We start from the raw sequence: 461,373 nt of genomic DNA on the forward strand, positions 1-461,373 counted from the left end.
TGTTTGGGGATTGCCGCCAGGAAGGGGGAAATAGCTTCCAGTTCCGCGTGTACGGAGGTGAGGGAGCTGGTTTCTTCTTCCGTTTGGATCCGTTGCAGGATGGCCTGTGGTAATCCTTCGAAATAGCCGGCAGGAACAGTTTGCGGCTGATTTGGAACAGCGGTTGTCCCGGAACGCAGATCTTCCAGCTGAATTTGCAGCAGGATAGCGGCGGGCAGGTGTTCAAAATAGCCTGCCGGTACCGTAAATGGTACTTCTGCGGGCCAGTTGGTGCCTGGAGCTATTTGCATTAATTCATTTGTTATGTAAGTCTGCCTGTTCATATTTGCTGTTTTTTAGACAGTAAATGGTACTAATAGTTTAATGTGATTTTAATCTTTTGGTAAAATTCTTTAAAAATTACTTAAAATAAATATTTGTAAAATTTATACTCAGCCATTGCGGATGAACTCCTCGATTTTCTTAACAGCATGATGATAAGAGGCTTTCAGGGCGCCTTCCGAGGTATCCAGCACTTTGCTCATTTCCTCGTAGGGCATTTCATCGTAGTAGCGCAGGTTAAATACAATCCTTTGTTTATCGGGTAAACTGAGGATGGCGCGCTGCAGTTTCCATTCCAGTTTATTGGGATCGAACTGCGGATCTGCCCTGAGTTTGTTGCTTAGGCCGGTTTCTATATCCGACAGCGAAACGGACGTTTTACGTTTTTGCTGCTCCAGGAAAGTCAGGCTTTCGTTGGTGGCTATTTTATAGAGCCAGGTATATAGCTGTGCATCTTCCCGGAAATTTTCCAGGTTTTTCCACACTTTAATGAAAACATTTTGCAACACATCGTTGGCATCGTCGTGATCCATTACCATCCTGCGGATATGCCAGTAAAGCCTTTCCTGGTACTTTTGGATAATAAGGGTAAACCCTTTTTCCTTAGTATCAGGTATACGGTATAATGCCAAGAGTGATTTATCGTCCTGTGAAACGGCCATAGGTTAAATGGTTCTTAACAGGTTTTAGTTCATTGAATATAAATAAAAACCTGTTCATAAGACGTGGAGATTGTGGCAAAGTTTAATGAGGGTGGAGAGATCGCCTTCGGCGATTATGTTTTGATGTAAAAAAGATTTGGGAGATGAAAGCAGGTATATCTGCTTTCATCTCCCAAAATATTATCATCAGACTGATGTCTGATTCTGTAAAAGACAATCACCGAAGGCGATCTGCTTTGCTTATGCTTTTTTCTTACGCTGTATTGCTTTTTCTGCTGCGGCAACGATGTGATCTGCATCGAGGCCATATTTTTTCAGCAGGTCCAGCGGTTTACCGCTTTCGCCGAAGGTATCGTTGGTGCCCACATATTCAATGGGAACGGGCGTATGACGGGCAGCTACCTGTGCGATGCTGTCGCCCAGACCACCGAGTACGTTGTGTTCTTCTGCAGTAACTGCGCAACCGGTTTTCTTCAGGGAAGCAATAACTGCTGCTTCGTCCAGCGGTTTAATAGTGTGGATATTGATGATTTCCACGCTGTAGCCTTTTTCTTCCAGTACTTTACCGGCTTCGATGGCAATCCAAACCAGGTGACCGCAGGCGAATAAGGTGATGTCTGTTCCTTCGTGGAGGATCTGTGCTTTACCTACTTCAAATTTCTGGTCTTCAGCGGTAAAGTTGGGCCATTTCGGACGGCCGAAACGGAGATATACCGGTCCTTCGTAATCAGCGATAGCGATGGTAGCTGCTTTGGTTTGGTTGAAATCGCAGGGTACGATTACAGTCATTCCGGGCAGCATTTTCATCATGCCGATATCTTCCAGGATCTGGTGGGTAGCACCATCTTCACCCAGGGTAAGTCCTGCGTGGGAAGCGCATATTTTTACGTTCTTGTTGGAATAGGCAACAGACTGACGGATCTGGTCGTATACCCTTCCGGTAGAAAAGTTAGCGAAAGTAGTGGTGTAGGGGATTTTACCGCCGATGGTTAAGCCGGCAGCGATGCCGATCATGTTGGCTTCTGCGATACCTACCTGCACAAAGCGATCAGGAAATTCTTTAATAAAAGCGTTCAGTTTCATAGAACCGAGCAAATCTGCTGTCAGCGCAACTACATTGGGGTTTTTACGACCTACTTCGAGTATGCCCTCACCAAACCCACCGCGGGTTTCTTTTTCATTTAGTGGTTGAATATCTTTTACCATTGTGGTCTTTTTAAAATTGAAGCGTAAATGTAATCATTAAAAAAAGAGGATCCTAGTTACTCAGCACTTTATTGCGCAGGCTCACTTCCCATTGCCATGCAGTGCGCATACTGTCTTCAATACCAATTTTTGGTTCCCAGTTCAGCTTTTCTTTCGCCTTACTGTTATTGGCGTAAATAGAGATCACATCTCCTTCCCTGCGTGGGCCGGTGGTGTAGTTTAATTTGATGCCGGAAATTTTTTCGAATGCCTTGATGGCTTCCAGAACGGTTACTCCGTTGCCGGTGCCGAGGTTAAACACTTCGCAGTTGCTGGTATTCCGGTGTTCTATGAGGTATTGGAGTGCTTTAGTGTGAGCGGCGGCGATATCCATTACGTGGATATAGTCACGAACGCAGGAGCCATCGCGGGTATCGTAATCGGTTCCGAATACGGTCATTTTAGGAATTTTACCAATAGCCGTTTGGGTGATTACGGGAACCAGGTTGTCTGGTTTTCCCAGTGGCAGTTCGCCAATAAGTGCGGATGGGTGTGCGCCTACCGGGTTAAAATAACGAAGCAGGATAGAGTTGGTTTCATTTACCCGGCTATAGTCTTCGATGATCTGTTCCCCCATTTGCTTGGTACGTGCGTATGGCGATTGTGCTTCGCCGAGCGGAGTTTCTTCCACTACCGGCAGGGCTTTGGTATTGCCATAAACGGAGCAGGAAGAGGAGAATACGAGGTTGGGAACATTGTATTCTTTTACGCATTTCAGCACGTTGATGAGCGAGGTGAGGTTATTCTGAAAGTACATCAGGGGCTCGTTTACAGATTCTCCCACTGCTTTCAGGGCTGCAAAATGGATGACGCCAACGATATCCCGGTTTTCATGAAATACCGCATTGGTGTCTTCCAGGTTACAAAGATCTACTTTGTAATTGCGTACCTTTTTTCCGGTAATTTTCTCTATACCATCTAATAATTGGGTGCTGCTCCTGATATTACTGTCTACAGATACTACATCAAATCCATTATTGATCAGATCTACAATAGTATGCGCGCCTATATAGCCACAACCACCCGTAACAAGAACCTTCATGATATTTCAGATTTACGTTTATTTGATATTTCAGAAAACTTTTTGATTGAGCACCGTTTCGAGGTAAGCTCCGTAGCCGCTTTTCAGCAAAGGTTTGGCCAGTTCTTTAAGTTGGCTGGCGTCAATAAATCCTTTGCGGTAGGCGATTTCTTCGATACAGGCCACTTTGATTCCTTGTCTTTGTTCTATTACCTGTACAAATTGGGATGCCTGCATCAGTGAGTCGAATGTACCGGTATCCAGCCATGCCGTTCCGCGTGGTAAGATAGAAACTTTTAATTTTCCACGCTGTAAATATTCTTTATTTACATCTGTAATTTCATATTCGCCGCGTGGGCTGGGCTGCAGGTTTTTAGCGATTTCCACTACTTCGTTATCGTAGAAATAAAGTCCCGGTACGGCGAAGTTGGATTTGGGTTGGGTGGGTTTTTCCTCGATGGACAGTACTTTCATGTCTGCACCGAATTCCACTACTCCATATCTTTCGGGGTCGGATACCTGGTAGGCATATACGATTCCACCGTCGGGGTTGGTGTTATGTGCCAGTTGCGTACCGAGTCCGGCGCCGTAAAAGATGTTATCACCCAGTACCAGGGCTACCGTGTCCTTACCGATAAATTCCTCACCGATCACAAAAGCCTGAGCCAAACCATTTGGATTGGGTTGTTCTGCGTAGGTTAAATTCAGTCCAAGTTGTTGTCCGTTGCCGAAAAGCCGTTGAAAAGCCGGCAGGTCGTGCGGGGTGGAAATGATCAGAATATCCTTGATGCCCGCCAGCATCAGGGTAGACAGCGGGTAATAGATCATTGGTTTATCATACACCGGCATTATCTGTTTGCTGATAGCATACGTAATGGGGTGTAGGCGGGTGCCGGAGCCGCCGGCCAGGATAATTCCTTTCATTTGCAAGATCAATTTTTGATGGTCACTAACTTAACTTTCCGATTAGGAAAACCGCACAAAAATAGCGGCTCTCTTTCAATTGGCATCTTTTTTTTATAAAAAAAGCTCTCCGGAGGTTGCGGAGAGCTTTTCAAAGTATGTGCCGGTTCACTTTTTTAAATGAACAGATTTACGATGAAATAGGTGAATGCAGCCAGTAATCCACTGATGGGGATGGTTAAAACCCAGGCCCACAGCAGGGATACGGTAACGCCCCAACGAACGGCGGATAACCTTTTGGTAGCACCTACCCCCATAATAGCACCCGTAATAACGTGGGTGGTACTGGCGGGAATACCCAGATGTTCCGTGAGGAAGAGGGTAATGGCGCCGGAGGTTTCAGCAGCCACACCTTCCAGTGGGGTTACTTTGGTGATACGCGTTCCCATTGTTTTTACGATTTTCCAGCCACCGCTCATGGTTCCGAGTGCAATACAGGTAAAGCAGGCAAGCGGTACCCAATCCGGCATTTCCTTGAGACTGCCGATATAACCGGCAGACACCATCGCGGCGGAGATGATACCCATTACCTTTTGGGCATCGTTACTACCGTGACCGAGGCTCAATGCCGCGGAAGAGGCCAGCTGCAGGCGTTTGAACCAGCTTTCTGCCCGGTATGGATTTGCCTTACGGCAGACATTTACAATGATGAGTGTTATAATAAAGGCCACCACCATACCTATGAGGGGCGCCAGTACAATAAAATACACGGTGGGTAATACTTTGTGGAAATTGATTACATCAATATTGCCACCGGAGGCCGTTACAGCCGCACCAATGAAACCGCCTATCAGGGTATGCGAGGAGCTGGAAGGAATCCCCAGCCACCACGTGAAGAGGTTCCAGGTAATAGCTGCCACCAGGCCGCAAAGGATTACTTTCAGCGTGATAAACTGTTCAAATACCGAGTTGGCAACGGAATTCGCTACTTTAAATTCACCGATGTAATATTTGGCAACAAAAAAGGCCACAAAGTTGAATACTGCGGCCCAGAGTACTGCCTGGAAAGGGGTAAGTACCTTGGTCGACACAATAGTGGCGATAGAGTTGGCGGCATCATGGAAACCATTGATATAGTCGAAAATGAATGCCAGTATGATAATAATTACTAGTAAAGTCATGACATCAGGAGAATTATGCGTTCAGAACTGTATTCCCCTTTATCAGGAGTACTTGATAATAATGGTTTCTATTACGTTGGCGCAGTCCTCGCATTTATCGGTAGCGATTTCCAGGGCCTGGTAGATTTCACGCATTTTAATCAGTTCTGCCGCGTTCTGCTCTGTATCAAACAGGTCGGCGATAGCCATGTCGTAGATGTCGTCAGCATGGTTTTCCAGGCTGTTGATCTTTACGCAGGCATCCGTAATGATGCGCATATTCTGCATATTACGCAGTTCGGGGATTGCTTTGGCAAGTTCCAGTACACCCAGGTGGATCAGTTCCGCCAGTTTACGGATGCTATCGTTGATGTAGTGTACTTTATAGAGATCCATTCTTTTGGCAGAACCGTGGATGTAATCTGCCACATCGTCCAGTGTTGCCGCCAGGTAGTGAATGTCTTCACGGTCAAACGGGGTGATAAAGTTCTGTCCGAGCTCTACAAATATGCGGTGTGTGTAATCGTCGTTTTTGTGTTCCAGGCGTTCTATCAGGTGTACCTTATCCTTTCTCACGGCCAGATCTGTGGTGGCTACCAGCTCGTTGAGCACAGTCGCCATTTCTACCAGATTGGAAGCTACATCTTCAAACAAAGAATAAAATACCCGGTCTTTCGGCATGAATAGTTTAACAAAAGAATTGAAGCCTCCCATACGTTTGAGTTTATAAAATTTGCCGCAAAAATAGCTTTCAGAATCTATCCCAGCCAGTAAAAAACGTGAATTAATAATTCCTTAACACTGGATTAATATAAAAGTAATATAGCGATTTTTCCTTTGCATAGAAAATTATACTCATAAACAGGCTGCCTACAACCTGTACATACAAACCTATAATGTCGGATAAACGCCCATTAGATATAGCTGTAATTTCAGATGTTCATCTAGGAATTTACGGTTGTCACGCCAAAGAGCTGATTCAGTACCTGGATAGTATCGACCCGCGGATATTGGTGCTGAATGGGGATATTATCGATATCTGGCAATTCAGCAAACGCTATTTCCCAAAGGCCCATACCAAAGTGATCCGGAAAATCCTGAAGATGATCGGCAAAGGCACCGAGGTGTATTATCTGACAGGTAATCACGACGAGGCCCTTCGTAAATACGCAGGGTTTGAACTGGGCAACTTTACGATTGATAATAAGCTGGTGCTGGAGGTAGATGGCAAAAGGCACTGGTTCTTTCATGGCGACGTGTACGATGTGACCATGAAAAACTCCAAGTGGCTGGCCAAACTCGGTGGCAAGGGATACGATCTGCTGATTATCCTCAACCGGCTGGTAAATCATGTACTGGAAAGTATGGGGAGGGAAAAGATGTCTTTCTCCAAAAAAGTAAAACAAGGGGTAAAGTCGGCCGTGAAGTTTATTTCCGATTTTGAACAAACCGTTGCGGAAATAGCGGCAGACAAGGAGTTTGATGTAGTGTGCTGCGGTCATATCCACCAGCCCCTGATCAAAGAAATGAAAGTAGGCGATAAAACGATCACTTACCTGAATTCCGGCGATTGGGTAGAAAGTCTCACCTCTCTTGAATATATTAACCAGCAATGGGCCCTTTACCAACACCCCGTTACCCGTAAAGGCGCTGTATTGGCAGAAGATGACGATGATGGGCTCACCGATTGGGACGCTACGCGTATTATTACCTTCCCCGGTTCCTGATTTTTTCTTTCTGTTTATTACATTTAAATATTTTAAATATATTTATATTTAAATGTTATTTTCACAAAATCATAACAAGCGCTTAATATTAAATTAAAAGTAGACTACTAAGTTTGCCAGAGAAATAATTAAGTGTGACGATATTGGCACATTTAAATAAGCCAGAAAAACAGCTAGATGAAAGTATTGAAGTTACATCCTTTAATGACTATCTCCCTATTGCAAATGCAGATCCAGCGTTTGCTCTTTTGTAATGTGGCCGTGTATGTGCGTAACTCACTTGCCAATACATTTGATACATTAAAGGACGCGGGTTTTGAAGAAGATGTTTTGATTGAATTTCCTATCGACGAAACATTGAGTTTGCGGGAGTTTGAGGAAGAAGTGGAAGAACGGTTTAATTTTTCCCTGGAGTTGTGCAATAAGGACAACAAACCCTTCATGAATAAAAGCCAGCACTTATTCCAGATTGCCTGCCCCGTAGCCGATAGAAAAACCGACCGTAACTACCAGCTGGATATTTCCCTTGATATGTTGACGAATAATAACCGCCAGTCGCCACAGCAAAATATGTGGTAACCGATAATATTCCCCTGATCTGTATTCTCTTAGCTGACCCGGCTACCTGCTGTTTATATTACATCAACGCTCTTCCTGAAAAGCCTTTTATCAATTAACATTCTGGTAATGCCCCGTTAACACTTCGATAATGTAGTGCCAATACTTTTGCCATCAAATATTAAAACGGGCTTAAAACCGTATTAAAATCTGATTAAAAAAATATTGTGAAACGAATCTCTTCTGTACTTATCTGGGCACTGTTAGTGTGCTGTTCCTTTGCCAATGCCTCCTTCGCAGTTGATCCTGCCAAAATCACCGGTAAGGTGACAGACAAGAAAACAGGTGAAGCCATCATCGGGTTAACCGTAGTGGTAGCCGGTACAGGCAAAGGTGCGGTAACGGATGTTGAAGGTAGATACCAGATTTCAGTAGCACCCGGCACTTATACCCTGGAGTTTAAATTCATGGGATATCAGACCAAATCAGTTTCAGAAGTAGTGGTGAATGCAGGTAAACCTACTTACCTGGATATTGTAATGGAAGAAAGAAGTTCCAAAAGCCTGAAAGAAGTAGTGATCACCGGAACCGCTAAACAGGAAACCATTAACTCCCTGCTTACCCTGCAAAAGAATACCAACACCGTAGCACAGGTAGTATCTGCAGAAGCGATCCGTAAATCACCGGACAGAAATACCGGAGAAGTACTGAAAAGAGTATCCGGCGCTTCTTTGCAGGAAGGGAAATACCTCATCGTACGCGGACTTGCCGACCGTTACAACCAGGCCACCGTTAACGGCGCCCTGTTGTCCAGCACAGAACCAGACCGTAAAACATTTTCCTTTGACCTGTTCCCCTCCAATATTGTTGAAAACATTGTGATCAATAAAGCCGCTGTACCTGAATTGCCCGCAGAATTTGCCGGTGGTCTTGTACAGGTGAACACAAAAGATATTCCTTCCGAAAACTTCCTGACCGTATTGGCAGGTACAGGTTTCAATACCATGTCTGCCGGAAAGGATTTCTACACTTATAAAGGTGGAAACCAGGACTGGATTGGTATTGACGACGGAACCAGAAAGCTCCCATCCGCTTTTCCATCTTCCAAAGCCGGTTATGATCAGCTGTCAACTGCAGATAAAATTGCTGTATCCAAATCATTCCCGGACATATGGGGAGTAAATACCAAAACCACACCGCTTAACTCCAATTTCCAGATTGCAGGCGGTATCAATAAAGGAAAAGAAGGCAATCGTTTCGGCGCCGTATTATCATTGAGTTACAACCGAAACAACCGTAATTTCGATACTTACCGTACCGACTTTGATAATGACGGATCCCGGATCTATAATTATTACGATAAGAAATCCACGCAGAATGTATTGTGGGGCGGCCTTGCTAACTTATCCTACCAGTTTGGCAAGAATAAAATCAGTTTCAAAAATCTCTACAGTATCAATTCTACAGTAGCCACTACCGTGAGAAATGGTAACGACATTCCTTCTGAAACAGATGTACGCGCCTATGAACTGGGTTTCAACAGCAACCGCATTTACACTTCCCAATTATCCGGTGAGCATTTCTGGGAGAAAGCGAAAGTGAAGATCAGGTGGAATGGCAGCTACACCAATATGAAGCAGGATGTACCGGATCTTCGCCGGTTGGGCTATAACAGCATTGCCGGTAAGAATGATTATTACGCCAATATATCTTCCGGCGGTTCCGCTACCCTCACCGGTTCCGGCCGTTTCTATTCCAAACTGAATGACAATATTTACGGTGGCATCCTGGACCTGAGCCGGTTTGTGAAAATCGGTGGTAAGCAACAACAAATTAAGATGGGTTACCTGATCCAGAGTAAGGAACGTGGTTTTACCCCGCGGGCACTGGGTTACACGCTTTTTGACGCCGGCGATCCTTATGCGCATGACCTGGTACGTTTATCTCCTGATAAATTATTTGCACCGGAAAACTTTACCGACCGGTTATTGCGGATGGATGAAATCACCAACACACCGGATGCTTACGGCGCCAATGCTTTACTCAATGCAGGCTACCTGCAGTTTGATAATAATATCTATGAGAAATGGCGCCTGGTATGGGGTGTGAGAGTGGAGAACTTTGACCAGTCGATTAAATACAATCAGAACGGACCACAGAATAATAAAACTACGGTAACGGATATATTACCTTCCCTGAACCTGACTTACCTGTTGAATGCAAAAACAAATATCCGCTTTAGCGCCTCTCAAACCGTTATCCGGCCGGAGTTTCGTGAACAGGCACCGTTTGCCTTCTACAACTTTGACCTGATGGCTACCGAATCAGGTAACTCTAACCTGAAGAGAAGTAAAGTGACCAATGTGGATCTGCGCTATGAGTTGTATCCCCGTTCGGGAGAAGTATTAACCATTGCCGGTTTCTACAAACACTTTGAATCTCCTATAGAAAGATTTTATAACAGCGGTGCGGGTTCTGTAGGTTTAACCTACCTGAATGCTCCTAAAGCCAATAGTGCAGGCGCCGAAGTGGAGTTTAGAAAGAACCTCGATTTTCTGAATCCTGATAATGCAGGATTCTGGCATTCATTCACCGTATTTTCCAATGTTGCCTACATCTATAATAAAGTTTCTTTTGAGAAAGATAAAGTGCTGAAAGCACGGCCTATGCAGGGACAGTCCCCGTATGTGATCAACGTAGGGCTACAGTTTGAAAAGGAATCGACCGGTACTGTTGCCAATGTATTGTTTAACCGCATCGGCAGAAGGATTTTCATTGTAGGAAATGACACCGAACCGGATGTATACGAAGCGCCAAGATCCTTACTGGACTTCATGGTATCACAGAAGGTTTTCCGTAAGGGAGAAATCAAGCTGACGGTAAGTGATATCCTGAATCAGTCTGCCAATTTTTACCAGGATAATGATGACAACGGCAGGTATGATAAAACATCAGACTTTCTCAGAATAAGTACCAAAGGCGGTACCAATGTAAATCTTTCTTTCTCTTATAAATTCTGATAAAGAGAGGAGTAATAATAGGAATAGTAGATTTTAAAAAATTGCATTTAATTTCAATCCATCTGACATGAAAAAAATTCTGTTTCCTGTAATGTTTTTGGCTGTGATTATATCATCCTGCGGCAAAGACGACGATCCTACAACTCCGCCACCGGCCCAGCCAGTAGACATGACTAAGGCCACTATTGAAAGAACCAGCGATAACAGTGAATTTAAGGAGTCTCCTGAAACACTGCCAAAGCAGATTACTTCCAATACTGTTTTGAAAACAGGTAAAACTTACCTGCTGACTGATTTCACTTTTGTATTGAACGGTGCAACTATCAAAATAGAACCAGGTGTTACCATTAAAGGATCTAAATCTCCGAATAAAGGTGCGCTGATCATTACCAGGAATGGTAAAATTGATGCACAGGGTACTGCTGCTGCTCCGATTGTATTTACATCCAGCCAGGCTACTCCTAACAGTGGCGACTGGGGTGGTATTATCCTGCTGGGTAATGCGCCAAACAATGGTGCAAAAGACGGTATTGCCGGCTTACAGGCCATTGAAGGTGGTGTAAATGAAACTGCTACCGGTTACGGTTTACATGGTGGTACCAAAGCCGATGACAACTCCGGTATTCTGAAATATGTAAGAGTAGAATATCCGGGTATTGCTTTCGCAGTAAATGATGAAATCAACGGTGTTACTTTTGGTAGCGTTGGTTCCGGAACTACTGTTGATTATGTTCAGGTAAGTCACTCCGGTGATGATTCCTTTGAGTGGTTTGGTGGTACTGTAAATTGTAAACACCTGATCGCTTATCGCGGTACTGATGATGATTTTGATACTGATAACGGTTTCTCCGGAAAGATCCAGTTTGGCCTGGTACTGCGTGATGCAGCCGTTGCTGATTTCGGTCCGAGTGGCGCTTCCAATGGTTTTGAATCTGACAACGATGCAGATGGTACTACCAAAACGCCGCAGACTTCTGCTACTTTCAGCAATATAACAGTTGTTGGACCTTACGCTAACGCTGCTCCGGCTGCTACTGCAGCTCCTTACAAAAGAGGTGCGCATATCAGAAGGAACAGTAAAATTTCTATCTTCAACTCTGTATTTGTAGGCTGGCCTGTTGGTTTGTTCCTGGATGGCGCGCTGACAGAAGCAAGTGCTACTTCCAATGCACTGGAGTATAAGAATAACACCATTGCGGGTAGCCCACTGGTGGTAGCTCCTGGTACTGCAACATTTAATTCCCTGAACTGGTTCAGCACTGCAGCATTTGCCAATAAAACACTGGCTGCCGTTGCTGATGTGAAACTGACCAACACAGGTTATACCACTTTTGATCCAACCCCTGCAGCTGGTTCTCCACTGCTGGCTGGTGCGGATTTCACCAGCGCAAAATTAGGTGGTGGTGCATTTACTACCACTACCTATGTAGGTGCAGCAGCAGCAGGTGATACCTGGTTCAAAGGCTGGACTAAATTTGCAGATAAATAGTATTTATTTAAATTTCATAAACTGTAATCTTAGGCCGCCCGGGTTTTTACCCAGGCGGCTATTTTTTATATACTATTTGCCGAGTTTGGCCATATATTTTTCCGGCGCTTTTTCAAATACGCCTTTGCAGGTAGTTGAGCAGAAATGCAGGGTATCTGTTTTATATACAGCCCATTCTTTATAACTGGTATCATAGGGCATTTCGCAAACAGGGTCCGGAAGCTTATTGCCGGCAGCCACCACCGGCGTTTCAGCAGCGGGAGGTGCAGGAGTACCGGCATTTTCAGCGGGGGCCTGCTTTTGTGCGCAGGCAAACAGGAATAAGGCGCTACAGGTAATGAATATGTATTTCATACGTATTTTTTTAACGAAGGTATTGATAAAAAAGAATTACGGATTTGCGGGGAGATGGTGAGCTTGTCACGCTTCTTCCAACAAATCCGTAATGCTATATAATAGTTGCCGGGTAATTATTACCAGATCACTACACGTTCTGCTTCCGGTAATACCATTTTACTTCCGGGAGTGCAGCCCCATGCAGCCTGGAATTCAGCCAGGTGAGGCAGCGGTCCGTTGATACGGAATTTTGCCGGTGAGTGAGGATCTGTCTGGATCTGGTTGCGCAGGGCGGCATCTGTGATGTTGCCATGCCATACCTGTGCCCAGCCCAGGAAGAAACGCTGCTGCCAGGTAAATCCATCGATAGGTTTGGGTTCACCTTTACCTTCAAACGATTTTACCAGTGCGTGATAGGCCAGTGTTAAACCACCCAGGTCGGCTACGTTTTCACCGATGGTTAAGGCGCCGTTGATTTTGAAACCAGGCAGTGCTTCGAGGCCGCTGAAGTAGTCGATATAACGTTTGGTCAGTTTATCGAAGTTCTTACGGTCGGCTTCTGTCCACCAGTTTTTAAGGTTACCGTCTGCATCGAACTGTGAACCCTGGTCGTCGAAGCCGTGGGTAAATTCGTGACCGATAACGGCAATGATACCACCGTAGTTGATGGCGTCGTCTGCATTAGGGTTGTAGAAAGGCGGCTGGAGGATACCTGCAGGGAATACTACTTCGTTGTTTAACGGGTTGTAATATGCGTTTACCGTTTGAGGTGTCATACCCCATTCACTTTTATCTACCGGTTTACCTATTTTATCAACACTCTCTTTGTGTACGTATAAGCTTGCTGCTATTACGTTTTCCACCAGTTTTCCTTTTTCTATGTTGATGGAAGAATAGTCTTTCCATTTGTCGGGGTAACCGATTTTATAGGTAAAGGAAGCGAGTTTTTTGTGTGCCATTTGTTTGGTAGAATCGCCCATCCAGGTGAGTTTATCGATTCTTTCGCCATATACTTTACGCACATTTTCGATCATCTCGGATACTTTCTGTTTGCTGCTTTCCGGGAAATATTTTTTGGCAAACAGTTTACCCAGCGGCATGCCCATTTTTCCGTCGGTAGAACGGATAGCGCGTTCTGCGCGGGTTTTCTGCGATTTTTTACCTGTCATTACCGTACCGTAGAAATGGAAGTTTTCATTATCGAAGGTAGATGGTAAATAACCGGCGAACTGGCCGAGCAGCTGCCATTTGGAATATGTTTTCAGTGTTTCCAGCGGAGTAGCTTTCAGAAGCGCGTTGGCCTTGGTGAGATAGGCTTTGTTCTGGAGTACGAGGGTATCGGTTTTGATATCCTGTTTAGCGGCAAAGTTTTCCCAATCGAAATCAGGCGCCAGTGTTTTCAGTTCTGAGAATGCTGCCCTGTTATAGGTTTTAACGGGATCACGCAGTTCTACATTGCTCAGCTGAATAGCGGCGAGTTTGGTTTCAAAGTCGAGGATTGTTTTTCCCGCGTTGGCTTCAGGGAAACCTGCCAGTTTAAACATTTTATCAACGTGACTAACAAATTCGCTGCGTACATTTTTGGTAGCGGAATCCTGTCTTTCGTAGTAGCTTTTTTCACCGAGGCTCAGGCCATCCTGTCCCTGGTATAGGATATTCATTTTACTGTTTTTGGCATCTGCTTCTGCGCCAAAACCGGTAAAGGTAGATACCCCGATTTTCTGGAGTTCACCGGTTACGCTGGCCCAGTCGGCGAGTGTTTTAACGCCGGCAATCTTATCCAGATAAGGTTGCAGCGGGGTGATGCCGCGTTGTTCGATGGTAGCGGTATCCAGGAACGAAGAGTAGTAGTCGGCGATCTGTTGTTCTTCTGTACCTTTTTTCAGGTCTGTTTTGCTGGTGATTTCAGCAATGATCCCTTTAAGGCGAACTTCCTTATTTTCTTTATCGAGCACGTTAAACGCTCCCCAGCGGCTTTCTGTAGAAGGGATGGGGTTGTTTTTTTTCCAGTTACCATTCACATAATTGTCAAAATCATCACAGGCTTTGTAGGAAGAATCGATATCAGCCAGGTTAAAAGCGGGCACCTTTGTGGTGTCGGCCGTTTCCGCCTGCTGCGAGGAACTGTTTGAATTGCAGGCTGCGAGTGTAACGATGGCAGCCAGCAACGGTAGTTTTACCGCATTGGTTTTGTTCATATTTAAAACAGGTTTAGTATTCTAAGTTATGGAAAACGGGTCAGGTTGCATGAAGGGTTTTTTATGAACGGCAATCCCCGCTGTGATGGCTGTTGTTGATCAAATCCCGGAATCTCTGAATAATTAGGTAGGTTTGTGTTACGTAAATTAACATATAAATGGATTTCAGGTTTAAATTGTACAGGGTTACCACGGCTATAGTATTGATGATATCCGGCATTTTCACGTTCATGCTCTTGTCCAGCGTACTTTTTCTGGGTACGAACTTTGGATCAATTGTATCCCTGCTTTCGATGGGCGCCTGTTTTATCCATAGCGTTTTATCATTATATCTTCAGCGGAGCCTGCTATTGCCGGAAATTCCCCTGAAGGAGAGCACACCGGGAGGCATGAGGTTTATGGGTACGGTAGGACTGATATTTTCTATCCTGCTCATTTTGTCGGGGTTAACCATTTTGCTGGTTACGCCGGAGCAGATGAAAGCGGAGATTGATAATTTACCGGCAGATCAACAGGCAGCGGTTAAGCAAACGCTGGTAGCGCCAATAGGTGTGTTCCTGCTGGTGATGGGCAGTTTGTTTACGTTGAATATTGTACTGTCGTTCCGTTACCTACGCCAGTGGCTGCAGTTGCAGAGCGGCAGGAACGAAGAAAAGGAAGAATAAAAAACGGAGTTATGGAAAAGCGGGAGATAGCCAACAGAAATGATATCATATTACTGGTAGACAGTTTTTATGATAAAGTAAAGACAGATGATCTGATCGGCTTTATTTTTAATGATGTGGCGAAGGTCGACTGGCCACATCACCTGCCCATCATGTATAATTTTTGGGAAGGATTGTTGCTGGACGGTGGCAATTATAAAGGGAATGTGATGGATCCTCATTTTAAGCTGAACAAGCTGATTCCATTGGAGCCTGCCTATTTTGACCGCTGGCTGCAACTGTTTGAGGCCACTGTAGCCGAAAATTTTACGGGAGAGAAAGCCACACTGGCGGTTACCCGCGCCCGGTCCGTAAAGGGGATCATGTCGTTTAAAATGAACCAGGTCAACCGTCCCGATTCAGACAAACAAATTCCGCTCGTTAACCCGGGCAATAAACAATAAACCAATAAGTGTAGTATGCAACCATTAGCGGAGCGGCTAAGACCGGTAACGTTGGATGAACTGGTGGGGCAGGAACATCTTACCGGCAAGGACAGTATTTTAAGAAAAGCGATAGAGCAGGGAATGATCCCTTCCATGATTTTATGGGGTCCTCCCGGTGTTGGAAAAACAACTATTGCCAACATTATTGCACATACATTACAGGTTCCTTTTTACACACTCAGTGCTATATCGGCCGGAGTAAAGGAAGTGAGGGAAGTGATAGAGATGGCAAGGCGGCAGCAACACGCGGTGTTATTCATTGATGAGATCCACCGGTTTAATAAATCACAGCAGGATGCCCTGCTGGGTGCTGTGGAAAAAGGGATCATCACCCTTATCGGCGCCACTACCGAGAATCCATCTTTTGAAGTGAATGCGGCGGTGTTATCCCGCAGCCAGGTGTATGTGCTGAAACCTCTCGGCAACGATCAGCTGATGCAGCTATTGCAACAGGCAATGGAACGGGATGAGTGGCTGCGCAGCAAACATATTGAAATCAAAGAAACCAGTGCGCTGTTTAACATCTCCGGCGGAGATGCCCGTAAATTGCTTAATCTTTTTGAGCTGGTAGTAACCACTTTACGGGAAGATCCGATTGTGATTACAGATAAAAAAGTAATGGACATCGCCCAGCAACGGGTAGCCATATACGATAAAAAAGGAGAGCAGCACTACGACATTATTTCCGCGTTTATTAAGTCCATCCGGGGAAGTGACCCCAATGCGGCATTGTACTATCTCGCCAGGATGATCGACGGTGGAGAAGATGTGAAATTTATTGCCCGCAGATTGGTGATCCTGGCGTCGGAAGACATCGGCAACGCCAATCCCAATGCGCAATTGCTGGCCACCAGCTGTTTCCAGGCCGTAAATCTGATAGGCTTTCCTGAATCGAGGATTATCCTGTCGCAGTGCGTTACCTACCTGGCTGCTTCAGCCAAAAGCAATGCAGCCGTTGCCGCTATCAGCGCAGCGCAGTCGGTGGTAGCTAAAACCGGTGATCTGCCGGTACCTTTGCATATCAGGAACGCCCCTACGAAATTGATGAAGGAAATGGACTATGGCAAAGGATATGCGTATGCACATAGTTATGAAAATAATTTTGTGATACAGGAGTTTCTACCGGACGCTATTAAAGGAACGAAGTTTTATGATCCGGGAAATAACCCGCGTGAAAATGAGCTGAGGAATTACCTGAAGAGTTTGTGGAAGGAGAAATATAATTATTAAGAATAAAAACGGCCGGTTCAACAATTTTGAACCGGCCGTTTAACTATTTATTTGAAATGCAAAACTCTTCTTTGAAATAATAACTACTGCTGGCGGGGATAAGCTGCATTTATCCTTTATTCTCTCTCTTTATCTAAAATTTCAAATGATTGTTCTATCCTCTCGCCGTTTTCATCAACCAGTGTAATAATATGTTTACCGGCTGCCGGGTGTAGTGCCATTTGATGAAACTCAGTGGTAGCGCCTATAAAGTTGTTATCCAGGTGCCAGAATATTTTAGTGGCATTGTTGCGGTGAGTGGCGGTAAAGATCGTTTGCCCGGGCTTTCCGTCGATTTCAACGGGAACGAATATATGTGCGCCTGGTCTTGGATAAATCAGTTCCATAGGTGCTTTATCCTGCCCCAGTGATGCCAGGCAATCCGGCTTGTAGGGTGGCAGCTGCTGATAGTAGTTTTTGCTGCGGTAGTAGTACTCCTGTGAAGGCGGCAATACAAACCACGATTTATGTTGCATGAGCGAGGGGGATTCGCAGGCTTCCGTTACGCGCCACTGGCCGGTTCTGTCGAGGTGTACCAACTGATGGTACGGGCACACACCCGCCCTGATGCCGGCTGCCGGTACATAAATAGAATCCTTTTCATCACATAGTTCGCCGGCGCGGTATCCGCTTTTGCGGCATACTTCAATTTTTTTCAGTTGTTGATAGGGTGTGTTAAACCAGCCGCTGGTATGCAGTAACCGGAATACATCAAACAGGATGGGGGCTGCAGTGGATACGCCTATCAGGCCGGGGCGGCCTTCTCCGTCCGCGTTTCCTACCCATACGCCTACTACATATTGTGGTGTTACGCCAATGGCCCATCCATCGCGGAAGCCGAAGCTGGTGCCTGTTTTCCAGGCGATGCGCTGTGAAGAAGAGAATTGCTGCCACAGCAATTCCTCGCCGGGCCGCATTACTTCAGTCATCGCCTGAAAGGCATACCAGATGGAGCCTGCATCCAGCAGTCCATCTTTACTCAATCCATATTTCGACGGGTGTTGGATATTGAGCCGGTAATTGGGAGGATGAATGTCATCCATATCGTATTTGCCTTTGTACTGATCCATGTGTATCAGTGTGCGGGCCATGCTGGCGTACATGCCGCACATTTCCCAGAGAGTGGTTTCGCCTCCGCCAAGGATTAGTGATAAACCATAATGATCGGCCGGTTTGTTCAGCGTGGTGATTCCCATTTTCTGCAGCAGGGAATGAAACCGTTCGTAGCGGTATTGCTGCAGCATGCGCACAGCCGGGATATTGAGAGATCTGGCCAGCGCACGGGAGGCCGGTACTGCGCCATCGTAACCCAGGTCAAAATTTTGTGGCGAATAGCCGGCTATCTGTGTGGGAATATCAGGAATCAGCGTATTGGGCAATATCAGGCCGTCATTGAGCATGGCAGCATAGAGTATGGGCTTCAATGTACTACCGGGACTTCTTCTCGCCTGTACAATATCTACGTGACTTTCCAGCTCCGGGTCTGAAGGGTGATAAATGTTTCCTACGTAGGCAAGTGTATTACCGGTTTCTACGTCCAGTACCAACACTGCAGCGTTGTTGATGCCGTTGGCCTTATAAGCATTGTGATAACGTTCGGCGATGGCAGTGGCATTATGTTGCAGATCTGCCTGCAGGGTTGTTTTGATGCGGGTAGGTTCGTCTGTTTTTTGTTGCTGATAGTCGCGGCGGAACAAATCCAGGAGGTGTGGCGCTTCCTGCGGCAATGGCAACGGTTGATCCGGCAGGGGTTCCATTTTTGCCAGTTGGCAGGTAATGCTATCGATCGTATGCTGACGGTACAATTTATTCAGCAGCTGATTTCGTTTATTCAGTAACGTTACCCTGTTACGGCCGGGATGTACCAGCGCCGGGCTATTAGGTAATACGGCCAGTGCAGCCATTTCGCCCCACGACAACAAATCTGCTTTGCGGCCATAGTACCGCCAGGCGGCAGCTTCCAGTCCTACTACGTTGCCTCCGAAAGGAGCATTGGCAGCATATAAAGCGATAATCTTCTTTTTAGAGGCTGCAAATTCCAGCCTGGTAGCCAACACCGCCTCCATCATTTTCTGCCAGATATTACGGGGCTGATTGCGCGACAGGCGTATCACCTGCATGGTGAGGGTGCTGCCACCGCTTACTACTTTTCTACCGCGGGCGTTTTGGTTAATGGCCCGGCCTATAGCGATAGGATCTATGCCCCAGTGATAATAAAAACGTTTGTCTTCATAGGCAACGATACACTTTTCAAATTTATCCGGTACATGCGCATTGTACGGAAACCGCCATTGTCCATCCGGTGCGATGCTGGCATTCAGCAGATCACCGTTGCTGTCCTCCAGCACATAGGAAGTGGGGCTGGTAAAGAGTTGTTTGGGTAAACAAAAATAATAGGCAATGAGCACAACAGCTGTGGCAGCGAGCCACCACTTTTTTTTGATGCACCATTGTTTAAGGGTATCGAACTTCATTACTTTTTTTATGCGCGTTCAAAGATAGGTTTAACTTATTGTTTTGAGCTGTTCATACACATATTAATCATGTTGCGATCAATGAATAAAATGAATAAGGATTGTGTATGGTTTGTTTGTTCCTTTGCGTACGTGGATTTTGTTTGCCCTTGTTGTTTTGTTGATTTCCGAGAGATGTTATTCTTCACTTTTCTACCCCCTGGATGAATTTTGTTTTCGTGTGTTCGTTGATTATTGGATGATCAAAGTGATCGATGGTAGTTCTTTGATTTATTGGAGGTTTATTTTTTAAATTATTGATTTTCAGTTAGATGTAATTGTGCCACCACTGATAGCACAATTAGAAAACCAATTGGCAAGAACTTTTCTATAGAAATAATCATAAGTCATTTATTATCAGTGAAATATAATTTCGCCATCACTGATGGCGAAATTATAAAATTAATGTAATGTATCAGCTTGAGTTGTACATATTTATTTGATTATGAATGAGATATAATTTCGCCAACACTGTTGGCGAAATTTAAAGAAATATATAATATGTATTGGCTGATGTAGTTGCTTTTCATTATTTACAAAATGAGAAACTAATTTTTATTTTTTCACAAAACATAACCAAAATTAAATTCTATGACACATCAATTTGCAGAAATTGTAACGCTTATTCAGCGATCCAGAACTAATGCCCAGCGAATGGTGAATGTTGAACTAATCAATCTTTACTGGAATGTTGGAGAGTATATTCATCGCAAAATTCAGAGCAATATTTGGGGAAAAGGAACGATTAAAGAATTGTCTGATTTTATAATCAGACATCATCCCGAATTAAAAGGTTTCAGTGATCGGGGACTCTATAGAATGAAACTGTTTTATGAAACATACATCGCCGATATAGAAGCGTTTTCAGATGACAGAAATTCTGAAGTCATTGGTAGTCAGTTAGATATAATTTCGCCGACAGCGCCGGCGAAATTTAAGAGTATTCGTAATACGTTGTTGGTTAAGATATCTTGGTCGCACCATCTTGTATTATTGGAAAAAGTCAGGAAAAGCGAAGAGAGAGCATTTTATATTCGTCTTTGCATTAACGAGAGTTACTCATTGAAAGAATTAGAGCGACAAGTAAAGAGTAGCCTGTATGAAAGAATACTGTTAGGTAATTATCCCTCTCAGGAAAGGATAACAAATAAGCCACAAAAAACTTCTGTTGGCTTCAAAGACAGCTACGTTTTCGAATTCCTCAACCTCCCCGAACCCCACAATGAAAGCGATTTACAAAAAGCGCTTATCCATAAAATTAAAACCTTTGTCCTCGAACTGGGAAAGGACTTCGTTTTCATGGACCAGGAATTTAAGATCATGGTAGGCGGCGTTAACTTCTACATCGACCTGTTGTTTTATCACCGGGAGTTGCATTGCCTGGTGGCTTTTGAGCTGAAAGCCACGGAGTTTATGCCGGAGTATATTGGCAAACTGAATTTCTATCTCGAAGCGCTGGACCGGAATGTCAGGAAGTCGCACGAGAATCCGAGCGTGGGCATTTTGCTTTGCAAAGAAAAAAATAATGAGATAGTAGAGTTCGCCCTCAGCAGAAACCTTTCTCCTGCTGTTATTGCTGAGTATCAGACGATCCTGCCCGATAAAAAACTGCTGCAGCAGAAACTCCACGAGTTGTTTGAGAATGAGTTAGCCTGATCAATTTAAAGTATGTCCGATCTCATCATCTTCCTGTATATCTTCCCCTCAACATTTTTTTAAAATATATTTTGTACCAATTGGTAAAATATATACCTTTATACCAGCAAATAACTTCTATATGACATATTTCACGTAATAACCGCAAGCAACCACCCACTAAAAGCGATATTTTTTTATCTAATAATGTACTGAATGGTACAAAAATATATTCATATGCAAACACTCACTACCGCCCCCGTTCTTCACAAAACAATTACTGTAAACAACCTCGATATCTTTTACCGCGAAGCCGGCCCGGCAGATGCACCGGTAATATTGCTGCTCCACGGCTTCCCATCTACCTCACACATGTACCGCGATCTGATCCGTGACCTGGCAGACAGGTATCATGTGATTGCCCCGGATTACCCTGGATTCGGTCAAAGCAGCATCCCTTCGCTAACTGCATTCGACTATACATTTGATAACCTGGCGCTGGTAATAGAACAGTTTATCGACAAGCTGGGATTAACAAAATTCAGCTGGTATTTGCAGGACTACGGCGGCCCCGTTGCATTCCGGATCATCAGTAAAAGACCCGAACTGGTAGAAGCGCTGATCATACAAAATGCCAATGTATATAATGAAGGCTTAGGACCCGATGTACAGGAAGTTGGCGCATTACAAAAAGCCGGGGATGAGAAAGCATTACTGGCAGCTATTGTACATAAGCTTAGCCTTGAAAAAATTAAAGAAGAACATCTGCTGGGAGCAGCCAACCCGGAAAGTGTGAGCCCCGACAGTTACGAACTGGCGCATGCCTATATGTCGAGGCCCGGTGTAGAAGCTATACAGGTGGCCCTGTTCCGGAATTATGGTACCAACTTTCCAAAGTACCCGGAATGGCAGCAATACCTGCGTACACACCAACCGCGGCTCCTCGTAGTATGGGGAAAACATGACCGCATCTTTACCTGGCCGGGCGCAGAAGCCTATAAAAGGGATGTACCAAATGCAGAAGTACACCTGTTGGAAGGCAGCCACTTCGCGCTGGAAGAATACCATGAGGAAATAGCTGCCCTGATACACGATTTCTTAAAAAGATAATTACTAAAAAATATTGTTTATGTCGCACACAAAAATCGCCATCAACGGATTTGGAAGAATTGGAAGATTGTTTTTTCGTGAGATGTACCATCAGCCCGGTATTGAAATTGTGGCTATCAATGATTTAACCAGTCCGGCTGTATTAGCGCACCTGTTGAAGTATGATACGGCACAGGGCCGGTTTGATGCAAATGTAACAGCCACCGAAAATGCCATCTCTGTAAATGGAAAAGAAATTAAGGTATACGCCAAAAGAAATCCTGCTGAAATTCCCTGGGCACAACATGCAGTAGATGTAGTACTGGAAAGCACTGGCTTTTTTACAGACAGGAACACCGCAGCTGCCCACCTGGAAGCAGGTGCAGCGAAAGTGGTGATCTCGGCCCCTGCTACAGGTGATCTGAAAACCATCGTGTATAATGTTAATCACAACATCTTAGATGGAACAGAAAGCATTATCAGTTGTGCCTCCTGTACCACCAACTGCCTGGCCCCTATGGCGCAGGTGCTGGAAGATACTTTCGGTATTGTAAATGGCCTCATGACTACCATTCACGCCTATACGAATGATCAGAATATCCAGGATGCGCCCCATGCCAAAGGAGATTTGCGGAGAGCAAGAGCCGCGGCTCAGAGTATTATCCCCACCAGTACAGGAGCTGCAAAGGCAATAGGACTGGTACTTCCCACTTTAAAAGGAAAACTGGATGGTACATCGCAGCGGGTACCTGTAATAGCCGGATCATTAACTGAACTTACGGTGACCCTGCAAAAGAAAGTAACTGCAGATGAAGTGAACGCTGCCATGAAAGCCGCTGCCAACGAAAGTTTCGGATATAATACCGATGAAATAGTGAGCAGCGATATTATAGGCAGCCACTACGGCTCTCTCTTTGATGCGACACAAACAAAAGTATTATCAGCAGGAGATCAGCAGATCGTAAGAGTGGTAAGCTGGTACGATAATGAAATGAGTTATGTATCACAACTGGTACGTACCGTAACATATTTCGCCCGGTTAAAGCAGTAGTTATCTGCTCATAAAAAAAGGCGCTCCGGAATTTCCGGAACGCCTTTTTTTATGTATTATTTTTTTACTTCACTACCTCTACCCACTTGCCTGGTGTGAAAGCGTGTATGGTGTTGTCATACATCGCTTCGCAGGAAGTTGCCGGCAGATAATATCTACCCAGATAGGCGGCGTTCAGCAATACATTATACGTACGTTTTTTACTCTCTTCTATATTGAAATAAGTATATACCCGGTCATCACGTATATCCATATACGTAGATGGGGAAGAATGGAACGCGCTGTCGTTTTCCATCAAGCGGGTATTTATTATTTCCCAGCCTGAAGGGAAAACCTGCGACAAAGCCATTTGTTCATAATAGCCTCTCTTACCCGGATTGGTGACGGTAACAGTGGCCATAAAGTCGCTTCCCTGCCGCAATGTAGCCGGATCCAGGGGTTTACCATCGCGCGTACTGAAGCTTACCTGCATGCCCAATATATCCGGGTTATTGGTGGCTACCGGTTCCTGACCGGCATCCGGTTGTCCCTGGAGAATAAGCCGTACATACAACACGTTTTGCCCGTTATTCTGTATGCTGATATTGCCCGCGCTGCTGTTGAACGTAACAGGTATCTGTGTAACAAAAGATTGCCCGTTTACATTGCCCTTGACGCTGTTGATGGTGTAGGCAAAATTCATCTTACTGCCACCTTTGTTGTTGCCGCAATACTTTGCAACGGCAATCAGCGAGTAAGCGGTTGTTTGTGTGCTATACCACTGGTCATTTTGTGACAGTTGTGCGGCAATCTGTTTCACCAGTTCGTTGGCGCGGTTACGTTGTCCCATGATGGTGAGGGTTTCCAGGATCATGGCCCTGTCGCGCAAATCAGAACCAAAAGTACCACCCAGTTGCGTATACGCTTTAACTTCAGTGGCAAGTCCCTGTACAAGGGAGTTGGCTACCTCCGGCTGACCGGAAAGTTTATAAGCCGCAGCGAGCCTCCATTTAGCAGGAACAGACAGGTACTTGAATTCCTTTAACCGATTCATCGCACCCAGCTCCGGCGATTTGGCCAGTGCCAGCAGGTACAGGCGGTACGACTGTGTAAGATCGCCGCCATAAAAATTAAGGGTACTGGGCGCCCAGGTACCGGCTTTATTGCGCTGGTATTTCTTCCATTGATCCAGTAACCCGGCTGGCAAGGTATAACCCTGCGCCTGCGCCTCTATGAGGAAATGGCCACCATAATTGGTACCCCACTCATCGGAGTTGCCTTCACCCGGCCAGTAGCTGAAACCACCGTCGGAAGTCTGGAAGCTTTTCAGCCTGTTGATACCCGCTTTTACATTGCGGTCTACTTCTGCCCGCTGACTTTCTTTCAGATCCATCAACTGGTTCAGCACCAGCTGCGGGAACACGCCCGAAGTAGTTTGCTCAATACAGCCATGCGGATATTCTATCAGGAACCGCAGGCGTTTGCCCAGGTTGAGAGATGGAATGGTAGACACTTCCAGCACGCCGGAATTGGTGCCTGTCATGCCCACGGGGCTGAAAGCAGATTGCCAGCTCTTATTTCCTTCCAGTGTATTTTCAATAATATTGGTGATCACCGGGTTAGGATTACGAACATTCAGTTCAATGTTTTCTTCTGCTTTTTCTGCACCACTGCTGGCTGTTACTTTTATTTTAGCCACGCCTGTTTGGGGACGTACTTTTACATCAAAATAAACAATTTGTTCTCCGGGTTGTGAGAAGGTCACTGTTTTGGTTTGTTCGCCTACAATTTCCAGCAATGAACTGGCGCTTAAACTAACATTCACATTGCGGATATTGGGTTCCAGGCCAAATACGGTTACCGGCACCTGGATGGTTTCTGACGGACCAAGCACGCGCGGCGCTGTGGTGAGCAACATCAACGGTTTCTTTACTGCTACTGCTTTTTCAGCGAAGCCATAAGCGCCGTCCTGACCGGCTACTACCATCGCTTTCACAGATCCTATGTATGGTGGCAGCTTAAATTTATGTGTTTGTTTTTGCCCTGTTTTCAGGTAGAAGGGACCCATATATTTTACCACGGGCTTAAAGCGATTGGCTTTGGCGCCACCGGCATTTTTATCCAGTCCTTCGTCACCACCTATACTCAGGATGCGATCCATGTCCGCTCCCCAGGCGCCTATCACGTAGTCGAACAAATCCCAGGTTTTTACGCCGAGTGCTTCTCTTGCATAGAATGCATTATGAGGGTCCGGTGTTTTGAAACGGGTAAGATCGAGCAGACCTTCATCTACAATGGCGATGGTGTAAGTCATCGGTTTGCCATTGCCTTCACTCACGGTGATGCTGGCTTCTGTTTCAGGTTTCAGCTTGTCTGCCATCGTGATCACCGGTTTGAGGATGGTGCCGGGGTCTTCAATGGAAATCGGAATGGTACCATACATACGGATCGGCAGATCGTTGAGGGTTTGCGCATGTGGTTGCAGCAAACTAACGTTCACGTATATATTAGGCGTCATATTTTTCTCCGCCTTGAACTTAAAGGTGGTTTGTCCCTGTTTGGTAGTGATCCAGTATGTTTTCAGCACTTTGCTGCCGGATTCAATACTTACCAGCCCGCGACCGCCTTCGCTGCTGGGGATGGTGAGGTTAATGTCATCACCGGTTTTATAGGTTTGTTTATCGGAGGTAAACACCAGCATAGATGCTTCCGCAGGATTATCCTTCTGCATCCTTTCTGCCCATCCGGGCCAGTCGATATACACGGCTTTACCTGCGGTATGGCCGCTTTGCAGGTCTTTCACCCTGATCAGATACCTGCCCCAATCCGGTGAATTTACGCGCAGGTCCCATTTGCCTTTACCATTCTGCAGGGTAACGGTTTCTTTGCTCAACAGCTGGTTATAGCTGTCCTGTGTGAAGTTGGAGTAGTCGTCCTGCTCACCTTCATCCCACCACCATCTCCATTTAATTTTATATAATTCTACCTGTACTTCGCGGCTGCCGGTAGTGAGATTGCCATTGCCATCTACATCCACCAGGTCGATAGAATGCGGCCGGTCTGTGAGCAGCATACCGGTGGTGCGATCGCCTGTGGGGATGCGCAAGCCTGCGTAAGAGGTGAATGGGTTATAAGGCATGGAGAAGTGATCGATACTGAAATCGCCTCCGGGTTCAAATACTTTTACTTCAAAGTTTGCCTTCAGCTGGCCTGGCGCTACCTTGCCCAATTGTATGTCTGCATTCACAGGGGCGCTGCCGCTTTCACTCAGCGGGCCTTCAAAGATGGTTTTATTTTCTGCCTCGAAATGAGTTACCGGATCATCGAAAGAGTAGTCCCCGAATTTGGGGAAGCTGGTGCTTTGCTGTACCAGCGATACATCTACCTTCGCTTTCAGATGCTGTGCGGTGGCGCCAAACAGCCACATGGCCGATAAGTTACCGGTAGCGCTGCCTTTCGACAAGGAAGTGGTACTGCCGAAGTCCATTTTTATTTTGAGGCGGTTAGGCTTCACGGTTTCAATGCGTACATTCTTCTGGAAGGTGGCGCCGCCTACTTTTACTTTTGCCACCCAGTTACCGGTTGGATCATCCGGTGCAGTAGCAGTAGCGAAGCTGTAGAAACCATTTAGTCCTTCGTGCTGATTGATCCGTTTGTATAGTTGTCCTTTTGGATTGTATAGTTCCAGCGAAACAGGGTGATCTGCCGGTAATTTCTCCCCTTTATCTTCCAGAATAAAAGTAAGATAAACGGAATCACCGGGACGCCATACGCCACGCTCGCCATAGAGGAAGCCTTTGATACCGTTTTGTACTTCCTCTCCTTTTACATCAAACCGGCTTAATGGAAGGGAGCTGCCGTCATCGAGTTTAAGATAACCCCGTTCATTTTCTTTTTTGGCGATAAGCAGGTAGGGCTTGCGTTTCAGATCGAACGAAGCGAGTCCTTCCCCGTCACTTTTAGTTTTAAAGATGACCTGGTTTTGATAGTCGAGTAATTCCAGTTCCACTCCTATGAGGGGTTTGGTATCACGTATATCCGTTACCGCTACCAGCATGCTGTTATCGTTTCCTCTTTTGGCGATGAGGCCAATGTTGGAAGAAATGACATTGCGGGATGCCCATTTATCTTTGCTGTAATAGGAATTGGAGCAGGCATCATTCCGGCGGTCCCAGTTATAGCCATATGGATAGTAGCTATCGTACCGTTGCCAGAAGGAATCATCATCATCAATTTTTTCTCCGCCTCCGTAATATTCTTCCTCTCCTTCCTCATCGGAGGAAGCGTTGTCGCCGTCTTTGGTGGTATCTGCGGAGCAGGCGGTCATAGCGTATGATTTCCGGAAACCGATAGTGATGCGGTAAATGGCGCCGGGTTCGGTGCGCAGCATTTTATCGAGGTCCAGGAAGAAGCGGTTTTTCTTATGCAGGTTTACCGATTTATCTCCATCGAGGCGGATGGTTTTCTCTACTACGGGCTTGCCTACACGCCGTAGCTCCTGGCTGCCATCGAGGTCGTTCCGCTGAAGATATTGCGGTACATTATTTTCGTAGATTTTTATAATGGAAACGTCTACGGCGTTGAGGTTCACTGCCTCAAACGGCATCACCAGCTTATTGCTTTCCGGCAGGATCACGCCTTTGCCGGGAATGCTCACGCTGGGTAAAGTATTTTCAAAGTTAACGTTGGCACTGAAAGTTTTGCCTAAGCGTTTATCCGTGATGTTTATAACACCTTCATTTACTATTACGTTGTAGTTTCCTTCCAGTCGCACGGGTGCATATACGCTAACTTCGCTGCCATCAATGGTATAACGCAGGTCGCTTTGACCGCTGATGCCGATAAGCCCTTCCAGTGTCTGGGCCATGCTTACAGGATCAGAAAATTGTACCAGGAGGTGTTGTTCCGGATCAGCGAGGGCTTTTACATTCAGCACTTTAAAGTCGCCGATAGCAGGAACTTCGATGGTGTTTTTTCCGTTGTTGTCCACTTTCAGGGGCGCCCCGTTCCAGCTCAGTTCCATGTTACGGGCAATGTTAGCCCGTGCGATGTTGGCAATCGTAAAGCGGGAGGTACGTTCTGCGGCGTTGTGCTGCCAGGTAATGGGTAAGCCTTTACCGGCATATTGTGCGGTGAGTATTTTTTCAATCGCCTGCGGATCTTCCACATCCGCCGTATAAATGGCGCCTGTGCAGGTCATTCGGTCCAGGGTATTATTGGTACTGGATTTCAGCCCGAAATTTTCTATCGAGAAAGAGGGCTTGATGATCTTGAATTCAAAGTCAAATGATTTGAGTTCCTTGGGCACTTCCAGTATTTTACCAAGTTTAAAGTTGGCTTCATACGTTTTGCCGGGTTGCAGATTTTCATCTGGTCTGAATTCGATGGTGGTGGCATCAATCCAGTAGGACTTTCCTTTGATGGAAGGAGAAAATTCGAATACTTCCTTTTCCAGTGGCTCGTTCTGGGTATGGGTTACATTCGTTTGTGCGGTGAGGTGAACACGGATGGCGCTTTGTTTGGAAATGATACCCGCGGTGTATGCCTCAATGTACCGGGCAAATTCGGGGTTCATTTCTTTTTTCGCCGTGCGGCAACCACTGATAACAAACAGGGCGGCCAGGAATGAAAATAATGCTGCTACAGCGGTAAGCCTTTTTGTTGGGTGCATCAGGAAAGCAGATTAGGTGATTAACTATTAGGTGCGAATGTCGGGAATTTTATTCAAACGGGAAGGGGGAAGACTTAAAGCCTTCCCCCTTTCGTTTGAATGTGATCACATATAATTTGCTATACCATTTCGCCTTTATTGAGCCGGATAAACTTATCTACACAGGAAGGTAGTTCATCTTCATAGTGGGTAACAAAGATGAGTGTTACCGGCATGTGTTCACACAGCTGTTCTATCACCTTTTTGAAATGTAGTTTTTGCTGGGTGTCCAGTCCCTGGCAGGGCTCATCAAAGATCAGCAGGGGCGGATTTTTAACAAGGGCGCGGGCCAGCAGGGTTAGGCGCTGCGCGCTTTCAGGCACCTGTTTGAACGGCGCCTTTTCGTGTTCGGCTATATTCAGAATGTTCATCCAGTCGCGGGCCACCTCTTGTTGTCCGGGAGTAGCCGGCCTGGTGCTGCCAATTACATCCGAGAAACCGGAGCATACCACCTGGAGGCAGTTGTCGCGGGAGGTAAAATACTGGTGCAGTTCCGGCGATACGAAGCCGATTTTTTTCTTGATATCCCAGATACTTTCCCCGCTGCCCCGTTTCCGGTCGAACAGCCAGAGCTTATTGGCATACGCCTGTGGATTATCGCCGTTTACAAGACTCAGCAGGGTAGATTTACCTGCGCCATTGGGTCCCAGTAAAGCCCATTTTTCGTTTGGCTTAACTGTCCAGTTGATGTTATTTAGGATGGTATTTTCGCCGTATTTAATATGGATGTCCTCCATCCGCACAATCGTATCAAATTGTTGTTGCTGGCTGTTTTGCACCAGTGCTGTTATTTTATCAGCCTCCATTTCGGGCAGCGTTGTTGCTGTTGCCGCGGGTAATGGCAGCTGTGTAAATTCGCTGCGTGTATACTTGCCAGTTATACTCCCATTTTCCAGGGTAAGCACATGCGTAATATGTTCGGGAATTTCATGAGAGGTGGTAGCCAGCAATACGGTGGCGCCACCGGCAATGATTTCATTGATCATATTGCTGAAATCCTTCCTGGCCTGTACATCCAGCCCGATGTAAGGATTATCCAGCATGAGCAGTTGCGGCTGTTGGATGAGGGCGCGTGCAATCATTACCCGGCGGGTTTCGCCATTGGATAATTTGATGAGGCGTTTTTCCATCAGCGGGGCAATACGTAGTGGCTGGAGTAATGGCGGTACTTCGGTGAGTTCCAGGTATTCCATTACGGTGGGGGAATTATCAGCATCCATGCTGTTGAAGCGTTGCTGATAATAAAAGTCCGTGGTGGTATTGGAGAGGTTGCGGAAGGTATGGTGATGTCCTACCAGTGCTACCAGGTTGCGGTAATTAAACCATGGATCTGTGATGGTATGTTGCCGGCACCACTCTTCGTAAAAGTGGTAATGGATACTACCATTGATGATATTAAATTTACCAAGAATGGTATTCAGCAGGGCAGTTTTACCGGAACCGCTGGGCCCTGTGATGGCCCATTGTTCTCCTTTGTTGATCTGCCAGGTGAGGGTATTGAATAATGTTTTATCGAGATACCTCACCGTAATATGTTCCAGTGAGAGGAATGGCGTTTGCTGTGCTGTCATAGTTTGAACGATTGGACTCAGTATTCTTCTGTCGGATATAAAATTAACCCGATTATTGAAAGCTTCCAGTAAATTTATGGCAAAGTTTGAGGGTATGATCTGGAATATAAAATCATTTGAAGAATTAACCACTGCAGAACTCTATGCTATCCTGCATTTGCGCAGTGAAGTATTTGTGGTGGAGCAAAATTGCGCTTACCAGGATCTGGACTATTCCGACCAGAAGGGGCTGCATTTAATGGGAACAGATGAAGAAGGCCGGTTGTTGGCGTATACCCGTATTTTCCCGCCGGGAATCAAGTTTAAAGAGGCTTCTATCGGCAGGGTGATTACTTCTCCGCTGGCCCGTGGCAAAGGTGCGGGAAGGGAACTGATGGAGCGTTCTATTGCAGCGCTGCAGGAGCATTATGGTGTGATTCCTATCAGGATCGGGGCCCAGCAATATTTACAGCGGTTTTATACTTCACTTGGGTTTGAGCAAACCAGTGATACTTATATGGAAGATGGAATTCCTCATATTGAGATGCTGAGGCGGAGCGGAGAGATCGCCTTCGGCGATTAAATTGTCTTGGAGCAGGATTACGCTGATTAACCGTGATTCAAATGATTTTTCCACCTTTTGTTTAAAATATTGAGGGGAGATAAAAGCGAATATCCGCTTCTATCTCCCCTTATTCTTTTTATAATCTAAAATCCGCTAAAATAAAATCATAATACTCACGGTTAATCAGCGTAATCCTGCTCCAAGACAATTTAATCGCCGAAGGCGATCCTTCCGCTCTACCGCTTTGGTATTTTTTTCTTTTTCTCTTCTTTATTGGGCGCGTGCTCTTTCACCCGGTAGAAAGGGATAACATATGAAATGGTGTATTGCACGTCGAAAGCAGATCTCTTGGAACCACTGCCAAAACCGGGAATGACCAGCGGCGTCATGTTATCGGTTTTTACGCTGTTAACCAGGATGCGTTCCCGGATGTTCCAGCCCATAAAAAGATTCTTCAGTACTTCTACCTTTAATCCTACCAGCAGCTCTACCCAATGGGCATTTACCGCGGTTTTGGGCACGCTGCCACTGAGGTTATCACCCCAATAGGTGTTTTTGATGGAATAAGTGGGAACGGAATAATTAAAATGAGAGAATCCGTAACGGAAGCCCGCATAGAACATATTCTTTTCGGAAACATATTGTCTTTTCAGAAAATTATAATCAACACCCAGGGTTACAAACATACCGTTCCCTTTGTAGGTGTAATTGGTATCGCTGTAGGGGGTATTGGCATAGCCGCCTTCAAAAGCAACGTAAAGATTACTGTTGATACGGGCATCGGCGACTACTGTTACTTCTTTTCTATAAGGATAATAGATAGCAGAAACGATACGGCTGAGATCCACTCCTATCCGCACTCCGCCCGGAATAAACCAGGAGCTGTCTTTATGCGCCAACACCGCCGCTTTTGCCGTATCGGCAAGTGCTTTATGGGTAGTATCTGCTTTAACAGTTTTGGGCAGCGTATCCGTTTTAACGGCGGCCGGCTTGTTTTGTGCCGTGGCAGCAACGCTGAGCAGGATACTAGTCAAAAAAGAAATACAAAGTAAGATGCGTGTCATTACTGCTAGTTACGGACTTATTATTAATTACAACAGAATCGATGGTATGCATGGTGGTGATGACGGTATCTATGTTAAAATAGGTACCAAAACCACATCCGGGGGAAATAAAATGCTGTTGCCGTGTATACCTGATCTTTAAGGTATCAGGTACAAAGCTGGAATCCACCTTCAGGTAAAAGAGGCTGCTGTCTGCTATCGGCGATAGCTGGAAGAACAGGTCGCCCAGTGCCTGGCTTCTGTAAATGCTATCTCTGCCAAATGCATATGCGGTTACTTTGGGCATCACAGTATCTGATAATCTGTCATTGAGTTTGCGCATAAGATGCGTATGGTAATCATTCCGCAAAGTCTGATCGCATACTTTCGTTTCATTTTCACAGGCGACGATGCCCGCGAAAATGAAACAGGTGAGTAATATCTGGTAGATGCTTTTCATTACTTGTTTACAGTTGGCAAGATATTAAATTCCCAGCTCCTTTTTGAGGAATCTGGCGGTATGACTTTCTTTGCAGGTACTTACCTGTTCGGGAGTGCCAGTACATAAAATGGTACCGCCGCCGCCGCCGCCTTCCGGCCCCAGGTCTACAATGTAGTCAGCCATTTTAATAACGTCCAGGTTATGTTCAATGACCAGTACGGTGTTGCCTCTGTCTACCAGTTTGTACAGCACTTTTAGCAGCAGCTGTATATCCTGGAAATGCAGCCCCGTTGTTGGTTCATCGAGGATATAGATGGTTTTGCCGGTATCTTTCTTGGAAAGTTCGGTGGCCAGTTTTACCCGCTGGGCCTCGCCTCCGGAGAGGGTTACGGCAGATTGTCCGAGGGTAATATATCCCAGTCCAACGTCCTGCAGTGTTTTTATTTTGCGGTAGATCCACGGTACCGGCTGGAAAAATTCCACGGCTTCATCTACCGTCATGTCCAGCACATCGGAAATGGACTTGCCTTTGTAGCGTATTTCCAGCGTTTCGCGGTTATACCGGCGACCGTTACATTTTTCGCAATGCACGTATACATCCGGCAGGAAGTTCATTTCGATCACGCGCATGCCGCCGCCTTCACAAACGTCGCAGCGACCGGTTTTTACATTAAATGAAAAACGGCCGGCATTATATCCCCTGATCTTGGCCTCCGGTACGGAAGCAAAGAGGGTTCTGATGTCGGTGAAAAATCCGCAGTACGTAGCGGGATTGCTGCGTGGGGTGCGGCCTATGGGCGATTGATCAATTTCAATCACTTTATCAATAAACTCCAGTCCCTTGATACTTTTGTAAGGCATGGGAACCATCTTGGAGTCGTACGCATGTTTGGAAAGAATGGGATACAGGGTTTCATTGATCAGGGTAGATTTACCGCTGCCGGAAACGCCGGTAACACAAATGAAAGTGCCGAGGGGCAGTTTCAGGTTTACATTCTTCAGGTTGTTGCCGGAAGCGCCTTTCAGTTCCAGGAAATTACCGTTGCCTTTGCGGCGTTGTTCGGGTATTTCCGGGGAGGTATTGCCATTCAGGTATCCGGCGGTGGGGGTATTGAGTTTAAGGATTTGTTTGGGTGTGCCTTGTGCAATGATCTGGCCGCCATGCACACCTGCGCCGGGGCCGATGTCTACCAGGTGATCGGCGTGGAGCATGATGTCTTTGTCGTGTTCCACTACAATGACGGTATTGCCCATGTCTTTCAGGTTGCGGAGGGCATCTATCAACTGCATGTTATCGCGCTGATGTAAACCAATACTGGGTTCATCCAGGATATAGGTGATGCCCATGAGCTGGGATCCTATCTGCGTGGCGAGGCGGATACGCTGTGATTCGCCACCACTGAGGCTCCGGGTGGGACGGTTCAGGGTGAGGTAGTTTAATCCTACGTTCAGCAGGAACCCAAGTCTTTCGCGGATTTCTTTCAGGATATCCTTGGCGATGGCATTTTGTTTTTTCTCGAGACGGTTTTCAATATTTCCAAACCAGGCCAGGAGCTTATCCAGGTCCATGTTACCGAGTTCGGAGATGTTTTTTTCATCGATCTTGAAAAACAGGCTTTCCTTTTTGAGGCGGGCGCCGTTACACTCAGGGCAGGTGCTCAGTTTCATGAAGCCTTCTGCCCAGCTGCGTACGTGATCGGAGGAGGTGTCGTTGAAATAACGGCGAACCATATTTACTACGCCTTCGTATTCAGTGGCGTATTCGGTGCTGCCGTTGCTTTCTCCAAATTCCAGGTCTACTTCCAGTTTGCCGTTTTCATCACCAAACAACAATACGTTGAGGGCTTTTTGCGGAATGCTGGAAATAGGGGCTGTTAAGGAAAATTTATACTTTTTGGCGAGTTGTTGTACCTGTTTAAAGGTAAAGGTATCACGTGCTTCGCCCAATGGTTTTAATCCGCCGTCGGTGATGGAGATGTTGTAATCAGGGATTACTTCGTCCATATCTATCTGGTAGATGGTGCCAAGACCTTTACAGCGCGGGCAGGCGCCGTAGGGGGAGTTAAAGGAGAAGGTGTTGGGACTGGGCTCTTCGTAGGAAAGGCCGGTTTCCTCGCACATCAGTTGCTTACTGTACTGGCTCACTTTATTGGTGTCGTGGTCCATGATAAACAGCAGTCCTTTTCCCATCGTGAGCGCTTTTTGTACGCTCTGGCTGATCCGGGTGCGGGCATCTTCCTGCACCTGGATACGGTCTATCACAAGTTCGATGTCGTGGATCTTGTAGCGGTCCACCTGCATTCTTTCTTTCAGGTCTTCTATTTCCCCGTCGATCCGCACTTTGAGGTAGCCTTGTTTGCGTACCTGTTCAAACAGTTCCCGGTAGTGGCCTTTTCGTCCGCGTACAAGCGGGGCGAGGATAGCCAGCTTTTTGTTCTTATAATGTTTGAAAAGATGCGCCAGTATTTCCTCTTCTGAGAAGCGGGTCATGGGTTTGTTGGTATTGTAGGAGTAGGCGGTTCCGGCGCGTGCGTAGAGCAGGCGGAGGAAATCGTAGATCTCCGTGATGGTACCAACAGTAGACCGTGGATTTTTATTGGTCGTTTTCTGTTCTATAGAAATAACGGGAGAAAGTCCGGTGATTTTATCCACATCGGGCCTTTCCATATCGCCGATAAACTGGCGGGCATAAGCGGAAAAGCTTTCCATGTAACGGCGTTGTCCTTCTGCATAGATGGTATCAAATGCCAGTGATGATTTACCACTGCCGCTGATGCCGGTGATCACTACCAGTTTATTTTTGGGCAACTGCAGATCCAGGTTTTTCAGGTTATGCTCCCGGGCGCCAAAAATGGCTATTTGTTCATCTGCCGGGGCTTGCGCCACGGAAGTATCGGGTACATTCTCTTTTTTCTTTGCCATAATATTAAACTACTAAGCTACGGCATAATTGCGAATTTTCGGTTTTGTATTGCTAAGAATTTTAGCGAAGTGAGGGAGGATGCGCCTTCGGCGCTGGTAAATTGTCCTGGAGCAGGATTAGACTGATTATTGTGATTGCACTGATTTTATCATAGGGATTGTTAACAGATTCGGGGAGATAGAAGCGAATTTATCCGCTTTTATCTCCCCGAAATATTTATAACAAATAGTGGGAAAATCAGTGCAATCACGATTAATCCCAAAATCCTGCTCCAGGACAATTTACCAGCGCCGAAGGCGCTGCCTGCCTAAGCTTTATATTTCTTGAATATTACAATCGCATTGTGACCACCAAAACCGAAGGTATTGCTCATGGCTACATTTACGGTACGCTGCTGTGCCTTACCGAGAGTGAGGTTCAGGTTGGTAGGGATTCCTTCACCCAATACGGAAGTATTGATGGTGGGAGGAACGATATCTTCCTGTGTAGCTTTGATACAAGCGATGGCTTCAATAGCGCCGGCAGCTCCGAGCAGGTGACCTGTCATGGATTTGGTAGCGCTGATATTGAGTTTTTGCACATGGTCACCAAACGCGGCAACAATGGCTTTTAATTCGCTGAGATCTCCTACTGGAGTGGAAGTGGTGTGTGAGTTGATATAGTCCACATCGGTAGTGGCAATCTCGGCATCTTCCAGGGCCTGTTCCATACCTAAGCGTGCGCCCATACCTTCAGGGTGGGTAGCCGTGAGGTGGTAGGCATCGCAGGTCATGGCGCCGCCAATCATTTCTCCGTAGATGGTTGCACCTCTGGCGATAGCGTGTTCATATTCTTCCAGGATGATAGCGCCTGCGCCTTCACCCATTACAAACCCATCGCGTTCTATATCGAACGGGCGGGAAGCATGTGCTGCATCTTCGTTGCGGGTAGATAATGCTTTGAGGGCATTGAATCCTGCAATACCGGCGCGGGTTACAGGAGCTTCAGAACCACCTGCCACAATTGCGTTGGCTTTACCGAGACGGATGTAGTTGAAAGCATCTACCAGGGCGCTGGTAGAGGAAGCGCATGCAGAAACTGTACAGAAGTTGATACCCATGAAACCATATTTCATGGCTATCTGGCCTGCTGCAATATCACATATCAATTTAGGAATAAAGAAAGGGTTGAATTTAGGGACAAAGTTGGCCTGTGTAAATTCAACGATCTGTTCTTCGAACGTAAGCATCCCGCCGTTGCCGGATGCCCAGATCACACCAATTTTAGTTTTGTCGATGTTGGCACTATCGAGACCGGCATCCTGTACTGCTTCCTGTGCAGCCGCCATAGCGTACTGGGTGAAGCAATCCATTTTACGGGCTTCCTTCTTTTCCATATATTTTTCCACATCAAAACCTTTGACTTCACAGGCGAATTTTGTTTTAAACTCTGTGGTGTCAAATTTAGTGATGGGGCCGGCGCCACTAACGCCTGCCTTCATATTGTTCCAAAAAGTATTTACATCATTCCCGATAGGTGTTAATGCTCCCAAGCCGGTAACCACAACCCTTTTCAGTGTAACAGTACGCATATTTTTTACTTTAATAAAAAAAGTTAGAGCGCAAATTTAGTTACTTATTGTTATGATTAAGCATATTCATTAAGATAATATAATATAACTTTTTGGAATTTACGATGAAAGCCTGTGTGGATGCGGTTTTATACGTATGAGCGTGCAGGATCTGACAGTCTCCTTACTTTTTTCCGGACATTTTTATTTTAAAAATGTGCGAATGCAAGGAAATTGTAACCTCATAAAAGGAAACTCTCCGCAAATAAACGGTAATATATTATCAGGCAGCAGCTACTACTGCCGGTACTGGCAGGGTGGTAATTTTCCGGGTACGCTGTTTCAGGAAGCAGATGACTTCAGCATCTGTCTGGAAGCGGTCGCCGATATTTACAAAGTGTTTGGCCAGCAGGTCGTAACGTTTGCCCATCAGGAAGGCCCATACGTGCAGGAAGTGGATGCCATCAAATACAATGGCGTCATTGCTGATATATTCGCCCAGTGTTTTGGTGAAGTATACGGGATGCTCTGTCCAATGCATGCTGGGTTTTACGTGGTGACTGATATGATAGCCGTCGTTCCAGCACTTGTGATTATATTTTGTATTGATGCAGGTGATGCTGTTTTTGTAAGAATTTTCCGGCTCTTCCGGGTCAATAAATGCATGCTGGGCCCAGTTGCCTACCATCATAATTACGCGGGAAATGAGGAAGGGCAATATAAATACCACGAAGGTGGCAGGGAAGTTAATAAAGGATAATCCTACGCAGGCAGCAATGAAAAGTACTTCACCTCTTACGAGTTTTACCATTAACTTATTTCTTTTTTTACGGAGATGATAGCGGGCGGTGTCATATACTCCCAGCGTAACAAAGTTTCCGAGGTATGCGAGGAATCCGCGGAAGGAATCGCGCTGGTATATCATTGTGCAGCTGTCGTCGTCCGGCATATTGTTTTCCGGATGATGCATACCGATATGATGGGAATAGTATGATTCCGGTGTTTGTCCGAATAAGGGACCGATCGCCCAGGGCAGGTAATTATTCCAGAACTGGTACTTCTTTTCAAAAAATACACGGTGACTGGTGCAGTGGAGCATCAGACCAAAAGGCCCTTTGAAGGTAACGTTATTCAGGAACTGGTAAGCAATAGCAGCGCCCCACCAAACCCAGTTGTTTAATCCGGGAATATACATGAGGATAGCCAGCGGCCAGAGAGTGAAAGTAATTTTCAGTGTCAGGTACACAAAGGGAAGGTCACGCTCATCCCTGATCCAGCTTTTAAAAAGACGGTCAAGTGCGGTTTCATGTGTTGGCTTTACGTAAACTGGGTCAGTAAGTTGAGAAAGTTGCTTCATACGCTCAGTGTATTTTACTACAGTTGTAATAATGTTGGCCTGGAGCCGGTGAATTATTATAACGCTCCCCCGGAAGATATATTATGCCGTATAGGGTAACTGAAGATAACCATTTTTTTCTTCTCTGGTAGTAATTACAGGTATTTTTGTAATTTCCGTTTCGATGTGTATCTGTCAGAGGGGGACATACCCTGTAATATGTAGTAAAAATATGTGGATGTGTGGAAATGTTCAGGTAATTCCATTTTCATATATGCCAAAACCAATCACTATACATGAAGCGATTAACCCTTAAGGATGTTGCAAAAATGGCCGGAGTAGCGCCTTCCACGGTCTCTTTCGTTTTAAACGGAAAGGGAAAGCAAATGCGTATCCGCGACGAAGTGGCCACCAGGATTATGCAGGTGGCGGAAAAATCGGGATACGAGCCTCACCGTATGGCGGTGAACCTCCGTACCGGGCAATCCAAAACCCTGGGCCTGATTGTGGAAAGTATTTCCGGAAGTTTTTTTGCCAGTCTTGCCAAAACAATTGAAACGGAAGCAGAGCGCAAAGGATATAATGTAGTGTATTGCAGCACTGAAAACAATGCCCAGAAAGGCGGGGAGTTAATACGTATGCTTGGCCGGCAAATGGTAGATGGCTACCTGATTACACCGGCACCGGGTATGGAGAAGGAAATCCAGCAACTGGTGCAGCAGCATAAGCCGGTAGTGCTGATGGACAGCTATTTCCCGTCTATCAAAACGCCCTATGTACTGATCAATAACTTTGACGGTGTGCAGCAGGGAATGAAACACCTGATCAGCAAGGGCTTCACTAAAATAGGTTTTGTGATGGTAGATGTGAAGCTGATACAGATAGAAGAACGCCTGCGGGGCTATACCACCGCACTGAAGGAACATAAGATCCCCGTAAAGAAAAAATACATCCTGCAGCTGCAGTACCACCGGCAGCGGGAAGACTCCCTGAATGAGCTGCAGGCATTCATAGAAGCCAATCCTGAACTGGATGCCATCTTTTTCTCTACCAACTACCTGGGCATCCTGGGACTGGAAGTGATTGCCAGGATGGGATTGAAGATGCCCGACGATATCGCCGTACTGTGTTTCGATGATCACGACATCTTCCGTTTGTATCCTCCTGGTATATCTGTGATAGAGCAACCAATAGAAGGTATCGCCAAAACGGCCATAGACCTGCTTATGCATCAGCTGGACAAAAACAGCGGGCCCATGAAAAAAACGGCAGTGGAATTACCCGGAAAGTTTATCCTGAGGGGATCGGCTTAAACACCGCTACCACTTGTAAAAAAAGCGCTAAATACTTGCAAATGCTGGAAAAATATTTATACTTTTAGAATTGGCTATTGTAGTTTAAGAGGAAAGGATTCGCTGAATCTTTTTTTTCTATACCTGTGCTAAATCGATTTTGTAAAAATTTCACGGTATCTTCACACCCCGGAGTGTGACATTGACCAAAAGGATCATTTTTGTTGTATATAATATCTAATTCATGAAAAAAGTTGGACTGTTAGCAGCCGCTTTATTATGCCTGCATGGTGCACACAGCCAAACGGTAAATAAAGTTGCTGAGCCGGCGGAATGGGTAAATACCCTGATGGGCACTGATTCCAAAGTGAGCTTATCAAACGGGAATACCTATCCTGCCATTGCCCTGCCCTGGGGTATGAACTTCTGGATGCCACAAACCAATACGATGGGGAATGGCTGGGCGTATCAATACACCGCTGATAAAATCAGGGGATTCAAGCAAACGCACCAACCTTCACCGTGGATCAACGACTATGGCCAGTTTGCCATTATGCCCGTTACCGGTACCGTGAAGTTTGACCAGAACAAACGCGCCAGCTGGTTTTCTCATAAATCAGAAGTAGCCAAACCATATTATTACAGCGTATACCTCGCCGATCCGGACGTTACCACAGAAATTACGCCCACGGAAAGAGCCGCCCAGCTGCGGTTTACCTACCCGGCCACCGACAGCGCTTTTATAGTGGTAGACGCATTCGATAAAGGTTCCTATATTAAAATATTACCGGACGAAAAGAAGATTATCGGGTATACCACCAAAAACAGCGGCGGCGTACCTTCCAACTTCAAAAACTACTTTGTTATCAAATTTGATAAACCATTTACCGTAGCCGATATCTGGCACGACTCCGTACTGGTGAAAGGTCAGCTGGAACTGCAGGCAGATCATACCGGCGCCGTGGTTGGTTTTAAAACAAAGAAAGGCGAAAAGGTGGGCATTAAAACCGCCTCCTCTTTTATCAGCTTTGAACAGGCAGAATTAAACCTGCAACGCGAAATTGGCCAGGACAACTTTGACGCTACGTGTAAGAAAGCAAAGGACAGCTGGAATAAAGAACTCGGCAGACTGGCCATAGAAGGCGGTACCAGCGACCAGGTAAGTACCTTCTACTCTTCCCTGTACCGCACCATGCTCTTCCCGCGCAAGTTCTATGAAATCAATGCAAAGAACGAAATAGTACACTACAGCCCGTTCAATGGCCAGGTATTACCAGGCTACATGTTCACCGATAACGGGTTCTGGGATACCTTCCGCGCAGTACATCCTTTCTTCACCCTGATGTATCCTACACTCAGCTCGCATATCATGGAAGGATTATCCAACGCTTACAATGAAAGCGGCTGGTTACCTGAGTGGGCAAGCCCCGGTCACCGCGACTGTATGGTAGGTTCCAACTCCGCATCACTGATCGCCGACGCCTATTTAAAAGGTATCCGCGGATATGATATCAATAACCTCTACAAAGCTATTCTGAAGAATACGGAAAACGAAGGTCCGCTCAGCTCTGTAGGCCGCCTGGGTGTTAAGTATTACAACACCCTCGGCTATGTGCCTTACGATGTGGAAGTAAACGAAAACGCCGCGCGTACCCTGGAATACGCATACGACGACTTCACCATTTACCAGCTGGCAAAAGCACTGAACCGTCCGAAAAGCGAAATCGATCTTTTTGAAAAACGCTCCCAGAACTACCGCAATCTCTTTGATCCGGAAACAAAACTGATGCGTGGAAAAAACAAGGATGGTAAATTCCAGACACCGTTCAATCCATTCAAATGGGGCGACGCCTTTACAGAAGGTAACAGCTGGCACTATACCTGGTCTGTATTCCATGATGTACAAGGGTTAGCCAAACTGATGGGTGGCCGCGACATGTTTGCCAAGATGCTGGATTCTGTTTTCAACATGCCACCGGTATTTGATGAAAGCTATTACGGCACCGTTATCCACGAAATACGCGAAATGCAGATCATGAACATGGGACAGTATGCTCACGGCAACCAGCCCATTCAGCACATGATCTATCTGTATAACTATGCAGGCCAGCCATGGAAAACACAATACTGGATCCGCCAGGTAATGAGCCGTTTGTACAAAGCCACACCAGATGGATATTGTGGCGATGAAGACAACGGTCAAACCAGCGCCTGGTACGTGTTCTCTGCAATGGGCTTCTATCCTGTTTGTCCGGGTACCCAACAATATGTACTGGGTACTCCACTCTTCTCCAAACTCACCATGACTTTTGAAGATGGTAAGAAAATGGTGATCAACGCGCCTGGCAACAGCGACACGAACCTGTATGTGCAAAAGGCATCCTTAAACGGACAGTCTTATACCAAGAACTGGATCAGCCACCAGGACCTGCAGAAAGGCGGTACCCTGGAATTCAAAATGGGCGCTACTCCTGAGAAATCAAGAGGAACCGAGCCTGCGGCTTATCCATATTCCTTTTCAGCAACAGCGAATAAATAACACATACTACCTGTAAACGATTTTCATTGTTCACTGAAATATTTCATCCCGACTCTTCGGGATGTATCAAATTTCTTACGCGGAGGTTGTCTTACTCAGGATTAAACTGATATTTTTCTTTTGATTTTAAAAGATTTTTAAAAATTCTATAGAAAGATTTAAAAGATATCAACGAAATCAGTTTAATCAGTTTAATCCTGAGTAAGACAACATCCGATAAAATCAGCCGCCATGAGAAAACTACTTTTACCTTTACTCTTCTTTCCGTCCCTGTGCGCAATGGCACAGGAAAACGTAATACAATATGTGAAGCCGATTACCGGCACACAACGGATGGGACACACCTATCCCGGCGCTACGGTGCCTTTTGGTATGGTGCAGCTTAGTCCTGAAACTGATACCATTCCTTATGAAATGAACGGGAAGTATAACCCCGATGTATATAAGTATTGCGCGGGTTACCAGTATGAAGATAAAACGATCGTTGGCTTCAGCCATACCCACTTCAGCGGTACCGGCCACTCCGATCTGGGCGATTTTTTAATCATGCCTACCGTAGGCGCCCTGCAATTAAATCCCGGTACGGCAGATCATCCTGAAAGTGGCTACAGATCCACATTTTCCCATAGCACTGAAGTAGCGGAACCCGCTTATTATAAAGTGAAACTGGAAGATGATAACATCCTCGCAGAACTCACCGCCAGCAACCGCGTGGGATTTCACCAGTATACTTTTCCCGGTACAGACCAGGCGCACATCATTCTTGATATGATGTCCGGCATTTACAACTACGACAATAAAAACGTGTGGACCTTCATCCGGGTAGAAAATGATACCCTGATCACCGGGTTTCGCCAAACTAACGGTTGGGCACGTACGAGAATAGAATACTTTGCAATGACCTTCTCCAAACCATTTGTACAATACGGGCATCAGAACTATGCGAAAGACGTGTACAAAGGCTTCTGGAGAAAGTTTGACCAGTCGAAGAACTTCCCCGAAATGGCAGGCAAACAGATCCGCGCTTATTTCGATTTTAAAACAGCACCCGGCGAAAAGATCAAAATTAAATTTGCCTTATCGCCGGTGAGCACGGAAGGCGCCCTGAAAAACCTGCGCGCAGAAATTCCGGGTTGGGACTTCGACCAGGTAAAACGCGACGGACAGGCACTGTGGACTAAAGAGCTGAACAAAATTCATATTGAATCAAAAAGCCGCGAAGAAAAGGAAAACTTCTACACCGCCATGTACCACGCCTTCATCAATCCAACTACCTACATGGATGTGGATGGCGCCTACCGCGGACTGGATATGAACATTCATACCGCCAACGGATATACGAATTATACTACTTTCTCCCTCTGGGACACTTACCGCGCATTGCACCCGCTGTTTAATGTGATCCAGCCGAAACGCAACGCTGATATGATCCAGTCGATGCTGAACCACTACGAACAAAGCGCGCAACATATGCTGCCGATCTGGTCGCACTATGCCAATGAAAACTGGTGCATGATCGGATATCACAGCGTATCCGTTATTGCCGATGCCATCATGAAAGGCAATGCGCCGTTTGATGTAAACAAAGCACTGGATGCATGTGTAACCACTGCACGGCACCGTACCTACGATGGGCTGGAATACTACATCGACAGGGGGTATATACCGGAAGATAAAAATGGTTCCTCTGTTTCGAAAACACTTGAATATGCATATGACGACTGGTGCATTGCACAGGTGGCAAAGAAGTTGGGAAGAACAGATCTCTATGAGGAGTTTATTAAACGTTCGCTGAACTATAAGAATGTATACGATTCCAATACAGGTTTCATGCGTCCCAAACTGAACGACGGTACTTTCAAAGCTAACTTTGATGCGCTGCAAACACACGACCAGGGCTTTATTGAAGGGAATGCCTGGAACTATAGTTTATACGTGCCTCATTATCCCGATGAAATGATTGCCATGATGGGCGGTAAGAAACAATTTACCACTCACCTCGATTCACTGTTTACTATGGAATTGCCCGATAAATTTTTTGCTGAAACAGAAGATATCACCCGCGATGGTATTATCGGTAACTACGTACATGGTAACGAGCCTTCGCATCATGTGGCCTACCTGTATAACTGGACCGGCTATCCGTGGAAAACGCAGGAACGTGTACGCATGATCCTGAAAAAGATGTACCACCCAGGTCCTGATGGTCTTGGTGGTAACGACGACTGCGGACAAATGAGTGCCTGGTACATTTTCACCACGCTGGGCTTTTACCCGGTTTGTCCTGGTTCCGACCAGTATTCGCTGGGCAGTCCGGCTATTGATAAGGCAACGCTGCAGCTGGAAAACGGTAAAACCTTTGTGGTAGATGTGAAAAATCAAAGCGATAAAAATGTGTATGTGCAAAAGGTACTGCTCAATGGTGCGCCATTGAACCGGTTGTATATCACACATGCAGATATTATGAATGGCGGCACCATCACTTTTTATATGAGCGCCAAACCAAAGAAATAACAAGAATGCCCAATCAGACAACTGGCTGTTTCCGATTACGGAAGCAGCCTTTTTTTATGCCGGCATATTCCTATCTTGGTTGTAATAAATAACAAAATGGATCCTATTGTTAAAGCAAATATCAACAACCTGGTTGATGTGTGGCGTACAGCCAGTAGGCCTTTCAACGCCTGTGTAGAAGGGCCTGCTTTCAGCTGGTGCAGTGTGCCCGGTTTGGAATGGCCCAATAAATTATGGTTTAACGGAGATATTACGGAAGAAGTAATGCGAACTGCATTGGATAGTATTCCTTCCGGCAAAATGGTAATTCCTTATTGGAATACTACCGGGGAAGAAATTATTATCGCGCATGGAGGGGTAAAAGGTTCTGAACAGGCAGGAATGTCGTTAAAACTGGAACGGCCGTTCCACACTGAGAACAGGCTGTTGTTCCGCGCGGTGAATACCCCTGCTGATGCCGCGTTATGGGCGGGAATTTATCCACAGGCATTTGGATACAGTATTGATCAGAAAATCCTGGAGGCTACGTATAGCTGTCTCCGTTATTACCTTGCTTTGCTGGACGGGCAGCCGGTCGGTACTGCTATCCTGCATCTTCAGGATGGTATTGCCGGTATACACGGAGTAGGCGTGATTCCGGCGGCGAGAAGAAAAGGATTTGCCAATGAAATTATGGCATTTGTATTAAATGAATCCATAGCCTTGAATGCGGGCTATGCCACATTACAGGCGTCGCAAATGGGAAAAGGTATTTACCTGGACATGGGGTTTGAAGAGCAGTTTTCCATCAGGAATTATGCTGTGCATAAGTGAATTTATTTTATAAAAAGAAAGGGGAACTCTTTTTACAGAGCTCCCCTTTTCTTTTTTATAAAGAATTAATTATTATGGATGCAGGGTAAATGACACGATACCCAACTGTACTTTTTGTGCCGCATCAATTGCTTTGTAGCGGAAATACAGGTTGTGTTTCTTGCCGTCTGCTACCGGGGTAAAGTTGAAGTTTACCTTGTTCGGAGCTTTTGGCTGTGCACCCGGACCAATGGTTACTTCACCCAGGCGGGTACCGTTGGCATCATCCAGGAATGCTTCCACTATATAGCCGGATTGTGGTGTTTCCTGTACCATATAAGCGAGTTCTATGCCGCTTACGCCGGTCAGGTCCAGGTTGTTATAAGTGGCCCATCCTGCTGTGTTGGAAGGGATGAGGAACTTTGTACCATTTACAGCGAATACTGCCATGCCATCAGCTTTGCTGAAATCTGCTGCTGCCAGTTTAGGGCTGAGCAGTTCTGCAGCCGCAGTTCCGGTGATAGGTTTAATACCAGGACCACCTTTATCAGTATAGCTGGCCAGAAGGTACAACACGCCGTTGTCCTTTGCTTCACCACCCAGTGTTGGGTTGATGCTGCCGTTTACAGGCAGTGAAGGCACTTTAGGTGCATTGCCACCGATAGAATAAATATATTCCACCAGCTGTTTGGCTTCACCCTGAGAGATGCCCGGATGCGCCGACATAGCGGTTTCACCCCATACGCCGCCACCGCCGTTGATGATCTTTCTAGCGAGCATTTCAGGAGCAGCAGGATCGTCTTTGTACTTTTCTGTTATTTGTTTGAAGGAAGGCCCGATAGATTTTTCATCCGGCTTGTGGCAGGTTTTACAATCAGATACTTCCATGATATTTTTACCTGCAATAGCGCCGGTAATAATCTGGTGGCCCTGTGGTTGCGCTGCTTTATCACGTCCTTCCACATAATCTGCTTTTACAAAAATGTTATTGGCATCCAGTTTACCATCTGCAGAGTTACCATCTTCCTTATCGGAGATATTAACTGTATACTGCACGGGTTTGCCCGGGAAGTAGAACATCTGGTTACCGGTGATATTGATCTTTACATCAGGCGTTTCATTACCGGCGTACAGATCAATGGATTTACTCTTTGTTTTGGCGCCCTTATCATCTGCCACTTCCACAAATACCGGGTATTCGCCGGCCGCGCTGTAGGTATATTCTACTGTAGGTTCAGTGGTTTCTTTCTTTGTGCCATTGCCAAAATTCCAGAGGTAAGTGAGTTTATCGCCGTCAGGATCTTTAGATCCTTCTGCGGTTAATTTCACTTTAAATGGTAAGCCGCCGGTAGTGCGCGTAGCGTGGATATTGGCTACAGGCGCGCGGTTGCCGCCATTGAAGTCAATGCGGGAAAGACCTGCATCTGCGTTTTTGCTAAACCAACCGTTACCATATTCGAGGATATACAAACGGCCGTCAGGACCCATTTCCATATCGATGGGAGCATTCAGTTTGGTGTTGGGTATAAACTTTTCCATTTTGGAGAAGTTACCGTTTTTGTCCATTGTTACGGCCATTACCCATCCACGGATCCAGTCGTAGATAAACAGTTTATCGTTATAGTAATCCGGGAAACGGGTTTCTTTCGGATAAAATTCGCTGTGGTAAATCGGGCCCGCTTCTGCGTTACGGCCACCGCTGCCTACAATCGGGAACTCGTCTGATTTCGCATACGGATACCAGATGAAGGCGGGAGTAGCCGGTGGCAACTCTTTCAAACCGGTGTTGTTGCGGGAATCATTGATTGGTTTCAGCGGATCGAAATAAGGACCGCTTTCACCTGTTTCGTAATTGTATTGACGGTATGGTTTATTATTGGCAATGAACATCGGGTAACCGAAGAACCCGGGCTTCTTCGCCTGGTTTATTTCATCGTATCCTCTCGGCCCTCGCAGGGAGTCGTCGTTGTTGGCATCCGGCCCTACTTCTCCCCAATATACATATCCTGTTTTCTGGTCTACCGACATCCGGTAAGGATTACGTGTACCCATTGCATAAATTTCAGGACGGGTGCCTTTGGTGCCTTTAGGGAACAGGTTGCCATCCGGAATGGTGTAGGAGCCATCAGCTTCAACCTTGATGCGGATGATCTTTCCGCGCAGGTCGTTGGTGTTGGCTGATCCGCGGCGGTCATCATACTGCAGGTGACCGGGACGGTCATCAGTAGGACCATAACCTTTGCTCACATATTTTTGTCCCGGTTCATCAAACGGAGTAGTGTTGTCGCCGGTGGATAAGTACAGCAATCCGCCTGGTCCGAAAGCAATGGAACCGCCGGTATGGCAGCAGATATCGCGTTGGGAGTAGAATTGCAGGATTACTTTTTCGGAAGACATATCCAGTTTGTTGTTTTCAAATTTGAAACGTGACAAACGGTTTACGGAAGTATCTACCGGTGAATACATCGCGTAGATGTAGTGATTGTTTTTAAAGTCGGGATCTGCGGCAAGGCCGAGGAAACCTTCTTCTGCATTTACCTTTGGTACATCGGTATGATGATATACTTTGAGGAAACCTACCTGTGAGAGTTTCTTTTCTGCTGCGTTGTAAAGCATCAGCTCTCCGCGGCGTTGCGCCACCAGGATATCCAGGTTAGGGAGTATAGCCATTTCCGTTGGTTCAAAGAACTCACCGGATACGAGCACATTTTTAGTGAAGCGGTCTTCTTCCGGTACACGCAGGGTTTTAGCTACGCTGTAGTCGAGCACCTGGTTTTTACCGATAGCATATTTGATACCGCCGGCGAGGTGTTTCAGGAAAAGACTGTCGGTATAAGATTCTTCTGTATGACCAAGACCGGTATAGAAAGCGCGGCCGCCATCGTAATCATGATACCAGCTGATGGGATGATTACCTTTCATAGTACCGCCCTGGTATGATTTCTCGTCCAGTTTCAGCAGTACGGTAGTGGTGGTATCCACATCTTTATAATTATACCACTCATCAGTATGTTCCCATTTTTCGGGAAGACCTTCTGTAGCGGGAAAAGATTTTTCTATTACATCAATTATAGCTTTGTGAACGCCCGGAGGATGGCTCTGGAACCATGCACCGGCGAGGTGGTTATACCAGCCCCATTCGTATTCGGTGTCGGCAGCGGCGTGTACACCCACATAACCGCCACCTGCCTGGATATATCTTTCGAAATCGGCTTCCTGGTAGTTATCGAGTACATCACCGGTAGTGTTCAGGAAGATAACAGCGGCATATTGCGCCAGGGTATCTTCATTAAATTTAGCGGCATTTTCTGTAGTGTCTACATCAAATCCGTTTTCCAGTCCAAGTTTCTGAATGGCTTTAATACCAACAGGGATGGAGCTGTGGCGGAACCCGCCGGTTTTGGTAAATACCAGCACTCTGGGTTTACCGGGGCGCGATTTTTTACAGGCTGCGAGGCCAACAACAACAAGTGCCAGCAGCAGAAAAATTCTGAGAGTACGTTTCATTATAGCGGATTATTTTTTGGGTTTCCAGTTACCGATGGCGTATTCAATGCCACCCAGTAAATGTTTCAGATATACAGGATCCTGGTAAGCTTCTTTCACATGTCCCATTTCGGTATAAAAGGCGCGGCCTCCTTCAAAGTCGTGATACCAGCACATAGGATGGTTATCGCCGTTTTTGCCGCCGGTATAGCTGGATTCATCAATTTTGATGAGTACATGTACATCGGGATTGAGGTCTTTGAAATTGTACCATTCGTCTTTGCGGATCCATTCGTCCGGTAAATCTTTTGTAGCCGGATGATTATGGTCCACTACTTTGAGGGTAGCTGTTTGCTGGCTCGGATGACTCAGGAACCAGGCGCCGGCCAGTTTGTTATACCACGGCCAGTCGTACTCCGTATCTGTAGCTGCGTGGATACCCATCCATGCACCGCCTTTGTGGATATAGTTCTGAAAAGCCACTTGTTGGGCGCTGTCGAGTACATCGCCGGTGGTGCAGCTGAAAATTACGGCTGCATATTTTTTCAGGTTGTCAGCAGTAAAGGCACTGGCATCTTCCGTAGTATCTACTTCAAAGCCATTTTCCTTTCCGAGTTGCATGATCGCTATTTTGGCAGCGGGAATGCAATCGTGGCGGAAGCCTTTTGTTTTTGAGAACACGAGTACCCTTTTGGCCTTGTGTTTATGCTTTGCCTGCACTGAAATAGTGCCGGCGAGGAGCAAGAGTGTAATAAACGCGGTTAGTGCTTTCATCTTATTTTACGTGGGAATGGAAATTAAAAATTCGGAAAAGTAAAAAGCAAAAAGCTACTGAAGTATGGAGATAAGCGAGCGCCCATCTCCGCTTCAGTAGCTTTTTGCTTAATGCTTTTACGCTATCCGGAAATTAAAGAACTCTTATTTTGATATTGCGGTACCATACATCATCGCCGTGATCCTGCAGGGCGATATGACCTTTCGCATACTTGCCGAACTCTTTCCAGTCGTGGAATTTGCTTTTTGCTACCAGGGCATCCCATTCAGGCGTGCCCATTGTAGTTTCTGCAGTTTTCACGCCGTTGAGCCAGAGGGTCAGGTGACCATCTTTCTTCGTTAATTTGGCGGAATTCCACTCACCAACAGGTTTGGCTGGTCTGGTAGAAGCTTTGATGAGATCGTACAATTCACCCGCATTGTGTTTTGGGTTTTTACCATCGGGATGGCCCGCATCATCAATCACCTGCATTTCAGGACCGGAGAGGTAAGTTTGGCTTAAAGACGGATCTTCATGAACGCTGAAAATAAGACCGCTGTTGCCGCCCGGAGAAATTTTCCATTCGTAACTCAGCTCATAGTTTTCGTATTCCGCATCGGTAACGAGATCTCCGCCGGGTGCGCCATTCTTTTTAGCTTCCTGGTTCAGACCGATCGCACCATCTGTTACGCCCCATGCAGGACTGGCGGTGGATTTCAGGTAAGTATGCCAGCCTTTGGTAGAAGTACCATCGAACAGGAGTACCCATCCTTGCTTCTTTTCCTTCGCTGACAGGGTATTTAATTTCTGGGCTTTTACTGCGGTGGTACCGAGAACGGCAGCTACCATCAGTGCACCCATGATTAATTTTTTCATTCCGGATGATTGAGTTTATGATAAATCAATTATTTGCCAATAGATAAGATATAGCTTACCATTTCTTTGGCATCTTCTTTTGAAATCTGTGGATGTGGTAACATAGCTACTTCGCCCCAGTTACCGGAACCGCCTTTGATGACTTTTTCAGCCAGTTTTTCCACATTCTCCGGAGTGTTAGGATATTTGCCTGCAATGTCTTTCAGGGCAGGTCCTACCACTTTCATTTCTTCTTTATGACATGTTTTACAATCGCTTTCAGCCATCAGTGTTTCGCCTTTGCTTGCTGGTTTGTTAGCGCTTGGCGAAACCATTGAATTATCTGCTGCTGGGCTTTCATGAGTGCTAACGCTGTCAGCGTTTTCTGCTTTTTTCTCACCACCTCCGCAAGCTGCAAAGAATAATACACTTAATACGAGCGGCGCCAGATATCTCTTTCTCATTTGTTGATTTTTTTTATTTGGTTATTGTTTACTAACGATCGGTGGATTGGTTGGCTATTATATTACAAGCCTAATATTCTTTTATTGAAAGCATCATCGGTACCGCCTCCTGCAAAGTCATCAAATGCCTTTTCAGTAACACGGATAATATGATCCTTGATGAAGGGGGCGCCTTCTTTAGCGCCATCTTCCGGATGTTTAATACAACATTCCCATTCCATAACGGCCCAGCCGGCAAAATCGTATTGCGCCATTTTACTGAAGATGGATTTAAAGTCGACCTGGCCATCGCCCAGAGAGCGGAAACGGCCCGGGCGGTCGATCCATGCCTGGTATCCGCCGTAAACGCCGGAGCGGCCGGTGGCATTGAATTCGGCATCCTTTACGTGAAAGGCTTTGATCCTTTCGTGGTAAATGTCGATATATTCAAGATAATCGAGGCATTGCAGCAACAGGTGGCTGGGATCGTACAGGAGGTTAGCGCGGGTATGGTTACCGGTGGCTTCCAGGAAGCGTTCAAAGGTGATACCATCGTGCAGGTCTTCTCCCGGATGAATTTCATAGCAAACGTCTACGCCGTTGGCATCAAATTCATTGAGGATCGGGAGCCAGCGTTTTGCCAGTTCGGCAAAACCTGTTTCCACCAGTCCGGCCGGACGCTGTGGCCACGGATACATAGCCGGGGCCCATAACAGGGCGCCGCTGAATGTAGCGTGGGCAGTGAGGCCCAGGTTACGGCTGGCTTTCGCAGCATATTTCAGCTGGTTTACCGCCCATTCTGTGCGCGCCTGGATATTATTGTGATATTGTGCAGGTGCGAAGCCGTCGAACATCTCCGTAAAAGCCGGATTAACTGCTACCAACTGTCCCTGCAGGTGTGTGCTGAGTTCAGTGATTTCCAGTCCGGCTGCATTTACGATACCTTTGATTTCATCTGCATAGGTTTTGCTTTCGGCAGCCTTTTGCAGATCTATCAGGCGTGTTTCCCAGGTGGGGATCTGTACTCCTTTGAAACCAATGGAGGCCGCCCATTCGCAGATGGATTTCAGATTATTGAAAGGCGCTTCATCTCCCATGAACTGCGCCAGAAAAATACCAGGTCCTTTTATCGTTTTCATATGCTCAATCTGGTGATGAATACTATATCTCGAAGTTAGTCCATTTAGCATCGCTTTGTGAAGAGCGAACTACGTTATCGATGAACGCCATACCACGTACGCCTTCTTCTGTACCCGGGAAATCCAGTGATTCCGGGGATGGCTGAACACCATCGATTTTAGCAGATAAAGTTTGTGCGAAGTTGCGGTACAGGTTACCGAATGCTTCCAGGTATCCTTCCGGATGGCCGCCTGGAGTGCGGGTATTGTGGGTCATGTAGGACGACTGGAAGTTGTATCCACCACCTGCGCGGTAAATTTCGGTGGGTTTATCCAGCCATTTTACGAGGAGGGTATTGGGTTCATGCTGTGCCCATTCGAGGCCGCCTTTTTCGCCGTATACACGGATCTTCAGGGCGTTTTCCTCGCCGGCTGCTACCTGCGATGCCATTAATACGCCGGCAGCGCCATTGTCGAAGCGGAGCAGTACAGCGCCGTCGTCATCCAGTGCGCGGCCTGGCACCATGATGTTAAGATCAGCGCATAATTTTTCAATTTTGGCGCCGCTGATATATTCTGCCAGGTTAGCTGCGTGGGTACCGATGTCGCCCATACAGCCGCTTTTGCCTGATTTTTTAGGATCTGTTCTCCAGGCTGCCTGTGCGTTGCCTTCTCTTTCACTCAGTTTGCTGAGCCATCCCTGTGGGTATTCCACCCATACTTTACGGATTTTGCCCAGTGCGCCGTCTTTCACCATCTGCCTGGCTTGTTTCACCATGGGGTAGCCGGTGTAGGTATGTGTGAGTAAAAGTGTTAAACCGGTGGCTTCTACTTTTGCTTTTAATTGTTTGGCTTCGTCGAGGGAAAACGTGATCGGTTTTTCGATAACTACGTTGAAACCCAGGTCCAGCGCCATCATGGCAGGTTCAAAATGGGCGAAGTTTGGCGTAACGATGGTTACGAAGTCCAGCCGTTTATCTGCCGGCATTTTTGCTTCATTTTCCAGCATGGTTTTAAAATCGAGGTAGGTACGTTCCGGGTCGAGGAACAACATTTTACCTGATTCTACCGCGACGTCATTATTAATGCTGAGGGCGCCCGCAGTCAGCTCAATCAGTCCGTCCATATTAGCTGCAATACGGTGAATTGCACCAATGAAGGCATCCTTACCGCCTCCTATCATTCCCATTCTAAGTTTCCGTGTCATATTTACAATTATCGTTTTATAATTTATACTATTTGAACGTGTGCTTTTTCTACTTTTTTGCGGCTGCGCATGTAAAAGAAAAGTCCTGTGAAAGCCACAATCAGGATAACGGGTATTACCAGGGTAGCGTTAATAATTTCCGGACCGGCTACTGCGGTGGCCTGGCTGAAAGCGGTAGCTTCAGCAGAGCCGGGTGCAGCGGAGCGGTACGCATCCAGGGATGCTCCGGCAGGCAGTTGTTTTACGATGATGCTATCGTAGAAACCACCCATAAAATACATGTATACAGATACGGCGAACATACCGGCGCCGCCCATCAGGTTCATACCCAGCGCACCTGATTCGGGGATGTTTTCTGATACAAAACCCAGCATGGTTGGCCAGAAATAAGTAACGCCCATACCAAAGATAAAGGCCGCCACAAATACCATATTGCCTGATACATGGGAAAGTAAATATAAGCCCAAAGCGGATAAAATCGCAGAAATAAGTAAAACACCGGTAGGAGAAATTTTATGTACCACCGGGCCGGCAATACCTCTTCCCAGTACCTGTACACCAGCTGTTAACGCCAGTATAAGAATGGAGTTTTCGGTTACATTTTTCAGCAATACTTCAATCCACTGTCCGGTGAAAAGCTCTGTGATGGCGGTGCCAAACATCAGGATAAACATCACGATGAACAGGGGACTTAATACAGATTTGTACATTTGTGCAGAAGAAACGCCGGCTGCCACCCTTTCCGTAACGGGGAAGTCGAGCTTCATAAAAAGATAACCATAGATCAGGGTCGGGATCACCATAGTGGCTACCTGCAGCTGCCAGATGAGACCAATTTTGGTAAGTAAAAACACCAGCAGGGTACCTACTACGATACCGCCGGGGAACCACAGGTGAAAGTGATTCAGCTTGGTAGTTTTGTTGGCCGGGAAAATAGTGGCCACCAGTGGATTACACGCCGCTTCCACGGTACCGTTGGCCATACCGATAAACAGGGTGGAAATGAACAGCGACCAGAAACCGTTCGCAAATACCGTCAGCACAATACCCAGCAGGTGCAGGATAAAAGCTGCTAACAGCAACCGTTTCATGCCTATGGCATCTACAATGAATCCTCCTATAATCACTGCCAGCGGGAATCCCCAGAAAGCAGTTCCCGCAATGATGCTCAGTTGTTTGGTATCCAGATGGAACTCAACGCCTAAGCGGCTTAATATTCCGGCACGGATGCCAAAAGATAATGATGTTACCAGTAGCGCCATACAGCTTGCTACGAACAATTTTTGCGGCTGAATTGCATTTGCCATAAACGTGGATGTTTGTGTAAATAAGTTAAAACGGCTATTAAACCTTTAAATTTATAAAAAGTATTTTCATATTTCCATCTTTTTATATGGACGACGGGCATTTTTTTTGAAAATTTTCTTTTCAAGCACCGGTGAGCAATCCCGGCGGGAAGCCGGGCTTACATCTGGTCGTATTTTATGATAAGCGGTTTGCCGGGGAAGAAGTGCCGGAATGCTTCCGGGGTGGAGGTTACAGGCGGTTAATGTGTTACTTATAAAAGTAAGGGCTTCCCTTACGGGGAGCCCTTACTTTAGAAGACCATTCTTTTTATTGTCAATAACACATATAAATGGTGCTGTTTGCCATGTCTTTAGTGCTAAATACGAGGTTTAACATACTGTAGCTGGTGGCTGCGCGGATTTGCGCTTCTGTATTATCATACATTTCAGCGGCTATACCGGCATCTCCGCCGGTATTTCTTGCGGAAATGGTAATCACATGAGTACCGGCGGTAATAGTGACCGGTAGTATAAACCAGAATTCAAAAGCACCCTGGTCGGTAGTAGAGTACCTTGCTATTTCAACACCATCAATGCTCACCTTAAAATGGTTGTCTGCTGCCACGCCAATATAATAAGTGCCGCTTCTTGTCAGCGTTTTCTTTACAGACACGGTAACCCAGTTGGTTGACGAAACATTTGCCCATACGCCTGCCCTGTTCATAGGCCCTCCGTAAGTTTCCTCCAAAGCTGCGGCTACCTGCATCGTTTTCACACCTACCGTAGTGTCAACAGCACTCGCCATTTTTGACAAGGCCATTGTTGCTTCTGGTATACAGCTGAATCCACATAATGACTGTTCGGAGGGATTTACGTCCCAGAAGGGATTACCGGTGATCCTGGACCGGTTACAGAAATGTTCTATATCTACCGGGTAACCAGTGCCTAAAATATAGGAACCACAGGCACCATACACATTTTGCGTTACCATTGGAATAAGGGTAGCCGTTGCAACACAGGGAACCAGTTCTGAAAACCAGGGTAACCGTTCATCAGTAGGCAAATAAGCCGGGTCGATATTCAGGTAGCTAAGGGCTTCCTGTTTGGTGATACATTTATTATCACTTGGCCATACAACCGATGGTTTTGTTGTAAAGTATCCTTCTGTTACTTTCTGCGCGATATAGCTATGCGTGGGCATAAAACTTTGTGCCAGGGAAAGATAGCTGCAGCATATGCATCCAAACAGGATCAGTATATTTTTCATTCTGATGTCGGCGATTGAGATAAGAATTATTTGGACGGCTGTTTTTCTAATTTTTCCATTCTTTCCACGAGTGATTGCAGCTGCTTCTTCAGGTTGTCATTCTCTGTTTGCAGCTGCTCACTGGTTTGCTGTATTTTTTCATTCTGCCGGCTTAGTTCCTGGATACTTTTCAGTAACAGGCCCATTGTATTCATCATATCGAAGCGGTCGTGGTTGGCCCCGGAAATGATGGCTGGTTCATCATCTGCAATAATACCAATCACCTTTTTCCCCGGATCTTTTTTATACTCAAACTCTCTTACTTTTATTTGATTGATGATGCTGGTGGCATCGCCCGTATAATCTTTTATATTTTGTTTTAATGCTCTTAATGAAGATTGATAGAACCCGGTGGAAGTAATAGTATTGCTGGAAGTAATAGCCACGCTTGTTGTAGCTCCGGCGGTGGTAACACTTTGCAAAGTAGGTACTGCTGCTGACACAGTTTGCCAGGTGCCGTCGCCTCTTAAAAATGTGGTGTTGCTGGCAGTGCCGGTACCTAATCTTGCCGGTGCTATTGTTCCTGTGGTTATTTTGGCTGCATCAAAATTGGATAAGGTAGTGGCAATGCTTCCTGTTACTGTGCCGGAACCCGTTACAGCGCCTGTTAAGGTGAGGGTGTGGGTATGGGCGGCAGTGGCGAATGAAGCTGCTTTGTCTACCAGATATCCATTGGCATCAGTACCCAGAACTCCCATGTTGCCCATATCTATTTTATAACCAGTATTATCAATCAGGAGTGTTTTAAAAGCAGGGGACGCAGTGCCAGACCCGCCTATGACACGTGTAGGCATGTATAAGTTTCCGTTTTTGTCTACAGACTGCACTACACCGGTGCTGCTCACATATCCTAATTCAATAGCTGCACCAGTACCGTCGGATGTTGGGGACGGGGCTCCGCGGAATCTTCCTGCGCCCAGCCATTCCTGATTACCTGTTGCGCCTAGTTTTGATATTTGTGTTGTGCCGCCATACCATTTGAAACCGGAAGTAGCGATCGATGTTGGAACACTGTTCCAAATGTGCCCGGTTTCTATACCAACACCATAATCGACCTGTGAAGCCGTGACCGCGGGCCACAACGTAATCCTTGTACCAACACTCCGTGTGGTGAAAGCTGGTCCCTGTACCGCCAGCGCCGGGAACAAAATATTGTTGGCTATTCCGTTATTCAACGTTATCAGGCCAGTGTTTATTGACACATTGGAACCGGATAATTGAAATTGACTGGTGGCTGCCGAACCCACCCTGAGTTGAATCGATTTATTGCTTGAATCGTTAGTCAGGTATAGGTCATTATTAATGGCACCAACGTAACCTAATCGTGTTGCGTTGTCACTCAGGTTAAATTCCAATGCCGATGTGGCGGTGGCTGCCAACGCTGTAGAACCGGTTATCCCGGATAGATTGGCGGCATTAAAACCATTAGGAATAGTTACAACGCCACTACTTCTGTTTATTGAAAATGGCGTTCCCAGTAATGCTCCGGCATCTGAGTATCTTCCTATGTTGAAATCATTTCCTGTGTTCCCACTACCTGTTTCAGACCCGCTTTTATAAAAAGACCATCTTACGTTTGCAGTAGCTGTTCCTCCACTATTAAATATTATAAAGTCACCGCTCCCGGTAGCGGCTGTTGTCCTGAAACTATTGGCAAGCCCATTTCCGCTTGTCCAAAAACCAACACCAGATTGTGCTGACGACATTTGATTTTGAATATAACTGCCAGAACCTGTTGCCGGTGCTGCGCTAATATCAGCAGCCGTTAATGACCGCAGCGATACTGAAGTGAGGTGGCCTGCTATGTTTGTTACTATATTTGAATATACAGTAGCCCCTGTAAGACCGGTTCCCTGGCTATTAGAAGCACCCGCCGGGTGATTATTACTATGCCATATGCTGTAATTATTTGTGCCGTTATCGGGTGAATATAAAACCGTAGTGCCTCCATGTGGTATGGACAAAATTTTATCTGATGCAATAGTGCCGTTACTAACGCGCAGATCCAGTCCTATATTTGCCAGGCCCAGTCCCATGCTGGATGTATAGTTAACGGCACTCATATTTCTTATGAGATTGTAGCCATAAGAAGTTGAATTACCGTTTGCCCCTAAAACAATACTATTTGTTGCAGTGTTGCCGTTTGTCAAAACGGTATTTAAAGGCATGGCAGACGAAGCACCACCTATGTCAGATAATACTTGTGCGCCAGAACGATAGCGTATAGCGCCATTGTTACTAACCAGGAATTTATCTACATCTGTAGCTTCGTTATTGATAGTACCTAATATTATTTCACCGGTAGCGCGGGTTATAGTGAAAGGGCTACCGATTGATGCGCCTGCGTCAGTATTATTTTTTATTACGAAGTCTGATCCAATATTGCTGCCGGTTTCATTTCCATTTTTCGCAATAGCCCAACGCACATCTGTGTTAGCAAGTGCGGTGCTGCCTCCCTTATAAAGTACCCAATCACCGGCAGCAGTTGCTGCGTTAGTTTTTACTACAGATGAACTTGCCGAACCAGTTATAAAAGAACTTGCGTTTTGTGCTGAACCGGTCTGGTTTTGCACATAATAGGCAGAACCTGTTGCCGGGGCAGCCGCCAGGTCGCCAGCCGTTAAAGTTCTGGAAGTGATATTCGTGATATGTCCTGAGGCATTACTTGTAATCACGGAAGGTACCAATGCACCCGTAAAGTTCAGGGAGAAAGGAGTACCTGCCGCATGGGTGGTATTGGTCCACAGTTGCTGTAATGTAGTACCGCCATCAGGGGAATATTCCGGGAATACCTGCGATGCCCTGGCTACCAGCAACCTGGTATTGGCGCCGTCTGAGATCTGTAATATCGCGCCACCATTGGTAGTGATGCCAAAAGTACCTGTATGGTCTGTTGCACCTACCAGTCGTTTGGCTACATATGAATTGAAAGCGGTTTGACCGGTATTGCCTAATATAATGCTATTATTTGCCTGGTTACCATTTGTTAATACTGCCGACAGCGGAATATTTGAAGCTGCAAAAGAAGCAGCCTTATCTACCAGGTATCCACTGGCATCGGTGCCAAGCAATCCTGCGTTGGGAAACATACTGAATTTATAACCCGTGCCATCCACCATGAAAATTCGACCTGTAGTAGTGCTACCACCTTGTAGTATAACAGGTGTATACACCCCATTAGTGCGATCAAAGCCAGTAAGATAGGCAGATCCTGCGCCAAAATATATTTCCGCTCCTGGTCCTGTACCACCTGGAATGTAACCTTTAAACCGTCCCAGGTTATTCCATTCCTGACTGCCGGTGCCATCCAGCCTTGACACCTGGGTAGTACCTGCATACCATTTAAATCCATTCGCTGCAAGAGCCTGTGGTACTGATAACCACATATGACTTGTGTCCATTCCCAGTGCATAATCTGTAGTAGTACCCGTTAAATAAGCATGCAGTGTTATTTTAGTGCCGGGGCTTCTTGTTGTCATAGTTGGAGCGCCTAATCCAACACCGCCAAAGTTCAACAGGTTACTGGTGGTGTTTGCCATAGTAACAATTCCGTTTGCAGGAAGTAAAGCCACTCCCGAAAGGTTCCCGGTGAGATAAATATCGGTATTGGAAGTACCGGCTTTACCAACATATCCTACACGCGTAGTATTATTATTTTCGTAAAACGATAATACGGAGGTATTGCCGGTTCCTGTCCCGGTTCCCGTAATGCCCGATTCATTGGCGGCTCTGAATCCACCGTTCATATAGGTAATGCCGGTTCCCCTGCTGATCTGGAAAGGGGTACTCATGAAGCCGCCGTTATTATCGGCATATCTCTGAATGGAGAAATCACCACCGGTGTTACTGCCGCCTTCCGTGTTGGAAAGAAGGAACACCCATCTAAGGTTGGTATTTACGGGAGTGGTACCAGTATACAGGTTCCATTGGCCTTCGCTGAGAGGCGCACTGGTTTTAAGCCGGCGCATGGCGCCTTCATTACTGATCCAGAAATTACCATTTGCCTGTGAAACAGTGGCCTGGTTCTGAATATAACTGGCAGCATTACCGGCCGGAACAGGAATGCTGTATGATTGACCATATTTACTGTATATGATGTTGTCACCGGATCTATAAATAGTATCCACGCCAGCAAGTCCGGGCAGGGTACTTAAATCGAGCGTATCCTGTCCGGTGATGGCAATCTGGCTATTGCCGATTTTCTCCAATCTCACTTTCCTGAATTCTGTACGTCCGCGTCCTTTGTTAAATAGAAAACCGGAAACGCCCTGTGTTCTGTTTTCAAGAATTAATTCCGCGGTATCACATACGTTATAAATGCGGACACTGTCTGCACGGATCTGGTAAATCTGTTGTCCAAAACTTATCATGCTGAGCATCAGCCAGGCGCAGGTTAAAACAAAATATTTCATAGCAATCTTCAGTGATTAAGGGCAATAGGTATTGGTATAGTTAAAAGTTGATATTATTGAAGGGTAACTGTTTTACTTCATTTACAGGTAAAGACTTTCAAATATAATAATAATGTATTATTATTTAAGAGATGTTGAAAATAAATGCAGTGATGCTGAAAGCTTTAACTTAATTTTTTACAGCAGTAACTACGTACAGGCGTTGCCGAAAGACAAGCGCCTCCCGCCACTTTTTTATGCCGGATCTTCCCCCGCACCATGACTGGTACTGGTATTTTGGCAGATGGAAACCGGAACCCTTGCAGCAGCGGTACTGCCAATTTGGACAATGCCTCCTAAACAAATAACCATGCGGGTGGCGGGATGCCTGCTTTCAGGCGGCAGTGTTTTGCCGAGTGGCGTCACCTTCCGGGTTGTCATTATCCACTGACGTTTGCTGTATAATTTCCGGGAATTAGCTCAGTATGGTATTTACAACTATCTGAAAAAGACCGGGGCGGGTCAGTAAAAAAGGATCCCGGGTTTTCTGGCCGGAGTGGCTACACCAGTAACTTTCACCGCAAATATCAAGGATATGTTAATTGATTGCGGCAAAATGGAAAATCCCTTCAAAATCCCCCTTGAATCACCGAATTTATTCCTACTTTTACAGGCCTTGCCGGGGCGGGCTGTAAAACTGACACCTTGACAGTTTGTCTTTAACAAGCACAATATTTGAGTAATCTGGATGCCGTCTATCCAACTGACGAAGCCCGCAGCCTTTGTGCCACAGGCTGGTGAAGCAGGAATCTATCAACTGATACACGCTGCCTGGATGGGATCAGGTTACAATAAATAGAAATCGTAATTCGTAATTAAACATTTAACATGTTAGGTTTTTTATCAAAGCTATTTGGAGGGAATAAATCAGAAAGGGATATTAAATCCATCTCTCCGGTGGTGCAGCAGATTAATGAGGAGTACGAAAAACTGCAATCCCTGCCTATCGATGAGCTGCGCCACAAAACGCAGGAATTCCGCGCACGTATCGCTGAGCATCTCGCCACTATTGATAAAGAAATAGCGGAAAAACAGGCCGGCGCAGATGAAGAGGAAGATGTAACCGCAAAAGACACGATATACCAGGAAATAGATATTCTTAAAAAAGACCGCGACAAGCAACTGGAAGTAGTGCTGAAAGAATTGCTGCCAGCCGCTTTTGCCGTAGTAAAAGAAACAGCCCGCCGTTTTACCAATAATACCACACTGACTGCAACTGCTACCAACCTCGATCGCCAGCTCGCTGTGAGAAAGGATTACGTGACCATTGATGGTGATAAGGCCATCTGGAAAAACAGCTGGAGCGCAGCCGGCAGCATGGTTACCTGGAACATGGTACACTATGATGTTCAGCTGATCGGTGGTACCGTACTGCATCAGGGTAAAATTGCCGAAATGGCTACGGGTGAAGGTAAAACCCTGGTATCTACCCTTCCCGCTTATCTCAATGCACTGGCAGGACAAGGGGTACACATCGTAACGGTGAATGATTACCTGGCTCGTCGTGACTCTGAGTGGAACGGACCTCTTTTCGAATTCCTCGATATTACAGTAGACTGTATCGATAAACATCAACCCAATACACCAGACCGCCGTAACGCTTACCTGGCGGACATTACCTACGGGACCAACAATGAATTCGGTTTTGACTACCTCCGTGATAACATGGTACACAACCCGGATGAAATGGTACAACGTAAACACCATTACGCAATGGTGGATGAGGTGGATAGCGTACTGGTGGATGATGCCCGTACCCCGTTGATCATTTCCGGCCCTATCCCCCGCGGTGAAGAGCAGGAATTCCACGCATTAAAACCACGTATCGAATACCTGGTGGAAATGCAGAAGAAAGCAACCAACCAGTACCTGCAGGAAGCAAAGAAACTGATTGCAGAAGGTAAAGATGATCCAAAAACCGGTGGATTGGCCCTGATGCGCGCCTGGAGAGGCTTGCCAAAGAGCAGTGCACTGATCAAATATCTCAGCGAACCCGGTAACAGGGTATTATTGCAGAAAGCGGAAAACTACTACCTGGCAGATCAGCAACGTGAAATGCCAAAAGTAGATGAAGGGCTGTTCTTCGCTATTGAAGAAAAACAAAACAGTGTAGATCTCACCGATAAAGGTATTCACCTGATTACCCAGGGCGGAGAAGATGCAAACTTCTTTATCCTCCCGGATGTAGGAACTGAACTGGCCGAAATTGAAAAGCTGTCGCTGACGCCCGAAGAAAAACTGCAGCGTAAAGATGTATTGCTGCAGGACTTTGCCGCTAAGTCAGACCGTATCCACTCCGTACAGCAGTTGCTGAAAGCGTACACTTTATTTGATAAAGATGTAGAGTACGTGGTAATGGATGGTAAAGTGAAGATCGTGGATGAGCAAACCGGTCGTATCCTTGATGGCCGCCGTTACTCAGATGGATTGCACCAGGCTATTGAAGCAAAGGAAAATGTAAAAGTGGAAGCTGCCACCCAAACATTTGCCACTATCACCCTGCAGAACTTCTTCCGTATGTATCATAAGCTGGCCGGTATGACCGGTACAGCCTCTACAGAAGCCGGTGAGCTCTGGGAAATCTACAAACTGGATGTGGTAACTATCCCTACCAACGTTCCTATTTCCCGTGTAGATGCGGAAGATCTTGTATACAAAACAAAGAGAGACAAATACAAAGCAGTTATCGAAGAAATCAAGCAGTTGCAGGCAAAAGGACGCCCCGTACTGGTAGGTACTACCTCCGTGGAAGTGTCTGAGTTGCTGAGCAAAATGCTCACCTTCGAAAAAGTGCCGCATAATGTACTGAATGCGAAACAGCACGCCCGTGAAGCACAGATCGTTGCGGAAGCAGGTTTGCCGGGAGCTGTGACCATCGCTACCAACATGGCGGGTCGTGGTACGGATATCAAACTCGGACCCGGCGTGAAAGAAGCCGGCGGGTTGGCGATCATTGGTACAGAAAGACATGAAAGCCGTCGTGTTGACCGCCAGCTGCGTGGTCGTGCCGGTCGTCAGGGTGATCCGGGAACTTCACAGTTCTTCGTTTCCCTGGAAGATGACCTGATGCGTATGTTCGGTTCAGAACGTATTGCCGGCCTTATGGACCGTATGGGTTATAAGGAAGGAGAAGTGATCCAGCACAGCATGATTACCCGTTCCATTGAAAGAGCGCAGAAGAAAGTGGAAGAGAATAACTTCGGTATCCGTAAGCGTTTGCTGGAGTATGATGATGTGATGAATAAACAGCGTACCGTGATCTACGCAAAACGTAATCACGCCCTGTTTGGCGAACGCCTGGCAATAGACATCGACAACGCCTTCTATGATGTAGCGGAAAATATGGTGTCTACCCATAAAGCCAGCGGCGATTATGAAGCTTTCAAGATGGATGCTATCATGAACTTCTCCATCGATACAAAAATTACCAGTGAAGAACTGGCCAAGACAGATATTCCTAACCTGGCCAACAAGCTGTATTTCGAAGGAAAAGATAACTATACACGTAAGGTAAATGATCTGATCAGCAACACCTTACCGGTAATAGAACGTATTTACCAGGAACAGGGCCACCAGATCGAAAATATCTCTATACCATTTACCGATGGTAAAAAAGGTATCAACGTACTGGCTAACCTGCAGAAGGTAGTGGAAACAAAGGGTCATGAAACCATGAATGCCCTGGAACGCAGCATCACCCTGGCTTTGATCGATGAGTCGTGGAAAGAGCACCTGCGTGCAATGGATGATCTGAAACAGTCTGTACAGAGTGCGGTATACGAACAGAAAGATCCGTTGCTGATCTACAAATTTGAGGCATTCAACCTGTTCAAGGCAATGGACGGTGAAACCAGCCGCGATATCGTTTCTTTCCTGACCAAATGCGGTATCCCCGTAAGCAACCAGGAACAGGAAGCTGCTCCGGAAATCCGTGAAGGCCGTGAAGAAAAAACCGATATGAGCCGCATGCGTGCTTCTCATGAGGAACTGGCGGAAAACGGCAGTCACCAGAGCGCCGGCCCGGAAATACAAATGGCTGAAGAAGTAAAAGCAGAGCCAATCCGTCACCAGGGACCGCAAATAGGTCGTAATGATCTTTGCCCCTGTGGTAGCGGTAAAAAATACAAACAATGCCACGGTAAGAACGCTTAAGCGAACCAACCTGGAAATGATATCAGAACGGATTACGGCAACGTAATCCGTTTTGCATTAATTTCGCCCTGTAATCAAGTAAATGAATGATGGAGATTAACCGCTATATAGACCATACCGTATTGAAGCCCACCACCACGCTGGAAGATGTTAAACAGTTGTGCATGCAGTGCGTGGAATACGATTTTGCAGCGGCCTGTGTGCCCCCGTTATATGTGAAGCTGGCCAAACAATTCCTGGGCGCCACCAATACCAAAATTGCCACCGTTATCGGCTTTCCTTTCGGCTATTCCGCTATTGAAGCCAAAGTAGCGGAAACGGTACTGGCTATTGTTGACGGTGCCGATGAACTGGACGTGGTGATCAATATCTCCGCTATTAAAAACAAAGACTGGGAATATCTCGAAAAAGAGATCGCCAATATCATGTACCTGGTGCGGGAGAAGAAGAAGGTGATTAAGATTATCATTGAAAGTGGCATATTATTGGAAGAAGAAATTGTGCAGTGTTGCCAGCTGTATGCGAAGTATGGCGTGGATTTCATGAAAACATCCACGGGATATGCAGAAAGAGGCGCTACCGTGGAAGCCGTAAAGCTGATGCGTGCTAATTTGCCGGCCAACATACAAATAAAAGCTTCCGGAGGTATTCGTACCTTTGCTTTTGCGAAAGAGCTGATAGATGCCGGCGCTACCCGGATCGGGGCCAGTGCCAGCGTGAACATTGTAAAGGAAAGCAAGGAAGCTCAGTAACGATTATTCATAGTTAATTATACCGTATTCATGCAAAAGTTATTCATCCTGGTATGCTGTCTGTTGGGGAGTGGTGTGGCCATGGCGCAGGACAATGCAATCGCCGGCAACGGAAATGTGAGAGTGGTGAAAGATAGTCGTTTGGACGTGCTGATAAAAAAACAGATCTACATTAATACCCTGGCCATCCGCAACCAGTCCGGTTTCCGGGTACAGGTAATTTCTACTAACAAACGCGGTGATGCCAATGAAGCCAAAGCAAAAGTGATGCAGCTTTTTGGCGACTACCGCACTTATCTCGATTACCAGGCCCCCTATTTTAAAGTGCGCGTAGGCGATTTTAAAACCCGTGAGGAAGCAGCTGAATTACGGGACAAATTATCCGACCTGTTTGCAGGTGGTGTATTTGTAGTACCTGCCATTATTAACGTGTCACTGGATAAAGAACTATCGAATGAAGAACCGTATTAAAGAGCTGGCAAAGGCATATGCTCCTGAATTTACTGCCATCAGGAGACATCTCCATTCCCACCCGGAACTATCCTTCCAGGAATTTGAAACCACTGCTTATATCCAACAGCAGTTAACCGCCTTCGGCGTTCCTTTCAAAGCAGGTATTGCCGGCACCGGCATCATTGCGCTGATAGAAGGAAAGAACCCTGCCTCCAAAACCATCGCACTGCGTGCAGATATGGACGCACTGCCGATCACTGAAGCTAACGATGTGCCCTATAAATCTACGAACGTAGGCGTAATGCATGCCTGCGGACATGATGTACATACTTCCGTGGTACTGGGCGCTACCAAAATATTAAATGAATTAAAAGATCAGTTTGAAGGCACCATCAAAGTGCTGTTCCAGCCAGGTGAAGAAAAACATCCAGGCGGCGCCAGCATCATGATTGAAGAAGGCGCCCTTGAAAATCCCCGCCCGGACGCTATCCTGGGGTTGCATGTGCATCCCTCTATGGAAGCCGGCAAGCTGGGATTTCATGCCGGTAAGTACATGGCCAGTGCAGATGAAATTTATATTACCATCAAAGGAAAAGGCGGCCATGCCGCGCAGCCACATCTTACAGTAGATACTATCCTGGTAGCATCTCAACTGGTGGTAAGCTTACAGCAGATCATCTCCCGTAACAACAATCCTTTTTCTCCTTCTGTATTATCTATCTGTGCTTTCAATGGCGGATTCACTACCAACGTGATCCCCAGCGAAGTGAAGCTGATGGGTACTTTCAGGGCAATGGATGAAACCTGGCGGTTTAAAGCGCATGAGCTGATCCGTAAACAGGCAATAGGTATTGCCGAAGCAATGGGCGCCGGCATTGATATTGAAATATTAGTAGGTTATCCTACTCTATATAATAATGAAGAAGTGACCACCAAAGCCCGCGGCTTTGCTACCGATTACCTGGGCGCGGAAGCAGTGGGCGATACAGAAATCAGGATGGGCGCAGAAGATTTTGCTTTTTATTCACAGGTAGTACCTGCCTGTTTCTTCCGGTTGGGTACCGGTAATGTGGCCCGTGGAATTACTTCCGGTGTGCATACTCCTACTTTTGATGTAGATGAACATGCGATAGAGATAGGCATTGGAACGATGGCCTACCTGGCTACGCAGTTTTAAAAAAATATAACAGCAACGTCCCGATGAAAATCGGGACGTTCATTTTTAACACAAAAACTTGTTATGTAATTTAAAACCGGTTAGAAAACAGGTTTATGCATTGATAGAATTTATTGCTAATCATTAGTTAATCCGTTTTAAACTTTGTAACGACTTGCCGGTTATATTCAGGTTGTCTAAACTATCTACCCTGAATTCCCCTGACTGATACGGCGCATAAAAGTAGAGTGAACCACGTTTATCCATCGTTACCTTCACAGAGTCCAGTATATTATCTTCATTTACTTCAAGCGTATTGTTTTTCCCACCCGTATAGGCAAAAGAATTAATTTTTGTACTGATCATAAAGGTCCGTACATCGTTGCCTGTGTTGATTTCCAGGCTGGGCGATTTAATATCCGAGAGGCTGATGCCGTAATCACTTCTGTTGTCGATATAGCTGACAGCCGGAGCGTATAACGTGATGTCACGCGACTTGCTGATCTCCACTATAAGGGTGTCGCCCGACATATTGTAAGTAGCATTTTTATAGAATTCGAGGTTGTATTCCGGCGATTCACGGACATAGATAGTAGCCTCGTGCTTTTCATTAATTGCAGCAGTGTTTTTCAGCACCAGCGCTTTGAAGGCAGGCAGGGTAACTTTTGCATAGTCCGGATCCTTCTGTGGCTGGTGCTGCTCCGTATTGGTGATGCCTTTATTGTAATTGGCTTTTAGTATAATGGCAGAAAACAGCATGAGTAACACCAGTACGCCTGAAAAACCTAGTAGTAATTTATTGCTGGTTGTCATGTTAATTGAAGTTTGATTTTTTGAATTTCTCAAAATGAGGTTTCAGTTCATCGAGGTCAAGATCCAGCAGGTACATGCTGCGGAAGAAACTTGGTAATTCATTGCGGATAAAAGTATCTTTTTTGAATTGCTTTATTTTCTTCACGGCGTCTCCGCTGATAAAGTAGCCGATCCCTCTTTTATTCTGAATAATTTCCTGTTGCTGCAGGAGCTCGCAGGTGCGCATTACTGTGTTGGGATTTACTTCCAGCGAAACCGCCAGTTCCCTTACAGAAGGAATACGTTCTTCCGGCTGCCATTTGGTAAGCAATATCTGTTCGCAGATATAGTCCGCGATCTGTATATATATTGCCTGTGTATCTTTGAATTCCATTTCGCTAAGTTTTTAAATTTCTTGATCCTTCAACCGGAAATAGGCAATGATCCAGAGTACAGGTGCTATCACAAATTTTATCGTAAAGAGGTAAGTGTTTTGCAGCCATTCCGGGATCAGGTATACCGTGCTATGCCAGGAAGAGGGTCCGACTTCCTGTTTGGCGACCAGCAGGAACGGCACCGATCTTTTCCAGAACTCTTGTCCGAACCCGAAGATCAGGGTAACAATAATGCAGTTAATAAGCCATAATGCAAAACCAAATATGAAAACGGATAACACTGTTTTGATAAAACTGTACTTATGGAAATAGGTGGCGCCAAGTAAAAATGCTGCCTGCAGGATGACGTAGCCGTAATAGACGTATACCTTTTCTTTCGGGTTGTCCAGGAAATCGTAGTTTCTTTCGATTTTTTGATTGAGGGCTGTTAATTGTGCGCCTTCAATAATTTTAAAGCTGAGATAGCTGCTAATGTGGTAAAATAACAGATAGCCTATACTGCTGATGAGGAACAGGGTGATGAATTTCTCAAACTGGGAGGCTGGCAACATCAGGAAATCTACTCCTTTTTCTTTACTACCCAGTTCATTGAAAGCCCTGCTGGTGAAGAGCAAACCACCCAGGAACAACCCGATATAATAGAAAGGAACCAGCTCACTCATGCGGCGGAAGGGTTCGCGGGCTACCAGTATCATTAAAACCGCGATACCGGTCATCAGCCCGAATATGACCAGCATGCCCATTCCGTAGAAGCGGTAATGATCGGTAAAGTGTTTTTGCAGGTATAACTGCATACGGCGAACATTGAATACATTATTTGGTTGCATGTGTTAATCAGTTGAATATTTCCTGGATGGGTTTATGATTGGTGAGGATCGCATTAAACAGCAGCTCCATATCTATTTTGCTTTGTTCCTGGCCTGCGTTGCGGGTAATGACGGTGTGCCCGCGCAGGTTGCTGTCGGCGAAGAGAACACCGGTAGTTTCCTCGATCCTGCTCACGGTTTTGAAACTCAGTTTATCCGTCACCGTTTGTACATCTTCCCGGAAAATAATTTTGTGGTCATCAATGATCACGATACTGTCGATGAGGTTATCCAGGTCACGTACCTGGTGTGTGGAAATCACAATACATTTATCGTCACTCGCCGCGGCTGCAATCACTTTACGGAACTGGCTTTTGGAGGGGATGTCCAGGCCGTTGGTAGGTTCGTCCATGATCAGCGCTTTGGTGTTGGCGGCCAGGGCAAAACTGATCAGTACTTTCTTCTTTTGTCCGTACGACATTTCCGTTAACTGCTGATCCTTTGGAATTTCAAATTCTTTGAGATAGTTGTAAAACGCAGCTTCATCGAAGTTGGGATAAAAAGGGGCGTAGGTGTTTACATATCTTTTCACACTTACTTTCGGGAGATAGAATTCTTCCGGTACAAGGAATATCTCCCGGAGGAAGGCGGGTTGCCTTTTGGCAGACGGGTAGCCCAGTACTTCACAGGTGCCGCTGTCGGGGAATAGTAAGCCGGCCATTTGTTTCAGGAGCGTGGATTTGCCCGCACCGTTTTTTCCAAGCAAACCATAAATATGTCCTGCTTCCAGCCGTAGCTGTAAGTTTTCAAACAGGGGCTTGTTTTTCCGGTAGCTGAATGTCAGGGATTGGATGTTAATCATATCTTGTGGTTTAGTGTACTACTTAACTAGTACACTATAAAGATAAGGGTATATTTTGATTTACAAAATAAAAGGCAAAAAAAAGAGAGAAAGCCCTGTTCAGGCTTTCTCTCTTATATATTAAGATGTATGTTTTAATTACAGCTCAGGATACAACGGGAACTGCTGCATAAAGGTATTTACTTCACCTCTTACTTTGAGGATCAGTCCTTCGTTATCAGCATCCAGCAGCAAAGCATCGATCCAGTCAACGATCTGGCCCATGTGGCCTTCGTTCATACCACGGGTAGTGATAGCAGGAACGCCCACGCGGATACCGGAAGTAACAAAGGCGGATTTATCGTCGAAAGGCACCATGTTTTTATTTACGGTGATATCGGCTTTTACCAGTGTTTGTTCGGCTTTTTTACCGGAGATATTTTTATTGCGGAGGTCAATCAGCATCAGGTGATTGTCCGTACCACCGGAAATGATTTCATATCCTTTGCCTACAAAGCTTTTAGCCATAGACTGCGCATTTTTCAGGATCTGGTTGGCGTATACGGTGTAGTCGTCAGACAGGATCTCGAAGAAGGAAACGGCTTTAGCGGCAATAACGTGTTCCAGCGGACCGCCCTGGATACCAGGGAATACAGCAGTGTCAATGAGAGAGCTCATCAGGCGGGTTTCGCCTTTTGGTGTTTTCAGACCGAATGGATTTTCGAAATCTGCGCCCATCATGATCATACCGCCGCGTGGACCACGGAGGGTTTTATGAGTGGTAGTGGTTACAAAATGGCAATGGGCAAACGGAGAGTTCAGTAAGCCTTTGGCAATCAAACCTGCCGGGTGTGCAATATCAGCCAGTACAAAAGCGCCTACCTGGTCAGCTATTTCGCGGATACGTTTGTAATCCCAGTCGCGGCTGTAAGCAGAAGCACCGCAAACAATCAGTTTTGGTTTTTCGCGGTTGGCAATTTCTTCCATTTTATCATATTCTACCAGTCCTGTTTCTTTGTTAACACCGTAGAAATGAGGTTGGTAGAGCTTTCCGGAGTAGTTTACGGAAGAACCGTGGGTAAGATGGCCTCCCATGCTCAGGTCCAGTCCGAGGATTTTATCGCCCGGTTGCAGAATCGCCAGCATAACAGCAGCATTGGCCTGCGCACCGGAGTGAGGTTGTACGTTCACATAAGCGGCGCCAAATATTTGTTTTGCCCTGTCGATAGCCAGTTGTTCGCTTTGGTCCACTATTTCACAGCCTGCATAATATCTTCTGCCAGGATAGCCTTCGGCATATTTATTCGTCATCACATGTCCCATTGCCTGCATTACCTGTAAGCTGGTAAAGTTTTCAGATGCGATCAACTCAATGCCGTGGCGCTGACGCTCCAACTCCTGGCCGATTAAATCAAATATTTGCTGGTCTCTTTGCATGTTGCCTTAAATTTGGTGCAAAAATAAATTAAAGCCGGATCAATTGCAAGCGTAAAGGCTTCTGCTTTATGCTTTCCGCTTTTTATGTTAATTTCGCCGCATTCGAGCAGCAATAGCTAATCCTAACTACAACACTAAATGAAGGCAATAATACCAGTGGCAGGGGCAGGCACCAAGCTTCGTCCACATACATATACACAGCCTAAAGCATTAATACCTTTAGCCGGCAGAACCATTCTCAGTATCATTATTGATCAGTTAGTGGATGCGGGTATCACAGAATTTGTTTTTGTGGTAGGTTATCTTGGTGAAAAGATCCAGCATTACGTAGAAAAGAAGTATCCGCAGCTTACCTGCCACTTTGTGCAGCAAAACAGCCGCGAAGGTACCGGTCATGCTTTATCCCTTACCCGCGATGTGGTAGGTAATGATGAAATACTGATTGTACTGGGCGATACCATCTGCGAGTGTGATTTCAAAGAAGTGATCGCCTCTCCCTATTCTATGCTGGGCCTGAAGAAAGTAGACGACCCGCGTAACTTCGGCGTAGCCGAACTGGATGAACAGGGCAAAATTACCCGCGTAGTGGAGAAACCACAGATCCCTAAGTCGAACCTCGCACTGGTAGGACTTTACAAGATCAAGGAAACGCAGCAGCTGTACGACTGCCTCCAGAGCAATATCGACAACAGGATAAAATCGCATGATGAGTTCCAGCTCACGGATGCATTGGAATGTATGATTGAGCACGGCGTGCAGTTTAACGGCTACAAAGTATCCAACTGGTTCGATTGTGGCCGGAAAGACACGTTGCTGGAAACAAACGCTATCCTCCTGAAGAAGTATAAACTGGCCAGTAATCCCGTATTACCATATGAAAATACGATCATCATCCCACCGGTAAGCATAGGGGAAGGCTGTAATATTAAAAACGCTATTATCGGCCCTAATGTGGCCATTGGTGATAATACGGTGATCAACTACTCTATTGTAAAGGATTCTATCATTGGTTCTTTCAGCAACCTGTATGAAGTAGTATTGAAATCTTCCCTGATAGGCAGCGACGCCAATATCCGCGGATTGAGCCAGAGCCTGAACATAGGCGACAATACAGAAATAGACCTGGGATAATACCGGCAGCATCAAGCTATAGTATATTCGCTTATGAACAACCGTATCACTTCCTTATTCAATATTCAATATCCTGTTATCCAGGCTGGTATGATCTGGGCGAGCGGATGGCGTTTAGCCAGTGCAGTTAGTAATGCCGGTGGCCTGGGCCTCATTGGCGCAGGCAGCATGTATCCTGCGGTATTGCGGGAACATATTCAGAAGTGCAAACAGGCTACTGATAAGCCTTTTGGTGTGAACATACCGTTGTTATACCCGGATATTGACCAGCTGATAAATATTATCCTGGAAGAAGGGGTACAAATTGTATTCACTTCTGCCGGGAATCCTAAAACATGGACACCGGTACTGAAAGCGGCAGGCATTAAAGTAGTGCATGTAGTATCCAGTGCAGCCTTTGCATTAAAAAGCGAGGCCGCCGGCGTGGATGCAGTGGTAGCAGAAGGATTTGAAGCAGGCGGGCATAACGGCCGCGAAGAAACCACCACAATGGTGCTGATCCCGGCGGTATGCGAACAGGTGAAAATACCGGTTATTGCAGCCGGAGGCATAGGCTCCGGGAAAGCAATGGCAGCAGCTTTTGCTTTAGGAGCATCCGGCGTACAGGTAGGCAGCCGTTTTGTAGCCACGCCCGAAGCATCTTCCCATATAAATTTTAAACAGGCAGTTGTAAATGCCAGAGAAGGCGATACCATGTTAAGTTTAAAGAAGCTGACGCCGGTACGCCTCATCAAAAATAATTTTTACCAGGCGGTACAGCAGGCAGAAGATAGCGGTGCAGATGTGAATGCGCTGAAAACCTTGCTGGGACGCGCCCGCGCCAAATCAGGCATGTTTGAAGGGAACCTCGAAGAAGGAGAACTGGAAATAGGCCAGGTAAGTGCGCTGATACACGATATAAAGCCCGCAGCAACTGTATTAGCAGAAATATGGACGGAGTTCAGGGAAACCATCCGTCATTTAAATAGCTTCGATATATGATTGGTTACCGGAACAACCGCCCCGGTAACCATCTCACAAAATTTTTATGGTTTTCTTACTACCCACTTCATCGCTTCTTTCAGCGTAATTTTCTTTCCATACATCAGGATGCCTGTGCGGTATATTCTGCCGGCTAACCAGGTAGTGCCTAAAAAGCCACCAATCAAACAAGCAAATGACAATCCCAGTTGCCAGTAAGGCACGGTGCCGGGAACACCATAGGGTAGCCGGGCCATCATCACCATTGGCGATGTGAACGGGATAATACTGCCCCATACAGCAAGCGGACTACCAGGGTCCTGTACCGCTTTCATCATGATCATGATACCAATGATGATGGGCACCGTTACAGGAATGGTGAGCTGTTGTACGTCGGAAGCATCTTCATTCACCAAACTGCCAATAGCAGCATACAAGGCGGAGTAGAAGAGATAGCCTCCCAGGAAGTATAATACAAAGCACGGCACCAGTAAACCCCAGTTGATGCTGCCAATCACTTCTCTCATCCGGTGAACCATTTCGGCTGTTTGGGCCGGGTTGCCCTGTGCAGCAGCTGCCTGCATGCTTTCGGGAGAAAAGAACAGCGGTATCAGGGAATAAATGGCTGTAATGAATATACCCCATATAAAAAACTGCAGAAGGCCCACTGCGGCTATACCTACAATTTTTCCCATCATGAGCTGGAAAGGTTTCACGCTGGAGATCATCACTTCTGCAATGCGGCTCACTTTTTCTTCCATCACGCCTCTCATCACAGAGGTACCAAACAGTAACAGCACAAAGTAGATAATGAATCCACTGGCATAACCTACACCATACGACACCCAGGAGCTGCCTTTCTTTTCATCCTTCCCGTTTTTAAAGGTTACCTCCACATCAGACCTGATTTCATCCATTTTGGAAGGTTCAATGCCCTGCAGCTCCATGCGTTTCTTTTCGATGATGCTGTTGATATCCTTGTTGATACTGTTTTCTATGGTGATGCTTGCCTGGCCGCTGCTATAAAATTCAAAGCCGGAAGGTCTGTTGATGTCGAAATCGGGGATATACAGGACTCCTTCATATCCGAGTTCACTGTAATGCAGCTTGAGACTGTCGACAGGCTGGTTTTGCACGTATTTGAAATATACGCCTTTGGAATCGGGGAACTTATTTTCAAACAACCCGCTTTTATCTACTACTGCAATCAGTTTATGTTCGCTGGAAGAAGTAGATAAGAGGATAGGCACAATGATCATGGCGGCAAAGGCCAGTGGCACCAGTAGTGTGGTGATGAGGAATGATTTTTTGCGTACGCGGGTAAAGAATTCCCTTTTTATAATGAGCCAGATTTTCTCCATAAATAGCAGGTTAATCAGGCCAGCGGTAAAGCAGCTACGGGGGCGTTGCTGTTTTCGGTTTGCTGTACCTGGGTGATAAATACCTCGTTGATAGAAGGAAGGATTTCTTCAAAATATGTAACAGGAATGTCCTGGCGGATGAAATGCAGCAGAATATCGTTGGTGCTGCTGTCTTCATTCATTTTTACGGTAAACGCCTTATCATGTGTTTGCACAATGTTAAAGTGATAAGTAGCCATTTGTGCAGGATTGGGCATTATGCCCAGGCCCACTTTAAAGAGACCCTGTTTAAAGTCCTGCTGGATCTGTTTTACGCTGCCATCCAGTATTTTATGTCCTTTGTTGATCAGCATGATATGATCGCATATTTCTTCTACCTGTTCCATGCGGTGGGTAGAAAAGATGATGGTGGTACCTTGCTGACTGAGGTTGAATATTTCCTGTTTGATGAGGTTGGAGTTGATAGGGTCCAGGCCGGAGAAGGGTTCATCGAGGATCAGCAGCCGGGGCTGATGCAGCACGGTGGAGATGAACTGCACTTTCTGCTGCATGCCTTTACTGAGTTCATCAACGCGTTTGTTATACCACGAGTTGATGTCGAATTTATCGAACCAGTATTTGATCTTCTGTACGGCATCTTTCCGGGAGAGACCTTTGAGCTGGGCAAGATAAAGGGTTTGTTCACCTACCTTCATTTTTTTATAGAGACCTCTTTCTTCCGGCATATAGCCGATGTACTGTACATCGTTTTCGGGGTCAAATTTTTGTCCGTTGAAAAAGATCTGGCCTTCATCCGGGTAGAAGATGCCGGTAATCATACGGAGCAGGGTTGTTTTACCGGCGCCGTTTGGACCCAGTAAGCCGAAGATGCTGCCCTGCTGTATATCAAAGCTAACATCATCTACCGCCTTGTGGGTATCATAATGCTTTTTCAGGTGTTTAACTTCGAGTAGGTTCATGGTGAAAAATTAGTGATTAATCCCCAATAAATAATCATAATATCTCTATGATAACTTTGCGGCGATGATGGCGGCCACGCGCTCCCCGTCCATTGCAGCAGATACGATCCCTCCGGCATATCCCGCGCCTTCAGCGCAGGGATAAAGACCAGCTACCTGCGGATGTTCCAGTGTATCATTGTTGCGTGGAATGCGTACCGGTGAAGAGGTGCGTGACTCTGTGGCAACCAGCACTGCGTTTTCAGTGTAATATCCTTTCATTTTGCGGCCAAAGGCTTTAAAGGCGCCGGCGAGGCGCTGGTGTACTACTTTGGGTAATACGCTGCGCAGATCGGTGCTGTTGAGGCCCGGCACATAGGAGCATTCAGGCAGGGAGGCAGAAACTTTTTTATTGACAAAGTCGGTCATGCGTTGTGCGGGCGCCACGAAGTTGCCGCCACCGGCGTGATACGCCTGTTTTTCAACAGCCTGTTGAAAGTACATGGCTGCGAGCGGGCCGTGATGGGCAAATGGTGCGAAGTCGGATTCATCTACCGTTACCACCATGCCTGAATTAGCGAAGGGGTTGTTGCGTTTGGAAGGCGACCAGCCATTCACCACCAGTTCGCCGGGATCAGTAGCAGCGGGGGCGATAATGCCACCGGGGCACATACAGAAGGAGAATACGCCGCGGCCTTCTACCTGTTCTACAAGGCTGTAGCTGGCCGGTGGGAGATATTCGCCGCGTACCTGGCAATGGTACTGCGCATTGTCGATCAGTTCCTGTGGGTGTTCCACGCGTACACCGAGGGCAAACGGTTTGGCTTCCAGCAAAATGTTTTGCTGGTGGAGCATGATAAATATATCGCGGGCGGAGTGGCCTGTAGCGAGAATGAGTTGTTTGCCTTCAAAGAGCTGGCCGGTGGCGGTTTGTACGCCGGTAACCGCGCCGTTGCTGATTTGTATGGCGGTTACTTTTTGTTCGAAGTGTACTTCTCCGCCGCTGTTGATAATTTGTTCACGCATAGCGGTAATGATATGCGGGAGTTTGTTGGTACCGATGTGCGGGTGCGCATCGATCATAATTTTATCTTCTGCGCCGAAGTGAACGAATATGTTGAGGATGCGGTTAATATCGCCGCGTTTATTGGAGCGGGTGTATAGTTTGCCATCGGAGTAGGTACCGGCGCCGCCTTCGCCGAAGCAGTAGTTGGAGTCGGGGTTTACGATACCTGTTTTATTGAGGGCGGCGAGGTCGCGTCGTCGTGCGCGTACATCTTTACCGCGTTCCAGTATAACTGGTTTTACGCCTGCTTCTATGAGTCGCAATGCGGCGAAGAGGCCGGCGGGTCCTGCGCCTGCAATGAGCACGCGTGGTGCATTGGCTGGCAGGGAAGGATATACCGGATGGGTGTGTTGTTTTTCTTCGAAGGGTTCATTGATGAACACCTGTATGGTAAGAACAAAGAACACCTGTTTGGAACGTGCGTCTATAGAACGTTTGAGCAGATTGAACCCGGTAATATCGGCAGGCTTTACACTTAGTGAGGCAGCGGCGTGCTGTATGATATGTGTATGAGAGGCGGCATCGGCCGGCAGTAATTTGAGAGATATTTGTTGTATCATATTAGCGGTTAGGTGTTTATCCTAAAACTGCTGCAAAGATAGTGAATACGGGGTAATGTATAAAACGAGTAAAGCGAAGATACAAGGGGATATTATCCGCTTCTATCTTCGCTTCAATAGCTTTTGTTTTATACTTTCAGCTTAGAAAGGCAGGTCGTCGCCGCCATCTCCGCCGCCTGCAGGCATCTGAGGAGTATTGTAGTTCGGCTGTGGATCTGTGCCCGGAGCAGGTGCTGCCATAACAGATTCCATACGCCATGCATCCAGGTTGGTGATGTAATTTACTTTACCATCTTTTTCCCATCTGGTGCCTTTGATATTGAAATAAACTTTAACGTTTTCACCTTCATTGAACCGGTCAACAATACCAGTGCGGTCTTGCACCGACTGAAACTTTATATAGTTGTTGATAACACGGCCATTGATGTCGTCGGACTTCTCAATAACGAACTCTCTTGTCTTAAAAGTTTCGCTACGTTGTACCGTGTTGTACTTCACAATCAGCTTTCCGGTAATTTCAAAACTCATAGAAAAATTATTTTAAATTCAGAAGGGTCAAAGATAAGGTATTCGGCTTAGTGCGGACAAATATTTTTTATTAATCCGGTGCGCGCGGATATAAATAAATACTTTCATAATTACTATCCCCTAATACATTTTTTTAAATGGAGATACTAACATAGTTTTGCACCCTCTCCCGAAAAAGTGTGAATATCTCATGACTTATCAGTGAACGTTTTTTTTTGAGAGAAAGGATACAATATTATTTTATCAATTATATATCCATATTTATGATAAAAAGGAGAATGAAGAAGATAAAGGTGCTGTTAATCAATGGGGTTTATAGTAGTGAAAACCTTGTCACGTCTGGGCTGTAAAGCCACAGCAGTAGTGGAAAAAGGAGTTTTGGTACTCTGTAATCAGGAGAATATAAACAAGGGTAGATAAATTTTTTTTTTCAACATTTTCTACAGATATTCGTCGTCCTGTCTGAAAATTTTTCAACTTCCTGCGTTGGGGAATTTCGAATTCGAGAACTAAGCATCCTTAATTAAGAAACAACTAATTTTTTTTATCTCAATGAATAAAACTTGCGAACAAGTTTGGGAAAAGTGTCTTAATATAATTAGGGATATAGTAGAATGGCAGCCGTTTAAGACATGGTTTGAACCTATTAAACCCATTAAACTTGAAAACAATGTTTTAACCATCCAGGTCCCCAGCCAATTCTTTTATGAATACCTTGAGGAGCACTATGTGGGATTGTTAGGAAAAACCATCAAGAGAGAATTAGGTAAAGAAGCCCGGTTGGAGTATCGCATTGTAGTAGAGAACGGTACGCCACATCAGCATCCCAGAACAGTAAACATGCCCACGCAGTTTACCAAACCTCAGAAAGACAATGAAGTAGATTTTCCTTTAACGATTCACAACCCGGTTAAGAATCCCTTTGTTATTCCGGGTATAAAAAGGGTACAGATTGACTCGCAGCTAAATCCAAATTATACGTTTGATGCGTATGTAGAAGGAGACAGTAACCGTGTAGCAAGACGTGCAGGTAAAACAGTGGCTGAAAAGCCCGGTGGCACCTCTTTTAACCCGCTGGTAATATATGGTGGGGTAGGTTTGGGAAAAACGCATCTTGCGCAGGCAGTAGGCAATGATGTAAAACGTATACATCCTAACAAAGCGGTGTTATATGTAAGTGCAGAGAAATTCATTAACCAGTTTATAGATCATTCCAAAAACAATATCATCAACGACTTTATCCACTTCTACCAGTTGATAGATGTGTTGATTGTAGATGATATCCAGTTCTTTGCCCGCGCAGAGAAAACACAGGACGCCTTCTTCGCTATCTTTAACCACCTGCATCAATCCGGCAAGCAGCTGATCTTAACGTCTGATAAGGCGCCTAAAGATCTGGATGGAGTACAGGAAAGATTACTGAGCCGCTTCCGCTGGGGACTGAGCGCTGATATCCAGATTCCCGATTTTGAAACCCGGATGGAAATCCTGGAGATGAAGATGCGGAACGATGGATTGGAAATGCCGAAAGAAGTAGTGAAGTATGTAGCCTATAATATCCAGACAAACGTACGTGAACTGGAAGGTGCATTAATTTCCCTGCTGGCACAATCGTCGCTGAACCGTAAGGAAATAGACCTGGAACTGGCGAAGCGCGTATTGAAGTCTTTCGTAAAAACATCTTCCAAAGAAATTACGATCGAGAGTATCCAGAAAATGGTTTGCGAATATTTTGATGTGCCTTATGATAAGCTGTTGCAAAAAACACGTAAGCGTGAAATTGTACAGGCCCGGCAAATCACCATGTATCTTGCAAAATCATTTACTAAAAACTCCCTGAAAACAATCGGTGAACATTTTGGTGGACGGGATCATACCACCGTTATCCACAGCTGTCAGACAGTAAAAGACCTGATGGATACTGATAACAACTTCCGTGACAGTGTAATTGAATTACAACAGAAAGTACAACTGGCGGCCATGTAAGCCCGCCTTAGCCCTGATAACCTATTTTAAAAAGCCGTGCAGCAACTGCACGGCTTTTTTATGTACAGCCTTACGGGTATTGGGTTTCGGGCGATTTTTTGGAGTAAGAGGCAAGTTTTTTTGTAAAAAAGTGAATTTGCTTTTGGAGAATATAAAACTTTTCCTATTTTTGCAACCCCTTCAGGGAAATAATGGAGAGATGCCTGAGTGGCCGAAAGGAACGGTTTGCTAAACCGTCATACGGGTTAAACTGTATCGAGGGTTCGAATCCCTCTCTCTCCGCAAACTAAAAAGCCTTCAAGTCATTGGACTTGAAGGCTTTTTAGTTGCCCAAAGATCTTTAACAGGCCAGCTACCAAAGGTGCTCCCGCTGTAGCGGCTGCCGTACTTTTCCGTCCGAAGTCATTCCTCCAAAATTTGCGGGAATGTTTGTTAGAAGTGCAATAATCATCGTATCTGTTAACTGAAGTAAGAACCCGGAACAGGGCTCTCAATCATAAAATTGTAACGCTTATCGCCCGATGAATTTCCAATACCTTTCAAATATTCTTTGTGTTCCAAATAAAACTCTAAATGTTCATTAATGTCGTCTGGCTCTTGCCTGATGTTAAAAATGGCCATTGCTATTTCCTCTGTTGAACGGTCGTCTGGTGCAATTTTTTCAATTTTTCCACTTTCTACATCCGTTATTCTCATTCCACCACCACTCCAGGGAAAACTATAAGTTTGTGTCATAAAGCCTATGATGTCAGGGTTAACCATAGTGTTGTCAAGCCAACTGTGATTAGCTGAAAAAACAACTTGATTGTTGTTAATTTTGTTTAGTTGCCCGTAATCTTGAAAATATGAACTGTCAGCCGAAACAATTAAGCAATCCTGATTTAGCTTTGTTGGATCATACAGCCCAAAACCAATTCCGAGCTCTTTTGCTAAAACCCGTCCGACAATGTCAGAATCTCTATCAGGAAGTGAAACAACAGATAGAAATGAAATTGAAAGTTTGCTGGCAAATTGTTTTACTTTATTAGCCAGTTTTTTAATAGACTCATAAGAGCCCCAACTTGCAACATATCGCCCACCTGCTACATAATCTTCATTGTCATCAAAGTAGTCAAGCACAACACCACCGTATTGAATGAACTGCCAATCACGGATATGAGTTTGGATGTCTTTAACTGAATTGAAGCGCTGTAAAGTTTCTTGAAGCTCCGCAACTTTCATTCTGGGAATTATAACATCTTCTTGATTTGGTTGTTGGTCAAGAAAAACCTGAAGATTATTTACAGACTGTTGAACACCGTCTATTTTCTTGTCAAGTATTTTGCACTTGTTTAAGAAGTACAAATTCCAAAAGTCGTTTGCATTAAAGTTAACTAAAACGTCTATGGCTTTGTTTATCTGAAATCGTCTTGCATAACAAATTGCAAGGTCGTGATGCGCTTCTGAATTATGAGGATTAAGTTGGATTGTTTTTTCATAAAACACTTGAGCTAAATCATAATGTCCAACACTGAAATAAAAATTACCTAAGCTATTGTAAGCACTTGAGTCATTTTGATTTTTACAAACTGCTGCAAAAAGTTTTTGTTCATCACTTGCGTTGAGTTTACCTAAGCTGTCAGAGGCAAGCTGGTAAAGTAGTTTGTAGTTTACATCTTTTCTAAAGCCCCAGGTTAAAGTCCGCAGACATTCTTGAAACTCACCGTTGTCAAAATGTTTCTTAGCCTTTTGCAAATCCTCCTTTGCTGGAGAGTTGTCGTCCTGTTTTTTAAAAAGGTCAAATAGTCCCATACTTATTTTTTTGTCGGCTGATCTTAGTACAGACTTGCGTAACACGCAAGTCTGTACTGTTGCCGAATAAAGATATGAAGATTAAAATATATTCGTTAAGCTGCCTGAATTTAAGTGCTAAAAAGCGTGTCTTTTCCAAAATTCTACAACTACACGTGAACCCGCTATCCACGAAACGCATCGGAGGCAAACTCGCAACACGGCCTCTATTTGTTGCTTCCTGCTTATGGAACGCTATCTCCTTTTCATGGAAACGTAACCAAACATTAATACCCGGATTTCCAATTAATTTCACTAATAAATGTCTGAATTTCAGATAAATCATCTGCAAACGGGTTCGAACCTTGTCTCTTATAGCCCGCAAGCTGAAAGCCTTTAGATCATAGATCTAAAGGCTTTCAGCTTGCGATTGAATTTGCAGTCATGTCTTAAATATCGACAACCAAATCAGGATATAACCACTTGCCGATATCAGATTTTAAACGATTTTTATTCCTTAGCTTTGCTGATAAACGATTACTTCTTTACAACGTAGACCACCCTACGCTACCAACATGAAAAAATTTAATTCACTACCATCTCCTGCTCCGTTGAAGAAACTATTATTTATAGTGTTTCTTATGTTTATTGCATCCCATATTTGGGGGCAATCGCAGCCAATAACAACTATCCCCTTTACGTTGGAAAAGAACTGTATCTACATTTATTGCAAGGTAAATGAGAAGGATAGTATCCGGTTTTTGTTTGATACCGGTGCAAATGGGTCGGTAATCAATGGTCGATCCCTTAAAAAGGCAGGGCTTAAAATAAGCGGGCAATCGCAGAACAAAGGCTCAAACGGTACCAACACGGTGGATCAGAGCAATAACAATACCGTGTCATTTGGATCATTGACGAGGAAGGCAATTGTTTTGACTGTTATTCCTTATGACACCGATATTTTTGACGGGGTATTTGGAACAGATCTGATGAAGGGCAATATCATTGAAATTGACTACAACAAGAATGAGATCCGGTTTTATCAGGAAAACGATCAACACCTGGATTTTTCCTCGTATGAAAAAATGAAACTGAAGCTGGTGGATAACTACCCGGCGGTAAAATGTAGTTTTATCGCAAATGGAGTGAAATACACCGGTCTGTTTGGTCTGGATAGCGGAGCCGATGATGTATTGACCATTGCTTCTCCCTATGCCAGAACCAATCAATTGGCAGCGAAAATGAAGAAGATAGGCGGTGCATCCTTCCAGGGATCAGATGGTTCAACATATGAAATGCCCATTGTCCTCTGTCCGGCTATTGAATTTTCCGGTAAGTTTCTATATAACATTCCAATCTCGCTCTCCGGCTCAACGGAGGGGATTGATGCTACACAAAAAATGGCTGGCTTCTTTGGGAACAATTTCTTAAAGCGGTTCAACACTATCATAGACCTGAAAAACGAATTGATCTATTTCAAGTTGAATAGTCATCTCTACACCACATTTCATTAGATTATACAGCTAAGGAGTGACTAACCCCACTAAGAGAATTTAAGCGACAGTAGGGAAATTTCTAAGCCTTCAGATAGAATCCGGAGGCTTTTTTGTTTTGGGGAAGCTTGATTGTCTTGATTAATTTAAGGGAGAGGAGAAACGGTTTTTTATTTGTCTGCTCCAAGTTGCTTTCTCATGTCAAGGTTAAAATCATATTGTTCTTCAACCGAAATAGCTTTCCGGGAGTTTTTATTAATGTCTTTTCCTTCCTTCGTCCAAAGAAAAGGATAAAAGTTGAAAACTTTATCACCGTCTAACTTTGAAACTTCGTTTCGCCAATTCGTCCACCTGCTGCCTTCATAAAATTTATCTAAATCGTTGTTGAAGCAGAAATCTAAGAATTGGGTATAGCTAAGGTTAAGTGGTTCATACTCTAAATTGTCTGGCGAAAAATAATAGACCTTTCCTAAATCCTCGCCAAGCCCACCACCATTTAGAAGATAGAAACCTCCAATAGCATCATCCGCAATTAACAGAAATGATGGACTTTCGCCGAATTCGTTAAAGGATTTTCCCTTATTCCAATCAGGAAGTGTCCGATTAATTTTTGCACTGCCTGAACCAAGAATTCTAATCCAACCATCATCTATCAACAGTCCACCTGTCATGTAAATAATTGCCCCCATTGGGGAACGCGTTGTCACTTGTGTTTTATACAATGCGTCTTTTGCTTTTGACGTGTCAACCGGCAAAATCTCAACTTTGTTTTTAGCAGATTTAATCCACTCATCTACCAGTATCCACCCTGGGTCTGTTTTGTTGATTAGTTCTTCAACCTGTCTCATTTTATTTTGTGCTGTTGTTGATAACGTGTACAAGGTCAACAAAACTATTATTAGATGTCGTATCATAATCTTTGTCTGGAAAAATAGCGGCTATTACTTCTCTGATACTTCTCCGATACTTCTTGGATACTTAGGACTCGTCTATGTGTCGTATTCCCTATATAGTCCCCATACAGTCCCTATACAGTCCCTATACTGTTCCCATACACTCACCATACACTCATGATACACTTCCCATACACTCCCTATACACTATGCCCCCTGAAAAAGCGCTCCGAAGTTATCAAGTCGCAGGTAATTACTCCTTCGCAGATTTGGTAAAGTAATCGGGCGGATACATCTTTTGTCCATACTTTTCAGCAAGATCCTGCATTTTTTTCTTCATAGCATCGTCTATTACCGGTGGTGGCAAAAACTCGCCTTCGGCAACGGGTACTCCAAGTTCCAGGAACATTTCTTCAAGGCCGGAAGGGACTACTACGCACAGCAACTTCGCCATGTTGCCGGACTTGTTCTTGAAACCATGCACAATACCACCCCTGGGGATTACAATATATGCGCCTTGCCCCGCGGTATAGATACCGTCTTCCGACTGCACTTCCACCTCACCTTCCACTACATAAAAAGATTCCTGGAAACCGGCATGGGCATGAGGACCAGGGCCACCGCCCGGTGGCACCAGCATTTCGATGGTGGCGAACTCACCATCCGTTTCTTTCCCGGATATAAGTATGCGGTAGTTGCCGCCAGCCACAGAAAGGCTTTGTCCCTGGTGGGCGCCTGAGGTAATCACGGGTTTCTTTGCTGTTTCCATTTTTGCAGTTTGAAGATGACTACCTGAATTTACAAAATAAAGCATGGTATACTAACTTCAAATATTTATAATTTATACCCTTTAGGGTATAAAAATCACTTCATTCCCCAAATTATACCCTAAAGGGTATAACAAATAATGAAGTAATCCGTACAACACGCTTAACCCGATCAGGTATAAGATATTCATCCTGAACTTCAACATCAGCACAAGCGAAACGGATATCCATACCGGCGCCAGGATATCCGGATGGCTGAATAAAATGCCACCCGGGAAAGTCACATCTTTCCCGAGATATAAAGTAAGGTTGAGTATCACTCCCACTACTGCGGCGGTAATTAACCCAGGAATGCCTTCGATGATTTCAATGCCGTGCGTTTTCTCAATCAGCGGGGCGCCGGCGAAAATCATCAGGAAACAGGGCAAAAAGGTAAAATAAGTGGTAGCGAGTAGCCCGGCTGCACCCATCCATAAAGAGCCGCCAAAATGGTTATAACCGGCCATAAAACCCACAAATGATAATACGATGATGAGCGGGCCGGGTGTTGTTTCCGCCAGTGCAAATCCATCGATCATCTGCAATTTACTGAGCCAGTGCAGTTTGGTAACGCTGTAGTGCGCTACATAAGGCAGCACGGTATAGGAGCCGCCTACCGTTACAAATGCGGTTTGTGTAAAGAATAACCCCATGTTTTTCCAGAAAGTAAAATCGCTGCGGCGAAATCTATCTCCATTAACCTGCTGAATATAGTCTTTTAGGAATCGCAATAGGCGTAGTGTAATGTAGTGTGGCGGGGCGTTTTGAGAGATTTTCATCTTTTTGCTAAAAAAAATTTGTTTTTATGTTAAACATTTTCCTACATTTGCACTCCGCAATTGAAGCAAAGGTATGGCCACAAGGGCAGCCGTTGATGCTGAAGAAGCGGACTAAGAAGGGATTTCGGGGCGTAGCGTAGCCCGGTATCGCGCCTGCTTTGGGAGCAGGAGGTCGCAGGTTCGAATCCTGCCGCCCCGACTTAGAAAACTAAAAGCCTCACAGTATACTGTGGGGCTTTTTAATTGTTTGTATATGCCCCACTATTTTTGCATACTTCAAAGCGAAACAACAAAGCAATATTATGTAGGAGAATCGGTGGACGTTGCAGCACGGCTCCTTAAACATAATGCAAAATCCACCACAAGTACAAAGACACGGGGGTTCCTCTTCTTTATACCTGGCAATGAAAATTTTGCCACAATATACAGGGTTACGGATAGCAAAATTTTTTAGCATCAAAGAATAATTCGTATTTTATCTTATCAATACAATTGAAGACTTAGAACCTAAAGAACAGTTTTACTACCAAAACTACTCCCCTTTCTATAAACAACGTATGGAAACAATAATCATTGCAGAACGCAAGGGAAAATATGTAGCAGATTTGATCATTTTTGCCATATTATTGACAGGAGCGTTGGTTTCTCTAATTTCAGATTCACCACCACTACTACCCATGCTTTTTCTAGTCTCATTAATCATTCCTTTAATTGGAATAGTGAAATATTTATGGGATGTGCCATCAAAAATGGAACTATCAAAAGATGAGCTGGTCATATACTATGGCAGAAGCATTTTAGAAGATGTAGCTTCTGGAGGCAGCTTTACTTTTCCAACAATTGTAAAACTTAAATGGGAAAACATCTCCAACTTCGATATAGAATCCTTTACGTACCACATTCGAGATAATGGCGGTGACAGGGGAGCCATCACAACGAACTATAAGTATCTTATCATAACCGGTAATAATATAGACAACCTGAATCCAATTACCAACCAGAGATATACAGTCGTGTTAAATCACTTTGAAAAGACACCTGAAGAAATTCTGGCTATTTGTAAACAATTTCAAAAGGAATGTTCTTGTTACAATAACTAATACGATTATGAGCCTCCATTTTGTGCAGGAACAGGTTAAGGACTTCTTTTATTTAAAGGAAGAAATTGAGCATGAAATTGCTGGCGAAAAAAAAAGAAGATACTGATTAGCTGATGGGATAGGGGCCATCCGTAAAGCTCTCTGCATGGTATCCTTTTGAGCCGGTTAATTGGGCAAGCGGGCTGCGTAAACTTCCTCCTGTGTTTATACGTGCTACTACGTAAGCGAAATCATATGCAGGTTCCCAACCCAGGTCTTTCCTCGCTTTCTCATTTACATATACCCGGTCTATGCTTTGGTGCATCTTCCATCCGCGATGGCTATACGCTGTTGCATAAGCTGGTACGGTGCGCAGTACTACCCCGGGTGCATTGCGGCGCAGGTCATGCAGATCTGTCGGGCGGAACGGTGTAGTAGCGCTGATGATATAAACGCCCCATCCGATGGAGGAAGCCTTTTCTGCCGCCAGCAAATGTGCGTTTACCGCGTCTTCCAGCTCTACCCTGCGAAACAGGAACTCGTTGGCCTTCAGGTTCTCGTCCTGAAAGGTTTCCCGCATATGTTTGTCGTCGTCTTTTTCAGGAAAGAAACGGGAAGTGCGAAGTACTATGCAGGGCAGGCCGAAATTTCTGTAGAAGAGCTGGCAAAGGTCTTCCGCTGCTTTTTTGGTGACCCCGTAAATATTCTTGGGCTGTGGCTGCACTTCCTCCGTAATCCAGGCTGCAGGCGCTCCGGGAGGCGGCACTAATGCATCCCCAAAAACACTGGTCGTGCTGGTGAAAACAAAACGCTGCACGCCAGCAGCCACTGCTTCCTGCAGGAGGTTAAGTGTGCCGGTAATATTGGTATCTATGAATTGCTGCATAGTATGCGTGGCCACATGGGGCTTATGCAGCGTGGCTGCATGTAAAACTGTGGTTACCCCTTTCATACAATCTCTGACGAAGGAGCGGTCCGTAATGGAGCCTACATTAGTAGTAAATGCAGACGGCTGGATATCCAACCCGATTACTTCAGTAGAATGTTGTCTTAATGTGCGTACCAGCGCCTCTCCAAGATGCCCGGCGCTGCCAGTTACCAAAACTTTCATGTTCTCTATTTTTATAGGAATGCTACAAAATCGGAAAAAAATCCCGCTCCGGGCAGGACAATTGTCCCGCCAGTATTCCCTGAAAATACAAGAACTGCATCCCTTCCCGGGCTCCCGCATAACATGTATGCTCCGTGCGCTGTTATCACCGATGCAGGGCTTTTTTATTTGCAATTCCCGGTTAACGGAAACTCTTAAACAGTGAAGTATTCAATTGTTTGTAAGATGGATCACTTTGTTAAATAAGATCAGTTTTGGGCGGGAAGATGCTTTTTAAGTGTTAATCTCAAGCTTATACCCTTTGCCGCGTATAACAACAATTTTGGTATTCGGATCGAATTCCAGTTTTTTTCTAAGTTTTGATATGAACATATCCAGGCTGCGCCCCACAATAACACCTTCATCTTCCCATATCTCTTTTTGCAGCCGGCTTCTTTCTATAGTCTCGTTAGGAGACATTGCGAAAATGAGCAGTACACGGGTTTCTGTTCCGGTTAGCTCTATTGTCTTTTCATTTATTGTCAGCTGCTGCTTCTCTGCATCGAACAACACCGAGCCCAAAGTAAATATCCTGGCATCCTGACTCTTAGGTAAGGCTCTCCGTGGCTTAGGCTTAACAGATCTCAAAAAAACAAAACCAGCAAATGCTAAAAATGGCAGGCTGCCCAGAAGATATACATTCTTCGCAGTATTTATACCTGTAGGTTTGAATTTAACATTGATCATGTAACATGCTTTGGGTTGATCTCTGCCCCTGCATGCTATAATGTCATCTTTTGTATTTTTGGATATAGCGTAGCCATAGGCAACGCTGGAGTTACTACAATTCAGAACGTTAACAACATAGTCACGTGCGAGCGGGTCTTTGGCCAACAAGCGGCGGGTAGTATTCACCAGGGAGTCTGGTCGAAAGGTGAAATTCTTCTCAAACCTGATCTGGTATTCATTTTCAGCGACCTTTTTTACCGGGAGCACTCTTGATGTACTGTCGCCCGACTGTAAGAGCACTTCATGTCCGATCCTGCGAAGCAAAACTTCCCTCCTGGCGATATCAAAGTCGTCACCGCCGCTCATACTGAAAGCCACGAAAATTACCGTGATAAGCGAGAGTAATATAAATCCGAACAGGTATCTGCGTTTTCCGGACAGGAGGTTTCGGACGTCAGGCATAAGATTGAAATTTATTTACAAAGGTTACATTTCTTCTATTTACAATCCTGATTACTAAGGCTGAAAGATATCAAAGTAATTTCACTGTATCAACTTTGATATGATATGAAAAACAAAAAAAACGTTCTATACAGCCTGATTATCCAGCCGGCGGAACGCCCCGACTTAGACAAGAGCCTTACAGTTTACTGTAAGGCTCTTGTCTGTACCTATCATAAATCAGCTACTCTACTTTAATAATAGTTGCCTGTCGCGCTACCATCTGCCAGCCATCTTTCCCTGTCATCCAGATATTCGTGTAGCGTCTTGTAACAGTTTTACCTGCATGATCGCTTGCTCCCTGGGGTTTAATAACTTCATAGCCCATTACAATGGCGATGTTTTCAGTAAAGGTTATTTTTTCAATAACTCTTTCAAAGGACGCATAATTGAGTTTGCCGGCTCTTAAACTGGCCTTTGCAGTCTCAACAGTTCCTACCCTGTTTGCCGGTGTATTTATCACTATGTTGGGCGACCAGAACTTGTTGAACAACGCAGTGGTATCGCCTTTTAATACAGCTTCCCGCTCAAGGTTATCCAGGTTCTTTATGACCGCTTCATCGGTTTGCCGGGCTAGGGCAATATTGAATGTCAACGCAGAAAGAAGTATTACTACGAGTACGTGGTATGCTATCTGTTTCATATTTGGGGATTTAAAAGTGAAAGAGACAGTCTGATGTAGCTATTGGGGAAATCTATCTAACCTAAAATTAAATAAAATTATTCACATAGCTCATCACGTACGCTGAAACGCTATTACCTTGCCCGGCCACCGTATTTACAGCATTATTTCAAACAGGCTGGAGGTGCCTTCTTTGTAATGCGCAGGTAATTCGTTACTTGCCATCGGCGCTACGATGCCCAGATAATTAAAGCCACAGCTTACATAATAGTTATTCAGCTTATCATTACCGCTGCCGGTATCCATCCTGATATAGTTTTTCCCGGTACTTACTGCATATTCCCTGGCCCATTGTACAATATGCTTTACATAGCCGTTGCCTCTGAAATCCGGGTGGGTGGCGATACGGTGAATATAAATGGCCGGGTCTTTATCCTTTTCTTTCCAGATAAACGGATCCTGGAACGTAATAGAAAAGATGCAGGCAATCCGGTCATCTTCCAGTATTTTCCACAATCTTTTTTCGCGGATGTCTGTTTCAATCAATGCCCGGTCAAACCCCTGCCAGTGTTTCTGTGCTATTTTCTTCTGAAGTTGTGTGCCGGCTTCGTAAAGACTAAAAATAACATCGATATCTTCCGGCGTGCTGTTAATTATCTGCATCATAGAACAAATATTGAGACCGTAAAATTCAGCTATAAAATGTAAATAAAACAGATTCAGTTTTGTTTATTTTAACCATATCAGATTTGTTGTTGTGCTTAGCAGTGGAGAGTCTGTGAAATATATTTATCTTTATAGAATAACTAAGAACCGCTGATGAAGCTAACGATATCAGGCTACTCTACTGCCTTGTTTTCCACCTGGTACTTCCTCGAAGAACTGGGTATTTTAATGGATGCAGGAGATGGATTAACGGCAGCGCTTTTGCAAAAAAGCAGGAAGATTAATTATGTATTCATTTCTCATGCAGACAGGGATCATTTAACCGGCCTGTTGCAACTGAACCAGCTGAATGCGCGCGCAGGATTGCCGGTGATCTGTTATCCCAGGGACAGCAGTTCTTTTCCGGCGATGGAAGAATTTTCAAAAAGATTTGATCCTCATATTGCAGGTACCCAATGGCGGGCAGTGGCGCCGGGTGATGAAATATGGGTGAAAGACGATATAGTGGTTATTCCTGTGCGTAATGAACATGTAACTACCGGTGAGCATATCATCCGGAGCCTGAGTTATAAGGTAATGCAGGTGAAACAGAAAGTGAAGCCTGAACTCGCCGCGCTACCACCAGAAACGATCCGGCAAATCATCATGGATCAGGGAAAAGAAAGTACCACCATGGAGGTAAGAACCAACCTGGTGGGTTATTCCGGCGATACGCCTGTGCAGGACCTGGAACGCTGGGACGGATCTGATATCCTGATCCATGAAGCCACTTTTTTAGCCAGCGAGGGAGATATGAAGATAGTAGCCCACAAAAATAAGCACAGCAAGCTGGAAGAGGTAATGGATATGGTAAGCCGTATCCGCGTAAAACAGCTGATCCTGGGGCATTTCTCCTCAAGGTACAGTGCAGAACTCATTGACCGGAGCATTAAACAACTGTGCGATAAATACGGCATCAGTATCCCCGTTTTCCGTTTGTTACCCGGACTAACGGTAAGGGATATACTTTCCGGCACACCGGTCAATAAATAAAGATTCCTGTTGTTTTTTTTCAGAAGGATTTGTTTTTGTGGATATTTATTTCCTACATTTGCATCCCGCTACACAGCATCGGAGACGGGGCGTAGCGTAGCCCGGTATCGCGCCTGCTTTGGGAGCAGGAGGTCGCAGGTTCGAATCCTGCCGCCCCGACTGATTATAAAACCCGCTTTAATAGCGGGTTTTATCTTTTTAGATAACTCCCGCGCTCTCTGCGAATAGTAAATCTTCCCATACAGACAAACAGCCACGGACCGCATTGCCACCGGTCAGGGATAGTTAAACTTCGATACCTGAAATCTCCTGATTACCACAATTACTCCCCATACCCCTGCTAAGAATGCAGCAATGGAAATGAATAATACCGATTGTTCCGGCGAAGGGTTCAGATAATAAAGAAACGCGAGATTGAAGGATAGGAGTATACCCAAAATGAATTGCCCTATCCATTCCCCTGCTTTAAAAGCTGCTGCTTCTTTTTCCTTTTGTTGCAGAACAATGGCCTGTATCAAGCGATTGGAGAAGAATTCCGTTGGCTTTTCTATCCCATCTTCTTTCAGGATAGCCCTGAGCTGATCTTCTGTCACGTTGTTATTTCTCATAGTAAATTTCTTGTTTCATGGTTTAACAATAGCCCTAATTCCATTTCCAGTTGTTTGCGTCCTCTTAATAGGCGCATTTTTATGGCAGACTTCCCGGCACCCAGGATCTCGCAAATTTCAGCAATATTCTTTTCCTCGATATAATGGAGGATAAGCACCAGCCGGTCTTCCTTCGATAGCTTGTTAAGCGCTAACGTGACATATTTTTTTCTTTCCGCATCTTTCACCAGATCCCATCCGTGATTTTCTGTTGTCCCATCCTGTTCGTTTTCCGGCTGTTGATCTATGCTGATAGCAGGTGATTTCCTCCTTTTAAGTTTTGTTAGTGCCGTATTATAAACGATACGGTATAACCAGGTAGAGAATTTTGATGCCTGTTTAAATTTGCCCAGCGATGCAAATGCCTTCATAAAAGAATCCTGTACCACTTCCTCTGCGTCCTCGTTATTGGCAACGACCGACATGGCAATAGTAAACGAAAAGTCCTTATAGATGTTTACCAATTGGGCAATACTATTTATATCGCCACTTATGGCTTTATTCCATATTTCATTTTCCTGTTTATTTTCTCTGTGGGTTGCCATCTCATGATTTAGACTACTTGCAGGGCAAAGTGGTCACATATGTGACCACATGGGCGTTTTGGGAGTCTTATTAATAAGTAACTCAAAAATATCTAAAAATATAGTCATGCTAATAACGTCCGCATCATTATTCATTTCACTAGCCCTTGTTGTTTTCGGGATAAGTTATTACTATTTCACAACAAGGCATAAAGAACGAATGACCATTATTGAAAAAGGACTCCCTCCTGACTATTTTAAAGGAGGCACCAACTACCTGTTATTTATATTGCTTCTTGGAATTGTGAGTATTGGAATATCCCTGGGAATTGTAACGGGAACATTTTTGAGATCATTGGACATAGACGGAATAAAAGATTTTATACTGCCATCTACCATATTCCTTTTTTTGGGAAGCAGTTTAATCGTCTCCTATTTCGTGCTAAAAGGCATGGATAAAAAAAAGTAACACACCCTGTTTTGTTTATTGCAACCGGCATTGGTGGGGAAACCCGCTATGGGAAATCTTTGCGTACATGCAAAGAATCAAATATGAAATACCATGAAGAAACTATTTATCATAACGCTGTTTTCTATTCTGACACAAATTTGTTTGGGCCAAAGCCAGGAACGGGAACTGGACGCCATGTTAACCCACGCATTTCCGGCCACCGGCCCCGGAGCGGCCGTGCTGGTGGCAAAAGCAGATAAGATAGTTTACAGAAAGGCATTTGGTAAGGCTGACCTGGAACTGAATGTACCATTGAAACGGGAGCATATATTCCGGATCGGCTCCATTACCAAACAATTTACCGCCTGCGCAATTTTAAAGCTGGCGGAGGAAGGGGAATTATCGTTGCAGGACAGGATAACCAAATTTGTCAGCGATTATCCTATAACGGATATTACTATCGAACATCTGCTTACGCACACCTCGGGAATAAGCACCAGTGGAGGCGCATGGACGCCTGAAACAAGAAAGCTTGATTTTACCCCGCAGGCGCTGATCGATTCCTTTAAGCACCAGCCATCAGACTTTTTGCCCGGCGCCGGTTTTCGCTATAATAACAACGGCTATGTGCTCTTGGGTTACATCATTGAACGGGTTTCCGGAATGTCTTATGAAAGATATATCAGTGAGAATTTCTTTAAACCCCTGGGAATGAAAAACTCCGGCTATGACAACAGCTCTTCCATAATTCCCGGGCGCATCAGTGGTTATGAGAAAGACAATGAAACCTACAGGAATGCCGTTTTTTTAAGCATGACCCAACCTTATTCCGCCGGTTCCATTCTTTCTACCGTTGAGGATCTATACACCTGGAATAAGGCCTTAACGGACGGAAAGGTTATCAGTAAAGAAAGCCTGAAGAAAGCGCATACTTCCTATCTGCTGAATAATGGGAAGCCTACCGGTTATGGATACGGCTGGTGGCTGGGAAGTATCCAGGGAAGTCCGGATATTAAGCACGATGGCCTGATCAACGGGTTTTCAACATTCGCTGTTTATCTTCCGCAGGAAAAAGTATTTGTGGCTGTTTTTACAAACTGCGAAAACAATAACCCGGAAGTCATCGCTTCAAAAATTGCCGCGATCACCATCGGCAAACCCTATCATACAAACGAAACCGGGCTGCCAATAGAACAGCTTAAATCATATGCAGCCATCTATGAATCAACAACAGAAGGGCAAAGAACCGTATCTTATGAAGATGGCCGGCTACTGTATTTTGTAAAAGGCGGAGCCAAAGAACAGCTGATCCCGTTTGGAGCTGACAAATTTTACTTTGAGAACAGCCTGACTATCATAGAATTTCTGAAGAAGAAAGACGGCGGCATTAGTGCGCTCGTTTCAGAAACGGACGGGAAAACGGTCACATTCATCCGGACGGGTATTAAATCTACTAACCTGTATGCGATACATATTTCCCCGGAAGTACTGGAAAGATATGTGGGGAAATACCAGTTTCCGAATAATTTTATACTTGCCATTACCAAAGATGGTAACCGGTTGTATGGCAAAGGACCCGGTCCCCGGCAAATCAGGCAGGAAATAGTTCCTTACGATACCTGCAGTTTTTTTGCGAGGAATTTAGATGCGCAGTTGCTATTTAATCTGGACAAGAACGGAATTGTTACAGGACTAACAAAAATTCAGAATGGGGTAGCCATTGCAAAAAAAGTTGAATGAGCTACATGCCTCAATACAATTGATTGCGCAATATTCTTTTGATCATTTGTATCGTTGAACGGCTGATCTGACCTTTGTATTTCTGGAGAATGGTACTTTCACTGACGCCATCACTCAGCTCGTTTACTACCCGCAGCCATTTGCCGAGGAATTCCGAATTGGGAGTACGGTATCTCATTAACCGCCTCACAGTTTCAATAATGGATTTATTCACCGTGCCCTCGTGAAGCTCGAATACCTCGTCGTTATTAAGTCCCAGCTTGATGTCGTCGGCAATCCGGGAATAATCCTGCAGGTATTTTTCGTTGGCTTCCATTACCTGTAACAGGGGATTGTCGCTGAAAGCGATATCAGTATATTTCCGGTGCTGTTTCTGTAATGCCTGCAGGGCGTAGTTCCGGGCAATATTATCGCAGATGATGAGGTCATCTTTAGTGAGTTCAAACCATTCGCCCTTCACGCGCTTATGCTGAAAAACAATATGCAGGCTCTCTTCCAGGTCCGTCATATTCAACGCTGCATACTGCCTGATAACACGGAACATCACGGGCAGGTGCGTATGATAAGCCGCCAGACGCTTATGCAGGTCCTGCGTTTTACCGATCTTATACAGGTTTTTACCTGTGTTCAGAATGTACACACACTTACCAATTTGTACTTGCTCCATGAGGTGATTTCGCGCTTGCTGGTGATAATTATGTTATCAATTTACGACTATGATTCTTATATACAAAATGGAATAATCATCTTAATTTATAATATGAGACGCGTGCGGCGCATGAGGGAACAGCACACGCGCCGGGTGTGGCTATTAAACAGGGGTTTGAGCCGTAAAGATGGGCAGTTCGGTTTTGAGTCTACTTCTCTGAAAGCATAAGCGCTACTTTATGCTGGGCCGCTATTTCTTTCAATGCAGCTTTATTTTCTTCGGTGAGCGCACTGCACCACCTGAGATCCAGTGTTTTCAATCCATTTTCCATAAGATCTTTTAGCGCACTCATAACTCCACCAGCCAGCACGGTCACTTTTCTAAGTTCGCGTTGTCCGTCTGAAGCGGTGGTGGTAGTGGCTTCGCCAGGTGATTTCTCGCTGGTAATAGTTCTGGCCAGGCTCAAATACTGCAGGCTCCTCATTTTTCCGATCGTCTGGTAACAGGCTTCATCCATAAATTCAGCTCTTATCAACTCCAGGTGTTTTATTGGCAATTTCGACAGCGCAGAAAACTTATCTTTTGGTGGAGGCGTACTGGAGCTTGGGTTGTTAATGATAAGGGTATTAAGACTTCCAAACCTTAGCAGCAAATCTGATGACCAGTCATTTGGCAAAATAGGTTTAATTAAATTCAGGGTCGTTGTATTTTTATCTGCAGAAGAAATTTCATCGACAAACCCTCCCGCTGTTTTTCCACGACCCGCAACATCTGTTTTAATTTCCGGTTTTGCCTGCATCAGTTTTTGGTAAAGCGCTACCGCGGTTAAACCCAGTCCTGCCGAAAGCAGCCCCCAGGTGATGCCGTATGACAGACCAATAGCCGACGCAATAGCCCCCACAATAACAACGGTTGTGGGGCTCTCGGAAATTTTTAAACCGAGTAATTTGGCAACCTCCATCAGGGTATCTATAGAAACCCGTTGTACCACCGGGTTGGCGACTGCTTTTTGCTGGGCAACCGGCGAATTTGGTAAGCTGTGATGAAAATCCTGTGCCTTGTTTCCCATCACATCAGCCTCGTGTTCCAATCCTTTGTCGTTGTTCACGGCTACGTTCTGCCTCAATTGGAGGGGCGGCGCGGGTAAACTTATTCCACCGCTGCTATGCATATCATTAGCCATCGCGCGGGATGGACTTTCAGCCTTGTTTTTTTCATTAACAGGAGAGAACATTTGAGGGATGTTTGAGGTGGAGGGAAAATGTGATATAGCTTCATCTGCCGGTCTTATACTAATATACAGATAATTTCTTATTGACAAACTATCGCGCTATTCTTCCCAGTTGCTCAGGTATCTCGCGGTAAAATTTAGCCCGTTGGTGTACATGAACTTCCCGATCACTTCGTCGAGGTAATTCATATCGAGAGATCCGTCTGTTGTATTGTAGCGAAGTGAGCGTGTATCGTTACCATCTCCCGTATTCAGATATTTATCGGCAACAGGCAAATATTTTTTCAGACCGGCTGCCAGGTCAGATAACTTCAGCACATTATCTATCCGGTTGATAGGATTAATCAGTCCATCGAAATCAGAACCAATACAGATATGATCCCACGGTGAAGTGCCCGGTTCCCATCCTATGCCGGCATTCCCGATCCTCACGGCGTAAATAATGTGAAGACACAACAGCATCAGGTGCCGCTCCGCCCTCGATGGGATGCTCAGGAAATCAAATAGTTTCTCTGCACCAGGAAGCTGCCCGTCTCTGAAAAGTTTTTCCCATTCTTCCCTGGCAATGTATTCGGGATCAAAATATTCCGGCCGGTTGCTGTCCACCATTTTTTCGGCACCCAGGATGCGCTGGTCAAGACTAATACCGATCATTCCCCGTGATCCCATGATCTCTATAATTTCTTCATCAAATAAATTGATGGTCCAGGGATTACCATAAAGACCGCTATTGATGCTGTCGTTTGTTTTTCCGATTTTCCGGTTTTCGGATTCCACGATACTTACAAATACGCCATCCTGCTGACCAGTAGTGGATCTGAATTGTTTTTTAGCGAGATAATTATTGAGTGAAGTAAATGTAAAACCTGTATGAGAGGTGATGATCGGCAGCCTGTTTACTACCGGGGCTTCGTTGATCAGCGATTCACGGTAACGGTAATAGTGAAACCGCGTATACACACTCATGTGTTTCAGATCGATTAACACCGGCCGCTTTTCATGCAGGAGGGCCTGGCGTATCACTTTTTTACCCAGTTGTGTAAGCCCAAGACCAGCTTTGGGCATAAAGTCCTCGCTGCTGAATGCTATCTGCGCCTGCTTGTTAAGTCCCTGTGCAAACCCGCCCAGTGGCTGTTCCGGGATATAGCTAAGATGACAGAGATTAATACTGATAAAATCCAGCTCACTGTTATCCTGGATATCTTTCAGGTTCAGTTCCGGCGTTCTGGATAGCGCGGTGCCACGGATAGGTACATCGGATAAATTATGACCGCCTTCTATAGAAAAGATGAGGTATCGTTGCGTATTATCATTTTTCAGCGCCTCTGTTATTTGTTGTACGGATTTGCCTTCCCAATCTTTTCTCCCGGTATATTTTATGTGATAAGGAGCTTGTTCAAGTGTAGCTTTACTATCCAGGTACATTTTTACCTGTTGCTGAAACTCAGCGTAGTAGCTTGTTTTGCCGTCCCTGGTTTTATTTACGATCTCTTTATTTAAGGGTAGGATATGGGAGAAGTCGATGCCGAGAATATGCAGAATTCTACGGGCAAAAGCGTGTTCCAGGCTGATAATAGAAGCCACTCCCAGATAGAGCTGGCTGTCTTTCACCTGGTCGGGCGACGACTGGCTGTTGAACGGTCCGCCGAAAAGATCGTTCAGCAAACTGGCCACGCCGGTGGTTTTCACCTGTTCATTTATAGGGGTGCCATTGCTGAGATAATGTTTGAACAGCAGGTGGAAATGGAAGTCGAATATTTTGTTTGTCATGGGGGCACTTATTTAGCGGCATTTTCAATAATAGACTGGACCGTATTAAACCGTTGAAGTAAATCCGGATAGGTGGCGGTGGTGGTGCTTTCATAGGCGCCCCTGCTTTTTCCGAAGGTGGCGCTTTCCAGCGCCCGCGCGCTGTCGGACATGGGGGCGGAAATAGCAGTGAGTGATTCCTGGTTACCTCTTCTCGTACCAAAGATGGCATTATGGAGTTTGTTCCAGTATGTTTTTACTATTTCGCCATAGCCCTGCAGTGAGTTCAGGAAAGCACTTTCGTTCCAGCCGTTGTATTGATTGTTTAATTTGTTGGCAGGTTTCGGTGGGGTGTTTAAAAGTTTTTCTGCGTTAAGAATACCGCTGCCAAAACCTTTCGTAGGCAGTTGATCGCTTTTGCGTGCAGAATCCTTCAGCGCTTGCCGGAAGGCTTCTACCCGTTTCCATCCTGCATATTCCGGAGCGCGGAGCTGATCCTGGTATTTTGCCAGCCAGTAGGCTGCCGCAGCAGCCACATGTGGTGTGGCATAGCTGGTGCCATCGCCATAGGCAAAACCTTCCTGGTGGTCGCCTGCAGCCTGCCAGATGGGTACCAGCACATCTTCTCCCGGCGCGGTAATATCTACGGTATCTCCTCTCGATGAACCGGTCCATTCCCTGTCCAGCGGGTTAGACGCTGCTACCGCAATGGTGCCGGGAAATACGGCGGGCGCTACTACCGCCTGTACGCTGTTGCCTGCTGCGCAGCACCAGATCACGCCGCTTTCGTACGCTTTTTTTGCCAGGCGCGCAGTGGTGAGCGTAGGAGGAATACCCATGCTCATGGTAATGATATCAAAACCCTGTGCAATGGCGGCGTCCAATGCAGCAGCCAGTTGTTGCTGCCTGTTGATGATAACAACTGTTTCGGCTATACGAAATGGAACGAGTTTGTAATTATCGGGCGCCAGTAATCCGCAGTTGCCATTGCCTGCTGCCGGTGAATAGTCGTGGCCTATTAACAGGCTGCCGGTGCGGGTTCCGTGGCCGGGTTGCTTTCCCAGCGATATGGTACGTAAATCCAGCGCATCATTGGTATTGTCGAGGAAGTTATAATCGTTGTCGGTATCAAAGGCGCCGGCTACTTTTGAATGGTCGGTATAACCGGTATCAAACTGTACTACCCGGATGCCTTTTTCATGGGGGGATGCGGGTGTTTGCTGTGTCAGTAATATTTTATCAAACCCCGTGGCATACCAGTTCCAGCGCCGGTATTCTTCTGCTTTCCGGCCGGCAACAAATTTGCTGACAGCTGTTACGGTATAATTTTTCAGGAAGGTATCTTCGTTGGGCGTACCATAACCATCGTCAAACAAAAAGCCGGATTCGGCAGGGCCACCGCCTTTCCTGATGATGTTAACGGTATCGGCATTGAGGTATAAAGGCAGGTCTGCTTCTGCATAAAATATCCCAGGTATCTGTGCCAGTTTCCCTGCTTCTTCATGCGCGTTGCCGCTGAAGTTGGTAGTAAATGTAAACAGCTCTTCTTTGCCAACAACGGCGGTAGCGGGCGTGAGTAACGACAGCTTCACTCCCGGTGGATATTTTACAGATAATACTGCTTCTATCTGCGATACTGTTTCCGGCTTATTCAGCGCAGATATGATAAATGCGGTGGGAGTACTGATATTGGAAGATGATGGAACATCCATAGTATTTTCTTTGGGAGATGAAGTAATATCGGGAACATTGGAAGAAACGCTGTTATTGCTCATCGCTGCAGCTGTTACTACATTGGCTACACCGTTCCGGACGCTGGCCTGGTCGGGTAAAGCCTGCTTTAATTGCGGCGCTATATTGTCGGTATCTTTCAGTAAGGCGCGGCGGCCCTTTTCCATATCCGGACTCAAAGTGGCTTCCCGCACGGCACTTACAATTACGCTCACTTTAATACCCTCGTTGCCGATCCAGTCAATCTCATCATCGGGTGTTTCAGGGGTGGCCAGCTGCCCGCTCCGGGTAAGTACCCGGTTCTGATCATCTGTGCGGGAAAGTCCGCTGTGATGCAGGGCAATGATTTCGCAGGTACCCATGCCAAATACCGGGGAGCCGCTGCTGCCGGGCAGTGTATCCGATTCATATACAAGCCGGGTGCCTGTTTCAGAGAAGAAGCGGATATCTTTCAGCACCACCTTTTTGGGCAATCCATTGGGATGCTGCACAATTACACAGGATTCTCCCTTGATGATTTTGCCGAGGTTACCATCAAGACGGATGGGTGGAAACTGTGACAGCAATTCGCCGAAAGTGCCGGTGAGGCTCACGCCTATCAGGGTGAAGTCGAGGCCGCTGTTCAGCGTAACTTTACTTACTTCCAGGCTGGAGGTCATAAAAAACTTGCGGGCATCCAGTTTAAAGGAGGCGCTTCGTTTCAGCGCTTTGGTAGTGGCGTCTACTTCATAGTTAAACTCTGCAATCATGTCTTCAGCATCATCGGCAGATTCAATCACATGGTGGTTAGTCAGCAGGATATCTTCTGTTACAAGGAAGCCGGTGCCTATGGGAGAACCGCCTTTTAGGATACGGCACACTGCCTTTGACATTTCAGATAACCTGTCCAGCACATATTTGTCCTGGAAGTCTGCCGTGCCTGTAATCCGCTCCAGCGCTGTTGCTACCAGGGGCGTGTTTTCGCGTGCCACACGATATTGCACCCGTGTAGGGTTATCTTCCAGTTGTACTAAAGGCTGGTTGGCTTCCCGCAAGGCGCAGAGCTTTCTTTCGGCGGCTTCAAACTGTGGCTGACGGTCACCAAAACGATTGGCTACTTCCTGGATTACTTTCCAATGAGGTATCATTTATTGAGGGTGTTTATTTGGGGTAGTACGCTTCGGTTTTCTCTCATGAATTTAATCAAAAAAGAAAGAATAAAAGATTATCTGAAGTATCTTTTTTGTTATGAAATGATATTCCCGGGCAGCACAGGCTGGCTGCCCGGAAATATGAAAATATTATCCATAAATAATGAACCCTTTTTCGATAGAATTTATCTTCCTGAATGTTATACGGAACACACCAATCCCGTTGCTGCTGCCATTGGGATTGCTGTTGCCTTCAATGGTTTCAATAAAGCCGCCGTTTACAGCCGTTACGATACCCGTATGACCGAAGCCGCCGCCATGACTTTTAATAAAGATGCTGCCGGGAACCACGAGAGAGGGATTGTTGATAGCCCTTGCAGTTGTGATTTTCTGCGCCTGGGTTCTGTTCCAGTGATCCAGGCAGCCGGCCGTTTTAACAACGGGGTTGGGAATGCCCAGGTCTGCAGCAGCTTTTTTGAAACACCAGAATACAAAGGCTGCGCACCAGTAGTTGCCGGGAGGCGTATTGGTACTGGCAAGATAGGCTTCTACCTGTGGCCCGCGGTTGCTGCCGGGAGGTACTTCCATCACGCCAATCTGGCTTTCAGCTACTTCAATCGCTTTTGCGAGTAAAGTATTAGGCGCTTCATGGTCTTCCGGTACGCCGTTGTCAAATAACACTTCCCAGGTAATGGCGCCCACTTCACCGTCCACAATAAGCGGATTGCCAAACCGGTCGCGGTGCATTGCCTGGAATTGTTTTACGGCAGACACAGTTTTAGGCCCAAAGGTGCCAGTGCCCTGTAAGGTACCGATGCCGAGTTCAATCAGTCTTTGTTGAATAGCTTTTACAATCTGGCTGTTTTTTTCGCCAGCCTTAATTACTTTGTTGGGGTAGTTCATAACAATTGATTTTAAAATATTGGGGTAAGAATATTATTTCACAATGGTTTTTAAACTGTTAATGGATAGCTGTCTGATGAGTCTTTTTTGGAGTTATCTAAAGATAACAACTTCCCGGCATTTTAAAAAAGGCCGCCTCATCCCCGATGAAGCGGCCTTTCCATTTATTTCTTTAGAAATTGGTATTAATAATCAGCGTGTTCCTGTCGGAAGTGGCAAAGTCCATCGGGATAATGCCATATCTGCCATGTGTGTTGTTGGTAAAATAAGTATTGATTTGTGGATTAATGGCATTGGAAACAGTGGTGATGCTGGGAATACCAAAGATCAGCGATTTATATCCGCTGGTGAAATTGATGTACAGCACCGACTGGCTGCCATTTTTTGCTTCCGTAAACAGGTTAGTAATGCCTGTCCATTTTGCGTTATTATCAGGCACTACGTACTGGTCCTGCACGCGCAGGGAGGAGTTGGCGTTATTGATGGAAAAGGTGGTATTATCGGCCCAGTTGGTAGCTTCAATACCCTTTGGGGTATTAGAGGCGCCAAATCGTCTCAGCAGCACAATTTTGCCCCTTACCTGGCCGAGGTTAGGCACTACATCGCTTAAGTACCATTTGGAGGGTTGCAGCTGTGTATAGCTGTCGAAAGTTTGCTCAAAGGAGCGCGTGTTGTTGGTAGGATCATACTCTTCTTTTACGCACATCACAATTGTTTCTGAGGGATTGGCCGCCAGGAAATCATAACAGGCGTTGAGTACATCTGTGAAGTTCAGGTTCTGGTAAATAGAACCGTGGTGAATGGCAAAGGCATCGCCGATGTGCCTGCAACGGATATCAAGGAAACGGGTACCGGCATCCAGCTGTTCACGGATGCTGAGGTTCTGGCATTTGGCGGTGCCGCCAACGGGTTCCACGCGGGCGCCACTGTCGTGTGTGCCGGGAATAGACAGGCTGGTGAGACTGGTATTGTCTGCAATAGCGCTCATCCATCCGGGAAGGGTTACGTTTAAGGTGCTGGTAACAGTGGCGTTTTTCAGTGTTTCACTGCCGGCTGCAGCATTTGGGTTTACGAGGTCTTTTTTACAGCCAAAAAGAGACAGGATGGCCAAAGCCATGAAAAGGGTTTTTAGGTTCATAGTGGAAGTATTTCTATTAAAAATACAGGAGAATCCTGTTTGGTTCATTGCAGTGGAAATTAATTGTTGGTTAACAATCACTGATGAGGAATTAACATTTCCGGCAGTGGCCGAAAGGTGTGATTTTTTATCAGGATAGGAATGCATATCTTTATGCTATATCAACCAGATTAGCTTCGGGGGAAGCACTTAAATTTATTTTGAATACCGTGCAAATAAATAGTGAACCAGATTTACTATTCAGGGTGTCGCAGGGCGATGAGGCTGCCTTTGCACACTTATTCCATACCTACCAAAACAGGCTGGGAGCATTTGTTATGCAGCTTACGGGATCAAAACCGATGGCGGAAGAGATTGTACAGGAAATATTTATCCGGATCTGGGAAAAGCGGGATAAGTTAAGCCAGGTAGAACATTTTCATCCGTACCTCTATGCAGTAGCCAGGAACTATAGTTTATCTTTTCTCAAGAAGCTGGGCCGGGAGCTGGCCCGGAAGCAGGCGTGGGAAATCAGTGTGGCGGCTACCCATGACCAGGAAGATGATACTGTTATTAAGGACTACCGTCGCATTATAGACCAGGCTATCTCAGAGCTGCCGGCCCAGCGTCAGAAAGTATATCTTTTAAGCAGGGATGAGGGCCTCCGCCAGGCCGAAATTGCGGAGCGTATGGCCATCTCCCTGGAAACAGTTAAAAAACATATGGTGCTGGCCCTCCGGTCTATCCGGAGCTATGCGATGGCGCACCCTGAAATCAATTTGCTGATGCTTATTCTGACCACCCCTTTCAGGATTTAAATTTTTTTTTACCCCGTTACCTCTTTTTTATACATGTTGCTGTCTTATAGTGTAGAATCAATCTATGCTAATGGATAATACCAGGTTGCGCTACCTGCTTAGCCGATATGCGGGTAAAACAATCACCCAGGCGGAACAGTCCGAGTTAAGTGATTTCTTAAATGCGGCAGATAATCAAACGCAGCTGGAATTGCTGATCGAAGAAGCCTGGGTACAGTCCGGTGAGGAAGAAGAGTTATTTTTTCCCTCGCCCCAACTAATCCGGGAACCGGCGCCGCAGCCGCTTAAACGGGTTTACTGGAAGCGTTGGGTCGCCGCTGCATTATTATTGATCATTGCTGGCAGCGCCTGGCTGCTGGCCACCAGAACACGGAAAGCAAACAAGTTACCGGCCGCGGTAACAGAAAATATAAAGAAAGATGTGAGCCCCGGCGGCACAAAAGCCATGCTCACACTGGCGAACGGGAATGTGATAGCGCTGGATAGCTCTCTGAAGGGTACACTGGCCAAACAGGGAGATGTGAATTTACATGTGAGCCCGGGAATGCTGAAATACGACCAAAACAGGCAGACGTCTGCCAATAGTATAGCCTATAATATATTAAAAACCCCCAAAGGGGGACAGTACCAGCTGGAACTGCCGGATGGCTCAAAGGTATGGCTGAATGCCGCTTCGTCCCTGAAATTCCCTACTGCCTTCGTTGGAAAGGAACGTCGCGTGGAACTAAGTGGGGAAGCCTACTTTGAAGTAGCCCGGAATGCCAGCCAGCCATTTTTTGTATCGGTAAATAACGCCAGTATCGCGGTATTGGGCACCAGCTTCAATGTAATGGCTTACGCCGATGAAGCAGCCATGAAAACTACCCTGCTGGAAGGCGCCGTAAAAGTGAGCCAGGCAAATACCTCCAACTTGTTAAAACCGGGAGAACAATCATTGCTGGAACCAAACGGCAAAATGAAAGTAATAGAAAAAGCCGACGTAAGCCTGGCGGTAGCATGGAAAAACGGACTTACTTCTTTTAAAAGTGCAGACATCAAAACAATCATGCGGCAGGTGGAAAGATGGTACGATGTGGAAGTGGTATACAGCGGCCCTATACCGGCGCGCAGCTTCACAGGAGATATTCCGAGAGACGCTAACCTGTCTGAATTACTACGATTACTGGAAATCAGCAGAATCCATTTCAAAATGGAACAACGTAAGCTGATCGTTATGCCGTAAGTATCTTATTCATTATATCAACCAAATGCTATTACCATGAACAAAGGTCCCTGAATGACGTGTGGTAGGAACCGGCATAAAAAACCAGGAGCGATCTCACCCGCCCCTGGAAAAAAGCCTGGGTCTGGTACCTGACATCAATACTTATCAGAAATCAAGAATTATCTAAACCCAAACACCACAAATGTATGCAATCTAATTGTCATGCAAAGCCCGTCTTTGTACCCGGGCTATTATCAACCATCAAAGATCGCGTCCTGACATTCCGAAAATCAGGTGCCCATCTGAGGATAAAAAAACAACTGATTAAGCAAATGAAAATTACGGCTATCCTCTTAACGGTAGTTTGTTTGCAGATCAGCGCCAAATCTCTGTCGCAACAGATAACCTTGTCGCAAAAGAACGCACCGATCCAGAAGGTATTTGAAGAAATAAAGAAACAATCCGGTTATAAGTTCTGGTATGAAGATGCTATGCTTACGAAAAGTAAACCGGTAGATATCTCCATCCGTAATGGTTCGCTGGAAGAAGTACTGGCACTGCTCTTCAGAAATCAGCCCTTCAGTTATGAAGTGATCGGCAAAATCATCGCTGTAAAAGAGAAAGATATCAGGCTGGAAAATACCACTCCCTTCATCGCAATACCGGAAGTAGTACTCCGTAAAATAAGCGGTTTGGTAAAAGACAGTACCGGCATGCCCATACCCGGTGTTACCATTCTCGTTAAAGGCACCAAAACCGGCGCCACTACAGATGTACAGGGCCGGTTCAGTCTTGATGTACCGGAAGGCAATGTAGTACTGGTGTTCACCTCCGTAGGATACGAGCCCAAATCCATTACCCTCGGTACTTCCACGTTCCTGAACGTAACGCTTTCCATCGCTTCCAGCGGGTTAAACGAAATGGTGGTAACCGCCCTCGGTATCAAACGCCCGAAAGGAACGCTTGGATATGCGATCAGTACCATCAAAGGTGATGAACTTACCAAGGCCGGTTCAACCATGAACCCATTCCTCGCCCTGTACGGTAAAGCAGCCGGTGTAGGCGTAAACGTGGGCGCATCCGGTCCGCAGGGTGGTGTAAGGATCAATATCCGCGGCGCAGCCAGTATGAACCCCGATCAGAATGTAAGACCCCTGTTTGTGGTAGACGGCGTTATCCTGAGCGACCGTAAAACACAGATCGGTGGTGACGTAGGACAGGGATTCGACTATGGCGCCGGTATCAACGATATTAACCCGGACGACATCGAATCAATCGACATCCTGAAAGGCGCCAAAGCCACTGTATTGTATGGTAGCGATGCCGCCAACGGCGTAATGATCATTACTACCAAAAACGGCCGCAATGTGAAAGGATTTGGTATGACCGGTAACATACAACAAACCATAGAGCAACCGGTATCTTACCTGAAACTGCAAACCAAATATGGTTTGGGCGACAACCTCTATGATACCACCTATGAAACTATCAATGGCGTTAGAACCCGCATGCTGCCCAATAAACGTTTCAGCTTCGGTCCTGCTTTCGATGGTGCTGATGTGATGTTCTACGATAGTTCTATGGTGAAGAATTCGCCACACAGGAATAACTTCATGTCACTCTTCCAGAACGGTCACTCCACTTCTGCCAACGTAGCCATTGCCGGCAGCAACGAAAAAGGTAGTATCAGGGCTTCTTATACCAACTATAATTACCAGGATATTTCCGGTGATAATTCCTGGCAGAAAAGAAACTCTTTCAGCTTCAACGGTAATATCAAAGCATCCGAACTGGCTTCCTTTGAAGTGATCTCCAACATTTACAGCATCTCTACCCAAAACCGCCGTTCCCAGAACGATGGACCGGTAGCATGGGGATACCCGGTTGATTATGATTATAACCTGATATATCCTTACTATACAGATGCCACCGGTTATAAAAGGGATCTTTCCAATGCCCGTGTTTCCGATGCGTTTACCAGACTGGGTAGCTATCTGTGGAACACCAAAATGAACCGCTACAAGGATGAAAATATCCACATGATTACTTCTGCCAAAGTAACCCTGAACTTCACGAAGAATATTTTCCTCGTAGGGCAGGCAGGTTTGGATTATGATAACACCAACTACAATACAGAAGTAAGCGTAACCAGGGTGCTCCCTACGGTAGCCGGAGGAAGCTTTGGCGTGGCAAAGGAAAATTCTACCACCCAAACTTACCAGGCATTACTGAATTATAATAAATCATTCCTGAACAACGATCTCCGTTTGTTTGCATTTGGAGGTGGTGTATACCGGTTGCGTAACGTAGACTACCTGGGTACCAACACCGTTGGCGGTCTTACCTTCCCGGATTGGTATTCTTTCGCTAATCAGCTGGGTACACCAAACGCGGACAATGCTTACCTCCTCAGAAATTACACCAGAGGATCTGATGTATTATACAGCTTGCTGGCATCAGCAGCGTTGTCCTGGAAGAATGAATTTACATTGGAATTGCAGGGTCGCCAGGATTGGAACTCTACCCTTCCTCCGGAAAACAACAAGTACTTTTATCCGGGCGCGGCACTTACCTGGAATTATACTGAACGTTTTCAGCTTGCCGGTGTAAACAGCGGACAGCTGAGATTATCATGGGCCGACGTAGGTAACGGTACCACCCGTTATTTCGCCAATAACCTGTATGGATACAATCGTCTCCCCAGCACAGGCGCCAACTCCGTTTCACCTCCCGACAAATTGTTACCGGGCGCTCTGAAACCAGAACGTAAAAGAGAATTTGAAATTGGTATCAACAATACCTTCCTGCCACAGGACAGGGTGATCCTCGATTTCTCCTTCTACACCAATCACCGCTACAACCAGATCATCAGTCTGCCTATTTCTTCGGCCTCCAGTTCTACCGGTATGATTGTGAATGCGGGTGATGTAAAAGCCTGGGGTTTTGAACTGGCGTTAACAGGCGTGCCGCTGGTAGGTAAAAACTACCGCTGGAGCCTGACACTGAACGCCGCCAGCCAGGGATCAAAAGTAATAGACCTGTACCAGGGCGTTACCAATTATCCTTTCAGTAACCTGATCAACGGTGCCGCCGCATCTATTCATGCAGATGAAGGCCGTCCGTATGGCGAAATTGTAATGCTCGATTATAAACGTGATGAAGCCGGCAATAAAGTAGTCAACAACCAGGGTATCTATATCCTCGATGATCAGAAAACAACCGTAGCGGGTAATATAATGCCAAAAGTATATGGTGGGTTTATCTCCGATTTCCAATATAAGAACTTCAACTTCCGTATTGGTCTGGATTATAAATACGGCGGTACTATTTTCAGCTATACCAACAACCGCTTAACAGGTGTGGGTCAGCTGGAAAATACCATGCAATACCGCGATGAGGAAAACGGTGGGTTGGCTTACTACATCAATTCCAACGACCAGAAAGTTCCGTGGCAGCACTCACAGGCAGCCCCGTCGCAGTCTAAAGATGGCAAAGTGTATCACGATGGTTTGATCCTGCCGGGTATGAAAGTAGATGATAACGGTAAATATACTACCAACGATATCATCACCAGCGCGTCTTCCTATTATGGAAGCTATGCGAACGACCTGGCCACCTCTTTCCCACCGGATCGCCTGTTTAAAAACAATTACATCAAAGTGAGGGAAGTAGCGCTTTCCTATACATTACCCGCGGAAATTTCAAAAAGGATAAGAATGCAAAGGCTTACTGTTACAGCAGCTGCCCGTAACCTGTTCTATCTCTACAAATCTATTCCCAATATCGATCCGGAAGGAGCATTGGGCGCAGATGTTTTCGTGGAAAATACCATCTACCCTTCCCAAAGGACTTACTCCCTGGGGTTAAATGTTGCTTTCTAATGTATAAACTGAAAAAAATGAAAAAAGCTTACTTATATATTTTCCTGCTCTCTGCCTCCTTCCTGGGAGCTTGTAAAAAGGATCTGGAAGACCGGTTCTACGACAAGGACAAGCTCTCCACCGGCAGTGATATAGATGTGGTGCCCGGCTTATTCACCGGCGTGCTTACAAACAATAAAATATTTGCACAGGACTACGGCGAGTGGTATTACCTGCTCAACGGCGGTACCAGTATCACCGGTTATGAGCAGGTGGCGCAACGGTTTGTATCTTACCGCTACGACTGGTTCTCCACATACAATGACCTGACCACCGGTAACGGCTTTGATGATTCTCCTATCAACGGGCAATCTTTCTTTCAGCATAGTTATACCCGGTTGAAGAATTACGAAGTGATCAGGGATTCTGTGAATGCACGTACCGGGCAATTAAAACAGGATGGAGATGTATACCTGAAGCTGGTTAGCTTTATCAAATGTTATCAAAGCGCCAAGCTGGTAGATTTCTTTAATTCGGTTCCTTATTCAGATGCTTTCCAGGGTTCTAAAAAAGAGCCGAAATATCTTTTCCCTAAGTATGATGATCCGAAAGAGATCTACCAATCTATCATACAGGAACTGGGAACTATTGTAGATGAGCTTCCCGGAGCTTATTCGCAGATGTCGGCGGATGCCAAAACTGTTCTCACGGAGCAGGATATCGCCTTCCACGGTGATATCAATAAGTGGGTGTCCTTCATCAATTTTACCCGTTTGAAATTACTGGTAAGAATTGCCGGTGTGGAAGAAGCATATGCCAAACCATTGATCCAGGCGGCGCTGGCAAAGCCTTTGCCGCAAACAGACCTTTACTGGTTCTATTGGTATGATATCGTTCCTACCGGTGGTGGAACATGGATTCGTGGTGTTTATGAAAATTCCTTCGCTTCCTTTATACCGAACATCATCATGAAAAGGTTGAACTATGGTACGCCTGCTTACCAGGAAGGAATTGACGATCCACGCCTGCCGGTGCTGGCTATGCCAACCAAATACCTGGATTATCGCGGAGTATCTGCCAATATCGAAGAACAAACAGCATTGTATAGCAGTGGAGAAAGGTATTATCCATATGCAGATAATATCGCTTCTACTTTTTCTACCAATGCAAAATCTATGTATAACCATGCTACCTTCCACCAAAATGCGAAGATGCCGGTGTATATGGCTTCTGTAGGAGAACTGGACCTGCTGCTGGCGGAAATTGCGCTGAAAGGATTAGCGAATACTGGTAAAACAGCTGAAGAGCATATCAAAGATGAGGTAACACACTCTGTCGATTTCTGGTATACCATTAATCAACTGAGCAGCTATGCCAAAACCCAGATGACACCTGCGCAAACAGCCATGGTATATCCTGCCAAACCATCTGCCGCGGTAGTAAGTGCATGGGGCGATATTGTAAAAGGCAAATTTACATTGGCTGCTACCTTGGACGACAAAATGGAAATCCTCATGCAGCAGAAGTATATTCACCTGAACCTTTATCAGCCTTACGAACTGTGGGCAGAGCTGAGAAGGACCCGTCACCCGAAACTGGAACCATTCACCTGGCATACTTCCGTATGGAAACCAATGCCGGAAAGAGTGCGTTATCCAACTATTGAGCTGACTAATAACCCGGATAACTTCAAGAAAGTAGCAGGAGAAAATAATTTAACCAGCCCGATTTTCTGGGTACCTGCCGCTGCAAGAGCAAAAAATCCTTATTGGGATAACTATAATTATCAATAGCAGAGAGCAATGCAAGTCGAGAGGGAGCTAACCATATTGGTTGGCTCCCTTTTTTAATGCCATATCGCAATGCACGCTGCTGCCATTGTTAGCGCCAGTAACGCATAATAGGCTGCCTTCGTAAACGTTTTGTTAGTAAAACGTATATTGATTAACGTTACCACTGCGAATATGCCGGTTTTAGGTATTACTTTATAATAATTAACGTGTGGATATTTCAGCGCCACCAGTATGATACCGGTCACCAGCAGGGCTATACCCAGGATCAATCCTTTGTGGTCGCGCACTTTTGTGTGGTAGTCGGACCATTGTGTCGCCAACACAGCGAGGTATCCTGCAAAACATCCAAAGTGTAAAAGCAGCACAATACTAAAGAGCATGGGATGTTTTTTTAGCGGTGGAAGAAAGATAGTAACCGCCCAGTGCCAGTAGCATTATAATCGCCACCAGGTGCTGAATCAGTTTGCCGGCTTCATAGGCCGGGTTGTGAAGTACCAGGCAGAAATCCATTACCGGCACAATAGTCCCTGCCAGCAACAGCACGCCCAATGCGCGGCGTTCACCGGTCCATAGCAGCCCCAGTATTGTAATACCGGAGAACAGGTCGCGGATGCCTTTGATATAATGAAAAGAGAAGTTCCCGTTTACAGGTACGCTGATGCCAAAACCGGCTTCGGCCGCCAGGGGATTCAGGAGAAAAAAGAGTCCGATAAATACCAGCAATATCCCAATAGATAAAGTGCTGTAGAAAGTGATTTTTTCAGAGGTGTTTTTCATTTGTTACATTTTTTTATGATGATGCAACAAAAGTAAAACCCGCGCTCCGCCGGTTCGTTCACCCAGGTTAATAAATTTACATCGACAGCCTTTTCCTGATCCGGCTTAAAGACGGAGGCTTTACCCCTACAAAGGAAGAGATATAATACTGCGGGATGCGTTGCTGCAGGTCGGGGTAGCTGTTGATGAAGTGAAGATAACGCTGCTCCGGCTGGTCGCCATAAAAAGAGCTGACCTTTTTGATGGCTTGTAAATACAGGTACTCGCAAATCAACCGGCCAAACTTTTCGCCTTCTTTTACCTGGCTGTAAATCAGCTGAAGATTTTCATAGGAGATAGCCAATATTTCGGTGGGCTCAATGCACTGGATGCTGCGCTGCGATGGAGAGTGGTCGAGAAAGCTTTCGTAGTTACAGGTAAATTCATTTTCCTTTCCAAAATCAAGCGTCACGTCTTCCCCGGAATCTTTGATACTGTGATACCGGATCAATCCTTTCTCAATAAATCCCGCTTCCCGGCAAACCTGTCCTTCCCGCAGGAAATAATCATTCTTCTGGTATTCCCGGCTGACAAACAAAGAGGAAACGAATGATTGCTCGGCTTCATCCATGCGGATGAAATGCCCGATAGCGTTGATCAGGTTAGTGTGTATGCTCATCAGTAAGACGGTTTATTTGTGCCTGTATGCCTTGTTTTTCGGTGTCGGTTTTGGCTAACTGCCAGGCTCTCTGAAAACTGGCTTTTGCTTTTTCGTTATCGATATTCCTGTACAGCTCACCGAGCAGCACATAATAGAAGTGGTTATTTTCCAGCTTTAGTTTTTCTGCTTCGGCAAGCGCTTCCTGCTGCCCGTTTGCTTTATAGAGGGCAAACGTGCGGTTCAGGGCTACGCTGGGAGAGTAATTGATCATCAGCAGTGCATTGTATAACTGCAGGATCTCTTCCCATTTCTCCGGCGTATCCTCTTTCACACAGTGCCAGTAAGCGATCCTGGCTTCGAGGTGATAGGAACTTATTTCATTGCCTTCGGCAGAAAGCTGCAGGAAATAGATACCCTGGTTAATCAGTGCCTGGTCCCACAGCGCTTCGTTCTGTGCTTCATACAATACCACTTCGCCTTCACCGGCCTGCCTGGCATTGAAACGGGAAGCGTGAAAACACATGAGGGCAATGAGCGCATTTGTTTTAGGCAGATTGGTTTTGTCGTAGGCAGTAAGCATCAATCCCAGCCGCAGTGCTTCGAGGCAAAGATCCTGTTGCAGGATCTGGTTCTGTGTCTGCGAGTAATATCCTTCGCTGAAAAGAAGATAAATGATGTGCAGCACATTATCCAGTCGCTGCGGGATTTCACTTTCCGGCGGCAGCTCCATTTTAATCTTCTCTTCGCGCAGTTTTTCTTTCGCCCTGAATAATCTTTTATTAATAGTTTCCTTGTTGGACAAAAAGGCTTCTGCAATTTCATCTATCCCAAAACCGCAAAGAATGCGCAGTGCCAGTCCTATCTGCGCTTCGCTGGCAATAGACGGGTTGCAGATGGCAAAAAGCATTTGCAGCTGGCTGTCTTTGATATTCTCCTGCGAGAAATTTATCGCTTCGGCATCATCGACCAGTTCCTGCCGCGCTATTATTTCTGGCAATACCTTTTTATCGAATATTTTATTTCTTCTGAAATGATGCAATGTTTTTTGTTTGGCTATGGTATAAAGCCAGGCAGTTGGATTGGGAGGGAGTCCTTTAACGCCCCATGTTTCCGACGCGAGTAAAAATGTTTCACTCACAATATCTTCTGCTATCTCAATATGCTGCAACCCGAAAAGTTTGCTGATCACAGCCACCATTTTCGAGAATTCCTGCTTAAATAAATACTTCAGTGATTCGAGTTCCTTTTCCATACTAAAACAGTAAAAACCACTCTAACGAAAGAGTGGTTTTCTTTATTTCTCCTGATACTGGTTACGAAACTATTTCCCTGACTTCCACACAACCTTTGGCGTCCAATACCGGGCAGCCATGAGCCAATGTGGTAGCTTCTTCCAGCGTATCGGCCTGCACTACCAGGAAGCCACCCAGGCGTTCCCTGATTTCTACAAACGGCCCATCGGTAATAACGCCACCTGGCTTTAATACTTTTCCTTCCGTAGAAAGGCGACGGCCGTTACTCACCAGTTTGCCCTGTGCGGCAATACCACCTGCCCAGTCCTGCCACTTCTTCAACAGCGCCTGGAAGTCTTCCGCAGATAATTCGCGGTAGGCATATTCAGACTGGCGAAATAATAATAAGAATTCTTTCATCTTTTTATAATTTAAATCGTGGGTGGAATATATGAATTAATTTGCTTTGGCGGCAAACATCCCTGGCTTGTAGCTTCCTGCTGAGGTGCGGAAGGCAACGTTAAGACGGTTATAACTGTTAATGGTAGTAACTGCTATTGTCAGGTCTACAATTTCTTCCTCTGAAAACTGCTGACGTACCTGTTCGTATACTTCATCCGGTACGTCGCCGTTGGTGAGCCTGGTTACTGCTTCTGCCCAGGCAAAGGCTGCCCGCTCACGATCGGTATAAACGGTAGCTTCTCTCCAGCCTGCCAGCATATAAATGCGTTGCTCTGTTTCTCCTTCCGCGCGTGCATCTTTAGAGTGCATATCCAGGCAAAATGCACAGCCATTCATCTGTGATACCCGGAAGTAAATTAAATGCTGCAGGGATTTTTCAATGGATGATCCTGCAAGATACGCACCTACGCCATATAATGCTTTTACTGCGTTAGCTCCTTTTGTCAGAAGATTGATTCTCTGTTTCATGGTTTATAAGTTTTATTGGTGATGAATTTGTTCGTTTATACACCAATAAGGATCGGGAAAAAGGAAATTGGACATCTTCCCCGGAATTTTTTTAAAATATTTTTCAGGTAGATGGGTAGCGGGTTTTAAATGATGTGTCCGGTATAAGGATGCTGCCGTTGACCATCTTTTTGATGCCTGTATGCCGGGACGGTACCTGCCGGCGGCAGCGGAAGGGGAAATATTTTAGTGAATCAATTGTTAATCACGTCCGCTTTCACAATTGCAAAACACTCCAGCGGACCGGAATTTTTTCTTTTGACGGATGATTCTACACCATTATCCACGCATCGGAAAAATGCTGGCGCTTTTTATTTTTGTGCTGCCATTTACCGCTATATCCGTCAAAGCCCAGGAAATAAGACCCCTGTACAAGGACTCTATTCCCAACAGTATCGGGAAAACTGCACCGGCAGATGCCCCCACCATCACCATCTATAAGCCGGAAAAGCCCAACGGGGCGGCGGTGATCATCTTCCCCGGCGGCGCATACGCCTTCCTGGCCTTTGCTGAAGAAGGCACCAAAATAGCAGAAGCCTTCATTACAAAAGGTGTTACCGCCTTCGTGGTAAAATACCGGCTCCCTTCAGATGCCACCATGCGGGATAAAAGCATGGGCCCTCTCCAGGATGCGCAGCAAGCCATTAAACTGGTGCGGATGAATGCCGCGGAATGGGGACTGGATCCGCATAAAATAGGGATCGCGGGCTACTCTGCCGGCGGACACGTGGCCTCCACGCTGGGTACACACAGCGGACGAAGCTATGTACCCAATAAGGAAAACACTGATCTGCGCCCGGATTTCATGATCCTGGTATACCCCGTGATTAGCATGAATAAAGACCTGGCACATCAGGGATCAAGCATCAACCTGATAGGAAATGAGCCCTCCAAAGAAAAAATTGCCTTCTTTTCCAATGAAGAGTGGGTGAACAATAATACACCGCCGGCCTATATCACGCATACCAGCGATGATGCAGTGGTGAATGTAAATAACAGTATCGCCTTTTACCAGGCCATGCTGAGAGGAGGCATTCCCGCTGAACTGCATCTCTATCCCACCGGCAACCACGGCTTCACCCAACGCTTACCCGTAAACGAATGGCTGGATCCTATGGTGTGGTGGATGAAAAGAGGGGGCTGGATCCCCAACACCCCCTGATCTGATATTAAATCATGGCATAGCCGTGTGAACAGGTCGCGCAGCGGGCCGCGAATGCAGCAGCTTTATCAGCGGCCGCTCTACTTTGTAGTAGAAGAAAATGCCTACCGCTACCGCCAGTACCATATGCACGATCACAGAAAGATCGGCATTCATGAAGTAACCGGTGGCGGCATATATCTGCGCGATAAAATAATAAAAAGTATAGTGGGTCAGGTAAATGGAATAAGAAGCATCGCCTATCAGTAACCCCCATTTGTTATTCCAGAGCCTTGCCCAAACACCCCGCTGCTCCAGGAAAATACAACCGGCCAGGATACACGCACTGGGCAGGCCCCATAACAACACCCTTTTCAAACTGCCGGTGCCGTTGGTCACGCTGCTCAGTTCAGAAATATTTCCAAAGCCATACACAATGTTATAAACGTATCCGCCGATGCCCAGCAATAGCAACAGCCCGGCCACGCCAGTAGCCACTTTTACGTGGCGGTACAGCCAGAAAATGATCACCCCGAAAAGGAACTCCAGCATGATAGGATTGGTATAAAAAATAAGCCTGAAATCTGTTGGCTTCAGTAGCTGTCCCACCGCCACAAGCGCGGGAATAACAAGTAACAGCAATAAGGTTTTATATTTTGTACGGAACAGGATCAGGAAGAAGAAAAGGAAATAAAACCACCACTCAAAACTCAGCGACCAGCCCACCACCAGGATAGGCGCCAGCCACTTCTGCGAGTTCAATACCGGCAACATGAAAATGGTATCTCTCCATCCATAAAGAATAGCCGTGATAGGGTACATCCGGTCAAAAAAACAAAAGAATACCATATAGCACACACTGGCCACATAATAAATAGGGTTGATCCTGAGGAAACGTTTCTTCAGAAAATCCACTCCATCACGCGCACCAAAATAGTTGCTGGCTACATAACTGATTATAAACCCCGATATCCCAAAAAAGAGGTCCACGCCAATAGCGCCAAAGTTCTCCAGGAAATAAAATTTTTGCTGATGGGAAACGGTGAATGCTTCCTGTAAGTCGATGGCATGTACATGTACCACGAGGATAACTGCTACTGCCCTTAATAACTGTATGCTGTTAATCTTCATAAAAGGGATACTGATTGAGGGTAAAGGATGGCAACACCGGTCACTTTTGTGTAAAGCAAGTTAAACCGGGCGGCTGTAATTACACTTCAGTCAGTATCGGCTGGTTACTTACGTGCCCTGTTCCATGCTTCCCGGCTGATTGTAAACCAGTTAAGCATCGTTTGGTCCTCGTAAAAAGTGCCATCCAGGCTAAAGCCGGCCTTCTCTAAAACGCGCTTCGACGCATCATTTTTTACATCGGCCATGGCATAAATATTTTCCAGCCGGAGCCGGTTGAAGCCGTAGTCCAGGCAGGCATGTGCGCATTCAGTAGCGTATCCCTTTCCCCAGTATTTCTTTATAAAACGGTAGCCGAGGTCGTAGTAGTTAACGTGGCCATTGGTAGGTTCTTTTACCAGTTTTAATCCCGCCCATCCCACAAAGCGGTTGGTATCTTTTTCTATTACAGCCCATCTGCCAATGCCGTTCTCCCGGTATTGCTGCCGGATAAACTGAATAACTTCCCGCGATTCTTCTATCGTGCGCACCGGCTTGTTGCCCAGGTATAAATGCACCGCTTCGTCTGAATCCAGTTCAAACATGCCGGCGGCATCAGCAGGTATCAGTTCCCTTAAAATCAACCGGGGAGTAGATGCGAAAATCTCCATACACGTGTCATTTGGCGCCGAATTTAACGGAACTATTGAAAAGAACAAAAACGGGAATGTTTATTTGGTCATCAACAGGAAGTTACTTCCTGCGTCTGCTTCGTTGGATTTTTTCTGATACTGGTAAGGAGAGAAGCCAGCAAATTCTTTGAAGGCCCTGATGTAGTGGGACTGATCGGCATAATCATGCTCAAAGGCAATATCAGACAACTTACTGTAGTTGTTACTTTTTAATTGCTTTAAGGAATTCTGAAAACGGCATATCCGGGAAAATAATTTGGGGGAGATGCCAACGCCCTGTTTAAACCGGCGCTCAAAACTTCTTTCCGTTAACTGCAGCTGCTGCTGTAAGTCCTTTAACGCAATACTGCCGCCGGAGGCGATGATCTGTGATAACGCAAAGTGTGTAACCTCATCTGAAGACGTGCTGTTTTCATTGATCTGCTTAAATAGAAAAGCGGAAATGATGGCGATCTTCTCCGTTAAGGAAGGGGTGTTGCCTAATCTTTCTGCCAGGTAAAAATCTTTTGTAGCTGCCAGTATATCCAGGTCTAAACAGGAATTGGTTAACTCATCGGCATTCAAACCAAAAACAGATTTCAACGCATGCGGATAACAACACACCCCGATTGAACAGATGGTACCCGTTACATGCAGCTCAGTATACTTCGTGGTTTGACCATATAACAGCAAATCGGGTAACTCTTTGTTTTCCTGGTAGAAGGTACCGTTATCCGACTGCTGGATAATTAAACCCGGACAACCATCTGCCATTGGCCCCAGAATTTTAGGCACGTGGGCAACATCATCACTCTCCAGCGTCCAGAAATAACGGACGTGGTTTTTCAGATATGATGGCGGTGGTAGTTCCTGGTACTTCATTTTAGGACAGATGAATTATATTCAAGTTAAGAATTTTTAATGATTTCAGGATAAGCCACTAAATTTGAAGACTAATTAGTTCCCCCATGAGCATTACATTACACCGTTTTATCAGCAGCCTGGCATTGCTATTAACTACCAGTATCGGATTTGCACAAAATAAAATAGTGGTTTTTCAATCGGATTTTGGTTTGAAAGACGGCGCAGTATCCGCCATGAAAGGCGTGGCCTCCGGCGTATCGTTCGATCTGAAACTATATGACCTCACCCACGAAATTCCTGCGTATAATATCTGGGAAGCCGCTTACCGGCTGGAACAAACGGTTCCCTACTGGCCCACAGGCACCGTGTTTGTATCGGTAGTGGACCCCGGCGTAGGCACCAGCCGTAAATCGGTAGTACTCAAAACAAACAGTGGCCACTTTATCGTAACACCGGATAATGGTACACTCACCCTCATCGCTGCTTCAGAAGGCATCGCGGAGATACGTGAAATCAATGAAGCCGTGAACCGCCGCAAGGATTCGCAGCAATCTTATACTTTCCACGGCAGGGATGTATACGCCTATACCGGCGCGCGACTGGCAGCAGGCGCCATCACCTTTGAAGAAGTAGGACCGGTATTAGCCAAAGAGGTTGTAAAAATACCATACCAGGCCGCGGTACTGGAAAACGGAAAACTGAAAGGGAACATCTCTATCCTGGATGTACAATACGGTAACGTATGGACCAACATCAGCGCTGATCTGCTCAACCAGTTGCATCCTCAATACGGTGATATACTGCAGGTAACGTTTTTCCACAACGGGAAAAAAGTACATCAAACAGCGGCGCCGTATAGTCAAACTTTTGGCGCAGTGCCGGAAGGAAAACCATTGAGCTACCTGAACAGTTTACTGCAACTGTCTTTTGCGCTGAACCAGGGCGATTTTGCAGCCACCTATCATATCGGAAGCGGTAGTGAGTGGAGTGTGGAAGTAACGTTATCTCCCAAAAAATAAATCATTCAGATCAATCGTCGGGATTAGCACGCCAGTTTAATCTGGGAAGTAGATAAAGTAAACTGATGCCATAAATATCAGGCTGCCGCTTTGTTAAGCTCTTCATGTAAGAGCCCTTGACTTCAATGGCGCCATTCTTTTTTTTGCCAAGCCCGATCCGCATGCCCAGGTTGCCTATCGGCCCTACTGCGTGCTGGGTAGTAGAATCCGTAAAGCTGTCGCCGTTACGGTCTTTGTACCTTATATTTACTGGTCCGTAATGGTAGGCCAGGCCGCCTCCCACAAAGAAACCCACCGCACTCTTATTATTCAGGGAGGAAAATCCGGCGAAATTCAGGTTAATGATAAGCGGGATATCAACCATACTCCTGGGCTTTGTTTTAGGACCATCGTCTTCTTCGCCGGTATAGTAATATACAATATTGCCGTCCGCATCATAATACCAATCCGTGTTGTCGTTGGCATCTCCGGAACCGCCAAATGAAAAGGGAATACCTACCGAAACAGTCATCTTATCTGTTTCCATCACATTGTAACGGATGGCATACGAGATGCTGAAGCTGGTAATGCTGCCGTTCCTGGAAGTGTGATCAATAAATGTGGAAAATCCTAAGCCGTGTACAAAACGCTGGGAGAAAACCGGTAAGCCGGCGATACAGGCAATTGCTAACAGTACAATTTTTTTCATACGGCGGCCGTGGGATTAGAGGATACCATATAAAGGTAAAGTAAAAAGCTATTGAAACGGAAGTCCGCCCCAATAGCTTTTTACAAACTTTTCTTGTGTTATTGTAATACGTCCAGTATCGGATGATCAATGCCCTGCAGCGTATTTGCAGCGGGCTTAATCAGTTCCAGTACAGTGATTTTATTGTTGCCTTTTTTCAGCCATTCAGCCGGTACATACAAGGTTTGTTGCGGACCTACCTGCCAGTATCTGCCCAGGTGATGACCGTTGATCCAAACGGCTCCTTTGCCCCACTGCGTCATATCCAGGTAGGTGTCGCCGGTGGTGGATAATGTAAAACTGCCTTCTTTCAGTACCGGTGCATCGGTACCGGTAGCAGCAGGTTTTACTGCCGGCTGCACATCAAAGGGAAGCTTAAACTGCTGCCATTGATGAATGGCCTGACCGTTAAATAATACCTGGCCGGCAATACCTTTTTTATTTTTAAGAAGATAGGGGCCAAAATTGATACGTCCCAGATTTTCTACCAGGATGTCCAGGGTAACGGTGCCGGATGGAAGAGTTATTTCTACGCTGTCCTGTGCCAAACGGCGGTCCAGGAGGGCTACTCTTTTGCCATTCACAAACACGAGGCCGTAGTCGCGGAGATCTTTTATTTTCAGCAGGCCACTGTGGCCACCGGAAATAGTGGTGCGGTATAACACAAAACCATAAGCCTGGTTGAGATCTTCAAACGTTAACGGATCTACGCTTTTAATGGCTGCCGGCAATTTATTGAATACCGCAGTACTGCGTTCAAAAGTGATCAGCGGCGTGGTGATCACCGGTTTTTTTGCAGGTACTTCCGGTAAAGTTACGCCAGCCGGGAGATGCCGGGCAATCACTTCGCGGAACTTCATGAATTTTGGCGTAGCGTTTCCAGCTTCATCCAGTGGTGCATCATAGTCGTAGCTGCTGATCTGCGGCTCATAAGGACTCTTGTCATTATAGTTGGCGCCATTCATATAGCCGCGGGTAGTGCCGCCGTGAAACATATACATGTTAATGGAAATGCCTGCTGCGAGTACACGATCCAACCTGTCGAGGAAGTTTTCATAGGGAATGGTATGGTGTTTTTGCCCCCAGGAATCAAACCATGCCGGGTACCATTCTGCAATATAAAAAGGCCCTTTGCCATTATGGTTTTCTCTCACCAGCTGTTTTACTTTTTGCGGATCATCTATCCCATTTACTGCGGGCAGCAAACCGGGCAAATGACCTTTGGCTACATCGGCAGCCGGATCGCAGGTATAGAGTAATCCGTCAAAACCCGCGTCAATAAACATCTTCCGGTTAATGTCCAGGTAACTTTTATCATTGGAATAAGAACCATACTCATTTTCAATCTGCACCATCAGGATGTTACCGCCATGATTTACCTGTAAGCCCGACAATTGTTTTCCAACTTCCCTGATATAATTATTATAGGCTGCGAGGTATTGCGGTTCTTTACTGCGTACTTCGAGGCCCTTTATATTCTGCAACCAGTAAGGGTATCCGCCAAATTCCCATTCTGCGCAGGCGTACGGACTGGGGCGCAATACTACCCACAACCCTTCTTCGTGCGCTATTTTTACAAAGGCGGCTACGTCGTTGTTGCCGGAAAAATCGTAGTGTCCTTTTTCAGGTTCGTGCATGTTCCAGAACACATAGGTACCTATGGTGTTCAGTCCCATTGCCTTCGCCATTTTCAGGCGGTCGCGCCAGCTTTCCCGCGGTACGCGCAGGTAATGGATCTCTCCTGAAATCATCTGGAAAGGCTTGCCGTCCAGCAGGAAGGTGGAATCTCCTAACTGGAAAGTGTGTTGTGCAAACAACTGTATGCTGCACAATATCATTAAAATTACAACGCTTAGTTTTTTCATGGTCTACTGTTTATTGCTTAGGTTACCTGTCAATGTAACTACTGACCGTGGCGGAATGTGAACAATGTTTCCGGAAATATAGCCTGGCTGCAGGTTTTCGGCTGCGCTGGTGGTATAGCTGCGCATACTGCCTGCTCTCAATCCTTTGCAGTGGATGCTGGCATTGGCGGCAGTGCGGCCGTTATTAATCACTACTATCCGGAGGGTATTATCTTTGTTTTTATAAGCAGACAGATAGAGGTCTTTCAACGCTGCACTGTCGCTTACCTCTGCTTGTACCCTTGTAGCGCCGGGTCTTATAAACCGGCTATAGTTACCTAACACCCACATCATTTTGGTATCGCGCAGCTGCCCGTCTGTTTTATCTTTATCTATATAAATCAATCCATCTTTATAATTATAAGGAGAAATGGCGAGCCACCATTGCCAGGCGGCAGCATTGGCGACGGTAAGGTCGGAGTGGATTACGCGCGCCATGTAAAGCGCCGCATCCATGCCGAGGTCCACGCCGGAGCCGTTTATTTCCCCGGCATTATCTCCCAGGATACAATATTCCGATTGCCAGAATTCCAGTCCGTTCAATGCGGCGTGCAGCCGTTTTCGTATAGCCGTGGCGGTATCTTCGGGGGAAGTGGTAAAGTAACTATGTGCAGCAATTCCTTTGTATACATTGGGAAGATTACCTACATAAGTACTGCTGCGTGGATTAAAGAATGCACTTATCTGTGAACCTTTGTCCGGCTTGTCTTCCGGGGCATACAGATAATTTATTTTTCCGGCTTCTGTAATCAGTATTTTAACCGGCAGCTTTGCTTCGCTGAAAGTTTTGCTGATGGCTTTTGTGAAGCCGGCAATCTGTTCGTTGTTATAGGGGCAGCCTTCCTGTCCGCCATCGCTCCAGTCCCACTGTGGTTCATTCACCGGGCTGATATAATTGAGGCTAACGCCAGTGGCTATACGTATTCCCTGCACTACTTCTTTCAAAAAAACAGCAGCAGCGGAATAGTTCTCCGGTGGAAGATTGCTTTGTCCTTTGTCTGCAAAGGCTTTGCCGTTGCGCGTAAACGCCACCGGCGGACTGTTCAGGAAGCCCAGGAAATCTGTAACGCCGCGTTGCTTCGCAGCCTGTAAAAACCACAGCTGGCCGGATTGTTTTTTCCAGTTGTATGTATGATCCGGCTGCAGGAATGATTCCGCGCGGCGCCATTCATCTTTAATGCCACTGTTATCGGCCTGCTCTGCACTGCCGGCGCCAATATTAAAACGCCACATCGATAAGCCAATGCCTTTGGGCTGGCCGCTGGCAGTAGTATCGGAACTAAACAGCCAGTCGGCTATCTGGTTACGTTTGTTATCCGGCCAGTTGCCGGTAAACTGGCCCGCCCACGCATCTGAAGCCGCGAAGTTGCGGATCGTTTGCGCGGTTTTATGTAGGTCGATGTTTACCTGGATAACGTTGCTGTTGCTTTGTTGAGATGATGCGGTATGCAGCACAAAGCACAGCGGCAGTGAGCAAATGATTTTTTTCATGTTCTTAAACGCTTTGCTTCACACAAAGCCGCCGGAAAATAGTAAAATGCCCGTTAAATATTTTTCAATTATGACAACCGGCAAGCTACGCAGCAGCTTTGTGTGAAACGGATTGAGTGTTTAATAGCCCTTGTTCTGCTCCAGCTGCCCGTTGGAAGACAGTATTTCTGTTCTCGGAATCGGCAGCCAGTAATTTTTTTCAGCGAACAACCGGCCGGAAAGCGCTACTTTTCTTGTATACGTGTATACGCCGCTGTTATTAACGGCAACGTCTACACCGTATGCAGGCACATTGTCTGTTACAATAGCCGTTTTCCAGCGCCGCACATCATAGAAACGATGTTCTTCAAACGCCAGTTCTATTTGTCTTTCACGATGAATGGCGTCCCGCATCTGGTCTTTACTCAGGCCGGGTGCCAGTGCCGGTTGCTGTACGCTGGCGCGCTGCCGGATCTGGTTAACCGCGGCGTATACGCTGGCATCGGGTCCTGCCGCTTCATTTTGTGCTTCTGCGTAGTTCAGCAATATTTCCGCATAACGTAAATAGATCCAGGGCTGTAATCCGGCTACGTCCCAGGGATTATCGATCGGGTTATTGTCGTCCATAAATTTGCGGAGATAGTAACCTGTTTTGGTAGAGTTCCAGTTGGAAGGACCATCCTTTCCATCTTTTCCACCGGGAGAAAATGTTTGTATGGTAGATCCCCTGTATGGTGCGCCGTTATAAAGAATAGTGGCGTAGAAGCGGGCATCCCTGTTCACATAAGGATTTTGCGGATTATAACCGGAAGTTGGATCTGTAATCAGTTTACCATTCTTCATTTCATAGGCGTCTACCATGTTCTGCAGCGGCGTATTGCCTGCCCATCCGCCGTAGCCATTGGCGCCATTGGATATTTCCAGGCATACGTGGCGCGCGCCTATGGCATATTGCCGCGCGAAAATGATTTCATTGTTATCCGCTTTCAGGAATAACTGGCTGTAGTTTGCTGCCAGTGTATATCTCGAGAGGTCCATCACCGCTTTGGCTGCAGTAGCGGCTGCCTGCCAGGTGCCAACGTTATACAGCGGACTTGCGGCATATAATAACAGGCGTGCTTTCAGCGCCAGTGCAGCGCCTTGTGTGGCCCTGCCGGATTGCCAGCTGGCATCGTTGATAGCCGGCAGGTCTGCCGCTGCGGCGGTGAGTTCATTCACTGCATAATTCATAGATTCCTGCAGCGTGGCTCTTTTAAATAAAGCCGGGTCGGTGAGATTGTCGGTGAGCTGGTACTCTTTATCGCCCATCAGCACCACACCGCCATAGTTACGGATCAGGTCATGATACCGGAACGCGCGGATAAAACGTAATTCGGCAGTCAGCTTTTTACGCAGCGCGACGCTCATTTCCACACTGTCGATGTTATTCAGTGCGTAATTACATTCCCGGATACTGCGATAGCTTCTTCCCCAGATAGTACCCGCAATACCGGTATTTTCCGGTGCAATCTGTCCTTGTTGAATGATCCAGGTATTATCGTCGTTGTTGTAAATGGATTCGTCGGTGATGGAGCTCCACAAACCGTATTCAAAGCCCCTTCCAAAACCGGGGTTAGTGCCTTCTCCTTCTTTATCCTGTAATTTAATGCTCAGGTACCGGTTAATCACATAGTTCTGAAACAGGGAAGAGTCACCCAGTACGGCGTCGCCCAGGATACGGTCTGTTGGCGTAATATTCAGATAGTCCTGCTTGCAGGAGGAAAATAATCCCGCAGCAGCTAAAGTTAAAGTGTATATAAAGTGAGTTGTTTTCATGACTGTTTTTTTTCTGGTTTAGAATCTAACATTTGCACCAACATTGATGATCCGTTGTTGTGGATAAAACTGTCCGCTTTCGCTGCTACCTTCCGGATCATAGTCTTTTACTTTGGTAATGGTGAAAAGGTTAAATGCGTTGGCATATATTCTCAAACTGCCGATGTTTATGCGGGACAAAAGATCCGATTTGAAGGTGTAACCGAACGATACATTTTTTAACCGCAGGAAGGAGGCGTTGTTGAGCCAGAAATTATTTTGGTAACGGCCGCCATTCACAGAAGCGGAAGCGCGTTCGTCTACTCTCGGATAAGAACCGCCGGTATTGGTCGGGCTCCAGCGATTATCGGCCCAGCTGCTGTAATAGTTACCGATGGTGCCGGATTCCGGTAACACGTATTGGCTTACGTGCGATTGGCCGGTTAATAACAGGGATAAATCAAACCCTTTATAGTCGCCACCAAGTGTAATACCATAAGTGATTTCAGGAATGTTGCCATACTTTGTTCTCACCTGGTCGTCCGCATTAATTTGTCCGTCACCGTTAACATCCCGGTAGATCAGGTCTCCCAGTTGCGCACCAGACAGGTGGGTGAATTTATTCAGGTCATCTGCTGTCCGGTAAATACCAATCACATCATACAACAGGTAATTATTCATCGGGCCGCCGGTTTTGCGTTGATAAGACAAGGTGCCGGGGGCTTCATCTATAAATACAATCTCGTTTTTGGCGTAGGTGATGTTACCGGAAATATTGTAGTGAAAGCCACCGGCGGTAGTATTATCATAACCCAGCGTAGCCTCTATACCATTACTGTTTACCTTACCGATATTTTCGGCTGGTACCAGCGGCGTAGCAGGATCGTATGGATTTACAATACCGGAAGATTGTGGCAGTGAAGCATTCCGCTGGGTAAGGATCTTGGAACGTTTCTGCTGGAAATAAATAAATTCCAGGTTAAAGTGTTGCAGGAAGGCCATATTGAAACCCAGGTCCATTTTCCGGGCAATCTCCCAGGTAATATAAGGGTTGCCCAGTTTGGTAAGATCAATACCGGGGATGATCTGACCGCCGATCACGTATTGGTTTACGAAAGAATAGTTATCGAAATACTGGAATAAACCTACGTTGTCATTACCCAGTGTACCATAGGAACCGCGCAGTTTCAGATCATTGATAAAGCTCACGTTCTTAAACCACTCTTCTTTTGAAACGCGCCACCCGGCAGATACGGAAGGGAAGAAGCCATACTGCTCACCTTTCGGGAAAATAGAGGAACCATCATAACGGGCCTGTACTTCCAGCAGGTATTTTTCCATATAGTCATAGGCAATTCTGCCGAAATAACTTTTCCTGGTGAAGCTGTAACTGGTGCCGGAATTATTTTTGTCGGTGGCGGCAGATCCTCCCTGCGACATCTCCGGCGTTTGCGGTGTCGGGAAGTTTAAGCGCGACGCACCCAGTGTATCCCGGCTGGTTTTGCTTTGCTCATAACCAACAAGGGCCGTTACATTATGCTGGCCAAAACGACGGGCAAAGTTCAGCTTAATATTGGAAGTGATCAGCGTCATGTTCCGTTGCTGCTGTGTAAGCGAAGCCAGTCCATTGGAACCACCTACCACTGTTTTGTCGTACGATTGGGTGGCCTGGTTATAGGTATATACTTTATAAGGAGTGCTGAAGCTTTTATTGGAGCTCCAGGATTTATCAGCCGATAAATATCCGTCCAGCGATAATCCTTCCACGCCTGGTATCGCATAAGATCCTTTCAGGATACCATTAAACACCTGTGTAGGATTGCGGGCAGTACCGCCGGCATCCGTTACCTGCATCACCGGGTTATTGTTTTCAATACCGGTGGTAGGCAATCCATTCGGATACCTGTCCAGTACCGTTGGGTAAGCGCGGTAAATACCCCTGAAGATGTTGTCTGCAGTGGTGGTAGGATAAACGCGGTCTTCCTCCCTGCCGGATAAATACAGGCTTACCTTTAATCTCTTGGTAACATCCGCATCAATATTTGACCGGAAATTATACTGGTTGTATTTGGTCACCCCATTTTTATACAATCCATTCTGACCAATCATGCCGAGTGAAACATAGTACCGCACATTTTCACCACCACCGTTTACAGAAAGACTATGCTGATTCTGGGTAGCCACTTTCTTCAGGGTAGCTTTCTGCCAGTCGGTGTTAGGGTAATTCACGGGGTCGGAGCCATCGCGGAATTTCTGGAGCTGTTCGTCGGTATAAAACTGGTTCATACCGCCGGCAGGGTTATTATAATACTGGATTTCATTCCTGATCTGTGCATAGGTGGCAGCATCGGCCATTTTAGGCAACCGGCTGGGAGACGAAAATCCCTGGTTAAAGCTGTAATTGATCACCGGTTTGCCGGTTTTACCCCGTTTGGTGGTGATCAGCATTACGCCGTTGGCGGCCCTGCTACCATAAACCGCTGCAGATGCGTCTTTCAATATCGATATGCTTTCAATATCGTTGGGATCCAGTCGTTCCAAACCGCCTATTTGTCCGGGCACGCCGTCTATTACCATCAACACATCGTTATTGCCGGTGGTGGCCAGTCCGCGGATGGTGATGCGGGAGCCATCGTATCCCGGCTCGCCGGAACGGTTGTTGGCAATAATCCCGGAGAAGCGGCCGGTGAGGGCATTGGACACGTTTGGCTGTGGGCTCTGCACAATATCAGCCCCTTTTACCACGGAGATGGAACCGGTCAGCGTAGCTTTCTTTTGAGTGCCATATCCCACTACCACCACTTCATTTACACTTTTGCTCAGTGAGGTGAGTGCTATTTTTAAGGGAGACAGGTTCCTTACAGGCACCGTCATCGCTTCATAGGCGATGTGGTTGAATATCAGGGTATCGCCCGGCGCGGCGCTGAGCGAAAATTTACCCTCTGCATCTGTCAGGGTACCGGTAGCTTTATTTTTTACACGTACCGTAACACCAGGAACAGGTTCACTGGCATCGGTTACTTTTCCCGTAATGGGAGTTTGTTGTGCCTGCACGCTCATTCCCATCAGTAATAAGGTAAATACCAGCATGATTTGAAGGAAAGGTTGGCACCGTAATAGGACAAACTGACGGTCCGTTCCGGATTGAAGTTGTTTCATAACGCAATAATTTAATGAATTGGAAGAGTGGAATACTCATTTTGGTTGCACGGAAGATGCACGCATCTTTTCATGATACCCGCAATGTACTATGCCGGGCAGACATCATAGAGGGGGTAAATCATTTAAAAAAGGGGGTAAAATCGTAAAATATCACAGGGGTATTTCTACCGGGGCGCTTGCCTCGGATATCCTTAAAGTGCCAGCCACGGCTAAATACAGGAATTTACCCCTTAGTTTTCAGTCACATTGAAGTCCCGGTTAAAGGAATGGCGGTATTTCTTTACATAATCGGAAGGGTTCATTCCAAACAGCTTTACAAACTGTTCGCGGAAGTATTTCACATCGCCAATGCCCACCTGCATGGCTGCCTGTGTAATGGTGTAGTTTTCCTTGAGCAGCAAAACGGCGGCCTTCCGGAGACGGATGGACCGGATGAAGGAATTAATGGTTTGACCGGAAATGGATTTTACCTTTTTATACAAACTGGAATGACTCATCCCGATTTCGAGGGTGAACTTTTTAATGGAGAATTCCTCGTTTTCCAGGTTGTCTTCAATAATTTCTATACACCGCTTCAGGAAGTCCTGGTATTCCGCGGGTACTTTAATGTTACTGTTTTTGAGGGTGATACGGTCAAAGAAATACTGCTGCAGCAGGTTACGGTTCTTAATGATGTTATTCACTTTGGCCATCAGCAGGTCTTTGTCAAATGGCTTGGTAATATAGTCGTCTGCCCCTCCTTCAAGACCGCGGAGCCGCGTATCCGCCGCGGAAGACCCGGTAAGCAGGATCACCGGGATATGGCTCACGGTGTCTGTTTGTTTGATTTTGCTGCATAGCTCCACCCCGTCCATACCCTGCATCTGGATATCGCTGATCACCAGGTCGGGCATAAATTTCTGTACTGCAGCAAACCCGCTGGTGCCATTATCAGCCTCATATACAATGAACCTGTCTTTGAACAGCTGCCGGAGATATTGCCTTATTTCATCATGATCATCGATCAGCAGGATCGATTTTTTTTCAGTAATAGTGGTGGTAGTGCCTTCGGCTTCACGGATTTCCGGTTGGGGCAAGGTGGCAACGGTGGTCAGTTCTTCCAGGAAAGCAGATTTCTGTGGGGCATCTTCCCTTAACAGCACCCCGGCAAAATGCCGGCTTCCTTTTTTCAGGGTAATGTGAAAAGCGGTGCCTTTATTTACCTCGCTCTGGTAGGTGATACTGCCATGATGACTGTCGATGAAGTGCTTTACCAGGTAAAGGCCAATACCAAAGCCTGTTTGCAGCGACTCTTTCTGGTCCTGCGCCCGCTGGAATTTTTCGAAGATCCGGTTGCCGGCGCTGCCTTCAATGCCGCAGCCGCTGTCTTTTATAATAATAGTAACATCTGCGTCGTCGCTGGTTACTTCAAAAATGATACTGCCGTTTTCCGGGGTGAATTTAAACGCATTGGAAAGAAGATTAAATACAGCGATTTCCAGCTTCTCACTATCGCCATATATCTCCAGTTGTGTATCCCGGCACTCAAAGCGGTAGTCGATCTGTTTCATCCGGGCCTGTTGGGAAAAACATTGGTATACTTCCTTACACAGGTGCACAATGTCGAGCCTGGACAGGTTCAGCTGATCGCCCTCCCGGTCGGCTTTACGGAACAGCAGGAGTTGATCCACCAGGCTAAGCAGGCGCCGGGCATTGCGGTATACTACACTCAGATCAGGGTATTCCTGATTTTGCAGCAGCTCCTTCAGCGGGGTAATAATCAGTGTAAGCGGTGTCCGGAATTCATGGGAAATATTGGTGAAGAAGGATAATTTCTTCTCATTTAACTCTTTCTCTTTTTCATTTTCAAGGTGCGCCAGCTTAATCTCATATTTCAACCGTTCTTCCCGCGCCTTATACCGGGTGTACGCATAAACAGCGGCCATAATACTGCTGATGTACAGGAGATAAGCCCACCAGGTCCGGTACCACGGGGGTAATACCACCACTGATATAGTGTGTATGGCATTGCTCCATACACCGTCGGCGTTGCTGGCTTTGATTTCAAAAATATAGCTGCCTTCCTGCAGGTGGGTATAGTTGGCCGTTCTGGTTTGCCCTACATAGTTCCAGTTATTATCCCATCCCTTTAAACGGTAGGCATAACTGATTTTATCCGGCAAGGTATATTCCAGTGCTACAAAGTCAAATGCAATGGTGGCCTTGTCGTAAGGCACAGTGATTTCCCGGATCTCTTCCTGGCTCCGTTTGGATACATATTGATCCAGTTCGGTCACAGAGGTATTATTAATTTTAACGGCGGTTAATAAAACCGGGGGGATGGTGGTTTGAGAATAGATGCTGTCCGGGTAAAAAATATTGAATCCTTTGATTCCGCCAAACAGCAATTCGCCGGACTGTAGCTTCAGGGCGGCGTTGAAACTGAACTGGTTACTCTGAAGTCCATCGGAGGCAGAAAAGTTACGGAAGCTCTTTTTCTTTGGGTCAAACCTCGATAACCCATTAAAAGTACTGAGCCACAGGTTACCGGTTTTGTCTTCCAGCATCCGCAGTATGGAGTTGCTGGGAAGCCCTTCTGAGGTGGTAAATCGTGTGTAATTTCCGTTTTTACGGTCAAAATTCAATAATCCGCCGCCGTCGGTGCCTACCCAAAACGTCCCGTTCTGATCCTGGTGAATGGAGCGCACGGTATAACCGATGTTAAAACGCCGGTGCTGTTTCCGGTCACGGTCTATCCGGATAAGGGTGGAATAGTTCCCTCCCCACAGCTGACCGTCCTGGTCTTCGGCCAGGCATTGCAGGTTTACAAGGCTGCTGTCGAAAAGTTCGAAACGGTTTTCCTGGCGGTTAAACCGGTACAGGGTACCGTTATTCGTTGTGCTGGCCCAAAGTTGTTGCTGCCGGTCCTCATACACGGTCCACACATTATTTTCGGCGGTGCGGGTGTAGGGGTTAAAGCATACAAAATGTTCAAAGACGCCGGTGGCGGCGTTATACCTGTTTATGCCGCCAAACCAGGTGGAAATCCACAGGTTCTGTTGGACATCCTGGATAATGGAGGTAATAAAATTGCTGCTGATACCTGTTTTGCTGTTGCCGGTATGTTTATAGGTAGTCCAGGTATTGCTTTCCCTGTTCCAGTATTTGAGGCCACCGCCATCGGTGCCTATCCAGATATTTTTGTGGTTGTCTTCACAAAAAGAAAAGATGAAATTGTCCACAACGCGGGCCACCGGGTCCCTGTTGGGCATATTTAATTCAAACGGGTTGCGTTTGGGTTCTACGATGTTGATGCCGCCGCGCAGGGTGCCGATCCATTTGCGGCCTTGCCGGTCTTCATAAATGGAGTACACGGCATTGCTGCTCAGTTGTTGCTCATCGGCGGTGGTAAAGGGTTTGGCGGTACTGTTGGAAGTATTTACCAGGTAAATGCCGTTACCATCGGAGGCGCTCCACATGATCCCGTCTTTATCGATGTACAGATTCACCACCTTGCTGTTTACCGGCAGCACATTTTCCGAATACCTGCCGGTGGAAGGAACGTAGCGGAATACCCCTGCATCGGTGCCCAGCCAGATGTTGCCTGCCTGATCTACAGTCAGCGTGTTGCCCCGGGTGATATCCCTGCTGATCATAGTTAACTGTTGCCTGGCAATATCATATTTGCATAAACCTACATGTTGCACAAATACCCAGGCGGAGGTACCACTGAATTCAATGGCGGTTACTTCGTAATCGGTAATATCGCCGCGATCTATTGCCAAAGGGATCTGTTTACCAGCAGACTCCCGGCTGTTAAACAATAACAGCCCGCTTTTTTCGGTGCCGATTAAAATATTGCCGGCTTCGTCTGATCTGATGGTATGGGTATTTTCGCTGATGATCCGGGAAGTGCTGCTGCGAAAGGGGAGGTAGCGGGGCAATGTGAATTTTTCACTCACCGGGTTGAATACACATACGCCTCTGCGCCCGCCTACCCACAGCTGGTGATGGATATCATCTGCCAGCGTGTATACGCCATTATCTACGAGGGAACTGCTGTCATTAATTTTATTCCGGTAAATCCTGAATTTATAACCGTCAAACCTGTTCAGTCCATCGTAAGTACCAAACCACATAAAACCTTTGTGGTCCTGGTATACGCTGGTAACGGCGTTGTTGGAAAGACCGTCCTCTATACCCAGGTATCTGATGGGATAGCTAATAGCGAAGCTATCTCCCGTTATTATTCCTAACAATAATAAAATAAAACAAATTTTCCTCACACGGTGCATAGGCTCATTTTACAGCCATAAAGCTATTATTTCTGCCAGAGATTACCACCATCAAATCTTCTTACTGGTTTAACTCTTCCAGTGTTTGCCTTACCCGGTAAATTCTTCCTGCCCATATTTTCCACTGGAAATACGCCTGTACAACCATAATGATAACGAGGGGAATCAATATCAGGTACTTTTGTTGGGTCCAGCGAATGGTAACCAGAAAGAACGCAAAGATACCTGCAAAGGCAAGGATTTTTGTGAAGATGGAAATCACTGCATACTTTCTGATGTTGTGCAGTTTTTTCCGCATGCTCTCCAGGAGGTTATATTTCACAGCCGGTTGACGGGCCAATACATAACCAGTAACGCTTTGGGCCAGCATACATAATACTGAAATCACCAGCAGCAGGTTCAGGTAAAAAGGTTTTTTATCGCCGTCAAAAAAATCGTAGTATACCACCAGGAAAATAGTGTACCCGATGGCTTCCATTATCACCTGTTTCCTGATATCTCTTAATACGGGAGAAGTATGTTTGCCGATAATGGCGGAAATATTCCGGCTGGGGGTGGGGGCATTGTCCCATGCTGATTTTAAAGGATCCATGTGTTTATAATTTTAAAATATTTTTGATCTTACTTTTAATCCTGTTAAGTTTTACGCCCACATAATTTTCATCAATCCCGATGATGTCGGCAATTTCCTGGTAGCTCATATCGCCCAGGTATAATACGATGATGGCTTTTTCTGCATCGCTCAGTTGTTTGAGCGCGGCAAAAAGCTGTTCCTGTTGCACGGACGCCGCATCATTGGCGCTGTCGGGCTGTTCCGGTAAGCTATCTGTATAGGTGATATCGGGTTTCTTCCGGCGGAAATCGGCCAGGGCGGTATTAAGCGCCACCCGGTAAATCCAGGTGCTGATGCGGGCGTTGCCCTCAAAAGAAGGAAAGGATTTCCAAAGCTGATAGATCATCTCCTGGAACAGGTCTTCCCTGTCTTCCCGGCTGTCGCGGTACAGGCGGCACAACTTATGCAGGATGCCCTGGTGCTGCTGTATTGTATCGAGAAATACGGGTTTGTCCATGCAGTTTATTTATCAGGGTTAGTTGCAGTATGTAGGAAAAACTTACACTTTCACCTGGAAAAATGTGGATCCGGCTACCAGATCACCTTATTCACCGTAGCCCAGTTGCGGGTGGTGCATGGCAGTCCGAGCTTTTTTTCCAGCCGGGATATTACATCGAGGGGTTTTGCTTCCAGGTTTTTATGGATCAGCGTATACACTTCCCGGCCTTTCATATGCAGGGTTTCTGCGGCTGATTGCAGCGAGGCGATTACGGATGCGGCATGTGCGCCGGCATCGCCAGACAGGAAGGTGATGTACACCTGCGTGGTTTTATCCGGGACCACGCCGGGGAACGGGGTGTGTTTTACTACATTTTCCAGTTCGGATACCGACCGGATAATGGTGGGCACTTCAAAGCCATAAGTAGCCAGCAACAGCTTTTCTATTTTTGCAGACAGCGCCGCGGCATTATTGCTGCCGGATTCAAACATCACATTGCCACTCTGGATATAGGTGGTTACATTTTTAAAGCCTGCCGTATCCAGCTGCCGGCGCAGGTCTTCCATTTTAACGGTTCGTTTTCCAACATTCACCGCTCTTAAAAATGCAACGTATCTGGTCATGTGGTTTTCAACTTTACTTTGTATGTTTGTTTTATCATGCACTATCTACAAATCATCCACAAATTATACAACTTACCGGAAGATGCCAATCACGGTTACACAGCTGCAGAAATAACCGCACTGGAAGCCCGCTTACAGCTTCAGTTGCCGGCAGCCCTGCGCCAATACTATCTTGCTATAGGTAAAAACAAAATGGTGAACGATAGTTTTAACCGTTTAACTTCCCTGGGAGAAATTGGTTTTTCGGAAGATGATCACCTGATTTTTTATGAAGAGAACCAGGCCGTGGTACTGTGGGGCATTGCCAAAGCAGATCTCACATTACCGGACCCGCCGGTATATGGCACATACGACAGCGCACGGGTGGAGTGGTTTACAGACGCCGATACAACCGAGCACTTTTTACTGTCGATGGCCTGGTGGAACGGCGCGCTGGGCGGACTCCCATACACAGCCTTCACTGATCTGGAGGAAGACCTTACGCCGGAACGTATCGCCGCTGTTACTACGCACTGGCAGGAACAAACCGGTATTTCCAACCAGTTGCTGCGTTTCTTTACCAACGATTATGAAGATATCCTTGTGCTGACCACTGAGCAAAATGGCCAGGTGAATGGTATTTATATTGGTACCAGCCGGGAAGAGAAATATAAGGCCATCATGGATACGCTCCGCATGGAATGGAGTTACCGCATAGACCGTGATGAATAAGTAACCCACCAATACCATCCCACGGTAAATAAAAGTCCGTAGAAAACGCCGCCCAGCGCGGTGGCCAGGTAATCCATGCCCTTACAGTTGATATGGTGAAAGTATTCATTTACCAGTAACACTAACCCGCTGATTACGGCAACCGTAATCCAGAAGCGCGCTTTCAGCTGCAGGGATACTTTCGGAAGATTGTTTACCCGCGGCAGTTTCAGAAAGAAATATAACATCACCAGTAATCCCGCTACAGAACTGAGGTATTGCATCAGGTACCACATTTTCATAGGATGCCGCCATATGGTAACATCCTTTTGTAAAAAGTGTATACGTGACACAAATCCGCCTGCTTCATGCGTAAACGCATCGAGGAAGAAATGTGTGAGTACTCCCAGTATGATAGAATAGATCACCACGCTGTAATATTCGCGGAAATAAGTATCCCAGTTAAACGGCCTGAACAGATGGAGGCGGTCGCTGGCCCATGCCGGCAGGTATGGCAGCACTACCGGTTTTACAATGAGGTGATAAACATATGCGAGCAGCAGGGCTAACGGTATATCATATACGAAAATTCCCCACCACTGATGTCCGCCACTGAAGTATGGATTCAGTAAAATGAAATAAAGGAAGTCGGGTACCATACTGCCGATGATTAAACCGGTTGCTGACAGGTATTTGCGGGAGGTATTTATGAAGGGAACAACTATCGCTGCATGTGATATCGTAAATGGCATCTTCGGGAAAATTGTCTAATAAATTTAATTGAATTTTAATAAATCTGGTAAGGAAATGTTAATGTTATAATCGTCCATCATTTCCGGTGAAATGTCCAACCTCATTGCTGTGATTTACACTTATTTTTATTAAGTCTTTGAAAACATAAAAAACAATGTGCTATGACAAACTGGAAAATTGATGAATCACACAGCGAAATAGGATTCAAAGTTAAGCATCTCATGATTACGAATGTGAGTGGATATTTTACACGGTTTACCGGGAAAATTCAAACAGAAAGCGACGATTTTCATGATGCCACTATCTCTTTTGAGGCAGCAGCAGATAGTATTGACACACAAAACCATCAACGGGATGAACACCTGCGCAATGGCGAATTTTTTGACGCATCCAATCACCCCAAGATCAGCTTCGTTTCTAAAAAAGTGAAGAAAATTGACGACGAGAAATACAAATTGCTCGGCGACCTGACCATTAAAGGCGAAACACATCCTATTGAACTGGATGTAGTGCATGCGGGCGTAACCGTAGATCCGTATGGTCAGACAAAAGCCGGTTTTGCGCTCAAAGGCCGCCTGCACAGGGCCGACTACGGCCTACGCTGGAATGCCACCACCGAAGCCGGAGGAATTGTGCTCAGCGACGAAGTAAAACTCAACATGGAAATACAACTGGTGAAAGAATAGCTTTCCCCGTAAAGTATAATGCCGTGGAGAAGAAGGGATTTCCTTTCTTCTCCACGGCATTTTGTTAAAAAAGGAAAGCTAGCAGCTATTGGCTATCTTTGTGCTTTCCAATGATGTCACATGAAATTTGAACAATATAATATCTCCTCAGAAATAAAGGAAAGTTTAGAAGAAATGGGCTTTAAAAAGCCTACAGATATACAGTTTAAGGCCATTCCCTCCATCCTCAACGGGGACGATGTAATGGCGATTGCACAAACCGGTACCGGTAAAACAGCGGCTTTTGCCATTCCTATCCTGCACCGCCTGCAACAGCAGGACCGCCGTTACCGGAAAAATAAATACGAAGTGAAATGCCTGGTAATGGTGCCCACCCGGGAACTCGCCATCCAGATAGCAGAAGTTTTTCAATCTATCGCTCAATATACAGAACTCAGTATCCTGGCCCTCGTAGGCGGAGTAGAACAGGCCCCCCAGATCAAAGTACTGGAAAAAGGCGTGGATGTACTCATTGCCACCCCAGGCCGGATGTTCGACCAGATTAACCAGGGACATATTGACCTGAGCCAGGTGCAAACCCTGGTACTCGATGAGGCCGATCATATGCTGGACCTGGGCTTTATACGCGATATCCGCGACGTGATCAAACACATTCCCCGCGAACACCAGACCCTGTTTTTCTCAGCTACGCTGAATAAAGACATCAAGGACCTGGCATATTCCGTTGTAAATAACCCTATCCGCATACAAATATCTCCCAAAGATCCTGTTGCTAAAAATGTAAGCCACGCAGTAGCCTTTGTGGAAATGGATGATAAACGTTTCTTTCTGGAAAGACTGATCAAGGAATTTCCGGAAAGCAAGATCCTCGTATTTGTACGTACCAAAGTACGTGCAGAACGCGTAATGGCCGCTATGGCCCGTATCGGGATCAAATCCCTCACCATGCACGGTGGCAAAGAGCAGGGCGACCGGCTTGATGTAATGGCAGAGTTCAAAAAAGGCGACATCAAAGTACTCGTTTCCACAGACGTAAACGCACGTGGTATCGACATCCCCAACGTTGACTACGTGGTAAACTACGACTTACCCGATGTTCCCGAAAACTACGTACACCGTGTAGGGCGTACCGGTCGTGGTGTGCAGAAAGGACAGGCCGTTTCCTTCTGCAGCACGGAAGAAAAACCGATCCTCGAAGAAATCCAGCAATTCCTCGGTAAGGAAATCACTGAAATGAAGATCAATAAAGATGATTACCGAGAAACCATCAGCTTCTCTGAAGATATTCCCAACGACAACTGGCAACTCCTGCTGGATGAACATAACAGGGAAATGGAAGAAGTACAGAAGAAAGTGAAGAAGAGAGCGGCGGCGAATGTGAAGAAAAAAGCGAAGAAGAAATAAGACGATCATAAAAGAAAAAGCTATTCCTCCAGGAATAGCTTTTTTTTAGTACATAAAGTTGGCATATTTTGCCAACTTTTTTGTAATTTCAAGGATGAAGATCATAGAAAAATCATCCGGGATATCTATAGATGTTTTGATTCAATTAATTGAAAAAGAAGATTTTAAAACGGTATCGGGTGAATGGTTTTCATTTGATTGGAAGAAACTGGTTAAAAGCAGTGAAGTTTATAAATTGGTTTTGCCACCAGAACATAACATTCTGGGATTAGTATGTTTGATATATTATCCGGAAGAAGAACGGGTAGAAATAAAACTATTGGAAGTTTCCAGGCAATATGTAGGGCGAAATGGCCCGTATGAAGGAATTGCGGGTTGTATGATAGCCTTTGCCGGTCGGACAGCACTCGCCAGGTATGGACCTTATGCTTGTGTTTCGCTGGTTCCAAAAACTGCATTGAAAAAACATTATATGAAAAAATATGGCATGCTGGATGCAGGCTGGCAGCTTTACCTTGATCTGGATGCATTAAATAACATTGTCGCAAAATATACTTTATGAGCCAAAAGAAATCAAGAAACGAGAAATCCCCGGGTGAACTGGCATCCTCTTTTGTTTTCCCGGTTAAGCTCTCTGAAAAGCAAAAAAAAGAAGCCGCAGTGCAGTTGGCACAGGCCAGAAAGGAACGGCGATTGGCTGCAACAGATAAGGATAAACTGGTCAGTGGCTTATTGAGCCTACGGTTTCAGCTCGAAGATTATATAACTGGCAATACTTTTAATCCTGATTTGTCATTCGGATATTTTCTGGGCGAATATGTTGGACTGTTGGAGAAGAAGCGGAAGGTATTTGCGGAGGAAATCAGTATTGATGAAACGCTGTTAAGCCAGTTAATCAATTTGAAACGTGATCCGCCTGATTATGTAACAGTAAGATTGGAATTGCACTCCAACCGGGCCATTCCTGCCGATTACTGGTACCGGTTAGTTGAAAAAAAGAAAGAACACTTTATTAAAACCGATAAATCTATCCGGAAAAAAGAGAAACAGTTTGTACAAAACAAGCTGGATGTTCATATTTGATTATTCCTGCCGATAATAAAAAACGTTCCCGGCTTACACCGGGAACGCTACTCAAAAACACTATCTAAATCTGTAACTATTGCTTTACTGCTTCTACGTTTACAGTGATATCAACAGTAGGTGCTACTGCCCATACACCGGAAGGTAATTTGTCTGCATACTTTACACCATAATCAAGACGATTGATGGTAGTTTTAGCAGTGAACCCTGCTCTTCTCAAACCCCACGGATCTTTAATTACACCATTGTAAGTAACGTCGAAGGTTACACGTTTTGTAGTATTGCGGATAGTAAGATCTGCCAGCAATACATATTTATCACCTGCAACTTTCTTTAAAGAAACGCTTTTCAGGGTAATGGAAGGATATTCTGCTACGTTAAAAAAGTCATCTGTTTTCAGGTGGCCATCACGCTGATCTACACCAGTGGAAATGCTGGTTGCATCTACGGTGAAATCTACTTTCGCGTTCTGGAAATTGGTGCTGTCGGCCGTTTCAATGGTGCCATTGAATTTGGTAAAATGACCTTGTACATAGCTCAATCCTAAGTGCTTTACGCCAAAGATGATGCTGGTATGTGCAGGATCTGCATTCCATTTTACCTGCGCAAAAGTGGCGATGCTGGCTAATACCAGGAGGGTGGTGAAAAAGAAACTTTTCTTCATGGTTGTTTTTTTATTGAATGTGATTAATTATTATTTAGAAAGCTGACGGTCAACGGACCAGCGTCCGGCGCCTTTGATGATCAGTGCAATGTTGATACCAATTACCAGTAAATGATACTCAAAGCCTTCACCTGCCTGGGTACCGCCCCAGTTCATGAAAAATCCGTTAGGGGAGTGAATATTCGCAGCTACCAGCATGATGATGGTCAGCATGGCCGCCCATATCCTGGTGGTAAATCCAAAAAGAATCAGCAATGAACCGATACTTTCGGTGAATATTACCAGGAAAGCGAGGATAGAAGGTGTGCCCTGGGAGGTAAAGTAACCCATTGTGGCTTTGAATCCGTAACCACCAAACATGCCGAGTAATTTCTGCGCGCCATGTGGTAACATCACTAATGCTACGGTAATACGGATGATAAAGGAGGTAAGGTTGTCGTCTGTGTGAAGCAATCGTTTAAACATAAAGGTATAATTATTATTAGCGTTTGTACTTTTATTGTATATACAAGTGTTAGGGCAAAAAAAATCAACTACGGAGTTTATCCAGCAATTCGTTGATGGTATTCACTTCCTCTTTGGTCAGTTTCTTTGTTACTTCCCGGTGATTCTTTTCCATCACAGGATCCAACTCTTTTAATAAAGCCAGTCCTTTATCAGTGATCTCAATTTCCACTTTCCGGCGGTTGCTGTCGCACTGCTGACGGGTTAGTAATCCCTTCTGGCGCAACTTCTCTACCAGCCTCGTGGCATTACTCATCTTATCCATCATCCGCTCCTGGATATCCAGCAGGTTCAACGGGTTGGGCCTGCTTCCGCGAAGTATCCGTAATACATTGAATTGCTGGCTGGACAAATCATATTCCTTCAGCATATGAGAAGCCCCTACCTCCAGCCAGTTACCGGTAAATATGATATTCAGCATGGCTTTTTGGTATTCGTCCTTAAATCGTGTCTGCTTCAGTTCCTCTTCCAGTTTCATAATTACATTTACAACTGTTGTTTATACAACAAAGGTAAATGTATTTTTCATTCTACCAAATTTTCAGGCAAAAAACCGTTTACTCCGCTTTCAGCAATTTCCAGGTGATCACTACCAACGGGATAACTAAAACAATCTGGAACAATGCCTGCCAGACACTGGTGGCCAGCAGGGCGGTTAGCAAGCCTCCTAATATCAGCAGGATGAGAATGAATGGCGCGGCCCCGGCCTTTTTAAAAGTGGGCTTTTTAGTCATAGATCCTGTTCATATCGGGTCAGTTAATTGAACAGCAAGGTTGATATTAATTAACGTACCATGTGATCAAATCAGGAATTTCCTTTACGCAAAACGATATTTGTAATGAAAAGGGAGAAGGGAAGACTTAAAAAGTCTTCCCTTCTCCCTTTATACTATTATAATAAGATAAATTAACTATTCAACCCGCCATCAATTGTCAACGCGGAACCATTGATATACCCGCTTTCCGGACCTGCCAGGAAGCTTACCAGGTCAGCTACATCAGTGGCTGTGCCATAGTGCCCGAGCGCAATATGCTGACGTTGATAATCCGCATGAGGGCCATCAGCCGGATTCATATCAGTATCTACCGGTCCCGGCTGTACTAGATTGGTGGTAATACCCCTGGAACCCAGATCGCGCGCCAGCCCTTTATTAAACGCTGTAAGGGCAGATTTACTCATACTGTACAGGGTGCCCTGAGGACCAACCACACGGTCGGCCATGCAACTGCCAATGGTAATGATCCTGCCGCCGCTGCCCATATGCCGCGTGGCTGCCTGCGTGGCTACAAACACTGCACGGGTATTTACGGCCATTGTATGCTCATAGTCTTCCAGCGTATATTCGGAAAATTCTTTCATCACGGCTGTGCCGGCGTTATTAACCAGTATGTCTATACGACCATGACTGTTTACCGTATGATCCACAGCGGCCAGTACTGCATTCACATCAGCGCTGTCTGCTGCTACAGCAGTAGCTTTCTGCCCTTTTGCGGTTAATTCTTCTACCAGCGCCGCTGCCGGTGCCGCGCCCTTTACATAGGTGAATACCACTGTGGCGCCTTCTCCGGCTAAACGCTTTACAATGGCGGCGCCCATACCGCGACTACCTCCTGTTACCAGGGCTATCTTATTTTCCAGACGTTTCATAAATAATGATTTTATGCTGGCAAAGCTAGTCCGGCTAACCCGTGTAAAGAAGAGGAGTACTAATTGTTAACTACTAACCTTCATGTTAGAATTGGGCTGGAGGTACTTCTCACGGAGTATGTTCAGATGGTGCGCCTGGTGACCGGCAATGGCAAAGCCCAGCGCAAGTACCGACATCTCCGTTTTCCAGCACATACCTGTTCTTAACAGCGCTGCGTCGGATAAATTATTGAACTGCATAATGCTGGCTGCACGTACTGCTTTCAGTTCTGCCAGTATTTCAGATACGCTCCGGTCGTCTATTTCTGCATTTGCCGCATAGTCATCCTGTTCCATCGTTGGCGGTACCTGAACATCTTTCCGGGCAAATAACAGGGCGCGGAAGGAGAACACCCGCTCAGTATCCGTAATATGCTGCAATACATTCTTTAAGGTCCATTTACCGGGGCTATAGGCATAGTTGCCCAGTGGTTCCAGTTCAGCGGCGTCAAATTCGTCCAGTGTCTGCAACGACTGTTCCAGCGCGGTTTTAATGTCTACATCCGGCACAAGGTTGATATAGGTGGAATAATATCCGGGGTCCGGATGGATGGCATTTTTTTTCATCTGGTGAGTTTTTTAAGGAAGATGAATATACGAACATTTTCTCCCGGCAACAGGCCGTTCCCCGTACTTATATCATCTTAATAATATATTTAATATATTTGTAAGTAATATATCCTGACTACCTACAATCTCTTTCTATGAAATATCTGTTACAATGCCTGCTGCTGCCGGCATTCATCGGATTTGCCACCACCCTGTCCGCGCAGGAGAAAAGCAGTAATATCCCCTCCCAATGGGACGCCCGGTGGATTTCCGGCAATGATGCCGCCCCTGCCGCCTACGGGGTATATCTTTTCAGGAAACAGTTCCAGCTGCTCAATTATTCCGGTCCTTTTATCATCCACCTTTCTGCGGATAACCGTTACCGTTTGTATGTAAACGGCCGCTTCGCCGGCATGGGGCCCGCACGCTCAGACCTCGCCAACTGGTATTACGAAACAATTGATATCAGCCCTTACCTGAAATATGGTGTCAACGTAATTGCCGCGGAAGTGGTCAACTTCGGACCTTATAAGCCGCGTGGCCAGTTCACTAATGGTACCGGCCTGCTTATCCAGGGACATACATCCCGCGAAGCGGCTATTATCAACACCGGGTCTGCTTCCTGGAAGGTAATGGAAGATGAGTCGATACATCCGGCTCCCGTGAAAACTACGGAATACATTTTCTATGGCGCCTTTCCCGGCGACAGCATTACTGCGCAATACCATCCCTGGGGCTGGGAACAGCCTGCATATAACGATAGCGCCTGGGAACCCGCAGCACCAGGTGCACGTGTGGCGCTGCAAGGCCACAGTGCGGGTAACTGGCCGTTGCTTACACCATCGCCCATTGGCCGTTTACACCAGGAACGGCAATCGTTCACCGGTATTGTTTCACAACAGGGCATTACGGCGGAGGCAACCCTGCTGAAGGGAACGGCGCCACTAACTATTCCGGCTAAACGAAAAGTTAAACTGCTGCTGGACGCCGGGCAACAAACCACCGGTTTTCCTGAAATGCTGATCAGCGGCGGACTGGATGCCGGTATAAAAATTACCTATCAGCCTGCATATTCCAACAGCACAGTGATACAGGATGTTGTTCATCCGGATGGCGGCACCCGCCGTAAGTTCATGTCTTCGGGTTATCGCAGCTTCCGGTATGTGCAATTGGATATTGAAACAGGGAAGGCGCCGCTCACGTTGCACGACTACTACAACGTATATACGCAGTATTTGCTGAATGATAAATCGGCCTTTACTGCCGGCGCAGCGGCAGATTCCCTTTGGGCCACCGGCAAAAGGGCGGCGCTCACAGGTGCGCAGGATAACCTGTATAATGATCTGTTTAACGCGCAGTTACAATATATACAGGACGCCCGTATACAGGGGCTTGCCATCAGTTTTTTTTCGGGAGATGATCAACTGCTCAGAAATGCGCTGGTACAAACAGATCAGTCGCGTATCCCGGAGGGGCTTGTCCGTTCCCGCTACCCGTCAGACGACCGGCTGGTATCGGTAACGGATGCATTGGTATGGATCGGCGCACTCCACGATTATTTGCTCTATAAAGCAGATAAAGAGCTGGCGAAGCAATGCTTCCCCGGCATACGCAGTATCCTCGATTGGATGGACCGCTACCAGGACCCCGCCACGGGCCTGCCCGGCAATATGCCTTATAATGATAGCGTGGCGCTGTCGCCCATCACAGGCCAGTATCTGTATGCCCTGCGGCAGGCGGCTGTTATTGCAGGCTATTGCGATAAGCCTGCCGACTCCCTTGCTTATACCCGCACCGCAGATAAAGCGAGGGAAGTATGGTATCAGCAATGTTATGATGCCGGAAAAGGACTGTATGCGGAAACAGCGGCAAAGAAAACGTTCTCGCGCTACACCAATGCCCTGGCAGTGCTGGCGCAGGCGGTGCCACCACGGCAGGTAAAGAGTGTAATGCAGCGTTTACTGGCTGAAAAACAGTTGCCGGAAGAATCGCTGCGTGAAAAGTATTATATCTTCAAAGCGATGCAGGAAACCGGTATCACAGAAACGTTCCCGGCAGAATTACAGTCGCTCGCAACGCAGCTGGAACCAAACAATGCAGCAGCTTACCAGGCAACCGCCTCGGTGGCCAATCTCTTCCTGCTGGGCATTACAGCCGGCATCCAATCTGCCTCCTATGGCTTCCGAACAGTATTGATCGCACCAGATCCCGGCGCCTCGCCGCAGGTAAAGGCGACTATGGTGCATCCGGATGGTTTAATAGAAGTGGACCTGGCGTTTAAAAATAATCGTGTAACCGGCACCGTTAGGGTTCCGTTCGGTATCACCGGGAAATTCCGCTGGCGCGGAAAAGAGATCACCCTGCATGGGGGCCCGCAGGAGATTTCGCTGTAATGAGGGTATTGTCCTGGAGCAGGATTAAACTGATTTAAGGGATTTTACTTTTTTGATTTTATAAGATTTTAAAGGATTTTGGGAGATATAAGCGGATATCCGCTTATATCTCCCAAAATCCTTTAAAATCAAAAGTGATCAAATCAACAAAATCAGTTTAATCAGTTTAATCCTGCTCCAGGACAAAATCCGCGGCGATCCTACGCCGCGCGTTTTCTTTTCGAGTAAAAATAATTTATGCCCAGTGCCCCGATACAAATGAACAATCCAAAGAATTCACGTGTTTCTTCAATCCAGGGCTTGGTTGCTTTCATAGTTTCGGCGAGGTTCTCCGCATTATGTTTCGTGAACCAGTCTTCCACCCCGTTCTGGTCAAAAAATTTATAAATGGCATAAGCCAGGTATACCAGTATACCGGCAATATACCATTTCGGGTAAAAGCGGTTACGGGCAGCAAACCAGCAAAGCAAGGCAGAATAAAGATAGATGGGCATCCATATATAGGGATCAGGATCATTATACTGTAAGCCTGCAAATAAAACGAACATCAGGCAAAACACAATATTCAATACTTTCATGACACAAAAATTAGGGCTTAAACATACACAAAGAATTTCAAAAGTATTCCTTGTATTATTTTATCCCGGCAGTGTGGAATAGTGGAATAACGATCTGCAATTTTGTCACTTTTAAAGAAAATGTTAAAAGACTACTTGTTTGAGCTAAAATAATGTTATATATTCGAAATCATTACACAATTCCACGTGAGAACCAAAATCTGAGGGTAGAAATGTTTGTTACTAGAGCAAAAGATTCTCACAGTTATTATTAGTTATCGTATTGAATTCACTATCAATAAACAATTAAACAAAAGTCAAATGACCTGAATCAGCTTGACCATCAGTGTTTGTTTTATAGTATAATTCATCATTCAACATCAGTAGTTATCGTTTAACTGTTGAACAGACACTCATTCCTTTTTTAACACCGTGTAGCGCATCATGCACGTGTGAAGAAAAACTAATGCTTTGTATTTATTGAAAATTGACCTGCCGCAAAACAATCAATGCAGCGGGTAGGAGATTTGTATGCAAAGTTGTGACTGTTCAATAAGGTGACATATAGATAGGAATCCTTATTTACTAACAATTTTTCTTAAACGTTTCCCTTAAATCACGTTATGAAAAAGCAATTTTACCAGGCACTCGCCGTACTATGCGGCCTCTTGTTGCTATTGGCCGGCAACAACGTATCAGCACAAACAAAAATTACGGGTAAAGTAACGGACAAAGCTTCAGGCAATGCGCTGCCAGGCGTTACTGTGTTTGTGAAAGGCACCAACAGGGGTACTGCCACAGACCCCTCCGGTACTTTTTCCCTTATGGCCAAATCAGGCGAAACACTTGTATTCTCCTTTGTAGGATATGATCCGCAGGAAGCAGTAGTAGGAGCCGGACCAGTAAACGTTTCTCTCACCGAGAAAGTAGGATCACTGGAAGAAGTAGTAGTAACCGGTTATGCCAGCCAGAAAAAGAAAGACCTTACCGGTGCTGTATCTATTGTGAAAGTAGAAAATCTTACCAAACAGCCTACCTCCCAGATAGCCAATCAGCTGCAGGGACAGGTTTCCGGTGTTACCATCCTCGGCTCCGGTCAGCCAGGCCAGGAACCACAGGTGAAGATCCGCGGCGTAAATACCTTCGGAAATAATACACCACTGTATGTAGTGGATGGAGTACCCATCTCTAACATCACAGACATAAACCCCAACGATGTACAAACCATGCAGGTACTGAAAGATGCAGGCGCTGCCTCTATCTACGGTGCCCGTGCGGCCAACGGCGTTATCATCATCACCACCAAAAGAGGAACCGGTAAAGTAAAGGTTTCTTATGATGGCTACTATGGTACACAACGGCCCAAAGGCGGAAATGTATGGAATATCCTCAGTCCGCAGGAACAGGCCAACCTGAAATGGATGGCCATTGCCAATACTACCGCTAACCCTGTATATAACGATGAACAATATGGTTCCGGCGCCACACCACGCCTGCCGGATTATATTGCTCCACAGGGCGCAATGGAAGGAGATCCCGGTACCGATCCATCTACCTATTTCGTAAATCCGAACTATAAGGTAGCCAGCGATGTGGATGCTTTTCACCGAATCGTAAAAGCCAACAAATCGGGCACCGACTGGTTCCATGAAATATTTAACCCGGCGCCTATCACCAGCCACAACATTTCAGTAGCAGGTGGCGGCGATATCGGAAGCTACTTCTTCTCTTTCTATTACTTTAATCAGCAGGGTACTTTAACCAACACCTATAACAAACGTTATGCAGTTCGTGCCAACAGCACCTATAACGTTACGGATCATATCCGTGTAGGTGAAAACATGGAATACTCCCTCATCAATAACCCGCAGATCGGTGCGCTTACCGAAGGTAGCGGTATTGGTATGGCCTTCCGTGAAATGCCTATCATCCCGGTACATGATATCATGGGCAACTATGCAGGTAGCTTCGGTAAAGGTTTGGGTAACGCCCGTAACCCGGTAGCTATCCAGGATCGTTTTGGTACCACTAAAACACTGGCTAACCGCCTGTTGGGTAACGTGTTTGCAGAAGCAGACATCCTGAAACATTTCACCCTCCGTACCAGCTTTGGCGGTGAAATTTATTCTTTCAATAATCACAGCTTTACACTGCCTGAATACGAAAACGCGGAAAACAATAAAGTGAATTCGTATACAGAAAACGCGGGAAGTGGTTACGACTGGACCTGGACGAACACACTCAGCTATCATCAGAACTTTAACCAGGTACACGACCTGAAAGTACTGTTGGGTACAGAAGCATTTGATAACCAGGGACGCACCGTTGGTGGAAGCAACCTCGATTATTTCACTTTTGATCCGGACTTCACCAACCTTAGCACAGGTAGTGGTACGCCAACCAACTACAGCGGCCGTTTCTCCGATGGATTGTTCTCCTTGTTTGCCAGGGTAGACTATTCCTATAAAGATCGCTACCTCCTGGGCGCACTGATTCGCCGTGACGGATCTTCCCGGTTCGGTTCATCCAACAGGTATGGTAACTTCCCCGCAGTAAGCGCCGCCTGGCGTATGTCGCAGGAAGGATTCATGAAAGGTGTCAGCTGGATCTCCGATCTGAAAATCCGCGGAGGTTATGGTATCATGGGTAACCAGATCAACGTAGACCCACAGAACTCCTTCACCGCTTATGGGTTTGAAAAAGGAAACTCTTTCTATGATCTGAAAGGTACCGGCAACTCCATCCTGCAGGGCTTCTACCGCACACGTATCGGTAACCCCAATGCTAAATGGGAAAGTAACGTAAACGCCAATATAGGTATCGATGCAACCTTGTTCAAAGGCGCCCTCGAAATTACCGCAGACTACTATCGTAAAGATGTAAAGGATCTGCTGTATAACCCCGAATTACCAGGTGTTTACGGAATAGCCAACGCTCCTTATGTGAACGTGGCACAAATGAAAAATAAAGGATTCGATTTCTCTGCTACCACCAACCTGAATCTTACCAAAGACCTTAAGCTGGAACTAAACGGTAACTTCACTACGTATAATAATGAGATCGTTAAAATATCAGATGCTGCTCCTTACTTCGATCAGGAACAACGCCGCTTTAACGGTACATTTATTATCCGTAATGCTGTTGGTCAATCTATCAGCGAATTTTTTGGTTATAAGGTAGATGGATTCTGGAATAGCCAGGCAGAAATAGATGCAGCAAACGAAGCTACCAGGAAACAGTATAATGATAATTCATTGACGTACCAGACCGATACAAAACCAGGCCGCTTCAAATATGCAGATGTGAATGGCGACGGAAGGATTACAGAAGCCGACCGTACTTATCTCGGTAATCCCAATCCAAAGTTCAGCTATGGCCTCAATATCAACCTCACTTATAAAGCCTGGGATTTCAGCATGTTTGTGTATGGCGTACAAGGTAACAAGATCTGGAACCAGGTGAAATGGTGGACCGATTTCTATCCTTCCTTCGAAGGTGCGAAGAGCAAAACAGCCCTGTATGATTCCTGGCTGCCAACCCGCCAGAACGCTACAGCGCCCATCCAGGAAACATCTCCGTCTTTCAGTACCTCCAACGTACCCAACTCTTATTTTGTTGAAAATGGTTCTTACCTGCGTGCAAAAAATATCATGCTGGGATACACCATACCAAGTAACGTACTCCAGAGAATTGGTATCACAAAGTTCAGGGTATATGGTCAGGCAGCAAACCTGTTTACCATCACCAAATACTCAGGTATAGATCCTGAAATTACCGGTGGCACCAGCAACTTCGGTGTGGATGAAGGAGCTTATCCTAATCAGCGTCAGTACCTGCTCGGTGTGAATGTAACATTCTGATAATTTTTTCCTGAAAAGTAAAATTGAGAAAAATGAAAACATTACGATATTTAAGTGTAATTCTTGCGTTGGCAGCAGTAGGAATCAGTGCTTGTAAAAAGAGCTTCCTTGAACGGGGACCGCTCGGCTCCCTCAGTGATGAAATTGTGGCGAATAAAGCCGGTATTGGTTATTTACTGGTAGGCGCATACGCCTCGCTCGACGGGCAACAAACCGCCCAGGCAGCACTCGGTGGTGGCGGACCCTGGGAAGCGTCTCCTACCAACTGGATCTATGGCAGCGTGGCCGGTGGCGATTCGCACAAAGGTAGCTTCAGTGGCGACCAACCCGGTATCGATCCTATCGCTAAATTCACAGTCGATCCAAGCAACGGTTTTTTCAATACCAAGTGGAGAGCTGTTTACGAAGGAGTGATCCGTTGTAATGCAGTACTGGTAGCACTGCCAAAGGCAACAGACATGAGTGCCGCTGAAAAAACTCAGGTGGAAGCAGAAGCCCGTTTCCTCCGCGGACACTACTATTTTGAACTGAAAAAACTGTTCAATAAAGTGCCTTATATCACAGACACCACGATAGAAGTCCGTGTTAAAAATGATAAAGACATCTGGCCTTTTATTGAAGCCGATTTTAAATTTGCTGCAGATAACCTGCCTCCTACACAAAGCGATGTAGCAAGAGCAAATAAATGGGCTGCACAGATCTACCTGGCTAAAACATACCTGTACCAGAAAAAGTACCCGGAAGCAATGCCGCTGTTTGATCAGGCCATTGCCTCAGGCGTTACTTCCAACGGTCTTAAATACGCGCTCACAAACGCATTTGAAGACAATTTCGATGCCGCCAAAAAGAATAATTCAGAGTCCGTATTTGCCATCCAGATGACTGCAAATGATGGTACCAATACCATCGCCAATGCGAACCAGGGCGAAATGCTGAACTTCCCGTACAACAGTCCATTCGGCTGCTGCGGATTTTATCAGCCTACCCAGGACCTCGTAAACTCCTATCGCACAGATCCCGCTACCGGTTTGCCTAACCTCGATACCTGGAACGCAAACCCCGTGAAAAACGATCAGGGCATCGTGTCTACCACACCGTTCACACCGGAAACAGGTACACTGGATCCACGTCTCGACTGGACCGTTGGCCGCCGTGGGATACCTTATCACGACTGGGGCAATCACCCTGGTGCTAACTGGATCAGGGACCAGAAATATGCCGGCCCTTATGCGCCAAAGAAAATGGTATACTGGCAGTTTAACCAGGACAAATACAAAGATGCACACTCCTGGGCGCCGGGATCTGCTATCAACGTACTGTTGATCCGCTTTGCCGACGTAATCCTCATGGCCGCTGAATGCCATGCCCAAACCGGCGACCTCCCCGGAGCTACCGCTTTGGTAAACCAGATCCGCGACAGGATGATCAATCACCCTGAAAACTGGCTGCATAAATACAAAGACGATACGAAACCCATGTTAGGCTTCGATCCTACCCAAATGGCAGCCAATTACAAAATAGGCAGGTACACCGCTACTTTTTCAAGTAAGGACCAGGCATTAAAAGCCATCTATTTTGAACGCAAACTGGAACTGGCTACAGAAGGCCACCGCTTCTTCGATCTCGTACGCTGGGGCATTGCCGATGTGGCGCTGAATGCCTTTATTCAATACGAATCAGCTATCACCGACGACCTGAAAGGCGGACACTTTACAAAAGGGAAAAATGAATACTTCCCCATCCCGCAACGTCAGATCGATCTGACAATGGTAGGCGGAACAAGAGTACTCGATCAGAACCCGAACTACTAATAACAGCTATATCTGTCGCTTTTTTAAACACAACGAATGCAGCGGATCTTTTTCGCTGCATTCGTTTTTATATAACATTTTAGTACTTTACAATACCCGTTAAAATATTCACTGATGACCAATCAACCCACGAGGAACCGGTATTGTCTCGCCGCTTTATTTTTAATCACCACCAGCTTTGTCATCACCATCAGTTGCCACACACCTACCCCGGAAGAAAAAGGAAAAGTCCTGGCCGGTAAATATTGCTCCGGCTGCCATTTGCCGGTGTCTCCCGCCCTCCTGGATAAGGAAACCTGGCTAAAGCACGTATTGCCCGCTATGGCGCCCAAACTGGGCATTAAAGTATGGGGGGAGCATTCCTATTACCCGCCGATGCCCGGCGAAAAACCAGGGCTTATTTCTATCCAGGATTGGGAATTACTGGTGGCATACTATGAACATACCGCCCCGGATAAACTGCCGGCTGAAAAAGTGCCGCAGCCGTTGCAACGCGACTGGTCCTTTTTCACGCTGAAACACCCGGTGCTGAAAGATACCGTCCCGGTAGCTACCACAATGGTGGCCTTTAACCCGGACAATGGCCACCTCATGACCAGCGATGGACTCACCAATACACTCACACAATGGGACGAAAATTTACAAGTCGTTAACATACGGAGTTTACCATCTCCCGCCGTCGATATACTTTTTGTAAAAGACACTGCGGCGCAACAACAGGCCATACTCACAGAAATAGGCAATATGCGGGCATTGGACGCGCCTGCCGGTATTATTACCAGCATCAGCCCCAATGACGCCCAAAGCAGGCAGCACGACCTCATGGCGTTCCTGAAACGGCCGGTGCAAACCCTGCAGGCAGATTTCGATAAAGATGGCCTGCCCGATCTGCTGGTATGCGCATTCGGACATAACCAGGGCGGCCTGTACTGGCTGAAACAGTTACCGGACCACAGCTACAAACAGTTCCCCATATGGGAAGTGCCCGGCGCTGTTCATGCAGAAACCGGCGATTTTAACCACGACGGCTATACGGACTTTATGGTGCTGTTTGCCGCCGGTGATGAAGGCATCTGGTTGTTTGAAAACGACAGGAAAGGTGGCTTTGTATCTACCAGCCTGCTGAGATTCCCTCCCATCAATGGTTCTACCAGTTTTCAACTCGCGGATTTTAATGGCGACGGAAAACAGGACATACTATATACCTGCGGTGATAATGCAGATTTTTCTATGGTGCTTAAACCTTACCACGGAATATTCGTCTACCTGAATGACGGAAATAATAAATACACCGAGGCATGGCATTACCCCGTGAATGGTTGTACAAAGGCCGTGGTAGCTGATTTTAATGGCGATGGCAAATTAGATATTGCCTCCATCGCCTTTTTCGCGGACTTTAAACACCGGCCGGAAGAGAAATTTATTTTCTTTGAAGGTGGAAATAAACCACTTACGTTCATCCCTCATTCTCCGCCGCTGGAGAAGGAAGGAAGATGGATCTGCATGGATGTGAAAGATTATGATCACGATGGCGACCAGGATATAGTACTTGGAAACTACGCACAGGGTTTTATCATACTTGATGATTATAAGCCTGACTGGAAAGAGTATCAGCCGTTTATAGTATTACAGAACAATACTGCTCATTAAATGCAACGTAAAAATCACTTGTTTATTTGGAATGAAAGGAGAAATATGTATCTTACGGCCGTATTTATTGCTACGTGCATTTTTGCTTTATTTCGGATCTAAGTTTATAGAGAGAGCACTCATATATTACAGATCTTTAAAGTACCATCGTTCTTGATCGGCGTTTTCCCAACATATACCTGATTGCGTTATGCCTGTCGTCAGAGGCTTCGCAGTTTAAAGATATCCTGATGTATAATCAGGTTTTAGAATGGCGGAAGGAGAGGCAGTAATGCCTCTCTTTTATTTTGGACACATCCCATCGTTCAACCATTGATGTGAACGGTTTAATCTTCTTTTTTTGCCATCTATCATAAAAAAGTGGCCGGATTCTTAAAATCCCATTATTACTGGTTAATTTTATTGGGAAATCAGCATTATTATTTTAAACAGGATATGTCAGTGGCTGAATATGTATACGATCAGGATAAAGTGAGCACGCTGCTTAGTACGATCATCAGGAACAACGGAAACGAAAAAGCAAATGCCTGGCTGCAACAGCGTTTGCAGCTACATCAGCAAACCGGTGCCATCCCGCAGTTTAATCAAACTTTCACAGCTATCCCGCGTTTCACAGGTAAAGAAAGGATCCGTATTTCCACAACGGAAGATGAACAGCTGCAGGCGCTGCTGCCTTCATTTTTCGTACATGGATGGACGTTAGACCGCCTCGCGCGGGTGTGGTGGTTGCTGCAATTACCGGTAGCCAACAAATCTGCCTACCTGGAAGTGCTGGAAAACCTGTTCAACGGCGCAGAAATGAATGAGCTGGCCGCCTTGTACAGCGCACTTCCGCTGCTGCCCTGGCCGGAAGAATGGATCGCCCGTACTTCGGAAGGCATCCGGTCCAATATTGGTATTGTACAGGAAGCCATTATGTTGCACAATCCTTACCCGGCTAAGTATCTCCCGGAACCCGCGTGGAATCAGCTGGTAATGAAAGCTATCTTTACCGATAAACCATTACACGGGATCACGGGGCTGGATGAAAGGGCTAATGCTGCACTGGCAGGCATCCTGGTAGATTTTGCCCATGAAAGATGGGCCGCCGGCAGAACGCTCGATCCCATGCAGTGGCGGATCCTGGTGAATTTTGTAGGAGAAGGCAATTTTGCAGATATCACCCGTATCTGGCATTCCCTGAACAGCACAGAGAAAGAAGCCGCAGCACTGGTTTGTGCACAATGCCAATATGAACCCGCTAAAGCGTTGCTGGCCACAGACCCGGCATTGCAGGCGGAAATACAGGCTGGTAGTATCTCCTGGGATACCCTGGCGCAAAAAATAACTAAATAAATCAACATTAAAACCGATCAGATATGTGCGGAATCCACGATTTAACAGAGAAAGATCTCCAACCACTCACCTATAGCCCCGCTTATCTTAATAAAATAAAAGGCATGCGCTTCTTTGATCCGCATGTGCATATGACCGCCCGTACTACGGACGACTATCAGGCAATGGCCGATGCCGGCGTAGTGGCCATCATTGAACCGGCCTTCTGGCTGGGACAACCACGCACCGGCGTGGATACCTTCCGCGATTATTTCAGCAGCCTCCTGGGATGGGAGCGTTTCCGCGCTTCCCAGTTCGGCATCAAACACTATTGCACCATTGGCCTCAACTCAAAAGAAGCCAATAACGAAAAGCTCGCGGAAGCTGTAATGGAAATATTACCACAGTTTATTTATAAAGAAGGCGTGGTGGGCGTGGGCGAAATCGGTTTCGATGACCAGACCCCCCTCGAAGAAAAATATTACCGCGCCCAACTGGAACTGGCTAAAGAAGCCGGCCTACCCGTACAGATACATACCCCTCACCGCGATAAGAAAAAAGGAACCCAGCGCAGTATGGATATTGCCCTGGAACATGGTTTGGAGCCTCACATGATCATTGTAGACCATAATAACGAAGAAACAGTCAAAGAAGTGCTCGATCGTGGCTTCTGGGCTGCGTTTACCATCTATCCCTTCACTAAAATGGGGAATGAACGCATGGTAGCTGTAGTTAAGCAGTATGGAAGTGAACGTATTATGGTGAATTCCGCTGCCGACTGGGGTATCAGCGATCCCCTGGCCGTTCCGAAAACCGCCGCTTTAATGCACGAAAGTGGTATTGACTTGAATGATATTCATTTGGTAACTTACACCAATGCTGTAAAAGCCTTTGCGCAGAGCGGCCAGATTAATGAAGCAGATTTTGATGTAGCAGCAAATATTGATCAAAGTGAGAAATTTAACGGAAGCTCTATACTACGTGGAGGACAGCAGCCTCGAATTGATAAAAACACAACCATCATCCGGTAACGGCCTGACAGCTTCGTTTCTGCTGGCAATGAACCATGAAAACCTAATTACACGGTGAGTTATATTGTTAGCAAATTGATTGGATATCTACGCCTGATGCGGCCAGCCAATATCGTAACTGCAATAGCAGATATATTGGCTGGAGTTGCTATTTCGGCCTATTTTATAAATGTTACGTTCAGCACCCTTACACTGGATTTTACCCTTCCGGTAGTATGCCTTTGCCTCGCTACCATTGGCTTATATGGTGGTGGTGTGGTATTCAACGACGTATTTGATGCAGAACTGGATAGCACAGAACGCCCGGAAAGGCCGATCCCAAGCGGTACTATCTCAAAAACACAGGCCATCATCCTCGGTAGTTACCTGCTCCTGGTGGGTATCCTGGCTGCCTTTTCAGTAGGCCGGCTTACCGGTTATGCCGGCTGGCTCGCCATTGGCGTAGCCACCAGCGCACTTGTTTATAATAAGTGGGGAAAACATCATTCCTTCCTCGGCCCGCTCAACATGGGACTTTGCCGCGGGCTTAACCTCCTGTTAGGCATCAGTATCGTACCGGAAATGCTGGAAACATACTGGTGGATGGGATTCATCCCCATTATCTATATTGCTGCCGTTACCAACATCAGCAGGGGAGAAGTGCACGGCGGCAGCGTGAAAAGCCTGCGCCTTACCGCAGCATGTTATGCATTGGTATATATTACAATGGGGATACTTGCTTACCTGCATCATCACTTCTGGCTGGCGTTGCCTTTTATCGGGTTGTTTATTTTCATGATCAATGTGCCGCTTTTCAAAGCCATGAAAAACCCTTCAGGACCCAATATCGGAAAGGCGGTAAAAGGAGGAATCATCGCACTGATTGCCATGAATGCAGCCTGGGTAGCCGCTTTTGCTACCATCCCTTTCGCTATCGCAGTAATATTATTGTTACCGATATCACTGGTGCTGGGTAAAATATTTGCCGTTACCTGATCACTTTCACAGGTATCCGGCCACCGCGCCGGATACCTGCAGCTATTCCACTATTCCCCGCTTCATCGCTTCTTTCACCAGCCCGGCAGTATTTTTCACTGCAAGCTTCTGCGTAAGGTTTAACCGGTGCGTTTCCACGGTACGCAAACTGATAAACAACAGGTCCGCAATTTCCTGGTTGGAATACTCATCTGCAATCAGTTTCAGGATCTCCTTTTCCCTGCGTGTAAGCGGAATCTCGTAGCTGCTGCGCTTTTGGCCGGTAATCACTTCATTCACCAACTGGCGCCTGATAAGTTCGTCGAGGAACTGTTCGCCGGCATGCACCTGCTCTATCGCATGGATAAGCGTTTCGGGGTCGGTACCTTTCAACAGGTACCCGGCGGCGCCGTTACGCAGCATCTGCCTGATATAATGCGTTTCCATAAAACTGCTGATCGCAATTACTTTTACAGACGGATGCTTTTTCTTCACCTGCCTGCAAAGCTCAATGCCATCAATTTCAGGCATCTGGATGTCCAGCAGCAATACATCCGGTTGTATGGCAGGCAAAGCCGCCATGAGCGCACCCGCCCGGTTGCTTTCATAAACAACGGAAATATGCGGATAAGGCGCCAGCATCGCTTTGATGCCGCTGATCACCAGCAGGTGATCGTCTGTTATAGCCAGTTTGATACTCATGTGCTGTTAAAATTAAAACGATGGCTGTACTTCCATCAGCTGCATAATGGCAATATTAAATTCAATATATGCCGTAGTGCCGCAACCCGGTATAGCCGTGAGCGTTAGATGTCCGTTTAATGATTTGATCCGCGTATGAAGATTCTTTAACCCCATACCGGTAGTGCTTTTCGTTATATTTTCAAAGCCAACGCCATTATCCTCTACGGTAATGGTAAGCAGTTGATCGTGTTGTGTAAGCTGTACCAGCGCTTCGGTGGCATGTGCATGTTTGATGATGTTATTGATCAGCTCCTGCACAATCCGGTACACCGATAATTCAAAATTGCTTTTGAACCGCTGCATATCGCCGGAGGTATAAAAGGTAATCTGTAACTCACGGGAGTGACTCACGTTATTGCAGAATAATTCCAGCGCGCCCGCAAGCCCCATCCTGGAAAGGATTTCAGGCATCAGGTTATGCGCTGTTTTACGTACTTCCCCGATGGCGTCGTCCAGCATACTGAGTGCATGGTTAAATCCTTTGTCCTGCTGCAGGAAAGTACGCTCATATTTGAGCGCCCAGAAATGCATCTTCACCGCAGACAACAGCCCGCCAACACCGTCGTGCAGGTCTTTCGACAACCGCGTGCGCTCTTTCTCCTCGCCCTGCATCATGGCTTCCAGCACCTGTACGGTTTTTTCTACTTCCAGGGTTTGGAGTTGCTGCTTTTGTAAACGGTGCCGGTGCAGTAATTTCTGCCATACCAGGAAAGACACTACCAGGATCAGCACCACGCCGGTGAAGATGAACCCAATCCACCTGTTCTTCCGCTGCAGCAGCAGGTCTTTCTGTATCAGCTGTAATTTTTTCTCCGCCAGATCCCTGTCTTTTTTCTCAGACTGGTACTGCATTTCCAGCTGCTGCACATTTAGCCGGGTGGCGTTTCCTACCAGCGAATCATTCAGTTGCTCATAGGCTTTACGCAGCTGAAAAGCCCGCTGGTAATGATTTTGTGCAGCCTCATTGTCGGATGCGGCGAGGTAGGCCCGCCTTAGTTCATCGCCTGCATAATATTGCCTGGCCAGGGTAATTGTTTTACGGAGATAGATATCGGCAGCGAGGTGTTTCCCGCTCCGGTAAAGGGCATTGGCATACCCCATGTATAGTTGCATCCGGTTTTCAAGTCCCGGGTCATCGGTGGAAATAAGCAGGGCTTTTTCGTAGGTCCGTAAGGATTGTTCATGTTGCGAAAGATCGGTGTACACCCGGCCTGTGGCGGTAAGTGCGTTCAGCACCAGTAACTGGTCGCCCGCTTTTTTACCAAGCTCCAGCGCCCGGCTGAAATACCCGCTGGCAGCGGTGTAGTTGCCCTCCCTGCTTTTACTTTCTCCCATATTGAGCAGGGCCGATGCCATGCGTGAGTTACTCCCCAGTTTGCGCCCATGATCATAAGCCTGGGCCGCATAGTTAAATCCCTTCTTAAAATCTCCCAGGGAAATAAAAACATCCGATAAATAATTATTGATCATGCCTGTGCTGGCGCTGTCTTTCGCGGCATCGGCCAGTTTCAGCGCTTCCAGGTAGGCGGCTGCGGCAGCAGGGAAGTTCGCCATCTGCTGGTATTCCATCCCGCAATAGCTGATGGCCCTCACCTGGTTAAGGGTATCTTTCAGCGACGCATAAATGATCACCGCCTGCTTCAGCATGAACAGCGACTGCAAATACTGCCCCCGCATATCCTGGATGTACATATAGTAACAGGCAAAGTCGGCCACCCCTTTGTGATAACCCAGTTGCCTGCTGATCCGTAAGGCACGCATGAAAACGGCAGCCGACTTATCAAGCTGGTAAGGAAAAAGCCGGCAGCCATATTCAATGAGCGCCTGTACCTGCTGTGTATCCTCAGGTTGCCGGTTAATTGCTTGCAAAACACTATCAGCCGCAGAAGCCGGTGCTGCCAGTGAAATCCCATTGCTGCCTATCGAAATACAACAAACTAAAAGTAATATTCTCAGCATCTTTGATACACTTTTAAAAACCGGAAACGCCATCGCCCGCCATCGCAGCGCGTTGACAAATGCTCAGTATGCAACAAAAGATGTGAAATACAACCGATGTTACAGGGTTAACAACATGGGCGTCCCATGTTTCTTTTTTGGTCAAACAATTTAATTCTCAGACTGTGAAACCGTCGTTCATTTCTACAGCGGCATAAAGTTCTGTATTTCTGTTTTAATACGCAACAGCGTATGGGATGAACGGAAGCAGGAGCGGATCAGGATAAGGAGGAAAGTACGCAGAGTGCCTGCTGGTAAGGGATTTGCAGATGGTTTGAACACATCAGTAGAACTACGCAATTTATAAAATAATGGTTTATACCGTAGCTTAAACCCTTTAAAACAGATTTCTTTGCATACCGATAAATTGATTCTACAGACTAACCCCAAAAAAACAGGCTCCGTTCCCGGGGCCTTTTTCTTTGTAAAAAATCACGTTTTTCTATGTACTTTTAAAGGCTATAGTTTTTTTTAGTCAGATGATGCGGATTTAGCCATGGAATATATTCAACAAAACTTCGATGTCAACTTCTCTTACGGTGTTTTCTTTAGCAGTCATTTATTCGATCCTGCCAACACCTGTTTAGCTACCTTCCTGGAATCAAAAGCAGAGAGTGCATACGTTAAGAAATTACTCGTGATCCTGGATGGGGGCGTAGCAACGCACCACCCGGAACTAACCCAACAGATCAATCGCTATTTTCAGCAGGTACGCGGCTTTCAGCTGGCGCCTGAAATTATCACCATCGCCGGGGGCGAAGCGGTAAAAAATGATCTGCCCCTGCTTTTCAGCCTGGTGGATGCCATTGATAAGTATGGCATCGACCGCCATTCCTATGTGATAGGCATTGGCGGAGGCTCCCTGCTCGATCTGGTAGGATTTGCTGCCGCTATCTCACACCGCGGCGTGAAACATATCAGGATCCCTACTACCGTGCTGTCGCAAAACGATTCCGGCGTAGGCGTGAAAAACGGCGTAAACTATAAGGGGAAGAAAAATTTCCTCGGTTCCTTTGCGCCACCTGCGGCTGTTTTCAACGACCCGGTATTTTTAACCACCCTCGACCCGCGCGACTGGCGCTCCGGTATGGTGGAAGCCGTGAAAGTAGCCCTTATTAAAGACGCCGCTTTCTTTAACCGCATTGAACAGGACGCCGTGGCATTAACCGCCGGCGACATGGCCGCTATGCACTACCTGATTTACCGCTGCGCAGAACTGCATGTCCGGCATATCGGCGGCGCCGGTGATCCGTTTGAAAGCGGCTCCTCCCGTCCGCTTGACTTTGGCCACTGGAGCGCGCATAAACTGGAGCAACTCACCAACTTTGAATTACGTCACGGAGAAGCCGTGTCTATCGGTATTGCGGTAGATAGCGTATATTCGTTCCTGTTAGGATGGCTTCCGGAAACAGATATGCACCGCATTCTTACCGTATTAAAAAATATGAAACTGCCGGTGTGGCATCCTTTGCTGGAAATGCAGGATGGTAAGCCTTCCCCGGTGGTAGTGGGACTGGAAGAATTCCGTGAACATCTTGGCGGCCGCTTAACAATTTCCCTGCTGCGCGCAGTAGGAAAAGGAGAAGAAGTGCATGAAATGGACCTTAACTTATTATATAAAGCAGTAGATATCTGCAAAAATAATCAGTAATGAAAACAGCTGCAGGACATCTTACCTACTGCACAAATATTCATCCCGGCGAAAACTGGGATGATCACTTTGCGCAACTTAAAAAGTTTATACCTGCCATTAAACAACAGGTATCGCCGGATAAACCTTTTGGAATAGGACTACGGCTGGCCAACACCGCCAGCCTGGAACTGAGCAAGGAAGCGCCTTTGAAGGCGTTTCAGCAGTGGCTCAAAGAAGAGGATTGCTACGTGTTTACGATGAATGGTTTTCCTTACGGCGGCTTTCATAACGTAGTGGTAAAAGACCAGGTACATGCACCCGACTGGACCAGCGCCGACCGGGTGGCTTATACCATCCGCCTGTTCAGGATCCTGGCGGCCTTGCTGCCGGAAGGTATGGAAGGAGGTATTTCCACCAATCCGCTCGGATATAAGCACTGGTGCAACCGTTGCGAAGAAGACAAAAATTCTTACACAGAAAGCGCCACGCTGAATATGCTGCTGGTGCTGGAACAACTGGTGCGCACACACCGCAGCGGCGGTCCTTTGATGCACCTCGATATTGAGCCGGAACCCGATGGCATGATGGAAAATACCAGCGAATATATCAACTGGTATTTCGAAAATTTACTGCCTGCCGGTATCCCGTTTATCAAAGAGAAATTTAATATTGAAGATGACCAGGCAGCAGCCGACATCATCAAAACACATATTCAGCTGTGTTACGACGTTTGCCATTTTGCACTGGTATACGAAGCGCCACATCGTGTGATAGAACGTATGCAGCATCATGGATTGAAGATCGGTAAATTGCAGATCAGCGCCGCGCTGAAAGCAGACATGCCGGCGGATACCAGCGCACGCAAGGAAGTAACGGACGCCTTCCGTAAATTCAATGAGCCGGTATACCTGCACCAGGTGATCGCCAAACGAATGGACGGCGCCTTTATTCACTATCCCGACCTGCCCGAAGCGCTGGCAGATGAAAACAATCCGGCCGTTACAGAGTGGCGCTCACATTTTCATGTACCCGTGTTCCTGGATAAATTCGGTGTACTGCAATCCACACAGGAAGACATAAAACAAGTACTGGCCATACAACGTGAGCACCCTTTTACACAGCACATGGAGGCGGAAACATACACCTGGGACGTATTACCACCCGCCCTGAAACAGGAGATGTCTTTATCCGTTTCCCGTGAACTGAACTGGATCAGGGAGCAGCTATAAGTTATCTTTGCTGCATGCCGCTCCCGGTTATCCGGGTAAACGCCGGTAAGGCGCCCAATCTTGGAATTGTGCGCCCGGTATTATAGCTTTATGCCGGAATTGTAACGGCGATTGAATATATGAGAAAGACAGTAGTAATCGATGTAGTAGGGCTCTCCTCTTCTTTGCTGGAGTACCTGCCTTTTTTAAAGGCTTATACACAACAGCGGCACCTGGCCACCGTAATGCCTATGTTACCTGCGGTGACTACGGCTGTACAGAGCACGTACCTTACCGGCGAATGGCCCAGTGAGCATGGAATAGTAGGCAATGGCTGGTACGACAGAACCGATGCGGAAGTTAAATTCTGGAAACAATCCAATAAACTGGTGGATGCCCCAAAAATATGGGACCGCGCCAGGAAACTGGATCCGTCCTTTACCTGCTCGCAGATGTGCTGGTGGTACAACATGTACGCTAATGTGGATTACTCGCTTACTCCCCGTCCCAACTATCTTTCCGATGGCCGTAAAGTGCCTGATTGCTACACTTCTCCATCTACACTCCGGGATTATCTCACCGAACAACTTGGCAGGTTTCCCCTGTTTAATTACTGGGGCCCAACGGCCAGCATAAAGTCGAGCCAATGGATCGCCGACGCGTCTATCCTCACCGATAAACTATACGATCCTACCCTTACGTTTATTTACCTTCCTCACCTCGATTACTGCCTGCAGAAATTTGGACAGGACCCGGTAAAAAATGCAAAGGAACTGGCCGAAATAGATGCAGTATGCAAACAGCTGATCACTTACTATCAACAAAAGAACTGCGATCCCATTGTATTATCGGAATATGGTATCACCAATGTGAATAACCCCGTGCATCTCAACAGGATCCTGCGGGCAGAAGGGCTGCTGGCCCTGCGTGTGGAAAATGGACTGGAACTGCTGGATGCAGGCGCCTCCAAAGCTTTCGCCGTAGCAGATCACCAGATCGCGCATATCTATATCAACGATCCCTCCTGTTATAAAAAAGTACGCTCCATCCTGGAAAAGGTGCCTGGTGTACAACTGGTGCTGGACAGGGAAGGCAAACGTGAACATCATCTTCATCACAGCCGCAGCGGTGATCTCATTGCTGTAGCCGACGCCAACAGCTGGTTCACCTACTACTACTGGATGGATGATAACAAAGCCCCTGATTTCGCCAGAATCGTAGATATCTTCCGCAAACCGGGTTATGATCCCGTGGAGATGTTCATGAACCCCGCTGATCCGCTTATTAAGCTGAAAGCGGCAGGAAAATTGCTCAAAAAGAAACTGGGTTTCCGCTACCTGATGAACGTCATCCCCCTCGATGCCACCCTCATCAAAGGTTCTCACGGCAGGATTGAAGAAAACCCCGCCTATCACCCGGTGGTGATCAGTTCTCAGCCCGCTCCGCAGCCGCAATTACAGGCAACGGACGTATACGGGGTCATCTGGAACCAGCTGACAGGGGAGTAATCCTTTCATAGGGATAACTTCCTGGCAAGCATCCGGCATCTTCTGAAGCGGGATAACGGGTAAATCTCAAACATTCCGGGACATCCGGAACCAGTTGACAGGTGAATATTCCCTCCGTTGGAATAACTTCTTCACAGTCACTGAGTTACGACTACCGGAGTAGTATAAGTAGCCCGGAAAAAGTGCCTGTAACCCCATGATCAACAATCAGTTACCGATCAAGTCCACGTCCCCTCCACGTCAACTCCACCTTTAGTCCATGTCAAAGGCAAGTGTACTGTATGTGCTAAGTAACCGCTAAGCATGTGCTAAGTATGCCCGCAGCGATGCTAATTCATCTCCATTTTATAATCCACAATATGATTGTCCGCCCCTCCCCACCTCCAATCCTAACCGCACCGCCTCCTCTCATCAAAAAAACTACCTATCACTGATTTATTTTTCTACATTCATGCAACCGATTGAAACGAATAAATAATATCACCGTTATGGAAAGAAGAGATTTTCTCAAAACCGGTAGCATGGCCGGATTGGGAGCCGGATTAACGATCCTGAATTTCCCCGTATTCGGGAAAAATGCCCCCAGCAACAAATTGGTACTGGGAGTAATGGGCGTTAACTCCAGGGGCAACTGGCTGGCACAGTGTGCAGCAAAGCTACCCGGAGCTGAAATAGGCTACGTTTGCGATGTGGAAGACGGCGCCATCGCCAAAGGGCTTAAAGCCATTGCCGGAGCGCAAAACCGCAAACCGGAAGTAATTAAAGACATCCGGAAGTTACTGGAACGGAAAGATTTTGATGCGCTCATCGTAGCAACCCCGGACCATTGGCACGCTCCTGCGGCCATTATGGCCACAGCTGCGGGTAAGCACGTGTATGTGGAAAAACCCTGCGCCCACAATCCGGGTGAAGGCGAAATCCTGCTGGCAGCGGCAAAAAAACACAACCGCCTGGTGCAAATGGGAAACCAGCGCCGTTCCTGGCCTAACCTCCAGCAGGCAGTGAAAGAAGTAAAAGAACAAAACGTATTGGGTAAAGTGTATTATGGCCGCGGATGGTACGTGAACAACCGCGAACCAATCGGTATAGGGAAAAAGATCCCGGTGCCGGCTACGCTCGACTGGGACCTGTGGCAGGGCCCTGCTCCCCGCCGCGACTACCTCGATAACATTGTTCACTACAACTGGCACTGGCGCTGGAACTGGGGTACTTCCGAAACCTGCAACAATGCTACCCATGAACTGGATTGTCTCCGCTGGTTTATGGATGTGGAATTCCCTACCAAAGTAACTTCTGCCGGTGGGCGCTATGCCTATCCTAAAGACGATTGGGAAACACCAGACACACAAACCCTGAACTTCGAGTTTGAAGGCAACAAGGCCATTGCCTGGGAAGGCCGCAGCTGCAGCCCCTTCAACCTGGAAGGCAGTGGCCGCGGATTTACCCTGTTCGGCGAAAACGGAAGCCTGTACAACTCCGGCGGCGACAGCTACAAACTGATCGATACAAAAGGTAAAGTGATCAAGGAAGTAAAACAGGCCGCTAATCCTAATCAGAGTGTAACCAACACCGTTAGTCCTGCCGGTGAGTTTTATGATGCCGTGCATATCAACAACTTCCTGGAAAGTATCCGCGGCAACGCCAAACTCAACTCCGAAATCAATACCGGCTACCGCAGCACACTGCTTTGCCTGTTGGGCAACATCGCGCAACGTACCGGCCGTATCCTTCATACCGATCCTTCCAATGGTCATATCCTCAACGATAAGGAAGCCATGAAAATGTGGGAAAGGGAATATGAAAAAGGCTGGACACCGAAAGCATAAATAAGTAAAACGGATTCTGAGTAATAGCTCTCAAAAAAGCATAATTTCTTAAGAAAATTATGTTGACTATTACTCAGAATTCCTATCTTTACAAAGTTATAAACCCTTTCTCCTATTGGGTTTATAGGCTAACAATAAATATAATATCTTGTTATCCCCCATAACTTTTAGTTATCGTAGTAATTAATGACGATCCCCTACTTTTGAGCTACCTGTAATTTTTATAACCAACCACACCAACCACGAAGTTGCGCGTTCCCGGAGGAATGATTTGAATGGAATTTTTACAACAATCTCAATACCTGTCAGTATTGCTGATAGGACTCGTAGTAGGCTATTTGTCCGGTTTATTAGGAAAAGGGGGCAGTGCCATCAGCACACCGGCCCTGCAGATCTTTGCCGGCGTAAATCCTTTTTTCGCACTGGCGTCGCCGTTACCGGCATCAATCACCAGCACATTATCTGCCACGGCAGTGTATAGCAAAGAGAAGCTGTTTAACAAACGGGTAATCCTGCTGGGAGCTGCTTTTGGCGTTCCGGCCACCGTTATTGGTTCGTGGCTCAGCAGCTACTTACCAGGCAAAACGCTGATGATCATGACTGCCCTCTTTATCATGGCCACGGGCATGTCGCTCATGTATTCCTTTATGCGCAGGAAATCGACCAGTGAATCAACAGTAATAAGTGAAGATGTTCCGGCAGGTAAGTTAGTGGTAGCCGCTTTATTTATTGGGTTCTTATCCGGATTATTGGCAAATGCGGGTGGTATCCTGTTTAGTTCCTTCTTTATAAAAAAATTAAAAATGCCCATAAAACAGGCGCTTGCCTGTGCAGTAGTGTTATCGGCTATTTTATCCATACCCGGCGCTTTAACGCACTGGTGGCTGGGTCACATAGATTGGAATATCGCGCTGCTGCTGTCGCTCACCGCATTCCCTGCTTCCTGGCTGGGAGCTAAAACAGCGGTGAAAATGAAAACTCCTGCCCTCGAAAAATTATTTGCACTTACCCTTATCGTATTTGGGGTATACGATATCTTCTTTACTATCTGGAAATAATCAGGCATGCGCCTTCATCTTATGGATGGCTTCCTGCTCAAATGGCGGCAGGGAGCTTACTATAATTTCATAGGCATTCTGCAGGAATGTTTCCAGTTCGGTCGTCGGCAGCATATCCTCCTGTTTCAGCTGTACCCAGTGATACCGCGCCAGGTGAGGAGCCGGTACAATACCAGGTCTTGAAATCAGTTGGTGAAACTGCGATTGACTGCACTTAAAGGATACCCGGTGAGGCGGATCCAGGGATATCATGCAGAATAGCTTTTCGCCTACATAAAAGCGCAACTCATTGTCCCACTTTTGTTCAGTGATGACAGCCGGAAGTGACCGGCACAGATCAAGGGTATGATCAAACATAGCAGCAGGTTTTAAAAGAATATTATTTAGGGCCGTTTTTTTAGGACGACTTGTGTCAATAGTTTACATGCACAGACTAACATATTAAAATATGAAGTATGTGTGGTTAACGTAAATCTAAGCTGTAAATAGTGAATGAAACTGCCCTATAAAAATAGGAAATAAAACCCAATCATGAATGTTAAAATGAATTTTCCTTCCGGTGGGAAAATTTTTCATCCCGGACCAGGGCGTATTTCAGGGAAATGTAGCTTTTTTTATTAATCGAAATTTAATCCCTGGCGCCCCAAAAAAGTTTCGGCTTGTATTACCACCCGGAAGGGGTAATACAAGCCGAAAGTCAAACGGGACAAGGCATTGCTAGGGTTGAGCTGCTGCCCAGCGCGACATTTTTTGCTCCAGTACCGACAACGGCACACAGCCGTCTTTCAGCAACTCATCATGAAAAGATGATAAGCTGAACCGGCTGCCGAGCGACTTGGTATACTGGTTCCGCAATCCGCGGATCTTCAGTTCCCCGATCTTATAGGAAAGCGCCTGGCCGGGAATGGCCATGTAGCGCTCAATTTCAGCGGTGGCTTCCTGCGTGGATACCGGCTCGTTGTCCATCATGTATTTGATGGCCTGCTCACGGGTCCAGCCTTTGGTGTGCATACCAACATCCACGACTAAACGAATAGCGCGGTGTATTTCATCCGTTAAGCGTCCAAAGTACATGTAAGGATCGGTGTATAATCCCAGCTCTTTTCCTAAACTTTCGCAATATAGGGCGTAGCCTTCGCCATAGGCGCCAATCCACGAGAAGCGGCGGAACTTAGGCAGGGAGTCGTTTTCCTGTTGCAGGGAAATCTGGAAGTGGTGACCGGGAATAGCCTCGTGTAAAAACAGGCATTCCATACCGGTATACGAAAAGCTGGTGGCATCAAGGATAGGCACGTAAAATACGCCCGGCCGGGTACCGTCTGCGCTGCCCTGCATATATTCTGCAGATGCGGAAGCTGCCCGGTATGCTTCGGTTTGGCGGATTTCAAATTTTGTTTTGGGAAGATGACCGTACATCTTTTTTACTCCCGGCATGATCTTGTCCTCGATGGCTTTGAAAGAATCCAGGATAGCGGCAGGCGTTTTAAAGATGCGTAGTTTCTTATCCGTACGTACCGACGCAAAGAAGGCCGGAAGATCGCCTTTGAAACCGGTGCTGTTCTTCACATCTTCCATTTCACCGCGGATCCGGGCCACTTCTTTTTCTCCCAAAGCAAAAATTTCTTCAGGAGTAAGATCGGTGGTGGTCCAGCTTTTTATCAGGAAAGCATAAAACGCCTTACCATCCGGAATAGCGCCAATACCGCTGCTGGTGCGGGCTTTAGGCAGGTATTCCTTTTGCATGAAGTCGCGCAGCTTTGCAAATGAAGGCAGGATATAGGTTTCAATAGCCGCCGTATAATCTTTTACCAGGCCCGCTTTGGTAGCGGCATCCAGCGAATCGGGGATCGTTTTCAGCGGCGCATAGAATACGTTGTTGGCAGTATCTTTTTTGGCCAGGTCTGTTACCTGCGGAATCACTTTCACTACCAGGCTTTGCGGCAATACGTAGCCGGTAGCCATGCCCCTGCGCATATTGGCAATGGCCGTGTCGGTCCAGATGGCAAAGCGCTCCATACGATGCATGAAGTTCTGATAGTCCTTTACCGTTTTAAATGGCTGGGCAGAAGAACCGGAACCCAGTTGCGCCAGTGTGAGCGGCAGGCAGGTGAACTGCTGCACAGGCATCAGGTTATCGTGAAAGGTGAGTCCTTCCCGGTTGATGCTGAATTCCCGTTGCAACATGTCGTAGGTAATACGGTCGTTGCCGGAAAGTGCCGCCGTATCAATACCCTTAATGGCCTGCTGGTAGCTGGCATAGAAAGAATCGGCCTTTGCGCGGTAGCTGTCACTGATGTCTATCGGCAACTGGTCGTTATATTGGTTCTCCCCGTTCTGGGTGGCCTGTAGCGGGTTCAGGGCCATGCTTTCGTTGTAGTACCGGGTGGCCAGGTTACGCAGGGAATCCTGCGTGGCCTGCGGGTTACTATGACTGCCAGGTTGCTGACAAGCCCCCGCCAGTAAAGCGCCCGACAGGAGGAGGTAGCCTTTTCGTTGTAACATTTTCATATAAATGGGTTGTGAACAGGTAGTAATTTACCGTTTTATCCAAGAAAAAAAGCATTCCGAAGAATCGGAATGCTTATTTAGAACAGTGAACAATGAAAAAAAAGATAAAAAATATTATTTAAGAATTTTTATTCGAATGCTTTTGAAAGAAACCTCATTACCATGATCCTGTAAAAGGATGTGCCCTTCGGGCCACAGACCAAAATTCTTCCAGTTTTTATACTTGCTGATGGCTACCAGATCCTTGAAAGCCTGGGAGCCACGCTCATATTCCAACACTTTAAATCCATTTAACCAGTGTTCTACGTGATTATTTGGATACACAATAATACGACCTTTGTTCCATTCTCCAATAGGGTTGATGGCACGTTTTTCCTGTTTTCTTGTCATGAGGTCGTAAAGACTTGCTAAAGTGCGGTTTCCATCGCGTCCTAACTTGGCATCCGGGTGCTTTTCGTCGTCGAGTACCTGGTATTCCAGCCCGATAGCCGACTTGCCACCTGTTTCATAGGATTCGCTCACGAAGTATTTTACCCCGCTATTGGCTCCTGGCGTTAGTTTGAAGCTAAATTCCAGCTCAAAAGCGCCGTATTGTTTTTCTGTAACAATGTCGCCGCCGCTGCCTTCTTCATCTCCGTTGGAATGACCAATCATAAGCACTCCATTCTGCATGGTCCAGCCGGCGGTAGGGAAGTTCTTCTTATACACGCCCCTCCAGCCTTTGCTGGTTTTTCCGTCCCATAACAGCGTGTAGCCGTTTTTCTTTTCCTGGCCGGAAATAGTGTTATCCACATTATTAACAACGTAGATGTTGTCGTAAGGGGAGTACTGGGAGGCAGCCGGGTTTTCTATCAGCCGGACATTTTTCCAGTAGATATTTTTGTTGTCGTCTGCTGCATTTTTGCCGATGCTATGCACCTGTAAAGCGATAAAACCCTTTGGCAGCGCGGTATCTATCAGGTGGGCAGTAGGTACGCCATTTACCCAGGTACGCATTTCGTTGCCCCGGCACTCAATACGGTATTTGTTCCAGCCGTCTTTTTTGAAGGCATTCTGACCGGCAGGGTTCAGTTCCATAGGGTACTGCCAGCCTCTGCGGCCTTCTTCATAAATACCACCGCTCCATTTACGGTCAGACGGGTCAATTTCCATCTGGTAGCCAAATACACGGCCATTCTGGTAGTCGGCGCGGCTTTGGCTGCGGAACTGGATGCCGGAATTGAATTCCTTGCCCAGCTTGAATTCCAGCTCCAGAATAAAGTCGCCGTACTCTTTTTCAGTAGCGAGGAAAGAGTTTGGCGTATTCATCACCGTGGTACCCACAATTTCGCCGTTCTGCACATTATATTTTGCTTCACCCCCGAGTTGCTTCCAGCCTTTCAGATCTTTACCGTTGAAAAGTTGCTGCCATTGGGCTTTCTGGGCGAAAAGGCTACCGTACATACACAGCAGGGAGCCAAATAAAAGGATCGTCTTTTTCATAACTTAAACGGAATAAGGTGACCAAAATAAACAATGAAAATGATTTTTACAACCGATTGCAAAAGATTAATCTTATTTTTTATTTTTTAATCACATGATAATCTGACCAATATGGGGTTTGGCAGAATTAGAAATAAAAATATTCATGCAAACGATTGCAGCAATGTAAAAATATCTTATTTTGTTTCCAGAAAGTATCCACGTAGCAACAGCCAAAATCAAAAAGCAATACTCTTTATCTACAATCATTATTAAACTACGTTATGAAAAAAGTTTTTTCACGTCTTATCTGTATGATAGCATGTTTGCTATTTTACCAACTCACCCAGGCACAAGGCAACCCAATTACCGTAGAAGGTAATATCCTCGATGCTCAGAAGCAACCACTGGTAGGCGTAACAGTTTCTATCAAAGGGAAAAATGCAGGCACCCAGTCGGATGCCAAGGGACATTTCCGGCTCAAAGTTACAGACGCCGCCAACGCTGTACTCGTATTTACCTACATCGGATTTAACACTTATGAAGAAGCCGTAAAGGGTCGTGCAATCGTTTCCGTAGTTTTAACGGAAGACCGCAAAAAACTGGAAGAAATTGTGGTGGTAGGATACGGTCAACAGAAGAAAAAAGATGTAACCGGCTCCATTTCCTCCGTAGGCACCAAAGCCATCCAGGACGTGCCGGTTACCAACCCGCAACAGGCCCTGCAGGGCCGCGCTCCCGGCGTGGAAGTACTCAATAACAGTAGTAAACCCGGAGATGAACCCACCGTACGTATCCGCGGTAGCCGCTCCCTCAGGGCCGGTAACGACCCCCTCTATGTAGTAGACGGGATCCCTTACGCCGGTACCCTCAGCGATATCGGTACGGGAGTAATACAATCGATGGATATTTTGAAGGATGCTTCTGCAACAGCCATCTATGGCTCCAGGGGCGCCAATGGCGTAGTACTCATCACTACCCAGAAAGGCAAGGAAGGAAAACCCGTGGTTTCCTACAGCGGTTCCTATGGCTATGTACAACAACTCGGCGAATCCGACATGATGGATGCTAACCGCTTCATTGAAATGCGCCGGGAAGCTAACCGCACCATCGGCAAATACGATGATGCCAACCCCGACGCCTCCGACAAGAAAATATTTAACACCGTTGAATACGCCAATATCAAGAAAGGTACAAACGTTGACTGGCAGGATCTGATGATTTCCCCGGGATACCAAACCAATCATGGTCTCAGCGTAGCCGGCGGTACGGAAAGAACAAAATACACCGTAGGACTGGGCTACTTTAAAGACCAGGGCGTGCTGAAACTGCAAAGCTATGAACGCTACAATTTCAATGTGGGCATCGACCAGATGATCGGCGACCGCGTTCGCGTAGGAGCCACCCTGTTAGGCGCCTACAGTGAACGTAACGGCGAAACCTACAACGGGATAGACAATGCCCTGAAAATGCTGCCCATCGCCGCTCCCTACGACGACAACGGAAAGCTGATCACCTATCCCACCGGCGATAGCCAGCAACCAAATCCGTTACTGGATTATGTGCCCGGCAACCGTGTGGAATTGATGAAACGCTTCCGCATCTTCACCAGCCTGTTTGCAGAAGTGGAAATCATAGATGGTCTGAAATACCGCCTCAACGTGGGCCCGGATGTTCAGAATTACAACTATGGCCTTTTCCAGGGTAAAAACAATACCAACCTGCTGATTGGCGGTGGTGATGCTACGGCTTCCAAAGGAAATGCCGCTACCATGGCGTATACCATTGAAAACATAGTGACCTACAACAAAGAGATCAAAAAACATAATATCGGCTTTACCGGCTTATACAGCGTTCAACGTCAGAACGTGGATATTTCCACTACCAACGTAAGAGGTATCCCGGTAGAAACACAGCAATATTATAACCTGGGCCAGTCGCTCAATGTAACCGGCGTAACCAGCAGTCTGAGTTCCTGGACCATCCTTTCCTATATGGGCCGTTTGAATTATGGATACGACGACCGCTATCTCCTGACTCTTACCCTCCGCGCTGATGGATCTTCCCGTTTCGCACCCGGTAAAAAATGGGGTTATTTCCCTTCCATTGCAGGTGCGTGGAACATAGTAAACGAAAAATGGCTGAAAGGACAACAAGTGCTGGATAACCTGAAACTGCGCGCCAGCTTTGGCCGCATCGGTAACACCGGTATTAATCCATATGCTACGCAGGGTAACCTGAGCAGGATTCCTTATTCCTTCGGTAATAAAGGCGTACTGGGCTTTGTACCGCTCGATCTGCGTAATCCCAACCTCACCTGGGAATCTACCACATCCACTGATATCGGTCTTGATTTCGGATTCCTGAATGGCCGTATCACCGGTGTGGTGGAATGGTACAACCAACGTACTACCGACCTGCTCATGCCGCAAACGCTCCCGTTCAGCAATGGCTTTAATGAAGTGTTGATGAACCTCGGTACTTCCCAGAACCGCGGCTTTGAATTTGGAATTGGCGCCACTATCATCGATAACCCTAATGGGTTTAGCTGGAAAATGGATGCCAACATGTTCCTCAACCGGTCCAAAATTCTCTCTCTCGGCGATGGCAGAACTGCCGATGTTGGAAATGCCTGGTTTGTAGGTCAGCCTACCTATGTATACTATGATTTTAAGAAGATCGGTGTATGGCAGGAAAAGGATGCCCAGCTGGCAAAACTTTACAATCTGAAGCCAGGAGAAATCAGGCTGGAAGATGTAAATAACGATACCCTTATCGATGCTAAAAACGACCGTCAGATCCTGGGTTCCCCACAGCCTAAATGGTCCGCAGGTACTACCCAGCGCTTCTCCTATAAAGGGTTTGAATTATCTATCGTAGCCTTTGCACGTATGGGAAGCATGATTAAAAGTGATTTCTACCAGAACTATAACACGCTGTTTGGCCGTTATAATAACCTGAATATAGACTACAACACGCCGGCCAATCCTACCAACGATTTCCCGCGGCCCAATGCCAACCAGGAACGCCCCAGCAACTACCAGTCGCTTAGCTACTTTGATGGCTCGTTCTTTAAGATCAGGAACGTAACGCTCAGCTACGCCTTCTCGGATGCACTGGTAAAACGTATGCACATGCAGGACCTCCGGGTAAACGTAGGCGTGAAAAATCCAATGATCCTGGCGCCTTACCGCCAAACCTGGAAGGGAGTTGATCCTGAAGACGTAAATGTGATAGGCATTGATGCACCAGCCACCTGGATGCTGCAGTTCGGAGTGAATGCCAAATTTTAAATCAACGGGTCCTGATTAAACATCTTTAAAAGAAAACGTTATGAAATATATAGTTCCTCTCATCATGCTGCTGGCCGTTGGTTCCACCTCCTGCAATAAAATGCTGGATGAAGAGATTGTCACCAACGTAACAGACGACTTTTACAATACCAAATCCGGTTTTCAAACAGCCGTTAACGGCTCTTACGTGTCTATGCGTAACTTCTACAGTACAGAACGCGGTATGACGCTCACTGAAACCGGTACCGATATTATCACCAACGGTTCCGACGGTAACTTCAAATTCACAAGTCAGTATACTTCACAGCTGGATTCCCGCTACGATCATGTAAGGGAAGTGTGGAACAGTTTCTATCAAACCATCAACACCTGTAACGTGGCGATAGACCGGGCCGACAAGATCCCCGACCTCGACGAAGCCGTAAAGAAAAAAGGGGTGGCCGAAGCAAAGTTTTGCCGGGCGCATTATCATTTTGTACTCATGCAGATGTTTGGCGCCGTACCCTTACGCCTGCACGAAAATGCTGAAATTGTAAGAGAAGCGCACCGCGACGCAGTATCCGCTATCTATGATGCGGTGATCAACGACCTGCTCGCAGCAGAAGCAGAACTACCCGCTACACAGGCAGAATGGGGCCGCGCTACCAAACCGGCCGCAGAACACCTGCTCGCAAGGGTGTACCTGACCCGCGCCTCCTCTCCGCAGGCAAAGGCCGGCGACTATGCCAATGCCGCCAAATATGCCGACATGGTGATTAAAAACTACGGGTTCAAATTACTCGCTGATGTAGGACAGGTATGGGCACAGGGAAAAGAAAATAATGATGAAACCATCTGGGCAGCGCAGTATACTACTGATCCGCTTTATGGCTACCCTGATAACAACGCCTGCCGCTTTTTCCTGATGCAGTATGATGTGCTGAAAGGTATGAAGCGCGATCTGCCCAACGGTACGCCCTGGAAGCGTTTCAGACCTACAAAGTTCCTGATCGATACGCTGTATAAAGACAGGGTACACGACGTGCGTTACGAGAAATTCTACACTACCCTGTGGAAAACCAATGCGCCGGTGGACAACCTGAAAATGGGCGATACCGCGGTATTCCTGCCTGGCTATGATGTATCCGACGCCGTGATTGCCAGCAAACCTTACATGCTGGTACCACCAAGATTGTACACAGAAAAACTGTATCCTTCCCTGAATAAATTTGCCGATGCCCTTCGTCCGGATAACCAGGCTTCCGGCGTAAGACCCTTTATAGCCATGCGTCTTGCAGAAGCTTACCTGATAGAAGCAGAAGCCCTGATGATGGATGGCAAAAAACAGGAAGCCGCCGACCTCGTAAATGTGATCCGCTGGAGATCTGCCCGCATTGGCGCTAGCCCTGCTGAAACACAGGCTAACCGCGATGCAATGACCGTAACCGCTGCCGACATGACCATCGATTTTATCCTGGATGAAAGAGGCCGTGAACTGGTGGGCGAACAATTGCGCTGGTTTGATCTTACCCGCACGCATAAACTGGTAGAAAGGGTGAAGCTGCATAACGATGAGGCCCGTAACAATATAAAACCCACACATGTGCTGCGGCCTATTCCGCAGGATCAGATCGACAGAACGGTTAATGAGTTCCCGCAGAATCCGGGCTACTAGTTCATCTTTCTTTCTCAAAAAAAAATATCAAAAGGGGCTGACCAATGTAAAAATTGGTCAGTCCCTTTTGACTTTTTTGCTACTTTTAGCGGGAAATCAACCAATTACTTCGGAGGTAGCATTTTTTCAGCATGTCCTACAATTCAGATAACGAGCGGGAACTGCTCCGGCAAGTAGCTGCCGGGGACGAATATGCGTACCGGGTATTATTTGACCGGTATTCGGACCGGATGTACATGAATGCGCTGCATTTTACCAAATCAGCAGAACTGGCGCAGGACCTCACGCAGGAGATCTTTATCCGGATATGGATGAACCGGCAAAAGCTGGCGGAGGTAGACCGTTTTGATGCCTGGTTGTTTACCGTAGCCAGGAACGTAATCCGCAATGAGCTAAAGAAAAAGATACTGCCGGTAGAAAACAGCGAGTTTCTGAACGCTTATTTCAGGGATAATAATTTAACGCCGCAGGAACGGGTAGAATATAAGGAGCTGGAAACGGCTGTTCATCAGGCCATCGAAAATTTACCGCCACAAATGCAAACCGTATTCCTGCTAAGCCGGCAGGAAGGACTAACGCATGAAGAAATTGCCCGTCGCATGAATATTTCCGTTGTTTCTTCCAAAACTTACATGGTTCGCTGTCTGCTGGCTATTCGCAAACATCTCGGCAAAAATGCCGGTAAACTGGGAATCGTGATCTTTTTCCTCTACAAATAAAAAATATTTTCTTCCGGACGTCTTACCCCTGCTTATTTGATTGTCTTTACCTGGAATCACCTTCGGGCTGCAGGTACTATTACATTTTAACAACGCATAACTATGTTGCCATCCGAATTTCAACACCTTGTACAAAAATTCCTGGACGATAGCATTACCGGAGAGGAATTGCAGCGCTTCCGGCAGTGGGTGCTGGAAGAAAGAGCCGTGGATGTGCAGGAAGCCGCAATAGAAGCGGTGCTGCAAAAAAGCAACTACCCCGGCGAAATGCCGGCAGATAAACAGGCGGTTTTTACTTATATATTGGAAGAAGCGAACCGCCGGACAGCCACACCTTCCCGTGTGAAAATGGTGCGCATGCGGCGCTGGTGGGCTGCCGCGGCTGTTTTATTATTGCTGGGCACGGGGCTTTATTTCCTGACCCGTCAGAAAGCGCCGGTGAAAATAGCAGCACGCCCCGGCAACATCATCCGGCCAGGCAGGGAAGGCGCCATACTTACCCTCGCAGATGGTTCGCAGGTGGTGTTGGACAGCCTGAAAAACGGGGTGATCACCCAACAGGGAAACACGGATGTAAAGCTCCGGAACGGACAGCTGTTGTACAACAGTCGTGATGGTGCCGCATCGCCGTCGCTTGCCTACAATACAGTGGCTACGCCGCGGGGCCGGCAGTTCCAGGTGATACTGCCCGATGGTACCACCGTTTGGCTCAATGCCGCATCCTCTATCCGCTACCCGGTTACTTTTCCGGAAGGGGAAAGGAATGTGGTGATTACGGGAGAAGCCTACTTTGAAGTAGCCGCCGATGCCCGCAAACCGTTTACCGTGAAAACAGACAAGGGTACTGCCATCGAAGTATTAGGTACCAGCTTTAACGTAAACGCCTATACGGATGAATCGGCATTACGGGCTACCCTGTTGCAGGGAAAAATCCTGGTAAAAGCCGCTACCGGTAACAAGGTATTGTTGCCAGGCCAACAGGCGGTGGTAGCCCAATCCATTACAGTAGATGCACATGCGAATACCAGTCAGGCCATCGCCTGGAAAAACGGCATCTTCAATTTCCAGCAAGCCCCGCTGGAAGTGGTGATGCGGCAAATTGCCCGTTGGTACGATGTGGAAGTAGTGTATGAAAAAAATATCCCGGCCATTACTTTCGGCGGGGAAATGGGAAGGGATCTTGAATTGAAGGACGTACTGGAATTCCTGCAGGAATCAGGCGTGCATTTTAAATTATCAGGAAGAAAGCTGACAGTGATGCCATAATTTTTTATCAACCAGGTCATATGCCACAAAAAAACCGGAAGCGGTTCGAAGCACTTCCGGTGAAAGATTGGCTTAACTGAGAAAACAAGTCCCGCAAGACTGCTTATTCATCAACTAAACCATTGCAAAGCTATGCAATTAAATGCTCTTTGTAACCGGTCCGGGAAAGGTATGCAATGCCCGCATGCCCCCGGAACCCCAGCTATGTACAGCTGCCGGTTGTCAACTAAAATCGAAGGATCACGACACCGAACGATGATCCCAATACTGAAAGTCATGAAATTAACCATGCTTCTTCTCATCGCTGCGTTTCTGCATGTAACTGCGGGCAGCTTTGCGCAACAGATCACCTTTTCCGGAAAAAATGTACCGCTTGAAAAAGCGTTTTCCGTGATCAGGGAGCAAACCGGGTACCTGGTGGTGTATAATGCCGACCTGTTGAAAAATGCCAGGAAGGTTACAGTAGATGCGCGCAACATGCAGCTGGAAGCATTCCTGGAGCTTGCGTTCCGGGAACAGCCGCTGAAATATGTGATCCGGAACAATACGATCCTTGTAACAGGAAAACCCCGGCCGCAGCAGTCGCCGAATCCCGGCCAGGCCGGTTTCGCGGCTGCCCAGCTGGCCCTTTTAAAAGGAACCGTGGTCAATGAAAAGGGAGAGCCCTTACCTGGTGTGACCATCCTGCTGAAAGGCAGCACCCGCGGCACTGTTACCGATGATGGAGGTGCTTTCCTCCTCAGCGGTGAGGTAGAAGACGGGGCAACACTGATTGTAAAAATGATAGGTTATATCCAGCAGGAAATTGCGGTGAATGGCCGCAGCGATATCCGTATTGCCCTTCAGGCAGATGTACGGAACCTGGAAAATGTAACCATTTCCACGGGGTACAAAAAGATCCCCAAATATCAGCTGACCGGCGCCGCTTCTGTAGTAACACAAAAGGAATACGATCAGCGTGTAGCCGTTACCGGTAATTTCCTGGAAAGCCTGGAGGGAAAGGTACCTGGTTTGGTGTATAACAGTCAGTCCGGGGAATTATCTATCCGTGGTGTTTCCACCTTTGACGCCGTAAAAAAGCCGTTGATAGTGGTGGATGGTTTTCCTACAGAAATTGATCTTAACACCATCAACCCCATCGATATCGTTTCTATTTCCGTATTGCGGGATGCCGCTGCTGCGGCCATTTACGGCGTGCGTGCCTCCAATGGGGTGATTGTGGTAGAAACCAGGCGTGGAAAATCCGGTAAGGCAAAATTCAGTTTGCGTGCCACTACTGCGTTGCAGCAGTCGCCCGACTTTGGCTACCTGAAGTTTGCCGGTGCAAAGGAATTTGTATCGTTACAGGAAGCACAGTTCAGACGTGCCAATCCCAATGAAATTAGCTATACCGCTTATGACCGGCCTATGCCTCCTGCCTATGCCATTCTCTTCGATGAGCAGCAAAAACGCATTACCGCGGAGGTAGCACGGCAAAGACTGGATTCGCTGGGTAGCTACGATAATACGCAGGAATACGAAAACCTCTATTTCCGTACACGCCAGGCTACCAACCTTAACCTGGATGTAAGCGGAGGAAACGAAAAAAGCACTTACCTGCTGGGCGTGAATTACATTGCGGAGCAACCGGTGAATGTGGGATCGAAGAACAACCAGCTGATCCTGAATTTTGCCAATACCTACCAGTTTTCCAACCGCCTGAAAATGGACTTCCGCGGTGTGTATTCACATGCTGAATCTGAAAAAGGTACCACTGCTCCCATAAATGATTTTTATCCCTATGAAAAACTGGCGGATGCCAACGGTAATCCGCTGGCGGTAGCCCAGGGAGTTAACAGGGACTACCTGAACTATGGGGTTAACCGTCAACGGAACGACCGGCTCATTGCACTAGGGTTGTACGACCAGCTTTATTATCCGTACCGTGAACTCACTGCCAATACGACTAAGATCAACACCAATGCGTTTCGCGTGCAGGCCCGCCTGGAAGGAAAAATCACCGACTGGATGTCGGCCGAAGTAGGTGGCAATTATGAACGGCAGCAAGGAATCCAGGACAACTTCCTGGATGAACAATCCTATACAGTGCGCAGGCTGCTGAACCTTAAAGCCTCCAAAGATCCCAATGGAAGACCTTTGTTTGTTGACATTCCGCAGGGCAACATTCTCCGGAGAACGGATCAGAAAGCGGTAAACTACACCCTGCGTGCGCAACTGAATTTTGATAAACGTTCCGCGAACAGCAGGCATGAAATGTCGGGTATCCTGGGTGCTGAACAGCGAAAAACCACTAACGACAGCTATCTTAACAGTTACTTCGGGTATGATGGGCAATCGCTGATCAGCAGGCCCGTTAACCTGCAACGTGCGAGCCTTTATACCAACCCTGCGTTTCCGGATGTATCCCAGTTCGGCAGCGGCCTTTCTATAAGGGATTATGTTAATGAAACCAGTGCCGACCGGCGTTTTCTTTCCTATTATGCACAGGGCACCTATATCTACAACAGTAAATATATTGTTACCGGCAGTTACCGTATCGACCAGTCCAACCTGTTTGGTGTGGATCCCAAATATAAGTACCGTCCGTTATGGTCGGCTGGTGCCGCCTGGCGGTTGCATATGGAAGATTTCCTGAAAGACAACACCTGGATCAGTGAGCTGAAACTGAATGCTACTACTGGTTTTAATGGAAATGTGCCGGTGAGTAACAACGGTCCTTTCCTGATCCTGGCATCGCAGCTGAACAATGTATTTGAGATATCCCAGCCATCTTTTTATGTGATGACACCGGAAAACCAATCGTTGCGCTGGGAAACAACACGCACTTACAACCTGCGCCTGGACTATGGATTCTTTAACAACCGCCTGTTTGGTTCCGTGGATTATTACTATAAAAGAACAGGAGATGTGTTCGGACAATATGATGCTGATCCAACCAGCGGTTTTAACCAGTACAATGCGAATACGGCTACTATCCGCAATAGCGGTATAGACCTGCTGATTTCCACCGTGAATGTACAAAACCGCCGGTTCGAGTGGCGTACCAGTCTTACCGCATCGTTGAACAATAACAAAGTACTGGCCGTAAAAGCCACTGAATACGATAACTCAGAGTATATCACCAGCAGCCGCATTAACCGGCAGGGGTATCCAATGGATGCGTTATTCAGCTATAATTATGGGGGACTAACGGATATGGGTAAACCTTTTGTGTATGACAGGAAGGGGGGCCGGCATATCCTGGACTTTTACGGCAATGCAGTGGAGGATGTAGCATTTGAAGACCTGGTCTACAACGGCACCACTACGCCCAAATATGTACTGGGCCTTAATAACCAGTTCTCCGTAGGCGCCTTTGACCTGTCGTTTCTCTTCATGTATTACGGTGGTCATGTGATGCGGGTGGAACAACCCAATCCGGTGAACATCACTACTTACAGTACATCCCTGTTGGAAGGCTCCTCCAATTACTGGAAAAAAGCCGGTGATGAGCTTTATACCAATATCCCCGGGCTAACACCCGGCAGGGCACAGGATCCGTTCTATTTCCCTTCGTATGCCCGTTACGGTTACCAGTATGCATCACAGTTTGTGCGCCGGGCGGATTATATCCGCCTGCGCGACCTGATCATTACCTATAACCCGAAGTTTGATTTTCTAAAACGGATGGGACTTAGCCAAACACAGATCCGGTTACAGGGACAGAACCTGTTCTATTATACTTTCAGCGGAAATGATATTGATCCGGAAGCGATAGACCGGACCAGTGGCGTACGTCAATTGCCGCAACGGCCACTTTACAGCATTTCCCTTTTTACTAACTTCTAATCATTCATCTATGAGATCAATCAATATTGTCTTTGTCCTTTTGCTTGCCACAGCTGGTTTCTCCGGCTGTGACAAGTTCCTGGAAGTAAAGCCAAAGGGGATCGTGATTCCGGAGAAACTGAGCGATTACCAGCTGATGCTGAATTCCAGGCCAATGACCCTTACTTTCCCGGCTGCATTGTTGTATTGTACCGACGATTATTATGAGGAATTTGATGACCTGAGCACTGTACCTGCAGCCAATGCTTATTACTGGCGTCCTGGTATTGACCAGAATGAAAAAGAAAGTCCGGCTGCGTGGGGCGATTTGTATAACACGATTTACAATACCAATGTGATCATCAATAATGTGATGGCTACCACAGATGGCACACCAGCCGCCCGTGCTTCCACACTGGCTGAAGCGCTGGTGATCCGCGCCGATTGTTACTTCATGTTGCTAACGCTGTTTGCAAAAGCCTATAATCCGGCAACGGCTGCCAACGACCCGGGTTTACCGCTGGTAAGAAGCACGAATGTAACTGATAAAACACCGCCACGGTCTTCCGTACAAACAACATTGGACACTATCATCACCAATGTTACGGATGCCATAGCATCGCTGCCGCTCACAAATCTCAACAAGTACCGGCCTACCAAATATGCTGCGTATAGTTTGCTAGCAAGGATCTACCTCTACATGCAGGATTATGACAACACAAAGAAGTATACCGACCTGGCATTAACCGCGCCGCATAGCATGATCAATTATAATGATTACGAAGACCCTTACTCATTTCCGCCTACGGACCTGAGCCCGGAAGTACTCTGGCAACGTGGCTCTCCGGATTATACCATCCCTTCTATGATGGGTATGCAGCATGCACTGAGTAATTTATACGAAGCCGGTGATCTCCGTAAATTGTTGCTCACCTATGCGCTTGACGACTTTCCGGATGACTATTACTTTTCCGGTTCAAACGGCTATGCCAATTTCGGTACTACGTTCCAGGAAATGTACCTGACAAAAGCGGAAGTACTGGCACGTGCCAATCAAACCGAAGCCGCTATGAACGTGATAAATGAGTTGCGGAAATACCGGTTCAAGCCAGATGCCTATACACCCATAACTGCCACCGGCAAAGAAGATGCGTTGAAGAAAGTGCTGGAGGAACGCAGAAGGGAACTGGCCTTCCGCGGGCAACGCTGGATGGACATGAAACGCCTCGACCGCGAAGGACGCATGCCATTGGTAGAGCGCAGGGTGAACAGCACCGGCGCCTTAAAAGGTACGCTGGAACCAGGCAGCAAAAAGTATGTTTTCCAGATCCCTGCCCGCGTACAGCAATTTAATCCAGACATGCAATTAAATGACCGTTAAACATCTTATATGAAAAATATTATTCTTGCACTGATACCCTGCACACTGCTGTTTACAACCGCTGCTGCGCAGAAACAGACTACTACTCTTTCCGGGAAATTGAGTGGCAGCGACATCACTACGCCGCTGCACCTGAAAAACATGACCGGCGCCGATCTGCTGATCCCCATAAATGGAGACGGCACCTTTGATACCAAAGTAACCTTACCTGCAAAGGGATTTTATTCCCTGACCGGCGTTGGGCAGGTGTACCTGGAGCCGGGCTACCAGCTTCAGATTGCGCTGGGGCCGGATAGTACTTACCGCTTCAGCGGCAAGGGGAGCTTTGAAAACAATGCCACTGCAGACGCACATAAAGCATTGTCCCAATATGTAGCCACTGATCCGGAGCAGATGCTTGGACAGGAAGCATTATATACCCCTGTTCCGGTATTTATCGGTAAGATGGATGCTTTTGTAAAAGATGGACAGCACTTGTTTGACCAATCGCCCAGCGCATTTTTCCGGGAGATGGCCGGCAAGGACCTGGCGTACTACAGCAAATATGTGCTGGCCCACTACAGCTTGTATTACGGAACAGACCTGGAGAAACAGGCGGCTTTTTATAAACTGATGGAAACCGGCGACAGGAAAGATACCGCCTTCCAGCGGCGCATGCAGGAAGCCGGCCGTGCTATGCGGGTGAAAAGGCTTGACAGCACAGAACGTGCGCAGCTGGATAAACTAACGGTGAGCGACTGGGATAAGAATGACGCTGCATTGTTTCAACAATCCGCCTGGTACAGGCAGGTGCTGGATCAGTACCTGTCTACCATCCAGTACTCAAAGTACAGGCATTTGTTTGAAGCATCGATAGAAGATAATAATATACGGACCATGATGGGACTGTATATTTCAAAAGGGGAAATCAAAGACTCTTTTATGCTGCAATACTACACGTATACCGGTACCCGGAATGCCCTGAAAATGCTGAAGGATAAACCGGTGCGCGATAGTTTGTATAAAAGTTATATCGCAGGCACAAAGCATCCCGCTTACCTGAAAGAAATCCGGGAAATATACAGTAACGCCAATACTTACAGCGATAACACCCCTGCGCCCGATTTTTCTTATGAAGATGTGAGCGGCAAAAAAGTTTCCCTGAAAGATTTACGCGGGAAATATGTTTATATAGATGTGTGGGCTACCTGGTGCGGTCCCTGCAAAATGGAGATCCCGCATCTGTCGAAGATAGAAGCGCTGTATGAACACAAAAAGATCCGGTTTGTGAGCCTGTCGGTAGACAAAACCGCAGACAAACAGAAGTGGAAGGATTTTGTGCAGAAAGGAAACCTGAAAGGCATACAGTTATTGGCAGATAAAGATTTTCAATCCGATTTCGTTCAGAAATTCAATATCAATGCTATTCCGCGGTTTATACTGATTGGGCCCGATGGTAAAATTGTGAGTGCAGATGCGTTGCGGCCTTCTAATCCTGAGCTGAAAGCGCTGTTGGATAAATTACTGACCGAAGGGTAAAAACAGGCCAGGCAAAAAATGCAGCAGGAGATCATACACATGATCTCCTGCTGCATTTTTGCTAAAAGCTAAATGCGTATCTTCATTAGCCTTTTTTAACGCAATAAAACTTTCATTCTATGGCACAGAAAAAGATATTATTACTGACAGGAGATTACGCAGAGGATTATGAAACAATGGTTCCGTTCCAGATGCTGCAGATGATTGGTCATGATGTACATGCGGTTTGTCCGGATAAAGCGGCGGGCGATAAAATCAAAACGGCCATCCATGATTTTGAAGGTGACCAGACTTACAGTGAAAAACCGGGTCATGGGTTTGTGTTGAATGCCACTTTTAACGATGTAGCCGGTGCTGATTATGATGCGCTGGTAATAGCCGGCGGCCGTGCCCCGGAATACCTGCGGCTGAACAAAAATGTACTGGAGCTGGTGAGGCACTTTTTCCTGGAAGATAAACCGGTAGCAGCTGTTTGTCATGGTATCCAGATCCTGACGGCTGCCGATGTGGTACGGGGAAAGAAACTGACGGCTTACCCGGCAGTAGCGCCCGAAGTAACTGCTTCCGGCGGCACTTATGTATCTGTAAATGTTTATGAAGCCGTGGTAGATGGCAAGCTGGTAACTGCACCCGCATGGCCGGCTCATCCGCAATGGATCGCAGCGTTTCTGCAGGTACTGGGAACCAGTATCACCCTGTAATTCACAGGCATGTATAAATAGTTGATTACCAGTGAGAGAAAGAAAGTTTAAATAATCTTTCCACGGATTTTCAAATTAAACGGCCATTGCTTACCTTTGCAGCCAAATTCAGGAGGCTATCCCTGCATTGGTCATTGATAATTCGTAATTCGTAATTGATTTTTATATATGTCCGGACAGCTTAAAGAAGTTCGTAACCGAATCAAATCTATTCAATCTGGTCAGCAGATCACCAAAGCCATGAAAATGGTAAGTGCTGCTAAATTAAGACGTGCACAGGATGCCATCATGCTGATGCGTCCGTATGCCGTAAAGCTCCAGGAAATGTTGCAGAATATTGTTTCCAACAGCGAAGGCAATATCGACACACCACTGGCAGCACAGCGTCAGGTTGAAAAAGTACTGATTGTGGTCATTACTTCCGACAGGGGTTTGTGCGGCGCTTTCAACTCCAACCTGATCAAAACAGCTAAACGCGTGATCCGCGAGAAGTATGCTGAACAGTTTGAACAAGGCCAGGTAGAAATCTTGCCTATTGGTAAAAAAGGATATGATCACTTTGTACAGAACGGTTACAAAGTAAATGATAAGTTCTGGCAACTTTTTGGCAGTCTTACCTTTGATCATGTGAAAGAAGCGGCTGCAGTAGCCCTGCAGGGTTTTACCGATGGTACTTACGATGCCGTTGAAATCGTTTACAGCGAATTCAAAAATGCTGCTACACAGATCTTTGTAGCAGAGCAGTTCCTGCCAATCGCAAAAGTAGAAAATAAGGAAAAGAGCGGTCTGAAAGCAGACTTCATCTTTGAACCTGAAAAAGATACCCTGATTGCTGAACTGATGCCTAAGATCCTGAACACCCAGTTCTTCAAAGCCATCCTGGATTCCCACGCTTCTGAGCATGGCGCCCGTATGACGGCAATGGATAAGGCTACAGAAAACGCCAGCGAATTGCTCCGTTCCCTGAAGATCTCTTACAACCGTGCCCGTCAGGCTGCTATTACCACTGAGCTGACAGAAATCGTGAGCGGTGCGGCTGCATTGGCGAACTAAGGGTTTATTAACACTAAGTCAACAACTGAATTAATATTTTCAGATTAGGGTCAAAGACTGTATTTTCGGTCTTTGACCTTTTTTGTAAATCCACATCTCCTGTTAACGTATGGAAATATCACAGATCATCCCGCACGTGGAAGCATTAATTTTCGCCGCCGACCGGCCGTTACCTTTGCTGGAAATAGTGGATCTGCTTAATAATGCACTGGCTTTTCTGGAAGACCGTACCAACCTGGATCAGGTGGAAGCCGCTATGGAAGCCATCCGGGAGAAGTACAGCTCTGAATTTTATGCTTTTGAAGTACGTAGCAGCGGGGGAGGCTACCAGTTCCTCACCAAAAAAGAATATTACCAGACAGTGGCCCAGCTCAACGGGGATAAATTCCTGAAGCGCCTGTCCACCGCCGCCCTGGAAACCCTGGCCATCATCGCCTACCGGCAGCCGATTTCCAAAGGCGAAATTGAATATATCCGCGGCGTGAGCACCGATTATTCTATCCAGAAACTCCTGGAAAAAGAACTGATCGTGATTACCGGCCGTAGTGAGGACCAGCCCGGCAAACCACTGCTGTACGCTGTTTCCCGTTCCTTTATGGATTATTTCGGCATCAGCTCCGTAGCCGATCTGCCAAAGCTCAAAGAATTATTTGATGAGGAAATGGTGCAACCCACCCTCATCACCGACGATACAGCCACCCTCGGCCGGGGGGAACATAACACCCATACCGCCGAAGCTGAAACCGCTCATTCCCTGATGGTGTCAGAAGATGGCGAACTGCTGGACCCCGACCATCAGCTGGATCACCTGGCTGCAACCACCCCGGACGCTGAAGAAGAACCACCTGCCTCTGAAGATGAAGAAGTAGAACCCGATGATGAAATTGTTCGCTTTGATGATATTATTGAAGAAGTGAACGAAGAACTCGGCGGCGGAGAAGAAAGTGAAAGCGACACCAGCACCGCAGAAGAGGATGAAGAGGAAGAGGACGAAGATCCTTACGCAGTAAAAGATACCGCTTCCCGTATCCCTGACGAAGAAAACGAAGATCCCGATGGTATCGTGGAAGATGTCATCTCCGGAGAAGAAGAAAAAGAAGAAGATACGGAAGACGTGAAGGAGGAAGAAGATACAGAAGAAGATGAGGACGATGGTGATAAAGACCCGGATGATATGATGGAAGATGCCATTTTAGGAGAAAAGTTGCTGGTAGTTAGCGGGCCTGGTGTGGAAGATGAGGATGAGGAAGAAGAGGACGATGAAGAAGATGATGACGACGATGATTATGACGACGATGAAGAAGAAGAAGATGATGATGATGATGAAAATGACGACAATTCCGGAAAAAAATAAAGAAACAGCGGCTCATCGAAGCCGCTGTTTTATTTAAAGAAACTCAAAGTAATCAGCATAACCAGGTTAATCCCGGGTAAAACAACCTCCGCTACAATCCGGCAATCACCTGTGCAAAGAGCCCGCTCAGCAATTTATCCGCCTTACCGGCTACCGCAATAATTTCTTCAATAGAAACCGCGTGCAGGTTATCAGGATCGCATTCATCCGTTACTACGGATACGGCTGCGCAAGGCAGTTGCAGCTGATTGGCCACAATTACTTCCGGCACGGTACTCATGCCAACCAGGTCGGCGCCTATCATGCGGAGGAAGCGGTATTCCGCCCTTGTTTCCAGGTTGGGGCCCATAACGGATACGTATACACCTTTTTTTAATGAAGTACCCAGTGAAGCGGCAGCCATCTCTAATTTAGCGCCCAGCTCCGGGTTATACGGGCAGCTCATATCCGGGAAGCGTGGGCCGTATGCCGGCGAGTTGAGGCCGCGCAGCGGGTTTTCCGGCTGCATATTAATATGATCATCCAGTAAAATCAGGTCGCCTTTCTTAAAACCAGGATTCATGCCACCGGCGGCATTGCTAAGCAGCAGCTGCTGAATGCCCAGCGCTTTCATTACCCTTACCGGGAAAGTGATTTGCTGCATCGTGTAGCCTTCATAGTAATGAAAGCGGCCCTGCATGGCTATCACCGGCGTATTGCCGATATGCCCGAGGATCAGGTGGCCTTTATGTGATTCTACAGTAGATTCCGGGAAATGAGGAATTTGCTGGTAGGGAATGGAATGGGCTATTTTAATATGATTTACCAGTTCCCCGAGACCCGTGCCCAATACTACGCCCACACGCGGCTGTTCGAAGGAAAAGGATTGCAGATAGGTAGTAGCCGCAGCTATTTGTTGCAGTAACAGGTCCATACGTTTGTTGAATTTGCTGCAAATTAATTCCCTTTGCGCGCAATCACATAAAACAGGGGCGGAAAATATCTTTTAATCCATAGCAGGATCTTTTCTTCCCGTGCGATCAGCACTATTTTTTTTCGTTTATGCATGGCCTTTAGGATCTGCCGCGCGCAGCGGTCAACGGGTATGCCGTTTGCCTGTCCGGGGTCCATTTTTCCGTAAGGCTCGCCGTTGCCGGTGATGGCAGAATAGGTAATAGGCGTGTGTATGCGGCCCGGGCAAACAATGGTGGTATATAACCGGGGAATGGGTTGTTCGGTTTGCAGGGTTTCAAAATACCCTTGCAGCGCGTGTTTGGCGGCGTTATACCCGGAGCGCCAGGGATAGCCCATGAGGCCGGCCATGCTGCTGATCACAATGACCTGGCCGCTGCCCTGTTCTTTAAAATGAGGTAGCAGGGCTTTGGTAAGCATTACCGCGCCAAAGAAATTCACTTCCATCAGCTGGCGGATGGCTGCCACGGAAGTATCTATCAGTTTGGACCGTTGGGTAACGCCGGCATTATTCACCAGCACATCTATCTTTCCAAAAAACTCAAGCGCGCGCTGGGCGCCTTCATTTACCTGGGTTTCATTGGTTACGTCCATCAGCAATATTTCGCAATGGGGCGTATGCAGCAGGCATTGGTTGCGTACTGCTTCCAGGGCGGGCTGGTTCCGTGCTGCGAGGATCAGCCGGGCTTTTTCTTTTGCCAGCAAAAGCGCCAGCTCCTGGCCTATCCCTGAGCTGGCGCCTGTAATTAATATTACTTTATCCGTAAAGTGCATTCAACGGGTGTATTTACTACTTTAAAGGTACCACTTTGATGTTTTTCCATCTTACCTTGATGCCGCCACCGGAGTGGATCTGGAGGGCTATCTGACCATTGGCCGCGCCAATCTTATCATCTTTCAGGGTAATCATTTCATGACCATTGAGCCAGGTGGTTACATTGTCGCCCTGCACCTTTACTTTCATGGTATTCCATTCGCCCATTTTCAGGAACTTTTCTTTCTCTTTGTCGGGCTGAATGAGCCATCCACGTCCGTACGATTCGTAGATACCGCCGGTATGCATATCAGGCGGCGCTACTTCTGCCTGCCAGCCGGTGATTTTAGTGCCTTCCAGTGAGGAGTGGAAAAATACGCCGCTGTTGCCATTGGCTTCCTGTTTGAATTGTACGGTCAGCTCAAAATCCTTGTATTGGCCGTCGGTAGCCAGGTAGCCATATTCTTTATCCGGACCGCTTTCGCAGATCAGCTCCCCGTTTTCCACGTACCATTTCTCTGTACCATGTATTTTCCAGCCATCGAGATTTTTGCCGTTGAACAGAGATTGTGCCTTCTGCGCGTATGCGCCGGAACCCAATAACAGGGCGGTTCCCAGTAAACAATTGAAAAAGGTTTTTTTCATAACACTGCTAAGATTTAGTGATTTTCAGGTGAATGAAGATCAGTCATTGATCTATAAAAAAAAAGTCCCCCGGTAAAACCGGAGGACTCCAATATAAGGTCAAATTCCTGAATTATTAAATCAGAAAACTATCTTGCTATATTCACTGCTCTTTTCTCACGAATTACAGTTACTTTAATCTGGCCGGGATACTGCATTTCTGTTTGTATCTTATTGGCGATTTCGAAAGATAAGCGGTCTGCATCTCCATCGGAAACTTTATCACTTTCTACGATGATACGCAATTCCCTACCTGCCTGGATAGCATAGGCTTTTTCCACACCATCGTGGGCGAGCGCCAGGTTTTCCAGGTCCTTGATACGTTGCAGGTAGCTCTGCATGATTTCGCGGCGTGCGCCTGGGCGGGCGCCACTGATCGCATCACATGCCTGAACGATGGGGGAAATTACATATTGCATTTCCATTTCATCGTGGTGGGCGCCGATGGCGTTTACCACTGCGGCGTGTTCGCCATATTTTTCAGCGAGCTTGGCGCCGAGAAGGGCGTGGCTCAGTTCAGTTTCTTCATCAGGTACTTTACCGATATCGTGCAGTAAGCCGGCACGTTTGGCCAGTTTAGGGTTCAGGCCCAGTTCAGCTGCCATTACCGCGCAAAGGTTAGCGGTTTCTTTGGAGTGCATGAGCAGGTTCTGACCGTAGGAAGAGCGGAAACGCATCTTACCTACCAGGCGCACCAGTTCTTTATGCAGGCCGTGGATACCCAGTTCTATTACGGTTCTTTCACCGATATCCATTACCTGTTCTTCCAGTTGTTTCTTGGTTTTTTCCACCACTTCCTCGATACGTGCAGGGTGGATACGTCCGTCCTGAACAAGGCGTTGCAGGGATAAACGGGCAATTTCACGACGTAACGGGTCGAAGGAAGATAATACGATGGCTTCAGGGGTATCGTCTACAATCAGGTCCACACCGGTAGCCGCTTCAATAGCGCGGATGTTACGACCTTCACGGCCAATGATCTGGCCTTTGATTTCATCGCTTTCCAGGGTAAATACGGTGATGGTATTTTCAATGGTTTGCTCTGCAGCAGTACGTTGAATGGACTGGATAATGATTTTCTTTGCTTCCTTGTTCGCTTTTAATTTAGCGTCTTCAATAATTTCCTGGATATGAGAGAGGGCCTGTGAGCGGGCTTCTTCTTTTAAACTCTCTACCAGCTGGTGTTTCGCTTCATCTGCTGTTAAGCCGGCCACTTTTTCGAGGCGGCGGATATGCTCTTCCTGGTGTTTTTCCAGTTCGGTACGTTTGATGGTTACCAGTTCCATCTGACGGTTCAGGGTTTCCTTGATCGCGTCATTTTCATTTAACTGCTTCTGGATTTGCTCGTTTTTCTGGTTTAATGCCTGTTCCTTCTGTTTGATGCGGTTTTCCGATTCTCCCAGTTTCTGGTTGCGCTGCAATACGTCTTTTTCGTATTCGCTTTTTAGTTGCAGGTATTTTTCTTTGGCTTCCAGCAGTCTGTCTTTCTTGAGATTTTCCGCACTGATCTGTGCATCTGCAATGATTTTTTTAGCCTGTAGTTCAGCTTCGTCTATCTTATGCTGCGTATTTTTGGCAAAAATCACCTTACCTAGCACAATCCCAATGATCAATGCCACTACTGCAGCTATTGTCGTGATAAGTGTAACATCCATATGAATTATTTATACTTGATTTATGTAGTATCCTCATACCCATATCGCTGCTAAAACACGACAGGGGCGAGAACTGACCCGCGAAAATACAAAAAAATAGCAGTTAAAGCGTCTTTGATACGTGATAATTAGCCAATTAGCTAATTCATTGTTAAGCAATGGGTAACGTGATCAACCCAATGCCTGGTTGATAATTTCTTCCAGCTTTTCCAGCTTCTCCTGCAAAAAAGGCGCAGTGCTAGCCTGGGCTTTACCGCCGCTGGTAACAGGATGTGTGGCGTACATGATAAGGGCCATAGCAATATAGTCCTGCAGGTCTTTTCCTGCATAGGAAGTTTTAAAATCGACGATCTTCTCATTCACTTCTTTCATAATACGACGTACTTCCGCTTCTTCTTCCGGTTTGATCTTGATCCGGTAAGAGCGGTCGGCTACGATAATATTAACAGGAATGAGTTGCTCCATGATGTATGATTTTAGTTCAGCTGTTCAGCAAAGCAATACAACGGTCAATTTCTTTAATGTAATCATTGATCTTGCCGCGGATCTCTTTTTTAAACGCTTCGTCTTCTGCTGCTATGGTGGTGCCGCCCTGGGCGGTGGATGCAATTTTCATCAGTTGCAGTCTTTCCTCCAGTCCCTGTACCGCCTGTTGCTGCTGTTGCAGCTCCCGTTGCTGTATGCTCACTTCTTCTTTCAGCAATGCATTCTCAGCCTGCACCTGCTGGAGCTTTTTTACCAGCAGGTGCAATTTCTCTTCTACACGTTGAATGTATTGCTCCAGAACCATTTCAATTACTTATTTTCTTATCTCCGCCTGTAACTGCGTTTCAAACGTTTTGATAAGTTTGTCCATTACACTGTCAATTTCTTTATCTGTCAATGTTTTCTGAGCGTCCAGGAAGGTAAAGCTCACGGCGTAAGACTTCTTATTAGCGCCCAGTTTTTCACTCTCAAATACATCGAACAGATTTACCTGTTGTAACAGGCCGGATTTCACGCTGCGTGCTGCTGTTTCCACGGCGGCAAACTTAACCTGTTTGTCCAGCACCAGTGCCAGATCCCTTCTAACTGCCTGGAATTTCGGTATTTCCTTGTAAAAGTTATCACTTTTTTGCAAGAGTCCCAGTATTTTATCCCAGTTGAAGCTGGCAAACCATACGGCCTGGCGGATATCAAACTGCTTCAGTTTAGCTGTGGGTACGCCTCCCAGTGTGGCCACCACCTGGTTTTTCACCTTGATATCCCAGGATGGCTGGAGGCCAGGTTCGGTGCTTTCCGCCCAGGTGAACTGCTTGTAACCCAGTTGCTGCAGGATATTGATCACAAAACCCTTCAGGAAGTAAAAGTCAACCGGACTGGATTTGTGCATCCAGGTTTCCGGCGTTTTTTTACCGGTAAGATATAATACCAGGTGATTGTTTTCGCCATAGCCCTTTTCCAGTACCTGGTAGGTTTTACCAAATTCGAAGAACAGGAGGTCTTCGTTTTTGCGGTTCAGGTTATGGGCAATGCTTTCCAGGCCGGTTTCCAGCATGGATGGGCGCATGATGTCCAGTTCCACGGTAAGACTGTTCATCATTTTCACCGCATGTTCCAGCACTTCGGGCGTATAGTATTTACTGTTAGTGATAGAATTGGTGAATATTTCGTTGAACCCGTTGCCGGCGAGATAATCCGCAATTTTCTCTTTCACCCTTTCCCCGTCCGGTTGGGAGGAGAGAGCGGGTGAGATCGCTATTTTGGAAGGTATTTCTATGTTATCGAGGCCGTCTATGCGCATTACTTCCTCCACCAGGTCGGCCGGCAGGCTGATATCCGGTTTGCTGAAGGGCACGGCTACATGCAGTCCCTCGGCGGTTTCGGACAGGATGTCGAAGCCCAGGCTGCGCAGGATGTTTTTGATCTTATCGTCGGGGTAGTTGCCGCCGCTGAGTTTACGGATATAGCTATACGTAGTTTCCACCTGTGTTTTTACTTTTACAGATGGGTATACGTCGATGATCTCAGATGCTGCTTTCCCGCCGCTGAGTGTACAGATGAGGTCTGCCGCCCGTTGCAGGGCGAATACCACGTTGGAGATATCCACACCTTTTTCAAAACGGGTGGCCGCATCGGTACGTAAACCATGACGGAAGGAGGTGGTACGGATGCCACCGGCGCTGAAAAAGGCGCTTTCGAGGAAAATGTTGTGGGTGGTATCGGTAACGCCGGAGTGCAATCCGCCGAAAACGCCCGCTATGCACATGCCTTCGCCGGCGCCGTTGCAGATCATCAGGTCGGTCGCATCCAGTTTTCTTTCTTTCTCATCCAAAGTAACAAAAGGAGTGCCCTGCGGGAGGTTTTTCACCACGATGGCATTGCCTTTTACCGCTGCAGCATCAAAAGCGTGCAGGGGTTGACCGGTTTCATGCAGGATGAAATTGGTGATATCCACAATGTTATTAATGGGACGAACGCCAATGGCGGTGAGCCTGGCTTTCAGCCATTCGGGGGATGGCGCCACCTGTACGCCGGTAATGGAAATACCGCTGTACCGGGGGCACGCATCTGTATTTTCGATGGTAACGCTGATGGCTAAAGGAGTATCTGCTTTGGGCAGGGCCTTTATTTCAGGCAGCTGTACCTGGTATTTATGCGTATGTTCAAGGTTATTGAGGAAAGCGCAAACATCTTTAGCCACGCCGATATGGCTCATGGCGTCCATGCGGTTGGGCGTAAGGCCAATTTCAAAGATGAAGTCCTGAGCGGGTTTAAATACTTCGCTGGCGGGAGTGCCCGGCTGCAGGGAGGCGTCCAGTACGAGGATGCCGTTGTGACTGCTGCCCAGCCCGATCTCATCTTCTGCACAAATCATTCCCTGGCTTTCTTCTCCGCGGATCTTTGCTTTTTTCATGGTCAGCGGTTCGCCACCCAGCGGGTAAATGGTGGTACCAACAGGGGCCACTACTACTTTTTGTCCTGCTGCCACGTTGGGAGCGCCGCAAACGATGTGCAGGGGCTCGCCGTTGCCGGTGTTAACGGTGGTGAGTGTCAGCTTGTCTGCATTGGGGTGTTTTTCTGCCGTCAGTACTTCTCCGATCACTAATCCAGCCAGACTTCCCTTTACTGCTTCAAATTTCTCCAGGCTTTCTACCTCCAGGCCTATTCTGGTTAAAATGGTAGATAGTTCCTCCGGTGTAGGCTTCACCGGTAAATAATCACATAGCCAGTTGTATGAAATCGTCATTTATCTGCTCGGTTTATATAAGTGGCGTAAAGTTAACAACTAGAATTGATTTTCGGGCTTTGCGGCTTATCCACTTTGATTCTTTGAAATTAAAAAAGCCTCAAAACCGCCACAGTGCTGTATTTTTGCAGGATGTGGAAAATCTTTTTACACAATGTGTGTGAATAATCGGACCTTTGCATGGGAATTTCCTGCGTTTTAGTGGATAACCATAGTTGTGTCAGTGGATAACTGACATTTTGCTTGTGGATAACCTGTGTATGAGGCTTAATAAATTTAATAACTAAGGAGGGGGTATTAATCGGAAAAATGCCTTTACCTTAGTTTGTACGGCTTGAAAAAGTTTACAATTTCTTAACGTAGCTATGACCCCTATAGAATGCGGGAAAATGCAGATATCGATTGTAAAAACAACAGGAAAGGCCCATTGACAGTAACCTTTTTTTAACTTTTTTTAATACACTAACCATAAATGGATCTCAATCTTAAGAAGGACCGCAATGTGCGCAGAAAACCGTCCATTGATGTGTCATCCTTGGTGTATGGCAAGATACCACCACAGGCTAAAGAATTGGAAGAAGCTGTTTTGGGAGCCGTAATGCTGGAAAAAGGTGCATTTGACACCGTTATCGAGATATTGAAAGGGGAGTGTTTTTATGTAGAAGCTCACCAGATTATTTTTAGTGCGATGACCCGCCTGGCGGGTAAGTCGATGCCGGTGGATATCCTCACCGTAACAGAAGAGCTGAAATCAATGGGCTCACTGGAACAGATCGGCGGACCATTCACCGTTATGAAGCTCACCAACATGGTGGTGTCTTCCGCGAATATCGAAGCACATGCCCGTATCATCCTCCAGAAATTTATCCAACGGGAACTGATCCGCATCTCAGGGGAAATCCTTACAGAGTCGTATGAAGACACTGCGGATGTGTTTGACCTGCTGGACAGCGCCGAATCAAAGTTATTTGAAGTAACCAATAACCACCTCCGTAAAAACTACGATTCCATCGACCGTGTACTGGTAAACACCATGAAACGTATCGAGGACCTGCGGAATAAAGGAGATGATATTACCGGGGTACCTTCCGGGTTCCCTTCACTGGACAAAGTAACCTATGGCTGGCAATCCACGGATCTGATCATCATAGCTGCCCGTCCTTCTGTGGGTAAAACCGCCTTTGCGCTGAACCTCGCGCGAAATGCGGCCCTTCACCCCCGCTTCCCGAAAGGCGCAGCGGTATTCTCTTTGGAAATGTCGTCCGGCCAGATTGTACAACGTATCCTCTCGGCCGAGTCAGAAATAAAGCTGGAAAAGATTTCCCGCGGTAAGCTGGAAGAATATGAAATGAAGAAGCTGATGACCCACGGTATTGAACGCCTGGCAAAAGCACCCATCTTCATTGATGATACCCCGGCCCTCAACATCTTTGAACTGCGCGCCAAATGCCGCAGGCTGGTACACAACCACGGCGTAGGCGTTATCATCATCGACTACCTCCAGCTCATGAGCGGCAGCAGTGATGGTAAAGGCTCCAACCGTGAACAGGAAATCAGTAAAATTTCCCGCGATCTGAAAGGACTGGCAAAAGAACTACAGGTACCGGTGATCGCCCTCTCGCAGTTGAGCCGTGATGTGGAAAAACGTAAAGACGGTAACAAAATGCCGCAGTTGAGTGATCTCCGTGAATCAGGAGCCATTGAGCAGGATGCGGACATGGTAATGTTCCTGTACCGTCCTGAATATTATGAAATCAACACCAATGAAATGGGCGAATCCAATAAAGGTGAAACCCACGTTCGTATAGCCAAGCACCGTAATGGTCAGCTGGATACCATCAAACTGAGAGCCGTACTGGAATATCAGCGTTTTGAAGATGATGGCAGCCTGGAAAACCCCGGTGGCGGCGGCAATCCCTACGCAGGCATGAACCGTAACCAACAAGGTGGCGGTGGCAACGATGAAGCGAAACTGTACATACAGAAGGGATCCAAGATGAACGACATGAACTTCGATGAAGGATTTGAAGATGCACCATTTTAGCGCATAAAAAGATATTGCTAAAAGCCGGCATCGAAATGATCGCCGGCTTTTTTTATGGGTTTTGTAAGACAAACCCGTGGAACACCAATAACAGAACAATCGATGAAACAGCTGTATTTAAAGTACAAAGGGCATTACAAAGATAATTTCAGTTTAGCCTACCCCGTAGTTATTTCCCAACTGGGACACACGTTAGTAGCATTATCAGATAGTATTATCATTGGTCATACCGGGAAAGTGCCGCTGGCGGCAGTATCCCTGGGAAATGGCTTGTTTTCCGTATTTATGGTAGCCGGTATCGGTATGTCGTACGGACTAACCCCGTTGATTGCACAGGAAAATGGCCGTGGCAACAAAGGCGCTATCGGGCATTTGCTGAGCCATAGCCTGATCATTAATATGGTGGTGGGCGTGTTGCTGTCGGCTGTTATCTATTTCGGCAGCGGCTATTTATCATTCCTGCACCAGGAAGGCGATGTAGCAGACCAGGCCCGCCCCTTCCTGCGTTTCCTGGGCTTCTCCTTTATTCCGCTGATGCTGTTCCTTTCCTTCAAACAGTTTGCGGAAGGGCTGGGGTTCACCCGTCAGGCTATGAACATCAGTATCATCGGGAACGTGCTGAATATCCTGATCGGGATTACATTGGTGTACGGCCTGTTCGGGTTGCCCCGGATGGGTGTGATTGGCGTGGGGATAGCCACTTTTACCGACCGTCTTATCATGGGGATTACGATGGCATTTTATGTGCTACGCGCGCCCCGTTTTAAACCATACCTGCAATCATTTGGGTTTAAAAACCTGAAGGCCGCGGCCATTAAAAAGATCCTGGGCATCGGTACGCCGGTGGCCCTGCAATACCTGTTTGAAGTAAGCGCTTTCAGCGGCGCCGCTATAATGGTGGGCTGGATGGGCGCTGCAGAACTGGCGGCTCACCAGATAGCGCTGAGTCTTGCTGCCATGACCTACATGATGGCCAGCGGTATTTCCGCGGCAGCAGGTATTAAAAGCGGTAATAATTTCGGGAAGAAAGACTTTGGCGCATTGCGCTTATCCGCTATCGCCAGCTATCATATGGTATTGCTGCTGATGGGCGCCGCCGCGCTGTTGTTCACACTGGGCAATCACCTGTTGCCGTCATTTTATATCCAGGACCCGCAGGTGATCCAGATCGCTTCGCGCCTGCTGATCATTGCGGCCTTCTTCCAGTTGTTCGACGGCATGCAAGTGGTGGGACTTGGTATTCTGCGTGGCCTCGGCGATGTGCGTATTCCTACCGTGATTACATTGCTGGCTTATTGGGTGCTGGGCATTCCTTTGGGCTACCTGTTGGGGATCAAATTGGATTACGGTGTGGAAGGCGTATGGTGGGCGCTGTTGCTGGGCTTACTGGTGGCTTCTGTGCTGCTGTTTGTGCGGTTCCAGATAAAAACAAAAAAACTACGGATATCATCTGCCGGATAAAATCCGTAAACTATCTTCGCACATCAGGATAATTAAAAAAGATATGTCAGTTTTTTACGCGCCGGAAATACAGCAGGATGCCACCATGTATACGATGAATGAGGATACTTCCAAATATTGTATCCAGGTGCTTCGTTATGAAAAGGGCGATGAGGTATTGCTGGCAGATGGCCGCGGGCATAAAATCACCGCAGTGATTACCGACGATAACCGCAAGAAATGTGTAGTAAAGATCCTTTCGTCTGAAACGATGCCGGGTCCGGCGCGGGCATTGCGGATAGCCATCTCTTTTACAAAAAATGCCTCGCGTATAGAATGGTTCCTGGAAAAGGCCACGGAGATTGGTATTCAAACCATTATTCCGCTGGTAAGCCAGCGTACCGAGAAGGAAAAATTTAAGCCGGAAAGGTTGCAGAATATCCTGGTATCGGCGATGCTGCAATCGCAGCAGTTTTATTTACCGGAATTGCAGGAGCCACAGGCATTTGATAAGCTGGTGAAGAATAATAAAGATCCGCAGCGGCTGATCGCGCATTGTTTGCCGGAGCAGAAAACCCCGTTGCAGCAGGTGATGCAGCCCGCAAAGGATACCCTTATACTGATTGGCCCGGAAGGCGATTTTACACCGGAAGAAATAAAGCTGGCGCTGGATGAAGGTTATGTACCGGTATCATTGGGAGATACGCGCCTGCGTACAGAAACGGCGGGCATGGTAGCGGTAACGCTCATGAATGCATGCTGATAAGTGTTTATAAAAAGAAAGGGGGAAGATGTTATTCATCTTCCCCCTTTCTTTTTATAATTTACTGTGGGCGTAAGCCAGCACAGATCTTTTTCGCAATCTTCGGCCCCTCATAAATGAACCCGGTATACACCTGTACCAGCGACGCGCCTGCATCCAGTTTTTCCTGTGCATCTTCTGCGGTGAAAATGCCGCCTACAGCGATAATGGGAATACTGCCCTGGCTGTGGGTGTGGATATAACGGATCACTTCTGTTGCTTTCTTTTTTACAGGCAAACCGCTGAGTCCACCGGCGCCGATATCATTTACTTCCGCGGCAGGCGTTTTTAATCCAGCCCGGCTGATAGTGGTATTGGTGGCTACGATGCCGGCCAGTTTTGTTTCCTTTACTATTTCAATGATATCATCCAGTTGCTCGGTAGTGAGGTCCGGCGCTATTTTAAGTAAGATGGGCTTAGGTTTCACTTTCTGCGCATTCAGCACCTGGAGGTGATGCAGCAGTTGTTTCAGCGGCTCTTTCTCCTGTAAGGCCCGGAGGTTGGGCGTGTTGGGGGAGCTTACATTTACCACGAAATAATCTACTACATCATACAGCGCATGAAAACACTTTTCGTAGTCGCTCACCGCTTCCTCATTCGGGGTCAGTTTATTTTTCCCGATGTTCCCGCCTACTATAATATTGGATTTTTTGCGTTGCAGTCTTTTTGCCGCGGCAACGGCGCCTTCGTTGTTAAAGCCCATACGGTTGATGAGGGCTTTATCTTCCGGCAGGCGGAATAACCGTGGTTGCTCATTACCCGGCTGGGGCAGTGGCGTTACAGTACCTATCTCCACAAAACCAAAACCGAGGCAGGCCAGTTCATCAATGTACTTTGCGTCTTTATCGAAACCAGCTGCGAGCCCTACAGGATTGGAAAAGGTAAGTCCGAATATTTCACGTTCCAGGCCCGGGGTTTTTACCCCACAGAAGGCATTCATGATATTCTTGCCAAGTGGCAGCGAGTAAATTGTTTTCATACCACGCATTACGCTGTGGTGAATACTTTCCGGCGGATAGCGGAAAAGGAAGTTTTTGATCAGGTTGTACATTGCGGGAACAAAGATAAGCATTACCCGATTGGGAGCAAGAAGGGGGGCGAATTTTGTATGGTTTGGGGTAAGACAAAATTCGCGTAAGTGAAAATCCTTCCTATATTTGCCCTTCATCATGCTGGAGCTCCAAACATTTGAAGCATTATTTAAGGAAAACCATGCTCATTGCCTGGCCTTTGCCACTCACTACACCGGGGATGCCCATGTAGCGGAGGAAATAGTACAACAGGTATTCCTGCGGTTGTGGGAAAAAAGGGATACGATCACTATTACAGGCCCGGTGAAAGCATATTTGTTTTCCGCTATCCGTAATACCGCCATCAGCCAGTGGCGTAAGGATATTGTGCGCTCGGAAAAGGAGAACGGTTATGGGAAGGTAACAGAAACAACAGTGGGTGCGGGGGAAGAAGTGAAGGAGCTGGAGCGGTTGTACCGGCAGGCACTGGAAAGGTTGCCGGAGCGCTGCCGCGAGGTATTTATCCTCAGCCGCCAGCAGCATATGAAATATGCAGAAATAGCGGAAGCAATGAATATTTCCGTAAAAACGGTGGAAAACCAGATGGGCAAGGCCCTGAAGATCCTCCACCAGGAGTTGAAGGAATACCTGCCATTGCTGACAGGATTCCTGTTCTAAAAATATTTCCGGTCGCATAGGGGCATCTGTATTTCCCGTGCGTCTTATTAATATAATACCGCCCGCAAGGCGGCGACTGTAAAAACTTACAACAACTAATGACACCATCTTTTCCTAACGAGGCACTGCCCGATGAGGCGCTGTATACCTTGCTCTGCAAGTATCTGCTCAATGAAGCGGATGAGGAAGAGCGTGCGTGGGTGGAAGCATGGAAGGAAACAGATCCCGGTAATATGGCCCTGCTGGTGTCGCTGGGAAAAGTATTGGATACCGCTGCGGCCAATGAAAAAACAGTAGCGGCAGATACCGGTTCCGCCTGGGCGCAGCTCCAGGAAAAAATGGAAGACAAGACGGCGCTGATTGCCGTCAGGTCCAAACCCCGCTTCACCTGGCTGAAAATTGCCGCTGTACTGGTGGTAGCATTGGGCGCAGGACTGTGGTTCCTCACCCGCAATCATCCGGACCAGGTATATGCCGGCCCGGTAAGTGCGGAACTGAGCGATGGAAGCAAAATACAGTTGTCGGCCGGCGCAAGGATGGAAGTAGCCAGGGGCTTTAATGACCGCAACCGGAAAGTAACACTCACCGGTATGGCCAGTTTTGATGTAAACGGCAGCGCGGAAAACCCGTTTGTGATTATACTCGGCCGCAACGAAGTAAAGGTGCTGGGTACCCGGTTTATGATCAACTATGAGCCCGGCGCCGCCACGCTGAAAGTACACGTCAGCAGCGGCAAGGTAATGGTGATCAATCATGATAAAAAAGACAGCGTGATCCTCACCGATGGCATGTTGTTACAGCATGATAACGACAGGCCCGCTTTCCGTATCGCTTCTCACGTAACAGATATGGGTAAAAGGTCGTTGTCGTTCCAGGATACGCCACTTGAAGAAGTATTGCATACGATCACAGAAGTATATGATATCAAAATAGAAGTGATGGATACCGACCTGCTGAAACTGCCGGTACGGGCCAGCTTCACAGATGAGTCAACAGAAGAAGTGATGAAATCACTGGCACTTATGCTGAACGCATCATATGAAAAAGTAAACGACCGTCAATACAAATTAAAATAAGTTTTAGCCGTCAACTAAAGCTGTAGTCACACTTTCAATTTAGCTATACTATGTCGTTAGCCTTAAAACTGCTGACGGGAATATTAATATTTAGTTTCCCCTTCCAGGTTTTTGGGTGGGACTGGCAAACAAGAGTAACGGTAGTAGTAAAGGATCAGCCCCTGGAGGCGGTATGTGGATTACTGGAAAAAGAATATGGTATTCATTTTTCATATAGCAGGGAACTTGTCAACTTGTCCCGGAAGGTTACGTTAACCGCCCACCAACAACGTCTTAAAAAATTACTGGACGAATTGTTTTCTCCCGATGATATCCGGTTCACCCGTGTGGGGGACCAGATCATATTATCGCCCGCGCAACGCAGCAGCCGTACTATCAGTGGTTATATTAAAGATGCCGTTAGTGGTGAAAGCCTGATTGGCGCCACGGTTTATTCTCCTGCGCTCAAACAGGGCACTACTGCCAATCAATATGGTTTTTATAGTTTAACCACGGTGAAAGATACCAACAGCCTGTTGATTTCCTATATAGGCTACAAGCCTTATCTGCAGAAGGTAACGGCTAAGGGCAACCATATGATTAACGTTCACCTGCAGCCGCTTGGCAGTTTAAAAGAAGTAGTGATCAGCGCGAAGGAAGGGAGCAAGCTGCAGGAGCAAACGCAGATGAGCAGGGTAAACCTGAGCACCTCCGATTTGCAGGCGATGCCACGACTGCTCGGCGAAGTGGATGTAATGCGCGCTTTGCAGTCGCTCCCGGGTGTAAGCGGCGGCCCGGACGGCGCCGGTGGTTTGTATGTAAGAGGTGGCGGTCCTGATCAGAACCTCGTGCTGATAGACGGTACCCCTGTATTTAATTTCTCTCACTTCTTCGGTGTATACTCTATGCTGAATGCCAATGTGGTAAAAACAACGGACCTGTATAAAGGCGCTTTCCCGGCGCGTTTTGGCGGCAGGATATCTTCCGTGGTAGATATTGCAATGAAAGAAGGAGATATGAAAGCCTTTCACGGAGATGCCTCCCTCGGCTTCATTGCGGCTAAGTTTAATATCGAAGGACCGATTGTAAAAGACAAAACATCCTTTATGTTTTCTGCCCGCCGGTCTTATCCGGATCTGCTGATCAATGCAGCATTACAGGCAGAGAAGACATTGGGTGATGATGGCGATTTCAAGGCATTCTTTTTTGATGTCAATGCAAAAGTGAATCATATATTTTCTCCCAAAGACCGGCTCTTTTTAAGTTTTTATAAGGGAGAAGATAACCTGTTGCTGAAACAGACAACAGACGATACTTCCCGCATCATCAATTCGTCGAAATATATCGGTGAAAGCCTCCGTTTCCGGCTGGGATGGGGCAATACAATCGGGGCTATACGATGGAACCACATCTACAGCCCCAAACTGTTTTCCAATGTAACCCTGAACTATTCTCAATACGAATTTTTCACAGAGATCGAACATAAATATAAGCTGGCGGCTTCCGGTGAAAAGTCGGATGTATACGGACGATACAACTCCGTAATGGAGAATAATGGCGGCAGGATAGATTTTGACTATCGCCCGGATCCCCGCCACTCCGTTCGCTTTGGGGCCATCACTACCGTGCATAAGTTCAAGCCCGGCTACTCCACTTTCGAAGACAGGGACAGCCATGTAATACCGCTGGATACGATTGATGCATCGATGAAGGTAACCGGTTATGAATTGTCATTGTATGCGGAGGATGACTGGCAGATCCGGCCTGATTTTTTTGCCAATATAGGCATGCACGCGTCTGCATTTTTGGTGGAAGGCCGCTTTTATTATTCCCTGCAACCCCGGCTGGGACTGCGTTACCTATTGCCCCGCAACTGGGCTGTGAAGGCGGCTTTCACACATATGACGCAGTATATTCACCTCTTGTCCGGCGATGGCGCCACGTTGCCTACAGATATATGGGTGCCTTCCACACAACATGTGGCGCCTATGTTTTCACGGCAGTTAGCGGCCGGCATAGCTAAAACTACCGCCAACCTGAAGTATGAATTTTCACTGGAGGGATATTTCAAATCCATGCACAACGTGATTGAAACCAGGGAAACCAATGGTATTATTACCCCCGCCACCACGCGGTGGGATGAAAACGTAACGGTGGGTAAAGGCTGGAGCTATGGTGCGGAATTAATGATGCAGAAGAAAAAAGGCAGCACCACGGGATGGGTGGGTTATACCCTGGCCTGGTCTACCCGCCGCTTCCCCGATGTGAATAACGGAGAGATTTATCCTTATAAATTTGATCACCGGCATGATATTGAACTGGTGCTGGTACAGCAACTGGGGAAACAATGGGAACTTTCTGCCTCCTGGCATTTTAACAGTGGTACGCCGTTTACTTTGCCGGTATCCACTTATGCAGCAACAGAGGGCGCTTCACCCTGGGAGCCGGGTACCGGGAATACCAGTATCGATCGTTTCGACAACCGGAATAATTACCGGGGCTCCGCTGTTCACCGGCTGGATGTAGGGGTTACCTGGAGTAAGCAGAAAAAGCACTGGACACGGAGCTGGAACCTGAGTGTGTTTAATGCCTACAACCGGAAGAATCCTTATTTCTATTTTATCAGTGGAGATGCTGCCGGACAGAAACGGTACCTGTCGAAAGTAAGCATTCTGCCTATATTGCCCAGTATTACTTATTCAGTTAAGTTTTAAAGAGATGTGTATGAAATATTTTTTCGTAGGTGCGATCGGGTTATCCATGCTATTGAGTGCATGTGAAAAAAGGGAAGAGATCAAGTTGCCTTATGAAGGCGATAAAATAGTAGTGAACACACTGATACAACCGGATAGCGTTATCTATATACGGGTAACGCGCAGCGTGCCTTCCAATGTATACAACGATGCCGGGTATAACGACATCCCCGGCGCCACCGTAACGCTTACCGCAAACGAGGCATCGGTATTGCCATTGCAGGTACAAACAATTAAAGGACTCTCCTATTATGTTTCCAGCCAGAAAGCCATACTCGGCCAGCAATACAAAGTGGCCGTGTCTGCGGCGGGATTGCAGGCAGTAACGGGTACGGATACACTGCCGCCAGCGCCGTTGGTATCTAAGCCAGGTGCGCAGCGCGGCAGCAGCCGGGTACAGTTTACACTACAGGACTTGCCCGCCTCCGCCGATTATTACCGGATCCGTATTTATATGACAGATGCCGCCACCGGGCTGGGCGCCTTCCTGCTTTTCAGGCTGGATCCCGCCTTTAATAATAACATGGTTGAATACTTTTCCAAGGGCAATTACAACAGCCTGATCATGAACGATGAACGCTTTAACGGTAAACCGGTAAACTTCGTTTTACAAACAGCGGATCCCATCATGAACGCCGGTGAAATAACGGTAGAAGTAAGCGCACTGACCAACAACACCTACCGGTACTTTAGTACCCTGGCGGCACAAAGAGACGCCGGAACGACCCTGGGTTCCCATGTAAGGGTGTTTACCAATGTTACAAATGGCTACGGCATTGTCGGCGGTATAAATACCAGGAAGATGATAGTTAAGATACCGTAATTTTCTTTTGCCGGCTTACCGGCTGACGCGATATAACATAGATAAATAAGATAATATCACAGTTAAAACGTCGCGGCTTAAAGAAACGGCCATGCTTTAAGCCGTTTTACCTCCCTATATTAATACTTCGCTATATTTTTGTTACCCCGTTTTTTATCTTAAAAACCTGCTCTATTTTTAGGATATATATTTTTATATGCCTGAACAATTCCCCGTTGATCTTATTCATCGGCTACGTACTGGTGACTTTAAGCTATTTGAGCTGATTTTCAATACTTACTGGGAAGAACTGTATGCCTACGCAGCAAAGGTTACGGGTAGTGAAGAGGATGCACGGGATATCATACAGGACTTGTTCGCCAGTATCTGGGAGCGCCGGCAGCAGCTGGAGCTGCATACCCATATCCGTTACTACCTGTTTAGTGCGGTAAGGAAACAAATCCTGCGTAAGTTCCGCGACGACGGATTAAAAGAAAAACATCTCGAAAAATTTATCACCCATAGTGAGCTACGCTCGGAGCTTACCCTTAATTCCCTGATCCATAAAGATATTCTGAACCAGCTGCAGCACGACCTGCAGCACCTGCCGGAAAAAGAAAGACAGGTATTTGAATGGTACCACTTTGATGAACTGAGCATCCGCGAAATAGCCATGATGCATGGTACTGCCGAGCAAACCGTACGTAACCAGCTTGGAAACGCCTACAAGAAAGCCCGCCCGCTGCTGAACCGCCTGTTAATGTTCCTCTGATTTTCCCCTCCCGTGTTACCTTAATGTTAAGCCCGGATTCCCGATAGTTAAAAAGGATGGTTTATGCAACTTAGTCATAAACATCACACCTTGATCCGATCAAAAATAAATGCACTCATCGGTAAATACCTGGATGGCAAAGCTACCCCGGAAGAGGAGCAATTGCTTACCCACTGGCTGGATGCACTGGCGGAAGATGCCCCTCCGGCAACGGGGCAGGATCCCCGCAGCCGGGAACAGCTGCGCCGCAGCATTTTAAAGGTCATAAAGCAACGTACAGGCCGTCCGGCTACCATGTATCCTATATGGAAGAAGATGGCCGCTGCAGCAGCTGTATTGCTGCTGGTGGGAATAGGCAGCTGGTGGATGATGAACCACCGGCCCTCCCAAAAGATCGCCTGGCTGGAACTGCGTACGGCCATCGGGGAAAAGAAAATGCTGTTGTTGCCAGACAGCAGCCGGATCTGGCTGGGGGCTAATGCTGTACTGAAATACCCGGACCATTTTACGGATACCAGGCAGGTGCAGCTGGTATCGGGAGAAGCTTTTTTTGATATAGCGCCGGCGCCCGGCCAACCTTTCAGCGTTACCACCGATAGCCTGCAGGTGCAGGTATTGGGCACCTCGTTTCACATCAGGGCTTATCCCCGGCAGTTGCTGGAAATAGGGGTGAGTACCGGGAAAGTGAGCGTTAACAAAGACGGCCAGGTAATGGGCATCTTAACAGCTAATCAATTACTGCAGGTTAACAGAAATAATTATACTTTCTCTCAGCTGTCTGTATCCTCACCGGATATCAATGGCTGGAAGCAGGATAAAATAGTGTTCGATAATATGCCCGTTATGGATGCACTGCTATTACTGGAGAATTATTATCCGGTGAAATTCCACGTTAAAAGGGCAATTGACAGGCAAATTAGCGGATCGCTCAATATGCACTTAACGATTGCGCAGATCATAAATGTACTGGAAGATCTTACGGATCATCAGCTGAAAATAACACCTGCCGGCGCAGGAAATTATACTATAGATCAATAAATATTTATTCCCTGAACTGAAATTAAAACACCGGTTATGAATGTACGTAGTACTCACTTGCGTACAAGGATTTCTGTGAAACAGATATTTCTTGTAGCGCTTATGCTGTCGCTATGCGGCAGCGTCATGTCCCAGCAAAAAACAGCCATCGTGCAGGAACTGCATATTACGGCAGGCCCGCTTGCGGATGCGTTGAAAATGCTGCAAAAACAAAGCGGCGCCGACATTGTATACGATGCCGCTTTATTAAAGAACCTGACGGTAAAAACACAGGACTTCCGTTCACAGCCTATAGAAGAAGTGCTGCGCACTTTGCTGAAAGGAAGCGGGTTCCAGTTCTCTGCCACGGAAGGCGTGTACATCATTAAAAAAGAAAAGAACAAAACAACCGTAACCGGAAAAGTTACCGATGAAGAAACCGGTGTAGGTTTACCCGGTGTAAGCGTACTGGTAAAAGGAAATACACAAGGCAGCATCACCGATCCAAACGGCGCTTTCTCTTTACAGGCAGACCACACCAGCGACACCCTGTTATTTACTTCCCTCGGATATAAATCTACCCGTTTGGTATTAAACGGGCAGCAACGGGTAGCTATAAAACTGAAATCCGATGCCAGCCTGTTAAGCAGCGTGGTAGTGGTAGGTTATGGTTCCACCACCAAAGGCGATCTTACCGGGGCCGTTTCCCATGTAGGCGCCGAAAACTTTAACAGCGGTGTATTCAGTTCCCCCGAACAGCTGTTACAGGGAAAGGTACCTGGTCTGAACATTACCCGCAGCGGCGATCCAAATGCTACACCGGCAGTGATCCTGCGCGGTCCGTCTACTTTCCGCGACGGGGAAGCACAGCAACCTTTCTATGTAATTGATGGAGTACCGGGCGCCAATATCCAGCTCGTATCTCCTTCAGATATCGTATCAATGGACGTGTTGAAAGATGCGGCATCTACTGCTATTTATGGCGCACGCGCTGCCAACGGCGTAATTATGATCACTACCCGCCGCGCGAAACCCGGTCAAAGCTGGATCAGCTACAACGCCTATGTGGCCAATGAGCGCATCTCCAATTCCATCGACATGATGTCCAGCGAAGAGCTTACGAAATACCTGCAGGACAATGGCAAAAGCATCACACCGGCTTATGATGATAAGGCCAACAACGACTGGCAGAAACTCGTTACCCGCAATGGTTTGTCGCACAGCCATAACATTTCGTTTGGCGGCGGCAATGAGAAAACAGTATTCGACGGAAGTGTGAACTACCTGCAGAATAATGGTATCATGCAATCGTCATCACTGGAACGGCTAAACGTAAGAGCTAACCTGGAACAACGTGCGTTCAACGACCTGTTGAAGCTGAACCTCTCTATCAGCAATAGCTTAAGCACACAAAACCAGATCCCGGAAGCGGTGTTTATGAACATGCTGAACTATATGCCTACCGTGAATATTTTTAACCCGGATGGTACTTATAAAGAAGATTTCTCGCGTACGCGCAACTACCTGAACCCGGTATCACTCATCAAAAACAACAGCGACCGCACCAAAGACAAGATCATGCTGGGCAATGCCCGTGCTGAGCTAAACCTGTTGCCAGGCTTGCGTTACACACTGAACCTGTCTATGCAGGACGAGCAGATCAACCGGGATATTTATAATAACCGCGCATCCGGTCTTGCACAAGGTGTTAACGGAAGAGCTACCCGCAGCGCCTATACGAATACACGTAAAGTGCTGGAAACCTATTTCAACTACGACGTGCTTTTTGGTAAACACGACCTGCGTTTACTGGCCGGTTACTCCTGGCAGGAAGATCGCCGCGGCGATGGATTCCAGACCTCTAACCAGGGCTTTGTATCTGATGCCACACAAGGCGATAACCTGGGCCTCGGAAGCCCCGATGGCGCCTTCCAGCCTAACTTTGGCGCCACCCGCATTCAAACCCTGCGCTTCATCTCCTTTTATGCAAGAGCCAATTACCAGTTCAACGAAAAATACCTGTTGATGGCTTCCGTAAGAAGAGATGGTTCTTCTGCCTTTGGCGCAAATAACCGCTGGGGATATTTCCCTGCTGTATCCGCCGCCTGGAAAATGAATAAAGAAAGCTTCCTCTCCGGCGTATCCTGGATAGAAGATCTTAAACTGCGTGCAGGCTATGGCGTTACCGGTAACTCACTGGGCTTCGATCCGTTGATAGCCACGCTCCGGTATGATATCACCGGTAAATTCTACAACAACGGTAAACTGATCAATGCCATCGGACCGGTACAAAACGATAACCCCAACCTGAAATGGGAACGCACCGGGATGGCTAATATAGGAATGGATTTCACCACATTGAGAGGACGCCTGGGCTTTGCTGTGGATTACTACGACAAACGTACCACCGACCTGATCTACTCTTACAATGTACCCGCTACCCAGTATTTTGTTGGTAACATGCTGGCAAACGTAGGCTCTATGAGCAATAAGGGTATTGAGTTCCAGGTGAACGCAGTACCGGTGAAAACGGCCAGTTTCAACTGGACCACTTCCGCCAATATTGCGCATAATAAAAACCGGGTGCTCTCCCTCTCCAACGATATTTTTTCCGTGAAATATATTGAAACCGCAGAACTGGGCGGAAGAGGACAATCAGGCAATAAATCACAGCGTGTGGAAGGCGGATATGCACTGGGTTCTTTCTACCTCTGGCAATACGTGGATAAAAACGCTGCGGGTCTTTCACAATTCCGTGATGCCAAAGGCAACCTCGTTACCGGCCCTACTTCCACCGACCGCGTATACACCGGGGATGCACAGCCAGCGTTTACCTACGGCTGGAGCAACAGCTTTACCTGGCGTAATTTTGATGCCAACATCTTTTTACGTGGCGTATCAGGAAACAAGATACTCAACGCTACGCTGGCTAACCTGAACGCGCCTTATGAAGCCGGTATTATCAATATCCCGCAGTACTCCAAACAGGAGTCGCCAGGTGATGTGAATGCTCCTTACATTTCTTCCCGCTACCTGGAAAATGGTTCTTATCTCCGGCTCGATAATGCTACTATTGGCTATACGGTTCCCATGCATAATAAGTATCTCAGGAAACTACGTTTATACGTTTCCGGTAATAACCTGTTCGTCATTACCGATTATTCCGGTATTGATCCGGAAATCAATATGGGCGGACTTACGCCGGGAATTGACAACAGCAATTTTTATCCCAAGACACGTTCTTTCCTCTTTGGTTTAAACGCAACATTCTAAAAACTGACGGTTAAAAATAGCGACATGAAAAATATTTTTATCACAGGAATAGCACTCAGTTTTACATTACTTTCCGCCTGTACAAAGTTGGATGTAAATGTGGAATCTGAATATGTAAAGGAAAATTTCCCCACCACACCCGATGGCTTTATCGCCGCATCCGGACCTATTTATACACAGCTGAGCGGGGGCTACGCCGTAGACTACTGGCGCATGCAGGAACTCTCTACCGATGAGGCCATTATCCCCGCACGTGGTGGTAACTACGTGGATGGAGGAGTGTATGCGCAGCTGCATAGGCACTCGTGGACAAAAGACCATACCACGGTAAAAAATGTATGGAGCTGGGCTTTCGGTGGTGTGAATACCTGTAACCGTATTCTTGCGCTTTTTGAAAAGGCGCCCGACAGTGATTCCAAACCGCTGGCAATGGCCGAGGCCAGAGCAATGCGTGCGCTGTATTACTTTTACCTGATGGACCTTTATGGTAAAGTGCCCATCATCACTACTTTTGGTAATCCAACACCGCCTGAACAATCTACCCGTGAAGAGGTATTTAATTTTATAGAGAAGGAATTGAAAGATGTATTGCCACTGCTGAGAAGGGAAAGAGGACAAGTTACCTATTCCAAACCTACAGCATGGTTTGCTTTTACGCTGCTGGAAAAAATGTACCTCAATTCAATGGTATATACAGGCAAACCGCGGTATAATGAGGTGGTGGCAATGGCAGATAGTATCCTGACCGGCAGTAAGTATGTGCTGGATGATAACTACACCAGCATTTTTATGCCTGATAACGGACCCGCTATCATGGAAACCATTTTTGCTATTCCTTATGATGGATATGTGATCAAAGGCAACCAGTTTTCCCGTTTCGGATTACATCCAAACCTGGTCGTAAAATACTCATTGCCTTTCCGTCCAAGTATTGCGATGAGTACCATCGGTTCCTTCTATGATAAATTCAATTTAACAGGGGATGTCCGTAACAATACCTGGCTGGAAGGCCCGCAGTTCAACCCGGACGGTGCGCCCATCATGATCACCACTACCAATAAAGGGCTAAACGATAAGTATACCGGCTCCGAACCTACGAAGGAAATCAAATGGCAGCTCACCTTCTCTAAAACCATGACCTTACGTGTAGATACTACCATGGATATTGGTAATGACGAACTGGCAAAAGCCTCCGGTGTGCGTTCCATCAAGTACTATCCTGATAAAAACACAGAACCTTCTGAACGGAACTCCAATAATGATGTGCCCGTTTTCAGGCTGGCAGATGTGATGCTCATGAAAGCAGAAGCCATTCTGAGGGGAGCTGCTCCCACAGCGGTAAAAGGAGAATTGCAGGATGCCGATGTATTGGTGAATAAGATCCGCACCCGGGCACATGCGCCGCTGGTAAGCGGCATCAACCTCAGCGGTCTGCTGGAAGAACGCGCCCGGGAATTCGCCTGGGAAGCGTGGCGCAGGAATGATATGATCCGTTTTGGTGTATTTGAAAGCGCCTGGGGTTTTAAATCAGATGCTAATATCTTACACCGTATTTACCCTATACCTGTAGATGAAATCACGCTGAATCCAAAGCTGGTACAGAATCCAGGCTACTAATAACTACAACTGATAGAAGCTGTTTAAAGCGGTATTTTCCTGCCTCCGGGCAAGGAAATACCGCTTTTTCCCTTTTGCGTAAGTCGTTTTCCTGATCCGAGCATTCACCCCCAATTTCCTGCTGTACTTTTGTGAGATGTAAATAATACCCCGGAGTTATTAGCCATACATAGTCAATACATCCGTTGTTTGCCACCACCATTTTCTAAGGTAAAGAGTGATGAATTAAGTCCTGACAGCGGCCCTGACCGGCCGCTGGAGGCACAAACCCATAGGCCCATGTGTAATTACCAGACATTATACCACGGCGCTGCAGGATATGTGATCCGCTGCCCGCACTGCAAAGGCATTCAGTTAGCTTTTGGTACAACGGTTGTTAACCTTGATATCACCGAATTTGAATGCTTCAAAAAAATGGTCAACCGGCTATCGGATGACCATTACCATACCTCAGAAAATGAGAAGATGATTTGTTTACCCCTGCCGGCCGATCATGTAATGATGTTGGTAACCCCCGCTGAAATAACTGCGCTGGCAAATATAACAGCGGAAGTACAGGCATTGATCGATGCATACGACATCCTGGAAACGTCCTCCGGGTGCGAGTCTGCCGGCTAGTGATGAAAGCCTCCGCCTTCTTTTTGTGAAAGGGGTGTTCTTACCGGGTTTTCTTCAAAATATTTTACAGCGCGCGTATAATCCTGGATCAGCATATCAGCCATATCCCGGCTGAAGCCGTGACGTATCAGCACGCGTTGTACTACAATGTCGTTAGCGCTTCCGGTAAGCGGATAAGATGCGATCTGCCAGCCGCGGGAACGGATTTTATCAGAGATGTCGTACAATGTAAAGCCATGATCACCCGGCTTCAATGTCCAGCAGGCGCCAGGAAGACCGCCTTTACCATTGTAAAGGATCTCAAAGTGTCCCAGTTTTTCGATGGCCGCTGAAATATATTGCGCGTGATCCAGGCATGCCTGTTGCAACTTCGCATATCCTTCCCTGCCATGCCGCAGCAGGTTATAATACTGTGCTACAATTTGTCCGCCGGGCCTGGAAAAATTTAATGCAAAGGTGGGCATATCTCCTCCCAGGTAATCTACCCGGAAAATCAGTTCTTCCGGCAGGTCTTCTTTCTCACGCCATACTACCCACCCCACACCTAATGGACTCAACCCGTATTTATGGCCGGAGGCATTAATGGATTTCACCCGTGGAATACGGAAGTCCCACACCAGTTCCGGTGAAACAAAGGGGGCAATAAACGCACCGCTGGCGGCATCCACATGAATAGGAATATCCCAGCCTTTTTCTTTTTGTAGTTTATCCAGTGCCTTTGCTATTTCCGCAACCGGTTCATACATCAGTGTGAAGGTAACGCCAAAGGTAGGTACCACGCCGATAGTGTTTTCATCTGCCAGCTCCAGTACTTTCTCCGGCGTTAAATTATATCTGCCGTGTTCCATACCTACTTCACGCAACTCCACATCAAAGTACCTGGCAAATTTATGCCAGCACACCTGTACCGCGCCGCATATTAAATTGGGTTTATCGGTGGATTTACCTGCCTGCTGTCTTTTTTTACGCCATTGCCATTTCAGCGCCAAACCGCCCAGCATAGCCGCTTCGCTGGAGCCCGTAGTGCTGCAGCCCATTGTACTGGCGCTTCCCGGTGAATTAAACAGATCAGCCAGGATATGCACACACCTGTTTTCAATTTCAGCCGTCTGCGGATATTCATCTTTGTCGATCATATTTTTATCCAGGCATTCATCCATTAGCTTATGCACATATTCATCCAGCCATGTTTGACAGAATGTGGCAAGGTTCATCCTCGAATTGCCATCCAGCATTAATTCATCATGCACCAGGTGATATACGGTGCGCATGTCCTGAGCCTCTTCAGGCATCTTATATTTAGGAATACTTTCTTTACTGTCTGCAGATGCGTATAAACCTAAACGGGAATTTTCATTCTCTTTCTTCTTAATAAATAATGGCATAACAATGTGGGCTTAATTGTTAGAAAATTCGTTTTGAAGTTTAACAACAGGAGCAGCAACTTGTTCAGCTATTATCAAAAAATTGATTTTATCTGAACAAATGGGGAATGACTTGTGTTACCTATTACAATTGAAATTATGACCATATTCTTCTTCTTATAATCCACATATAAATGAGTTGGTTACAGCATACATTCCAGGAATATCCTGAACTGGCCGTTTTTCTTACATTGTCGGCGGGATTCTTTATAGGTAGCATACGGGTCGGAAAATTTTCGTTAGGATCCGTAACCGGTGTTTTGTTGATGGGAGTAATTGTTGGGCAGATGGATATACAGGTATCTGCCAATGTGAAGTCGGTCTTTTTCCTTATGTTTCTTTTTGCAGTAGGCTACAGCGTGGGACCGCAGTTTTTTCGTGGGTTGAAAAAAGATGGATTACCACAAGTACTGTTTGCTGTGCTCATGTGCGTGGTTTGCCTGGTGGCGCCCTGGTTGCTGGCGCTGGCCTGCGGCTATAACGTAGGACAGGCCGCTGGTTTGATCTCCGGCTCGCAAACTATTTCTGCTACCATGGGAGTGGCTTCAGATACTATCAACCAGTTAAATGTATCTGCAGAACAGAAAGCCGCCTGGATCAATTCCATGCCGGTATGTTATGCAGTAACCTATATTTTCGGAACAGCAGGTTCCGCGTGGTTATTATCCAGCATTGCGCCTATGATGCTGGGAGGAATCGAAAAAGTAAGGGCTGCCTGCAAAGAGCTGGAGAAAACAATGGGCGCCGGTGATCCCACGCAGGACCCCGGTATGCGCTCCGCCTTTATCCCCGTTACATTCCGCGCTTATACGATAGATGCGCAATCAACTGCCGCAGGAAAATCTGTAAAACAACTGGAGGCTGAATTGCTGCAACGCAATCACCGCCTGTTTGTGGAACGTATCCGCCAGAAAGATAAGAAGCTGGTGGAAGCCACGCCGGATTATGTAATTAATCCCGGTGATGAAATTGTACTCAGCGGCCGCCGGGAGTTTATTCTCGGAGAAGAACATGGTATCGGTACAGAAGTCGTAGACGTGGAGTTGTTGAACTTCCCCGTGGAAAATGTACAGGTATTTGTGATGAATAAGAACGTAGTTGGAAAAACAGTGAAAGAACTACGCGGCATGGATTACATGCACGGTATCCCGGTGCAGAGTATCAGGCGCGCAGGAATAGCTATGCCGGTGTACCCGGAGGCAGTATTGGAAAGAGGGGATCATGTGGAACTGGTAGGATATAAAAAAAATATGGATAAGGCTGCCAAAGAAATTGGCTACGCGGATATTCCTACCGATAAAACAGATATGATCTTTGTAGGGCTTGGTATTGTGTTGGGTGGCCTCGTAGGCGCTATGAGCATTCATGTGGGCGGGGTGCCGCTCAGTTTGAGTACCAGTGGCGGCGCGCTTATAGCAGGACTGGTATTTGGCTGGTTACGTTCACAGCATCCTGCCTTTGGCAGAATTCCGGAGCCTGCATTGTGGGTAATGAACAATGTGGGATTGAATACTTTCATCGCGGTAGTGGGGATCACCGCAGGGCCCAGCTTTGTAGCGGGTTTCAAGGAAGTGGGATGGGGACTCTTTTTAGTAGGTATTGCCGCTACCGCTATCCCGTTGTTATCGGGCGTGCTGATGGCCAGGTATATTTTCAAATTCCATCCGGCGCTGATACTTGGTTGCACTGCCGGGGCCAGAACCACTACCGCCGCGCTTTCTGCTATACAGGAGGAAGTACAGAGCAACCTGCCCGCATTGGGCTATACGATTACATATGCGGTGGGCAATACCCTGCTCATTATCTGGGGCGTGGTGATTGTGCTGCTGATGACCTGACGTTGTGAATAACTGTTCATTATAAATGAAATATCCTGTGACAGATACATTTACCCGTTGCTTCCCTTTGTGTTTGCGTTTACCCGTTTGCGTTATAGCTGTATTCACCTGGTCGTTGCAGGTGCATGCACAAACAGATACGGCTGAAAACGGTAAGGGGCTGACCCGTAACATGATTGAAGGCGGCAAAACGCAGGGGTTTCTTTTTACAGACGTAAAGGGTATCCGGCTACAGTTCAGCGGATATGTACAGGCAGATTTTATCCACGACTTCAGTGAAGTAGGTAACATACACGCCATGCAGCCATCTACGATAACCGTTCCCACGGTGAGTGATGGTAACACGGCCTTTACAATCAGGCAGTCCCGTTTTGCTTTTACCGCCTTTGGCGCCCCGGACGCTAAAGGACGCGCCCTCAAAGCCGTGCTGGAATTTGATCTGTGGGGTAATTTGTCCGGCGCTCCAAGATTACGCCATGCTTATATCCAACATGGTAAATGGACTTTCGGCCAGTATTGGAGCAACTTTATGGATGGCGACAACTGGCCGAATATCATGGACTACTGGGGGCCCAACTCCTACATATGGACACGCCAGGTACAGCTGCGCTTTACACAGGCATTGTCTGAGTCGATGACTTTCTCCGTTTCTGCCGAACAACCCGGTGGCGATATTTCCATTCCCTCCACCTGGAGCAGTAAAACCATTTATCCCGATGTAACAGCCGCCTTTCAGAAAACCTTTGGTGTAAAGAACGCCAGCCATGTACGGTTGTCCGGCCTGCTGCATCCAATCGATTATAAAAACGGTGACGCAGATACGAAAACAAGCATGGGCGGCGCCTTTAATATCTCCGGAAATATTAACCTCTCTAAAAACGATGATGTGAAATTCCAGTTTGCCTACGGCAGCGGCTATGCGAAATACAGCGAAGACATCAGCGGGCAGGGATACGACGGATACGCCGCCGCCAATGATAAAAGCATCAGCAATATCAGTATGCTGGCTACCTGGCTGTACTTCGACCACTTCTGGACAAAGAGCCTGGGATCTACTATCGGGTATGGTTACCTGCAACTGAATACTCCGGATCTCAATATGCCCGTGGGCACACTGAAAGCAACGCACTACGGTTCTTTTAACACTACTTATTATTTCACTTCTTTCTTTAAGATAGCTGGTGAAGTGTTGTATGGGAAACGGGTAAATACGGATGATGCATCCGGTGATGATGTCCGCGCCCAGTTCAGTGCATTCTTCAAATTCTGATCATCTGCATAAAAATAAATAATCATGAAAGTTATCGTTGCGCTTCTCCTGCTGGTCGCCCTGAATGTTACCAGCGCTTATTCCCAGAAGCATGCAAAGCCGGTTGATTATAACGCGGTTATTAATGAAGCCTACAACTTATTCAAAAATGAGCAATCGGGTAAGAATGCAGACTATATCCCTTTTCTCGACAGGGCAAATGCAGCGATGTATGGTATTGTGATTGTTACCAAAGAAGGACAGGTATACCAGGTGGGAGAAACTAAATTTGAGTTTGGAATTGAATCAGTAGAAAAGGTATTCACCCTGTGTATGGCGATGGAGATTTTTGGCGACAGCGTGATCCTGGAGAAAGTAGGCGCCAGTCAAACCGGGCTGCCTTTTAATTCTGTACCGGCTATTGAGCTGGATGACAAAAAACCATCCAACCCCCTCGTAAATGCCGGCGCAATGGCCACCACCAGCCTGCTTACCAGCCATTTTGGCCACAGCGGTGCCTGGGAAAAAGTGGATGCATACTTCGCAAAATTTGCAGGACGCCAGCTTTCTATCCTCGATGAACTGTATAAATCGGAGGCGGCTAACAACCAGCACAACCAGGCTATTGCTATGTTGCTGAAGTCATACGGCTATATGTATGATGATCCATTATATGCCTGCGATTTTTATACAAAGCAATGTTCTTATGGCGTAACTACCCGCGATCTGGGCATTATGGCAGGCACACTGGCAAATGGCGGCGTAAACCCTATTACCAAAGAAAGATTGATAAAAGAGGAATATGTACCTAAAGTGCTGGCTATTATGGGTACCACCGGGTTATATGAAACCACAGGCGAATGGATGTTTAAAGTAGGGCTGCCCAGCAAAAGCGGCGTGGGCGGCGGTATTATATCCGTGGTACCCGGCAGGTGTGCCATCGCTGTTTTTTCACCGCCGCTGGATAAAGCAGGCAACAGCGTACGTGCGCAGAAAGCCATCCAGTATATTTCCGGTAAGCTGAATGCCAACATCTACTCCGGTAAATAATCAGCAGCGCCTGAAACGTAATGGTGAACGGTAACGGCTATGCCGTAGCTGTTCACCAATTATTTTTTCCGGGTTAATTCGTAAATTCATAAAACAAGTTATCATATTAACATGTTTTAGAGCTATGGATGTAAAGGATTATTATAAGATTCTGGGAGTAGAGAAAACGGCAACAGCTGAACAGATTAAAAAAGCCTACCGTAAACTGGCGGTAAAATATCATCCCGATAAAAATCCCGGTGATAAAGCCGCTGAAGATAAATTTAAAGAGATCAATGAAGCCTATGAAGTGCTGAGTGATGCCGGCAAGCGCAAGAAATATGACCAGTTTGGCGAAAACTACAAACATTATGAACAGCACGGAGGCCGGCCGGAAGACTACGACTGGTCGCAGTTTGGTGGTGGGGGCGGACAGCGCCGCACCTACTCTTATGGCAGCGGCGATATGGGTGATATGTTCGGCGGCGGCGAAGGCAACTTCTCCGATTTCTTCGAACAGCTTTTTGGCAGCCGGTTTTCAGGCGCAGGCGGCGGCCGCCGCCAACAACAGACCCCCGGCAGGGGCCGCGATGTACAGGCAACAATGGATGTATCCCTGGAAGATGCTTATACCGGCGCCACCCGGCAGGTGGAAGTAGGTGGCAGCAGGCTCAATATCAAGCTGAAGCCGGGATTGTATGAGGGCCAGGTGATCCGCCTGAAAGGAAAAGGAAATCCCGGCCGCAAAGGAGGCGAAAACGGCGACCTCCTCATTACCGTGCACCTGGCGCCACATCCGCAATACGAACTGAAAGGGAAAGATATTTATACCGATCTGGCAGTGCCGCTGTATACCGCCGTACTGGGAGGCAAACTAACCGTAAACACACCGGGCGCTTCCCTGAATATGAATATTCCGGCAGGAACAGACAGCGGCAAGGTTTTTCGTTTGAAAGGCAAAGGAATGCCCGCATACGACAACAGCGGAACAGCCGGGGATCTATACATCAAAGCAATTGTACATATACCGGCAAAGCTTTCCGACAAGGAAAAAGAATTGTTTCAGCAACTCTCACAATTAAATGAGGATGGCCATGCTTAAACCTTTGAAAGACCAGGTATGAGAGATATCAACCGGACGGGCATCCTCATAGTGGTAATTATGGGCACCACTATGGCCGGGATAGACTCCAGCATCGTTAATATATCCCTTCCCGTTATGAGCAAGCAGTTTAACTGTACGCTCGACGAAATTGAATGGGTAATTACGGTATACATGCTCAGTTTTTCCGTATTGATGCCACTTACCAACTGGCTGAAAAACAGGATTGGCTTTTTCAATCTTTATGTTGGCGCCATCTCCCTTTTTACGTTAGGGTCTTTAATGTGCGCTTTGTCTACCAGCCTGGATAGCCTGCTTATCGCAAGGGTGGTCCAGGCACTGGGAGGCGGGGCTATGGCGCCTACCTCTATGGCCATTATCTCCTACGTGTTCCCGGCCAGGGTACGTGGTACCGTGCTGGGATGGTGGGGCCTCGGCAACCTGGTGGGCCCTGCTATGGGACCCACACTGGGAGGAATCCTTACTGAAAAATTTGGCTGGCCTTCTATCTTCTATATCAACATTCCTATCGGCATCATTACAGTAATCCTCGCTTTCCGCTACCTGGATATACTGCGTAAGCAGCCCAAGCTGAAACTGCCTTTTGATCTTACCGGTTTTGTGGCGCTTACCATATTCCTGGTTTGCCTGCAATACGGGGTGGCACGGGCAGAAGTAGTAGGGATCACTTCTCCCGAAATACTGGCTACACTGGCTGTGGCGCTGATCGCATTTGCTGTTTTTATCTGGATAGACAAGCATAAAAAAGAGCCTATCATTAACCTGGACCTGTTTGCCAATTATTCTTTTGTGAGTTGTATCCTCGTTACTATTTCGAGGTCGGCGGCGCTGTTTGGCGGACTATTCCTCATGCCGTTCCTGTTGCAGGAGCAGATGGGCTTTTCAGAAGGAATGTCGGGGTTGCTGATCCTTCCCAATTCCGTGTTCATGGCGGCAATGATGCCTTTTGCAGGGCGCTGGTCGGATAAACACGGCTCCAGGGAAATATCCATGCTGGGCATTGCGTTGCTGGCAGTATCCATGTACCTGTTTGCCCTGCTGGATAAAAGCAGTAGTCTTTCCAGTGTGATCATAACCATGACGGTGAGAGGGCTGGGCATGGGTCTTTTACTGGCACCGCTGAACGCCGCCACACTGAGCGCAGTACGCCCCAGTGAGGTAACAATGGCGTCTTCCATCAGTACCCTGATGCAACAGGTGGGCGGGGCTATTGGTATTGCGGTGCTGGCCATTGTTACGCAGGCTGCGTATAATAAATATGTGCTGGCAGGACATGAAGGCCATTATGCACACCACCTGGCCCTGAAGCAGGGTTTTCATATTTCCCTGTTTATCCTGCTCATCACCCTGATCCCCGCCTGGTTTCTTCCCCGGCGGAATGTGGCTTTGAAGGATACAGATGCCCACATTGATACCTGACTTTTTTAGTGCATGATTATTGGTGGAGATAGGTTAACTTTTGTGGCACTTATGACAACAAATGGTAAGAAGCATATATTGATGATCGACGACGACGAAGATGACTTTTTCCTTGTAAACTCTTTATTACAGGACATTTCGCCCGATCAATACGTTTTACAGTGGGTTTCTTCCTACAAAGAAGGGTTGTTGGCCATTGAAGCCCGCGCGCACGATCTTTACCTGGTAGATTATCGTCTTGGCGCTTATACAGGTATTGATGTGTTGCATCATTTCCGCAACCTGGGATATAAAGCCCCCGTTATTTTATTTACCGGGAAGGGCGACTACCACATAGATAAGGAAGCGATGCTGGCCGGTGCGTCCGATTATCTTGTGAAAAGCGAGATCAATGCCGCCTTGCTGGAGAGGGCCATCCGTTATACCCTCGATAAATTCAGTCACCTCCTGGCCGTTGAAAAAAGCGAGAAACGCTATTTCAGCATCTTCGAAAAATCCAATGATCTGATCCTCCTGGCAGATTGTGAACACAGGATTGTGGCGGCTAACCCGGCAGCACTCAATGTATTGAAATATGAGGAAACGGAACTGTACAGCAGCCATTTACAGCGCCTGTTTGCAGAAGACGCAGTGATCAGTTCTTTCCTCGAACAGCTTTGCAGCGAGGAAGGGGTAGTGCAGAAAGAGTATGTATTCCGCAGCAAATCGGGGCAGCAGCTCGATGTAATGATCAATGCCTCGCTGCTCGATGAAAAAAAGCAGCTATACCTGTGTATCATCCAGGATATTACGGCACGCAAACGGAAGGAAAGGGAAAAGCAGCAACAGGAAAAATTTGCCATCACCGGGCGCATTGCCCGCCTGATAGCGCATGAGGTCCGTAATCCGCTGACAAATATCCTGCTGGCGGTGTCCCAGCTTAAAACGGAGCCCGTGGCCGAAACAGAAGATGCCACCCTGTACCTGGATATCATGGAGCGCAACTGTCATCGTATCAATCAGCTGGTAACGGAACTGCTCCAGTCCACCCGGATGTCTGAGCTGAATATGCTGCCACTGGGGCTGAATGTGCTGGTGGAAAAAGCGTTGCAGCTTGCGGCCGACAGGATGCAGCTGAGCACCATCACCGTGATAGAAGAAATGTGCGAACCGGATTGTATGATCCTGGCAGATGAAGATAAGATCCTCATTGCCTTCCTGAATATTATTATCAATGGTATTGAAGCCATGAAAGCCGGTGAAGGAAAGCTTACCGTCAGAACATGGCAGGAAGCAGAAAAAGTATTTGTTCGTATAACCGATAACGGTAGTGGTATTTCTGCGCAGAACCTGGCGAAACTGTTTGAACCCTTTTTTACCAATAAAACAAAAGGAACCGGGCTTGGGTTAACGGCTACCCAGAATATTATTCTTCAGCATAAGGGCACCATTGCGGTAGATAGTACATTGGGAGAAGGAACTACTTTCCTGATAGGTTTCCCTATAGCAGGATCGAGCGGCGTTGAGTAAATGCCTGTTGCCGGTAAATACCGTAAAGTATTTACCGGCGACGATATATTATTTATCCTCTTCTTCTGCTTTGATACCTGTTTGTGTAAACACGATCTTCCGTTGTTTGTACAGGTTGCCAATGGTCATTTTGAATGTTTTCTTACTCATCCCAAAAAATTCCTGTATCTCTTCCGGCGTTGATTTATCATGATATGGCAGGTAGCCATTGTTTTCCTGCAGCAGCCGCAGAATTTTTTCTGACTCGTCTTCTACTTTATTAAATCCGGGTTTACCCAGGATCACATCTATTTTATCGCCTTTGATCTGGCGGATGAAGCCTGGTATTTTATCCCCGATTTCAACGGTGCGGAATATTTCGTTGTGATGCAGGATACCGGTATGCAGGTTGTTGATGATTACCACGTAACCGATATCGGTACGGCGGTAGATCACCAGGTTTACCTGGTCCTTTTCCTGAACGGTGAGGTTTTCATTGCTGAGGTAACGGTCGATTTTTTCTGTGGCAGCGAGGCGGCCGGTGAGTTCATCGATGTATATTTTCACAAGGTATTCCTGTCCGGGCGCCATGCGGGTAAGCTGTTGCGACGAGGCCACAAACAGGTCTTTCATCAGTCCCCAGTCCAGGAAAGCGCCCTGTTTGGTAACACTCACGGCTTTCAGCATCACAATATCCCCTGCAATCCCGAACGGGCGCTGGGTAGTGGCAATCAGGCGGTTTTCAGAATCGTGGTAAAGAAATACTTCCAGTTCATCACCTATACGGGTACCGTCGGGTACAAACCTTGTTGGCAGCAGGATTTCCTGATCCACGCCTTCGAGGTACACACCAAAATCAGCTTCTTTTTTCACCCTTAACAGGTTGTATTCACCCACCTTTATCATAAAAAACGATTAATTGTCAGGCTGCAAGTTACTTATAGATTGCCGGATTGCGAGAATCATATTCTGCTTACTTTTGTAAACATCAGATATCAGGCAGTACTTGTAATTCCCGGATATCCGGTCTAAAACCAACCAAACCATCTTATGACGATTTTATCATTCACCCTGATCCTCCTCGGCGGGGCCTTTTTGGCTGGCCTGCTGGGATCGTTGACCGGTTTAGGCGGCGGCGTTGTGATCATTCCCCTGCTAACCCTGGTATTTCACGTCGATATCCGGTATGCCATAGGCGCCGCTTTGGTAGCCTCCATTGCCACTTCTTCCGGCTCGGCCTCAGCGTATGTTAAGGAGGGCATCACCAATATCCGGCTGGGCATGTTCCTGGAAATTGCCACCACCACCGGGGCCGTAGTGGGCGCGCTGATAGCCGTGTATATGCCCACCAATGTAGTAGCCATTATTTTCGGACTGGTCCTTATTTTTTCATCCGTGATGTCTTTCCGGAAGAAAATGGAGTTCCCCGCAGATCAGGGCGACAGTAAAGCGGCGGAACAGCTGCGGCTCAACGGGAGCTATCCGTCTGCCGGCGGTGTGGTCAACTACAAGGTGCATCACGTACCCGGTGGCTATTTTATGATGACCTTCGCCGGCGTTATGTCAGGCTTGCTCGGCATCGGTTCCGGCGCACTGAAAGTGATGGCAATGGATAATATCATGCGTATTCCTTTCAAAGTGTCTACTACCACCAGCAACTTTATGATCGGCGTTACTGCCGCGGCAAGCGCCGTGGTATACCTGCAACGGGGATATATTTCCCCGGGATTATGCATGCCGGTAGTATTGGGCGTGCTGGCAGGCGCTTTTGCCGGCTCCCGTTTGCTGACACGCGCCAATGTGAAATGGCTGCGTATAGTCTTTAGCGTAGTAATAGGCTTCCTGGCATTACAAATGATCTACAACGGCATAACCGGAAAATTATAAACCATGAAACAGGCACTCTCAAAGTATTTCCGGGATAAAGATATCCAGCAGCTTATAGGCAAACAACTACGTATAGGCGTTATTGTTTCCAGTATCATCGTGTTTGTTGGCGGTGTGATTTACCTCGTTCGTCATGGTCATGAACAGCCTTCCTATGGCGACTTCACCGGTGTCAGGGAAGGACTGACCAACCTGCCGGGGATCTGGCAGGGCGTGATAGAAAACAAGGGTATGAATATTATCCAGCTGGGGATTGTGTTATTAATTGCCACGCCCATTATTCGTATAGCCTTTTCAGTGATCGCTTTTTTAATAGAGAAAGATTACCTCTATGTGGGGATTACGCTACTGGTACTGGGTATTATTTTGTTCAGTATGCTGGGTGGAGTGGTAGGGTAGCGGATTTTAGCGGAGGTTGTCTTTCTCAGGATTACACTGATTTTGCTGATTGACTTTTTGTGATTTTGGATGGATTTTTGGAAGATAGATGTTGACCAGATTTTAATTTAGTATCCAGTATTTTCTCTTTATTTTTAGCTTTTTATAGTTTTTTTGGAAGATTCAGTGAAATTAAGAAGCTTTTACCATCGCTATTCCTTAAATAATTAAAAAAGGTGAGCGGCATTTAATAACATTGATTAATGCCGCTCACGTATTTTTTCTGGTACGTCGGTACTCCGTTTCGCTTATATGGCAGTGCCTGCATAAACACCCTGCACCTTTTCGCCTGTAAAGCCCTGTGGTAAAGGGTTCTATGATCAAGTCCACGTCCCCTCCACGTCTCCTCCGGGGAATCTCCATGTATTAAGCATGTGCTAAGCATATGCTAAGTATAAATAAAGCATTTCCCAGGCAATCCTGAAGTAATCTTTATTCAACCCCTGTTATCCCCATCAATCTCCCAAAATCACAAAAAGTCAATCAGCAAAATCAGTGTAATCCTGAGAAAGACAATCTCCGCTAAAATCCCAAAAATAGAATCAGTGAAATAAGGGTAATCAGCCTAATCCTGCTCCAGGACAATTTAAAATCGCCGAAGGCGATCACCCTATCAGAGCGTCACCGCTATTACCGTGTCAATATTGTCCAAAGCCGTTGCAGGCACATTGATCACCAGCTCCTCCCCGTTGCGGGTAGTGGTGAGTTGTTTGCCGTTTGCCAGCAGGTGGGCGCTGTTCACTGTTCCTTTCACACCGGGAACATGCAGTTTACCATCGGCAGGCCAGTTGAAAACGTGGAGGTACAGCGTGGTGTTGGTGCCTTTTATTTTCTGGGTACAGCGTCCCCACTCCAGGGCTGGCAGCGGACTTCCCTGCGTGCCATATATGGAGGCGCCGTTTACTTTCATCCATTGGCCGATTCCTTTCAGGGCGGTAAGGCTGCCTTCCGGGAATTGCCCCAGCGCATCAGGGCCTACGTTCAGGAGATAGTTGCCGTTTTTAGAGGCGATGTCTGCCAGGTTGCGTATAAGTGTTTCCGTGCTTTTCCATTTATGGTCGTAGTCTTTATAGCCCCAGGTCCCGTTCATGGTCATGCAGGTTTCCCAGTCCCGGCCATCCAGCTCCGACTGATTGGGGATCTTTTGTTCCGGCGTTTTATAATCGCCGGGGAAGTTGGGTCTTTTTAAGCGGTCGTTGGTAATGATATTGGGTTGCAGCTTCAGCACATCCTGTAATTTTTGTGCGTATTCATCTGTCATATTGGTAGGGGTATCCCACCACAGCACAGCTACTTCGCCGTAGTTGGTGAGGAGTTCCTTTACCTGTGGCACGGCTACTTTATCGATGTAGTCCGACATGGTAGCGGAGGTTTGCAGCGGGTCCCAGTGGCCGGTATTAGCCTGGGTGTAGGCGTCTATTTTAGCGGAGTCGGGGTTGGGCCAGCCTTCGGTGGCCACTTTGCGGGCGGCGGCGCCACCGGGATTATTCCAGTCCTGCGCCTGTGAATAGTAGAAGCCCAGTTTGATGCCGTATTTCTTACAGGCCGCTGCCAGTGGGATCAGTACATCTTTACCGTAGGGCGTGGCATCCACAATATTCCATTTGCTGGCGGCAGATTTGAACATAGCGAAACCATCGTGGTGCTTGGCGGTGATCACGATGTACTTCATACCTGCGTCCCGGGCAGTTTTTACCCAGGCGTCGGCATCGTATTTAACGGGATTGAATTGTTTGGCGAATTGCTGGTATTCCAGTACGGGTATTTTGCCACGGTTCATGATCCATTCGCCGCCGCGGCCTACCTGGTGTCCTTTGTAGTTGCCCGCCAGGAGGGCATAGTCGCCCCAGTGGATAAACATGCCAAAGCGGGCATCGCGCCACCATTGCATGCGCTGGTCGCGGGTGTTCTGTGCGTGAAGAGCTGCTGCAGATAACAGCACCATCAGGAATAGTGTGAGTTTTTTCATAAACATATGTGGAAGTTATTACGGTTATGCAAACGATTGCAAAACAGGTGTAAAAATAAGCGCTTAACGCGCTGATCTTGTTGAATTCACATAAATGTCTGTAAAAAAACTGGTCCGGAATGGGCTGATTTTACCGGAAGCTGGTATTTTTTTAGTTGGATATTTTATTCCCGGGGGAGGGAATAAAATATCCAACTACGGAATATTATTGTGCCATTTCCATTTCGCGTAGTTCCAGCACCTGGGTGGTCCAGGTACGCAGCTCATCGCAGAGGGCAGGATTGTTCAGGAGCGACTGTCCGTAGGAAGGGATCATTTTTTTCAGTTTGATCTGCCATGCCTCTGTTTGTACGTCTTCATTAAAGCAGCGTTTCAGCAGGTTCAGCATGATGGATACTGCGGTGGAAGCGCCCGGAGAAGCACCCAGCAGGGCCGCAATGGAACCATCGGCAGCACTTACTACTTCAGTACCAAATTCCAGGATGCCGCCATGTTCAGGGTCTTTTTTAATCACCTGTACGCGTTGTCCGGCAATTTCCAGTTCCCAGTCTTCCATTTTGGCTTCGGGGAAATATTCCCTCAGCGCTTCCAGCCTGTCTTCCGGCTTTTGCCTTACCTGTGCAATCAGGTATTTGGTCAGCGGAATATTATCCAAACCGGCAGACACCATTGGAACGATGTTGTTGGCTTTGATGGATAAAGGCAGGTCCATGAAGGAACCATTTTTCAGGAACTTGGTGGAGAACCCGGCATAAGGGCCAAACAGCAAAGCTCTTTGTCCGTCGATCATGCGGGTATCGAGATGCGGCACCGACATAGGAGGCGCGCCCACAGAGGCTTTGCCATATACTTTTGCACGGTGCTGTTCAATTATTTCAGGATTATTGCAACGCAGCCATTGTCCGCTTACCGGGAAACCGCCGAAACCCTTTCCTTCCGGAATGTCCGACTTTTCCAGTAACGGCAGGGAGCCGCCGCCGGCGCCAATGAATACGAATTTTGTGTTGATGGATTGTTTTTCGCGGGTACCACGGTTTTTCACCTTGATGGTCCAGCTGCCGTCGTCTTCTTTTTTAAAGTCACGCACATCATGGTTGAAGTGCATACTCACACCATCCATTTTTTCGAGATGGTTAAACAAGGCACGGGTTAAAGCGCCGAAGTTCACGTCTGTACCCATTTCCATGTGGGTAGCCGCTACTTTCTGGGAGGCATCGCGGCCTTTCATAACCAGGGGCATCCAGTTTTTCAGCTTTTCCGGATCTTCCGAATACTCCATCGTTTTAAACAGATGGCACTGCTGAAGCGCATTGTAGCGCTTTCTGAGGTAGTCCACATTCTCTTCTCCCCAAACAAAACTCATATGGGGAACAGCCTGTATAAAGTTGTGAGGATTGGAAATGATGTTATTTTCTACCAGGTAGGACCAAAACTGACGGGACACTTCAAATTGCTCTGCAATGTTCACCGCTTTTTTAATGTCTACTGATCCATCCTGTTTCTGTGGCGTGTAGTTCAACTCGCAAAATGCGGAGTGTCCTGTGCCGGCATTGTTCCATGCATCGGAACTTTCTGCAGCTGCCACGTCCAGTCGTTCAAAAATTGCAATGGTTAACTCAGGTTCCAGCTCTTTCAGGAGCATTCCAAGTGTTGCGCTCATGATCCCGGCGCCGATTAAAACCACATCCGGACCTGTTCCAGCTGTACTCTTGCTTCTAAACATAACCCCATTTTTATTCGAGGTGCAAAGTTACAATCAAAACACTTATGCAGGGAGAATAAATTGCTCGTTTACTACACTTTAACAATATTATTACAATTCTTTCTGAACGGATTGAAAGTTTTGAATTTGTCACGGCGTATATATAATTTTATATTTTGGTTAAGCATTTGGCAATGAAATAATTGACTGCCCGGAAAGTTTATTTTTATTTTATGATGAACAGACGCCTGTTTTTAAAAGGAGTATCCGCAGCAGTAGTAATTTCTGCCTGTGGTAAAATAGTGAACGCCGTAACGCCACGGCATTTCGACAGTAAAACCATTTTCCGCTTTGCGGTTGGGTCCGACTGGCACTATGGAGAACCTAAAACCAATTACGATCAGTATTTCCTGGACCTGCAAACGGCCTTTAACCAATACCAGCAACAGTATCCCTGCGAATTTTTTACGCTCAACGGAGATATCATCCACAACGATCCCGCCCTGTTGCTGCCCGCCGCCGCCAAACTGAAACAATTGCATCCCAAACTGCTGGTTACCCACGGAAATCACGACATGGTGCCCGCTGCCGCCTGGGAACAGGCATGGGGAATGCCGCTTAATCACGACATTGTAATGGGCAACCACGTAATCCTCCTCGGCAACACCGCCGATGAAAAAGGAAAGTATATCTGCCCCGATGTTGACTGGTTCGCACAAAAACTGGAACAATACAAAACGGCGCAAAACATATTCATCTTCATACATATTACCCCGGTAAAATGGACGGATAACGGGCTGGATTGCCAGGAATTCCAAACACTGATCCGGAAGTATCCTAATATCAGGGCCATCTTTAACGGACATGACCATGACCAGGACAGCGTTAAAATGCTCGACAACTGCCCCATCCCCTTCCTGTTCGACGGACACGTAGGCGGCAGCTGGGGAGTTGGCTATCACGGCTTCCGGGTGGTGGAATTAAAAGAAGATGGCAGCCTGCTCTCTTTTATTATGAACCCACTGAAAAGACAGAACGAACGGGTTTTTCCGAAAGTTTAGCTATTTTGCTGGTCCAATCGGGATGCAAAAAGAAAATCTATGCTGGAGGAACTTGAAAAAGACTACGGATTTACCTATCCAACGCTCTATAAACAATTATATAAGGATGGTATGCTGAACTGGGGGGAGTTTGGGGAAGACTGGCTGGATAAAGTATACCCTGCTATCAAAACCGCACCGCCTTTACTGTTATATGCCAACGATCTTGAAATAATGGACCTGACCACGGTGGACGAAGAAATGGATGAAGGACTGCTCTTCGCAGATCCCGTACACCAGTTTGTTCCCTTTGCCATGAGCGGCGCCGGCGACTGGTTCGCTTTTTACTACAACCTGCAAAACGGCGACGATGTGCCTATTGTACAGGTGTTTCATGATTCCAATGAAGCCTGTATCCTGGCTAAAAACCTGCAGGACTTTATCTTCTTGCAAATGCTGGAAGCAGTAACAGACCTGGATCCCAGGAACCCTTCGCTGATTGCACATGGTAATATGAAAGAAAACTGCAGCAACTTCCTGCGCACACATGCGCCTTACCTGACACCACACCAGGCAGGGATTATAGAAGCGGTATATAATTTTGGGAGATTGACCAACGTGGCCCTGCACGAAATTGTAGAGAAAGAAATGAACTTTGAATGGCTGGATAGCAGCTTCCCTTACCAGACAAGAGGATAATAAACCGGCTAAAAATGTACGCTCACATTTTTAGCCGGCTCCATTTATTTTAGTCTTTATAAAAATCTATCAGCGAGCCGAAATACTGCTCATTCCAGCCCGCAATAATATCTTCATAGGCTTCATCCGGAATATTAACATGCTTCAGCTCCACATCTGTTCCCTTTGGAGATGGATGCAGTTTGATGGTAACGATCGATGGATTTTCTTCTTCCTCCTCTTCATCATCCATAAAATACCACTGCTGCACAATTTTTTTGTCCTGCTCAAATTCCAGGTTTTTACCCACAATACTTCCTTCCCATAAAGCAAATTCAGAACCCGGCTCTGTCGACATTTCAGCTACTTCGCCTGTCCACAGCTGAATGGTGGCGGGATTGGTGAGTGCCGCATATACTTCTTCAGGCGGGGCAGCAAGTATAAAATGTTTTTTGTAATCTTTCATGGTTTCAAAGCTACTGAATTGATGAATTATTATTTACTTTTCTGTAAAAATTGAGCATATGCAACTAACCAAACTGATCCCGAATATCTTTTATTCGGATATGAATGTGGGTTTGCAGCTATTTGTGGATACGCTGGGCTTTTCGGAGGCTTACCGTGATGACAGCGGGGAACAGCCGTTTTGCATCATCAAGCGGGATAACCTGGTGATCCACCTCATTGAAAGTCATGAATGGGCTATCAAAGACAGACCCGAAATAAGGCTGGAAACCGATGATATAGAAGCGGCATATGCGTTGGTGAAAGGAAGTCACCCTGAATTACTGCATCCCAATTTACCGGAAATAAAGCTGCAGCCCTGGGGTGCGCTGGAATTTGCCCTGAGAGATGCAGAAGACGTGTGCGTGATCCTTCAGCAGCCTTCGTGATTGTTCATTTCCGGGCATTTATCGTCCATTTCCGGACAAAAAACGAACGGCGCTTCCCCTGTAATCCTTTGTGGATAAGGCCATGCAACTATGGCGGTTTTCTTGTGTCTTTAGGGGCGTCTATCAAATCCGCCTTGCCATGATCAGGAATTATTTGAAAATTGCTTTCAGGAACCTGTTGAAGAACAGGGCCACCTCCTTTATCAACATCTTTGGGTTATCTGCCGGTATGGCGGTAACCATGCTTATAGGCTTATGGATCTGGAATGAGTTGTCGTACGATAAGTACCATGCCAACTACGACCGTATTGCAAACGTATGGCAACGGATGTCGAAAGGCGACGAGGCGGGCGCTTTTAATTCCTTGCCCATTCCCCTGGCAGCGGCTTTGCGTAGCACCTATCCCGACGACTTTAAGCAGGTAGTCATGATTGCAGATGGCACACATACCCTTGCTGCAGGAGAGAAAAAATTTACCCGCAACGGTGCTTTTGCAGAACCCGGAACTCCTGAAATGCTTTCTTTGAAGATGCTGAAAGGCACCCGCAACGGCCTGAAAGAACAGGCATCGATACTACTGTCTGCCCGCCTGGCCACCGCTTTGTTTGGCGACAAAGATCCAATGGACCAGCTGGTGAAGATGGATAACAACCGTAACCTCGTACTGAAAGTAACCGGTGTATATGAAGACCTGCCCGAAAATACTTCCTTTAGCAACACCGATTATATTGCGCCGTGGTCGTTGTTTATAAGCAACTGGACCTGGATAGGCGATATGAAAGACAACTGGAACTTCAACATCACGAAATTATTTGTACAGCTGGCAGACAATGCGGATATGGATAAAGTATCTGTAAAAATAAACCAGGTATTAGCACCGCACGTAACCCTCGACCCCGGCGTGAAAGGAGAAATATTCCTGCACCCGATGCGGAAGTGGCATTTGTATTCCTCTTTTGAAAATGGCGTGAACACCGGCGGACAAATACGTTATGTGAAACTGTTTGGAATGATAGGACTGTTTGTATTAATGCTGGCCTGTATCAACTTTATGAACCTGAGCACCGCCCGGTCGGAAAAGCGCGCAAAAGAAGTAGGCATCCGTAAGGCCATTGGTTCCATGCGCCGGCAGCTGATCTGGCAGTTCCTGAGCGAATCTGTGCTGGTGGCATTCTTTTCTTTTGTGTTATCCATATTGATTGTATTAATAGTGCTGCCCTGGTTTAACCAGGTAGCCAATAAACATATTGGCATCTTATGGGGCAGCCCCGTGTTCTGGCTGATTGGCCTCGGGTTTAGTTTGCTCACCGGCTTACTGGCAGGCAGCTACCCGGCGCTTTATCTATCTTCCTTTCAGCCGCTGAAAGTATTGAAAGGCACTTTCCGCGCCGGCCGTTTCGCCGCCGTGCCGCGCAAAGCGCTGATCGTAGTACAGTTCACCGTATCCATTATTTTAATCATCGGCACTATTGTTATTTACCGGCAGATCCAGTTTGCGAAAAACCGCCCGGTAGGATATACCCGCAGCGGCCTGCTTTCCATACAAATGACCACCCCGGAAATATACCGCAACTATAAAGTGATCAAGAATGAACTGTTAGGCTCTGGCCTGGTTACCGCCGTATCGGAGTCGCAGGGGCCGCTCACAGACATATGGGCCAGCGCGGGCAACTATAAATGGAGAGGGCAGCGATCTGACCAGGAAACAGGTTTTGTTGTGATTGGCGGCAGAATGGATTATGGAAAAGCGGTAGACTGGCAGTTTATTGCAGGCCGTGATTTCTCAGAGCAGTTTGCTTCTGATTCAATGGGACTTATTTTGAATGAAGCGGCTGCGAAGTACATGGGATTTGATAACCCGGTGGGTGAAATTATCCGCAAGGATAGCCTGGATTATCACGTGCTTGGCGTGGTGCATAATATGATCATGGCCTCGCCTTATGAGGAAGTAAGACCCGCTATTTATTACCTGCTGAAAGAACCCGGTAATTTTGTGAACATCCGGATTAACCCGGAAATGAGCACCGGTAAAGCGATGGCCGCTATCCAGAGCGTGTTGCAGAAATATAATCCTGCCGCGCCGTTTGAATATAAATTTGCCGACGAAGAATATGCAAAGAAATTCAGTGAAGAAGAACGCATCGGGCAGCTCTCTACCTTCTTTGCGGTGCTGGCTATCATGATCAGTTGTTTAGGTTTATTCGGCCTGGCTTCTTACCTCGCGGAGCAACGTACCAAAGAGATAGGTATCCGCAAAGTGATGGGTGCTTCCGTATACCAGTTGTGGAAAATGTTGTCGAAAGATTTCGTGATCCTGGTCATCATTTCCTGTTGCCTTGCGATTCCCGTGGCCTGGTATTGCTTAAATAAATGGTTGTTGCAATACGAATACCACACCACCATTGTATGGCAGATATTTGCCTTCACCATGATGGGCGCCTTGCTGATAGCGCTGCTCACCGTAAGCTACCAGGCTGCAAAAGCAGCGTTGGCCAACCCGGTGAAGAGCCTGCGTGCAGAATAAATTTTCTTTTCCCTGTGCGGTAAAAAAGGTATTTTTAATGAATATCCTCAACCCGCTTTGAATAATGAAAAACATCCGGCAGTTTGCTGCATACCTGTTATTCTTACTGTGCATAGCTGCCGGCAGCCATGCACAGGCGCCTGCTGCATGGATACGTATCAACCAGCTCGGATATCTTCCCGGTGGGGTTAAAGTAGCAGTATGGGGCAGCAAAGGAATTGCACAACCCCGCACGTTTCAACTGGTGTCGGCAGCTACCGGTAAAGTTGTTTTTACAGGAAGTACAGGTACGCCTTTCGGCGCCTACGGCCCGTTTGATCAAACCTGCCGGCTGGACTTTTCCGCGTATTCATCTCCCGGAAAATATTACCTGAAAACAGACAACATCACTTCTCCTGCTTTTCGTATAGGCGATAACGTATACGCAGGCACGCCCGGTTTTTTGTTGCGTTACATGCGGCAGCAGCGAAGCGGGTTTAATCCAACACTTAAAGATTCCTGTCACACGCACGACGGCTACATCATGTACGGCCCTATGCCCGACAGTACGCATATCAATGTAGTGGGCGGCTGGCATGATGCCACCGATTACCTCCAGTATGTAACTACTTCCGCCAATGCAGCCTTTCACCTGCTGGCAGCTTACCGCGATTTTCCGGGTGTTTTTGAAGATAAATATTCGGCCAGTGGCCTTCCCGGCAGCAATCATATCAGCGATGTGCTGGACGAAGCAAAATGGGGCCTCGACTGGCTGTTGAAAATGCATCCGTCGGATAACGAGATGTTTAACCAGGTAGCCGACGACCGCGATCATCACGGGCTTCGCTTACCCGGTGAAGATAATTTTTATGGCAAAGGCTTTGAACGCCCCGTATATTTCTGCACCGGGGAACCGCAGGGACTCGGTAAATACAAAAACAAAAGCACCGGTGTAGCATCTACGGCAGGAAAGTTTTCCAGCGCTTTCGCACTTGGATATGATTTGCTGAAAACAACGGCGCCGGCATATGCACAGTTATTGAAAACGCGGGCACTATCCGCCTGGCAGATGGGACAAAAACAACCGGGCGTATGTCAAACGGCATCTGTATTATCGCCTTACATTTATGCAGAAGACAACTGGACCGATGACATGGAACTGGCTGCTGCACAACTGTACCACATCACCAAAGAAACGCAATACCGCCAGGCTGCCGCAGGCTACGCTGCGCAGGAAAAAGTAACGCCGTGGCTGGGCGCCGATACCGCCAACCATTACCAGTGGTATCCGTTCATCAACCTCGGGCATTATGCGTTGGCGCAGCAAAGCACCGGCGCAGAAAGGGAACGGCTCACCGGTTATTATGAAACCGGTATCCAGCAGGTGTGGAATAAAGCGAAGCATAACGCATTTTATCGCGGTATACCATTTATCTGGTGCAGCAATAACCTGACCGCTGCTTTTGCCATCCAGTGTTACTGGTACCGGCAACTCAGTCATAAAAATACTTTTGCAGCACTGGAGCAGGCAAACATCGACTGGCTCTTTGGCTGTAATCCCTGGGGCACCAGCATGGTTTACGGGTTGCCTGCAGAGGGCGATACGCCCACCGATCCACACGCCGCCTTTTCCGCTATTGGTCACTACCCGGTAGATGGCGGACTGGTAGATGGGCCTGTATATACCAACATCTACAAAAATCTCATCGGCATCCGCTTGTCAAACCCGGATGAATACGCCACGTTTCAAAGTGACCTTGCGGTGTATCACGACGATATGGGCGATTACAGCACCAATGAGCCTACAATGGATGGTACGGCCTCCCTGGTATACCTGCTGGCCGCCAAAGCGCAGGAAGGGGCCGGAAAGCGGCAATATGATCATGGAGGATTAATCCGGGGAGATAGCAGTAAAAAACAACTGACACTTGTTTTTACAGGAGATGAATATGCGGACGGCGCACAAGTAATCCGCCATACATTGCAACAACAGCACGTAAAAGCGGCATTCTTTTTTACCGGTAAGTTTTATCAGCAACCCGCTCACCAGGCGATCATCCGGCAGTTGAAAGCAGACGGGCATTACTTAGGCGCGCACGGTGATCAGCACCTGTTGTATTGCGACTGGCAAAACAGGGATAGTTTGCTGGTTACAAAAAAACAGTTCCTCGACGATCTGCAGGCCAACTATACAAAAATGGCGGCAGCAGGGATTTCAAAAGAAGCTGCTCCCTGGTTTTTGCCAGCGTATGAATGGTATAACGACAGCATCGTGGCATGGACTACCACAGCGGGGGTGCAGCTGATTAACTTTACACCCGGCACCCGTTCCAATGCTGATTATACTTATCCGGCGCTGGGAAAACAATACCGTACCTCCGCAGAAATTTATCAGTCCATTCTGCAATATGAAGCCTCCCGCCCCGCCGGTTTGAACGGCTTCCTGTTGCTGACGCATATAGGCACTGATCCCCGCAGAACGGATAAATTTTATCGCCGGCTGGGTACATTGATCACCACGCTGAAGCAGCGCGGATATCATTTCAATACATTGGAACAGGTGCTGCAATAACAATCATGGTCCTTTTGGTGACCTGCCAATTTTTAGCGAACTTAAACGGATGAATGTGAATAAAAACAAAGACAACCAAAATTAAGACGGGTAGTTAGTATACTACCCATGACTGTAATCGACCAAACTTAAACCCGCTAAATTTTTTCTATGAGCTTGTTTCTATTGAAGATGGCTAAAGGCCGGTCCTTTTTGCTATTCCTGTTCATGAACGTGCTGGCCATTGCTACCTATGCGCAGGTGAAAATTTCAGGCCAGGTAACGGATAACCAGCAATCCCCTATTCCCGGAATCACGGTGGTGGTGAAGAATACAAAACTGGGTGCCCAAACAGATGTTGATGGACGTTATACCATCAGTGGCAACCTGCAGCCGGGTAATTACACGCTGGGGTATTCAGGTATTGGTTTTGCCGCCGGTGAGCGGGTGCTGGTAGTAAGTGCCGGCACCGGCACCTACACGCAAAATATTCAGCTGTCTGCAGAAGTATCCAAACTGGATGAGATCGTGGTAACGGGTACCTCCGAAGGTACCACACGCCGGCAGTTGGGTAACTACATCAGCACCGTAAAAGCGGATGAACTGAGTAAAAGCGGCTCGGGTAACGTGCTGGGAGCCCTGCAAGGCAAAACTGCCGGTGCACAGATTTCCCAGAACTCCGGGGACCCTGCAGGCGGCATCTCTGTAAAACTCCGTGGTATCAGTACGATATCGGGATCTACAGAACCTCTGTATATCATCGACGGAGTAATCATTGATAACTCTACTACGCGCGTAACCAATGCCGATCCGAGCTACGGTGTTGGCGGAGCAGCCGATGCGGCGGGTGGTGCAGGCAACAAATTTGTAGGTAACGTAGGACAAAGCCGTATCTCTGATATTAACCCGGCAGATATTGAACGCATAGAAGTGCTGAACGGCGCAGCTGCAGCGGCTATCTATGGTTCCCGCGCCAACGCCGGCGTAGTACAGATTTTCACCAAAAGAGGCAGCGCCGGTGCGCCGGTGGTTAATTTCTCTACCACTTTTTCGGTGAACCAGCTACGTAAAAAACTGGATGTGAACCGCGCCCCGATAAAGTTTGGCGGCTCCCCGGACGACTCTACGCAAAATATCCTGTCGCCTGCTATAGTGAGTACTACACCCGTAAACAGGTACGACTACCAGGATTATATTTTCCGTACCGGCGTAGGAACGGATAATAATATATCCGTGGCCGGTGGAAAAGACAAAACAAAATACTACGCATCCGGCAGTTACTTTTATAACCAGGGAATTATCAATAAAACAGATTTCAGCCGGTTCAGTTTCCGCTTGAACCTGGACCAGGAGCTGGCCAGCTGGGTGAGCTTCAGTGCCAGTCTGAACTATGTTTACAGCAAAGCAAATGAAAAGCCCGATGGTAACACGTTCTATTCTCCCATGAATGGCGTTACCATCATCGGTAACTACTACGATATACAAAAACGGAATGCCTTAGGCCAGCTGATGAAAGTGGGAGAACGCGGCCGCGTAAATCCCGTGTCTATCATGGAAGACTTTAAACAGCAGCAACATGTAGGCAGGGTGATTGCCGGCGCCGGCATCAAGCTGCGACCAATCAAAAATCTTACAGTTGATTACCGGCTGGGTATCGACAACTATAACCAGGAAGGTACCACCTTCATGCCTGCATTCGCCTATTTTGTAAGTCCTGGTTTTTTTGGCGGCGGCCCAGACCTGGACCCCGCACAGAATGGTTATGCCAGCGCAGGTAATAACAATTCCTTTTTGATCAACCACGACCTCAATGCTACCTACAACTGGGATATCAACGATAAACTCAGTTCGGTAACACAGGTGGGTTACTCTGTACAATATCAGAAAATGCACTACACCCTGGAACAGGGAAGAGGGCTGCCTCCTTTTGTACAAACAGCAGACAAAGCCACTACTATTATTCCCGGCGCGGATCAACGCACCGAGCTATCTATTTCCGGGGAATATATCCAACAGAATTTTAAATACCGTAATCAGCTGTTTATTACAGGCGCCCTGCGCGTGGATGGATCTTCCGTATTTGGGGTAGATGAAAGGAACCAGCTGTATGCCAAGCTGAGTGGCAGTTACGTGATATCCGGTACAGATTTCTGGGAAAAATCGTCCGTATCCAAATGGTGGAACCTGCTGAAACTGAGGGCAGCCTATGGTGAATCAGGTAACCTTACCGGTATCCCGGCATATGGCCGTTACAATACCTATGATGCTACTGCTTTCATAGGAGCCGCTGCTTTCCAGTCGCCTTCTACTTATACAAATCCCGATGTGAAGCCTGAAAAGCAGAAGGAACTGGAAGTAGGTACGGACCTGGCATTCTGGGATAATCGTGTAGGCTTGGCCGTTAACTACTACAAAAAGCGCGTGGAAAACCTGTTGATCAGCCGCGCAGTTGCTCCCACCAAAGGCTACTCCTTTTACCAGGATAATATCGGTACCCTGGAGAACACCGGTGTGGAAGTAGTACTGAATGTAATGCCGGTGAAGACCAAAAATTTCAACTGGAACCTGACTGCTATCTATAACCGTAACCGCAATAAAGCGGTGGATATAGGACAGTCGCTGATCCTTTATAACACCGTGGGCGGCGCTCCTGTGGGCATTGCCAACGGAGAACCGATCGGCTTTTTCTATGGTACCTTCTTCGCCAGGGATGAAAATGGCAACCAGCTGAAAACGCCTGCCGGCATACCGGTTACAGAAGCAGGTAAACAAAATACGCCACTAACGTATACGGTTGCACGTGATCCGGCTACCGGGTTGCCGCCAGCAGGTACTACGGCATTGAATAAAAAAATAGGTGATCCCAACCCCGATTGGACAGGTACCCTCACCAATGATTTCCAGTATAAAAAACTGGGTCTGCATATACAAATAGATGCCGTGCAGGGCGGAGATGTATTCAACGCCGATTGGCGGACCAGGCAAGGCGTAGATAACGGAAAAGTAGCTGAACAGGAAGATCTCGGATTGCTCCCCCGCGGTTTTATTGCGGGTAATTACAACATACAGGAATGGAGAATTGATGACGGCTCCTTTGTGAAGCTGCGGGAAGTAGCCTTCAGCTATAGCTTTGGTAAGCTGAAAGGACTCAGCGATTTAACGGTAAGCCTGGGTGGCAGGAACCTGATCTCCTGGGACAACTACAAAGGATACGATCCGGAATTAAATGCGGCCGGACAAAGTACCGTATTGCGTGGAATTGATTTTGGCGCCGTGCCGGTGCCCCGGAGTTATAACCTGTCTGTCCGCGCAAAATTTTAATCACACAAAAAGAGCTATCATGAAACGATATATGCAATATAGTATCCTCGCCATCGCTTTGTTCTGCACCTTCACCTTCACCGGGTGTAAGAAAGATTACCAGGATCCATCGGGACCCTCATCAGAAGGGGCTTACAGCTCTCCCGCCACATTGGCGAATGTAGCAGTAGGTTTGCAAACCTGGTATACAAAGGATCGTACAGGACTGTTATATACCACGGTAACTTCCGGTAGTTTGCTGGTTGGAGAAACCTTTGTTACTAATCCGGGTAATACAGATGAAGCGCAGCTTGGCGCAGGCGGAAGTAAAGTGCTCACCACCAACGTGGTGGTTACCGGTATGTGGAACGTATCCAATAAGATCCGGTATGAAGCCGATAGTGTTATACGCCGTACCGGCGCCATTGTTACAGATAAAAGCTTTGCCAGCGGCCTCATTGCCTATACTACTATTTTTAAAGCCCTCGCTCTCGGAGTACAGGCTAACTTTTGGGAACAGGTACCGGAAAATACCAGTACGCCTGTTCTCTCATCCGGCGGAGTGAAGTTTGTTCCCGGAAAGCAGGGTTATGTAATGGCCGCTGCCGCACTGGATAATGCCATCAGCACAGTAACGGCCACGCCTATAGGAAATAGCTTTTTAGCCAATATCCCGGATAGCGTGGATATCGTAAATACCCTGTATGCGCTGAAAGCCCGGTATGCACTGTATGCCGGCGATTACCCAGGCGCTATCGCCGCCGCCGACAAAGTGAACCTGAATGTACGCTCCACACTTTCCTTTAATCCGCAGATCACCAATCCCATCTTTACATTGGTAACGGCTACCAACAACATCTATAACGTGGTAGATTCTACGATGGGATTACCAGTGCCTATACAACCGGATCTGGCCGATCAGCGGGTACCATTTTATATTGCCCGGCCTGTTAAACCTAAGTTTAATATCAGCGGTTTCTTCAGAAGTACCCAAACTTCAGTGCCTATCTACCTGCCGGGAGAAATGCTGCTGATTAAAGCAGAAGCATATGCCCGTCAGCATGATATCCTGAATGGTCTGATTTTCCTGAACAAGGTGGTTACCAAGAAAGCATCTGAAGATGCATTTGGTATTGGTGCAGCATTGCCACCGGTAGCTGCAGCTACTGAAGCGGAGTTGCTGACGTTGATCTATAAACATCGCAGAATAGAATTGTTTATGGGTGCCCAGGAACTGGCAGATAGCCGCAGGTTCGGACGCCCCGTATCAGAACGGAAGCGGAGCTATTTCCCATATCCGTTTGTAGAACGGAATGATAACCCGAACACACCGGATGATCCCGCATTTTAATAACGCAATATTCAGGTTGCCGCGACCCCGCGGCAGCCTGAATATCGTTTTGAAATAGTAGGTAAAGTTGCTATCTTGATGTTTAAGTATGGAAATATACACTACCCTCCAGATAGGCGCCTATCATGTTAACCATTGCGAAGATTATCTCTTCTTCGATCATATCGATAGTAATAAAATTATCTGTGCAGTAATGGATGGCTGCACAATGGGAAAGGATAGTTATCTTATTTCTTCGCTGACAGGTAAGCTGCTGAGAAAGATTTGTAAGTCGCTAAGCTACAAATTCTTTTATTCCAAAGAACATCCCGAAATGCCACTGGATGATTATCTCAAAATCATCTTACAGGAATTATTCTCAGAATTAAAAATCCTCAAAAATCAATTGCAACTGGAAAGAGAAGAGTTGCTGACTACGTTAATTATCCTGCTGGCAGATACCAGCGCAGATAAAGGTGTGGTGCTGGTGGTGGGAGATGGAGTAGTTAACATTAACGGCGCCATGATTACTTTTGACCAGGATAATAAACCAGATTACCTGGGTTATCATCTCTCGGAAGATTTTGATCATTGGTATGACTCTCAGTTGCAGAAAATATTTCTTCATGAATTGATTGATGTCAGTATTGCTACTGACGGTATAGAAACATTTACGAGAGTGGCGGCGCCGGAAAACTCCGAGGTGATAAACCCTGTAGATTTCCTGTTAAATGATCAGACAGGGAGGGGGAATGAAGAAATGCTGAATAGAAAATTGAAATTGATAGAGCATAAGTTTGGGTTGAATCATACAGATGATCTGGCGGTGATAAGGATGATAAGGTGAAGTGAAGCAAACACAGGAGCAGCCCCACATCGTTATGGTGTAGTTTTTGATTTGGCCTTTCATTGTTAGCGAACTGCATTCATCCTAAAAACTACTATCATGAACAAGAACAGGCTTTCAGCCAGCTTACAGGCCGGACTCAACAATCAAATGACACAGGAAGCACTGGCAGCGCAGATCTATTTATCTTATGGCGCCTGGGCTGCAAGTGAAGGATATAGTGGAATTGCCAATTTCCTCTTCCGTCACGCCAATGAAGAGCGTAATCATATGATGAAATTCCTGGAATATATCCTGGAAAGAGGAGGAAAAGTGGAGATAGCTGCTATTCCGCAGCCACCGGCAAATCCTGTTAGTGTGCAAAATTGTTTCGAACAGGTATTTCAGCAGGAAATTAATAATACAGCAGGAATCTATAAGCTGGTGAAGATGAGCTTTGATGAAGGCGACTGGGCATCGTGGAATTTCCTGCAATGGTTTGTGAAGGAACAAACGGAAGAAGAAACGCTGGCATTGAATCTGTTGGATAAGATCAAAGTGGCGGGTGGTGAAAAGGCTACCGGTGAAGCATTGTATGCCCTGGATCGTGACCTGGAAAAAGAACCCGATGAGGCGGAGCTGGCAGAAACAAAAACGGTAGAGAATCCGTAGTAAGGACTAATCATAAGGATATAAAGCAGGGGAGGTATTGCCACCCCCTGCTTTATAATTATTAACCCCCCTGCATTCGCCGTCTGTTACAGGTGTGGTGTAGGATGCGACCATACCAACGGTGTTTGTCCTTTGATCATTTTTGCGGCGTCACCTACCAGGCGCAGGTAAAAGTCGGATGAAACATGTACACCGTCTGCGTCCAACTTAAGGAAGTATTGATTGGTAGGCGCCATCGAAGCATCTTCTGCGGCTTTGGCAATAGCGGTAGCTTCATCGTATTCATCAAACATTCCTACATATACACTCGGTATACCCTGATTCCTGATATTGGCAAATTGCTGCCAGATGAAATCGCCATGCAACCGCGGGATCTGGTTTTGTGCGCCGCCTTTCCAGTTCGACCACGCGAAGCCGGGAAAGGTTTCCGCCTGGTAGTCGATGCCATTGGCATTGCAGTAGGCAAAATCGGCCGCGAGGGTAGACACATAGTTATTCGCTCCTGCGATACCGCTGAAAGTGCCGGTAGCCCAGGGCATGATCATATTGCTGGCGTTGTAGGCCGGCAGGTTAGCTGTTTGAGTACGCCAGTCGCGCGGGCCGCCAACAATCACATAGCAACCCTGCGCTTTGAACCAGTTGATCACATCGGTCCATGAGGTAACGTTGCCGGGGCGGTTTGCTACGCCTATGCCCCAGATGCAAACCACCGGTTTGCCATTCTGTTTTGCATAGACCGGCGAAGCGGTCAGGTGAAGCGTGTTCACGATCACGTTTGTCCAGTCGGGTTTTATTTCTGTCTGAAAATTTGTCCATCCGGAGATGTCGTACATCACATAGAATTTACGTCCGTAGGTTTGTGCAGCGGCCATCACCTTATTGGCGATACCATCTTTCTGGGGAGTACTTTTACCAAAGCGTTGCATTGCTGCACAATCGATGCCGTATTGCTGCATCCAGCGGAAATGGGTATTCACGGTTTGATCGGTCCAGGAAGAGAATAATTTCGCCGGTTGCCCGTTGCCCAGGTTAGCGTAACCCGTTTGAAAAGTAGTGGTATACTCCCGTGTGTCGGGCCACAGTTCAAACGTTTGGTTGCCGGGCGAAGGAGGTAGTCCGCCGGGTGTGCTGCCCCAGTGGATCCAGTTGTTGGAAGGGGAGCCGTCGTTTTTGCAGGAAAACCATCCCTGGTAGCCTACTACTAGTTTTCCTACCACATCGCCTACAGGAGAAACCGCCAGCGTGCTGATGCCGCTTTTGGTGTTTAAAGCTAACGGGGCATCTGATTTTTTCAGTAGTTCTTTATTAGAACAGGCTGCCATGCTGGTTAACAGGAGGCAATGGTACCCCAGCTTTTTAATGCCGCCGGACAGGTGGCTGTTGAATAAGGAGATCATTTGTTTCATGAACTTGATTTTGATGATGGTTATAAGTGGAATTGTATAATGAGTTTAACAGAGATATTTGAGATGCCGGATAAGGCAACACATCGAATCAACCGTAGAATTTGTTATCAGGATTTTCAGAACGGAAAATTACCGGGAGTGTATTGGTCGACCTAATAATATAATATGAAAGATTTTGTACACGGGTAGGATGCCCGTGCAGGAAGGGTTTTCAAGAAATATTTTTTTCAGATATATAACGCTGGTTTAGCGGTATGGGAGCTGTTAATATGTTTGTTAACAGGGACGTTAGTTTGTTTGTTAATTCAATCAGAGCAACCCCTGGTGGCTTGCGGAGCTGATAAGCCCTGCAACGTTTTTTACCTGGAATTTCTGAAGCAGATTTTTACGATGATTTTCAACGGTGAACTTGCTTAAAAAAAGCATTTCAGCAATGCGCCTGGTGGTGATGCCGGAAGCAATAAGTTTCAGGATTTCCAGTTCCCTGGCGGTCAGTGCCGGGGCGTCTTTTGTATCCTTTAATCCCGGCCGGGCGATAATTTCTTTTATGGCATGGCTAAATACGATCTGGTGTTGAAGGGCGTCGTGGATGCAGCGCACCAGTTCTTCCACAGAGGCGTTTTTTAGCAGGTAACCACTTGCGCCGTTTTCAAGCATTTTCATAATAGCGCTGCGTTGATCATGGTTGCTCAACGCCAGCACAATGGTATCGGGCGCTGTTGTTTTGATTTCCTTACACAGGTCCATCCCGTTTCCGTCCGGAAGGATAATGTCAAGCAGCACCACATGAACCGGGTTGGTATTGAAAAATTGGAGGAAATCCCTGGTATTGGTAAACGTACCTGCAATTTCAAATGCCTCTTCCCTGGAAAGAACATTGACCAGCCCCTGAAGCACCACCGGGTGGTCATCAAGAATGGCCAGCTTATATTTCTGTTGTAACATACACTTCAATATTTATGGAAGTACCTGGTTGGTTCCCCCTGGAAAGGATCTCTATTTTACCATTCAGGTAGGCTACCCGGGTTTTAATATTGATAAAGCCCATGCCCTGATTTTCATGCAGGACATCTTTATTGAAACCGGTACCATCATCTTCAACAGTAATAAAAAATCTGTTATCCCGCTGGTTGCACTGTAGCAGGATGCTTTTTGCTCCGGCATGTTTTACTGCATTGGTCAGTAACTCCTGTGCAATGCGATAAATGCTCACCTGTTCTCCCTGCGGGATGTTTGGTTGAATCCCGAAGCACAGGAAACGAACGGTTGTTTTTTCGGATTCAAATGTATCGCAAAGATCTTTCAGTGCAGCTTCAAGCCCGAGTCGTAACAACATTTCAGGCATCATATTATGCGCAATCCGTCTTAGCTCTGTTACGGAGGTATCCATCTGGCCGATTATCCCTTCCAGTTCCGGGCGATTGCCGGTACTTCCACTGCCGGCAATTCTGGAAAGATTGATTTTGGTGGAAGCCAGTAGTCCTCCCAGGCTGTCGTGAAGATCCCGCGCTACCCGTTTGCGTTCTTCTTCCTGGCCTTGCAGCATAGCGTGCGAAACCTTGATCTGTTCCTGCTGGAGGGCTGTTCTCTTTTTATTTTTATAAAAGAAGTAGCCCAGCAGTAAGATTATAAATAGAAGTACACTTACCAATCCCAGCAACCAGCTTAATAATATAGTTCGTTTTAGTGCGAAGTTCGCCTTGTCGTTGGATGCATTCAGTTCGGTAATTTTCCGCTGATGTTCCGCATTCCTGAATTTTATTTCCAGCGCATTGATTTTTGTTTCCAGGTTACTTTGTGCAACGCTGTCGCTCAGGTAACTATAACGTTTCAACCATTGGTAGGCTTCCGGAATATTCTTCATGTCTTCATTGGTTGCTACCAGTCCATAATACAGTAAAAGCCTGTTAGCTGAAGTATTCATAAATGGCAGTTTACTGTACAGGTCGAGGGCTACACGACGGGCTTCCGGCAGATCCTTCTTATTGTATAACGCATAAAATTTTTGCAGCAGCAAACGTTGTTCGGGATATGGTTGATGCAGTTTCCGGGCTAAAGCAATACCTTTCTCTGAAACCGCAAGGGACTGGTCAAATTTTTCCGCGATGGTAAGCCGCATACTTTCGCCTGCATAGTAATCCAGCCACTCGTCTGCTTCGGGGTAAGGAGTCAGTAACACCCGCATGCTATCAAGGTACAAGGCGGCTTTTGCGGAGTCGCCCGACAGTGAATAGTTCTCTGATAAGGTATGATAAGCGGTAGCCAGGTACCGGGTATTTCCTTTTTCGTTTCTTAATGTTTCAATCGCCAGCTGCAGGTATATTTTTGCTTTGGCATATTCTTTCAGGTTTTTAAATCCGTAGGCAAGATCCAGGTAGTTCTTCCCCAGGTAGCGTTGATCACCTGACTTTTGTGCCAATGGTATTGCCTGGGTTACAAGCAGGTTCACATAGGTTTCCGGATCATCTTTTTCAAAGTGGAATACCCGCGCATAATCATGCCAGCACATGGAACGGAAAAGCAATGCTTCTTTGCCCGGGAATTTCTTCAGGATATTTTCTGCCTGCATGAAAACCTTAGCGGCCGAATCGGGTGCTGTTGGGGCCAGTTTCCGGGCTTCGTAGAAAAGGGATACGCCCTGCAGAAATGGATGACCTTTGCTGAATCCTTTACCCAGCTGCACATATTTTTTAGACAGCAGCGTGTCTTTATCTTCCCATTCGTCGGCCAGGAGAAAGCTCACACGTGCTTTGACACTATCATTTGTTGCTTGTTCAAGAACACGGGCGAGACTGTCCTTATCATATCTCCCGGGAGCCTGCTGCGCATAGCTCCGGGTTGCCGACAGTATAAGAATAAGTACGAGTGTAAGTAGCTTCATAACAATTTGCAAGTTGTTATATATAATCGTAATAATAAAGATACATCAAGAGAATGACTGAAAACAGCTATATGCAAAATGACCATTTTACGGCATTGGCTGCCCTTGTTTTCATAAGTAATTTTGTTCCACGTACTGGCATAAAAGCCGGGTTAATTCAGCGTAGACCATTTCAAACTATAGCATATGTACAGAAAATTATCCATTGCGAGTATCCTGTTTGCAGCAATGCTTACTGCATCCTGTTCCAAAGATAAGGATGATAACAACACTCCCGCTACGCACAAAGTAGTGTTTAAAGCAGAAGCTTCCGGAGGTGGAACTATCGACAGAGCCTCTTACGGGGTAGATGGCGACGCCCATAGCGCTATCAATCTTAGCGGTACTTCCTGGACCAGCCCTGAGCTAACGGCTCCTGCAGGCGCATACAACGCCAATATCGTTGTAAATGGAGTGGGCACCGGTAGCACTTCCAGGCTGAAAGTAGGGATTTATGTAGATGGAGAACTGAAAAAAGAAGAATCAGCCAATCCAGGTGTGGCATTAAGCGTTATCCTCACCTACAAATTTTAATGCGGCAAAAACGGTTTTATTCAAACCAGGCTATTGCGGAAAAGATACTCTGAAAAAGGGCCGGCCAAAAAGTAAATAGTGCTTTTTGGCCGGCCCTTTTTTATTACCCCGGCAACATTCGTATGGCCGGAATTGTATAATTTATGGCATTTGTGCCATCGTTAATACCCCTTACCTTTATGGCGTTTAAACATCCTTTATGCCAGGGAAGCAAAGAAGACTCATTGTTATAGTGCCTTCACCAGGTATTTTCCTGCTGGATATTGCGGGGCCCGTGGATGTATTCACGGTAGTAAACAAGATACTCAAAGAAGAGATTGCCAACGGTAAAGAAGAATATGAAATCATGATGGCATCTCCTACCAACAACCGGAAGATTAAAACAAAGAGTGAGATTGAACTTGATTGTGCGGTAACGGTTGCAGAGATCAACAGACCAGTGGATACATTGATTGTGGCCGGGTTTTCTATGCAGCAATTCCAGCCAGGTCATCCTTTCTTTCAATTGCTGAAAGATATTTATCCGAAAGTACGGCGCATTGCCTCCGTCTGTGTAGGGACTTATGCCTTGGCAGAAGCGGGTATCCTGAACGGGAAAAAAGCGACTACGCACTGGGAATTCAGCCGGCAGTTACAGGAAAGATATCCCACCATAAAGGTGGATAGTAATCCTTTTTATATCCGTGATGGCAATGTATATACTTCCGGTGGAGTAAGCTCTGGTATAGACCTGGCGCTGGCATTGGTAGAAGAAGATGTAGGAAGGGATCTTGCATTGAAAGCGGCGCGTAAACTGGTACTTCATCTGAAACGCATCGGGTATCAGTCGCAATTCAGTTCCCTGTTGCAGGTATATAGCCTGGAGAATTCCATTGCAGGTAAACTTCATCCCTGGATGCTCCGTCATCTGCAGGACGATTTACAGGTAGAACATCTGGCTGCCCGCAGCAATATGAGTATACGCAATTTCAACCGTGTTTTTGTGAAAGAAACAGGCGTCACCCCTGCGAGATTCGTGGAGAAATTGCGCATAGAAGTGGCGCGGAAATACCTGGAAGATAGTGATCTGAGTATGGAACAGATTGCAGAGAAGTGCGGGCTGGGTGGATTGGTATCCATGCGGCGGACTTTCCTGCGGCATATGATGATATCTCCGAGTGAATATCGCAGATCTTTCAGAACATCCTTACAAACAATTGAATAATTACTTAAAAATATATCACGATGAAAGTAGCTATTAATGGATTCGGGCGTATCGGCAGAATGACACTCAGGGCGCTTCAGAACAAAGCAGGCGTGGAGGTAGTCGCCATCAACGATCTGACAGACATCCAACTGTTGGTACACCTGTTTAAATATGATACTTCGCATGGGAAGTTTCCGGGCACCGTCACACAAAAAGATCAGCATATCATCGTAAATGGGCATCCTATACAACTGTTGACGGAAAAATCGCCTGAAAAGCTTCCATGGAAAGAGTTGGGCATTGATGTAGTGATTGAATCCACCGGGCGCTTTACGCAACGGGAACTGGCACAGCAGCATATCACGGCCGGTGCAAAGAAAGTGCTGATTACCGCTCCCGCAACCGGTAACGTGAAAACAATTGTGGCTGGCGTGAATGATGACCAGATTACAGAGGACGATGAAATTCTTTCCACTGCATCCTGTACAACGAATTGTATTGCGCCGTTGTTATTTTTACTGGAAAAGGAATATGGTATTACATCCGGTTTTATGACGACCATACACGCGTTTACAATGGACCAGATGCTGCAGGATGGACCGCATAAGGATTTCAGGAGAGCACGTGCGGCTACGCAATCTATCATTCCAACTACAACCGGCGCAGCTAAAGCGATCGGCGATGTGTTGCCCGGGATGAAAGGTAAACTGGATGGCTTCTCTTACCGGGTACCGGTGATAGATGGTTCTATCGCGGAGTTGTCGCTGAACCTGGAGCAAACTGCTTCGGCAGAAGAGATCAATCAATTATTCAAACACTACGCAGATAACAGTCTTAAAGGAGTGCTGGAGTATACAGAGGAACCATTGGTATCTGCAGATATATTGGGAAACACGCACTCATCTGTTATTGATGGTACCTTGACCCGTACCATCGGAAACCTGGTGAAGGTAGTGGCCTGGTATGATAATGAAGTAGGTATCTCAAACCGTTTGGCGGAACTGACGGTAGCATTAGCGACCACCAAATCTGTTGTTGTTTAAATTGTACTTTACAATAAAGGGTTGATCAAAAAGTAAAATTTGGTCAACCTTATTTTTTAGACTTATAATTTCTCGGCTACATACTTTACTAATTGCAGTGCAGCATCCCAACCTTCGTTTGCTTCTTTAAACAGGTAATCCGTTATTTCATAATTGATTTCTTCTGTAGCGGAAAGAATGGTGCTATCTCCGTTTTTTATAAATTCATACGTTATCACAGAAAGTAACCTGTCCTTATCTTTGAGATCCAATAAACTATGCTTCAATAATTTCCCCGGCTCTAATTCAATAATTTTTCCGTTCGTATAAATACTGCTGTCCTTTCCTTTCCAGCCAAATGAGCTGCCAACTTTCCAATCAGAAACATATTCACCACCCATTTGTTTTGTTATTGTAGGATCTGTAAAAACGCTCCATACTTTTTTTGTGGAGGCGTTTATGTCAATCGTCTTTTTAATAACTGGTTTGTCCATATGTGGTAACTGTTTTTTAGTAGCAATTAGCTTATTTTAGCGGTTTGGCGCTAACGGGTGATATCGTTTTACTGCGCTAAAATAATCTTATATCACAGATATATCATTGGCCTATATGGAAAAATCACGTAATCATCCTGCAGCACTGCCTTTCCTGTTTCTCTCCGAAATGTGGGAACGATTTGGCTTTTATCTGATTCTTGGTATTTTCCAGTTGTACCTGACAGACACCTCAAAAGGCGGCTGGGGAATGGACCGTGCCACCGCAGCAGACATCTTCGGCACCTTCATCGCTTTCGTGTACCTGACACCGTTCCTGGGCGGACTGATAGCCGACCGCAAACTTGGTTACAGTAAGTCGATTATTATCGGCGGCATCCTGATGGGGATAGGATATATCGGTTTGTCGGTGCATAACCTGACCGTTTTCTACCTGTCGCTTGCACTGATTTGTGTTGGCAATGGATTCTTTAAACCCAATATCTCCACGTTACTGGGGAATGTATATAACGATGAGAAGTACCGCAGCCGTAAAGACACCGGGTATAATATTTTTTACATGGGTATTAACATCGGTGCTTTTATCTGTAACTTTTTTGCTGCCTTCCTGCGAAATACAGTAGGCTGGGGCGCGGCATTCATCGCTGCCGGCGTAGGCATGTTCCTGGGAGTACTGATTTTCGTTATTGGGATGAAACACTACCGGCATGCGGATGTACGCAAACCCGAACAGGAAGGGGATATGCCGTTGAGCAGGATTTTCTCCGTAGTATTCCTACCGGCAATTGTAGTAGGATTGGGCGCCTGGTTTATTCCCGGCAACGTCTTCGGATCTGATTCCACTGACGCGTTCATCTTTGCCTGTATCCCGATATTGTTCTTTTTTGTATCGCTGCTGATGAAAGCTGATGCGAAGGATCGTAAGCCTATATCCGCACTGTTGGCTATTTTTGCCGTATCCATTGTGTTCTGGGCTGTGTTTAAACAGAATGGTACTGCACTGACTACCTGGGCGCAATATTATACCGACCGGGAAATTCCTGCCGCCATCGAGCAACCTGCCCAGCGTCTTTACCTGGTGGAAACGGTGCAGAACAAACCGGATTCAGTAACTGCCTATGATGATGAATTCAGGGTAGTGCGGGATGCGGCAGGCAAACCGGCGAAAGTATGGGATAAAGTAGCCTACTTCAAGAATGTGGCGCCGGAGAAAATGCCGGCGGAAGGAAAAAGTATCAGCTTGTATAATACGGAGCTGTTTCAATCCGTCAATCCCTTTTTTGTGATCACGCTAACGCCTTTGATTGTAGTATTCTTTGCATTGCTGCGGAAGCGGAACAGGGAGCCTTCCACACCATCGAAAATTGCATGGGGATTGCTGATATCGGCGGCGTCAACACTGATGATGGTGGGCGCGGTATATGTGTGCAGCAATGGCGCTGTAAAGGCATCGCCGTGGTGGCTGATAGGGAGTTACGGTATCATAACGGTAGGGGAATTATTCCTGAGCCCGATGGGGTTATCGCTGGTGTCCAAACTGAGCCCGGCTCGTATTACTTCGCTGATGATGGGGGGCTGGTTCCTGGCTACGTCGATTGGTAATAAACTCTCAGGCATCCTGGCCACTTTATGGGACACGTATGATAATAAGGCGAACTATTTCCTGGTGAATTTTCTGCTGCTGGGAGGGGCGGCGGCTGTGATATTTATGATGTTACGCTGGCTGAACAGGATTTTCAAAGAGTATGTGAAGTAGATAATATGTAAAAGTCCCAACCATGTTTATTGTCTGTTTAACAATAATTATCGTGGTTTTTTTAGTATCTTCTGTCAGAATTTATTTCACACCTTTTGGCGGTAAATATTTGGTTTTTTCTATATGAAAAGAACTATTAAAAATGAGTCAGGGCTTCATGCTCCGACGAAGACAATACTTGAACAGGAAAGAAAAGTATTGCTGGATCTCGGCAACGATATTACCAAAGTGAGAGAGAAGAATGATCTTATCACACTCTTTAAAAACAGGATTAAGGAGTTATTTTACTTCACTCATACTATTATTACTTTAGTAGACCATAAAGACGAAACCTACTATGCGTTCCTGCTGGATAATGAAGGATCTCCTATCAGAACTCATCCACGGTACCGGGAAATGGTAGCAGCCCGGTTTTCATTGAACGCTCCCTTTATACAGGCTGTATTGACATCAGACGAACCGGTTTCTTATATCCTGGAAGATATCATGGACGAGCCCAAAAGTCCACCTTTCCTTCGCGTGAATTATGAAGGAGGCGTGCGGGAAATCCTGATGACAAAGCTGATGAAAGAAGGGAAGCCAATGGGCTTTATTCACATGTACTCCGACCGGACAGACAGCTTTAATCCTGAGTTCAGGGGCGTAATGAAAGGTATTGCACCACAGCTGTCGGGCGCCGTTTCCAATATCATTAAAAACGAAGAATTACTGAATAAAGAGAAAGAGAAATCTTTTCTCCTCGATTTTAGCAGTAACATAGCAGCCGTAAGAACAAAGGAAGATCTCATGAGTGCTGTTCGCACTGCGCTGCATAAACTGGATCAGAAAAGTGGCTTCGTGATCAGGTGTATCAATGAAGATAAAACTACAATGAGTGCATATGTATATGATCTTGGATCTGCTGCTGATGAGAAGTCACTCTCCGTTCTCGTGAAAGCAAAATACCCTATTAATGATGGTTTGCAAAACCGGGTGCTCAACAGTTCCATTCCTTTGTTATTCAATGTGGAAAGAGAAATACAAAGAGGGATCACATCAGCCTATTTGCAATACTGGAAGAAAATGGGCTTTGAAAATTTTGTAGGTATACGATTGCGCAACGGGGAAACCAATCTGGGAATTTTACTGCTCGACATTGAAGAAATCAAGATAGAACTACTACAGGGAATTTGTGCACAGATCTCTATCGCCCTGGCTAATATTATGGCTAATGAGCAGATTAGCAAAAAACAGGAAGAACAGGCATTTCTGCTGGACTTCAGTAGCGCGCTCACTAAAATGCGTACGAAAGATGAGTTGCAGGCGGCCATCTTCGAGGTGTTGGATAAGATCATGAATACACAGCTTGCCATGATACGCGTATTGGAAGATGATGGCGTGCATTTGAGCGTATTTATGTTTGATCGCCGGTTATTTGGAAAGGCCCATGCCGATTTTGATAAATTAGCCGCCAATAAAATTAAAATAGATGAAACCTATACCGCACAGGTATTGGCAAGCAAAGAAGGAGTAGTATTTAATGTAGATGAAGAATTAAGAAGCGGCAATGACTATGCGAAACTCTGGAAAACCACCGGGCTGAGAAACATGTATGGTTTGCCATTGCGTATGGGCGATAAGATTATCGGCACCATTTGGCTGCTGGCAGATTTCCTGGGGCCCTTATTACTGAAAGGTATTTGTTCGCAGATTACTGTTGCAGTAGCAAATATATTAGCCAATGAAAAATTACTGGCTTATAAAAAGCAACTGGAAATAGAAAATGATTATTTGAAAGAACAAATCAAAACGATTTACAACTTCTCTGAAATCATTGGTAGCGGCGAATCTATGCAGGAAGTATACCGCCTGATGGGACTTGTGGCTGAATCCAACACCACGGTGCTGATATTGGGAGAAACAGGTACCGGTAAAGAACTGATAGCAAGGGCTATTCACAATGCATCGCCACGAAAAGAAAACCTGATGGTGAAAGTGAATTGTGCGGCGCTGCCTGCCAACCTTATCGAAAGTGAACTATTTGGTCATGAACGGGGTGCGTTTACCGGTGCAACAGATCGCCGTATCGGTAAATTTGAAATGGCCGATAACAGCACTTTATTCCTTGATGAAATAGGAGAGTTGCCACTGGAAGCACAAGCTAAGCTGCTGCGTGTAATCCAGGAACGTGAATTGGAGCGCGTGGGTGGAAAACAGGTAATTAAAATCAATGTACGTCTTGTTGCGGCTACCAACCGTAACCTGGAAGAAGAGGTGAAAGCTGGCCGTTTCCGCGCCGATCTGTATTTCAGGTTAAATGTATTTCCTATTATTCTCCCGCCTCTGCGGGACAGGTTGGAAGATATAGAAGCGCTCACTCATTTCTTTGTAAAGAAATATAGCAGGAGCACCGGGCGCACTATCAGGAAGATAGCACCCAGGGTTATACAGCAATTACGTAGCTATACCTGGCCCGGTAATGTGAGGGAATTGGAACATCTTATTGAAAGAAGCATACTATTGGCTTCAGACAGCACGTTGAGTGATGTTTTTATACCACGTAATGCTGACGCAGATAAACAGGAGCAGGCTTTCCTGCTGAACCGTTCCCTGGAAGAAGTGGAGCGCGGTTATATTATTGAAACGCTGAAACGCTGTGGAGGCAAGATTTCCGGCACCGGCAGCGCTGCCGAAGTATTACAAATTCCCGGGAACACATTACATTCTAAAATGAAAAAACTGGGAATTACAAAGAGCGACTATTTCTCGTGATGAAAATCCCTTAATAAAGTGAGAAGCTTGATGGTTTCATTAAATACAGTGAAAAATCGATAACCCTGTTTTTATTATTTGGTTGATTTTTAATGATTTGCGAAAGATGGCATTTGGTTGGCCTGATGGATAGCATCACTAAAAACAAAAATCAAATTTATGAAAATCGTAGTAATCGGAGGCACCGGTCTCATTGGAACCAAAGTAGTAAATCAACTTCGTCAGGCGGGCCACCAGGTTATCGCTGCATCTCCTGCAACGGGTATCAACACGCTCACCGGCGAAGGACTGGCGGAAGCCATGAAGGAAACGGATATTGTTATTGACCTTGCCAACTCTCCTTCATTTGAAGATAAAGCAGTAATGGAATTTTTCCAGACAGCGGGTCATAACCTGTTAGCTGCAGAAATCAATGCAGGTGTAAAACATCATGTGGCGTTATCTATTGTAGGCGTCGATATTATGCAAAACATTGGTTACATGCGTGCGAAAAAAGTTCAGGAAGAACTGATTGAGCAGTCAGGCGTACCTTATACTATTGTTCGCAGTACACAATTCCTTGAATTTATTGCCGGTATCGCCAACCAGGCTACAGATGGCAATGAAGTGCATCTTTCAGATGTATTGTTCCAACCTATCGCTTCTGATGATGTAGCAAAATTTGTAGCTAAATATGCACTGGCTGCTCCGTTGAATGGCAGGGTAGAAATTGCCGGACCTGAACGTTTTGAAATGTACAAAATTGTTGAGCGTTATCTGCAGCTGGCTAACGATCCACGCACGGTAGTGCCAAATGGTAAACCCGCATACTTCGGCGGTGAAGTTACGCACAGCGCCCTGGTACCTGCCGGAGAAGCAGAGCAGGGTGCAATTAACTTCGAAAGCTGGTGGGCAACCCAGGCTGTAAAGGCTTAACTGCTCCCCGGGACCCGCCTGGAATCTATTGTCTGAAAAAATTAAATCTATCGTCATGAACCTTTTCTTTTCACATCCGTCTACAAAAGATCCTAAAAACGGATATCCTGAAGATATGCAGGTAGTCACCAATGAAACACCGCATAATACCAGTGAGGGCGGTGAGTTCCTCGATGACGCAATCCGTATGGAAGAAGATCCTTTGAGCAGCCAGGATGAAAACGCAGGACTGGAAGAATAGTAGTAACGGCACTTTAAAGCAGCAATATGAAAAACAGCATCGCCGTCGCCTAACCTCATTTGACGCCTACTTTGCGCAGGACTTACCAGCTGAAGAACGAAAAGTAATCTTCAAAACCCAGTCATGTGCCTATGGTGTCACAACCCAAACAGGTAGCTGATTTCATCACTACTGCCGCTCAAAAATTAAAATTTGAACAAAAGAAATTGCAGAAGGCTGTCCTATTATAAATACGGGGCTGTTGCAGAGGTACGTCGGGCCGTGCCTGTGGCTTGAGAATGGATTATTGAGGGATGTTTTCGGTCATAGGCTATTTGTTCATCCCAAAAAGCTGCTTGAATCACAGGATTCAGGCGGCTTTTTATTTTTCCGTGTGGCCCTTGATACAAATGCCGAATCAAGCGCAATCTGCTATCCTGCGCATATCTGTAAACCAGGATATCTTTTTGTTAAAGTATTATACATTCCCAATAATCTTCTTCCAGTGTGCCAACTGTGCCGGCGCTTTGGCAGTCACTTCTTTCAAAAACTGTTCGGCAACTTTCTGATAACCTTTTTTCAGATCAGACAGGGGAAAGGTTTTGTTGTGCCATTTTTTGATGCCGCCACCATCTGAGATAGCCGAATCAACAATGGAAAAGGCTATTTCGTTCGGTTTGATCAATACAAATTGAAAGGCCGGTTGCCCCTGCTCTCCCTCATCATAGGTGTATTCAGTATCTTTTCCTGATTCGAAGTTGCGGACTATCGTGCCCAACACGTTGAACCACGCATTCAGGCACACATCTTCTTCTCCAAAATAGCCCATAGCAGGTACCACTTTCTCGTCGATTACAATCTGTAAGTGGCCGTGTACATGCGAGAAATGATCGGTATTTGAAACGGGCTTACAGATGCCCAATCCCATTCTTAATTGTCCCATAGCGGTAAAAATAAATATTTATCCCGATCCTCAAAACAGAAAGTGATCCCGGCGAGGATCGCTTTCTGTTTTGCAGAAGTTATACGCTACTCGTGGTATAGCTTACCCAAATAAAACGTCATATTTTCATAGGCGCCCTTCCCAAAAACTTAGGAGCTCCCACCCAACGCACAGGCGCGCATACCAATTTTTAGTTTTGACGGTGGATTTTTCACATACTATTGTACCGTACGAGGGCAACCTGGCCTTTTAAACAAAGCATATTGCGCCTTTTAAACAAAACAGGCTATTCTTTATTAACCGAATTTTGTTTCATCAAAATAAAAGATGATGAACATGAATTCAAATAATGAAAAATTAGTGTTGGTTACCGGAGGCTCGGGTTTTATTGCAGTGCACTGCATCCTTCAACTATTAAATGCGGGCTTCATGGTGAGGGCGACTTTGCGCTCCCTGAGCCGTGAATCCGACGTACGGTTGATGCTAAAAAATGGCGGTGCAGAAGCGGGTGACCGTCTTACCTTTATCGAGGCCGATCTTTCTTCCGGTGCGCATTGGCCAGAAGCCATGAACGGTTGTACCTACGTATTGCATGTAGCATCGCCTACTCCAAAACTTGATTACAAACATGAGGATGAAATGATCATCCCTGCACGGGAAGGCGTGCTGCAGGTACTGCGTACCGCAAGAGATGCCGGTGTTAAACGCGTAGTATTAACCTCAGCCATAGGTGCGGTTGTTTATGGACATCCCAACCAAACAGCACCCTTTGATGAGGCGACCTGGACGGATACGGCCAATGCACCGGCTTATCAGAAATCCAAAACCCTGGCGGAAAAAGCGGCATGGGAGTTTATCGAAAAAGAAGGGAATGGGCTGGAACTTGCCGCCATTAACCCTGTAACAGTTATGGGGCCGGTGCTGGGGCCGGATTATTCTCATTCCATACACCTGATCAAAAATCTTCTGACTGGTAAGATGCCTGGCTGTCCGAAGATCAATTCCGGTTTTGTAGATGTACGTGATGTAGCCGATCTGCATCTGCGTGCGATGGAACATCCTGCTGCAAACGGCCAGCGTTTTATTGCCACTGCCGGAGAAAGTATCTGGTTGGTGGCTGTAGCGAGAATACTCAAAGAGCACTTGGGCACTGCTGCCGGCAAGGTAAAGGTTAAAGAGCTGCCTAATTTCTTACTTCGTATTGCAGCACTAAAGGACCCGATGGTCAGATCAATGATCCCGCTGCTGGGCAGGGTGATGAATGTCACCAGCGCCAAGGCGGTGCGCCTGTTAGGCTGGTCGCCCCGTTCTACCGAGGAGGCCGTGCTGGCTTCGGCGCAAAGCCTGATCCGATTACAACTGCTTAACCAATAATGTTAACTTTGCAGAGATGGAAGTAGCCGAAGTATTTATCGCCTGCAAGAAGGAAGCCCACTACAGCCGTGAACTCGTCCTGGCGCAACCAGCGTTGGTGCATGTCGTTTCCGGTGAAATGCGTGTCGTGACCGCGGAACGCAGCTATCATTTCTTTGCAGGTGATACCGTACTATTACCCCGTAACCAGCTTGGCAGGATGAGTAAACTTCCATTGGACGGGGAGCCCTGCATCGCTATATCAGTGCTGTTTCGCAAGGAAAGACTCCAACATTACTATGCAACTAATGAACATAAGTCAAAAGCGCCGCATAGCAATGAACTTAAAAAATTCGGAGCGCACCCCTTATTAAAAAGCCTCTTCAATTCGCTGCAGCCTTATTTTGAAATGGCGGATGCTTTACCTGAAGACATCGCCGCTTTTAAGATCGAAGAAGCGGTTCGTATCCTTCGTGCCATTGATCCGGATGTAGACGAATTGCTCGGCCAGTTTGAAGAACCAGGTAAACTGGACCTGACCGAATTCATGGAGCAGAATTATATGTTCAACCTACCGCTGGAAAAATTCGGTTACCTGACCGGCAGAAGCCTGACCACTTTTAAAAAAGATTTTAAGCGCATTTTTAAAAATACCCCGGGCAGGTGGCTAACGCAGAAAAGATTGGAGCTGGCCCATTACCAGATTTTCGAGCAGAAACGAAAGCCATCAGACGTTTACATAGAAAGCGGTTTTGAAGACCTTTCACACTTTTCCTTTGCCTTTAAAAAGCATTTTGGTTACAACCCAACCCATTCAGGGATCGGGTTACGAAATAAATCATTTACTCGTGAAGACAAAGGGCGCACATAACTAATCAGGAGCAACACCATGACTGATAATCACAAAGCATTCTATAAATTCCTGAATCTTTTTAAAGAGATACCTTAAAACAATTTCGAAGAATTCTTGAGGATATCTTAAAGCAGAGCTTTTGGGTACTTTAAAAGACATGAAAACATGTTTTGGTACTTAAAAAAGGAATATTTAATTAAGTTGCTGGTATAAGCGCATTAAAATGAAAAAACGCGACACAAAATTTTTAAATTTTGTGTCGCGTTTGGTGACCCCCCTGGGGCTCGAACCCAGGACCTACTGATTAAGAGTCAGTAGCTCTAACCAACTGAGCTAGGGAGTCTTTCCACCGTCTTTGTTAAAAAACGTGAGCGCAAATTTAACGGATCTTCTGAATATTTGTGTACTTTATTTAATTAAATTTGATAATAAGGACGAAATGTGGATAAATACCCATTATGTTGATAATCTAACCGTTAGCTCATTATAAAATTTTTTTTCATGCAAGAAGCGTACATAGTAGCCGGATACCGCACTGCGGTGGGAAAATCCAAAAGAGGCGGATTTCGCTTTTACAGACCAGATGATCTGGCTGTAGACGTAATCACCGGATTGCTGAAATCCTTGCCACAGCTGGATCCTAAGCGGGTAGATGATCTGATTGTAGGAAATGCGGTACCGGAGGCAGAACAGGGTTTACAGATTGGCCGTATGATCTCTGTACGGGCTTTAGGCATTGATGTACCGGGAATGACGGTGAACCGCTATTGCGCTTCCGGCCTGGAAACAATTGCGATTGCCACCGCCAAAATACAAACCGGTATGGCCGATTGTATTATTGCCGGCGGTACAGAAAGTATGAGCCTGGTGCCGGTAGCCGGTTGGAAAACAGTACCCAACTACACCGTGGCCAGCACCAATCCCGATTATTATATTGGCATGGGACTCACCGCTGAAGCAGTGGCTAATGAATTCAAGGTAAGCCGCCAGGACCAGGATGAGTTCTCTTATAAATCACATCAGAAAGCGTTGAACGCTATTCAGAACGGCTATTTCAAACCGGGCATACTCCCGGTGTCTGTTGAAGAAGTATATGTAGATGAGAAGGGAAAGAAACAGAAACGTTCCTATATCGTGGATACGGATGAAGGACCACGTGCGGATACTTCACTGGAGGCACTCGCAAAGTTGAAACCTGTTTTCGCTGCCGGTGGTTCCGTTACAGCGGGCAACTCTTCACAAACTTCCGACGGCGCTGCCTTTGTGGTAGTGATGAGCGAGCGGATGGTGAATGAGCTGGGACTGAAGCCTATCGGGCGTTTGGTAGGTTGTGTTTCTGCAGGGGTGCATCCCCGTATCATGGGAGTGGGGCCTGTAGCTGCCATACCAAAAGTGTTACAGCGTACCGGAAAATCGCTGCAGGATATCGACCTGGTTGAATTGAACGAGGCATTTGCTTCACAGTCTATTGCGGTTATCCGCGAGCTGGGCATCAATCCGGATATCGTAAATATCAATGGCGGCGCTATTGCATTAGGACATCCGCTGGGATGTACCGGCGCAAAATTAACGGTGCAGATATTAGGCGATTTAAAAAGACTGAATAAAAAATATGGCATTGTCACGGCCTGTGTTGGCGGCGGACAAGGCATTGCAGGTATCATTGAAAATATCAACTGATAATACCGGTCAACTCACCTTTATACTAAAAAAGGAGCCATTGGCTCCTTTCTTTTTTTATTCCCCTTCTATTTCCAGCTCACTCAAATACTGGTATACCGGCTGCGCAATTTTACTCGTATCTGTAAATACTATACGACGCAAATCCTCCGGCTGTCGCAGATCAATACCAAATTCCGTCAGCATTCTCTCAAAAAAGAAATTGCGCTTTCCTTTTGATCTTCCATTTTCGTAAGTAACAAAGCAGGCGCGCGACACACCTAATAAATTGCCCATTTCCTGTTGGGTGAGTTTTAGTGATTTACGGATTATTTTGATAGCCCGTTTATTATATAATAGCATTGGGTAATTTTAAAAATGTTACAAAAATGTGCCACTGTAACAATTATTAACTATATTTGTATCATAATGTATAAATCACTGATCCTAATAGTGTTGAATTGAGATGAGCAGCGAATTTTTGATAAATAGATTTTCATTATGAACATAAAACACCCGTTACCGGCGTACCGGTAAAAAAGTGGTGGAGATGCAATCATTTTAATAGTAGATACTAACAGCTGTTAAAATAGTCAGATGAAGAAGCAGGAAGAAGAAGGGGAGGGAAAACTGATTGATGTAACAAATGGCCAATCGCCGGATCTCTAAAAAAATCCATCGTAAAACTTTTTGTTGTAAGACAAAAACCAAAGGAGCTGTCTTTCTTTCGAGGAACGGGCAGCTCTCTTTTGGCTATATACACTTTTCAAATGTAGGCGTTTTTAGTGCAGCAAACAAATAAATTATTTTATAACTAATTGATAGTGATATGAGTATGAATTTATTAAAATGATAATTTATGTATCAAGATGATATGAAAAATATCATTTTGATACTTCTTATTAAGATAATATCACTTTCTTTTTAATTAGATTAAACTTTTTGTTAATTTGGCGCTATAATCGGCCCCTAAGCCATCAACCATATCGCCTTATGGATCGCAGACAATTCCTAACCTTATCATCTGACCGCCAGCAACCGCGGACTGCCACCGCTATCGCCCGTACCGCCACCGGCATAACGCCGTATACCGGCGCCTGGGACACGCTACAACGCATTCACCTGCTGAAACGCACCCTGTTCGGGGTTACACCCGCAAACATCAATGCCTTCAACAGCCTGAATATGCAGCAGGCGGTAGATACCTTGCTCACCGCACAACCGGATCCCGCACCTCCTATCAACAACTACGGCATCGATGACACAGGCGTTACGCCCGGTGCCACATGGGTAAAAGCCCCACTCGGCGATGAAATGCTGGAAAGGAAGAGGATCGCTTCCTATAAGGCATGGTGGACAGGTCAAATGATTAACCAACAGTCAAGCATACACGAAAAAATGGTGCTCTTCTGGCACAATCATTTCGTTACAGAAACAGGCATGGTAGGAGATAGCCGGTTTATCTACCAATATAACCTCACCCTGCGTAAACATGCTCTCGGTAATTTTAAAGACCTTACCAAAGCAATAACGCTGGATCCCGCCATGCTGGTGTATCTCAACGGATACCTCAACTCCAAAGGCGCTGCTGATGAAAACTATGCAAGAGAACTGCACGAACTTTTTACAGTAGGAAAAGGCCCCGATTCCCATTATACAGAAGATGATGTAAGAGCCACCGCCCGCGTACTCACCGGCTTCCGGGTAGATAGAACCAACATCGTCAGCTTATTTGATACCACGCAACACGATCTTACCAATAAAGAATTTTCAGGATTCTATCTCAATAAAGTAATCTCCGGAAAAACAGGCCAGGATGGCGCTAAAGAGCTGGACGAACTCCTGTCAATCATCTTCCTGCAACCGGAAGTCGCAAAATTTATCTGCCGTAAACTATACCGCTTCTTTGTGTATTATGATATTGACGCAGCCACAGAACAAAACGTAATTACACCACTGGCAGATATTTTCCGCAGCAGCGGCTATGATATTAAAGTCACGCTCAACGCACTGTTTACCAGCGAACACTTCTTCGATCCGCTTAACATGGCCTGCCTGATTAAAAGTCCGGCCGACTTCTGCATCGGTATCTGCCGCGAATATGGCATCCCCATCCCTACCGATTATACCAACCAATATAAAGCATGGGCTGTAGTTCACGACAGGGCCGCTTCCATGTTGCAAAACCTTGGTGATCCCCCGCTGGTTGCAGGATGGGACGCATACTACCAGGCGCCTTCGTTTCATGAACTGTGGATCAATACAGATACGCTGCCCAAACGTAACCGCTTCAGCGATGGCCTCGTCAGCAGCGGCGGTTTCAACGGCCTCCGCATTGATACCCTCGCTTTTGCCAGCCGCCTTCCTCATCCGGAAGACCCGGTGGCACTGGTCAACGACTCACTGGATATCCTATATCGTGTAGGCGTTTCCGATACTGTGAAGGGATTCCTGAAAAATAAAATCCTCCTGAGCGACCAAAGCCCCGATAGCAACTACTACTGGACGCAAGCCTGGAACGCATGGAAAGCATCGCCCACAGATGCTACCCTGAAAGATAATGTGGAAAGCCGCCTCCAGGCCCTGTATAAATACATTATGGACTTGTCTGAATATCAATTATCCTGATAGCAGAAAAACCTTTTTATGAAAAGAAGAGACTTCCTGAAATATACAGCGCCAGCTGCTATCCTGCCAACTTTAATCAATGGCTTCTCTATTAAAGCCTTCGGTTCATCTCCGATGCTGGACGCATTAAGCACCGCCTCGGCAGACAATGATCATGTACTCGTCATGATACAAATGACCGGCGGTAACGATGGTCTTAACATGGTCATCCCACTGGATGTATACGGTAAATACCAGGCCGCACGCGCCAATATCGCTATCCAGGAAGGAAAAGTACTCCGCCTCGATAATTATATTAAATCGGGCCTGCACCCCGCCATGACAGGGATACAGAAATTGTATAACGATGGAAAAGTAAGTATCGTGCAAAGCGTAGGATACCCTTCACCCAACTTCTCGCATTTCCGTGCTACCGATATCTGGCTCACGGGGTCTAATTCCAACGAGGTGCTTACTACCGGTTGGGCAGGCCGCTACCTGGATACGAAATACGACGGTTTCCCGGATGGATACCCCAATGCAGAGAACCCAGATCCGCTGGCAGTACAGATAGGTTCTATCGTATCGCCCGCCTTCCAGGGACCCAATGCCAGCATGGGTATCGCCATCACCAGCGCCACCGATTTCTATAACCTGATCGATGGTGTAACGGATCCCGTTCCCAATACCAAATGGGGGAAGGAACTGGAGTATATCCGCCTCATCGCCAAACAAACCAACAGCTACGAACAGGCTATTACCGCTGCCGCGAAAAAAGTGACCTCACAGGGCGCTTACCCGGCCAACAACAGCCTCGCGGAACAGTTGAAGATAGTAGCCCGCCTGGTAGCCGGCGGACTGAAAACAAAGCTCTATATGGTGAGCACCGGCGGTTTTGATACACATGCCAACCAAACAGAAGGCGGCGATACCAGCAAAGGCGGTCACGCTAACCTGCTGGGAGGCGTTTCCGATGCCATCAAAGCTTTTATGGACGACCTGAAAGGATTGCACGCTTCCCGCAGGGTGGTAGGCATGACTTTCTCCGAATTTGGCCGCCGCATCAAATCAAACTACAGCATGGGTACGGATCACGGCGCTGCCGCTCCCATTATCATTTTTGGAGATTATGTGAACCAGGGCGTGCTCGGAAATTCTCCCGCACTGCCGGACGCTTCCTCCGTAATTGATAATATCCCCATGCAGTACGACTTCCGCTCTATCTACGCATCTATCCTGGAACAATGGTTTTGCGTGGACCAAACCGTGCTGAAAACTATTCTCCGGGAAGACTACCAGCGCCTGCCCCTCATCAGTGGCGTGGCCTGTGGCACCATTACCGGTTTGCCCGACCTGAATACTGACGATAAGAAACTGATTACCAACTCTCCAAATCCATTTTCAAACTATACCACCATTACCTATATCACCGGCAGCGGCAACACATTGGTACAGATCTTTGATACCACCGGCCGCCTCGTTAGCGTACCGGTCAATAAAGTACATACCCCCGGCACCTATACGTTCACTTTTGACGCGCATAGTTTGCCCAATGGTATTTACTATGCCCGCTTCCAGAATGGCCCCGTGCAACAGGTAAGACCTATGCTCAAAGTAAACTGACCTTATAATTTAATTAATATTCGTGCAACGCCGTTGCAAATAGATGGATTTTGCTACCTTTGCCTCCGTGTACAAGAGCTATCTGCATAAAATATTAGCTATTATTCTCCTGGGTGTATTTTCTATAAATACCATCCCGAGAGAATTTATACACGAATTTGCAGGTCACCACGATACGGCGGATGTCCTTCATCAACACGATGGACTCACCATATCCGAACATCACCGGCACTGTGATTTTCTGCAGATAGGTGTAGAACCTTACGAGTCATTTGTTACTTTATATATAGCGCCGGTTCAAAAAGTAATCTGGGTATTTTCTCCGCTTACGTTGCCGGAAACCACGCACGTCCCTTATTTTAACCTCACCCCCAGAGCGCCGCCCGTACAACTGGTATAACTTCATTTTTATTGCAGCGTGCACCATCTGTACACGTTGTTTATTCTTTATTACTGATTCTATATTTTTCAGATATGCATTATTTGCGTGTATTTATACTCGGGCTTTGGAGTGTAATGTTACTGGCGTTACCTGCCGCCTATGCCGGCACTAACCCCGAAGAAGGGGAGTACTCAAACTCATTAACCGGTAAAGTGGTGGATAAATTAACCCATACACCGTTACCCGGCGCCACTGTTTACCTGCCGGATCTCCGCGTAGGCGCTGCTGCAGATGCACAGGGAAATTATATCATCAAAAATCTTCCAAAAGGAAAATATGTGGTAGATGTACACTACATCGGTTATGCCGCATTCAGCGCTCCGGTAGCTATTTCTGGCGCTACCACCCGGGATTTTGAACTCGGGGAAACACTGATAGAAAAAAATGAAATCGTGATCACCGGCGCCAACCTGGCAACATCCGCCAGGAAAACACCTACGCCCATCAGCGTGATCCGCCGCGACTATCTCGATGATAATATCTCTACCAATATTATAGATGCCATTGCAAAAGTGCCCGGTGTTACACAACTCTCTACCGGTCCGGCTATCTCCAAACCTTTTATCCGCGGACTTGGCTACAACCGCGTGGTAGTAGTGGGCGACGGTGTACGCCAGGAAGGCCAGCAATGGGGCGATGAACACGGCATTGAAATCGACGACTATAATGTAAGCAGGATAGAAGTGCTGAAAGGCCCTGCCTCCCTCATTTACGGCTCAGACGCATTGGCCGGTGTGGTGAACATTGTTCCGCCTGCACCACTGCCTTTGGGAAAAATAAAAGGCAACGTGGAAGCCAACTATCAAACCAACAACGGACTGATGGCCTATCACGCCGATATTGCCGGTAATAACAATGGCTTTAGCTGGGGTGCTTTCGTAACACAAAAACAAGCGCATGATTACAAAAATAAATACGACGACTACGTATTTAACTCCCGCTTTAATAACACCAACTTTGGCGCTAACATCGGCATCAATAAACAATGGGGATACTCTCACCTGAGCTTCAGCTCCTTTAACCAGCACCTCGGGCTGGTAGAAGGTGACCGCGACAGCAATGGCGATTTCCTGAAACTGATCAACAACAACGGCACGGAAGAAGAAGTACCCGCCACCAGCAGCGATAATAAATCGTACAGCATGACGGTCCCCAAACAACAGATCAATCACCAGAAAATAGTATGGGACAACAGCCTGTATCTGCATAATGGTGGCCGTATTGGTCTTACACTGGGCTATCAGCTGAACCAACGCCGCGAATTCGGTAATGTGCTGGAACCTTCCACACCGGAATTGTACCTGCACCTGCAAACTTTCAACTACGCACTGAAATATTACCTGCCTGAAATGAACGGATGGCAAACAACCGTAGGCGTGAACGGGATGCAGCAAACCAATCAGAATAAAGGAGAAGAGTTCCTGATCCCTGCATACGATCTGTTCGACTTTGGCGCGTTTGCAGTAACCAGCAAAACCTTCAACAAACTCACACTAAGCGGTGGGCTGCGTTTTGATAACCGCTCCATGAACTCCAAATCACTGTTCCTGGATGCAGATGGCAAGCCGTCCAATACCGGCGACTCAAAATTTGATGCCTTCAAACGCAACTTCAACAATGTATCCGGTAGTGTAGGACTCAGCTACGAAGCCAGCGAGCAGGTAGTGCTGAAACTCAATGCAGCAAGAGGTTTCCGGGCGCCAAATATCGCAGAGTTATCTGCTAACGGCGTGCATGAAGGAACCATCAAATATGAATACGGTAACCAGGACCTGAAACCGGAAGTAAGTACACAGGTGGATGCAGGTGTAGATTTCAACACCCAGCACGTTTCATTGTCGGCCAGCCTGTTTTACAATCATATCAATAACTTCATTTTCTCCCGTAAGCTGTTCAATGCTGCCGGTACAGACTCTATCCCTGCTACGGATAATGATGAAGGATATGCCGCATTTAAATATCAGCAAACGGATGCCAACCTGTACGGCGGAGAGCTGATGGTGGATATTCACCCGCATCCGATCGACTGGCTCCATTTTGAAAATACATTCTCGTATGTAAGGGCCACTACCAGTAACGGTAGCGACTCTACGAAATATCTGCCCAATATTCCGGCGGCCCACTGGCTGTCTGAATTGAAAGGAAGATTTAAAAAGGTAGGAAAAAGTCCGTTGCAGAATGCTTATATCGGCGTGCAAATGGATCTGAACTTTGCGCAGAATGATGTGTTTTCTGCTTATGAAACGGAAACGGCTACTCCCGGTTATACTTTGTTTAATGCGGGGTTAGGCAGTGATTTTGTGAATAGGAAAAATAAAACATTGTTCTCTCTGCATTTCGCTGTCAATAACTTAACAGATGTGGCTTACCAGAATCACCTGAGCAGGTTGAAATATGCGCCCATCAATGAAGTAACCGGCAGATCAGGCGTATATAACGTTGGCCGGAATTTCAGCGTGAAGCTTGCAATTCCGATTGATTTCAAATAGTGTGGATGTTTCTTTTATAAGGCTCCTGCGTCAGCAGGGGCTTTTTTTATGGTATCAGGCGCCGTTTCTTTTGAGGAGTTTTCCGTTTTGGTATAGGTGGCCTTGTTGTTTTTTATTTTGAAAAAGATGTTCCGGGTGGCTGGGGGGGCTGTACTCAATCCAACCACAGTATCCGTTCCCGTTATAATCAGCTGAGGCACCGGTATAGCCTTAGCTGTAGAATCAATTGCCCGCATATAGTTGATTAGCCGTTTGCCCTCCCGGGTAATATGAATGGTTTGCATGCCTGTTCCCGAATTGGCGATGGCGGCAGTAATACCTGCTGCTTCAAACACGGCGCTGTCGCTGTTTATGTTTCCGCTTATAAGGGTAAAGGGTACTGGTACTGCCTGGGTTCCGGTAACGGTGGCGGAAGCAGCTTCCTGCGGGGTTTTGGTGGCCGGCTGTTTGCAGCTCAGTATTAAAACAGGGAGCAGTAATAAGGTTCTTTGCACGATGAATAGCTGTTTGAAAAGATAAAGCTATTAAATTTTATGGAACTGATCATGATCCGCGGTTAATATATACATGTTACTTATATATTATTTATAGTAATAACGTTATAATATTTTCTAATTTATATAAATTTGTTGTACCGGTGGTAAACCCGGTACAGGCGGGCTTGATAAGTAAAATCGTTTTTACAGTACAAATACACGCTGGTTTTACCATTGATGTAAATATTTAATTGAAATATTGATAGATTTTGTAGTTTAGGGGATCGTTAGTTATGTAAGTGTAAGATTGAATGTCCTGCCAGGAGGAACAGTTCCCTCAGTTTTCAAAAATTGGTTTTTGTAATTAAGACTTTTCTGACCACCATTGGTTCAGATTTTGGTTGAAAAAGAAAGGGGCTGTCTTTACAGCCCCATATTTTTTTCAGTTATTTTTTAATGTTGATGTGTGGTCTTTTCCAGCTTCGCCGTATCCTCATCATAATACACAAAGAAATAAAGGTAAATGGCCCTCGACAGCCGCATCAGCCATGGTTGTATCAATACCAGCAGCACGCCATTCACGGCAAGCCAGATAAAAATGCTGTTATCTCTCCAGGTTAATCCAAAAAATAACCAGAACCAGATCAGGTTAAACACACTGAATGCTACTGATAAAGCATAACTAACATAGCCTGTTCCAAACCAGAAGCCGGTTTCCAACTCATATTTTTGTCCGCATACAGGGCAGTTATCATACATGTTGAAGATCTTTGAAAACCTGAAATGAAACGGATTCTGATCTCTGAACATATCTCCTTTCCTGCATCTTGGACATTTCATAGTCAGCATGCTGACAAAATAGTTAGGGCGCCTGGGCTTCTGTGTACTCATCTTACAAAATTAATCAATTACTTTTTAGCAACCGAAAGCGGCGGCTTACACGGCTTCCGTTTTACGCTCGCCGATCTGTTGTCTCCACATCGCATAGTAAAGTCCTTTTTCAGCTACCAGGTCCGCATGTCTGCCCATTTCCACGATCTGGCCTTTTTCCAGTACGTAAATACGGTCGGCATGCATAATAGTGCTCAAACGGTGGGCAATCATCACGGTAATATGTTGTTTGCTGGCCGTTACTTCGCGCACGGTTTTAGTAATTTCTTCTTCTGTAATTGAGTCCAGTGCAGATGTAGCTTCATCAAATACCAGTAAACGCGGCCTGCGGAGCAAGGCCCTGGCAATGGATAAACGTTGTTTCTCCCCACCGGAAATTTTAATACCGCCTTCACCAATCACTGTTTCAAGACCTTTGTCGGCCCTGGCCAGTAATGAATAGCACGACGCTTTATCCAGCGCTTCCATCACATCCGCATCACTGGCGCCGGGATTTACAAACAGCAGGTTTTCACGGATGGTGCCCGAAAAAAGCTGGGTATCCTGTGTAACAAAACCTACCTGGTGACGCAGGTCTTCCATATCCACCTCGTTGGCATCAATGCCATTGTAGTAGATATGTCCTTCATTGGGTTTGTATAATCCTACGAGTAGCTTTACCAGCGTGGTTTTACCAGAACCCGATGGTCCTACAAAAGCAATGGTTTCCCCTACATTTACGGAGAAGTTCACTTTATCAAGCGCTTTGGTGGCTGCTGTGAGGTGCTTGAATCCTACCTGTTTAAACTGCAGTTCATCGATATGCGTTACCTTGATAGGATTAGCGGGCATTTCCTCTACCGGCGTATTCAGGATGCTCTGGAAATTTAACAGCGACACCTGCGCTTCGCGGTAATTCAGGATAATGTTACCAAGCTCCTGTAATGGTCCGAAAATGAAGAAGGAATACAGCTGTAAGGTCATCAGCTGTCCGATGCTCACTACATCGCGGTAAATGTAAAACAGCAACAGGAACAGGATGGCAGAGCGCATGAGGTTCACAAAAGTACCCTGCACAAAACTGATACTGCGGATGCTCCGCACTTTTTTCAGTTCCAGCAGCAGGATCTTCATGGTAGTGGAGTTTAAACGCCTGATTTCCTGGTTGGATAAGCCCAAACTCTTTACCAGCTCAATGTTCCGGAGAGATTCTGTAGTAGATCCTGCCAGTGCGGTGGTTTCTTTTACGATCGTCTTCTGTATCACCTTAATTTTCCTGCTCAGTAAACTCATCAGGATAGTTAGTAAAATACACCCGGTAAGATACACAAAGGGAAGGCTCCAGTGTACCGTGGTGGCATATACCATCACAAACAACACACCGATCAATGATACGAAAAGCACGTTCACAAAGGCGGTGATGAATTTTTCACAGTCAACCCGCACTTTCTGGAGAATAGCCAGCGTTTCACCGCTGCGCTGGTCTTCAAATTGCTGGTAAGGCAGCCGGAGCGAGTGTTTAAGGCCATCTGTATACACCTGCGCGCCAAATTTCTGAACAATTACGTTCACAAAATAGTCCTGGAACGCTTTGGCGATCCTGGATACCATCGCTACGCCTATCGCAGCGCCAACCAGCAGCAGTACCCCCGTGAGGTACTCGTTCTCCGGCCGGAATATAGTGCCACCCTTAAAAGTTTTTGGATGAGAAGCGAACCTGTCAATGATCCATCCGAAGATCATAGGGTCCATCAGTGAGAAAAGCTGGTTAATACTGGCCAGAGCCATTGCTAATACGACCAACCATTTATATCTCTTCAAATAATGCAGTAATAGTTTCATATGTCCGTTTTCCTGAGGTGCAAAGTTACTGTATGTTGCCACATATTCCGGGGAAAAGTACTGGCTATTTTAGTCAAAAAACGTTAACTTAATAGTAAGTTCTTTGTAAAGACACAGGTGAGTATCTATTATCTAAATAAATCTCCACATATGAAGACGTATGATGAAAAACACATCAAAAACATCGTACTGTTAGGTGCACCCAAAAGCGGCAAAACTACCCTCTCTGAAACCATGTTATTTGAAGCCGGCATCATCAGTAAACGAGGCTCAATTGAAGAGAAAAATACCGTGTCCGACTACCACGATATTGAGCATGAGCGGGGAAACTCCGTATATGCCACCCTGATGCACACCGAATGGAAAGATTATAAGATCAATATTATAGACACACCCGGGCTGGAAGATTTTATCGGGGAAGTAATTGCCGCCATCCGCGTATCCGACACCGCTGTTCTCCTGCTCAATGCCCAATATGGAGTGGAAGTAGGTACAGAACTGGTATGGGATTATGTGGATAAATACCAAAAACCTACCATATTAGCGGTTAACCAGCTGGATGCCGAACTGGCCAATTTTAATAAAACAGTGGAAGATGCCAAACGGGTATTCGGTCAGCCTGTTACTATTATGCAGTACCCGGTAAACGCCGGCCCCGGATTCAATGCCATCATCGATCTCCTGAAAATGACCATGTACCGTTTTCCCGAAAACGGAGGTAAACCTGAAAAACTTCCCATCCCCGACAGTGAAAAGGAAAGAGCCGACCAGCTCCACAACGAGCTGGTGGAAAAAGCCGCAGAAAATGATGATACCCTCATGGAGCTGTATTTTGAAAAAGGCAGCCTGGATGAAGATGAACTCCGGCAAGGCATCAAAATAGGTATGCTCAATCACCATGTGTTCCCCCTGTTCTGCTTATCCGCCAAAAATAATATGGGCAGTGGCCGCCTGATGGGATTTATCGATAATGTAGCTCCCGGCGCAGCGGAAATGCCCGCCGAAGTTACCACCGGAGGCAAACCTGTTCCCTGTAATCCTGCTGGTCCGGCAGGATTATTTGTTTTTAAAACTTTACAGGAGCCGCATATCGGCAGGCTCACTTATTTTAAGGTAATGTCGGGAGAAGTAAAAGGCGGTATGGAGTTTATCAACGAACAGGGCAACACCACTGAGCGTATCAGCCAGCTGTTTATTGCCGACGGGAAAAACCGCAACAATATAGAACGCCTGCAGGCCGGGGATATCGGCTGCACGCTTAAAATGAAAAGTACCCTCACCAATCAGACCCTGGCAGAAAAGAATTTCCCCGGGCAAATAGCCCCCATCGATTTTCCCGCCCCCAAAGTAAGAGTAGCCATTGAGGCAAAGAACAAAGGCGACGATGAAAAACTCAGCGAAGTGCTCGCGGAAATCCATATGGAAGATCCTACCCTCATCGTGGAGTTCAACCGCGAACTGAAACAGGTGATCCTCCACGGACAAGGAGAACTGCACCTGCTCGTTACCAAATGGCGCCTCGAAAATATTTATAAAATGCAGGTGGCTTTTCATGCCGCCAAAATTCCTTACCGCGAAACTATCCAGAAGCCTGCCCAGGCTTCTTATCGCCACAAAAAACAATCCGGTGGCGCCGGGCAGTTCGGCGAGGTATACATGAAAATAGAACCCTGGTATGAGGGGATGCCGCCCTATAAGGAACATACCGTGCGCGAATCGGAAGAAATAGCGCTGAACTGGGGCGGCAAACTGGTATTCAACAATTGTATCGTAGGCGGCGCTATCGACAACCGTTTCCTGCCATCTATCCTTAAAGGAGTGATGGAAAAAATGCAGGAAGGCCCGCTAACCGGATCATACGTACGCGATATACGTGTAAGCGTATACGATGGTAAAATGCACCCGGTAGACAGTAACGATATCTCCTTCAAAATAGCCGGTATGATGGCTTTCCGCGAGGCGTTCCACCAGGCCGCCCCGCAGTTGCTGGAGCCGGTGTATGACCTGGAAGCAGTAGCCCCCGATGTAATGATGGGCGATATCATGAGCGAACTCCAGACCCATCGCAGCATCATAACGGGAATGGATACACTGAATGGCTACCAGGTGATCAAAGCACGCACCCCACAGGCTGAAATAGATAAGCTGTTTGCCGCGCTGCGCAATGTTACCCAGGGCAAAGCCAAGCTGAAATCACAGTTTGCGGAATACGCCCCCGTTCCTGCAGAGATGCAGCGGAAACTGAGCGAAAGTTATAAGGAAGACCTGGGCGTTTAACGGAAGAGATATGTTTTCAGCACAACCGTTGCTGCCAGAGCGCTAAGCCTGGCATTGCTCCATGTTCAGTTCCCCCAGTTTTCCCTGTCGAGGCTCCTGAACTGTATCGCCTCCGCCATGTGCGCAGGTTCTACACTATGACTCCCTTCCAGGTCGGCAATAGTTCTGCTTACCTTCAGTATCCGGTCGTATGCACGGGCAGAGAGCTTTAATTTTTGCATGGCTTGCCCCAGTTGTTCCCGGCATTTATCACTGATAACGCATACGGTAGCCAGCAGCCGGCTATGCATTTGTGCGTTGCAATACACCCCGTCGTGACCGGCAAACCTCTTTGCCTGGATGGCTCTTGCGGCAATCACACGGTCACGTATATACGTACTTTTCTCCGCTGCGCCGGTGGAAGACAGGTCCGCAAATTTTACCGGCGTTACCTCTACGTGCAGGTCTATACGATCCAGCAACGGACCGGACACCTTATTCAGGTATTCCTGTACCTGCCCCGGTGCGCAGGAGCATTCCTTCTCCGGATGATTGAAATACCCGCAGGGGCACGGATTCATAGACGCCAGCAACATAAAGCTGGCAGGAAAATCGATGGCGGTTCTGGCGCGGGAAATGGTCACTCTTCTTTCTTCCACCGGCTGCCGCATTACCTCCAGCACTTTGCGTTTAAACTCCGGGAGTTCATCCAGGAATAATACGCCGTGATGCGCCAGCGAAATTTCTCCCGGTTGCGGAATGCTGCCACCACCCACCAGCGCGGCATCACTGATGGTATGATGTGGAGAGCGGAACGGGCGGTGCGTGATCAGCGAAGTATGCTCCGGCAACTTCCCGGCCACAGAATGGATTTTAGTGGTTTCCAGCGCTTCCTGCAATGTAAGCGGCGGAAGGATGGTGGGCAAACGTTTTGCCAGCATAGTTTTCCCTGCGCCCGGCGGCCCGATCAATATAGCATTATGCCCGCCGGCAGCGGCTATTTCAAGGGCCCGCTTAATATGCTGCTGCCCTTTTACTTCGCTGAAATCAATCCCCCAGTTGTCCTGCGTGGAATAGAATTCATCGCGGGCGGCGGTAACAGGTGTGAGGCTATCCGGATCATTTAAAAAGTTGATGGCTTCTGAAATATGAGAGATGCCATAGACTTTCAAACTATTTACCATCGCGGCTTCCAGGGCATTCTGTCTGGGGAGTATAAAGCCCCGGAAACCATCTTTCAGCGCCTGCATAGCCATTGGTAACGCGCCTTTGATAGGCTGGATGGTACCATCCAGCGACAGCTCTCCCATCATGAGATAATGCTCGAGATGAATGGGAGACACCTGGCCGGAAGCGGCAATAATACCGGCGGCAATGGGCAGGTCGTATGCGGCTCCGGCCTTGCGGATAGCGGCGGGCGCCATGTTTACCACGGTGCGTGTTCGCGGCATGCGTAATCCCATGCATTGGATGGTGGATTCAATACGCCGTTCGCTTTCCTTTACCGCATTGTCCGGTAGCCCTACTATGAATAATTTGTTGCCTTTGGAAGATACATTTACCTCTATGGTAATGGTGATGGCATTTACGCCGAGGATGGCGCTGCCGTAGGTTTTAACAATCATATCGATATCTGGGTTAACAGATACGAATATAAGCATTTAACTGCTGGAAACATCGTTACATGGCCCGCAGTTAAATGCTTCCCGCTCATTTTATCTGCGTAAGCAGATCCAGTACCTTTTCTCTTTTCAGGATCAGGTAACCTATTTTTTCTTTGGCAATTCCATCTTTAAGTAAGTAAGTGAAATGCAGGTCATCGTCAATAACGGTCGACTCAAAATATTTAAACTGGATACGTTTCTCTGAACTCAGTTCATCTGCTACTTCATAGAGGTGAGTGGAGAGGATAAACAGGCAGTTGGTACTTTGCAGAAACCCCCTGATCACAGCCAGGGAACAGTTTCTGGCGTCTTCCACATTGGTGCCTTTGAACATTTCATCGATCAGCACCAGCCAGTTTTTACCATTACTGATTTGCAGGATGGTATTTTTGATACGCTGTACTTCACTGTAGAAATAACTTTCTCCCTTAAATATATTATCCTGTACCTGGATGTTACTGAAGATGCCGTGAAAGAAGCTCAGCTCCATATTTTCAGCGGGTACGCCCATGCCTATGTGCGACAGGAATACGGCCACACCCACCGCCTTGATAAAGGTGGTTTTGCCAGCCATATTGGCGCCGGTAAGGAACATGAAATGAGCTGCTTCATCCAGTTGAACATCGTAGGCCACCGGCTCAGAAAGAATGATATGATAGAGTTGTTTGGCTTTAATAACAGGTCTGTTGCTGCCGGAGAAAACCGGGAACTGCAGGTTGTAATGCTTTATGGCTTTAGCCATTGCATAGTATGCATCCAGCTGCTGATAAAGGGTTACCAGCTCCTGGATCACCTTCCGGTGCCGTTTCCTGATATAATTATCATAACGGAGGATCTCCACAAAATTCAGTTTCCCTTCTTCATCTGCTTTTAAAATTTCGTAGAATTCTTTTTTGGTAAGTAGCTGTTGCGCCCTGTCCAGCAACACTTTCAGCACCATTGGGGTTTCGTCTGAATTGAAGGCATTGATAAACGTACGGAACCCCTTCAGTAATATCACCAGTTGTGTAAATGAAAATTTGATATAGCCATAATCAGGCGCATACAAAGTTTTATTGAGTGCCGCATGAAGATACAGGGCAAGTCCTTCGGTACTGGAAATCGGCTCAATCTGGGCATCCATGTAATTCTCCACCACTACGATAGTACCATTGGAAATAATGGAAGGCCAGTTGGCTTCCTGTTCCAGGATATATTGTAAGGCACGCTGTCTGTTTTTAATGGTATTGATATCAGATAAAGGATTGCTGTATAGCTGGCGGAGATACTCGCGGCCACCGGCAGTGGTGGTGAAGTCGAGGCGGTGGAACAGGGAAAATTCTTCGTCGCGGTTAAAAATAGACAGGTCGTAGTAGGATGTTTTGTCCAGTTGCATGCAGCATCTTTTTTGGTGAATATACGGTGGAAGATGCAAGGATAGAAAAATTCCATAAGAATTGAAAGGCTGTGCCGGCATTTCCGTAAATGCAGCAGGAGCCGCTGCATTTACGGAAACAAAAACTATCGGCTGAAAGCCAGTCGCTGGCCCAATACGTTCTCATTAAAAACACCGTCGGCATAAGCGAGATGGCCGCTTACAAAGGTATGCGTAACTGCCGCCGGGAAGGTATGGCCTTCAAAAGGGCTCCAGGCGCATTTATAATGAATATTTTCTTTATTTACATTCGTCTGGTGCTGCAGATCCACTATTACGCAGTCGGCATAATACCCTTCTCTCAAAAATCCTCTTTCCTTTATCTGGAAACAGATAGCGGGAGCATGGCTCATCTTCTCCACTACTTTTTCCAGGGTAATGTTTCCTTTCTTTACATATTCCAGCATCAGCAGCAGGCTGTGTTGCACCAGCGGAACGCCGGATGGGGCCTGCAGGTAGGGTAGTTGTTTTTCTTCCCAGGTGTGTGGGGCGTGATCAGTGGCAATGATATCCAGCCGGTCGTCCAGGAGTCCCTGCCAGAGTGCGGTTTTATTTTCCGGCGCTTTAATGGCCGGGTTACACTTGATCAGGTTGCCGTATTGCGCATAATCGTCTGCCGTGAAATGAAGATGGTGTACACATACTTCTGCCGTAATCCTTTTTTCCGCCAGCGGCAGCATATTGCTGAACAGCTGTAACTCCCTCGCCGTGGAGATGTGGAGAATATGCAGGCGGGCATTGTGTTTCTGTGCAAACTGTATAGCCACCAGCGAAGATTCAAAACAGGCTTCTACATCGCGTATCAGCGGGTGGTCCGCAGCAGTGAGGCGATCCCCTTTTTCCCGTTGAAAGGCTTCCATATTGGCGCGGATGATCTTTTCATCTTCACAATGTGTGGCAATCAGCAGCTCACTGTTGGAAAACACAGTTTCCAGGGTAAGATAGTTATCTACCAGCATATTCCCGGTAGAAGACCCCATGAATATTTTTACGCCGCAAACACTTTCCTTTTTGGCGTTTGTTTTCAGTATTTCTTCCACATTATCATTGGCAGCCCCCATAAAGAAGGAGTAATTGGCCAGTGAGTGGTGTTGTGCGATGGTATATTTGTCTTCGAGGAGTTCCTGGGTAAGCGCTGCCGGTTTGGTATTGGGCATTTCCATAAAGCTGGTGGTACCGCCGGCTACTGCGGCGCGTGCTTCTGAATAGATGGTGGCTTTATGGGTTAGTCCCGGTTCCCGGAAGTGAACCTGGTCGTCTATAACGCCCGGCAGCAGGTGTTTGCCTTCCCCGTTAATTTCGGTGTAATTACCGCTGATAGTGATATTGGGCGCTATTTTTTCAATGCGGTGGTCTTTGATCCATACATCCTGTACCGTGGTGCGCCCTTCGTTTACCACGGCTATATTCCTGATGAGGTAATTTTGCATGCCGCAAAGGTAAAAAAATCGGCGTAATCGGGGTGAATCAGTGTGATCCTGAAAAAGGTATTGCAGAGGATCAGTCTTTATTTTTCTCCTTTCCCGCCTTCCTGGCGATGTTGACCCTGGTAATATCTGCGGGATCAACAACCGGCAGAATAATCTTGCCAACGATATGATTTTTACCTCTTTCCCGCAAAAGCCCTCTTAGTGAATCGTACGATACCCCGATTAAAAAGGAATCCAATCTCTGATCTATTGCATATTTATTGCCGTCTTTTTTAACGAATTTGTCCCACACCAATAAATTAAATATGGTTTGACTTACAATATATCCTACGTTAATTAAATCTTTAGATTCATTTTGAATAAACAAGGTTGCTTTTAATTCTATTGTAACCTGTTTTTCTTTGGCGCCGATATTCACTCCGGCTTCGAGGGTTATTTTACCATGATAGGTAGTCGCCTTCTTTAAATTTTCGGGGTCAGCAGCATGATAATCCAGTATTTTTAAATCAGCAATTCTTATTCCTGTGTCCATATCGTAATGATCAAATCTCTAATGAGAAGCTAAATCTATTAATAATTATATTTTTATGAGATGCAAGTTCTTTTGGTGAGATAGGAGAGCCTCCCTGTAATTTTGCATCAAAATATACCTCCTTTATTGAAGCAGGGTCACTTTCAACGGGGTATACTGCTTTGGGAACCTGTAAAATTGTTTCACCAAGTACCAATTCGATTTTGGAAATAGTTTCCAATGTAAAATTGTGAGTACCTTTCATCCATTTACAGATCTCGGACTCTTTTTTACCCATCAGCCGGGCAAAATCTTTCTGAGTCATCCCTTTTTCATCGAGTATGTTCAATATCCTTTCGGTAACATCAAAAGATTTGGAAACCATTAAACTGGTTTCAGCCGGGACTTCATTTAATAGCTTTTCAAATTTAGTAGCCATAAGTATAAATTATTCGCAATTACCAATTTCAAAATATAATTCACCAACGAGTTTCTGCTTTCCGTTCGTCTCCAGCCAAACAATGTCTCCGGATCTGATGCGGTCCTGTATCTTAGCATCCAATTGTATTAAAAATTCCCAATGTGGTCTGCAATTTGGGCAGTCCTGCACCCTGAGCGCTTTTTTTACACCACCGTTTCCTATAATTATGGTATTTCTTCCATAGGGCACACAGTAAAGTCTAAGTTCGTTATTACCCGGAGGTATAGCGTCAATAGGTCCTTCTCCTTTTTTTCTGAAAAATCTCCGGTGATCTATTCCTCTTTTGGTAAGTTCTTTTATCGCCGCCAGTATTATATTTAAATCATTCCGATAAACAGCGTCTGTTTCAAATTTGCCAATGAACTGATCAAATAAGCACTCCTCTCCTTTGGGCTTAAAAGTGTAGATAGTCAATTCAGGCGTCTCTAAATATTCTATTAACCTTCCTTTGTAACAATTCACTTTTAAGTTAATTCAAAGTTATTAATATTCCTGATCATTCTTTCAGAATTAGTATAAATCTGGCAATCCTTCAGATAGCTCAATGAAAGAATGGATTCCATTGATATCGTTTACAACAATTAACACATTGTAATTAATGCGAAGGCATAACAGGAGAAGACTTTATGCTAAACAAGCCGGTGGGTACCGGCTAGCACAATTTAAATACACCGGTAGCAGAAGAAAGTACCAGGTATCTCAAATTTATTTCCGTGAGAATGTTGGGAAAATAATGTTCACTTTAAATTAAAAGGGTTGATCCACCCTTACCCTTCCAAATGAATCGAAAACACAATCATCCTTGATTGTAATTTCTCTACCACATTGGAATACCGCAGGTTCGGATCTTTCACATGCACATTGCCAAAACCATTACTGATCTTGAATTCCGGGGCAAAAATGAAGCTCTCGAAATAGAATTCAAACCCGGCGCCGGCTTCATAGCCGTAGTCGCTCTTTTTGATCTTTACAAGGTCTTCTGCTCTGCGCAGGCGGGCATTGGAGGCAAGGTCGTAGTCGTATTTAAGGCCGGCGATGGTATAAACGCGCATGTTGCCGATGCGGTCCGATTTAAATTTAATCTGCAGGGGGAAGCTCAGTAATATCGATTCAATCTTTTTTTCTGTATCCTGTGGTTTGGGATAGGTATCGCGGTAGTAGAGGTTTTTGGAGGCAAAAATGAGCTGCGGATTAAAGCGCAGGTCAAAATGCTCACTGAGCCTGGCATTGGCCAGCAGTCCCAGGTTAAATCCCATGGTTTTCAGCGGTTCCGCTACCATAATAGAATCATCGGCCAGGAAGGCAGGAGAATGCTCCAGTTTGAAATACGACTGGTTTGCAGCCAGCGTAATACCAAAATAATAGGGTTTTGCATCGTGTTCCAACATATTCATCTGGGTTTGCGCCCGTGCGGGAAGTACCCCGAATACGATGAATATCAGCGCGTAGCGCAGTAAATGGAACATATGCCGAATGTTAGCGTTTTGCATGTAACGGCCTGGAAACGGGTGTTGGTTAAAATAGTTCGCATTGCTTCACCCTGCGGAAACGCTTTCACAGATTCCGGCAGATAACTATAGGCCGCCTGGCTTTTGGCTATCCATTTCCCGATCAGAGGTGTGATATAACGAAAATACGAATTATATAATTGTTTAATAGGAAAAACTGTGGGATTCGAAAATTCAAGGATCACCAATTTACCCCCGGGCTTCAACACACGATACATCTCAGACAGCCCCTTTTCCAGGTTTTCAAAATTGCGCACACCGAATGCCACCGTTATGGCATCAAACGTTTGGTCGGGAAAACTTATTGTCTCACTATCGCCGGATTGCAGGGTAATTTTGTCGCTTAGCCCCGCTTTCTGAATCTTTTCCCGGCCATGACTCAGCATCCCTTCAGAAATATCAATGCCCACAATTTTGTCGGGATGAAGACGCTTTTCTGCCATTATAGCAAAGTCGCCCGTGCCGGTAGCCACGTCCAACATGAGTTTGGGCTGAAGCGATTTCAAATACCCCAGGGCTTTTTTACGCCATATGATGTCGATTCCCAGCGACATAAAGTGATTAAGAAAGTCGTAGCGGTAAGCAATATCATCAAACATGGTCGCTATCTGCTCCTTCTTGCTTAATTTTGACCCTTCAAAGGGAACGATCTTCTGAACATTTGCATTTTCTGACATAGTGCGCAAAGTTAAAGAAATGTAGTCATGTGACAGTATGCAAAAACAGGGATACGGGATTTTTAATGGAACAAAGCAATATCATTATGGTTATTAAGTCAGCAGAATATCTTATCAGTAGTCCCGATTGGGAAAAATGCCCCAATCCCATATGGCCCGAATATGCGTTCATCGGCCGGTCTAACGTAGGTAAGTCTTCTTTGATCAATATTCTGGCTAATAATGAAAAATTAGCCAAAACTTCCGGTACCCCCGGTAAAACACAGCTGATTAATCATTTTGCCATCAATAACGCCTGGTACCTGGTAGATCTGCCCGGCTACGGATTCGCTAAAAGAAGCCTGTCGCAGCGCCGCCAGTGGGAACAGATGATCGAAAACTACCTGCGCAAACGGCCCAACCTCGTCAGCGTATTTGTGCTCATCGACAGCCGCCATCAGCCACAGAAAATCGACATCGATTTTATTACCAAATTGGGAGAATGGAATGTTCCTTTCAGCCTGGTATTCACCAAAGCAGATAAAAGCACCCAGGCGGAGGTCAGCAAAAACGTAAAAGCTTTTCTCAACAAAATGAGAGAAACCTGGCAATTCCTGCCCCCCAACTTCGTTACCTCCACTGTAAAGAAATCCGGCCGGGATGCGATTCTTACCTATATCGATGAACTGAATGCACAATTCCGCGCCATCGCCTGATCACCTGAATCTTCTTTTATACACATTATTATTACCTCAGTAATCTGAGGTAATTTTTTATTTTTATTTGTTTATCTTAATCAGTGATGGTATTTTTTTACTCAAATACTTGTTGGAATGCCGGATGCAACAGATGAAATACTGTGTAAAAAGATAATAGCGCAGGATGAGGAAGCGTTCCGGGTACTGTATGAAAAATACCGGGATCATATTTATGGCTATACCCTGAAACTTTGCGGCCTGCCGGAAGTAGCATCCGACGCGGTGCAGGAAGTATTTATGAAGATATGGGTAAAAAGGGAAACCCTGAATCCCGGATTATCGGTCAAAGCTTACCTGTATACCACCACCCGCAACTATGTATTCGACTACCTGAGAAAAGCGGTACACGACCAGAAATTCCGCGAATATTTTCTGCAGATGTATACAGAAGATACCGGCGCTATGGACGACATACTCTACACCAGGCAGCTGGAAACCATTAAAATGAATGCCATCGCCCAATTGCCGGCGCAACGGCAGCTGATCTTCAGAATGAGTAAAGTACAGGGCTGCTCCAACCAGGAAATAGCCGATCAGCTGGGCATCTCCGTCAATACCGTGAGAGACCAGCTGGTAAAAGCTTCCCGCTTTGTAAGGCATTACCTTTATCAACATGCCGATATCTCCATTATTATTGCCGCCTTTTGCCATATCCTCCGCTGAGGAAAAAATATTTTTAAGTCCGGTCGTCTTTTAGGTTCGCCCGATCGTACTATTGTCATGTCAACCAGGAATAATGGAAGAAAATAAGGAACGGATCACTTCTCTCTTTATTAAATTAACGGAAAGGAAATGTACACAGGAAGAGCGTTTGGAGCTCCTCGCCTGGTTACAGGAAAACCCGTTGCCGGAATATTTACCTGCGGTGGAAGATTTGCTGCAGCAGCAACCCTGGCCAGCCATGCCGGCAGATACTGCCGGTCAGATTTTTACGGCCATCCTGCAGCATACACCATCCAAACCGGTGATCCCGCTATGGAAAAGAACCGGTTTCAGGGTGGCAGCAGCCCTGGTACCACTTATTGGCCTGGCTACTTTGTTATTGTTTTTTTACAGAGATAAAAATGATAAACGCCATTTTGTAAACAACACCCGCCAGGTACAAACCTTCCGGCTGGAAGATGGTACGGTGATCAGTCTCAATCAACGCAGCAGCCTCACCGTAAACACATCTCCCCATAAAAACCGGCCCAGGGAAGCATGGCTGAAAGGAGAAGCTTTTTTTACAGTGATCCACCAGGCAGCAAATCCTTTTGTTGTACACACCGGCAACGGCGTGGATGTAAACGTATTGGGCACCGCTTTTAATGTGAACACAGCTAATGGTCACGCAGTGGTAGTGCTGAACGAAGGCCGCGTGAAAATCAATACCGGCGCCGGTCACGCCCTGACGCTGAATCCCGGCGAAATGGCCAGTTATAATGCGGACACTAAAATGCTCACCAGGCAAAAGGTGGATACGCTGTTCCAGACATCCTGGAAATATAACCTGCTCGCATTCAAAGAAGAACCATTAAAAATAGTGATGCAAAAACTCGGCGAACAATATGATTATGAAATAGTATTCGATCAGGAAGGAACAGGAGAACTGCTGTTTACAGGATATCTCCCGTCCGATAACCTGCAGCAGGCCATTATTACAATAGAACAGTCCTTTAATTTAAAATTCATTTTACAACACAAGACTATTCGGGTGAACAACAAAAAAATCCTTTAGAGACAACCAAAATTTAGTTATGAAAAAAGTTAAATCAATCAGTACCCAACTGATAATGGTTACTGCTTTGCTATGCTGTTTGCAATGGTCAAAAGCACAGATACTAAAAGCATCAACCCGCGAAAACAAGGTAACTGCCGTACCACTTATTTCAGTGATCAACGAACTGGAAGCAAAGTTCGATGTACGCTTCAGTTACAACACCAACCTGCTGAAAGGGAAAAATATTCTCCTGCCGAATACGGCCATCTTTCAGGCAGATAACATTGAGAGTAATCTCAACAAATGTATTGCACCATTAGGATTGGTATGCCGGAAAATCAACGGAAAGCTTTATGTGGTAAAAGCAGAAGATGCGGCCGATACCAGGTCGGTGGTAGCCGCCGGCAATAACATCGCACCACAGCAAAATGTGAAAGGCACGGTAAAGGATTCTACAGGTAATGCATTACCAGGTGTAATTGTGCAGGTGAAAGGTACCTCCAAAGCCGTGACGACGGACAAAGACGGGAATTTCTCCATTAATAATGTAAAAGATGGCGATGTCCTGTTATTCAGCTTCATCGGCTACACACCAAAAGAATACATCATAAAAGGAGAACAAACCATTAACATCGTTCTCAGCGATCAGGCCATCAGTATCGACCAGGTAGTAGTAACCGCCCTCGGTATCAAACGGCAGGAAAAAGCACTGGGATATGCAGTACAAAGAGTAAAGGGCGAGGCCGTACAAACCGTGAAAGGAGTGGATATGGCTACTTCCCTTACCGGCCAGGTATCCGGTCTTGTAATTAAAAACTCCACGGAGTTTTTTGCGAAACCCTCTATTGAGTTAAGAGGAGAAAGTACCTTACTCGTGGTAGATGGCGTTCCCTATGGTAACATGTCTTTACGCGATATCCCTACCGATGATATAGAAAGCCTCGATATCCTGAAAGGCCCCACTGCATCAGCATTATACGGCTCCAGGGCTGCCGGTGGCGTTATCCTCATCACTACGAAAAAAGGAACCGGCACCGGACTGTCTGTAAACGTGAACAGCAACACCATGATCCAGAGTGGCTTCCTGGCCATTCCCAAAACACAAACTTCTTACGGCCGTGGTCAAAACGGAAAAATCGATAACGACTATGTATGGGGCCCCAGGCTGGACGCAGGCAACACTGCGAGGGACTGGAACCCGGTCACGAAACAATTTGAAGATAACAGACCACTGAATTCGGTAGGTAAAAATAACCTGAAGAATTTTATGGAACTGGGCATAGTGACCAATAACAACATCAACGTATCACAGAGTGGAAAATACGGCAGCTTCCGTGCTTCCCTCAACCACGTTTACAACAAAGGACAGTTTCCCAATGCCAAACTGAACATGTACAACTTCACCCTCGGCGGCGAACTGAAAGCAACAGAGAAATTCAGCCTCGAAGGACATATGGGCGTAAGCAAAAGAATGGCGCCACAGGTGTGGGGCACCGGCTACGGTAACCAGGGCTACATTTACCAGCTAACCATGTGGACAGGCCCCGAATACGACATCCGCCAGTACCGCGATTACTGGAAAACACCCAATCAAACACAAAACTGGATGTACACCAACTGGTATGATAATCCCTACCTGATTGCCTACGAAAAATTAAATGCGATCCAGCAAAATACCACCAACGCCAGTTTGACCGCCAACTATAAATTCTCCCCGGATCTTAGCCTGCTGGTGCGTATCGGCTATGATGTATATAACAATAAAGAAACCTTTACCAACCCAACAGCTAATATCTACTCTACCCGCGGCGGATGGAATGCCAGGGGATTATACAGCATCAACAACACCTGGGGCTGGAGTACCAATGATGACGCCATGTTGAGCTATAATAAAAAAGCGGGCGACTGGAACTTTGAAGCGATGGTGGGCGGAACTATTTATTATTGGGTAGACGAAGGACTGAAAGCTTCCACCAAAAACGGGTTAACAAGTCCTACTTTCTTTTCGCTCAATGGCTCCGTTGAACCGCCTACATTCACACCAGCTTATAGCAGCAGGCAGGTAAACAGTTTGTATGGAAGAGCCGCCGTAAGCTGGAGAAATACCGTATTTATTGATGCTACCGGCCGTAACGACTGGAACTCCGCACAACCGGAAGAAAACAGGGCCTATTTTTATCCCTCCATCGGGTCCAGCGTGGTATTGTCTGAATTATTCAAAATGCCCGCATTTACAGACATGTGGAAAATACGCGGCTCCTGGGCTACCTTCAAAACGCCCGCAGGTGTGTATGATATCAACCGTCTCTATACCACCACCACCGGCGCATGGAATGGCGCTAACTCTGCCAGTTACCCCAGCAGCTTGTTGGGCGTTAACCTGCTGCCCAGTTCACAACGCACCTGGGAAATTGGTACTGCCGCTTACCTGTTTAAAAAACGTTTGAATATAGACGTTGCTTACTTCAACAAATACTATTACAACCAGCAAACTTCTGTGTCTATTCCAGGCTCCTCCGGATTCCTGAGCACCCTGGTAAATACTGCCGAAACCTATGTGAGAAAAGGACTGGAAATTACCCTCAGCGGTACCGTACTGAAGAAAAAAGATTTCCAATGGGGATCGACCATCAACTGGTCCAACCAGCACCGCTACTATGTAAACCTCGACCCGGTGTATTCTGCGCAAAGCCCCTGGGTGAAGAAAAAAGAAAGACTCGATACCTATACAGATTATTATTGGCTGCGGGATCCCGATGGTAACGTGATCCACAATAACGGCTACCCCGTGGAAAGCGACTACAAACAAAAATATGGTTACAGTGATCCCAGTTTCAGCTTTGGTTTTATCAACACCTTCTCCTATAAAAATTTTACCGCATCACTCAATATCGATGGCCGCGTTGGCGGATTGATGTATAACTACATCTACGATAAAATGTGGGACTCCGGTACCAATCCTGAATCTGATAATGAATACCGCTACGATGAAGTAGTGAATGGGTTAACCAATTATGTAGGCAAGGGCGTGAAAGTACTCTCCGGGAGCGTTTCTTACGACAACTTCGGAAATATTACCAGCGATACCCGCAAATATGCGGTGAATGATACAAAGGTATCGTACCAGAACTATGCGCAAAACTTCAGGGGAGGCGATTATGGCGTACAAAAGAAAACCTTTGTAAAGGTGCGTGAAATATCCGTTGGATACCGGTTCCCGGCAACCATGCTTGCAAAGAGCGGTATAAAAAACGCCTCCGTTTCCTTAACTGCACAGAACCTGTTCCTGTTTACAGATTTCAAATTTTCAGATCCCGATGTGGATGATGAAAACCTGAACTCGCCATCTCAACGGTTGGTGGGGATTAATTTCAAAGTAGGGTTCTGATATCTTTCACCATCAAAGAAAATCTCATGAAACACAAATCACTGAAATATATATTGTCCGTATCCCTTACCGCTGCAATGGTAACCGGCTGCTCCAAATTTGATAAGATCAATACCAACCCGAATAAAACCACGCAGGTAAGTTCTGCCATGCTGGCTACCAACATGATCCTGAGTATTACCAGGTCGGATATCAGTTCTGCCAAAAGCTTTATGCAGCCATACCTGTTGGGTAAATATCTTACCTGGGGAGAAGGCCAGGAAAATTTCCAGTATAATAAATTTGGAAGAACCAATTTTAACAGGATCGCTTTATTGCGTAATGTGCCGCCTATGATAGGTTATGCACCTGATGAAGAACTCCGGAAATCGTACAGCGCATTGGGACATTTTATCAGGGCCTGGCAATTTTTTCAAACCACCATACAGGTAGGCGATATTCCCTATTCACAGGCGGTGAAAGGAGAATCAGAGAATGTGATCCAACCGGGATATGATACACAGAAAGCCGTGTTTCTTGGTATCCTCAATGAACTCGACAGCGCCAATCTTCTTTTTGCAGCAGGGAAAGACTTCACCGGCGATCCGGTGTATAACGGTAAAGTGGATAACTGGCGCCGGCTGACCAACAGTTTTGAATTGCATGTGCTGATGAACCTCTATAAGAAAGCAGGTGACGCGGATCTGAAAGTGGTGGAGCGGTTTAAAGAGATCGTTGCCAACAGACCTTTAATGCGTTCGTATGCCGATAACTTTGCGCTTACCTATACGGCTGCAGCAGGACAAAATTATCCCTGGTCCGATGTGCCGGCCGGTTCAGGCAACTCCTTTGTAAAATCAAATTATACCATGCTGTCTGCCACGCTGATAGATCCGCTGAAAGCATTGCACGACCGCCGTTTGTTTTATTATGCAAAGCCATCGCCGGTGAAAATTGCAGCCGGTAAAACAGCAGATGACTATGATGCGTATGTAGGTGCAGAGCCATCCGACGCATTCCCTGCACTGCAATCTATCCGCTTGTCGAAAGATTATTCCGATCTGAACAGCCGGTATGTAAACCTGGTAAATGCAGAACCGGTAAGTGTTTTCAGTTATCCTGAATTACAGTTTGTATTGGCAGAAGCAGCGCTGCGGGGATGGATCACCGGTACTCCGGCGCAAAATTATTATGCCGCAGGTATTACCAATTCCATGAAATTCACCGCTACGTATACACCGGATGTAGAAGATTATCATCACAATATGAAAATAGATGATAGCTATATTCAGTCGTATGTAACGGCAGTAACACTCACCGGCAGTATGCAGCAGCAGTTGTTGCAGATCATAACACAGAAGTATCTCGCGGGATTCCTGCAGGGCTCCAACTATAACGCCTGGTATGAGCAGAGAAGAACGGGTTATCCGGTATTCAAATTGAATGCTACCACCAATCTGAATACGCCCGCTACGCAGTTCCCGGTAAGATGGCTTTATCCCGATAATGAGCTAAGCTATAACAACGCCAACCTCAACGAGGCCATACAGCGGCAGTTTAGCGGAAGTGATAATGTGAATAGTGTGATGTGGTTGTTGAAAGATTAATCTGCAATAAAAATAGCGGGCTGTTTTTTCAGTCCGCTATTTTTATTTTATAAAGATGTTCATCAATATACTTTTGAGTAGGTAGGGGAGCAGGCGTCGGGGTTTCTGTTTTCGAGGAACATGGCGTTGCTGGTAAACCTTACATAATAGGTGGGGGATTTACCGAGCAGCAGCGTCCACTCTTTTCCAAAAGAAGTAGTGGTTTGTTCAAAATGAAAAGTGTCGGTTACAATCAGTTTATCATCTACAAATAGCCGGTATTCTCTGCCCTGGAAGATCAATTCCTGTTTATCGGTAATGGGGGCGCCTTGTCCGCTGAAACATCCATCTATTTTAACCAGTCTCCATCGCCCTTCTACAGAAGTAAGGAGTGGCGCATCTTTCTTCTTACAGGCAGAAAAAACAATCAATGAAAATAGCATAATGAGGGGGTAATGAATCTTCATAGCGGGAATTTTTATTTGTTATTGCACGGGGTAAATAAGCTTTATGATCAGTTAAATATTTTATTGTTGATGATCGTCTGATTGATCTTTTCAAGGAAATCCACGAAGTAGGAGGGGCCACGCCAGTAAGGGGCTATATCTAAATAGATGCTGGTGCTGTCTGTTGGATTTTTTTGTACATAGATAAATGCCTGGAAGGCGCCATCGGCCGCACCACGGGCGGAGTAATTTAATATATTGGGATCCGCTTTTATAGCTGCACGGGGAAAGCTGCTGAGATAAGGCTTCAGGCTGTCGTGGATATTGCCGGACAATTTCACGGTGCTGCTATCATTATTCTTGTAGGTGATTACATAACTGGCGTCTGGGGTGATCTGAAGCTTTTTGAATTCAGTCATAGCCATATTGCCTCCTCCGTTAAACACAAACAGCGAAGTAGTGTCGGGAGTTTTATCTTTATCTTTTTTGCAGGAAAGAACGCAGAGAGATGCCAGCAGCAATACGGCTGCCAATGATTTTGGTAGTGTCATACAAAAAGCATGTTTTATTGAATGTATAGCGTAGAAACCGGGGGAAAAGTTACAGCGTTGGGAGGGGAAAGTATAGCTCGATAAGGGGAGAAAAAGCCACCTGACGTGGTAACACGTCAGAAAAATCTGAGAGAGGTACAAAAAATCGAGGCGCCTTAGTTCACTATTTTATTAGCGCAGCTGCTGCTGGCAAAGGCTTCCGGTTTGGCTTTAAAGGCAAAGCCCATACCCAGGATATAGCCCATTGCTTCCCGCAAAGCCAGGTTGCTTTTGAACTGAGGGTTCGTATTGATGTCTGCATGCACTTCCATGTCTACATCATATTCTGTAAACAGGTCGCACAGTTCATACGCAATTTCAATACTCTTCGCTACTTCTACCAGCATACGTTCTTTGATAGAATAGCGGTCTTTGGTTTTTTCATTGTGAATAAACATAAATCCGCCGTGACCTTCCCGGAGGAAAACAATCACTGTAGCGAATTCGGTATCTACTCCTTTTACCTGGGAATCAGTACCAATGCACACTTTCAGGCGAAACCCCTTTGCGGTTTCACGAACGATGGCTTGTCGTACTTCTTCCTTTACCGGAAGGTGGATAACCTCTCCATTAAATCTTCTCCATTGCATACATGTATAATTAAGGGTGAACATGCGTAATTGGGTTATGCTATAATGCCTGCCTGTTGAAGTAATTCCATGCGCTAATTGGGTCAACAATATGGGATGCGTTCATTCGGGGATAACAGCAATATTTACGAATATACGAAAAAGCTGTTAGCAATAGCCAACAGCTGTACATTAAAAAAATAAGAAGATTCAGAAAATAAAACGGCTAGAACTGACCCGTACTAAGCATTACAAGGGTACAGGCTTCTACTGGCTGAATATTATGTTCCCTGGCAATATCTTCCAGTTCAGGATTTTCTGCACCCGGATTAAAGATGATGCGGCGGGGTTGCAACTGCAGGATATAATCATAATATTCTTTCTGCGCCGCCGGATTCAGGTACATGGTCACCGTATCTACTTTCTCGAGCGGCGGATGTTCTGTAATCACCGGCGTATCACCAATGGCGGCAGCGCGCTTACCGATCGCCACTACCGGATGTCCTTTGGCAGTGAGCCGGTTCACGGCCAGGTTGCTGTATCTTTCCGGGTTAGGCGATGCGCCCAGTACCACGGTGAGCTTTTTATCATTGTTGGTTTCCATACAGCTAATTTACGGAATTCAAAACAAGTGATAAGCGCTCCGGGGCAGATGCGCCAGTATATCGCTGCATGCCCCGTCAAGTTCCGGGAATTGAAACGTAAAACCCTCCCTGGTAGCCCTGGCAGGCAGCACCCACCTGCTTTTCAGTAAAAGTTCCGCTTCTGTGCCTATCAGCATTGCGCCTGCTTTGAGTAAAGGAACAGGTGCCGGCAATCCAAACCGGTAACCCGCAGCGTGACGCAGCGTTTTCATGAATACCTTATTGGTGACCGGATGGGGCGCTGTACAATTAAATACACCGCTTAAAGCATCATTTTCGTATAGCCATGCCACCATCCGGCAAACATCGGTGATGTGGATCCAGGTGTACATCTGCTTTCCGCTGCCCTGGTGGCCTCCTAAACCGGCTTTTATGAGGTTCAGGTAGGGTTGCATCACGCCACCGGGTTTCCAGCCAAGTGTAATGCCTATACGTAATATTATTTTTCGTGTACGCGGCAGCGTAATGCTGTTGAACGATTGCTCCCATAGTTTACATACCTGTACAGAGAAATCATTTTCTATCTCCCCGTTAAATTCATCCATCGGGCGATCTTCCGCGTGCCGGTATATGGTGGCACTGCCAGCATTGATCCATACTTTGGGCGTGTTTTTCAGCGTAAGTATGGCCGCGCCCAATGCCCTGGTGGCATTAACCCTGCTGTTCACAATCGCCTTTTTATTGGATGCGTTATACCGGCAGTTCACACTTTTGCCGGTGAGGTTAATGAGCAAATCGGCATCTTCCAGCGCATGAATCCAGCTCCCCGGATGCTCTCCATCCCATTGCTCATAGCGGATACGCCCGGAAGAAGGACGTGCATGCCGCGTAAGGATAATGATGTCGTTACTTTCACCAAAGTACTCCACAAAACTGCTGCCTATAAAGCCGGTGCCTGCAGCAATAACAATACGTTTATTTTGCATAGAAGTGAACTTAAATCCGGGGAGGAGTGGTACTATGCCGGAGGGTAACAATACTTCTCCGTATAGTTAATGCCGTTATAGACAGTATCAGCGCCGGCAGCAGCAGAAAAAAACTGGCGTAAACAAACCCTGTAAAGATGCTGCTCCAAACGGTAGATATGGGATCCAGCCACTTGTCTGCCTGTACCATGAGAAATATGATGCCTGCAACACACAACTGTATGTACTGGAGTACCCGCAGCACTTTATCACGGGGGGCTTTTTTTCTTAGTATAAAATTGATAACACCAGCGGAGAGCTGCCAGATCAACAGCATGTAAAGAAGATACACTGTCCAGGATTCGGAGAAAATAACAAGATGTGTAATATCAATCGCACAAATAACAGTCAGGATCCCCTGGATAATACCATCTGCTATATAATATGACTTCATCTTTCTTTTTTTTATTTATTCGGAATTTTCAGAAATAAATGAAAGTATAGTCCAAAAAAAAATTACTTAATGAGTTTGATCAGGCTGCTGTAAAACCAGTTTTCTTCTGATTTAATAAATGCGCTGATTGTTTTATCTGTTTGTTGGGCAAACTTGGTGATATTGGAGATAGAATCCTTGAAGGCTTTCATTTCCTTGTCTTTCGGATCACCTTCCGCCTGTTGTAGCTGTAACAGCACTTTCATGATAGGATCCAGCTCACGCTTCTTCCTTTCACGGGCGATGTAGGTAGCTACTTTCCAGATATCTTTCTCTGCTACAAAAAATTCTTTTCTTTCTCCGGGAATCAGGATACGTTCTACCAATCCCCAGTTAATGAGTTCCCGCACATTCATGTTGGTATTTCCGCGGGAAATGTTCAGTTCCTCCATGATATCATCGGCACTCAACGGGTCAGGCATTACCAGCAGTAAAGCGTGAATCTGAGCCATTGTACGGTTAATGCCCCACTGGGCGCCCAAAGAGCCCCATGTTTGGATAAACTGCGCTTTTGCTTCCACTAAGTTCATGTAGGTTATTATTTTATAGCGTTTGACAATTTACAAGGCCAAATGTATACCAAGTTTTTGAACTTTCAAAAGCTAATGAAACATTTTACCGGTGAATGACGGGGGATACAGGCCCCGGTATCCCCGCTTTGTTTCATTATTGCCTCACAAAAGGTCGCCCCATTTTTGTAAGACGCCCCCAACAGTGTTTGATAATATTTCCGGATCCCGTAAATGAATTTCCTGATCCTGTAAATAGGCAGTACAGTAGCGCCATAGCTTTGCCCGCTATAATCCAACCAAGAGATATGCACAAACATTTATTATTGATGCTATGCATCCTGCTACAAGGATCATGGCTGTATGCACAGGAAAAAGCAAACATTACAGGACAGGTAACCACCTCCGACGGACAGCCGGCTCCCGCTGTAACCATAACGCTCAAAAACAGCCACCGCAGCGCTACTACCAATGAATCAGGCAATTTCATATTCCGCAACATGGAAGCCGGTCATTACCAACTGGAAATATCACTGACAGGCTACCAGGCAGTGGTGCAGGAAGTAACTGTAGAAAAAGGTCGCTCCGCAAATGTTACCATTGCACTCAGCATTCCTGTGAAAGCGTTACAGGCGGTGACTATTACCGCTAATAAACAACGGCTCACCAGGATCAGCAGTGAGTATGTGGCAAAGATGCCGCTGAAGAACATAGAAAACCCACAAGTATACACTTCCGTTACTAAAGAATTGCTGCAGGAACAAGTGGTGGTCAGCTACGCAGATGCTATCAAAAATATACCGGGCGTGGTAATGCAGCTGGAAAATAACAGCGCAGGCGGCACCGTTACCTCCAGGGGCTTTTCTACACAATCGTTTCTGCGCAACGGTGTACCGGGCATTATTGGTAGCGGTACTATCGACCCCTCAAATATTGAAACGCTGGAAGCCATCAAAGGACCGTCGGGAACCCTGTATGGTAGCAGCTTTGTTTCTTTCGGCGGGTTATTTAACAGGGTTACCAAAAAGCCTTTCGATCATTTCAAAGGAGAAGTGGCGTATACCGCCGGCAGCTATGGCCTCAGTCGCTTTACCACAGATGTCAACACACCACTGAATAAGGAAAAAACACTGTTACTGCGTGTGAATGCCGCCAAACACAATGAAGGCAGTTTCCAGGATGCGGGCTTTAAGTCCTATGTTTTCCTGGCGCCTACGCTCACTTATAAAATGGATGATAAAACCACACTGACCGTAGATGCTGAATACCGCAACGAAAAAGGCAACAGCTTTTACCGCATGTTCGCAGACGGCTCTTATGCTACCGGTGTGCGTAGCCCCAAAGAGCTCCGGCTGGATTTCCGGAAACGCTTTAGTGGCGATGATATTACCAACGCCAATACAGCGGCGAATCTGTACCTCACACTGGACCGGCAAGTCTCCGGACAATGGAGCAGTCATACCAACTTTACTTACCTCAGCTCTACCGCCAATGGTTTGAGCGGATACCTGAGCATGAAACCGGGCAATGATTCGCTGATCCGCACCATGAATTACACGGAATACAACAATGCCAATGCGATTGATTTCCAGCAGAATTTTAACGGTGATTTTAATATTGGCCATATGCGGAATCGCTTGGTAGCCGGTATCGACATTTACAGCGTAACCACTAAAAGCAGTGGCGCGCCCGGCATTACATTCGATGTGGTCAGTGCATCAAACCCGGGAGCTGCATATACCCAATTGACCAGGCTCGCGCTGCTGGACCGCTTTAAAGGATTGCCCTTCAACAAATCTATCGCGCAGCAAAATATTTACAGCGCCTATGTACAGGATGTGCTGAATATCACAGATCGCTTCCTGGTAATGGCATCTGTACGCATCGACCGGTTTGATAACCGCGGCACCAAAAATATTACCCGCGATACTACCACCGGGAAATATGCGCAAACAGCGGTGTCGCCTAAATTTGGACTCGTGTACCAGATCGTGAAAGATCAGCTCTCCCTGTTTGCCAACTACATGAACGGATTCCAGAACATTGCGCCGGTACTGCAACCAGACGGTACTTTCACCAGCTTCAAACCCAGCCAGGCAAACCAGTGGGAGGGCGGTATCAAAGCCAACCTGCTGGATGGTAAACTGAATGGAAGCGTCAGCTACTACCGCATCAATGTCAATAATATTACCCGTGCGGATCTGCCGGAGCGTCCTGCATACACTGTGCAAAATGGTACCCAATATAGTAAGGGGATAGAGGCAGAAATTACTGCTGTACCACTGAGAGGATTCAATATTGTGGCGGGTTATGCGTATAACGACAGCAAGATAGAAAAGAGTAATCCTACATTGGATGGTTTGCGCCCCATCAATGCGGGTCCTGCGCATACACTGAATGCATGGCTCAGTTACCGCCTGTTCCACGGAGCCTTGAAAGGGCTGGGCTTTGGCTTTGGCGGTAATTATGCCTCCGATAATAAAGTGATCCTGAGTACCATGAGTGAGTATGCGTTACCCGCATATACCATAGTAAATGCAGGCATTTCCTACGACAAGCCCCGGTTTGCGGTTGCTTTCAAGGTCAATAATATCAGTAACCAGGACTATTGGATAGGATGGAGTACTACTATTCCGCAGATGCCACGTAATTTCAGCGGCAGCGTTGCATTGAAATTCTGATCTGCCGGTAACCATAAATAACGAAGCCGTCTCTTGTATGGGAGACGGCTTCGTTGTATAGCTATTACATTAGTTTATACCAGCATAGTTACGGGGTTTTCCAGGAACCCTTTCAGGGTAGCCAGGAAACGTGCGCCTACCGCTCCATCCACGCTTCTGTGGTCGCAGCTCAGGGTCAGTTTCATGATGTTGGCTATTTTCACCTGGCCTTTCTCTACCACTGCAGTTTCTGTGATATTACCTACCGCCAGGATCGCTGAATCCGGTGGGTTAATGATCGCAGTGAATTCGTCGATACCCAGCATACCCAGGTTGGAAACGCTGAAGGTATTGCCGCTGAATTCCTGTGGCTGCAGTTTTTTGTTTTTGGCTTTGTCGTACAGGCCTTTTGCATCACTGGCAATCTGGCTCAGTGTTTTCTGATCTGCAAAGCGGATCACCGGTACAATCAAACCATCTTCAATAGCTACCGCAGAACCGATGTGTATGTGCTGGTTCTGACGGATAAAGTCGCCCATCCAGCTGCTGTTCACCGCCGGATGCTGACGCAGTGCCATAGCAGAAGCTTTGATCACCATATCATTGAAGGAAATCTTAACAGGGGAAATTTCGTTGATGGATTTACGTGCTTCCATCGCCTTATCCATATTCACATCTATTTTCAGGTAGAAGTGAGGAGCGCTGAATTTGCTTTCGCTGAGGCGTCTGGCAATTACCTGGCGCATTTTGGTCAGCGGGATATCAGTGAAGCCTTCCTGGCCGGCCGGTACAAAGGCAGGAGCAGCAGGAGCTGCGCTGCTTTGTGCTGCCGGAGCCGCTTTGGCTGCAGGAACATAGCTATCTACGTCTTTCTTGATAATACGGCCACCATCACCTGAGCCGGGAACCTGGCTGATGTCGATGCCTTTTTCTTCTGCCAGCTTTTTGGCCAGCGGGGAAGCTTTCACACGGCCATCGCCGCCGGTGGTGGTGGCTGCAGGAGCCGCCGCCGGAGCAGCAGTAGTGCCATTCTGTGAAGGAGCCGCAGCAGGGGCAGATGGAGCAGATGCAGCCGGAGCAGCGCCTTCGCCTGCCAGGATCGCATCTACATTAGTCCCCGGTTTACCTACAATGGCAATAATACCGTTTACTTTGGCCGCTTCGCCTTCTTTAACACCTATATATAATAAGGTACCGTCAGCATAACCCATCACTTCCATAGTGGCTTTATCCGTTTCCACTTCTGCCAGTACATCGTCATTCTTCACAGCGTCGCCTACTTTCTTATTCCAGGCAACTATTTTACCTTCTGTCATGGTATCGCTCAGGAGCGGCATACGGATAACAGTAGCATTTTTCAGCGCTTCTTTTAAAGCAGCGTCATCAGCAGGCGCGGCAGCAGCCGGAGCAGCCTGTGGTGCAGGTGCGGCAGCAGCAGGTGCAGCATTAGCGGCAGGAGCCGGAGCAGCAGCCTCTTTTTTGCCTTCACCTTCCAGCAGAGAACTGTAATCTTCTCCCGGTTTACCTACAATGGCAATAATTCCGTTTACTTTAGCTGCTTTTCCTTTTTCAACACCTATATAAAGGAGGGTGCCTTCTGCGTAACCCATCACTTCCATAGTGGCTTTATCCGTTTCCACTTCAGCTATTACATCGTCTGCCTTTACTGTATCGCCCACCTTTTTATGCCATTCCGCAATCACCCCTTCCGTCATCGTATCACTCAAAAGGGGCATTCTGATAACTTCTGCCATAGTGCTTTATTCAAAATTTTGTTCAAACCTACATGTTTTTGCGCAAAAACGCAAAGAAGGAATTGTAAACTGTTTAAAAATGTCTGTCTATCGTTAATATTTAATCAGCGCAATACGCTAGAAATCTAACTCCATGTTCAGCCGGTCTTTCAGCTCTTTCACCAGCGGGTATTTTTCCGCCATCTGCTGGAATTGCTCCCGGCTGGAAAGTGGTGCCGGACCTATGTCCTGCGTCTGCTGACTCTCATCCAGCTGGAGGGTAAGCACAATGGTAGGGTTGTTAAATTTCTTCTTCAGAAATTCAGCAATTACCAGCTTTTCTTCTTCCATAAACCGGAATTGTACAATGTTCCGGCTCACAATTCCTACCTCTGTAGTACCCAGCAGTTTCAGCTGCGCCAGCTGTAAATTACTTACCACCGTCATTTTGTTGGCCTGCCGGTACAGATCAATAAATTCTTCCCAGTACACATGGATCGCTCCCATCGTAAGTGGGGTGGACTGTACCTGGGTAGTACCCTGCTGTTTGGCGGCCATCGCTTCTTTCATGGCGGCAAGCCCTGTCAGCTTGCTGGCCGGAGCAGCGGCCGTTGCAGTTGTGCCACCAGCCGGAGGCGTAGCAACAGGTGCAGGTGCGGTAGCTGTGGCAGCCGGCTGACTGCCAACAGGCGTTGTCGTTACAGGCGCCGTTGCAGGCCCGCTGGTAACGGCGGTATGTCCGTTGGAAGGTACAGATGGGGTAGGCGCCGCGGGAGCTGGAGCAGGAGCTGTAACCGGAGCAGGAGCCGTTTGCTGTGGCGCAGGCGGAACCTGTGTTGGCTGAACCGGCGTGTCTACCGTTAAACGGGGGCCCGGCACCGTGCCGATACTCTCCGTTGTAGCCGGGTTCCCGGTAATGGTTTTAGCCGTTACCGGCTGGGCCACAGGCGCCCGCAGCTTTTGCGGGGGAGATCCATCAGCTACCAGCTTTTTTTTTGACACTTCCCCGTTGCTGTCATCGCTTACGAGGGTTACTGCCTGTTGCAGAAAACACAGCTTGATCAGTGCCATCTCCACATGCAAACGCTTGTTGCGCGCCATGCGGTAATTGATCTCAGTTTCATTCAGCAGGTGAAGGGCGGTGATCAGGTAAGCAGGACTCACCTGGCCCGACAACTGTTTATATCGTTCCTTCAGGTTACCGGAAACCTCCACCAGGTGAAGGGCCTTGTCTTCTTTACATAACAACAGGTTACGTAAAAACTCCGCCCAACCATTCAGGAAGTTATCTCCTTCAAAACCTTTCTGTAAAATTTCGTCAAATATGAGCAGGGCATTGGCTACGTCCTGTTGAAGCACGGAGGCCATTACCCGGAAAAAATAATCGTAGTCAAGAATGTTCAGGTGTTCCAGCGTATTCTGGTAAGTAAGATGCCCGCTTGTAAAGCTCACGATCTTATCCAGCGTACTCAGGGAATCCCGCATACACCCATCTGTTTTCTGTGCTACCAGGTGCAGGGCATCTGTTTCCGCCTGGATATGCTCTTTGGTGCATATCTCCTGCAAATGGTCCACGGTATCCTGTATGGTAATACGTTTGAAGTCGAAGATCTGGCAACGGCTCAGGATCGTAGGCAATATTTTATGCTTCTCCGTGGTGGCCAGGATAAAAATCGCATAGGACGGCGGCTCCTCCAGGGTTTTCAGAAACGCATTGAAAGCCGAGGAACTGAGCATGTGTACCTCATCTATGATATAGATCTTATATTTCCCTGCCTGTGGCGCAAAACGCACCTGTTCCACCAGGGTACGGATATCATCTACCGAGTTGTTGGACGCAGCATCCAGCTCGTGAATGTTGAACGAACTGCCCTCATTAAACGACTTACAGGAATGACATTCATTACAGGCTTCCCCATCCGGCTGCAGATTTTCGCAGTTAATGGTTTTAGCCAGGATACGCGCACACGTGGTTTTCCCAACTCCGCGGGGCCCGCAAAACAGGAAGGCATGCGCCAGCTGGTTATTGCGGATGGCATTTTTGAGAGTGGTGGTAATATGTGCCTGTCCTACTACAGTTGAAAAGTTCTGTGGACGGTATTTACGGGCTGAAACGATAAAATTCTCCATATGACTGCTACGCTTTCGCGAGCGCCGAAAATACGCACAAATTCAGTAAGAGAAAAATGCACAACAGGAACGGCGCTTCAACGGGTGTTATTCCCCGGTTCTAAAGTTAAAATAAATTCCAGATATGCCTTTTTTAATAATATGACGCCGTTGTTAAAATGTTCCATCATGGCGGAACTGATCTCATGCAATTCCTGGATAGCCACATAGTCGGGGATCATATCCTGTATAAAAGTACAATCATGTTCCCTGAACCGCTTCAGTTTTTCCTCCATACTTTCCGGGAAAGTTTTGAACAACGCCCCCTGCTGGATATTTTCCGTCATCATCCGGAAGCTCCAGCATTCGGCCGACAACTCATCAAAAAGCGCCGGCAGCGATTCCATATCCTGCTCGCCGGAATTAAATAACAGGCTGATACAATGAATAATCCTGATCACCTGCTCATTCAGCTGGTGGCCGGTTTGCTGATACTGCAGGATCTGGGTGTATTTTTCCCGGAGCAGGGCTGCCGTTGCCGGACTTTGCCGCATCGCCACGGTGTAATGATACCGGAAGGCTTGCTGGTCGTGTAATTGCAGCCACGCCTCTTCGGAGGCCACCTGCGCAGATAACATCCGGGCCAGCTGCTTTGCCCGCGCCGCACTGTATTTTTGCCCGTCAAACTCGAAATGACTGGTCTGAAACTGCCCGCTGCTGATAGCCTGCAACGTTTCGGCATCCTGGCGGTCACGGTAAAAAGCCCGCATCCTCGCAATATTATCCGGATGATACAACTCCTGTAAACTACCGGCTTCTATATCTTCCTGTGGCAACAGCCGGGTAAACTCCCCGTTAATGCCGGGAAATGGCCGGTTGTCATAGTAATCATTAAATGTTTTGGGGTATTCGTATAACCGGTGGCGTTGTGAAAGCTCTTCAATATAAGCAGCAGGAGTAATTTCCGTAAATGGTTCCTCACTGTTATGTACTGTGAAATTATATACCAGCGCAGTCATGTACTCCTGCACATTTTCCGGCTCATTAAAGAGGTTCCAGGCACTGATGCCGATTGGCTTACAGGAAACATTTGCCGCTGAATAATGCGCCTCCCTGGCTTCCCGCGAAAGATGTGAAGTCCATTGCTCGCGCAGCTGCACCCGGCTTTTAAGAAAAGTGTGGAAATAACTGTCGGTGATAACAGGCAGCCCGGCGGCATCCACTGCCAGGTGGTTTTGCGTGGCATAGTAACGGATCATGGCACGCTGCGCTGTGAAAATATTGGCAAACCGCAGCGTTCTTTCCGCCAGGTCAGGTAATTTATGAAAACAATGATCCAGGCAGTAACCACCCATTTCCACCCGGCGTAGACTGCTCACGGCCGTTTCAGTACTGGTAAGCCCTACCGCCACCGTATCTGCATGATATTCCATTTCGCGGCTTAGTTCCAGGTACTGGCGGTTAATGATCGCATATATTTTCCGCAATACATATTGCATCCCGTTCAGGATCCGTGTAGTAATATGGGCAAAAAAACTTAACAGGCTGCTGCCATTGCTCCAGCGTACTTCTATTTCATTCCACCGGTCATTTTCATACAGCATATTATACAACATCTTGTTCAACGCATAGATGTAGCTGCCGAGTTTCATACTACGCTGCGAGAAATGTGCAAACTCATACGCCAGCAACATCTTAAACTCGCTCACATTTACGCTGTTGATCAACCCTAACCCGATCTCCAGGTTTTTTCCCGCAGGCCAGAATAAACTGAGAAAGCTGGAATGATAAAATACCGCGGTATGCATATCCGGCACAATAAATACCTTCTTCGGAAAACTGATGCGTGTATCCTTCACCAGCTGCGTAATAAAATCAAATAAACGGGGATGATGATCCGGGAAAATCTGCGTACGGTAAGGGTTGTCTGCAGGACGTTTGTTAAAAAGAAATTTTATGAGAAAAAATAATACCATCCCTCCCAGTAAAATGAAACTGAGTCCGATGATGCCAGTGCTCCAGCCCGGATAAGTGCGGAATAACATGATCCCTCCTGACACACAGGCTACAGCCAGGGCAACGGCTGCAAATAATAACACCACGTAAAGAATAAAGAACAACACAACGCAGCTGATGGCTTTCATTATCTGTTGCCTAAATAGTAGCGTGGGCTCAATAAGTGCCAGATCCGCGTTATCAGGACACTCAGGGTATAAGTTGGTCATAACAAAACATCAGGTTAGATACGATCGTAACAGTAAAAGGGATCTAAATGTTATACAATATTCATAAACTTATGTACCCACGATGCCTCTCATATACTCATATGAGAAGTATATACCCCGCAGTGGCGGATTATTGTTATCCCAGGATCGGGTGCCTTTTAAAAGGAACAGAGCGGTCAAATAAGTAACGATACGTGGCCAGCCGTCTGGTGGGAGTAGCGCCAAGACCCTCCGCCACATTCTGCATCCTCGGGTTAAAATCGCCAATCCACTGCATTTCATAATCTTCGTATGGCGACATACCGCTTTGTATTAATTTCGCCCCTTCCACAATCATATACGCATCTACCCCCTTCCCCTGAAATTCAGGTACGATACCAAATATAATCCCCACCATTTTTTTGCAATAGCCGGTTTGCTTTAACCACAGGAACTTCAGCTTTTGCAACAAACCAAATTTCCCGTTCATATGTTTTATATACTGGTTCAGGTCCGGCAGGTTCAGCCAGATAGCCACAGGATCATCATTGTGATAAACAAACCAGGCAATCTTTTCATCCATCAGGGGCTTCATCTGCTTAAACAACGCCAGTACCTGTGCTTTCCCCATTTCTTTACCACCCATATGCTGCGCCCATGCCTTGTTATACACAATGCTGAATGCCTCGGCAAACCGTGGCAGATCATCCTTCCGGATATGCACTGCCCTGAATGCCGGATCAGCCTCAATAGCAGCATGCCGGCTAAAAAATTTGGGCAGCAGCTGATCACTTACCTTCATTCCATAACAAAGCTGGTTAAAGAAAAGTTGAAAACCATACTGTTCAAATAAACGGATGTAATAGGGAGGATTGAAATTCATACAGTATAATGGTTCATGAAATCCTTCTGTAAGCAATCCCCACCAGTTGTTGCGCTCCCCGAAATTAATAGGGCCATCCATTGCGCCCATACCTCTTTCCTGCAACCACTGTTTGGCCGTGTCAAAAAGCAGGTTGGCAGCTTCCTGCTGATCTATACAATCAAAGAAACCCACACCGCCCACCAGGCACTCATCTCCCTTTGTTTTATATTTCTTATTCACAAAAGCAGCAATCCTGCCGGCTAAACGGCCCTGCTCATCTTTTAAAATCCATCTGATACACTCCCCATGACGGAATGCCTTGTTTTTTTCCGGATCAAAAACTCCGTTAATATCTTTATCCAGCGGCCTTATCCAACCAGGTACATTTTTATTTAAATTCACATGCACGTCGATAAATTGCCGGGCTGTCTGTTCATTGTTTACAATAATCAGCTGCATTGAAACCATTTGTACAAATGTAATAAAAATGCATTGGCATTATTTTTTCTCTTTCCCCGGTATGAAAAGAACTTACGTTTATCCCGCCATACTCCTGTTGCTCATTGTGGTATTTACCCTGGGCTACTGTCAGCAACAACGCTACGTGCGCAAAGTGCTGTCTGAAAACCAGCGCCTGTGGAACGAAAACCGTGATCTGCGCAAAAGTCTTGATCAATCCGGGGCAGTGTCCCAACAAATCACCAATCACCAGGAACTCCGCCAAAGGGTAGCGGGCCAGTTTATAGAACGCAGGGCCTATTACCGGCGAAACTGGCAGCAGTTTATTGCCGTTACCGCCGGCGATTACCGCACCGGGCTGCTGGGAGGTATCAAAGACCTGGATATAATCGTGAGAAATCAAACAGAATACCCGCTGGACAATGTAGTGGTCAGCGTTTCCTATATGCGCAACAATAATGAAGTATTTAAAACAGAACGATATACTATCAGTAATATTCCGGAGAAAGGTACCCGCAGCATAGCAGCCTCCAACAGCCGCAAGGGAAGCAAGGTAGCCGTAAAGCTGATCAGCATTACCAGTCAGCCGATGAACTTCTGCTGGGCAGCCGATAAACCCGCTCCTGCCGGCAACCCCGATCCGTTCGAATGTGTACCGTCCGCTAAAAATGTACCCGCACCACCGGCACAGGATAATCAGTAACTTAGCCGCATGATCCGGCTAGTACCTACCACCATCGCTGATGAAGCGATAAAAAATCTATATGAAGAAGCCTTTCCTGAAGAGGAAAGAAGACCCTGGAACCAGCAGTTATCACTGGTAGCATCCGGAAAGCTGCAGCTGTTGCAGATTGCCCGTGAAGATGCGTTTGCGGGTTTTATATTTTACTGGAACCTTCCTGCATTCAGCTTTATAGAACATTTCGCTATCCATCCCGCTGCAAGGGGAGGAGGCGCCGGTACACAGGTAATGCAGCTGATGGAAGCGCAACTGAAAGGAATTGTACTGGAAGTAGAGCCGCCTGTAACGGAGCAGGCTATACGTAGAATTAAATTTTATGAACGCCTGGGTTACCAGACATTTGCTGAATCCTATTACCAGCCCCCGTATTATCCCCACTATCCGCCGCTGGAACTGCGCCTGATGCAGAAAGGATTACCGCCGGCCGCGGCAACGTTTCCTGATATTAAGAACCAGTTATATAAATACGTTTACAACAAATAAAAAAAGTACGAATGATATACAGGGCATTAATGATGTAATCTCACAAACATCTTTGCCGCTGTTATCATTCGTACTTTCGTTATATCAAAGGAGGTTTATCCTACACGTGAAGGACGTTCTCCCTGTTGTCTGGGCTGTTCCTGTTGCCGTTGGGGTTGTTGCTGCTGCTGTTGTTCCCTTTGAATCCTTTGCTGCTGCTGTTGCTGTTGTTGTTGAGCCCTTTGCTGTTGTTGCTGTTGTTCCCGCTGTACCCTCTGCTGTTGCTGTTGTTGCTGTTGTTGTTGCTGCTGTTGAGCCCTTTGCTGCTGTTGCTGTTGTTCCCGCTGCACTCTCTGCTGCTGCTGTATCTGCTGTTGTTGTTGCTGCTGTTGTACCCTTTGCTGTTGCTGTTGCTGTTGCTGTTGCTGGTCTCTCTGTATCCTTTGCTGTTGTTGCTGCTGCTGTTGCTGTTGAACCCTTTGTTGTTGCTGTTGCTGTTGTATCTGTTGCTGTTGTATCCTTTGCTGTTGCTGTTGATCAGCAGCCCTGTCAGGCGTTACCCTTGATGGTCTGTTAAAGTTGCCCGGCGTATTATTATTCGCCGGATTTGTTGGATTCACCGGTTGGGTAGTAGTTCCCTGTCTTACCCTTCCTCCATTGTTATACGGAGGTATATTCCCGGTGTTATTATTCGCCGGCTGATTCACTTCACCAGGGCGTACCCGGTTACCACCATTGTTATTATTACCCGGGTTATTATTCCCTGGTTGGGTAGTATTGCCCGGTGTAACACGGCCTGGGCGGTTGTTGTTATTGTTATCTACCGACTGTACCGGTCTTGTACGGTCCACTTCACGTCCCCGCTGAATAGCTGCGGCATCCGGGCGGTAAATACGCAATTGATTATTTTCCAGTCTTCCTCCTGTACCCGGTCTGTTGGTGTTTTCCACTCTTACTGGTCGTACTGCCTGGCCTGAATAACGTTGCACCTCATTGGCGCTCGGGCCGGCATATACTCTTCTTCCTCCGTAATTGTTGGTGTTGTTGATAACAGTGGTATTGTTAATAATGGTAACGTTTCTGCTGTTATTAACATAGTAGTTATTGATCCGCGGGCTGTTGATGTACTGCCGTGGTACAAATGCCCAATAGCTGGCCGGCGCATTGTATGAATATTGCGGTCCCATTGGCGCCCATCCATAATAGTCGCCACCTGTTCTCCAGCTAACCCATGCCGGACCCCAGTCGTAACCTGGTACCCACATCCAGCCCTGGAAATCGTCGTATAACCAGCGGCCATAGTGGAAGGCTGCCCAACCCCATGAGTAATCAGATACCCAGGTCCAGCCGTAGTCGGTGTATACCCAGTGTCCGTTTGTATAGTAAGGGCGGAAGTCAGCTCCTGCATTAGGGATCCATACCCTGTCATATCCGGGATAGCTTACCCAGCGGCCGTAAGGACTCAATTCATCATAAAAGGAAATAGATCCGCTCACCTGTACCTGCGGTCCGCTGGAATAGGAAGAGCCATATTGATCATCATATCCGGGTGCATATGTAGATGCACAACTGCTGACGAAAAAGCCTATAAATAAAAGTGATATTCCTGTGTGTTTTAATAAACTGTTCATAACTCCTGTTTTTTAGTCCTGATAGGTATTGTTGTTTTAAGACTCTGGAGATGTAATGAATGCTGTGGTAAAATTGTATTTATATCAACAAGCATTTTTAGATGGTCTGTGAATAAAGTATAGAAGGCGGAATCATTTTAAATTGTTAAAGGATTATGTTAAAATTTTTATAACGCTTTTCTGCAGTTACCGCGCTATATACAGTATAAGACAAAAATGATTCCAATTTCGTAACCGCTGTAAGAGCTTGCATTACAGCGGATAACAGAAGCATATACGGAATAATAAAACATTCCTGTAATATTGCAACAGCTCACTTAAATTCAAAGATGGCTTCCTTTTTCAGTATTCATCATATTTTCTTTACAACGCTGGGGTATTCCGTCAGTTACGTGGAGTTTATAGGTACCGTTACCGGCTTATTATGTGTATGGCTGGCTGCAAGAGATCATATCCTCACCTGGCCGGTAGGATTGATCAATGTGAGCTGTTTCTTTGTACTGTTCTGGCAGTTGCAGTTGTATGCAGATATGTTCCTGCAGGTATACTTTTTTGCCACCGGGGTGTACGGATGGATCTTCTGGTACAGGAAGCAACCGGAAAATGAACCCGTGTATGCACTGTCAAACCGTTCCCGCTGGTGGCTGGGAATCGCTGCCCTGCTGTTGTCTGCCGCTACCGGTTATGTTATCAGCCGGCTGCACCTGTGGTGGCCGCGCGTATTTGAACATCCTGCGGCATGGCCTTATACCGATTCACTGGTGGCCGTTTTAAGCGTGATCGCCAATATCCTGCTGGCTAAAAGGATCTGGGAAAACTGGCTGCTATGGGTAACGGTAGATGCTATAGCTACCTTTATTTATTTTCAGAAAGATGTAAAGTTTCTTGGAATAGAGTACTTTATTTTGTTCATCATTGCCGCTATGGGACTGGCAAAATGGTGGAAAACATATCAACAACAACTCATCAATAAATAACCCTATGCTTACTTTTAAACAAAAGCTCCGTCGTGTAACCCTTACGTTTATAGCCGTTTTTGTAGTAATGTTCCTGTGCAGGATCACGTATGGCTACCTGTATAAAAGCCGCCAGTACGAAGAATCCGGTGGTGGTGATTTTTTATCCGGCGTAATGAAACACCGGAAGAATTATGCGTCTGAAAAAGTAAAAGCGTTCAATCCGCAGAATAATGCACCGGATATGATTTCCGGTAATCAGAAGTATGAAAAAGTAGCCAACGTGCGGGCGAAATCATCACAGTTTTCAGAAGATGAAAAACTGCTGCACCGCACCATCAAAAAATTTGATGCCATTGTGCAGTACGAGCAGCAATCCGGCAACAGCGGGAACCGCCAGGTACAAATGCTGATAGGTGTTTCGCCGGAAAAATTCGACTCGTTTTACCTGGCAACACAAGGGATCGGTGAAATCAAATCTACCGAAATAACCAAAACAGATAAAACCAGCGAATACCGTAAACTCAATGCCCAAAAGGTTTCCCTGGAAAATTCATTGGTTTATTTTAATGAACTGAAAAAGAAAGAAGGAAAAATAGAAGACTTTATCCAGCTGCATAACCAGATCTATGAAGTGGAGAAAGAGTTACAGGGCCTGGGAGTAGAACTGGGTAACTTTGCAGAAGAGAATGAGTTTTGTACTGTGCAGTTCTCCATGTATGAAGGCGCTGCCGTGAAAGGCATTGCTTTTATTACCCGTGTGAAAGTAGCGCTGGAATGGACTATCAAATATTATGCGGTGCTGGTGGCGGCAATTTTCTTTACCGCAGGAGGCGCGTGGTTTTTACTGAAATTGTGGGAACTGGTGAATGGCTGGATCCTGTCTCTTAAAAAGGATTAAAATAAAATGGCGGAGTCCCCACTCCGCCATTTTGTACTTACACGGTGTACTCACCCACTTTTGTGCCGTCGTCTCTCAGCATGGTTAATACCAGTTTCTGCTGATCGGCTTTTATCTTTATCAGGGTACGATTCCCATCTTTTGGCCCGCCGCCAATAATAAGCGGGTATTCATGCTGTCCTTTTGCCGGGGCATACACACCGTATTTGTGGGTATGGCCGCAAATGAGGATATCAATTTTATGTTTGTTAAAGAGGCCGCCAAACATTTCGCGGCAATGTTTTACGCCATGCCATTCGCCGGATTGATAGTGTGGGATGTGCATCATCACTACCTTATGTTTTGCTTTCCGGAAAGCAGGGCTTTGCAGCTGTTGTTCCAGCCAGCGGGCCTGTTGTTCCCGGTAGGCGTCGAAGTCAACGATGCCTGCATATACGGGATGTTCATCTTCTTTATCTTCTCCTGTATCCAGCACAATAGCCGATACAGGTCCTATGTTAAACGTGAAATAGTTGTTGTGGCCCGGGTTATCAAAATACTGGTGCCATTCCCGGGCATATTTACCACGGGTTTCGTGGTTCCCCCGCACATACATAAACGGGGTTTGTGTGGAAAAGGTATCGCCGCAGGGAGTGAGCATATGGTCAATGATCTGTTGCTCATCGGCCTGGTAGTCAAATACATCTCCGTTAAAAAACACGAAATCATACGGATCATCGCCGTTCAGCTTCATCAGGTGGGGGATAGAAACCGGCCGGTCGTGGATATCATTAATGATTACCCAGGAAACTTCCTTCGCCTGTGGATCGGGGGCCGTAAAAGTATAGGTAGCGCTTTCTATCGTTTCGCCATAGGTGAGCTTATACGGTTCAAAGGAAACAATATCTTTTGAGCACACCTTATAACTATACTTTTTCCCCGGTTCCAGCTGTTCCAGCTCTATGCGGTGGAGGCGGTTATTGGCGTCTACCAGTCCGTTGGTTACGCGGTGTGCTTTTTTGTTCAGCTGGCCGTCTGTTCCATATTCCACCCAGCTGTAGCAGGGGCGGCTGGTGAGCCACATCACGGAAATGGTGTGCGGGCCGGGATACTGGAGATAAGGTTTGCAGAGAAAAGCGTGTTCTGGTGCTGCTGTGGGTGATGTTGCTGACAGGATGCCAGCTTTGGCGGCGGCCGGTACAACTTCGGTGATGCCCAGTAATCCTGCTTTGGAAAGGTTGCCGAGGAATGACCTTCGGGATTGTTCACTGTTTGATTTTATCATATTTATATATTGTATATATCAGGATAGCGATTTAAAAATAGCAAAGGAATTAAGAAAAGGCAGCTATTTTTATATGAATGGCGGCAGCCTGCACACGTTATTTATGAATAATGAAAAAATATAATTTGATAGGCTGCGCTTTACATTGCCGGGGTATAAAACTTTATTAATGATAAAATCGGCGAAAAATGCGGTGGGAAAAGGTTTTTTTTCATCATTAGCGTTTTGATTTTCACCCATTAACTCTTACCTTTGCGGCAAATTTTGGAAACTGTATGCAATGCAATTGTGTGCGGTTTTTGGAACAGTAACATTTTAGTATTTTTATAAACCTCTTTAAAAATATGCCTAACACAGGTAAGATCAAACAAATTATCGGTCCCGTGGTGGACGTGCACTTTGATGACAAATTGCCCGAAATCTACAGCGCATTGGAAATTACCCGCGAAAATGGTCAGAAGGTAGTATTGGAAGTACAGCAGCACCTGGGTGAAGACAGTGTTCGTACAGTGGCGATGGACTCCACCGACGGTATGGTTCGTGGCATGGCTGTAGTTGATAAAGGCGCGCCTATTAAAATGCCGGTTGGCGACCAGGTGAAAGGACGTTTGTTCAATGTGGTAGGTGAGGCGATTGACGGTTTGGGTGATATCGATGCTTCAAACGGTTACCCTATTCACCGTGAGCCGCCTAAATTTGAGGATCTGGCTACCGAAACAGAAGTACTGTTCACTGGTATTAAAGTAATTGACCTGATCGAACCCTATGCAAAAGGTGGTAAAATCGGTTTGTTCGGTGGTGCCGGTGTGGGTAAAACTGTATTGATCCAGGAACTGATCAATAACATCGCAAAAGGTTACGAAGGTTTATCCGTATTCGCCGGTGTTGGTGAACGTACCCGTGAAGGGAACGATCTGATGCGTGAAATGATCGAAGCAAACATCGTTAAATACGGTGACAAGTTTAAAGAATCAATGGAACACGGCGACTGGGATGTTGCCGCTGTAGATAAAGAATTACTGAAACAATCACAGGCTACGTTTGTGTTTGGTCAGATGAACGAACCACCGGGAGCACGTGCGCGTGTAGCCTTGTCCGGTTTAACACTGGCAGAATATTTCCGTGATGGAGATGGTACTGCAGGTGGTGGTAAAGACATCCTCTTCTTCGTAGATAACATCTTCCGTTTCACCCAGGCAGGTTCTGAAGTATCCGCACTGTTAGGCCGTATGCCTTCTGCGGTGGGTTACCAGCCAACACTGGCTACTGAAATGGGTCTGATGCAGGAACGTATCACCTCCACTAAAAATGGTTCCATCACTTCCGTACAGGCCGTTTACGTACCTGCGGATGACTTAACGGATCCGGCTCCGGCTACAACCTTCTCCCACCTGGATGCTACCACCGTATTGGATCGTAAGATCTCCGATCTCGGTATCTACCCGGCTGTGAGCCCGCTGGACTCTACTTCCCGTATCCTGTCTCCGGCTATCGTGGGTGAAGCTCACTATAACTGTGCACAGCGCGTGAAAATGATCCTGCAACGCTATAAAGAACTCCAGGATATCATCGCCATCCTCGGTCTGGATGAATTGAGCGACGAAGATAAGCTGACAGTATCCCGTGCACGTCGTGTACAACGTTTCCTGTCCCAGCCTTTCCACGTAGCAGAACAGTTCACCGGTCTGAAAGGCGTACTGGTTCCTATCGAAGAAACTATCCGTGGCTTTAACATGATCATGGACGGTGAAGTAGATGAGTATCCTGAAGCAGCCTTCAACCTCGTAGGTAACATCGAAGCAGCTATTGAAAAAGGTAAGAAATTACTGGAAGCAGCGAATAACTAATTAAGTCAATGATCCCGGTTCCGCCGGGATCATTACCCTTCACCATTTACGATCATCAACATGCTATTAGAAGTATTAACACCTGAAAGAAAAATATATGCCGGAGAAGTGTACGGAGTACAACTGCCGGGCATTGACGGTTCTTTTGAAATACTGGATAAACATGCGCCATTAATTGCAGCCCTCGGAAATGGTAAAATGAAAGTGCTGAAAGATAAAGCTCATGCAGAGTTCTATACCATCAGCGGCGGATTCGTGGAAGTGTTGCGCAATAAGGCTACCGTACTCGTAGAAGGCGCTGTAGCAGTGGAAAAATAAGCATACCAGCAAAATATAATAACCAGGCCGGGTAAGAATACCCGGCCTTCGTTTTGTCCTAACTATTCCAATCTTAGATGACCCGGTTAAGGACAGGACTGTCCACCGGGATTTCCTCCTATTCATTATGTACAATATATTACCTGCACGGCTATACGAGATAGCCGCAGTAACTACGTGTACATTAATAGACAGCCTTATCAAGGCTGTTTATATTACCTAATGAATATGCCTTTGACGATAATCAGTTAGTGATCAGGTAAATGCTGGTATCGGTCTATAGAAGGAGCAAACAATTTTCATAGGTTTTGCCTTCATAGGTGTATCTTATCGGTTATTAAATTACCTGAAAACGGGCTATGTAGCTGGTTTGATTCACCAATTACTTTAGCAAGATATTTAATTTGTTTTAAATAAACAGCATTCCTCCTGTTCATTTTTCACTTTAAATACCAAGCCCAGCCCATCTCCTTCTGTGTCAGAATATTACCATTAATTTAAGGAAGGATCAATTGGATAATTTGCCATCATGGCAAAGGTACTGCCAAGATTTTTAAGGGATTGCTGCCATATTTGCTGCTCCCTGCGCTCAAATATCAGTGAAGTATCGGTGTCAGACAGGATCCAGGATTTCTCCTTTACCTCTTCATCCAGCTGCCCCTCGGTCCAGCCGGAATAACCAATAAAGAATTTTACCTTATTAGGCTCCAGTAAACCCTTATTGATGGCGTCCACCACATGGTCAAACCTGCCACCCCAGAACACGCCAGGCAGTATCTCCTGCCCGCCGCCGATCAGCTCCGGATGCCGGTGCACAAAATGAATGGTATCCATCTGTACAGGACCGCCATAATACACCGGGATATTACTAATCAATACCTCAGGCACAAGATCACTAAGCGTTTGATCAAACAACTTATTGATTACAAAGCCAAAACTGCCTTTTTCCTGGTAATCACAAAGGAGTACTACCGTGCGCGCAAAATTTGGATCTTTCAAAAATGGATCAGCTATCAGCAAAATGCCGGGCGACAAAGTTACCATAGACAAACAATTTTATAGCCTGTTCAAATTTAACTAAATGATTGAATAGTAAAGAAAAAAGAAAATTAAAGAGGAAAGTAGGAAAAATAAAAAAAGGAGGCTAGAAAACCTCCTTACCATTTTATCAACCAAAATCTAAATCGCTTATGGAACGAATCCACATCGATGTATGTAGAAAGTTTAATTACTTTGTTATGATCTTGAACTAATCAAATTTAGTACCAAGATTCTGAAGCAAAGGTAAGGAAAGAAGCATTAATAAAATCAGCAGTACCCAGTTAAAATTACGTTAAAGTGATGTTGTATTGCGGAGAATAAGCACAGAGGCAATATGCCGTCTGGAATTTTGTATCATAGTTGCTATAGCAAACATCTTTTTTAACATATTTTAATATTTCTATGCGCTTATCTTTGAGATAATTAAAGCCTGACAAAAACTTACATGATACCACTGAAGAAGATTTTCCCCGTCATCGTTATCCTGATCACTTTGTCCCTGCTCGGAATCATCTATATCCAGGTCAGCTGGATTATCAGCGCCGTGCATATCAAACAGGATCAGCTCTTCCAGCGCGCCGTGAGTATGTCAAGAGATGTATACAACGATATGATGTACCGCCGCCAGGCTGCTATCATGTTTAAGCTCGACAACAAGGAAGGAACCGCCACAAAAGGGTTTAACCTGGATATCAACCGCGTACCCCAATACAGCGTGCCCTCCGTTAGCGACTTCTTTACTGTGCAGGAAGTGAAACGGTGTATTCAGAACAATATGAGGAAAAATCACCTCGATAGCTCCAGCTTCGAATTTGCTATCATCGGCACCGTACCAGGATCAGAATTCGGTACCATCCGGATGCAGTCTGCCGGGTTCGAAAAGATGTTCCAGCAAAATGAAGCAGACAGCATCAAGGAAAAGAAAGACTACCGGGTACAGGTAATCCTGCTCTCGGAATCCAACGATTTTAATCCACGGGCGGAAAAGCTTTACATCATCATGCCCAACGATGATTCGGTAGCCAAACAATTAGGGATCATGATCTCGGGTGGCGTGCTGTTTACCATGATCATCATCACGGCATTTGCACTCACCATCCGCACCCTGCTGAACCAGAAAAAACTCTCGGAAATAAAATCGGACTTTATCAACAATATGACCCATGAACTGAAAACACCCCTGGCCACTATTTCCCTGGCCATCGATGCGATCAGGAATGAGAAAGTAATGTCAAAACCGGAAAAAATCCAGTATTTCTCCGGCATCATCAAAGAAGAAAATAAACGCATGAACAAACAGGTGGAAAGCATCCTGCAATCCGCCCTCCTGGAAAAAGACGAAATAGCGCTGAAGCTCCAGGCTACCGATGTGCATAACGTTATCCAGAGCACCGCCGATAACCTCCAGCTGCAGCTGGCCACCAAAAATGGCGTGGTAGATCTTCAGCTGGATGCCATCAACCCCATCATCATGGCAGACGATGTACACTTCTCCAATCTCATCTTCAACCTGATGGATAATGCCATCAAATATTCCAACGATCAGCTGGAGATAAGAATACAAACCTATAATACCCGCAAAAGCCTGTTCATCGTGATTGCCGACAATGGTATTGGTATGAGCCGCGATACTATTTCACGTATCTTTGAAAAGTTCTACCGCGCACATACCGGCAACGTGCATAACGTAAAAGGCTTCGGTCTCGGACTCACTTATGTAAAGGCCATTGTAGACGCGCATAAAGGAAAAATTAAAGTGGAAAGCGTAGTAGGTAAAGGAAGTAAATTTACCCTCGAGTTTCCGCAGGAACTGGATAAAGGATAAAGCATATGATACTGAGTGAAAAAGAAATACAGCATTTCAAGAATCCTATTGCAGTGCCGGGTATGGGCATCAGCATGCAGGAAAAACTGAAGGAAGCCCGCGTACTGGTAGTAGGCGCCGGCGGCCTCGGAAGCCCGGTGATACAATACCTCAGCGCCAGCGGAGTAGGCGTAATCGGCATCGCGGACTATGGTGTGATCAATGATGAAGACATGCACCGTCAGCCCATCTACCAGATGCAGGATATCCGCAAACACAAAGCAAAAATGGCTGCCAGCCGCCTCTGGGCAGTAAATCCATATACAAAACATTACCCCATTCTCATGCAGGTAAAACCCGACACCATCAATATGATGCTGGTAGGGTTCGATCTTGTGATAGACTGTACCCAGCATCTGCCTACCCACCTGGTGATCAACGATGCCTGCCTGGTACACAACAAACCTTACATCACCGGGGAAGTACATAACTGGATGGCCTGGTTCGCCGGCTTCAATATGCCCATGCCGGATGGTACCACCTCCGCTTCTTACCGTTGCGCATTGCCGCTCACAGAAGAATACCGCAATTTTGATGCAGGCGCCATTGGCGCTACCCATGGCGCCCTCGGCACCCAAATCGTTTGTGAAGTAGTGAAATACCTGATCGGTGTTCCTCTAGGCATCGCCGGTAAATTTTATGGCATCGATTACCTGCATAACCAAACCCAGGTACACGACCTGCAACCGGATACGGCAACGATAGAAAGCATCCGCGCAGCCGGAGTCCTCTCCGCAGAGGAATACGGCCTGGAAATCGTTCCGGATGTGGAGGATTAGTGCTGCCCGCCTTCGGCGGGGAAATTGTCCTGGAGCAGGATTACGCTGATTATGCTGATTTGCCTGATTTAAATTTGGAGATTTTTATAAATGATTAAGGGAGATATAAGCGAATAGATCCGCATATATCTCCCTTAATCATTTATAAAAATCCAAAACCCCCAAATCCCAAAAATCAAATCAGAAAAATCAGCATAATCAGCGTAATCCTGCTCCAGGACAATTTCCATCGCCGAAGGCGATCCCTCCGCTGCATTACACCTCCGACAGCACCGTTTTAGCCCCTATCTTCAGTTCATGCTTCACACCCAGTTTAAGCGAGTAGTTCGCCGCCTGGTGCCCGCTCGGGAAACCAAAACAAACAGGGAATTCGTAGTCTTTTACAAGGTTGCTGATAATTTCATATTCAGACTGTCCGAAAGGAGTATCCGTTTCCTTGCCATCTGTGAAGGCGCCCACCACCAGCCCGGCCAGTTTGTCGAGCCACCCGGCGCGTTTCAGGTTATACATCATCCGGTCTATGTTATACCGGTATTCACCGATATCTTCCAGCAGCAGGATCTTTCCTTTGGTATTGATTTGTGAAGGCGTACCCGAAAGGTTGGCCAGGATCGATAAATTACCGCCTACCAGTATCCCGGTGGTTTTCCCTTCCTTGTTCAGCGGATGCGCCGGCGCGGAATAGCGGTAAGCTTTCCCTCTCAGCGCTGCTGCCAGGCTTTCTGTATATTCATTATCAAACGTATCGGGCGTAATACCGCTGCACATCACAGAATGCAGCGTGGCAATGCCAAAGTGCCGCTGCACATGCGAGTGCAGGGTGGTAATATCACTGTAGCCGCAAAGCCATTTCGGCTGTTTCCGGAAACGGGTAAAATCCAGTTTATCAATGATACACACCATGCCGTAACCACCACGGCCAAATACAATTGCTTTTATCTCCGGATCATTCAGCATATCCTGCAATTCTTCCAGCCGCAGTTCATCCGGCGCAGAGAAATTATGAAAGCTGGTTCCTACAGTAATACCGAGGTGTACACGGTACCCCCAGGAAGTGAGCACGCCGCGTGCATACTCCGCTGCCTGCAGATCCATTTTGCTGCTGGAGCAGGTAATTCCGATCAGATCACCTTTTTTCAAATATGGCGGAATTTTTACCATTGTTCCTTTTGTTTACCTTTGCAGATTAGTTAGCGTAAATTCATTCTTTATTCGCTGACTAAGGTGATAAATTGTTATGGTGATTCCAAAAACAATCACTGATTTAAAGTTTATTTAAGCATTCTTTAAGAGAATATGGCAAAATTTAATAGATATTTAATAACTGCGGCATTACCGTATGCCAATGGCCCGGTGCACATCGGACACCTCGCCGGCTGCTACCTGCCTGCAGATATTTATGTACGTTATTTACGTGCAAAAAAGGCAGATGTAAAATTTGTTTGCGGCACAGATGAACACGGTGTTCCCATCACCATCAAAGCAATGAAGGAAGGCGTGAGCCCGCAGGATGTGGTAGATAAATACCATAAGATCATCGGCGACAGCTTTGCTGCAATGGGGATCTCTTTCGATATTTTTGCCCGCACCAGCGCTCCCATACACCACCAAACCTCGCAGGACTTTTTCCTGAAGATGTATAACGATGGCTTGTTTGAAGAAAAAGAAAGCGAACAGTTTTTTGATCCGGAGAAAGAAATGTTCCTGGCAGACAGGTATATTATCGGCACCTGTCCTAACTGTGGCAACGATAAAGCCTATGGCGACCAATGCGAACGCTGTGGCAGAACCCTGAGCCCCGATGAACTGATCAACCCGCATTCTGCACTGAGCAATGCACCACTGGTGAAAAAGAAAACCAAACACTGGTACATGCCGCTGCAGAACTACGAACCGTGGCTGAAAGAATATATCATTGATGGTCATAAAGAGTGGAAGAACAACGTATACGGTCAGTGCAAAAGCTGGCTGGATAGTGGCCTGCAAAGCCGCGCCATGACCCGCGACAGCAACTGGGGCATCAAAGTGCCGCTGCCTGATGCAGAAGGCAAAGTATTGTACGTATGGTTCGACGCACCCATCGGTTATATCTCCGCTACAAAGGAACTGACCGACAACTGGGCAGACTACTGGTGTAAAGACGATACCAAACTGGTGCACTTCATCGGTAAGGATAACATCGTTTTCCACTGTATCATCTTCCCGGCCATGCTCAAGGCACACGGCGGATTTGTATTGCCGGACAACGTACCTGCCAACGAATTCCTGAATATAGAAGGCGAAAAAGTATCCACCTCCCGTAACTGGGCCGTGTGGGTAAACGATTATATTGAGGACTTCCCCGATCAGCAGGATGTACTCCGTTATGTACTCTGCGCTACCGCACCGGAAACAAAAGACAACGACTTCACCTGGAAAGATTTCCAGGATCGTAATAACAGCGAGCTGGTGGCCGTTTTCGGTAACTTTGTAAACCGCGCGATGGTGCTCATGCATAAGCTGTGCGGTGGAAAAGTACCCCCGCTGCATCCTGCGTTCATGAACGACGGCGACACCGAGATACTGAAAGAGTTCGGCCTCGCAAAAGAGAAGATCGAAACCAGCCTCGAAACATACCGCTTCCGGGAAGCATTGTCTGAAGTGATTGAATTTGCCCGGAAAGGCAATCAATACCTCCAGAAGAATGAACCCTGGATCCTGGCCAGTGTGCTCGAAAAGCTGAAGAGTGGAGAACAGCACGCCAAATACCCGCAGTACGAAGAAAAGGACATCGCCTTTTTACAGGGACGGATCGATATTTGCCTGCACATCGCATTGCAGATGACGGCCAACCTGGCGATCTTCTCCCACCCGTTCCTGCCGTTTACGGCCAAAAAGATCTGCCACATGCTGAAAGTGGTGGACCGTATGCTGGATTGGGAAAACGCCGGTAGCGATAAACTGGTGAACGTAGGCTATTCCCTGCGTCCGCCGGAACTGCTGTTCAAACAGGTGGAAAATGAGCAGGTAACTGCCCAGGTGGAAAAACTCCATGCAGGTTTAAAACAGGCGATGGATGCCGCCGCGGCAGCTGCGCCCGCCGTGGAAGAAGCCCCGCCCGCCCCTGCAAAACCTGAAATTCAATACGACGATTTCGCAAAACTGGACCTGCGCGTAGGCACCATCCTGCAGGCAGAAAAAGTAGCCAAAGCCGATAAATTACTGAAACTGCTGGTAGACATAGGTACTGAACAACGTACCGTCGTTTCCGGTATCGCTATGCACTTCAACCCGGAAGACATTGTAGGCAAACAGGTAACACTGGTGGCCAACCTGGCCCCCCGTAAAATGCGCGGAATCGAAAGCCAGGGCATGATCCTCATGGCGGAAGACAAGGGTAAGCTCGTTTTCGTAAACCCTGCGGAGGCGATAACGCCGGGTAGCGGAGTGAGCTGAAATTAGCCAGGGTAGAGGGTTTCCAGATCAAGTCCACATCCCCTCCACGTCATCTCCATGTACACTCCACGGATACTCCGGGTGTAAAGCATGTGCAAAGCGAATGCGACGTAATGGCGAAGCCTTCATAAAGCCGATACAATTTGCGGATCGGAGTGTAGTTTGTCTTTCTCAGGATTAGGCTGATTATAATGACTGCCTTGATTTTACTTTTTTGATTCTAAAAGATTAGGGGAGACATAAGCGGATATTTTCGCTTATGTCTCCCCTAATCTTTTAGAATCAAAAGTGATCAAATCCCCTAAATCATTATAATCAGCCTAATCCTGAGAAAGACAAACTACGCTCCTCCAGCCAATTTTATCTCTCTTTACAAAAAAGTATTACAGAAATCGTGTGCCCCCTGATGATGGAACTCCAAAAAATGCTAAATTCAAGGATCGGTAAATTTAAGTTACAAATGCTGGAAGCTCCGCGTAATGAATAAAAAGCTGACAGCTAAAAGCCAAAGCAATGAGACACATCAACAAAGTAGCCGTTTTAGGTTCGGGGGTAATGGGATCAAGGATTGCCTGTCATTTTGCAGGAATAGGCGTACAGGTTTTACTGCTGGACATAGCGCCAAAGGAACTCAATGAGGCAGAAAAGAAAAAGAACCTGCCACTGGATAGTCCCGCTGTGAAAAACCGGATTGTGAACGACGCCCTGCAGGCCGCCATAAAATCCAACCCATCGCCCGTTTTTACCAAAGATGTGATCAAACGCATTAAAACAGGCAACTTTACGGATGATATGAAACGTCTCGCGGATGTGGACTGGATCATTGAAGTAGTAGTGGAAAACCTGGATGTGAAGAAAAGCGTGTTTACGCAGGTGGAACAATTCCGGAAACCCGGAACACTCATCACCTCCAACACCTCCGGCATCCCGATCCACCTCATGACAGAAGGCCGCAGCGAAGATTTCAAGAAACACTTCTGCGGTACCCACTTCTTTAACCCGCCCCGCTATCTCCGTTTACTCGAAATAATTCCAACACCACATACAGATCCCGCCGTCATCGATTTTCTCATGCACTACGGCGATCTTTTCCTCGGCAAAACAACCGTACTGTGTAAAGATACCCCGGCATTTATTGCCAACAGGGTAGGCGTGTTCTCTATCATGGCCATCTTTCACATTATGCAGGAAATGGGCCTGGGCATCGACGAAATTGATGCACTCACCGGTCCCGTAATCGGCCGCCCTAAATCAGCTACCTTCCGTACCGCCGATGTGGTAGGGATAGATACCCTGGTGAAAGTAGCCAAAGGCGTCATGGAAAACTGCCCGCAGGACGAGGCCATCGGTATCTTTAAAATACCTCCCTTCCTCCAGAAAGTGGTGGAAAACAACTGGCTCGGCGATAAAACCGGGCAGGGCTTCTACAAGAAAACCAAAGGAGACGGCGGCAGCAAGGAAATCCTTACACTGAACCTGCAGTCAATGGAATACGGACCCAAACAAAGAGCAAAGTTTGCAAGTATAGATGCAGCCAAACCTATCGAAGACCTGAAACAACGCATCAAAGCGCTGGCAGGAGCTTCCGACAAGGCCGGCGAATTCTACAAACAATTCCACGCATTCCTTTTCTCCTACGTATCGCACCGCATTCCTGAAATAGCAGACGACTTATATAAAGTAGACGACGCCATGAAAGCCGGCTTCGGATGGGAAATCGGGCCGTTTGAAACGTGGGACCTGCTCGGCGTGGAAGCATCCGTAAAACTCATCGAAGAAAAAGGACTCACCGTTGCCCAATGGGTAAAAGATATGCTGGCAAAAGGTATTACCAGCTTCTACAAAGTAGACAACGGCAAGAAATTATATTACGACGTAAGTACCCAAACCTACAAACCGTTACCAGGAGAAGGACAGTTCATTATCCTGGAAAACTTCTCCAATAATGTAGTCTGGAAAAACAGCGCCTGCAACCTGATTGATATCGGCGACGGCGTGGTGTGTTTCGACTGGAAAACAAAAATGAATACCATCGGCGGGGAAGTGCTGGAAGGATTGAATAAGGCGATAGACCGCGCTGAAAAAGACTTCCGCGGACTGGTAGTAGGCAACGAAGGCACCAACTTTTCCGCAGGCGCCAACGTGGGTATGATTTTCATGCTTGCAGCAGAACAGGAGTTTGATGAGCTGGACATGGCAGTACGCCTTTTCCAGCGCAGCACCATGCGCCTGCGTTATTCATCGGTACCCGTAGTGGTGGCGCCACACGCCCTCACATTGGGTGGTGGCTGCGAAATGTGTTTACACGCCGATAAAGTACAGGCAGCAGCCGAAACATATATCGGGCTGGTGGAACTGGGCGTAGGGCTTATCCCCGGCGGCGGCGGTACCAAGGAAATGACGCTCCGCGCCAGCCTGGAATACAAGGAAGGCCGCATCGAGGAAGAGCCCCTGAAAGATTACTTCATGACCGTAGCCACCGCAAAAGTGGCCACCTCCGGCTTTGAAGGATTTGATATGGGCGTGCTGAAGAAAGGACATGATGAAATTACCATGAACCTCAGCCGCCTTATTGCCGACGCCAAACGCAGCGTAATAGCATTGGCAGATGAAGGATATACCCGCCCCGTGGAAAGAACAGATATCAAAGTGATGGGTCGCGGCGCACTGGGTGCCTTACTGGCAGGCGTATACGCCATGAAGTTTGGTAACTATATTTCAGAACATGATCAGAAAGTTGCAAATAAACTCGCTTATGTGATGTGCGGTGGCGATCTTACAGAAGCCTCCTTTGTAAGCGAACAATACCTGCTGGATCTCGAAAGGGAAGCCTTCCTGAGTTTATGCGGTGAACGCAAAACGCTGGAACGCTTACAAAGCGTGATTAAAACGGGCAAACCCGTACGAAATTAGAAACTGTTATTTTAATGTATGGGAAATGTAGTGAAGATTAGCCATAAGATCATTCGCTGCATTTCCCTTTTTATTTTCATTCTTTAGATTTACTCCCGTGCCAATTCTATCCTTACAAAACATTTCCAAAAAATACGGAACGGTGCAGGCATTGTCAGGTGTTTCCTTTGATGTGCCGGCCGGTAGCGTGTTCGGCGTATTGGGGCCTAACGGCAGCGGCAAAACAACCCTGCTCGGCATTGTAACCGATGTACTCAAAGCAGATACCGGCAGCTTCACCCTTTTTGATAAAGCGCCTTCCGCCGCGGAACGCCGGCAAATAGGTACTTTGCTGGAAACGCCCAACTTCTATCATTATCTCAGCGCATACAAAAACCTGGAAATCTCCGCTGCTATCAAACAGCGCGGGAAAGACGACATCGCAAGAGTACTGGAGATCTGTGGCCTCACACAACGCCAGCACTCGGCCTTTAAAACGTATTCACTTGGCATGAAGCAACGGCTGGCCATTGCCGCCGTTTTACTCGGCGACCCCGATGTACTCATCCTGGACGAGCCTACCAATGGCCTCGATCCCTCCGGTATCGCGGAAGTGCGGGAGCTGGTGCGTAAACTGGCAGACAGCGGCAAAACCATTATCCTCGCCAGCCACCTGCTCGATGAAGTGGAAAAGGTATGCACACACGTGGCTATTTTGAGAAGCGGGCAGTTATTGCTGTCAGGCCCGGTACACACGGTGATCAGTCGCAACGATTTTGTGGAACTCTCCGCAGCAGACAACACGCAGTTACAGGCGGCCATGCTCCGGTATCCCGGTTGCACCGGCGCCGAAATACAGGGCAACATCGTGAGGGCTTTTTTCGCTGAATCTCCCGATGCGGCAACTATCAACAGTTACTGTGCCCAGCAGGGCATCTGGCTCAGCTACCTGCAACTCCGTAAGAAAAGTCTCGAAACCGCATTCCTGGAAATCACCAATATCGCCGCATCATGAAACAGATTATCTATACCGAATGGCTCAAAGTAAGGAACTACCGCACCTTTTGGGTAATGCTCCTGCTGGCGCTGGTGATTATTCCCGCAGGCAATTTCATGGTGGCCGACAAACTCAGCGGAAACCTGGAACAGATAAGCAAAATGCTTGGCAACCCCTTCAGCTTCCCGGACGTATGGCTCACAATGGCTTCGCTGAACAGCTATATCTCCGCGCTGTTCGGACTACTCCTGATTATCCTGGTCACCAATGAATATACGTACCGTACCAACCGCCAGAACGTAATCGACGGCTGGGAAAGAAGCCAGTTTGTATACGCCAAATTATTCTGGCTGGTGGCTATTTCCGTGCTTACATTGGTGGTGGCTACTATCAGCGGCGCCCTGGTGGGAATCATTTATGGCAACAAACCCTTCAGCCTGGAAGGATATCATTACATGCTGTACTACTTCCTGCAGTTTAATGTGATGCTTACCATCGCCCTGCTGATAGGTGTGTTGGTGAAACGGGCGGGGCTGGCCATCGTGCTTTTTGTGGCTTACAATATGATGCTGGATCAGCTGTTGTCGTTTATCGTAAAAAGAAATGCCGGAGCTATTGGCGGCCTGCTGCCGCTGCAGAGCGGCGACGAGCTGCTGCCATTTCCACTGGTGGGTAAAATGGTATCCACCGGCGATCAGTACGAAGCCTATGTGTATGTAACAGCCATGATAGCCTATATCGCATTGGGCATCTACCTGGTTTTCAGGAAAATATTAAAATCCGATCTGTAGAAATATCCATATATTTCACATTCTTTTAAAGCGAAATGTTTGGCAGAGAGCTTAAATTTGTTGAGCAAAGAAAAAAGGCGAACTATGGCAAAACAAGAGCGGGTTATACTGGTAACAAACGACGACGGCATCACGGCGCCGGGCATCCGGGCGCTGATAGAAGCAGTGAAGCCTTTGGGTAAAGTAGTGGTGGTAGCGCCGGATAGTCCGCAGTCGGGCAAAGGACACGCCATTACCATCGGAGTTCCTTTGCGTTTGGAAAAGGTGGATATCTTTGAAGGAATAGAAGCCTGGCAGTGCTCCGGTACACCGGTGGACTGTGTAAAGCTGGCCCGCGATAAAATCCTGCATGGTAAACCGGATATCTGCGTGAGCGGGATCAATCATGGCGCCAATCATTCTATCAACGTGATTTATTCCGGCACTATGTCGGCCGCCATGGAAGCGGCCATAGAAGGCATTCCTTCCGTAGGCTTCTCGTTCCTGGAATACAGCTATGATGCTGATTTTTCGCTGCCCAAAAAAGTAGCGCACAATGTTACCAAAAGAATGCTGGAATCCGATCTGCCACCTGGTACCCTGTTCAACGTAAATATTCCGATAGTGGATGAAAAGAATTTCAGGGGACTGAAAATCAGCCGGCAGGCAGATGCCAAATGGGTGGAAGAATTTGATGAACGCCGCGACCCGCACGGTAAAAAATACTACTGGCTCACAGGAGAATTTAAAAACCGCGATAACGGACAGGATACAGATGTGTGGGCACTGGAAAATAATTACGCCTCTATTGTACCGGTGCAGTTTGATCTCACAAATTATTCATTGAAAAAGAAGCTGGAAGAAGATTGGAAAGACCTGTAAACATTCGTTATATCGCCATCATAATTACAGTATGTTAAAAAAAGACAATCTTCCGTTAGGAATTTTACTGGGGTTTTTAACACCCCTGTTTGCGTTTTTCCTGTATTACTTTTTTGTTATCAAGCCACATAACAACGTGGGACTGGGACAGTTCCTCGGTATCCTGAAAGACAATAAACAAATGATTCCGAAGCTCACCAGCATCTGCCTGTTACTAAACGGACTGGTGTTTTTCCTGTATACAAGAAAACGGCTGGATATCACTGCCAAAGGCATTTTCCTGATGACCATGCTGTATGCCATTGGCATATTATTACTCAAACTGATCAGATAATTTTTAATCAAAGAATATTGAAATATTACATTATTGCAGGAGAAGCGTCAGGTGATTTGCATGGCAGCAATCTTGTAAAACAAATAAGACAGTTAGATACGTCTGCGGATATACGTAGCTGGGGAGGCGACCTGATGGAAGCCGCCGGCGCCCATGTGGTAAAGCATTACAAAGAACTGGCCTTTATGGGTTTTGTGGAAGTGGTGATGAACCTCCGCACTATTTTAAAGAATATAGAAATTTGTAAGAAAGATATCGCTGCCTTTAAACCGGATGTACTGGTGCTGGTAGATTATCCCGGCTTTAACATGCGCATCGCCGAATGGGGCAAACAACAGGGATTTAAAATAGTGTATTATATTTCCCCGCAGGTATGGGCCTGGAAAGAGAACAGGGTGAAAAAACTCCGGCAGTATGTAGATAAAATGTTGTGCATCCTCCCGTTTGAACCCGAGTTTTATCATAAATGGAATTATGAAACGGAATACGTAGGACATCCTTTGGTGGAAGTAATTAAAGCTGCCAAAGAACAGCCTGCTGATGCGCCGTTATCAGATAAACCCGTGATCGCCGTATTACCGGGCAGCCGTAAGCAGGAAGTGAGCGTAAAGCTGCCTATCATGCTCACTATGGCGAAACACTTTCCGCAATACCAGTTTGTAGTGGCGCAGGCCCCCAGCCTGGACGATCATTTCCTGGAAAGCCTTACCGGTCAGCATCCCAACGTGTCGATGGTAAAAGGACAAACCTATAAGTTACTGCGTCAGGCAAAAGCCGCATTGGTAACGTCCGGAACAGCCACGCTGGAAACAGCTTTGTTTGGAGTACCGGAAGTAGTGTGCTATAAAGGAAATCCTATTTCGTACTTCTTTGCCAAACATCTCATCAAAGTAAAATATATCTCCCTGGTAAACCTGGTGATGGATAAACTGGTAGTGAAAGAATTGATTCAGCACGACCTCACAGAAGAAAACCTGTTGAAGGAATTAAACTCGTTACTGAATAATGAAGCCGCCAGAAGCCGCGTGATGAAAGACTATGCAGAGCTGTGGCATAAGCTGGGAGAAAAGGATGCTTCCCGCCGCGCAGCAGAAGTGATCTACGAATACGCCATCGCCTAGTGACGCCTGATCAGCCTGATCACCATGATAATAATGGCGATTATAAAAAGTAACAAAGAAATTCTGTTCATCCCATGCATCATCGCCACGTAACGTGTTTTTGGTGCATTGGGATCCTTCTTACCGATATACAGATACCTCAATATTTGTTGCCAGATACTTTTCATCTCCCAAAGATCGTAAATCAGTGCTATTTTTGGTCCTTCTGAAAAAATAGGACATGAAATATTTACTGTTAACAGTGGGACTTTTTTTTACCTTGTTTACCAATGGAATAGCACAGAACAACCCTATGCTTACCGGCTGGGAATTTTCCCGCGTGGATGAAGGCATCTGGCGGCCGGCCACCGTACCCGGAACGGTTCACACCGATTTGCTGGCACAGCATTTAATCCCCGATCCTTTTGTGGGAACCAATGAAAAAGCTGTACAGTGGGTAGATAAGAAAGACTGGCAATACCGGAAAAGATGGCACATCAAAAAACAGGAACTAAATGCAGAGGTGATAGAACTGGAGTTTAAAGGTTTGGATACCTATGCAGATGTGTATCTCAATAACCATTTAATACTACAGTCGGCAAACATGTTTGTTTCGCATACGGTCAGCGTAAAAGAATGGCTGGTAGCGGGCGACAACGAACTGCGCATCCTGTTTAAAAGTCCCATCAAAACAGACATGCCCAAATTTTTGCAGGACAGCATCATCTATCCTGCCGGTAACGATGCCAGCGATATTCCACTCAGTATTTATGCACGTAAAGCGCCCTATCACTACGGCTGGGATTGGGGCCCACGGCTGGTTACGTCCGGTATCTACCGTCCCGTTGTGTTGCGGAGCTGGAATAAAGCGGTGATCCGCGATGTATACTGGCAACAGCTGCAACTGGATTCCACGAAAGCAGACATGCAGGCGGAAGTGACCATTGAAGCCGCTGCCGCGGGAGAATATACCTTACAGGTGCTGCCCGCAAAATCTACCCCTGAACTGGCAAAATTACCGGTAAGCCTGCAGGCGGGCATCAATGTAATAAAAGTACCCTTCTCTATAAAAAAGCCCGTACTGTGGTGGCCTGCCGGGATAGGCACTCCTTTCTGTTACGAACTGCAGGCCAACCTGCTCAGCAATAAAAAGGTAGTGGCTACTCAAAGCAGTAAGATTGGGTTACGCACTATTGAAGTAGTGAATAAACCCGACAGCCTCGGGGAATCGTTTTATGTAAAAGTAAACGGCCGCCCCGTGTTTATGAAAGGCGCCAACTATATTCCCCAGGATAATTTCCTGCCGCGCGTAACTAAAGAAAAACAGGAAAAGCTGTTTGACGATATGGTGACTTCCAACTTTAACATGGTGCGCGTATGGGGCGGAGGTATTTATGAAGATGATAATTTTTACAGGCTGGCAGATCAGCACGGGATCCTGGTTTGGCAGGACTTTATGTTTGCCTGTACCCTTTATCCTTCCGATCCGGCGTTCCTGGAAAATGTAAAAACGGAAGCCGCAGATAATATAAAACGTTTGCGCAATCATCCTTCGCTGGCGCTGTGGTGCGGAAATAATGAAGTAGCGGTAGCCATTAAAAACTGGGGCTGGCAAAGCGGTTACGCCTATACGAATACCCAGTGGGAAAGTTTGCAGCAGGGGTATGATAAATTGTTTAAAGAAGTGTTGCCACAACAGGTAGCCGCTTATCAGCCGGGCGCTTTCTATTTTCATTCTTCCCCCATCAGCAACTGGGGCAAGCCGGAAGATTTTACCAAAGGAGATAATCACTACTGGGGCGTATGGCATGGCATGGAATGGTTTGAAGCATTTAATACACATGTGCCACGGTTCATGAGTGAATATGGTTTCCAGTCCTTCCCATCTATGGAAACGATCCGCACGTTTGCTGCGAAAGAAGACTATGATATCTTTTCCAATGTGATGCAGGCACACCAGAAAAGTCCGGCTAAAGGAAATACAGCCATCAAAACATACATGCTGCATTACTACCGTGAGCCGAAAGACTTTCCCTCTTTTGTTTATCTCAGCCAGGTGTTACAGGCAGAAGGCATGAAAGTAGCCATAGAAGCCCATCGCAGGGCCATGCCTTATTGCATGGGCACCCTCTACTGGCAGCTGAACGACTGCTGGCCGGGTGCCTCCTGGTCGGGCCGGGATTACGACGGCCGCTGGAAAGCGTTGCAGTATTATGTAAAGGACGCATTCAGGCCACGGCTGGTATCCAGCGTCATTGAAAACGGACAGCTGTGTACCTACCTCGTAACAGACGAATACCAGGGCAAAGCCGATCTTCTGATGAAAGCAGTGGATCTGAACGGTAAGGTGATCTGGCAGAAAGAATTAACGGATATCTCTGTAAAAGCAAATACCAGTGAAAAATTACACGCCATCGATACCGCTGCTGTTTTACAGGGAAATAACCCGGCAAGGGTAATATTCTATGCGCAACTGCGAATAGACAGTAAGGATATGGAGCGGAATATCTTTTACTTTGCTCCGGCGAAGGATATGAACCTGGAAGTACCACACCTGGATGTGGTAACCAGCAAGGTAGCCAAAGATAAAGGCGTTGTTTATATCCGCGTGAAAACAGACAAGCTGGCAAGAAATGTTTACCTGTCGCTGGACAAGGCCACTGCAACCGATCATTTTGAAGATAATTACTTTGATCTGTTGCCGGGAGAAACCCGGACCATCCGGTTGCAGACAGGCCAACTGCCCGAGCTTATACACCAGGCATTGAAAGTAACTACTTTAGTATCGTCTTATAAAAACTGACAATGAAAAAGAAATACCTGATTTTATTGGGATTTGCGTTGCTGGGCTTTAATGGCCTCCACGCACAGAATGAAGAACCTCCTTATGTACCTGAAACAGATCAGGCGGTGGTAAAGAAGCTGGACGAGTGGCAGGACTGGAAATTTGGGATGATCATGCACTGGGGCCCCTATTCCCAATGGGGCGTGGTGGAATCCTGGAGCATTTGCCCGGAAGATGAAGGCTGGACGCAGCGTAAGCCGGCAGGTATTCCCTATTACGATTACCTGAAAAAGTATGAGGCACTGGGGAAAACTTTTAACCCTGTTCACTTCAACCCGGAAAAGTGGGCGAAAGCCGCAAAGGACGCCGGGATGAAGTACCTGGTGTTTACCACCAAGCACCACGATGGCTTTTGTATGTTTGATACCAAACAAACCGACTACAAGATAACCGCCGCTGATGGCGCTTTCAGCAAGAACCCGCGCGCCAACCTGGCGAAGGAAGTATTCCAGGCTTTCCGTGAGGAAGGTATACACGCAGGGGCTTACTTTTCCAAGCCCGACTGGCACACTGAATACTACTGGTGGAGCTATTTCCCGCCCAAGGACCGTAACCCGAACTACGACCTGAAGAAATATCCGGAAAGATGGAACCAGTTCAAACAATACACCTATAACCAGATTGAAGAGCTGATGACCGGTTACGGTAAACTGGATATCCTCTGGCTGGATGGCGGCTGGGTGCGCCCGTTGAAGCAACAAACAAAGGAATCCCTCTCCTGGAGCCAAACGGCTCCGCAGGATCAGGATATAGATATGGGCAAAATTGCCACGATGGCCCGCAGCCACCAACCCGGACTGATTGTAGTGGATCGCAGTGTACACGGCCCATACGAAAACTACCGCACCCCTGAACAGCAGATTCCTGATAAGCCGCTCAGCTATCCCTGGGAAACCTGCATGACAATGGGCAGCTCCTGGTCGTACGTACCGGACGATAAATACAAATCCGTAAATGTGCTGATCCACAACCTGGTGGATATTGTGGCCAAAGGCGGCAACTACCTGCTGAATGTGGCCCCCGGCCCTGATGGCGAGCTGCATAACGATGCCTACACCACCATGAAGCATATCGGTGAATGGATTCATATTAACGGGGACGCTATTTATGGCACCCGTGCGGTGGCTCCTTACAAAGACGGGAAAGTGTGTTTCACCCGTAAAAAGGATGGCAGCGTATATGCGATCTATCTGTTGGATCAGAATGAGAAATTGCCTGCAGTAATTTCATTTAAAGGATTAACGCCGGTGAAAGGCGCCCGTTTACAGGTGCTGGGAACCAATAATAAGCTGGTGTGGAAAACTACGGCCGCCGGGGTAGAAGTGCAGATTCCCGCATCTATCCGTGATAAAGGATTTGAGCATGCAATAGCTATTAAAATACCGGCTGTGGAAAAGCTGTGATTGTAGTGTGAATTAATGTGAATTAGTGTTGATAAATAAAAAAAAGAGATGGACGCTTACCCGCGGTCATCTCTTTTTTGTTTTATAGTCAAACTGATCACAAATGGTAGCTATATGAACAGAAACCCAAAAGTCTTGCTTGTTGACGATGATAAGGCATTCGGCGGTATCGTCAAACAGCACCTGGAGCAGGCCGGCTACAGTGTGGAGCATTGTTTCGACGGCGTAGATGCCTGGAACCTTTATTCGAGGTCCAAGTATGACATTTGTCTTATCGACATCGTTCTTCCGAAAATGAATGGATTTGAGCTGGCAAAGGAAATCCGGAATGTTACGATGCTGACGCCCATCTTTTTCCTGTCGGCTGAAAAGACGGAAGAAACAGACCGTATCAGCGGATTTCAGCTGGGAGGGGATGGTTACCTCGTAAAGCCATTCAGTTTTGAGGAACTCGTAAAAAGAATGAAGGTGATCCTGAAGTGGACCCGTCCCAACAGAACAGAGTTGCTGGTAGGGCATACGGTAGCCAATTACACCTTCCATTACCGGAAGCTCAAAATCTTTGAAACCAGCAGTAAACTGGCCAAAGGAAGAATTTCTCCCATTGAAGCAAAAATGCTGCGTTATTTCCTCAGCCGGCCTAATATCATCGTACAAAAAGACGAGGTACTGCTGCGGGTTTGGGGAAAAGAAGATTTTTACGCAAGTCGCAGTATGGACGTATTTATTGGCCGTGTGCGCCGGTTACTCAAACTGGTACCCCGTGTAGAGCTGGAAACCGTTTACAACGTAGGTCTCCGGCTGAATGTGCCGGAAGACATCCTGCCGGTGAAGATCACCGTACCCATCCACTGATTTACATTTTTCTTTCCCGCCGAATAATCAACCTCCCCATCCTTTCCGGTTTTATCGCCGGCAAAGGATGGGTGTTTTTATGTCAAAACCTGCTTTTTTCTTTCAGATTATATTAAATCGTAACTTTATTCCAATGGAAACAGTGGTTGTACAAAAATATAATTTAGACGAAGAGCAGGAAAAGAAGGAAATCGTTCGGCATTACCGTGCTTTATTGAGGGCGTTGAAGCCCCGTTTAAAAAAAGGCGACAGGGAGCTGGTACGTACTGCTTTTGAAATGGCAGCAGATGCACACAAGGAAATGCGGCGTAAATCCGGGGAGCCTTATATACTGCATCCGCTGGCCGTGGCGCAGATTTGCGTGGAAGAAATTGGTCTTGGCGTACGTTCCGCCATATGTGCCCTGCTCCACGATACCGTGGAAGATACCGAAGTAACACTGGAAGATGTGTCCCGCGAGTTCGGGAATGAGATCGCCCATATTGTAGACGGTCTCACAAAAATATCTACCGTAATAGACTCCAGTACCAGCACCGCACAGGCAGAAAACTTCAAGAAAATATTATTGACGCTGGCAGATGACCCCCGGGTTATCCTGATCAAGCTGGCCGACAGGCTGCACAATATGCGTACGCTCGATAGCATGAGCCGCGAAAAACAGCTGAAAATAGCTTCTGAAACCGTATTCATTTATGCGCCTCTGGCTCATCGCCTCGGATTATACAATATCAAATCCGAAATGGAAGATCTGGCCATGAAATATACGGAGCAGCAAACTTACCGTGAAATAGCCAAGCGCCTCAAAGAAACCAAACGGGAACGCACCCGCTATATCAACGAGTTTATCAAGCCTATCAAGGAAGTGCTGCAGGAAGAAGGATTTGAATTCGAGATCTATGGCCGCCCGAAATCAATCCATTCCATCCATAACAAGATCAAAACAAAAGGCGTTGCCTTTGAAGAAGTATACGACCTTTTTGCCATCCGTATCATCCTGGATTCCTCGATAGATAAGGAAAAGGCAGATTGCTGGAAGGTGTATTCCATCATCACCGACTTTTACCATCCAAGCCCGGAAAGGACCCGCGACTGGCTCAGCAACCCCAAATCCAACGGGTATGAGGCGTTGCACGTAACCGTAATGGGCCCCAGCGGTAAATGGGTGGAAGTGCAGATCCGCTCCAAACGCATGAACGATTATGCGGAAAAAGGCGTGGCTGCCCACTGGCGGTACAAGGAAGGCAGCAATGCCTCCGCCCAGCAGGAATCTAAATTTGATCAGTGGTTCACCCAGATCCGGGAAATCCTGAACAACCCCGATTCCAATACGCTCGACTTCCTGGCCGATTTTAAGAGTAACCTCTTTACGGAAGAAATTTATGTGTATACCCCCAAAGGGGATCTGAAAATATTGCCGGTAAACTCTACTGCGCTCGACTTTGCCTACTCCATCCACAGTGCGGTGGGAAACAAATGTATCGGCGCCAAAGTGAATTACAAACTGGTGCCCCTGAGCCATAAACTGCGCAGTGGCGACCAGGTAGAGATCATTACCTCCAATAAACAAAAGCCTTCGGAAGACTGGCTGAACTTTGTGCTCACGGCCAAAGCCAAATCCAAGATCAAGGATGCGCTGAAGGAAGAAAAGCGCAAAGTGGCGATGGACGGGAAAGCGGCACTGGAGCGTAAGTTGTCGCACATGAATATTTCTTTCAGTCAGCATAATATCAATGAACTGGTACAGTTCTACAAACAGCCGTCCCCGCTGGATTTATATTACCAGGTGGCGGTCCGCAATATCGATCTGAAAGAACTGAAACAGTTTTCTGTACTGGGCGATAAACTGGAACCCCCAAAACCGGTGAAGGTGCCGGAACATGTACCGGAAGAACATGTAAAGCATCAGCTGCCTTCCAAGAAAGACGCAGAACTGATCATCTTCGGAGAAAGCTCCGACAAGATTGCCTACAAACTGGCTAACTGCTGCCGCCCGATCCCGGGAGACGACGTATTTGGCTTTATTACCGCCAGCGAAGGGTTGAAGATACACCGTACCAATTGCCCCAATGCTGCGCAGCTGCTGGCTAACTATGGTCACCGCGTGGTAAAGACCAAATGGGTGAAGAACCGCGAAATTTCCTTCCTCACCGGCTTACGCATTATCGGGATGGATGATGTGGGCGTGATCCATAAGATTACAAACATTATTTCCGGTGAATTGAAGATTAATATCTCCGCCCTCAGCATTGAGTCAAAAGAAGGCTTATTTGAGGGGTTGATCAAAGTATATGTCCACGACAAGGAAGAACTGGACGAGCTCGTGGATAGGCTTAAAACGCTCGATGGAATACAATCTATCCAGCGCCTCGAAGAATCTTAAAGTAAAAAATACAAACAGCAAATAAAGAAGGGCGGGTAAAAGGGAAGATTTCAGAATATCTTGATGAAATCTTCCCTTTTATCCGCAATTCCGGTGTGTAATTAGTAATTTGTTTGTAATTCTTAATATTCGCCTTAATTTTGCGACTTCTTTTAAAGCAACAAACCTCCGATATTTAATTAAATCATTATGGTAGACGTTTTGTTAGGCCTGCAATGGGGCGACGAAGGCAAGGGTAAGATTGTGGACTATTTTGCCGGCAGGTACGACGTGATTGCCCGTTTCCAGGGTGGACCAAACGCTGGTCACACTTTGTATGTAAACGGTCAGAAAGTAGTATTGCGCACCATTCCATCCGGTGTATTTCATGATAAGACCATCAACCTGATCGGTAACGGCGTGGTGCTGGATCCTGTAGCTTTCAAAAAAGAAAGTGAAGATATTTCAGCCCTGGGAGTAGATCTGACAAAAAATCTGTTTATTGCTGAAAAAACCCATATCATTGTTCCTACACACCGCGCGCTGGACAAAGCGTCTGAAATAGCGAAAGGAAATGATAAAATAGGCTCTACTTTAAAAGGTATCGGCCCTGCCTACATGGATAAAACCGGCAGAAATGGTTTGCGCGTAGGTGATGTTTTATCTCCCGATTTTAAAACACTGTACGAAAAACTGAAGCAGAAACACCTGCAGCTGTTGTGTCAGTATGATATAAATGAATTTTCAGAAGATATTGCCAACTGGGAAGCTGAGTTTTTCGAAGCCATTCCTTTCCTGCAGAAAATGAACGTGGTAAGCGGCGAATATTTCCTGAATGAGAAACTGAAAGCCGGTAAAAAAGTATTGGCTGAAGGCGCCCAGGGAAGTATGCTGGACGTGGATTTTGGTACTTATCCTTTTGTTACTTCTTCCAACACTATCTCTGCCGGCGTATGTACCGGTTTAGGTATTGCTCCGCAGTGGATCAAAGAAGTGATTGGTGTTACCAAAGCCTATTGCACCCGCGTTGGTAGCGGTCCTTTCCCTACCGAGCTGCATGATGCAACCGGTGAAAAGCTGCGTTCCGCAGGTCACGAATTTGGTGCGGTAACCGGCCGTCCACGCCGTTGCGGCTGGATCGACCTGGTAGCACTGAATTATACCTGCATGCTGAGCGGCGTTACCCAACTGGTAATGACAAAAAGCGACGTACTCGACGAATTCGACGAAGTACTCGCCTGCACCGCCTACGAAATTGACGGAAAACAAACAAAGCAATTGCCCTTCCAGATTAACGGTCTGGACATTAAACCTGTCTGGGAAACATTTAAAGGATGGAGTGATAAAACTTCTACTTGTCAGCAGTTCAACGAGTTACCGGCGGAGATGAAAGCATTTGTTACAGCAGTAGACTCGTATCTGGGTGTTCCCGTGAAATACGTTTCCAACGGACCCGGACGCGATCAGATCCTTGAAAAGTAGAACCAAAAAGTAAGGAAAAAAAACAGCAAAAAAAATTTGGCGAATAAAAAAAACTATTAAAACTTTACGGCAAAGAAATAAGGTAACCTATTATGAAATCAAAATCTGATAAAGAGAAAGAGACCAAAAAAACTACTTCTCCTAAGACTGCAAAAGAAGCTCCCAAAGCTGCGGCCAAGCCTAAGAAAGAGGTGGATGATGATGATGAGGAAGATGATGATGAAGATGTGAAACCTTCCAAATCTGCCTCAAAGAAATCAGATAAGTCTGCATCCAAATCAAAACGTAAAGATGATGATGAGGATGAAGACGACGCAGATGAGGAAGATGATGTGGATGATGCGTGGGAAAAAGGAGAAGATGATGATTATGATCCTGATTTTGAAGAATTTGACATGCCTAAGTCAAAAGGTAAACGCGGCCGTCCCAGCACTGGCAGCAAAAAAGCCGATGATGACGACGACCTGGGTATCGATGATGAATTCAAAGACATGGATCTGTTCAACGATCGTTTTGATGATGACGATGATGATTTTTAAGCACTAAAACACGATTGTTATCAGGATATTCCACACTTTTCCGGTTGATAATCAGAAAATATTTAAGCAACAAATGTTGGATTGGGGAAACCAGTTCAACATTTGTTGTTTTTTAGACAATAATAATTATGATTCTCCCTGGCATCAGTATGAAGCCATACTCGCTGCAGATGCGCTGCATACCCTCGAAGTAAACGCCGGAAACGCTTTCCCCGCCTTACAGCAATTTCATCAAACACACGGCGGCTGGCTCTTTGGCCACCTCGCCTACGATCTGAAAAATGAAACGGTATCAGGTCTTCAATCACAACACCACGATGGTATCGGTTTCCCGGATATGCACTTCTTTGTGCCCCGCGTAATCATACAACTGCAAAAGGAACAGGTACATATCGGCGGAGAAGCCTTCAGCAAAGAAGAGGCGCAGGAAATCCTGACAGCTATTTTGCACATGCCCGCGGATGCTACGCCCGTGGTTACTTCCCCGGTGCAACCATTGCAAAGCCGCCTGGATCATCAACGCTATATTGCCGCAGTGAAAAGCCTGCAACAGCACATCCTGCAGGGCGACTGCTATGAAGTGAATTTCTGCCGCGAAAACTTCATGGAAAATATCAGCATACATCCACCGGCTTTATTTACCCGGTTAAATGCCTTGTCGCCATCGCCTTTTGCGGCCTATTACCGCCTGCATCACCGTTACCTCGCCTGCTCCAGCCCGGAACGCTTTGTACAAAAGAAAGGCAATACCGTTATCTCCCAGCCGATAAAAGGTACCAGCCGCAAAGATGCCAATCCGGAAACAGACCGGCAATTGCAACAAGAACTGCTGAACAGCGCGAAAGAACGCGCGGAAAATGTAATGGTGGTAGATCTTGTACGTAACGATTTATCCCACACGGCATTGCAGGGTACGGTGGAAGTAACGGAGCTTTTTGGTATCTATTCCTTTGCGCATGTGCACCACATGATCTCTACTGTTTCTGCACAGCTGTCTCCTGAAACGCCCTTCACGGAAGTATTGCGTAATGCCTTCCCGATGGGGTCTATGACGGGGGCGCCAAAAATAAGGGTGATGCAACTCATTGAGCAATATGAGCAAACCCGCCGCGGACTTTACTCCGGAGCCGTTGGATATATTACGCCGGCAGGTGATTTCGACTTTAATGTAGTAATCCGCAGCATGCTGTACAACGCAGAAAACCGCTACCTCTCTTTCCAGACCGGATCAGCCATCACTTTTTACAGTGATCCCGAAAAAGAATGGGAAGAGTGCCTGCTGAAAGCCGCCGCTATGGAGAAAACCGTTATCGGCTAAACAGCTGCTCCATCGCCTCGTTAATGGTAGGATAAGAATACTGGAAACCGGTTTGTTGTATTTTGTCGGCAGAAGCCTTTACACTTTTCAATACTTCCACACTCATTTCCCCCAATGCCAGTTTCAGGGCAAAGGTAGGTACATAGGTAGTCATAAAGCTGCCGCCTTTTGCCTGCCGGGCCATGCTCAGTATCAGTTCACGGTTGGTAACAGGGTTGGGGGTCACGGCATTGTAGATGCCTTCCAGCTTGTCGTTCACAATGGCATTGAAGTATAGGCGTACAATATCATGAATATGTATCCAGGGAACAAACTGTTCGCCTGATCCGAGCACTGTGGCAAATCCAAACCGCAGCGGTTTGTAGAATTCCTTTAAAGCGCCGCCATCCGGACTTAATACAATCCCCGTCCGGAAAATCACCAGCTTTTTGCCAAGCGTCGTTACTTTGGAAATGCTTTGTTCCCAGGCGAGGGTAGTGGTACCCAGGAAGTCGGTAGCCGGGGGATCTGTTTCGGTGAATACATGGTCTGTAAACTCGCCGTAGTACCCCGTTGCCGAGGCGCTGATCACCTTCTTTACTTTATTGGGGAAGTTTTTCAGGGAGGTGAAAATTAAATCACTGCTTTTGGTGCGACTATCAATAATCTCCTGTTTACGTGCAGCAGTCCAGCGTTTCTCGCCCACATTGGCGCCCGCCAGGTGCACTATATAGTCCGCCTGTTGAACGGCTTCTTTATCTATGGTTTGCGTTTCCACGTTCCAGTGGGCGTATGTTACATCCTTAATGCTGCGCTTATCGGGGCGTCTGCTGAGGATAATCACCTTGTAGCCGCGCTCCAGCAGCAGCCGGGTTAATGCCGTCCCTATGAGTCCTGTTCCACCGGTTATAATAACGGTCTCCATTCAATAATAGCTGCTTTTTTAAAATAATTTATTAAAAATACACAATAAATCGGGCCTTTTGGAATTTATGTAAAAGCAGGGCTTACCAGCTTTAAATTGACAACTTAATTTCTGAATTTTAATGTAAGTTTGAAAATGGCACATACAAATGGGCCATCTGCATTATCACAAAAATATCTGAAATCTATATTACCGCATGCATACGCTATACCGCCTACAGTTATTATTGTTGCTGCTTTTCGCCGGCACAGCAGCAATGGCACAGAAAATAACCTATTCTGAACCGGAGAAAGATGATTATAAAAGCACCGAGTTTGAAATCATTGGTAAGGTAGCAGGGAATATACTGGTGTATAAAACAGACCGCGGCGACTTTGTAGTGTCTGTATATGATAATGCGATGCAGCTGAAAGAAAGGGTTAAACTGGACTTCCTGCCCCGTAAGGTGATCAGCATGGACTTTGTAGCCTATCCTGATAAGGTGCTGATGATTTACCAGTTCCAGCGCAAGGATGCGGTGTACAGCTTCTGCGCCACCATGTCGCCGGAAGCTAAGTTTGCAGATGCGCCCATCCTGATAGATTCCACCCGCATCGGTATCTATTCTAAAGAGAACAAAGTATATTCTGTTGAGGTATCGGAAGATAAGAACCGCATCATGGTGTATAAGATCAACCAGGATAACGAAAACAACAACGTATTTTATACCTTCCTGTACGACAGTGCCATGAGCCTGGTGAATAACAGCCGCCTGTCCATGCCCATGCAGAAGAAGCAGTTCCTCAGCAACTTTAACCTCACCAATACCGGCGATCTGATCTTTAATAAACTGGAACGCACCTCCAACCGCGACTATGTAGTGAGCGGCAGCATGGTAGTGAAACGTTCACTGGTAGACAGCTTTGAAACTTCCACAATGGCTTTCAAAGCACAATTGCTGGATGAAGTAAAGATGAAACTTGATAACAATAAGCAAACGGCCCTGGTCACTGCTTTTTATTATAAACAGAAAAGAGGAAATGTAGAAGGATTATATCTGTATAAATACGACTACGCCAATCATAAAACGGTGTATGAGAAATCACAGGTATTCCCCGACGACCTGAAAGTGAATGCCCGTGGCGAATCGAGCACCAGCGCGGCCTTTAATGATTACTTCATCCGTAAGGTGATTAATACCAGCAATGGCGGATTCCTGCTCACCGCAGAATCTTTCTCCACTTCTTCCCGCTACCAGCCCTGGAACCGGTGGAATTACATGTATGGCAGCCCTTACGGTGGTATGTATGCCCCTTACTACTATTCCCCTTATTCTTCCATGTACTACAATCCTTACTACTGGAACAATTCACAGGGATTACGTTATCATTATGATAATGTAGCGGTATTGTCGTTCGACGATGAGGGAAACATGCAATGGAATAACTTTGTACATAAGAGCCAGTATGATGATAACGCCGACCTGTACCTGTCTTACCTGATGGTAAATGTGGGCAGCGAATTACGTTTTCTGTATAATGAACTGGACAGAAGAAATTATATGTTAACAGATGTAAGTCTGGCCCCGGGAGGTAAAGTGAACCGCATGCCTACGCTGCGTAACCTGGATAAGGGTTTCACCTGGATGCCCCGGTATGGCAAACAAATCAGTGGCCGCACCGTGGTGATACCATGTATTTACAGGAATTATATTTGCTTTGCTAAAATTGACTTTTAATCACACCTTTGCACTGTGATAAAATTTTTTCGCTCAGGCAATCCGCTAACGGTATTGCTGTTGTTAATATACACGCTGGTTGTTAAGTTTTACTATCTGATCCATCCATCAACCTACATGGCAGACGGATCGGAAGGGCTTTTGTATCACCTGCTGGTGAAATGGATGCAGACATTTACCGGCGGCAGTCCGTTGGTATTTACGTCAATGGCCGTGTTACTGCTGTTTTTGCAATCACTGCTTTTCACCCGCATTATTAATCACCACCGGTTATTTCCGCGGCCTACTTACCTGCCGGCCATGTGTTACCTGCTGTTTACCTCCATGCTGCAAAGCTGGAACGTATTTTCGCCGGCACTCATTGTGAACCTCATTATGTTATGGGTATTTACCAGTATAACGGAGCTGTATACACGTACTTCCGCCCGTGATGTGGTGTTTAATATCGGGTTTGCCCTGGGAATAAGCGGACTCTTTTACTTCCCCTCTGTTATATTTTGTTCTTTGCTGCTGTCCAGCATGCTCATTATGCGTGCTTTCCGGCTGGCGGAGTGGATCATTGCCCTGCTGGGCCTGATCTGTCCATTATACCTGATGGGTACCTACCTGTTCCTCACCGGTCAGATGACCCTGCTCTGGAAGATCCCTAATATGGGGGCCTCCCTGCCCATGATCACTGATTATAAGGTATGGGGAGCCATGATTGCATGTTTGCTCTTTTTTGTGATCGGATGGGTGCTGTTGCAGCGCCCGCTTAAAAAAATGCTGATACAGGGCCGTAAAATATGGGCGGCATTAGTCATATATGTACTGGTAGCCATGATGGTACCGTTCTTTAATGTTCACTTTTCAGCAGCCTACTGGGTACTGGCAGTTTTGCCGATCTCCATGTTTGCCGGTAACGTATTCTGGTCGGTTACCAACGATACTTTTGCCAACATTATCCACTTCATTGCACTGGCATATGTGATTGTTATGCAATATTTCAGCTGATTTCCCCATTTTAAGGGCCTGATTACCAGTAATTTGTTAAATCAGGACAAACGGCAATGGAAAATTGCGAACGGCGAAGTAATTTTGTCCTTTCCCATTAGTTTTGTCATTCGTGAAAATGATGGCAAAAACGTGGGGGAAAAAACGTTTTTTAAAAGCATTATTTACACATAAACACAAAACATTTTCAGATGAAATTTGGCGTTGTCACCTTTCCCGGTTCTAATTGTGATCATGATATGATTGATTCCCTGCGTAATGACCTGGGACAGGAAGTTATAGAACTGTGGCATAAGGATAAAGACCTGAGCGCATTCAGCACAGAAGATTGTATCGTATTACCGGGCGGTTTTTCCTTTGGCGACTACCTGCGTTGCGGCGCTATTGCGAAGTTTAGTCCGATGATGCAGAGTGTGATTGAATTTGCCAACAAAGGTGGCCGTGTAATCGGTGTTTGCAACGGTTTCCAGGTATTATGCGAAGCAGGTTTGCTGCCGGGCGTATTATTACAGAACCAGCACCAGCAGTTCATCTGCAAAAATGTATACCTGAAAAGCGAAAATACCACTGCATCCCTCACCAAAGATGTAGCCGGCAGACCATTAATGATTCCGATCGCACACGGAGAAGGCCGTTACTATGCCGACGACGCTACCCTGGATGAACTGTTTAAGAACAACCAGGTGTTATTCCGTTACTGCGATGAGTTTGGCAACATTATTGAAACTGCTAACCATAACGGCGCCATCCGTAACATAGCAGGCATCTGTAACAAAGCAAGAAATGTTTTTGGAATGATGCCTCACCCGGAAAGGGCTACCAGCCTGGCCCTGGGTAATACAGACGGGCAGCTGATTTTACAAAGTCTGATCAATAACAACTAGATAGATTAAATCAACCAACCAATTAAAAAGAAAAGCATGAAAAAATTATTAACAGCACTGGCTTTATTTGCCTTGCCCATCCTGGCAAGCGCACAGATAGAGAACCCGGTAAAATGGAGCTTTACAGCGAAGAAGGTGAATGCCACTACCTACGAAGTACACGCTACTGCCACTATCGATGCCGGCTGGCATCTGTACGCACAGGAAGCAGGAGAAGGTCCGGTAGCTACCTCGTTTAAGTTTACTAAAAACCCACTGGCCGCTTCTGTAGGTAAAGTGGAAGAAGTAGGTAAACTGCATAAGTCATTCGACAAAAACTTTAACTCAGAACTGAAATTCTACGAAAACTCTGTAGACTTCGTACAAAAAGTAACGGTAAAAGGTAAAGCCGCTACCAAAGTAAAAGGATCCGTAGAGTACATGGTATGTGACGACCATCAGTGTTTACCACCGAAAGAAGTGGAATTTGCAGTAAGTGTTGGAGGAAAATAAATTGAATCCGGTAACTGATAACAATACTCGCAAAACGAGTTCCTCAAAAGGAACTCGTTTCTTGTTTTCTCAGATTTATATTATTTAAAGCCTATTGACTATATGAAGCATTTGCTTTCATTTCTAATACCTGTCTTTGCCCTGTTCGCACTTCGTGCAAACGCGCAGGACGCAAGCCCGAAGCCTGTTAAATGGCAGTTTTCTGCAGAAAAGAAAAGTGACCAGGAATATGTGCTGCATCTGAAGGGCGCCGTAGAAAAAGGCTGGCAGCTTTTTTCCACCACAATGGGAAACGATGATCCCAATACCAGGGTAGTACTGGATAGCAGCGTAAAAGCCACTATTACAGGTATTACAGAAAATGGTAAACTGGAAAACCGTAAAGAACCTTTATTCGATAATCTCGAGATCAAATATTTTGAGAACGAAGTGGAACTGGTAGCGGCAGTAAAAGCCACCGGACCCGTTTCCAAACTTTCCGGAACCATTACTTACATGGTGCTGAAAGGAGAAGATGCCGTACCGGAAGAAACTACTTTCGAGGTGCCAACAGGAGAGCCTGCAGCCGCGAAAGCAGGCGCTGATACCACTACGGCGGGAGCTGCTGTAAAAGGTGGCGTAGCGGACGATGATGCGTCCAATAAATCGTTGTGGTGGATCTTTATCGCCAGCTTTGGTGGTGGATTCATTGCGCTGATTACGCCCTGCGTATTCTCCATGATTCCCATCACAGTAAGCTTCTTCACCAAGCGTAGCCAAACAAGGGCGCAGGGTATCAAGAACGCATTTACCTATTCCCTGTCTATCATCGTTATCTATACGCTGCTGGGCTTCCTGATCACCAAAATATTTGGTGCAAGTGCGCTGAACTCACTGGCCAGCAATGGTATCGCCAACATGATTTTCTTTGTGATCTTCCTGTTGTTCGGGTTCTCGTTCCTGGGCGCTTTTGAAATCAGCTTACCCAGCTCCTGGGCCAATGTGTCTGATTCCAAAGCGGGCATGAGCAGTATGGTGGGTATTTTCTTCATGGCGCTTACCCTGGCCATCGTGTCTTTCTCCTGCACTGGTCCTATTTTAGGGAACCTGCTGGTACTGGCTGCGAAAGGAGGGAACTCTGGTCCGCTGGTAGGGATGTTCGGCTTCTCGCTGGCACTGGCCATACCTTTCTCCTTATTTGCGCTGTTCCCAAGTTTGCTGAATAAAATCGGCAAATCCGGCGGCTGGCTGAATGCGGTGAAGGTGACATTGGGCTTCCTGGAACTGGCGCTGGCGCTGAAGTTCCTGTCTAATGTGGATATGGCTTATCACTGGAATCTGCTGGACCGGGAAATATTCCTCGCCCTGTGGATTGCCATCTTTGCATTGCTCACGCTGTACCTGGTTGGTAAGCTGAAGCTGAGCCACGACAGCGATGTGCCTTTCCTCACGGTAACCCGTCTCTGTTTTGCCATTGCGGCGTTTACATTCACGGTGTACATGGTGCCTGGTATGTGGGGCGCCCCGCTGAAAGGAATCAGCGGATTCCTGCCGCATGAAGGCTCCCAGGATTTTAATCTTAATAAATCACTGGTAAATATTCAGGCAGCGCTGGAAAGCGGCGAAAGCGGCGGTACCGGTGGTGGCAACAATGCCAATACCGTAAAGCCTAAAAAGCTGGTAGATGTGCTGCATTCTGAAATCCCCGGTGTGGAACACGTTTTCTTTGATTATGAAGAAGCGCTGGCCGCAGCTAAAGTGGCTAACAAGCCACTGATGATCGACTTTACCGGGCATACGTGCGTAAACTGCCGTAAGTTTGAAAAGTCTGTATTGTCCAACCCGGCGGTGATGAAGATCCTGCGCAACGATTTTATCGTGGCCTCTTTATACACCGATGAAAAGACCAAACTTTCCGATGAGGAAAGATATGAGTCTAAAACTTCCGGGTTGAATGTAAAGGATGTTGGGTTGAAGAACCAGGATATCCAGATCACCAAGTTTAACCGTAACTCACAGCCATACTACATTCCGGTAGACCTGGAAGGGAATGCGCTGCTGAACATTGGTTATGGCTATGATCCGAAAGAAAATGTAGACGCCTTCGTAAAGTATCTTGAAGATGCAAAAGCGGAGTTTGCAAAACGTCACGCGAAATAAGTAAAGTTGTTATAAAAAGAAGAAGGCCGTTTGTACAATACAAACGGCCTTCTTCTTTTTATAACTTATATCAGAATGCGTAGCTGATTAACTCGGCGCCGCTGATCTTCTCCTGTTGGCCGGTGGTAAGGTTTTTCACGCTCACCAGGTTGTCCTGCAGTTCAGATTCCCCGAGGATGATCACATAAGGAATTGCTCTTTTATCTGCATACTTCATTTGTTTATCCATCTTGGCTGGTTCATGGAATAATTCCGCGGCAACACCCTGCTGGCGTAACTGCATCATATAGCTGAAAGCTGCGCGGGAACTGGCTTCTCCGAGGTTCAGGAATAATACTTTGGTAGATTGCTGTGCTGTTTGCGGGAATAGTTTCAGTTCTTCCAGCACGTCATAAATACGGTCAACGCCGAAGGAAATCCCTACTCCGGAAATGCCTGGCAGGCCAAAGAGGCCGGTGAGGTCATCATATCTGCCGCCGCCGCCGATACTGCCCATTTTCACGGTAGCAGGGGCTTTTACTTCCACGATTAATCCGGTATAATAATTTAGACCACGTGCGAGTGTAAGATCTAATATAGGTGTAGTATTAAATGCTGTGTATCCGGAGTGTAGCACGAAATCCAATTCTTCAATACCTTTTTTGCCAGTATCAGAATTGGCAAACAGGCTCCGAAGCTGCTCCAGAACCGATTTATTATCTCCCTGAATACCCAGGAAGTTCTCAATGATTGTAATATCTGCTTCAGATAATCCCCGGTCACTCAGTTCTCCTTTTACACCGTCCATTCCAATTTTATCCAGTTTGTCGATGGAAATAGTGATATCGGTAAGTAATTCGGGCTTGCCAACCAATTCCGCTAAAGCGGCCAGTATCTTCCGGTTGTTGATACGAAGTTCATATCCTTGCATACCTAACTTGGTAAAAACAGTATCGTAGATCAGCAATAATTCTACTTCATTGAGTAAGGAATTACTACCCACCACATCTGCGTCGCACTGATAGAATTCACGATAGCGGCCTTTTGCGGGACGATCACCTCTCCAAACCGGTTGCATCTGATATCTTTTAAAAGGCAGTGCCAATTCATGTTGGTTCATGACAACATATCTTGCAAAAGGAATGGTCAGATCATAGCGAAGTGCTTTTTCGCTTATCAGTGAGGCCAGTTCACGGCTGTCTTTCGCTTGTTGGGCGCGCTCAAAGATCTCGCCGTTATCCAGAATTTTAAAGATCAGTTTATCTCCTTCCTCTCCGTACTTCCCGGTGAGGGTGGATAAATTCTCCATCGCGGGTGTTTCCAGCGGCTGGAAACCGAATACCTCAAAGGTTTCGCGGATGGTCTGGAAAATATAATTACGTTTTCTCACTACCACCGGGCCAAAATCACGGGTGCCTTTAGGAATACCGGGCTTTATCATCTCTAAAAAATATTAAAAGTTTTATGGTTGCTGGTCTGCGATGTTTTCGCATGCCTCGTAGATCATTTTATAAACAGGTGCAAACAGGGCGTCATCAAACCAGGGGTCTGGTACATCCTGCTGATCCGGCAGGAGGAAGGCTACTTTTGCTTTATCCGAGTCGTTACGGGCTTTGCGTAACACATCGGCATAATTATTCCTGTCCATAACATAGATGCGGTCAAAGGTATCAAAATCGGCGGTCTGGAACTGCCTGCCCCGTAATCCGGTGATATCCACACCGTTTTTCCGGGCTTCCTTTATGGAGCGGTGATCCGGTGAGTGGCCTACGTGCCAGTTGCCGGTTCCGGCAGAATCGATTTCCCAGTCCAGTCCCCGTATTGCTGCCAGGTGTCGCATAATCCCTTCTGCAAGCGGGGAGCGGCAAATATTACCCAGGCAAACCATCAATATCTTCATGCGGATGAATATTTGAATATCAGGCCGCAAACCTACAAGATATTATGGAAATGTGCGTGTATTTGCATCTTTTAACGGGAATAAGAAGAAAAAAGAGCGGATTTTTGACTTATAAAGAAGTATTTGCTGCAAATTGTAATAAGCAGTAAATGATCATATTTTAAATCAAAAAATAACAACATGTTGAAAAAATGCCTCAAATTGCGGCTGGACAAGCAAAAGAGTGCGGTTTTAAGTCAGTTTTTTAACATTCCTCTAAAATTCTCTATACCCGATTAAAAAATTATTTTTTGTATAATTGTAATTCGCAACATGGAAACACACGAAGAACAAACAAGCAGACGGCAGGAAAACAGGTATCGGCCAATGGGTGAGCTGATCAGGGGAATATTCTTTATCCTTTTTGGTTTGTTCGCAATTTTTGCGGAGACACTGGGATTCGGGGAATTCAGAATATCGCCGCAGATGATGAGTATTGTTGGTGCGGTTTTAATAGTCTACGGCCTCTTTAGGGTTTATAACGGAGTGAGAAAACTTTTTTTTAACAGGAACTAAAGAGGTGTGATATGTTTTTCAGTTTAGAAAGAATGAATGCTGTATATTTAACAGCTATTACATTGATGATGGCCGCTTGCGGGCAGAATCCAAATGCGAAAAAATTAGATACAGCTACAGAAGGCACCATCCATATAAGTGTGGATGAGACATATAAGCCGCTGATAGATTCGGAAATAAAGGTTTTTCAATCGCTGTATCCAAAAGCACATATCATCCCTACCTATAAACCGGAGGCTGATTGCTTTAAAGATCTTTTAAATGATAGTGCCCGTTTGGTAATCGTTACCCGCGATTTCAACCAGCAGGAACGCGATTACTTCAAGCAAATTAAAATTACGCCTAACAGCCTTTTACTTGCCTGGGACGCTCTTGCGCTGGTGGTAAATAAAGATAATCCTGATTCTGTACTGAATATGGAACAGGTACGGGGGATCATGGATGGCACCAATAAAGACAGGAAGTGGCAACTGGTGTTTGATAATGCCAACTCAAGCACCGTGCGGTACATCATGGATTCCATCAATAAGGGAAAACCTCTGCCAACAAATACAATGGCTGCGAAAACAAACCCGGAGGTGGTGGACTATGTGACAAAAAACAAAGACGCGATTGGTGTTATAGGTGTTAGCTGGATCTCTGATCCGAACGATTCATTGTCTATGGCTTTTACACGTGAAGTATCTGTAGTAAGACTAAGAGCAGATAATGGTTCGGAATTTGTTAAGCCATACCAGGCCTATATTGGTATTGGCACCTATCCGTTAAAACGCGGCTTCTTCTATTGCCTGAAAGAACCATATCATGGACTTGGCAGTGGATTTGCAACCTTTCTCGGTAGTTATGAGGGACAGCTGGTTATGAAGCAGTTCCGTTTATTCCCGGCGAGATTGAATGTAGTATTCAGGGAAGCCAACCTTAAGTAGTAGAAAAACACAACTAAAACTAAAAAACCAGATTGCATGAACAAACGGAAAAGTTTAATCGTAGCATTGCTTTGCGCCGCCTCAAGCGGTGTGATGGCCCAATCTGTGGAGGACGGACTTAAAGACCTGTATTATGGTAAGTACCTGTCTGCCAAGCAGAATTTAGAGAAAGTGATCGCAGCAAAGCCTACGGAAGACAAAGCGTATTATTACCTCGGTATAGCCCAACTCGGAATGGATGATGCTGCAGGTGCTGCTGCTACCTTCCAGAAAGGCTTACAGGCAGTGCCCACATCTGCTTTACTGCAGGCTGGTATGGGCCGTATTGATCTGATCAATGGTAACGCCGCTGCCGCTAAACAGAAATTTGATGCCGCCAGCGCTGCCACACAGGGCCGCGATGGGGATGTTGCCCGTGCCATTGCCGACGCAAACAGCGAAATCAAAGGTGGCGACCGCGCTTATGCTCTCACCGTAATGGAGAAACTCCTGAACAACGAAGGCCGTAAGAAAAAAGAACAATATACTCCTGTTGCAGCCGATTATATTGAGCTGGGAGATGCTTACCGTTTCCTCGGTGGTGAAAATGGCGGTAAAGCTATCACCACTTATGAAAAAGCACTGGAACTCGATCCTAACAACGCTGAAGCAGTAATGAAACAGGGTTTGGTGAACTATAACGCCAGACTGAAAGCAGAAGCAGTGGCCGACTATACCAAGGCGACCAACATGGACCCTAACTATGGTCCCGCTTTCTACGAACTGTTCAACTTCTATATCACGCCTAAAAAAGATCAGTTATCCTGGGATAACGCCGCTACTTACCTGGAAAAATACATGGCTGTAGCAGATCCGGCAGATAAAACCAAAACACAGTACCTGTCTGCTTACATCTCTTTCTTCAAGAAAGATTATGATAACGCAATCAGCAAAGGTCAGGCTACCCTGCCAAGCGCTAACGAATTCTATCAGAATAAACTGAGCCTGCTCATCGGTGATGCTTACCTGCAGAAAGGTGACTCCCTGAATGCACAAAAAGTAATGGACGGGTATGCAGCGAAAGTTGGCGACGCCAAACTGGACTCTAACGACTACAAATTGTTGAGCACCATTTACATGCGTCTGAAATCCAGCGATTCTGCTACTCAGAACCAGTACAATACCAAAGCACTGGCTTACCTGGAAAAATATGCAGGTTCTATCACTGCTAAAGATCCGGAAACCTTTATCCAGATCGCAGAACAGCTGAAAGGAGCCAGAAACTACACTGCTGCTGCTGAATGGTATGCAAAAGCAAACGAATTGTCTCTTGCCAATAAAGAGCAACTGCAGGCGATCGATTACTTCAACGTAGGTATCAACTACTACTACGGCGCTGTAAATGTTAAGCCTTTCGATACTACCCTGCTGGCTAAAGCTGATTCAGCTTTCCAGAAGGTAATTGAGGCAAAACCTGAACTGGGTACCGGTTACTACTGGAGAGGCCAGAGCAATTTTGCCAAAGATCCTCAGGCCCAGGCTGGTGTTGCAAAGCCTTTCTACGACAAATACATAGAAATTTCTGAAGTAGATCCTGCTAAAAACAGGGGTACCCTGATCAACGCTTACACTTATGAGCTGTTGTACTACTACTTTAAGGAAGATAAAGCCAATGTTAAGGTTTATGCCGATAAACTGTCTGCATTAGATCCAAACAACACGGCTGTTAAACAGATCAACGAAAACATGGCTGCCCGCGATAAACCAGCTGCTAAACCAGCTGCAAAGCAAGGTCAGAACAAGAAATAAGCATTAATTGCATATAAAACTAAAAACCTCCTGTACCCGCAGGAGGTTTTTTAGTTTCCGGTTGGTGAAAAAAGATAATATTTTAAATCCTAATAGATTTGATATTTGGTCAACTTACAGTATTTTTGCGCATTCGGACAATGTTTTTATCGGGAAGCTTATGTATACAGAAACTGTATTTTTGTCAGCAACGACTACTCCTTTTAGCTATTTCCCTATAGTACTGCAATTAATTGCTGCTTTAGGTTTCGTTGGGATCACGATGTTAGCTACTCACTTTTTAGGTCCTAAACGCAAAACCAGCGATAAGCTTATTAACTTTGAAAGTGGTATCGAGCAAAAGGGGAATGCCCGGCAGCCGGTGGCCATCAAGTACTTTCTGACCGCTATTCTTTTCGTGTTATTTGATGTGGAAGTAATCTTTTTCTACCCTTATGCGGTTAATTTCAGGGAACTGGGATGGGAAGGCTTTACCGCTGTGCTGATGTTTGTGGGCTTCTTTTTGTGTGGATTTATCTACATCACGAAGAAGGGTGCACTGAAATGGGAAGATTAATTAACTCTTTAAATTAAAACCAATGGCTCGTCCGGTTCAATATAATAACAAGGTGAAGATGGTGGAAATCCCCGAGGGATATTCCGGTGAAGGATTTTATGCCACCTCTTTTGACAAGGTAATAGGTCTGGCGCGTAAAAACTCCATCTGGCCTTTACCATTTGCTACCTCCTGCTGTGGAATCGAATTCATGGCTACAATGGCGGCTACCTACGATATGGCCCGTTTCGGGGCAGAACGTATGGCCTTTACGCCACGCCAGTGCGATTTACTCATGGTAATGGGTACCATTTCCAAAAAAATGGGACCTATTGTGCGCCAGGTATACCTGCAAATGGCAGAACCACGCTGGGTAATGGCTGTAGGCGCCTGCGCTTCCAGCGGTGGTATATTTGATACTTACTCTGTATTACAGGGGATCGACCAGGTGATTCCGGTAGATGTATATGTGCCGGGATGCCCTCCAAGACCGGAAGGTATCATCGATGGTTTCATGAAAATACAAGCCCTGGTAGGTCAGGAAAGTCTCCGCCGCCGTAACTCCGACAGGTATAGAGAACTGATGGAGTCTTACGGTATCAAGTAAGGAGAGGGGAATGGTTAATTGTAAATCGTAAATTTCAAATTGTTAATGTCTTTAACAAACGAACGCATACAGCAACGCCTGACGGAGAAGTTTGGAGATGTGCTAACCGGCTTTGAAGAGCCGTTTGGGCTGCTAACCCTCACCGCACAGAAAGATTATAACCTGAAAGTAATGCAATTCCTGTTTGATGATGAGGAATTGCGTTTTCGTTTTTTAACGGATATCACTGCGGTGCATTATCCCGACAGGAAAAACGAAGAACTGGCAGTAGTATATCACCTGCATAACCTGCAGGACAACATCAGGCTCCGTCTGAAAGTATTCACACCCGTAGCCAAACCGGACGTGTTTACAGCTACCCAGCTGTACGCATCCGCCAACTGGATGGAACGTGAAACTTACGACTTCTACGGGATTAACTTTGTAGGACATCCTAACCTGATCCGTGTGCTGAATGTGGATGAAATGACCTATTTCCCCATGAGAAAGGAATTTCCGCTGGAAGACTCCATGCGTATCGATAAAGATGATGAGATGTTTGGAAGGGGAGGAAATCTTTAATACAACGAGGTTATGTTAGATCAGAAACAACATATTAAACTGCCGGAAGGCTCTATAGAAAAAGATACGACCACGCTCAACCTGGGTCCTACCCACCCGGCTACACATGGCGTATTTCAGAACATTCTGGAAATCGATGGCGAACGCATTGTGAGCGCTGTTTCTACCGTAGGGTACATCCACCGCGCGTTTGAGAAGATCGCAGAACGCCGTCCCTATTACCAGATTACGCCGCTGACAGACCGTTTGAACTACTGCTCTGCCCCTATTAACAATATGGGCTGGTTACTGACCGTAGAGAAACTCCTGGGCATTGAAACGCCTAAAAGAGTGGATTACCTGCGTGTAATAATCATGGAGCTGGCACGTATTGCAGATCACCTGATCTGTAGCTCTGTAATGGGAGTAGATACCGGCGCATTAACCGGTTTCGTATACGTGATGACCTACCGTGAACTGATATACGAAATATATGAAGAAATCTGTGGTTCCCGGTTGACCACCAACATTGGTCGTATCGGTGGCTTTGAAAGAAATTTCACGCCCGCAGCTTTCGCAAAAATAGAACGCTTCCTGAACGAATATCCTGCTGTACTGAAAGAATTTGAAACCCTGCTTACCCGTAACCGTATCTTCATGGAACGTACACAGGGCGTAGGTGCTATCACTGCAGAAAGGGCGCTCAGCTACGGTTTCACCGGTCCTAACCTGCGTGCAGCGGGTGTGGATTACGATGTACGCGTGGCTAACCCTTACAGCTCTTACCAGGATTTCGACTTCTCCATACCGGTAGGTACTACCGGCGACAGCTACGACCGTTTCCAGGTACGTAATGCCGAAATGTGGGAAAGTCTCAGCATCATCCGCCAGGCAATGGATAAAGTGAAAAGCCTGCCGGCAGATGTATTCCACGCAGATGTACCTGCTTATTACCTGCCTGAAAAACAGGATGTTTATACAAAAATGGAAGCGCTCATCTATCACTTTAAAATTGTGATGGGAGAAGCAGACATGCTTCCGGGTGAGGTGTACAACGCAGTAGAAGGCGCCAATGGCGAACTTGGTTTTTACCTGATCAGCGATGGTGGCCGTAGTCCTTACAGGCTGCACTTCCGTCGTCCATGCTTCATTTACTACCAGGCGTATGCCGAACTGGTGCAGGGTTCCATGCTGAGCGATGCGATCGTTTGTATGAGTAGCCTGAACCTGATTGCGGGTGAACTGGATGCGTAGTAGTGCGCTATTGAATATTTCGAAGATTAAAGCTGAATAAAATAATGGCTGTGGTTCAATTTTCTGAAGAGAAACTGAATAAAGTAAAAGAAATCATTGCACGCTACCCGGAAGGGAAGCAGAAAAGTGCGTTGATACCGGTGTTGCACCTGGCTCAGGAAGCATTTGGTGGATGGCTGAGTGCAGAAACAATGGACTACGTTGCAACTTTACTGCAACTGCAATCAATTGAAGTGTATGAGGTAGCTACTTTCTATAGCATGTTTAACCTGAAACCGGTAGGCACCTATTTATTTGAGGTGTGTCAAACAGGTCCGTGCATGGTAAGTGGTTCTGATCAGATCATTGATTACATTAAAAATAAGCTGGGTATCGGCGTAGGTGAAACTACCGCCGACGGGCTGTTTACCCTTAAAACGGTAGAGTGCCTCGGCGCCTGCGGTTATGCTCCCATGATGCAGTTGGGTAAACATTACCGGGAACACCTTACTCCGGCCAAAGTAGATGAAATCATTGCAGAATGCAGATCTAAAGCAAACGCCAACTGATGCATCCAAAAAATAACCTGATCATGCGTTTTAAGGAAATGTATCAGCGCCACAAATTACAGGTAGTGGAAGCAATACTGCTGATGGCGTTACTCACCGCATTATGGCGGATCGATAACTGGCTTGTTTCCGTTATCTGTGGCGTAAGCGCGGGACTCCTGTTTTACAGGCTGGCAGAACGCATTTCGCAACACGGCATACGTAAGGCATAAAAGATATACACAAATCTGATAATGGCGCCGGGAATACCGGTAACATTACACCATAAGGAAGACAATGGGACGCAAATTACTGTTAGATAAAGCACATATTGAAGGCATCCGGTACTATGACACCTACCGGAGCAACGGCGGTTATGCGGCAGCTGAAAAAGCGCTGAAAACCCTGGGGCCGGACGGCGTACTGGACGAAGTGAAGAAGAGTGGCCTGAGAGGCCGTGGCGGTGCGGGTTTCCCTACCGGCCTGAAATGGAGTTTCATCGCCAAACCGGAAGGCGTTCCGCGCTACCTGGTTTGTAATGCCGATGAGTCGGAACCAGGTACGTTCAAAGACCGCTACCTCATGGAATTCATCCCCCACCTCCTCATTGAAGGATTACTGATCTCCAGCTTTGCTCTCGGCGCTAACAGTTGCTACATCTACATCCGTGGTGAATACGCCTGGATTCCGGATATCCTGGAACAGGCTATCGCAGAAGCAAAAAACAAAGGCTGGCTGGGTAAAAATATCCAGGGCACCGGCTTCGATCTCGAAATATATGTACAACGCGGAGCAGGCGCCTATATCTGCGGTGAAGAAACTGCCCTGATAGAATCCCTGGAAGGCAAACGCGGTAATCCACGCATCAAACCACCATTCCCGGCGGTAAAAGGATTATGGCAATCGCCTACCGTAGTAAATAACGTGGAAACACTCGCTGCAGTAGTGCCTATTATCAACATCGGCGGCGACGAATATATTAAATACGGCACCGGCAAATCTACCGGCACCAAACTCATCTCCGCCTGCGGTAATATCAACAAACCCGGCGTTTATGAAATCGAAATGAATATCTCCGTAGAAGAATTCATCTACTCAGATGAATACTGCGGTGGTATCAAAAATAACAAACGCCTGAAAGCCTGTATCCCCGGCGGTTCTTCCGTTCCGGTGTTACCGGCCAACCTGCTACTGAAAACAGCAAAAGGCGAAACCCGTATGATGACCTATGAAAGCCTGGCTGATGGCGGTTTTGCAACAGGCTCCATGCTGGGTTCCGGCGGATTTATTGTAATGGACGAAGACCAGTGTATTGTGCGCAATACCCTTACCTTCGCACGCTTTTACCACCACGAAAGCTGCGGTCAGTGCAGCCCTTGCCGCGAAGGCACCGGCTGGATGAAGAAAGTACTGCAGAACATCGAGTATGGTAAAGGCAAAATGAGCGACATCGATTTACTGTGGGATATTCAACGCAAAATTGAAGGGAACACGATCTGCCCGCTCGGCGATGCAGCAGCATGGCCGGTAGCAGCAGCGATCCGTCACTTCCGCGATGAATTTGAATGGCATGTGGCAAATCCACAGGAATCACAGACCCGTAACTTCGGGTTGGCTCATTACGCAGACCCATTGCCGGCGCCAACACCAGCTGCTGTATAACGGGTATGCATATACTGAAATAAGGAATCAATATATAAATAAACGTTGCTCCCCGCGAGCACAAAAGATATTAAGATGGCGGAGGAAATAAAATTATTTAAGGTTAAAATCGATAACATCTCTGTAGAGGTGGAACCCGGTACAACCATACTGAATGCGGCCCGGAAGATAGGAGGAGAAGTAGTGCCGCCGGCCATGTGTTACTATTCCAAACTGCAGGGCAGCGGTGGTAAATGCCGTACCTGCCTGGTAAAAGTATCAAAAGGTTCCGATGCCGATCCGCGCCCGATGCCTAAACTGGTGGCCAGCTGCCGTACTACTGTAATGGATGGTATGGAAGTAGCCAACATCACTTCCCCGGAAGTACTGGACGCACGTAAAGGTGTAGTGGAATTCCTGTTGCTCAATCACCCGCTGGATTGCCCGGTATGTGATCAGGCCGGGGAATGCCACCTGCAGGATCTGAGCTACGAACACGGCGCCGACAGCACCCGTTACGAATTCAAACGCAGAACCTTTGATAAAGTGGATCTCGGCGATCATATCAAACTGCACATGACGCGCTGCATCCTTTGCTACCGCTGCGTGTACACGGCCGATCAGCTCACCGAAAAACGCGAACATGGCATCCTGGGCCGTGGCGATGCTTCTGAAATCAGCACCTACATCTCCCAGTCGCTCGATAATGACTTCATCGGTAACGTTATCGACGTTTGCCCGGTAGGCGCCTTAACCGATCAAACTTTCCGGTTCAAAAACCGTGTATGGTTCCTGAAACCGGTAGATGCACACCGCGATTGCGAAAATCCAAAATGCTGCGGTAAAACCGTACTGTGGATGCGCGGTGATGAAGTATTCCGCGTAACCGCCCGTAAAGATAAATACGGCGAAGTGGAAGCCTTTATCTGCGATACCTGCCGCTTTGATAAAAAGGAAGCAAAAGACTGGATCATTGAAGGTCCACGCAAAATAGAACGTAACAGCGTTATTTCCCAGGGTCATTACGTGAATACCGTAAAACCTAAAGATCCGCTGGTAGATGTATTGGACGGAAGACAACCCAAACTGTTGTTTGACATCCACTCTGAAAGCAAGGTAAACAGACCGGATATTGATCTGTCGAAGATCAACGGCCCTGCTCACTCTGATGATTTTAAGAAGTAACAATCGTAATTACGTGTAAGTATGACCTTATTAAGCATAGATTGGTTTTTTATAATTGAAAAAGTACTCCTGATATCAGGGGTGCTGGTACTTTCATTGGTAGTGGCCATGTATTCTACCTGGGGTGAAAGAAAGGTGGCAGCCTGGATCCAGGACCGTTTAGGTCCAAACCGCGCCGGTTTCATGGGATTGTTGCAACCGCTGGCAGATGGTGGTAAACTCTTCTTCAAAGAAGAAATTATTCCTACCAATGCCAACCGCTTTCTCTTCGTGCTGGGCCCTTCCATCGCCATGTTGGTGGCCTGTATGACCAGTGCCGTTATCCCCTGGGGCGATACCCTGGTAATTGCCGGACGTCCTGTTTCCCTGCAGATCGCAGATGTAAACATCGGGATCCTCTTCATCTTCGGGGTAGTGAGTATGGGTGTATACGGTATTATGATCGGCGGCTGGGCTTCCAATAACAAATACTCTTTGCTGGCGTCTGTACGTGCCGCTTCGCAGATCATCTCCTACGAACTGCCAATGGGACTGGCCCTGATCGCATTACTGATGCTCACCGGCTCCCTGAGCTTAAAGGATATCGTGGAACAACAGCGTCATGGTTTATGGAACGTGGTGTATCAGCCACTAGGCTTTTTCATCTTCCTGGTATGCGCTTTTGCAGAATGTAACCGCGCTCCCTTCGATTTACCGGAAGCAGAAAATGAATTGAATGGTGGTTATCATCTGGAGTATTCTTCCATGAAACTGGGTTTCTTCCTGTTTGCGGAATATATCAACATGTTTATCAGCTCGGCTCTCATTGCTACCATGTACTTCGGCGGATATGCCTTCCCGTATATGGATAAGCTGGGACTGGACCCGAACATGGTTACTATCCTCGGATTTGTGGCCCTGTTCCTGAAAACACTGTTTTTCATTTTCTTCTTTATGTGGGTGCGCTGGACCGTTCCGAGATTCCGTTACGATCAGCTGATGCGCCTGGGCTGGAAGATCATGATTCCGCTGGCACTGGTAAATATGCTGATCACCGGGGCATTGGTATTAGCTCGTCAACATTAATTATTATCTGATTAAATACACACAGAACGTGTGGATTAAATAAAGCATTCATTATGCAAGCATTAACTAACAGGGCAAAAGCAGTAGACCGCCGGCCGATGACACTCGCCGAGAAGATGTACATCCCTGCTATTGCCAAAGGCATGGGGATCACTTTCAAGCATCTTTTTCAGAAGAAAGCTACGGTTAGTTTTCCTGAAAAAACACGTGATTTCAGTCCCGTATTCCGTGGATTACATGTACTGAATAGGGATGAAGAGGGCCGTGAAAGATGTACTGCCTGCGGATTGTGCGCAGTTGCCTGTCCTGCTGAAGCCATTACAATGGAAGCAGCGGAAAGAAAAGAGGGAGAAGAAAACCTGTACAGGGAAGAAAAGTATGCAGCGAAATATGAGATCAATATGCTCCGTTGCATTTTCTGTGGTTTCTGTGAAGAAGCTTGTCCGAAAGATGCAGTGTATATGTCTGAAACATTTGCTCCTGCAAACTATCAGCGTAAAGGCTTCATCTACGGAAAAGATGACCTGCTGATTCCTCATCCGAAAGAAGGCAAATAATATTATTCACAGCGCACATTTAGCTAAAAATACAATAGTCAAACATAGCAGAGATGGGAATGAGTATACAACAAATAATTTTCATGGTGCTGTCGGTCGTGGCGCTGGTATCAGCGTTGGGCGTGGTATTGAGTAAAAATCCTGTGACGAGCGTGTTGTGCCTGATCGTAACATTCTTTACCATAGCAGGGCACTATATTATGATGAATGCCCAGTTCCTGGCAGTAGTGCATATCATTGTATATGCCGGCGCTATCATGGTATTGTTCCTGTACGTGCTGATGCTCATGAATCTGAATGCTGATCTGGAACCGCAGAAACGCAACTGGCTGAAATATGCCGGCGCTATCAGCGGGGGCGCTTTACTGGTGGTACTGGTAGCCGCATTGCGCGATGCCAGCATGCCGGCATTAAGTACCAATCCTACTGATATCGGGTTAATCAAAAACCTCGGTATGGTTCTGTTCAAACAATATGTGGTGCCGTTTGAAGTGAGCAGTATCCTGTTCCTCAGTGCAATGATCGGCGCCGTGGTAATTGGTAAAAAAGAATAGCAATACGGATTGCTCATCGTGATTCGTAATTTCTAACCCGTAATTTATTTTATGCCTGTTCAATATTACATATTCCTGAGTATCGCCTTGTTTTGCATAGGTGTGATGGGTGTACTGATGCGCAGAAATGCGATTATTATTTTTATGTGCATAGAGCTGATGCTGAATGCAGTAAACCTGTTAATGGTGTCATTTTCCAAAATGTGGGCAGATGCAGGCAGGGTAGATGCCGGTTCTGCACAACTCTTTGTATTCTTTATTATGGTGGTAGCGGCTGCGGAAGTAGCAGTAGGACTGGCTATAATTACTATGGTCTACAGAAATACACACTCAGTAGATATTAACATTCTTAACAGGCTGAAAAATTAATAATTCTGCTTTCTTAATTATTAAATTTTTCGACGTCGTAAATAGAATTGATAAATGATTAATCTAGTTTGGCTGGTACCATTTTTACCATTATTGGGTTTCCTGGTGAATGGATTGGGACGCAGATTTTTATCCAAGTCCCTGGTAGGATTTGTTGGAAGTGGCGCAGTACTGGCGTCCTTTGTGATTAGCTTATTAATATTCCTGGAAGTTAAAGCCCCGGGATTTTCTGCTCAGACAGTACGCCTGTTTGATTTTATATCTGTAGGCTCCCTGCAGATTCCTTTCGCTTTCCAGGTAGATCAGTTAAGTGCCTTGTTCCTGCTGGTGATCACCGGCGTAGGTACCCTGATCCATATCTACTCTACTTCTTACATGCACGACGAGAGCGATGAGAGCTTCGCAAGATATTTCGCTTATCTCAACCTCTTCGTGTTTTCGATGTTGATACTGGTGCTGGGCGCCAACTACGTGATGATGTTCATTGGCTGGGAAGGTGTTGGTCTTTGTTCTTATCTCCTCATCGGTTTCTGGTTTAAAAATACCAGCTATAACAATGCTGCCAAAAAAGCATTCGTGATGAACCGCATCGGTGACCTCGGTTTCCTGATCGCGATCTTCTTCATGATCCTGCAGTTTGGTACGGTTACTTTCCCGGAAGTGTTTGCCAAAGCAGCGCCGCTGGGAATGAACAATGGCGTGATTACCGCTATTGCCATGCTGATGTTTGTAGGTGCAATGGGTAAATCTGCACAGATTCCTTTATACACCTGGTTGCCGGATGCGATGGCGGGTCCTACTCCGGTGTCTGCCCTGATCCACGCGGCAACGATGGTTACCGCCGGTATCTATATGATTGCACGCAGCAACGTGATCTATACACTGGCGCCGCACGTCCAAACAGTGATCGCTATCATTGGACTGGCTACTGCCCTGTTTGCAGCTTCTATTGCTTTAAAACAAAACGATATTAAAAAAGTACTGGCTTATTCCACAGTGAGCCAGTTAGGTTATATGTTCCTCGCCCTGGGTGTAGGCGCTTACGGAGCTGCCGTGTTTCACGTAATGACGCATGCCTTCTTCAAAGCCCTCCTGTTCCTCGGTTCCGGTTCCGTAATCCATGCAATGGGTGGCGAACAGGATATCAGGAAGATGGGTGGCCTCAAAAAATTCATGCCTACTACTGCATGGACATTCCTGGTAGGATGCCTGGCGATTGCGGGTATTCCCGGTTTCTCCGGCTTCTTCTCCAAAGATGAAATCCTCGCGCAGGCATTTGCCAACAACCCGGTATTATATGTACTGGGCCTGATTGGTGCGCTGATGACCGCCTTCTACATGTTCCGTTTATACTACATCACTTTCACCGGTAAATTCCGTGGCACACACGAACAGGAACATCACCTGCATGAAAGTCCTTCTGCGATCACTATTCCATTGGTTATCCTGGCAGTGCTTTCCGTGATTGGCGGTTACGTTGGTTTACCGGAAGTATTTGGAACGAAGAATATGCTGGCCGAATACCTGGCGCCGGTGTTTGCACCGTCTGCACCTTTTGCAGTGGAACATCACCTGTCGCATAGTACAGAATGGCTGCTGATGGGTGTGAGCAGTGTGCTGGTGATTGTATTTATCCTGCTGGCGCGTCAGAAATTTACGAAGTTTGAAGATGCGGGTACAGAAAGTACTGGTTTGACAAAAGTGCTCGAAAACAAATGGTATATAGATGAACTGTATGATACTATTATCGTAAAACCATTGTATGAATTGTCCCGTTTCTTCCGTGATACGGTAGAAAAGGCGGGTATCGACAAGCTGGTGAACGGTGTGGGCCGTGGTGTACAATGGGGAGGTCAGCAGATCCGCCTGGTACAAAACGGACAGGTAGGTTTCTACATCTTTGCAATGGTCATCGGTATGATCGTATTATTTGTGATCGGATTCTTATTATAAACCAATAGCAGAAGTTACAAGCGCAGATAAATTATGTTGACAGTTTTATTAATATTGATTCCTTTCATAGCGGGCCTTATTGCATTTGGTCTGAAGGGGTCCGGGCCAAAAGTGCTGGGCATGATCTCATCGCTGGCAACAGTGGTGTTAGCAATTGGATCGTGGTGCCGCTTTCGTACTGCTCCTGACAGTCTGAACTTTGTTGCCAACTGGATTCCGCAGCTGGGAAGTCAATTCCGTGTTGGATTAGATGGAATGGGTGTGATGCTTTGCTTACTTACAGCGATTGCTTCCCTGCTTGTTTTCATTACTATTTATAACCGCAACTACGAAAAGGCAAATGCCTTTTATGGTCTGATGTTATTATCGCAGGCTGGCTTAACCGGTGTATTCACCGCTTTCGACGCCCTGCAGTTTTACATATTCTGGGAACTGGCCCTGATACCTGTTTACTTCCTCTGCTCTTTATGGGGTGGTGAAAAACGGATCGCCGTTACCTTTAAATTCTTTGTGTACACGTTCCTGGGTTCGTTGTTAATGTTGGTGGGTATTATCTATATCTACTTTCAAACACCGGATCATTCCTTCAGCTGGGCTTCCTTTACAAGTGCCGCATTGAACCCGGATGATCAGAAATGGCTGTTCTGGCTGTTCTTTGTGGCTTTCGCCATCAAGATGCCGGTATTTCCGTTTCACACCTGGCAGCCCGATACTTATGAGCAGTCGCCTACCCCTGTTACCATGATCCTTTCCGGGGTAATGGTGAAAATGGGTTTATTTGGCGTGATCCGCTGGCTGTTGCCGGTAGTGCCACAGGGCGCAGCTATGTGGTCTGATGTGGCCATTGTATTGTGCATCATCGGTATTATCTATGCTTCCTGCATTGCGATGGTACAGAATGATCTGAAACGGCTGATTGCTTACTCTTCCATTGCCCACATCGGTTTGATGTGCGCCGCTATTTTCGCTAACAATGAACAAAGCCTACAGGGGGTAATGGTACAGATGTTTAACCACGGTATCAATATCATTGGTTTGTGGATCATCGTGGAAGTAATTCAAAACCGTTTAGGGATCAAAAACCTGGACCAGATGGGTGGCATGGCGCAGAAGGCGCCACGCATGGCTATTTTCCTCGTTATTATCAGTTTGGCTAACATCGGTTTACCACTAACTAATGGTTTCATTGGTGAGTTCCTGATGTTCAGCGGATTGTTCCAATATAATCACTGGTTTATGGCATTTGCCGGATTAGGTATCATCCTTTCTGCTGTATATACCCTGGGTATGATTCAGAAGGTGATATTTGGCGAGGGAAATGAATTAACCGAAACTACTACAGATCTGCGGCCGGGTGAAACACTGGCTTTAAGCCTGGTGGTGATCATGATCATAGTGTTGGGCGTTTATCCCAAACCTATGCTGGATCTGGTGAGCGGCACATCTGATGTGGTAAGTAAATTATTCTGATCTTCAGCCAAAAGCTGAATACCGGAATGGAAAAATTTGTAACGGGGTTTTGTAACGCAAAAATATGAATGCACTAATTTCTACTGCTTTATCGGGCGTTGTACTGATGTTTGTTGGTTTATTTGTACGCAATAAGCAGCATATTAAATTTTTTGCCATCGCGGCCATCCTCATAGCATTTATTGCTAATCTGGCGCAATATCCGTCTGTAGAGCAAGGCGGGTATATCATGTATGGCATGATTGAAGTGACCAAATTTGGTGTGTTGTTCAATGCCGTAGCATTGGGCGCCACCTTGTTATATTTCCTGTTATCAGGCAGTGAGTTTGAAAAGGTGGGAGAACATGTAGCAGATTATTTCGCCCTGATATTCTTTATCCTGGCGGGTATTTCGCTGGCTACTTCTTTCAGCAACCTGCTGATGTTATTCCTGGCTATTGAAATCATGTCTATTCCCCAGTATATTCTTGCGGGAGCAGATAAGAAAAGCCTGAAAAGTAATGAAGCGTCCCTGAAGTATTTCCTGATGGGGTCTTTCTCTACCGGTATCCTGCTCATGGGTATTACCCTGATCTATGGTGCTGCCGGCACTTTTGACATCTCAGCGTTAGGACTGGGCGCAGAAAGCGTACATCCGTTGGCGTTATGCGGTATCATCCTGATGGTATTTGCCTTGTCTTTTAAAGTATCGGCGGTACCGTTCCACTTCTGGACACCGGACGTATACGATGGTTCACCCACTGTATTCACTTCTTTTATGTCCACAGTGGTGAAAGCGGGCGGCTTTGTGGCTTTCCTGCGGATGTTCCACACCAGCTTTGCCGGTGGCAGCATCAGCGGACACTGGACACTGATCCTTTCTATTATTACAGCAGCTACCCTGATACTTGGTAACTTCAGCGCGGTTTTCCAGCAAAGTGTAAAACGGATGCTGGCTTACTCCAGTATTGCGCAGGCGGGCTTCATGCTGTTTGCTGTAGTGGCGATGAATAACATGGGCACACAGGGAATTATCCTGTATTCCGCCGCTTACAGCATTGCCACCATCGGGGTGTTTGCAGTACTGATGAAGCTGAAAGACTATACTTTTGAAGGATTCAACGGCCTGGCCCGCAAGGAGCCTTTGCTGGCCGCTGCGGTAGCCGTGTTCCTGTTCTCACTGGCCGGTATTCCTATTACGGCCGGTTTCTTTGCAAAATACTTTGTTTTATCTGCGGCTATCGAACATGGTCATATTTTGTGGCTGGTAATCATAGCGGTATTGTGTGCTGCCATCAGCGTATACTATTACTTCCGCGTAATCATTGCCATGTATTTCAAACAGGGCGAACCGGAAGTTGAACCTGTTTCAGGTGGTTTTAAAGCTGCCCTGATCCTGGCTGTTGCGTTGGTACTGGTATTGGGCCTGTTCCCGAACCTCTTGTTATGCTGGATGTAAAAGCTGTTAGCTTATAAAATACAGGGAGAAGACCGAAGCGATTTACATGATCCGCTTCGGTCTTCTCCTTTATACTGATCGCCGTTCATCCCAAATTGAATGGATTAAATAGCTATATTACATTAACTTTATAGGTAACCCGTCATTATGCAATCAAGAGATATTTTTTCCCTGGCATACCGTTCTGTAACCAGCAACAAGTTGCGCACAGGTCTTACTGTGTCTATCATTGCCCTGGGTATTACGGTACTGGTAGGTATTCTTACGGCGATCGACAGTATGAAGAGCAGTATCTACAGCAGCTTCGCAAGTATGGGTGCCAACAGTTTCTCTATCCGTAACCGGGGGATGCAGGTGCATATCGGCGATGATGGAAATAAAGCTTCCAAGGGGAACAAGAATGTAAAGAAGGTAAAAAAATCCAACAGCAATAAAATTATCCGCTACCAGGAAGCAGTGGCCTTCCGTGACCGTTATCATTTTCCGGCTGTTGTGAGCGTGTCTTTCCAGGCCACCGGTATTGCCACGGTATACAAAGATGATAAGAAAACGAATCCCAATGTACAGGTGATTGGGGGAGATGAACACTACCTGCAGATTTCCAATTATGAGATTTCACAGGGAAGGGATTTTAACCAGCTGGATGTACAGTCCGGCAGAAATGTGGCTATTCTTGGTATTGATGTGGCGGAGAAACTATTTGGTAAGCAGCTCAAAAATATAGTGAACAGCACAATCCGGGTGGGAGATATCCGGTACCGGGTAGTAGGGGTGCTGGCGTCAAAAGGCAGCAGTAAAATGATGAGCGCTGATAATGTGGTGATCACCACGGTGAATAATACCCGCAGGGTGTTTAACCGGCCCAATGCCAGTTACCAGATAGCGGTAGCCGTAAAAGATATTAAACAGATGGATGCCGCACAGGGAGAGGCCACAGGGCTGTTCCGTGTTATACGCGGACTGAATATCAATGAAGAAGATAATTTTGAGATCAGCAAGAGTGATAGTATTGCAGAAATGCTTTTTTCCAGTTTGGGTAAAGTAAACCTCTTTGCTATTGTTATTGCCTTTATTACGCTCTTTGGTTCTGCTATTGGACTGATGAATATTATGCTGGTATCTGTAGCGGAACGGACCCGCGAAATAGGCGTTACCAAAGCATTGGGAGCGACCAGTCATGTAGTGCGTACCCAATTCCTCTATGAATCCATTATTATCAGTGTAATGGGTGGATTGATAGGAGTAATTATGGGAATGCTCCTGGGAAACATTGTTTCCGTGTTACTGAAGTCTTCCTTCATTGTACCGTGGATCTGGATCATCATCGGGGTAACTATCTGTGCTGCAGTAGGGCTCGTTTCTGGTTTATATCCTGCCTATAAGGCTTCTAAATTAGATCCTATCATAGCCTTGAGATACGAATAATATTTTATTATCTTGTTGTTTTCCATGTTCATGTAAAACAACAGCTGTATGCCCTTATTAATTGTTATTGCGGCCATCCTTTTGCTGGTAATGCTGGTCACCTGGTGGCGTTTAAATACTTTCCTCTCTTTCCTTATTGTGTCTTTGCTGATGGGACTGGCGTTGCATATGAACGTAACAGACATTACGCAGTCTATTCAAACCGGTATTGGTAAAACGTTAGGGTCCCTGATTGTGGTGATTGTTTTCGGCAGTATGCTTGGAAAGCTGGTGGCGGAAAGCGGAGCCGGGCAAAAAATTGCCGGAGGTTTAATGAACCTGTTCGGGCCAAAGTATGTACAGTGGTCGCTGATGCTCACGGGCTTTATAGTGGGTATTCCCTTGTTTTATAATATCGGCTTTGTACTGATGGTACCCTTGATTTTTACGGTGGCGGCGCGTACAAAATTGCCGGTAGTATATCTCGGTATTCCTATGTTGGCGTCTTTATCTGTAACGCATGGATATCTGCCGCCGCATCCTTCTCCAACTGCATTGGTACAGCAGTTTCATGCCAATATGGGGCTTACGTTGTTGTACGGCATTATGGTAGCTATTCCGGCTATTGTGCTGGCTGGACCGGTATTTTCGCGTTTCCTGAAACATTACACCAATCCTCCGGGGAAAATGTTTGTGGCGCCGCCGATTCCGGAGGAGCAGTTGCCGGGTATGTTTGTGAGTCTCTTCGCAGCGTTGTTACCTGTATTTTTACTGGCGGTGACGGCTTTGGTGAAGTTATGGGTGCCTGAAGATACTTTCCTTTTCAGGCTGGCCACCTGGCTGGGAGAACCACTGATAGTAATGTTGCTGGCCGTATTAAACGGCATGTATTTATTAGGATTGAAACGGGGGATGCCCGCAAAAAAAGTGATGGTGGTAATGGACGATGCAGTGCGCGATGTAGCTGTTATTATCCTGGTAATAGGAGGTTCCGGTGCGCTTACACAATTACTGCACGACAGCAAGGTTAGCAGTTATATTGCTACTACGCTTCAGAATATGCACCTGCATCCGTTAATACTGGCGTGGGGTATTGCGGCTATCATCCGGGTGTGTATAGGATCTGCCACGGTTGCCGGACTTACCACCGCAGGGATTGTGGCGCCAATGATTGCTGCTTCCGGTGTAAATGCCAACCTGATGGTACTGGCCACCGGCGCGGGTAGCCTGATGTTTTCCCATGTAAATGATGCCGGTTTCTGGATGTTCAAGGAATACTTTAACTTGTCTGTAAAAGACACGATTAAAACCTGGTCGGTGATGGAAACTATTGTGTCTGTGACAGGGTTGATCGGATGTTTGATCTTAAGTTTGTTTGTATAATATTGATTTAAAAAAGTATCCGCATGGAATGGTATCAGCTTACAAATGCAGCGCAGATTGATTCTCCGGCGATTGTTATTTATAAAGACAGGATAATAGATAACATCTCATTGCTAAAAACAATGATCAGTGACATACAACGGTTACGCCCACACGTAAAAACGAGTAAGATCGCTGAAGTAATACAGCTGGTCATGGAGGCGGGAATAACACGTTTTAAATTTGCCACCATCGCAGAAGGAGAGATGTTGGGAATGGTGAATGCAGCAGATGCTTTGATGGCTTATCAGCCGGTAGGACCGAAGATTGTGCGTTTGCTGGAGTTGGTACAGAAGTACCCGCACACAGCTTTTTCGTGTGTTACTGACAATGCTGAGGCCGCACTGGCTATCAGTGATATTTTCGCTGCGCAGGGCCGCCGCCTGCCGGTATATGTGGATCTTAATGTAGGAATGAACCGCACCGGTATTAAGCCGGGGCTTGAAGCACTGGTGTTGTATCAATATCTCAATACGCTACCGGGAGTGGTTCCGGTGGGATTACACGCATACGATGGACACCTCCATGATACGGATATGGCTATACGAAAAGAACGTTGTGATACAGCATACGCTCCTGTTGCCGCACTGGCGGCAGCCATAACAAATAGTGGTCTTCCGCAGCCGGAAATTGTTGCAGGCGGCACTCCCACTTTCCCGGTGCATGCTGCACGGGAAGGCATTTCCTGTAGTCCGGGTACTTTCATATTCTGGGATGCGGGGTATGCTGCCAATCTGCCGGAGCAGCCGTTTCAATGGGCAGCGCTGGTGATCAGCCGTGTGATTTCTGTTATTGATGAACAACATATTTGTGTTGATCTCGGGCATAAATCAGTGGCAGCAGAGAATCCCCAGCCTCGGGTACAATTCCTGAATGCACCGGCGGCAGAACCGGTATCGCAGAGTGAAGAACACCTGGTATTGAAAGTGGCGGATGCTGCGCAGTATCCCGTGGGCACGGTGTTGTATGGTGTGCCAAAACATATTTGTCCTACTGTGGCGTTGTATGAAAAAGCTTATGTGGCAGAGCGTAATGCGGTAATCGCCAACTGGCGTATTATAGCGCGCGACCGGCAGATTATCATCTAAAAAAAATAAAAACAGAAAAGCTATTTAAGTGATTGAAATCATTCACTTAAATAGCTTTTCTGTTTATTGGCAGCTCAGTAATATAATTGCGATAAAACATTGGTATCGTCGAACGACTTAGGCTTTAACCCCAGGAACTCTGTGTACTGTGTGAGTGTCAGCAAGGGTTTCAGTTTGGCATGCAATCCATTTTGCATACTGTTCATTTTGGTAGTATAAGCTTTCAGATTGCTTTGTTGCAATGGCTGGATATTGACTTTTTGCCGTAAGTAATTAGTCACAATATTGAGCAGCTTAGGTTTTTGCGCTTCTGTCAGGATCAGCGATTTGTCCAGTTTGCTGACGATTGAACTGGCAGTTCCCTCTATGTTCATGGTAGGCGCCTGAAATTCCGTATTAGCTGGTGAAGGTGCGGCAAAAGCGGTATAGCAACAGGCGAGTGCCATTAATAAACCAACGGTGAACAGTTTTTTCATGAAGCGTGGATTTGACGTTCTATCTCTCACTAAATATACTAAATACTGTTATTGCATTACCATTTTTACGTAGCGTATTTGTGTATTTCCTTCCTCGTCTATTGTAATGTATTCAGATAGAATGGTTTTGTTATTAATCCAATGCACCATGCCCGGCCCCCAGTCGTCGAGACTGGCTTCTCCCACTGCTTTTATTTCATTGCCATTTACGGAAAACAGTTGAAACCCATTGGGGTCAAAAGCTGCTACCAGGTCCATCGATGCAGTGATGATATATTTTTTATCGGGTGAAATGGCCGGTGCAGACCAGGTTACCATAGAATCGCCATTCAGGATATTTACCAGCTCAAAGGCGCTGCCTTCATAATAGGTAACAAAAAACCCTTTTCTTTTAATGGAGGGATAACTGCCTGCATAGGTATAGCCGATATAATCTTCGCCGTCGTTGTTGTTATTGGCCATGATCCTTTGTTTCCCGTTTTCCAGCTGGATGGTCAGTTTATTACCTTCTCTTTTTACCAGGCTGTCTTTTGCCAGCACATCTGTTTCGCTGGAATCTGTGGGCGCAAGCGGGAATTTATCAAAATCTGCTTTTTCGATAAAGTATACAAAGAAGGTTTTATTACCCAGCTGAACAGTGTCATCGGGAGTTTTATTAATGGCGGGTGGCGTGGAATCCTTGGCAGCGGTGTGGGTGTTATCTGCTGTTTTATTCTTGCAGCTCAATATCATTATTGAGCATGCACACAGCAGGAGCCATAGCTTATTCATCATCTTTTGTCGCATTTAAGTGTACAAATGTAAGTAATTAGAACTTCGGAAGAGGCTCAGCGGGTGAGTCTTTCTCCATCTGCTTTTGTTAGTGTAAAAAAGAAAAGATACCCGGTAAGGGCGCCGCTTAAAAAGCCAGCCAGATGTGCGGCGTTATCTACACCCTGTGAAACCGCGGCAGCAATCACATTTAACGCTATAAATAAGCCGATATAAGCCAGAAACGCTTTCCTTATCTCCGTTGGGAAGAGGGGAGTAGTGAGCAGCGCCAGGAATACACCGTAAATACCAAAAATAGCACCGGAAGCGCCTACACCCACTGCGCCTTTATGATACCAGATGCTGACATAGTCGGATATTAGTCCTGTGATCGCATAGGCAAGGCCATAACGGAAACTACGCAATACCGGTTCCAGGAAAATACCTCCAATAAACAGTCCCAGCATATTTGTGAAAAGATGGCCAAGTCCTGCATGCAGGAACATGCTGCTAAACAACCGCCAGTACTGATGTTGCTCTATGGTCAGTGACCAGTAGTTGGCGCCGGCATGCAGCAGGTGGGTTCCATCTCCCCACCATATATTCATTCCTGTTAGTGCGGTGTAAACAAATACGAGTACGTTTATGCCGATCAACACCAGCGTAACCGGCATCGTCTTTAATCGGTCTGTGATTTTCATCTCCTAAAAGTTAATGAAAAATCCCCAATTAAGCGTTATTCGTATTGATATTCAAGCGCAAAATGGTTGTCGCTGCCCAGTTTGGTGAATCCTTCGCTGTGCAAATGTACCCATGCGCCCGCCGGATATCGGCCACCATTGAAGTAGTAGGCGTATTGAACTGTGGTAGAACGCTCGTATTCAAGTAAACGCTCCTGGCAGCGTGTTTTTTCTTTTTCGGTGATCTTGATAAGAAAGGGATTACGCGCATTCAGGTGTAAAAAGGCGTCTGACAGATCGCCCAGTGGAGAGGGCGCCACTGCCGGCGCCACAGCATGACAAAGCAGCAACTGATTGGCCAGGGGATGCAGGGGATTGATAGAATCCTCGCATTCGTACTTTGTAGTTCTCAAAGTAACTAACGTATCTTCTTTTTTGCCTGAGAAGCTATCTATACAAATATCTTTTCTTACAGGATGCGTTGCATCATAATTCCAGCTGATTGCCTGCGTGGAATCGGAATATTTCATGGCAGCGGGTAGCCCGTTCTTCCAGCGTACATTGGCAACGCGGAGCAGGCGCTCCTTTGCATCAAAATATTGTACAGTGGCGATGTTGCCATCTTTATCCCAGGAGGTTACTTTGGCGCGCTCTTTTATTGCTGTGATATTATTTTCCCGGTTGGATAATACCATCCCGGTAATCCGGTGGGAATGATCATAGGAGAAAGTACTGATGCTGGTGTCGTTTAATTGCAGGTGATGTACCAGTTCAGCCAGGTTGCCCTGTTGATCATACCGGAAGGTATATTGCGGTGTGCTATCGCCCTGGATGCTGATGGTGGTTAGCCTGGGGAGTCCGGGTCTGTGATTCCTGGTACTACAGGCAGAGGCGGTGATAATGATGATAAAGAAAAGGGTAATATTTTTCATACTCATGGCGGAATATTGGTATGAAAATACTAATAAGATTTGAGTTTTTCGGCGGTGGATTGGGTTAGTTGGCGAAAGCAGGAAAGGATATAGTTCTTCAGGCTGTTTTTTGAGTGAATAATGATAGAAAAATAGATATCCATATCTGCGGTATGAATGGATTCATTGTATTTTTCAATCGTATCTGTTTGCCGTTGATGATACCATAATTCAAATATTTTCATTCTGCTTTTTTCCCGGGCATCGGCACTGTCGCATACAAAAAAGAAAACTTTTTCCGGGTGGGTCGTCAGATAGTCAATGATAATATTGGAAATAGTAATCCGCACCCTTTTGTCGAAAGGTGTTTTTCTTAAGGGATTAGATATCATATCAAAACCGAGTGTATGCACATCAGCCGAAAATTCAGGATACGCATCAAAGTACAATGACTCATCCAGCATATATACACTATATACAATGCCGGAATCGGTAGTGAATAAATAATCTCCTTCTTTTAGCTGGGAAACGTTATAGGAACTTAACAAACTTAAATCCTTTAGCTTCTAATTCACTTAAGCTTTTTCCGCTCCGGATATGCTCATGAATTATCTTTTTGTCTGCTATCATTTTTTTTAAGATAGCGACAAACTTAGGATCAGGTGTTGATATGTGTTTTTCTGGTTTCATTGTGGTTACATTACAAATATAACCAAATCTACCAACAACTCAATTGCCATTCGTTAATGAAACACAAATGCAATCATATTGATGCAAAAAAAATCCCGGGCTGATTCAGCCCGGGACTTTCTTCTTTCCAAACAAGTTGGAATATTACTCAGCTACTACTTCGAATTCCAGTTCGGTTTCGTTGCCTTTACCGAAATCGAGGCGAGCTTTGTAGGTACCCAGTTCTTTAACATCATCCAGGATGTGGATACGGCGACGGTCAATTTCATAACCTTTCTGTTCTTTAATTGCACGGGCAATCTGAACACCGGTTACGCTACCGAAGATCTTACCGGAAGTACCGGTTTTAGCGCCAATTTTAACAGGAGAAGCTTTCAACACTTCTACTACTTTCGCAATTTCAGCCAGCAGTTTCTCTTCTTTCACTTTCTGCACTTTCAGGCGTTCCTGAAGCTGCTTCATGTTAGAAGGGCTTGCTTCTACCGCAAATTTCTGAGGAATCAGGAAATTCCTGGCGTAACCATTTTTTACGCTAACCAGTTCATTCTTCTGACCCAGGTTATCTACGTCTTGTATTAAGATAATTTGCATAACTTCTTACTTTAAAAGGTCAGTAACATAAGGCAATAAAGCCATTTGACGAGCTTTCTTAATAGCCTGGGCTACTTTACGCTGAAATTTCAGGGAGTTACCCGTAATACGACGTGGCAACATTTTGCCCTGGTCGTTCAAAAATTTCTTCAAAAACTCCGCGTCTTTGTAATCTACGTACTTGATGCCCAACTTCTTGAAACGGCAGTATTTCTTCTGACGTTTCTCGGTTTTTACGGCCGTTAAGTACTTGATTTCTTGTTTCGGTTTAACTGCCATAGTTTTAAGCTTCAGTGGTTTTAGATTCAGCATTTACGCCATGTCTTTTGCGACCGTTGTAAGTAACAGCGTGCTTATCCAGCGCAGTAATCATGTGACGTAATACATTTTCATCGCGATTCAGCTGGATTTTCAGCTTCTCATTGAGGTCGGATGGCGCATTGTATTCCAGAACAACATACATTCCTGTAGTCTTCTTCCGGATAGGATACGCCAGTGATCTTAATCCCCAGGGATTTTCGTGCGTGATTTCTCCGCCGTTATCTTTAATGATATCAGCGAATTTCTTTTGGGCGGCTTTGTAGTCGTCCTCAGAAAGCACAGGGGTAAAGATCACCATCAATTCGTAGTTCATAATTCCCTGTTTTAAATGGTTTAATTAAAAAATTAGGACCGCAAAGATACTGAACTATTCCTTATTTCCACGCATGAAAGCCCGATTTCCCTAAATATCTTGCCTTTTATAGAGAATAATGCGTAATTGGCTGATAACCAAATTAAAAAAGCCGCCCCGGTTACCGGGGCGGCGTCTCGTTTGCATGGTTTTTTCAAAAAAGATCACTGATTAATAAGAATCTTGGTCACCTGCACCAGCTCACCCGATTGTACTCTCAGGAAATATATGCCAGCCGGCAGCTGATCGATAGCTATTGTTCTGTAGTTCCGGCCTTTTATTAAAGCCGTTCTGCCCTGGTAACGAACACGACCCTGCACATCCATCAATTCAATATTCGCATCACCGCTGCGGGGCCAGTCCAGCCAATACTGCAACTGGTGCCCGAATATGCACCACAACAGCTTCCGCCAGAAGTCTTTATCCGTTACTAAAACCATCTTAACCGGACTGTACCTTATACTGCTGTCCAGTCCCACGGTTTTTAACCGGTAAGCTGAAAATCCAGGCCAGGGCTGCTCATCATAGGAAATATAATCAGATCCCTCCGCCTTACTGCCATGAGCTGCCACAGTATCCACGGCCTCATAGGTCCGGAGGTTCCGGGAACGTTCTATCACAAACCTGCTGCTGTTGATTTCATAAGGCGTATGCCAGCTAACCAGCACTTTACCGCCATCGGCCCGGGCATCAAAGTCTTCTACCGGCAGCGGGTTGCCTAAAATGTGCAGGTTATACCGGCTCAATACGGGGTAATGATCCGTGGTAGTGGTACCGTAACTGCTTACCAGCCCGGCCACCTGGGTTTGTATCCGTGCAGATGCCGGCAAATAAGCAACACCCACCTCGTTGGAACTAATCACATTATCGATCACCGATGAGTAACTGACCGTGGAACGCTGACCGGATAAACTTAACGGCAGGGTCAACGGCCTGTAGTTGATACTATCGCGGATGAAGTCAATATAAGAAGTGGTAGTATCGGGTAATAACTCTGTTGTAATGGTTTTAGAGAGATCATCATTAAAATCTCCCAACATTATAATATTGCTATACGGATATTGCAGGTCCAGCGTGTCTTTCAACTCTTTCAATCCATCTTTGCGCCGGTTCCAGGAAGCAATTTTTTCAGGCTTGGTACCTGTATTGGCCTTTGCATGCAGCAATATGAACCGGATCCGCGCAGAGTCATTACCCAGTTTGGCGGTAGCCTCCATTTCATAAGGGAACCTGCCGGACGACCAGTTATAATACGCATTGCTGCTGCCTCCCTGTCTTAATATGCCGTAAGTACTGATCTTGCGGATCACTGCCGTTTTGTACACAAAAGCCAGCTTCTGCGCCGATACATAATCAACATCAGTGATGCTATCTGCATAGGAGCCAAAATCAGATAACACATAGCTATAACCCGGCAACTGGCTTACCACCGCGCGGAAACGGGCAGTATCCACTACTTCTGCCAGCGCAAAAATATCTGCATCCAGTTTTTTAAGGATGGTGGTTACATTGGCCTGCTGTAAACTGTCATTGGCGGGGTTTTGAGCCGGGCTGCCAAACCATTCTATGTTCCAGTTCACCACTTTTAATGACCGCAGTGAAGTACCGCTGAGGGCAATAGAACGGCCGGAGAAACCGGGAGCGCTGAATGTAAGATTACCGCTGTAAGGCTGATCCGCCGCTGTTGGCGCAAACGTTACAAATACCTGCTGCGGACCGGTAGCCAATGCAGCCGCAGAGAAAGTTACCTCGTTACTATAATTGCTGCTGTCGCCAGATACCTTGAAACCTGCTGGAGCCTTGATTTTCAAATCTCCTGTAAAATCGTTGGCCCAGAAACCAACACGCTGTGCTTCTGATGTTTGCCCGGATTTTACATAGTCGAAATCAATGGCCGCCGGACTGCTGTTCAATGTTGGCGCCGGCGCCGCGGTGGTATCCGTCAGCCTGAAATCATCAATCGTCCAGCGCGAAGCCTGTACAGCAGGGCCGGATGTATAAACAAAAGCAATATAAACGCCTGTTTGCTTGTAAGCAGCGAGATTTATACCGGAAGATAAAGTCCACACATCACTGCCGGTTTCAGGAAAACGGCCATTCAGCGTTGTCCAGGTAGCATTGCGCGGATCACCGCTGCCGGTGTAATCGGTGGAAATACGCAGACTAAGTGCCGGTCCGGCAAAGGCAGTACGGCTGCTGAATTGCAACAGCGGGAATTGGAGGCCGGTCAGGTCAAACGCAGGAGATATCAGCCAGTCTTCATTTTCAACAGCTCCGCCGCTGTAACCATTTATCTGTACCCCATTACTGCTTTGCTGCCCGAAATTGGTACATCCCCACAGCTGCGCACCGGTTACACTGTATTGTGTAAAGCCTCCGCTTAACTGGCTGCTGCCTATCGGCGTACAGTCGTTGAAGTTATAGTTGAGTTCCTGGTTGCCGGTGGTAAAATTCCACAGTGTGGAATCTGTAATACCCGCAAAGTTATTATCCGACAGATCCTTTACTGTACCGCTGTCCAGCGTAATGAAATAATGACTGTGTGGTTGCAGGATTTGTTTCAGGGTAAGCACATTGTTATTAATAATGACAGCATTACCGGTTACAGGAAAACTATCCGTTAATCCACTATTGCTGTTATGCAACCTGATATACCCGTTGCCTGCTTTTATGTTTTCGCTGAAAATAATTTCGGGAGATGTAACAGGCGATACATCTGCGGCTGCGTTAACCGGTGTCAGGAGACTGATCACAGGCGGAGTGGTATCCCTGCCACTTCCGGATGCCGCTATATTATCAATAGCAAATCCCGGTCTGGAGCCGGCGCCGCTGATTTGGCGGTTTACCCACCGCAATTGTACTACAGCCTGGTTATTACAATCCGGCGGCAGTATCACCGACCTGTTTACCAGGTGTTGCGGTAAAGTAACACCAGAACCGGTTTGTTGAATAGTGTCGTTCTGATAAGCAGTTTCATTGATACTGGTAAAGGTACCGGTAACGCCTATACGATATTGTACTACAACTTCATTGATCCTGGTATTGGAATTACCATCGTAAGGATTCCTGATCGTCATGGCATCGTAGCTCAATTGTACATTTTGTTGTCCGCTGGTACTGATGGATAGCACCAGTGCATTGTCGGCGCTGCCGCTGTTCAGGAAGCCCAGTTTGCCGGCATAGTTATAAACACCATTGGCAGTGGACGATGCACTGCCGCCACTTATCAGTGGTTTGTCGGAAGCAGGTGCGGTTGTATTAAAGCTGCCGGAAGGAGCGCCGCTGAGCAGCCATCCCTGCCATCCTGCCGGGTATACCACAGCAGATGACGGCAGTGCGTCAAAATTTTGTTCATAAGGCAATGGCTGCGCGGCCGGATTGGTTTGTGCGCTTACACTACCACAAACAAAAGAAGCAAGAAATAATAAAGTGAGTAGAGGTCTTTCCATAGTATTATTTGAAAAATTGGGGAATCAGATTTCGGTGCAATAAATCTACTGAATAAACCGTTTCGCCGGATTTTTTAATATGATTATTTTGTTAATTTGAAGGGAATGTAATATGGCTTTATTTTATTATTCGTTTTAAATACTTCTTTCCCTGCCCTTTTTTCCGGGTTAAATACGATGGTGGATAAGCCCAGGTAGCGTATATTCACAGCCTCAATATTTATATTTTATATTTTTTTAACTTGTGTCTTGTCATCTTGTCAGCCTAAACCCTGCTGGCACACACTTTGAAAAAGTTTACCAAAAAAATCAGATAATCAATGCAAAAAGGTGCAATACGTGTTCAGACAGAGAACATATTTCCAATTATCAAGAAGTTCCTGTATTCAGATCATGAAATTTTTATCCGCGAACTGGTAAGTAATGCCGTGGATGCTACCCAGAAATTGAAAACCCTGGCCAGTGTGGGAGAGTTTAAAGGAGAACTGGGAGACATTGCTATTGATGTAAGAGTTGATAAGGAAAAGAAAACCATCACCATTGCAGATCATGGTATCGGTATGACTGCGGAAGAAGTGGATAAATATATTAACCAGGTAGCCTTTTCTGGTGCAGAAGAATTTCTGAAAAAATATAAAGGACAGGAAAATGGTACCAATATCATTGGTCATTTTGGTTTGGGCTTTTATTCTTCCTTTATGGTAAGCAGCCAGGTGGAAATCTTCTCAAAATCGTGGAAAGAAGGAGCTCCCGCTGTGCGCTGGGAATGCGACGGAAGCCCTGAGTATGAACTGGAAGAAATCAGCAAGGCAGACAGGGGAACTGAAATTGTAATGCACATCAACGAGGAAAGCGAAGAATTCCTGGAAGATGGACGTATCCGCACCATCCTCGAAAAGTTCTGTAAATTTCTGCCTGTTCCGGTAACTTTTGAAGGCACACAGATTAATAACACCAATCCTGCCTGGACAAAGAAACCAAGCGAGTTAACCACCGAAGATTACCAGAATTTCTACAAAGAATTATATCCATTTGCAGAACCTCCCTTATTCTGGATTCACCTCAATGTAGATTATCCTTTTAATCTCACCGGTATCCTTTATTTTCCGAAGATTAACAAGAGCTATGAGATGCAGAAAGACAAGATCAATCTGTATTCCAACCAGGTATATGTAACGGATGAAGTGAAGGACATTGTTCCGGAATTCCTGATGTTGCTGCATGGTGTGATCGATAGCCCGGATATTCCGCTGAATGTTAGCCGTAGCTATCTGCAGGGCGATCCTAACGTAAAAAAGATCAACGCTCACATCACCAAAAAAGTAGCGGATAAGCTGGATGAAATATTCCGCAACGACCGCGCTTCCTTCGAAGATAAATGGGATTCCATCGGACTGTTTGTGAAGTATGGTATGATGACCGACGACAAGTTCATGGAAAAAGCGAACAAATTCCTGATAATGGAAGATGTGGCAGGTGGTAAATTTTATACACAGGAAGAATACCGCACAGCTGCCGCTGCCCTGCAAACCAATAAGGAGCAGAAACTGGTGATATTATATGCCACCAACCCGGTGCAGCAGGACAGCTACGTGCAGGCCGCAAAAAATAAAGGCTTCCTGGTAGTAAAGATGGAAACAATGGTGGATGCCGCATTCATCAACAACATGGAAATCAAATGGGATAACGTTTCCTTTACCCGCGTGGATGCTGATATCGCTGATAACCTGATTGATAAAGAAGAAAATACCACAACAGTATTATCTGAAGAACAGGAAGGTACTTTGAAAGAACTCTTTGGCGCCCAGGTAACACAACCTAATATCAAAGTAGAAATGAAAGGACTCAGCGCAGAAGCGCAACCGGTAATTGTAACCCGTCCGGAGCTGATGCGTCGTATGAAAGACATGGCAGCTATGGGCGGCGGCGGAATGAACTGGTATGCGAATATGCCCGACGAAATAAATATGACCATCAACGCCAACCATCCGGTATATACTCAAATACTGAAAGAAGGAGATAACACGTTGCAACAGAAGCAGATAAAGAATCTGGCAGACCTGGCGCTGTTGTCCCAGAACCTGTTGACAGGCGCGGATCTTACGGCATTTGTGAACAGAAGTGTGGAACTGATGGGCGAAAAAAAATAATGACATTGCACAATAAATAAAATGACGGTGTTTATTCTTTTAGTCTTTTATTTGCAAAACACGGAATAGAAGAACCGAAAAGAAAAATATTGTAAAACCTGTCCCCCGGCATATTGCCGGGGGACTTTTAGTTTGTAGTAGTTATATGAAAAAAAGAGCAATTAAAATTTTGTGCCATGTCTTTGTGTTGAGTACGCTCGCATTTTTTTCCTGTTCAAAAACAGAAACAGCTAACCCTGTGCCAACGAATCCCCCGGGAGATACAGTGCCGGTAACGCCGCCCCGGGGAGATACTTTTCCTCCGCAACAAGTTGGTATCACTACCCAGAAAATAGATACCAAAGGAGGCAATATCAGCAATTATGTGCTTTATATCCCGGACGGATATAACGAGAAGAAAGACTACAAATGGCCCATCGTGATATTTCTTCATGGAGTAGGGGAAATGGGGAATAATATTGATGTGATAAAGAACGTAGGACTGGTAAAAGTGGCGGCAGGGAAACCATTTGTAATAATCGCGCCGCAGTGCCTGAGCGGATGGTGGAATCCACAGTACCTCGAGATACTCTATAAAGAAGTGATCAGCAAATACCATGTAGATCCTAAGAGAGTATATCTTACCGGTCTGAGCATGGGTGGTTATGGAACGTGGGACTGGAGTTCTGCACACCCCGAAAAATTTGCCGCCATTGTTCCTATCAGTGGTGGTGGAGATGTAAACCGCATGAAGAATCTGAAAACCATGCCTATTTGGGTTTTCCATTCAGCAGACGATCCTACAGTAAATGTGGAGAATTCACGTGTCCTGGTAAAGCAATTGAGAGCGTTGGGGAATAATGTGCAATATACGGAGTATCCCAACGGTGGCCACGATGCCTGGACAAGGACTTACGCGAACCAGGATGTATATACCTGGCTGCTGAAGCAGCATTTGTAACCGTTTTATAAAAGCTATCGGACTGCTGCTGTTCTGATATCAATTACTTTCAGCTGGAGGGAAGTTTGCCCGTTCCATTCATTTTCATCCAGGGTAAATACCATATCGAAGGGCTTTTTGTCTGCTATCAGCGGAAATTTCTCTGCCATGTAAAAGCCAATTCCGGACATAGTGGGACCATATTTCCCCTGTTTCACAGAGAATTTAATGTGGTCGTCTTTTACAATCTTCGAATAACCGTTGTCAACAAGATTTTTAGCAAGAAAAACAGGGCGTAGGTTGTCTGGTCCCAGGGGCTCGAATTGCCGTAGAATATTATAAAACGCAGTTGTGATTTCCGTGAAATGGATTTCGGTATCTATTACTATTTCCGGTACCAGTTGATCCGGGTGGATGGTTCGTGCTACCACTTCTTCAAAGCGTTCCTGGAACGCCTTTACATTTTCTGTTTTCATGGTCATCCCCGCTGCATAAAAATGGCCTCCGTAGTTTTCGAGAAGATCTTTACACTGATGGATGGCTTCGTATACATTGAATCCCATCACGGAACGGGCGGAGCCGGCTACTTTGTCATTCGATTGGGTAAGAATGATAGTAGGACGGTAGTAATATTTATCGATTAGCCTGGAAGCCACAATACCAACCACACCTTTATGCCAGTGAGCCTGGTAAAGTACGGTCGATTTTCTGCGGGCAATATCTACGTCATTTTGAAGCAGTACAATGGCCTCCTGGGTAATGGTACTGTCGATTTCTTTTCTGTCGAAATTGTCGGCGTGCAGTACGGCTGCGATGGCAGCGGCTTTTTCCACATCATTTTCGATGAAGAGGTTCACTGCTTTGCGGGCATCGTCCATCCTGCCGGCGGCATTTACCCGTGGGGCAATTACAAATACAAGGTTGGCGATGGTTAGTTTTTCCTTCAGTGCGCTGAGCGTGATCAGCGCTTTGATACCCGGCAGCGGATCTTCATTTACTTTTATAAGACCGTGAAAGGCCAGTATCCTGTTTTCGCCGGTCATCGGAACGATGTCGGCTGCAATACTGGTAGCCACCAGGTCCAGGAATTTATTGGCTTCCGATTGGGGAAGACCCCGTTTTTGAGCAAAGGCGCAGATCAGTTTGTAGCCAATTCCGCAGCCGCTCAGTTCTTTATAAGGATAGGGGCAGTCGTGTTGTTTGGGATTCAGGATCGCCACAGCGGGAGGCAGTATTGCATCCGGCAAATGATGGTCGCAGATTATAAAGTCGATACCCCATTCCTTTGCGGTGGTAATATGTTCGATAGACTTAATGCCGCAGTCGAGCGCAATGATCAGGCTGAAATCGTTATCCCGGGCGTATTCAATGCCCTGCATGGAAATACCGTAACCTTCGCGGTAGCGGTGGGGGATATAAAATTCGATATTGCTGTAAAGTTTTTGCAGAAAAGCGTACACCGTCGCCACTGCGGTAGTGCCGTCTACATCGTAATCTCCGTAGATCAGTATTTTTTCATGCTGAAAAAAAGCCAGTTCAATCCTGGAAATGGCCTTGTCCATATCCTTCATTTTCCAGGGATCGTGAAGGTCTTCCAGTGTAGGGCGAAAAAATTGCCGGGCAGCCTCATAGTTGGTTACATTGCGTTGTACCAGTAACCGGCATAACAGCGGATGTATGCGTAATGATGACTGTAGTAACTGTTCCTGATTTGGTTGATATGCCTTTACTGTCCAGCGTTTTTGCATTATTATATTTTAAAGGCTTAAGCTTTTCGCTTCTTCCGCATATTACATTATTTTTTATTCTTACTAAAATGTTCTGTCGGTTGTGAATCGCACCAGGGATTCTAACCCGTTCCTGACAGCGTTTTCAGGGAATTTATTCAGGATGGTAAGGGCTTCATCCCGGTATTCAAACATTTTTTGCCGGGTATAGTCAATGCCTCCGGATGCTTTTACAAGCCGGATGACTTCTTCTACGCGGTCCTTTTCTGTATTATGGTTTTTAACTATATTAATAATCTTTCTTCTTACTTCAGTGGAAGCATGTTCCAGGGTATAGATAAGCGGAAGGGTCATTTTTTTCTCGCGGATGTCGATTCCGGTTGGTTTACCGATTTTGGCGGAGCCATAATCGAAGAGGTCATCTTTAATTTGAAAGGCGATGCCCACTTTTTCGCCGAAAAGGCGCATTTGTTCGGTAGTATGATCGTCGTTGCTGCTGCTCCATGCGCCGGCGGCGCAGGCGGAGGCCAGTAATGAAGCGGTTTTGCGGCGGATAATTTCAAAGTAAATATCTTCCTTGATATTCAGCTTACGGGTTTTTTCGATCTGCAGCAGTTCTCCTTCACTCATTTCTTTAACAGCTTCTGATAATATCTGTAAAGTTCGGAAATCATTATTGTTAAGGGACAGCAGCAGTCCTTTTGAAAGGAGGTAGTCGCCAACCAGTACGGCTATTTTATTTTTCCAGAGGGCATTAATAGAAAAGAGGCCACGGCGTTCGTTGGCATCATCCACCACATCGTCATGTACCAGGGTGGCGGTATGCAGCAGTTCTACCAGTGCGGCTGCCCGGTATGTACTTTCCTGGATATTGTCACTGAAAAGTTTTGCGGATAATAAAACAAACATGGGCCTGATCTGCTTTCCCTTGCGCTTCACAATATAATGCATGATCCTGTCCAATAACGGCACATGACTTTTTACTGAATCTGCGAACTTACTTTCAAAATCCTGTAATTCTTTACCTATCAGGTGTTTAATATCGTCCATGTATTAAATAAAAAAGGATTGCTAAGCTAGCTTTTATAAATCACATTTTAACATTTTGGCCTTTAATTTGTATATGGAGTATAACATTCCTTTAACACGAGTTAAGGAATCCTTTAACACAAGGTATACAGATCTTTAACTTAACTGGAATTAAGGTATATAAATACTTTCATTTAAGCTCTAATTTTGAAGGACTTATCAATGAAAATAATATTGCAAGAAAAATTTGTATATTCATTTATGATATTTACCTTTGCTAGGTAAAAAACGGGTTATTAGTAAATTTTTAACAGTTTTTAATAAAAAAAACAATTATGGCAAGCAAAAAGTACTTATTACTGGCAGGCGCTGTGGGTTTACTATCAGCATCTACTAGTTTTGCACAGGTTCAACCAACCGGCTACGATGCTCTGGATAGCTCCAAAGTGTCTAGCAAGCGTATGGTACAACAAAATAACTTCACGAACCACCAATCAAATTTCCCGGCTAAACCGAGAGATATGTGGGAACTGGGTTTTAGTGGTGGTTTACACCTGATCAGCGGAACCGTTCCTCCTCAACCAGGTTTTGGTGGTGGTGTTTCCCTGAGAAAAGCATTGGGACATACTTTCTCCCTGAGAGCTGAGTACATCGGTTCCATTGATAAGGGTCAGGATTACAAACTGCGTCCTAATTCACCAGCAGGTGGTATCAATCCTTGGGCAAAAACAGCCGCTTTAAATGGTGGTATGATTGTTCCTAACTACAAATCCCAGAACCATCAGCTGTCCTTGGACGTGATTGCTTCCCTGAGCAACATCCTGTTCTACAGAGCTGAACCTAAGGTTAACTGGTATTTACTGGCTGGTTACTCTATCGTAATGGCTGACGTTGACGTTGATGCATTGGATGCAAACGGAAATGGCTACAACTATTCCGGTATTAACTTTGGTGCAAAACGCAGTGATATCAGAAAACAGATCAAAGATCTGAGAGATGATAAATACGAGCAAAATGCTCCTTCTCAGGGTAACAGGGTTTCTATCGGTCGTAACGATGACAACCAATTACTCCGTCATGCACTGGATCTCGGTACTGGTGTAGCGTTTAAAGTTTCTAAACGTTTCAACATCGGTATTGAAGAAAAAATCACTATGCCATTTGACGCATACCTGGATGGATATGCAGTTCCTGGTTCCGGTGGTTCTTCCAAAGATTTCTACTCTTACACCAGCTTACGTCTGAACTTCAACCTGGGTAACCCAGCTAAACGTGTACAGCCATTATGGTGGATCAACCCACTGGAATACGCTTACAGCGAGCTGAGCAGCCCACGTCACATGAAGCTTCCAGCTCCGGTTCTGCCTGATGCTGACGGCGATGGCGTAACTGACCAATTCGATCGCGAACCTAACACCCCAGCAGGTGCACCAGTGGATGTTCACGGTGTTGCTAAAGATACTGACGGTGACGGTGTTCCTGATTACAAAGACAAACAACTGATCACTCCTACTTACTGCCAGCCAGTTGATGCTGATGGTGTTGGTAAATGCCCAGATCCAGAATGCTGCAAGAATCCTCCAGTTGCGCCTTGCGCAAGCCTGGTTCTGCCTAGCGTTTCTTTCAAAGGCAGCTCTACCAAAATTGGTAACGATCAGGAAGCTATCCTCGCTTCTGTTGCAGCTTCCCTGAAATCTAACCCTTCCTGCAACGTACTGGTTACCGGTCACGCAGGTGCTAAAGGTAAGAAAGGTGGTGTTGACCTGAGCAGCCGTCGTGTTGACTCAGTAATCGACTACCTGGCTGACAAACAAGGTATCGACCGCGGTCGTTTCATCAAACAAAACACTCCTGGTGAGTCTGGCACTGTTGATTTAGCTCCTGCTAACTAATCAGTATCACTCATTAAGATGATAACTTAAAAAAAGTCCTCTCCCGTTCATTCGGGAGAGGACTTTTTTTTGAAGCAAACACTCCTGTACGAAATATTGTTGAAGTGTCAATTATTACCCCTAATTTTGGAGGCTTTTTTAATAAACTTATTATTACGTGGGAATTAACATCAACAGGGTATCCCTGGCAGGCCTGGTAGTAGCTCTTGGCATTATCTATGGCGATATCGGAACATCTCCACTCTATGTTTTCAAAGCCATCGTAGGAGGAAATCCCATCAGCGACCTGCTGGTGATCGGAGGTATTTCCTGTATCATCTGGACACTAACTCTTCAAACTACCGTTAAATACGTTATTCTCACCCTACGGGCTGATAATAAGGGGGAAGGTGGGATCTTTTCACTCTATGCACTCGTAAGACGCCACGCCAGATGGACCGTAATTTTTGGTATGATCGGCGGCGCTGCCCTGCTCGCAGATGGTATCATCACCCCACCCATCACTGTTACCTCTGCCATCGAAGGTCTCAGGACCCTGGAAGTCTTTAAGGACCTGGGCCAGATGACTATCGTGAAAATAGTACTCACCATTATTACAGGGCTCTTTGTTATGCAACAGTTCGGTACGGTTTCTATCGGCCGGATGTTTGGTCCCATCATGGTGCTGTGGTTTTCTATGCTTGGTATCCTCGGTATTTCACATATAGCGGATGATTTGAGCATTTTCAAAGCCTTTAGCCCCCATTATGCCATTGAACTCTTAACTACTTATCCTAAAGGATTCCTGATCCTGGGAGCTGTGTTCCTTTGTACTACAGGTGCGGAAGCCCTGTATTCTGATCTCGGTCACTGCGGTAAAGGTAATATCAGGGTGTCCTGGATCTTTGTTAAAACCTGTCTTATTCTGAACTACCTGGGACAAGGCGCCTGGTTACTCACCCAAAAAGGTCAGATCCTGCCCAAAGATCAGAACCCGTTCTTTACCATTATGCCGGAATGGTTCATCATCTTCGGCGTATTAATTGCCACACTGGCTTCCGTAATTGCCAGCCAGGCACTGATATCCGGTTCCTTTACCCTCATCGCAGAAGCCATGCGGCTTAACCTGTGGCCCAAAATGCGGGTAAATTACCCCACAGAAGAAAGGGGACAGCTCTACATCCCCGGTATCAACACCATGCTGTTTGTGGGTTGTGTTTCCATTGTGCTGATTTTCCAGGAATCGTCGAATATGGAGGCGGCTTATGGCTTATCCATCACCATCTGTATGCTCATGACCTCCTGCCTCTTCGCCTTCTACCTTTATACAAAGCGGGTATGGGTAGGCTGGATACTGCTATATCTCATCGTTTATTTTACCATAGAATTCTCGTTCCTCTTCGCTAACGTGATTAAGTTCATGCATGGTGGTTACGTAACAGTTATTGTGGCCGGCGCCCTCTTCCTGGTGATGATTGTATGGTTCAAATCGCGTAAGATCAAGAACCGTTACGTGGAATTTGTGCGACTGGAAGATTATCTGCCTATCATACAGGAGCTGAGCAATGACACTTCCATTCCCAAATACGCCACCCACCTGGTGTATATGAGCAGTGCCGATAATCCGAAAGAAATAGAACATAAGATCATCTATTCAATTCTTAATAAAAAACCTAAACGGGCAGATATATACTGGTTTGTACACGTAGATGTGGTAGATGAACCTTACCTGAGTGAATACTCTGTGCAAACGATCATTCCAAATGAAGTAATACGTGTGGAATTCCGCCTCGGCTTTAAAGTGGAACAGCGTATTAATCTTATGTTCAGAATGGTAGTAGAAGATATGGTTCGTAACAAGGAAGTAAATATTACCAGCCGCTACGAGTCGCTGAGCAAGAATAATGTGGTAGGCGACTTCCAGTTCATCGTTATGGAGAAATTCCTGTCGCACGACAACGACCTGCCTTTATATGAAAGAATGGTGATGAAGATGTATTTCTTCCTGAAAAAGATCAGTTTGTCGGAAGAAAGGGGTTTTGGACTGGATTCCAGCTATGTAACCATCGAGAAATATCCACTGGTGGTAGCACCGGTCACCAATCTGCAGCTGAAGCGGATTGTACATTGATATACATCTTTAACAGGAAAAGCCGGATCACACACGATCCGGCTTTTCTGTTTTATATATAACCGGTCATCCTCTTAAAAGGAAAAAATCCACTTTTTTTATAGATATTGAGGTTTCCGGATTACGGTGATGAGTGAACAAATCACGTTATTCTAATATCTGAAAACGCTAAATTTTAGTATGGTGAACAAATTTTTTGGCGTGCTGGTAATGCTGGCACTGCAACAAAACGTATGGGCGCAAATGTCTCCTGCCGCTGGCTACAGGGACCTGCCCGATCCCAAACCCGTTAATAAAGCTTCCTGGGCGGCTGTTAATGACACCAGGCTTCACGTTGCATTCGGTACTGCAGATACCCGTTATGAAAAAAGAAATGCACCTGATAACAGCGGTTTAACGCCTGCCTGGGAAACGAAAGCCTGGAAAGGTGAAAAGGTCCATACACAACTGGTGATATGGTCTGCCGCTGCACAACGGGAAGTAAGCATCCAGGCATCCGCATTACAAGACGGTAAAGGCAACAAAATTGCAGCTTCAGCAGTGACCACCGGTTTTGTGAGATATGTACTCACAGATGGTTTGAATAAAGACGGTGGTGGCTGCGGGTACCGTAATCCGAAAGATTTTGACTCTTCGCTTGTGGCAGATGGTATTGATATCATTAATAAAAGCACCATCGCCGCCAGTACTACCCAGCCGGTGTGGCTAAGCGTTCAGGTGCCGGCGAATACACCAGCCGGTACATATAAAGGCGCGGTGAGTGTGAAATCCGGTGCTACCGCAGTGGACATGCCTTTTGAAGTAACTGTACTGGATCATACCCTGCCTGCTCCGAAAGACTGGCAATTTCATCTTGATCTGTGGCAAAGTCCTTATGCAATAGCGCGTGTATATGGCGTAAAACCCTGGAGTAATGCGCACTTCGAAGCCATGAAGCCTTATATGAAAATGCTGGCAAATGCGGGTCAGAAAGTGATCACGGCCACTATCATTTATGATCCCTGGAACAGCCAGACCGAGGACATCTACGGCACAATGGTAAAATGGACAAAGAAGAAAAATGGCGGCTGGGCATACGACTACAGCATCTTTGATAAATGGGTGCAGTTTATGATGGATCAGGGTATCCGGAAGGAAATCAACTGCTATAGCATGATTCCATGGAACCTCAAATTTTATTATTATGATGAGGCAGCTGCAAAAGATACTTTCATTGTAGCCAAGCCTGGTTCAGCGGAGTATACAAAGCACTGGCAACCTATGCTGACTGATTTTGTAAAACACCTGAAGGCAAAGGGCTGGTTTAATATTACAGCTATCGCTATGGATGAAAGACCAATGGAAGACATGCTGCAAACCCTGAAAGTGATCCGTAGTGCGAGTAGCGACTTCAAATTATCACTGGCAGGCAGTTATCACGAACCACTGGCCAATGAAATACACGACTACTGTATTGCACTGAGAGAAGCTTTCCCGGCAAACATTATGAAAACCCGTTTAGAGAAAGGGTTGCCGACTACTTTTTACACCTGCTGCACAGAAGGATTCCCGAATACCTTTACTTTTTCGCCGCCGGCAGAATCAGCCTTTATGGGTTGGCATGCTGCGAACAAAGGATATAACGGGTATTTGCGCTGGGCTTTCAACTGCTGGGTAGCTGATCCGCTGCATGATTCGCGTTTCCGTACCTGGTCGGCAGGAGACACGTATTTCGTATATCCGGGACCGAGATCTTCTATCCGTTATGAGAGATTGATAGAAGGGATACAGGATTATGAAAAGATAAGAATACTGCGGGAAGCATTTGCAAAAAGTGGTAACGCCGCGGGCTTGAGTAAGCTGGACAATTTATTAAAGCCTTTCGAGGAAGAAACGCTGAAAACCACGCCGGCCGCACAAATACTGAATGCAGCCAAACAGGAATTAAACGGGTTCTGATTGAACAATGGCATCATAAAAAAAATCCTCCGGGGAACCGGAGGATTTTTTTTTAACACAACTAAAAAACAATCAAATGTGTTCATCAATCGGGCTTTTTCCCATCTAAAAAGGTATTGATCGTATTGATTTCTGTATGATTATTAGGGCCCTGATCACCACTCACCGTGTAGTTGGAGTAGAAGTGTTCAGCAGAGCCGGCGCCATTATCCAGGTTCACATTTCTGCGCAGGTAAGCAGGTACGTTTTCCAGTTCCGCGTTATTGTCCATGTTTTTCACATTGAAACTGATGCTGCGTAATTTGGCTACTCTTTCTGCCTGTTTGCGTTTCTGTTCTTCCAGATCTTCGTAAGCCTGTTGCATAGGCACTTCCGGAGGAGCAGGAGGTACGTTTACCGCACTTTCTTCTTCCTCTTTATATACCATTTTCATTTCGGGAGCAGGTGTACCTGGTTCCACGTAAATATGTGCAGGTCTGTTTAAATATCCTCCGGCTGCGTTACCAGTTTGCGGCTGAATGATATTTACACCAGGCTGTTGTGTATGTGCAGGCGGTATTTGCTGAACAGGTTGCGGCACTGGCTGTTGTTGCATTTGCTGCATCTGTTGCTGTTGCGCCTGTTGAATTTGTTGTTGTATCTGCTGCGGGTCAGGTTGTTGTGGCTGTGCAGGTGGTACCTGTTGTATGTTCAGCACATAGTTTTGACGCGCAGGAGCAATAGGCGCCTGTTGTTGAGGCTGTGGCGGTGTGTAAGCCATTACGGGCTCAGGATGACTTACTACAGGTTCCATCAGGCGCGGGGCCATCAGGTCTTGTGGCTCCTGGAATAAGGTGCCTTGTGCCTGTTGCACACTCATCTTTTTTTCATCACCATCTTTACCTAACTGCATTACAATTTTAGGTTCTACGCGCTCCGGGTTGGAGGGTGTGATTTTCTGCTGTGTAATGGGTTTCTGTTCAAAACCGGTAGCAATGATGGTTACACCCAGTTGCCTGTCCAGTGTTTGATCGTAGCCCACACCGAGGATCACGTCGCAATCTTCACCAGCCTGGCTTTGTACATATGCCTGGATGATATCCATTTCATCGAGGGTGTGTTCAAATTCACCTTCAGAAGAAGAGATATTGATGAGGATCCATTTCGCACCGCGTATATCGTTGTCGTTCAGCAGCGGGGAAGTTAATGCATCTTCGATAGCCCTTTGTGCGCGGTTTTCGCCTTCAGCCAGTGCAGCACCGAGGATCGCTACACCACCGTTACGCATAACGGTACAAACGTCGGCGAAATCCACGTTGATCTGACCGGTAGAATTGATTACATCGGTAATACATTTGGCGGCGGTAGCCAGCACGTTATCTGCTTTTTCAAAGGCAGCCTTGAACTTCAGATCGCCGAATTTCTGACGTAATTTATCATTGGAGATAATCAGCAGGGTATCTACATACTCTTTCAGACGACTAACGCCTTCATCAGCCTGCAGCATTCTCTTTTTACCTTCGTAAGAAAACGGAGTGGTAACAATACCAACAGTCAGAATACCAAGTTCCTTACATATTTTGGCGATAATAGGAGCGCCACCGGTTCCGGTGCCACCGCCCATACCGGCAGTAATGAAGGCCATTTTGGTATTCACCTCCAGTATTTTTTTGATTTCTTCAAAGGATTCTTCCGTCGCCTGTTTCCCGATTTCAGGATTTGCACCGGCGCCAAGTCCCTGTGTCAGGTGCGGGCCCAACTGTATTTTATTAGGAACCGGGCTATTAGCAATAGCTTGTGCATCGGTATTGCAAATAATGAAATTTACCCCGTCAATGCGCTGGCTATACATATGATTCACCGCATTACTTCCACCGCCACCGATACCGATGACTTTGATGATAGAAGATTTTTCCTTAGGAAGATCAAAATGTATCATGACTCTATACTTTTATGGGTTAGTACGAATAATTAATAATGAACTATTAAGAATTAAGTGCGTATATGCTTGTATGTTATTACTATGGTTCATTTGTCCTGTCATTATTAATTATCGTTCTTAATTCTTATTATATTAAACGTTTGCTTTTTGCAACAATTGCGCCATTTAACTTTTAAAGTTTTGCATCTTCTTCTTCCGTGAACATATCAATGATTTTTGTTTTCATTTTGTCCAGGAAGTTTTTCAATGAGGCGTTTCTTTCTTTTGCTTTCCGGTCCTGTATTTCCTGACTGCTGGGGGTTTCTTCTTCTATCCAGTCTTCGGGTGGAGCCACCGACTGAGCAGCCTGTTCTTTGGCCAGATAGCTGGTATTAATTTTTACATAATTTTCTTCCAGTGCTTTACGATCATTTTCGAAATCGTTGTAGCCTTTCAGGATCAGGCCCACGCAGGTAGCATACATAGGTTTGGTTAATTCATCTATGTGGCCGCTTGCGAGGTGCTCGTTGGGGAATCCTATACGGGCGCTTGCACCGGTGGTGTATTCTGTCAGCTGTATGAGATGTTTCAGTTGGGATCCGCCACCAGTAAGGATGATACCGCCATTCAGCATTTTATTATCCATACCGATCTGCTTGAGATGATATACCACGAAATCGAGTATTTCACTCATGCGCGCCTGGATGATGTGTGCCAGGTTCTTCACGGAGATCTCTTTGGGGCTCTGACCTCTTAATCCGGGGATCGTGATATAGGCATTTGTTTTGGCTTCATCCGCCAGGGCGTAACCGAACTGTACTTTCATCTGTTCTGCCTGTGTTTTCAATACACCCAGGCCGTTCTTGATGTCGTTGGTAATGTTTTCACCACCGTACGGAATAACGGCCGTGTGTTTCAATATACCTTCATAAAATACTGCCAGGTCGGTGGTACCACCACCAATATCCACAATGGCTACACCTGCTTCAAAATCCATATCGCACATAACCGCTGCAGCAGAAGCCAGTGGCTGGAGTACCAGGTCGCGTATTTTAAGACCGGATTTTTCCACGCTGCGGTTAATGTTACGGATGGCGTTTTTGTCGCCGGTAATAATATGGAAGTTCGCACCCACCTTTACCCCGGACATACCGATCGGGTAAGTAATGTTCTGCAGACTGTCCACTATATATTGCTGCGGAATCACATCGATGATCTGATCACTCGCGGGAATAACTGTTTTGTACTGATCGTTGATCAGCTGGTCAATATCTTTCTGGGATATTTCCGCATCAGTGTCATTGCGTACAATATCTCCACGGGTTTGCAAACTTTTTATATGATGACCGGCTATACCAACATATACCTCGTTAATTTCCAGGTTGGGGTTGGACGCATAACAATTCTCGAGTGCTTGCCTGATAGCTTTAATGGTTTGGTCAATGTTCAGCACCATACCGTGCTGTACACCAAACGATGTAGCTTTTCCGAATCCCAGGATTTCCAGTTTCCCGTATTCATTCTTCCGTCCTGCAATGGCAGCAATCTTCGTAGTACCAATGTCGAGTCCTACAATGATGGGAGCTTCCTGATTCATGGCGTTTTTTGTTTTTTTGATGTGTTAACAGATTTATTCCCTGGCTTATACACTGCTTTAGGTTGTTGTTTGGCCGGCGCAGCTGCTTTTGCTTTCTTCACCTTTTCTTTCTGCGGTTTAGCCTTTTCTTTCGCTGCGTGTACCGGTTTTGCCACCGGTTTGGCAGGTTCGGTATGTACCGGCTTTGCTATTGCCGGTGCTGCCGTTGTTGAATCTTCGCTGTCCGCTATCGGCGGTTCATCTGCATCGGCCAGTTTCAAACTATCCGTTTTGATTACTGGTTGCAATGGAACAACGCCGTCCTTACGGGTACACACCACTTCGTTTTCAAATGCGATGTTGATGCGTGTATAATTATTCCAGCCTACTTTGTTCAATCCTTCCTTATAAAAAGCCAGCAGTTTGGTGAATTTTTTTTCTATGTCTATACCTTCTCCGAATGCAATCACCTGGTCTCCCAGTTTCGGTATGAACTCAAACCTGCGGTCGTCCGTGATCATGAGTTGCTCTACCTGTGCCATCCAGAAGGGATCATTACCAATGTAAATACCCATGTCCACGATTTGCGCTGCTAACAGGCTGTCGGGTTTCTGCAGCTTTTCCGCATCCGTAGGAAAGCCTGTGAACACGGGCACCCTGGCTGCATAACGACTGGATACCGGTATATGTTCGCCGGCGCCGTCGAGGTAAAAACTGTTACCGGAAAAAGTAAATACCCTCGCCACCGGTTCGCGTTGTGTTACTTTGATGTTCAGCTGCTGGCCGTTATCAAAATAGATCTCTGCATTTTTTACCCAGGGATCCTGGTCTACAACGGATTCCAGCTCTGCGATATTGATATCGGCAATACTTTTGCCGATCGGGTTTAGATTTTTATCTTTCGTGATCAAAGATTTTATATCCTTTGATTCAATAAAAAAGTTATCATCTTTCCCCTCAAATTTTACCTGTATACTTTTACATTTACCGGCATCCTTGTCCTGTATAGCCGCCACCAGCAATACTACAAAGCCTGTGAGCACCATTCCCCAGAGAACGGCGACACCCAGTCGTTTTAATATTGTGGTAGTTTTAGACAAGCTTTTTATTTTTAATGTTGTGTTATTTTGTTTTTAAGAAGATGAGCCACCGGTTCTTTTAACTGGTCGATATCTCCCGCGCCGGCCGTGATTAATAATGGTACGTCCTGTTTGCCCAGGTATTCCACTACTTCTTCTTTCGGTAAAATCTTTACAGGTACTGTTATTTTATCTGCAATCATTTCGCTGGTAACTCCTGCTATCGGCAACTCGCGCGCCGGATAGATAGGCAGCAGTATCACCTCGTCTGCCAGGGAAAGGCTTTCTGCAAAGCCATCCGCGAGGTCGCGCGTACGGGTAAATAAGTGCGGCTGAAAAATAACGGTGCATTTTTTTCCTGGAAACAACGCTTTCGCACTGGTGATCAATGCGCGCAATTCTTCCGGATGGTGTGCATAATCATCGATATATACCTGCTGATCTGTTTTTACCACATATTCAAATCTCCGTTTGATCCCTTTGAAACTGGCAATGGCAGCGCGGATCTTACCGGCATCTATTCCCAGCAGATGTGCTACCGTGATAGCAGCAACTGCGTTTTCCACGTTGTGCATACCGCCAATGTGCATCGCGATATTATCGATCATCCAGTCCTGCTGCATTACATCAAACTCGTATCCGCCGTTGATCATGCGGATGTTGGCAGCGTAAGCATTGGCAGCATCGTTTTGCAAACTGTACAACAACTTGTTTGTTGCATTGAGCTCTTTATTGCGATGCAGGCCGAACCTGGCAATCAGCGTGCCATTTGGCTTAATATTGTGCGTGTACTCAATAAAAGCATCTTCCATTGCTTCCGGAGTGCCGTAAATATCCAGGTGATCTGCATCCATGGCAGTCAGCACCGCGATATCCGGACTTAATTTCAGGAAAGAACGGTCATATTCATCTGCTTCAATTACTGCTACGGACTTATCGCTGCTCCAGAAATTTTTATTATAGTTCACGCTGATACCACCCAGGAAAGCGTTACAGCCGTAACCACTGTCGGTGAGCAGGTGAGCGATCATGGTGGAAACGGTGGTTTTACCATGTGTGCCTGCCACGGTGATGGCAAACAGGGAACGGGTAATTTCCTGCAGCACATCACTGCGCTTTACTACTTCGTAACCGTTATCGCGCAACCACTGCAACTCTGTGTGGGTAGCTGGAATGGCCGGCGTGTACACCACCAGGTTGGCGGTTTTGTCAATTAAATTAATATCGTCTGTATAATGGATTTGCATACCTTCTGCTTCCAGCTGCTTTGTGAGCGCTGTGGAGGTACGGTCATAACCGCTTACCTGCACGCCTTTCTCATTGAAGAAGCGTGCAATGGCGCTCATGCCAATACCACCGATACCGATGAAATAAACTCTTTGTATGTTGTTCAAATCCATATATTCTTCTAAAAAAATCTCTTTTAAATAATTCCTAATACCTGGTTGGCAATAGTTACATCTGCATGTGGATTACCCAGTTTGCCGATATTGCTTTCCAGTTGTTCCATCAGCGCTTTGTTTTGCAAAAGGCTGAATAGCACAGTACCCAGTTGTGACTGTACCTGGTCGTCTTTAATGATCAGGCCCGCCTGTTTGTTTACCAGGTTCATGGCGTTGGATGTTTGATGATCTTCTGCCGCAAACGGGTAAGGCACAAATATCACCGGCTTTTTCACCACACACAATTCCGCGATCGCCAGTGCGCCGGCCCTTGATAACACTACATCTGCCGCTTTATAGGCAAAGTCCATCACGTTGATGAAATCGTATACTTTAATATGCGATCCATACGGTGCTGCAACAGCTTTCGCTGTTTCATAATAAGGCTTCCCTGTTTGCCAGATCAGCTGTATATCCCTGTCCACTATTTCTCTTAACAGTGGTTGTAATCCTTCGTTGATAGATTTAGCTCCCAAACTGCCTCCTACGGCGAAGATGGTTTGCTTGGCTGTACTCAGTCCGAAATGCTGCAAGGCATCTTCCCGTGTTACGGCCGACTGTGAAATACTGTTCCTCACAGGATTGCCGGTCATTACCAGTTTTTCGGACGGAAAAAATTTCTCCATACCATCGTATGCCACACAGATCTTTTTCGCTTTCCTGCCCAGTATTTTATTCGTTTTCCCCGCAAAGGAATTTTGTTCCTGTATCAGGGTAGGCGTACCGTTTTTCTGCGCCCTGTTCAGCATTGGAAAACTCGCATATCCGCCTACACCCACTACCACATCAGGCTGAAAACCTTGCAGGATGGCCTTTGCGCGACGCAGGCTTTTCCATATTTTAAAAGGCAGCAGGATATTTTTGAAAATATTACTGCGATTAAAACCGGCTATTTCCAGTCCTTCGATCGGATAACCCGCCTGCGGCACTTTCTCCATCTCCATTTTCCCGGTGGCGCCCACAAAAAGGATGTTGATGTCCGGCTCTATTTTTTTCAACGCATTTGCGATCGCTATCGCCGGGAAGATGTGTCCCCCGGTACCGCCGCCTGCTATGATCACTTTGCGTTGCATGTTCTATTCCTGATTACAGTTATTGTTATAAATACGTATTAAGCGACTGCAGCGGTTTCCGATTGCGCAATAACTCTTTCCAAACGCTCTTTTTCTGCCTGTTTACCTTCCATCTCTTCTACGTTCCGCGATACACTTAATATAATTCCGATAGCCATACTGGTAAATAACACAGAGGAACCACCCATACTTACCAAAGGAAGCGGCAGCCCTGTAACCGGGAACAGCTGTACGTTTACCGCCATATTGGTTAATGCCTGTATTACCAGTGTTACACTGAGTCCTACTGCCAGGAATGCACCGAAAGCATAAGGACATCTTTTATAGATCCGGATACTTCTCAATAATAAAATCATATAAGCTGCCAGTATCAGGAAGGCGCCAAACATGCCATATTCTTCTATAATAGTGGCATAGATATAATCGGAATAGGCGTGTGGCAGGAAGTTACGTTGTGTACTGTTGCCGGGGCCTTTTCCTAAAATACCACCACCAGCGATGGCGATGTTGGCCTGTTGCACCTGGTAAGGCGTTTCTGTATGATCACCGTGAATGAAGTTGTCGATACGTTTTTCCCATGTTTTTGTACGCATCTCCATGCCGGTTAATTTGGCTATTCCAAAGAGCAGCACTACCATTACAGCGCCTACTGCCACCATAGACGCCAGGAACCTGATGGGCACCCTGCCTATAAAGCAAAGGAGCATACAGCTGGCGCCCAGTAAAAGGGCGGTACTCATATTGGCAGGCATGATCAGTGCGCAGATGATGCCAACCGGTATAATGATGGGCAGAAATCCTTTTTTGAAATCATTGATCAGGTTCTGCCGTCTTGATAACTGCCTGCTTACATACATGAATATGGCGAGTTTCGCCACATCGGATGTTTGAAAAGTAAGGTTAATGATTGGCAGCTTGATCCACCTGCTGGCTTCATTGATATTGGAACCAAAGGCCAGTGTATACATCAGCAATGGTATGGATACCAGGAATCCTATTTGTGCCACGCGTGAATAAATAGTATAGTTTACGCGGTGCGCAAAATAGATGATCACCAGCCCCATCACCAATACCGTGAGCTGCTTCAGGAGATAGTACTCCGTATGGCCGCCCCTTTCCCGGTAAGCGAGTGAGCCGGTAGCGCTATATACAGCAAGCAGGCTTACCAGCGATAGAAAAAGTACTACCGTCCAGATAACCTTGTCGCCTTTTGTTCTATAGAGCAATCCCATCATTAACTGCGTTTTGCTTTCATTTATTTTTTAAGATGTAACCCTTTATCCTGTTCATCAACACCTGTTACAGTGCTTTCACTTCTTCCTTAAACTTCCTGCCACGGTCTTCATAATTTTTAAAGAGGTCGAAGCTGGCACATGCGGGCGACAATAAAACGATGTCTCCTTTTGTGGCCTGTTTAAATGCTTCCTGTACTGCGTCGTGCATACTGGTGGTGTTAATCATCACCGGTGTGTCTTTTGATAACGCAGCAAAGATGGGGGTGTTGTCCACACCCATACAAATAATTGCTTTTACCTTTTCCTTCACGAGGTCGCGGATGGCATCGTAGTCGTTGCCTTTATCCACGCCGCCCATGATCAGTACAATGGGCTTGTCAAAACTTTCCAATGCAAACCAAACGGAGTTTACATTGGTGGCTTTGCTATCGTTAATAAAATCCACGCCTCTAACCGTTGTCACATATTCCATGCGGTGTTCGAGGCTTTCGAACGACGCAAGGCTTTCGCGGATTTTTTCATTTCTTATATCCATGGTCCTGCCTGCAATTGCTGCTGCCATTGAATTATACAAATTGTGTTTTCCCTTTAATGACAGGTCATACATTGACATGATAACCGGTTCTCCGTTGACATCTATGTGCAACTGGTCGTTGGCAATAGAGCCGCCTTCTTTCAGTGGTTTCATGATGGTAAAAGGTATTGATGCTGAATAAATGGGTTGCTGCGCTAAATGTCGCATGATCTCAGGATCATCCATGCAGTAGATGAAGTAGTCTTCAGCTGTCTGGTTCATGGCAATTCTGAATTTGGAGGCTACGTAATTTTCCATGTTATAGTCGTAGCGATCCAGGTGATCAGGCGTAATGTTCAGCAGGATGGCCACATTGGGTTTGAAGTCCTTAATGTCATCCAGCTGGAAGCTGCTGATTTCAATCACATAATACTCCGCCGGTGCGGTTGCCACCTGCCTGGCATAGCTCACGCCAATATTGCCTACCATCGCCACATCCAAACCTGCGTTTTTAAAGATGTGATAGGTGAGGGCCGTAGTGGTGCTTTTGCCGTTGCTGCCGGTGATGGCAATGATCTTTTTACCTGTCGAGAAACGGTAGGCCAGCTCTATCTCAGAAATTACGGGTATGCCTTTTTCGCGTACCTTTTTCATCAGTTCCGATTTCTCAGGGATACCGGGGCTTTTAACGATTTCGTTTGCATCCAGTATGATATCCCAGGAATGATGTCCTTCTTCAAAAGAGATCTGGTTTACCGCCAGTTCCTGTTTATAATTATCTTTTATTATCCCTCCGTCAGATACAAATACATCATACCCTTGCTGTTTTCCCAGCAAAGCCGCACCTATTCCACTTTCTCCTGCTCCTAATATGACGAGTTTATATTTCATTTCGTTTAGTCTCCTTAGTTAGTTTTATCTCATTTTCAATGTTGCAATAGCTACTACCACGCACATAATGGTCACGATCCAGAAGCGCACTGATATTTTACTTTCGTGATAACCGATTTTCTGATAGTGGTGATGCAGCGGCGACATTTTCAGAATGCGTCTGCCTTCACCATATTTCTTTTTAGTGTATTTGAAGTAAGATACCTGTAACATCACCGACAGCGATTCCACCAGGAATACGCCGCAGAAGATGGGGATCAGTAATTCTTTCCGCACAATAATTGCCAGCGAAGCAATGATACCACCCAGGGCGAGACTACCAGTATCGCCCATGAAAACCTGCGCCGGATAAGCATTGTACCAGAGGAAACCGATACATCCGCCTACAAAGGCGGCAATGAAAATAGACAGCTCCCCGAGATTCGGGATGTACATAATGTTCAGGTACTCCGCAAACTGGATGTTACCGGATACATATGCAAAGATACCGAGCCCTATTCCAATGATGCCCGAAACGCCCGTTGCCAGTCCATCCAAGCCATCCGTAAGATTAGCGCCGTTGGATACGGCGGTAATAATAAAGATCACCACCAGGATATAGAGTACGAACGTATACTTTTCTGCGCCCGGGATCCAGGAGATCAGTTTGGAATAATTGAACTCATGGTTTTTTACAAACGGAATAGTGGTGATGGGTGTTTTAACATCCACAAAGCGGTGTCCGTCGCGGGTTACACGCTCCGGGTGGTTAGTCACCTGTCTTTCATAAGGCGCCAGTGGTTTTGCACCCATTACTTCACGGGATACCACCACATCGGTATTAAAATAAAGTGTACAGCCAACAATCAAACCAAGTCCAACCTGTCCCATGATCTTGAAACGTCCTGCCAGTCCTTCTTTATTCTTTTTAAATACTTTGATATAATCATCCAGGAAGCCGATCAGTCCTAACCATACGGTAGATAACAGGATCAGCCAGATATATACATTAGCCAGCTGTGCAAAGAGTAAAGTGGGAATTACGATGGCAGATAAGATGATGAGTCCACCCATCGTAGGGGTTCCTTTTTTGGTATTTTCTCCCTGAAGGCCCAGTTCACGGATAGTTTCGCCGATTTGTTTTTTCTGGAGAAATCTAATAATCCTTTTACCGAACAGCAAAGAAATAACCAGCGACAGCAGTAATGCCATCGTTACACGGAAAGTGATATACTGAAACATACCACCGCCGATGACGCTGATCTTAAATTCTGTTTTCAGGTAATTTAAAAAATAATATAACATATGTTTTAGTCGTAACCCACCTTCCGCTGTCCGGGGAGTACAGGCTTTTAAGTCATTGGATTATTAAGTATCTATCTTCAGTTTTAGTTTATTTCTCCAGGGTTTTCATCAGGTCCAGCAGCACTTCTTTATCATCGAAGTGATGTTTAACGCCTTTTATTTCCTGGTATTTTTCATGTCCTTTACCTGCCACCAGGATGATGTCTTCCCGGTTGGCGAGCGACAGCGCCGTTTTAATGGCTTCTTTCCTGTCGGTAATTGAAATAACTTTCTTTTTCAGGTGAACAGGCACGCCTGCTTCCATTTCCCGGATAATTTCCGCCGGATCTTCCGAGCGGGGATTATCAGAGGTAAGGATTACGCGATCGCTGTTTTCCACTGCTACATCTCCCATTACAGGGCGTTTGGTGGTATCCCTGTCGCCGCCGCAGCCTACTACTGTGATCACCTGTTCATTGCCTTTACGCAGGTTTTTGATGGTAGCCAGTACATTTTTCAATGCATCGGGCGTATGTGCGTAGTCAACTATAGCGATGATCTGTTCTTTATCGGAAATGATATAATCAAACCTGCCTTCTGCACCGGAAGTATCACTGAGCGCCTGTAATGTTTTGGCTTTATCTATACCCAGCAATACCGCTGCGCCGTAAACGGCCAGCAGGTTGTAGGCATTGAACTCACCGATGAGCCGGAAATGCACTTCTGTATCTCCTACCAGCATCACCAGTCCGGTGAGATTGTTTTCCAGGATCTTTCCTTTAAAATCTGCCAGTGTGCGCAGGCTGTACGTTGCTTTTGTGGCTTTCGTATTCTGCAGCATTACTGTTCCTCTTTTGTCGTCCAGGTTAGTGAGCGCAAAAGCGGAGGAGGGCAGGTTGTCAAAGAATGATTTCTTTACCCGGATATATTCATCAAAAGTTTTGTGATAATCCAGGTGGTCGTGAGTGATATTACTGAAGATGCCTCCCGCGAATTTTAACCCGGCAATACGTTGCTGGTGAATAGCATGGGAGCTTACTTCCATAAACACATACAGGCAGCCGTCTTCCACCATCTGCGCCAGCAGGGCGTTCAGATTAATGGGATCGGGTGTGGTATGTGTGGCCGGTATAACGGTATCGCCTATCTGATTTTGTACGGTGGATAATAATCCACAGTGATATCCCAGTTTGGTAAACAACCGGAACAGCAGGGTAGCGATGGTTGTTTTTCCGTTGGTACCGGTAACGCCTACCAGTTGTATTTTATGAGAAGGGTTATCATAGAAGTTGCCTGCCATGATACCGCTGCTGACAGCGCTGTTGCTTACCTGTACATAGCAAACATTTTCTGCCAGTTGTTCGGGTAATGTTTCACAGATCACTGCTGCGGCGCCCAACGCAATTGCTTTTTCAATGTACACGTGTCCGTCTGTGTGTACGCCTTTCACTGCAATGAAAGCATCTCCGGATCCGATGGACCTGGAATCAATGGCGAGTGCATGAATGGTAATATCTGTATTACCATGCACCGCCAGGATGCTTACATTATACAATATGTCTCGCAGCGTCTTCATCTAGCTCAGTTCTATTACGATTGTTTGTTCGTTTCCAATTTTAGTTCCGCCGGGGAGTGACTGCATTTTCACTTTACCGGCGCCTTTTATCACTACCCGTAATCCGGCGTTTTCGAGCAGGTACAGGGCGTCTTTAAGGCCCATTCCGGTAACATCGGGCACTGCGCCTTTTGTTTGTGCTACCTGCTGGAAGGCAATTTTGCGGTCTGTCACCTTAGCGCTTACCCAGCTGTTGTTAGCGGGGGCATTGCCGATGGGCAGCTGCAGTTTACCCAGGATTTGTTTCCATTCACTGCCTTTGCCATTTTTCAGTGACAGCAGGGTATCCAGTTGCATGGTTGCCTGCATGGGTTTTTGTCTTTCCACCGCGATAGCATATAATTTATCTGCCACCTCTCTAAACACAGGACCCGCAACGCCTGCACCGTAAAAGTGCAATGCATGCGGTTTATTTTTTATTACCACCACGCAGGTGTACTGCGGATCATTTGCCGGGAAATAACCGGCGAATGACGACTGGTAGATTTTATCTGCATACCCGCGGTTGCCGTTGGCCACGAGTGCGGTACCGGTTTTGCCTGCGAAGGTGTAAAACTGGCTGCGCAGCTTTTTAGCGGTACCATCTATCGGCACACCTTCCAGCATGGCCTGTACCTGTTTCAGCGTGCCTTGTGAGCAGATGCTGTCCAGCAGTACGGTAGGCTCAAACTGTTTTACTACCTGGCCATATTCCTGTATGGAGTTGACGAGGTAGGGTTTCATCATTTTACCGTTGTTAGCCACTGCATTGTACAGCATGCACGTTTGCAGCGGGCTGATAAGCACTTCATATCCGAATGCCATCCAGGGCAGGGATGTGGCGCTCCATGTTTTGGAAGCGGTGGTTTTAATCACCGGTCTTCCTTCGCCTATGAGGTCTATACCGGAAAACTGGTCGAGCCTTAATCTTTTCAGATGGCCCACGAATTTGTTAGGTTGCCGGTTATAGAACTGGTAGGCCAGTTTTGCCATACCTACATTTGAGCTGAGTTCAAATGCGTGTTTGATCGTTACATTTTGCGGGCCCGGGTGAGGTTCAGAATCGAATACGGTTCTGCGGCCTACCTGCCAGCGGCCACCATCCATGTTTACCATAGAGTTCATGGTGGCGTATTTATCTTCCAGCACTGCAATTACGGTAGCCAGTTTAAAGGTGGAACCGGGTTCCCCTACCTGCAGTGCGTAGTTCATATCTTCCCAGTAGCCGTTGCCATCGGGTTGTTTGCCGAGGTTGGCAATGGCTTTTATTTTACCTGTTTTCACTTCCATGAGAATGCAGGTGCCGTGATCGGCTTCATTCTGCACCATCATGTTCATGAGGGCTGTTTCCACGATATCCTGCATGTTTACATCGATGGTGGTTACTACATCACGACCGTTTTCGGGTTCAATATCGTAACCGTCTACAGGTACATAGGTACCTCCTGCGATGCGGCGCATCAGTCTTTTACCGGTAACGCCTTTCAGGTATTCGTTGTAGGTTCTTTCCAGACCTACGCTTTGTGAATTTTCGCGTGCCAGTCCGATGGTTCTGTTGGCGAGCAGTTTAAAGGGGTTGATGCGCTTACTTTTGGATTCAGCGATCATGCCGCCTTTGTTTTTGCCGAGGCGAAACATCGGGAAGCTGCGTAATTCCTGGTATTGATTAAAGGGTACGTCTCTTTTAAGTAAAAAGTAACGGTCCTTTGATTTATATCCTTCCTGTAACTGTTGTTTCCAGGCGGCTTTGCTGCGGTCGGTGAATATCTGGGAGAGACGGTAAGACAGTGAGTCAACGTTTTCCTTGAACACCAGTCCGTTTTTATCCCGCAGGCCGTCTGCTGCAAAGTCTATCCGGATGTCGAAATAAGGGATGGAGGTCGACAGCATCCTGCCTTCCTCCGAGTAGATAGTGCCTCTTTCTGCGTCCAGTGCCACGTAGCCGGTGTGCAGGCTATCGGCCATACTGCGCCAGTAGTTGCCCTGTACGTTTTGGATATAGAACACTTTCACCAGGATGGCGACGCCGAACAGCGCCATGCCGATAAGGCACAGATACACTCTCCACAATATGTCCTTTTTTACATCCACGATGTTGTATTAGCATTTTAGTTTTTAGCCTTTAGCTGTCAGTTATTTACCCCGGGGCAGATAGCTGATGGCTAAAGGCTGATAACTTATAAGAAGATACCTGACACTGGCTGCATTTATAATTGAGATGCTTGCCATTGATTTGATTTACCAGCATCCCCGACCTGAGTTATGGGTCAGGCGGGCAGCGTCAGGCATCAATATTAAATTCATTTTTCTGTTTCCTTTTTCAGCACAATCTTTTGTGGAGGGGAGCTGAGTTGTTTAAGGCCCAGCGGCTCTACTGACTTGCTGACTTCACTCATTTTGCTTCGAAACATGAGCTCACTTTTCACGTTGATATACTCCCACTTCAGCTCTTTAATTTCTTTGCCTAGTTTGTTAATGCGCCGGATCTTTTTTTCAGCGAGGTGACTGTTGGCGATATAGATTAAAGCCAGGAGGGAAAGGAAACCGATAAAGGGCATGTTTTGCACCAACGCTCTGTAGTTGATGCGCAAACGCCATTCTTTACGTTGCTCCGGGGGAAGGGTATTTACTTCAGCCGGACTTTCCTGGATTGTATCTATATCTTCTTCCTGCAACACGCTCTATGCCTTTTTAAAAATTGACAATATAAACCTGAACGCAACTCAAAACGGGTGTGTATAGGATAGGGTAGGATGTGGTGGGCGGTTTATAGCCGCGTCACGCTTGTTTTTCGGCCACCCGCAGTTTTGCACTTCTGGATCTTCCATTAAGTTTCAATTCTGCATCACTGGCGGTAACCGGTTTTTTTGTGATTAATCTGAACAATTTAGGGGGTGTTTCTTTTGCAAACGGATCTTCCGGTGCTTCTTCAAAACTTCCAGTCTTCATAAAATTTTTCACCATCCTGTCTTCCAGCGAGTGGAAGGTGATGACGGCGAGTCGTCCTCCTGGTTTCAGCACATTGGCAGCTTGTTCCAGTAAATCTTTCAGAGCGCCCAGTTCATCATTAACGGCTATACGCAAAGCCTGGAAAACCTGTGCCAGGTACTTTTGCGGGTTACCTTTTACGATGGGCTGGATCACGGATTTGAATTCTGTGATGGTGCGCATGGGGTGTGTTTTGCGCTGCTTTACAATTGTTTGGGCGAGGGTTTTCGCGTTGGTTACTTCTCCGTATTCCTGGAAAATCAGTTGTAACCTTGCTTCTCCCCATGTAGCCAGCAATTGGGCGGCAGTAAATTCTGTTCTTGTATCCATCCGCATATCCAGGTCGCCATCAAAGCGGATACTGAATCCTCTTTCTGCTGTATCGAACTGGTGCGATGAAACGCCCAGATCCGCCAGCACGCCGTCTACCTGGTCTGCTTTATGTAATTTCAGAAAGCGTTGCAGATGACGGAAGTTTTGTTGTACAAAAGTGACACGTTCGTCTATAATCCTGTTTCGGTAAGCATCTTCATCCTGATCAAACACTATCAGCCGTCCTTTTTCACCCAGTTTCTCCAGTATGGCTCTCGAATGTCCTCCGCCTCCAAACGTAGCGTCTACATAGATCCCATCGGGATTTATCTGTAACAGCTCCGTCGTTTCCTGCAGCAGAACGGGTAAATGATATTGTTGTTCGCCCATATGCTCCCCTCTTTAAATTGATATGTTGTTATCTCCTCCTCCCATTACCTGTTGTGCCAGATCACTGAACGCCCCTGGTGAGAAATTTTCAAAGAACTCCTGGTATTTACCTTTATCCCAGATCTCGATTTTATTGGATGCTGCTGCCAGCACAATATCTTTTTCCAGATTGGCGTACGACAGCAGGTTTTTCGGTACCAGCAGTCTTCCTGCACTGTCTAACTCCAGAATAGTGGCCCCGTTTAAGAAGTACCGCCTGAATTCCCTTACTTTTGGATCAAAGTCATTCAACTTGCTGATACGCTCGAAAATAGGCTGCCATTCGTTCATGGGATACAGGGACAAGCATTTTTCAAACCCTCGGTTAATCACAAACTGTCCTCCGGCCCCGTCTGTTAACTGCTTTTTAAACCCGGCAGGTAACAGAAAGCGTCCTTTTGCGTCCAGCGTCGATTCATATTCACCGAGAAATCCTGTCATACCATGGGGCAAAGTCCTTGAAAATCCTTTTTCAACACAAAATAACACTTTTTCCCACTTTTTAACGAAAAAATACTTTATAAATTTTTTCCACAGATGCAAGCGCCTGCATCATAGCCCTTTTGCTACCATTTATGCACCTTTATGGTGTATTAAACAATAATACGTGTGAATAACGTGTGAATAAGTGTTAATTTCATGTTCATATCTTGCAGATGCCCACGGAGTGAGACATTCCCGAATGGGATAGCGGGTGGGAAAATGGTACGGAGAAATGCTTATGCGTGGAATTTTTTTATAATCTGAGGCTTTTTCTGCCGCTTTTTGTCTCTTAAAATCCAATTTTCCACATCCGGGTGGGAAAAATGTCAGCAACCCCGGCGGTGGTGGAAAACTCCCCTTTCGGCGATTTAATTCCCTCTTTTGCAAAATTTTAACAGCAATCAAAATCTCTCTGCCTTACATTTACATTTAATTCTTAATTTTGCCACTCTTTTATGCGGAAATTTTTATTGTACATCAGTGTTCTTGCGGTTGTCGTAACTACCTCCTGTAACAACCAGTTACGGAGAATAGAAAAAAGCAACAACTTTGAAAAGAAGTTGGACTACGCAAATCAGCTGTTCCAGAAGAAAAAATACAATACGGCAATAACACTCTATACCGACCTGGTTCAGGTATACAAGGGAACAGAGAAGTTTGAGCCCATGTATTACAATTTCGCATATTGCTCTTACTATGTTAAGGACTACGTTCAGGCAGCTTTCCAGTTCAAAAATTACCTGGACCTGTTCCCGAACAGCCCCAGAGCGGTAGAAATAGATTATATGCAGGCATATTGCTACTATAAGCAGTCGCCAAAGGTATCACTGGATCAAACCAATACCATGAAGGCCATTGCTGCTATGCAAACCTTCATTAATAACTACCCTACGGCGGATAAAGTGTCGGAAGCCAACCTGGTAATCGAGTTGTGCAGACGCAAGCTGGAAAAGAAAGAGTTTTCCAGCGCAGAATTATATTATAACCTGGGCTTCTTCAAAGCCGCCGGTATTGCTTTCAAAAACCTGATGCGCAACTACCCCGACTCTGACAAAAGCGACAGTTACAAAGTAATGGCCATCAGATCTTACTATAATTATGCTAAAAACAGTATCCCGGAGAGACAAAAGGAGCGCTACGCAACGGTTCTCGACGAATACCTGGACTTCGCGGATCACTACCCGAACAGCAAATTAAAGCCTGATGCCGAAAAATTTTATACCTTAGCACAAAACAACATAAAAACACTGGATAATGAGCAAATTAAAGCGAAGTCTAACCAGTAGCCTTAATCCCTGGGTAGAAACCAAAAACACTACCGACATTAAGAACAGAACTGGTAATTTATATGAGTCTATTGCCGTAATAGCCAAACGCGCCAATCAGATCAATATTTCCGTGAAAGAGGAGCTCCATTCCAAACTGGAAGAGTTTGCCAGTCATACTGACAACCTCGAAGAAGTGCACGAGAATAAGGAGCAGATTGAGATTTCCCGTTTTTATGAAAGACTGGCAAATCCGGCAATCCAGGCTACACAGGAGTTCCTGGACAGCAAAATTTATTTCCGCAAGAACGACGACGATTTGTTTAGCTAATCCGCCACACATTATTTTGTGAGGTGCGTGATTGCGAAAAATAAAAATATTAATTTCATGGCGGCAGAATGATTTCTGCCGCTTTTGTTTTTATATATGTCCATGGACGCTATCAAAATGCTACAAGGAAAAAAGATCCTGCTCGGAGTGAGCGGCAGCATCGCTGCCTATAAGGCTGCTACCCTCATACGCCTGCTGGTAAAGGAAGGAGCTGAAGTGAAAGTGGTTATGACCACCGCCGCCGCCGGCTTTATTACCCCCCTCACCCTGGCCACCCTCTCTAAAAACGAGGTTCCCCTCAATATCAGTGACCACAACAGCTGGAATAATCATGTGATGCTGGGCCGCTGGGCAGATGTAATGCTCATCGCTCCCGCTTCTGCCAATACCCTCGCCAAAATGGCCCTGGGGTTGTGCGACAACCTCCTGCTGGCCGTATACCTCTCCGCCACCTGCCCGGTACTCTTTGCCCCTGCAATGGATGAAGACATGTGGCATCATCCGGCCACCCGCAGCAATGTGGATAAACTCATCTCCTTTGGTCATCAGCAGATCCCCGTAGAATCCGGGGAACTGGCAAGTGGCCTCTTCGGGGAAGGCCGCATGGCAGAACCAGAACAGATTTTGACCTTCCTGCAACAGCATTTTCAGCAGAAAAACGGAAAAAAGGCACTGAACGGCACCACTGCCATCGTTACAGCCGGCCCCACCATCGAACATATTGACCCGGTTCGCTACATCAGCAACCACTCCAGCGGCAAAATGGGAATTGCCATTGCGGAGGCCCTGGCAGATGCCGGCGCCAATGTACAGCTGGTACTCGGCCCCACTTCGCAGAAAACAACCCATCCCGGTATCACCGTCACCCATGTGCAAACCGCCCAGGAAATGTTTGATGCCGTAACCACCCGCTACCCCGCCGCCGGGATAGTAGTAGCCGCCGCCGCCGTAGCTGATTACCGCCCGGCAAATGTGGCCGACAAAAAGATCAAAAAAGGGGAAGCACAGTTACATATCGATCTCGAAAAAACACCTGATATACTCCGCTCATTGGGTGATAACAAAGGTCCACAGCAACTGCTGGTAGGATTCTCCCTGGAAACAAACAACGAAAAAGAATATGCGCTGAAAAAACTGCGCGACAAAAACCTGGACCTGATCGTGATGAATTCACTGGCAGATACAGGTGCAGGCTTTAACTATGATACCAATAAAGTAACCCTGTTTGACAAAAACGGGAATGAACGCAGTTTCCCTCTCAAATCCAAACAGGCCGTGGCCCAGGATATTGTTTCCGCTATAATCGAATTGCAACATGCATAATCGTTTCCCGTTGTTCCTGCTGCTTGCAGGCGCCTTCTTACTATTCTGCTCCCCCGCTGTGAAAGCCCAGGAAATAAGGGCCAACGTATCTGTCGTTGCCCAACAGATACAGGGAGTGGACAAGAAAATATTTACTACCCTGCAGAATTCTATCCGGGATTTCCTTAATAACCGGCATTGGGCAAATGATGCCTTTACACCGGCAGAACGGATAGAATGTAACTTTTTGCTGAATATCACCGGTACTTCCGGGAACGACAGCTACAAGGCATCCCTGACCATACAGGCCACCAGACCCGTATACAATGCCAGTTATGTAACCAGCCTGCTCAATATCCAGGACCCCAACGTAGTGTTCCGGTATGTGGAATTCCAACAGCTGGAATTCAGCGATACCAGGGTGGTGGGAAATGATCCGCTGAACTCCAACTTAACCGCTATCCTGGCCTATTACGTTAATATCATCCTGGGGCTCGATTATGATTCCTTTTCCCCACGGGGCGGAGATGTATATTTTAAGAAAGCGCTTAATATTGTAAATAATGCGCCGGATGGGAAAGAAATTTCCGGTTGGAAGGCTTTTGAAGGAAACCGTAACCGCTACTGGTTACAGGATAATCTTCTCAATGCAAAATTCCTCCGGTTTCATGATGTGATGTACCAGTATCACCGGCAGGGACTGGACCTGATGTATGATGATGTAATAAAAGGCCGTGCAGCCATCCTGAACTGCCTGAACATGCTTTATGCCATCCACCAGGATATCCCCAATTCCATGCTGATGCAAACTTTTTTCCTTTCCAAAGGAGAGGAGTTATTGAAAATATTCTCCCGTGCCACGCCACAGGAGAAAAGCCGTGCAGCGGAATTGCTTTCGCAGATGGATGTACCCAATGCGCAGAAGTATCAACAGATGAAGTAACAGCTATGATGAATATGATGATGAAATACGCCTCCCTGGCTTTGTTAGTGGTATTTTTGGTCGCCTGTGCCAACAGTGACCAGGTGCCGCGTAAATATATTTCAAAAGAACGTATGACAGGTATCCTGGTAGATATGTCTATTGCAGATGCCTACAGCAATGAACAACAAATGCAGGTTACTTATACGCCCAACTTTGATTCCCTCAGACAGGAAAAAGTAAAGATCTATTACAAACAGATACTGGACCTGCATAAAGTAACCGTTAAGGAATTCATGGAAAGCTACCGGTATTATGAAAGTCATCCCAACAGGCTGAAGGAAGTTTTTCAGATGGTACAAACAGATATTGCTTCCAGGAAACAGCGGTTGCCCAATCCGATTGATGAAAATGCGCCGCTCCGGTTTCGTATGAAAAGCATTTTCCCTTATGCAGACAGCGTGCTATTGCTGCCGAAGACCGATACAACCCGGCCTTTTATCAAGCGGCAGCCCTAATCTATAAAACACCAAAACATGAACAAAGTAGTAGCAAATGCCGACGAAGCCATACAAGATATCCGGGATGGAGCGGTACTGATGCTGGGAGGGTTTGGCTTGTGTGGAATTCCCGAGAATTGTATTACCGCCCTGGTAAAAAAAGGGGTGAAAGATCTTACCTGTATTTCCAATAATGCAGGTGTGGATGATTTTGGTCTTGGCCTGTTGCTCAAAACCAGGCAGATCAGAAAAATGATGTCTTCCTACGTAGGTGAAAATGCAGAATTTGAAAGACAGCTGCTGGCCGGAGAGCTGGAAGTAGACCTCATTCCCCAGGGAACGCTGGCCACACGCATCCAGATGGCAGGCATGGGCATTCCTGCTTTTTTTACACCAGCCGGTTATGGAACAGAGATCGCTGAAGGAAAAGAAGTGCGGGTGTTTGACGGCAAGCCTCACCTGATGGAACTGGCGCTGCACGCCGATTACGCTATCGTAAAAGCGTGGAAGGGAGATACACTGGGGAACCTCGTATTCCGTAAAACCACCCGGAATTTCAGTACCTCAATGGCCCGGGCAGGACAAATCACCATTGCTGAAGTAGAGGAACTGGTGCAACCCGGAGAGCTGGACCCCGACCAGATACATGTGCCGGGTATTTATGTGCGCCGCATTTTCAAAGGCGGCAACTATGAAAAACGGATCGAACGCAGAACGGTAAAGATCTAGTTCATCCAATTCTCCACTCTTCAAATCTGATATTTTATGCCTCTCGATAAATATGGTATTGCCAAAAGAATTGCGCAGGAACTGCAGGACGGTATGTACGTAAACCTCGGTATTGGTATTCCTACGCTGGTATCCAATTACATCCCTGCCGGAATTTCTATTATGCTGCAGTCTGAAAACGGGATACTCGGTATGGGACCGTATCCTGCTGCGGAAGATATTGATGCTGACCTGATCAATGCAGGAAAGGAAACCGTTACCCTGCTGCCCGGTGGCAGCTTCTTTGATTCCGCAGAAAGCTTTGGTATGATCCGCGCCGGTAAGGTAGATCTTACGGTACTGGGCGCGATGGAAGTATCCGATACCGGTGATATCGCCAACTGGAAAATTCCCGGGAAAATGGTGAAAGGCATGGGTGGCGCAATGGACCTGGTGGCTTCTGCAAGGAACATCATTGTGGCCATGATGCATACCAATCCCAAAGGAGAAAGTAAACTGTTGCCTGCATGTACATTACCGCTTACCGGCGTTAACTGTGTAAAGAAAATCGTTACGGAACTCGCTGTGCTGGATATAACGCCCGAAGGATTTAAGCTCCTCGAACGTGCGCCTGGTGTTACGGTAGAAGAGATCCGCGCTAAAACTGCCGGGAAACTGATCATTGAAGGTGATATTCCGGAGATGAATATTTAACAGCAACATTCGTATATACGTCACCGTGCCCTGCTTTCCCGGAAGCAGGGCATTTTTATTTTTTGGTAAAAAAGTCGTTTTTATAATATGTAATTAATTTAAATATTTATAATTTAGCATGCTTAAATTGTTAATCTCGTTTATTCCTAACCTATAATAGTCACTATGAAAAGGATTTTTACATCCGCATTATTATTGTCATGCTGTGCACTTTCCACGCAGGCACAGGACCTGGCCGGATTCCGGACCAGTAACTACGCAGGCGTAACCAGCGTATTTTCCAACCCCGCCAACATCGCCGACAGCCGTTACCGCTGGGATGTTAATCTCGTGGGTGTAAACGCAGGCGTTTCAAACAACCAGCTGAAGTACAAACTGGGAGATGTGGGCTCCGCATTTGGAGAGGACACTATCAAGAGCCAGTTGTTCGGCCAGAGCAAGGGCCTTACCAAAGCATTGGTGAACCTTGCAGTGTATACTCCCTCCGTTATGTTCAATGTGGGGAAGTTTTCTTTTGCTGTTACCACCCGTGCGCGCGTAGTGGCCAATGTAACTGATCTGGACGGCCGGCTCGCCGATAAGATCATGAATGACTTGTCTGCAACCGACAACCTGCCTTACAATATTGCTTCCAACAGCAATATGCGGGTTAGTGTGAATGCCTGGTCGGAGTATGGCGTATCTGTGGCCCGTGAAGTGATTACTGTGGGGCCTCACTTCCTGAAAGCCGGTGTAACCCTGAAATACCTGGCAGGTTCCATGAACGGCACCATTAACATCGATAAGCTGCATGCCACTATGGATGTGGATGAAGGTCAGCAGGAGGCTTTTCTTACCAATGCTTCCGGTAAAGTAGGCATGAATTTCTCCGGGATGAACCTTTCCGATTTTAAAGCGGAAGATGCTGCTAAAATGGTAGGACATGGTATTGGTGCAGAGTTGGGCGTGGTATATGAATACCGCCCTGCCAGCGAAAATGTTTCCGGAAAAGGAAGCAACAAGTATAAATTCCGCTTGGGCCTTTCCCTCATGGACGCAGGCAAAATCAAATACGAACGTGATGTAACACGTAGCGGTACATTTACCATTGGTATATCGGCTAATCAACAGTTTTCACTGCAAAACCTGCAGGATGTAAAGCTGGATAATTACAAAACAGAATTAGGTAAGTATCCGCAATACTTCACACCGGCAGCAGATAATAACAATGCTGATTACTCGGTGAGCCTGCCAACTACCTTACAACTGGATGGCGACTATCACATCCATCATGCGTTTTACGTAAATGCAAACATACAGTTGGCTTTAACAAGCGGCGACAAAAAACCTTACAACACCCAGTATTACAGTGGCTTCAGTATCACTCCGCGTTACGATGGCCGCATATTCGGCTTCTTCCTGCCGGTAAGCTACAACCAGTTATCCAAACTGAATGCAGGCGCCAGCTTCCGTGTAGGTCCGCTGTATCTTGGTTCAGGCAGTGTACTCAGTGCATTACTTGGATCTTCTCATCAGCTGGATGGCTTTGTGGGTGTCCGTTTTGGAGGATTGCAACGGCATAAATAATACTTAACCTCTATAGGGATTTAGATATTTTGTTTTTGGAATACATACTTCCATGAAACAAAATGTCTAAATCTCTAAATTTATAAATCCCTAAATAATTGGTACCTTTCAACTTGCTAAAATAGTTCGAGGTGCAAGTTGGATTTCTTTGTTATAACGGTAAATATATTCCTGCGGCTGACCCGATTTTTACGGCAGATAATCGATCTTTCAGATACGGGGATGGCTTTTTTGAAACCCTGAAAGTATACCAGGGACAAGTATTGCTGGCTGACCTGCACTTTGAACGGATGCTTGCCAGTTTACACCTGCTGCATTTTGATATCCCCACACATTTTACCAAAGCATATTTTGTTAAGCAGATACTGGAACTCTGCAGTAAGAATAACGTATCCCAGATGGCCCGCGTTCGCCTGGCTATCTTCCGGTCGGATGGCGGTTTATATGATCCAATCAATAACTTACCGAACTACATCATCCAATGCTGGGAATTAAGCAGAACGGTACTGGAGTTAAATGATAGCGGGCTGGTAACGGATATCTTCCCCGATGTAAAAAAAAGCTGTGATAAATTATCCGCTATTAAATCAAACAACTGCCTGCCCTATGTGATGGCAGCAATGTATGCCAAGCAGCACCGGCTGAATGAAGCTATTTTACTCAATCCTTATGGAAGAGTGGCGGATAGCACCATTGCCAATGTATTTATTGTGCGGGATAAAGTACTTTATACGCCGCCATTGTCTGAAGGTGGCGTGTGTGGCGTAATGCGCAAGTATTTGCTGAAAACAGAACTGCCATTCAAAATAGAAGAAAAACCACTGAATATAGAAGACCTCGAAAATGCGGATGAAATATTTTTAACCAATGCCATCTATGGTATCCGTTGGGTGGGCCTTTTCCGCGACAGCAGCTATGGAAACGCCACTGCCGCTATTTTACACGAGGTATTACATGAAAGCATGTTGTAAAAATCACCTGCTGAGATGGAACAAACAATCAGTTTATGCTGGTTTCGCCGCGATCTGCGGCTTGACGACCAGGCCGCTTTCTATTATGCGCTACGTGCCGTTAACCCGGTAGTGCCGGTATTTGTTTTTGATACACATATCCTCAACGATCTGGAAGATAAACAGGACCGCAGGCTTACCTTTATTCATGAAGTACTGGAACACATGCAGGCACAACTGCAGCAACTGGGCTCCTCAATGGATATTTTTTATGGTACACCGGAAGCCGCTTTCACACACTGGATCAGCAAATACAAGGTAGCTGATGTATACACCAATCATGATTATGAACCTTATGCGAAAAGCAGGGATGCTGCAATAGCAAAGCAACTCAGCGAACACGGGATTTCTTTTCACAGTTACAAAGACCAGGTAATACTGGAAAAGAATGAAGTACTGAAAGATAACGGTGAACCATATACGATATTTACACCTTACAGCAGGAAATGGTATGATACCCTCACCTTTTTTCATCTGAAACCTTATCCCTGCAAAAAATATTATCAGCATCTCTTTAAACAACCACCTGTAAAAATCCCTTCCTTAAAGGAGATGGGATTTACCACCGCAGAAAAGCATTTTCCCGCAAAAAACCTGGATGAAACACTGGTTAAAAATTACGATGAAACCCGCGATTTTCCTGCTATAAACGGCACCTCAAAATCAGGCATCCATCTGCGCTTTGGTACGGTAAGCATTCGCGCATTAATGCAGCAGGCTATGCAGCTCAATGCTACCTTTGCAAAGGAATTGATCTGGCGGGAATTTTACCAGATGATCCTCTGGCATTTTCCTCATGTGGTAGGAAATTCTTTTAAGAAAGAATATGATAAAATAGTTTGGCGTAATAATGAAGAAGAGTTTGAGAGATGGTGTAAAGGCCAAACAGGTTACCCGATAGTAGATGCCGGCATGCGGGAGCTGAACACCACCGGCTTTATGCACAACCGTGTTCGCATGATCACTGCCAGTTTTTTAACCAAACATTTACTGATCGACTGGCGTTGGGGAGAAGCTTATTTTGCAGCTAAACTGTTGGACTATGATCTTGCTGCAAATAACGGTGGCTGGCAATGGGCAGCAGGTTCGGGGTGCGATGCTGCACCTTATTTCCGGGTGTTTAACCCCGCGCTGCAAACGCAGAAGTTTGATAAAGACTTAAAATATATCCGCAAATGGGTGCCGGAATTTGAAGGATTTGAATATGTGAAGCCGATTGTATCGCATGAAGAAGCGCGTAAGCGTGCATTGGAAGTATATGGAAAAGCGCTGAAGAAATAGCATAAAAAAAGCAGTGAAGACAACATCTTCACTGCTTTTTTTATGGTTGTAAAATTTAGTGGTTAAACACTTCTTTCAACTTAATGTCCAGCGCTTCATGTTCTTCCCCGCCGCCACCATAGCGTGCTACAATTACTCCTTTCGGATCAATCAGTATCTGCGTGGGTAATGAATGAATGCCGAAGTGTTCGCTGATATCTTCCGGGTTAGGCTCATTCTTCATGCGTTTATTCATGTCCAGTCCGCGCAGCACATGTTTCCACACACCAATACCATCCTTTTCCACTGCTTTTTTCCAGGCGTCATGATTGCGGTCATCGTCAGATACGCTGATCACTTCAAAGCCTTTATCCTTGTATTGTTTGTATAGTTCCAGCAAATGCGGATTGCCGGCACGGCAAGGCACACACCAGCTGGCCCAGAAATCTACCAACACGTATTTTCCTTTGAAGTCCGATAAACTGAGTGGCTGGCCATTGATGTCTGCTTTGCTGAAATTAAAAGCAACGCTGCCCGGGGAGCCCTGTTCCAGTTTTTTAATCTCCTGGGCTATGTCCAAACCATCTTTACTTTGTTGTAAAGCGGGGCTTAAACTGTTGTAATAGTATTTGGCAGAATCCAGCGTCATGCTGCCTATTTGAAAGCGCATGAGATAAACACTCAGGAAAGAATTATGATGTTCACGGATAAATTTCCTTGACAACTGGTTGTTAGCATTAAAGTAAGGCGCCAGTTGCTCGCGGATAGCACCGGCTTTATCGTGATCTTTTTCATTGCGTAATGCTTCCAGTAATGGCTGGTATTTCGCGGTAGCCATTTCTTTTTCCTTTTCCAGCTGTACATTTTCATCATTGCTTACGGAGCCTTTCAGTACGATGGTGCTGAGATCGCCGTTTGTGATAGTGATGGTCATGGCCGCGGGTTCCAGGAACAGGTATGCCTGCTCTTTTTTGTTGCCGGTCATGTTCTTGACCAGTGCCGCGGAAAATACGCCGGGGGCGGGTTGCGATAGTATACCCGTAAAGCTGAACCTGCCATTTTTAACTTCGGTGCTGTCTGTAATATATTTTGCACCATTGCTATACTGCAGGTAGTATTTCGCAGGCGCATTGCCGGTAACGGTTCCGGCTATACTGAATTTCTGTTGTGCGGTTACCAGCTGACTGAATGCTAACGGTAACGACAGTACGCAAATTATTCTTTTCATCATGTTATTGTTCGTTTTGTGTAAGATTAGGATTGAGGATGATTTCTTCCTGCGGGATGCGCAGTAATATCTTCGGGCTGGTAGCAGCGATGGTCATAGTACCACTGCTGGCAGAGGTGTAGTTGCGTACCATCGGTAAACCGTTTCTGAAATAATCGAACCCGGTATGTCCTTCAAAAGCAAGTTCCAGGCGGCGTTGCAGCAGTATCTCATCAAACAGTGCCTGTCCGGAAAGGTCTACTGACGCAAGTCCTGCGCGGTTTCGGATGATATTCAGATCGGCCAGTGCAAGATCCTTTTTACCGAGCTTGGCATTGGCTTCTGCACGGTTCAGGTATACTTCTGCAAGACGGATATACCGGAACGGCGATTTGCTGTAGATGGCTGAGTACAGGTACATATATTTAGCCGTGGCAATGCTGTCGTTGGGAAAGCCGGGCGTTACATTTACTTTGTAGTGCGACGTGCGCAGATCTGTTTGGGCAATCCGACTCAACAGATCGGGAGAAGGCCGGTAGTAACCGCCGGTGTAATTGATCTGCGGCGGATAGGCATATTGCTGGCTGATAGAAGCACTGCCGTAATCCACATTGCCCGCAAAGATATCTTCCTTATTGGTGGTATTGCTGCTGTTGTAGTAAGCCCGGTAAGCATTGTCAGTGAGCAATGCATATTTGTTACTGCTAATCACCTGGTCCGCATAGCTCACTGCCTTCTGATTAAATGCTGCATCCGGTTGCTGGAAAGTACCACCCATATAGAGATACACCCGTGATAACAAAGCGGTGGCGCTCATTTTTCCGGCAAAGCTGTTGGACTTCTCCTGGCTGAACAGGGACATGGCTGTTTCGAGATCTGAAATGATTTGCCCGTACACCGCTTTGACACTGGCGCGCGCCGGCTTATAATCAGTGCCGTTGGCGGCGGTGGTAATAAGCATTACACCCGGCGATCCTGCTGCATCCTGGTAGTAAGGCTTTGCATAAAAGCGCACCAGGTTAAAGTATACGAACGCTCTCACAAACAGCGCTTCTGCTTTCGCCTGCAATACCGCCGGGCGCTGTTCATCTTTTGGTACATTATCCAGTAGTTTGTTGGCGTGCAGAATAGTAAAGTAACTTCCTCTCCATAAGTAGTAAGTCCAGCTGTGATCTTTATCCGGAGAGTTAGTATAATCAAACGCATCGGAGTAACGGTTCGGTCCCAGATCGAGCGAACGGATATTGTTACCGTGTGTTTCCGAAAGAAACATCGTAATATCACCGTATCCGAAGCTGCTGCTTTCCATAGCAACACCGGTGGTGATCATGGGATACAAACCCAGTGCGGCCTGTGAAAACCCTTCCGGGGTGCTGAACTGGGCATCTTCGTTGGTAACGTTGTGCGGACGTAGTTCATCCAGTTGTTTGTTGCAGGCGCTTAACGAGATAAGGCTGATAGCGGCTATTATAATTGTACGCGTCATTTTCAAGTAGTTTAGAATGTAACATTAAGACCGGCAGTAATGCGCCGTGGATTAGCATTTCCGATGCCTACACCTCCATAGGCAGTAGAGGTGCCGATGGATGCGCCTTCGGGATCTGCCCCTACATAGTCTTTATGTTTGATAACAAAAACATTGTCCATACTAACGAATACGCCTGCACGCTGTGCGCGGATCTTTGTCAGTGTTTTTTGAGCAAGATCATATCCGATCCTGATGTTGCGCATGCGGATATGGCTGGCGTTACCGTAGATAAGTGATGAGCGGCTGTCAAATGCCCGCCAGGTATCCATTTTACTACTGTATACATCAGGGTAGTTGGCATTTTTATCGCCAGGTTGCTGCCATACTTTCTGGCTGGATTGCCAGTTCACATTATTCCTTCCGAGGAAAGGAGCAGTGGGTGATTGAAAGTTATTAATGAGACTCATAGCGGTATAATTACCTACCTGGAACCACATCTCTGCACTCAGGGAAAATTGCTTGTAGGTAAAAGTATTGGTGAAACCCCCAAAGAATTTTGGTGTAGCGGAGCCCACAGTCTGGTAATTGCGGATGTCCGACATGGCGCCAATGCCTTCTGTTACCTGCTTCTTTCCGGAAGCATCGTAGTTTTCAAACAGCGGTGCGCCGTTATCAGGATTTACACCCACATAACGGATCGCTTTAATTACATTCAGGTCTTCTCCTTCATAGCGGTAATAGGCGCGGTTGTAGTTGTCGAGAAGAGAATCGCCGTATAATTTCTGTATCGTGTTTTTATTAAAGCTTACATTGAGATTGGTGGTCCAGCTGAAATTCCGCGCGTCTATATTCCGGGTATTCAGCATAAGTTCCAGTCCTTTGTTCAGTACTTCTCCTACATTCTGGTATTGCTGGAAAGAACCTTGTGCAGAACCAACAAACACCTGTTGCAGCAGGTTTTTACTAAGTTTTGAATAGAAGTCGGCGGAAAGCTCTATACGTTTCCATAGGCTGACATCTATTCCCGCTGTATTATTAACGGTAGTTTCCCAGCTGATGTCGGGGTTTTCCAGTTGTGTGATAGCAGAGCCAACGTTGTTGATGTTATCGTAGGTATAATTGGTGGCTGCGGCATAGAGGGTTTGGTTCAGGTATCCATCGCCTACATCCCTTCCGGAAGTTCCGTGCACTACTCTCAGCTTCAGCAGGTCTATTGCTTTCACATCTGCCAGGAAAGCTTCTTTGTTGATCAGCCATCCGGCACTTACAGCATAAAAAGTACCGTATCTTTTGTTGCGGCCAAAGTTGGTGAATGCATCGGTACGAAGAGAAGCTGCCGCATAATACTTAGTGAGGTAGTTATAATTTAATTCACTGAAGGCAGAAAAACTAGCTCTTTCAGTATAGGCGCCGCTGGGCCGGTAGGGGGTATTATAAGCCACGCTGATGGCGCTGCCGAAGTTTTTGGCTGCACCCATATTTCTTTCGCCTGGCAGCAGGTTGTACATATCTGTACTGTTGGTTTCATTGGTACGCTTTGCCCATTCTGTTCCTGCCAGGAAATTGAGGCTGTGCTGCCCAAATTGTTTGGAAGCATTCAGCGTATTAGTGGATGTAAAATTAAAGAACCTGGTATCTGCGATGGTGAGCGTTCCGTTGGGAGTAACGGCGCCTGGTGCAAACAGGTAAGGATAACCACCGTATTTCCCGGAGAAGCTACGGGGATCCAGGTAGGAGTTCCGGTGGGTATTGATATAGTCGATGGTATTGGTAGTTTTAAGGCTTAACCAGGGCAGTACGCGGTAATTGAGCCATATGGTACCGGTGAAGTGCTGGTTGTCTATAATGGCGGTATTATTGAATTTCTTTTCGGCTAAGAAATTCTGCGACCAGGTGGTATAAGGAACACCAAAATTATTGGATTGCTTCACGGGGATACTGTCGGCCAGCGTACCATCCGCATTGTAAGGCGTAACAAAAGGCTGGGTCATATAAAGCGCCGGCACTCCATTGCGGGAAATGGTTTTATCGATAATAGCGCTGGTATTCAATCCGCCGGAAACTTTTTTGGAGAAGTTCTGCACAAGGTTCAGCCGCAGGTTACGGCGATCGAAGGTATTACCAACGTTAATACCTTTTTCTTTGTACCAGTCGATGCCTGCATACACCATTGTTTTATCATTGCCGCTGTTAAGTCCCAGGCTGATATCAGAGAAATTACCATCATCGAACATCGCTTTTTCCCAGTCGAAGTTCTTTGATTTATCTTCATCTGTATAAATCCTTCTTTGCTGAATAAAATCTGCTGCAGTAGGAAACTGTTGCCGGAGGGAAGGTGTTTCTTCCCATCTGCGTTGCATCACTTTATCCATCAGCGCAATATTTTCTGTTGTGTTCATCATGCGGATGGCGCGGTTCTGTTTAATAACGCCGTAGCGGGTATCCAGCGATACGTGCACGCCACTGTTGGCGGCGGCTCTTTTGGTGGTTACCACAATTACCCCCTGCGCAGCGCGTGAACCATAGATGGCAGTAGAGGCGGCATCTTTGAGGATAGTAACGCTTTCCACATCAGCGGGATTCACTACATCCTGTAAATTCTGTGAGTTGGAAATTACGCCGTCAATTACGATAAGCGGTCCGAAGTAAGCGCTGGTACCGGATGGGAGCGAAGACTCCCCACGCAGCAGTACCTGTCCTCTTGCACCGGCGTCGGCACTAGGCTCCACGATATACATGCCGGTAGTTTTTGCTTTCAGCATAGAGAGGATATTGGAAGAAGAAACAGAGCTGCGCAACTGGTCGCCCGAAACTTTTTGCACGGCGCCGGTTAGTTCAGCAGCCTGTTTACTGGTGTATCCCATTACTACAACGCCACCAAGACTGGTAGCATCTTCTTCCATCGCAATATGATTTTCTGTACCGGATATTACCTGTGTTTTCTGGCGGTAGCCAATGCTGCTGATCAGCAGCGGGTGACCTTCCTCGGCGTTAACCGCAAACATGCCGTTGGCATCTGTAACAGTGCCTTTGCCGGTAATAATATCCCGTACGGTGGTGCCGGGCAGCGGCTGTCCCTTACGGTCTGTTACCCTTCCTCTTATTGCGGGTGCTACTGCCTTCGTAACACCGGTTTGATTATAAGGCATTACTACCCCGATCATATTACCACTTACCCGGAACTTAAGGCTGGAAGCATCTTCCAGCTCTGCCAGCACTTCGCGGATACTCCTGGCTTTTGTGGCCAGGGTAATACGGCGGATTGGTAAGGTGGCAGCGTCGTAAAAGAACTTTACCTGGTAGGTGCTTTCAATTTTTTTGAAGGCGGCAGACATGGTTACATCCCGGAACCCTATTGATTTTCTTTGCTGTCCATATGATAGCATACAGGTCATCAGCATTAACAACACCAAAAGAGGGAACTGCCATTTTACCGCAGTGCTTAACGGCGCACGCAGGCGCGCATAATTAAAAGTCATGCATCAGATTTTTTAATGATGGTTGATATGGTCACCACAGGCGCCGGCAGCCTGCGTGTGATCCCGGTTTAGCGATTTTGGTGGAAACGCTTTGTGATTAAAATTGAATCAGCACTTTGTCCGGTTGTATTTGAAAACTACATCCGGCTGTAAAACAAAAGATGTTCAATACTTTTTCCAGTTTATCGTTGTCGAAGGCCCCGGAGAACCGTTTGGCATTTAATGAATTTCCGTTTACCTGGAAGGGTATTCCATACCAGTTTTCCAGTTCACGTATTACTTCAAAAGCGCTGGCATTGTTAAACACTAGTTTTCCTGATTTCCAGGTACGTAGTGCAACCGTATCAAATAATGCCCTGCTCATTTGCCGGGTAGACTCATTCCACCGCGCCTGTTCACCCGGCGCCAGTGTGAGCGGATCTGTTTTGCCTGATTGTTCACTCACTTTTACTTTTCCGCTGAGCAGTGAAACGGTGGACTGTGGCTCATACGGATAAGATTTTATTAAGAAGGAAGTACCCAGTACAGTAGTTTGTATTTGTTTGCTGGTTACCATAAACGGATCATCCGAATTTGTTTTTACATCAAACAGCGCGGCGCCTTTTACCAGTTCCACATGCCGGTGTTTATTGCTGTAATCGGAAGGAATCCTAACGGTAGTATTAGCGTTCAGAATCACTGAAGATCCATCCGGTAATGTCAGCAATTTGCGTTGTCCCCATTCACTGGAGTATACCAGGAAGGTGTTGGGAGCTGTTGCCGGTTTCTGTGGTTTTAGCCGGGGCCATAACAGCGTGATGCCTCCCAGGAGCAGGAGTACTGCTGCGGCACGCCAGGACACCTGCCGCCAGTTGATCCGGCGGATACGTGCCGGCTGAGTGGCTTTAACAGCCTGTTGCAGCCTGTTTAGCTGCATTGTTCTGTCTTTTTCTGCCTCAGCGGTATTAATGTTATAATACAATGTTATTGCCGCTGCCACCTTATCCTTTATTTCAGGATGCAGCAGGATATAGCTTTCCCATTTAGCAATAGCCGTATCATTGTTTCGCCGGATATATTGCAGAAAGGTGTCGTCGAGCAGCAGGTCTAATTCAGTCAGGTCCTTTGGCAGCATTCCCCATCCATTTTTAAAGTAGAGCGACAATCAGGTCTCTTTTACCGGGTATGGACCGGTAAATTTTCAGATTTTGATAAATTTTATTTTAAAGTGGCTTTATTGAAAATAATCTAACAGGGAATTTATAAGGGAAGTAACAGCAGTAATGTTCTCAAATGCAGGTTGCCGGATTTAAGATCCTGTTCCAGTGATTGTTTGAGCGATTTCAGTGCTTCGTACAAGTGATTATAAACGGTGCGGTGTGTAAGCCCCGTGATGTCTGTTATTTCGTCGTAGCTCCGGCCTTCGTAAAAGCGGAGGTTAATTAATTCTTTTTGTCTTGGACTGAGTAAAGATATGGCTTCCTGTATACGTGCAATAGTTGCTTTGTTTTGTTGCTGCTGCATCAGCAGTTGTTCTGCAGAAGGAATGTCGCCGGTGGCTTCGGTATCCATCCACAGCGACAGCAGGCCATTGTCCTTTTTTTCCTGCTGAAGATGTAATAACAGTTTGCGTTTAAAGGAGGTGATAATGTAGCTGCGTACATTGGTAACGGTATCCAGTCCTTCTTTCTTCTCCCAGAAATAAAGAAATACCTGTTGGATACAGTCCTTTACCGGCTCGCTTCTCGCGCATATTTTAAGGCCCAGGAAAAGGAGCAGGTGATAATACTTTTCATACAAGGTATATAGCGCCTGTTCCTCTCCTTGCCGAAACCTGTTCCACAGGTCTGTATCCTTATTATCGATCATACCGCAACAAAAGAACGAAAAAATCGGCTGCTTTACGGACGGATTTTTTCTGCCGCTTCCATCAGCGCTACTACAGCGGCTTTCCCTTCCTCGCCCAGGTCTAAACTGAAATCATTTACATACAGGTCGATATGCTGGCGCATCACGGATTCATCCATTTCCTGCGCGTGTGATTTCACATAGTCTGATAGCTGTGGATAAGTAGTGTAGCTGTTCTGCAGGCTTTTATGGATCAGGGAATCGAGCTGTGCGCGGGTAGCTTCGGGTACATCTTTACGGATAAAGATACCTCCCAGCGGAATAGGATTACCGGTGGTTTGTTCCCAGTATTCGCCCATATCCATCAGCTTTACGAGGCCCTTGAGCTGGTAGGTGAAGCGGTTTTCGTGAATAATTACGCCGGCATCCACATCACCGTTCAGCACGGCGTTTTCAATTTCAGAGAAGAGCATCACCTTTTTGTTGGTGGCTTCCGGGAAAGCGATGGAGAACAGCAGGTTGGCAGTGGTGTTTTCTCCGGGGATGGCGATTGTGAGATTTTTTATCTCTTCGCGGGGAATATCTTTTTTTGCAATGAGCAACGGGCCACAGCCACGTCCCAGCGCGCTGCCGCTGTTGAGCAGCTCATATTGGTCTTTTACCTTCAGATAAACTGCAAAACTCAGCTTTGTAACAGCCAGTTTGCCTTGCAGCGCCCAGTTGTTCAGTGTTTCCACATCTTCGAGATGGGTATCGAAGGTAAATTCCTTTGTGTCTATTTTGTTGTTTACCAGTGCATCAAAAATGAAAGTATCATTCGGGCAAGGTGAAAAACCTAAAGATAAATGCATAGCTATCAAAATTTTATAGTCTGTCGTTAAATTCCGGCCAGTGTTTCCACGGTTTTTATCAGTTCGTCGTTGAGTGTTTTCACCGCCAGGGGGATCTTCCATTTGCTCTTATCCCTGATTTCCACATAGTTAGAGATGCTGCGCAGCTGAAGAAACGGTATTTCTTCCAGCAGGCAGGCATAATGAAAGGCGGCGCCCTCCATGCTTTCTATGTCGGGATTGTATTTGGCCACCAGCTTTTGGATGGTGGGTTCGCTGCCGCTCACCAGGTTTACGCTTACCCCGGTAGCGGTGGGCAGGGGAGGTACTTCGGGCAGGCCGGCAAAGGTGTTCACCAGGCTGTTGCCGGTGAATGGTGGCTGCGATGGCTGCCAGAGCTGTATATCAAATAAATCTTTAAACTGATCATTATCTTCCGCTCCGAGGTCGGCCAGGTACTCACGTTTGATGAGCACTACCTGTCCCAGTTCCCAGGTGTGGCGGAAACTGCCGCCAATACCGGCCTGTATGGCTATATCCGGCCGGTTTACCACCAGGTGCCTTCCCAGGCTGAAAGCGGTGTGCATCATGCCAATACCGGCAATCAGTACGTCTATATTGCAGTTCGCGGCTTTAAGGGCCGGAATGTGCTGGTCCAGGTACTGTAAAAAAGGCTGTATTTCCAGCGTGGTAGCCGCGGTCACCAATATTTTCATCCCGTAAAAATACAGCAAAAATGATTGCTCCCCGTGTAAAACAATTGACAGGAATTAGGATAAATTGGCACTACTCACTTAATAGTGGTATTTTTGCAAAAATTTTTTGCAATAATGATTTATTTAACGCGAGTAGAGAACTTCAATGCAGCGCATAAGTTATCTAACCCGGGCTGGAGCAAAGAAAAGAACGAGGAAGTTTTTGGTAAATGCGCCAACGAAAACTGGCATGGTCATAATTACGAACTGCACGTCACTATAAAAGGTAATCCTGATCCGGAAACGGGTTTTGTATTTAATGCCAAGACTTTAGGAGTAATTATCCGGGATGCGGTGATAGAAAAGATTGATCACCGGAACCTGAATATGGATGTTGATTTTATGAAAGATAAATTCACTTCCGCTGAAAACTTATCTATCGCTATCTGGGATCAGCTGGCCAAACACCTGCCTGCAGAGGTGCAACTGCACTGTATCAAGCTGTATGAAACTCCACGCATATACGTAGAGTACTATGGTGGCAAGTAATGTCCGTATATTACCGGCCTTTGAAATTTGTTAAATCATATAAGAATGGCGTATAATAAGAACGAAAGTTACGATGAAAAGATCACGTCCGGTCTTGTAGAAAACTATAAAGAATGCCTGCACCTGCTGGGGGAAGACCCTGAGAGGGAAGGCCTGCAGAAAACACCTGAACGGGTAGCCAAAGCCATGCAGTTTCTTACACAAGGGTATCAGCAGGACGCACGCGAAATACTGGAAGGCGCGAAATTTACAGAAGCATATAGTGAAATGGTGATTGTAAAAGACATAGAATTATACTCTATGTGTGAACATCACATGCTGCCATTTTTCGGAAAGGCCCACGTAGCTTATATTCCCAACGGGTATATCACCGGCCTGAGCAAAATAGCCAGGGTGGTAGATGTATACGCCCGCCGCTTACAGGTACAGGAGCGATTAACACACCAGATCCTGGATGCTATCCAGGAAACCCTGCAGCCGCAGGGCGTTGCGGTAGTAATTGAAGCACAACACCTGTGCATGATGATGCGCGGCGTGCAAAAACAAAATTCCCTTACCACCACCTCCGCTTTCAGCGGCCAGTTCGAGCATGGTACCACCAGGGCCGAATTCCTGAAACTGATTGCCAAATAAAAAGATTTTATATAACGGATTACGGATTTATGGGTAGATGATAATAGTAACTTATATTTATCAGCTACCTGTAAATCCGTAATTCTTATTTATATTTGAAAAAATATTAATTTATATCCACATGAAGCATGCTTACGTATTTCCCGGACAAGGTTCCCAGTTTCCGGGTATGGGCAAAAATCTGTACGACACCAACGCAAAAGCAAAAGAACTTTTTGAACAGGCCAACGACATCTTAGGTTTCCGTATTTCAGATATCATGTTCAATGGTACAGAGGAAGACCTGAAACAAACCAACGTTACACAGCCTGCCGTATTCCTGCATGCAGTGATTGCCTTCCTCTGCACGGAGCATTCCCAGCCTGAAATGGTAGCGGGTCACTCCCTGGGCGAATTTTCTGCCCTCGTAGCCAATGGCGTATTGTCGTTTGAAGCCGCCCTGAAACTGGTGGCTATCCGCGCCAATGCCATGCAGAAAGCCTGTGAGCTGCAACCTTCCACAATGGCCGCTGTACTGGCCCTGGATGATGCTAAAGTAGAAGAAATATGTGCGGCTGTTACCGCCGAAACCGGCGAAATAGTAGTATCTGCCAATTATAACTGTCCTGGTCAGCTGGTGATTTCCGGTACCCTCAAAGGCGTGGAAATTGCCTGCGAAAGAATGAAGGCCGCCGGCGCCAAAAGAGCACTGATCCTGCCGGTAGGTGGCGCGTTCCACTCTCCTTTAATGGCTTCTGCCAAAGAAGAATTACAGGCAGCCATCAACACCACTACTTTCAATACCCCTTCCTGCCCGGTGTACCAAAACGTGGTAGCCGTAGCAGTAACCGATCCTGCACAGATCAAACAAAACCTGATCGATCAGTTAACAGGCGCCGTAAGATGGACGCAATCCGTTCAGGCAATGGTGGCCGATGGAGGTAAAGAATTCACGGAAGTAGGCCCCGGTAAAGTATTACAGGGACTGATCCAGAAGATCAACAAAGAAACAGTGGTAAACGGCATCAACTAAAATGCAGCCGATTTTGTCTTTACTGCTGATTACGCGGATCATGCTTTGCACATACATTGCGCATACTTAGTACATACTTAGCACATGCCTTTGATGTGGAGTTGACACGGACCTGACGTGGAGGTGATGTGGACTTGATCGGTAACCTATTGTGTATCAAAGCGCTAGAGGGGGTTCCGGGAGATTCTTTAGCGGGGTCGCATCAGAGAAACAAACTGGATATCAATGCTTTAGGCGTTTTATAAAGATAAACGTAATCAGGCAAAAAAACAAAATTTTGGATCAGGGAAGATAGCAGCGGAATATGCGCTTTTATCTTCCCTGATTTTTTACTTTATAATACAATCTCCATCTCGTACTGCGACAGATAATGCATCAATCCGGCCTGTTGCAGGAATTTATCTATCTCCGGAAAATGTTCATCAATATTTATAATGCTCACCGCCGCACCCCTGAACTGATCGGAAGCATATTGCAATAAAGCGCTGCCCACCCCTTTTCTGCGGAACTCCGGGTGTACGGCTATATTCCTGACCCTCCGGGTATCTTTATGTACACTGATGAAACCCGCCGTTTGCCCGTTGACGGTAGCCTCCCAGGTAACTGTAAACGGGGCTTCCCGCTGTATGCTGGCCACATTGTTGGACCAGGTGGGGATCATATCCATAAACGTAGCCAGCAGGGGCCAGTCGGGTGTTGTATTTTCTTTTATGGAGATGCCCGCCGGGTTTTTATGCGTTTTTATATTGCCTTTGAAAGAATGAATGGTGCGGGTTTTATGAAACCCTGTATTCGTATATGCTTTGATGGCAGGAAGATTGGTGCTGATTACCTCCAGGATTATTTTACGGATACCCTGCGACTGGTACGCAGGAATAAACTGATCATACATTTTTTGTACGAGGTGCTGGCCGCGGTATTCGGGAATAATACCAGTGCCTCCGTTGTATAATACAGTTGGATGCGTTTTGTTATCTACTGCATGTAAAATGAAGCCGCCAAGTGCATTACCGGCAAAGGCGCCGATAGAGTAATCCCGCAGCAGGTTTTCACCCTGCATTTTTTGTTCCAGTATAGAGGGCGTGAGGTGCAGGGGCACTATATAATCGCTGAAAGCCACGTTGAAAGTGTCGCAGAGGTCGGGTGTGGATACGTTGTGAAGTGTCCGGAAGTCGTGGATAAAAATCATAGTGAAATGGTATGTCGTCAATATTAATGAGGATTGATGACATACCGTCCCGGAATTTTATGAGCGGAAAAATTATTGCAGTTCTATGCTGACGTTAATCCATTCCGGATCAAATTTATCTGTATATTTTTGGTAGAAGTTGATGGCAGGTGTGTTCCATTCCAGCACCTGGAAAACGATGCCACTGAACCGTTTTTCTTTTGCTTCAATGATCAGCTGGTCGAACAACAATTTGCCGATGCCTTTACCCCGCCAGTTCTCTGTAACAAGAATATCTTCCAGGTACATCCTGCAACCTTTCCAGGTAGAGTAACGGATGTAATACAGTGCAAATCCGTGGATCACTTCCTGTCCGTTAATCATAGTGGAGGCTACAAATGCTTTCCACACCGGGTTGGGGCCAAATCCTGCTTCTTCAAAATGTTCCTGGCTCACGGTTACTTCTTCCGGTGCTTTTTCATATGCTGCCAGTTCGCGGACCAGTTCCATCAACCGGGCACAGTCTTCTTTTCGTGCAACCCTTAACGTTATATCTTCCATATCTGTATATATTAATCAAATACCCGGCCGGTTGTTTATACACACAGCCTCCGGCCGGAGGCTGCAAATTAATCAAAATTGCGAAGTCCATCGCTGCCACTCATCCCGGTAAGCGAACGCCGTATAACAGTAACCGTAAATATCGGTATGTTAAAATGGCAAACAATATTGTAATTTGTAGGTTGTTTGGGGTGGAAATGGCATTAATCTCTTCTTACATGAAAAATATGCTTGCGCATTATACAGCTTACAATTACTGGGCTAACCAGCAGCTGGCAAAGGGGTTACTAAAATTAACGGATGAACAGCTGGACCGGGAGCTGGGAGGAGGATTTTCCACGTTGCGCGCTACCGTTTATCACCTGTGGCATACGGAAAGTTTGTGGTACCAGCGTTTACAGCTCACGGAAAAAACAACCGATCCTACGGCGGGTTTCAGCGGCAGCTTTGCGGCGGCTTGCGCGGCCTGGCTTACACAGTCGGAACAACTGGAGGAATGGGTGCAAAAGGCCAGCCAGGTGAGGCTGAACCACACGGTTGCCTACACCCTCAAAAAGAGTGAACACTATAAAATAGCGGTACAGGATGTGATCATGCAGGTGTGTAACAGTAGTACCTTTTACCGTGGACAACTGGTATATATGTTAGAGATGTTGGGCGTGAGTAAGATACCGGTCACGGAATACAGTCGTTTTAAGCCCAAAAAATAGGTTGGTTTTATTATTTTTGATAGATTTTCCGCCTTTTAAAATTCCTATATGAATGCTGCTTCTTTTTATGCAAAGGCCCCGAAACACCTGGTGGCAGTAGATTGTATCATCTTCGGTTTTGATGAAGGCCGCCTGAAATTATTGATCATGCAACGGAAAGTTGCCCCTATGGCCGGCGAATGGTCGCTGGTGGGCGGTTTTGTGCAGGAAGATGAAAGTACCGATGAAGCGGCCGCCCGCGTGCTGGAGCATACCACCGGGCTGGACGATATTTACATGAACCAGCTGCATTGCTATGGTAATGTGGGCCGTGATACCGGCGCCAGGGTAATATCTGTTGCCTATTATGCCCTGATCCGTATTAAAAACCACGATAAGCCGCTGGCCCGCGAACACGGTGCACACTGGCTGGAACTGCACGAAATACCGGAACTGATCTTCGATCATGGTAAAATGATTGAAGACGCATTGGCTGCACTCCGCAACAATGCACAGTTTCACCCCATCGGCTTTGAACTGCTGCCGGAGAAATTCACCCTCTCACAACTCCGGAGCCTTTACGAAGAAATCTACCAGAAAACCCTCGACAAACGTAATTTCCGCAAAAAGATCCTGTCGCTCGATGTGATGGAAAAACTGGAGGAGAAAGACAAAACTTCTTCCAAGAAAGGCGCTCACCTGTATCGCTTCGATCCTGAGAAATATGAAGCCCTGAAACGCAAGGGATTGGTATTTGAAATCTAGTGATAAAATGAACAAAATGGATGAAAGCAGGCACTGTAAATAAAATTATTTTACAGGCCGTTGATTCCCATTTATGTCATGTTTACACCGTATGGGCCTTTGCGCCCTGCTTTTTATTTCGCAGGCATTATGCGCCCAGCATAATGATATTATAGCAATTAAGAATGCGTTACCACGGTTAACGGACAGTGCTGCCTATGCAGATGCGTTGAACAGGTTATCATCGCTGTATCTGCCGCGACAGCTGGACAGCAGCGGCGTATACGCCCGGCGCGCCGGTGAGCTGTCGGAGCGTATTCATTACAGCAAGGGACAACGTGACGCATTGCGGGGCATGGGCCGGTATTATGCGCTCAGGCCACACCGGTATCTTTCCTTTCTTTTTTATGACAACGCATTGGCCGCCTGCCGCGCCGCCGGCGATTCTGCAGGCGTTGCGGTATCGCTGATGAATATTGGCACCTTTTACCAGTACCAGCAAAAACATACGGAAGCGCAGAACTATATCAACAGGGCGCTGAAAGTAGCCTGGGATGCGGGACTTGACTCCCTGCGGGCCTGGGTGCTGGTGAGCTATTACATCATTAATGAATCGGACTCTGCTGCGTTGCCCATTGCACAAAAAGGGCTGCAACAGGCCCTCAACCTCACTGACAGGTATCACGACGAACCAGGCATTTTATACACCAGGTTATTTGCCGCACATGAACAGATGAGGGCGGGCGAAATAAAGAAAGCAGAAGAAACCCTGAAAGGTATAATGGCCGCGGCCGACAGTACAGGGCTTAACTACATTGCCATGTACGCCTGCATGCAGCTGACAGGCTATTGCATCTGGCAAAGAAAAGCAGATTCGTTGCAGTACCAGCGCAAATCAGTGAGCTATGCGGTAGCCGGTGGATACACCGGGTTAATGCTGCCGGCGATTACCGGGTTATATAACACGTACCTGCAATCGGGCGATGCCTCCAAAGCCTCCGGATACAGCCGTCTCGCACTCGGTGTGATGCAGCAGCAACAGGAAGACATGCAGGCCGGCGAAGCAGATTACCTCTCCTATGCCTTTGGCGATGAATGGCTGGATTCCCTTCAGCAGCAACATCACTCACAACAGGAACAACTGGCTTTTAATAAAGCCACAAATCATTTCTGGTATTATCAGCTGCTGATCATAGCGGCCATTGCTATCCTGCTCATTATCCTGCTTATTTACTTTGTGCGCGCCCACCGCCTTTCCCGGAAAAATGCCGCCAGCATGGCCACTTTGCAGGAGGAGATCCGCGTTGGAAACAAAGCCCTACAGGATAACGACGACTTTAAAAATAAACTGATTTCAATGATTGCGCATGATTTCAGAACGCCCCTGTATAACATCGTTAATATCACCGGGTTTATTGATGAAAAGGCGCTCACCGTTACAGATGCTGCCAGCATGATTGTGGAAGTAGAACATACCGCCTCCGATACCCTGGTTATTTTTGAAGAAATATTGCGATGGATCCGTACCCAGCTGTCGGGCTTCGTATATCATCCTGAAATATTCCTGCTGGAAGAAATGATCAGCGCCACAGCCGGCAACCTGCAGCATTTGCTTGCGGGGAAAGACATTCGCTTATCCATAGACATCCCGGCAGGAACTACTGTGCTGGCAGATTATGAAATGCTGCAGTTCATCCACCGGAATTTCTTACACAATGCAATTAAGTTTTCACCGGACTATGGCGTAATAACGATAAAGGCTACACGTAAAAATAACTTGCTTACAGTTTCTTTTACAGATGAAGGTTCCGGTATAGACGCTGCCGTGCTGCCACATCTCTTTAACTGGAGCAGCAGCACCAGCGAACAGGATCGCGCAGGGAAAGGCGCAGGCCTGGCACTCATCATCTGCAAAGACTTTATAGATAAAATGAACGGAAACATAAAGGCGGAAAACAATTACGAGGAAGGCAGCACCTTTTATTACCAGCTGCCAGAATCATTGGAAAAAGCATGACACGCCGCATCAACTATTCATATTACCAACACATTTTATCCGCCACGTTGCTGGCGCTCGCCTTGTTATGCGCGGCGCCCCGTATTGCTGCCCAAACCCCGCAGCTGCCGGAACTGCTGCATGAGTTAGCCGCTCCCCATGATAGTATCGCCTATATCAACACCCTGGGGGAACTCGGCGCACTGTATATGATGATTAACCTCGACAGCAGCTTTACCTATGCTATCAGGGAATATGAAATAGCAGAAAGATGGCAGTATAAAAAAGGCATGGCAGACGCCTTTGATGTAATGAGTTTCTGCTACGCACTGAGAACAGATTTTAATGTAGCCGGCATCTACGGCTACAAAGCGCTGCAGCTGCACAAAGCGGCATCAGACAGCGCACGCATCGCTAAAACGCTGAGTAACCTCTATCTCTACTATCGCAATATGGGACGCCCGGCAGATGCCAATAACTATTTCTATGAAGCCTTTCATATGGCTGCCAGGCTCCCGGCATCGCAGGATTCTATCTACAGTATTCTACTGGTAAATTATGCCATGCGTTTTTATAAAGATAGCACCCGTAAGGACTCCGTACAATGGGCCTTGCAAACGGCCGCGCATATCAGTGAAAAGTATCCGCACAGCCGGTTGCCGTTGTACATTGATGCCTACGCAGCAGATACGTTGGTAGTACAAGGCCGTGGAAAAGAGGCAGAGGCGAGGATCAACCAACTGGCAGCGGCTGCATTGAACAGGGGGCTGCCCTATGTAGCGATGGACATTTATAACCGGCTGGAAGATTATAGCCGGCTGGGGTATCATACAGATTCTACCCGGTACCGGGAGCTGTCTTACCAGCTGGCTAAAAAGGCCGGGTGTATTGAGCTGAACCTGCCCGTACTGGCAGGATTATACGACTACTACCAACAGCATAACCAGGTTGCGAAAACTGATTATTACAGCCGGGAGATAATGCGGCTGGCCGCGCAACACCGTTATCAGCAGGGGAAGGATCCTATTAACTATATCGCCTTCTTTTTAAAGGAACAGTCCCTGCAACAGTTATCCCGCAGCAACCAGCAGCAACAACTGGAACTGGAACAGGTACAGCTCCGGAGAAAACACAGCCAGTTTATAATAGCCGGGCTGTTTATTATTGTGATCCTGCTGTTCATCCTGCTGTACAGCCGGTACCGGCAATACATTACCTGGCAGGAGCAGGAACAGGCTATTTCAGACAGTTACACCCATGTGTCGCTTAAAAATGTAGCCCTGCGGGCAAATGATGAGTTTAAGAACAAGCTGATTACCCTTATTGCGAACGACTTCCGCGCGCCGCTGCATCATATTTCGGAGGTGGCGCTGAAGTTGCGGAATCAGGCCGCCAGCCAGGCTACTATGGCTGCTTTGATCCGGGAAATTGCATTGGTATCCGGTAACACGCTCTGCGTGTTTGATAATATTTTAAAGTGGATCCGCATGCAGTTGCCTGGATTTACCTACCAGGGAACACGTTGCCTGCTGGATGATATATTCCTGCAGGTTTTAAAGCAAACGGCGCCTGATGTGAAGGAGAAAGCATTGGTGGTGGTGAACCTGTTGCCGGAAGGAGGTGTGGTAATGGCCGATCCGGAAATGCTCCGGGTAGCCCAGTTGCACCTGATGCGCCTCTCCATACAGTACGCCCGGCCGGGCAGCTTGCTGATCCTGTCGGCCTGGAACAACGAAGGGGCGGTATACACCCGCATCATTGCGGATGCCGGTCCGGCTACAGATGATATTTTACGGCACCTGTCCAGCTGGCAGCACGACATGCACGCCCTTAGCTATGCTATTACCCGTGATTTTATGAATAAGATGAAAGGCGCTGTACAGGCAACAACCAGTGAAGGGAAATACCTGGTGTTTACCGCGGTGCTGGAAGGGGCTGAAAACACAAACGGATAACAGCTGCGAATGATCCGCTGCTGTTATCCGTTGTAATATCGGGAGTATGTTTATTTGCCGTATTTATCCCCGTCGTACGCCCATTTGATGTAGTTGGCGCCCCAGGTGAATCCGCCGCCAAAGGCAGCCATCATTACGTTGTCGCCTTTTTTGAGCTGCTTTTCGTAGTCCCACAGGCATAAAGGAATAGTACCGGCGGTGGTGTTGCCATAGCGGTGAATATTCATCATTACCTTTTCGTCCGGTACGTTAATGTATTGGGAAGTGGCCGCAATGATACGTTTGTTTGCCTGGTGAGGTACCAGCCATGCAATATCGTTTGAGGTAAGGTTATTGCGTTCCATTACGTCCTTCGCTGCTTCCGCCATATTGGAAACGGCGTATTTAAACACCATTTTACCTTCCTGGTATACGTAGTGTTCGCGGTTGTTTACGGTTTCAATGGTGGCAGGTTTTACGGAGCCACCGGCTTTCATGTGGAGGTATTCGCGGCCATGACCATCACTTTTCAGGATGCTGTCCATTAAGCCGAAGCCTTCTGTATTAGGTTCCAGCAATACGCCACCGGCGCCATCTCCAAAGATGATACAGGTGGTTCTGTCGGTATAATCAATGATAGAACTCATTTTGTCGGCCCCGATGATCATTACTTTGGCGTAACGGCCACTTTCAATGAACCGGGCGCCGGTTTCCAGGGCGTATAAAAAGCCGGAGCAGGCAGCGCTGATATCAAAGCCAAAAGCGTTTTTAGCGCCGATTTTGTCGGTTACCACGTTGGCGGTAGCCGGGAAAGTCATGTCCGGGGTTACGGTGGCTACAATCAACAGATCAATTTCTTCCGGAGAAATTCCTCTCTTTTTGCAGATTTCCAGTGCTACAGGAACACACAAATCAGAAGTCCCTTTCCCTTCTCCCTTCAATATCCTTCTCTCCGAAATGCCCGTCCGGGTTAATATCCAGTCGTTCGTTGTATCTACTAATTTTTCTAATTCCTGGTTGGTTAGCACGTAATCGGGAACATACCCACCCACCGCTGTAATAGCGGCCGTTATTTTATTCATATAAACTAAATATGTGTTTAAAACGAGGCGTAAAAATACGATATAAACGTATATTTCCTAAAAAAGTCGCATATGACAAATATTAGGGATTGTCAATCCGTTAAAAGTTAGCATCTTTGCCCCGGTTTTCCCGAATACATTATTAATCAATTTCCAAAAGTTTAATTAATTTACTGAACCTTTACCTCGTATGATTGCTTATCTGAATGGTAAATTAGCATATAAGTCGCCTGCTCTTGTTCATATGGATGTGAATGGAATCGGTTATGAAGTACAGATCAGCCTCAATACATATTCCCGGATACAGAATATGGAAAGTTGCAAACTGTTAACCTTCCTCCAGATTAAGGAAGACGCACACACTTTATATGGTTTTTTTGAAGAAGCAGAAAGAAGTCTTTTTCTCCTGCTGATCAGTGTTTCAGGGGTAGGCGCGAGTACCGCGCGCATGATGTTGTCTTCTTTACAACCAGAAGATGTACAACGGGCGATCATGATGGAAAATGAAAAAATGCTCGAAAGCGTGAAGGGAATCGGTGCGAAAACAGCCAAAAGAATAATTCTGGAACTCAAAGACAAGTTGACGAAGCATAAGGATACCGGCATACATTTATCTGCCAGTGTGAACAATACAATCCATGAAGATGCGTTAAATGCTCTGATAACTCTGGGAATAGCCCGGAATATGGCAGAATCATCTATCCAGAAAGTCATGAAAAATGAGCCGCTATTGCAAAATTTGGAAGAACTGATAAAGAAGGCTCTGAAAACGTTATAAGAAGTAAATAAAATCCTCTATAAAACCTATTTTTCTTGGCAAGAAAGACATACTATGGTGCTTTTGTGGTGATAGCAATTGTATCCTTTATCATTGTTGACACTGCCGCTAGGGATCGTTCTGGGAATCTGAAATTATCGAGAAGTAGATGGAAACCGGATACCACCATTACTCCTCAAACCAAAATCGATACTACCGGGAAAAAAGATACCTTGAAATACCCCCTTCAAGACAGACGTGGCCCCAAAATAACGGATCAGGGGTCAGGGAATGCTATTGATCTCAAGGACCCTTCCAATATCAACAAATCTGTAGAATACGATCCGGTTACCAAACAATACACCGTTACCGAAAAAATCGGTAACCAGTATTACCGTAACCCTACCTACATGAACTTCGATGAGTTCTATAAACTGCAATCCAAACAAAGTGAACAGGACTACTGGCAGAAAAGAGCCAGCGCACTCGGTAACCTGAACCAGCGCGCCAATGGCCCCGTTCTGTATAATGGCAACAACCTGTTCGACCGTATCTTCGGCGGCAGCAAGGTGGATATCCGCCCCCAGGGTAGCCTGGACCTCACTTTCGGATACCAGGGCCAGAATATCAAAAACCCCGTGCTGGTAGAACAGGCCAGGAAAAACGGCGGGTTCAATTTTGATATGGGTATCAACATGAACGTAGTAGGTAAGATCGGGGATAAACTGAAACTCATTACTAACTATAATACCCAGTCGCAGTTCGATTTTGAAAACCAGGTAAAACTGGAGTACACCGGCTATAACGATGAGATTATCAAGAAAATTGAAGCCGGTAATGTAAGCTTTCCCCTGCGCAGTACCCTCATATCGGGTATCCAGTCGCTCTTCGGGGTGAAAACCCAGCTGCAGTTCGGCCGCTTAACCGTTACCAGTGTACTCTCCAACCAGAAGTCGCAGAAACAAAACCTCATGCTCAAAGGCGGCACCCAGGTACAGGACTATAACCTGAGGGCCGACGAATATGAAGATAACCGCCACTTCCTGCTGGCACAGTACTTCCGCAATAATTTCAACAGCGCCATGTCCAACCTGCCGGTGATCAAGTCACTGGTAAATATCACCAGGCTGGAAGTATGGGTAACCAATAAAACCGGCGCTACCACCCAAACCCGCGATATCGTTGGTTTGATGGACCTGGCAGAACAGGACCCTTATAATAAGGACGATATCAAGGTACTTACCAGTTCCAAGCTGCCGGACAGAGGAACCAACGACCTCTATTCAAAACTGATCAGTGATCCGGCCAGCCGTAACACCGGAACAGTGGTGAGCCGCCTGCTCAATATCGGCCTGCAGCCGGTATCAGAATTTGAAAAAACATTTGCCCGTAAACTCGATTCCACCGAATACATCTATAACAGACAACTGGGCTTCATCTCCCTTAACCAACAGTTACAACCGGATGAAGTACTGGCCGTAGCTTATCAGTATACCTATAACGGAAGGGTATACCAGGTGGGTGAGTTTTCACAGGATGTTCCCCCGGATCAGAACAACAGTGCCAACCAGCCCGTTCTGTTCCTCAAATTGCTCAAAGCTACTTCGGCCCGCCCTACCCTCCCGGTGTGGGACCTGATGATGAAAAATATTTACGCCACCGGCGCCTTCCAGGTAAATAAGGAAGACTTCCGCATGGATGTATACTATAAAGATCCCGGTGCGGAAGGCCGCCCTCCCAGCGATAAACGGTATATCCCCGATGCAAAAGGCGACTACGCCGGCGCACCTATCATTACCATTCTTAACCTCGACCGTCTCAACAACCAGCTGGATCCACAGCCGGATGGCGTGTTCGATTACGTGGAAGGCTATACGATCAATTCCCTGACGGGTAAAATCATGTTCCCGGTATTGGAACCATTTGCCGACGGACTGAAAAAAGCCTTTAATGGCGACGTCACCCTGGAAAAGCAATACCTCTATAACGTATTATATGACTCCATCAAAGTAGTGGCCCAACAGTTCCCGCAGCTGAACCGGTATGTGATCAGGGGGTCCTATAAATCGGCCAGCAGTTCGGAAATCAACCTCGGCTCCGGTACCACCATCCCCCCGGGATCAGTGGTAGTAACCGCCGGTGGCCAGCAACTCCGCGAAAATGTGGATTATATTATTGATTATAACCTCGGCCGTCTGAAAATCATCAACGGAGGCGTACTTAACTCCGGCGTACCTATCAACGTGCAGTTTGAAAATAATTCCCTCTTCGGGCAACAGGTCCGGAACTATTTTGGTACCCGCCTGGATTATCTTGTAAATGATAAGCTAAGTATTGGTGGTACAGTGGTGCGCATGAGCGAAAGACCCTATTACCAAAAGGTGAACTATGGGGAAGATCCCATTAAAAACACGATGGTAGGTTTGGATGCAAATTACGCTTCCGAATGGAAAGGACTTAACCGCTTCCTCGATAAACTGCCCAACTACAACAGCACTTCTCCTTCCAGTATCCTGTTCACCGGTGAGGTAGCCCGCTTGTTCCCGGGCCACAGTAAACTGGTAAATGAACCCGGCAGCAAAAAAGGTACTGCTTATATCGATGACTTCGAAGGGGTGAAAAGTGGTTATGATCTGAAGTTCCCTGCTACCAGCTGGGCGCTCGCCTCTACGCCAAAAGGCGCTACAGATGCCAACGGCAAGGTGATGTTCCCGGAAGCAGAATTGAATAATATACTGGATTACGGAAAAAACAGGGCAAAACTGTCCTGGTATATCATTGAACCTACCCTCCAGTTACCAAAGTCCCCCAACCTGCCTGCGGGTATTTCTGTAGATGATCAGTCGGACCCACGGGTAAGGCTGGTATACCAGAAAGAAGTATTCAAAAACAGGTCTACCGATTTCGGACAAAGCCAGTTAAGCACACTCGATCTGGCCTACTATCCCACGGAAAGAGGTCCTTATAACTTTACCAATACCCCCATTGCGATGGACAATAACGGCCACCTGGCACGGCCACAGGGTAAATGGGGTGGTATTATGAGAGCCATTGACAACAGTGATTTCGAAACAGCCAATATAGAATACATCGAATTCTGGATCCAGGATCCCTTTATCAAACAGCCTAACAGCACCGGTGGTTCCCTGTATTTCAACCTCGGTAACGTATCGGAAGATATTCTCAAAGACTCTAAGAAATTCTTTGAAAACGGAATGCCCGATCCCCGCCAGGATCCGAATAAGATCGATTCTTCCAAATGGGGCCGCGTACCTAAGTTCCAGCAGCAGATCACCCAGGCTTTTGATAACGATCCCAATATCCGCAACTACCAGGATGTGGGTTACGATGGTTTGAAATCGCAGGATGAAGGCGCTTTCTTTAAAGGATACATGGATACGCTGCGACAGAATTTTGGCGGCAGCCCGGTATATAACCGCGCCGTACAGGATCCTGCCAACGATGATTACAAGCATTACCGCGATCCGGTATATAATGGTCTTCCCATCCTGCAGCGGTATAAAAACTACAGCAACCCGGAAGGCAACTCCCCGGTGTCTGATCCTAAATCACAGTTCTCATCTGCCGCTACCAATATTCCTGAATCAGAAGATCTGAACAGGGATAATACCATGAATGAAACAGAGGAATACTTCCAGTATAGGGTAGACCTGAAGCCGAATATGGCAGTAGGCTCCAACTTTATTGTGGATAAGATAGAGGCAGATGTAACATTACCCAATAACCAGAAAACAACGGAAACCTGGTACCAGTTTAAAGTACCGCTGAACCAGTACAACGCGAAAGTAGGCAGCATACCGGATTTTAAATCTATCCGTTTCATGCGTATGTTCCTTACTAACTTCAACGATTCTGTTGTGGTACGTTTTGGTAAACTGGAGCTGGTGCGCAACCAATGGCGCCGTTATCTCTACGAACTGCGTCCCGGTGATCCTATTCCGCTGGATAATACTACTACCTTTAATTCTTCTGCAGTAAATATTGAAGAAAACTCTTCCCGCACACCTATACCATATGTGTTACCACCGGGAGTAATAAGACAAAACACGATCAGCACTAATAACACCACCCTCCAGTTGAATGAACAATCATTGTCCGTTCAGCTGTGTAACCTGCAGGATGGTGAAATACGCGCCATGTACAAAACGCTGAATATGGATCTGCGCCAGTACAAAAGGCTGCAGATGTTTATCCATGCGGAAGCAGTAGGTGCTGCAACTGCGTTGAAAGACGGACAGATACAAGCCGTTATCCGTATTGGTAGCGATTTTGTAAGCAACTATTATGAATACCGTATTCCGTTGAAAGTAACGGATTGGAACGGACCTAAAACAGCGCTCGACATCTGGCCGGAACGTAATAACCTCGACCTGCTGATGTCGCAGCTCAGCACCCTGAAGCAGCAACGCAACATGTGCGATTCCTGTTCGCCGCTGCTGCCTTACCCGGCCAACCCCGTAGCCGATCAGTATGGAAACTTCATGACGGTAATCGGTAACCCCAGCCTTGGAGATGCCCGTACCATGATGATCGGTATCCAGAACCCGAAAGATGATGGTTTGCCCCGCTGCGCGGAAGTATGGCTGGATGAACTGCGTCTTACCGATTTTGATGAAAAAGGCGGATACGCTGCACTGGCAAGGGTAGATGTACAGCTGTCTGATCTGGGATCAATTTCTGTTTCCGGTAATATGCACACCGCCGGCTTTGGAAATATTGACCAGCGTGTAAATGAGCGGTTCAGGGATAACTTCCTGCAATACGACGCCGCAGCCAACCTCGATCTGGGTAAGCTGCTGCCAAAGAAAGCCGGTATCTCTATTCCTGTGTATGCCGGCTACTCACAGTCGGCCAGCAACCCGGAATATGATCCGTACGACCTGGATATAAAACTGAAAGATAAAATTGCCCTGGCCAGAAGCAGGCGGGAGAAAGATTCCATCCGCCGTGATGCACAGGACTTTACTTCTATCAAAAGTCTCAACTTCACCAACGTCCGGAAACTCAACCTGGGCGGCGGTGGAAAACGACACCTCTGGGATGTGGAAAACTTTGATATCAGTTATTCCTTCTCCCAGATCATGCGGCATAACCCCATCATCGAAAATGATGTGCTCACCAAACACAGGGGAGGACTGGGATATAACTATGCCGGGCAGCCCCATTACCTGGAGCCGTTTAAGAAACTGATCAAGAGTAAAACACACTGGCTCGACCTGATACGTGATTTCAATATTAACTATGTACCTTCTATCCTGAGCTTCAGGGCAGATATTTCCAGGCAGTTTGGCGTTACCCGGGTACGTAATGTAGGCGGCGACGTGCAATATAAACTCCCGGAAACCTATAATAAATACTTTACGTTCGACCGGTACTACACTGTTAAGTGGGATCTTACCCGTAGTATCAACTTTGAATTCAATGCGGTAAATAACGCACGCATCGATGAACCCAACGGACGTATCAACAGCTCAGCGAAGAAAGATACCGTGCGCAGTAACTTCTTCAAAGGCGGACGTAATACCAACTACATGCACAACGCCAACTTCACGTACACATTGCCTACGTCGAAGTTCCCCGCACTCAGCTGGACCAACATCGCCTTTGGTTACAGCACGGAATACCGGTGGACAGGCGCTTCCCAGTTGGCATTGTACCTCGGTAACGCGATTGAAAACTCCCAGCAGAAAACACTGACAGCAGAATTCAAATTCACCGAACTCTATAACAAGTCGAAATTCCTGCGGGAGGTAAATGCCAGGAAACCACAGAATAACAACAACCAGAATAATAACAATAACAACAAAAACAACGGCAACCAACAGTCCAACCAGAACCAGACAGCTTCTTCTGATGAAATTTCACCGTGGGTGAAAGGACTGCTGAAACCATTGATGATGTTGAAACGGATCGGGTTTAACTACAACGAAAACGCCGGTACCCGTTTGCCTGGTTATATCGACAGTACCAAAATTATTGGTATGAACTGGGCCACTATGGCGCCGGGACTGAACTTCGTGTTTGGTTACCAGCCCGACCGGAAATGGCTCGACAAATTTGCGGAGAAAGGACTCATTACGCCGGATACCATGTTTAATATCCAGGCGCAACAACAGTTCACACAAAGGTGGGACTTACAGGCCCAGCTGGAACCGATTAACGATCTGCGCATTGATCTGACCATGACGAAGTCGTTTACCAAAACACATACGGAACTGTTCAAAAATCTCACAGATCCAACAAACTTCCAGCACCTGAGTCCATACGATGCCGGCGGTTTTGAAATTACTTACATCGCTATCAAAACAATGTTTGGTAAAATCAATACCTCGGATGGTATTTCACAAACCTTCCGCAATTTTGAATCGTACCGTAATGCTATTTCAAAACGACTGGGCGCCGCCAATCCATACAATAAAGATCCGGGCGTACCCGCCACCGATCCTAAAGATCCTGCGTATGCATACGGTTATACACGGTATGCGCAGGACGTGCTGATACCGGCCTTCCTGGCGGCATATACCGGCGCGGATCCGGATAAGGTGTCATTGCTGAAACAAGGCAACGATAATGTGAAGAGCAATCCTTTCAGCAATTATATTCCAAAACCAAACTGGAGTCTCACCTACAACGGTTTAACCAAGTTGGAACCATTCCGTTCCTTCCTCACGAATTTCACCATCAGGCACGCTTACACCGGTACGCTGAGCATGAACTCCTATAATACTTCCATGTATTTTGAAGATCCGCGGCTCACCGGGTTCCCGGCGTTCAGGGATACCATATCGGGAAATTACTACCCTTATTTCCTGGTGCCTAACCTCACGCTTACAGAGTCGTTCTCCCCGTTACTGGGTGTGGACCTGACTTTTGTGAACAGCCTGAATGCAAGGGTGGAATTCAGAAAGAGTCGCTCCCTCAGTTTGAGCCTCATCGATTACCAGCTCACGGAAGTGCGCTCCAGCGAAATTATCATTGGGGCCGGCTACAGGGTGAGAGGTGTTCAAATGCCGTTCTCCTTTAGCAGAAACGGCGGCAAAAAACTGCAAAACGATATGAACTTCCGGCTGGATCTGAGCTTCCGGGATGATAAAACGGCCAATAACCGCCTGGACGCCGATCTGTCTATTCCTACCAGCGGCCAGAAAGTAGTGGGAATTTCCCCTTCTATCGATTATGTGGTGAATAACCGCCTGAACTTACGCTTCTTCTACGACCGGCGACAAACCATACCGGTTATCTCCACCGCTTACCCGATAACCAGCACCAGCGGCGGTATTACTTTCCGGTTTGTATTATCGCAGTAGGTAATAAAAATATATAATGGATTTATAGTTAGATGGACAACGGCATAAACTGTCCCGTTTATCTAACTATAAATCCGTTTTTTCTTAACAGGGGAATGGTAATTATTTACTAGGTTTGCGGCGTGAAAGGGCTTGGCATCATATGCATATTTCTGGGACTGCTGTTACAAAACTTCAGCAGGAGCGTGGTTTTTGTACAGTTTAAAGTAAACCAGTCCTACATTGCCAGCGTTCTCTGTGAAAATAAGAACAAGCCCCAGATGCACTGTAACGGCCGCTGTCATCTCAAAAAAGAACTCGACCGGGATGCCCAACAGGATAAAAATAATAATAACGGGAAAGATAAATATGAGGTGATGTTCATTGAAACATTACAAACCTTTCATACCACTCCACCCGTTAACCTGTCCGTATTCAACGCTTATTATAAGGCTCCCTGCCTCGATACACTTTCCCCCTCCATCTTCCATCCACCGCAGTTGGCGTTAGTCTGAACCTGAAACTTATACTACCTGACTAACCCTGTTCGCCACCGGCGAACAGTTAATGACATATACATACATGAAACAATGTTGTTTACTCCTCATTGCTTGTATGGCTGTTGGTAACAGCTATGCACAGCAGATACATGGGCGCGTGGCAGATGCACAAACAAAAGAAGCCCTGCCGGGTGTGAACGTAAGACTATTGCATGCCGCCAACGGATGCAATACCAATGCACAGGGGAAATACGAATTAACAGCTGCTGCGGCAGACTCTATAGAAATATCCTACGTAGGATATGTACCCATGCAGTTACCTGCTGAAACAGCCGCTAACATGCCGGTGATCTACCTGCGCCAAAGCACTACCAGCCTGAATGAAATCATTGTATCCTCTTCGCGCGATAAGCAGCAGCGCTCGGAAGCGCCGGTGGCTATCAGCACCATTTCGGCCCAAACATTAAGTGAAACCAAAGCCACCACGCTGGATAAAGTGCTGAATAAAGTGAGTGGCGTATACATGGTAGACCTGGGCAACGAACAGCATACGATGGCAATCCGTCAGCCTATCGGTTATAAAAGCCTGTTCCTTTACCTGGAAGATGGGATTCCTATCAGAACTATCGGCGACTTTAATCACAACGCGCTCATTGAAATCAATATGGCCGCATTGAAAACAGTAGAAGTGATCCGTGGTCCGGCGTCTTCCCTGTATGGAAGCGAAGCAGTAGGTGGTGCGGTTAATTTTATCACCGCATCACCAACGCTGGTGCCTACCGCCAGGATTCAACTGGAAGGCAGCAACTGGGGATATAAACGAACCGACTTCAGTGTATCCAATACCGTGAAAAAAATGGGTTTTGCGGTGAGTGGTTACTATGCCAATCAAACCAATGGCTATATGGATCACAGCGATTTTCATAAACTGGCGCTCACCGCAAAAGTGGATTACCAGATCAATGAAAAGAATAAATGGACCAATGCCGCTACACTCATTAATTATAAAACAGATCAAACCGGTGGCCTGGACAGCGCCCACTTCTTCGCAAAAGATTACCGCAGCTTTCAAACATTTACCTACCGGGAAGTAAAAGCATTACGCGTGCGCAGCACGCTGGAGCATGAATGGGATAACAGCAACCATACTACTTTCACCGCCTTCTTCCGTAATAATACTATCGGGCAAAATCCCTTTTATGCGATCAAGGATATAAGAGGCACCCTAAAAGCAAACGGACAAATCAACAGCGACGGCTTTAACAGTTATGGTATAATTGCGCAACACAAAAAACAATTCAGCTGGAAACAGGCCGCGCTCATTGCCGGTGTGAGCGCCGATTACAGTCCAGCTACCTACGTGGCCAATTATATTGATATTACGAAAGATGCTGCCGGTTATTATACCAGCTACCGGAACACAGATTCCCTGCTTACGGATTATCGCGTAGGATTACTCAACAGTGCCGTATATACACAATTTGAATTTTCACCGCTGCCGGAAATGAGGGTGGTAGCCGCTTTGCGCTACGATCGGATGGATTATAATTTTGAAAATCATCTCACCCCTTCTGCTTATACCGGCGCACCCAGCGAGCGGAATAATTTTAATGCACTTACACCCAAGCTGGGCCTCACGTACAATCTCGGTAAAAACCGTGGACTGTATGCAAATTACAGTGTAGGTTTTGCGCCTCCCAATATTTCAGAATTGTATACAGGCGTGAAAGTGCCGGTGCTGAAATCAGCTACGTATCAGAACTATGAAGCCGGCGGTTGGTTTGCGTTTGCACAACAAAAAGGTTATGCTGATCTGAGTATTTACCGCATGAATGGCAGCAACGAAATTATCAGTGTAAGAAATGCGGATGGTGTGTATGAAAACCGGAATACCGGCGCTACTACACACCACGGGGTAGAGTGGAACGTAAAGTACACGCCGCTACGCAGCCTGTTGATCCGTACCAGTGGTACTTACGCGGAACATATTTTTAAAGCTTATGCAGATGGTAGTAAAGTGTATAACAACAACCAGATGAGCGGTGCTCCCAAATGGATCACGAATACAGAAGTTACCTGGAAACCGGCGCTGTTAAATGGTTTCAGGCTGGGCGCCGAATGGCAGCATATCAGTAAATATTATATGGACCCTGCCAATACTTCTTTGTATAACGGGTATAACCTGTTTAATGCCAGGGCAGGATATGCTTATAAAGGATTTGAGTGCTGGCTGAACTGCATGAATATAGGCGATCAGTTGTATGCCACTACTGCAGAAAAATCTGCCTATGGCAAAACCTACAGGGTAGGCCCGCGTCAGACTTTCAACTTAGGCGTGGCGTATACATTTACCGGTAAAAAATAAACAGATGAAGCAAGCAGTAGTATGGATAGCAATGATGATGGGAGTTGCCGCGTGCCAGCCGCGTACCTTACAACCAGGTAAGGCAGTAGTGGTATCGCATGCAGGAAAAGATGCATCCTGTCCTTTTATTACAAAGGATGCTGATGGCCGTCCGGTGATCAGCTGGGTGGAAACAAACAATAATGCAGATACCGGTTTGATGTATTATTCGGTATCTAACGATAATGGGTATACGTTTTCTGAACCGGTGGTTATTCCTGCTTCTGCGGGCGTATATCCGCATGATGAAAATTTACCTAAGCTGTTGTTTAAACCCGGTGGTACCGTGATTGCGCTCTTTGGTGTGGAAGCCAATGATCCGCGGAATAAGTATGCAGGCAAGGTAATGTATACACAGTCGTTCGATGATGGTAAAACGTGGCAACCTGCTCTGCCGCTGGTAACGGATACCGCCGGGTACGACCAGCGGTATTTTGATATGGCCTTATTGCCGGGAGGAGAGGCGGCTGCTATCTGGCTGGACAACCGGAAGGATACTAACGCAGAAGGATCTACGCTTTACTTCGCCACCACCGCCGGGCGTAATGGTTTTCAACATGCCATCCCTGTGGCTTCCACCATTTGCCAGTGCTGCCGCACAAAAATGTATGTCGCAGAAAATGGCAGTATTCACCTGGCCTACCGCGATATCATCAACGACTCTATCCGTGATATGGTACACCAGGTATCTGCAGATGGGGGCCGTACCTTTTCTGCTCCCGTGCGTATCAGTGCAGATAACTGGGTGGTAAATGGCTGCCCGCATACGGGACCAACGCTTACCGCCAACAGCACCGGTTTGCACTTTGCCTGGTTTACAATGGGTGGCGGACAAGGCGCTTTCTATTGCCGTTCTGTTGATAACGGCAACACCTATACGCAAAAGGAGTCGCTGAGTAAGTCGCCTATGGCAAAGCATCCGCAAATGGCTACCATAGCAGATCACATCATGATTGTGTGGGATGAACCGGTAAAGTGGAAGGGCGATTTCAACAGCAGGATCGGCTTTCAGTATAAAGCAGCAGATGGTAAAACGATGGAGGCAGGTGTTCTTACTGCGGACAGCACTTATGCTAATTTCCCGGTGATCAGCGGAGTAAAGGATAATAAAACGTTGGTAGCTTATAAAAGAAGGGCAGGCAATAAGAGTGAAGTAGTGGTAAGCCTGTTAAGTATGCCATAAAATAATTTTGGGATTTAGCTGTTTGTTTCCCGGAATCAATAAAAGGAAATCAAATAACTAAATCCCAAAATTCAAAAACTTGTTTCAGCTGTAACCCAGGGAGAAGCCCTTTTGTCCGGCCCAATCTTTACGCGATGCCCAACGGCCATAATTGCCTTTCCGGGAGTTACCGAAATAGAAGCGCCAGCCTTCTTTCCACCGGGGATAGTACAGACGCAGCAAATACATAGTCATAAATGTAAGCATAGGGATATGGTTTCATGTTTAGGATAGTCTTAGTTCTGACAGCATTGGCATAGATTTTCTGCGAAACGGTACAGGAAATATATAAATGTTTCCAAATATAAAGACTATCATCCAGCAATGAAATCACATCTATGTGTTATTTTTTATCTATGTAATATGCGTTGGCCTGTTGTAAAGGCGTCATTACCAGGTCGTTGATGCAAACATGCGGTGGAAGCGATGTGCAGTAGTATACTACGTCTGCTACATCCTGGGCGGTTAAAGGAATAAATCCTTTGTACACTTCTTTCGCTTTATCTTCATCTCCTTTAAATCTCACCATCGAAAATTCGGTTTCAGCGGCGCCGGGATGAATGGCGGTTACCTTTATGCGGTAAGGCAGCAAATCAATACGCATACCCTGGGAAATGGCATCTACCGCCGCTTTGGTGGCACAATACACATTGCCTTTGGCATATACCAGCTTGGCGGCAGTGGAACCGATATTGATAATATGGCCCATCGTGCGGGAGCGCATCCATGGAATAACGGTGCGCGACACATAGAGGAGTCCTTTTACATTGGTGTCTATCATGGCATCCCAATCGTCCGTGCTGCCTTCGTCGATGGTGCTTAAACCGGCCGCAAGCCCGGCATTGTTCACGAGGATATCAATTTTGCGCCAATCTTCCGGAATAGTGCCTAAAACGGCTTTTACTTCTTCCTCTTTTCTTACATCAAAATTCAATGCCAGTACATTGATGCCAAATTCCTGCGTTAACTGGGTTTGCAATGCTTCGAGCCTTTCTTTCCGGCGACCGGTAATAATCACATCATAACCTTTGCCGGCGTAAGTAATAGCGCATGCCTGACCAAAGCCGGCCGTTGCACCAGTGATAAGAACAATTCCCATGAGTGGTTATTTTTTTATGCAATTTACTAAGGATCAGCGGACCAGCGTCACAGTTCCTTTTTTAAGGATCTCTTTTCCATTGAAATCTGTACCCTGCAGTATCCAGATATAGGTATCTACAGGCGCCGGCATCCCTTTGAAGGTACCGTCCCAGCCAACGCGGAAATTTGTGGAGGAGTAAATTTCCGTTCCCCACCGGTTGAAGATCCGGAAGAAGGTATAGGTAGTAATGCCCACAGGAATAAACCGGAAGTAATCGTTCAGCCCATCGCCATTGGGTGAAAACGCGTTGGGGATGTACATGTCGGGGCCGGTGTAATATTTTACATGTACCGAGTCGAAGCCAAAGCAGCCCTGCTGATTGGATACGCGCAGCGCAAAGGAGATATCCTTGTTATAGGTTAACACCGGCTGCGCAATGTTGGGGTTATCAAGTCCGTCGGCCGGCGACCAGGAATAAAACTCCCCGCCGCTGCCCTGCATCACCATTTGCTGTCCTTTGGCCAGGATGGTATCGTTGCCTGCAAACGGATTTACCTCGTAAATCCTGATGTTTTTGCTTACAGTTTTTACGCACTGTTTATCCGTCAGCAACGTCAGTGAAATCGTATATACGTCACCTTTAGGAAAAGTATATCTCATAGATCGTTGTGAACCAGGTGTAACCACACTGTCGAGCAACCCCAGATCCCAGACGTGCCCGGTAATATTTCCATACAGATAGGAAGACGTATCGTTGAACTGAACGGGATCACCTTTGCAGTACCCGGTGGTGGTGAAACCTGCCGTTAACCCGGGATAGTTAAATATTTCCCCTTCGGTGCTATCGGTGCAGGCCAGCCCGGGGTTAACCACCATCTTTACTTTGTATACACCGGTGTCCGGATACTGGTGATAGAACATTGTTTTGGTATCGGTGAGGGTATCGGTACCATCACCAAAGGTCCAGTAATAGGTAGATGTATAACCGGCTACGCTGGAATTGGTAATAGGAACGTGTAAAGAAGGGTCTTCTGTACAGTTATTCAGCACCGGTGGAAAAATGGCGGTGATTTTTGTCTGGCAGTTAAATACGGTCAGTAAAATATCCTTGCTGTGGGTACCCAGGAACTGTTTGGTTACCGGGTCATATTCATTTACGCATACCGTTACTACATACTTTCCCTGCAGGTTGGGTGTACAGGTAATCAACCCTTTGGAAGAAATGGATATCCCCGGGTTACCGCCCATCGGGTTATTGCCTGAATAAGGTGGGATATAGCTTACGGTTGCATTATAGGGCGGCGGTGTGGTGGAGTTGCTTTCATTGGCGCTGGAGCCGTCTGTTAATGCGCTGCAAAGGTTATAGGTCAGGCTGTCGCCGTCTTCATCATAGGCAGCGTAATCCAGGCTAAACGGCATGGCATTGCAGATGACAATAGCAGTATCCCGGTCGAAGTACGCGCTGTTATTATTGGGCCTCGATTCTATTCCCGGTATCACGGTATAATAGGTAGATCCTTCGTGTTCAGAATCATAGATATTACTCAGTTTTTCGCCCCGGCAGCAGCGTTGGGAGGAAACATAATATCCTCCAACAACGGGTGGCAGTTCGATGGTAGCGGTATAAAAAGCCACTTCAAGGTGTTGGGCCTGCGGAGCAAGACAAGGGTTTTTCAGGGTATCTATCAGCGGACGGGTAAAAGCAATGTAGAGATAAACGGAGGATAAAACTTTGGAACCATTGGAAGTAAACACGTTAGCAGTAACGGGGTTCTCAAATCTGTCAATACAACCTTGACGGTCGCCACAGGTAAAATCTGCGTCGCGGTATAACTTGAGAGTGATGAGATAACGGTAGCGGGAGTTATCCTCAGTCATTCCTAATGTTTTATAAAAAATTTCGCCACCAATGATATGATATCCAGCCGCAAAAACAGGGAACAAACAGCAGCTCAATATCAGTAAAACTGCTCTCTTCATGATGGGGGATACTGCTCTCTGAATTTAACAAAAAAAGAGCATATACGGTTCAATCCGGCCAACTTTATCTTACAAGTGTGACGGTCCCCTTACGTTGAACTGTATTATTGTTAATATCTTTTCCCTGAACTACCCAAACATAGGTACCTACTGCAGCAATACTGCCGTTAACAGTTCCATCCCATCCCTTGAGATACGCCGTACTGGAGAACATTAGCTTACCCCAGCGATCAAACACCCGGAAGAATTCCATCTGCACAATGCCCACCGGCAACGGACGGAATACATCATTTAAGCCATCCCCGTTGGGTGAGAATGCGTTAGGTATATAAATATCCGGTCCTTTGATAAAGCGTACAAAAATGTTGTCGGTACCGGAACAACCTTCCTGCGTATAGGCGGTAACGGTATATGTGATATCACGGTTATATGTAGTTACCGGGTTATAAATATTGCGGCTGTTTAATCCATCCGGCGGAGTCCAGGTATATCGTACGCCCCCGGTAGCATTCAGCTGGAATGGCGTGTTCAGCATAATAATGGTATCGTTGCCTGCAAAGGCATTTACCTTAGGCACCACTTTTACTAATGCGGTGGCAGTAACGGGTTTAGGACAACCCAGTGTATCCGTTACCGTTACTGTAAACAGGGTAGTGTCCGGGGGATGGGCCAGTGTAACTGCTGATGTGGATTTATCCACATAGTAGGCCGGCGCCCACTTGTAGTAAGCGCCTCCGGTAGCGCGCAGCGTAAGCGGAATACCAAAGCAAACAGTGGTATCAGGAGCAGCAGTAGCCCTCGGTGGATCCACCACTTTGAGTGTAACGGTATCGGCTGAACGACATTTGCCCAGCGCTACCTGGATCTCATAACTTTGTTTGGGTGGAGTGGGTGTTACATACGCATCCGCCAGTAATGATACTACCTGGTTGCGGTCCAGGTCCGTCCAGCGGTAGGTATACGTTCCATCTGTAACCGATGGCAAATGAACCTCATCACTGGTACAAACGGTGCTGTCGGAAATCGTTTTCACCCGGATGGTATCTCTCACATCTACCTTTACATCTTTAAAATTGGTACAACCCTGTGTATCCGTAAACGTTACCTTGTAAACAGACGACTTCGGCGGAAATACAATGGCATTGGGCGTATTGGGATTCAGGATAAAATAATTATCCGGCGTCCAGGAATAAGAACCGGGAAGTGTACTGCCTGCACGCATCTGCAAACTGTCTTTCGCACAAAGTAACGTATCGTTGGTAGCAGTGAATGGCGGCTTATCATAAATCACCAGCGGCTGTGTAATGGTCTGCTCACATCCTTTTACATTGCGGGCATACAGCTTTACATTATAAGTGCCGGGTGTGGTATAGGTATAAGGCGGGTTCGCTAAATTGGAAGTATCCCCGTTGCCAAAATCCCATTTGTAATAAGCAATGCCACCGGCATCTGACCGGGTGGGAGCAGAATTGAATTTTGTTTCTTTATTCACACAAGCGCCTGCAGTGGTAAATGCCGGCTTGAATACCGGGTACGCATATACGATAGCAATGGCGCTGTCGCCGCAATTGCTCGCTTTATCTACATAAAGTTTTACGGTATAGGTACCTTGTTGTGCATAGGTATGCTGAATAGGATTGGCAGTATTGGTATCCAATGTGGTGCCATCTCCAAAGTCCCAGTGATAGGGCTTTCCGAGCGTACTGTTATTGGTGAAGGTGATGGTTAAGCTGCTGCAGTCTGCATATTTTTCGGGCATGGCAGCGGTGGCCTGTTTCACGCAGGAGGTGATGTTGATATGAAAGTCTTTCCGCAATGTTCCGATCTTTTGTCCTTTGCGGAATTCATTTACACACACTGTTACCACATACTTACCTGCCGCGGGCGCCACACCGGAAATAATACCGGTATGCGGATCTATGGTAACGGTAGATCCCAGCGGACTGCTGCCACTGAATGGCGATACATAGCTGGCGAAGCTGTACGGCGGTGCGTCCGCCGCAGGCGGAACATTTCCTTCACTGGTTTTGCCGCCTTTATAAGCGTCGCAGAACTCATAGCTGAGAGAATCTGCATCCGGGTCTGTAGCAGAAAAATCGTAGGTGAATTTTTTGTCTGCACAAACAAGGGTGGCTTCTTCTTTATTAAAAACCGGGCTTGAATTATTGGTAGCGCCGGAGTTGCTGCCGGGAATATCGGCATAGTAAGTTGCGCCCGTGCCGAGGTCGCCGGGACGGCCGCCTGGAATAGGTTCTGCCACTATATTTTCCATGTACGGATCACGGCAGCAGCTCTGGAAAGCAATGGTATAACCGGCGGCATTCACCGGAATGGTAATCGTAGTGGTGTAAGTTCCTATCTGGTAACAGATCACTGGTGGGTTAACGATACACGGATCTATCTTCGCAAGATTTTTTACTTCAAAGTTGGTACGCGTGATCTGGTATTGGGCTATCTGCCGGTAAGTGCTCCTGTCAAAAGAAGAAAGTATAACAGCGGTGGGCATTTTGGCAATCCGCTCCCCATCGCCGCAAATGCGGTATAATTTCAGTGTGATGGAATATTGAAGGTTATTCCCACTCTGCCCGAGATACTTATAATATACCTGTCCGCCTATGATATGACTGGCCTGCGCCATCAGGGCGCACACCATGCATAGCAGGATGACAAGAAGTTTTTTCACAACAGGTGTTTTTTAGATTATAGTTGACAAAATGCTATAAACTGTTCCAATATCACATTGCTCTCTTCCGCTATTTCCCACATGCCCATGTGGCCCACGTTTTCAAAAATATGTATACTGCTGACCGGGGGTAAAGTTATCTGAGGTAGCACGTTATCCAGCGGCACTGCATTATCATCTTTCCCGATCATAAATAACACCGGCGCACGGAGGGTTTTCAATACTCCTGTCCGGTCCGGTCTCACTGCCATTGCTTCGTAATACGCTACCAGGGCGGGAAGCTGGCATTCCATGCCCAGTTTTACATAGGCGTCTATTAATTCGTTGTGTTTACTTTTGGTAGCAGGACTAAACATATTCGGCAATGTTTGCCGTAAAAATGTTTCTGCTCCGTATTGTTCCATCATCCGGATGGATTTGCGTCTTCCTTCTTTTTTCTCTTCACTGTCTGCTTTCGCGGTAGAATGAAAGAGGCCGAGTCCTTTCAACAGCGCCGGATACTTTTCCGCCAGCGCCAGTGCAATGTAGCCACCCATAGAGTGACCGATAATAACTGCTTCACTGATGTTTTCTGCTAACAGGATGGCATATACGTACTCCGCCATAGATTCAATGGTAAGTGGAGTAGTAAGCGGCGATAATGCGGTTCCGGGTAAATCAGGGATAATAATCCGGTAATGCTCTTTTAGTCGCGTTGTTTGGTTGTCCCAAAGCGTGGCATTTTCTGAAAAACCGTGTATAAGCACTATCGTTGCACCTTTGCCTTCGTCAAGCCAGGTGATGTTTCCGTTATTGATTGATTTCCGCATGTCTTAAGCCGGGAATAAATCGTGAAATAAAAGCATGTACCACTAACAAGATACAAAATATTAGTGCTGCTTTGGAAACCAGGTCACCATTTTTTACATAGAACGTAATACCTGCCTCCGGTGTTACAGTTGCTTTAAAAACAGCTTCTTTCCAATAGGGCTGCGGCTGATGGACGTTCCCCGACGGGTCTATCACGGCCGATATACCGGTATTGGCACACCGGGCTATCCAGCGCCGGGTTTCAATGGCGCGGATCCGGGCATACTGTAAATGCTGCCGGTGTCCTTCGGTGTTTCCCCACCATCCGTCGTTGGTTATAATGACTAATAAATTAGCACCGGGTTTAATATGGGTGGCCATGTAATTGCTAAACACAGATTCATAACAGATTACAGGAAATACGTTGATGCTGTCCTGCGGATTGGTGAACATTTCCACACCCGGCATCCTGCCATAACTACCTGAGATACCGCCAAAATCCAGCGCAACGCTCTGCATAAACGATAAATAACCTACATAGGGCACCAGTTCGGCGCCGGGCACCAGCTCATATTTGTGATACACCTGGATATTGCGGGATGTATCTACCTGTATGGCGCTATTGTAGGCATCCCAACGGGTGCCGTCATTCATGGTCCGGGCGGTATTGGGTATTTCATCGATAGTAGTGTAGCGTTTCATGGTAGCTGCACCGCTGATGAGCTTTGCCTTCGGGTATTTACGCAGCATTTCACGGACAGCGATAATTTCCGGCTGATAGTTCAGCTCATGTTCCCATGCTCCCTGTGGGAACAATGCCGTTTCCGGCCATATAATATAACGGGTATTGCTATCCGCTTTTTCTTCAGTGAGATGTAAAAATTTGCCAAGTTGCTCCATCGCCGATCCGGCGCTGAACTTTTCATCATAGGGATCTATATTCGGCTGCACAATCACGATCTCTGTTTTCCGGGCAGGGTTATCTGCCGGTGCAGATATAAAGGCAGAAATAATCAGCGGTAACCCAATCACCAGCAGGGGCTTCCAGCTTTCTCCCAACAGGATCTGTTTCCAGGTAAAATCGTATAGGCGGGCCCGTTTCCATACATTGTAAATAACAACGTTGGCTAACAACACCCAGAAAGTACCTCCGCTGGTACCGGTATACTCATACCACTGGATCCATCCCGGCCGCAGCGCAAAGGCATGGCCAAGCACCAGCCACGGCCAGCTGAATTCCCAGGTCTGATGAATGTATTCAAACGTTAACCAATATACGATCAAGGCAAAATAAGACACTGACTCCGGCAATTTCCGCTTCGTATTTTTGAAACCCAGCCAGGGAATACTCATCAGCAGGGCGTTGAAGCAATTGGCAAAAACACCGCTCAGCGGAAGGGTGGTATTGCCCACCCACCAGGTGGATGCTACGTTCCAAACGAGGAAAGCCAGGAAAAGAAGACCAAAATATTTCCAGCGGTGCTGCACCTTATCGCTGATATACAATAAGGGCGTAAAGGCGATGAAAATAAGCGGGGTAAGCGGCAGGGTAGGCCAGGCAAGCCAGCAAATCAAACCACTCAATATACTCAGCAACAGGTAAGGCTTCTTCATTTAAGCATTGCGGATTATGAATTACGAATTACGACGAAGATAAGCGCGGAATTACTGAAAACAAAAACGCCCGGTACTTTCATACCAGGCGTTTGTATTTAAAGTGTTGCTTATCTGCTGTAGTTAGGTGCTTCCTTTGTGATCACCACATCATGCGGGTGGTTTTCCTTTACGGTAGCAGCCGTAATTTTTACAAACTGCGCTCCCTGTAATGCTTTGATATCTTTGGAACCGGTAAGACCCATACCAGCCCTTAAACCGCCTACAAATTGCTGTACTATTTCAGACAACATGCCTTTGTATGGAACACGGCCTACGATACCTTCCGGTACCAGTTTCTTGATATCATCTTCATCCTGGAAGTAACGGTCTTTACTACCTTCCTGCATGGCTTCGATAGAACCCATACCTCGGTAAGATTTGAATTTACGTCCTTCGTAAATGATCGTTTCCCCGGGGCTTTCTTCCACTCCTGCAAAAATAGATCCTGCCATGATGGTAGAAGCGCCAGCGGCAAGGGCTTTCACCATGTCGCCGGTATAACGGATACCACCATCTGCAATTACCGGGATACCCAGTTTCTTCAATGCATCAGCGGCTTCCATTACAGCGGAAAGTTGCGGGAAACCTGCTCCTGTAACGATACGGGTAGTACAGATAGAACCAGGTCCTACACCTACTTTTACTGCATCGGCTCCTGCCTGTGCCAGTGCCAGTGCGCCTTCTGCGGTAGCTACGTTACCTGCAATCACCTGCAGTTTAGGGAATGTCTTCTTTAATTTCTTCAGGTTGTTCAATACGGCAATAGAATGACCGTGGGAGCTATCCAGGCAAACCACATCCACACCTACATTGATCAAAGCCTGTGCGCGTTCCAGCAAATCGGCAGTAATACCTAATGCTGCACCCACCAGTAAACGGCCAAATTCGTCTTTTACTGCATTGGGGTAGCTGGTCAGCTGAAGGATGTCACGGTAAGTGATCAGTCCTGCCAGTTTGCCCTGCTTGTTAACAACCGGTAATTTTTCGATTTTATATTGCTGGAGAATTTTTTCTGCCTTTTTCAGGTCAGTGCCTTCCGGAGCAGTGATCAGGTTTTCGCTGGTCATTACTTCTTTTACAAGGCGTTTTTTATTTTTTTCAAACCGTAAGTCCCTGTTTGTCAGGATGCCTACTAGTTTGTTGTGGTCATCAATGATGGGAATACCGCCGATACCGTTTTCTTTCATCAGTCGCAGCGCTTCTCCGATGGTAGCATCCACCTTCAGTGTAACGGGATCAATGATCATTCCGCTTTCGCTGCGCTTTACACGTCTTACCATTTCGGCTTGCCGTTCTATGCTCATGTTCTTGTGGAGAATACCTATTCCACCTTCCCTCGCCAGCGCAATCGCCAGCGTTGCTTCTGTAACAGTATCCATCGCTGCAGATACCATTGGTATATTCAGACGTATGTTTTTTGTTAATTGCGTAGAGAGATTTACTTCTTTAGGCAGAACTTCAGAGTAGGCCGGTACCAGGAGCACATCATCGAATGTAAGTCCGTCAGCTACAAATTTGGGTTTAGATTTTCCCGCAGGCATGATGCAACTATTAATCAGTTAAAAAATAATTGCACGCAAATGTACACCTAATTACCCAATAAATAAAATAATCACTCGCCACCGGGCCCGCCCGGTTGTTAATAAATCATTAACAAACCAGCTCGTAAAGCTGTCCGGGTAAGCTTCTGAGCACACTTTGCATTTCCAGGTTGAACACGGCGGTGGCTACCTGGCTCCCGGATAAACGGGTTTGCAGGTACAATTCTTCGAGGTGCCGCTGCGATTTTTCCCGGAAAAGCGACATAATCAGCTGTTCGTCCTCGCTTAGCTCCGGAAATAACCCGGGCTGTACCACCGGAGCCTTGCCGGCAGCGGTTTTCTCCTGCCAGCCCATGAGTGCCAGCACATCTTCCGGGCCTGTGAGCAGGGCGGCTTTGTTTTGTTTGATCAGGTAGTTACAGCCGGCAGACTGGGGATCATGAAGCCTGCCGGGAATACAAAACACATCACGGTTGTAGCCATTGGCCAGATCCGCTGTAATCAGCGATCCGCCGCGCATCCCGCTTTCTATCACTATAGTGGCGTCGCAGATCCCGGCCACGATCCGGTTCCGCTTGGGGAAGTTTTGCCGGTCGGGCATGGTTTGGCTCGGGAAGTCGGTGAGTAGCCCGCCCTGCTCCAGCATTTGCACCGCCACCTGTTTATGTGCCGGCGGATAGATCCGGTCCAGCCCGTGTGCCAGCACCCCGATAGTAGGTATTTGGGCTTTTAAGGCCGTTTTATGGGCAATGATGTCAATACCATAGGCCAAACCACTCACAATAGTAATCCCCGCCTCAGAGAGTCCTTTAACCAATGTTTCGCAAACGCTCTTTCCGTAGGCGGAAGGATGCCGCGTACCCACAATATTGATCATCCGCATGGCATTCAGCGAAGCGTTGCCTTTGTAATACAACATCGCCGGATTGTCGTAGCAATGAAGCAATCGCTGCGGATACGCCGGGTCTGTACAAAACAATGGCTGTATCCTGTACTTCTCCATAAAACCGATTTCATTTTCTATCTCCGCAAAATCACGGAAATTACGGATAGCGGCGGCCCTGATGGCGCCTACCGTTTCAATTCTTTCCAGCTCCTGTTTCCGCGCGTTGAAAATATTACCGGCGCTGCCGAAATGCTCCAGCAGTTTTTTTACAATTACATCGCCGATCAGGGGAATACGGGTTAATGCCAGTTGATACATGAGTTCCTGGGGCATAACAAACAATATTTCCGCATAATTTACAATTTTCCCGCGGCACTTTTTCTGCGCAGCATGAATTATTTTTGCAGCTACCAACGGATATTTTTATGAAGATGAAATGGATACTGACAGGCGTAATGGCAGCAGGATTATTTGCCTGTAAAACTACCCGGCCCGTAGCAGAAAAGAACACCGGATCGCAACTGATTCCCGGTGGACCGGCATGGGCCGCACTATGGCAGCAACAGTCCGGCGAATACAAGGCATTGTGCCTGCAGGCATACCAACTGGCTGCGCTCCGCCTCGATCAATACCTCGCCGCCAAAGGCAGCAAACCACTGGCAATAGTTACAGACATCGACGAAACCGTACTGGATAACAGCCCCTACTCTGTGCACCAGGCATTAGCAGGTAAAACCTACGATGATAAAAGCTGGATGGAATGGACCGCCAAAGTCGCCGCAGACACCGTTCCCGGCGCACCTTCCTTTTTTAAGTATGCAGCCTCCAAAGGCGTAAAAGTATTTTATATCACCAACAGGGCCGAAAGCGAAAGGGCCGTTACTTTGCAAAACCTGCAGCGCTACCAGTTCCCCGATGCGGATGATCAGCACCTGCTGCTGAAAACCACTACCTCCGGCAAAGAACCCCGCCGGCAACAGGTATTGCAGCAGTATGAAATTGTAATGCTGTTTGGCGATAACCTCGGCGACTTCTCCGCCACGTTCGACAAAAAACCTTTTGAAGAAAGAAATACAGCAGTGTTACAGGCAACGCCCAACTTCGGCAGCCGGTATATTGTATTGCCCAATCCGATGTATGGCGACTGGGAAGGAGCGTTATACAACTTCCAGTATAAATTAACCACGCAGCAAAAAGATTCTATTCTGCAAAGCAGGTTGCGCAACTACTAATATGCAGGGGGATCAGCGCGTAGGTTGTCTTTTTCAGGATTAAACTGATTAGACTGATTTAGAGATTTGATCACTTTTGATTATAACTGATTAGGGGAGATATAAGCGAATACCCGTTTATATCTCCCCTAATCAGTTATAATCATTTATAAAATCCAAAAAGTAAAATCAAGGTAATCAGTCTAATCAGTTTAATCCTGAAAAAGACAACCTACGCTTACAGGCTGATAATCCGGAACACCGTCCGCCTGTTGGCGGCTCTTCCTTCTTCTGTATCGTTGGTGGCCACCGGGTCATTCTCGCCATAACCCTTTGCTGTAAGGCGGTCCAGCGGGATACCTTTTTCTGTGAGGTAGCTCACTACAGCTTTGGCGCGGTTCTGCGAAAGTAGTTGATTGTCTTTGTCGGTACCTACATTATCAGTATACCCGGCGATCTCAATTTTTACGGTGGGGTTATCCTTTAGCAGGTTCACCAGCTTGTTGAGTTCCGTTACCGATTCAGGTTTCAGGTTATACTGTTTGCTGTCGAAGAAAATGTTATGTAAAACGATGCTGGCATTGGCAGCCAGTGGCTGCAACGGAATATTTTTTTCGTAGGGGACACCGGGGTTGTGTTCTTTCAGCGAAAAATTATCTGAGTAAAAGAGATATCCTTTCCTGTTTACGTGCATGGCGTAATCCTTTCCCACCGGCAATGGCGCGAGGTAATCGCCGGTTTCATTGGTTTTAACGGTAGCGATATTATATCCGCCCTGGAGGTCAATGATATCTATGCTGGCGGTTAAGCGTTGGTGCGTGAGGGTATCATACACATAGCCTTTTACGTACAGTGTTTGCAGTGGGCGTGCTTCAGGGTAAAGTTCAAAGCGGTAAATATCGAGGGTGCCGCGGGTATCAGACCGGTCGGAGGCGAAGTAGGCAGTTTTACCATTTGCTTCTACTACCAGCGAGGCGTCTTCATCAATGGTATTGATCGGGTAACCGAGGTTGGTGGCTGGGCCCCAGCTGCCATCGGGTTGCCGCCGCGAATAAAAAATGTCGAGGCCGCCATATCCCGGATGCCCGTCGGAAGCAAAGTAGAGTGTTTGTCCATCTGCGTGGATGAAGGGTGTGGTTTCCCTGCCGTTGGTATTGATATTGGGCCCCATTCTTTCGGGTACGCTCCATTGTCCGTTCGGTTGCCGGCTGGTTACAAATATATCTGCACCATGATCTGGTGTTTCACGTGCAAAATAAAGCGTTTGTTTGTCGGCGCTGAGGCAGGGTTGTGACTCCCAGTCGCGTGTATTAATGGGCGATCCCATATTCTTTGGTGCGGTCCAGCCCGAAGCGGTTTTTTCCGAGTAGTAGAGATCGCAGCTGCCTTTGCCTTCCGGAAATTCGCAGCCTGTGAATACCAGCATGGTACCATCTTGTGAAATGTTTTGTGCGCCTTCATTGAAAGAGGAGTTTACGGGTTCACCCATGTTTTGTGCCGCTGACCAGATATTGTTGTCCCGGTACGTAATATAAAAATCTTCATTGCGGCCATTTACGCGCCTGGTGAAGATCAATGTTTTACTGTCAATAGTTAATGAGGGGAAGTATTCCGGATCTTTACTGTTTACCGGATCACCCAGGTTTTCCGGGTGGAATGGCACGGCTTGCCGGTTGTTGTTTACGGCAAATTCATAATTAACTTTCAGCTTCTCGGCATTTGCACTTTTCGATTTGATGGACGCAATGTATTGATTGATTAACTGTAACGCACCTACGAAATTCCCTGTGCCTGCCATCGCTTTTGAATAAGGCACCATTACCGGCCGCAATCCGCTGCTATCCAGTTGTTTTAGCTTCTCAAATGCGGAGGTGGCCGCTGCATAATCTTTCAGCTCCACATAACACAAACCCATTTGTCCGTATGCATCAGTAAATCCGGGCGCTGTTTTAATGGCATCCTGCAGAAATCCGATAGCAGCTTTTGTCTGGTAAGTTCTTACGGCATCAATGGCGCGGTCAAAACTGGCTTTGGCTTTTTTAGGGGCGTTTTCATAGGTAACTGTCTGGGCCTGCAACAGCAGCCCGAAGCCCAGCAGGCAACTCAGTATTAACAGGGAGGTCTTTTTCATAGTATGTATTCGCAATGTAATTAACGAAAATACTATGAGAATAGTACGCGGATTTTGTCTTTCTCAGGATTAACTGTGATTAGACTGATTACCTTGATTTTACTTTTTTGATTTAAAAAGATTAAGGGAGATAAAAGCGGATTCGCTTATATCTCCCTTAATCCTTTTAATCATTTATAAAATCCCAAAAAATAAAATCAAGGTAATCAGTCTAATCACAGTTAATCCTGAGAAAGACAAAACCCGCGCTAAGGAACATTAATATACTTATGGATCTGCAATGACATGGTCCATTCCGGATGATCCTTGATATACTCTGTTATCAGCGGCGTCATTTCTGCGCTGCGTTCCCATTCGGGCTGCAGGTACAGCTTACAATGCTTACCGGCTAAGGCAGCATATTTTTCTGCCCAGGCAAAATCCGTTTTATTAAAGATCACTACTTTCAGTTCATGCGCGGCCTTGCAGATTTCCGGCAGGGGCGCCTTGAACTTTTTGGGCGATAAAGTAATCCAGTCCCATTTGCCACTGAGCGGGGAAGAACCGGAGGTTTCAATATGCGTGTGAAAACCCTGTTTGTGTAGGGAACGGGTAAGTGCATCGAGGTTATGAAGCAATGGCTCACCACCGGTAACCACTGCAATACGGCCGGGATAGGCCGCTGCTTCGGTTACAATATCGGACACGGCTACCTGCGGATGCTTATCAGCATCCCAGCTGTCTTTTACATCACACCACACACAACCCACATCACAACCACCCAGTCTGATGAAATAGGCAGCCCGCCCCTGATGGTAGCCTTCACCCTGGATTGTGTAAAAGCGCTCCATCAGCGGGAGGGTATCGGTACTAATATTTATTGTTGTTACAGACATGACTTACTTCACAAAGGTCCGGTTTTTTTAGTTCCGGCTATATTTAATTCTATTTTCAAACCTCACGGGTTCGAGTCCCTTCTTCTCCGTAGATTAATTCATACTTCCTTTCAAGCCAATAGTGGCGTGATAGGTGTTTTTGAGCAAAGCGGCAATCGTCATCGGACCTACGCCACCCGGTACCGGGCTGATGTAGCTGCATTTAGGCGCTACTTCGTCAAACTTCACGTCACCTTTCAGGCGGAACCCGCTTTTCCTGGTGGCATCTTCCACACGGTTAATACCTACATCCACAATTACAGCGCCTTCTTTCACCATATCCGCTGTTACAAAATCCGGTCTGCCGATAGCGGCAATGATGATATCTGCCTGACGGCAAATTTCAGCCAGGTTATGCGTCTGGGAATGGGTAAGGGTAACGGTACAGTTACCTGGATTGGTATTGCGGCTCAGCAAAATGCTCATAGGCGTGCCTACAATATGGCTGCGACCTATTACTACTGCGTGTTTTCCTTTGGTCGGAATGTTGTAATGCTCCAGCATCAGCATAATACCATAGGGAGTAGCAGGAATAAAAGCAGGTAAACCACTTACCATTTTACCTACGTTCATGGGATGGAAACCATCCACATCTTTGCTCGGATCAATGGTGTTGATCACCAGCTCTTCATTGATATGTTTTGGTAAAGGTAATTGTACAAGGATACCATCCACATCCGGATTTTCATTCAGCAGAATGATCTGGTCCAGCAGATGCTTTTCAGAGATCTGCGCATCAAAACGCAGGAGGGTGGAATTGTAACCGCATTCTGCACATGATTTTACTTTGGATGCTACGTAGGTTTCACTTGCCGGATTATTACCTACCAATATGGCTGCCAGGTGAGGGACCTTTTTCCCAGCTGCCTTCAATTCAGCCACCTGTGCGGCTAATTGGGCCTTTATAGCCTCAGAAACGAGTTTACCGTCTAAAATTTGCATGTGCAAAGGTAAGAAAAAGCTGTATGTAATCAGCTATGGGAAATCAGCTTTTTAGGGAAGCACTGCCGGAAGGAGTGGAGACAATGGTCTTAAATCGTCCGAAGGTCCAGCAAAACAAGCTCCTGTAAAGGAACTTGCTTTGCTCAGGCATTGCGCCCGTCAGGAACTTACGAGTTGTTCAGTGGAAATTATAAGGCAAAACTTAAATATAAATCTTCTTGTTGATATATGCAACCGAAGAGCCAGATCACAGTACTTTAGGAATTAGATTTTTGGAGCAGCAGCCAGTATTTCCGGTGCTGATGCCCCTGCATATTTTTCAAAATTGCGGATGAACTGTCCGGCCAGATCCTTTACCTGCCTGTCATAAGCGGCTTTATCTTCCCAGGTATTGCGTGGGTCCAGGATATTGGACGGAACGCCGGCGCAATTATCAGGGATTGAAAAACCGAATACAGGATGTGCGTGGAAAGTTTCCTTGTCAAGACTGCCATTCAACGCTGCCGTGATCATAGCACGGGTATATGACAACTTCATGCGGCTGCCGGTGCCATAAGCACCGCCGGTCCAGCCGGTGTTGATCAGCCATACATTAACATTGTATTTGCGCATTCTTTCACCCAGCATCTGTGCATATTGCGCCGGATGCAAAGGCATAAATGGTGCGCCGAAACACGCGCTGAACGTGGACTTCGGCTCTGTGACGCCCGCTTCGGTACCCGCCACTTTAGCCGTGTAGCCGGAAATGAACTGGTACATGGCCTGCCCGGGCGATAACCTGGAAACCGGTGGTAACACGCCATAGGCATCGCAGGTAAGAAAGAATATATTTTTTGGAATACCTCCCACAGAAGGTTCCAATGCGTTATCAATATAAGGCAGCGGATAAGACACGCGGGTGTTTTCCGTGATCCGGCAATCTGCATAGTTCACGGTATTGGTACCCGGGAAAAAGTTGATATTTTCCAGCAGCGCGCCTTCACGCACAGCATGAAATATCTGCGGTTCTTTTTCTTCAGAAAGATCAATACATTTTGCATAACAACCGCCTTCAAAATTAAAGACGCCGGTAGCATTCCATCCGTGTTCATCATCACCGATGAGTTTCCGCGAAGGATCAGCGCTCAACGTGGTTTTGCCGGTGCCGCTCAAACCAAAGAAGATAGCAGTATCGCCGTCATCGCCTACGTTGGCGGAGCAATGCATGCTTAACACATTTTTGTTGTGCGGCAATTCGTAATTCAGGATCGTGAAAATGCCTTTCTTGATTTCACCGGTATAGGCGCTGCCACCTATGAGGATAATTTTTTTGGTGAAATTCACTACGGAGAAATTCTGCTGCCGCGTGCCGTCAGTGGCAGGATCTGCCAGGCAGCCGGGGGCCTGGATAACGGTCCAATCGGGATGCATGTAATCCAGTTCATCTTCCGAAGGACGTAAAAACATGTTGTAGGCAAACAGACTTGACCACGGCAGTTCTGTAATTACTTTGATGTTGACCCGGTAGTCCTGGTCGGCACACGCATAGCAATCACGTACCCACACGTCTTTCCCGCTGAAATAACGGGTGATTCTGCTGTATAAACGATCAAAATTTTCTTCAGAAATGGGGAGGTTAAAATCGTTCCAGTTAACAGTGTCCGTTGTGATGTTGTCTTTTACAATAAATTTATCTTTGGGTGAGCGGCCGGTAAATTCGCCGGTGTTTACAGCTAATGCCCCTGTATCGGCATATACCCCTTGTTTACGGGCGACCGTTTGCTCCGCCAGTTTTTCGGGTGAAAGTTGGTAATAGACGTTCGTTACGTTCTCTATGCCAAGTCCCCGTAAGTCAGCAACTGGATTCCTTACGCTACTCATTTGCATAAAAGCAAGATTGTTTTGGTGTAAAAGCAAAACTAGCGATTTTTTGATATTGTCAAATTTTATAGGTGTTATACCATTGAAATTTAGAAATTAAATACCGGTTTAGGGGTGGTTGTTGCGATATCTTCAAAATGTCCACTTTTCATTGCAGGATTATCTAACCATATTTGAGAGAATATACTATTAAATAATTGTAAGGAAATATTAGTACGATTTTGTCATTTAATGATGCAGATATTGACCGATTTGCCGGTTCTGACCTTTTTCACATTTCTACCTCCCGAATTTTACATAGGTTTGAAGCCTCATTTGAAATTAAGCGATATGAAGAATCTGCCCTTGGATCCGCAGCTGTTCGTGAAGAACCGCCAGCGTTTTGTGGCTAAAATGCAGCCACAGTCTATAGCTATTATTAACTCCAATGACGAACTGCCCACCAATGGCGACGCCTTGTACAAGTTCAAACAGAACTCAGATCTGTATTGGCTTACAGGCATTGATCAGGAGGATACGATGGTAGTGTTGTATCCCGATAACCCGGATCCGAAGTACCGCGAAGTACTGGTACTGGTGCGACCAAACGAGTTAAAGGAAAAGTGGGATGGCCACAGGTTGCGGAAAGACGAGGCATACGCCGTGTCTGGTATGAGCACTGTAGTTTGGCTCGATAGCCTCGATGCGCTTTTACAACAGTGGATCAACGAAGCCGCCAACATCTACCTGAATTCCAACGAAAATAACCGCAAGGCAAACCTCGTACCGGTAAAAGATTACCGCTATGTACAGGAACTGAAAGTACGCTACCCGCTGCATAACTATCTGCGTGCAGCCGTTATCTTTAAAGAACTGCGCGCAGTAAAAACGCCGGAAGAAATCAAGGTAATGCAGGAAGCAATGGATATCACGGAAAAAACTTTCCGCCGCTTACTGAAATTCATTAAACCCGGCGTATGGGAACATGAAATTCATGCGGAAATTTTACACGAATTCCTCCGCAACCGCTCTGCCGGTGAAGCTTATAGCTCTATCATCGCTTCCGGCGACCGCGCACGCACGCTGCATTATATTTCCAATAACCAGGAATGTAAAGACGGAGAAGTGATCCTGATGGACTTTGGTGCAGAATACGGCGGATACAACGCTGATCTTACGCGTTCAGTACCGGTAAATGGTAAGTTTTCGCCGCGCCAGCGCCAGGTATATGATGCCTGCCTGCACCTGCATAACTACGCCAAATCTATTCTCCGCCCGGGTATCACCATTGCCAAATACCACGAAATGGTAGGAGAGGAAGCCACTAAACAATTTATAAAAATCGGGCTGCTCACAGAAGAACAGGTGAAAAACCAGGATCCGGAAACACCGGCCTACCGCAAATACCTGTATCACGGTATTTCCCACCACCTCGGTGTAGATGTGCACGACCTCGGTCCTTCTTTCCATCAGCCTATCCCGGTGGGCGCTGTAATGACCATCGAACC

At 46.5% G+C, this 461,373-nt stretch carries 367 protein-coding genes and 4 tRNA genes (2 of these 371 running past the window's edge); 191 read left to right on the forward strand and 180 right to left on the reverse strand.

Annotated elements, in window-relative coordinates; all coding sequences use genetic code 11:
- The 7 genes from PV783_RS05635 to PV783_RS05665 all read right to left on the reverse strand — a co-directional run.
- A protein-coding gene (locus tag PV783_RS05635) for a hypothetical protein (protein WP_420987361.1) crosses the window boundary here: on the reverse strand, nt 1–290 show its 5' end (the start). Its footprint begins 406 nt before the window's first position; only the first 290 of its 696 coding nucleotides appear in the window; its start codon is at nt 288–290; its stop codon lies beyond the left edge, outside the window.
- A gap of 141 nt (nt 291–431) precedes the next feature.
- Entirely contained in the window at nt 432–983 is a 552-nt protein-coding gene (locus PV783_RS05640) for an RNA polymerase sigma factor (protein ID WP_079469699.1), read from the reverse strand.
- Nucleotides 984–1,223: 240 nt separating this feature from the next.
- Complete coding sequence (locus PV783_RS05645; RefSeq protein WP_111576965.1) at nt 1,224–2,189, reverse strand: transketolase family protein; 966 nt, start codon at nt 2,187–2,189, stop codon at nt 1,224–1,226.
- A gap of 52 nt (nt 2,190–2,241) precedes the next feature.
- Nucleotides 2,242–3,270: a UDP-glucose 4-epimerase GalE gene (gene galE / locus PV783_RS05650; RefSeq protein WP_420987362.1), complete on the reverse strand. Its 1,029-nt coding sequence runs from the start codon at nt 3,268–3,270 to the stop codon at nt 2,242–2,244.
- A 30-nt stretch (nt 3,271–3,300) separates the two neighbouring features.
- A complete protein-coding gene (gene rfbA, locus PV783_RS05655; protein ID WP_079469696.1) occupies nt 3,301–4,173 on the reverse strand; it encodes a glucose-1-phosphate thymidylyltransferase RfbA in 873 nt (290 codons plus the stop codon).
- A 155-nt stretch (nt 4,174–4,328) separates the two neighbouring features.
- The gene (locus PV783_RS05660; protein ID WP_079469695.1) at nt 4,329–5,333 is read right to left on the reverse strand and encodes an inorganic phosphate transporter; all 1,005 of its coding nucleotides are present in this window, start codon (nt 5,331–5,333) and stop codon (nt 4,329–4,331) included.
- A 42-nt stretch (nt 5,334–5,375) separates the two neighbouring features.
- On the reverse strand, nt 5,376–6,026 hold the full coding sequence (locus PV783_RS05665; protein ID WP_079469694.1) for a DUF47 domain-containing protein: 651 nt from the start codon (nt 6,024–6,026) through the stop codon (nt 5,376–5,378).
- A 182-nt stretch (nt 6,027–6,208) separates the two neighbouring features.
- Between PV783_RS05665 and PV783_RS05670 the strand changes: the two genes are divergently transcribed.
- The 4 genes from PV783_RS05670 (at nt 6,209) to PV783_RS05685 (ending at nt 12,106) form a co-directional block, all read left to right on the forward strand.
- Complete coding sequence (locus tag PV783_RS05670) at nt 6,209–7,039, forward strand: UDP-2,3-diacylglucosamine diphosphatase (RefSeq protein WP_079469693.1); 831 nt, start codon at nt 6,209–6,211, stop codon at nt 7,037–7,039.
- A gap of 177 nt (nt 7,040–7,216) precedes the next feature.
- Nucleotides 7,217–7,618: a hypothetical protein gene (locus PV783_RS05675; RefSeq protein WP_079469692.1), complete on the forward strand. Its 402-nt coding sequence runs from the start codon at nt 7,217–7,219 to the stop codon at nt 7,616–7,618.
- A 206-nt stretch (nt 7,619–7,824) separates the two neighbouring features.
- The gene (locus PV783_RS05680; protein WP_420987363.1) at nt 7,825–10,617 is read left to right on the forward strand and encodes a TonB-dependent receptor domain-containing protein; all 2,793 of its coding nucleotides are present in this window, start codon (nt 7,825–7,827) and stop codon (nt 10,615–10,617) included.
- 67 nt (nt 10,618–10,684) lie between these two features.
- A complete protein-coding gene (locus PV783_RS05685) occupies nt 10,685–12,106 on the forward strand; it encodes a hypothetical protein (protein ID WP_420987364.1) in 1,422 nt (473 codons plus the stop codon).
- A gap of 72 nt (nt 12,107–12,178) precedes the next feature.
- Here the strand turns inward: PV783_RS05685 and PV783_RS05690 are convergent, their stop codons facing one another.
- Both PV783_RS05690 and PV783_RS05695 read right to left on the reverse strand, forming a co-directional pair.
- On the reverse strand, nt 12,179–12,460 hold the full coding sequence (locus PV783_RS05690; protein WP_420987365.1) for a hypothetical protein: 282 nt from the start codon (nt 12,458–12,460) through the stop codon (nt 12,179–12,181).
- Between the two features lie 119 nt (nt 12,461–12,579).
- On the reverse strand, nt 12,580–14,640 hold the full coding sequence (locus PV783_RS05695) for a M13 family metallopeptidase (protein ID WP_420987366.1): 2,061 nt from the start codon (nt 14,638–14,640) through the stop codon (nt 12,580–12,582).
- A 158-nt stretch (nt 14,641–14,798) separates the two neighbouring features.
- On the opposite strand from PV783_RS05695, the gene PV783_RS05700 reads away from it, so the two are divergent.
- From PV783_RS05700 to PV783_RS05710, 3 genes are read left to right on the forward strand one after another with little or no spacing between them, the layout of a single operon-like run.
- Nucleotides 14,799–15,305, forward strand: coding sequence for a hypothetical protein (locus PV783_RS05700; protein ID WP_133256111.1), 507 nt, complete (start codon nt 14,799–14,801; stop codon nt 15,303–15,305).
- An 11-nt stretch (nt 15,306–15,316) separates the two neighbouring features.
- A complete protein-coding gene (locus tag PV783_RS05705) occupies nt 15,317–15,748 on the forward strand; it encodes a group III truncated hemoglobin (RefSeq protein ID WP_420987367.1) in 432 nt (143 codons plus the stop codon).
- 15 nt (nt 15,749–15,763) lie between these two features.
- A complete protein-coding gene (locus tag PV783_RS05710) occupies nt 15,764–17,020 on the forward strand; it encodes a replication-associated recombination protein A (protein WP_079469685.1) in 1,257 nt (418 codons plus the stop codon).
- 116 nt (nt 17,021–17,136) lie between these two features.
- Here PV783_RS05710 and pbpC read toward each other — a convergent pair whose 3' ends face one another.
- Nucleotides 17,137–19,533 carry a penicillin-binding protein 1C gene (gene pbpC / locus PV783_RS05715; RefSeq protein WP_420987368.1) on the reverse strand — a complete coding sequence of 799 codons (2,397 nt, stop codon included), beginning with the start codon at nt 19,531–19,533 and terminating at the stop codon, nt 17,137–17,139.
- A gap of 630 nt (nt 19,534–20,163) precedes the next feature.
- Here pbpC and PV783_RS05720 point away from each other — a divergent pair.
- From PV783_RS05720 to gap (PV783_RS05730), 3 genes are all read left to right on the forward strand, one after another.
- Nucleotides 20,164–21,228, forward strand: coding sequence for a PDDEXK nuclease domain-containing protein (locus PV783_RS05720; protein WP_420987369.1), 1,065 nt, complete (start codon nt 20,164–20,166; stop codon nt 21,226–21,228).
- A 216-nt stretch (nt 21,229–21,444) separates the two neighbouring features.
- Complete coding sequence (locus PV783_RS05725) at nt 21,445–22,317, forward strand: alpha/beta fold hydrolase (RefSeq protein WP_420987370.1); 873 nt, start codon at nt 21,445–21,447, stop codon at nt 22,315–22,317.
- Nucleotides 22,318–22,336: 19 nt separating this feature from the next.
- Complete coding sequence (gene gap / locus PV783_RS05730; RefSeq protein WP_079469682.1) at nt 22,337–23,347, forward strand: type I glyceraldehyde-3-phosphate dehydrogenase; 1,011 nt, start codon at nt 22,337–22,339, stop codon at nt 23,345–23,347.
- Between the two features lie 64 nt (nt 23,348–23,411).
- On the opposite strand, the gene PV783_RS05735 is transcribed toward gap (PV783_RS05730), so the two are convergent.
- Both PV783_RS05735 and PV783_RS05740 read right to left on the reverse strand, forming a co-directional pair.
- Entirely contained in the window at nt 23,412–28,997 is a 5,586-nt protein-coding gene (locus PV783_RS05735) for an alpha-2-macroglobulin family protein (RefSeq protein ID WP_420987371.1), read from the reverse strand.
- A 119-nt stretch (nt 28,998–29,116) separates the two neighbouring features.
- On the reverse strand, nt 29,117–30,607 hold the full coding sequence (locus PV783_RS05740) for an ATP-binding cassette domain-containing protein (RefSeq protein WP_420987372.1): 1,491 nt from the start codon (nt 30,605–30,607) through the stop codon (nt 29,117–29,119).
- 76 nt (nt 30,608–30,683) lie between these two features.
- On the opposite strand from PV783_RS05740, the gene PV783_RS05745 reads away from it, so the two are divergent.
- A complete protein-coding gene (locus tag PV783_RS05745) occupies nt 30,684–31,169 on the forward strand; it encodes a GNAT family N-acetyltransferase (RefSeq protein WP_235015915.1) in 486 nt (161 codons plus the stop codon).
- A 218-nt stretch (nt 31,170–31,387) separates the two neighbouring features.
- On the opposite strand, the gene PV783_RS05750 is transcribed toward PV783_RS05745, so the two are convergent.
- The 5 genes from PV783_RS05750 to PV783_RS05770 all read right to left on the reverse strand — a co-directional run bounded on the left by PV783_RS05750 (nt 31,388) and on the right by PV783_RS05770 (nt 38,465).
- Complete coding sequence (locus tag PV783_RS05750) at nt 31,388–32,215, reverse strand: DUF6048 family protein (RefSeq protein WP_420987373.1); 828 nt, start codon at nt 32,213–32,215, stop codon at nt 31,388–31,390.
- Nucleotides 32,178–32,654 carry a DUF6452 family protein gene (locus tag PV783_RS05755; RefSeq protein WP_079469678.1) on the reverse strand — a complete coding sequence of 159 codons (477 nt, stop codon included), beginning with the start codon at nt 32,652–32,654 and terminating at the stop codon, nt 32,178–32,180. Before PV783_RS05755 ends, PV783_RS05750 begins: the two co-directional genes overlap by 38 nt.
- A 24-nt stretch (nt 32,655–32,678) precedes the next feature.
- Nucleotides 32,679–35,558: an excinuclease ABC subunit UvrA gene (gene uvrA / locus PV783_RS05760; RefSeq protein WP_111576954.1), complete on the reverse strand. Its 2,880-nt coding sequence runs from the start codon at nt 35,556–35,558 to the stop codon at nt 32,679–32,681.
- 308 nt (nt 35,559–35,866) lie between these two features.
- Entirely contained in the window at nt 35,867–37,129 is a 1,263-nt protein-coding gene (fabF, locus tag PV783_RS05765) for a beta-ketoacyl-ACP synthase II (RefSeq protein WP_079469676.1), read from the reverse strand.
- Nucleotides 37,130–37,391: 262 nt separating this feature from the next.
- Nucleotides 37,392–38,465, reverse strand: a complete 1,074-nt coding sequence (locus PV783_RS05770; protein ID WP_079469675.1) for a fatty acid desaturase family protein — start codon at nt 38,463–38,465, stop codon at nt 37,392–37,394.
- Nucleotides 38,466–38,740: 275 nt separating this feature from the next.
- Between PV783_RS05770 and PV783_RS05775 the strand changes: the two genes are divergently transcribed.
- From PV783_RS05775 to PV783_RS05790, 4 genes are all read left to right on the forward strand, one after another.
- A complete protein-coding gene (locus PV783_RS05775) occupies nt 38,741–39,757 on the forward strand; it encodes a LacI family DNA-binding transcriptional regulator (protein ID WP_079469674.1) in 1,017 nt (338 codons plus the stop codon).
- A 223-nt stretch (nt 39,758–39,980) separates the two neighbouring features.
- On the forward strand, nt 39,981–42,275 hold the full coding sequence (locus PV783_RS05780; RefSeq protein ID WP_420987374.1) for a GH92 family glycosyl hydrolase: 2,295 nt from the start codon (nt 39,981–39,983) through the stop codon (nt 42,273–42,275).
- A 231-nt stretch (nt 42,276–42,506) separates the two neighbouring features.
- The gene (locus PV783_RS05785; protein WP_363431524.1) at nt 42,507–44,789 is read left to right on the forward strand and encodes a GH92 family glycosyl hydrolase; all 2,283 of its coding nucleotides are present in this window, start codon (nt 42,507–42,509) and stop codon (nt 44,787–44,789) included.
- 96 nt (nt 44,790–44,885) lie between these two features.
- Nucleotides 44,886–45,602 carry a GNAT family N-acetyltransferase gene (locus PV783_RS05790; RefSeq protein ID WP_420987375.1) on the forward strand — a complete coding sequence of 239 codons (717 nt, stop codon included), beginning with the start codon at nt 44,886–44,888 and terminating at the stop codon, nt 45,600–45,602.
- Nucleotides 45,603–45,674: 72 nt separating this feature from the next.
- On the opposite strand, the gene PV783_RS05795 is transcribed toward PV783_RS05790, so the two are convergent.
- The 10 genes from PV783_RS05795 to PV783_RS05840 all read right to left on the reverse strand — a co-directional run bounded on the left by PV783_RS05795 (nt 45,675) and on the right by PV783_RS05840 (nt 60,868).
- The gene (locus PV783_RS05795; RefSeq protein WP_420987376.1) at nt 45,675–49,088 is read right to left on the reverse strand and encodes a ThuA domain-containing protein; all 3,414 of its coding nucleotides are present in this window, start codon (nt 49,086–49,088) and stop codon (nt 45,675–45,677) included.
- 9 nt (nt 49,089–49,097) lie between these two features.
- On the reverse strand, nt 49,098–49,841 hold the full coding sequence (locus PV783_RS05800) for a ThuA domain-containing protein (protein ID WP_420987377.1): 744 nt from the start codon (nt 49,839–49,841) through the stop codon (nt 49,098–49,100).
- A gap of 133 nt (nt 49,842–49,974) precedes the next feature.
- Nucleotides 49,975–50,697: a 3-keto-disaccharide hydrolase gene (locus PV783_RS05805; RefSeq protein ID WP_079469668.1), complete on the reverse strand. Its 723-nt coding sequence runs from the start codon at nt 50,695–50,697 to the stop codon at nt 49,975–49,977.
- A 29-nt stretch (nt 50,698–50,726) separates the two neighbouring features.
- Nucleotides 50,727–51,140, reverse strand: a complete 414-nt coding sequence (locus PV783_RS05810) for a c-type cytochrome (RefSeq protein WP_079469667.1) — start codon at nt 51,138–51,140, stop codon at nt 50,727–50,729.
- A gap of 62 nt (nt 51,141–51,202) precedes the next feature.
- Complete coding sequence (locus PV783_RS05815; RefSeq protein ID WP_079469666.1) at nt 51,203–52,258, reverse strand: sugar phosphate isomerase/epimerase family protein; 1,056 nt, start codon at nt 52,256–52,258, stop codon at nt 51,203–51,205.
- A gap of 22 nt (nt 52,259–52,280) precedes the next feature.
- Nucleotides 52,281–53,444, reverse strand: coding sequence for a Gfo/Idh/MocA family protein (locus PV783_RS05820; RefSeq protein ID WP_079469665.1), 1,164 nt, complete (start codon nt 53,442–53,444; stop codon nt 52,281–52,283).
- A 23-nt stretch (nt 53,445–53,467) separates the two neighbouring features.
- The gene (locus tag PV783_RS05825; RefSeq protein WP_079469664.1) at nt 53,468–54,751 is read right to left on the reverse strand and encodes an MFS transporter; all 1,284 of its coding nucleotides are present in this window, start codon (nt 54,749–54,751) and stop codon (nt 53,468–53,470) included.
- A 313-nt stretch (nt 54,752–55,064) separates the two neighbouring features.
- Nucleotides 55,065–55,997 carry a hypothetical protein gene (locus tag PV783_RS05830; protein WP_420987378.1) on the reverse strand — a complete coding sequence of 311 codons (933 nt, stop codon included), beginning with the start codon at nt 55,995–55,997 and terminating at the stop codon, nt 55,065–55,067.
- 26 nt (nt 55,998–56,023) lie between these two features.
- Nucleotides 56,024–60,448: a tail fiber domain-containing protein gene (locus PV783_RS05835; protein WP_420987379.1), complete on the reverse strand. Its 4,425-nt coding sequence runs from the start codon at nt 60,446–60,448 to the stop codon at nt 56,024–56,026.
- 234 nt (nt 60,449–60,682) lie between these two features.
- Entirely contained in the window at nt 60,683–60,868 is a 186-nt protein-coding gene (locus PV783_RS05840) for a hypothetical protein (RefSeq protein WP_420987380.1), read from the reverse strand.
- A 447-nt stretch (nt 60,869–61,315) separates the two neighbouring features.
- On the opposite strand from PV783_RS05840, the gene secA reads away from it, so the two are divergent.
- From secA to PV783_RS05860, 4 genes are all read left to right on the forward strand, one after another.
- Nucleotides 61,316–64,639, forward strand: a complete 3,324-nt coding sequence (secA, locus tag PV783_RS05845; RefSeq protein ID WP_420987381.1) for a preprotein translocase subunit SecA — start codon at nt 61,316–61,318, stop codon at nt 64,637–64,639.
- Nucleotides 64,640–64,725: 86 nt separating this feature from the next.
- Complete coding sequence (gene deoC / locus PV783_RS05850) at nt 64,726–65,391, forward strand: deoxyribose-phosphate aldolase (protein ID WP_227024418.1); 666 nt, start codon at nt 64,726–64,728, stop codon at nt 65,389–65,391.
- A 30-nt stretch (nt 65,392–65,421) separates the two neighbouring features.
- Nucleotides 65,422–65,862, forward strand: a complete 441-nt coding sequence (locus PV783_RS05855; RefSeq protein WP_079469659.1) for an SPOR domain-containing protein — start codon at nt 65,422–65,424, stop codon at nt 65,860–65,862.
- A complete protein-coding gene (locus PV783_RS05860) occupies nt 65,846–67,021 on the forward strand; it encodes a M20 metallopeptidase family protein (RefSeq protein ID WP_079469658.1) in 1,176 nt (391 codons plus the stop codon). The genes PV783_RS05855 and PV783_RS05860 overlap by 17 nt, the downstream gene beginning before the upstream one ends.
- Nucleotides 67,022–67,144: 123 nt before the next feature.
- On the opposite strand, the gene PV783_RS05865 is transcribed toward PV783_RS05860, so the two are convergent.
- The 5 genes from PV783_RS05865 to glyA all read right to left on the reverse strand — a co-directional run bounded on the left by PV783_RS05865 (nt 67,145) and on the right by glyA (nt 71,271).
- Nucleotides 67,145–67,813, reverse strand: a complete 669-nt coding sequence (locus tag PV783_RS05865; protein ID WP_420987382.1) for a hypothetical protein — start codon at nt 67,811–67,813, stop codon at nt 67,145–67,147.
- A gap of 1 nt (nt 67,814) precedes the next feature.
- On the reverse strand, nt 67,815–68,186 hold the full coding sequence (locus PV783_RS05870) for a GntR family transcriptional regulator (protein WP_079469656.1): 372 nt from the start codon (nt 68,184–68,186) through the stop codon (nt 67,815–67,817).
- A gap of 12 nt (nt 68,187–68,198) precedes the next feature.
- Nucleotides 68,199–69,014 carry a hypothetical protein gene (locus PV783_RS05875; protein ID WP_420987383.1) on the reverse strand — a complete coding sequence of 272 codons (816 nt, stop codon included), beginning with the start codon at nt 69,012–69,014 and terminating at the stop codon, nt 68,199–68,201.
- A 7-nt stretch (nt 69,015–69,021) separates the two neighbouring features.
- Nucleotides 69,022–69,855: an ATP-binding cassette domain-containing protein gene (locus PV783_RS05880; protein ID WP_420987384.1), complete on the reverse strand. Its 834-nt coding sequence runs from the start codon at nt 69,853–69,855 to the stop codon at nt 69,022–69,024.
- A 138-nt stretch (nt 69,856–69,993) separates the two neighbouring features.
- A complete protein-coding gene (glyA, locus tag PV783_RS05885; protein ID WP_079469653.1) occupies nt 69,994–71,271 on the reverse strand; it encodes a serine hydroxymethyltransferase in 1,278 nt (425 codons plus the stop codon).
- A 138-nt stretch (nt 71,272–71,409) separates the two neighbouring features.
- Here glyA and PV783_RS05890 point away from each other — a divergent pair, with 138 nt between their 5' ends.
- Entirely contained in the window at nt 71,410–72,402 is a 993-nt protein-coding gene (locus PV783_RS05890) for a sugar phosphate nucleotidyltransferase (RefSeq protein ID WP_079469652.1), read from the forward strand.
- A 33-nt stretch (nt 72,403–72,435) separates the two neighbouring features.
- On the forward strand, nt 72,436–73,383 hold the full coding sequence (locus tag PV783_RS05895) for an NAD(P)H-dependent flavin oxidoreductase (protein ID WP_420987385.1): 948 nt from the start codon (nt 72,436–72,438) through the stop codon (nt 73,381–73,383).
- Nucleotides 73,384–73,427: 44 nt separating this feature from the next.
- Here PV783_RS05895 and PV783_RS05900 read toward each other — a convergent pair whose 3' ends face one another.
- From PV783_RS05900 to PV783_RS05915, 4 genes are all read right to left on the reverse strand, one after another.
- Nucleotides 73,428–74,723, reverse strand: coding sequence for an ABC transporter permease (locus PV783_RS05900; RefSeq protein WP_079469650.1), 1,296 nt, complete (start codon nt 74,721–74,723; stop codon nt 73,428–73,430).
- Between the two features lie 14 nt (nt 74,724–74,737).
- On the reverse strand, nt 74,738–75,682 hold the full coding sequence (locus tag PV783_RS05905) for an ABC transporter ATP-binding protein (RefSeq protein ID WP_111576938.1): 945 nt from the start codon (nt 75,680–75,682) through the stop codon (nt 74,738–74,740).
- A 45-nt stretch (nt 75,683–75,727) separates the two neighbouring features.
- Nucleotides 75,728–77,287 (reverse strand): NAD(P)/FAD-dependent oxidoreductase, encoded by a 1,560-nt coding sequence (locus PV783_RS05910; RefSeq protein ID WP_336387897.1) that lies wholly within the window; start codon nt 77,285–77,287, stop codon nt 75,728–75,730.
- 141 nt (nt 77,288–77,428) lie between these two features.
- Nucleotides 77,429–77,815: a DUF3127 domain-containing protein gene (locus PV783_RS05915; RefSeq protein WP_079469647.1), complete on the reverse strand. Its 387-nt coding sequence runs from the start codon at nt 77,813–77,815 to the stop codon at nt 77,429–77,431.
- Nucleotides 77,816–78,367: 552 nt separating this feature from the next.
- On the opposite strand from PV783_RS05915, the gene dnaA reads away from it, so the two are divergent.
- Together dnaA and PV783_RS05925 are read left to right on the forward strand one after the other, a co-directional pair.
- A complete protein-coding gene (dnaA, locus tag PV783_RS05920) occupies nt 78,368–79,801 on the forward strand; it encodes a chromosomal replication initiator protein DnaA (RefSeq protein ID WP_079469646.1) in 1,434 nt (477 codons plus the stop codon).
- Between the two features lie 193 nt (nt 79,802–79,994).
- Nucleotides 79,995–80,083: transfer RNA gene (locus tag PV783_RS05925), tRNA-Ser, on the forward strand.
- A gap of 177 nt (nt 80,084–80,260) precedes the next feature.
- On the opposite strand, the gene PV783_RS05930 is transcribed toward PV783_RS05925, so the two are convergent.
- Nucleotides 80,261–81,592 carry a tetratricopeptide repeat protein gene (locus tag PV783_RS05930; protein WP_420987386.1) on the reverse strand — a complete coding sequence of 444 codons (1,332 nt, stop codon included), beginning with the start codon at nt 81,590–81,592 and terminating at the stop codon, nt 80,261–80,263.
- A 680-nt stretch (nt 81,593–82,272) separates the two neighbouring features.
- On the opposite strand from PV783_RS05930, the gene PV783_RS05935 reads away from it, so the two are divergent.
- The gene (locus PV783_RS05935) at nt 82,273–83,085 is read left to right on the forward strand and encodes a retropepsin-like aspartic protease (protein WP_420987387.1); all 813 of its coding nucleotides are present in this window, start codon (nt 82,273–82,275) and stop codon (nt 83,083–83,085) included.
- A 149-nt stretch (nt 83,086–83,234) separates the two neighbouring features.
- On the opposite strand, the gene PV783_RS05940 is transcribed toward PV783_RS05935, so the two are convergent.
- From PV783_RS05940 to PV783_RS05950, 3 genes are all read right to left on the reverse strand, one after another.
- The gene (locus tag PV783_RS05940) at nt 83,235–83,912 is read right to left on the reverse strand and encodes a DUF2625 domain-containing protein (protein WP_420987388.1); all 678 of its coding nucleotides are present in this window, start codon (nt 83,910–83,912) and stop codon (nt 83,235–83,237) included.
- A 298-nt stretch (nt 83,913–84,210) separates the two neighbouring features.
- On the reverse strand, nt 84,211–84,726 hold the full coding sequence (locus tag PV783_RS05945) for a cupin domain-containing protein (RefSeq protein ID WP_079469641.1): 516 nt from the start codon (nt 84,724–84,726) through the stop codon (nt 84,211–84,213).
- Nucleotides 84,727–84,807: 81 nt separating this feature from the next.
- A complete protein-coding gene (locus PV783_RS05950) occupies nt 84,808–85,494 on the reverse strand; it encodes a chromate transporter (RefSeq protein WP_420987389.1) in 687 nt (228 codons plus the stop codon).
- Nucleotides 85,495–85,667: 173 nt separating this feature from the next.
- On the opposite strand from PV783_RS05950, the gene PV783_RS05955 reads away from it, so the two are divergent.
- The 3 genes from PV783_RS05955 (at nt 85,668) to PV783_RS05965 (ending at nt 86,642) form a co-directional block, all read left to right on the forward strand.
- A tRNA-Pro gene (locus PV783_RS05955) sits at nt 85,668–85,741 on the forward strand.
- Nucleotides 85,742–85,795: 54 nt separating this feature from the next.
- Nucleotides 85,796–85,996 (forward strand): GIY-YIG nuclease family protein, encoded by a 201-nt coding sequence (locus PV783_RS05960; RefSeq protein WP_420987390.1) that lies wholly within the window; start codon nt 85,796–85,798, stop codon nt 85,994–85,996.
- 103 nt (nt 85,997–86,099) lie between these two features.
- Nucleotides 86,100–86,642 (forward strand): hypothetical protein, encoded by a 543-nt coding sequence (locus PV783_RS05965; protein ID WP_420987391.1) that lies wholly within the window; start codon nt 86,100–86,102, stop codon nt 86,640–86,642.
- Nucleotides 86,643–86,748: 106 nt separating this feature from the next.
- Here the strand turns inward: PV783_RS05965 and PV783_RS05970 are convergent, their stop codons facing one another.
- The 4 genes from PV783_RS05970 to PV783_RS05985 form a co-directional block, all read right to left on the reverse strand.
- Entirely contained in the window at nt 86,749–87,732 is a 984-nt protein-coding gene (locus PV783_RS05970; RefSeq protein ID WP_420987392.1) for an NAD-dependent epimerase/dehydratase family protein, read from the reverse strand.
- 273 nt (nt 87,733–88,005) lie between these two features.
- Entirely contained in the window at nt 88,006–88,902 is an 897-nt protein-coding gene (locus PV783_RS05975; protein ID WP_420987393.1) for a winged helix-turn-helix domain-containing protein, read from the reverse strand.
- 223 nt (nt 88,903–89,125) lie between these two features.
- Nucleotides 89,126–89,584 carry a nuclear transport factor 2 family protein gene (locus PV783_RS05980; RefSeq protein WP_420987394.1) on the reverse strand — a complete coding sequence of 153 codons (459 nt, stop codon included), beginning with the start codon at nt 89,582–89,584 and terminating at the stop codon, nt 89,126–89,128.
- Between the two features lie 135 nt (nt 89,585–89,719).
- Complete coding sequence (locus PV783_RS05985) at nt 89,720–90,229, reverse strand: GNAT family N-acetyltransferase (RefSeq protein WP_420987395.1); 510 nt, start codon at nt 90,227–90,229, stop codon at nt 89,720–89,722.
- Between the two features lie 153 nt (nt 90,230–90,382).
- Between PV783_RS05985 and PV783_RS05990 the strand changes: the two genes are divergently transcribed.
- Both PV783_RS05990 and PV783_RS05995 read left to right on the forward strand, forming a co-directional pair.
- Nucleotides 90,383–91,261: an MBL fold metallo-hydrolase gene (locus PV783_RS05990; RefSeq protein WP_111576922.1), complete on the forward strand. Its 879-nt coding sequence runs from the start codon at nt 90,383–90,385 to the stop codon at nt 91,259–91,261.
- A gap of 85 nt (nt 91,262–91,346) precedes the next feature.
- A tRNA-Pro gene (locus PV783_RS05995) sits at nt 91,347–91,420 on the forward strand.
- 116 nt (nt 91,421–91,536) lie between these two features.
- Here the strand turns inward: PV783_RS05995 and PV783_RS06000 are convergent.
- The gene (locus PV783_RS06000) at nt 91,537–91,869 is read right to left on the reverse strand and encodes a hypothetical protein (protein WP_420987396.1); all 333 of its coding nucleotides are present in this window, start codon (nt 91,867–91,869) and stop codon (nt 91,537–91,539) included.
- Nucleotides 91,866–92,453: an RNA polymerase sigma factor gene (locus tag PV783_RS06005; RefSeq protein WP_420987397.1), complete on the reverse strand. Its 588-nt coding sequence runs from the start codon at nt 92,451–92,453 to the stop codon at nt 91,866–91,868. Before PV783_RS06005 ends, PV783_RS06000 begins: the two co-directional genes overlap by 4 nt.
- Before the next feature lie 106 nt (nt 92,454–92,559).
- On the opposite strand from PV783_RS06005, the gene PV783_RS06010 reads away from it, so the two are divergent.
- Both PV783_RS06010 and PV783_RS06015 read left to right on the forward strand, forming a co-directional pair.
- Nucleotides 92,560–92,901 carry a DUF6249 domain-containing protein gene (locus PV783_RS06010; protein ID WP_420987398.1) on the forward strand — a complete coding sequence of 114 codons (342 nt, stop codon included), beginning with the start codon at nt 92,560–92,562 and terminating at the stop codon, nt 92,899–92,901.
- A 93-nt stretch (nt 92,902–92,994) separates the two neighbouring features.
- The gene (locus PV783_RS06015; protein ID WP_420987399.1) at nt 92,995–94,623 is read left to right on the forward strand and encodes a serine hydrolase; all 1,629 of its coding nucleotides are present in this window, start codon (nt 92,995–92,997) and stop codon (nt 94,621–94,623) included.
- 10 nt (nt 94,624–94,633) lie between these two features.
- Here the strand turns inward: PV783_RS06015 and PV783_RS06020 are convergent, their stop codons facing one another.
- The 6 genes from PV783_RS06020 to PV783_RS06045 form a co-directional block, all read right to left on the reverse strand.
- On the reverse strand, nt 94,634–95,290 hold the full coding sequence (locus tag PV783_RS06020; protein WP_079469625.1) for a GIY-YIG nuclease family protein: 657 nt from the start codon (nt 95,288–95,290) through the stop codon (nt 94,634–94,636).
- 190 nt (nt 95,291–95,480) lie between these two features.
- Nucleotides 95,481–96,506, reverse strand: a complete 1,026-nt coding sequence (locus PV783_RS06025; protein WP_420987400.1) for a hypothetical protein — start codon at nt 96,504–96,506, stop codon at nt 95,481–95,483.
- Nucleotides 96,507–96,602: 96 nt separating this feature from the next.
- A complete protein-coding gene (locus tag PV783_RS06030) occupies nt 96,603–98,273 on the reverse strand; it encodes a hypothetical protein (RefSeq protein WP_420987401.1) in 1,671 nt (556 codons plus the stop codon).
- A gap of 8 nt (nt 98,274–98,281) precedes the next feature.
- Entirely contained in the window at nt 98,282–101,110 is a 2,829-nt protein-coding gene (locus PV783_RS06035; RefSeq protein ID WP_420987402.1) for a S8 family serine peptidase, read from the reverse strand.
- Between the two features lie 153 nt (nt 101,111–101,263).
- Nucleotides 101,264–102,016, reverse strand: a complete 753-nt coding sequence (locus tag PV783_RS06040; RefSeq protein WP_420987403.1) for a CHAP domain-containing protein — start codon at nt 102,014–102,016, stop codon at nt 101,264–101,266.
- Nucleotides 102,017–102,188: 172 nt separating this feature from the next.
- Nucleotides 102,189–103,154: a phosphatidylinositol-specific phospholipase C gene (locus tag PV783_RS06045; protein ID WP_420987404.1), complete on the reverse strand. Its 966-nt coding sequence runs from the start codon at nt 103,152–103,154 to the stop codon at nt 102,189–102,191.
- 209 nt (nt 103,155–103,363) lie between these two features.
- Between PV783_RS06045 and PV783_RS06050 the strand changes: the two genes are divergently transcribed.
- The 4 genes from PV783_RS06050 (at nt 103,364) to PV783_RS06065 (ending at nt 110,808) form a co-directional block, all read left to right on the forward strand.
- Complete coding sequence (locus tag PV783_RS06050; RefSeq protein WP_420987405.1) at nt 103,364–103,951, forward strand: RNA polymerase sigma-70 factor; 588 nt, start codon at nt 103,364–103,366, stop codon at nt 103,949–103,951.
- Nucleotides 103,952–104,021: 70 nt separating this feature from the next.
- The gene (locus PV783_RS06055; protein ID WP_420987406.1) at nt 104,022–105,173 is read left to right on the forward strand and encodes a FecR family protein; all 1,152 of its coding nucleotides are present in this window, start codon (nt 104,022–104,024) and stop codon (nt 105,171–105,173) included.
- Between the two features lie 314 nt (nt 105,174–105,487).
- Complete coding sequence (locus PV783_RS06060) at nt 105,488–109,036, forward strand: SusC/RagA family TonB-linked outer membrane protein (RefSeq protein ID WP_420987407.1); 3,549 nt, start codon at nt 105,488–105,490, stop codon at nt 109,034–109,036.
- Between the two features lie 17 nt (nt 109,037–109,053).
- Entirely contained in the window at nt 109,054–110,808 is a 1,755-nt protein-coding gene (locus tag PV783_RS06065) for a SusD/RagB family nutrient-binding outer membrane lipoprotein (protein WP_420987408.1), read from the forward strand.
- Nucleotides 110,809–110,861: 53 nt separating this feature from the next.
- Here PV783_RS06065 and PV783_RS06070 read toward each other — a convergent pair whose 3' ends face one another.
- The 6 genes from PV783_RS06070 to PV783_RS06095 form a co-directional block, all read right to left on the reverse strand.
- Nucleotides 110,862–111,188 carry a hypothetical protein gene (locus PV783_RS06070; RefSeq protein WP_079469616.1) on the reverse strand — a complete coding sequence of 109 codons (327 nt, stop codon included), beginning with the start codon at nt 111,186–111,188 and terminating at the stop codon, nt 110,862–110,864.
- Nucleotides 111,178–111,585: a DUF4267 domain-containing protein gene (locus tag PV783_RS06075; RefSeq protein WP_079469615.1), complete on the reverse strand. Its 408-nt coding sequence runs from the start codon at nt 111,583–111,585 to the stop codon at nt 111,178–111,180. Before PV783_RS06075 ends, PV783_RS06070 begins: the two co-directional genes overlap by 11 nt.
- 76 nt (nt 111,586–111,661) lie before the next feature.
- A complete protein-coding gene (locus PV783_RS06080; RefSeq protein ID WP_420987409.1) occupies nt 111,662–112,243 on the reverse strand; it encodes a Crp/Fnr family transcriptional regulator in 582 nt (193 codons plus the stop codon).
- Entirely contained in the window at nt 112,227–113,477 is a 1,251-nt protein-coding gene (locus tag PV783_RS06085; RefSeq protein ID WP_363431430.1) for an RNA polymerase sigma factor, read from the reverse strand. The genes PV783_RS06080 and PV783_RS06085 overlap by 17 nt, the downstream gene beginning before the upstream one ends.
- Before the next feature lie 61 nt (nt 113,478–113,538).
- On the reverse strand, nt 113,539–113,877 hold the full coding sequence (locus tag PV783_RS06090) for a YciI family protein (protein ID WP_111576908.1): 339 nt from the start codon (nt 113,875–113,877) through the stop codon (nt 113,539–113,541).
- Between the two features lie 36 nt (nt 113,878–113,913).
- Nucleotides 113,914–114,387 (reverse strand): carboxymuconolactone decarboxylase family protein, encoded by a 474-nt coding sequence (locus PV783_RS06095; protein ID WP_079469612.1) that lies wholly within the window; start codon nt 114,385–114,387, stop codon nt 113,914–113,916.
- Between the two features lie 304 nt (nt 114,388–114,691).
- Here PV783_RS06095 and PV783_RS06100 point away from each other — a divergent pair, with 304 nt between their 5' ends.
- Nucleotides 114,692–115,588, forward strand: coding sequence for an alpha/beta hydrolase (locus PV783_RS06100; protein WP_079469611.1), 897 nt, complete (start codon nt 114,692–114,694; stop codon nt 115,586–115,588).
- 12 nt (nt 115,589–115,600) lie between these two features.
- Here the strand turns inward: PV783_RS06100 and PV783_RS06105 are convergent, their stop codons facing one another.
- The 3 genes from PV783_RS06105 to PV783_RS06115 form a co-directional block, all read right to left on the reverse strand.
- A complete protein-coding gene (locus PV783_RS06105) occupies nt 115,601–116,698 on the reverse strand; it encodes an acyltransferase family protein (protein ID WP_420987410.1) in 1,098 nt (365 codons plus the stop codon).
- Between the two features lie 104 nt (nt 116,699–116,802).
- Complete coding sequence (locus tag PV783_RS06110) at nt 116,803–117,345, reverse strand: GNAT family N-acetyltransferase (protein WP_420987411.1); 543 nt, start codon at nt 117,343–117,345, stop codon at nt 116,803–116,805.
- Nucleotides 117,346–117,405: 60 nt separating this feature from the next.
- Nucleotides 117,406–118,227 (reverse strand): helix-turn-helix domain-containing protein, encoded by an 822-nt coding sequence (locus PV783_RS06115; RefSeq protein ID WP_079469608.1) that lies wholly within the window; start codon nt 118,225–118,227, stop codon nt 117,406–117,408.
- Between the two features lie 86 nt (nt 118,228–118,313).
- Here PV783_RS06115 and PV783_RS06120 point away from each other — a divergent pair, with 86 nt between their 5' ends.
- Nucleotides 118,314–119,228, forward strand: coding sequence for an SAM hydrolase/SAM-dependent halogenase family protein (locus PV783_RS06120; protein ID WP_420987412.1), 915 nt, complete (start codon nt 118,314–118,316; stop codon nt 119,226–119,228).
- A gap of 10 nt (nt 119,229–119,238) precedes the next feature.
- Here PV783_RS06120 and PV783_RS06125 read toward each other — a convergent pair whose 3' ends face one another.
- From PV783_RS06125 to PV783_RS06165, 9 genes are all read right to left on the reverse strand, one after another.
- Nucleotides 119,239–119,916 carry a hypothetical protein gene (locus PV783_RS06125; RefSeq protein ID WP_420987413.1) on the reverse strand — a complete coding sequence of 226 codons (678 nt, stop codon included), beginning with the start codon at nt 119,914–119,916 and terminating at the stop codon, nt 119,239–119,241.
- Between the two features lie 98 nt (nt 119,917–120,014).
- Complete coding sequence (locus PV783_RS06130) at nt 120,015–121,820, reverse strand: beta-galactosidase (RefSeq protein ID WP_420987414.1); 1,806 nt, start codon at nt 121,818–121,820, stop codon at nt 120,015–120,017.
- A 3-nt stretch (nt 121,821–121,823) separates the two neighbouring features.
- The gene (locus PV783_RS06135) at nt 121,824–123,350 is read right to left on the reverse strand and encodes a glycoside hydrolase (RefSeq protein ID WP_420987415.1); all 1,527 of its coding nucleotides are present in this window, start codon (nt 123,348–123,350) and stop codon (nt 121,824–121,826) included.
- A gap of 120 nt (nt 123,351–123,470) precedes the next feature.
- Entirely contained in the window at nt 123,471–125,144 is a 1,674-nt protein-coding gene (locus PV783_RS06140; protein WP_420987416.1) for a RagB/SusD family nutrient uptake outer membrane protein, read from the reverse strand.
- Between the two features lie 18 nt (nt 125,145–125,162).
- Entirely contained in the window at nt 125,163–128,282 is a 3,120-nt protein-coding gene (locus tag PV783_RS06145) for a SusC/RagA family TonB-linked outer membrane protein (RefSeq protein ID WP_420987417.1), read from the reverse strand.
- Between the two features lie 233 nt (nt 128,283–128,515).
- Entirely contained in the window at nt 128,516–132,523 is a 4,008-nt protein-coding gene (locus PV783_RS06150) for a hybrid sensor histidine kinase/response regulator (RefSeq protein ID WP_420987418.1), read from the reverse strand.
- Nucleotides 132,524–132,620: 97 nt separating this feature from the next.
- Nucleotides 132,621–133,151 carry a hypothetical protein gene (locus PV783_RS06155; RefSeq protein ID WP_420987419.1) on the reverse strand — a complete coding sequence of 177 codons (531 nt, stop codon included), beginning with the start codon at nt 133,149–133,151 and terminating at the stop codon, nt 132,621–132,623.
- A gap of 4 nt (nt 133,152–133,155) precedes the next feature.
- Nucleotides 133,156–133,629 (reverse strand): RNA polymerase sigma factor, encoded by a 474-nt coding sequence (locus tag PV783_RS06160; protein WP_420987420.1) that lies wholly within the window; start codon nt 133,627–133,629, stop codon nt 133,156–133,158.
- A 74-nt stretch (nt 133,630–133,703) separates the two neighbouring features.
- Nucleotides 133,704–134,234: a DUF1697 domain-containing protein gene (locus PV783_RS06165; RefSeq protein ID WP_079469598.1), complete on the reverse strand. Its 531-nt coding sequence runs from the start codon at nt 134,232–134,234 to the stop codon at nt 133,704–133,706.
- A 36-nt stretch (nt 134,235–134,270) separates the two neighbouring features.
- On the opposite strand from PV783_RS06165, the gene PV783_RS06170 reads away from it, so the two are divergent.
- Nucleotides 134,271–134,945, forward strand: a complete 675-nt coding sequence (locus tag PV783_RS06170; RefSeq protein WP_143313559.1) for an SMI1/KNR4 family protein — start codon at nt 134,271–134,273, stop codon at nt 134,943–134,945.
- Here the strand turns inward: PV783_RS06170 and PV783_RS06175 are convergent.
- A complete protein-coding gene (locus PV783_RS06175; RefSeq protein ID WP_420987421.1) occupies nt 134,921–135,676 on the reverse strand; it encodes a DUF4184 family protein in 756 nt (251 codons plus the stop codon). The two genes, PV783_RS06170 and PV783_RS06175, sit on opposite strands and share 25 nt — an antisense overlap.
- Before the next feature lie 162 nt (nt 135,677–135,838).
- On the opposite strand from PV783_RS06175, the gene PV783_RS06180 reads away from it, so the two are divergent.
- The 4 genes from PV783_RS06180 to PV783_RS06195 all read left to right on the forward strand — a co-directional run bounded on the left by PV783_RS06180 (nt 135,839) and on the right by PV783_RS06195 (nt 138,850).
- Nucleotides 135,839–136,363: a YceI family protein gene (locus PV783_RS06180; RefSeq protein WP_079469595.1), complete on the forward strand. Its 525-nt coding sequence runs from the start codon at nt 135,839–135,841 to the stop codon at nt 136,361–136,363.
- A gap of 120 nt (nt 136,364–136,483) precedes the next feature.
- Entirely contained in the window at nt 136,484–137,767 is a 1,284-nt protein-coding gene (locus tag PV783_RS06185) for a DEAD/DEAH box helicase (protein ID WP_420987422.1), read from the forward strand.
- 94 nt (nt 137,768–137,861) lie between these two features.
- A complete protein-coding gene (locus PV783_RS06190; protein ID WP_420987423.1) occupies nt 137,862–138,329 on the forward strand; it encodes a hypothetical protein in 468 nt (155 codons plus the stop codon).
- On the forward strand, nt 138,326–138,850 hold the full coding sequence (locus PV783_RS06195) for a hypothetical protein (RefSeq protein WP_079469593.1): 525 nt from the start codon (nt 138,326–138,328) through the stop codon (nt 138,848–138,850). The genes PV783_RS06190 and PV783_RS06195 overlap by 4 nt, the downstream gene beginning before the upstream one ends.
- Nucleotides 138,851–138,926: 76 nt before the next feature.
- On the opposite strand, the gene PV783_RS06200 is transcribed toward PV783_RS06195, so the two are convergent.
- From PV783_RS06200 to PV783_RS06225, 6 genes are all read right to left on the reverse strand, one after another.
- The gene (locus PV783_RS06200) at nt 138,927–139,514 is read right to left on the reverse strand and encodes a YceI family protein (RefSeq protein ID WP_079469592.1); all 588 of its coding nucleotides are present in this window, start codon (nt 139,512–139,514) and stop codon (nt 138,927–138,929) included.
- 30 nt (nt 139,515–139,544) lie between these two features.
- Nucleotides 139,545–139,979, reverse strand: coding sequence for a DoxX family protein (locus PV783_RS06205; RefSeq protein WP_111576892.1), 435 nt, complete (start codon nt 139,977–139,979; stop codon nt 139,545–139,547).
- A gap of 64 nt (nt 139,980–140,043) precedes the next feature.
- Nucleotides 140,044–140,496 (reverse strand): MarR family winged helix-turn-helix transcriptional regulator, encoded by a 453-nt coding sequence (locus PV783_RS06210; protein WP_181784984.1) that lies wholly within the window; start codon nt 140,494–140,496, stop codon nt 140,044–140,046.
- A 79-nt stretch (nt 140,497–140,575) separates the two neighbouring features.
- Nucleotides 140,576–140,752, reverse strand: a complete 177-nt coding sequence (locus PV783_RS06215; RefSeq protein ID WP_420987425.1) for a hypothetical protein — start codon at nt 140,750–140,752, stop codon at nt 140,576–140,578.
- 173 nt (nt 140,753–140,925) lie between these two features.
- Nucleotides 140,926–141,666 (reverse strand): 3-oxoacyl-ACP reductase family protein, encoded by a 741-nt coding sequence (locus tag PV783_RS06220; protein WP_420987426.1) that lies wholly within the window; start codon nt 141,664–141,666, stop codon nt 140,926–140,928.
- A gap of 66 nt (nt 141,667–141,732) precedes the next feature.
- Complete coding sequence (locus tag PV783_RS06225; RefSeq protein ID WP_420987427.1) at nt 141,733–142,272, reverse strand: DinB family protein; 540 nt, start codon at nt 142,270–142,272, stop codon at nt 141,733–141,735.
- A gap of 137 nt (nt 142,273–142,409) precedes the next feature.
- On the opposite strand from PV783_RS06225, the gene PV783_RS06230 reads away from it, so the two are divergent.
- Complete coding sequence (locus PV783_RS06230) at nt 142,410–144,647, forward strand: alpha-L-rhamnosidase N-terminal domain-containing protein (RefSeq protein WP_420987428.1); 2,238 nt, start codon at nt 142,410–142,412, stop codon at nt 144,645–144,647.
- A gap of 200 nt (nt 144,648–144,847) precedes the next feature.
- Here PV783_RS06230 and PV783_RS06235 read toward each other — a convergent pair whose 3' ends face one another.
- Nucleotides 144,848–145,225 carry a transmembrane 220 family protein gene (locus PV783_RS06235; protein ID WP_079469586.1) on the reverse strand — a complete coding sequence of 126 codons (378 nt, stop codon included), beginning with the start codon at nt 145,223–145,225 and terminating at the stop codon, nt 144,848–144,850.
- A gap of 602 nt (nt 145,226–145,827) precedes the next feature.
- Here PV783_RS06235 and PV783_RS06240 point away from each other — a divergent pair.
- The 6 genes from PV783_RS06240 (at nt 145,828) to eboC (ending at nt 155,845) form a co-directional block, all read left to right on the forward strand.
- A complete protein-coding gene (locus tag PV783_RS06240) occupies nt 145,828–149,064 on the forward strand; it encodes a SusC/RagA family TonB-linked outer membrane protein (RefSeq protein WP_420987429.1) in 3,237 nt (1,078 codons plus the stop codon).
- A gap of 32 nt (nt 149,065–149,096) precedes the next feature.
- The gene (locus tag PV783_RS06245) at nt 149,097–150,875 is read left to right on the forward strand and encodes a RagB/SusD family nutrient uptake outer membrane protein (RefSeq protein WP_079469584.1); all 1,779 of its coding nucleotides are present in this window, start codon (nt 149,097–149,099) and stop codon (nt 150,873–150,875) included.
- A gap of 114 nt (nt 150,876–150,989) precedes the next feature.
- Entirely contained in the window at nt 150,990–152,525 is a 1,536-nt protein-coding gene (locus PV783_RS06250; RefSeq protein ID WP_420987431.1) for an FG-GAP repeat domain-containing protein, read from the forward strand.
- Between the two features lie 435 nt (nt 152,526–152,960).
- Nucleotides 152,961–153,860 carry an EboA domain-containing protein gene (locus PV783_RS06255; protein ID WP_363431367.1) on the forward strand — a complete coding sequence of 300 codons (900 nt, stop codon included), beginning with the start codon at nt 152,961–152,963 and terminating at the stop codon, nt 153,858–153,860.
- A 23-nt stretch (nt 153,861–153,883) separates the two neighbouring features.
- Nucleotides 153,884–154,870, forward strand: coding sequence for a TatD family hydrolase (locus tag PV783_RS06260; RefSeq protein WP_089892383.1), 987 nt, complete (start codon nt 153,884–153,886; stop codon nt 154,868–154,870).
- A gap of 54 nt (nt 154,871–154,924) precedes the next feature.
- Entirely contained in the window at nt 154,925–155,845 is a 921-nt protein-coding gene (gene eboC, locus PV783_RS06265; protein ID WP_420987432.1) for a UbiA-like protein EboC, read from the forward strand.
- A gap of 42 nt (nt 155,846–155,887) precedes the next feature.
- On the opposite strand, the gene PV783_RS06270 is transcribed toward eboC, so the two are convergent.
- Entirely contained in the window at nt 155,888–156,526 is a 639-nt protein-coding gene (locus PV783_RS06270) for a response regulator (RefSeq protein ID WP_079469580.1), read from the reverse strand.
- Between the two features lie 12 nt (nt 156,527–156,538).
- Nucleotides 156,539–158,527, reverse strand: coding sequence for a tetratricopeptide repeat-containing sensor histidine kinase (locus PV783_RS06275; protein WP_159454281.1), 1,989 nt, complete (start codon nt 158,525–158,527; stop codon nt 156,539–156,541).
- Nucleotides 158,528–159,062: 535 nt separating this feature from the next.
- Here PV783_RS06275 and PV783_RS06280 point away from each other — a divergent pair.
- From PV783_RS06280 to PV783_RS06300, 5 genes are all read left to right on the forward strand, one after another.
- Nucleotides 159,063–160,217, forward strand: a complete 1,155-nt coding sequence (locus tag PV783_RS06280; RefSeq protein ID WP_111576883.1) for a 3-dehydroquinate synthase — start codon at nt 159,063–159,065, stop codon at nt 160,215–160,217.
- Nucleotides 160,217–161,428 (forward strand): metabolite traffic protein EboE, encoded by a 1,212-nt coding sequence (gene eboE, locus PV783_RS06285; RefSeq protein WP_420987433.1) that lies wholly within the window; start codon nt 160,217–160,219, stop codon nt 161,426–161,428. The genes PV783_RS06280 and eboE overlap by 1 nt, the downstream gene beginning before the upstream one ends.
- 119 nt (nt 161,429–161,547) lie before the next feature.
- A complete protein-coding gene (locus tag PV783_RS06290; RefSeq protein ID WP_079469576.1) occupies nt 161,548–162,915 on the forward strand; it encodes an alkaline phosphatase family protein in 1,368 nt (455 codons plus the stop codon).
- Between the two features lie 488 nt (nt 162,916–163,403).
- On the forward strand, nt 163,404–164,741 hold the full coding sequence (locus tag PV783_RS06295; protein ID WP_420987434.1) for a Gfo/Idh/MocA family protein: 1,338 nt from the start codon (nt 163,404–163,406) through the stop codon (nt 164,739–164,741).
- A 275-nt stretch (nt 164,742–165,016) separates the two neighbouring features.
- Complete coding sequence (locus tag PV783_RS06300; protein ID WP_336387533.1) at nt 165,017–165,799, forward strand: sulfite exporter TauE/SafE family protein; 783 nt, start codon at nt 165,017–165,019, stop codon at nt 165,797–165,799.
- Here the strand turns inward: PV783_RS06300 and PV783_RS06305 are convergent, their stop codons facing one another.
- The 3 genes from PV783_RS06305 to PV783_RS06315 all read right to left on the reverse strand — a co-directional run bounded on the left by PV783_RS06305 (nt 165,800) and on the right by PV783_RS06315 (nt 169,789).
- Nucleotides 165,800–166,156, reverse strand: a complete 357-nt coding sequence (locus PV783_RS06305; RefSeq protein ID WP_079469573.1) for an MmcQ/YjbR family DNA-binding protein — start codon at nt 166,154–166,156, stop codon at nt 165,800–165,802. It abuts the gene before it with no gap.
- Nucleotides 166,157–166,516: 360 nt separating this feature from the next.
- The gene (locus tag PV783_RS06310; protein ID WP_420987435.1) at nt 166,517–168,307 is read right to left on the reverse strand and encodes a DUF885 domain-containing protein; all 1,791 of its coding nucleotides are present in this window, start codon (nt 168,305–168,307) and stop codon (nt 166,517–166,519) included.
- A 114-nt stretch (nt 168,308–168,421) separates the two neighbouring features.
- Entirely contained in the window at nt 168,422–169,789 is a 1,368-nt protein-coding gene (locus PV783_RS06315; protein ID WP_420987436.1) for a 3-keto-disaccharide hydrolase, read from the reverse strand.
- A 263-nt stretch (nt 169,790–170,052) separates the two neighbouring features.
- Between PV783_RS06315 and PV783_RS06320 the strand changes: the two genes are divergently transcribed.
- The 10 genes from PV783_RS06320 (at nt 170,053) to scpB (ending at nt 186,514) form a co-directional block, all read left to right on the forward strand.
- The gene (locus PV783_RS06320; protein ID WP_420987437.1) at nt 170,053–173,061 is read left to right on the forward strand and encodes a SusC/RagA family TonB-linked outer membrane protein; all 3,009 of its coding nucleotides are present in this window, start codon (nt 170,053–170,055) and stop codon (nt 173,059–173,061) included.
- Between the two features lie 40 nt (nt 173,062–173,101).
- Nucleotides 173,102–174,715, forward strand: coding sequence for a RagB/SusD family nutrient uptake outer membrane protein (locus PV783_RS06325; protein ID WP_363431342.1), 1,614 nt, complete (start codon nt 173,102–173,104; stop codon nt 174,713–174,715).
- Nucleotides 174,716–174,846: 131 nt separating this feature from the next.
- The gene (locus PV783_RS06330) at nt 174,847–175,434 is read left to right on the forward strand and encodes an RNA polymerase sigma factor (RefSeq protein WP_079469568.1); all 588 of its coding nucleotides are present in this window, start codon (nt 174,847–174,849) and stop codon (nt 175,432–175,434) included.
- A gap of 102 nt (nt 175,435–175,536) precedes the next feature.
- Nucleotides 175,537–176,700, forward strand: a complete 1,164-nt coding sequence (locus PV783_RS06335) for a FecR family protein (RefSeq protein WP_420987438.1) — start codon at nt 175,537–175,539, stop codon at nt 176,698–176,700.
- A 276-nt stretch (nt 176,701–176,976) separates the two neighbouring features.
- The gene (locus tag PV783_RS06340; RefSeq protein ID WP_420987439.1) at nt 176,977–180,528 is read left to right on the forward strand and encodes a SusC/RagA family TonB-linked outer membrane protein; all 3,552 of its coding nucleotides are present in this window, start codon (nt 176,977–176,979) and stop codon (nt 180,526–180,528) included.
- A 10-nt stretch (nt 180,529–180,538) separates the two neighbouring features.
- Nucleotides 180,539–181,888 (forward strand): RagB/SusD family nutrient uptake outer membrane protein, encoded by a 1,350-nt coding sequence (locus PV783_RS06345; RefSeq protein ID WP_363431332.1) that lies wholly within the window; start codon nt 180,539–180,541, stop codon nt 181,886–181,888.
- A 9-nt stretch (nt 181,889–181,897) separates the two neighbouring features.
- Complete coding sequence (locus tag PV783_RS06350; RefSeq protein ID WP_420987440.1) at nt 181,898–183,406, forward strand: TlpA family protein disulfide reductase; 1,509 nt, start codon at nt 181,898–181,900, stop codon at nt 183,404–183,406.
- Nucleotides 183,407–183,525: 119 nt separating this feature from the next.
- Nucleotides 183,526–184,107 (forward strand): DJ-1/PfpI family protein, encoded by a 582-nt coding sequence (locus PV783_RS06355; RefSeq protein WP_079469564.1) that lies wholly within the window; start codon nt 183,526–183,528, stop codon nt 184,105–184,107.
- A 168-nt stretch (nt 184,108–184,275) separates the two neighbouring features.
- A complete protein-coding gene (atpG, locus tag PV783_RS06360; protein WP_079469563.1) occupies nt 184,276–185,160 on the forward strand; it encodes an ATP synthase F1 subunit gamma in 885 nt (294 codons plus the stop codon).
- A gap of 109 nt (nt 185,161–185,269) precedes the next feature.
- Nucleotides 185,270–186,514 carry an SMC-Scp complex subunit ScpB gene (gene scpB, locus PV783_RS06365; protein ID WP_420987441.1) on the forward strand — a complete coding sequence of 415 codons (1,245 nt, stop codon included), beginning with the start codon at nt 185,270–185,272 and terminating at the stop codon, nt 186,512–186,514.
- A 91-nt stretch (nt 186,515–186,605) separates the two neighbouring features.
- Here scpB and PV783_RS06370 read toward each other — a convergent pair whose 3' ends face one another.
- From PV783_RS06370 to pheT, 7 genes are all read right to left on the reverse strand, one after another.
- Nucleotides 186,606–187,427 carry a purine-nucleoside phosphorylase gene (locus tag PV783_RS06370; RefSeq protein WP_079469561.1) on the reverse strand — a complete coding sequence of 274 codons (822 nt, stop codon included), beginning with the start codon at nt 187,425–187,427 and terminating at the stop codon, nt 186,606–186,608.
- A 23-nt stretch (nt 187,428–187,450) separates the two neighbouring features.
- Nucleotides 187,451–188,239 carry an SDR family oxidoreductase gene (locus PV783_RS06375; RefSeq protein ID WP_420987443.1) on the reverse strand — a complete coding sequence of 263 codons (789 nt, stop codon included), beginning with the start codon at nt 188,237–188,239 and terminating at the stop codon, nt 187,451–187,453.
- Between the two features lie 16 nt (nt 188,240–188,255).
- Entirely contained in the window at nt 188,256–188,864 is a 609-nt protein-coding gene (locus tag PV783_RS06380; protein WP_079469559.1) for a 3-keto-disaccharide hydrolase, read from the reverse strand.
- 128 nt (nt 188,865–188,992) lie between these two features.
- Nucleotides 188,993–190,558 carry a ribonuclease Y gene (gene rny / locus PV783_RS06385; protein ID WP_079469558.1) on the reverse strand — a complete coding sequence of 522 codons (1,566 nt, stop codon included), beginning with the start codon at nt 190,556–190,558 and terminating at the stop codon, nt 188,993–188,995.
- Between the two features lie 171 nt (nt 190,559–190,729).
- Entirely contained in the window at nt 190,730–191,023 is a 294-nt protein-coding gene (locus tag PV783_RS06390; RefSeq protein WP_079469557.1) for a cell division protein ZapA, read from the reverse strand.
- A 16-nt stretch (nt 191,024–191,039) separates the two neighbouring features.
- On the reverse strand, nt 191,040–191,348 hold the full coding sequence (locus PV783_RS06395; protein WP_079469556.1) for a hypothetical protein: 309 nt from the start codon (nt 191,346–191,348) through the stop codon (nt 191,040–191,042).
- A gap of 9 nt (nt 191,349–191,357) precedes the next feature.
- Nucleotides 191,358–193,787 (reverse strand): phenylalanine--tRNA ligase subunit beta, encoded by a 2,430-nt coding sequence (gene pheT / locus PV783_RS06400; RefSeq protein WP_420987445.1) that lies wholly within the window; start codon nt 193,785–193,787, stop codon nt 191,358–191,360.
- A 472-nt stretch (nt 193,788–194,259) separates the two neighbouring features.
- On the opposite strand from pheT, the gene dnaB reads away from it, so the two are divergent.
- The 3 genes from dnaB (at nt 194,260) to PV783_RS06415 (ending at nt 198,034) form a co-directional block, all read left to right on the forward strand.
- Entirely contained in the window at nt 194,260–195,831 is a 1,572-nt protein-coding gene (gene dnaB, locus PV783_RS06405) for a replicative DNA helicase (protein ID WP_079469554.1), read from the forward strand.
- 102 nt (nt 195,832–195,933) lie between these two features.
- On the forward strand, nt 195,934–197,292 hold the full coding sequence (locus PV783_RS06410) for an MATE family efflux transporter (protein WP_079469553.1): 1,359 nt from the start codon (nt 195,934–195,936) through the stop codon (nt 197,290–197,292).
- A 43-nt stretch (nt 197,293–197,335) separates the two neighbouring features.
- Nucleotides 197,336–198,034, forward strand: a complete 699-nt coding sequence (locus PV783_RS06415; RefSeq protein WP_420987446.1) for a 16S rRNA (uracil(1498)-N(3))-methyltransferase — start codon at nt 197,336–197,338, stop codon at nt 198,032–198,034.
- Nucleotides 198,035–198,095: 61 nt separating this feature from the next.
- On the opposite strand, the gene PV783_RS06420 is transcribed toward PV783_RS06415, so the two are convergent.
- On the reverse strand, nt 198,096–199,124 hold the full coding sequence (locus tag PV783_RS06420) for a quinone-dependent dihydroorotate dehydrogenase (RefSeq protein WP_079470061.1): 1,029 nt from the start codon (nt 199,122–199,124) through the stop codon (nt 198,096–198,098).
- Between the two features lie 118 nt (nt 199,125–199,242).
- Between PV783_RS06420 and PV783_RS06425 the strand changes: the two genes are divergently transcribed.
- The 9 genes from PV783_RS06425 to PV783_RS06465 all read left to right on the forward strand — a co-directional run bounded on the left by PV783_RS06425 (nt 199,243) and on the right by PV783_RS06465 (nt 211,668).
- A complete protein-coding gene (locus tag PV783_RS06425; protein WP_079469551.1) occupies nt 199,243–199,761 on the forward strand; it encodes an RNA polymerase sigma-70 factor in 519 nt (172 codons plus the stop codon).
- A gap of 98 nt (nt 199,762–199,859) precedes the next feature.
- Entirely contained in the window at nt 199,860–200,837 is a 978-nt protein-coding gene (locus PV783_RS06430; protein WP_420987448.1) for a FecR domain-containing protein, read from the forward strand.
- Nucleotides 200,838–200,887: 50 nt separating this feature from the next.
- Nucleotides 200,888–203,530: a carboxypeptidase-like regulatory domain-containing protein gene (locus tag PV783_RS06435; protein WP_420987450.1), complete on the forward strand. Its 2,643-nt coding sequence runs from the start codon at nt 200,888–200,890 to the stop codon at nt 203,528–203,530.
- 10 nt (nt 203,531–203,540) lie between these two features.
- Nucleotides 203,541–204,392: a DUF4249 domain-containing protein gene (locus PV783_RS06440; protein WP_159454279.1), complete on the forward strand. Its 852-nt coding sequence runs from the start codon at nt 203,541–203,543 to the stop codon at nt 204,390–204,392.
- Between the two features lie 196 nt (nt 204,393–204,588).
- Complete coding sequence (locus PV783_RS06445; RefSeq protein WP_420987451.1) at nt 204,589–205,143, forward strand: RNA polymerase sigma factor; 555 nt, start codon at nt 204,589–204,591, stop codon at nt 205,141–205,143.
- A 90-nt stretch (nt 205,144–205,233) separates the two neighbouring features.
- Entirely contained in the window at nt 205,234–206,181 is a 948-nt protein-coding gene (locus PV783_RS06450) for a FecR family protein (RefSeq protein WP_420987453.1), read from the forward strand.
- Between the two features lie 75 nt (nt 206,182–206,256).
- A complete protein-coding gene (locus PV783_RS06455) occupies nt 206,257–209,433 on the forward strand; it encodes a SusC/RagA family TonB-linked outer membrane protein (RefSeq protein WP_159454277.1) in 3,177 nt (1,058 codons plus the stop codon).
- A gap of 24 nt (nt 209,434–209,457) precedes the next feature.
- Nucleotides 209,458–211,050, forward strand: a complete 1,593-nt coding sequence (locus PV783_RS06460) for a RagB/SusD family nutrient uptake outer membrane protein (protein WP_079469544.1) — start codon at nt 209,458–209,460, stop codon at nt 211,048–211,050.
- A 189-nt stretch (nt 211,051–211,239) separates the two neighbouring features.
- Complete coding sequence (locus PV783_RS06465) at nt 211,240–211,668, forward strand: DUF6686 family protein (RefSeq protein ID WP_143313557.1); 429 nt, start codon at nt 211,240–211,242, stop codon at nt 211,666–211,668.
- Here the strand turns inward: PV783_RS06465 and PV783_RS06470 are convergent.
- Nucleotides 211,665–213,053 carry a glutamate decarboxylase gene (locus tag PV783_RS06470; protein ID WP_420987454.1) on the reverse strand — a complete coding sequence of 463 codons (1,389 nt, stop codon included), beginning with the start codon at nt 213,051–213,053 and terminating at the stop codon, nt 211,665–211,667. The two genes, PV783_RS06465 and PV783_RS06470, sit on opposite strands and share 4 nt — an antisense overlap.
- 173 nt (nt 213,054–213,226) lie before the next feature.
- On the opposite strand from PV783_RS06470, the gene aspT reads away from it, so the two are divergent.
- From aspT to PV783_RS06500, 6 genes are all read left to right on the forward strand, one after another.
- A complete protein-coding gene (gene aspT / locus PV783_RS06475; RefSeq protein WP_420987455.1) occupies nt 213,227–214,930 on the forward strand; it encodes an aspartate-alanine antiporter in 1,704 nt (567 codons plus the stop codon).
- Between the two features lie 37 nt (nt 214,931–214,967).
- On the forward strand, nt 214,968–216,200 hold the full coding sequence (locus PV783_RS06480; protein WP_420987456.1) for a DcaP family trimeric outer membrane transporter: 1,233 nt from the start codon (nt 214,968–214,970) through the stop codon (nt 216,198–216,200).
- Between the two features lie 24 nt (nt 216,201–216,224).
- Nucleotides 216,225–217,229: a glutaminase A gene (glsA, locus tag PV783_RS06485; RefSeq protein WP_420987457.1), complete on the forward strand. Its 1,005-nt coding sequence runs from the start codon at nt 216,225–216,227 to the stop codon at nt 217,227–217,229.
- A gap of 124 nt (nt 217,230–217,353) precedes the next feature.
- On the forward strand, nt 217,354–218,310 hold the full coding sequence (locus tag PV783_RS06490; protein ID WP_420987458.1) for a DnaJ C-terminal domain-containing protein: 957 nt from the start codon (nt 217,354–217,356) through the stop codon (nt 218,308–218,310).
- Nucleotides 218,311–218,328: 18 nt separating this feature from the next.
- On the forward strand, nt 218,329–219,750 hold the full coding sequence (locus PV783_RS06495; protein WP_420987459.1) for a DHA2 family efflux MFS transporter permease subunit: 1,422 nt from the start codon (nt 218,329–218,331) through the stop codon (nt 219,748–219,750).
- Nucleotides 219,751–219,801: 51 nt separating this feature from the next.
- On the forward strand, nt 219,802–221,259 hold the full coding sequence (locus PV783_RS06500; protein ID WP_420987460.1) for an ATP-binding protein: 1,458 nt from the start codon (nt 219,802–219,804) through the stop codon (nt 221,257–221,259).
- Nucleotides 221,260–221,307: 48 nt separating this feature from the next.
- Here PV783_RS06500 and PV783_RS06505 read toward each other — a convergent pair whose 3' ends face one another.
- The gene (locus PV783_RS06505) at nt 221,308–222,144 is read right to left on the reverse strand and encodes a CvfB family protein (RefSeq protein ID WP_363431279.1); all 837 of its coding nucleotides are present in this window, start codon (nt 222,142–222,144) and stop codon (nt 221,308–221,310) included.
- 144 nt (nt 222,145–222,288) lie between these two features.
- On the opposite strand from PV783_RS06505, the gene PV783_RS06510 reads away from it, so the two are divergent.
- Together PV783_RS06510 and PV783_RS06515 are read left to right on the forward strand one after the other, a co-directional pair.
- Nucleotides 222,289–223,125, forward strand: coding sequence for a sulfite exporter TauE/SafE family protein (locus PV783_RS06510; RefSeq protein ID WP_079469535.1), 837 nt, complete (start codon nt 222,289–222,291; stop codon nt 223,123–223,125).
- A gap of 3 nt (nt 223,126–223,128) precedes the next feature.
- Nucleotides 223,129–223,524, forward strand: coding sequence for a DUF1634 domain-containing protein (locus PV783_RS06515; RefSeq protein ID WP_420987461.1), 396 nt, complete (start codon nt 223,129–223,131; stop codon nt 223,522–223,524).
- 652 nt (nt 223,525–224,176) lie between these two features.
- Here the strand turns inward: PV783_RS06515 and PV783_RS06520 are convergent.
- Together PV783_RS06520 and PV783_RS06525 are read right to left on the reverse strand one after the other, a co-directional pair.
- Complete coding sequence (locus PV783_RS06520; RefSeq protein ID WP_420987462.1) at nt 224,177–225,532, reverse strand: alpha-L-fucosidase; 1,356 nt, start codon at nt 225,530–225,532, stop codon at nt 224,177–224,179.
- 205 nt (nt 225,533–225,737) lie between these two features.
- On the reverse strand, nt 225,738–227,255 hold the full coding sequence (locus tag PV783_RS06525) for a malate:quinone oxidoreductase (protein ID WP_111576860.1): 1,518 nt from the start codon (nt 227,253–227,255) through the stop codon (nt 225,738–225,740).
- A gap of 212 nt (nt 227,256–227,467) precedes the next feature.
- Here PV783_RS06525 and PV783_RS06530 point away from each other — a divergent pair, with 212 nt between their 5' ends.
- Nucleotides 227,468–228,295 (forward strand): metallophosphoesterase family protein, encoded by an 828-nt coding sequence (locus PV783_RS06530; protein ID WP_420987463.1) that lies wholly within the window; start codon nt 227,468–227,470, stop codon nt 228,293–228,295.
- A 39-nt stretch (nt 228,296–228,334) separates the two neighbouring features.
- A complete protein-coding gene (locus PV783_RS06535; RefSeq protein ID WP_079469531.1) occupies nt 228,335–228,973 on the forward strand; it encodes an SMI1/KNR4 family protein in 639 nt (212 codons plus the stop codon).
- Nucleotides 228,974–229,022: 49 nt separating this feature from the next.
- Here PV783_RS06535 and PV783_RS06540 read toward each other — a convergent pair whose 3' ends face one another.
- Entirely contained in the window at nt 229,023–229,418 is a 396-nt protein-coding gene (locus PV783_RS06540) for an SRPBCC domain-containing protein (protein WP_079469530.1), read from the reverse strand.
- Nucleotides 229,419–229,476: 58 nt separating this feature from the next.
- On the opposite strand from PV783_RS06540, the gene PV783_RS06545 reads away from it, so the two are divergent.
- The 7 genes from PV783_RS06545 (at nt 229,477) to PV783_RS06575 (ending at nt 241,027) form a co-directional block, all read left to right on the forward strand.
- Entirely contained in the window at nt 229,477–229,845 is a 369-nt protein-coding gene (locus PV783_RS06545) for a hypothetical protein (RefSeq protein WP_420987464.1), read from the forward strand.
- A gap of 139 nt (nt 229,846–229,984) precedes the next feature.
- Nucleotides 229,985–232,369, forward strand: coding sequence for an ABC transporter permease (locus PV783_RS06550; RefSeq protein ID WP_420987465.1), 2,385 nt, complete (start codon nt 229,985–229,987; stop codon nt 232,367–232,369).
- Nucleotides 232,370–232,433: 64 nt separating this feature from the next.
- Nucleotides 232,434–234,920: a glycoside hydrolase family 9 protein gene (locus PV783_RS06555; RefSeq protein ID WP_420987466.1), complete on the forward strand. Its 2,487-nt coding sequence runs from the start codon at nt 232,434–232,436 to the stop codon at nt 234,918–234,920.
- A 150-nt stretch (nt 234,921–235,070) separates the two neighbouring features.
- Nucleotides 235,071–238,220: a SusC/RagA family TonB-linked outer membrane protein gene (locus PV783_RS06560; RefSeq protein ID WP_420987467.1), complete on the forward strand. Its 3,150-nt coding sequence runs from the start codon at nt 235,071–235,073 to the stop codon at nt 238,218–238,220.
- A 19-nt stretch (nt 238,221–238,239) separates the two neighbouring features.
- Complete coding sequence (locus tag PV783_RS06565) at nt 238,240–239,550, forward strand: RagB/SusD family protein (protein WP_420987468.1); 1,311 nt, start codon at nt 238,240–238,242, stop codon at nt 239,548–239,550.
- Nucleotides 239,551–239,638: 88 nt separating this feature from the next.
- Nucleotides 239,639–240,376, forward strand: coding sequence for a protein phosphatase 2C domain-containing protein (locus tag PV783_RS06570; RefSeq protein ID WP_420987469.1), 738 nt, complete (start codon nt 239,639–239,641; stop codon nt 240,374–240,376).
- A 99-nt stretch (nt 240,377–240,475) separates the two neighbouring features.
- Entirely contained in the window at nt 240,476–241,027 is a 552-nt protein-coding gene (locus tag PV783_RS06575; protein ID WP_079469523.1) for a ferritin, read from the forward strand.
- Between the two features lie 86 nt (nt 241,028–241,113).
- Here PV783_RS06575 and PV783_RS06580 read toward each other — a convergent pair whose 3' ends face one another.
- The 3 genes from PV783_RS06580 to PV783_RS06590 all read right to left on the reverse strand — a co-directional run bounded on the left by PV783_RS06580 (nt 241,114) and on the right by PV783_RS06590 (nt 245,314).
- The gene (locus tag PV783_RS06580) at nt 241,114–242,433 is read right to left on the reverse strand and encodes a glycoside hydrolase family 71/99-like protein (RefSeq protein WP_420987470.1); all 1,320 of its coding nucleotides are present in this window, start codon (nt 242,431–242,433) and stop codon (nt 241,114–241,116) included.
- Between the two features lie 309 nt (nt 242,434–242,742).
- Nucleotides 242,743–243,378 (reverse strand): response regulator, encoded by a 636-nt coding sequence (locus tag PV783_RS06585; protein ID WP_420987471.1) that lies wholly within the window; start codon nt 243,376–243,378, stop codon nt 242,743–242,745.
- A complete protein-coding gene (locus tag PV783_RS06590) occupies nt 243,359–245,314 on the reverse strand; it encodes a sensor histidine kinase (protein ID WP_420987472.1) in 1,956 nt (651 codons plus the stop codon). Before PV783_RS06590 ends, PV783_RS06585 begins: the two co-directional genes overlap by 20 nt.
- 186 nt (nt 245,315–245,500) lie before the next feature.
- Between PV783_RS06590 and PV783_RS06595 the strand changes: the two genes are divergently transcribed.
- From PV783_RS06595 to gap (PV783_RS06605), 3 genes are all read left to right on the forward strand, one after another.
- Nucleotides 245,501–245,887 (forward strand): hypothetical protein, encoded by a 387-nt coding sequence (locus tag PV783_RS06595; protein WP_079469520.1) that lies wholly within the window; start codon nt 245,501–245,503, stop codon nt 245,885–245,887.
- Nucleotides 245,888–246,086: 199 nt separating this feature from the next.
- Nucleotides 246,087–247,091, forward strand: coding sequence for a GlxA family transcriptional regulator (locus tag PV783_RS06600; protein ID WP_079469519.1), 1,005 nt, complete (start codon nt 246,087–246,089; stop codon nt 247,089–247,091).
- 14 nt (nt 247,092–247,105) lie between these two features.
- Nucleotides 247,106–248,116: a type I glyceraldehyde-3-phosphate dehydrogenase gene (gap, locus tag PV783_RS06605; protein WP_420987811.1), complete on the forward strand. Its 1,011-nt coding sequence runs from the start codon at nt 247,106–247,108 to the stop codon at nt 248,114–248,116.
- A 62-nt stretch (nt 248,117–248,178) separates the two neighbouring features.
- Here the strand turns inward: gap (PV783_RS06605) and PV783_RS06610 are convergent, their stop codons facing one another.
- Nucleotides 248,179–248,589 (reverse strand): SRPBCC family protein, encoded by a 411-nt coding sequence (locus tag PV783_RS06610; RefSeq protein WP_420987473.1) that lies wholly within the window; start codon nt 248,587–248,589, stop codon nt 248,179–248,181.
- 115 nt (nt 248,590–248,704) lie between these two features.
- Between PV783_RS06610 and PV783_RS06615 the strand changes: the two genes are divergently transcribed.
- The 4 genes from PV783_RS06615 (at nt 248,705) to PV783_RS06630 (ending at nt 254,252) form a co-directional block, all read left to right on the forward strand.
- Nucleotides 248,705–250,345 (forward strand): peptide MFS transporter, encoded by a 1,641-nt coding sequence (locus PV783_RS06615; protein ID WP_420987474.1) that lies wholly within the window; start codon nt 248,705–248,707, stop codon nt 250,343–250,345.
- A 123-nt stretch (nt 250,346–250,468) separates the two neighbouring features.
- Complete coding sequence (locus PV783_RS06620; protein WP_420987475.1) at nt 250,469–253,096, forward strand: sigma 54-interacting transcriptional regulator; 2,628 nt, start codon at nt 250,469–250,471, stop codon at nt 253,094–253,096.
- 159 nt (nt 253,097–253,255) lie between these two features.
- Nucleotides 253,256–254,011, forward strand: a complete 756-nt coding sequence (locus PV783_RS06625) for an SDR family oxidoreductase (RefSeq protein WP_079469514.1) — start codon at nt 253,256–253,258, stop codon at nt 254,009–254,011.
- Between the two features lie 55 nt (nt 254,012–254,066).
- Complete coding sequence (locus PV783_RS06630; RefSeq protein WP_420987476.1) at nt 254,067–254,252, forward strand: hypothetical protein; 186 nt, start codon at nt 254,067–254,069, stop codon at nt 254,250–254,252.
- A 457-nt stretch (nt 254,253–254,709) separates the two neighbouring features.
- On the opposite strand, the gene PV783_RS06635 is transcribed toward PV783_RS06630, so the two are convergent.
- Nucleotides 254,710–255,174: a hypothetical protein gene (locus PV783_RS06635; protein WP_133256106.1), complete on the reverse strand. Its 465-nt coding sequence runs from the start codon at nt 255,172–255,174 to the stop codon at nt 254,710–254,712.
- A 336-nt stretch (nt 255,175–255,510) separates the two neighbouring features.
- Between PV783_RS06635 and PV783_RS06640 the strand changes: the two genes are divergently transcribed.
- Together PV783_RS06640 and PV783_RS06645 are read left to right on the forward strand one after the other, a co-directional pair.
- On the forward strand, nt 255,511–256,548 hold the full coding sequence (locus PV783_RS06640; protein ID WP_420987812.1) for an SDR family oxidoreductase: 1,038 nt from the start codon (nt 255,511–255,513) through the stop codon (nt 256,546–256,548).
- 16 nt (nt 256,549–256,564) lie between these two features.
- Complete coding sequence (locus PV783_RS06645) at nt 256,565–257,398, forward strand: helix-turn-helix domain-containing protein (protein WP_420987477.1); 834 nt, start codon at nt 256,565–256,567, stop codon at nt 257,396–257,398.
- A gap of 248 nt (nt 257,399–257,646) precedes the next feature.
- Here the strand turns inward: PV783_RS06645 and PV783_RS06650 are convergent.
- A tRNA-Lys gene (locus PV783_RS06650) sits at nt 257,647–257,723 on the reverse strand.
- 158 nt (nt 257,724–257,881) lie between these two features.
- Here PV783_RS06650 and PV783_RS06655 point away from each other — a divergent pair.
- Entirely contained in the window at nt 257,882–259,060 is a 1,179-nt protein-coding gene (locus tag PV783_RS06655; RefSeq protein ID WP_079469495.1) for a thiolase family protein, read from the forward strand.
- 57 nt (nt 259,061–259,117) lie between these two features.
- On the opposite strand, the gene PV783_RS06660 is transcribed toward PV783_RS06655, so the two are convergent.
- Nucleotides 259,118–259,402 (reverse strand): hypothetical protein, encoded by a 285-nt coding sequence (locus tag PV783_RS06660; protein ID WP_420987478.1) that lies wholly within the window; start codon nt 259,400–259,402, stop codon nt 259,118–259,120.
- A gap of 630 nt (nt 259,403–260,032) precedes the next feature.
- Between PV783_RS06660 and PV783_RS06665 the strand changes: the two genes are divergently transcribed.
- The 4 genes from PV783_RS06665 to PV783_RS06680 all read left to right on the forward strand — a co-directional run bounded on the left by PV783_RS06665 (nt 260,033) and on the right by PV783_RS06680 (nt 266,200).
- Nucleotides 260,033–261,667 carry a DUF1800 domain-containing protein gene (locus PV783_RS06665; RefSeq protein WP_420987479.1) on the forward strand — a complete coding sequence of 545 codons (1,635 nt, stop codon included), beginning with the start codon at nt 260,033–260,035 and terminating at the stop codon, nt 261,665–261,667.
- Between the two features lie 18 nt (nt 261,668–261,685).
- Complete coding sequence (locus PV783_RS06670) at nt 261,686–263,269, forward strand: DUF1501 domain-containing protein (protein ID WP_420987480.1); 1,584 nt, start codon at nt 261,686–261,688, stop codon at nt 263,267–263,269.
- Between the two features lie 43 nt (nt 263,270–263,312).
- Nucleotides 263,313–263,669: a hypothetical protein gene (locus PV783_RS06675; RefSeq protein WP_420987481.1), complete on the forward strand. Its 357-nt coding sequence runs from the start codon at nt 263,313–263,315 to the stop codon at nt 263,667–263,669.
- Between the two features lie 74 nt (nt 263,670–263,743).
- Nucleotides 263,744–266,200, forward strand: a complete 2,457-nt coding sequence (locus PV783_RS06680; RefSeq protein ID WP_420987482.1) for a TonB-dependent receptor — start codon at nt 263,744–263,746, stop codon at nt 266,198–266,200.
- A gap of 14 nt (nt 266,201–266,214) precedes the next feature.
- Here PV783_RS06680 and PV783_RS06685 read toward each other — a convergent pair whose 3' ends face one another.
- From PV783_RS06685 to PV783_RS06695, 3 genes are all read right to left on the reverse strand, one after another.
- Nucleotides 266,215–266,694, reverse strand: coding sequence for a hypothetical protein (locus PV783_RS06685; RefSeq protein ID WP_420987483.1), 480 nt, complete (start codon nt 266,692–266,694; stop codon nt 266,215–266,217).
- A 435-nt stretch (nt 266,695–267,129) separates the two neighbouring features.
- Entirely contained in the window at nt 267,130–267,567 is a 438-nt protein-coding gene (locus tag PV783_RS06690) for a DUF983 domain-containing protein (RefSeq protein ID WP_420987484.1), read from the reverse strand.
- Nucleotides 267,568–267,612: 45 nt separating this feature from the next.
- Entirely contained in the window at nt 267,613–269,388 is a 1,776-nt protein-coding gene (locus tag PV783_RS06695; RefSeq protein WP_111576783.1) for an ABC transporter ATP-binding protein, read from the reverse strand.
- Nucleotides 269,389–269,538: 150 nt separating this feature from the next.
- On the opposite strand from PV783_RS06695, the gene PV783_RS06700 reads away from it, so the two are divergent.
- Entirely contained in the window at nt 269,539–271,665 is a 2,127-nt protein-coding gene (locus PV783_RS06700; RefSeq protein ID WP_111576782.1) for an elongation factor G, read from the forward strand.
- Nucleotides 271,666–271,730: 65 nt separating this feature from the next.
- Here PV783_RS06700 and PV783_RS06705 read toward each other — a convergent pair whose 3' ends face one another.
- The 8 genes from PV783_RS06705 to ubiE form a co-directional block, all read right to left on the reverse strand.
- Nucleotides 271,731–273,269 carry a YifB family Mg chelatase-like AAA ATPase gene (locus tag PV783_RS06705; protein ID WP_363431200.1) on the reverse strand — a complete coding sequence of 513 codons (1,539 nt, stop codon included), beginning with the start codon at nt 273,267–273,269 and terminating at the stop codon, nt 271,731–271,733.
- A gap of 85 nt (nt 273,270–273,354) precedes the next feature.
- Complete coding sequence (locus tag PV783_RS06710) at nt 273,355–274,683, reverse strand: MutS-related protein (RefSeq protein WP_420987485.1); 1,329 nt, start codon at nt 274,681–274,683, stop codon at nt 273,355–273,357.
- Between the two features lie 125 nt (nt 274,684–274,808).
- On the reverse strand, nt 274,809–276,152 hold the full coding sequence (locus PV783_RS06715) for a dihydroorotase (RefSeq protein ID WP_079469484.1): 1,344 nt from the start codon (nt 276,150–276,152) through the stop codon (nt 274,809–274,811).
- 70 nt (nt 276,153–276,222) lie between these two features.
- Nucleotides 276,223–276,684, reverse strand: coding sequence for a hypothetical protein (locus tag PV783_RS06720; RefSeq protein ID WP_111576779.1), 462 nt, complete (start codon nt 276,682–276,684; stop codon nt 276,223–276,225).
- Nucleotides 276,685–276,694: 10 nt separating this feature from the next.
- Nucleotides 276,695–277,102: a helix-turn-helix domain-containing protein gene (locus PV783_RS06725; RefSeq protein WP_111576778.1), complete on the reverse strand. Its 408-nt coding sequence runs from the start codon at nt 277,100–277,102 to the stop codon at nt 276,695–276,697.
- Nucleotides 277,103–277,111: 9 nt separating this feature from the next.
- On the reverse strand, nt 277,112–277,606 hold the full coding sequence (locus PV783_RS06730; RefSeq protein ID WP_111576777.1) for a hypothetical protein: 495 nt from the start codon (nt 277,604–277,606) through the stop codon (nt 277,112–277,114).
- 305 nt (nt 277,607–277,911) lie between these two features.
- A complete protein-coding gene (locus PV783_RS06735; RefSeq protein ID WP_079469483.1) occupies nt 277,912–278,610 on the reverse strand; it encodes a porin family protein in 699 nt (232 codons plus the stop codon).
- Nucleotides 278,583–279,329: a bifunctional demethylmenaquinone methyltransferase/2-methoxy-6-polyprenyl-1,4-benzoquinol methylase UbiE gene (gene ubiE / locus PV783_RS06740; RefSeq protein ID WP_079469482.1), complete on the reverse strand. Its 747-nt coding sequence runs from the start codon at nt 279,327–279,329 to the stop codon at nt 278,583–278,585. Before ubiE ends, PV783_RS06735 begins: the two co-directional genes overlap by 28 nt.
- A gap of 86 nt (nt 279,330–279,415) precedes the next feature.
- Here ubiE and yihA point away from each other — a divergent pair, with 86 nt between their 5' ends.
- The 5 genes from yihA to PV783_RS06765 all read left to right on the forward strand — a co-directional run bounded on the left by yihA (nt 279,416) and on the right by PV783_RS06765 (nt 286,739).
- Nucleotides 279,416–280,024 (forward strand): ribosome biogenesis GTP-binding protein YihA/YsxC, encoded by a 609-nt coding sequence (gene yihA / locus PV783_RS06745; protein ID WP_079470057.1) that lies wholly within the window; start codon nt 279,416–279,418, stop codon nt 280,022–280,024.
- 117 nt (nt 280,025–280,141) lie between these two features.
- Nucleotides 280,142–280,729 carry an RNA polymerase sigma factor gene (locus tag PV783_RS06750; protein ID WP_079469481.1) on the forward strand — a complete coding sequence of 196 codons (588 nt, stop codon included), beginning with the start codon at nt 280,142–280,144 and terminating at the stop codon, nt 280,727–280,729.
- A gap of 73 nt (nt 280,730–280,802) precedes the next feature.
- Nucleotides 280,803–281,783 (forward strand): FecR family protein, encoded by a 981-nt coding sequence (locus PV783_RS06755; protein WP_336387473.1) that lies wholly within the window; start codon nt 280,803–280,805, stop codon nt 281,781–281,783.
- Nucleotides 281,784–281,802: 19 nt separating this feature from the next.
- A complete protein-coding gene (locus PV783_RS06760) occupies nt 281,803–285,153 on the forward strand; it encodes a SusC/RagA family TonB-linked outer membrane protein (protein WP_420987486.1) in 3,351 nt (1,116 codons plus the stop codon).
- Nucleotides 285,154–285,179: 26 nt separating this feature from the next.
- On the forward strand, nt 285,180–286,739 hold the full coding sequence (locus PV783_RS06765; protein ID WP_420987487.1) for a SusD/RagB family nutrient-binding outer membrane lipoprotein: 1,560 nt from the start codon (nt 285,180–285,182) through the stop codon (nt 286,737–286,739).
- Nucleotides 286,740–286,801: 62 nt separating this feature from the next.
- Here PV783_RS06765 and PV783_RS06770 read toward each other — a convergent pair whose 3' ends face one another.
- The 7 genes from PV783_RS06770 to PV783_RS06800 all read right to left on the reverse strand — a co-directional run bounded on the left by PV783_RS06770 (nt 286,802) and on the right by PV783_RS06800 (nt 290,895).
- The gene (locus tag PV783_RS06770; RefSeq protein ID WP_420987488.1) at nt 286,802–287,185 is read right to left on the reverse strand and encodes a hypothetical protein; all 384 of its coding nucleotides are present in this window, start codon (nt 287,183–287,185) and stop codon (nt 286,802–286,804) included.
- Nucleotides 287,186–287,232: 47 nt separating this feature from the next.
- Nucleotides 287,233–287,715, reverse strand: coding sequence for a hypothetical protein (locus tag PV783_RS06775; protein WP_420987489.1), 483 nt, complete (start codon nt 287,713–287,715; stop codon nt 287,233–287,235).
- 155 nt (nt 287,716–287,870) lie between these two features.
- A complete protein-coding gene (locus PV783_RS06780) occupies nt 287,871–288,344 on the reverse strand; it encodes a ribonuclease H-like YkuK family protein (protein ID WP_079470056.1) in 474 nt (157 codons plus the stop codon).
- Nucleotides 288,345–288,549: 205 nt separating this feature from the next.
- Nucleotides 288,550–288,927, reverse strand: coding sequence for a CoA-binding protein (locus tag PV783_RS06785; protein WP_079469475.1), 378 nt, complete (start codon nt 288,925–288,927; stop codon nt 288,550–288,552).
- An 18-nt stretch (nt 288,928–288,945) separates the two neighbouring features.
- On the reverse strand, nt 288,946–289,893 hold the full coding sequence (locus PV783_RS06790; protein WP_420987490.1) for a TIGR01777 family oxidoreductase: 948 nt from the start codon (nt 289,891–289,893) through the stop codon (nt 288,946–288,948).
- A gap of 10 nt (nt 289,894–289,903) precedes the next feature.
- Nucleotides 289,904–290,326, reverse strand: coding sequence for a hypothetical protein (locus tag PV783_RS06795; protein ID WP_420987491.1), 423 nt, complete (start codon nt 290,324–290,326; stop codon nt 289,904–289,906).
- A 62-nt stretch (nt 290,327–290,388) separates the two neighbouring features.
- Complete coding sequence (locus PV783_RS06800) at nt 290,389–290,895, reverse strand: GbsR/MarR family transcriptional regulator (RefSeq protein WP_079469472.1); 507 nt, start codon at nt 290,893–290,895, stop codon at nt 290,389–290,391.
- A 287-nt stretch (nt 290,896–291,182) separates the two neighbouring features.
- On the opposite strand from PV783_RS06800, the gene PV783_RS06805 reads away from it, so the two are divergent.
- Entirely contained in the window at nt 291,183–293,555 is a 2,373-nt protein-coding gene (locus PV783_RS06805; protein ID WP_420987492.1) for a TonB-dependent siderophore receptor, read from the forward strand.
- A 74-nt stretch (nt 293,556–293,629) separates the two neighbouring features.
- Here the strand turns inward: PV783_RS06805 and PV783_RS06810 are convergent, their stop codons facing one another.
- The 4 genes from PV783_RS06810 to PV783_RS06825 all read right to left on the reverse strand — a co-directional run bounded on the left by PV783_RS06810 (nt 293,630) and on the right by PV783_RS06825 (nt 300,904).
- Nucleotides 293,630–295,288, reverse strand: a complete 1,659-nt coding sequence (locus PV783_RS06810; protein ID WP_420987493.1) for a pyruvate dehydrogenase complex dihydrolipoamide acetyltransferase — start codon at nt 295,286–295,288, stop codon at nt 293,630–293,632.
- Nucleotides 295,289–295,405: 117 nt separating this feature from the next.
- Nucleotides 295,406–297,397 (reverse strand): DNA polymerase III subunit gamma/tau, encoded by a 1,992-nt coding sequence (locus PV783_RS06815; RefSeq protein ID WP_420987494.1) that lies wholly within the window; start codon nt 297,395–297,397, stop codon nt 295,406–295,408.
- 77 nt (nt 297,398–297,474) lie between these two features.
- Nucleotides 297,475–299,601: a M48 family metallopeptidase gene (locus tag PV783_RS06820; RefSeq protein WP_420987495.1), complete on the reverse strand. Its 2,127-nt coding sequence runs from the start codon at nt 299,599–299,601 to the stop codon at nt 297,475–297,477.
- Nucleotides 299,602–299,737: 136 nt separating this feature from the next.
- Nucleotides 299,738–300,904, reverse strand: coding sequence for a hypothetical protein (locus PV783_RS06825; protein WP_420987496.1), 1,167 nt, complete (start codon nt 300,902–300,904; stop codon nt 299,738–299,740).
- A 61-nt stretch (nt 300,905–300,965) separates the two neighbouring features.
- Here PV783_RS06825 and PV783_RS06830 point away from each other — a divergent pair, with 61 nt between their 5' ends.
- Together PV783_RS06830 and PV783_RS06835 are read left to right on the forward strand one after the other, a co-directional pair.
- Nucleotides 300,966–301,607: a hypothetical protein gene (locus PV783_RS06830; RefSeq protein WP_336387463.1), complete on the forward strand. Its 642-nt coding sequence runs from the start codon at nt 300,966–300,968 to the stop codon at nt 301,605–301,607.
- 9 nt (nt 301,608–301,616) lie between these two features.
- A complete protein-coding gene (locus PV783_RS06835) occupies nt 301,617–302,129 on the forward strand; it encodes a GNAT family N-acetyltransferase (protein WP_420987497.1) in 513 nt (170 codons plus the stop codon).
- Between the two features lie 95 nt (nt 302,130–302,224).
- On the opposite strand, the gene PV783_RS06840 is transcribed toward PV783_RS06835, so the two are convergent.
- On the reverse strand, nt 302,225–303,739 hold the full coding sequence (locus PV783_RS06840) for a DUF6600 domain-containing protein (protein WP_420987498.1): 1,515 nt from the start codon (nt 303,737–303,739) through the stop codon (nt 302,225–302,227).
- Nucleotides 303,740–304,068: 329 nt separating this feature from the next.
- On the opposite strand from PV783_RS06840, the gene pnuC reads away from it, so the two are divergent.
- The gene (gene pnuC / locus PV783_RS06845; RefSeq protein WP_420987499.1) at nt 304,069–304,716 is read left to right on the forward strand and encodes a nicotinamide riboside transporter PnuC; all 648 of its coding nucleotides are present in this window, start codon (nt 304,069–304,071) and stop codon (nt 304,714–304,716) included.
- 4 nt (nt 304,717–304,720) lie between these two features.
- Nucleotides 304,721–305,596 carry a DUF4349 domain-containing protein gene (locus tag PV783_RS06850; RefSeq protein WP_363431149.1) on the forward strand — a complete coding sequence of 292 codons (876 nt, stop codon included), beginning with the start codon at nt 304,721–304,723 and terminating at the stop codon, nt 305,594–305,596.
- Nucleotides 305,597–305,633: 37 nt separating this feature from the next.
- Here PV783_RS06850 and PV783_RS06855 read toward each other — a convergent pair whose 3' ends face one another.
- Nucleotides 305,634–306,860, reverse strand: a complete 1,227-nt coding sequence (locus PV783_RS06855; RefSeq protein WP_420987500.1) for a metallophosphoesterase — start codon at nt 306,858–306,860, stop codon at nt 305,634–305,636.
- Nucleotides 306,861–307,204: 344 nt separating this feature from the next.
- Here PV783_RS06855 and atpD point away from each other — a divergent pair, with 344 nt between their 5' ends.
- Nucleotides 307,205–308,707, forward strand: a complete 1,503-nt coding sequence (gene atpD, locus PV783_RS06860; RefSeq protein ID WP_079469460.1) for a F0F1 ATP synthase subunit beta — start codon at nt 307,205–307,207, stop codon at nt 308,705–308,707.
- 60 nt (nt 308,708–308,767) lie between these two features.
- Nucleotides 308,768–309,025, forward strand: a complete 258-nt coding sequence (gene atpC, locus PV783_RS06865) for an ATP synthase F1 subunit epsilon (protein WP_079469459.1) — start codon at nt 308,768–308,770, stop codon at nt 309,023–309,025.
- A gap of 492 nt (nt 309,026–309,517) precedes the next feature.
- Here the strand turns inward: atpC and PV783_RS06870 are convergent, their stop codons facing one another.
- Nucleotides 309,518–310,069, reverse strand: coding sequence for a YqgE/AlgH family protein (locus PV783_RS06870; protein ID WP_079469458.1), 552 nt, complete (start codon nt 310,067–310,069; stop codon nt 309,518–309,520).
- A gap of 442 nt (nt 310,070–310,511) precedes the next feature.
- Between PV783_RS06870 and PV783_RS06875 the strand changes: the two genes are divergently transcribed.
- Together PV783_RS06875 and PV783_RS06880 are read left to right on the forward strand one after the other, a co-directional pair.
- Nucleotides 310,512–311,891, forward strand: coding sequence for a sensor histidine kinase (locus PV783_RS06875; RefSeq protein ID WP_227024409.1), 1,380 nt, complete (start codon nt 310,512–310,514; stop codon nt 311,889–311,891).
- 5 nt (nt 311,892–311,896) lie between these two features.
- A complete protein-coding gene (locus PV783_RS06880) occupies nt 311,897–312,709 on the forward strand; it encodes a HesA/MoeB/ThiF family protein (RefSeq protein WP_420987501.1) in 813 nt (270 codons plus the stop codon).
- A gap of 255 nt (nt 312,710–312,964) precedes the next feature.
- Here the strand turns inward: PV783_RS06880 and PV783_RS06885 are convergent, their stop codons facing one another.
- The gene (locus PV783_RS06885) at nt 312,965–313,849 is read right to left on the reverse strand and encodes a S66 peptidase family protein (RefSeq protein ID WP_420987502.1); all 885 of its coding nucleotides are present in this window, start codon (nt 313,847–313,849) and stop codon (nt 312,965–312,967) included.
- 156 nt (nt 313,850–314,005) lie between these two features.
- Between PV783_RS06885 and metG the strand changes: the two genes are divergently transcribed.
- The 7 genes from metG to lpxB all read left to right on the forward strand — a co-directional run bounded on the left by metG (nt 314,006) and on the right by lpxB (nt 323,140).
- Nucleotides 314,006–316,144: a methionine--tRNA ligase gene (metG, locus tag PV783_RS06890; RefSeq protein ID WP_420987503.1), complete on the forward strand. Its 2,139-nt coding sequence runs from the start codon at nt 314,006–314,008 to the stop codon at nt 316,142–316,144.
- A gap of 513 nt (nt 316,145–316,657) precedes the next feature.
- On the forward strand, nt 316,658–319,057 hold the full coding sequence (locus PV783_RS06895; protein WP_420987504.1) for a 3-hydroxyacyl-CoA dehydrogenase/enoyl-CoA hydratase family protein: 2,400 nt from the start codon (nt 316,658–316,660) through the stop codon (nt 319,055–319,057).
- A 142-nt stretch (nt 319,058–319,199) separates the two neighbouring features.
- Nucleotides 319,200–320,051 carry an ABC transporter ATP-binding protein gene (locus tag PV783_RS06900; protein ID WP_420987505.1) on the forward strand — a complete coding sequence of 284 codons (852 nt, stop codon included), beginning with the start codon at nt 319,200–319,202 and terminating at the stop codon, nt 320,049–320,051.
- Nucleotides 320,048–320,824: an ABC transporter permease gene (locus PV783_RS06905; RefSeq protein WP_420987506.1), complete on the forward strand. Its 777-nt coding sequence runs from the start codon at nt 320,048–320,050 to the stop codon at nt 320,822–320,824. The genes PV783_RS06900 and PV783_RS06905 overlap by 4 nt, the downstream gene beginning before the upstream one ends.
- A gap of 84 nt (nt 320,825–320,908) precedes the next feature.
- Nucleotides 320,909–321,685 carry a 5'/3'-nucleotidase SurE gene (gene surE, locus PV783_RS06910; RefSeq protein WP_079469451.1) on the forward strand — a complete coding sequence of 259 codons (777 nt, stop codon included), beginning with the start codon at nt 320,909–320,911 and terminating at the stop codon, nt 321,683–321,685.
- Nucleotides 321,686–321,716: 31 nt separating this feature from the next.
- Nucleotides 321,717–322,019 (forward strand): hypothetical protein, encoded by a 303-nt coding sequence (locus PV783_RS06915; RefSeq protein WP_079469450.1) that lies wholly within the window; start codon nt 321,717–321,719, stop codon nt 322,017–322,019.
- 17 nt (nt 322,020–322,036) lie between these two features.
- On the forward strand, nt 322,037–323,140 hold the full coding sequence (gene lpxB / locus PV783_RS06920; protein WP_336387457.1) for a lipid-A-disaccharide synthase: 1,104 nt from the start codon (nt 322,037–322,039) through the stop codon (nt 323,138–323,140).
- On the opposite strand, the gene PV783_RS06925 is transcribed toward lpxB, so the two are convergent.
- Complete coding sequence (locus PV783_RS06925; RefSeq protein ID WP_310007521.1) at nt 323,137–323,307, reverse strand: DUF6728 family protein; 171 nt, start codon at nt 323,305–323,307, stop codon at nt 323,137–323,139. The genes lpxB and PV783_RS06925 overlap by 4 nt on opposite strands.
- 53 nt (nt 323,308–323,360) lie before the next feature.
- Here PV783_RS06925 and PV783_RS06930 point away from each other — a divergent pair, with 53 nt between their 5' ends.
- The 7 genes from PV783_RS06930 to PV783_RS06960 all read left to right on the forward strand — a co-directional run bounded on the left by PV783_RS06930 (nt 323,361) and on the right by PV783_RS06960 (nt 333,920).
- The gene (locus tag PV783_RS06930) at nt 323,361–325,922 is read left to right on the forward strand and encodes a beta-mannosidase (RefSeq protein WP_235015908.1); all 2,562 of its coding nucleotides are present in this window, start codon (nt 323,361–323,363) and stop codon (nt 325,920–325,922) included.
- 2 nt (nt 325,923–325,924) lie between these two features.
- Nucleotides 325,925–327,367, forward strand: a complete 1,443-nt coding sequence (locus PV783_RS06935) for an alpha-L-fucosidase (RefSeq protein ID WP_111576753.1) — start codon at nt 325,925–325,927, stop codon at nt 327,365–327,367.
- Nucleotides 327,368–327,481: 114 nt separating this feature from the next.
- Nucleotides 327,482–328,222, forward strand: coding sequence for a response regulator transcription factor (locus tag PV783_RS06940; protein WP_159454272.1), 741 nt, complete (start codon nt 327,482–327,484; stop codon nt 328,220–328,222).
- Between the two features lie 133 nt (nt 328,223–328,355).
- Nucleotides 328,356–330,602, forward strand: a complete 2,247-nt coding sequence (locus tag PV783_RS06945) for a RelA/SpoT family protein (protein WP_079469446.1) — start codon at nt 328,356–328,358, stop codon at nt 330,600–330,602.
- Nucleotides 330,603–330,791: 189 nt separating this feature from the next.
- A complete protein-coding gene (locus PV783_RS06950; protein ID WP_079469445.1) occupies nt 330,792–332,063 on the forward strand; it encodes an adenylosuccinate synthase in 1,272 nt (423 codons plus the stop codon).
- 92 nt (nt 332,064–332,155) lie between these two features.
- Nucleotides 332,156–332,602, forward strand: coding sequence for a hypothetical protein (locus PV783_RS06955; protein ID WP_079469444.1), 447 nt, complete (start codon nt 332,156–332,158; stop codon nt 332,600–332,602).
- Nucleotides 332,603–332,675: 73 nt separating this feature from the next.
- Nucleotides 332,676–333,920 (forward strand): anthranilate synthase component I family protein, encoded by a 1,245-nt coding sequence (locus tag PV783_RS06960; RefSeq protein WP_420987507.1) that lies wholly within the window; start codon nt 332,676–332,678, stop codon nt 333,918–333,920.
- On the opposite strand, the gene PV783_RS06965 is transcribed toward PV783_RS06960, so the two are convergent.
- On the reverse strand, nt 333,910–334,824 hold the full coding sequence (locus PV783_RS06965; RefSeq protein WP_420987508.1) for a TIGR01777 family oxidoreductase: 915 nt from the start codon (nt 334,822–334,824) through the stop codon (nt 333,910–333,912). The genes PV783_RS06960 and PV783_RS06965 overlap by 11 nt on opposite strands.
- Before the next feature lie 196 nt (nt 334,825–335,020).
- Between PV783_RS06965 and PV783_RS06970 the strand changes: the two genes are divergently transcribed.
- The 5 genes from PV783_RS06970 (at nt 335,021) to PV783_RS06990 (ending at nt 341,049) form a co-directional block, all read left to right on the forward strand.
- Nucleotides 335,021–336,541: a hypothetical protein gene (locus PV783_RS06970; RefSeq protein WP_079469441.1), complete on the forward strand. Its 1,521-nt coding sequence runs from the start codon at nt 335,021–335,023 to the stop codon at nt 336,539–336,541.
- Nucleotides 336,542–336,658: 117 nt separating this feature from the next.
- A complete protein-coding gene (locus tag PV783_RS06975) occupies nt 336,659–337,534 on the forward strand; it encodes a hypothetical protein (protein ID WP_133256099.1) in 876 nt (291 codons plus the stop codon).
- A 191-nt stretch (nt 337,535–337,725) separates the two neighbouring features.
- A complete protein-coding gene (gene purQ, locus PV783_RS06980; protein ID WP_089892832.1) occupies nt 337,726–338,418 on the forward strand; it encodes a phosphoribosylformylglycinamidine synthase subunit PurQ in 693 nt (230 codons plus the stop codon).
- Nucleotides 338,419–338,454: 36 nt separating this feature from the next.
- Nucleotides 338,455–338,910, forward strand: coding sequence for a protein-disulfide reductase DsbD domain-containing protein (locus PV783_RS06985; protein WP_079469438.1), 456 nt, complete (start codon nt 338,455–338,457; stop codon nt 338,908–338,910).
- Nucleotides 338,911–339,012: 102 nt separating this feature from the next.
- Nucleotides 339,013–341,049, forward strand: coding sequence for a protein-disulfide reductase DsbD family protein (locus PV783_RS06990; RefSeq protein WP_420987509.1), 2,037 nt, complete (start codon nt 339,013–339,015; stop codon nt 341,047–341,049).
- A 70-nt stretch (nt 341,050–341,119) separates the two neighbouring features.
- On the opposite strand, the gene hisS is transcribed toward PV783_RS06990, so the two are convergent.
- Together hisS and PV783_RS07000 are read right to left on the reverse strand one after the other, a co-directional pair.
- A complete protein-coding gene (hisS, locus tag PV783_RS06995) occupies nt 341,120–342,469 on the reverse strand; it encodes a histidine--tRNA ligase (protein ID WP_336387452.1) in 1,350 nt (449 codons plus the stop codon).
- Nucleotides 342,470–342,490: 21 nt separating this feature from the next.
- Nucleotides 342,491–342,928 carry a low molecular weight protein-tyrosine-phosphatase gene (locus tag PV783_RS07000; protein WP_420987510.1) on the reverse strand — a complete coding sequence of 146 codons (438 nt, stop codon included), beginning with the start codon at nt 342,926–342,928 and terminating at the stop codon, nt 342,491–342,493.
- A 312-nt stretch (nt 342,929–343,240) separates the two neighbouring features.
- On the opposite strand from PV783_RS07000, the gene PV783_RS07005 reads away from it, so the two are divergent.
- From PV783_RS07005 to PV783_RS07105, 21 genes are all read left to right on the forward strand, one after another.
- Nucleotides 343,241–343,483 carry a hypothetical protein gene (locus PV783_RS07005; RefSeq protein ID WP_420987511.1) on the forward strand — a complete coding sequence of 81 codons (243 nt, stop codon included), beginning with the start codon at nt 343,241–343,243 and terminating at the stop codon, nt 343,481–343,483.
- A gap of 11 nt (nt 343,484–343,494) precedes the next feature.
- Entirely contained in the window at nt 343,495–344,409 is a 915-nt protein-coding gene (locus PV783_RS07010) for a substrate-binding domain-containing protein (protein WP_079469433.1), read from the forward strand.
- Between the two features lie 36 nt (nt 344,410–344,445).
- Complete coding sequence (locus tag PV783_RS07015; protein ID WP_420987512.1) at nt 344,446–346,197, forward strand: tetratricopeptide repeat protein; 1,752 nt, start codon at nt 344,446–344,448, stop codon at nt 346,195–346,197.
- 64 nt (nt 346,198–346,261) lie between these two features.
- A complete protein-coding gene (locus PV783_RS07020; RefSeq protein WP_227024405.1) occupies nt 346,262–346,753 on the forward strand; it encodes an NADH-quinone oxidoreductase subunit A in 492 nt (163 codons plus the stop codon).
- Nucleotides 346,754–346,775: 22 nt separating this feature from the next.
- Entirely contained in the window at nt 346,776–347,339 is a 564-nt protein-coding gene (locus tag PV783_RS07025; RefSeq protein ID WP_079469431.1) for an NADH-quinone oxidoreductase subunit B, read from the forward strand.
- 45 nt (nt 347,340–347,384) lie between these two features.
- Complete coding sequence (locus tag PV783_RS07030; protein WP_079469430.1) at nt 347,385–347,900, forward strand: NADH-quinone oxidoreductase subunit C; 516 nt, start codon at nt 347,385–347,387, stop codon at nt 347,898–347,900.
- A gap of 12 nt (nt 347,901–347,912) precedes the next feature.
- Nucleotides 347,913–349,133 (forward strand): NADH-quinone oxidoreductase subunit D, encoded by a 1,221-nt coding sequence (locus tag PV783_RS07035; protein WP_079469429.1) that lies wholly within the window; start codon nt 347,913–347,915, stop codon nt 349,131–349,133.
- A 44-nt stretch (nt 349,134–349,177) separates the two neighbouring features.
- Nucleotides 349,178–349,681, forward strand: coding sequence for a complex I 24 kDa subunit family protein (nuoE, locus tag PV783_RS07040; RefSeq protein WP_079469428.1), 504 nt, complete (start codon nt 349,178–349,180; stop codon nt 349,679–349,681).
- Nucleotides 349,682–349,704: 23 nt separating this feature from the next.
- A complete protein-coding gene (locus PV783_RS07045) occupies nt 349,705–349,893 on the forward strand; it encodes a hypothetical protein (protein WP_420987513.1) in 189 nt (62 codons plus the stop codon).
- Between the two features lie 64 nt (nt 349,894–349,957).
- Entirely contained in the window at nt 349,958–351,322 is a 1,365-nt protein-coding gene (nuoF, locus tag PV783_RS07050; RefSeq protein WP_079469426.1) for an NADH-quinone oxidoreductase subunit NuoF, read from the forward strand.
- A gap of 75 nt (nt 351,323–351,397) precedes the next feature.
- On the forward strand, nt 351,398–352,486 hold the full coding sequence (locus tag PV783_RS07055) for a 2Fe-2S iron-sulfur cluster-binding protein (protein WP_079469425.1): 1,089 nt from the start codon (nt 351,398–351,400) through the stop codon (nt 352,484–352,486).
- Between the two features lie 21 nt (nt 352,487–352,507).
- A complete protein-coding gene (gene nuoH / locus PV783_RS07060) occupies nt 352,508–353,551 on the forward strand; it encodes an NADH-quinone oxidoreductase subunit NuoH (protein ID WP_181784987.1) in 1,044 nt (347 codons plus the stop codon).
- A 53-nt stretch (nt 353,552–353,604) separates the two neighbouring features.
- Entirely contained in the window at nt 353,605–354,108 is a 504-nt protein-coding gene (nuoI, locus tag PV783_RS07065) for an NADH-quinone oxidoreductase subunit NuoI (RefSeq protein ID WP_079469424.1), read from the forward strand.
- A 59-nt stretch (nt 354,109–354,167) separates the two neighbouring features.
- Complete coding sequence (locus tag PV783_RS07070; RefSeq protein ID WP_079469423.1) at nt 354,168–354,662, forward strand: NADH-quinone oxidoreductase subunit J; 495 nt, start codon at nt 354,168–354,170, stop codon at nt 354,660–354,662.
- A gap of 51 nt (nt 354,663–354,713) precedes the next feature.
- Entirely contained in the window at nt 354,714–355,031 is a 318-nt protein-coding gene (gene nuoK, locus PV783_RS07075) for an NADH-quinone oxidoreductase subunit NuoK (protein WP_079469422.1), read from the forward strand.
- Between the two features lie 54 nt (nt 355,032–355,085).
- A complete protein-coding gene (gene nuoL, locus PV783_RS07080; protein ID WP_336387450.1) occupies nt 355,086–356,984 on the forward strand; it encodes an NADH-quinone oxidoreductase subunit L in 1,899 nt (632 codons plus the stop codon).
- 33 nt (nt 356,985–357,017) lie between these two features.
- On the forward strand, nt 357,018–358,454 hold the full coding sequence (locus PV783_RS07085) for a complex I subunit 4 family protein (RefSeq protein WP_079469420.1): 1,437 nt from the start codon (nt 357,018–357,020) through the stop codon (nt 358,452–358,454).
- Between the two features lie 64 nt (nt 358,455–358,518).
- Nucleotides 358,519–359,892 (forward strand): NADH-quinone oxidoreductase subunit N, encoded by a 1,374-nt coding sequence (locus PV783_RS07090; RefSeq protein WP_079469419.1) that lies wholly within the window; start codon nt 358,519–358,521, stop codon nt 359,890–359,892.
- 147 nt (nt 359,893–360,039) lie between these two features.
- Nucleotides 360,040–361,317 (forward strand): ABC transporter permease, encoded by a 1,278-nt coding sequence (locus PV783_RS07095; RefSeq protein WP_420987514.1) that lies wholly within the window; start codon nt 360,040–360,042, stop codon nt 361,315–361,317.
- Nucleotides 361,318–361,365: 48 nt separating this feature from the next.
- Complete coding sequence (locus PV783_RS07100) at nt 361,366–362,679, forward strand: gluconate:H+ symporter (protein ID WP_420987515.1); 1,314 nt, start codon at nt 361,366–361,368, stop codon at nt 362,677–362,679.
- Between the two features lie 23 nt (nt 362,680–362,702).
- Entirely contained in the window at nt 362,703–363,806 is a 1,104-nt protein-coding gene (locus tag PV783_RS07105) for a D-TA family PLP-dependent enzyme (protein ID WP_420987516.1), read from the forward strand.
- A 74-nt stretch (nt 363,807–363,880) separates the two neighbouring features.
- Here PV783_RS07105 and PV783_RS07110 read toward each other — a convergent pair whose 3' ends face one another.
- From PV783_RS07110 to PV783_RS07155, 10 genes are all read right to left on the reverse strand, one after another.
- Nucleotides 363,881–364,282 carry a hypothetical protein gene (locus tag PV783_RS07110; RefSeq protein WP_111576746.1) on the reverse strand — a complete coding sequence of 134 codons (402 nt, stop codon included), beginning with the start codon at nt 364,280–364,282 and terminating at the stop codon, nt 363,881–363,883.
- 48 nt (nt 364,283–364,330) lie between these two features.
- Nucleotides 364,331–365,056, reverse strand: a complete 726-nt coding sequence (locus tag PV783_RS07115; protein ID WP_420987517.1) for a hypothetical protein — start codon at nt 365,054–365,056, stop codon at nt 364,331–364,333.
- 53 nt (nt 365,057–365,109) lie between these two features.
- Nucleotides 365,110–365,733 carry a rhomboid family intramembrane serine protease gene (locus tag PV783_RS07120; RefSeq protein ID WP_420987518.1) on the reverse strand — a complete coding sequence of 208 codons (624 nt, stop codon included), beginning with the start codon at nt 365,731–365,733 and terminating at the stop codon, nt 365,110–365,112.
- A 35-nt stretch (nt 365,734–365,768) separates the two neighbouring features.
- Nucleotides 365,769–366,650 (reverse strand): hypothetical protein, encoded by an 882-nt coding sequence (locus tag PV783_RS07125; protein WP_420987519.1) that lies wholly within the window; start codon nt 366,648–366,650, stop codon nt 365,769–365,771.
- A 23-nt stretch (nt 366,651–366,673) separates the two neighbouring features.
- Nucleotides 366,674–367,171, reverse strand: a complete 498-nt coding sequence (locus PV783_RS07130) for a DUF6169 family protein (protein ID WP_079469411.1) — start codon at nt 367,169–367,171, stop codon at nt 366,674–366,676.
- On the reverse strand, nt 367,155–367,313 hold the full coding sequence (locus tag PV783_RS07135) for a hypothetical protein (RefSeq protein WP_159454271.1): 159 nt from the start codon (nt 367,311–367,313) through the stop codon (nt 367,155–367,157). Before PV783_RS07135 ends, PV783_RS07130 begins: the two co-directional genes overlap by 17 nt.
- 144 nt (nt 367,314–367,457) lie before the next feature.
- On the reverse strand, nt 367,458–367,904 hold the full coding sequence (gene rplI / locus PV783_RS07140) for a 50S ribosomal protein L9 (RefSeq protein ID WP_079469410.1): 447 nt from the start codon (nt 367,902–367,904) through the stop codon (nt 367,458–367,460).
- A gap of 6 nt (nt 367,905–367,910) precedes the next feature.
- Nucleotides 367,911–368,183 (reverse strand): 30S ribosomal protein S18, encoded by a 273-nt coding sequence (rpsR, locus tag PV783_RS07145; RefSeq protein WP_079470050.1) that lies wholly within the window; start codon nt 368,181–368,183, stop codon nt 367,911–367,913.
- A 4-nt stretch (nt 368,184–368,187) separates the two neighbouring features.
- Nucleotides 368,188–368,538, reverse strand: coding sequence for a 30S ribosomal protein S6 (rpsF, locus tag PV783_RS07150; RefSeq protein WP_227024404.1), 351 nt, complete (start codon nt 368,536–368,538; stop codon nt 368,188–368,190).
- A gap of 203 nt (nt 368,539–368,741) precedes the next feature.
- Complete coding sequence (locus PV783_RS07155) at nt 368,742–372,026, reverse strand: choice-of-anchor J domain-containing protein (RefSeq protein WP_420987520.1); 3,285 nt, start codon at nt 372,024–372,026, stop codon at nt 368,742–368,744.
- 320 nt (nt 372,027–372,346) lie between these two features.
- Here PV783_RS07155 and htpG point away from each other — a divergent pair, with 320 nt between their 5' ends.
- A complete protein-coding gene (gene htpG, locus PV783_RS07160; RefSeq protein WP_420987521.1) occupies nt 372,347–374,176 on the forward strand; it encodes a molecular chaperone HtpG in 1,830 nt (609 codons plus the stop codon).
- Nucleotides 374,177–374,414: 238 nt separating this feature from the next.
- Nucleotides 374,415–375,116: a prolyl oligopeptidase family serine peptidase gene (locus tag PV783_RS07165; RefSeq protein ID WP_168771244.1), complete on the forward strand. Its 702-nt coding sequence runs from the start codon at nt 374,415–374,417 to the stop codon at nt 375,114–375,116.
- Between the two features lie 14 nt (nt 375,117–375,130).
- On the opposite strand, the gene recJ is transcribed toward PV783_RS07165, so the two are convergent.
- A complete protein-coding gene (gene recJ, locus PV783_RS07170; RefSeq protein WP_420987522.1) occupies nt 375,131–376,843 on the reverse strand; it encodes a single-stranded-DNA-specific exonuclease RecJ in 1,713 nt (570 codons plus the stop codon).
- 63 nt (nt 376,844–376,906) lie between these two features.
- Nucleotides 376,907–377,872 carry a polyprenyl synthetase family protein gene (locus tag PV783_RS07175; RefSeq protein ID WP_079469404.1) on the reverse strand — a complete coding sequence of 322 codons (966 nt, stop codon included), beginning with the start codon at nt 377,870–377,872 and terminating at the stop codon, nt 376,907–376,909.
- A 314-nt stretch (nt 377,873–378,186) separates the two neighbouring features.
- Here PV783_RS07175 and PV783_RS07180 point away from each other — a divergent pair, with 314 nt between their 5' ends.
- The 3 genes from PV783_RS07180 to PV783_RS07190 all read left to right on the forward strand — a co-directional run bounded on the left by PV783_RS07180 (nt 378,187) and on the right by PV783_RS07190 (nt 383,791).
- Nucleotides 378,187–379,743 (forward strand): OmpA family protein, encoded by a 1,557-nt coding sequence (locus PV783_RS07180; RefSeq protein ID WP_420987523.1) that lies wholly within the window; start codon nt 378,187–378,189, stop codon nt 379,741–379,743.
- A 157-nt stretch (nt 379,744–379,900) separates the two neighbouring features.
- A complete protein-coding gene (locus tag PV783_RS07185; RefSeq protein ID WP_420987524.1) occupies nt 379,901–381,853 on the forward strand; it encodes a KUP/HAK/KT family potassium transporter in 1,953 nt (650 codons plus the stop codon).
- Nucleotides 381,854–382,033: 180 nt separating this feature from the next.
- Nucleotides 382,034–383,791 carry a glycoside hydrolase domain-containing protein gene (locus PV783_RS07190; protein ID WP_420987525.1) on the forward strand — a complete coding sequence of 586 codons (1,758 nt, stop codon included), beginning with the start codon at nt 382,034–382,036 and terminating at the stop codon, nt 383,789–383,791.
- 85 nt (nt 383,792–383,876) lie between these two features.
- On the opposite strand, the gene ftsZ is transcribed toward PV783_RS07190, so the two are convergent.
- The 13 genes from ftsZ to mraZ all read right to left on the reverse strand — a co-directional run bounded on the left by ftsZ (nt 383,877) and on the right by mraZ (nt 400,528).
- Entirely contained in the window at nt 383,877–385,709 is a 1,833-nt protein-coding gene (gene ftsZ / locus PV783_RS07195; protein WP_079469401.1) for a cell division protein FtsZ, read from the reverse strand.
- A gap of 175 nt (nt 385,710–385,884) precedes the next feature.
- Nucleotides 385,885–387,288, reverse strand: coding sequence for a cell division protein FtsA (ftsA, locus tag PV783_RS07200; RefSeq protein ID WP_079469400.1), 1,404 nt, complete (start codon nt 387,286–387,288; stop codon nt 385,885–385,887).
- Entirely contained in the window at nt 387,285–388,367 is a 1,083-nt protein-coding gene (locus PV783_RS07205) for a cell division protein FtsQ/DivIB (RefSeq protein ID WP_143313550.1), read from the reverse strand. Before PV783_RS07205 ends, ftsA begins: the two co-directional genes overlap by 4 nt.
- An 11-nt stretch (nt 388,368–388,378) precedes the next feature.
- On the reverse strand, nt 388,379–389,746 hold the full coding sequence (gene murC, locus PV783_RS07210; protein ID WP_336387442.1) for a UDP-N-acetylmuramate--L-alanine ligase: 1,368 nt from the start codon (nt 389,744–389,746) through the stop codon (nt 388,379–388,381).
- 23 nt (nt 389,747–389,769) lie between these two features.
- A complete protein-coding gene (murG, locus tag PV783_RS07215; RefSeq protein WP_420987526.1) occupies nt 389,770–390,861 on the reverse strand; it encodes an undecaprenyldiphospho-muramoylpentapeptide beta-N-acetylglucosaminyltransferase in 1,092 nt (363 codons plus the stop codon).
- 38 nt (nt 390,862–390,899) lie between these two features.
- Complete coding sequence (locus PV783_RS07220; protein WP_420987527.1) at nt 390,900–392,096, reverse strand: FtsW/RodA/SpoVE family cell cycle protein; 1,197 nt, start codon at nt 392,094–392,096, stop codon at nt 390,900–390,902.
- Between the two features lie 64 nt (nt 392,097–392,160).
- Entirely contained in the window at nt 392,161–393,501 is a 1,341-nt protein-coding gene (murD, locus tag PV783_RS07225) for a UDP-N-acetylmuramoyl-L-alanine--D-glutamate ligase (RefSeq protein ID WP_079469395.1), read from the reverse strand.
- A 24-nt stretch (nt 393,502–393,525) separates the two neighbouring features.
- A complete protein-coding gene (mraY, locus tag PV783_RS07230; protein ID WP_420987528.1) occupies nt 393,526–394,785 on the reverse strand; it encodes a phospho-N-acetylmuramoyl-pentapeptide-transferase in 1,260 nt (419 codons plus the stop codon).
- An 88-nt stretch (nt 394,786–394,873) separates the two neighbouring features.
- Entirely contained in the window at nt 394,874–396,340 is a 1,467-nt protein-coding gene (locus PV783_RS07235; RefSeq protein WP_079469393.1) for a UDP-N-acetylmuramoyl-L-alanyl-D-glutamate--2,6-diaminopimelate ligase, read from the reverse strand.
- On the reverse strand, nt 396,341–398,419 hold the full coding sequence (locus PV783_RS07240) for a penicillin-binding protein (protein WP_235015929.1): 2,079 nt from the start codon (nt 398,417–398,419) through the stop codon (nt 396,341–396,343).
- 239 nt (nt 398,420–398,658) lie between these two features.
- Entirely contained in the window at nt 398,659–399,036 is a 378-nt protein-coding gene (locus PV783_RS07245; protein ID WP_235015907.1) for an FtsL-like putative cell division protein, read from the reverse strand.
- A 100-nt stretch (nt 399,037–399,136) separates the two neighbouring features.
- Nucleotides 399,137–400,048, reverse strand: a complete 912-nt coding sequence (rsmH, locus tag PV783_RS07250) for a 16S rRNA (cytosine(1402)-N(4))-methyltransferase RsmH (protein ID WP_079469391.1) — start codon at nt 400,046–400,048, stop codon at nt 399,137–399,139.
- A 12-nt stretch (nt 400,049–400,060) separates the two neighbouring features.
- Complete coding sequence (gene mraZ, locus PV783_RS07255) at nt 400,061–400,528, reverse strand: division/cell wall cluster transcriptional repressor MraZ (protein WP_079469390.1); 468 nt, start codon at nt 400,526–400,528, stop codon at nt 400,061–400,063.
- 497 nt (nt 400,529–401,025) lie between these two features.
- Here mraZ and PV783_RS07260 point away from each other — a divergent pair, with 497 nt between their 5' ends.
- From PV783_RS07260 to PV783_RS07305, 10 genes are all read left to right on the forward strand, one after another.
- Nucleotides 401,026–401,856 (forward strand): outer membrane protein assembly factor BamD, encoded by an 831-nt coding sequence (locus PV783_RS07260; RefSeq protein WP_370909310.1) that lies wholly within the window; start codon nt 401,026–401,028, stop codon nt 401,854–401,856.
- Entirely contained in the window at nt 401,825–402,166 is a 342-nt protein-coding gene (locus PV783_RS07265) for a DNA-directed RNA polymerase subunit omega (RefSeq protein ID WP_079469388.1), read from the forward strand. The genes PV783_RS07260 and PV783_RS07265 overlap by 32 nt, the downstream gene beginning before the upstream one ends.
- A gap of 102 nt (nt 402,167–402,268) precedes the next feature.
- A complete protein-coding gene (gene coaBC, locus PV783_RS07270) occupies nt 402,269–403,489 on the forward strand; it encodes a bifunctional phosphopantothenoylcysteine decarboxylase/phosphopantothenate--cysteine ligase CoaBC (protein WP_336387439.1) in 1,221 nt (406 codons plus the stop codon).
- A complete protein-coding gene (locus tag PV783_RS07275; RefSeq protein WP_079469387.1) occupies nt 403,482–404,411 on the forward strand; it encodes a DUF4835 family protein in 930 nt (309 codons plus the stop codon). Before coaBC ends, PV783_RS07275 begins: the two co-directional genes overlap by 8 nt.
- Nucleotides 404,412–404,425: 14 nt before the next feature.
- The gene (locus tag PV783_RS07280) at nt 404,426–404,908 is read left to right on the forward strand and encodes a DUF4296 domain-containing protein (RefSeq protein ID WP_168771243.1); all 483 of its coding nucleotides are present in this window, start codon (nt 404,426–404,428) and stop codon (nt 404,906–404,908) included.
- Between the two features lie 18 nt (nt 404,909–404,926).
- Nucleotides 404,927–405,619: a CoA transferase subunit A gene (locus tag PV783_RS07285; protein ID WP_420987529.1), complete on the forward strand. Its 693-nt coding sequence runs from the start codon at nt 404,927–404,929 to the stop codon at nt 405,617–405,619.
- 36 nt (nt 405,620–405,655) lie between these two features.
- Nucleotides 405,656–406,312: a 3-oxoacid CoA-transferase subunit B gene (locus tag PV783_RS07290; protein WP_420987530.1), complete on the forward strand. Its 657-nt coding sequence runs from the start codon at nt 405,656–405,658 to the stop codon at nt 406,310–406,312.
- A 165-nt stretch (nt 406,313–406,477) separates the two neighbouring features.
- Nucleotides 406,478–407,878, forward strand: coding sequence for a DUF5723 family protein (locus tag PV783_RS07295; protein WP_420987531.1), 1,401 nt, complete (start codon nt 406,478–406,480; stop codon nt 407,876–407,878).
- A gap of 131 nt (nt 407,879–408,009) precedes the next feature.
- Nucleotides 408,010–408,849 (forward strand): aminotransferase class IV, encoded by an 840-nt coding sequence (locus PV783_RS07300; protein ID WP_420987532.1) that lies wholly within the window; start codon nt 408,010–408,012, stop codon nt 408,847–408,849.
- Between the two features lie 15 nt (nt 408,850–408,864).
- Nucleotides 408,865–410,169 (forward strand): cryptochrome/photolyase family protein, encoded by a 1,305-nt coding sequence (locus tag PV783_RS07305; RefSeq protein ID WP_420987533.1) that lies wholly within the window; start codon nt 408,865–408,867, stop codon nt 410,167–410,169.
- A gap of 55 nt (nt 410,170–410,224) precedes the next feature.
- Here the strand turns inward: PV783_RS07305 and PV783_RS07310 are convergent, their stop codons facing one another.
- From PV783_RS07310 to mqnB, 7 genes are all read right to left on the reverse strand, one after another.
- Nucleotides 410,225–411,379: a TlpA disulfide reductase family protein gene (locus PV783_RS07310; RefSeq protein WP_420987534.1), complete on the reverse strand. Its 1,155-nt coding sequence runs from the start codon at nt 411,377–411,379 to the stop codon at nt 410,225–410,227.
- Between the two features lies 1 nt (nt 411,380).
- On the reverse strand, nt 411,381–412,841 hold the full coding sequence (locus PV783_RS07315; RefSeq protein WP_420987535.1) for a RagB/SusD family nutrient uptake outer membrane protein: 1,461 nt from the start codon (nt 412,839–412,841) through the stop codon (nt 411,381–411,383).
- 11 nt (nt 412,842–412,852) lie between these two features.
- A complete protein-coding gene (locus tag PV783_RS07320; protein WP_420987536.1) occupies nt 412,853–416,302 on the reverse strand; it encodes a SusC/RagA family TonB-linked outer membrane protein in 3,450 nt (1,149 codons plus the stop codon).
- A gap of 97 nt (nt 416,303–416,399) precedes the next feature.
- Entirely contained in the window at nt 416,400–417,416 is a 1,017-nt protein-coding gene (locus tag PV783_RS07325) for a FecR family protein (RefSeq protein ID WP_420987537.1), read from the reverse strand.
- Nucleotides 417,417–417,541: 125 nt separating this feature from the next.
- A complete protein-coding gene (locus PV783_RS07330) occupies nt 417,542–418,150 on the reverse strand; it encodes an RNA polymerase sigma factor (RefSeq protein WP_420987538.1) in 609 nt (202 codons plus the stop codon).
- A gap of 32 nt (nt 418,151–418,182) precedes the next feature.
- Nucleotides 418,183–418,980, reverse strand: a complete 798-nt coding sequence (locus PV783_RS07335; protein ID WP_079469376.1) for a 1,4-dihydroxy-6-naphthoate synthase — start codon at nt 418,978–418,980, stop codon at nt 418,183–418,185.
- Between the two features lie 26 nt (nt 418,981–419,006).
- Nucleotides 419,007–419,675 carry a futalosine hydrolase gene (gene mqnB, locus PV783_RS07340; RefSeq protein WP_111576725.1) on the reverse strand — a complete coding sequence of 223 codons (669 nt, stop codon included), beginning with the start codon at nt 419,673–419,675 and terminating at the stop codon, nt 419,007–419,009.
- Nucleotides 419,676–419,789: 114 nt separating this feature from the next.
- Between mqnB and PV783_RS07345 the strand changes: the two genes are divergently transcribed.
- From PV783_RS07345 to fabD, 3 genes are all read left to right on the forward strand, one after another.
- On the forward strand, nt 419,790–420,203 hold the full coding sequence (locus tag PV783_RS07345) for a 6-pyruvoyl trahydropterin synthase family protein (protein WP_079469374.1): 414 nt from the start codon (nt 419,790–419,792) through the stop codon (nt 420,201–420,203).
- Between the two features lie 45 nt (nt 420,204–420,248).
- Complete coding sequence (gene folE, locus PV783_RS07350) at nt 420,249–420,836, forward strand: GTP cyclohydrolase I FolE (RefSeq protein WP_079469373.1); 588 nt, start codon at nt 420,249–420,251, stop codon at nt 420,834–420,836.
- Between the two features lie 121 nt (nt 420,837–420,957).
- A complete protein-coding gene (fabD, locus tag PV783_RS07355; RefSeq protein WP_420987539.1) occupies nt 420,958–421,848 on the forward strand; it encodes an ACP S-malonyltransferase in 891 nt (296 codons plus the stop codon).
- A 334-nt stretch (nt 421,849–422,182) separates the two neighbouring features.
- On the opposite strand, the gene PV783_RS07360 is transcribed toward fabD, so the two are convergent.
- Both PV783_RS07360 and PV783_RS07365 read right to left on the reverse strand, forming a co-directional pair.
- On the reverse strand, nt 422,183–423,037 hold the full coding sequence (locus PV783_RS07360) for a GNAT family N-acetyltransferase (RefSeq protein ID WP_420987540.1): 855 nt from the start codon (nt 423,035–423,037) through the stop codon (nt 422,183–422,185).
- Nucleotides 423,038–423,109: 72 nt separating this feature from the next.
- Nucleotides 423,110–423,577 carry a GNAT family N-acetyltransferase gene (locus PV783_RS07365; protein WP_420987541.1) on the reverse strand — a complete coding sequence of 156 codons (468 nt, stop codon included), beginning with the start codon at nt 423,575–423,577 and terminating at the stop codon, nt 423,110–423,112.
- 218 nt (nt 423,578–423,795) lie between these two features.
- Between PV783_RS07365 and PV783_RS07370 the strand changes: the two genes are divergently transcribed.
- The 4 genes from PV783_RS07370 to PV783_RS07385 all read left to right on the forward strand — a co-directional run bounded on the left by PV783_RS07370 (nt 423,796) and on the right by PV783_RS07385 (nt 428,961).
- Entirely contained in the window at nt 423,796–424,287 is a 492-nt protein-coding gene (locus tag PV783_RS07370; RefSeq protein WP_159454267.1) for a DinB family protein, read from the forward strand.
- 48 nt (nt 424,288–424,335) lie between these two features.
- Complete coding sequence (locus tag PV783_RS07375) at nt 424,336–425,031, forward strand: NUDIX hydrolase (RefSeq protein ID WP_079469368.1); 696 nt, start codon at nt 424,336–424,338, stop codon at nt 425,029–425,031.
- Between the two features lie 73 nt (nt 425,032–425,104).
- On the forward strand, nt 425,105–427,027 hold the full coding sequence (locus PV783_RS07380) for a sensor histidine kinase (protein ID WP_420987542.1): 1,923 nt from the start codon (nt 425,105–425,107) through the stop codon (nt 427,025–427,027).
- Nucleotides 427,024–428,961, forward strand: coding sequence for a hypothetical protein (locus tag PV783_RS07385; protein WP_420987543.1), 1,938 nt, complete (start codon nt 427,024–427,026; stop codon nt 428,959–428,961). Before PV783_RS07380 ends, PV783_RS07385 begins: the two co-directional genes overlap by 4 nt.
- Nucleotides 428,962–429,011: 50 nt before the next feature.
- Here the strand turns inward: PV783_RS07385 and PV783_RS07390 are convergent, their stop codons facing one another.
- On the reverse strand, nt 429,012–430,022 hold the full coding sequence (locus PV783_RS07390; RefSeq protein ID WP_420987544.1) for a beta-ketoacyl-ACP synthase III: 1,011 nt from the start codon (nt 430,020–430,022) through the stop codon (nt 429,012–429,014).
- 190 nt (nt 430,023–430,212) lie between these two features.
- Here PV783_RS07390 and ruvA point away from each other — a divergent pair, with 190 nt between their 5' ends.
- The 5 genes from ruvA to PV783_RS07415 all read left to right on the forward strand — a co-directional run bounded on the left by ruvA (nt 430,213) and on the right by PV783_RS07415 (nt 442,173).
- Nucleotides 430,213–430,800: a Holliday junction branch migration protein RuvA gene (gene ruvA / locus PV783_RS07395; protein WP_079469364.1), complete on the forward strand. Its 588-nt coding sequence runs from the start codon at nt 430,213–430,215 to the stop codon at nt 430,798–430,800.
- A 35-nt stretch (nt 430,801–430,835) separates the two neighbouring features.
- Nucleotides 430,836–438,107 (forward strand): cell surface protein SprA, encoded by a 7,272-nt coding sequence (gene sprA, locus PV783_RS07400; RefSeq protein ID WP_420987545.1) that lies wholly within the window; start codon nt 430,836–430,838, stop codon nt 438,105–438,107.
- 185 nt (nt 438,108–438,292) lie between these two features.
- Entirely contained in the window at nt 438,293–438,601 is a 309-nt protein-coding gene (locus PV783_RS07405; RefSeq protein ID WP_420987546.1) for a hypothetical protein, read from the forward strand.
- A 67-nt stretch (nt 438,602–438,668) separates the two neighbouring features.
- On the forward strand, nt 438,669–440,951 hold the full coding sequence (locus PV783_RS07410) for a TonB-dependent receptor (protein WP_420987547.1): 2,283 nt from the start codon (nt 438,669–438,671) through the stop codon (nt 440,949–440,951).
- Nucleotides 440,952–440,955: 4 nt separating this feature from the next.
- The gene (locus tag PV783_RS07415) at nt 440,956–442,173 is read left to right on the forward strand and encodes a sialidase family protein (protein ID WP_420987548.1); all 1,218 of its coding nucleotides are present in this window, start codon (nt 440,956–440,958) and stop codon (nt 442,171–442,173) included.
- Between the two features lie 84 nt (nt 442,174–442,257).
- Here the strand turns inward: PV783_RS07415 and PV783_RS07420 are convergent, their stop codons facing one another.
- The 8 genes from PV783_RS07420 to dprA form a co-directional block, all read right to left on the reverse strand.
- On the reverse strand, nt 442,258–442,419 hold the full coding sequence (locus PV783_RS07420) for a hypothetical protein (protein WP_159454266.1): 162 nt from the start codon (nt 442,417–442,419) through the stop codon (nt 442,258–442,260).
- A 136-nt stretch (nt 442,420–442,555) separates the two neighbouring features.
- A complete protein-coding gene (locus tag PV783_RS07425) occupies nt 442,556–443,311 on the reverse strand; it encodes an SDR family NAD(P)-dependent oxidoreductase (RefSeq protein WP_079469360.1) in 756 nt (251 codons plus the stop codon).
- Nucleotides 443,312–443,344: 33 nt separating this feature from the next.
- A complete protein-coding gene (locus PV783_RS07430) occupies nt 443,345–445,171 on the reverse strand; it encodes a gliding motility-associated C-terminal domain-containing protein (RefSeq protein ID WP_420987549.1) in 1,827 nt (608 codons plus the stop codon).
- 166 nt (nt 445,172–445,337) lie between these two features.
- A complete protein-coding gene (locus PV783_RS07435) occupies nt 445,338–447,956 on the reverse strand; it encodes a PKD domain-containing protein (protein WP_420987550.1) in 2,619 nt (872 codons plus the stop codon).
- Nucleotides 447,957–447,973: 17 nt separating this feature from the next.
- On the reverse strand, nt 447,974–448,765 hold the full coding sequence (locus PV783_RS07440) for an alpha/beta fold hydrolase (RefSeq protein ID WP_111576711.1): 792 nt from the start codon (nt 448,763–448,765) through the stop codon (nt 447,974–447,976).
- A complete protein-coding gene (lnt, locus tag PV783_RS07445) occupies nt 448,746–450,359 on the reverse strand; it encodes an apolipoprotein N-acyltransferase (protein ID WP_420987551.1) in 1,614 nt (537 codons plus the stop codon). The genes PV783_RS07440 and lnt overlap by 20 nt, the downstream gene beginning before the upstream one ends.
- A gap of 110 nt (nt 450,360–450,469) precedes the next feature.
- Nucleotides 450,470–451,942: an IMP dehydrogenase gene (gene guaB, locus PV783_RS07450; protein ID WP_079469355.1), complete on the reverse strand. Its 1,473-nt coding sequence runs from the start codon at nt 451,940–451,942 to the stop codon at nt 450,470–450,472.
- A gap of 109 nt (nt 451,943–452,051) precedes the next feature.
- Nucleotides 452,052–453,161, reverse strand: coding sequence for a DNA-processing protein DprA (dprA, locus tag PV783_RS07455; protein ID WP_420987552.1), 1,110 nt, complete (start codon nt 453,159–453,161; stop codon nt 452,052–452,054).
- 98 nt (nt 453,162–453,259) lie between these two features.
- Between dprA and PV783_RS07460 the strand changes: the two genes are divergently transcribed.
- The gene (locus PV783_RS07460) at nt 453,260–454,060 is read left to right on the forward strand and encodes a 5'-nucleotidase, lipoprotein e(P4) family (protein ID WP_420987553.1); all 801 of its coding nucleotides are present in this window, start codon (nt 453,260–453,262) and stop codon (nt 454,058–454,060) included.
- 217 nt (nt 454,061–454,277) lie between these two features.
- On the opposite strand, the gene PV783_RS07465 is transcribed toward PV783_RS07460, so the two are convergent.
- The 4 genes from PV783_RS07465 to pckA form a co-directional block, all read right to left on the reverse strand.
- Nucleotides 454,278–456,170, reverse strand: coding sequence for an OmpA family protein (locus PV783_RS07465; RefSeq protein ID WP_420987554.1), 1,893 nt, complete (start codon nt 456,168–456,170; stop codon nt 454,278–454,280).
- A gap of 248 nt (nt 456,171–456,418) precedes the next feature.
- On the reverse strand, nt 456,419–457,045 hold the full coding sequence (locus PV783_RS07470) for a 7-carboxy-7-deazaguanine synthase QueE (protein ID WP_079469352.1): 627 nt from the start codon (nt 457,043–457,045) through the stop codon (nt 456,419–456,421).
- A 93-nt stretch (nt 457,046–457,138) separates the two neighbouring features.
- Nucleotides 457,139–458,026, reverse strand: a complete 888-nt coding sequence (folD, locus tag PV783_RS07475; RefSeq protein ID WP_079469351.1) for a bifunctional methylenetetrahydrofolate dehydrogenase/methenyltetrahydrofolate cyclohydrolase FolD — start codon at nt 458,024–458,026, stop codon at nt 457,139–457,141.
- Between the two features lie 264 nt (nt 458,027–458,290).
- A complete protein-coding gene (pckA, locus tag PV783_RS07480) occupies nt 458,291–459,892 on the reverse strand; it encodes a phosphoenolpyruvate carboxykinase (ATP) (protein ID WP_420987555.1) in 1,602 nt (533 codons plus the stop codon).
- A gap of 324 nt (nt 459,893–460,216) precedes the next feature.
- Between pckA and PV783_RS07485 the strand changes: the two genes are divergently transcribed.
- Nucleotides 460,217–461,373 carry the 5' portion of an aminopeptidase P N-terminal domain-containing protein gene (locus PV783_RS07485; RefSeq protein WP_111576706.1) on the forward strand. 136 nt of this gene lie beyond the right edge of the window, so the window shows 1,157 of its 1,293 coding nt (coding positions 1–1,157); it begins with the start codon at nt 460,217–460,219; its stop codon lies off the right edge, out of view.

The organism is Chitinophaga sp. CC14 (assembly GCF_048957795.1).
Classification (GTDB): Bacteria; Bacteroidota; Bacteroidia; order Chitinophagales; family Chitinophagaceae; genus Chitinophaga; species Chitinophaga ginsengisegetis.

Excerpts from the sequence above, each read along its gene's own strand:
- PV783_RS05640 (WP_079469699.1), bottom strand. The coding sequence starts at position 983 with ATGGCCGTTTCACAGGACGATAAATCACTCTTGGCATTATACCGTATA.
- PV783_RS05645 (WP_111576965.1), bottom strand. The coding sequence starts at position 2,189 with ATGGTAAAAGATATTCAACCACTAAATGAAAAAGAAACCCGCGGTGGG.
- galE (WP_420987362.1), bottom strand. The coding sequence starts at position 3,270 with ATGAAGGTTCTTGTTACGGGTGGTTGTGGCTATATAGGCGCGCATACT.
- rfbA (WP_079469696.1), bottom strand. The coding sequence starts at position 4,173 with ATGAAAGGAATTATCCTGGCCGGCGGCTCCGGCACCCGCCTACACCCC.
- PV783_RS05660 (WP_079469695.1), bottom strand. The coding sequence starts at position 5,333 with ATGACTTTACTAGTAATTATTATCATACTGGCATTCATTTTCGACTAT.
- PV783_RS05665 (WP_079469694.1), bottom strand. The coding sequence starts at position 6,026 with ATGGGAGGCTTCAATTCTTTTGTTAAACTATTCATGCCGAAAGACCGG.
- PV783_RS05670 (WP_079469693.1), top strand. The coding sequence starts at position 6,209 with ATGTCGGATAAACGCCCATTAGATATAGCTGTAATTTCAGATGTTCAT.
- PV783_RS05675 (WP_079469692.1), top strand. The coding sequence starts at position 7,217 with ATGAAAGTATTGAAGTTACATCCTTTAATGACTATCTCCCTATTGCAA.
- PV783_RS05685 (WP_420987364.1), top strand. The coding sequence starts at position 10,685 with ATGAAAAAAATTCTGTTTCCTGTAATGTTTTTGGCTGTGATTATATCA.
- PV783_RS05690 (WP_420987365.1), bottom strand. The coding sequence starts at position 12,460 with ATGAAATACATATTCATTACCTGTAGCGCCTTATTCCTGTTTGCCTGC.
- PV783_RS05695 (WP_420987366.1), bottom strand. The coding sequence starts at position 14,640 with ATGAACAAAACCAATGCGGTAAAACTACCGTTGCTGGCTGCCATCGTT.
- PV783_RS05700 (WP_133256111.1), top strand. The coding sequence starts at position 14,799 with ATGGATTTCAGGTTTAAATTGTACAGGGTTACCACGGCTATAGTATTG.
- PV783_RS05705 (WP_420987367.1), top strand. The coding sequence starts at position 15,317 with ATGGAAAAGCGGGAGATAGCCAACAGAAATGATATCATATTACTGGTA.
- PV783_RS05710 (WP_079469685.1), top strand. The coding sequence starts at position 15,764 with ATGCAACCATTAGCGGAGCGGCTAAGACCGGTAACGTTGGATGAACTG.
- pbpC (WP_420987368.1), bottom strand. The coding sequence starts at position 19,533 with ATGAAGTTCGATACCCTTAAACAATGGTGCATCAAAAAAAAGTGGTGG.
- PV783_RS05720 (WP_420987369.1), top strand. The coding sequence starts at position 20,164 with ATGACACATCAATTTGCAGAAATTGTAACGCTTATTCAGCGATCCAGA.
- PV783_RS05725 (WP_420987370.1), top strand. The coding sequence starts at position 21,445 with ATGCAAACACTCACTACCGCCCCCGTTCTTCACAAAACAATTACTGTA.
- gap (WP_079469682.1), top strand. The coding sequence starts at position 22,337 with ATGTCGCACACAAAAATCGCCATCAACGGATTTGGAAGAATTGGAAGA.
- PV783_RS05735 (WP_420987371.1), bottom strand. The coding sequence starts at position 28,997 with ATGCACCCAACAAAAAGGCTTACCGCTGTAGCAGCATTATTTTCATTC.
- PV783_RS05740 (WP_420987372.1), bottom strand. The coding sequence starts at position 30,607 with ATGACAGCACAGCAAACGCCATTCCTCTCACTGGAACATATTACGGTG.
- PV783_RS05745 (WP_235015915.1), top strand. The coding sequence starts at position 30,684 with ATGGCAAAGTTTGAGGGTATGATCTGGAATATAAAATCATTTGAAGAA.
- PV783_RS05750 (WP_420987373.1), bottom strand. The coding sequence starts at position 32,215 with ATGACACGCATCTTACTTTGTATTTCTTTTTTGACTAGTATCCTGCTC.
- PV783_RS05755 (WP_079469678.1), bottom strand. The coding sequence starts at position 32,654 with ATGAAAAGCATCTACCAGATATTACTCACCTGTTTCATTTTCGCGGGC.
- uvrA (WP_111576954.1), bottom strand. The coding sequence starts at position 35,558 with ATGGCAAAGAAAAAAGAGAATGTACCCGATACTTCCGTGGCGCAAGCC.
- fabF (WP_079469676.1), bottom strand. The coding sequence starts at position 37,129 with ATGCGTACTGTTACACTGAAAAGGGTTGTGGTTACCGGCTTGGGAGCA.
- PV783_RS05770 (WP_079469675.1), bottom strand. The coding sequence starts at position 38,465 with ATGAAGCAACTTTCTCAACTTACTGACCCAGTTTACGTAAAGCCAACA.
- PV783_RS05775 (WP_079469674.1), top strand. The coding sequence starts at position 38,741 with ATGAAGCGATTAACCCTTAAGGATGTTGCAAAAATGGCCGGAGTAGCG.
- PV783_RS05780 (WP_420987374.1), top strand. The coding sequence starts at position 39,981 with ATGAAAAAAGTTGGACTGTTAGCAGCCGCTTTATTATGCCTGCATGGT.
- PV783_RS05785 (WP_363431524.1), top strand. The coding sequence starts at position 42,507 with ATGAGAAAACTACTTTTACCTTTACTCTTCTTTCCGTCCCTGTGCGCA.
- PV783_RS05790 (WP_420987375.1), top strand. The coding sequence starts at position 44,886 with ATGGATCCTATTGTTAAAGCAAATATCAACAACCTGGTTGATGTGTGG.
- PV783_RS05795 (WP_420987376.1), bottom strand. The coding sequence starts at position 49,088 with ATGAAACGTACTCTCAGAATTTTTCTGCTGCTGGCACTTGTTGTTGTT.
- PV783_RS05800 (WP_420987377.1), bottom strand. The coding sequence starts at position 49,841 with ATGAAAGCACTAACCGCGTTTATTACACTCTTGCTCCTCGCCGGCACT.
- PV783_RS05805 (WP_079469668.1), bottom strand. The coding sequence starts at position 50,697 with ATGAAAAAATTAATCATGGGTGCACTGATGGTAGCTGCCGTTCTCGGT.
- PV783_RS05810 (WP_079469667.1), bottom strand. The coding sequence starts at position 51,140 with ATGAGAAAGAGATATCTGGCGCCGCTCGTATTAAGTGTATTATTCTTT.
- PV783_RS05815 (WP_079469666.1), bottom strand. The coding sequence starts at position 52,258 with ATGAAAACGATAAAAGGACCTGGTATTTTTCTGGCGCAGTTCATGGGA.
- PV783_RS05820 (WP_079469665.1), bottom strand. The coding sequence starts at position 53,444 with ATGACACGGAAACTTAGAATGGGAATGATAGGAGGCGGTAAGGATGCC.
- PV783_RS05825 (WP_079469664.1), bottom strand. The coding sequence starts at position 54,751 with ATGGCAAATGCAATTCAGCCGCAAAAATTGTTCGTAGCAAGCTGTATG.
- PV783_RS05830 (WP_420987378.1), bottom strand. The coding sequence starts at position 55,997 with ATGAAAAATATACTGATCCTGTTTGGATGCATATGCTGCAGCTATCTT.
- PV783_RS05835 (WP_420987379.1), bottom strand. The coding sequence starts at position 60,448 with ATGAAATATTTTGTTTTAACCTGCGCCTGGCTGATGCTCAGCATGATA.
- PV783_RS05840 (WP_420987380.1), bottom strand. The coding sequence starts at position 60,868 with ATGACAACCCGGAAGGTGACGCCACTCGGCAAAACACTGCCGCCTGAA.
- secA (WP_420987381.1), top strand. The coding sequence starts at position 61,316 with ATGTTAGGTTTTTTATCAAAGCTATTTGGAGGGAATAAATCAGAAAGG.
- deoC (WP_227024418.1), top strand. The coding sequence starts at position 64,726 with ATGATGGAGATTAACCGCTATATAGACCATACCGTATTGAAGCCCACC.
- PV783_RS05855 (WP_079469659.1), top strand. The coding sequence starts at position 65,422 with ATGCAAAAGTTATTCATCCTGGTATGCTGTCTGTTGGGGAGTGGTGTG.
- PV783_RS05860 (WP_079469658.1), top strand. The coding sequence starts at position 65,846 with ATGAAGAACCGTATTAAAGAGCTGGCAAAGGCATATGCTCCTGAATTT.
- PV783_RS05865 (WP_420987382.1), bottom strand. The coding sequence starts at position 67,813 with ATGACAACCAGCAATAAATTACTACTAGGTTTTTCAGGCGTACTGGTG.
- PV783_RS05870 (WP_079469656.1), bottom strand. The coding sequence starts at position 68,186 with ATGGAATTCAAAGATACACAGGCAATATATATACAGATCGCGGACTAT.
- PV783_RS05875 (WP_420987383.1), bottom strand. The coding sequence starts at position 69,014 with ATGCAACCAAATAATGTATTCAATGTTCGCCGTATGCAGTTATACCTG.
- PV783_RS05880 (WP_420987384.1), bottom strand. The coding sequence starts at position 69,855 with ATGATTAACATCCAATCCCTGACATTCAGCTACCGGAAAAACAAGCCC.
- glyA (WP_079469653.1), bottom strand. The coding sequence starts at position 71,271 with ATGCAAAGAGACCAGCAAATATTTGATTTAATCGGCCAGGAGTTGGAG.
- PV783_RS05890 (WP_079469652.1), top strand. The coding sequence starts at position 71,410 with ATGAAGGCAATAATACCAGTGGCAGGGGCAGGCACCAAGCTTCGTCCA.
- PV783_RS05895 (WP_420987385.1), top strand. The coding sequence starts at position 72,436 with ATGAACAACCGTATCACTTCCTTATTCAATATTCAATATCCTGTTATC.
- PV783_RS05900 (WP_079469650.1), bottom strand. The coding sequence starts at position 74,723 with ATGGAGAAAATCTGGCTCATTATAAAAAGGGAATTCTTTACCCGCGTA.
- PV783_RS05905 (WP_111576938.1), bottom strand. The coding sequence starts at position 75,682 with ATGAACCTACTCGAAGTTAAACACCTGAAAAAGCATTATGATACCCAC.
- PV783_RS05910 (WP_336387897.1), bottom strand. The coding sequence starts at position 77,287 with ATGATACAACAAATATCTCTCAAATTACTGCCGGCCGATGCCGCCTCT.
- PV783_RS05915 (WP_079469647.1), bottom strand. The coding sequence starts at position 77,815 with ATGAGTTTTGAAATTACCGGAAAGCTGATTGTGAAGTACAACACGGTA.
- dnaA (WP_079469646.1), top strand. The coding sequence starts at position 78,368 with ATGAATAAAACTTGCGAACAAGTTTGGGAAAAGTGTCTTAATATAATT.
- PV783_RS05930 (WP_420987386.1), bottom strand. The coding sequence starts at position 81,592 with ATGGGACTATTTGACCTTTTTAAAAAACAGGACGACAACTCTCCAGCA.
- PV783_RS05940 (WP_420987388.1), bottom strand. The coding sequence starts at position 83,912 with ATGAGACAGGTTGAAGAACTAATCAACAAAACAGACCCAGGGTGGATA.
- PV783_RS05945 (WP_079469641.1), bottom strand. The coding sequence starts at position 84,726 with ATGGAAACAGCAAAGAAACCCGTGATTACCTCAGGCGCCCACCAGGGA.
- PV783_RS05960 (WP_420987390.1), top strand. The coding sequence starts at position 85,796 with ATGCCCCACTATTTTTGCATACTTCAAAGCGAAACAACAAAGCAATAT.
- PV783_RS05965 (WP_420987391.1), top strand. The coding sequence starts at position 86,100 with ATGGAAACAATAATCATTGCAGAACGCAAGGGAAAATATGTAGCAGAT.
- PV783_RS05970 (WP_420987392.1), bottom strand. The coding sequence starts at position 87,732 with ATGAAAGTTTTGGTAACTGGCAGCGCCGGGCATCTTGGAGAGGCGCTG.
- PV783_RS05975 (WP_420987393.1), bottom strand. The coding sequence starts at position 88,902 with ATGCCTGACGTCCGAAACCTCCTGTCCGGAAAACGCAGATACCTGTTC.
- PV783_RS05980 (WP_420987394.1), bottom strand. The coding sequence starts at position 89,584 with ATGAAACAGATAGCATACCACGTACTCGTAGTAATACTTCTTTCTGCG.
- PV783_RS05985 (WP_420987395.1), bottom strand. The coding sequence starts at position 90,229 with ATGATGCAGATAATTAACAGCACGCCGGAAGATATCGATGTTATTTTT.
- PV783_RS05990 (WP_111576922.1), top strand. The coding sequence starts at position 90,383 with ATGAAGCTAACGATATCAGGCTACTCTACTGCCTTGTTTTCCACCTGG.
- PV783_RS06000 (WP_420987396.1), bottom strand. The coding sequence starts at position 91,869 with ATGAGAAATAACAACGTGACAGAAGATCAGCTCAGGGCTATCCTGAAA.
- PV783_RS06005 (WP_420987397.1), bottom strand. The coding sequence starts at position 92,453 with ATGGCAACCCACAGAGAAAATAAACAGGAAAATGAAATATGGAATAAA.
- PV783_RS06010 (WP_420987398.1), top strand. The coding sequence starts at position 92,560 with ATGCTAATAACGTCCGCATCATTATTCATTTCACTAGCCCTTGTTGTT.
- PV783_RS06015 (WP_420987399.1), top strand. The coding sequence starts at position 92,995 with ATGAAGAAACTATTTATCATAACGCTGTTTTCTATTCTGACACAAATT.
- PV783_RS06020 (WP_079469625.1), bottom strand. The coding sequence starts at position 95,290 with ATGGAGCAAGTACAAATTGGTAAGTGTGTGTACATTCTGAACACAGGT.
- PV783_RS06025 (WP_420987400.1), bottom strand. The coding sequence starts at position 96,506 with ATGTTCTCTCCTGTTAATGAAAAAAACAAGGCTGAAAGTCCATCCCGC.
- PV783_RS06030 (WP_420987401.1), bottom strand. The coding sequence starts at position 98,273 with ATGACAAACAAAATATTCGACTTCCATTTCCACCTGCTGTTCAAACAT.
- PV783_RS06035 (WP_420987402.1), bottom strand. The coding sequence starts at position 101,110 with ATGATACCTCATTGGAAAGTAATCCAGGAAGTAGCCAATCGTTTTGGT.
- PV783_RS06040 (WP_420987403.1), bottom strand. The coding sequence starts at position 102,016 with ATGAACTACCCCAACAAAGTAATTAAGGCTGGCGAAAAAAACAGCCAG.
- PV783_RS06045 (WP_420987404.1), bottom strand. The coding sequence starts at position 103,154 with ATGAACCTAAAAACCCTTTTCATGGCTTTGGCCATCCTGTCTCTTTTT.
- PV783_RS06055 (WP_420987406.1), top strand. The coding sequence starts at position 104,022 with ATGGATAATACCAGGTTGCGCTACCTGCTTAGCCGATATGCGGGTAAA.
- PV783_RS06060 (WP_420987407.1), top strand. The coding sequence starts at position 105,488 with ATGAAAATTACGGCTATCCTCTTAACGGTAGTTTGTTTGCAGATCAGC.
- PV783_RS06065 (WP_420987408.1), top strand. The coding sequence starts at position 109,054 with ATGAAAAAAGCTTACTTATATATTTTCCTGCTCTCTGCCTCCTTCCTG.
- PV783_RS06070 (WP_079469616.1), bottom strand. The coding sequence starts at position 111,188 with ATGCTCTTTAGTATTGTGCTGCTTTTACACTTTGGATGTTTTGCAGGA.
- PV783_RS06075 (WP_079469615.1), bottom strand. The coding sequence starts at position 111,585 with ATGAAAAACACCTCTGAAAAAATCACTTTCTACAGCACTTTATCTATT.
- PV783_RS06080 (WP_420987409.1), bottom strand. The coding sequence starts at position 112,243 with ATGAGCATACACACTAACCTGATCAACGCTATCGGGCATTTCATCCGC.
- PV783_RS06085 (WP_363431430.1), bottom strand. The coding sequence starts at position 113,477 with ATGGAAAAGGAACTCGAATCACTGAAGTATTTATTTAAGCAGGAATTC.
- PV783_RS06090 (WP_111576908.1), bottom strand. The coding sequence starts at position 113,877 with ATGAAAGAATTCTTATTATTATTTCGCCAGTCTGAATATGCCTACCGC.
- PV783_RS06095 (WP_079469612.1), bottom strand. The coding sequence starts at position 114,387 with ATGAAACAGAGAATCAATCTTCTGACAAAAGGAGCTAACGCAGTAAAA.
- PV783_RS06100 (WP_079469611.1), top strand. The coding sequence starts at position 114,692 with ATGATTCTACACCATTATCCACGCATCGGAAAAATGCTGGCGCTTTTT.
- PV783_RS06105 (WP_420987410.1), bottom strand. The coding sequence starts at position 116,698 with ATGAAGATTAACAGCATACAGTTATTAAGGGCAGTAGCAGTTATCCTC.
- PV783_RS06110 (WP_420987411.1), bottom strand. The coding sequence starts at position 117,345 with ATGGAGATTTTCGCATCTACTCCCCGGTTGATTTTAAGGGAACTGATA.
- PV783_RS06115 (WP_079469608.1), bottom strand. The coding sequence starts at position 118,227 with ATGAAGTACCAGGAACTACCACCGCCATCATATCTGAAAAACCACGTC.
- PV783_RS06120 (WP_420987412.1), top strand. The coding sequence starts at position 118,314 with ATGAGCATTACATTACACCGTTTTATCAGCAGCCTGGCATTGCTATTA.
- PV783_RS06125 (WP_420987413.1), bottom strand. The coding sequence starts at position 119,916 with ATGAAAAAAATTGTACTGTTAGCAATTGCCTGTATCGCCGGCTTACCG.
- PV783_RS06130 (WP_420987414.1), bottom strand. The coding sequence starts at position 121,820 with ATGAAAAAACTAAGCGTTGTAATTTTAATGATATTGTGCAGCATACAG.
- PV783_RS06135 (WP_420987415.1), bottom strand. The coding sequence starts at position 123,350 with ATGAAAAAAATCATTTGCTCACTGCCGCTGTGCTTTGTGCTGCATACC.
- PV783_RS06140 (WP_420987416.1), bottom strand. The coding sequence starts at position 125,144 with ATGAAAACAACTCACTTTATATACACTTTAACTTTAGCTGCTGCGGGA.
- PV783_RS06145 (WP_420987417.1), bottom strand. The coding sequence starts at position 128,282 with ATGAAACAACTTCAATCCGGAACGGACCGTCAGTTTGTCCTATTACGG.
- PV783_RS06155 (WP_420987419.1), bottom strand. The coding sequence starts at position 133,151 with ATGGATCCTTTAAAATCAGCATGGGACAATGCCCCCACCCCCAGCCGG.
- PV783_RS06160 (WP_420987420.1), bottom strand. The coding sequence starts at position 133,629 with ATGGACAAACCCGTATTTCTCGATACAATACAGCAGCACCAGGGCATC.
- PV783_RS06165 (WP_079469598.1), bottom strand. The coding sequence starts at position 134,234 with ATGACCAGATACGTTGCATTTTTAAGAGCGGTGAATGTTGGAAAACGA.
- PV783_RS06170 (WP_143313559.1), top strand. The coding sequence starts at position 134,271 with ATGCACTATCTACAAATCATCCACAAATTATACAACTTACCGGAAGAT.
- PV783_RS06175 (WP_420987421.1), bottom strand. The coding sequence starts at position 135,676 with ATGCCATTTACGATATCACATGCAGCGATAGTTGTTCCCTTCATAAAT.
- PV783_RS06180 (WP_079469595.1), top strand. The coding sequence starts at position 135,839 with ATGACAAACTGGAAAATTGATGAATCACACAGCGAAATAGGATTCAAA.
- PV783_RS06185 (WP_420987422.1), top strand. The coding sequence starts at position 136,484 with ATGAAATTTGAACAATATAATATCTCCTCAGAAATAAAGGAAAGTTTA.
- PV783_RS06190 (WP_420987423.1), top strand. The coding sequence starts at position 137,862 with ATGAAGATCATAGAAAAATCATCCGGGATATCTATAGATGTTTTGATT.
- PV783_RS06195 (WP_079469593.1), top strand. The coding sequence starts at position 138,326 with ATGAGCCAAAAGAAATCAAGAAACGAGAAATCCCCGGGTGAACTGGCA.
- PV783_RS06200 (WP_079469592.1), bottom strand. The coding sequence starts at position 139,514 with ATGAAGAAAAGTTTCTTTTTCACCACCCTCCTGGTATTAGCCAGCATC.
- PV783_RS06205 (WP_111576892.1), bottom strand. The coding sequence starts at position 139,979 with ATGTTTAAACGATTGCTTCACACAGACGACAACCTTACCTCCTTTATC.
- PV783_RS06210 (WP_181784984.1), bottom strand. The coding sequence starts at position 140,496 with ATGAAACTGGAAGAGGAACTGAAGCAGACACGATTTAAGGACGAATAC.
- PV783_RS06215 (WP_420987425.1), bottom strand. The coding sequence starts at position 140,752 with ATGACTAAAAAGCCCACTTTTAAAAAGGCCGGGGCCGCGCCATTCATT.
- PV783_RS06220 (WP_420987426.1), bottom strand. The coding sequence starts at position 141,666 with ATGAAACGTCTGGAAAATAAGATAGCCCTGGTAACAGGAGGTAGTCGC.
- PV783_RS06225 (WP_420987427.1), bottom strand. The coding sequence starts at position 142,272 with ATGAAAAAAAATGCCATCCATCCGGACCCCGGATATTATTCCACCTAT.
- PV783_RS06230 (WP_420987428.1), top strand. The coding sequence starts at position 142,410 with ATGAAATATCTGTTACAATGCCTGCTGCTGCCGGCATTCATCGGATTT.
- PV783_RS06235 (WP_079469586.1), bottom strand. The coding sequence starts at position 145,225 with ATGAAAGTATTGAATATTGTGTTTTGCCTGATGTTCGTTTTATTTGCA.
- PV783_RS06240 (WP_420987429.1), top strand. The coding sequence starts at position 145,828 with ATGAAAAAGCAATTTTACCAGGCACTCGCCGTACTATGCGGCCTCTTG.
- PV783_RS06245 (WP_079469584.1), top strand. The coding sequence starts at position 149,097 with ATGAAAACATTACGATATTTAAGTGTAATTCTTGCGTTGGCAGCAGTA.
- PV783_RS06250 (WP_420987431.1), top strand. The coding sequence starts at position 150,990 with ATGACCAATCAACCCACGAGGAACCGGTATTGTCTCGCCGCTTTATTT.
- PV783_RS06255 (WP_363431367.1), top strand. The coding sequence starts at position 152,961 with ATGTCAGTGGCTGAATATGTATACGATCAGGATAAAGTGAGCACGCTG.
- PV783_RS06260 (WP_089892383.1), top strand. The coding sequence starts at position 153,884 with ATGTGCGGAATCCACGATTTAACAGAGAAAGATCTCCAACCACTCACC.
- PV783_RS06270 (WP_079469580.1), bottom strand. The coding sequence starts at position 156,526 with ATGAGTATCAAACTGGCTATAACAGACGATCACCTGCTGGTGATCAGC.
- PV783_RS06275 (WP_159454281.1), bottom strand. The coding sequence starts at position 158,527 with ATGCTGAGAATATTACTTTTAGTTTGTTGTATTTCGATAGGCAGCAAT.
- PV783_RS06280 (WP_111576883.1), top strand. The coding sequence starts at position 159,063 with ATGGAATATATTCAACAAAACTTCGATGTCAACTTCTCTTACGGTGTT.
- eboE (WP_420987433.1), top strand. The coding sequence starts at position 160,217 with ATGAAAACAGCTGCAGGACATCTTACCTACTGCACAAATATTCATCCC.
- PV783_RS06290 (WP_079469576.1), top strand. The coding sequence starts at position 161,548 with ATGAGAAAGACAGTAGTAATCGATGTAGTAGGGCTCTCCTCTTCTTTG.
- PV783_RS06295 (WP_420987434.1), top strand. The coding sequence starts at position 163,404 with ATGGAAAGAAGAGATTTTCTCAAAACCGGTAGCATGGCCGGATTGGGA.
- PV783_RS06300 (WP_336387533.1), top strand. The coding sequence starts at position 165,017 with ATGGAATTTTTACAACAATCTCAATACCTGTCAGTATTGCTGATAGGA.
- PV783_RS06305 (WP_079469573.1), bottom strand. The coding sequence starts at position 166,156 with ATGTTTGATCATACCCTTGATCTGTGCCGGTCACTTCCGGCTGTCATC.
- PV783_RS06310 (WP_420987435.1), bottom strand. The coding sequence starts at position 168,307 with ATGAAAATGTTACAACGAAAAGGCTACCTCCTCCTGTCGGGCGCTTTA.
- PV783_RS06315 (WP_420987436.1), bottom strand. The coding sequence starts at position 169,789 with ATGAAAAAGACGATCCTTTTATTTGGCTCCCTGCTGTGTATGTACGGT.
- PV783_RS06320 (WP_420987437.1), top strand. The coding sequence starts at position 170,053 with ATGAAAAAAGTTTTTTCACGTCTTATCTGTATGATAGCATGTTTGCTA.
- PV783_RS06325 (WP_363431342.1), top strand. The coding sequence starts at position 173,102 with ATGAAATATATAGTTCCTCTCATCATGCTGCTGGCCGTTGGTTCCACC.
- PV783_RS06330 (WP_079469568.1), top strand. The coding sequence starts at position 174,847 with ATGTCCTACAATTCAGATAACGAGCGGGAACTGCTCCGGCAAGTAGCT.
- PV783_RS06335 (WP_420987438.1), top strand. The coding sequence starts at position 175,537 with ATGTTGCCATCCGAATTTCAACACCTTGTACAAAAATTCCTGGACGAT.
- PV783_RS06340 (WP_420987439.1), top strand. The coding sequence starts at position 176,977 with ATGAAATTAACCATGCTTCTTCTCATCGCTGCGTTTCTGCATGTAACT.
- PV783_RS06345 (WP_363431332.1), top strand. The coding sequence starts at position 180,539 with ATGAGATCAATCAATATTGTCTTTGTCCTTTTGCTTGCCACAGCTGGT.
- PV783_RS06350 (WP_420987440.1), top strand. The coding sequence starts at position 181,898 with ATGAAAAATATTATTCTTGCACTGATACCCTGCACACTGCTGTTTACA.
- PV783_RS06355 (WP_079469564.1), top strand. The coding sequence starts at position 183,526 with ATGGCACAGAAAAAGATATTATTACTGACAGGAGATTACGCAGAGGAT.
- atpG (WP_079469563.1), top strand. The coding sequence starts at position 184,276 with ATGTCCGGACAGCTTAAAGAAGTTCGTAACCGAATCAAATCTATTCAA.
- scpB (WP_420987441.1), top strand. The coding sequence starts at position 185,270 with ATGGAAATATCACAGATCATCCCGCACGTGGAAGCATTAATTTTCGCC.
- PV783_RS06370 (WP_079469561.1), bottom strand. The coding sequence starts at position 187,427 with ATGGACCTGTTACTGCAACAAATAGCTGCGGCTACTACCTATCTGCAA.
- PV783_RS06375 (WP_420987443.1), bottom strand. The coding sequence starts at position 188,239 with ATGCACTTTACGGATAAAGTAATATTAATTACAGGCGCCAGCTCAGGG.
- PV783_RS06380 (WP_079469559.1), bottom strand. The coding sequence starts at position 188,864 with ATGAAAAAAACCTTTTTCAATTGTTTACTGGGAACCGCCCTGTTATTG.
- rny (WP_079469558.1), bottom strand. The coding sequence starts at position 190,558 with ATGGATGTTACACTTATCACGACAATAGCTGCAGTAGTGGCATTGATC.
- PV783_RS06390 (WP_079469557.1), bottom strand. The coding sequence starts at position 191,023 with ATGGAGCAACTCATTCCTGTTAATATTATCGTAGCCGACCGCTCTTAC.
- PV783_RS06395 (WP_079469556.1), bottom strand. The coding sequence starts at position 191,348 with ATGGTTCTGGAGCAATACATTCAACGTGTAGAAGAGAAATTGCACCTG.
- pheT (WP_420987445.1), bottom strand. The coding sequence starts at position 193,787 with ATGACGATTTCATACAACTGGCTATGTGATTATTTACCGGTGAAGCCT.
- dnaB (WP_079469554.1), top strand. The coding sequence starts at position 194,260 with ATGGATCTCAATCTTAAGAAGGACCGCAATGTGCGCAGAAAACCGTCC.
- PV783_RS06410 (WP_079469553.1), top strand. The coding sequence starts at position 195,934 with ATGAAACAGCTGTATTTAAAGTACAAAGGGCATTACAAAGATAATTTC.
- PV783_RS06415 (WP_420987446.1), top strand. The coding sequence starts at position 197,336 with ATGTCAGTTTTTTACGCGCCGGAAATACAGCAGGATGCCACCATGTAT.
- PV783_RS06420 (WP_079470061.1), bottom strand. The coding sequence starts at position 199,124 with ATGTACAACCTGATCAAAAACTTCCTTTTCCGCTATCCGCCGGAAAGT.
- PV783_RS06425 (WP_079469551.1), top strand. The coding sequence starts at position 199,243 with ATGCTGGAGCTCCAAACATTTGAAGCATTATTTAAGGAAAACCATGCT.
- PV783_RS06430 (WP_420987448.1), top strand. The coding sequence starts at position 199,860 with ATGACACCATCTTTTCCTAACGAGGCACTGCCCGATGAGGCGCTGTAT.
- PV783_RS06435 (WP_420987450.1), top strand. The coding sequence starts at position 200,888 with ATGTCGTTAGCCTTAAAACTGCTGACGGGAATATTAATATTTAGTTTC.
- PV783_RS06440 (WP_159454279.1), top strand. The coding sequence starts at position 203,541 with ATGAAATATTTTTTCGTAGGTGCGATCGGGTTATCCATGCTATTGAGT.
- PV783_RS06445 (WP_420987451.1), top strand. The coding sequence starts at position 204,589 with ATGCCTGAACAATTCCCCGTTGATCTTATTCATCGGCTACGTACTGGT.
- PV783_RS06460 (WP_079469544.1), top strand. The coding sequence starts at position 209,458 with ATGAAAAATATTTTTATCACAGGAATAGCACTCAGTTTTACATTACTT.
- PV783_RS06470 (WP_420987454.1), bottom strand. The coding sequence starts at position 213,053 with ATGCCATTATTTATTAAGAAGAAAGAGAATGAAAATTCCCGTTTAGGT.
- aspT (WP_420987455.1), top strand. The coding sequence starts at position 213,227 with ATGAGTTGGTTACAGCATACATTCCAGGAATATCCTGAACTGGCCGTT.
- glsA (WP_420987457.1), top strand. The coding sequence starts at position 216,225 with ATGAAAGTTATCGTTGCGCTTCTCCTGCTGGTCGCCCTGAATGTTACC.
- PV783_RS06490 (WP_420987458.1), top strand. The coding sequence starts at position 217,354 with ATGGATGTAAAGGATTATTATAAGATTCTGGGAGTAGAGAAAACGGCA.
- PV783_RS06495 (WP_420987459.1), top strand. The coding sequence starts at position 218,329 with ATGAGAGATATCAACCGGACGGGCATCCTCATAGTGGTAATTATGGGC.
- PV783_RS06500 (WP_420987460.1), top strand. The coding sequence starts at position 219,802 with ATGACAACAAATGGTAAGAAGCATATATTGATGATCGACGACGACGAA.
- PV783_RS06505 (WP_363431279.1), bottom strand. The coding sequence starts at position 222,144 with ATGATAAAGGTGGGTGAATACAACCTGTTAAGGGTGAAAAAAGAAGCT.
- PV783_RS06510 (WP_079469535.1), top strand. The coding sequence starts at position 222,289 with ATGACGATTTTATCATTCACCCTGATCCTCCTCGGCGGGGCCTTTTTG.
- PV783_RS06515 (WP_420987461.1), top strand. The coding sequence starts at position 223,129 with ATGAAACAGGCACTCTCAAAGTATTTCCGGGATAAAGATATCCAGCAG.
- PV783_RS06520 (WP_420987462.1), bottom strand. The coding sequence starts at position 225,532 with ATGAAAAAACTCACACTATTCCTGATGGTGCTGTTATCTGCAGCAGCT.
- PV783_RS06525 (WP_111576860.1), bottom strand. The coding sequence starts at position 227,255 with ATGTTTAGAAGCAAGAGTACAGCTGGAACAGGTCCGGATGTGGTTTTA.
- PV783_RS06530 (WP_420987463.1), top strand. The coding sequence starts at position 227,468 with ATGATGAACAGACGCCTGTTTTTAAAAGGAGTATCCGCAGCAGTAGTA.
- PV783_RS06535 (WP_079469531.1), top strand. The coding sequence starts at position 228,335 with ATGCTGGAGGAACTTGAAAAAGACTACGGATTTACCTATCCAACGCTC.
- PV783_RS06540 (WP_079469530.1), bottom strand. The coding sequence starts at position 229,418 with ATGAAAGATTACAAAAAACATTTTATACTTGCTGCCCCGCCTGAAGAA.
- PV783_RS06545 (WP_420987464.1), top strand. The coding sequence starts at position 229,477 with ATGCAACTAACCAAACTGATCCCGAATATCTTTTATTCGGATATGAAT.
- PV783_RS06550 (WP_420987465.1), top strand. The coding sequence starts at position 229,985 with ATGATCAGGAATTATTTGAAAATTGCTTTCAGGAACCTGTTGAAGAAC.
- PV783_RS06555 (WP_420987466.1), top strand. The coding sequence starts at position 232,434 with ATGAAAAACATCCGGCAGTTTGCTGCATACCTGTTATTCTTACTGTGC.
- PV783_RS06560 (WP_420987467.1), top strand. The coding sequence starts at position 235,071 with ATGAGCTTGTTTCTATTGAAGATGGCTAAAGGCCGGTCCTTTTTGCTA.
- PV783_RS06565 (WP_420987468.1), top strand. The coding sequence starts at position 238,240 with ATGAAACGATATATGCAATATAGTATCCTCGCCATCGCTTTGTTCTGC.
- PV783_RS06570 (WP_420987469.1), top strand. The coding sequence starts at position 239,639 with ATGGAAATATACACTACCCTCCAGATAGGCGCCTATCATGTTAACCAT.
- PV783_RS06575 (WP_079469523.1), top strand. The coding sequence starts at position 240,476 with ATGAACAAGAACAGGCTTTCAGCCAGCTTACAGGCCGGACTCAACAAT.
- PV783_RS06580 (WP_420987470.1), bottom strand. The coding sequence starts at position 242,433 with ATGAAACAAATGATCTCCTTATTCAACAGCCACCTGTCCGGCGGCATT.
- PV783_RS06585 (WP_420987471.1), bottom strand. The coding sequence starts at position 243,378 with ATGTTACAACAGAAATATAAGCTGGCCATTCTTGATGACCACCCGGTG.
- PV783_RS06590 (WP_420987472.1), bottom strand. The coding sequence starts at position 245,314 with ATGAAGCTACTTACACTCGTACTTATTCTTATACTGTCGGCAACCCGG.
- PV783_RS06595 (WP_079469520.1), top strand. The coding sequence starts at position 245,501 with ATGTACAGAAAATTATCCATTGCGAGTATCCTGTTTGCAGCAATGCTT.
- PV783_RS06600 (WP_079469519.1), top strand. The coding sequence starts at position 246,087 with ATGCCAGGGAAGCAAAGAAGACTCATTGTTATAGTGCCTTCACCAGGT.
- PV783_RS06610 (WP_420987473.1), bottom strand. The coding sequence starts at position 248,589 with ATGGACAAACCAGTTATTAAAAAGACGATTGACATAAACGCCTCCACA.
- PV783_RS06615 (WP_420987474.1), top strand. The coding sequence starts at position 248,705 with ATGGAAAAATCACGTAATCATCCTGCAGCACTGCCTTTCCTGTTTCTC.
- PV783_RS06620 (WP_420987475.1), top strand. The coding sequence starts at position 250,469 with ATGAAAAGAACTATTAAAAATGAGTCAGGGCTTCATGCTCCGACGAAG.
- PV783_RS06625 (WP_079469514.1), top strand. The coding sequence starts at position 253,256 with ATGAAAATCGTAGTAATCGGAGGCACCGGTCTCATTGGAACCAAAGTA.
- PV783_RS06630 (WP_420987476.1), top strand. The coding sequence starts at position 254,067 with ATGAACCTTTTCTTTTCACATCCGTCTACAAAAGATCCTAAAAACGGA.
- PV783_RS06635 (WP_133256106.1), bottom strand. The coding sequence starts at position 255,174 with ATGGGACAATTAAGAATGGGATTGGGCATCTGTAAGCCCGTTTCAAAT.
- PV783_RS06640 (WP_420987812.1), top strand. The coding sequence starts at position 255,511 with ATGAATTCAAATAATGAAAAATTAGTGTTGGTTACCGGAGGCTCGGGT.
- PV783_RS06645 (WP_420987477.1), top strand. The coding sequence starts at position 256,565 with ATGGAAGTAGCCGAAGTATTTATCGCCTGCAAGAAGGAAGCCCACTAC.
- PV783_RS06655 (WP_079469495.1), top strand. The coding sequence starts at position 257,882 with ATGCAAGAAGCGTACATAGTAGCCGGATACCGCACTGCGGTGGGAAAA.
- PV783_RS06660 (WP_420987478.1), bottom strand. The coding sequence starts at position 259,402 with ATGCTATTATATAATAAACGGGCTATCAAAATAATCCGTAAATCACTA.
- PV783_RS06665 (WP_420987479.1), top strand. The coding sequence starts at position 260,033 with ATGGATCGCAGACAATTCCTAACCTTATCATCTGACCGCCAGCAACCG.
- PV783_RS06670 (WP_420987480.1), top strand. The coding sequence starts at position 261,686 with ATGAAAAGAAGAGACTTCCTGAAATATACAGCGCCAGCTGCTATCCTG.
- PV783_RS06675 (WP_420987481.1), top strand. The coding sequence starts at position 263,313 with ATGGATTTTGCTACCTTTGCCTCCGTGTACAAGAGCTATCTGCATAAA.
- PV783_RS06680 (WP_420987482.1), top strand. The coding sequence starts at position 263,744 with ATGCATTATTTGCGTGTATTTATACTCGGGCTTTGGAGTGTAATGTTA.
- PV783_RS06690 (WP_420987484.1), bottom strand. The coding sequence starts at position 267,567 with ATGAGTACACAGAAGCCCAGGCGCCCTAACTATTTTGTCAGCATGCTG.
- PV783_RS06695 (WP_111576783.1), bottom strand. The coding sequence starts at position 269,388 with ATGAAACTATTACTGCATTATTTGAAGAGATATAAATGGTTGGTCGTA.
- PV783_RS06700 (WP_111576782.1), top strand. The coding sequence starts at position 269,539 with ATGAAGACGTATGATGAAAAACACATCAAAAACATCGTACTGTTAGGT.
- PV783_RS06705 (WP_363431200.1), bottom strand. The coding sequence starts at position 273,269 with ATGATTGTTAAAACCTACGGCAGCGCCATCCTCGGCGTAAATGCCATC.
- PV783_RS06710 (WP_420987485.1), bottom strand. The coding sequence starts at position 274,683 with ATGCAACTGGACAAAACATCCTACTACGACCTGTCTATTTTTAACCGC.
- PV783_RS06715 (WP_079469484.1), bottom strand. The coding sequence starts at position 276,152 with ATGCAAAATTACCTCATCAGGAATATAGCCGTGGTAAACGAAGGGCGC.
- PV783_RS06720 (WP_111576779.1), bottom strand. The coding sequence starts at position 276,684 with ATGGACACAGGAATAAGAATTGCTGATTTAAAAATACTGGATTATCAT.
- PV783_RS06725 (WP_111576778.1), bottom strand. The coding sequence starts at position 277,102 with ATGGCTACTAAATTTGAAAAGCTATTAAATGAAGTCCCGGCTGAAACC.
- PV783_RS06735 (WP_079469483.1), bottom strand. The coding sequence starts at position 278,610 with ATGTTCCATTTACTGCGCTACGCGCTGATATTCATCGTATTCGGGGTA.
- ubiE (WP_079469482.1), bottom strand. The coding sequence starts at position 279,329 with ATGTCAGAAAATGCAAATGTTCAGAAGATCGTTCCCTTTGAAGGGTCA.
- yihA (WP_079470057.1), top strand. The coding sequence starts at position 279,416 with ATGGTTATTAAGTCAGCAGAATATCTTATCAGTAGTCCCGATTGGGAA.
- PV783_RS06750 (WP_079469481.1), top strand. The coding sequence starts at position 280,142 with ATGCCGGATGCAACAGATGAAATACTGTGTAAAAAGATAATAGCGCAG.
- PV783_RS06755 (WP_336387473.1), top strand. The coding sequence starts at position 280,803 with ATGGAAGAAAATAAGGAACGGATCACTTCTCTCTTTATTAAATTAACG.
- PV783_RS06760 (WP_420987486.1), top strand. The coding sequence starts at position 281,803 with ATGAAAAAAGTTAAATCAATCAGTACCCAACTGATAATGGTTACTGCT.
- PV783_RS06765 (WP_420987487.1), top strand. The coding sequence starts at position 285,180 with ATGAAACACAAATCACTGAAATATATATTGTCCGTATCCCTTACCGCT.
- PV783_RS06770 (WP_420987488.1), bottom strand. The coding sequence starts at position 287,185 with ATGAAGATTCATTACCCCCTCATTATGCTATTTTCATTGATTGTTTTT.
- PV783_RS06775 (WP_420987489.1), bottom strand. The coding sequence starts at position 287,715 with ATGACACTACCAAAATCATTGGCAGCCGTATTGCTGCTGGCATCTCTC.
- PV783_RS06780 (WP_079470056.1), bottom strand. The coding sequence starts at position 288,344 with ATGCAATGGAGAAGATTTAATGGAGAGGTTATCCACCTTCCGGTAAAG.
- PV783_RS06785 (WP_079469475.1), bottom strand. The coding sequence starts at position 288,927 with ATGGAAACCAACAATGATAAAAAGCTCACCGTGGTACTGGGCGCATCG.
- PV783_RS06790 (WP_420987490.1), bottom strand. The coding sequence starts at position 289,893 with ATGCAAAATAAACGTATTGTTATTGCTGCAGGCACCGGCTTTATAGGC.
- PV783_RS06795 (WP_420987491.1), bottom strand. The coding sequence starts at position 290,326 with ATGAAGTCATATTATATAGCAGATGGTATTATCCAGGGGATCCTGACT.
- PV783_RS06800 (WP_079469472.1), bottom strand. The coding sequence starts at position 290,895 with ATGAACTTAGTGGAAGCAAAAGCGCAGTTTATCCAAACATGGGGCTCT.
- PV783_RS06805 (WP_420987492.1), top strand. The coding sequence starts at position 291,183 with ATGCACAAACATTTATTATTGATGCTATGCATCCTGCTACAAGGATCA.
- PV783_RS06810 (WP_420987493.1), bottom strand. The coding sequence starts at position 295,288 with ATGGCAGAAGTTATCAGAATGCCCCTTTTGAGTGATACGATGACGGAA.
- PV783_RS06815 (WP_420987494.1), bottom strand. The coding sequence starts at position 297,397 with ATGGAGAATTTTATCGTTTCAGCCCGTAAATACCGTCCACAGAACTTT.
- PV783_RS06820 (WP_420987495.1), bottom strand. The coding sequence starts at position 299,601 with ATGACCAACTTATACCCTGAGTGTCCTGATAACGCGGATCTGGCACTT.
- PV783_RS06825 (WP_420987496.1), bottom strand. The coding sequence starts at position 300,904 with ATGCAGCTGATTATTGTAAACAATGAACAGACAGCCCGGCAATTTATC.
- PV783_RS06830 (WP_336387463.1), top strand. The coding sequence starts at position 300,966 with ATGAAAAGAACTTACGTTTATCCCGCCATACTCCTGTTGCTCATTGTG.
- PV783_RS06835 (WP_420987497.1), top strand. The coding sequence starts at position 301,617 with ATGATCCGGCTAGTACCTACCACCATCGCTGATGAAGCGATAAAAAAT.
- PV783_RS06840 (WP_420987498.1), bottom strand. The coding sequence starts at position 303,739 with ATGAACAGTTTATTAAAACACACAGGAATATCACTTTTATTTATAGGC.
- pnuC (WP_420987499.1), top strand. The coding sequence starts at position 304,069 with ATGGCTTCCTTTTTCAGTATTCATCATATTTTCTTTACAACGCTGGGG.
- PV783_RS06850 (WP_363431149.1), top strand. The coding sequence starts at position 304,721 with ATGCTTACTTTTAAACAAAAGCTCCGTCGTGTAACCCTTACGTTTATA.
- PV783_RS06855 (WP_420987500.1), bottom strand. The coding sequence starts at position 306,860 with ATGATAAAATCAAACAGTGAACAATCCCGAAGGTCATTCCTCGGCAAC.
- atpD (WP_079469460.1), top strand. The coding sequence starts at position 307,205 with ATGCCTAACACAGGTAAGATCAAACAAATTATCGGTCCCGTGGTGGAC.
- atpC (WP_079469459.1), top strand. The coding sequence starts at position 308,768 with ATGCTATTAGAAGTATTAACACCTGAAAGAAAAATATATGCCGGAGAA.
- PV783_RS06870 (WP_079469458.1), bottom strand. The coding sequence starts at position 310,069 with ATGGTAACTTTGTCGCCCGGCATTTTGCTGATAGCTGATCCATTTTTG.
- PV783_RS06875 (WP_227024409.1), top strand. The coding sequence starts at position 310,512 with ATGATACCACTGAAGAAGATTTTCCCCGTCATCGTTATCCTGATCACT.
- PV783_RS06880 (WP_420987501.1), top strand. The coding sequence starts at position 311,897 with ATGATACTGAGTGAAAAAGAAATACAGCATTTCAAGAATCCTATTGCA.
- metG (WP_420987503.1), top strand. The coding sequence starts at position 314,006 with ATGGCAAAATTTAATAGATATTTAATAACTGCGGCATTACCGTATGCC.
- PV783_RS06895 (WP_420987504.1), top strand. The coding sequence starts at position 316,658 with ATGAGACACATCAACAAAGTAGCCGTTTTAGGTTCGGGGGTAATGGGA.
- PV783_RS06905 (WP_420987506.1), top strand. The coding sequence starts at position 320,048 with ATGAAACAGATTATCTATACCGAATGGCTCAAAGTAAGGAACTACCGC.
- surE (WP_079469451.1), top strand. The coding sequence starts at position 320,909 with ATGGCAAAACAAGAGCGGGTTATACTGGTAACAAACGACGACGGCATC.
- PV783_RS06915 (WP_079469450.1), top strand. The coding sequence starts at position 321,717 with ATGTTAAAAAAAGACAATCTTCCGTTAGGAATTTTACTGGGGTTTTTA.
- PV783_RS06925 (WP_310007521.1), bottom strand. The coding sequence starts at position 323,307 with ATGAAAAGTATCTGGCAACAAATATTGAGGTATCTGTATATCGGTAAG.
- PV783_RS06930 (WP_235015908.1), top strand. The coding sequence starts at position 323,361 with ATGAAATATTTACTGTTAACAGTGGGACTTTTTTTTACCTTGTTTACC.
- PV783_RS06935 (WP_111576753.1), top strand. The coding sequence starts at position 325,925 with ATGAAAAAGAAATACCTGATTTTATTGGGATTTGCGTTGCTGGGCTTT.
- PV783_RS06940 (WP_159454272.1), top strand. The coding sequence starts at position 327,482 with ATGAACAGAAACCCAAAAGTCTTGCTTGTTGACGATGATAAGGCATTC.
- PV783_RS06945 (WP_079469446.1), top strand. The coding sequence starts at position 328,356 with ATGGAAACAGTGGTTGTACAAAAATATAATTTAGACGAAGAGCAGGAA.
- PV783_RS06950 (WP_079469445.1), top strand. The coding sequence starts at position 330,792 with ATGGTAGACGTTTTGTTAGGCCTGCAATGGGGCGACGAAGGCAAGGGT.
- PV783_RS06955 (WP_079469444.1), top strand. The coding sequence starts at position 332,156 with ATGAAATCAAAATCTGATAAAGAGAAAGAGACCAAAAAAACTACTTCT.
- PV783_RS06960 (WP_420987507.1), top strand. The coding sequence starts at position 332,676 with ATGTTGGATTGGGGAAACCAGTTCAACATTTGTTGTTTTTTAGACAAT.
- PV783_RS06965 (WP_420987508.1), bottom strand. The coding sequence starts at position 334,824 with ATGGAGACCGTTATTATAACCGGTGGAACAGGACTCATAGGGACGGCA.
- PV783_RS06970 (WP_079469441.1), top strand. The coding sequence starts at position 335,021 with ATGCATACGCTATACCGCCTACAGTTATTATTGTTGCTGCTTTTCGCC.
- PV783_RS06975 (WP_133256099.1), top strand. The coding sequence starts at position 336,659 with ATGGCAGACGGATCGGAAGGGCTTTTGTATCACCTGCTGGTGAAATGG.
- purQ (WP_089892832.1), top strand. The coding sequence starts at position 337,726 with ATGAAATTTGGCGTTGTCACCTTTCCCGGTTCTAATTGTGATCATGAT.
- PV783_RS06985 (WP_079469438.1), top strand. The coding sequence starts at position 338,455 with ATGAAAAAATTATTAACAGCACTGGCTTTATTTGCCTTGCCCATCCTG.
- PV783_RS06990 (WP_420987509.1), top strand. The coding sequence starts at position 339,013 with ATGAAGCATTTGCTTTCATTTCTAATACCTGTCTTTGCCCTGTTCGCA.
- hisS (WP_336387452.1), bottom strand. The coding sequence starts at position 342,469 with ATGATAAAGCCCGGTATTCCTAAAGGCACCCGTGATTTTGGCCCGGTG.
- PV783_RS07000 (WP_420987510.1), bottom strand. The coding sequence starts at position 342,928 with ATGAAGATATTGATGGTTTGCCTGGGTAATATTTGCCGCTCCCCGCTT.
- PV783_RS07005 (WP_420987511.1), top strand. The coding sequence starts at position 343,241 with ATGGAAACACACGAAGAACAAACAAGCAGACGGCAGGAAAACAGGTAT.
- PV783_RS07010 (WP_079469433.1), top strand. The coding sequence starts at position 343,495 with ATGTTTTTCAGTTTAGAAAGAATGAATGCTGTATATTTAACAGCTATT.
- PV783_RS07015 (WP_420987512.1), top strand. The coding sequence starts at position 344,446 with ATGAACAAACGGAAAAGTTTAATCGTAGCATTGCTTTGCGCCGCCTCA.
- PV783_RS07025 (WP_079469431.1), top strand. The coding sequence starts at position 346,776 with ATGGCTCGTCCGGTTCAATATAATAACAAGGTGAAGATGGTGGAAATC.
- PV783_RS07030 (WP_079469430.1), top strand. The coding sequence starts at position 347,385 with ATGTCTTTAACAAACGAACGCATACAGCAACGCCTGACGGAGAAGTTT.
- PV783_RS07035 (WP_079469429.1), top strand. The coding sequence starts at position 347,913 with ATGTTAGATCAGAAACAACATATTAAACTGCCGGAAGGCTCTATAGAA.
- nuoE (WP_079469428.1), top strand. The coding sequence starts at position 349,178 with ATGGCTGTGGTTCAATTTTCTGAAGAGAAACTGAATAAAGTAAAAGAA.
- PV783_RS07045 (WP_420987513.1), top strand. The coding sequence starts at position 349,705 with ATGCGTTTTAAGGAAATGTATCAGCGCCACAAATTACAGGTAGTGGAA.
- nuoF (WP_079469426.1), top strand. The coding sequence starts at position 349,958 with ATGGGACGCAAATTACTGTTAGATAAAGCACATATTGAAGGCATCCGG.
- PV783_RS07055 (WP_079469425.1), top strand. The coding sequence starts at position 351,398 with ATGGCGGAGGAAATAAAATTATTTAAGGTTAAAATCGATAACATCTCT.
- nuoH (WP_181784987.1), top strand. The coding sequence starts at position 352,508 with ATGACCTTATTAAGCATAGATTGGTTTTTTATAATTGAAAAAGTACTC.
- nuoI (WP_079469424.1), top strand. The coding sequence starts at position 353,605 with ATGCAAGCATTAACTAACAGGGCAAAAGCAGTAGACCGCCGGCCGATG.
- PV783_RS07070 (WP_079469423.1), top strand. The coding sequence starts at position 354,168 with ATGAGTATACAACAAATAATTTTCATGGTGCTGTCGGTCGTGGCGCTG.
- nuoK (WP_079469422.1), top strand. The coding sequence starts at position 354,714 with ATGCCTGTTCAATATTACATATTCCTGAGTATCGCCTTGTTTTGCATA.
- nuoL (WP_336387450.1), top strand. The coding sequence starts at position 355,086 with ATGATTAATCTAGTTTGGCTGGTACCATTTTTACCATTATTGGGTTTC.
- PV783_RS07085 (WP_079469420.1), top strand. The coding sequence starts at position 357,018 with ATGTTGACAGTTTTATTAATATTGATTCCTTTCATAGCGGGCCTTATT.
- PV783_RS07090 (WP_079469419.1), top strand. The coding sequence starts at position 358,519 with ATGAATGCACTAATTTCTACTGCTTTATCGGGCGTTGTACTGATGTTT.
- PV783_RS07095 (WP_420987514.1), top strand. The coding sequence starts at position 360,040 with ATGCAATCAAGAGATATTTTTTCCCTGGCATACCGTTCTGTAACCAGC.
- PV783_RS07100 (WP_420987515.1), top strand. The coding sequence starts at position 361,366 with ATGCCCTTATTAATTGTTATTGCGGCCATCCTTTTGCTGGTAATGCTG.
- PV783_RS07105 (WP_420987516.1), top strand. The coding sequence starts at position 362,703 with ATGGAATGGTATCAGCTTACAAATGCAGCGCAGATTGATTCTCCGGCG.
- PV783_RS07110 (WP_111576746.1), bottom strand. The coding sequence starts at position 364,282 with ATGAAAAAACTGTTCACCGTTGGTTTATTAATGGCACTCGCCTGTTGC.
- PV783_RS07115 (WP_420987517.1), bottom strand. The coding sequence starts at position 365,056 with ATGATGAATAAGCTATGGCTCCTGCTGTGTGCATGCTCAATAATGATA.
- PV783_RS07120 (WP_420987518.1), bottom strand. The coding sequence starts at position 365,733 with ATGAAAATCACAGACCGATTAAAGACGATGCCGGTTACGCTGGTGTTG.
- PV783_RS07125 (WP_420987519.1), bottom strand. The coding sequence starts at position 366,650 with ATGAGTATGAAAAATATTACCCTTTTCTTTATCATCATTATCACCGCC.
- PV783_RS07135 (WP_159454271.1), bottom strand. The coding sequence starts at position 367,313 with ATGAAACCAGAAAAACACATATCAACACCTGATCCTAAGTTTGTCGCT.
- rplI (WP_079469410.1), bottom strand. The coding sequence starts at position 367,904 with ATGCAAATTATCTTAATACAAGACGTAGATAACCTGGGTCAGAAGAAT.
- rpsR (WP_079470050.1), bottom strand. The coding sequence starts at position 368,183 with ATGGCAGTTAAACCGAAACAAGAAATCAAGTACTTAACGGCCGTAAAA.
- rpsF (WP_227024404.1), bottom strand. The coding sequence starts at position 368,538 with ATGAACTACGAATTGATGGTGATCTTTACCCCTGTGCTTTCTGAGGAC.
- PV783_RS07155 (WP_420987520.1), bottom strand. The coding sequence starts at position 372,026 with ATGGAAAGACCTCTACTCACTTTATTATTTCTTGCTTCTTTTGTTTGT.
- htpG (WP_420987521.1), top strand. The coding sequence starts at position 372,347 with ATGCAAAAAGGTGCAATACGTGTTCAGACAGAGAACATATTTCCAATT.
- recJ (WP_420987522.1), bottom strand. The coding sequence starts at position 376,843 with ATGCAAAAACGCTGGACAGTAAAGGCATATCAACCAAATCAGGAACAG.
- PV783_RS07175 (WP_079469404.1), bottom strand. The coding sequence starts at position 377,872 with ATGGACGATATTAAACACCTGATAGGTAAAGAATTACAGGATTTTGAA.
- PV783_RS07180 (WP_420987523.1), top strand. The coding sequence starts at position 378,187 with ATGGCAAGCAAAAAGTACTTATTACTGGCAGGCGCTGTGGGTTTACTA.
- PV783_RS07190 (WP_420987525.1), top strand. The coding sequence starts at position 382,034 with ATGGTGAACAAATTTTTTGGCGTGCTGGTAATGCTGGCACTGCAACAA.
- ftsZ (WP_079469401.1), bottom strand. The coding sequence starts at position 385,709 with ATGATACATTTTGATCTTCCTAAGGAAAAATCTTCTATCATCAAAGTC.
- ftsA (WP_079469400.1), bottom strand. The coding sequence starts at position 387,288 with ATGAATCAGGAAGCTCCCATCATTGTAGGACTCGACATTGGTACTACG.
- murC (WP_336387442.1), bottom strand. The coding sequence starts at position 389,746 with ATGGATTTGAACAACATACAAAGAGTTTATTTCATCGGTATCGGTGGT.
- murG (WP_420987526.1), bottom strand. The coding sequence starts at position 390,861 with ATGCAACGCAAAGTGATCATAGCAGGCGGCGGTACCGGGGGACACATC.
- PV783_RS07220 (WP_420987527.1), bottom strand. The coding sequence starts at position 392,096 with ATGATGGGATTGCTCTATAGAACAAAAGGCGACAAGGTTATCTGGACG.
- murD (WP_079469395.1), bottom strand. The coding sequence starts at position 393,501 with ATGAAATATAAACTCGTCATATTAGGAGCAGGAGAAAGTGGAATAGGT.
- mraY (WP_420987528.1), bottom strand. The coding sequence starts at position 394,785 with ATGTTATATTATTTTTTAAATTACCTGAAAACAGAATTTAAGATCAGC.
- PV783_RS07235 (WP_079469393.1), bottom strand. The coding sequence starts at position 396,340 with ATGAAGACGCTGCGAGACATATTGTATAATGTAAGCATCCTGGCGGTG.
- rsmH (WP_079469391.1), bottom strand. The coding sequence starts at position 400,048 with ATGGGCGAACAACAATATCATTTACCCGTTCTGCTGCAGGAAACGACG.
- mraZ (WP_079469390.1), bottom strand. The coding sequence starts at position 400,528 with ATGACAGGATTTCTCGGTGAATATGAATCGACGCTGGACGCAAAAGGA.
- PV783_RS07260 (WP_370909310.1), top strand. The coding sequence starts at position 401,026 with ATGCGGAAATTTTTATTGTACATCAGTGTTCTTGCGGTTGTCGTAACT.
- PV783_RS07265 (WP_079469388.1), top strand. The coding sequence starts at position 401,825 with ATGAGCAAATTAAAGCGAAGTCTAACCAGTAGCCTTAATCCCTGGGTA.
- coaBC (WP_336387439.1), top strand. The coding sequence starts at position 402,269 with ATGGACGCTATCAAAATGCTACAAGGAAAAAAGATCCTGCTCGGAGTG.
- PV783_RS07275 (WP_079469387.1), top strand. The coding sequence starts at position 403,482 with ATGCATAATCGTTTCCCGTTGTTCCTGCTGCTTGCAGGCGCCTTCTTA.
- PV783_RS07280 (WP_168771243.1), top strand. The coding sequence starts at position 404,426 with ATGATGATGAAATACGCCTCCCTGGCTTTGTTAGTGGTATTTTTGGTC.
- PV783_RS07285 (WP_420987529.1), top strand. The coding sequence starts at position 404,927 with ATGAACAAAGTAGTAGCAAATGCCGACGAAGCCATACAAGATATCCGG.
- PV783_RS07290 (WP_420987530.1), top strand. The coding sequence starts at position 405,656 with ATGCCTCTCGATAAATATGGTATTGCCAAAAGAATTGCGCAGGAACTG.
- PV783_RS07295 (WP_420987531.1), top strand. The coding sequence starts at position 406,478 with ATGAAAAGGATTTTTACATCCGCATTATTATTGTCATGCTGTGCACTT.
- PV783_RS07305 (WP_420987533.1), top strand. The coding sequence starts at position 408,865 with ATGGAACAAACAATCAGTTTATGCTGGTTTCGCCGCGATCTGCGGCTT.
- PV783_RS07310 (WP_420987534.1), bottom strand. The coding sequence starts at position 411,379 with ATGATGAAAAGAATAATTTGCGTACTGTCGTTACCGTTAGCATTCAGT.
- PV783_RS07315 (WP_420987535.1), bottom strand. The coding sequence starts at position 412,841 with ATGACGCGTACAATTATAATAGCCGCTATCAGCCTTATCTCGTTAAGC.
- PV783_RS07320 (WP_420987536.1), bottom strand. The coding sequence starts at position 416,302 with ATGACTTTTAATTATGCGCGCCTGCGTGCGCCGTTAAGCACTGCGGTA.
- PV783_RS07325 (WP_420987537.1), bottom strand. The coding sequence starts at position 417,416 with ATGCTGCCAAAGGACCTGACTGAATTAGACCTGCTGCTCGACGACACC.
- PV783_RS07330 (WP_420987538.1), bottom strand. The coding sequence starts at position 418,150 with ATGATCGATAATAAGGATACAGACCTGTGGAACAGGTTTCGGCAAGGA.
- PV783_RS07335 (WP_079469376.1), bottom strand. The coding sequence starts at position 418,980 with ATGCATTTATCTTTAGGTTTTTCACCTTGCCCGAATGATACTTTCATT.
- mqnB (WP_111576725.1), bottom strand. The coding sequence starts at position 419,675 with ATGAAAATATTGGTGACCGCGGCTACCACGCTGGAAATACAGCCTTTT.
- PV783_RS07345 (WP_079469374.1), top strand. The coding sequence starts at position 419,790 with ATGATTTATTTAACGCGAGTAGAGAACTTCAATGCAGCGCATAAGTTA.
- folE (WP_079469373.1), top strand. The coding sequence starts at position 420,249 with ATGGCGTATAATAAGAACGAAAGTTACGATGAAAAGATCACGTCCGGT.
- fabD (WP_420987539.1), top strand. The coding sequence starts at position 420,958 with ATGAAGCATGCTTACGTATTTCCCGGACAAGGTTCCCAGTTTCCGGGT.
- PV783_RS07360 (WP_420987540.1), bottom strand. The coding sequence starts at position 423,037 with ATGATTTTTATCCACGACTTCCGGACACTTCACAACGTATCCACACCC.
- PV783_RS07365 (WP_420987541.1), bottom strand. The coding sequence starts at position 423,577 with ATGGAAGATATAACGTTAAGGGTTGCACGAAAAGAAGACTGTGCCCGG.
- PV783_RS07370 (WP_159454267.1), top strand. The coding sequence starts at position 423,796 with ATGAAAAATATGCTTGCGCATTATACAGCTTACAATTACTGGGCTAAC.
- PV783_RS07375 (WP_079469368.1), top strand. The coding sequence starts at position 424,336 with ATGAATGCTGCTTCTTTTTATGCAAAGGCCCCGAAACACCTGGTGGCA.
- PV783_RS07380 (WP_420987542.1), top strand. The coding sequence starts at position 425,105 with ATGTCATGTTTACACCGTATGGGCCTTTGCGCCCTGCTTTTTATTTCG.
- PV783_RS07385 (WP_420987543.1), top strand. The coding sequence starts at position 427,024 with ATGACACGCCGCATCAACTATTCATATTACCAACACATTTTATCCGCC.
- PV783_RS07390 (WP_420987544.1), bottom strand. The coding sequence starts at position 430,022 with ATGAATAAAATAACGGCCGCTATTACAGCGGTGGGTGGGTATGTTCCC.
- ruvA (WP_079469364.1), top strand. The coding sequence starts at position 430,213 with ATGATTGCTTATCTGAATGGTAAATTAGCATATAAGTCGCCTGCTCTT.
- PV783_RS07410 (WP_420987547.1), top strand. The coding sequence starts at position 438,669 with ATGAAACAATGTTGTTTACTCCTCATTGCTTGTATGGCTGTTGGTAAC.
- PV783_RS07415 (WP_420987548.1), top strand. The coding sequence starts at position 440,956 with ATGAAGCAAGCAGTAGTATGGATAGCAATGATGATGGGAGTTGCCGCG.
- PV783_RS07420 (WP_159454266.1), bottom strand. The coding sequence starts at position 442,419 with ATGCTTACATTTATGACTATGTATTTGCTGCGTCTGTACTATCCCCGG.
- PV783_RS07425 (WP_079469360.1), bottom strand. The coding sequence starts at position 443,311 with ATGGGAATTGTTCTTATCACTGGTGCAACGGCCGGCTTTGGTCAGGCA.
- PV783_RS07430 (WP_420987549.1), bottom strand. The coding sequence starts at position 445,171 with ATGACTGAGGATAACTCCCGCTACCGTTATCTCATCACTCTCAAGTTA.
- PV783_RS07440 (WP_111576711.1), bottom strand. The coding sequence starts at position 448,765 with ATGCGGAAATCAATCAATAACGGAAACATCACCTGGCTTGACGAAGGC.
- lnt (WP_420987551.1), bottom strand. The coding sequence starts at position 450,359 with ATGAAGAAGCCTTACCTGTTGCTGAGTATATTGAGTGGTTTGATTTGC.
- guaB (WP_079469355.1), bottom strand. The coding sequence starts at position 451,942 with ATGCCTGCGGGAAAATCTAAACCCAAATTTGTAGCTGACGGACTTACA.
- dprA (WP_420987552.1), bottom strand. The coding sequence starts at position 453,161 with ATGCCCCAGGAACTCATGTATCAACTGGCATTAACCCGTATTCCCCTG.
- PV783_RS07460 (WP_420987553.1), top strand. The coding sequence starts at position 453,260 with ATGAAATGGATACTGACAGGCGTAATGGCAGCAGGATTATTTGCCTGT.
- PV783_RS07465 (WP_420987554.1), bottom strand. The coding sequence starts at position 456,170 with ATGAAAAAGACCTCCCTGTTAATACTGAGTTGCCTGCTGGGCTTCGGG.
- PV783_RS07470 (WP_079469352.1), bottom strand. The coding sequence starts at position 457,045 with ATGTCTGTAACAACAATAAATATTAGTACCGATACCCTCCCGCTGATG.
- folD (WP_079469351.1), bottom strand. The coding sequence starts at position 458,026 with ATGCAAATTTTAGACGGTAAACTCGTTTCTGAGGCTATAAAGGCCCAA.
- pckA (WP_420987555.1), bottom strand. The coding sequence starts at position 459,892 with ATGCAAATGAGTAGCGTAAGGAATCCAGTTGCTGACTTACGGGGACTT.